This window comes from Borreliella japonica (genome assembly GCF_030438115.2).
GTDB classification, from domain to species: Bacteria; Spirochaetota; Spirochaetia; order Borreliales; family Borreliaceae; genus Borreliella; species Borreliella japonica.
The window spans coordinates 403,700-865,072 of record NZ_CP124062.1; the positions used below are offsets into that span (position 1 = coordinate 403,700).

Below are 461,373 nucleotides of genomic sequence, written 5' to 3' on the forward strand. Positions count from 1 at the left end.
GCACCCAAACTTAGTAGCATACCTAAATCCAAGCTCCTTGATAATGTCAAGCATTTCAATTACAGTAGAGGAACCATGAACTACATAAACTTTTGATATTAAAATTTGTAGTTCCAAATCGCTAAGGGTTTTATTTACAAATTCAATTCCATCGGGCAAAGCCTCATTAAATATAACTCTACCAGCTGTTGTCTTTTTGTATTCGCCATTAATTTTTACATAAATAGAAGCATTGTAATCTAAACTCCTATTATTTATAGCAAGAATAACATTGCTAAAGTTTAAAAACTTTTTACCTTCTCCAATAACATTCTTTTTTTCCATTGTTAAATAATATAAACCCAAAACAATATCTTGAGATGGAAAAACAATAGGATGCCCATTGGCAGGATTTAAAAGATTATTTGTTGAAAGCATTAAGGCCCAGCTTTCAGCTTGTGCTGATGGAGTTAGAGGAACATGTACTGCCATTTGATCACCATCAAAATCGGCATTATATGCATGACAAACAAGAGGGTGTAATTTTATTGCCTTACCCTCAACCAAAACAGGCTCAAAAGCTTGAATTCCAAGTCTATGAAGAGTAGGAGCCCTATTTAAAAGAATAGGATGCTCCTTGATAACAAGATCTAAAATTTGCCATACCTCGTCAACTTCTTGTTCGATTAAATTTTTTGCTCTTTTGATATTAAAAACAGCTTCACTCTCAATCAACCTTCTTATCACAAAAGGCTTAAACAGTTCAAGAGCCATTTTTGCAGGCAATCCGCATTGATGTAACTTTAGCTCGGGACCAACAACAATCACAGAACGACCAGAATAATCCACTCTTTTACCAAGAAGATTTTGTCTAAACCTTCCCTGCTTACCTTTTAAAGCATCGGAAAGCGACTTAAGAGGCCTACTAGATGATCCTTTGACAACCTTTCTTTTATGAGAATTGTCAAAAAGAGAGTCTACTGATTCCTGAAGCATTCTTTTTTCATTTCTCACAATAATCTCTGGTGCATTAAGAAGAAGCAACTTCCTTAAACGATTATTCCTATTTATAACTCTTCTATAAAGATCATTAAGATCAGATGTCGCAAATCGTCCTCCATCAAGCTGAACCATTGGCCTAATCTCTGGAGGAATAACAGGAAGTACCTCCATAATCATCCATTCCGGCTTATTCCCAGAAATTTTAAAATTCTCAATAATCTCAAGACGCCTTAAGAGCTTCTTATCGGTTTTATCATCTTTATCTATCATTTGAATCCTTAGCTTAGATGAAAGCTCATCAAGATCAAGATTTTCAAGAAGAGTTTTAATCGCTTCAGCTCCCATCGAAGCATTAAAAGACATACCATATCGCTCTCTGGCCTCTATGTACTCATCTTCACTTAAAAGCTGCATTTTTTTAAGATCGGTATCGCCAGGTTCAATTACTACATATTTTTCATAATAAAGAATAGAATTCAAGCTAGATGCCGTAATGTCAAGCAAAAGACCAATCCTAGAGGGTATATATTTGTAATACCAAATATGAGCAACTGGGGCTGCTAGCTCAATATGCCCCATTCTTTCACGCCTCACCTTAAAGTGGGTAACCTCTACATTACAACGATCACAAATAATACCTTTATATCTAACTGATTTGAATTTACCACAATAACATTCCCATTCCTTTGTAGTACCAAAAATCCTTTCACAAAAAAGTCCATCCTTCTCGGGCCTTAAAGTTCTATAATTAATAGTCTCAGACTTTTTCACCTCTCCGTAAGACCAATTTCTAATTTGATCAGGAGATGCTATTTTAATTTTTATTCTTTCAAAATCTTTTATCTCTTTCATAAAAACTCCAAAAACTTAGCTTTTATTAATCAATTCTTCTTCTTTCTCTGTCAAAGGAACTTGATTACCATTATCATCATAAATTGACAAATCAAGTCCAAGCCCTCTAAGCTCTTGCATTAGCACATTAAAGGACTCGGGGATCCCTGATACATTAGTAGGAACACCTTTTACTATATTCTCATATATCTTGACTCTACCCGACATATCATCAGATTTAACTGTTAAAAGTTCTTGAAGAGTGTGAGCTGCACCATAAGCCTCAAGAGCCCAAACCTCCATTTCTCCAAGTCTTTGCCCACCAAATTGAGCTTTTCCTCCAAGAGGTTGTTGGGAAACAAGAGAATATGGCCCTGTTGATCTTGCATGCATTTTATCATCGACAAGATGGTGAAGTTTAAGCATGTAAATCACTCCAACCATTACTTCATTTTCAAACGGCTCTCCCGTATAACCATCATATAAAACTTCTTTAGAAGTTGAATTAAATCCAGCTTTTTTTAATTTTTCTTGAATCTGTTCATTTGTAGCAGATTCAAAAACAGGAACATTGTAAGATTCACCTAAATATTTACCAGCAAGACCTAATTGCGATTCCATTAACTGCCCGATATTCATTCTAGATGGAACTCCTAAAGGATTTAAGCATATGTCAAGGGGAGTCCCATCTGCAAGATAAGGCATATCTTCAACGGGAAGAATTTTTGCAACAACACCCTTATTGCCATGTCGTCCAGCCATTTTATCACCCTCTTTAAGCTTCCTTTTTTTAGCGACATAAACTTTAAGTATCTCCTCAACACCAGGAGAAAGATTGCCAACATCCTCTTTAGTAATCCTTTGAACATCAATAACTGTGCCCTCAGTACCATGGGGAACTTTTAACGAATTATTTTTAACATCTTTTGCTTTTTCTCCAAAAATGGAAGTTAAAAGTCTAAATTCAGGAGTAATGTCTCCTTCTGACTTTGGAGTAACTTTACCAACCAAAATATCCCCAGGCTTTACATAAGTTCCTATCCGTATAATCCCATTTTCATCCAATTTGTTTAGTATCTTTTCGCTAACATTTGGTATATCTCCTGTAACCTTCTCAGGACCAAGCTTAGTCTCTCTTACCTCTATGCTGAATTCTTTAATATGAATAGATGTATAAAGATCTTCTTTTACGATTCGATCAGAAATCAATATGGCATCCTCATAATTAAATCCATTCCAAGGAATAACCCCTAACAATAAATTATTACCAAGAGCAAGCTCTCCATATCTAGTAGCAGGGCCATCAGCTATTATCTCACCCCTTTCAACCTTTTGACCCTCTTTAACCAAAACGGATTGATTAAAACAAGTATCTTGATTTGTTCTTTCGTACTTAACAATATGATACTCATCTAAATCTTTAGCATTCTCTGATTCAAAAGGCTTAACAACTACTTTATTACTTGTTGCAAGAATGACTTCTCCACTTCTTTTAGCCTTAACTACTACTCCTGAATCCTTTGCAACAACACTTTCCATGCCCGTACCAACAATCGGAGGTTTAGGAAAAAGCAGAGGTACCGCTTGTCTTTGCATATTAGAACCCATAAGAGCTCGATTTGCATCATTGTGCTCAAGAAAAGGAATTAATGCCGAAGATACTGAAATTAACTGCCTAGGAGAGACATCCATATAGTCTATATTTTTAGGATTTGTTGTAGTATAATCACCAGAAATTCTAACAGAAACTAAATCTTCAAGATATTTTCCATTAGAATTAAAAGCAGCATTGGCTTGAGCAATACATTTTTTCTCTTCGTCAATAGCAGATAAATATTCTAATTCGTCAGTCACCTTTCCATTAACAACCTTCCTATAAGGAGTTTCTAAAAAACCATAATCATTAACTCTAGAATAAGTAGCCAAAGAAACAATAAGCCCAATATTTGGTCCTTCGGGAGTTTCAATAGGACACATTCTGCCATAATGAGTATAATGCACATCTCTTACTTCAAATCCTGCTCTATCTCTTGAAAGCCCCCCCGGCCCAAGAGCATTAAGACGCCTTTTATGGGTAAGTTCGGCCAAAGGATTAACCTGATCCATGAACTGTGAGAGCTGACTGGTCGCAAAAAATTCTTTAACAGCAGATACAATAGGTTTAACACTTATTAATTCTTGGGGCTTTAGATTAAAAACTTCCTTGTTAGACATTCTATCTTTAGCAATTTTTTCAACTCTTGACATAGCCCCTTTATATATATTGGTAAGAAGCTCTCCAACAGAACGAACCCTTCTATTTCCTAAATGATCAATATCATCAAGAACATCATGGCCTTCATATATTCTCAAAAGATGAGATATAGTATTAACAATGTCATTCATAGTTAAAACCGATGTACTTAAATCGTCAAATCCAAATTTTTTAGAAAGTTTGTAACGCCCCACACGTCCAAGATCATATCTTCTTTCAGAAAAGAATATGGTTTTTAAATCATTCTCAGCATTATCAATCGATATTGGCTCACCGGGAAAAAGAGCACCATAAACAGCAAGCATAACCGATTCTTTTGGAAGCTCTTTAGAACCATCCTTTAAGGCAAAAAAAGCATCCTCTTTCTCAAGACAATTTAAAATAACATTTGAACTCACAAAGTACTTTCCAGAAATAGAATCATAACCATCAAAATCAACAAGTTCTATTTCATTTACTCCATTTTGTAAAAAATCTTCAACATCTTGCAGAGTAATTTTATCTCCTGCTCGATAATACATATTCTCTTTTATGCTAATACTCTTGGCTAAATATTGACCTGGAAGATCTCTTTTTGTACCATCCTCGACTTTAATTTTTTTAATGTTATAAAACGTTTCTATTATTTTTTCTCTCGTATCAAACCCTAAAGCTCTTAAAAAAAGAGTTATGAGTATTCTTTTTTTTCTATCTATTTTTACATAAAGATAATCTTTTTTAGAATCAATCTCAAATTCTAACCAAGAACCGCGATAAGGAATTATTCTAGCGGAATACAAATCTTTTTCTTTATAAAAAACAACTCCTGGAGATCTATGAATCTGAGAAACAACAACCCTCTCAGCCCCATTGATAATAAAAGTGCCCCTTTCTGTCATTAAAGGAATAGTTCCCATATACACGTCTTTTTGCCTTATTTCCCCAGTAGTCAAAAATTGCAAATTTAGCCTTACTTTTAAAACAGCTTCATAACTTTGACCTTTTCTTTTACATTCTTTTTCTGTAAAATCAAGAGCATCATTTTCTATATAGTATCTTTCATACTCAAGAGCGACATCACCATTGCCACTTTTGATGGGAAATATATTTCTAAAAACAGACTCAAGGCCTTCATTGAGTAAAGGTTTTTTATTTTTTAATTTATCAAGTTGTAAAAATTTTTCATAAGAATTTAATTGTATTTCTATCAGGTTAGGTAAGTCTAAAATCTCATCAGCTCTTCCTTGTCCCAGATGAACTCTTTTTACCATTAAAAGACTCCTTTTTTAAGACATAACAAGCCGCATATCATAACGACATGCGGAATAACAACTTTGATATATTTTTAATTTTTTATTTAACTTCAACTTTTGCGCCAACTGCCTCAAGTTTCTTTTTCAATTCCTCAGCATCTGACTTAGAAAGACCTTCTTTAATAGCTTTGGGAGCAGATTCAACTAAAGCCTTAGCTTCTCCAAGACCAAGTCCTGTAATAGCTCTAACCTCTTTTATAACATTTATCTTGCTATCACCAAAAGACATAAGAATTACATCAAATTCGGTTTGTTCTTCAGAATCGGCTGAGCCTGTTGAAGCAGCACCCCCTCCAACAGCAGCAACAGCAGCAGCAGTTACTCCGAACTTTTCTTCAATAGCTGTTACAAGGTCAACAACTTCCATAGTTTTTGCACCCTCAAGCCAAGCTAAAATATCTTCTTTATTTAGTGCCATATTAACTCCTTATATATTTCATTTTACAGTGATAGCATGCACTCAAAAATTAAGACTAACACTGCCATGTTAATTTTTAACATCAGCCAAAGCTTTTAATGTTCTTGCAAGCTTAGAAACTGGCGCTTTTAACACGCTAGCAAACAAAGAAATAGACTCTTTTTTGGTAGGAAGCTTGCTATAAGCTTGAACTTTAGCCTCATCATAAAACTCTCCTAAAACAAAACCACCCTTTACTTTTAAGGTACTATTTTTTACAAAATCGTAAAAAATCTTTGCTATTACATTAGCCTCCTCCAGCGCAGCAACAACAACTGTAGGCCCAACCAAACAAGAATCAACAACATCAATATTCTTTTCTTTTAAAACCATCTTCATTATATTGTTTTTAACAACTTTTAAGGCTCCATGTTCGCTTTCTATTTTATTGCGAAGATCTGTCAACTGAGATACACTCAAGCCTCTATAATCTAAGAAAAAAAGATTTTGCTTACTATCTATAAATTTTTTTAATAAATCGAACATTTCCAACTTTTTAGAATTTACCTTTGCACTCATACTGTCACCTCCAAACAAAATCAACTTTTATAGAAGGCCCCATAGTACTTGAAATATAAATACTATCTATAAAAACTCCCTTCAAGTCGCTCGGTCTTCTTTTAATAACTTCCTTGATAAATTCCTCATAATTTTCTTTTATTTTTTCATTGTCCATAGAAGACTTACCAAGAGAAAAGCTTATTACACCATTTTTATTTGCTCTAAATTCTGTTCTACCTTTTTTAAGGCTGCTGATTGCATCCTTAAGATTATTTGTAACTGTTTGAGTTTTTGGATTGGGCATTAAACCTCTTTTCCCTAAAATAGGGCCGAGTCTTCCAACATCCTTCATCATATCAGGAGTTGCAACAACAATATCAAATTCATCCCAACCACCTTTAATCTTATTTATAAGATCATCATCTCCAACATAAGTTGCACCAAAAGCCCTAGCCTCATCTGCTCGATCACCTTTTGCAAAAACAAGTATTCTTTTTGGCTTCATAAACTGATTTGGCAAAACTATAGTGTCTCTAACAGTATGATTCTTTTTTAAATTAAGGTTAACAGATATATCTATGGTTTCATCGAATTTAACAAATTTAACTTCCTTTAACAATGAAATTGCATCTTCAATGCTATAAAACTTACTCTTATCTACTTTGGAAAAAGCCGCAATATATTTTTTACCCTTTTTTGACATTATTTTTCTACCTCAACACCCATTGAACGCGCACTTCCTGAAATAATCTTAAATGCTGCTGATTCCGACTTTGCATTTAAATCAGGCATTTTAATTTTTGCTATCTCCATCAACTTTTCTTTTGATATAGTTCCAACTTTATCTGTGTTGGATTTTTTAGATCCTGATTCTATCCCAATAGCTTTTTTAATTAAAATTGAAGCCGGGGGAGTCTTTATAATAAAAGAAAAACTTTTGTCGCTATAAACAGTAATAATAACAGGAACCACAATGCCGGGATCCATCTTTGAGGTTCTCTCATTAAATTCCTTTACAAACTGGGGCCCACTAACTCCATGGGGTCCAAGCGCTTGCCCTATTTTAGCTCCTGGAGCTGCTTGAGCAGCTGGAACCTGCAATTTAATCCAAGAAATTGCTTTTTTTTTTGCCATATTATTATCTCCTTATGGTAATAACGCCTTCAAAGCTCCCATTAGTATCAAATTTTAAATCTTTTCTATATGCTGAAAATCAACTTCAACAGGCGTTGACCTTCCAAAAATTTGAACTGCAACTTTTAATTTCTTTCTTTCGTAATCAATAGAACTAATAAGCCCTTCAAAAGAATCAAAAGGTCCGCCTTTAATTCTAACCCTTTCTCCTTCTTCAAAGTCATAAAGCATAAAAATAGATTTATTTGCTTTAATCTCACCAGTAAGCATAAAAACACTTTTTACTTCTTCATCATTGATAGGAATAGGTCTTTGCCCCTTGCTAACACCAACAAAATTAATAACACCTTGAACTTTAATAATATTAGCAACAATATCTTTCCAACCTACTTCTGGAAGATCTAGCTCAATAAGAATATAACCTGGCCAAATTTTTCTCTCTCTTATTCTTTTCTTACCATTTCTTATCTCTTCCACTTTTTCAATAGGAGCTTTGACATCTAACACTACACTACCAAAAACACCTTCACTTATCAAAAGTCTTATGTCTTGCTCTATCTTTTTCTCATATTGAGAATAAGTTTGAACTACATACCAAGCTCTAGACATAATTTGCCCTTCTTAAAATCAAACTAAAATACATAAGTTACAACAAGAAACATGAGATAATCAACTATACCTAAGAAGATTGAAACAAATAATACCAACCAAAAAACTTGTTTTCCATTTTCAACCACCTCATTATACTTAGGCCATGTTACCTTCTTAAGCTCCAAGATACTATCTCTGATAAACCTAAACACTTAAAGCCTCACTTTAATTCTAACAACAGGTCAGGAGGGATTCGAACCCCCAACATACAGTTTTGGAGACTGTCGTTCTACCGTTGGAACTACTGACCTATTATTTATTATTTTATTTTTCCTTCCTTATGAAGAGTGTGTTTCCGTAATTTTGGACAATATTTCATCAATTCTAACTTCTCTTGCTTATTACGTCTATTCTTAGTAGTGGTATAATTCCTAATTCCGGTCTCTTCACAAATCAAAGATATAAGCTCAACAGCTCCTTTTCCCTTCTTTTTACCCATACAACAAAACTCCTAACTACCAATAAAAGCCCTCAATCGGACTTGAACCGACGACCCCCACCTTACCATGGTGGTGCTCTACCAACTGAGCTATAAGGGCATTAATTCCTTATAAAACTCTTTATTATCTTAGTTGATTACTTGGAAAAAAACAAGTACCAAGTTTAATTTTCTTACTTTATTACAACAAGTTTTCCGTCTTGTAAAAGCTTAATGTTGTTACTATTTGAAAATAACTTATTAATATTATACTCGTCGAGTATAATATCTGTATTATTTTTACCATAAATACTTTTGGCAACTAATTTTAAAGGACGGTATCCAATCCTATTTTTATTGTTATAAAGAACATCATTACTATATTCAAGCATTCCCCATTTTCTCAAAGCTTCTGAAGAAACCATTCTCTTGTCAAAATATGGCCTAATGTTTTCATCATAAATTTTGATAAAAAAAGAGTCTTCTAATTTTTTAGAACCAAAAGCATTATTGTAGACTTCACCTACATAAATCACAACTCCTGTATAATCGGTTTTATCAACATCAGAATTTACCAATGGATAAAAAGCTTTATAAGGTTTTTCATGCGAAAAAAATAAATTTATAAAATCGGGAAAAAGACTAAGCTCATACCTAACAGTTAAACTTCTTAAATCTTCTGAATATTTTATATAAGATCTTTTCAAAATACTATTGGGACCTGAAAAATTAAGTATTAAGCTGGGATTTAGGTCAAAATAATCCTTAAAAGTGTTTTCAGAGTCCATAATTATCTTAAAAAGAGACTCTCTTATTAGCGTATCTTTAAAATCATTAATGGTTGCTATTAATTTAGACGCTGTATTTAAACCTACTGGCCTAAATTCATTTTCATTAATTTCCTTAACAATATCAAAACAAATAACCTTCCTATCCCAATCGATTATTCTATGCACACTTGTCTCGGCAACATCATCTTTTATTATAGAAACATTAGAATAAAGTATAAATAAATAACTAAAAAGAAACTTAAGAAAATGCATTATCTTCTTCCTATTATTTTTTACCTAAATAAACACCTATCCAAGTCCAACCATTATTAATTTCTGGATCTTTAGGATAAACAATTTTTTTAAAAACAAAATACCATTCCCTAATATGGTCCCAGCCACTTGATTCAAGATAAGATATATCATCGCTAGAATCCGCCTCAAGATGCTTTGCAAATTGTATTCCGTTTTTTCTTCTCCCCCCAAGCTTAATCATAGTGGTTAAAAAGCTGTTAGTATTAATGGAATTACTTTTTCCGCCCTTTTGATCCCAGCTTTGAATAAAAAAATTATTCTTATCTCTTATATTAAGCAATTTTGAAGTATCCCCGGAAAGAACAAAATTTTTAACATCTTGGATTAAATCTCCCAAATTTCTATAAACAACAAACTCTGGATTATTAAAATAATTAATTTTTGTAACAACATTAAAATAGTCTCTAGAATCTATTTTTAATTGTGATCTTGGAATTGAAAGAAATTTTTTATAATAGAAATAAGATTCATCATAATCTTGAACATCTTCCAAACTTAATGCAAGATTATAAAAATAATTACCCTTTTCCTCACTATTTAAATCATCAATTCCTGTATTTAATATAAATTTATAATACTTGATCTTATCGATTGAATCAATATTTAAATTAACAATCTTTTTAGCCACTCTTGTTTTCACTGAACGGTTTTCGTAAAAAAAATCATCAAAATTGTCAACAACATGCTTGTAAATACTAAAAGCTACAAAATCTTCTCCCATAGAATTATAAATGTTACCCATTAAATAAAGGTACAAAGGATAATATTCTCTAGATCCATCATCAATAATTCCACTATTTACAATTTCTAAAGCATTTTCATAATTTTTATTTGCAATACATATATTAACAACTCTATCAACAATAAGAAACTTATCTAATCTATTCTTATTAGAAGATTTTAAAAGGTAAATAAGATTTTGAATCTCACTTTGTTTTTGCTTACAAGAAAGAAACAAAAACAAAATCAAAACAAATTTAGCAATTTCAATCAACAGATTCATAAAAGCATTTTACAATATAAACTATATATAATAGAATACACACCTCAATTTAAAAAATTATCAAAATTTTGCAAATACTAACTTAACATAACCACATTTTATATCAACACCAATACAAAAGCTATCAAAACAGTAAAACTAACGCCTAAATTACAAATTTAGTATAAAATAGACAAAAAATCATTTCACAATTGTCAATTATGACCAAAAACATTGAAAAATGCTCTTATGATAAACTATAATAAATGTTAATTTATACTTATTAAAAAAGCAATCATCTAAAATTAAACACTTTATTAAAGGAACATAAATCTCTAAAACATGAAAAAAGAATTCATTGTACCTTTATTGTTATTACAAATAACAATGAATTTAAATTCAACAAACACTAATACAAGTGTCTCAATAGTAAAAGAATTACAAAAAAATTTATATGCTTTCAATAGCAAAGATTATCAAAACAATAAAAACACTCTAAATAAATTTATAAATTCAATAAATATAAACGATAAAAAAACTTTACAAAATTTAGAAAAAATTAAAAACGATCTTTTTATAATATCTGTTTTTTTCAACAATAAAAAAGGAGTTTTAATTGCGCTAAATCTTGGAGCAGAAATAAACTTTAAACATAAAATATCTCCAATTTCAATTTCAATAATAAACAATGAATTTGAAATCGTAAAAATATTAATAGATTATGGAATAAAGCTTAATCAAATAGATGATACGGGTCATTCTCCAATATTTTGGGCAATATATACTAGTAACGAAAAAATATTTGAATTTTTAAAAGAAAGTGGAGCTGACTTAAGCTCTACGCTTGAAAATAGAAAAACACCAATGCAAGCTGCAATAAAAACAGAAAATATAAAATTAATCGAATCACTGGGGAAGAAAAAAATTTACATTGACGACAATTACAAAAAAGAACTTAAAACACTTAAAAACAAAGAAATAATTAGAATTCTAGCAAAATAAAAAAACAAATTCAATATCCATCGGATGCTTGAATATTTTTATCTTTATCAATCAGATCCTTGTATATAAAAGATTTTTTAGCAAGTACCTCTTTTAAATTTTTAGAAAAGGGTAAATTCCTCCACATTATACCACGTACCAATTTCTCAAGCTTTTGAATTCCTTTACTTTCCTTCTCTATCCAAAGAAAATAATCTTCTAGAAAAAAATTTTTAACATTTCCTTTTTTAATAAACTTAACATAATAATCGTAATATTGCCCTGTAAGTCCTGTTTCCATCCATCTAAAAGAGGCTTGTTCTTTTGCAAGTTCCCAAACAAAATCGCCAATGCCTAAAATAACCGCTTTTCTTAAGTTTTTGGCATACATAGGTATTAATATTTTACCCCTGCCATTTGCTCTGTTCTTAATATCAATTGATTCCCAACAAATTCCTTTATCTCCATAAGAAGGTATTAATATAAAATAAGGAACTACCCTAATCAAATCTCCTCTGTAAGCTTTTTGAAAAAGTCTGGGCTGAATATCTTCGATTTCCCAAACAAGCTGCATAATTCTTTCTCTACTTCCAAAAAATTGGGGGTTAGCAACTACATTATTTCTCAAAAGAATAGGAAAATGATTGCCTCTTGACCCTATTGCAAGTTTATTAGCACTTCTGATAACCTCAACCTCATCATATGCAATAGTTGATTCAAGAGACATTCCAATATTATTCATTTTATTTTGAATTTCAAAAAGCTCTCTGTTAGCATCTTCAATTTTATTAATAAAAACATTGATATCTCTATTTGACTTAATAAGGTCATCAACATAATCACCAGCGAAATTTAAAGGCTTTAAAATTGAATTAGAATAAGGACTTTGCACTTCGTATTCAGACATATAAGTTGAATCGTCTTGACTATTATTTGAGAATAAAAATCCAAACATACTTCTTAACTTGCAAAGAGCTTCTTCTCTAATCTTATCGGTTCTTTTAAGACTGCTCTTTGCAAAATCAATACTTGCCAAAAGTTTTTCTTTCTTATTGAGCAAAATTTTTTCTAGATCTTCTTCTTTAAAATTATCTACCGATAAATCAGTTGCTAATCTACTAAGCTTAAAACTATGAACCCCATAAAGCCATTCATCAAAATAAATAAAAGACTCATTATAATGATTGTCCCAAATAGTTTTTGAAATCAATAGCTGAATTTCAGATCCAAGTGCATTCGGAATAAGAGCAGCAAATCTAAATAAAATTTTCTGCTCCATGGTCAATTTTGAAATATTTTTTGCAATTGATCTGAGAAAAGACCAATAAATATTAATCACTTGATTATATTTTAAAACTCTGTCAACCTCTTCTGACTGTGGATTTAAATAATCCACTAAAACTTTATGAAGCTTAAGACCAATTTCTTTACTGCTTGAAATAAGATTTTTATAAAAATCTTTAGTAAAAAATTGCTTATCATGCTCCTCTAAAGTTAAAATATTTGGTAATCTTGCATCTAAATCTGTATCTACAGAATCAGGATATTTATACAAACAACCCCCAAAAACACCAACAAACAATACAAAAACACAAGTACAATTTTAACTCTAAAGTTTATATTTACAAAAAAATTTAGTACTATTTATTATACGCAGTATACCTTGAATCTCTGAAAGGAAAAGTCATATGAATGTAAAAATTAATTTTTTTTTCACTCTACCTATTGGAATCTTTTTGGGATTATTTCTCCCTCTTGAGATTTACAGCTCTTTATCCCATGCTTTTATAAGATTATCATACTTATCTCTTATTCCTTTTTTAATATTTTCAATTCCATTAGGAATTGAAAATATTATTGAAAATAAAAACTTTAAAAAACTCTTTAGTAAAACAATTTATTATGGAATTTTAACTAATCTATCTGGAGTTGTTGTATCAATAACAGCTGCTATAATATATCTTCCGCAAAGAATCCCAATACTAGAAAAAACAGTACAAAATACATATTTTTTTGAAAAAGAAGCTTTATTAGAAACATTTTTCCCAAAAAATATTTTCAAAATATTTACGTCTAGCAATCCAAATCTACTAAGCATCTATATGATTTCAATAATAATAGGTACCAGCTTTTATTATGCAAAACAAAAGGGCAGAATAGCTAGAGAACTGATGCTTAGCGCATCCAATCTTTTTTACCATGCAAATGGATTTATTGCAAATATGTTAAATGTAGGAATCATTTTTATAACAGCAGATTATACCGCAAGTTTGAAAAACTTTAAAGATTATCAAAATTACACAAATAGCATAACATTCTTTTTGATATGGACAATTATAATTTTATTCGTAATATTACCAACAATCAGTTATAGATTAACAAAAAATTTTGGAATGATATATAAAGGAATCTTTGTATCATTCCAAAACATAATATTTTCAGGATTAACAAAAGATTCTTATTCCCCCTATGTGATCTTAATAGAAGACATTAAAAATGAAAGAATAAATATAAAAAAATCTATAATTATAAACATACCTCTGATAAATTTCGTTTCTAAATTTGGGACTATTTTTGTTTCAGTAATATCATTTTTTATAATTTTAAAATCATATTCTAGTTTACCCATTTCTATCTATGAAATAAGCTATATGAGTACTTTATCATTTTTTTTTGTCCTTGCATTTCCTCATATTCCAAACAGCTTAATTTATATAATTACAATGCTTTGCTCTACCTATACAAAAGGAATAGAGTTAAATGTTTCCAACATAACACCAATGCTACCAATATTAATCTCTTTAGCTTTACTAATTGACTTTGCCTTTAACATTGCAATTATACATATAATAAATTTTAAAGAATTAGAAGATCAAGAAAAAATTAATTAAAGCCAAATAAATTAATAAGATTTGGCAAATAAAACAAAATACTTAGCCTTAGAAGAACAATAAATGCAAGTCATACCTGTTAAATCCTTGGCTTTAAAATCATCAGGAATACATCTAATTGTAGCTTTAGTTTCATTTTTAATAATATTTTCACAATTCAAACTACCACACCAACAAGAAATCACAAATCCAGAATAATCACTCACATGAGTTTTGAATAATTCATAACTATCCTTCCCGTTTCTAAAAATCTCCTTGGTATTTAGGGTCATAAAATTTAGTGCTTTTTTAAATAAATCCTTTTGCATAGAATCAAGTTCTGCCTTAACCTTGCTGACAAGAGAATCAAGTGATATTTGATACTTAAATTTTCTGTCTTTATCTCTTCTTACAATAGTAACAGAATTTAAAAGGATATCATTTATCCCTACTTCAAGACGTATTGGAATTCCCTTAAACTCAGCAGATGAAAATCTAAATCCTGGAGAACTTCTAATATCCTTGTCAATTTCAACCCTAAATTCTGCTTTTTTTAAAGTCTGCACAACACAATCAGAATAGTCCAAAATTCTTTTATTAATTTCATCTTCTTTTTTAAAAATAGGAATAACAATAATTTCTATTGGAGCAATGCGAGGCGGCAAAATTAAACCCTTCTCATCAGAATGAACCATAATCAAAGCACCAATCAATCTAGTAGAAACACCCCAACTACTAGCAAATACATGTCTCATCTTGCCATCTTTGTCTTGAAATTTTACACCAAATGCCTTTGCAAAATTTGAACCTAAATAATGAGATGTCGCGACTTGAAGCGCTTTTTTATCTTGCATTAATGCCTCAATTGAATAAGTAGAAACAGCTCCCGCAAATTTTTCCTTTTCAGATTTTTTACCGCAAAAAACTGGAATAGCTAAATAGTCCTCTATAAATTTTTTATATACATCCAAAATAAGCAAAGTTTCTTCTAATGCTTCCTCTTTAGTAGCATGAGCAGTATGTCCTTCTTGCCATAAAAATTCGGTAGTACGCAAAAAAGGTCTTGTTCTCTTCTCCCATCGAATAACATTTGCCCATTGATTAATTTTAATAGGAAGGTCTCTGTAAGACTTAATCCATTTGCTATACATATTCCAAATAATTGTCTCAGAAGTAGGCCTTAAAACTAAAGGCTCCGCCAAACTTTCTCCACCAGCATCCTTAATAATAGCAAACTCAGGTGAAAATCCATCAATATGGTCCTTTTCTTTTTCTAAAAAACTATAAGGAATAAGCATGGGAAAATATGCATTCTCATGTCCTGTCTCCTTAAATTTTTTATCAAGTATACTCTGAATTTTGCTCCAAATAGAATACCCATAAGGCATAATCACCATACACCCTTTTACGGGACTATAATCAGCAAGTTTTGCTCTCTGAACTATATCCAAATACCATTTAGAATAATCATCTTCTTTTGATGCTATAAAATCACTCATACATTATCCTTAACAAAGCATTAAACTTCTTAAAACACTAAATAATTATATTCAATATTTTTTAATTTCAACCATAAACCGCTTATATTTATTTCCATAAGAATTTAACATGATTTTTTCCAAAACAAAAACAATTCCATCTTCATTTGGAAATAAAAAAATCTCTCTTATTTTGTAATCAATAACATTTTTCCTATAGTAATTCCCTCTTCCAACAATAAGATGTTTTTCTATAGTTGAATTACAATATCTGACAGATAAAAAAATATTAAAAGAAGAAGAAAGTTCTTGAAAATTAATATCCTTATTTACAAAAACTTGATATTCATTTCCTGTTTTAAAATCAACAAAATTTAAAAGATCTGTTTCTGGAATTTCACTCTTAACATAAAAATAAATTTCTCGTCCTCTTCTTAGATGATTAATTTTAAATTCCTTAACTTTAAAATTAATCATCTTTAAAAGTTCATAAAGACTTTTATCGTAACTATCTGAATACTCAATGTGCTCCTTAAAAATCCTAGAATGCACTCCGGAGTCTGCAAAATTATTTTTAATAACATCAACAAAGTATACAGAAGAATAATAATATCCATTTTCAAACCCATATTCGCCAAACATAAAATACTGATCATTATTAGAGAATCCTAAATTTTTAAAAAAAATATTTTCTGGAAATCCCAATAAAAAAGAAAAAAAATAAAAAAAAACAATATACAGTTTAATCATAAGCTTTGTATAAGTTTAATAAAAATAAATTATATACTAAACTTATTTTTAATTAATTTAGTCTTAATTAAAATAATATCAAACAGCATTTTAAATTCAAAACTTTGACATACTATTTGTTTATAGATTAAAAACTTAATATTCAAATTTTTGGGATAAATTTTTGAACAAAAGGATCAATAGCCTCAAATTAGTTTCAAAAGCCTTAAAGCAAATAAAGTTTTTTTGCAAGTATTTTAAAATAAAACATTACAATAAAATTTATTTATTGCAAATTCATAGATTTATATTTTTTTTAAAGACCGGAAAAGAAAAGCAAAAATATATTTTCAAAAACCTTATACAAACAAACAAAATTAACATCAATATCCAGTCAAGTAGTATAATAATACCTGTATTTGTGATTAAAAATTTTTTGATAAACAAAACAACTAACAAATTAACAATAAAGTTTTGCTATCAAAATAAGCAAATAAACATCAATATTTTTGATTTTTTACACTTTATTAAAAATATTGTAAAGATAATATCTAAAATTGGATATAAAAAAGGAGAATTTAAATGAGAATGCTATTAGCAACAATAATACTTATTTTAACAACGGGTTTATTAACTGCCCAATCAAAAAGCAAAGCGGGGGTTGAAGATGACTTTGATTTTGAAAAACTTCTTGCAAAAGAAGAGTCTGTACGCCGTTTATTTGGCATAGGCTTTGGAGTTGGATACCCACTTACAAATATTACAATATCTGTCCCATATGTAGACATAGACCTTGGCTACGGAGGGTTCGTAGGACTTAAACCTAACAGTTTCATGCCCTATGTTATAGCAGGAATAGATCTTTTATTCAAAGATGAAATACACAAAAACACTATGATTTCCGGCGGCATTGGAATAGGTGCAGATTGGTCAAAAGGAAGTCCTGAAAAATCGAATGAAAAACTTGGCGACGAAGAAGAAAATGAAATTCAACAATCAGATTCTCTTCAAAATAGAATAGGAGTCGTAATAAGACTACCCTTAGTAATAGAATATAGCTTTCTTAAAAATATTGTGATTGGGTTTAAAGCTGTTGCTACCATTGGAACAACTATGCTATTGAGCAGTCCAATGTCATTTGAAGGAGCTAGATTTAATTTCTTGGGCACAGGCTTTATAAAAATATATATATAATGGAGAATAAATGATAAAAAATTTTAAAAAAATATACATTTTAACATTAGCATTAAGTGCAATGCACCTCTCTTTTGCATCTGACAATTATATGGTCAGATGCAGTAAAGAAGAAGATTCAACCACCTGTATCGCAAAGCTTAAAGGTATAAAAGAAAAAAAAAGTTATGACTTATTTTCAATGGGCATCGGAATAGGCAATCCTATTGCAAACATTATAATTACAATTCCTTATGTAGATATTGATTTTGGATATGGAGGTTTTATTGGCCTTAAGTCAAACAATTTTGAAAATTATCTAAACGGCGGAATAGATATTATTTTCAAAAAGCAAATTGGACAATATATGAAAATCGGCGGTGGCATTGGAATAGGTGCAGATTGGTCAAAAACATCCCTTATACCTCCTGATGAGGAAGAAGAGACTGATTATGAGAGAATAGGCACTGTTATAAGAATTCCTTTTATAATGGAATATAACTTTGCAAAAAATTTATACATAGGATTTAAAGTTTATCCTGCACTAGGACCAACAATATTACTAACAAAGCCAAACATTTTATTTGAAGGAGTTAAATTCAATTTTTTTGGATTTGGATTCATAAAATTTGCATTTAATTAACCAAATAATTAAATTGGCATTAAAATTAAGCTCACACAAGCAAGCTTAATTTTAATTAAAACCAGCAATAAAAGCTTGACCATCTCCATTAATAAACAAGTTTTCAGCTTTTCTGCCTATAAAAATGCTCTCACCCTTGTTAAGACCTAAGGATTTATTTATATTCACACGCCCATCTAAGACTAACAAGATCATTGCACTACTTCTATTGATACAAATACTCTCATTTATTTTTTTTTGAATTAATTTCAAATTAGTATTTGGAAGTCTAAATACACTAAAACTGTTTTTAAAATCGGGATTTAAAAATGATAAAGCTCCTTCATCAAATTGCCCAACTCTTAACATCTCTTCTTTATCAATATATTTGGTAGTAAGTCCAGCTCTAATAACATTGTCGGAATTGGTCATAAGCTCAATGCAGTCTCCCTTAAGATATGCATGTACTTCCTGACTATTTGTATAAAAAACTTCGCCTGGCTTTAGTTTTAAAATATTCATGCCCAAAAATACTAAAAGACCCACATCTACACCATAAATATTGTAAATTTCATTAAACCAGTAACCTCTAAAATCATCAATAAGATTCAAATTTTTTAAAATTTTTTCTATAATATTCTCAAGTTCATAAGTTTGTAAATCAAAAATAGTCTTTACAAAGTCTCTATGTGATTGAAAGTCGAAATTTAATTTCAGAATTTCACAAATTTTTTTAATCTCATCCAAAGGTAAAAAACCTTTTAGCGCATAAAAATCACTCAGGGCATAAATAAGTTCAATTTTAGGATTTTTATCTTTATATATCCTTTTAGGATCATTAATGTCTATCCCTTTATTATTCTCTGATTCATATCCTTTTAAGGCAATATCTTTAGAAGGATGAATTTGAATAGATAAAGGTTTGTTTGCAGACAATACCTTAAACAAAAAAGGAAATTCGTCATCACAACCTAAAAGCTCTTTATGATCTTCTAAAAAATCGCTTAAAAACACATATTCATTTCTATGTAAAATCTTACTAGAAAATGTTTTGTGTGCTCCAAGCCACATTTCAGCCTTAGGCCTTCCATCAATCTTATCGCCCAAAAGATTGGGAATAAAACTAATCCCCCCCCAATCATATTCTTTAATATTATTTTTCATTAAAAAAATATTATCTTCATTCATTCAGATTCCTTTAATTTTAAAGATTTCAAAAAAATTACCAAAGTTGTTGCAACTGCAACTCCAACAGCAATTGCAATAATAAACTCAAATTTATTATCAATAACAGGAAGCACTATTGGCCCTCCGTGTGGAGCATGATTAGCAACACCTAAAAAAGCAGCAATAATGCTTGACACAGCTCCTCCCACCACTATTGAAGGAATTACCCTTCCAGGATCACTAGCAGCAAAAGGGATAGCTCCTTCACTAATACCAATAAATGAAATTAAAAAGGCTATTTTACCAGATTCTTTCTCTTCATTTTCAAATAATTTAGGCGCTAAAAAAGTTGCAAGCCCCATAGCCATAGGGGGAACAGGAATTGCTGCTGCCACCATCCCCATTATTTCTGGCACTTGAGGAATTAGCCCTACTCCAAAAAGAAATGCCACTTTATTAAAGGGCCCACCCATATCAATAGTAATCATTGATCCTAGCACTAAACCTAAAAAAATTTTACCCAACACGCCAAACGTTTCTGAATTACTCTGTAAAGATTTAAGCCCACTCTCAAGCACAGCCATAAATTCTCCAATATAAACACCAACATACAACATAAAAAAGCCAACAATAATAGTGCTTATTAGCGGAATCACAAATATAGGCATTACGGGCCTTAACCACTCAGGAACAGATCTCTTTGCTAAAAACCTTGCAACATAGCCTGCAAGAAACCCTGCAAATATTGCACCCAAGAAACCTGCTTTTACATTTCCAGACATTACTCCACCAACAAGACCGGGAGCAAGACCAGGCTTATCAGCAATTGCCATTGAAATAAACCCAGCAAGCACAGGCAGCATCATTCCAAAAGCCACAGAACCAATATCTGCAATCTGCTTATAAAATGGATGCTCAGAAAAATTAGGTCCATCAGGACCAATCCCAACAAAAGCAATACTAAGAGCAATTAAAATTCCTCCAGTCGCAACAACAGGAATCATTGGAGATACTCCACTCATTAAATATTTATAAAAACTATCTTTGCCTGTTGCAATAGAGCCTTTATAACTGCCATTAGCTCCAGAATCTTTGCAAAAAAATACTGGAGCGTTAAACGCTTCCTTAATAATATTTTCCGTATTGTTTATTGCTTTTACAGTTGAAACTTTATAAACTCTCTTACCTTCAAATCTCTTTTCATCAACATCCTTATCAACAGCAAGTATCACAACAGCTGCATCTCTAATTTCTTCTTCTGTTAAGGCATTTTCAATGCCAATAGATCCTTGGGTTTCAACTCTAATATTGTAACCTTGCTTTTTAGCTTCATTTTCAATTTTCTTTGCTGCAATATATGTATGAGCAACTCCAACAGGACAAGCAGTTACAGCAACTATTTTCTCTGATTTTGTAGCTCCAAAAACCTCTTCTTTGGCTTTTCTTTGAACATTCTCTATGTAATAATAAATGTCATCAGCAGTAACAACACCACTTAAAGCATTTTGAAAAGCATCATCTTCAAAAAGTTTAGCTATAAACGCAATAGCCCTAAGATGCTCATTGCCTTGTTGCTTTTTTGACATACAAATCAAAAATATTAAATTAACAGGGGGATTTTCTTCAGACCATTTAACCCCAGCACCTTTAATGTAAAGCAATGAAATAAAACTGGTCTTAACAACATCTCCTATAAAATGGGGAATTGCAACCCCATTTTCCCAAGAAGTGTCACCTATTTTCTCTCTATCAAGAATTCCTTGAAGAAACTCTTCTTTGCTATCTATATATCCCTTATCATCGATTTTTTCAACTAAAAAATCAATTACATCTTCTTTTGAATTTACTTCTGGCAAAACAAATACAAGATCTTTTTTCAAAAAATTAAAAAACATAAATGCGGTCTCCTAGCAATTAAACATATCGTAATATTGTATAATATACAATAAAAATAGCATACAAAAGCCACCTAGTATAAAAAATATTTTTTATACTAAACAGGAAAATTTTCCTTGAATACATATTCTAATTATAGTATTGAAAAGACACCGCAATTTTTATACCATTTAAAATAATCTGTTTATGAAAAAAACTCCGAACATTTGTATTTCTTTAACATTGCTCATCATTTCTGCTTTAAATGCACTTGCAAATGAAAAAGACAATACTAATGAAAAAAATAATCAATCTGAGCAAAGTTCTAATTTTTTTAGCCCGGAAAGAGGATTCACATATTCTACAGGAATTGGAATTGGAATTGGATTTTTTCTAAATTCAAATATTAAACATCTTATTTTTAGACCCTACTACACCTTCTCTAATAATAGTTTTGATTTTTTAATCATTGCTATGATATTAACAAAAGAAAGCCTTAATATCCCTAAAAATATGCAATACTTTAAATCGTATATTGGAGGAGGAATAAACTGGCATATTGCAAACTTAATTAAAAAAACAAAATATTTTTCCTCCACTATTGGCATAGGTGGTCATTTTTACTTATCTACAAACTTTATAGGGGACATTAAATTTTACGAAAAATTACCCTATGTACTAGAGCCTTACATGTTTATTGAAATTTCTACTAAAAAGGCAATACCTTTAATAGGAATGGACTTTAAAATTGATTTTTTATTTTTAGATACATTTAACATTTCTTTTAATCTCACTATTAGATATAATTTTAAGGACGAAAAAGAAACAGAAACATGAAAAAAAGATCAAAATTTTTTCTTTACTGCTATATTTTATGTCTAACAGGATTTTTATTTTTTTCCTTAAATCCAAAAGTCCTAAAACAAATTAAACATAAAATTTACAATTATTTAGAGATAATAGAAAATAAATACATTAACATTACAAAATTTATTCCAATAAAAGAATCCCAATTAATACCAAAAGGATATCTTACTACCCAAATAATACACAAAAAACACTATACCTTAGGGTATGCTGAAAGTGCAAGACAATCCGAATGGGCTGCTTATCCGCTTAAAAGAGAAATGGTAGAACTGGCATTGACTTTGTTAAAATCAAAAAAAATTAAAAGGAGTTCTAAATTCTTTGAAGACACCAACATCAAAGGCACTTTCCCAAAACTTGAAGATTACTTTAAGAGCGGCTATGACAGGGGACACATAGTAAGTTCTGCAGACATGTCTTTTTCTGAGAATGCAATGAAAGATACATATTTTTTATCCAATATGTCACCTCAAAAAAGCGAATTTAATTCTGGAATTTGGCTAAAACTTGAAAAATTGGTAAGAGAATGGGCAATCTTAAAAGGATATATATATATCATTAGTGCTGGAATTTTAACGGAAAATAAAGGATTTATTGGTAAAAGCAAAATTTTGATACCTAAAAATTTTTATAAAATAGTACTAAACATTAATAACAAAAATTTTTATGACATAATCTCTTTTATTATCCCAAATGAAAAAGCAAAAGACTTGAATTTGAAAAATTATGTTGTCAGCGTCGATTCAATTGAAACAAAAACAAAGATAGATTTTTTTGAAAAACTTAACTCAAAAATTAAAAAAAATATAAAAAAAATCAAAAACACGCATTCTTGGAAGTTTAAATGAAGTCAATACTTGCAAAATTAAACGCTTCTATTAATTTATTTCTCTTTATAATTTTAATTTTAGTAACACTAGTTATACTGATTTTTTCTTATAAAATAAAATACAACGAAAATTATCAAAATTATGTTCTAGAGATTTACAATAATAATTTTATAATGCTAGTTAATAAATTCGCCATCTTTATTACTGGAATCATAGGCTCACTATGGTCATATATTAACTACAAAAGAACCAATAATATACAATTTATACTTTTTTATTGTTTCATCAGTTCATTCACATTAGATCCTATTTTGATCTCTGAAGATTTTTTTTTAAAAAACAACCTAAATTCAAGTTATTACCTATTTACAAAATTTATCCTTTTTGTAAATACTTTTTCATTATTAAATTTATTTTTTCTAAGTTTATATATATGCGATTTCAAAATAAAATCAATACATTATACAATTTACATTATTTTGACCTTTGCATGCATATATAGTTACACAATGCCTATTAATTCATACGAAAATAGCCAAGACTACGGCATTCTTAAAATCGAAAGCACAAAATTTTACATAGACGCATTCTTGTTGCTTATTTTAATAAACTTTATAGTAGCCTTTTTAAGAAAAAAAAACCTTGACTATTTTTTACTTTTTGTTTCAATGCTTTTAATATTAAGTGGAATTTATTTAAATTTGCTAAAAATATCCTATGCCTTTCTCCCAATCTCAGTTGGTATACCAATCTACTTAAAAAAATCAGGAAAAATTTTCTTTTATTGGCTATAAAAAAAGGAAGTTAAAAAATAAGACGAATTTGAAACAACAAGTGGTAAAAATAAATTATCATAATTCGCAGAATCAAAAAGCTCTACTAATACTGCTAAAATTCCAAGAATTAAAGCTGCTGTTAAATAAGGAAAAAAATAATAATATGAAAAAAAAGTAACGCAAAATACAACAAAGCTACCAGAAATCGTTTTATCGTTTACAAGCTTAAAAGAAGGAATTAACTTTCCAGCAAGACTTGCAAATCCATCACCAAGACATACTGAGAATATTCCAATATAATTAAAAGGTTCCATAACTAAGCAATATGATACCAATATGCCTAAAAATAAAAAAACGGGCGAAAAAGATACTTTATTGGGCAATATTTTCCTTGATTTTAATATTATATCTGAAATATTCTTAAAGAAAAGTAGTTTTTTTTTAGTAATTCTAAAAACTTCAGAAGTTAAGTATAAAATCATAAAAAGCATATTAAAGACAAACCCTATCCAAAAATTTATTTCATAAAAAATCAAAACAATTAAGCTAAAAATATGAAAAAATTTTCTAAAAATTTCATACCTAAAATCTTCTTTAAAAATTATTCTTTTAAACTCATTAAACATCATTCAATCTTCATCATCAATCTTTTTAAATAGATATTATTAAATAGGAATTTGCAAATATTTTTTCCAACACTTATTAAATTCCTCATTTATTACTGCAAATAAATTAAAATAAACAAAAACCTTTTTATAAATCCATATTTTATAATAAAATTATTTATGTTAATTTTACAATTTTTTCAAAAAAAAATATTCTTACCTAGAGATTTATTATAAATAAGCAATACTTATTTATAAAGAGAATAATTAAGCAGGTTCCCAAAAATGCTAGAAATTGAAGATGAACTATTTTTAAAATTTTGCGACTTTATATACAACAACAGCGGAATGCGATTTGACGAAAAAAATAAATTTGTTCTTCAAAGCAGAATTAATGACGCGGTAAGAGAACTTGCTATTGAAAATCCATCACAACTTTACAATTTAATAATTAGTGAAAAATTAAAAAAAGAATATTTCTTAGATTTAGTCACAACCAATTTAACAAGATTTTTTAGAAATTCACTACATTTTCAAACTTTTGAAAAATTTGTAATTCCTAATTTAATTAATATTAAAAACATAGAAGAAAAAAATAGAATTATTATCTGGTCTGCAGGATGCTCAACAGGAGAAGAACCTTATTCATTAGCATTTGTACTCAAATCAAAACTTCCAAAAGAAATAGATTTTGTTATTATCGCTTCTGATTTAAGTTTAAAATCTTTGATGATAGCAAAAGAAGGATATTACTCATCAAATAAATGTGAAAATATTCCTAAAGAATACCGACATTATATATATTCTCATTCAAACGGATATAAAATTAAAAATGAAATTAAAAATCACATAAGATTTGATTATCATAATCTAAACTTTGAAAGTAATTTTTCACAAATTGATGTTATTTTTTGTAGAAATGTATTAATATATTTTGATGAAAAATCAAAAATTAAAGTGCTTAAAAAATTTTACAATAACATGTCTAAAAATAGCTATTTATTTATAGGACACTCAGAGTCACTTTTTGGACTTAACCTTCCTTTTAAATTTTTAAAAACACCCTGGGCAATAATATATGAAAAAAAAGATACTGGCTATCAAAAAGAAAAATTTAAATTAAAAAATAAATATAAGTTATAATTTAACAAGAATTTAATAGGGAAAAAGTAACAGTGGAAACAAAAATTTCTGTACTTGTCATAGAATATTTTGCTGTAAAAAGAAAGCTCATATCAGACCTTATTAATTCGTCTCCTAAACTCAAGGTCATTGCAACTGCTTCTAATGGCAAATTCGCAACAAACAAACTTAAAAAACATAACCCCGAAGTAATATTAATGAATTTAGAAGAAAACAATAGTGAAGATATTCTATTTTTGGAGAAAAAAAACAATATACACAAAACAATACCAATTGTAGTCACCTCTTCAAATCAAAATCTAATAAACATTGCTGCTTTAAAGGGCGCTGATGATCTTATATTGGTATCTAAAAATAAAAAATCACATGAAAACAAAAAAGAACAAATTATTAGTTCTCTTTTAGCCTATGGATCGATATCTATAAAAAACAAAATTGTCCAAAATAAATATATGGAAACAAAAAATTATGAAAAAGCTATTTTTTTTTTAAATCACAAAAATGACATTTTCTCATTAACCAAACTTGAAGAATATACAAAAGAAAAAATATTAAATGAAAAAGAAATTAAAAAACTTAAAATGAGAAAATTCGACATAATAGCAATTGGAATATCAGCAGGAGGGCCTGTAGCCTTGAAATCAATATTGCCAGAAATACCTGAAAGCTTTCCACCAATAATAATTGTTCAACATATGCCTAAAGGATTTACAGAAGAATTTGCAAAAAATCTTAATAATCTTTGCAAAATAAGCGTAAAAGAAACCACCAATAAAGAAATATTAAAGCAAGGACATGCATACATAAGCTCAGGCGGACATCATACAAAAATCAAAAAAATCGATAGTAACTATCAAATACAAACCTTCGACGGTAAACATATAAATGGTCACAAACCATCTATTGGAGTACTATTTCAATCTATTGCAGAAATTGCAAAAGATAAAGCAATTGCCCTAATAATGACTGGGATGGGAAATGACGGATCAAGAGAAATTGGCGATATAAAAAAAGCTGGGGGACTTACTATTGCTCAAGATGAAGAAAGTTCAATGGTTTTTGGAATGCCAAAAATAGCGATAGAAGAAAACAACATAGACTATATAGTTCCACTAAACCATATGGTAAAATTATTAAAAGCTATACTAACTGATTAATGGCTAAATTTTTTAAACAAGGAATATTTTTTGGACAACGAAAAAGAAAACACCCATACAGAAGACTGTTTTTCTCATGTAAGTAAATTTAATATACATAATAAAACAATATATATACTTGGAACTGCTCACGTGTCAAAAAAAAGCTCAGAAGATACTGCAAATTTAATAGAAATCTTAAAGCCAGACTATATTGCTGTTGAACTTGACGAAGCTCGCTATCATTCGATCTTAAACACCGATGAAAATGAAAAATGGAGGAACTTAGATATAGATAAAGCATTAAAACAAGGAAAAGCCTTCTTCCTCATAATAAACATAATTCTTAGTAATTTTCAAAAAAAATTAGCAAAAGAACAGGGAATAAAACCTGGTGAGGAAATGAAAACAGCTGTTTTAAAAGCTGAAAAACACAATATTCCAATAATTCTTGCCGACAGAAAAATTGAAACAACTCTAAAAAGAGCTTGGATACCTATTCCAATATTTGAAAAAATAAAAATAATCTCAAGCCTTTTTTCCTTAACAGATACAAAAATTACAAAAGATGAAATTGAAAAACTCAAAGAACAAGATGCTCTTTCAAAAATAATGGAAGAACTTTCCAAAGAAATACCTAAAGTAAAAAAAGCTTTAATTGACGAGAGGGATGAATTTATTACAAACAAAATACTCGAAGGAACAGGCATTATTCTTGCCGTTGTAGGCGCAGGCCATGTGAATGGAATAATGAGAACTCTAAAAGAAATAAGTCAAAATAAAAAAGTAATAAACGTTGAGGAACTCAACAGAATACCTAAAAAACATTTTTCACTTAGCAAAGCACTATCTTACTTAATTACAATTTCAATCATTTTGCTAATAGCAAGCTCTTTTTACTTTAAAGGATTTGATTTTGCATACAAAAATTTAAAGCTTTGGATAATATCCAACTCTCTTTTCTCAGGCATTGCAGCCATATTATTAAAATCTCATCCTTTAACAATTTTAACAGCTATTATAGGTTCTCCAATATTTTCCTTAATACCGTTCATAGGAACAGGTATGGTAGCAGGACTTGTTGAAGCTTACATAAACAAACCAAAGGTCAAAGATTTTGAAAATCTACAAGAAGAACTATCAACAACAAAAGGATATTTCAAAAACAAAGTTACAAGAATTCTATTAATAGTTCTTTTTGTAAACCTTGGATCTACAATTGGAACAATTGTAGGACTTAAATTTTTATTAAATGTTTTTAAATAAACCCTTAAAATAATAAATATCTAAACAGGAGTTATATATAATGGGACTTGTATTTTTGGGTCCTCCAGGTTCTGGAAAGGGGACTATTTCAAAAATTATTTCTAGCGAATTTAAATACCATCACATTTCAACAGGAGATTTATTTAGAGAAAATATTTTAAATTCTACAACCCTTGGGAAAGAAATAAAAAAAATTGTTGAAAAAGGGGAACTGGTCTCTGACACAATTACAATCAAAATAGTAGAAGATAAAATCAAAGCCATTGAAAATAACAAAAATTTTATTTTAGATGGGTTTCCACGCAATATTTGTCAAGCCGAAGCTCTTGACAAATTTTTGCCAAATGTAAAAATAATAAACTTTTTAATCAATGAAGAATTGGTAATAAAAAGACTCTCGGGAAGAAGAATTTGTAAATCTTGCAATAATATTTTCAATATATACACCCTAGCCACAAAAACCAATGGCATTTGCGACATTTGCGGAGGAGATCTTTACCAACGAGAAGATGATAAAGAAGAATGCTTAAAAACAAGGCTTAAAGAATATAAATCACAAACAAAACCACTAATAGAATTTTATTCAAAATGCTCTAGAATTAACAATATTGATGCATCTGTTAAAATTGATGAAATAAGGGAAAAGATAATTAAAATAATGTTAAAAAAATGAATGGAAAAGGTATTTAAAGTAAAAATGTTAATAAAAAAAATTTGCTTTTGCTTGTTATTTTTGCAAGCAAAAATGATTCTTGCTCAAGATCAACAAAACTTAGAAGTCAATAATGAATATTTTTATTTAAATTTTCAATCTGCTTATTATCCTCCCCACGAGCTGGGAACAAATGGAAGCAAATTTTCACAAAGCTTTAAACATCCCAACTTAAAAAGTATTGAACCAAGTCTAAGAATTCCAGCCAATTATTGGGGAGGAATAAAATTAATATCATACTTGGGATACTATAAAAATTTTAAAGCTTTAAACAATCCCAATTCTATATTTTTTAAAAACAATGGCATAGACATCGATTTAAATATTGGATTGTCTCCTGTAAATATCTCATTTAAAAGCATGCTAAACTTTACTCCCATTGCTTTTTTAAATTTATATGCATCAAATGAAATTGGTATAGGTTGGGAAGCTTTTGGATTTAAAGGAGTTGGCGTGCACATTGAAAATGGGAAATATTCAAATACTATTGAATTTTATTCAGAAGTAATAATAGGGGGACGATTACAATTTGATTTAAACGCTATTTTTCAAGGAGAATGGACACACATTATTACAGTTATTGGCAATGATTTTACATACTTAATTAATCCTCATGCAAACAAAGATCAACTTTGGAAATATAAAGCAGACGATGGTAAAAATATAAATGGCATGCTAATAAAGCCTTACGCTCTTTTAGCTTACAAAATGCCAATACCTCTTAACATTATAGGTTTACTTTATGAAGGGAAAACACAAATTGGCAAAGAAAGAAACATAAGCTCGTGGAAAAACAAAGGCTGGGGAAGTGACATTTTTTATCACAATATTTCTATTATTGCTAATTTTGAAGTTGTCAAACCCTTAACAATTGGTCTTCAATTAAAATTAGCTACAAATCCTACATACACAAATAACACAGCTGGACTGGCTGATATTTCAAAAAGAATAGCAACTGGTAATTCTTATTTTTACTACGATTCTATTGGAATCTCTGTAACTTATAAATACTAAAATTTAATAAATATAAAAATCTTAATACCTAAACTGATTCCTTCCAGAAACTTTAGCCTCATAAAGCTTGCTATCAGCAAGCTTTATAATATTGGTAAAATTATTATCAATAGGAATTTCTTGAGCAAGCCCAATTGAAACAGTCACAATGCCAGAAATACCACTATACTCATGAACTATTCCTAAACACTTTATATCATTAATCATTGTTTTAATAATGCAAATCATTTCACTTAAACTCTTATTAACAGAAAAAAAAATAAATTCCTCTCCTCCATATCGAGCAACATCTATTTTATATTTTAAAGAAACCTTATATAAAGCCTTAGCAATCAATTTAAGACACTCATCACCATTAGTATGGCCATAATTATCATTATAATTTTTAAAATTATCAATATCCAACATCCCAACAATTATTATTTCTTTATTTTCTAAAGCTTTCATCCACAGCTTAGAAAATTTGTCCATAAAAAATCTTCTATTTGGAATCTGAGTAAGCCCATCAATTCTAGACAAACTTTTAAAATAATCCCTTAATCGCTTTAATTCAAGATGCGTCTTAACTCTAGCGTCAATTATTCGACTATTAAAAGGCTTTAAAATATAATCTACTCCACCAACATTAAATCCCTCAAGTTGATCATCTGTAGAACTTCTTGAACTAATGAAAATTACAGGAATCTCTTTAGTATCAGGATCGCTTTTTAGCTTTCTACATACCTCATAGCCATTAATATCTGGAAGACCTATATCAAGAAGTACAAGGTCAGGATTATCTTTTTCAACTTGCTTTAAGGCATCTAATCCATTTGTTGCAACCTCAACTTCATAAGCATCTTGCAATATATTTACCAATAAATCTAAATTGGTGGGAGAATCATCCACAATTAAAAGCTTCTGATTCTCGACTTCAAAAACTTTATCTTTAATTATCATCTCCACTACTAATATCTCTATTGCTAAACCTTTCAATAATCCCTTTAAGAATCTTAGAACTCTCAGCAAATCTATATAATCTTAAATTCCTGCGAAGCTCACTAAATAATACTTTAATATTCTCATCTAAAACATACTTGTCAATGCTCTCAAGAATTTCTTTATATTCTCTTGGCTTTCTGGTCTTAATACCAATTAAAAGTTTATTGAGAAGGTATAAAAATTGATCATTGCTTTTAAAGTATAGCTTATTCTCACTAACAATCTCAGACTCAAACAAAATATTCTCCTTTATATCACTTATTAACTGCAATAAAGCACCTTTTACAAAAGAATACATTTTTTTCAACTCATAAATTGAATCTTTACTTGTTTCAATTTTTTTAAAATCTTTATACAATTCACTACGCATATTAGAAAGAGCTCCAGATATTGTATGAGATATATCCCTAATTAAAGATAAATTTTCTTCATTAAAAGCTTTTTCTAAATCAATAATATTGATAGAAATAAAATCAACAAGCCCTCTACATAGTTCAGAATATGATGCATATGAAAGATTTAATTCTTTTAAAGCTCTATTAACATCTAAATTGGGAAACTTAATAGGTTGATTCAACTCTTCATTCTCCCAAATATTATCAACTTCAAGCTGTAAATATTTTTTTAATATAACTTTAATTGAACTTATGTGTATCGGCTTTGAAATATAATCATTCATACCACTTTCAAAACACTTGTCTTTATACTCTTGCAAAGCATGCGCTGTTACAGCAACCAAAACACATGGCTTTAAATTCTTTGCCTTTTCAAATTTTCTAATTTCTTTAGCCACTGAAAATCCATCATATCTTGGCATTCGTATATCAATAAAAGAGATAGCATATCTTTTTTCTCTTAAAAATTTTAAAGCCTTTACCCCATCATCTACAACATCAATAAAATTTTCATTAATGCCTATTACAACAAGCATGTCTTTCAATACTTTTTGATTTACCTTATTATCTTCAGCTATTAACACCTTAATAGGTTCTTTTATCTTAAAATCACTATCTATTGGAGGCAAATCTTCAAAATCCATTTCCCTTTTAAACTCTTTTTTAAAAAGAATAGAGAATATATTAAGCCCCATTAAAGGCTTTTTAACATACATATATTTTAAATTTTTTAAAGCTTCATTATCTAAATGATAAAATAAAAAAACTATTTGTACATCAGAGCTTAGTTTTTCAATATTATTAGCAAATCGAATACTTTCTTCAATATTATCGTTATTTACATTAACACAAACAAAATTATAAAAAGAGTATTCCTTAAAGAATTTATAAGCATCCTTAAAAGAAGCTACATAGTGTACATTAGACGAGTAGCCCAACAAAGCCGAACAGTGCTCAAAAATTTTAATAGACTTTTGACTCGAAAGTACATTCAATACTTTATTATTACTATTTATTGATTGAAATCTATTGATTGATGAATTTTTACTTTTAAGCTCTCCACCTAAGAAAAAAGGCAACATAAATGAAAAAGTTGTACCCTCCCCCACCTTACTATCAACAGTAATGCCAAGCCCCCCCATTAACCTTATAAGCTCTCTAGATATTGACAACCCCAATCCTGCACCCTCATGAACCCTTGAAGAAGAATCATCTTCTTGTTTAAATATTTCAAATATTTTAGAAAGATTCTCTCTTTTAATGCCTTTGCCTGTATCTATTACCTTAAATTCAATCGTAACCAATACTCTACTGTCATCAGTTCTTGTTCTACATAATTCTTCATAGTTTAAAACAATAACACCATCATCTGTAAACTTAAAAGCATTTCCTATTAAATTAATTAAAACTTGCTTAATTTTTACAATATCACCTTTTATGTAATTTTTAAAAATAGATTTAGAATAAGAGAATAAATCAATATTTTTCTTTGCACATTGAGATTGAAAAGTCTTTAAAACCATTTCCATTTCGCTCTCTAAATCAATCTCTTGACTCTCGATATGTAATTCATTTACATCTATTTGAGACAAATACAATATATCATCAATCAAAGAAAGTAAAGAATCAGATGAATAATTTATCATCCTAACATAGTCTTTTTGAATATCTGTAAGAATAGTTGTATCCAAAAGCTCAGTAGCTGCCATTATTCCATTAATGGGAGTACGAATATCGTGGCTGATATTTGCTATAAAAATGGTCTTAGCGGTATTAGCGGCTTCTGCAATATTTTTTTCATTCATCACAAAAGAATATCTTCTTTTCTGCTCAAATGACAATTTGAACATAAAAATTATTACAAATCCTAAAAAAGTAAAATAAAATATAATGACTGTTAACACTAAAAATTTGAAATTTTTAAACCTACTATCTTTAGATTTATAATAAACATCAAATTTCCAATCATTCAAATACATATGACTATCAACATTTGAACGCATAACAACTTTTTGAATAATTTCTTTCAAGATGTAATCCTGATTATAAATAGCAAGACTCAAATCGAAAGCCAAATCTCTAAAAGTAGGAAGCTTTTCAACATCAACAACATTTAATTCTTCAAATACAGCAGCAGCTGTATACTCATCGCTAATAATTCCATCTATCTTTCCCTTATAAAGAAGAAGTAGGGCTTCTTTAAAGCTACTTACTAAAATAAGCTTTGACTTAATATTAGAAGCTAAATTTTTATTATATAAAAAATCAAGTACAGCAAACCTTTCTAAAGATCTGGACGGAAGTACCCTTTTTTTATTTGAAAAAATATAAAGTGGAATTCTAGAATTTAGTTTTATATTAAAAACATTATCTAAATTTGAATCGATCGCATTAGTATTTAGCATATCAATTTTTCCAGATTTGATTAATCTTTTAAGCTCTAAATTGCTGTGTGTTTCAATTATGTTAAATTTCAAACCTGAAAACATTCTAACCTTATCAAGCAAAAATTGATTTACTCCTTTATAATTGTTCTCTTCAACATAATCTATTGGATACCAATTTTTAACAGCAAGATTTAATTTATTATTTTTTAATAACCAAATTTGTTCTTCTATATTAAATTTAACCTTATTCATAATTTTATAACTATTTATTCGAGAGCTATTAATCTCTTCTTTATCTAGCCAATTTTTATCTATTTGGAGTAAAGATTCAAATGAAATATCATCAAATATAGCATTGAGAATATATTTAATAATCTTATAAATCCTGTTATCAATAGCTAATACTAAAAATCTATTTTTATTAAAAATCGAATCGTAAGATTTTAATCTGCCGTTATATCCATTTAATTTCAATAAATATTTTGTTGTTATTGAATTTTCTATAAACCCATATGAATTATTGACAATATCTACAAAGTTATTAACAATATCTTGATTCTTATTTAATTGAATATTATTAAAATCAAAATCAATAAACTGAGAATTTATTGGACCAAGATTATTGCTTAAATCTTTAGAATAAAATTTAAAATTAAGAGGATATATCGGCTTGCTTACCATATAATTAACATTTTCAAATACACTATCATTACTAATAATTCCTCCAAAAATGCCTACTGACTTTCCATCTAATGATTTCTTAATATCCTCTTTAGGAAATCCCTTAAAAATAGGTTTAAAAATATGTTGTCTTGAGAGAAGACTCCATAAATCTACTAAAATGCCAGACAATTTCCCCTTTGAATCAATAAAACTCAAAGGAGGATAATCGTTATATAAACCAACATCAATAAAATTTCCCTTAGAAGCACTGTCTAAAAAAGAAAAAATATGTTCATCGGGCATTTTCATTAAATACGAAAACAAATCTAAATTCAAATTCTTTATTATCTCAGGAGCATTTCTACTAATAGCTACCCTATTTTTGATACTGTAGAAAATATCTCCATTAAAAATTGCAAGATCTTCATCTAAAAAAAGCTTTGCAACATAAGATAAAGTCTTGCAATCACCATATATATAATCAACTTTATCATTTTTTAAAGCTAATAATAACTCTTGAACATTATCAGCCAAAAAAATAGTGTTAGCACCTCTTATTCTTAAAATATCTTCATATATTGTATTTTTAACAACCCCTATATTAAAATTGGATAAAAATGTTGAATGGGTATTTTTATATTTTTTATTAGAGCTTTTAGAAAATAAAATTGCAATACTCCTGGCAAGCTCATTTTTGAAATAAAATAAATCATTTAATTTTGAATTATAAGTCAACCCTAAATATATTGCTTCGTCTTCAATTTTGCTTTCATTTAAATTATCAACAGGTTCAACTCTAATATTAACATTATTATCTTTTGCCCATTTATCTAAAATAGAAAAAATAAGACCTACATATTCTCCTTTATTATTCTTATGATAAAAAGGAAAATATTGACCTACAAGCTTAAACTTGAAAATATCCTTAGAAAATAAATTAACGCTAGCAAAACAAACCAAAAGCAAAATTAAAAAATTAATACTCAAAAAGTTTGCTTTTTTCATAATATTTTAAAATTTCCTTATTAAAATAAAATAATTTTACTAATATGTAAAGATAAATATACACAATAAAATCAAGGCTTAAAATACAAAATAAAAACCCTGGCAATAACTTACTCTCCCGCGAACTCGCAGTACCATCAGCGAATAAGAGCTTAACTTCTGTGTTCGGAATGATAACAGGTGTTTCCTCTTTTCTTTAACCACCAGGGTTTTTATAAGGAAGATAAAAATATGGCCAAAGATACGGGTAATTAGTATTAGTCAGCTTAATATATTACTATACTTACACTTCTAACCTATCAACCTGGTATTCTTCCAGGACCCTTAAAGGATATCTCATCTTGAGGAAGGCTTCCCACTTAGATGCTTTCAGCGGTTATCCTTTCCGAACGTAGCTACCCAGCACTTACCCTTGGCAGGATAACTGGTACACTAGAGGTTCGTCCATCTCGGTCCTCTCGTACTAAAGATAGCTCCTCTCAAATATCCAACGCTTGTGGCAGATAGGGACCAAACTGTCTCACGACGTTCTGAACCCAGCTCGCGTACCGCTTTAAATGGCGAACAGCCATACCCTTAGGACCTGCTCCAGCCCTAGGATGCGATGAGCCGACATCGAGGTGCCAAACCCTTCCGTCGATGTGAACTCTTGGGAAGGATAAGCCTGTTATCCCCGGAGTACCTTTTATTCGTTAAGTGACGGCGCTTCCACTTGCCACCGCCAGATCACTAAGACCTACTTTCGTATCTGTTCGACTTGTCAGTCTTACAGTTAAGCTACCTTATGCCTTTACACTTACAGAGTGATTTCCAACCACTCTAAGGTAACCTTTGCGCACCTCCGTTACTCTTTAGGAGGCGACCGCCCCAGTCAAACTACCCACCTGGCACTCTCCTCATATTTCTATAAGTTAGAAACCTAATTAAACAAGGGTGGTATTTCAAGATTGACTCCACTATCCCTAACGAGATAGCTTCAAAGTCTCCCACCTATCCTACACATATTTAATCAAGTCTCAATACCAAGCTATAGTAAAGGTTCACGGGGTCTTTCCGTCTAACCACAAGTAATCGGCATCTTCACCGATACTTCAATTTCACCGAGCTCCACGTTGAGACAGCGTCCAAATCGTTACACCATTCGTGCGGGTCGGAACTTACCCGACAAGGAATTTCGCTACCTTAGGACCGTTATAGTTACGGCCGCCGTTTACTGGGGCTTAAATTCAATGCTTCGAATAAACTAACATCTCCTCTTAACCTTCCAGCACCGGGCAGGTGTCAGTCCCTATACTTCTCTTTACAGATTTGCAGAGACCTGTGTTTTTGGTAAACAGTCGTTTGGACCATTTTTATGCTACCTAATTGCTTAGGTCGTACTTATTCCGAAGTTACGTACGTATTTTGCAGAGTTCCTTAACGTGGATTCTCTCGCGCGCCTTAGAATTTTCATCCCACCTACCTGTGTCGGTTTGCGGTACGGTCCCTTATAGCCTAACCTTAGAAGCTTTTTCTTGGCACCTTGACTACCTACATTTCATGTTACCTAAATAACACTCATCATCACATCTTAGCTCTCTTAACGGATTTTCCTATTAAGATCATCGCCTTAATGCTTAAACTAGGACAACCATCGCCTAGCAGTAGTTAACCTCATGCGTCACTCCATCGAAACTATAAGAGGTACGGGAATATTAACCCGTTTCCCATCGACTACACTTTTCAGTTTTGCCTTAGGGGCCGACTAACCCTGGGAAGACGACCTTTACCCAGGAAACCTTAGGTTTTCGGCGAATGGGGATCTCACCCATTTTTTCGTTACTCATACCTGCATTCTCACTTCTGATACCTCCATCAAGCTTTCCAGCTTAACTTCTCTGGCTTACAGAACGCTCCCCTACCATCTTAACTTTCGTTAAGATCCAAAGCTTCGGTAATGTGTTTAGCCCCGTTACATTATCGGCGCTTAAATACTCGACCAGTGAGCTATTACGCACTCTTTAAAGGTATGGCTGCTTCTAAGCCAACCTCCTGGCTGTTTACGTACCTAAACCTCCTTTTCCACTTAACACATTTTTGAGACCTTAGCTGTTGGTCTGGGTTGTTTCCCTCTCGACCATGAACCTTATCGCCCATAGTCTCACTCCTATTCATCATTTAATAGCATTCGGAGTTTAACTGAGTTTGGTACCCTTTGACAGGCCCTAGCTCAATTAGTGCTCTACCTCTATTAAACTAAAATAAGGCTGAACTTAAATCCATTTCGGGGAGAACCAGCTATCTCCGAGTTTGTTTAGCCTTTCACTCCTATTCACAGCTCATCCCTGCCTTTTTAAACAGACTAGAGTTCGGCCCTCCACTTGGTTTTACCCAAGCTTCAGCCTGGCCATAAATAGATCACTCGGCTTCGGGTCTACCACATCTAACTAAATCGCCCTTTTAAGACTCGCTTTCGCTTCGACTCCAGCACTTCTATGCTTTAATCTTGCTAGACATGATAACTCGCAGGTTCATTATGCAAAAGGCACGCCATCACCGCAATAAATCGCGGCTTTGACTGCTTGTAAGTCTACGGTTTCAGTTCTATTTCACTCCCCTCCCGGGGTTCTTTTCACCTTTCCCTCACGGTACTCTTCTCTATCGGTAGCTTTTTAGTATTTAGCCTTGGAGAGTGGTCTCCCCAGCTTCAAACAAGGTTTCTCGTGCCTCGTCCTACTCAGGAACATTTTAAAAAGATATTTACATTTAAATTACAGGACTATCACCTTCTTTGGTTAACCTTTCCAGATTATTCTTCTATATAAATATTTTGTAACTTTTTTGCTTATCACAGACTAAGCTTAAACGTCCTACAACCCTATAAATGCAACGCTCTGCAACTTGACACATTTAAAGTTTGGGCTACTCCCCTTTCGCTCGCCGCTACTAAGGGAATCTCTTTGATTTCTTTTCCTCAGGGTACTTAGATGGTTCACTTCCCCTGGTATCGCCTCTATTATTTAGATAATAGATAACTAGCATTTTGCTAGCTGGATTACTCCATTCGGTAATCTTGGGATCAATAAATGTTTGCTTCTCCCCCAAGCTTTTCGCAGCTTACCACGACCTTCTTCGCCTTAAAGCTCCTAGGCATTCACCATAGACTCTTATTACTTTGACCATATTTTTATCTTCCATCTCTACTTTGCCAATTTGTTTATGTAATATAGAATAATATATATCTTTGTTTAACCCATGTCAATATCTATTTTATTTTTATAGTATTTGAATGTTTTATTCAAATACTATAAAAATAAAATCAAGGCTTAAAATACAAAATAAAAACCCTGGCAATAACTTACTCTCCCGCGAACTCGCAGTACCATCAGCGAATAAGAGCTTAACTTCTGTGTTCGGAATGATAACAGGTGTTTCCTCTTTTCTTTAACCACCAGGGTTTTTATAAGGAAGATAAAAATATGGCCAAAGATACGGGTAATTAGTATTAGTCAGCTTAATATATTACTATACTTACACTTCTAACCTATCAACCTGGTATTCTTCCAGGACCCTTAAAGGATATCTCATCTTGAGGAAGGCTTCCCACTTAGATGCTTTCAGCGGTTATCCTTTCCGAACGTAGCTACCCAGCACTTACCCTTGGCAGGATAACTGGTACACTAGAGGTTCGTCCATCTCGGTCCTCTCGTACTAAAGATAGCTCCTCTCAAATATCCAACGCTTGTGGCAGATAGGGACCAAACTGTCTCACGACGTTCTGAACCCAGCTCGCGTACCGCTTTAAATGGCGAACAGCCATACCCTTAGGACCTGCTCCAGCCCTAGGATGCGATGAGCCGACATCGAGGTGCCAAACCCTTCCGTCGATGTGAACTCTTGGGAAGGATAAGCCTGTTATCCCCGGAGTACCTTTTATTCGTTAAGTGACGGCGCTTCCACTTGCCACCGCCAGATCACTAAGACCTACTTTCGTATCTGTTCGACTTGTCAGTCTTACAGTTAAGCTACCTTATGCCTTTACACTTACAGAGTGATTTCCAACCACTCTAAGGTAACCTTTGCGCACCTCCGTTACTCTTTAGGAGGCGACCGCCCCAGTCAAACTACCCACCTGGCACTCTCCTCATATTTCTATAAGTTAGAAACCTAATTAAACAAGGGTGGTATTTCAAGATTGACTCCACTATCCCTAACGAGATAGCTTCAAAGTCTCCCACCTATCCTACACATATTTAATCAAGTCTCAATACCAAGCTATAGTAAAGGTTCACGGGGTCTTTCCGTCTAACCACAAGTAATCGGCATCTTCACCGATACTTCAATTTCACCGAGCTCCACGTTGAGACAGCGTCCAAATCGTTACACCATTCGTGCGGGTCGGAACTTACCCGACAAGGAATTTCGCTACCTTAGGACCGTTATAGTTACGGCCGCCGTTTACTGGGGCTTAAATTCAATGCTTCGAATAAACTAACATCTCCTCTTAACCTTCCAGCACCGGGCAGGTGTCAGTCCCTATACTTCTCTTTACAGATTTGCAGAGACCTGTGTTTTTGGTAAACAGTCGTTTGGACCATTTTTATGCTACCTAATTGCTTAGGTCGTACTTATCCCGAAGTTACGTACGTATTTTGCAGAGTTCCTTAACGTGGATTCTCTCGCGCGCCTTAGAATTTTCATCCCACCTACCTGTGTCGGTTTGCGGTACGGTCCCTTATAGCCTAACCTTAGAAGCTTTTTCTTGGCACCTTGACTACCTACATTTCATGTTACCTAAATAACACTCATCATCACATCTTAGCTCTCTTAACGGATTTTCCTATTAAGATCATCACCTTAATGCTTAAACTAGGACAACCATCGCCTAGCAGTAGTTAACCTCATGCGTCACTCCATCGAAACTATAAGAGGTACGGGAATATTAACCCGTTTCCCATCGACTACACTTTTCAGTTTTGCCTTAGGGGCCGACTAACCCTGGGAAGACGACCTTTACCCAGGAAACCTTAGGTTTTCGGCGAATGGGGATCTCACCCATTTTTTCGTTACTCATACCTGCATTCTCACTTCTGATACCTCCATCAAGCTTTCCAGCTTAACTTCTCTGGCTTACAGAACGCTCCCCTACCATCTTAACTTTCGTTAAGATCCAAAGCTTCGGTAATGTGTTTAGCCCCGTTACATTATCGGCGCTTAAGTACTCGACCAGTGAGCTATTACGCACTCTTTAAAGGTATGGCTGCTTCTAAGCCAACCTCCTGGCTGTTTACGTACCTAAACCTCCTTTTCCACTTAACACATTTTTGAGACCTTAGCTGTTGGTCTGGGTTGTTTCCCTCTCGACCATGAACCTTATCGCCCATAGTCTCACTCCCATTCATCATTTAATAGCATTCGGAGTTTAACTGAGTTTGGTACCCTTTGACAGGCCCTAGCTCAATTAGTGCTCTACCTCTATTAAACTAAAATAAGGCTGAACTTAAATCCATTTCGGGGAGAACCAGCTATCTCCGAGTTTGTTTAGCCTTTCACTCCTATTCACAGCTCATCCCTGCCTTTTTAAACAGACTAGAGTTCGGCCCTCCACTTGGTTTTACCCAAGCTTCAGCCTGGCCATAAATAGATCACTCGGCTTCGGGTCTACCACATCTAACTAAATCGCCCTTTTAAGACTCGCTTTCGCTTCGACTCCAGCACTTCTATGCTTTAATCTTGCTAGATATGATAACTCGCAGGTTCATTATGCAAAAGGCACGCCATCACCGCAATAAATCGCGGCTTTGACTGCTTGTAAGTCTACGGTTTCAGTTCTATTTCACTCCCCTCCCGGGGTTCTTTTCACCTTTCCCTCACGGTACTCTTCTCTATCGGTAGCTTTTTAGTATTTAGCCTTGGAGAGTGGTCTCCCCAGCTTCAAACAAGGTTTCTCGTGCCTCGTCCTACTCAGGAACATTTTAAAAAGATATTTACATTTAAATTACAGGACTATCACCTTCTTTGGTTAATCTTTCCAGATTATTCTTCTATATAAATATTTTGTAACTTTTTTGCTTATCACAGACTAAGCTTAAACGTCCTACAACCCTATAAATGCAACGCTCTGCAACTTGACACATTTAAAGTTTGGGCTACTCCCCTTTCGCTCGCCACTACTAAGGGAATCTCTTTGATTTCTTTTCCTCAGGGTACTTAGATGGTTCACTTCCCCTGGTATCGCCTCTATTATTTAGATAATAGATAACTAGCATTTTGCTAGCTGGATTACTCCATTCGGTAATCTTGGGATCAATAAATGTTTGCTTCTCCCCCAAGCTTTTCGCAGCTTACCACGACCTTCTTCGCCTTAAAGCTCCTAGGCATTCACCATAGACTCTTATTACTTTGACCATATTTTTATCTTCCATCTCTATTTTGCCAATTTGTTTATGCAACATAGAATAATATATATCTTTGTTTAAACCATGTCAATACTTATCCTAGTATTTTTATAAATTTATTTATAAAAATACATTATGAATAAAAAATTCAAATTTTAAATAGAATATTCTGCTAAAAACAAACCAAATACATTAAACATTCGGATACAAATTATTCATATTTATTATTCATAACTCATTATCAAGTTCAAAAAAATCAATCAAAAACCTGGCAACACCATCTTCATTGTTGCTAAATTTTGTTATTTCATTATTTGCTAAATTATTTTTAAGAAATTCATTAGCATTTTTCATTAAAACCCCTTTGCCAAGATTTTTAAGCATTTCATAATCATTATTATTATCTCCAAAAGCTAAAACATCACATAATGGAATGTTTTCAAGAAAAGCAATATTTTTAATAGCATTATATTTATCAGCATTAATATTGGTAACCTCCAATAAATCCTTAGAAGAAAAAAATATCCTTATATCCTGAAAATCTTTACTCTTAATCTCATTGGCAAGCTTATTAAGAGTTTCTAGATCGTCACAATAATAAACAATCTTAGAAACAGAATCAACGTTTAATTTGGTCAAATCTCCAACAATAACATTTAAACCTAAATCTTTAATAAAATGTTTCATAATAGGACTTTTAACATCTGAATTAGAATACCAAGTATCAAAAGTATAAAGATTAACATCAACATTGCCTGTATGTATCTTGAGAATTTCTTTTACTAAACCATAACTCATTGCATGTCTAAAAATTAAATTTTCTTGCAAAAAAACTTCAGCTCCATTCGCCGTTACAAGATAATTTTCATTAATGTTAATTTCTTTTAATTGATTCCTAATATTTTTAACTTCACTTAACCTTCTACCGGTTGCAATAATTATTTTAAAATCTTTCTCCAAAGTCAAAAGAACCTCAAGGGTTAAAAAAGTAATCTCATGACTATTGTTCAATAAAGTACCGTCAAGATCAAAAACCAGCATTTTATATCTTTTATAATTAGAATTCATACATAAATCTCTCTTTTAAAGTATAATATCACAAATAATTTATTCCCAATAAATTGCCCTTAAAAGAAAATCAACGCTTTGAAACAAATTTATTATCTTTAATATAAAACCTCCAAAGCCTGTTTATATCATCCTCTTGTGCATAATCAATGTTTATTCTTTTTGAACAAACTACATTGAAATCTAGATTAAACCCTCTTTGCAAAAAAAGTTTATTATTTCCAATAAGATCAACTTCATTAAAGGTTAAATCAATATTTAAAAATTTTGTAAGCTTGCCAGGACCATTAGTAAGAGCCCATTTGTCCCTCAACAATGGATAAATAGGCTCTACACTTCTAATTAAAACAGCTTGTGGATTATCTTCATCTGCAGTCACAATATTAAACATACAGTGCATGCCATATATTAAATACACATAAGAATATCCTCCTATGCTGTACATAGCATTTGTGCGATTTGTTCTCTTTCTGTTGTAAGAATGACAAGCACTATCCGTTATTCCCATATAAGCTTCCGTTTCAACAATTCTGGTAACTATTTCCTTTTTATTGATCTTCCTGATCAATAAATTACCAAGCAATAACCTTGCTACAGTAGTAGCGTCTTGCAAAAAAAACCATCGATCCATAAACTCAATTTTAAAACAAGGTAATAATAAAAAAATAGCAAAACACACATTTAAAATGCAAAAACATATTACTCACAATAAAAATAAAAACTAAAATGGTTTAATATGTCTAACAAATTATTTTAATAGAATTCTTGATCAGTTAGTATTTTTTTTTGATTAAAAATTTTCAATAATAAATTTTTAAAATCTTAATTGATAATATAAAATTGGTTAAAAAGTCTGACAATATGCCATCTATTAACAAAGATTAATTCTTGAAGTAAATATTTATGAATTCCCTCAATTATAATTGCTAATAAAATGTTTGCATTTTTCAAAAAATCAACCGTTGATCATATATAATAAATCATTCATAGCACTTTTAAATTATCTTTTATATATATCCTTATAGGAGAAAACCAAATTAAAAAGGTTGAACTGGTCTAGCTTAAACAAGCTTACATGAAAATACTAATCTAAAATATCTAAGCAGTAAAAACAAAAGACATATTATAAAAAATTTATTAAATTGATCTATCGACCAATAAAAAATATTTCTAAAAATTGATTGCACTTTAAAAAACAAAAATATTTCTACTTTTAAACAGGCTTAAGATGATTTTAAAAACCTCCAAAACAAAAATAGTATTAAAAGTCTTTATAACTTGCTCACAAAAACCTTACATAATAAAATAATGCAATTTCAATATCAAAAAAATCGACATCAATTATAATAAACTTTTAAACGGGCAAAAATAAAATTAACAAATTTTATAAAACACTTATATAAAATAGCGGATATTGATAAATATATTAAAACATTATAAACTATATGCAATATCTTTTGTATCTTTTCAAGATACAAAAGATATTGACAAAGCCAAAAGATTAAAATAAAATTTGTAAATAATTAATATGATTAAGGGATCATAGCTCAGGTGGTTAGAGCGCAGGTCTGATAAACCTGAGGTCGGATGTTCAACTCATCCTGGTCCCAATGCGTTACATTATTATAAATGCCGCAACACTGTTTTAAACTATAACTAATAAAAACAGCAAAGCATTTGGTCAATTTAAAAATTAAGATGCATTTAAGATATATTAAAATATAACCTCAATTTAAAAGTGAACAATCGCAATTATTTTAGATTTAAAGCAAACATTTAACAATATAAAAACATTTCACCTCAAAATTTAAAATTATAATCACTACTAACAATGCTCAATTTAATGCAAAACTGATTATTACTAAACACTTGTTAAAGATTTATTTTTTCTAAAGTTTTACCTTTTCTTAAGAAAAGGTAAAACAAGCCACACTTTCCAGTACGACTATCTTATTACGACTCTACCCATCCCCTCACACTAAACATACCTCAAACAACTTCCCACCTTACAGCTTAGAATGATAACTTTTGAATGGCTATTAACTAGGGTGATATGACAAACGTGTACACAAGACCCAAAAACATATTCACCGCATCATTCTGACATACAATTACTAGCAATTCCAATTTCATGAAGTCAAGCTTTAAGATTCAATCTAAACTAAAACCTGATTTATACATTTTAATTCATATTACTGTTTAGATTTGCTTTATAGAAAGCATTGTAGTATGCATGTAATTTGCAAAACATAAGAGCTATAATAATTCGACATAATTCTTTACTTTCTCCGACTCGACTTATAACCATAAGCCTATCTGAATCCCCACTATTACATGGCATGACAACAAATAACAATAGTTGCGCTCATTTCAAAATTTAATTCTAGACTTGCCTATAAGAGAAAGTTTAAAAGCTCAACTTCACTGATCAATTTGTTAATTGACCTTATTTAATATTAACTACTATTTCTAGTAATTATTACCATCCTATATATATATAAATCACCCGTTAGTTGTTAGTTGTTAGTTGTTAGTTGTTAGTTGTTAGTTGTTAGTTGTTAGTTGTTAGTTGTTAGTTGTTAGTTGTTAGTTGTTAGTTGTTAGTTGTTTAGATCTTAACCTTTAATAAACTTGCTTAACAGCATGCTTAATCTAAATCCAGGTTACATGCCCAATGGAGGTTAAGGGACTCGAACCCTTGACCCTCGGCTTGCAAAGCCGATGCTCTAGCCAACTGAGCTAAACCCCCCATCAATCTAAATTGAAACTCAGGTCTAATAAAATACCTTAATATCATTAACAAGAAATTAAATAAAAAAATTCCTCATAAACTTAGATTCAAAAACTCTTTTATCAAAAGAAAAGAATAGGGAAGAGTTAATGGAATTAGCCTTAATTTATCTTTCTCTTAGAAAGGAGGTGATCCAGCCGCACTTTCCAGTACGGCTACCTTGTTACGACTTCACCCCCCTCACTAAACATACCTTAAATACCTTCCTCCCTTACGGGTTAGAATAATAGCTTCGGGTATCCTCAACTCGGGTGGTGTGACGGGCGGTGTGTACAAGGCCCGAGAACGTATTCACCGTATCATTCTGATATACGATTACTAGCGATTCCAACTTCATGAAGTCGAGTTTCAGACTTCAATCCGGACTGAGACCTGCTTTATGCGTTTTGCTTCACATCACTGCTTCGCTTCGCTTTGTACAGGCCATTGTAGCACGTGTGTAGCCCAGGACATAAGGGCCATGATGATTTGACGTCATCCTCACCTTCCTCCGACTTATCACCGGCAGTCTTATCTGAGTCCCCACCATTACATGCTGGTAACAGATAACAAGGGTTGCGCTCGTTGCGGGACTTAACCCAACACCTCACAGCACGAGCTGACGACAACCATGCAGCACCTGTATATAGACCCCAAACGGGGAATAATTATCTCTAACTATATCCTATATATGTCAAGCCCTGGTAAGGTTCCTCGCGTATCATCGAATTAAACCACATGCTCCACCGCTTGTGCGGGCCCCCGTCAATTCCTTTGAGTTTCACTCTTGCGAGCATACTCCCCAGGCGGCACACTTAACGCGTTAGCTTCGGTACTAACTTTTAGTTAACACCAAGTGTGCATCGTTTACAGCGTAGACTACCAGGGTATCTAATCCTGTTTGCTCCCTACGCTTTCGTGACTCAGCGTCAGTCTTGACCCAGAAGTTCGCCTTCGCCTCCGGTATTCTTTCTGATATCAACAGATTCCACCCTTACACCAGAAATTCTAACTTCCTCTATCAGACTCTAGATATACAGTTTCCAACATAGTTCCACAGTTGAGCTGTGGTATTTTATGCATAGACTTACATATCCGCCTACTCACCCTTTACGCCCAATAATCCCGAACAACGCTCGCCCCTTACGTATTACCGCGGCTGCTGGCACGTAATTAGCCGGGGCTTATTCATAAATTAACGTCATCACCTTGTCATTTCCTACAAAGCTTATTCCTCATTTATAAAAGAATTTTACAATCTTTCGACCTTCTTCATTCACGCAGTGTCGCTCCGTCAGGCTTTCGCCCATTGCGGAAGATTCTTAGCTGCTGCCTCCCGTAGGAGTCTGGACCGTATCTCAGTTCCAGTGTGACCGTTCACCCTCTCAGGCCGGTTACTTATCATCGTCTTGGTAGGCATTTACCCTACCAACTAACTAATAAGACGCAGACTCATCTACAAGCGAAGCTTTAAAGGCTTCCTTTCATCAATTAACAAATTAATTGACCTTATTCGGTATTAGCTACTATTTCTAGTAGTTATCCCCATCTCGTAGGTAGATCATCCACGCGTTACTCACCCGTTCGCCACTAAATGTATTGCTACATCTCGTTTGACTTGCATGCTTAAGACGCACTGCCAGCGTTAGTTCTAAGCCAGGATCAAACTCTTCGTTATTCTTATTTTTATTTAAAAAATCAACAAGTTTTGTTTATTCTTTTGCTTGGCTTTCAACCTTACTTAACTCTTCCCTTCTCTCATCTTCCAATAATCATTTCAACATTTAATACTTTAACAAAAGAAGAATCATATTGTCAATACCTTTTTATTTTTTTACTAAATAAATAATAAAAAAATAAATTTTATTAATCAAGCACAATAAAAGCATTAACAACCACATTTTTCATTAACAGGTAAAGTTGTAAGAATTTTTTTTAATTTATTCCCTAATTTAACTTTTAAATAATCAAAGAAAGTTCTAAAATTTTCATTATCTCCTTTAAACTTAATCCAAAGTTCTTTAAAAGTCAAAATTCCTTCCCTAAGGTCCTCGTAATTAGAAAAAGACGCATTACAATCGCTATACATTAAATTATAAAAATCAGATTCTTGTTTATTCTTGAAAAAATCTATACTTGGTATTTTTTTAGCAAAGGCAAATCCTCTCTCATAAGCTGTACCTGCATCAACATAATTAACCAAAGCTAAAACAATATCGCTACTAACTAACTCTTTTAAATCCATTTCCCTTACCTTCTCTCTTACATCTCTATTTGCAAACTTATAATCAACCTTTTCAAGCAATCCCATCTTTTTGACAGCATGATGCTCTGGAGAAAATACATCCAAATTAAATTCTTCAAGAAATTTCAAAACCTCATTTCTCAGTTTAATTTGCTCTTCGTTAAAAAATGGAGAAGCTAAATAAATTTTCATAAAAACCCCCATTAAACTTAATTGTAACACAATAAATCAATCGAGTAAAACTAGTAATAAATAAAGTTTTGACTCTAAATAGAAAACATTTATTATGAACGACTTCTACTGACTAAAATAGTAAATTCTCCTTTAACCTTCTCCTTACTCGATTCAAAATAATTTTTTAATTCCAAGGGTTTACCAATTTGATATTCTTCATAAATTTTTGTCATCTCGCGCCCAATAAGAATCTTCACATCCAAACTAACAGAAGAAATTTCAACAAGCAATTTCAAAAGTCTATGACCAGATTCAAGCAATACAAATGCATCACCCCTTTTGTATAGCTCAGCAATTCTTTTAAATCTTTTAAGGCCTTTGTTGGGCAAAAATCCCTCAAAAAGAACTGATTTATCTCTAAAAGGATTAACACTTACAATCGTATTAAAAGAGCTTGCCCCGGGAATTGGACAAACTTTATATCCCTCTCTAAAAGCAGCGGCAACTAAAAGGCTACCCGGATCGCTAAGACCTGGAGTGCCAGCGTCACTCACAAAAGCTACAGAATCTCCTTTTGCTAAATAATTCAACAGTAAAACTATTTTCTTATTTTCTGTTATGGCATTACAAGAAATCATCTTTTTATTAATTTTATATCGCGACAAAAGTTTGCTAGTAACTCTCGTATCTTCTGCAAAGATAACACTTACCGATTTTAAAACATCAATCGCCCTATAAGTGATATCCCCTAAATTACCTATTGGCGTAGCAACAATGTATAACATAATTCTTTCCAATTCCTCCAAAAATCAAAAATAAAGATACTAAAAACATCTTTCTTAGTGAAGAAAAATTTAAAATCCTTTATTCACTAAATCAAGCTATAAGCTAAATTTTATATGTCTATCGAAATACTTGCTTTTGTATTACATTTAGTTATATCATTAAGTATTAATGATTAAAAAGTTAAAAGAAAGGGAAAATTTATGTTTGCATTAATTAGAAAAATATTTGTAATTTATTTTCTATGCATTACTCTTGCAGGCTTTGCCATGATTTTTATTGACAGCAAATTTACCGAACAGCCTGATGCTAAAGAAAATCAAAACAAAATTAATCAACATACAATCGAACCTAATTTAATTATGTTTACATCTTCTATAGGGGGATTTTTAGGTGTTTATGCTGGAATTTGGATCTTTAACTACAATAAAAACAATTTTTACCTAAATTGGGGAAATTTAATAATATTAATATATAATATAGCCCTAATTATCACTGTATACTCAAAATCACATAGTTAGCTAAAGCACAACTTAATTATTTTAATAATTTACAGGTTGTTAACTATAATACCTCTTTTAATCATATACTTGTAAACCTCTTCAGGATTTTCCAAGCTTTCAATCAAGCTTTCTGCCCTGTCATTTATTTTTTCCACCAATTTCTTATAAGCTACTTTTATTCCTCTACTTTCTAAAAAATCCTTTGCAGGTTGAGAAACAACTCCAGCTTGAACATTTTGAAGCCCTATATTATAAATAATAATAGCCGCCGCCTTGCCTACAACTTTATCATAAATCTCTAGCCCCTCTTTATTCTGAATATACTTATTGATAAAATTATCTACTTCTAAAAGGGGCTTCAATCCCCTTTCCATGTTAGAATAAAGTATTTTATGATCTTTAAACAACCTTAATGTTGGATTTAAGCCTGATATCATTTAAAACCCCTTTTTTTGACCATACTTTATAATAATCAATAATAAAACAAACACTATTAATAATATACATAAACAATAAATACTGCAATATCTAAAAAGATAGTATACTTACGTTATATGATGTTCGTGCCAAAAAACAACAGTAATTCTAAAATTGAAATAAAAAAATCTATCTTTATTTCATATATTTTTAATATTGAAAAAAAAGAAGATATAAATAAAACTATTAAAAAATATAAAATAAAATTTAAAAATGCTACGCATGTAGTTTATGGATTTAGAATTGGAAATAAGAATTCATTCTTAAATGGAATGAATGATGACAAAGAGCCTAATTTAACGGCTGGAAAACCCACATTAGATGCCATAATACATAATAATTTAACTGATACCTTAATAATCACATTGCGATATTTTGGAGGCACTTTGCTTGGCAGAGGGGGATTAATTAAGGCATATTACAAATCCGCCAAAGAAGTTATTAAGAATACATCTATAATGGAAAAAGAAGAATTAGAAATTTTAAGCTTAAATTTAAATTATAATCAATACAATTTACTATTAAAAATGAAAAACAAACTTGAAATAGAGATAACAGACTCAAACTTTTCAAATAAAATAAACACTTCAATTAAATTTAAAACAAAAAACAAGCAAAAAATATCTGAATTTTTTATAAAAAACGGCTTAATTCAAGAAATTTTCAAGCCTCATAAAGAATAATATACATGTCAAATAATCAAATATTTAAAACCTAATTTAAAGTATTATTATTTTTGCCATTTATGTTTTAAAATATAAAAAGAGAAAATTTATATGAAAATAATATCTGTAATCAACCAAAAAGGGGGCGTAGGAAAGACTACAAGCGCCATTAACATTTCTTATTCAATGACCTTGCTTAATAAAAAAATTCTTTTAATAGATATTGATTCACAAGGAAACTCTACTAGCGGCACAAACACATCAGAATACACAGCCGAAAACTCAAGTTATGAACTTATTAATAAAAAAATAAAGGTCAAACCTTTAAATCATTTTAAATTAGACATAATTCCATCTAGTATTAAATTAGCCTTACTCGAAAAAGAATTAATAAATGAACTCTCAAGAGAAAATTTTTTAAAAAATGCATTAACGCTATATGAAAAAGATAAATATGATTTTATTATTATTGACTGCCCTCCCACACTTTCAATATTGACTATAAATGCTCTTATTGCAAGCAATTGCTTGTTAATACCAATTGAAACAGAATTTTTTGCATTTGAAGGTATAAATCAACTGATAGACACAATAAATACCGTAAAGCAAATAAACAAAAATTTAGAAATTGGGGGTGTTTTTATAAACAAATATGATATAAGAAACAAAAGTAAAGAAAAATATGTAAGATCGTTAAAAAAAGTATTCAAAGAAAAACTTTTAAATACAAAAATAAGGAAAAATATAGCCATTTCAAAATCTCAAGAAGCAAAAATACCTGTATATGAATATGATAAAGAAAGCAATGCTGCAAAAGATTTCTTAGAACTCTCAAAAGAGATAATAAACAAAATTAAGGAATAACTATGTCTGACAATCTAGAAACTTTAATGTTTTTAATGGGAAAAAAATTAAAAACATCTTCGAACAATTTAGAAAATACAGAAAAAAAAGAAATTATTTCGATTGAAATAGAAAACTTTGACTACAGCAAGCTAGATAAAGATATTTCTGATTTTTTAAAAACAAAGCAATATGAAATTTTCAATATTTTTAATAATACTTATACAAAAATTGGAAAGATACTTAAAGACGCTCAAGATAAATTAAAAGGGAACAATCAATATAACGGACTCTTTTACCAGTGGTTCAAAAGTATGGGATTTAAAAAAGACAAGGTTTACGCTTTAATATCAAGATACAATCTGCTTATCGAAAATTCCGACAAGCAGATCGCTATAGAAAAATTACCATTATCATTATCATATGAAATATCTAAAAAATCTTGCCCATCTATTTTAAAAAACGAAGTTCTAAATGGCAAAATAAATTCTTTAAAAGAATTTAAAATTGTTTATAAAAAAAGTTTTGATTTAAAAAATGCACGCAAATCATTACTCAAAAAAGATAAAAAATATGAAAACGATATAAAAGAAGCGCTGGACTTCATATTAAAAAATATAAAGGAATTTAAAAATATTGAATTTAACAAACTAAACCAAGAGAACTTGAAATTATTTTTTCATTCTATTTTAGAAATAAAGAAAAAAATACAATATATTAAAAATGGTTCTATCCAGATTTACAACAGAGCCAATGAATATAAATAAAATATATATTCTTATTGTTCATTTTGCAAATAATAGGTTGTCTTTTGCTTTTAAATTTAACTATAAATAACATAATATAAACTTTACCCTTCATTTAAAGCTTAAGATTTCTTTACGAAAACTAAACAATTCTAAAACAAGCTTAAAAAATTTATACATTGTAACAAATACTTAAAAAACAAAAACTCTCATAAAATTAAGAAAAAATATTTTACAATCTTTAAATTATAAAAACAATTTAGCTAATATGGCCGAAAAAGGAAACAATCCTTCTTAAATCACCCGATGTAAAATACTCTATCTCTATTTTCCCTTTATCTTGATTTCCCTTAATATCTATTTTTGTTTGAATTTTATCAAATAAAAATTCTTTTATATTGCTTAAAAAAGGATCTTGTTCTAGTTCTCTTTTTTTTACTATAGACTTATAAAAATTTTTAACATATTTTTCTGCATCTCTTACAGAAAATTTTTTCTTCAGTATCATTAAATAAAGATTATACCTGTCTTGCTTATCTTTTAAAGATAAAATAACCTTAGCATGCCCAAAAGAAATTTCTTTCCTGTGCACTGCATTTAATATTTCTTGTTCAAGATCTAAAATTCTAACTAAATTTGAAATATAAGCCCTACTTTTGCCAATTTTTTCAGACAAATCCTTTTGAGTTAAAGAATATTTATTCATTATATTTTTATAAGCATAGGCTTCCTCAACAGGCGTAAAATTTTCTCTTTGAATATTTTCAACCAAAGGCATAAAATCTCTACAAGATTCTTTTATGTCAACCTCGATAACAGGAATACTTGTCATCTGGATAAGTTTAGCAGCCCTAAACCTTCTTTCTCCTACTATTATTTTATATCTCTCATTTGCTTTACAAACAATTATAGGTTGCAAAATTCCATTTTCTTTTATGGAAACACTTAACTCTTCTAATTCAACAAGGCTAACAGATTTTCTTGGCTGATCATTATCAATATCTAAAAGTTGAATATCTATCATTTTAAAAACTCCATCCATATTGTCACAACCTCCTACAACACAAAATTTTATCAGGTTATAATATTGAATTACAATTTAAGAATAAAAAAAAAGAATGTTCCACGTGGAACATTCTTAAATAAAAAAACCCAATTTTTTACTTAATAAATTTTGAAACAGAAATCAAGCTGTCATTATCAAGAAATAATACTTGAATTCCTCTAGCATCTTTGCCTTGTTCGGATACTTTTCCAGCTACTGTTCTTAAAGCTTTTGAACGTTTACTTACAAGTAAGATTTCATCATCTTCTGAAACTGCTATAGCATCAACAACACTACCCGCTTTTTTATCAGATTTTTTATAACTAGTATAACCAGTGGCTCCTCTTTTAAGCTCAGATATTTTAGAAATGCTCAATCTTTTTCCATATCCATTCTCAGAAACAATCAAAAGATAAGGATTTTCTCTAACCGCTAAAACTTTAACAAATAAATCCCCTTCTTTTAATTTCATTCCACAAACACCCTGGGTACCTCTATTAGTAAGCCTAACATCCTTTGAATTAAATATAAATGCACTACCCTTTTTAGAAAGACAAATTACTTTTTCATCCTTATAAACAATCTCTGCACTTGTAACAAAATCTTTATCATTAAGTTTAACAACAATAACACCTCGAGACTTTACTGTTTTAAAATCTGTAGATTCGAATCTAGCTATCTTTCCACTTGCAGTTGTAAGCAATAAATAGGCATCATCAGTAAAATCCTTACTATTCTTAATAGTTAATATTTCTTCCTGGTCTCCCAAATTAATAAGCTCACTAATATTTTGACCTTTTGAAGCCCTTGAAGAATCTTTTATCTCATAAGCATTAATTAAATAAAGTTTCCCTTCATTTGAAATCATAAACAAATAATCGTGAGTATTGACACACAAAGCAATAACAATCTCATCTCCATCACCAAGATCAAAAGAACTTAGACCTTTTCCTCCCGTACCTTGCAATTTATACTCATTTTGTGAAAGTCTTTTAAGGAAACCCTTCTTTGTAAGCATAACAACAATATTTTCTTTTTGCATTAAATCCGACATACTAGTTTTTAAAACCTCCTCATCATAAATTATTTTAGTTCGACGTTCATCGCCAAATTTCAAACCTAAATTTATAGTTTCTTCTCTTATGATATTAATAATCCTTACTGGATTCAAGAGAATATCTTCATAATCTTTTATTAAGCTTAAAAGAACATTAAGTTCTTCTTCAAGCTTAAAAAGTTCAATAGCTGTAAGTTTTTGCAACTTCATATCAAGGACCGAATTAGCTTGAATCTCTGAAAGGCCAAAATTTGCAACAAGCCTCTCTTTTGCATCTTTTGCTAATTTAGATGATTTAATAATCTTAATAACCTCATCTATATTATTTAAAGCAATATTCAATCCCCCAAGAACATGTGCTTTCTCTTTTGCCTTTCTCAAGTCAAATTCAATACGTCTTTCAATAATATTTTTTCTATGCTCAATAAATTCAAATAATAATTCTTCCAAATTCAACTGCTTGGGAATACCATTAACAAGAGCTAAATTATTTATACTAAAATGCTTTTTAAATTCAGTATATTCATAAAGCAAATTCATAATAACATGAGGATCAAATCCTCTTTTAACTTCAAGAACTATTCTAATACCTTCTCTATCAGACTCGTCTCTTATATCTAAAAGTCCTTCTAGCTTTTCTTCTTTTGCCAAAAACGCAACTTTCATAAGAAGTGCAGATTTATTTACTGCATAAGGTATTTCTGTAACAATTATAGCACTTTTATCTTCTATTCTTTCTTCAATATGATATCTTGCTCTAATAACAACACTTCCCTTGCCAGTTTTATATGCTTTAATCAAATTATCATTATAAACAATCTCTCCAAAAGTTGGAAAATCAGGCCCTTTAACTATCTTGAGTAAATCAAAAATGGAAGCATTCTCATTATCTAACATATAAACAATAGCATCACAAATTTCTCTTAAATTGTGGGGCGCCATGCTAGTGGCCATTCCAACAGCAATTCCACTAGAGCCATTCACCAAAAGAAATGGAAATGATGAAGGCATAATCTCAGGTTCACTTAAAGAATCGTCATAATTAGACTTAAAATTAACAGTTTCTTTATCTATATCCTTAACAATACATTCAGTTATTTTTTCCATTTTAGCTTCAGTATATCGCATAGCAGCGGGAGGATCTCCGTCAATAGATCCAAAATTTCCCTGCCCCCGTATTACAGGATATCTAAGTGAAAAATCTTGAGCAAGTCTTACAAGAGCATCATAAATTGATTGATCTCCATGAGGATGATATTTCCCAAGAACATCCCCTACTATTCTTCCAGCTTTTTTAAAAGCTTTATCAGAACGAAGTCCCATCTCGTACATAGAATAAAGTATTCTCCTATGAACTGGCTTAAGACCATCTCTTACATCTGGAAGAGCTCTGGAAACAATAACTGACATTGCATAATTCAAATAAGAAGTTTTTATTTCATCTTCTATCTTAATATTTAATATTTGTTCTTTACTTTCTCCAACTGCCATTAAAGCTCCAATTACACATCAAGATTAATTACATTAAGTGCATTCTGTTCAATAAATTCTTTTCTAGGTTCAACCAAATCTCCCATAAGAGTAACAAAAATTTTCTCAGCCTCAACAGCATCATCTATATTCATCAATCTCATCTTTCTTCTAGCAGGATCCATTGTAGTTTCCCAAAGCTGAGTTGGATTCATCTCTCCAAGTCCTTTATATCTTTGAAGAAGAATGCTATTGCGATTTTTAGTTTCAATAGAATCTAAAAATTTTTCTTTTTCCTTCTCGTCATAAAAATAATAAATACGATTATCATACTTTATTTTATAAAGAGGAGGCATGGCTATATATATATAGCCATTTTCAATTAAATCTCTCATATATCTAAAGAAAAAAGCTAAAAGCAAAGTTCTAATGTGAGATCCATCAACATCGGCATCTGCCATAATAATGACCTTGTGATAACGAAGTTTTGTAATATCAAAAGTTTTACCAACCCCTGCACCAAGAGATGCAATTATAGGAATAAGCTTATCATTGGTAATCACCTTATCTTCTCTTGTTTTCTCAACATTAAGCATTTTTCCCCATAATGGCAAAATGGCCTGAAAAAATCTATTTCTACCCATTTTAGCACTTCCTCCAGCAGAATCACCTTCTACAATATAGATCTCTCTTTCCAAGGGATTTTTAGAAGTACAATCAGCCAATTTCCCGGGCAATGCCAAACTTTCAAATGCATTTTTTTTTCTTTCTGATTCTCTTGCTTTTCTTGCAGCCTCACGAGCACGAGCAGCTTTTATTGCTTTCCCAAGAATAGTGTCTATCTCTAAAGGATTTATATTAATAATTTCCAATAAATGCTCATAGACAACAATCTCAACTATTTTTTTTATCTCAGAATTGCCAAGTTTACTCTTTGTTTGACCTTCAAATTGAGGTTCTGGAACTTTTACAGAAATAACAGCTGTAAGTCCCTCTTTAAAATCATCTCCTGTAAGATTTGGAATATCTTTTTTACTTATTTTTGAATTTTTAAAAGCTTCGTTCATAGCCTTAGTAAGACCACTTTTAAAGCCCGCAACATGGGTCCCTCCTTCTCTTGTATTAATATTATTAACAAAAGAAAGAATATTATCAGAATAGCTTTCGGTCCATTTAAGCCCCACATTAACAATAACATCATTAAGAAAACCATCAATATAATAAGATTCCGATTGAAAAGCTTTACTGTTATTAGTTAAATAGTCTACAAAAGATTTTATCCCGCCTTCAAAATAAAACTTCGAAGATCTTTCTTTACCAAATCTTTTATCTTCAATTGAAATGCATATTTTATCGTTTAAAAAAGCAAGCTCTTTAAGCCTTTTTTCAAGAACATCAAAATTATAATCTAAAGTTTCAAAAATTTCAGAATCTGCTAAAAAAGTAACCTTGGTTCCTGTAATAGAAGATTCTCCCACAACTTCTACTTTAGAAGTTGGAATACCTTTTGAAAAGGTTTGCCTAAAAATCTTTCCATCTCTATTAATACAAACCTCTAAAAACGAAGACAAAGCATTTACAACCGAAATTCCAACACCGTGCAATCCTCCAGAAACCTTATAAGTACCTTTATTAAATTTTCCACCAGAATGTAGTTTTGTTAAAACAAGTTCAAGCGCACTAATTCCCTCCTCTTCATGGATATCAGTAGGAATTCCTCTCCCATTATCAATTACAGTTATAGTATTATCTAAATTAATAACAACATCTATTCTGTCACAAAACCCAGCTAAAGCCTCATCAATACTATTATCAACCACTTCATAAACCAAATGGTGCAACCCATTAATAGAAACAGATCCCACATACATGCCAGGCCTTTTCCTAACAGCCTCAAGTCCTTTTAAGACCTGAATGTTACTAGCAACATAATTCATAAACCTTCCATTCATTTAATCAAAATTAAGACACAAATAAATTCTACATTAAAAAAAAAATAATATCTATTACATAAAAAGTACCAAAAATTTAAAAAAATCCACAAACGACTCAGATAGAATCTGAATTCAATATTATACTATATAATGTTAAAAGTATAGTACTAAAACCAACAAGGACAAAAAATGGAAAAATCAAAAAATATATGGAGCTTGATTTTAACAGAAATAAAAAAAGAACTATCAGAAGAAGAGTTTTATGTTTGGTTTGAAAATTTATGCTTTTTAGAATCAATAGGAGAAAATATTCAAATATCTACTCCAAATTTATTTCACAAAAATCAAATAGAAAAAAGATTTGCAAAAAAAATCAAAGAAATCCTCACAAACAATGGCTACAATAACGTAACCATTGTATTTACAAATCAACCGACTAAAACCCATTTCAACAAACAAGAAAGCGAAAAAACAATTCTTAACGAAACTTTTCCAAATTTCGACAAGCTTAAAAGAAACACACTTTCTAAAGAACCAATTCAAAGCATTAAAGATCGAATAAAAATGTATATCAAAAAGGAAGAAGAGCCTACACATTTTAAAAATCCCTTTCTTAAAAAAAGATATACATTTGAAAATTTCATTATAGGTCCAAATAATAAGCTTGCATATAACGCCAGCTTGTCAATCTCAAAAAATCCTGGTAAAAAATATAACCCGTGTCTAATTTACGGTGGAGTTGGACTTGGGAAAACGCATTTACTTCAAAGCATAGGAAATAAAACAGAAGAACTGCATCATAACCTTAAGATATTATACGTTACTGCTGAAAATTTTTTAAATGAGTTTGTAGAAAGTATAAAGACAAACGAAACAAAAAAATTTAAAAAGAAATATAGATACCTAGACATGTTGCTTATAGACGATATCCACGACTTACAAAAAAAAGAAGGCATACAAGAAGAGCTTTTTCATACATTTAATGCCCTTTATGAAGACAATAAACAATTAGTATTCACGTGTGACCGATCTCCTTCTGAACTTACAAATTTTACAGATCGATTAAAAAGCAGATTTACAAGGGGACTAAATGTTGATATATCAAAACCCAATTTTGAACTCAGAGTAGCCATTATTGAAAAAAAAGCAGAGGAGGATGGCATAAAGGTCCCTAAAAATATACTAAATCTGGTTGCACAAAAAGTTACAACAAATGTAAGAGATCTTGAAGCTGCTGTAACAAAACTAAAAGCATATATAGATTTAGATAATATAGAAATTGACATTGACATTGTTGAAAAAATAATCAAAGAAATAATAATTTACGAAAAAGAAACAACCAATGAACCAAACAATAAAATCAATATCGAAAATATAAAAAAAATACTCTTAAGAGAGCTAAAAATTGCACACAAAGACATTGAGGGGCATAGTAAAAAACCAGAGATAACAAAAGCTAGACATATTTATGCATACCTTTTGAGAAATTTTACAGAGCTATCAACAGTTGAAATTGGAAAAATTATTGGAGGGAAAACCCATTCAACAGTGCTTTATTCGATAAATAAAATAGATAGAGACAGAAATAATGACAAAGAAATTAACAATTTAATCACAGAACTTATGAACAAAATAAAAAAAAATAAATCTAATTGAAAAATCAAAAATTCTTTTAAACAATTGAAACAAATAATTTATCAAAAATACACCAAAAAACAACCTATAATTAAACAATACATTTCTTTATATCATATACTACTAGATACAATTAAACAATCAAACAGAACACTACTACTGCTACTACTATATATATATATAAAAATCAAAATATAAAAAATAAAAAAACTTACAAAGATAAAATGTAATAAAATATATAGGGAGGCATTATGATAAATAACACATTTTTTATTTGCGAAACAAATCAAATTATAAATGAGATAGAAAAAGCAAAAGGAATAATATTAAACAGAAATATGAATGACATTTGGAGTGCATTGTTAATCGAAGTAAAAACACCTAATCTCATAATTAGATCAACAGACCGAAATATATTTTTTGAAAGTACAATTTCAATTGTTTCAGAAACAGATTTTAAGGTGTTAATTAATGCTTCAAATTTTTATGATGCAGTAAAAGCATTCAATTTTTATAAGAAAATTAAAATAGTTTTTAATGAGAGTAACAGCAAATTGGAAATTATGGGAGAATCAAAAGATGAGAAAGAAGAATATGAAGATCATTTAAAAGAACCCACCTTTTCATATGAAGAAATAGAAAATTACAACTATGATATGGTTAATGAAAATTACACTTTTGAAATTGAAGTAAAACAAAAATCTTTTAAAAAAATAATAAGCAGAATAGCTTTTTCAGCACATCTTGATGAATCCAAGAACGTATTAAATGGTGTGTATTTTACAAAGGATGAAGATTCCAAGTTATTACTTGTTTCTACCAATGGACACAGAATGTCTATTTGTAAAACAGAAGTCATATTTAAAGAAGATGTAAATTTTATAGTTCCTGTAAAAATATTTAATTTTTTAAAACATCTCATGTCAGGAGAAGGTATGGTTAAAATAAAATCTTCGGATAAAAAATTTTATGTTGAATTTGATAATTATAAAATAGCTTGCAGCTTGATTAATGGTAATTATCCCGATTATAAGAGTATTATACCTAAAGAACAGGAAAATAAATCTTTAGTTTCGCTAAGTATTTTAAAAGACAGACTTTCAAGAGTTAATTTATATGTTGATAGGTCAAGAAAGTTGATTTTAAATTTTTCTGATGCTCAATTAAAACTTCTTGGAGAAGATCTAATTACAGGAAGAAGAGGTGAATTTTTTATTAAAAATCCAAACTATATGTATGAAGGATCAGATGAAATTATGGCTATTAATATTTCATATTTTATTGAAGCCATTACTGTTTTTGAAAATTCAAAGATAGAGATACAATTTAATTCGGGAAATGTATTAAAATTGAGTGAACCAGAAAATTTTAATTTTATGCACTTGATAATGCCGATGTCTTTGGGTTAAAGTAAATTATTAATGTGATTTGAGTTTGAATATTGAAATGAGATTTTCTAAAGTTTATTCAATGTTATTTTTTGCATTGTGGTATAAAAATTGCTATGAATGATTCTTCTTTTAAAAAAATAAGCAATGTTCTTAAAAATTATTTAGAATCTAATTTGCTTATTGATAAAAAAATAAGTTCAAAATTATTGATTGCTGATAAATGGAATCAGATTTTTAAGACTTTATCAGATGATGTGAAATTTTTAGATCTTAAAAATGAGAGGATTCTTTTTCTTAAGGTGAGTAATTCAAGCATTTTATACAGTATATCGATCAATAAGTCAAAGATAATAAGTTTAATAAAAAAATTAACGGGAATTGAAATACTAGATATAAAGGTTTTAGTAAAGTAGTTATTATTGACAATCGCATTTATATGCTATACCATGGTAGTGTTCAATTTATAGCTTAGTAGCGGGAAATTGTTTTAATGGAGGAGCGTTTTGAAAAGGACTTATCAGCCTAGTCGTGTTAAAAGAAATAGAAAATTTGGGTTTAGAGCTAGAATGAAGACTAAAGGTGGAAGACTTATTCTTGCAAGACGAAGGGCAAAGGGAAGAATAAAATTAACTGTTTCTGATGAAAAAAAGAAATATTAGTCTAAAATCAAAAATAGAAATTCAAAAAATTTTCAAAGAAGGCAATTTGATTAGATTTAGCAATCTTAATCTTAAAATGTTCTTTAAATCAAATGATTTGATTTATTCCAGACTTCTTGTTACCTTTTCTAAAGACTTTAAGGGGTCTGTTAAAAGAAATCGTACTAGAAGGCTTTTTAAAGAGGTTTTTAGGAAAAGATTAGAATTATTAGAAGGTAGAGCCTTAGATTTTGTTTTTGTAGTTTCTTATAATAGGTTAAATTTGACGTATTTTGGTATTGAATCCCTTATGAAAAGTTTAGTTTTAATGGTATGAAGGGGCATAAGTGAATCGAAGTAAGAAAATTTTAAGAACGGTTTATTTATCTTTATTTTTAATAGGTCTTTTTATGCTTATTAATGATATTTTTTCTTCCAACATGTTAAGCTTTAGATCTTCTGAAAAGGAATTGCAGTTTGATTTAAACAAAAGTTTTAATGACAATAAAATGCCTCTGGGTAAAAGCAATGGTTTTGATTTGATTAATAAAGCTCAAAATATTGTTGTAGAAACAGAAGTATATTTTGCTACTTTTTCGACGTTTAGAGGAAATTTAGTTTCATTAAAGCTTAAAAATCATTTAAATTTAGAAAAAGATCCTACAGATTTGATTAATGCTGATTATAAAAATGAAACTTTTTTCGATATTAATTTCGACTATTTAGTAGAGAACTTATTTTTGTATAAAAAAATAGATGATTTTAACCATGAATTTAAAGCTTATTTTAAAAATAATGGGAAAACTTATGAATATATAAAAAAGTATACATTTTCGAGAAAAAATGAATACTTGATAAATTTTAAAGTTATTCTAAATGGTCTTGAGGATTATAACTTATTTGATATTGATTCTTATAAAATTATTTTTAGTTCTGGAATTGAAAGGTTGAGCGATAAAGCTAAGTTACAATATAACAATTATTTATCTCAAATAATTTACTATGACAATAAGCTTAGATATGGTAAAGATGGTTTAAGGATTAACAATCCTAGATGGATTGGCTCTAGTACGAAGTATTTTGAAGTGTTGGTTTTTAAAGAAGATATGGAGGTTGAATTTAAGAAGGAAAGAGAAGTTCTTAAATCGTTTATTATTAATAATGTTAAAAATAAAAAAAACATTAGTGATGAGTTTTTTATTTACGCTGGGCCCAAGGATAATAGATATTTAGACATTTTTGATAAGAATGATACTAATACTTTTGGCTTATCTGATATTGCTTTTGGAATGTCAGTAGAAAAGAGTTTATGGTATTTAATTCAAGTTCCTATGCAAATGGTAATGCAAGTTTTTTATGATGTTATACCTAATTGGGGACTTTCAATTATTTTTTTGACAATTGTTGTTAGAATCCTTATATTTCCTTTAACATTTAAGGGATTTAGAGCTACTGCTGAGCTTTCCAAACTTCAACCTAAAATGAAAGAACTTCAAGCAAAGTTTAAGCATGATTCTAAGAAATTAAATGAAGAGATGGGAAGGCTTTATAAAGAAGAAGGAGTTAATCCTCTTGGGGGATGTCTTCCCGTAATTTTGCAGCTTCCTATATTTTTTGCTCTTTATTCACTTGTAAATAATTTATTTTTATTAAGAGGAGCTAGTTTTATTCCAGGATGGATTGATGATTTATCTATAGGCGACAGTGTGTATCATTTTGGATATAAGCTATATTTTGTTTCTTGGACTGATATTAGAATTTTGCCTTTTATTATGATGTTTACTCAATTGGGGTCTACAATTGTTAGTTCCAATGTTGATTTAAAAAATCTTGGAGCGCAGCAGAAATTTTTATATTTTGGAATGCCTATTATGTTTTTTTTCATACTTTACAATATGCCATCAGGACTTTTAATATATTGGATTACAACAAATATTTTTACTATTTTGCAGCAATACTATATAAAGATACATTTGTCTTAAAGGGGGAATAATATGAGTTATGAATTTTACGGAAAAACCGAACAAGAAGCAATAAAGAAAGCAATGAGAGACCTGGAATTAAAAGAAGGCGAGTTTGATGTAGAAATTTTAGATAAAGAAAGGGTTGGATTTTTATTTAAGAAAGAAATGATTAAAATAAGGGTTTCTCCCCATGTAAAAGAGGTTAAAAAAGACGTTTTTGAAATTAAAATTGGGGATGAAATTTGTGATGGAATTTTAGAATTTGTAAAAGAAATGTTAATTAAAATGGGATATTCTGTAAACTTGACAATAGAATCCAAAGAAGGAGGATATATTAAGATTTCTATTGAAACAGATAGTCCAAATATTTTGATTGGACGAGAGGGTAAGAATTTAGATTCTTTACAGCTTTTGACAAATGTTTATGCCTCTAAGCTTATTGGTGAAGCTGGCACCTTTAATAGTAGGGTTGTATTGGATATTGGAGATTATAGAGAGCGATTTAAGTCTAGATTTATTAATTTAGCAATAAATTCTTTTCACAAAGTCAAAAGAACTAGACGTTCTATTTTGTTGCCATCAATGAATCCTTTTGAAAGAAGAATTATTCATACAACTTTAAATCGTTATAGTGATATAAAAACTGAAAGCGAGGGCGATGGAAATATAAAAAGAATAAGAGTTTCTTATGTCAGAAATAATAGGTTTGGCAGCAATAATTCTCGCAGTTATCAAAAAAGAGATCTTGGTTTTAAAAAATAGATTAATGGTGTTAGTTTGTATTGAATTTTAAAGAGGAATGATAATATGAAAATTTTTTTAACAGGAATTGCAGGGTTTATTGGATTTCATGTAGCTAAAAAGTTTGTAGAAGAAGGGCACGAAGTTTTGGGTGTAGACATATTAAATGATTATTATGAACTTAAATTTAAGCATGAAAGATTAAATGCTTTAGGTTTTTGTTCTAAGGATGTCAAAACTTATAAGATTATTAAGAGTGAAAAATATAATAATTTATCCTTTGTTTATCTTGATATACTAAATAAAGATAAGCTGCTAGAACTTTTTAAAGAGTTTAAGTTTACGCATGTTTGCCATTTGGCTGCTCAAGCAGGTATTAGAGATAGTCTTGAGAATCCTGATAGCTATGTTTCAATAAATATTGTTGGGTTTTTTAATGTTTTAGATGTGTGCAGAATTTATAAAGAAAGCATTGAACATTTTGTTTATGCTTCGACTTCATCGGTTTATGGTATAAATGAGAATATTCCGTCTAGTGAAGATTCTGTTACAGACCATCCTTTAAATTTATATGCAGCTACTAAAAAATCTAATGAGATGATAGCTCATGCTTACAGTGCCTCTTTTAATATTCCCACAACAGGGCTTAGATTTTTTACAGTTTATGGAACCTATGGAAGACCCGATATGGCTTTGTATTTATTTTCATATGGAATTAAAAATGGTGAGTCTATTAATATTTTTAACAATGGGAATATGGCTAGAGATTTTACATATGTGAGTGATATTGCAAACGGTGTTTATAAAGTGTTGAAAAATCCGGCTAAGAGTGATTGTAATTTTGACGTTAAAAATCCAAATTCGTCAACATCTTCTTTTCCTTACAGGATATACAATATAGGAACTGGGCATGCAACTAAATTGTTAGATTTTATTAAAGAGCTTGAGGTTAATTTTGATAAAAAAGCTTTAAAAAGTTATATGCCTATGCAAAAAGCAGATGTTGTGGAAAGTTGTTGTGATATTTTAAAGCTTAAAAATGATGTGGGGTATGAGGCCAAAATTTCTATTAAAGAAGGAATAAAAGAATTTTCGCAGTGGTATAAAATGTTAGACTCTACTGAAAAGGTTTGACTTTGAATTTTTTTGTGAAGAATAATAGATTTTTGATAAATTTTACGCTTACTTTTATTTAAATAATTATTTATTGATTGATTTAAACTCAATTCTACTTCTTAGGTGTATAATTTGTTATAGTTATTTGATAAAGAAAAATAAAATAGAAAGGAGTGATATAAATGGGTGTTTTAGACAAGATTAAGCCGGGTGTAGTTTATGGAAAAGAGTTGCACTCTTTATATGAGATATGTAAAAAGGAAGGATTTGCTATTCCTTCTATTAATTGTATAGGAACAAATTCTATTAATGCAGTTTTAGAGGCAGCAAAAGAAATTAATTCTCCTATTATGATACAATTCTCCAATAGCGGTTCTGCTTTTGTTTGTGGGAAAGGATTGAAGATAGAAAAACCACAAGGAGTTTCAGTAGTTGGAGCTATTTCTGGAGCTATGCATGTTCATTTGATGGCAGAGCATTATGGTGTTCCTGTTGTTCTTCATACTGACCATTGTGCTAAAAATTTGCTTCCTTGGGTTGAAGGACTTTTAGAGTATGGTGAGAAATACTATAGTCAGCACAAAAAGCCATTATTTTCTTCACATATGTTAGATTTGTCAGAAGAGCCTATTAAAGAAAATATTGAAATTTCTAAAAAATTCTTAGAAAGAATGGCAAAAATTGAAATGTTTTTAGAAATAGAGCTTGGAATTACTGGTGGGGAAGAAGATGGAGTTGATAATTCGGACAGAGCTTTGCATGAACTATTTTCGACTCCCGAGGATATTTATTATGGATATTCAGAACTTTTAAAGATTAGTCCAAATTTTCAGATTGCAGCAGCTTTTGGGAATGTTCATGGAGTATATAAACCGGGGAATGTTAAGCTTACTCCAAGAGTGTTAAGGGATGGTCAAGATTATGTTATATCAAAAACAGGAGTAAATACCGCTAAGCCAGTTTCTTATGTTTTTCATGGAGGGTCTGGATCCACAATTGATGAGATTAATGAGGCACTTTCTTATGGAGTTGTAAAGATGAATATTGACACAGATACGCAGTGGGCTGCCTGGGAAGGTGTTTTAAATTATTATAAAAAAAATGAAAATCGTTTGCAAAGTCAATTAGGAGATGGTAAGGATATCGATATTCCAAATAAGAAATTTTATGATCCAAGAGTTTGGTTAAGAGAAGCTGAAGTTTCTATGAAAGAACGTGTGAAGATTGCATGCAAAAATCTTAATAATATTAATAGAAATTAAATAAAAATTCACTAATTTTTATTTGCGAGCTGCTTTTTGAGCGGCTTTTTTTATTATTCTATTATGTTTCAGATTATTGAATTATAAAATTATTGATTATTCTATATATTTTTTCTATTATTTATTTTTAAAATTTAAATAAAATAATAATTTATTTTTAAATGATTGCTAAATGTCATGTTTATTAAGTTCGTATAATTTAAGAGGGAAGTAATTAAGATTTTTTCTAGATTTTAAAAAAGCATTTTGTTTTAGATTGATTTTATGTTTTTTTCATAATGTTTGCTGTTTGTGAAAAATTAAAATTAAGCTTTGATATTCAGTTTCTTGAAAAAAATATTAGATTATTAGAAAATTCCAAGGATATGGTTAACTGGTTTTTATAATTTTAAATGTGTATGTTATAAGTTGTATTATGAATTTAAGCATCATCAGAAACAATGCTAATTCCCAGTTCTTTGAGTTGTTCATTTGAGATTTTAGAAGGCGAGTTATCAAGAGGACTTGCCGCAAAAGAATTTTTTGGAAATAGTATTACATCTTTTATTGAAGTTGATTTTGTCATTAACATTATGAGTCTATCAATTCCAATTGCAATGCCACCATGATTTGGAGCCCCATATTCTAATGCTTTTAGGAAAAATCCAAATCTATCTTCTAATTTTTCTTTTTGAAATCCTATTATGTTAAAAATTCTTTGCTGAAGTTCTTTGCTATGTATTCTGATTGAGCCTGAACCAAGCTCTACACCATTTAAAACAAGATCATAAATTTCACCTATGGTTTTGTTTGGATTTTTTTCTAAATTGGCAATATGTTGCTTTTTGGGAATCGAGAACATGTGGTGAGCCGGTGTATAGGTTTTTGTATTTTCGTCATATTCAAATAGTGGAAAGTCGTAGACCCATAGAAATTCAAATTTATTCTCATCTATTAGTCCAAGATCGTTTGCAATTTTTATTCTAATTTGGCCCAATACTTTGCAAGCAGTTTCCCATTTGTTATTAGCTGTAAAGAAAATTATGTCATTATTCTCTAGAGAATAAGCTTTTATCAATTGATGTTCTTCTGTTCTTAAAAATGTTGCAATTCCTCCAGAAAATTTATTGTTTTCAATTTTTGTAAAGTAAAGTCCTTGTGCTTTGTAAAGCTTTGCAATTTCTTCTAAATTATTTATTTTTGTTCTTGAAAACTTATCAGCTTTATCTTTTACTATTAAAATTTTAATTGAACCTTTATTTTTTAGAGTATCTTTGAATACATTAAATTCTGAATTTTTTAGATTTCGACTTATATCTTGTAGTGCAAGTTCAAATCTGGTGTCTGGTTTGTCGCTGCCATATTTATTCATTGCCTCTTTGTATGTTATTTTTTTAAATTTTTTAGGCAAGTTAATATTAAGGCAATTTTTAAATATTGAAAAAATCATATTTTCTATTAATTTAAAAATATTTTCTTTTTTGACAAAACTCATTTCAAGATCAAGCTGCGTGAACTCTGGTTGTCTATCGCCTCTTGAATCTTCGTCTCGATAGCAACGGGCTATTTGAAAATATTTATCAAATCCCGCTATCATTATAAGCTGTTTGTAAAGTTGTGGAGATTGAGGTAAGGCATAAAAAGATCCTTTGTGAATCCTTGATGGAATTATAAAGGATCTTGCGCCTTCGGGTGTTGATTTTACAAAAGTTGGAGTTTCTAGTTCTAAAAATTTTCTTTTTACTAAAAAATTTCTAATAAGATGAGTGGCCTGAGATCTTAAAATGATTTTATTCTTCAATGAATCTCTTCTTAAATCTAAGTATCTATATTCAAGTTTTGAGTTTTCACTTGCATTATTGTCATCTTCTATCATAAACGGCAATTCATTACACTTTGAGATAATTTCAATGTTTTTTGCCAATATTTCAAAATATCCTGTTTTCATATTTGTATTTATCATGTTGGGGGGCCTTTTGATCAATAATCCTTGAATTTTAATGCAATATTCAAGCTTTATTTTTTCTACGATCTTTAAAAGATGTTCTTCGTTTATCAGAACTTGAGCTTTCTCATATCTGTCTCTTATGCTTAGAAAGGTAAATTTTCCGTGGTGTCTAATTTTTTTTACCCAAGCATTTATTTCAACTTTTTTGTTTATCAATTTTTCATTCAATTCATTACATTTGATAACTTTAAACATAATTCAGCTCACTATTATATTATAAATTTCTTTATCCGTTTTTGCATTTAAAATTTCTTTTTTATATAGATCAACTTTGCCTACAACAGATGCTAAAATTCTAGGGTAGCTAACATAATCTTTTGCTGGGCACAATATTAATATAAAAACATGGCTTAAATTCTTGTCAAGAGCATTAAAGTCAATCCCTTCATGGCTTATTCCTATTGCAATGTGTATTTTTGAGATTAAATTTGTTTTTAAATGAGGAATAGCAAAGCCTTCTTTTAGCGCAGTAGTAATTAATTTTTCTCTTTCCATTAAATCTTGAAATATTCTTTCTTTGTCAATTTCAATGTTTATTACGCTTAGAAGTTCTCTTAGCACATCAGGTTTATTGCTGGATTTTAATTCTAGAATAATGTTTTCCTTTTTTATTCTTTTATTTAGGTTGATCTTACTAAGAATTTTATCATAATTTATTGAGTAATCTAGTTTTTTTGCTCTTAAAGAGACTGTTTCAACTTCTTTGGTTATTTTTTCTAGGTTTAAGATTGTTTCTCTAAAAAGATCTTGTATTATTATTAAGTGATTATTTGGGCATTCGAATGTGATTTTACTACCTTCTCGTTTTATTGAGAAGGATATATTGTTTTTTCTTGCATTAATATATTGTGAGGAATCATTTTTAATTTGTTGTGTGAAAAATCCTTCTTTTCTTAACTCATTTTTTAAGTCCCATATAAGAATTTTGGCTAAATTATCATATTCAAATGATACGCATATGTGTGTATTTTGATCTATTGGGAGTTCTTTTTTAAGTCCGCTTTTATTTATTTTGAACAAGAAGTTTATTATGGGTGTTGCAATGATTGTTGGCAAAAATACCATTATTATTATAATTCCAAATATTTTTTGACTAATAAATCCTGAAGATAATGCTACATTTGCCATAATAAGTGAAACTTCTCCTCTTGGGACCATTCCGGTTGCAATTTTTAAGGCTCCAAGTTTATTAAATCCTAAAAAGAGCGCTGGAATAAAGCAAAATGTACTTTTAGTAATTATTGCTATTGCGCTAATTGCTAATCCTAAAATAAGAACTTCTTTTGAGAGTATTTCATTGATATCTGACATAAGTCCAATCGATGTAAAAAAGATTGGGATAAAAAATCTTTCAAAGATTGTTAGTTTGTCTTGAATTACATATGCTATGTCTGTTTTTGACATAGCAAGCCCAAATACATAAGCTCCAACAACAAAAGACATTTCTAGATTTTGGAAAATGCTTGCGATAGTAAGGGCCAAAGAGAGTGTTATTACGGTTGCTAAGGTGACACTGTTTAATTTTTTCAGCAGCTTTGAGAGCGTTTCTGATACATATATTAAAGAGAAAGTTAAGCATAGCCAAATTACTATGTTTTGAATTATACTTTTGATCGAGCTTGCTATATCAAGATCCGATATAGATCTTGATATAGTTATTACGCTTGTAAGCATAAGCATTGAAAGCACGTCATCAATAATTGAAGTTGAGATTATTGTCACCCCTTCTGAGGTACTCATTTTTTTCTTTGCTGAGAGTATACTTGCTGCAATACCTGCTGATGTTGGGGTTCCAATTATTCCAATAAAAAGGGAGGTTGGACTTATTAGAGGAACATTAAAAATTATGCTGGCCATTAGTACAAAACCTGTGAAGGTGCCAACAACTTCTATTATTCCAATAATTCCTCCGCGTGGCAAAAATTTGATAAATAATTTTAAGTCAGTTTCAAGTCCTGCTGTGAAAAGTAATATTATTGAAGCTATGGTAGAGATTGCAAATATTTTTTCATCTATTAAATAGTTTTCTCCAATTTGAGTTATCCCTAATGGAAATAATAAAGGTATTTTAATTTTTCCAAAGGCATTCGGACTTAGAATTATTCCTGCCGTTATTTGTCCTATTACTTTTGGAATACCTATTTTTGCTACTAGATTTCCTAGTGAAATAGATGAGATTACAATGATTGCCAGACTCATGACAAAATATGACATTTTTGCCTCAATATCATATTTTGTTGAGTATGAAAATAAAATATTAGGTAAGTGTAGTAATATTGTTATGTAAAAATTTTTTTTATTCATTTTTCAAGCTCTTTTGAAAAATTATATTTTAGTAAATTTAACAAAATTTTAATTGCTAGTTTTTCTTTTTCACCATTGACTGTTATTTTTATATTGCACGAAAAGTATTTATTTGCAAATTTAGCAATGATGTTTGCTGAGCTTGAATGTATTTTATCTTTATTTATTATCTTGATTTTTACTTCTTGCATTTTTTGCTTATATCTTATTTATTGTTTTTTTTCTCTTTTTCTTTAGTTGCCGATTTGTAAAGTTTTTCCATTGCACTATCAATAAGGTTGAGAAGTGTTTTTCCATCTTCTCTTATATGTATTATTTTACCCCAATTAAAGTGAAGATGTGCGTCTAATTCAAAAAGCTCACGTTCTTTTTTGATTGTAATTTTTAAATTTTCTACATGTTTCTTGATATGATTATCAAATTTTTCTAGCTTTTTAAAAATAAATTTTTTTTCACTTTCATCTAAGTTATAATTAACAGATTGAATTTTAGGTTCCATAATATATTTTTCCTTTCTCAGATTTTAATTCATTTCTATACTTGTTTACTGTTCTTCTAGAAATAGAGATTCCTTTGGATTTCAGTATAGCAGAAATTGCTTTATCTGACATCTTTTTATTTACTTCTAACAACTTATTTACTGTTATTTTAATGCTTAATTTTGAAAATTCATTTGTTTTTGCTCCACCGACAGAGCTAAATAGCTCTTTGATCAATATTGTACCCCATTCGCATTTTAAATATTTATTTTTTATTGCTCTTGATATTGTTGATTTTGATACACTGATTTTTTCTGACAAAATGCTCAAGTTCATTGGCCTTAAGCTTTTAAAGCCTCTTCTTAGAAATTCTTTTTGCAATGTATATATGGCTATTCCTATTTTTGCAAGTATTTCGTCTCTATATCGTAATGATTCAATCAACCATTTTGCTTTTTTTTGTTTTTGAGGATTTTCTGTTGTCCTTTTAAGTTCTTTCTTAAAGATGTTAACTTCTTTGATTTTAATTTCAAATTTGTTATTGTGGTTTATTATTAATATATCTGGATCAACATAGAAATTAGTATCGTTTGGATCTTTAAATTCGAGCGTTGGGTTGGGGTTGAGTTTTTGTCTGATAATTTCTAAGGCCGTGTTAAATTCTTTACTTCTTATTTTGAGCTCTTTTTTTAACTTTTCTTGAGTTTTTTCAATAAGTTCGGCTTTTTCAAGAATCTTGATAATATTAGTTTCTAATTTATGATGCTTTGCTTGCAAAATTAACGATTCTATTATATTGGGGACACAAATTCCAATTGGATCAAATTTTTGAATAAGTTCAATTATTTTTTTTACTTTTTCCTTCTCTTCCTTTTTAAAAAGATCGTAAGGGTTTATTATATGAAAACCTTTGTTGTTTAGATTGTTTATTAATATTTCACCTATTTTAAGTTCATCTTCATTTATTCTTTGAATCCTTAATTGTAGCAAAAGGTGCTCTTTTAAAGAAGTATTCGTTTTTGTTTTTTCAAGAGCTATGTCGTATTGACTTTTTATTATATCATCTTCTTTGTAAAATATTTTTTTAAACTTATATGTTTTCAATGTTTCAAAAAATATTTTATTTGAGTCTATTTCTAGGCATTCGTTATTTTCGCTTTCTTCTAGTATAAGTTTTGTTAATTCTTTTTTATTAAGGCTTAATATCTTTATTGATTGTATTTGAATTGAATTTAAATTTTGGGATAACTTTAATTTTTGTTTAATCATATTTATATTAATGTATACAAAAATCCGCTAAGCATAATTACTAATGCTGGACTTATTTTGTTATAAAAAAATAAAATAAAAAAATTAATTCCTACAACAGTCAAGGTTCTTAAAAGCTCTGTTTTGTTGTTCTCTATTTTTAAATATGTGTTTTCAAGCAAAATTATTATTGTAATTATCCACAGTGCAACAATAATAGGTTTTAGATTTTCCAAACAATAATTTAAAAAGCTTATTTTGTGTAGCATTGAAAGAATTATAATCATTATTAATATTGGAGCTGTTATTAGTGCTAATGTAGCAATTATTGCTCCTGCAATTCCTGCAATTTTCATTCCAACGTATGTTGCTATATTTGTGGCAATAGGTCCAGGGGTTATTCTTGATATTGTAATCATATTAATGAATTCTTCTTTTGTTATCCATTGTTTATTATTAATTAATTCATTGTTTATTATTGCTGCAATTCCATTGCCCCCTCCGAAATTTAATAATCCGATTTTTAAAAATGTAATGAATAAATTTATTAGAATCAATCGATATCCTTTTTTTGTTTAGTTAATATTTTTTTTATTGTTATATATTTTAGCGTATATATTAAAAAGAAAATTAGTAGTATATATGATATTTTTATTTTTAATTTAGAAATTGCAAAGATTACAAGAAAACATATTGTCCATTTCATTATGGAATTGTTCAACATTTTTTTTGAAAATTTTAAAACAACTGTTAACATTATGATAATTGAAGAGATTTTTGCACCTTCTAGAAATTTTTCAACATGTATATTATCCGACACTAATTCTAGGTAAAAGAAAACCATTACTATTGCAATAATGGAAGGTAAAATTCCGGCAACAACAAGTAAAAGTGCGCATGAAAAACCCCCAAATTTTTTTCCTACTAGGAACACAAAATTAATTGCTGTAACTCCAGGAATAACATTTGATGTTGCAAGTATTTTGTTGAAATCGTCTTCGGATATTATCTTTCTTTTTTTAACAAGTATTTTTTTAAGCTCAGATATAATTACTAATCCTCCGCCAATTGTAAATGTTGCTGTTTTAAAGACAAGTAAAAACAATTCCAGAATCTCATATAACTTTTTTTGTTTCTTTTTATATATTTGTTTTGTCAAAATTAGTAAAAACCTTTGGTATACTAATTTTACCACAAATATTGTTGTAATGTATTTTTTATTATTGATTGGTGTTGATTAAAAACATGCTTTATTATGTTTTAATCGATTGACTTATTGTTTTTACTAGAGTTTTTCTATTGAAAGGTTTGTTTGTTTTTTGTGCTATAATTCAGTTAATTTATGTGAAGTCTAGAGGGAAAGTTTAGTTTGTTTAAGGAATTTTTTATATTTCAAGATTATTTTAATCATATTTTTGAGAGTGTGGTGGGTTACAGTTTGAAAGTTTCGATTGCTATAGTGTTGTGGTATTTTTTAAAGTTGATAGTTAAAAAAATGGGTAAAATCTTGTTTAAGACTTTGGAAAAGTCTAGATTAGAGGATAAGTTAGAGGTTACAGTTTTTAACTTTTTGAAATCTTTTTTCAAAATATTAACAGATTTTGTTATTGTTTTAATAATATTGCCATATCTTGGGGTGCCTACAACATCTATTATTGCTGTATTCGGATCATTAGGGCTTGCTATTGGGCTTGCTGCTCAGGGTATTTTGTCTAATTTTGTTAGCGGATTTATTGTTTTAAATTCTAAATTTTTTAAGTGTGGAGATCACATTAAATGTGGTGATGTTGAAGGTTTGGTTGAGAATGTCCAAATTTTTTTTACTACACTTAAAACATTTGACGAAGAAATTATTAAGATTCCAAACAGTAAGCTTACATCCAATTTTGTTGTTAATTTTTCGGCAAATCCTAGAAGAAGGGTTGTGTTTTCTTTTCAAGTTCCCCATGATACGAATATTGGTTTATTAAAAGATAAAATAGAAGATTTGATGATTTTCAATAATAAGAAATTTAATGTTGAGATTTGTTCTCCTACTCTTATTGTTAAAGAATACACTCCTTATTATATAGTCGTGCAGGTTAGATTTTTTATCAATACAGATGTTTTTTGGGATTTTCAATATTTTATTGGTGAGTCCATTAAGAATGTTTTATTTGATATGAAAATTAAGTTTCCAATTTGCTTCATACCTTTTGATAAGCTATATTAATGATTTTTTTTTGCAATAATTTCTGAGTAATAATTTTCAATTTTTTTTGTAAAAAAATGACTTGAAAATTTAGTAGAATATTTTTTTGCATTTTGTTTAAATGTTTTTAGTATTTTATCATCTTTTATTACTTTATCTATGTAATGAGATAAGTTTTCACATTTTTTTATTAAGAATCCGTTTATTCCTTCTTTTATTACGTCTTTATATATATAATCATTTATTAAAATGGCAGGTATCCCAACAGTCAATGCTTCTATTACCGTCATTGGATATACCTCGCTTCTTGATAGACTGGCAAAGATATCAGAGATTTTATAGTAATAACATATTTCTTCCCATGGAATTGTTCCTATTAGCAATATTTGTTTTTCAAGTCCATGTTTAATGCTAAAATTTTTTATTTCCTTTTCTTCGCTTCCTTTGCCAATAATGATAAGCTTATAATTTCTGTTTTGTATTAAAAGGTCTTTTAAATGTATCACTAATGAATTAATGTTTTTTTCTTTATTTATTCTTCCAACAAATATGATTATTTTGTCTGTTTGCTTTATATTGTGCTTTTTCAAAATTTCATCTTTTTTTTCTTTACTTAGAGTTTTTATGAAAAGCTTTCTATCAACTCCATTTGGAATTATTTTATAGTTAGAATTATTTGAAAGTTGAAAATATCTTTCTTTTGCTTTACTTGATGGATAAATAAAATATTTTATTTTATTATAGTGTTTTCGTATCATTTTATCAGGTTTAATAAAATATTTAAAAATTCCTAAGTAGTGTAAATAATAATCCCACATTGTGTGGCTTGTGTGAACTATTGGTATATTTTGTTTTAATGCAATTTGTTTTCCAATTTTTCCCATAGAAAACTCAGAGTGAGTATGAATGATGTCTGGTTTATAGCTTTGTATTATTTTAGCTATTTTTCTTTTATTGGGAAAAGCTATTACGGCGTCAAGTTTTTTATTTATTTGGATAGATGAGCATCTATAAACGTTTTTTTCGTTTGCAGATTTTTTGGATTTTGGACAAAATATGTAAACTTCATAGCCATTTTTTTCAAATCCTTCTTTAATTTGCTTTATTGACGTTGCTACCCCATTTTTTTCTGGGATATAGGTATCTGTAAATATTGCAACTTTCATATTCTCCTCCTAGCTTAAGTATAATATATTTGGCACTTGGATTATAATTTATTTTGATGCAAGTGGTTTATTTATTGTTGGGCAGTGAACAAGGTTTAAAAGAAGCTTATTTAAAAGAGCTGTTAATTAAGTTAGATGCTTTTAAATCGGAAGTTTCGGTTACTAAAATTTTTTTGTCAGAACTCTCAGTTGTTGAATTTGTTGAGAAACTATTTTCCAATTCTTTTTTTTCAGAAAAAGAAATTTTCATTGTTTATGAGTCTGAACTTTTAAAAGCAGGAAAAGATTTAGAACTAGTATGTAATGCAATTTTGAAGTCTAATAATAAAACTGTTATTTTTGTTTCTAATAGCAATTCATGTAACATTGATTTTAAGAACAAACTTAAATTTATAAAAAAAGTTTTTTATGAGATTTCCGATGATGACAAATTTACATTTGTAAAAAGAAATTTTTTTAATCTTAATGTTAAGATTACAGATTCTGCAGTAAATTTAATGCTTTTGATGCTAAATTCAGATACTAAAATTTTGAAATTTTACATAAATTCTTTTGCGCTTTTTGCCAAGAACAACACTATCGATGAGGAAGATATAACTTCTTGGATTAGTTTTGTTCGTTTTGAAAACACTTTCTCTTTATTTAATTCAATTTTAAGAAAAGATATGGCACATTCTTTGATAAAGATTAAATCTATTTTGGATCAGGGGGAAGATTTGCTTAATGTTTTAATGAGTCTTATTTGGCAATTTAAAAGATTATTGAAGGTGCAAATAGATTATAATACATATGGAAGCTTACAGAGTGCATTGAATAAAAATAAAATCTTTTTTTCATTAAATAAAATTTATAGAGTAGGGGTTAAAAATTATTCAATTGCAGAAATAAAAATTGTTTTGAAAATTTTATATAATTTTGATTTATATTTGAGAATTTATTCTAAAAGTATTCATCAAAATTTGTCATATTTGTTAATATTTTCAATCTTAAAGCTTAATAATAATTTTTTTAAGCATACTTTTGCAGAGTCAAAATTTAATTTTTAGTATATGAAGCAAAAATTAAGTTGGATTTTATTGTTTTGTTTTTTATCTTGTAGATCTGAATCTAGATTGGCAGAAATTGTTTTAATAGGGTTTTTTGATTCTATTAAAAACTTGCAAAGCAATCCCGAAATATTTTTTGATTATTTAAATATTCCAAGTGATGATGACCTGAGAGCAAAAATTTGTGGGTTAAAGTCTCAGGCAAAAGATGATTTTATTTTTTATCCTTTATTTTTTAATAATCTAAGATATGAAATAATAGGTAAAAAAAATATTCCTAAAGGCTTTGAATTTGAAGTTATTATTAAAAATATAAACTTTCAAAATGGGATAGAAAAATTTTTGGATAAATTAAATAAAATTGAAGGAAGACCTTCAAAGATTAAAAATTTAGAAAAGAAAGATCGTAAAAGGATATTTGATAATTTAATAAATGAAGTTATTGGCGAGCTGGATGATTTTGACTACACCGAGATTGTTCATTTTTTTAGAGTAGTTAAGAGTTTTTCTGGAAGATACAAAATAGAGCTTTTAGGAGATGTTTTGAATATGCAAGTTAGAAACAAGCTTATTAATAATCTTTTTTTAGTTTTATCGCCTGGAATTTAAAATAGTATTTTGATTTTAAAAAGCATTAATAAATAATAATCTAGTTTGAAATTTTGTAATTTTATTGGTAATTTACTGGTTATATAAAATTTTGATTGAATTTAAAATTTATTGTGATTATAATTTTTTATTGAGTTTTCTTTTATTGCAAATTCTTTTATTCTTTTTGCAAGTTTAATATTTACTTTTATTTTTTCTGAAATTTCATTTTCACTTAAAGGCAATATATCCTTATAGGTTCCTATTGATTTTAATATTTTTTGAGCTGTTTTTTCTCCAACTCCATTTATTTTTGTGTACAATAGTGTTATTTTTTCTCTTCTTTTTCTGTTAAATCTGTTAGCTTTTCTGTGCGCTTCATCTCTTACGTTTTGCAGTATCCTAAGAGCAAGATGTCCTTGGGGTAGATTTATCCCTTTGTTTTTTGTTGTTAAGAATATTGTTTCGTGTTTTTTTGCCAATGAACAGATTTTAACCTTGTTTTCTATTTTTAAGTCTTTTAAGCTAGAAAAAGCAGCATTTAATTGTCCTTTTCCCCCGTCAATTAAGATTAAATTTGGAAGCTCTAAGTTTTTATTGATTATTTCTGAATATCTTCTTGAGATTACTTCTTTTATTGCCTTAAAGTCATCAATTTCTCCTTTTAATAGTGAGTTTAACTTGTAAAGCTTGTAGTTTTCTTTAAAGGGCATTCCCATTTTAAAAGTAACCATGGAAGCTACTGTTTCTTGCCCTTTAAGATGAGCAATGTCAAATCCTTCAATTATTTTGGGAAGTTTATCCATTTCTAGAAAAATTTTTAAACTCTCCAGTGCTTTATTGTTTTTATTTTCATATTCTCTTAATGATAATTCAGCATTAGATATAGCCATTTCCATTATTTTTAAAATTTCTTCTGTTTCTTTGTAAATAATTTTTGTTTTTGTATTTTTAACGTCATTTATTAGTTTTTCAACATTTTTAGTGTCTACATCTTTAAGAAAAATATTGATTTTGTCGGGCACTATCATATTAATAGCTGTGTAATATTGAGTCAAAAATTGTAAAATCAGCTCATTTTTTTTGCATATGCTCTCATCAAAGTTTGCATCTCTTTCAACTAATTTTCCATTTCTATATTTTAATACTATTATTGTATTTACATTTTCTCCTGGATGAACATGCACATAATCTGTGTTTAAATTGTTGGTTTTTGTAACGATTTGGATTTGATTAATCTCTGTTAAAGAATTTTTAATTTCTTTTAATTTAATAGCAGTTTCAAAATCTTCTTTTTGTATGGCAAGTTTTAATTTAATGTCAATTTGGTTTAATATTTCGGATGTATTTCCTTTTAGTATAGATTTTGCTTTATCTAGTTCTTTTTGATATTCTTTTTCGAGATTTTCCTTGTAGCATGCTCCAAGGCATTGTCCCATATGGCAATATAGACAAGGAGTTTTAGATTTTTTTTTGCACTTTCTAAGTTTAAATGTTTTGTTAATAAAATCTAATACTTGGTCCAATTTTTTTACATTGGTAAATGGTCCAAAATATTCACTTTGGTCGTTAATTATTTTCCTGGTTTTGAAAATTCTTGGATATTTTTCACGAGTTATCCTTACCATGGGATAACCTTTCCCGTCTTTTAATTTTACATTGTAGTCAGGCTTATGAGTTTTTATTAGATTGCATTCTAGAAGCAATGCTTCGTATTCACTGTTTGTTGTGATAACTTCTATTGATTTTACATTTTCCATTAATATTTTTATTTTGTGGCTTTTTTTTTCTAAAAAATAACTTTTTATTCTTGATCTTAGATTTTTTGCTTTTCCAATATAGAGTATTTTTTTATTTTCATTTAGCATTTTATAGCAGCCACTTGTAGTTGGCAGTTTTATTGCTTTTTCAAATAAACTTATTAGGTTGTCTTTCATAATGTCAGATAGTTTTTAGATTTTAGAAATCATCTTATGATATAATCATTGTATCATAAGATGATTTGTTTTATGTTATGAGATATTTAAAAATGTGAATAATAACAAATAAAAGGTCAAAAATGAGATTAATTTTAATGTTCTTGCTATTTTTTTTATGCTTTTTTATTCTTTTATCTCAAGAATTGAAGTTAATACTTGATTCAAAAAAAAATTTTAAATTTATTCAAGATTCTAGCAATATTACTTTTGAAAGAGATATGAGAGGTTTGCTTGGTATTTATTTGGATAGATATAAAGCTGTTTTGGATTTGAAAAATATTGATTTACGCTTAGAAATAGGAAGAGATAATAAATTAAAAGACACATCTTCAAATTATTTAGTTAGTGCAAAAAGCTTGAGAGTTTCAAATGAATTTCGTAATGTTTCCAACGGCTCTTTAATTTTTTATTCAAATCAAAATCCTGTCAAGTTTAAGCCATTAACAAAGAAAGCTTTCTTTTTTTCAGGCAATACTGTTTCTGATTTTACTATTAAGTTTTGGGTATATCGAACAACTTCTGTTACAGGAGAAATTATTTTTAGTTGGGATGGTTATAAAAATATTAATAATTTGTGGGTAGATCAGTCGATTAGATTAGAAAGCGATGAGGGAAATTTTGTTTGGGTTTTAAACAATGTATTTTTAAAAGATAATAAAGAACCTATTAAAATTAGAATGAAAAGCAATGATGATTTTATTCCAAAGAAATGGCATTTGCATACTTTAAGATATAGACAAAGGGATGGCATACTTGAATATTTGATAGATTCTAAACCTCAAGCAATAGAATATATAACAGATAATAAAAAGGAAGGGTCAGGATATTTATTAAGTATTGGAAATTTTATTGATTTTACCTTAGGAACCTATTTTACTGGTGCGGTTGAGAATTTGGAAATACATAAAAGCTTTGAAGAGATTAGTAATGCTTTTTTTTCAAAGAATATGGGATACATTATTACAGAGCCTATTAAGCTTTCTAAATATTATTCTCAAGTATTGTCTTTTGATGTTGATTCTAATGTCCCCAAGGATACAGAGATTGTTTATTATTACAGATTAGATAACAAAGTATTTTATAATACAGATAGCTATGGGAATATTAAGAAAAATTTAACTGGGGCGTGGATTCATTTTGATCCTAAAAAAGATTTTCCAGATTCAAAGATAGCAAAATATATTCAAATAAAAGTTGAATTTTATCCCAGTGGAGATTCTGTAAGCAGTCCTTCTCTTTATAGTATGTCGATTACCTATGTTCCTGAAGCAGCCCCATTTCCCCCCGTAATAACAAAAGTTATTCCAGGCTCCAGAGAAGTTTTTATTGAATGGATTCCTGTTGTTAATAGTAGTGTTGAAGGGTATTATATTTATATTGGCGTTGCCTCTGGTAATTATCATGGAAAAACCGGCAGTGTTTTAGCTTCTCCTATTGATGTTGGAAATCAAACTTCTTTTAAGATTACAGGACTTGAAGATGGAAGACTTTATTATATTAGTATTGCTGCTTATAATTTAGATAAAAGTGTTAATAAGACTTCTTTCTCGAAGGAAATTTCTGTAAGGCCTATGGAGATTTTTAAAAAATATGAATAACTTTAGTTTTGAGAAAGCTTTGAATTTTTATAAAAATGGTGACTTTAAAAGTTCTCTTGACAATTTAGATGTTTTTGATGAGAATTTTGATTCTCTTTCACTTAAAGCGCTTATTTATTTTAAGAAAAAGGATTATAAGGCTCTTTTATATGTGTTAAATACTTATTCTGTTGTTTTGAGCGAATACAATTTTTTAGTTAAGCTTATAGATTATGGTAAAGTTGAAAAGAATAGAGATGATTTAGGCCCTTTTGAGAATTATAATTTAGGTGTTTTTTATTTCAATTTAAGAGAATATGAACTTGCATTAAGTTGTTTTTTAAAGGCTAAAGAGCAAAAATCTGGTTTTATACAAGCTTTAAACAATAGTGCTGTTTTATTTGAAATGTTGGGCAATAAGGACGAGGCTTTAAAATTGTTTTTTAAAGCTAGAAGTTTGGATCAAAACAATTCTTTTGTTAATCTTAACATTTGGGTTTTAAAAAATAGCGAATCTCATGAGACACCAAGCTTTTTGAAAATAGACGAAATTTTTTCTGATGCCAATCTTGCTTTTGTTGTTAATTATTTAATGTATTATTTCTATTCTATTGGGGAAATAAGCAGGGCAATTAGACTTTCTGAAAAATTTTTAACAGATTCCCATTATTCTAAGTATATTTGGCATAATAGGGCAACCATTTTTCATAAAATAGGGAACATGACTCAAGCCACAGCATCTTATGTTAAAGCCATTTTGAATTTTTCAAATATTTATACAATTTATAATATGCATATTGCAACAATTGAGCTTTTAAAATTTTCTCCTAAAAAGTCTATTGAAAGAATGGTTAATGATTATTCTAATCTAGATTTGATATATTTGTATGCAACTTTATTTTTTCTTAGAAATCGTGATCTTGAAGATGCCTATTTTTATATGAAAAAACTTTGTGAGCTTAATCCAGGGCCTTATTCAAAATTTTTAAAATTATTTGAGTCTAGCGAGGATATGTTGATTGAAAATTTGCTTGAAGAATTTGCAGTATCTTTAAGAGTAAATTGGTATTTGGAGTATTTATTTTTTATTGACAATTCTTTAAATTTGAGAGATCCCGTTTTTATTTTTGATCATAATATAAGAGTAAATACATATATTTGGAGAATTAAGGATGAGTGCATTGAATTAAAATTTAGCAATAATGAGGAGAAAATGGTTCAAGAGATCTTGCACGAGGAATTTATTTGTTCTGAAACTGACATCTCTATTGGAGATTTTCAAAATTTAATAGATGCTTACAAAGAGTTTAGAACGAATTACTAATATTTGTAATTTATTTAGTTGACAATAATAATATCTCTAAGATAATATGTATTAATATTGTAGGAGAGATGCCAGAGTGGCCGAATGGGGCTTCCTGCTAAGAAGTTGTCCTTTTAAAAGGGGACCATGGGTTCGAATCCCATTCTCTCCGTAATTATTTAAATCTTGACAGTGTGTGCTTTATTTATTAAAATTTGTTTTAACTCTGGAGAGGTGGCAGAGTGGTTTAATGCTACGGTCTTGAAAACCGTTGTAGGTGTAAGTCTACCGTGAGTTCGAATCTCACCCTCTCCGTAATTATTGTGTTTTATTTTAAGCGTTAAGAGTGTGGGGTTTTATTGAGCTCATACTCATTTTCCGTGTTTTCATGTATGGGAAATTGAAACTCGATTTTATCGCATTCATTGCAATCAGTTAATAATGGATTATAAAAAATTATAATTTGATTATTTTTAAAGTAATATTTATATCTTGGAAAGATTGTTGTGAATTCTTTTTCTAATTCGCTTAGATTGTGTTTATCTTTAATATTAAGATCTTTAATTTTACTTTTTACCTGTTCTTTTAATACGTTTATTAGAGAATCCAGCTGATCTTTTGATATTATTTCTGAAATTTCTATTTTTTTGTTGCCTTTTAAGTTTAAAGAGGAATATTTTAAGAGGGTGTTTGATTCTTTTTCTTTGAAAGATTCTTTATATAAAATAGATGTAATATCAATATTTTCATTTTTAAATATTGTAAAGTTAGAAAAATAAAAATATTCATTTCTTGAATTTCCAGTTTTTGATATTTTATTTTCTACATCTTTTTTCCATTTTTTTATAAAATTTTCAAATTCAAAGTTTGCATTTTCCATAAAAGGAATTTTTGCGTCTATGTGTAAAATGTTATTATTTTTTAATATTTCTTTTTCTTTAATATTTTTAGTTTTAATTATGAATTCATAATTAACTTCATTCAAGACCGATTTAGAGCATGATAAAGTAGATAATATTAAAAGGAAAATGATTATTTCAGTCTTCACAGCTTCTCCATTTTCTGTTGAATGTTTTTATTGTAATAAATAGTAATTTTTATTACAATAAAAATTAATTGTTTGTGTCCATAGCTCAGTTGGATAGAGCGTTAGATTGCGATTCTTAAGGTCGGAGGTTCAAGTCCTCTTGGACACGGAAAAGTTTGTTAGTCTGGAGAGATGGCCGAGTGGCTTAAGGCGCACGCTTGGAAAGCGTGTATACGGTAAAATGTATCATGGGTTCGAATCCCATTCTCTCCGATTCCTAGGACCCGTACTATCAAATGTTGCTAAATCCCGTCAGGACTGGAAGGTAGCAGCGGTAAGTAATTTTTTTGGTGAGTACGTAAGTCTTAGGTTTGATTTTTAGTCAAAAATGCAATACTTTGTTTTATGTTAAGATATGAGTTTATCTTTTTAAAACTTGCAACCTTGTTATATTTTATTGAAAAGCTTTTTTTGTTAGATATTTTTTATGTTTTTAAAATTCTTTGATACTTTTTCTAAAGTAATAGTTCTAAGATATAAATATATTGTATAGTATATATTTATAACATTTTGCCTATTAAGGCATATTAAAACATTAGGAGGTAAAAGTTAATGGCGTCTTCAAGAGGCACTGCTCTTAAGAAACGACCCAGGGATTTCAGCTCTCTTGAAGGGCAAGATTTTGTTGTTGAAACTCTAAAGCATTCTATAGAAAAAAATAAAATAGCAAATGCTTATATCTTTTCAGGACCAAGAGGTGTCGGCAAGACTTCATCAGCCAGGGCTTTTGCTAGATGCTTAAATTGTAAGAATGGTCCAACAGTTATGCCTTGTGGAAAGTGTAGCAATTGTAAATCTATTGAGAATGACAGCAGTCTTGATGTTATTGAAATTGATGGTGCTTCAAATACTTCGGTTCAGGATATTAGACAAATCAAAGAAGAGATAATGTTTCCTCCTGCAATTTCCAAGTATAGAATATATATTATTGATGAAGTTCATATGCTTTCTAATTCTGCTTTTAATGCTCTTTTAAAGACAATTGAAGAGCCTCCAAATTATATTGTTTTTATTTTTGCCACTACAGAGTCACACAAGCTTCCAGAGACAATAAAAAGCAGATGTCAGCATTTTAGTTTTAAACTTTTATCGTTAGAAAAGATTTATAATATGCTTAAGAAGGTTTGTTTTGAAGATCATATTAAATATGAAAATGAAGCTTTAAAATGGATTGCATATAAAAGTAGTGGTAGCGTAAGAGATGCTTATACTCTTTTTGATCAGATAGTTTCTTTTACTAATTCTGACATTAAATTAGATCAAATAAGATCTAAGATGGGTTTAACCAATGATGAATTTTTAGAAAAGCTATCAGTTAGCATTCTTAGTGAAGATGTGAAGGGGTTAATTTGTGTTCTTGATTCTATTTTTTTGTCTGGAGTGTCTTATGAGCAATTTTTGTCAGATTCAATCGAATTTTTTAGAGAGGCATTATTTTTAAAGATAGGTATTAAAAATTTTGAGTTTATTGGAATTAAATCTGAAGATTTGAGAAAGAAACTAATTGAGTTTGATTTGAACTATCTTGAAAGAATTATTGTTGTTTTGCTTGAAACTTACAGAGATTTGCAATTTTCAGTTAATCCAAGATATGAGCTTGAGATTAATTTTATTAAAATTTTAAGACTTAAAAACTATATTCCAAATCATGTTTTAATAAAACAAATTCAAAATCTTGAGGACAATTTGTTAGAAAATACGGTTTTAGATTTAAACAATTTTGATGTTTTAACGAATAAAAAGAGCAGTAAGGATGATTTAGCTTTTATTTCAGTAAGGTCTAACTTAGAGTATGAATTACCCGAAATTAAATCTTTAGAAAAAAAGGAAACCGATTGTGATGAGAATTTGTTAACAGAAGTTAATAGAAATCTTTTAAAGACCAATGATATTGATGATATTGATGAGATTTTTATTGAGGATGACGATTCAAGCAAAGAAAATGATTTTATTGATATAAGAGATAAATTTATTTATATTGTTTCAAGATATATTCAAACTTTAGTTCATTCAGGAGAAGTTATTATTGATGATAATGTTCTTTATTATAAGGTGTTTAGTGAATTCGAGTACAATGAGCTTCAAAGTTATAAAGGTGAGATAAGGTCTGAATTTTATAAAGAATTTCCCAATTTAAGCATTGTGTTTCAGAAAAATTTCAAAAGCCTTGAAAAGGATTTTGAAAAATTAGAAGCTGTGAAAAATATTTTTGGAGCAAGTGAGGTTCTAGGGGGATAAAAATATGGCAGTAAATCCGTTAGATTTTTTAAAAAATATGTCTAGTGTTAAGAGTAATATTGACAATATTAAAAAGGAAATGTCCAAAATTACGGTTTGTGGTAAGGCAGGTAGCAATATTGTTGTTATTGAGATGGATGGCGAATTTAATGTTAAAAAAGTTTCAATCAATAAGGAATTTTTTAATGATTTAGACAATGATGCTTTTGAGCAAATGGTTAAATCTGCTTTAAATGATGCTGTTTCTAAGGTTAAAGAAGAGATAAAATTAAAAACCATGGGTACTCTTCCTTTTGGAATGTAATTGTTGGTTTTGTAAAAGTTATATTTTGATTTTTCAATATAATGCTAAGTGCTTTATAATTTGTGGTATTCTTTATAAATTTAATCAATCAGATGTAATTTTGTTATTAAGTTAGGTATTTTAATTTATTTAATTATTTTTTTTAAATACATGTCCTAAATTTTAGGAGGATTTTATGTCAATGTTATTGCAAAAAACTTTATGTATTATTAAGCCAGATGGGGTTAGAAGGGGTTTAATTGGCGATGTAGTTGCTAGATTTGAAAGGGTAGGTTTAAAAATAGTAGCTGCTAAAATGCTTGTTGTTGATGAGAGCATAGCAAAAAAACATTATTTGTATGATGATATTGCTTTTAGGCATAGTGAAGAGGTTTGGAGATCTTTAATTAAATTTATTTCTAAATCTCCTGTTTTTGCATTTGTTGTTGAAGGGGTTGAAAGCATTGAGGTTGTTAGGAAACTTTGTGGTGCTACTGAACCAAAATTAGCCATTCCCGGAACAATACGAGGAGATTTTGCTTATCATAGTTTTAGGTATTCAAATGAAAAAGGTTTTTCAGTTTATAACGTGATTCATGCATCTGCAAATGAGGTAGATGCGATTCGTGAAATACCGATTTGGTTTAAAGATAATGAAATTTTAAACTATAAAAGAGATGATGAATGTGAGCATTATTATTGTTAATTTTTATAATCCATTTCTTTAAAGAGATAAATATTAAATTTACAATTTAATACTTATCTGAAATAAGAGCAATTTTTGTATTTTTGTTTCAATTTTTTGTATTTTTAGGAGAGTTTTTATACAGAAAACTATTCTTAAGGGTGGTATTTTTATTTTGCTTTTATTTTTTACATTATAATTGATTATATAAATAAATTATATTTGATAAAGTTTTTAATGTTATATTGTTATGCTTAATAGATTGTCAATTGAAATAGAGAATTTCTAATCTTGTGGAAAATATTTATGAAAATACTTAGGCTTTATTCGTTATTTTTGTTTTTTGCTTGTACTTTTGATTATGATGAATATTCTAATAGGTCTGATGTGGCTAAAAAGTTTCCTTCAATAGAAATATTAGGAATCAAGTATTATGATGTTGTATACAATAAAGAACAAACTGTTTTAGAGTCTTTAAGTTTTAGTTATTTTAATGACTATAAAATTTATAAGGCAGAAAATGGAAGATTTTTATATTATTCTCTAGATAATGAAATTTCAGGGAAGTTTAATAATTTAGAAGGTTCTTATATTACAAAGGATTTGGATATGAGAGATTCTGTAGAATTTAAAATAGAGGATAAAAATAATTATTATTTGCTTAATTCAAATAGGCTTTTATGGAAGGAGAAAGACAAGAAGTTGCAATCCCCACCAAATGAGCTAGTATTAATTAGGTTTAATGATAGCAAAATAAAAGGAAAAGGATTTTCTTATTTTTTAAAGAGCAATGTTTTTTATTTTGATTCTGGGGTTGAAGGAATCATGAATTGAGGGATTTAATTTTAATATGGATTTTTATTATTTTTATTAGTAATATTCAAGCAGCACAAAGAGAATCTAGGCCTGAGTCTGAAAAAATTAAGGAAAATGAAGAAAGAGGTGCTAATTTTACCTTTAAGTCAGATTTTGCACAAGGAATAGTGTCTTCTTTTTATAGGAAAATTGTTTTAAAAGGGAATTCAGAGGTTATTTCGTTAGATTTTAAACTAAGAGCAGATGAAATTGAAATTTATGGAGAAAATGGTTCATATCTTGAGGCTCGAGGCAATGTTTTTTATGAGGATTATAAAAATAAGATGCATGTTAAGGCCCAGTTTTTGTTTTTTAATAGAAAATTGGATAATTTTTATCTTCAAAAAGGGGTTGAGCTTGAAGACTTGGAAAACAGTATGCTCATTAAAGCAGAAAGAGTTGAAGGCAGTAATAAAGCGAATGTTTATATTATGCAATATTCTGTTAAAATATATAAAGACGATACTTTCGCAAGAGCTGAGAGTGGGACTTATAATAAAGAAGAAAAAGAAATAATTCTTGAGGGAGTTCCAGTGATTTATCAGAAAGATAATCATTATTCTGCTTCTAGGATAATTTTTAATACAAATACTAATAGGTATAAACTTGAGGGAGATGTTGAGGGAGAGTTTACTCAAGTTGAAAATGATGTTTCTTAAGAAAAAAAATAAAATAAAAGAGATTAAGGAAAGTCTTAACCTTAATTCTGTTAATAATGTTGTCTTAAGAGCAGATAACATTATTAAAAAGTATGGTGAGAAATTTGCTGTTAATGGCATTTCGATTGACATTCATAAAGGTGAGGTTGTAGGACTTTTAGGTCCAAATGGAGCTGGTAAAACAACAACATTTTATACGATTGTAGGCTTTATTAGGCCTAATGCGGGCAAGGTTTTAATAAATAATTATAACATTTCATTTCTTAATATGTATGAGCGCGCACGGATAGGAATTGTGTATCTACCCCAAGATGCTTCAATTTTTAGGGAACTTACAGTTGAAGAGAATATTATGGTTGCTTTAGAGAGAAGAGAAGATCTATCTAAGGCTGAGCGTAAGATAGAACTTGTGAATTTACTTAAAGAATTTGAGATAAAAAGAATACAAAGCCAAAAAGCTTATACCCTTTCTGGTGGAGAGAGAAGACGGGCAGAGATAGCAAGAGCTTTGGCCGTAAATCCTTATTTTTTGCTCTTAGACGAACCTTTTGCCGGTATTGATCCTATTGCGATCGGAGACATAAAGAATATAATAAAAATTTTAAAAGAAAGAAGCATTGGAGTTCTTATTACTGACCATAATGTAAGGGATGCTTTTGATATAATCGATAGAGCTTATATTGTCTATCAGGGGCAAGTACTTGATGAGGGTGATGTTGATTATATAATAAGCAGTGAAAAGGCCAAAAAGCTTTATTTGGGAGAAGAATTTAGATTATGAAAACAATAGATCATGAACTTTATTATGAATTTAGGGTAGCTGATGATGTTAGAATGATTTATACTAAAAAACCTTTTAATCTAAATTTAAAAGAACTTAGTAATGATAATTTCAACTTTGTTCCTAAGTCAAAGAAAATAAAATATTTAAAGCAATTGCACACAGATATTATTTATAAAGTTGAGGATGATTTTGTAAATTTTCAAGAAGGAGATGGTCTTATAACCAGCTCTTTAGATGTAGCTCTTGTTACTTACTTTGCGGATTGTCTTCCAGTATACTTTTATGATTCAGTGAAAAAAATTATAGGACTTGTTCACAGTGGATATAAAGGAAGTTTTAAATTGATTATTTTAAAAATGTTGTTTTTGTTTGAAAAAATGGGATCATCTTTTGAAGATTTGAAAATTGTTTTTGGACCCCATAACAGATCTTGTTGCTATGAGGTTTCTGAAGCTTTCTTGGAAGGAGTAAGTAATAAATTTAGCAAAAGTTTATTAAATACCGCTTTTTCTGTAAAAGATGATAAAATGTACTTTGATAATGCTAGTTTTAATTTAAATTTGCTTTCTAGTTTTAATTTAAATATTTATAATTCAAAACTTTGTACGTATTGTTTGAAAAATCTTTATTCTTATAGAAGATTAAAAGAAGGTCAAAGTTATGCTTTAATTTGGAGAATTTAATTTGAATGTGAGAGATTTGTCTTTTAAACTGGATTTAATTTTTGATATAAAGAAGTATGAACATTTTGATAAAAATTTAAATGGTCTTCAAGTAGGTAATCTTAATGCCAAGGCTAACAAGATTGCTTTTGCGGTTGACGCTAGCTATTCAACTTTAAAGGAAGCAAGGGGAAATGATTTTTTAATTACTCATCACGGTATTTTTTGGTCAAAAAAAGAGCGCATTGTTTCTAATATGTATGATAAAATGAAATTCTTGATTGAAAATAATTTAGCTCTTTATTCAGTGCACTTACCTATGGACGCTCATTCTGTTTATTCCCACAGTAAGGTATTCTCAGATTTTTTAGGATTAAAAAATCCTTTTGCTTTTGCAAATTATGGAGGGTTTAATCTAGGAGTTATTGCTGATTCTGATTTTGATTTTTCTGAAATTTTAGAAAAAATTAAAAAGGAAAATAAGCATATTCTTTTTTCGAAAAAGTTTAAAGAATCGGTGAATAAGGTTGCGATTGTTAGTGGTTCTGGATACTCTTTTTTTGAAGAGGCTTTATATCATGGTGTAGATTTGTTTATAACCGGAGATACTTCTCATCAAATATATTCTTTAGCAGAAGAATGTGGTGTGAGTTTGATTTTTGCAGGTCATTATTTTACTGAAACTTTTGGCTTAATTAAATTAATGGAAGATTTCAAAATTCAAGAAGATTTAGAGGTTAAATTTATCTATAGAAATACTAATTTATAAGGATTTTTGTATGAGCGCTAAAAGTAAGCAATATTTCAATATTTTTGTATTTATTATTAGTTTGATTTTTTTTGATCAACTTTCTAAGTATTTGGTTGTGAAGTATGTCAAATTGGGTTCAATATATTTTTCCTTTTTTGAGAATTTTTTTAGAATAATACATGTAAGAAATACAGGCATTTTATTTTCTATAGGTTCTAATATCCATTATAGTTTGAAAAAATTTTTTTTTCTTGCAGTACCCATTTTAATTTTAATATTTGTTTTTTATCTCTCTTTGAAAGAGAAAAATTGTGTTGTCAGGATTTCACTTTTATTAATTTTTTCAGGGGGAGTGGGAAATGTTATTGATAGATTGTTTAGACCTTCTGGAGTTGTAGATTTTTTGGATTTCAAATTTTATGGAATTTTTGGACTTGATAGATGGCCTACTTTTAATCTTGCAGATAGCTATGTTGTTATAGGAATGATTTTATTTTTGGTTTATGATTTTTTTTATAAAAAGAAAAGCGTTTAATACATGAAGATTTTGGGTTTTATTTTATGTATGTTAATGAACTTATCTTTAATGCTTTTAGTTTTTTTTTTAGAGTTTCTTTTGGTTGTTAGGTTTAATATTATCGTAAAGCCTTATTTGCAATTTATATTGATTTTAATGATGATTGTTTTTGCTGTTTTGGTGGGGTATTTTGTGTCAATTTTTATTGTAAGAAGTTTTCTCATTAAGTTGTTTGAACTAGATCAATAAAAAGAGAGGCTTTGTGTCTTTAAGGGTTTTAATTTCTGGAGAGGTTGTTGGTAAAGCTGGAATTATTGCAATAAAATCTTTTTTATCATCCTTTAGGATTAGAAATAGAATTGATTTTGTAATATCTGGCAATAATTTTACTACTGGTTTAAGAGGACTTGGCAAGAAGCATGCCTTTTTATTGAAGAAGTATGGAGTTGATGTTTTAACCTTAGGTGAAAATGCTTTTGCAAGATCCGATTTGTCCGATGATCTTGATAAATATAATTTTATTTTAAAGCCTTTAAATTGTCCTTCAAAATTAAAAGGATATTCTTATTTTATTTATAATGTTAATGGTAAAAAATTGGCTGTGATGAGAATTGTAGGTCAAACAGGAGTAACTAAGTATAAATTTAATCATCCTTTTTATAGTTTTGATTTTTTTTATAAAAGAATCAAAATGCAAACAAACAATATTATTGTTCTTTTTGATTCAAATACTACTGCTGAAGTTAATGCTTTGTTTTTTTATCTAAAATCAAGGGTTAGTGCCTGTCTTGGAATCGGGAAAAGGATTTTAACAGCTGATTTGAGAATTTTAGATAATACTGCTGTTATAACTGATTTAGGCAGGGTTGGAAGTTTGGACAGCGTTATTGGATATGATCCTAATTTAGAGATAGATAAATTTTTGAAAGGATTTTTAAATCAGAAATTTAATGAATCTTGGGAAGGGATTGGCTTTAACGGTGTTTTAATTGATATCGATGAGGATGGGCATTCTTTTTCTGTAGAGGCTGTTAGAGAATATATAGATTATAAATCAAGTTTAAAAGATGTGGATATTTTTTAATATTTATTTTTTTCAGATATTTTTTTAAGTTTAATTGATCTTATCTGTATGATTTATTTTTATTGGTTTTCTTATGTATAGTATGTATAGGAGGATGGATTATGGATAGTTATATTGTAGAAGGTGGTTTTAAGATAGGTGGTCAAATTACAGCTAGCGGTAATAAAAATTCTGCTTTACCTTGTATTTTAGCCGCTTTGCTTACCGATGAAGATGTTATTTTAGAAAATATCCCTAATATTAATGATGTGAAAGTTGTTTTGGATATTTTAAGTGATATAGGAGCAGAGATCGTAAGAAAGGGAAATGCTTTAAAAATAAAAGTTTTAAATATTGTAAAAACAGAAATTGATTCTTCTCTTACGGATTTAATTAGAGCTTCCATACTTTTATTAGGACCTTTTGTTTCTAGATTTGGAGAAATAGATATGGCGCTTCCAGGAGGAGATGTGATTGGAAAGAGGCGGCTTGATACTCATTTTTACGGTCTTTGTAAGCTGGGGGCTAAGTTAAGTAAAAAAGATGGAAGGATCGTTTTAAAGGCCAATAAGCTTGTTGGAGTTGAAATGTTTTTAGATGAAGCTTCTGTTACAGCTACAGAAAATATCATTATGGCTGCAGTTCTTGCCGAAGGAAATACTGTTATTATGAATGCTGCTTGTGAGCCACATGTTCAAGATTTGTGTAATATGCTAAATTCAATGGGCGCTAATATTTTGGGAATTGGTTCAAATGTTTTAGAAATAAAGGGTGTAAAAAAATTAAGTGGAACCGTATTTAGAATAGGAGCCGATTTCATGCAAGTTGGTTCTTTGATTAGTCTTGCTGCATTAACAGGGGGTGAGTTGGAAATTAAAAAAGCGGATCCTCAGCACTTCAGGTTAATTAGGCATATATATTCAAGACTTGGTATTAATTTTGAATATGATAGGGACAATGTATATGTAAAAGATAAACAAGAATTAAAAGTTAAGCTAGATTTTGGTGGGCACATTCCAAAAATTGATGATGGTCCATGGCCAGCCTTTCCAACAGACCTTATGAGTATTATTATAGTTACTGCAACTCAAGTAGAAGGCACAGTCCTTGTTTTTGAGAAGATGTTTGAATCCAGGATGTTTTTTGTAGATAAGTTAATAAAAATGGGGGCTAGAATTGTACTCTGTGATCCACACCGTGTAGTAGTTACGGGTAAATCTCCTCTTAAGGGCAATGTTTTATCTTCTCCGGATGTACGGGCAGGAATGTCTCTTCTTATTGCTGCTTTTGTTGCTGAAGGTCGCAGTGAGATTCAAAATGTTTATCAAATTGAAAGAGGATACGAAGATGTAGTTAACAAACTAATTAATTTAGGGGCAAAAATCAAGAAAGTTAAAAGTCAATAGTTTGACATTAGATTGAGAAAAATTTACAAAGGTAGTTCTGATTTTTAATTTTTGTCTTTATAATATTAATTATTATTCTAAATGAGTGTTTATTGTCCAGCTTTAATTGCGTGAATGGTTTTAATTTTTCTGGTTTTGGATATGATTTTTTTGGTGTAGAGGGTTAATAGACTTTATTTGTATCTTGACTATTGTAGCGCATAACATGTCAATTGCTAATTTTTTGACGTTGCATATTAGTTTTTAATTTTTTAAATTAAAAACTAAATACTTTTTTATTATTAATTGATAAATTTGAGTTTAGATTTTTTATAAAAAAATATTTTAGATAAGGATAGAATTTTATGTCTACAGATAAGAGTAAGACTAGAGAGTTAATATTGAATGGCAATTTATACAAAGTTCTTTTTTTAATAAGTTTTCCTATTGTTATAACTAATATTATTCAAGCTTTTTATGATCTTACTGATATGTTCTATGTTGGTAAGCTTGGAGCTATGCCTTTGTCAGCGCTTTCACTTGCTGGTCCTGTAAATTTTTTTATTATGGCTATTGCTATGGGCATGTCTACAGGAAGCATTTCTTTGATTTCAAAATGTATAGGAGAGGGAAATTTTTCTCGTTTTTCAAGGTATGCAGGGCAACTTATTGTTTTAAACTTTGTTTTATCTTTATTTGTGGCTATTTGTGCTTTTTTTTTTATTGAGCATCTTTTAGATTTATTGGGTGTAAAAGGTGAGCTTAAAGAACTTTCAAGGGCTTATTTTTATGTGACAATTTTTGGAATACCTATTATGTTTTTAAGCATTTCAATTACATATATTTTAAATGCCCAAGGAGAAACTATCCTTTCTATGACAATAGTTTTATTTGCCAATATTGTTAATTTTATTCTTGATCCAATTTTAATATTTAGTTTTAATATGGGTATTACTGGGGCTGCTTGGGCTACTTTATTTTCAAAATTGCTAACCGTTGCTTTTTATTTATTTTTGACTTACAGACTGAACCGTGGATTAAAAATTTATCCGAAGGATTTAGCGCTAGATATAAGATCTATTAAAGAAATTGTTAATTTAGGATTACCTTCAACTTTTGGGCAAATAATGGTTTCGTTGTCTTTTTTTATTTTCAATTATATTGTTATTGAGATTAGTCCCAAATTTCTAGCAGCGTATGGACTTACAAATACTATTATTTCTTTTTTATTTCTTCCTGCTATGGGAATTGGTACTGGAATTATTTCAATTGTTGGTCAAAATCTTGGTGCTAAGAAAATCAATAGAGTGGGAGAAGTTTTGAAAAAAGGATTTTTTATTTCTTTAGTCATTTTATTAATAATAAATTCGATTGTTATTATTAATAAACAGTTTATACTAAAGTTGTTTACAAATGATTTAGAAGTTTTAAATTATGCTAATAATTATTTATTGTTAACAACTATTGGTACTTTTGGATATGGCTTGCAACAGGTATTTTTTGCAGGGCTTATTGGGTCTGGTAGGACAAAAATCGCAATGATTATTATTTTTATTAGATTATGGCTTATTCGTCTTCCAGTAGTTTTTATTTTTCAGTATTTTGGCATAATTGAAAATTCTTTAGGTTATGCTTTTATAATTTCAAATTATTTAGCAGTTATAATTTTAGTTATTTTTACTTGCAATCGTTATTGGACTAAACCCATCTTAATTAAAAAATACAAATAGCAATTAAGATTTATTTATATTTGTTAAAAGGAAATGATTGATTTTGTTTTTAACAAATCAATGTTTTTAGTCTTTAAAATAGCTTTTAGGTTATTTTTTTTAATCTATTTTTGAGTGTAATATTTTTACTTGAAATAAAGTTTATTTTAAGCTTTATTAATTTTAATAATTTTGGTTTTAAATTGCTCTTCTTTGTTATTGTTTTTCAAAAATATATAATATGTTTTTTCTTTTAGTATTGATTTTAGTTTTCAAATAAAAAGTTTTTGTTTCAAATCCATTAAGTTTTTCTTTGATTAATTCACCTGTTTTGCTTCCTTCTTTAAAAATTGCTAATGAATTTGCATTTATATTTTCTTTACTTTTGTTTTTAAGAGTGATTATTAGATTATTTTTGCTGTCAGACTTGTAGTCCACTATTTCTACTTTTTTATTAGTTTTTATAGTGCTAATAAGATAGGTAATTTCTTTTGCATGTTCTTTTGATTTTATTGTGCTTGTTTTAATGCAAGACGTAAAAACAATTGAAATGCTAGAAATTGTAAGTATTGGTAGTAATTTAAGCTCAAATTTTTGAGTTTTCATTGTTTTTATTATATTTTTTTATTGGGTTAGTGTTAACCTTTTTTATAAAATAAAGATGTTTGATTAATTTTCAATGACGGCTGGATTCAAAAACTATTTATTACTGTTTTTAATTTCATGTTTTTAAGAGTATTAATTGAACATTTCTTATTTTAAGTAGATGTTTTTAAAACTTATTTTTTATTATTTTGTGTTTTTTTAGTTAATATGAAGTTCATGTTGATTCTTAATGCTATTATATGCGTGATTAATTGAGTTTAAAAGTTTAAGCATATTGACTATATTTTATAAAATGTTTAAACTTTTAAAGCTATTAAAGTTTTTTAGAAAAACACGCAGTGCGGGTCAATTTCTAAAAATTGATTTTTTATTTTTTTGATTATTTGTAGCTATTTTCTTATTTTGATAAGAATAAATTTGTTAAAATTTTAAAAGAGATTAAATGCAAGTAGCTATTTAGAATGTGAGGAGATTTAGGAGGTTAATCATGGCAAAAGAAGTTTTTCAAAGAACAAAACCGCACATGAATGTTGGAACAATAGGTCATGTTGATCATGGTAAAACAACATTAACAGCGGCCATTAGTATTTATTGTTCAAAATTAAATAAAGATGCAAAAGCATTAAAGTATGAAGATATTGATAATGCACCCGAAGAGAAAGCAAGAGGAATAACAATTAATGCTAGGCATATTGAGTACGAAACAGCTAATAGACATTATGCTCATGTGGATTGTCCAGGCCATGCTGATTATATAAAAAATATGATTACAGGAGCAGCTCAAATGGATGCAGCGATACTTTTAGTTGCTGCTGATAGTGGTGCTGAGCCCCAAACAAAAGAGCATTTGCTTCTTGCTCAAAGAATGGGAATAAAAAAAATAATAGTTTTTTTAAATAAATTAGACTTGGCAGATCCTGAACTTGTTGAACTTGTCGAAGTTGAAGTTTTAGAGCTTGTTGAAAAATATGGTTTTTCATCTAATACTCCAATAATCAAGGGTTCGGCTTTTGGGGCTATGTCAAATCCAGAAGATCCTGAATCTACAAAATGTGTTAAAGAGCTTCTTGAATCTATGGATAATTATTTTGATCTTCCAGAAAGAGATATTGACAAGCCATTCTTGCTTGCTGTTGAAGATGTATTTTCTATTTCAGGAAGAGGCACCGTTGCTACTGGGCGTATTGAAAGAGGCATTATTAAGGTTGGTCAAGAAGTTGAAATAGTTGGTATTAAAGAAACTAGAAAAACCACTGTTACTGGTGTTGAAATGTTCCAGAAAATTCTTGAGCAAGGTCAAGCAGGGGATAATGTTGGTCTTCTTTTGAGAGGAGTTGATAAAAAAGATATTGAAAGAGGGCAAGTTTTGTCAGCTCCAGGTACAATTACTCCGCACAAGAAGTTTAAAGCTTCAATTTATTGTTTGACTAAAGAAGAAGGCGGTAGGCATAAGCCATTTTTCCCAGGATATAGACCACAATTCTTTTTTAGAACAACTGATGTTACTGGCGTTGTTGCTTTAGAGGGCAAAGAAATGGTTATGCCAGGTGATAATGTTGATATTATTGTTGAGCTGATCTCTTCAATAGCTATGGATAAAAATGTAGAATTTGCTGTTCGAGAAGGTGGGAGAACTGTTGCTTCAGGAAGAATTCTTGAGATATTGGAATAGTTTAAGGCTTTGGGGATATATTTAATACTCTCTAAAGTTTAGGAGAATAAATTGATTGCTAAAGATAAGATACGCGTAAGATTATTTAGTTTTGATGTTAAAATATTAGATCAGAGTGCCGAGTCTATTGTTAAGGCTGTTCATAAGGCTAAGGCCCAGATTAAGGGTCCAATCCCTTTGCCGACAAAAATAAAAAAGTATACTGTTTTACGTTCTCCTCATGTTAATAAAAAATCAAGAGAGCAATTTGAGATGAGAACTCATAAAAGGCTTATTGATATCTTAGAGCCCACTTCTGCGTTAATGGATTCTTTAATGAAATTAGAGCTTCCAGCAGGTGTTGAAGTAGATATTAAACAGTAAATGATATTTTAAGTATATGAATTTGAGGTGTTTTAATGTTGGGATTGATTGGAAAAAAAGTTGGCATGACTCAGATATTTCAGAAAAATGGCATTGTGGTTCCTGTTACTGTTATAGAGTTTCAGCCCAATTATATTATAGGGAAGAAAACAGTTGATAGAGATGGTTATAGCGCTCTTGTAGCAGGTTCTGTTGATCTTAAGGGTTCTAAAGTTTCAAGACCTATAAGAGGTCAGTATAAAAATTTAAAAGATATTGAGCCTAAAAAATATGTAATAGAGCTTAAGGGGGTTGAGGGGTATGAAGCTGGTGATGAGATTAAGGTCGATGTTTTTAAGTCAGTTAAGTGTGTAGATGTTACAGGTACCACTAAAGGTAAAGGTTTTCAAGGGGCTATGAAAAGGTATAATTTTAGTGGTGGGCCATCTTCTCATGGATCAAAATTCCATAGACATCTTGGTGGAACAGGACAAGCTACTACTCCCGCAAGAACATTTAAAGGGACCAAAATGGCTGGTAGAATGGGTGGAAATCAACAAACTATTCAAAATCTTGAAGTTGTTTTAATTGATGAAGAAAAGAGAGCTATCCTAGTAAAAGGAGCTGTACCCGGGGCTAAAGGTTCTTTTGTTGTCGTTAAGAAATCTAAAAAGTAGGTATTTAGTATGGAAAGAAAAGTTTTTTCTAAAGATGGGAAAGAGATTGGGACTATAAATTTGGATGATAGAGTTTTTAATATAGAAATTAGTCATGGTTCTATTTACAATGCTATAAAAAATGAGTTGTCTAATATTAGGGTTGGAACATCTTCAACTAAAACCAGATCAGAGGTCAGGGGTAGTTCTAAAAAGCCTTGGAAGCAAAAAGGAACCGGTAGGGCTAGAGTGGGTACAAAGCGAAATCCAGTTTGGATTGGCGGAGGCATAGCATTAGGGCCAAAGCCTAGAGATTATAGCTACAGATTGCCTAAAAAGGTAAAAAGACTTGCATTTAAGTCTGTATTGAGTTTGCGTGCTGCTGATGAAAATAGTTTTAAAGTTATTGAAAATTTTAATATTGAATCAGGAAAAACAAAAGATCTTGCTTTAATAATAAAAAATTTTGCAAGTTTTAATGGCAAGGTAGTTATTCTTTTGGGCAACGATGATCAGATGATTAAAAGGGCTGGCAAAAATATAAGAGATTTGAAGATTTTGTCTTTTAATAAACTTAGAGTTGTTGATTTGTTTTATGCTAAGAATTTAATAGCTCTGGAATCTGCTGTTAACAAGCTCAATGAGTTTTACGTTAAATAAAAAAAAGATGTTGAGGATAAGTATGAAAGCTTATGATATAATAGTTTCACCTATGCTTACTGAAAAAACCAATACTCAAAGGGAAAATATTAATGTTTATGTTTTTAAGGTTAATAAGAGAGCAAATAAAAAAGAGGTTGGTGCAGCAATAAAAGAACTTTTCAATGTTACTCCAGTGTCGTGTAATTTGCTTAATATTAAAAGTAAAGCCAAGGTTGTGGTGTCTCGAAGAGGATATCCTATAGGTAAAGGGAAAACTTCTTCATGGAAGAAGGCATATGTTTATCTTAAAAAGGAAGATAAAATAGATATTTTTTAGTGGTTTTGGAGAAAAATAAATATGGGTATTAAGACTTATAAGCCAAAAACTTCTTCTTTGCGCTATAAGACGACTTTATCTTTTGATGATTTGAGCAAAGGTAATGATCCTTTGAAATCTTTAACAAAAGGTAAAAAATTTAAATCGGGCAGAGATTCTTCTGGTAGGATTAGTATTAGAAGAAGAGGTGGTGGACATAAGAGAAGATATAGGTTAATTGATTTTAATCGAAGAGATAAATTTAGCATTCCTGCTCGAGTTGCTTCTATTGAATACGATCCTAATAGAAGTGCTAACATAGCGTTGCTTGTTTATAAAGATGGAGAAAAAAGATATATCATTTCTCCTAAAGGCATTAAGGTTGGAGATGTTTTGGAAAGTGGTCCGAATGCCCCAATTAAAATTGGCAATGCCTTGCCCCTTGAAAATATTCCTATTGGAAGAACTGTTCACAATATTGAACTTAATGTAGGAAAGGGTGGACAGCTTGTAAGAAGTGCTGGGGGATATGCTATGATACTTGCTTCTGATGGAAATTATGTCACTGTAAAATTGTCGTCTGGTGAGATGAGATTAATTTTTAAAAAATGTATTGCAACAATTGGTGAAATTGGAAATGAAGATTATGTAAATGTTTCTATAGGTAAAGCTGGCAAAAGTAGGTGGCTTGGCAGAAGACCTAAGGTTAGAGGTGTTGCTATGAATCCTGTTGATCATCCGCATGGTGGTGGTGAAGGAAAAACTTCTGGAGGTCGTCATCCCGTGTCTCCTTGGGGACAACCTACTAAAGGTTATAAAACTCGTAAGAAAAAGAGATATTCAGATAAATTTATTATTAAAAAAAGAAATAAGTAGGAGAATATAGTGGCAAGATCTATTAAAAAAGGACCTTTTATAGAAAAGAGTCTTTATCAAAAAGTTTTATCGTCTTTTGGAAGTGAAAAAAGGGTTGTTATTAAAACCTATTCCAGATCTTCAACAATAATTCCTGAAATGGTAAGTCTTACTATATCTGTATACAATGGGAAGACTTTTATACCTATTTATATTACTGAGGATCTTGTGGGGCATAAGCTTGGTGAGTTTTCACCTACAAGGATTTTTAGAGGACATGCCAAGTCAGATAAAAAGGGAAGGAAGTAAAGTAGCTATGTTATTAGATAGAAGATATACAGCAAAGGGCAAAAATTTACCCTCTTCTCCAAAAAAGGTTAGGCCAATAGCTGACAATATACGGGGAAAGTCTTATCTTAAAGCTATTGCAGTGCTTTGTTCTATGCCTAACAAAGGAGCTAAGCTTTTAGAAAAAGTTGTTAAATCAGCAGCATCAAATGCGATGTATCACAATAAAAATCTTTCCGAGGACATGATATTTGTTAAAATAGTTATGGTTGATGATGGACGTCGTCGTAAAAAGATTTGGCCTAGAGCTAGAGGTAGAGCTGATAGGCTTGTTAATAGAAATTGCCATATTTTTGTTGAAGTTGACGAAAAAAAAGGTATTAAAGGATAAAGCATGGGCCAAAAAGTACATCCATATAGCTTAAGGTTGAAAATTAATAAGGATTGGAAATCAAAGTGGTATTTTGATAAAAAATTGTATTCTACAATTCTTCATGAAGACTTTTTAATAAGACTAGAAATTATGAAGTTTCTTAAAGGGATCAAATTTGATATTTCTGATATAGAAATAATTAGAAATAATCCTCAAAAAGTAACAGTAGTAATTGTTACTCCAAGACCTGGCTCTGTAATAGGGCTTAAAGGTTCTAACCTTGAAAAGATTGGTCAATTGTTGACTAAAAAAATTTCTAAAAAGATTAGTATTAAAATTAAAGAGGTTAAAAGACCGGAGCTTGATGCTAAAATTATTGCTAATGGGATCGCAAAACAAATAGAAAATAGAGTGTCTTATAGGAAAGTTCTAAAATCGTCTCTTTCTACTTCTATGTTAAAAGGTGCTCAAGGGCTAAAAATTAAAATTGCTGGTAGACTTGGTGGGGCTGAGATTGCAAGAAGCTTTGAAGTTAAAGAAGGTCGGGTCCCTTTGCATACTCTTAGAGCTAATATAGATTATGGGTTTTCTGAAGCTCAAACTACTTATGGCATTATTGGAGTTAAAGTTTGGTTGTTCAAAGGTGAAGTTTTAGGTAGACAAACCAATTCTGATGCTGGTCAGGTAATAAATAAAAAACCTTTTAGGGAAAGAGGTGGGACTGTTAAAAATTTTGATAAAATTTTAAATAATAGAGAGAAGGCCACTAATGAAAAACAAATTAGAACTTTAGATAAAAAAGATGGATTGTCTAAAGACGAAGTAGGTCTTTTAAATAAATTTAATTCGTCTTTCTCTAAAGAAAGGGTAGATTCTAATGATCAGAATATTGGAGGATGATTAGATGTTAAGTCCAAAAAAGGTTAAATATAGAAAAAAGCAAAGGGGAAGATTATCTGGAGAGGCTCAAAAGGGTAATAAAATTTCTTTTGGTGAATATGGACTTGTTTCTTTGGAAACAAATTTTATTACTGCTCGACAAATTGAATCTGCTCGTATAGCAATGACTCGTAAAATAAAAAGAGGCGGGAGAGTTTGGATAAGAATATTTCCCGATATTCCTTATACCAAAAAACCGGCTGAAACTAGAATGGGTAAGGGCAAAGGGGGTGTTGATCATTGGAATGCTCCTGTTAAGCTTGGCACTGTTATGTTTGAAATGGCCGGAGTTGTGGAAGAGCTTGCTCAAGAGGCTATGTCACTTGCTAGTTCTAAGCTTCCAGTAAAAACCATGTTTGTTGTAAGGCGAGATTTGAGGTAATTATGTTAAAAAATTTTAAGAATTTTACTCTTGAGGATATGAAGGCTAAAAGGCTAGAATTAAAGAAGGAGTATTTAGATTTAAGATTCAAATCTGTTGTTGGTCATGTTGAAAATCCTTTAAAGAAAAGAGAGATTAGACGTGATATTGCAAGACTTAATACAATGATTTGTGAATATGAATTAGGTATTAGAAAGGTTTAAATATGGCAAGAGAGAATAAAAAAGAATTAATTGGTAAAGTTGTTAGTGACAAAATGTCTAAGACTATAGTAGTAGAAATCGTTCAGAGAAAGATGCATCCAATCTATCGTAAGTATTTAAAGGTTAGTAAGAAAGTTAAGGCGCATGATGACAAAGAAGTTTCAAAGGTTGGTGATAAGGTAAGAATTATTGAGGTTCGACCTATTAGTAAGGATAAAAGATGGTCTCTTGTTGAGGTTTTAGAAAAATTAAAATAGCTTTTATTTTTCTAAAGGAGGTTGATTATGATTCAGATGCAAACTTATTTAACAATTGCTGATAATACTGGTGGCAAGGTTGCTCAATGTATTAAGGTTCTTGGCGGTAGTAAAAGGCGTTATGCCAAAATTGGGGATATAATAACCATTGTAGTAAAACAAGCAATTCCTAATTCTTCTGTTAAAAAAGGAGATGTTTGTAAGGCTGTAATTGTTAGAACTTCTAAAGAAATAAGACGTAAGAATGGAACTTATGTTAGGTTTGATGATAATGCTTGTGTGATACTTGATGCTAATTTGAGCCCTAGGGGTAAAAGGGTATTTGGTCCTGTTGCAAGAGAACTTAGGGATGCTAATTTTATGAAGGTAGTATCATTGGCTTCAGAGGTGATATAGCAAAAGGGGGTTTCGTGAAGACAAAGTTGAAGATAGGTGATAGCGTAAAAATTCTTTCTGGAAAAGATAGGGGAAGAATAGGCAAGATTGCTAGTATAAATAGAAAAAAAAATAAAGTTATTGTTGAGTCTTGTAATATGGTTAAAAAAGTTATCAAAGCTAGGACACCCCAAGAAAAAGGTAAAATAATAGATAAGGAGGCCGCTATAGATATTTCAAATGTGATGATATTTATCAAAGGAACTTCTTCAAGGTTAGGTATTAGATTTGAAAATAATGAAAAAATAAGATATCTTAAAAAAAATGGGCAGAGGATATAGAGTTTATGAATTATGTTCCTGAATTGAAGAAATATTATAAAGACATTGTCATAAAAGAGCTTGTTAAGGAATTTGAATATAAATCTATAATGCAAGTTCCCAAGCTTGAAAAAATAGTAATTTCCACAGGTGTTGGTGAAGCTATCAAGAATAAGAAGTTGTTAGATTCTGCAGCTTTGGAGCTTGCTCAGATAACCGGTCAGAAAGCTGTAAAGACAAAAGCAAAAAAAGCAATAGCGGGGTTTAAAATTAGACAAGGTCAAGAAATAGGCGCTAAAGTTACGCTTAGAGGCAATTTAATGTATGAATTTTTATATAAGCTTATTCATTTGGCATTACCAAGGGTTAAGGATTTTAGGGGAATCAAAGGGGATGCTTTTGATGGTAATGGGAATTATTCTTTTGGTATAACAGAGCAAATAATATTTTCCGAGATAGATTATGATAAAATAGAGAGAATATCTGGTTTGAATGTTACAATTGTGACAACAGCTTCAAATGATAAAGAAAGCAAGGCTTTGCTTTTGAAATTTGGAATGCCATTTAATAATTAAAGGGATTTATAAGGTATATGGCTAAAAAATCAATGATTATCAGGGCTTTAAGGAAGCCTAAGTATAAAACAAGACGGAATAATAGATGTAAATTGTGTGGTCGTCCAAGAGGATATTTGAGAGATTTTTGTATGTGTCGAATATGTTTTAGGAAGTATGCGTCTGAAGGATTAATTCCTGGCGTTTCAAAATCAAGTTGGTAAGGGGATTTTATGGCGATTACTCATTCGGTAGGAGATATGCTAACTAAATTGAGGAATGCAAGTAGAGTTAAGCATGGATCTGTAGATTTAAAGATGTCTAATATGAATAAGTCAATATTAAACATTCTTAAAGAAGAGGGCTATATTAAGGATTTTAATTTTTTAGAAAAAGAAGGAATTGCTTTTATTAGGGTTTTGTTAAAGTATGACAATAAAAGAAATCCTGTTATAAACAAAATAGATGCCATTTCTACTCCTGGTAGAAAAATTTATTCTTCATATAAAAATATGCCAAGAATAAAGAATGGATATGGAATATTAATTGTATCTTCTTCTCAAGGTGTTATTACCGGCAAGAAAGCTAAAGATGAAAAAATAGGTGGTGAGTTGATTTGCTCAGTTTGGTAGTTTAATAGGGGGATATATGTCACGTATTGGAAGACTTCCAATAAAGATTCCAGATGCTGTTAAGATTGATGTTAAAGGCAATTTAGTAATAGTTGAAGGTATTAGGGGAAGATTAGTTCAAAATGTAAAAGACAGTGTTAATGTTAAAGTTGAGAATGACAGTATTATTATTGATCGGGTTTTTAATGATAAAAAAGCAAAAGCTTACCATGGTCTTTACAGAAGTTTGATTTTTAATATGGTAAAAGGAGTAACTGAAGGATTTTCCAAATCTCTTACTATAAATGGCATAGGGTATAGGGTAGAACAACAAGGTAATAGCCTTTTTTTAAGTCTTGGTTATTCAACCCAATTTGAATATGTTATTCCAGATGGTATTACTGTAAAGCTTGACGGTAATACTAAAATTTCTGTTGAAGGAATAGACAAGTTTAAAGTTGGTCAAGTTGCTGCTGAGATTAGAAGTTTAAAAAAACCAGAGCCATATAAAGGAAAGGGTATTAAGTATGATAATGAAGTTATTAGAAGAAAAGTTGGAAAATCTGGTGTAAAAAAATAAATTTTGGGTTAATAATTATGAAAAAAATAAAAGAAGCAGAGCAGAGAAAGCTTAGGCGTAAAAAAAGAATAAAGGACAAAATAGGGCGTGGGGTAGCTAGTAGGCCACGAATTACTGTATTTAAATCTAATAGGTATTTTTATGTGCAAGTTATAGATGATAGTAAGGGACATACTGTTGCAAGTATTTCTACTATTGAAAAAAGTCTTAATTTAAGTAAAAATATTGATGATGTAAAAAAACTTGGAGAAGTTCTCGCCAAAAGGCTTAAGGAGAAAAGTATAAATAATCTTGTTTTTGACAGAAATGGTTATAGGTATCATGGACTTATTGCAAGTTTTGCAACTTCTTTGAGAGAGTTTGGTATTAATATTTAAGGGAGTGTATTTATGGTAGATGTTCAGGCTCAGAGAAAGCAGATAGAAAAATTAATATCACTCAACAGAGTTACTAAGGTTGTTAAGGGTGGGAGAAGATTTTCTTTTGCTGCTTTCATGGTTGTTGGAGATGGAGAAGGGCATGTTGGTTGGGGCTTTGGTAAAGCCAATGATGCTAGTGATGCAATAAAAAAAAGTTTAACAAGTGCCAGGAAGAATTTGAAATTTGTTCCTATTCGAAAAGGAACATTACCGCATGAGGTTATTGGTTGTTTTAAAAAAGCTAAAGTTTTAATCAAGCCAGCTACCCACGGTACTGGTGTTATTGCAGGGGGCCCTGTTCGTGCTGTGATGGAGGCTTTAGGGGTTCATGATATTTTGAGTAAATCTCTTGGTTCTAATAATTCTATGAATGTAGTAAAAGCAACTTTTAAGGCATTTGATTTAGTTTTGGATGGTGAAAAAGTAGCAGAGATGCGAGGAAAAACTTTGAAAACTTTATGGGGTTAGTATATGATTAAAAGGAAATTAAGGTTACAACTAAAGAAATCTAGGTTTAATGCTTCAAGGTCCAGGTCTAAAAATAAGTGTTTTATTAAAAGAATGGAAAAGAATAGGGAAATTATTTCTAAAAATAATATTAATGTGCAAGTTTTTCTTGTAAGAAGTCTTATTGGAAAATTAAATAAAAAGGTCAAAGTTTTAAAAGCATTGGGTTTGAATAAAATAGGCGATAAAAAGGTACATTTTTTAAATAAATCTATTAAAGGCATGCTTAACGAGACTATTAATATGATTTTATTAAGCGAGGTAAGTAATGTTTAACTTATTAAGGCCTAAGGGGGCGAATAAGCGACGTAAGATTGTTGGCAGAGGTCCAGGTTCAGGGCTTGGTAAGACTTCTGGGAGAGGGCAAAAGGGTCAAAAAGCAAGAAATACTTCGCCAAGACTTGGATTTGAAGGTGGGCAGACTCCTCTTTATAGAAGATTGCCGAGGAGAGGTTTCTCTAATAATAATTATAAATTAGAATATGCAATTGTTAATCTTGGAGATATAGATAAAAAATTTAAGGATGGACAGGTGGTCAACTATGATAGTCTGCTTGAAAATAAACTTATAAGAAAGAAAAATAAAAAAATTAAGATTTTGTCTAATGGCGAGCTTACAAAAAAAGTTTCCTTGGAGGTTTCTAAAATTTCTAAATCGGCCGAAAGCCTTGCAATAAAGATTGGTTGTTCTATTAAATTAGTTTAAAGTGGAATAAAAATGAAAGAATTGTTTTTAAGTTTATTTACTGTTAAGGATTTGAGAAGTAAGTTTTTGTTTACTTTATTTATTCTTTTCCTTTTTAGAGTTGGTTCTTACTTGCCGATACCAGGAATAGATTCTGTAGCGCTTAAAAGTTATTTCAAGTCACAATCGGATTTTTCAATTGCTAATTATTTTGATTTTTTTTCAGGCGGAGCTTTTAGTAATTTTTCTATATTTATGCTTAGTATAGGGCCTTACATTTCAGCATCTATTATTGTTCAACTTCTTGTTTATTCTTTTCCTTCTTTGAAAAAAATGCAAGAAGGTGATGGTGGGAGACAAAAGACTAAAAAATATACTAAGTATTTAACAATAGTTGCAGCTGTAGTTCAAGGATATGCAACAAGTCTTTATGCTAAGAGTATTCCGGGTGCCGTTACTATTTCTTTTTATAGATATATATTTATTGCTATTTTAACAGTTACTACGGGAACATTTATTCTTTTGTGGTTTGGAGAGCAGATTAATCAAAGAGGTGTGGGCAATGGAACATCTTTGATAATTTTTTCTGGTATAGTGGTTAGACTTCAAGCAGCTTTGTTTAATTTATTCCAAAGTATGCAAGATCCTTCCCAAAATGTTAATCCTGTTTTTGTGATTCTTGTTATAAGTATATTTATTTTAGTTGTTATCTTAATTATATATGAATATAAAGCTCAAATGCGAATTGCTATTCATTACGCTAGGGCAAATTCTAATAGTACGGTTAGTTCATATTTGCCAATCAAGTTGAATCCATCGGGCGTTTTGCCTGTTATTTTTGCCTCTGTTTTAATTACTTTGCCCTTACAAATTTTAAGTGGTTTTGCGGAAACTTCTTCTATAGCTAGGCAAATTTTATCTTATTTAAGACCTAACGGGTTTTATTATACTTTTTTGAATGTAATTTTGATAATCGGATTTACGTATTTTTACTCTAAGATTCAGCTAAGTCCTAAAGATATAAGTAATAACATTCGCAAGAATGGGGGTGCTATTCCTGGAATAAAGTCTGATGAGATGGAAAAGTATTTAGATGAAATTATGAATAAAACTTTATTTTCAGGATCTATTTTTTTGTCAATTATTGCAATTATTCCATTTTTAGTGCAAAATATTTTTAGATTCCCGCATGATGTTTCTAGGATAATGGGGGGGTCTTCTTTACTTATTATGGTAGGAGTTGCGCTTGATACATTAATTCATATTGATGCTTATTTGAAAACTCAAGGATTTTCTCATAGAAGTAAAAAGAATTATGCATTTTTGCAAAAAATTTAGGAGTGTTTGACTATGAAAGTTAGGGCAAGTGTGAAGCCAATTTGTGAAAAATGTAAAGTTATAAAAAGAAAAGGTGTATTAAGAATTATTTGTGATAATTTAAAGCACAAGCAAAGGCAAAAGTAAAAATTAGAGGGAATAAAATAGATGGCTAGAATATCGGGAATAGATTTACCAGGTAGTAAACAATTAAAAATAGCGCTTACTTCTATTTATGGCATAGGTAGAACAAGAGCTTTGGAAGTTTGTAATAAGTCAAGTATTTCTCCAAGTAAAATTGCTAAAGATTTAGATAATGATGAGGTTAATCGACTTAGGAAGGTTATTGAGAGTGATTATGTTGTAGAGGGAAAGCTTAGAAGTGAGGTTGCTATGTCTATTAAAAGACTTATGGATATAGCATGTTATAGGGGCGTTAGACATAGAAAAGGCTTACCTTTAAGGGGGCAGAGAACTAAAACAAATGCAAGAACTAGAAAAGGGAAAAGAAAGACTGTAGCTAATAAAAAAATAGCTAGCAAATAAAATTAGTTTTTAAGATTTGGAGGGCAAGTTGAACGCAAAGTTATCAACTAATAGTAAAAAAAAAATTAAAAGAAATATCGGAGAAGGAAACGTTTATATACAAGCTACTTTTAATAATACCATAGTTACTGTATCTGATATAAAGGGAAATGCTTTAGCTTGGGCAAGTGCTGGTGGTATGGGTTTTAAAGGAGCTAAAAAGTCGACCCCATATGCTGCTCAAGTGACAGCAGAATCTGCTTTAAATAAAGTGAGAGATTTTGGAATTAATTATGTTCATGTGTATATAAAAGGGCCAGGTATTGGCAGAGAATCTGCAATAAGAGCTATTGGTTCAACAGGGATGACTGTAAAATCAATTTCAGATATTACCCCCATTCCTCATAATGGATGCAGACCTAAGAAAACCAGACGAGTTTAGCTGGAAGGAGTTATGATGCCTTTAGAAAAATTTTTGAAAGATTTCACTATACCTGAGAGAATTGAATTTTTGAAAAGCCAAGATGATGGATCTTATGGTAAATTTACAATATATCCTTTTGAAAGAGGTTTTGGGGTTACTATAGGGAATACTTTAAGACGTGTTTTACTTTCTTCTATTGAAGGGTATGCGATTACTGCTATGAGAGTTCAATCTAATAATAAAGACTCTTCGTCAAAAGTTGTTTCAAGTGAATTTGATTTGATCCCCGGAGTTTCTGAAGATACTCTTGAGGTCATTGCTAATATTAAAAATATTCATTTGAAACTTGGAGAAGGAGAGCAAAGGAAGACAATAAGCTTCAGTGTTAGTGGCAAAGATACTAATGTTTTGAAAGCTTCTCATTTTGAAAGAGATGGGGTCGAGGTTTTTAATAAAGATTTAGTTATAGCCACTTTATCACATGATGTGAGTTTAGATCTTGAATTTCAAATTAATTATGGTAGAGGTTATGTGTCTTCTGAGCAAAATTCCAAGTATTTAGAAGAAGTTAATGTTATTGCTTTAGATTCTATATTTTCGCCTATAGAGAAAGTATCATATTCTGTAGAAGATACTAGAGTTGGGCAAAGGTCAGATTATGATAAGCTTGTGATGGAAATTTGGACTACAGGGGTGATTTCTGCCAAAGATGCAATAAAAAAGGCCGCATCAATAGTAAGAGAGTTTTTATTTCCTCTTGTAGATTTTGAAGATAATGTTAATATATCTTTTGAGAAATCAAAATCAGAAAGTTCTAATTTACTTGATATGGGTATTGAGAAATTGGATTTGTCAGTTAGATCTTTAAATTGTTTAGCCAAAGAAAATGTTAGAACTTTAGGGGAACTTATTAGTAAAAATGCAGAAGAGCTTTCTAAAGCGAGAAATTTTGGAAAAAAAAGTTTAGAAGAGATCATTGAAAAACTTGGTTCTTACCAATTGTTTTTAGGAATGTCCAAAGAGGATGCTTTATCTGTATTGAGTAAGAATGTTAAAATATCTGAATAAAGGAGAGTTTGGGTTGCTTCATGAAAACGAAATTGGGTTTTAATAGGTTAAGTAGGAAATATAGTCATAGGAGAGCACTTTTAAAAAATATGGTGATTTCTTTTTTAAGGCATGAAAAAATTTCTTCTACTAAGGCAAAGTTGCTTGAAGTTAAAAGATTTGCTGAAAAATTAATTACAAAGGCAAAAGTTGACACTGTGCATAATAGGCGTGAATTATCAAAATTCATACATGATAAGTATATTTTAAATAAGCTGTTTACTAAAATTTCTCCGGTTTTCAGACAAAGAAGTGGTGGATATACTCGAATGATTAAATTAGGGAAAAGATATGGAGATGCGGCTGAAATGGCTATCCTAGAATTGGTTGAAAAGCCTTTAGAAGTTGAGTAATTATAATTAGCACACTGTTTTAAAGATTAAAGTTAAATTGCTTTTAAACAGCATGGGAGTTAAATGATATGATGTATATTATTTTTTCTTCTATTTTTGCTGGCTTTATATTAGGATTTTTATTAAGAGTTTTTTTAGGTAGATTGTCTTTATTAGATTTAGAAAAAAATCTGACAAAAGTAAGGGTAGAATCACAATTAGAGATAGAAAATGAAAGAAGGCAAATTATTGCTAATGCAAAATCTCAAATGCTTAAAGAAAAAAACCAGCAAGATAGGGATATAAGAGATCGTAAAAATGAGATTGTTAATCTAGAAAAAAGATTATTACAAAGAGAAGAAACTTTAGATAAGAGGATATCTGCTCTTGATAAACAGCAGTCTAGAGTTGATTTTAAAATTAAAGAATTTGAACAAAAAGAAAGAGCAATAAGAGAAAAAGAGACCGATCTTGTTAAAAGATTGGAGAATATTTCTGGTCTTACAAGAGAAGATGCAAGAAAAATTGTAATTGAAAAAGTTGAGCATGAGTCTAGAAGAGATGCTCAAGTTATTATCAATAAAAGCGAACAAGAAGCCCAGTTATTAGCAGATAAAGTTGCAAAAGATATTTTAGTATCTACTATGCAGCGTATTGTTACAGAGGTAAGTTCAGAGTTTACAGTAGCTTCTGTTGAATTACCCAATGACGAGATGAAAGGAAGGATTATAGGTAAAGAAGGGCGCAATATTAGGGCTCTTGAGACTTTAATAGGAGCCGATATTATTATTGACGATACTCCTGAAGCTGTTGTTATATCTTGCTTTGATCCAATAAGAAAGGAGCTTGCCAAGAGAACTTTAGAAAGACTTGTTACAGATGGCAGAATTCATCCTGCTAGGATTGAAGAAGTTGTGTATAATGTTACCAATGAAATAAATAGCATTATTCAAGAAGAAGGTGAAAAAGTAGTTTTTGATCTTAATATACATGGTCTTGATAAGAGACTTATTAGAGGGCTAGGAAGGCTTTATTTTAGAAGTAGTTATGGTCAAAATGTTTTAAGCCATTCTAAAGAAACGGCTATAATAGGAGAAATTTTAGCCAAAGAAATGAAATTAGATCCTATTGTGGTAAAAAGAGCATGTCTTTTGCATGATATTGGGAAAGGGATGGAAAGCATTTCTGAGAATAGTGAGGGACATGCTATTACTGGTGCTGAACTTGCTCAAAGTTGTGGAGAGAGTGAAATTGTTGTTAATGCTATTGCTGCTCATCATAATGAAGTTAAACCCGAGAGTCTTGAGGCTATTGTTGTTCAAATAGCAGATGCCATTTCGGCGTCTCGTCCTGGAGCACGGCGGGAAAGTTTAAACAACTATATAAATAGACTTAAAAGACTCGAAGACATTGCCTATAGTTTTGAAGGTGTTCAAAAATGTTATGCGATTCAAGCTGGCCGTGAAGTTAGAATTATTGTTGACAATGTCTTGGTTAATGATGAAAAATCAATTTTACTTGCAAGAGACATTGCTAAGAAGATAGAAGCTGAAATGAGATATCCTGGAAAAATTAAAGTTACAATTATTCGTGAAACCAGAGTTATTGAATATGCAAGATAGCGTTATTAAAACCTTGATAATTGGGGATATAATAGGCGAGGGTGGATTAAAAAAAGTTTTTTTTAATCTTAAAAGTATTAAGAATAAATATAAGATAGATTTAGTAATTGCTAATGGAGAAAATTCTTCAAATGGTTTTGGAATAACTCCCGAAATAGCAAATAATCTTTTTAGATCGGGTGTTAATGTTATTACCACTGGCAATCATGTATATTCTAATTGTAAAATAAATGACTATTTAAATAAGCAAATGTGTATTTTAAGACCTAATAATTTTTCAGATTTGTTAGATGGACATGGTTATTGTTTTTTAACTATTAGAGATGAAAAGGTTGCTGTAATTAATGTTCAAGGGGTTTTGAATATGAATTTTATTGTTAAGAATCCTTTTGATAATACAAAAAAATTGGTTAATATGCTGGGTAATAAGGTTAGAACCATTTTTGTAGATTTTCATGCTGAGAGTAATTATGAAAAAGAAAGTTTTGGATATTTTTTAAATGGTTTTGTAACAGGTGTAGTTGGTACTCATACTCATGTTATGACTAAGGATGAAAGAATATTGTCAAAAGGAACAGCTTATATTAGTGATGTTGGAATGACAGGTGGATTAAATTCTGTAATAGGATTTAATCCTGATATTTCTCTTAAAGGCTTGCTTGAATATGTCCCTTTGAGAGCTGAAGTTGTTGAAGATGACACAATTTTACAGGGAGTTATTATTACTTCTAATCTAAAGACAGGCCGTGCTTTAAAAATTGAAAGGATTCAAAAATAATTTATTAAATATACTTTGTAAAAGGTATCCAAAAAAAACTCGAAAAGAATTAATGGTTTTGATTTTAACAGGTAATATATATGTAAATTCTCATAAAGAAAAAAATCCTAAAATGTTAATAAGCAAAACAAGTAAAATAGATTTGATTGAGAATGCTTGTCAAGTATTTGTATCAAGGGGAGGTTATAAGCTTTTAGAAGCTCTTAAAGATTTTGAAATTGAAGTTAAAAATAAAATTTGTGTTGATGTCGGTTCTTCTACTGGCGGTTTTACCGATTGTCTGTTGCAGTGCGGTGCCAATTTTGTTTATTCAATTGATGTAGGTATTAATCAACTTTCTTATAAATTGAGAATTGATCCAAGAGTTAAAGTTTTAGAGAGAACTAATATTTTTGATGTTGCAGAATTCAAAATTGTACCTAATTTTGCTGTTGTAGATGTTTCTTTTAGATCATCAATAAGTATCTGTGTGAATTTAATAGATAAACTTTCTGATAATTTTATTATAGTTTTGATCAAGCCTCAGTTTGAGTTTAAAAGTTTAAGTTTAAATATAAAAAATTTTAATGGTGTTGTGAACGGCAAGTATTTGAAGATGATTTTGCAAAGTGTAATTGAAAAGTTCTATAAAAATAAATTACAAGTTAAAAATATATTAAAGTTAAAAACCAAAGGTAAAAAAGGTAATCAAGAATTTATGTTTTTAGTTGTTAGGTCAAGCGTTTTAAATATTGCAAGCTCTATGCAATTGCTTAGCAATATTGAATTTTAATATTTGTCTAAAGTTTTTCTATTTAATATTCCGGAGAAGTTTAAGTTTAATTCTTCAAGTATTATTGGATTATTTTCTATTGTTAAAATTATTCCATCAATTCCTTTAATTTCAAGACATGTTAAGATTATTTGAGCGATTTGATTAATTATTCCTTCAATTCCGAAACTATTTTCATAAAACTCTTTAGATAAGTTTATTTTGGCAATTCCTTCTCTTAGACTTAAGCTTAACAGCTTAGTTTTTATAGGGATTAGACTTAAAAAATTATTTTTTAGCTCGTATTCATTTGGTCCTTTGATTAAAGATTTTAGTGTTTCTTCAAGAATATTTTTGTCGTAATAAATAGCCCTTTTTACAGTTTGTCTTAAAAAATAGCCTTCTGGGGTGACTTTTATAAAATAAAGTTTAATAAATTTTTTGTTTTTAAGGTTATTATTTCTTTGGTTTTGCTTGAGCTCTTCTTCAAGTTTTTTTATTTCTGGTGGTTGGATTAAAAAATTTTCATTTTTAAGCATTTTTATATTTGTATTTTTGTTGCTGTCTTTTTCGGCTTCAATTAACTTATTATCTTGTGTTTGGCTTGGTTCAAATAAACTATTATCGTAACTTTTTTCCTTGAAAATATGCATAATGAGTGAATTTTTGATTATTAATAGAGCACTAATTATTGTTAAAATAACAGCAATTAAAATTAAAAGTATGTCTGACTTGTTTGAGCTTGAACTTTTTTTTCTTTTCAATATAAACACTCATGTGCAATTGGCATAAATACTAATATTTGATATTATAATGGAAATATCGGAATAAATAAAGAGGTGTATTTGCTTTGTTTAGTTATAAAAAGGTTCTTATTGTTGGTAGACCAAATGTTGGAAAATCTGCTTTATTTAATCGAATTTTAAATAGAAAAAGAAGTATCACTGAGAGTACTTACGGTGTTACTAGAGACTTAGTTGAAGAGGTTTGTAAGGTTGGTTCTTTTAATTTTAAATTAATTGATACTGGTGGATTTACGATCTTAAAAGATGAGATTAGTAAAATTGTTGTACAAAAAGTTTTAAGCTCTTTAGAAAAAGTTGATTTAATTTTATTAGTTTTAGATGTTAATGAAATTTTACTTGAAGATTATCAGGTTATTGAAAAACTGAGAAAATATAGTAGTAAGGTAATTTTAGTTTTAAACAAAGTAGATACTAAAGATAAGGAATTTTTAGCTCATAAATTTCATAATTTAGGGTTTAAGCGCTATTTCCTAGTTAGTGCAGTTCATTGTCGAGGCATTACTAAGCTTAGAGATTTTTTAAAAGTAGAAGTTGGTGAAGCTAATATTGAGGATGAAGTTAATATTAGAGTTGGGATTATAGGTAAGCCCAACTCAGGCAAGTCCACTCTTATTAATTATTTATCTGGAAATGAAATTTCCATTGTTTCAGATCAACCTGGTACTACTAGAGATTTTATTAAAACTAAATTAACCAGAAATGGGAAAGTTTTTGAGATTATTGATACAGCTGGGATAAGGCGAAGAGCAAGAGTAAATGAAATTGTTGAATATTATTCTGTTAACAGGGCCTTAAAAGTAATTGATATGGTGGATATTGTTTTTTTGTTGATTGATGTTAAAGAGGAATTAACTTCTCAGGATAAAAAGATTGCCCATTATGTTGTTAAAAAAGGGAAAGGAATTATTATTGTGTTTAGTAAATGGGATCTTGTGGGAGAATCTAAAGGTTATTTTGAAACCTTAAAGAGTCGCGTGAATTTTTTTTTCCCTGTTTTAAGTTTTGCTCCCATATTTAAAATCTCTGTTCATAAAAAGATAGGTTTAGATTCTCTTTTTAAAGAAGCTTTTAAGTTAAAAAATCAGCTTGAGCTTAAAACCAGTACTCCAGATCTAAATAAAATGTTAAATTTATGGATTAAAGATTATCATTTAAATATTTCTCATAAAATAAAATATATTACACAAGTTAGTACTAATCCTGTCAAGTTTATTCTTTTTGCAAATAAAATAAAGAATTTTCCGAATTCTTACTATAATTATTTAGTAAATAATTTACGTAAAATTGGATATAAAAATATTCCAATTTTAGTAGAATTGAGGGAAAAAATAAGAGATTTAAAGTGAAATATATATTTTTATTCTTAATAATTAGGAGTCTAAATCTTTTTGCACTTGATGAGAGTTTTTTTTATGATTTTGATATAAGGACTAAGTATTTAAAATATTTTAATTCGAGCTATGTGCAAAAAAAAATAAGTCCAATTAAGCATTTTATTACAGAAAATTATTACATTGAAGTTTCAAGTGTAGTTTCTTCTGAGTATGTTTACTATTCTTTTTTTAATAAAAGAAAGAATGTGGATTATATTTTTCCAGGGTCTTATGTGATTAAAGTAGGCAAAGATGGTATTGAACAGATAAAAATATTTTTTATAAACAGAGGAGATTCGTTTATTAGAATAAAGCCTGCAAAATTTTCTTCTAGTGCTGATTTTTATTTAGTAAATACTTTAATTTATAAAGATGTTAAATTGCCTTTTAAGATTGAAGACATTGCAGTAATTTCCCTTAGAAATATAATAAATTATATTTCTAAGGTTATTGATTTTAGATATTTTATTCCTGAATATTTTGATATTTATAAAAATATTTTTAATATGGTAATTGGTTTAAGAAAGGCTATTGCATTTTTTCCCATTGCTGAGGTTGTTGATGGTGCAATGGATGAGTATGGCAAAATGGTTCATATAAAAACTGGCTTGTTGCAAAAGGATCCTGTGGGATTTAATTGTTCAGGATTTGTTAAATGGGTGGCGGATTCGATTTATAAATCAATGACGGGACGACTTTTAAGAATTGATGACCTTAAGCTTAGACATATTGGTGTTAGAGGTGGTGTTTTTACTAAAAACTACGAATTTAATAAGGATCCTTTTTTTGGCCTTGATTGGATTCGTAATATTGCCTATAGGATAAATAATATTAATATGGATTTAAATTTATCTAAAATTAAGGAAAATGATGTCAATAATATTAAGTTTTTCGATTATATTGACAATCGTGGCTATAAAATTGAAAATTTAGAGTTTATATTATACAGTCTGGCTTTAGATGAGCCTGGATATATTTATTTTGGATCTATTAGCACAGGTGTTAACAATTCATCAAGTATGATGCTTCATAAGCATGTTGTTTTATTTCTTCCATTTCTTGATAAAAATAGAATTTTTAGAGTTTCTGTTAATGAGGTTAATGCTGAAACTTCAATCAAGTCTCTTCAAAAAAGATATCCAAAATCTTATATTCATTTAGTTAGAGTTAAGATTCCTGAAAATTTACCGATAGTATTTATACCTATAAAGGCAAATAATCAATCGTCATGATTAAAGCTGTAATATTTGATTTAGATGGCACCTTGTATCCTGAAGTGGATAGAAATAAATTAATGTTTTTTGAATTTTTAACTAATGTCAAGTTTTTCTTGGCCTTTAAACAAATTAGGAAAAAAATACGAGTTTTACAAAACAATCAATTTTCACTTTCAAATAGGAATGAATTGTTTTCTATTCAGGTTGCAATGCTTTCTCAACATTTAAATCTTGATGAGAATCGGTGTGCTTTTTTATTAAATAAAATATATTATAGTCAGAGTTTTAGCAATAAGTTTAAGAAACTAAAACCATATCTTGGAGTTCAAGATTTAATCTATTGGCTTAAATTTAGGGGAATAAAATTAGGCGTAATGTCAGACTTTCCTATTTTAGGTCGTGTCAAAAATTTACTGGGCATTCAAGACAGTTTTTGGGATATTCTTTATTCTTCAGAAGATACTGGATATTTAAAGCCACATAAAGCGCCTTTTTTAAAAGTTATTGAGGATTTGAATTTAAGTAGTGATAATATTTTGTATGTAGGGAATTCTTATGAATATGACATTTTAGGGGCTAAAAATGTTTCAATGAAAACAGCTTTTTTTTCAAAAAAGAATATAAATTGCAAGGAGATGATTGATTTTATTTTTCATGATTATAAAGATTTGAGAGAATATATACGTTTGAATATATAGAATATGGGTAAAATATTTTATGATAGATTTTGCGACTATTTTAGTTAACCTTTTTCTGGTTTCAATAGTTTTGTTTGTTTATAGGCAATATGACAAACGTTCTAGAGCGTTAGATAAAATTAAAAAGTTCATAGATCTTGCAAAGGTTAATCTTGAAGATTTTATTGAAGATAAGACAAAAGAGATTAATGATCTTGCTGTTGATATGGAAGCTTATCAAAGATCTAGTATAGAAATAATAAAAAAGATTGACGAAGTTCAGCAAAAGATTAAAAACAAAAGCAATGATTTTGCAGAGGTTGAAAAAAAGATAGCTTATCATGATTCGATGCTTAAAGATCTTGATGAAATGACCTTTAAAGTTCAAGAGAATATACAAAGATTGCAAGTTGATGGGAAAATAGTAGATAAACTTTCAAAAACTTTAAAAGGATTTAATACTCAAATTGATTTTGTTGAATCAAATTTGAATTCAGTGTTAGAAAAATTTGACAAAGCCAATAAAGAAAATCTTGAGTCTATTAAAATTGCTAGTTGGGAAAAATTTGATACTAATATTAAGAATCTTGTTTTTAAAATGGATAATTTGAATAAAGAGATTGATCTTTATTCAAAAGATTTAGAAAATATTGAAGAGAGAAAAAAGGATATTTTAGTTAAGGGTAATGAGAAATTAGATTTAGAATTTAACAATTTTCTTGAAAAAGTTGAATTTAATATTAGTAAATATAGTAAAGAGATAGAAAGTTCTTTTCATTTTTATGAAGACAAATATAAGTTAATAGAAGATTCTATAGAGCTTATTATGGAAAGCGTAAAGAATAAAATTAATGAGAAAGAAGATTTTATTTTAAATAGACTAAATGAAGAATTACAGAATAAGTTTAAGGATATCTTTACATACGTTGATGATCGTTCTAAGGAAATTCAAGATAAACTTGAGGATAAATTGGTTTTGGTGGACGATGAAATTTCTTCCATGAGTTCTTCTTTCAAGGACAATGTTTATTCAAGAATTAATTCACTTGAGGAGTCAATACGAATAGAGATGGGAAAGTATGAGGAGCAGGTTGATGATGTTTTTGATAAATTTAGATCTCAAGTTGGATTGAATCTTAAAAATATTTATGAGGATTATGAAGATAAAATAAGTCAAGTTGATAAAAGTATAAGAGAAAGGGTAGAGCTTAGTTTATTAGATTTGAATTCTAAAATGGAAAGCGTTCAGGCAGGTACTATTGATTTAATGAAGAAGCTTGAAGATGATTCTAATGGATTGTATCTTGAATTTAAAAATAAGTTTGGTTTAGATGTTGAAGTATTTAGTGAAAGTTTTAAAAATGATATTAAGCAACTTAAAATGCAATCAGAATCTCAACTTTTAGATGTTGATTCAAATATTCAAGATAAGCTTATTAAGCTTAATGATAATTTGATTTCTAAATTTGAAGAAATTGATGGCAAGTTTAATAATAAATATTCAAATTTAAGTGATAATATAAATGCCAAGTACACGGCTCTTTTTGAATCTTTAGATTCAAACAGTTTTAAATTCGAGGATCAAATAGAATCTAAATATAAAGGCCTTGCAGATAAATTAACAGCGAAAATGGATGAGTTTTCTTTAATTTATGGTGAAAAATTTGACACACTCTCTCAAGAGGTGATTAATAATTATCAAGAATTTCAAGATTTAAATAAAAAATTAGAAAATGAAATTGGATCTTTGTGTAATGTGTTTGAAAAAAAACAAGAAATTTTAAAGCGAGATTTTGACACTAGTTTAGTTGGCATTAAAGATGAAATTGGTAAAAATATAGTAGAGTTTAAGGATCGTTATTATGATGAGGTAAATATTTTTGTTAGTCAGCTAGAAGAAAATAAGCTTCAATATTCAAAGTGGCAAAGTGAAATGGATTCTAATTTAAAAAATATTGAATCTCAAATAAATAAAACAAATGAAGAATTTTTAAGTTTAATTCAGATTCAAAAAGACAAGGGAATAGAGCTTAGTGAGAGTGTTTTTAATGATCTTTCAGATCATATTCAAAAAAAAGCTATTGATATGCATGGTAGTTGGAAAGATGAGCTTATTGCCTTAAATAAATCGTTACTTGATATTAAGATTTCTAGTGAAGAATTACTTTCATCTGCTAGTTTAAAAATAGAAAATCTAGAAAAAGATGTTAACGATAGAATGGAATATGTTTTGTTAAAAACAGGCGATATTGAAAGTTTAGTGGTAGGAAAATATAAAGAATTAAAAGATATGTCATACTCACAAAGTAATGAGGCTGTATTAGAAATTAAAGAATTTATTAATAGGCAAACAGAAATAATTAAAGATAAAAGTTTATTTATGCTTGAGGATTTGAACAAGAAATTTGATGATAAGAATACTTTTGTTATAAGCAAGATTGAAGAATGTGATTATAAATTAAAAGATTTCAAGATTGAATCAGAAGATATTTTAAATAATTTTAAATCTGATCTTAATGAATTTATTGAATCAAAACTACAAATTGTCTCTAATATAAAATCGGATAATCAAAAGCAAATTGATGATTTTTTAGATAGAATTTCTAAAGATATTTTAAGCAGGAAAGATTCAATTAACAATGAAGTAGACAGCAAGCTTAGTGATTGGCAAGGCAAATTGAACGAAATAACCGTTAAAATTGAGAATTTATTGTCTTCGGGCAAAGTGGATCTAGATTTAATAGATTCTGAGGTGACTACAAAAATCAAGGAGCTTAAATTTTCCATAGAAAGTCTTGAGAGTTATTATCTTGAGAAAATAGATGAGTTTAGGAATCAGGGTACTATATATTCTGATGAGCTTTTACAGGATATAATGAACCATTTTAATAAAGAGACTAGAGAACTTGAGGAAAATTTGTCAAAAAAGTTTGCTGTAGTTTTAAATAATTCAGAGGAATTTGTTAAAGAAGTTGATAGTTTGTTGCAGGATAAAAGAACCGATATTGCTTCTTTTCAGGCTAATATAGATATTACTCTTGATTCTCTTAGTGTAAAGTTTAATGATATAAACAAAGAAATTAATGAGAAATATAATGAGGTGATATCTAATTATAGAGGGTATTCAGAAAATATTTCTAGCAAACTTGAAAATGAAATAATGCATGAGATTGAAAATTTAAATAGAAGATTAACAGACAGAATAGATAGTCTTAGCAAGGGTATGGATGAAAATCTTCAAAAACTTAAAGAATCTTTTGATGTGTCAAAGTATCAAGTTGAAAAATTTGAATTGAAAGTTAAAGATCTAACAGATGATGGAGAGACAAAAATTACTGAGTTTATTAAAGAAATTGAACAGTATTATAAATCTAGATTGGAGGAAGCAATTGACTATAGGAGAACGATTGACAGTGATATTATGCAAGCAAAAGAGAGATTTGGAGAGATAACAAATGATCTTAAAAATAATATTGAGAGTAAATCTGAGTTTTTAAATGATCTTTATAAGGAAAGATTTAAGCTTATTGAGAGTAATTTTGAAGAGAGATATTCTACGTTTTTAATTGAAAGTGAGGGGGCTATTTCAAAAATTAGAGATGAAATCTATAAAACACTTACAATCAATGATGAAAATTTGCAGATTAAGATTTCTGAAATGGATCATAATTTTGAGACGATAGAGCAAAGATCAAAAGATATTTTAGATTTTGAAAAAGAATTGCGAGATAAAATTAAAGATTGTTACGGTTTTGTAAATTCTCAATTTGGAGAGATTAAGGTAAGTGTTGAAGAGAATATAAAAGATCATTTTGAGGTTTGTATAAAAAAAGTAAATACTTTGATTAATGATGACATTGTGAAGTATGAAAATGAAATTCATAAAAGAATTGATTCTTTAGAATCAATTGAAAATACTTTTGATAGCATAGAGAAAAATTTGAATGCCAAAGTGAATGAATGTATTGATAAAATATCTAATGATTTTAATCTTAAATATATTGAACTTGAAGAAAGGTGCAATGAAGGACAATTGGATTTGGAGAATAAAATTGACAACAAAATTAAAGCCATTGATAATTTAGCTTTAAGTCAATATGATAGTCTTGAGAAGAAGTATGCTGATATGTACAATGAGTTTTTAGAGAGATTGAATTCTTATATTGCAACTTTAAGTGAGGAGTTTAAGCATTCAAATAAGGAGATGATTTTTGAACTTGAATCTCAACTGAAAAATCTTAAAAATCTTGAATCTGATTTAAATAATGTTGAAAAGGATGTTATTAGATTAAAAGAAGAGTCTTATCAAAATGTTTCATCGCATCTTAAACTATTAGAAGAAGATTTTTTTAAAGATTTGAAAATTAGAGGCGAAGAGCTTAAATATTCTTTGGAAAACTTTATTGCTTCTTATAATGATAAAATTCAAAATTTAGAATATGATTTATCTAAAAATTTGGAAAACAAAACAGAACTTATTCAAAGCTTTCGAGTAGATATTGAAGAAAAAATGAAAAATGATAAAGAAAATTTTTATTTGGATTTTACTAAAGAATTTTTTTCTAGAAAAAAAGATATGGAGAGTGAGATAGCTTTAATGGAAACCAATATTACCGGGAGAGTAGATGAATTTATTGATTTTGTAAATAATAGGCAAAACATTATTGATTCTTGGTTTTTAAATATTAAAGATGATGTAAAAAATTGGCAAGAACAATCTTATAGTACAATAGAAGAGAGAATAAATCTTGCTGAGATTGGAATTAGATCGTTTGAGAATGATATTCTTAATCTTAAGGTTGGTTTAGAATCCTTTAAAGATGGTTTTGAGATTAGGGCTGAAGAGATTTTTGGCAATTTGCAAAGTGAGGCTAAAAAAATTGAACAATCAGTTCATCTTGACTTTAAAAATATTGGTAATTCATTAAATCTTAAGGTTTTAGATCTTGAAAAATTTGTTGATTTTAAAGTAGAAAAGATAGATGAAAGGGTTAATAAAAAAACCGAAGACATCTTAGTTCAAGCAGAAGTGAAATTTTCAACTCAGCAAAAGAATCTTGAAGATAGGATTTTTGAGCTTAATCAAAAGTTGGAGCATGAATTTACAACTTTGTCTTCTACTCTTGATAAAGTAAGGCGAGAAATGGTTGATGTGATTTCTAGTGATAAGGAAAGCTTTGAGGGTCAAATTGAATTAATGCATAAAAATATTTCAGAATTTTCTGAAAAAATTAGTTTATATAGAAATAATATTGAGACATCAATTGAGAATGAATATAATTCGTTTTCTAAATCTATAAAATCAGAGTTTGATTTACTTGAGGATGAGCTTAAAAAAAGTTTAAAACATTCAACATTAGAGATTGAAACCGTAAAGAATAACTTGCAAGAACAAATTGATAAATTTGAGGTTGAATTCAAGAAAAATCATAAAGAATTATTGAGAGAGGTTGATGCTAATGTTTTAGAACTTGAATCTAAAGTATTAAATTGTGATAATAAATTTAATAAATTTATTAGCGACATTAAAGACAATTTGGTTGAATATAAGTCTGATTTGAGAAAAGAATTTGAAGATAGTTATGATAAAATAAATTTTCAAATTGAAAATTTTAAAAAACTGGATGCCGAGCTTGAAAAAAATAATTCAATATTTTTGGAGGCTTATTCTCTTAAGGACAAGTTGGAAAAATTATGGAAAACTTTAAAAAATGAGATAGATCTTGCTCAGGAATATAAAAGTAATTTTGAAAACGTTAACAAAAAATTTTATAATATTCAAAAAGAAACATTAGGCATTATTGAAACTTTTAATGAGTTAAAGTTAGAACAAGAATCTATTAAAGCTATTAAGAATGATTTTAATAGGTTCTTTGAATTTTACTCTTCATTTGATAGTAGATATAAGAGTTTAATCGAATCTTATGATGAAATGCAAATTTATAAAGCTAAAATAAAAGAGATATCTGATGAGCAGAGAAGTATTCTTGATAATTATGAAAGAATTAGCAATAAAGATAGTATATTAAAGAGTACTATAGAGTCCATTGATAAAAACTTTGATTTAATAAATGAAGTAGAGAAAAGATTTAATACTTTGAGTAAAGAGAGTTCTAAGTTTCAAGACAATCTCAAAGATATGGAAAATGTTGTTTCTAATCTTTTATCAAATAAAGGGTTGTCAGAAGAAGTGTTTATTAATGCTCAGAATTTAAAGGAAATGCTCTTAGATATTGAAAATAGATTGAAAAATACTTTAACTATGAGAGAGAAGGTAGTAAAATCTGAGACAAGGTTAGAGAATTTAAATATTGCAGCAGAAGAAAGAATAAAAACTCTTGGCATTCTTGTTAAAACAGATTCTAAGTATCAAGATAATATTGGTCTTAATAATGAAACTGTTAGGAATTCTGTAATCAAATTAATGAGGCAAGGATGGAGTGCTGAAGAAATTTCTAGAGCTACTAAGTTATCTATTGGTGAAGTTGAGCTTATTTTAGAGCTTGGCATAAGTAACAAGGGTGATTAAAGGTTATATTTATGAAGGCAGATTTAAATTTAATAAAAACATTGCATCCTCTTGAGATAAAGGCAATTTTAAATAATGAAGAAGGGGATAATATTTCTGCTTCAATTATTATTGAAAAATTAGGGTTTAATGAAGGTCAAGCAAATAAAACGATTGAATGGTTAAGTTCCAAAAAGATTATTGAAGAAATTTATAGGAAATTAAATGTATTTTATAAAGCAACAGAAAGAGGCCTTAGCGTTTTAGAAGCTGGATTTGTTGAGGAAAAAATAATAAATCTAGTATCTCAAAAGGCAGTGTCGGCTTCAAATTTAGCCTTAGAGCTTGATCTTGATGTTAAAGAAGTGAGAAAAGCATTTGGCAATTTATTAAAAGAGGGTATTATTTCTCTTGATTTAAATAATCGGATTATTATAAATTTTTTAGACGGCTTGGAGACTAATTATCAAAAAATACGTGTCTTGTTAGAAAGAGCAAAAAGTGCCGATCTTCTTAGAGAAAGCTTGACAACCGAAGAACTTTTATTAATATCAAATTTTGCTAAGAAAAAAGGAGCAGATTCTGTATTTTTTAAAATAATAGAAAAACTTGATTTAAGGTTTAGATTATCTGATTTTGGATTGGAAGTGAAAAATTTTTTAATGAAAAGTAAATTAACAGGAGATGAGCTTACTAAGCTTACTCCCGAAATTTTAAAAAATAAAACGTATGAGAATAAAAAATTTAGAGCTTACAATATTCATATTCCATCAGCTAAAACTTTTATTGGGCGGTTTAATTCTTATTTAGATTATATTTCTAAAATTAAAGACAAATTAGTAGGTCTTGGTTTTCAAGAGTTTGATGGTCCTTTAGTAGAAACAGAATTTTTCAACAACGATGCTCTTTTTATGCCTCAGTTTCATCCATCTCGTAACATTAAGGATGCCTATTACATTTCAGATCCCAGTATTCAAAAATCTTTGCCTGAACCTTATTTTTCTAATGTAAAATCAGCCCATGAATCAGGATATTCAACAGGCTCAAGAGGTTGGAGATATAGCTTTAGCGAAGATCTTTCCAAGAGATTGGTTTTAAGAACTCAGGGCACCGTTCTTTCTGCAAAACAATTAATTAATGCCAAAAATCCAAGCAGATATTTTGGAGTTATTAGATGTTTTAGATATGATCAAGTAGACGCAACTCACGGAGTTGATTTTTATCAAACTGAGGGGATTGTTATTGAGGATAGTGTTAGCATTAAAACTTTACTAGGCCTTCTTGAAATTTTTGCTAAAGAGCTTGCAGGCGCTACAGAAGTTAAATATGTTCCTGCATATTTTCCCTTTACCGAACCTTCGATTGAAATGCATATAAAACATCCTGTTCTTGGATGGTTTGAACTTGGAGGAAGTGGAATTTTTAGACCAGAAGTTACAAAGCCTTTAGGTATTGATCTTCCTGTTATTGCTTGGGGGATTGGAATAGATAGAATGGCTTTAATGCACTTGGGTTTAAATGATTTGAGAGATCTTTTTACTTATGATATTGGTGATGTTATTTTAAGGCGAGGAAAGATAAAATGCCAAAGGTAGAAATTTACAAAAATCTTTTTTTAGATAAAATAGGAAAAAATTTTACAAATTTAGAGATTTCAGAATTACTCGAACCATTTAAAGCGGAATTTGATGGGTTTGATGAAAGTTCAGGAAAAATCAAAATAGAATTTAATGATACAAATAGACCAGATTTGTGGTCTTATACCGGACTTGCGCGTCAAATAAAAACTTATTTTTTTGGAGAAATGCCCTGTTATGATTTTTTTTCAAAAAAAGGAGATTTTAAAAAGTTCTATGGTGAAATTTTAGTCGATACTAAAATGTTTCAAATCAGACCGTTTATTTTTGGATTTTTAGCAAAAGGATTGATTGCCAATGATAGAATGCTTGAGACACTAATTCAATTTCAAGAAAAACTTTGTCAAAGTTATGGTCAAAAGAGAAAAAGAGTTGCAATGGGGATGTATAATTCTAATTTTATTGAATTTCCAATAAGTTATGTTGCTTCATCTCCTAATCATAAGTTTGTTCCCCTGGGAATGGATTGTGAGCTTTCTCTTTTAGAAATAAATGAAAAGCATCCCAAAGGATTGGAATATTCCTACATTATTAAAAATTTTGATAAGTATCCGCTATTATTAGATTGTAATAATAACGTAGTCTCTTACCCCCCAATAATTAATTCTAAGAATATTGGATCTTTAAAGGTTGGTGATACTGATTTATTTGTTGAGGTTACGGGTGTTGATTTTGAAGCAGCTTTGTTAGCGTTGTCTGTAGTAGCTTGTGATTTTTATGATATGGGTTTTGAAATTTTGCCTGTAAAAACTGTGTTTAGAGAGCCTTTCGGTTTAGATTTTGAAGAATTAGTATGCCCTTATTATTTTCAAGAGGAAGTAGAGTTTAATGTGAAAAATGTCAATAGACTGCTTGGAAGTAATTTAACATTAGAACGTATTTGCCTTAGTTTAAAAAAAATGGGAGTAAATTCTTATTCTAGGGATTTTAAAAATTATATTATTCCGCCTTTTTATAGAAACGACTTTCTTCATGAGGTTGACATAATTGAAGATGTAATGATAGGGGAAGGTCTTGCAAGTTTTTATCCAGAGCTTCCTAAGGCCTTTGCAGTGGGGAGGCTTAGCGATTTAGAAGAGTTTTCAAGAGATGTTAGAAATTTAATGGTGGGTATGGGATTTCAAGAGATGATTTATAATTATATGGGCTCTAAGAAAGATTTTATTGATAGAATGAATATTGATGATCAAAATTTTTTAAAAGTATCTAATCCAATGACAGAGAATTATGAATATATTAGGGCATCAATAATTCCTAATTTATTAAAATCAGAAAGCGTTAGTTCTAATTTTCCTTATCCGCATAAAATTTTTGAGGTTGGTAAAGTAGCTTTAAAGAATTTGGATACTATTGAAGGAACAAGTACTTTTACTAATTTAGCTTTTTTAATGGCTGGTAAAGAAATTTCTTTTAATGAAATTAATTCAATTGTTGCAACGCTTTTTTATTATTTAAATATTGAGATTAATTTAAGAGAATCAAAAACCACTTTTTATATTAATGGTAGGGGGGCGGATATTTTGATTGAAGGCTTTAATATAGGTAGTTTTGGGGAAATTTCGCCTTATGTTTTAAATAATTTTGGCATTCTTGTTCCATGTTCTGTTTTTGAAGTTAATGTCAATAAACTTATGAGTCGATTTTAAGTATTTAATATTGATTTTAGCAATGCTAAGATTTGTATTAAAATCTTTAAGAGAGGCTTGAAGTTTAGATATGTTAGAATTCGAAACCATTGATGTAAATCTGACCAAAAGAAAAAAATTATCTCAAAAAGAGATAGAATTTATTGAAGATGTAATAATTGTAGGATCTGGTCCCGCTGGATTAACGGCTGGGATTTATTCTGTTATGAGTAATTATAAGGCTACTATTTTAGAAGGTCCTGAACCCGGAGGACAGCTTACCACAACCACAGAAGTTTATAATTATCCTGGCTTTAAGAATGGAATAAGTGGCAGAGATTTGATGTTGAATATGAGAGAGCAAGTAGTAAATCTTGGAGCTAAAACTTTTTCCGAAACTGTTTTTTCTATAAAAAGAGAAAATAGCATTTTTTACCTTTATACAGAAAATTATATTTATAAAAGTAGAGCTGTTATTATTGCTGTGGGATCAAAACCCAAAAAACTTGAAACTCTTAAAAATTCAGATTTATTTTGGAATAGGGGTATTTCGGTTTGTGCTATTTGTGATGGACATCTTTTTAAAGGGAAAAGGGTTGCAGTAATTGGTGGAGGGAATACTTCTCTTTCAGAATCAATTTATTTAAGCAAATTAGCGGATAAGGTTTATATTATTGTAAGGAAAGATTATCTTAGAGCTATTGCTATGTTAAGAGATAGTGTTGCAAAGTTGCCGAATATTGAAATTTTGTATAATTCAGAAGCCATAGAAGTAAATGGCAAATCTTTTGTTTCTTTGGTTAAAATTTTTAATAAAAAAGATAATGTTGTTCATGAATTGGAAGTAAATGCTGTATTTATGGCTGTTGGCTATAAGCCGAATACAGAATTTTTAAAAGGATTTTTGGATTTAGATGAAGAAGGGTTTATTGTAACTAAAGATGTTGTTAAAACAAGTGTTGAAGGTGTTTTTTCGTGTGGAGATGTTAGTAATAAACTTTATGCTCAGGCCATTACTGCCGCTGCTGAAGGGTTTATTGCGTCTGTTGAATTGGGAAATTTTTTAAAATAGTTTATTTAGATGTTTTTTTGCTTTTAAATAAAGTTTTTATTTACTTAATCTTTTAGAGTAAATTTAATTGTCTTTTGATTTCAAAGATTAAAATACCCGTGGATACAGAAACATTAAGCGAGTCTATTTTACCACTAGTCGGGATCCTTATTAAAAAATCAGAATTTTCTTTTATTAGCTTGTGCACACCTTTTCCTTCATTTCCTAAAATGAGTGCAATTTTTTTGTCGTTTATTTTAATTTTGTTTATATCTTGTCCTTTAACGTCACCTGTGTATATCCAAAAGCCATGTTTTTTTAAAAAATTTATTGTGTTGTTTATATTAGTCACTGTTATTTTTTTTACATACTGACTTGCGCCAGAGCTAGTGCGCAAAACTGTCAAATTGTTTTTTGCGCTACGTTTTTGAGTAGTAATTACAAGATCTATACTAAACTGTTCTGCTGTTCTAAGAATTGCTCCAAAGTTTTGGGGGTCTTCTATTTCGTCTAGAAGTAAAATGAAAGCATTTTCTTTTTTTTTAAATGCTTCTAGCAAGTCTTCAAAATCTTTAGCTTGTGTTTTTACATTTTTAATTTTTTCAAGTTTTAATTTTAATGCAAATCCCCTGTGATCTTTGTTTTTAAGAATTTTGTCAAGTTCATTTATGCTTATTCTTATTATTTTTATATTGTGTGTTTTAGCCAGTTTTTCAATTTCTTTAGTTTTTGAACTTTTTTTTGATATATAAAGTTCAAATCCTTTATTGTTTTTTATACTTTCAATTATTGAATTGGCATGAGTTATGTACATATTATACTTTGAGTAAATCTATTTCATCACCATCTCTTAATTCTTTGCTCAAGTTTTCAAAAAGTTTGATAGCATTGGAATTTAAATTTTTAGGTGTTTTTATTTTGGTGATTAATATCAAATTTCCAAATTTTTCAGTTTGAAGAATTGGCATTCCTGCGCTTTTAATTAAAATTTGCTCTTCATTTTCTATTCCTTTTGGAATTTGTATTTTAATCTCTTTTGAAGCGATTGTTTTTATTATTACTTCTTTTCCAAGGGCTGCTTGAGTAAAGCTTACTGGGAGCATTGCGTAGAGATCTTTTCCATTTCTTTTAAATATTTTATGAGATCTTATCAATATTTTTACATAAAGATCACCATATTCTTGGTTGTCTGGATTAACATTCCCTTTGCCTTTCATTTTTATTTGTTGGTTATTGTCAATACCTGAAGGAATGTTTAATTGAATAGTTTCTTGTTTTGTAATACTTCCTTTTCCCTTACAAGATTTACAAGGGTTTGATATTATTTTACCTGTGCCGTAGCATTTAGAACATGTTGTTGTAACTCTGAAGAATCCTCCGCCTTGTACTACTCTTCCGCTGCCGTTACACATGTTGCATATCGAAGGACTTGTACCTTTTTCGGATTTTTTTCCAATACAAGAATGGCAGAGTATTTGTCTTGTTATGTTTATATCATTTTTGTAACCAAAGTATGCATTTTCAAGAGATATTTCTATGTTATATCCTAAGTCTTCGCCTTTTGAATGTTTTCTATTTTTTTCTTGTCCTTTGTTCCCAGTGAAAAATGAATCAAAAATATCGCCAAAATCTTCAAAGATGTCTGAAAATCCACTAAATCCACTTGAAAATCCTTCAAATCCTCCTCCTTCAAAAGCGGAATGTCCAAATCTGTCGTATTTGGCTTTTTTATTATCATCTATTAAAATTTCATAAGCTTGAGTAGCTTCTTTAAAGATAGAAGCGGCCTCTTCATTCCCTTGATTTCTGTCAGGGTGATATTTAATTGCTAATTTTCTATAAGCTTTTTTTATTTCATCTTTTGAGGCTCCTTTTGAGAGCCCCAAAATTTCATAATAATCTTTTTTCACTATTTTTTATCCTCGTCAACAACTTCGTAATCAGCTTCTTTTCCCTCTTCGCTTGTATTGTTTTGAGTAGCATTTTCTTGTTGGTTGCTTGCATTTTGCTGGGAAGAATCTTTGTACATCATCTCAGCTATCTTGTAAGAAGCTTTTTGAAGTTCTTCTGTTCTAGATTTTATAAGTGAAATGTCTTCTTTTTCAAGACTTTCTTTTAATTCTTTTATTTTATTTTCAATAGCTTCTTTGTCTTCGCTTGAAATTTTTTCAGAATATTCTTTTAATGATTTTTCTGTTTGATAAATTAAAGAATTAGCTGTATTTTTTGTTTCAATATTTTCTTTTAATTTTTTATCTTCTTCTGCATGAGCTTCTGCATCTTTTACCATGCGTTCTATTTCTGATTCAGAGAGCCCCGATGATGATTCAATTCTAATTTTTTGTTCTTTACCTGTTCCTATATCTTTTGCAGACACATGAACTATTCCATTAGCATCAATGTCAAAACTAACTTCAATTTGAGGTACTCCTCTTGGTGCTGCTGGTATTCCATCAAGTATAAAATTACCAAGTATTCTATTTTGTGCTGCCATTTCACGTTCACCTTGAAGGACTTTGATATCAACAGAGGTTTGATTGTCAGCAGCTGTTGAGAATACTTGACTTTTTTTTGTAGGAATTGTAGTGTTTCGCTCAATAAGTTTGGTCATTACACCACCTAGTGTTTCTATTCCTAGTGAGAGTGGAGTAACGTCAAGAAGTACCATGTCTTTAGTTTCTCCGGTTAAAATACCACCCTGAATAGCAGCCCCAATTGCTACAGCTTCATCTGGATTTACTCCTTTGTTGGGATCTTGTCCAAATATATCTTTTACAATTTTTTGAATAGCAGGAATTCTTGTTGATCCGCCTACGAGTATTACTTCATTAATGTCAGAAGCTTTAAGCCCTGCATCTTTAATAGCTTTAAGGCATGGTTCTTTTGTTTTTTGAACTAAATGGTCTACCATTTGTTCGAATTTTGCTCTTGTTAGAGTGTATTGTAAGTGTTTCGGTCCGTTTGCATCTGCTGTAATAAATGGAAGATTTATAGAAGCCTCTTGAGAGCCTGATAGCTCTATTTTAGCTTTTTCAGCTGCCTCTTTGAGTCTTTGAAGAGCCATTTTGTCGTTTGACAAATCAATAGCGCTTTCTTTTTTGAATTCTGAAATTAAATGCTTTATTATCTCGTCGTCAAAATTGTCACCTCCAAGATGTGTGTCTCCATTGGTTGACTTTACTTCAAAAACACCATCTCCAAGCTCCAGTATTGAAATGTCAAATGTTCCTCCACCAAGGTCGTAAACAGCAACAATCTCTTCGTGTTTTTTTTCAATCCCATAAGCAAGAGCAGCGGCAGTTGGTTCGTTAACGATTCTTTTTACTTCAAGACCCGCTATTTTACCAGCATCTTTTGTAGCTTGTCTTTGAGCATCGTTAAAGTAAGCAGGAACTGTAATTACAGCTTCTGTAACTTTTTCACCTAAGTAAGCTTCTGCTGTTTCTTTCATTTTTGTAAGAGTTGCTGCTGAGATCTCAGGTGGTGACATTTGCTTTTTTATATTGGAAATGTTTACTCTTGCATCGCCATTTAGTCCCTTTTCTATTTTATAAGGAACCATTTTTATTTCGCTTGCAACCTCTTCAAATCTTCTTCCCATGAATCTTTTAATAGAATAAATTGTGTTTTCAGGGTTTGTAACCATTTGGTTTTTTGCAACTTGTCCTACAAGTCTTTCGCCTTTATTTGTGTATGCAACAATAGACGGAGTAGTTCTTCCTCCTTCTGAATTTTGTATTACAACTGGTTTTCCATGCTCCATTATAGCTACGCATGAATTTGTTGTTCCCAGGTCGATACCTATTATTTTGCCCATATTATAAACCTCCTCTTTTCTAATTAATTTTTACTTTGAGCAACTTTAACTTTAGCTGTTCTTAATATTCTCTCGTTGTAGCAATATCCTTTTTGGTATACTTCTACTATTTCTGGATTTTTAAGATCTTCTTTCTCTTCAATGCTTATTGCTTCATGACGACTTGGATCAAAATTTTCTCCGCTTTCTCCAAATTTTTTTAAATTATATTTTTTATCAAAGATTGATAGTATTTCATTTTCAATCATGCTGATTCCTGTTAATAGGTTGTCAAAATCTTTAGATTTTTTTGAAGAGTTAATAGCCCGTTCTAGGTTATCAAGGAAATTAACGACATCTTTCATTATGGTTTCATTTGCAAATTTAACAAAATTGTCTTTTTCTTTTTCTAATCTTTTTCTGAAGTTTTCGAATTCTGCTTGTTTTCTTAAATACAAATCTTTAAGATTGGAGATTTCATTTTCAAGTTCGGTAATTTTTTTATCAGAATTTACCAAATCCAAGTTTTCTTTTTTTTGAGATTTTGTATTTTTGTTATCTTGTTTGTTGGTTTTTTCGGTTTCGTTTTTACTTTCTTTTTTTTCCATGTTTCCTCCTTTGATAAAGCATTTTATCTTTAAAAAAAATATTTTACAAATTTTTTTCTTTCTTAAAATTTAGTAAAAATGACTCATTTTGATCATTTGCAAGATATATATTTTTCTTAAGCTTGCAGTAATAGTGTTGTATTGATACATATTGTTATTTAGCAAGATGTTGGTGTGTATTTTTTTGTCAAAATAAAAAATTTTAATTTTTTATTTATCAGAATATTTTTAATACCATTTTTCGATTTTTTTGTTTTTAGTGCATTTATAGATACTCTTAATTTTTAAGGTATTATTAGAGTGTGGATGAGTATTAATTTTTGCAAAGTTATTAAATGTTTTGTTGTAATTTAATGTGTTATTGCTTATTATTTACCTATGAAAATAAGCATTGCTCAAACTAAATATAGATTTTTAGATTTTGATAAGTGTATTGCCGATTTTAAAATTAATTATGATGAAGCCTTGCTGAGGGGATCAGAAGTTTTAGTTTTTCCTTCTATGTTTTTAAGCAAAATTAAGTATAGCGATTTGTTTGAGCGTTCTAAATATTCTCAAAATATATGTAAGTTCATTGAATTTATGAGAGAACAGGTTAATGATAGTACTTTGATTGTTTTTGGCCATAGTGTTTACAAGGGTGGCAAATTTGTAGATGTTGTTTCTGTTATTAGTAATCATAAAGTTATTCTAAGTGTATCACAATGCAATTTACCCGGCTTTTTTAGTTATAAGAACAAAGTATTTGCTGTATTAAATTTTGAGGATGCTTTATTGTTTAAAGGATTGAATTCTAAATTTGGTGAGGATTTAAAGCAGGCTCAGTATTTAATAATACCGTCTAAATCTTATTTCACTAAGGACAAAAATAATCTTAGGTTAAAATTCTTTGAAAGAGTTGCTGTTGAGAACAACCTGGATGTTGTTTATTCAAATTTTTATGGAGCTGAAGATTCTGCAGTTTATGATGGGTGTAGCTTTTTTATTAATAATTTTGGTAAGGTAAAGCAAGCAAAAGGATTTGAATTTGATTTTATATCTAATGATGCATTTCAAGATTTAAAATTTGATACATGTAATGAGCTTTTTGAAAGAATTATTTTAGCAATATCTTTTGTTTTGAGAGAATATATTTATTTTTCGGGATTTTCTAAGGTGCATTTGGGGTTATCTGGGGGTATTGATTCTGCTCTTGTTGCGTGTCTTGCATGTTTTGCTTTGGGCGCTGAGAATGTTGTTGGAATTTCTATGCCTAGTAAATTTTCAGCATCAGATTCTATTTCTGATGCTAGAGAGCTTTCTAAAAAATTAGGTTTTAAATTGATTGAAATGCCAATAAAAGACTTGTTTGATGTAAGCAGTAGATTTTTTGAAGAGTACTTTGATGTTGAAGGTATTACTGGAGAAAATTTACAAGCTAGGTTAAGAGGACTTATATTAATGTCTTATAGTAATTCTCAAAATTCTTTGCTTTTAAATACTGGCAATAAAAGTGAGATTGCAGTTGGTTATTGTACCCTTTATGGGGATACTTGTGGGGGACTTGCTTTGATAGGAGATCTTTTTAAGACGGAGGTTTATGATCTTGCTAAGTATATTAATAAAAAGTTTGATCAATACATTATTCCTGTTAATATTATTTTAAAGGAGCCTTCGGCTGAATTAAGGTTTAACCAAAAAGATAGTGATTATCTTCCAAAATATGAGGTTCTTGATGTTATTTTAAATAGATATTTGCTTGGTAATGAATCTGTAGATTCAATTTATCTTCATTTTGAAAAAGGTACGGTTGATAAAGTTTTAAATCTTTATTTTAAAAGTGAATATAAAAGAAGACAAGGAGTTCCTATAGTTAAAGTTTCTAAAAAAACCTTTGGCTTTGAACTTTCAATTCCTATTTTAAATAATATGGTTTGAAATTATAGGCGAGGTTTAATTTTTTAAATTCTTTTTTTTAAATTTTATTAATAAAAAAAAGCTAGTTATAAGGATTAATAACATAAGTATTTAAAGCTATTATTTAAGAGCAGAAATTGTCTTAAGAGTAATATAATTAAATCTAGTTGGTATTATTTTTAAATTTTACTTGCCAAAAAATTGAAAAACAGCTTTTTTAAGTTCAAATTGAATTTTTACATCTTTAGATAAAGTAGATGAGAAATTTTTAGTTATTATTGTATAAATAATAACTAATTTGAAATTTACCTAATAGACGAAATATCTATTTATGGCATGGATATGCTTTTTTTGTTATTAGTGTGTCAATATTATTAATCTTTATGTTATGACAGCTAGTAAGAATATAAATTCTTTTGAAGTATTAAATTATGTTAATGAGTATTTATTTAATTTATAAGTGATATGTGTATTATATTGTGTTATGGGATTTTTAAATTTGAATCAGAGCATTGCTATTGAAATTGGTAACTATGTATGTTTATTAGGGAAAAGATTTTGTGTTTGGTAAATTTTCTCAACTTTTGCTATTTATAGAGTTTATGAAATTGAGAAGAAAAAAATGTTAGTATAGATATTTATGATTTTTATATTCTCTTTAGCAAGAGCCATTATAATTTAGAGCATTTTGTTTTAGAGGTTCTTTATGAAAAAATTTTAAATTTGTCAAAGCATAATGCTTGTAGAGATGTTTTTTCAATTTTAGAATTTATTCTTAATAAAAGAGTAGAGATAAAAATGGATTGGGATTTTGAAAAAATTATATTTTTGTTAAATGAGTCGACTAGGCTTGCATTAAGTGGTTGTGCTAAATTAAGTTTAGATTTTAAACCTGATGGGTCTATTGTAACTCAGGTTGATAAGCAAATTGAGCAATTTTTATCTAAAGAAATCAAAAAGTCCGGTAATTTTGTGCTTGGAGAAGAGACAATATCTACTTATGAAGAAGAGTATATCAAAGATGCGCTATTGTCAGAGAGTACTTTTATTATTGATCCGATTGACGGAACTTCTTCTTTTGCTGCAGGTCTTCCTTCATATGGAATATCGCTGGCTTGTGCTAGTGGTGGCAAAATTATTGAAGGAGCTATTTCTCTTCCTTTAAGCGGAGAGTTTTTTATTACTTTTAAAGATAGTGTATTTTATGCTAAAAAAACATTGGTAGCTATCCTTTAAGAAAAGATTTTAATAAGTTTATTTTTACTAATTCTGAATATTATAATAATCACAGTTTGCTTGCAATTTCAAAGTCTATTATAAGGTCATTTGATCTTAATATTTCTTCTCATGTTCATATTAATGGCTCTTGTGTTTATTCTTTTGCTAAACTTTTTACAGGTTCTTATAAGGCCTATTTTTCTTTTGTGGGACTTTGGGATATTGCAGCATGTTTGGCTATTGGAAATAAATTGGGCATGGTTGGTGAATTTTATTGTGGCAATAAAATGACATTAGATATCTTAGATTCAATGTACATTTTAGAGCCTAGTAACAATAAAAGATGGTCCTTGAAAGATTTTTTTATTTATTCAGATAATAAATCAACAATAGACATTGTAAGAAAAGTCGCTAATAAAAGATTTAATAAGTAAGATATTTGAAAATAATTATTTATTTTTTGCAGTTTTATTGGTGTTAGATTCAATGTAGAGTGTCTTGATTAGCTTGTTTAAGGTCCAGCTTGAAAATTTTATGTAAAGCATTTTAATTGGATTTTTTGTATTTTTTTTAAGCACTTTTAAAGATTCTATGTTCATTAAAGCTATTATTTCTTTTAGTGTTTTTGGCAAATTATTGAAAATTTTGGAACCAACTCTATGTCCTTCTAGAATAAAATTTTGAAGAGTTATTTGATCTTTTTTTTGCAGGCGTCTCATATATAACTTTAAAATACGCTCTTGCGATTTCATAATTTCTGAATTAATTTGTTCTTGTTTTTTAGTAATTTTTTTCTTGTTTTCAATAACAGGTTTTTTAGGTAGAGACTTGTAGGGATTTGTTCCCGGAATATAATTTTTAGGAATTTTCATATTTTTTACTCCTATTCGACTAACCAATCAACTAATCTATAATGTTATTATTTTTTTTGTTTTTATGCAATCAATATTGATATTTTGATTTTTTATGATTAGAATCATCATATGAAAGGGTTTTTAAGGTCAGGAGCTTTTAATTTATTGCTTGGTGTTTTAATATTATTTGTTGTTATTTTTCTGCAATTTAGGAATTTAAATTTAAATGTATTTTTTTTAAAAGATATAAAATTAGAAGTAAATAATAAAGTTAAAAATAGTGAATATGTTTTAAATGATATTGTCGTTAATGTTAGGGGACTTAGGATACTTTTGTCCAAACTTAATCCACTTGTTGTTTTAGAAACAGGATTAAATCTGTTGCCTGTCTCTTATAAAGTTCAAGACCCAGGTATTTATGTTTATTTTGAGAAAAATATTTTTCTGGGATTTTTGTTTGATTCAGAAAATAATTTTAGTATTGAATCAAATCTCTCTAAGAGCTTTTTGCTAAGCTATGAAGTTGAAGACCGACATGAAGTTCTATTAGATAAGTCTTCTGTTTCAATAAGACAAGGAGAGAGTTTGGAATATAAAGTCTTTTTAGGGGAAAATGTAAAGATAAGAGAAAAAGATATTTTAATTTCTCCTCAAGCAACATTTAAAATTGGCAATGCTATTTATATTGATTCATTAAAGAAAAATATTTCAAATTCCAGTATAGAAAACAATCAAAGTAAGGTATTAGATCATTCTGTTATGTATTCAAAAATTAAAGAGGTGGATAATAAAACTTTTAATGATACTCTAAATAATTTTAGACAAAGTGCTTATGATTATTGGAACAATCCTGCTAATTTTAATGTTTCAAAGGGGGGTTGGCTTAAATATGATGCTTTTGACTTTGATGAAAATTTAATGGTTTGTTTTTTAGCAGAATCTTTAATGAGAGGAAATCACGAATCAATATTTTTAAAATTGGATTCTTTGTTGGTTAAAAATGAACATAAACTTACTTATTTAAGTTTATGTTATTATGCTAATTCAGATCAAATCGATAAATTTTTTTCTTATTTATCAAGAAATAAAACTTTTATTGATTCTCTTGAGAAAGAAAGACTTATAGTTTATTTAAAGGAAGATCCGTGTCTTTTGGAAAAAATTGCTTTATCTGAAAACGATTCTAAATTAAATGATGCTTTAAATCTTCTCAAAGATTCTAAAAAAATATTAAGTTCTAATTTTGATTTTAGCCAAACTTACAATATTCTTTCTAATTATCTTACTTTTCTTAAGATTAGCAATGATGATTTTGTTTATTTAAGTTTTAAAAAGGAGCTTTATAAATTTGTATTTACTTTATTTGGTGTTACAGATGAAGGAAGAGTATATATTTTGAATAATAATATTAATTCATCTGATGTTGTTGAGCATGCGTTAAAGATTTCTGGGGTTCTTAAAAAAATAGCATCTTATTTGAAAGATAATTTAATATTAAAGCTTTCGTTTAATTTGATTTATTATTTTTTAATAAGTGATTATGTCAAAGTAATTCCTTATGAAAGCTATTATTCTGATATTATTGATAATCAATATATGCCTCAATTTATCTTCATTTCTGGCCATGGATCTATCAGATGGATATATACTGCGTCTAGGATTTTAAATCGTGAAATTACTGATACCAAGGTTATGGTTAATTTTGATCAAGAGATTAATTATTCAAGCTATATATTTTTTGGAAATATTTTAAATCCAACTTTGGTTAGATTTAGAGAAATTGATTGGTTTACAGATTATAAGTTTTACATATATTCTAATGGTTGGAAGTATTACCCCTTGAGTAAAATTTTGGTTATCAAAGCAACGGCTAAACAAAATAAGACTTTTAATCTTTTGTTAAGATTTGACAAAATTGCTAAAAAAATAAATATTTATGAATAAGCTTTTATTATCAGAATTGATAATTGATATTGGAAATACTAGTATTGCTTTTGCCTTATTTGAAGATAATAAAGTTAATTTATTTATTAAAATGAAAACAAATCTTATGTTAAGTTATGATGAGGTTTATGGTTTTTTTGAAGAAAATTTTGATTTTAATGTAAATCAAGTTTTTATAAGTAGTGTTGTTCCTGTTCTTAACGGAATATTTGAAAAGGTCGTTTTTTCTTTTTTTAAGATAAGATCCTTGTTTATTAGCTTTGATTTAAATTATAACTTAACATTTAATCCCTACAAGAGTGGTAAATTTTTATTAGGTTCAGACGTTTTTGCCAATCTTGTTGCGGCTATTGAAAATTATTCATTGGAAAATGTTTTGGTAGTGGATCTTGGAACAGCTTGTACCATTTTTGCTATTAGTAGGCATGATGGAATACTTGGTGGTCTTATTAATTCTGGTCCTTTGATAAATTTTAATTCTTTATTAGATAATGCCTATCTTTTGAAGAGGTTTCCCATTAGCACCCCAAGTAATCTTTTAGAGAAAACTACATCTGGAAGCGTAAACAGCGGTTTATTTTATCAATATAAGTATTTAATAGAAGGTGTTTATCGCGATATTAAAAGGATGTATAAAAAAGAATTCAATTTGATAATTACTGGGGGTAATGCGAGTCTACTTTTGCCATTAATTGAGATAGATTTTATTTTTAATATTTATTTAACTGTAGAGGGCATTAGAATTTTAGGAAATTCTAATGCCCTCTACAGTTAAATAAATATTAGTTTTTATAATTTTTCAAATTTTTTTGTTAAATAAATTTGAAAAATTATTTGTTAGATGATTAAAATCATCTAAGATTGATGTAATCTCTTTGTGTACTTTGTCATTAATTTCTACTTTAAATGAATTAAAGTTTGATTCTACATGATTTTCTTTGCTGAAGCCCACTATAAATCCGCTTAATTTTGTTTTTTTAAGCCATGAATATGTTAGTTCTAAAATTGTTAAATTATTTCTCTTTGCTATCTTTTCAAGTTTATTTATGGTTTTTAAAGTATAAGGCCAAATTTCTTTTTTAAAAAGTACCAATTTTTCTGTTATGTTATTATTAAATTTGTTTTTGTCTTTTATATTAGTTTTAGATAAAAGTCCTTGAGCAATTGTTGAATATGATATGGTAGCAATATTGTTGTCTTCGCAGTAAGGAATTACATCTTTTTCTTTATTTCTAAATAGGGGGTTGTATCCTATTTGGTTTACGTCAATTTTGCAAACTTTTTTTATGCTTTCCATGTGAGATATTTCAAAATTACTTACACCTACATATTTTATTTTTTCTTTTGCTCTCATTTCTTCAAGAAATGATGCGATTGGTCTTAGGTCAAAATCGTTTTTAGGCCAGTGTATATAGTAAATATCTATATAATCAGTTTTTAAATTTTGAAGACTTTCATTGAAGTTCTTTGCATATTCTGAAATTTCCATTGGATAGCATTTACTTGCAATTAAAATATTTTCTCTTATTGTTGGATTCTCCGATATTATTTCGCCAATTATTTTTTCTGAAATTCCATTCCCATAAGCTCTTGCAGTATCAATATTCCTAATCCCGTGATCATATGCTTTTTTTAATATTTTTTTGGCGGTTTCTTTTTCAACTTGTTTAAAATATCCTCCTCCAAATTGCCAAGACCCCAAAATTAATTTGCTATAAGCATTTATTTTGTCTTTAAGGTTATTCACCGATTCTCCTTTTTATTTTATGATAAATTGGTATTTTTATTTTAATGATTTGAGTATCCTTTATTTTAAAGGTTTTGTACTCAAATTTTATAGTTTATCAATATTTTTTAGTAATTTTTCTTTATTAAAATCTCTATTTATTCCAAATCTGGTTAAAGAGAAATCGTATTTTACAGGATCTTCTTTATTTTCTTTTGAAAAATAGCTTGTAATTTTTATTGCTTTTTTAAGATTTACGTTTTTTATTTCTTTGATTTTAAATAGTTTTGAAGCAATGCTTGTCATATGTGTATCCATTGGTACTATAAGCTTATTGGGATTGAATTTGTTCCAAATGCCCAAATCGACATCATCTTTGCGTATCATCCATCTTAAGAATAAAAAAAGTCTTTTACAAGAACTTCCCTTTGAAGGTTTTGGAAGTAGTATCCCAAATTCTCTTCCGTTTATTTTTTCCATATGCTTTATTAATTTATCTATACTAAGTATAAAATTTTGGTTTTTGTAATAAATACTATAAAGAAGATTTTCAAGTGTATGATACTGTTCTTTTATTATTTTTAAGGTGCATAGTAGTCTTACAATGTCTTCTTCTTTAAAAAATCTATAAACAAATCCTTTAAATATGTCTTTTAAGTCTTTTTCATTGACTAGCTTAAGGCTCTCGGAAGGGGATTTGCCAAGTGGTTTGAGTATTTTCTCTATTGCTTCTAAAATTTTTTCTACCCTTCCAAGTGACAATGAAGAACTAATTAGGCCTACAAGCTCAATGTCTTCTTTTTTTTTATACTTGTATAAAAATTCTAAAGGATCAGGATGTATAAATTTTTTTTTATTGTATTTTGAGTATATCTCTTCTAGAAAATAATATAGTGAGCTTTTAACTTTCATTTGCATTATTATATTCTAATATTTCTAATAATATTTTTTTAAGCTTTTTATCGTAAAATTTGTCTTTTGCCCATTTTCCAGTCAAATCATATATTGTTGGAGCAGAACCTCTTTTAACAAGGTAAAATCTAGGGTCAACCACACTTGAGTTGATATTTTGTTTTGATGCATAAGCTTTTAAATGTTGAATATGAGCTTTAATTCCTTCTTTAATATTGGGAAAAGAATTTCCTTTTGTAAGATTATTAGTAGCGCCTATTCCTGAGAAATTGTGTTGTTCTTTTGATACTATCCCATTAAATTTTAGAGCCCCCGTTTCTAGTAGCATTTGAGCATATGCAATGTCGTAATTAATCCCTTCAATCAAAGATTCGTCTATATAGGTTTTAGCTATATTATTTACATAATCTTTGTCAAGATCTGGATTTATTTCTAGAGTATATTTTACAAGGTCTTCTAATTGAGCTTTTCCCCTACTTATTAAAAAGGGAATATACTTTTCTTTTTGTATTTTAGTACTTATTTCGATTACCTCTTCATTACTATGAGCTTTATTTGTTAGAAAGATATTGATCATTGCAAATAGCAAGAATTTTTTTATCATTATTATTTTTCCTCTTCAATAAATTTATTAATTTCAGCAACTATAGAGTTAAATTTTGATAGCATTGATTTTTTGTTTTTTAAAAAATTAAAACTTTTTAAATAGTTTCTGCTAAAAATAAGATCAGAAATTTCTGCAATATTACTTATGTTTATTAGCTTTATAGAATTTGTATTATTAACTCTTGTATGGATCTCTTTTTCATTTTCTTTTAGAATTAGTTGTAAGTTTTTTAAATTTCTTATTGTTTGTGGTTTTCCCCCTATATTAATATATTTTGCTATGTTTGTGTTTTTTGTAATGATAAAATTAGCAATATTTGCTTGATTTCCTAGTGTAATTAACGTTAGTTTATTAAGGTTCATTTTAGAATTTAAAAATTTTAAATTTTGGCTTGATTTTGCTAGTTCAATAATGTTTTGAATATCATCTTCAGTAGATGTGATATCAGCTTTTTCATTAAAGATATTGACTGGTTCAATTAAATAGCTAATGCTTTTGTTGATTACATAGCTAAATATACTTTTATTGCTATTTTTAATAAAATCGTAACTTTTCATATGTTTGTATTTTGGTGAATACAAATAAACAATTTTTCCTTTCTTAACAAGCTTGCTAATTAGGGATTTGAACATTGAATCGTGAGAATAATAAGGAAGTATAATTAAGATAGAATCATATAGTTTTTGGTTATTACTAATAAAGGCTTCTTTGTATATATTATTCTGTTTTGGTAAATAGTTCATTTCATTTATGAAAAAAGGATTAAATTCATACAAAAGAAATGGATTTTGTTTTTTAAGGCCTAATGTTGAGCTTACAGGATACCAAATCGATAAGTTTAAATCATTTTTGTGATCTTTAATTCTTATGAATCCAATTTGATAGCTATTGTCTTCATCTTTGGGGTAATTTACAAAAAGTGCCAAGTATGAAAAAATGGTTGCAATAATAACGGTTAAAATAGTGGGCATTACAAGTATTGTTTTTAGCAAGATTGAAAGAAATATTCTTTTTGATTCTTTTATAAGCTTGCTTTTAGTTCTTCTTCTTCTATTTATTATTGTCTTTATGTTTTTAAAGAAGATGATTATCATAAAGATTAAGAATATACTGCCAATATATAGCATTAATGGATTGATTTCTGTAAAGTATAAAGTTATTACAAAAAACGCACCTGGGAATATTATGAAATAGTCTTCATAAGTAAATTCTTTTTTAAAGTTAAATAAATTTACTATTAAAAATATGCTAAAGCTGGTTAAGAAAATGAGTTCATAAATTTGCGTATCCATAAAAATAATTTTTCCTTAAATAATTATAAGCATAAAAGCATTTTTTCCAAAATAGTTTACAGAATTGCTTATTAAATAGTGTTAATTTAATTTTAGATGTAAGGCGAAGGCTCTTTGATTAAGAGAGTTTATTTTTGTTTAATATAAAATATTGTGTTAAAATAGAGTATGTTTACAGGCGAAAGGTAGTAACATATGGTCGGGACCTTTTTAGGAACTGGTGCTTCAAGTGGTGTTCCTATGTTGAATTGTAGCTGTAGAGTCTGTACTTCAAATTTTAGCAAAAATAAAAGATTGAGAAGTTCTTTTTTTCTTAAGGTATCTTCTGATATTAAATTGTTGATTGATACAGGGCCTGATATTAGGCAACAACTTTTAAGAGAGAATATAGATAAGCTTGATTTGGTGCTTTACACCCATGAACATTATGATCATATTATGGGTTTTGATGATATTAAGTTTTATACACGAGATGCTTCTTTAAATATTTATGCTAGAGATACTACTATGGTTCACATAGTGAATGCTTTTTCGCATAATTTTTCATCCAAACCTTCTGTAAGTGGAAAGGCGAATGTTATTCCCAATGTTATTAGAGATTTTGAGCCCATTTTTTTTAAAGATTTAAAGATAGTACCAATTCCTTTGATTCACGGAGAGATAGTTAGTTTAGGTTATAGGATAGGAAATTTAGCGTATCTTACTGATGTTAAATTTATTCCTGAAGTGTCTTATGATTATTTAAAAAATTTAGATCTACTTATAATAGATGCTATGAGGATTAAGCCTCATCCTGCGCATCTAAATTTTTCAGAGGCTATTTGTGAGGTTAAAAAAATCAATCCTAAAATTTCTTACTTTACGCATATTGCACACGATATAATGCATGAGGAATTTGATTATTTAGAAAAAGATAATATCTATTTAGCTTATGATGGATTAAAGATTTATGTTTGATTTAAATTTAGAGAGGATTTATGAAATTAATTTCATGGAATGTAAATGGAATTAGATCTGTTTTAAAGAAAGGTTTTCTTGAGTTTGTAAGAGAATATATTCCAGATATTTTATGTGTTCAAGAAACCAGAGCTTTAAAAGATCAGTTGCCAAAGGATTTAATTCTTGAAAATTATTATTCTTACTTTTCAAAGTCAAAGATTAAAGGCTATAGTGGCGTTTGTATTTACTCCAAAGTTAAGCCTATTGCTGTAGACTTACTTGGAAAAGAAATTTTTGACAATGAAGGTAGAGGCCTTATAGCATACTACGATAATTTTGTATTGATTAACGGTTATTTTCCTAATTCTCAATCTTTAAGAAGAAGACTTGTTTATAAACTTGATTTTTTATCTTATGTTGAGAATATTATGGATTCTTTTGTAAATGGTGGAAAAAATGTGGTAATTTGTGGTGATTTTAATATTGCCCATACCGAGATTGACCTTATAAATCCTGATTCTAATAGAGACTCTCCCGGATATTATATTGAAGAAACAACTTGGCTAGATAGTTTTTTGAACAAAGGATATGTGGATACATTTAGGATATTTAATAAGGAACCCGGTTGTTATACTTGGTGGAGCTATAGGACAAGGGCTAGGGAGAGAAATATGGGCTGGAGAATTGATTATTTTGTTGTTAATGAATTTTTTAAGAGAAATGTTAAAAAATCTCTAATTTTAGACAAAGTAATGGGAAGTGATCATTGTCCTGTTTTTTTAGAGTTGTCTGATGTAGTTAGTTAAAGGGAGGAATCTAGATTGAAAAAAAACATTGCAATTTTTTATTTAATATTTAGTTTTACTTTTGGTTTTGGTATTGATTTAAATGATTTTAGTTTTTATCGTAGCCTTGAAAAGGAAGAATTGATGTTTCTTATTAATTTGCTAAAAAGAGAGCAACTTACTTTGGTAAATAGTTGTGCTTTAGAATATATTGAATTAGCTTATAAGGCGTTAAAGGAAAAAAATGTAAATTCATTATTAAAGAATGACAAAGAATTAGCAGTAGATAATAATATTAGACATTCAATACAATCTAAGGTTTATAACAATGCAAGGCTAATCTTTAATGCTACAAAGGATTTAAATACTTTGGTTCATATTAGTAAGGATGGCTTTTTAAAGACTTTAGATGGAAGAAATGTAGGTGTTAAGGATAATAAATTTATTATTATAGATTCTTTTTTGAATAACGACTTTTATGATAATGTGCCAAGAGAATATACTACTATTGAAATTTATAATAAAAGCATTTTAATGCCCAATTTAAATAAATTTCTTATAGATAAGCGTTTAAATCCTTTCGTTTATCTAGAAGATTTAAATAAAAACGTTTACTTAAATGATATTCCAAAATTAAGCAAAGAAGAGTTGTTGTTTTTATTTTATGAACTATTTCCAGTTTCTAAGCTAAAGAGTTTAAAAGATTGGAATGATTTTGGATTTTCATCTATTTTCAAAGCGTTGAATAAAGTTTATTCTGAAAAAATAAATTCAAGAAGAGGGAGTGCAAATGAATTATCAAAGAATTAAAAATTATTGTAAATTTACAAGTGTTTTTCTATTTTTTTTGTTTTCTTGTGTTTCTAATGAGTTAAAGCTAGATAAAAGTTTGGTAAAGGGTAAACTTATTAATGGACTAAGGTATTATATTTATAAAAATCAAACCCCAAAGAATGCTGTTAATATGGGAATTGTTTTTAATGTAGGCTCTCTTAATGAAGAAGATAATGAGAGAGGCATGGCTCATTATCTTGAACATATGGCTTTTAATGGTACAAAGGATTATCCAGGGAATTCTATTGTTGATGTTCTTAAGAAATTTGGAATGCAATTTGGTGCTGATATTAATGCTGCTACTAGTTTTGATTTTACTTATTATAGACTTGATTTGTCAGATGCTAATAATAAAGATGAAATTGATGAATCTATAAATATTTTGAGAAACTGGGCTTCTCAAATCAGTTTTATGAAAGAAGAAATAGAGCTGGAGCGTAATATTATTATTGAGGAAAAAAAGCTTGGCGAAACTTATCCTAGAAGGATTTATGAAAAAATGTATAAGTTTTTAGCAAGTGGAAGTATTTATGAATTTAGAAATCCTATTGGACTTGAAGAGCAGATTTTATCTTTTCAGCCAGAAGATTTCAAGAAATTTTATCGAAAGTGGTATAGGCCAGAACTTGCAAGTGTTATTGTGGTAGGAGATATTGATCCTAGAGAAATTGAAGAGAAAATAAAGAAACAATTTATTTCTTGGAAAAATCCAACTGATAAAATTAAAGAGGTAAAAGCAAGTTTAGATGTAAAGTTTAAGGATAAGTTTTTACTTTTAGAAGATTTGGAAGTAGGAGAGCCTTGTTTGATGTTTTTCAAAAAGGAAATTGTTAACTTTGTTCAAACTAAAGCTGACGTTTTAGTCGATGTTAAAAGGTCTTTATTGGCTGCTCTTTTTGAAAATAGATTTTCTGAGTTAAAGACTGATGGGGTAAAGCATTTTAAAAATGTTTCAAATAAAGATTTTTTTTCATTTAAATCAGATAACAATAATATTCTTACAAGATCGATTTCCTTAAACTTTAATACAGCTTATTTGAAAGAAGGAATAGAAGATTTTTTTTATGAGCTTGAGAGAATAAGAAAATTTGGATTTACCCAGGGTGAGTTTGAAAAAGTTAGATCTCAATTTTTCAAATTTTTAGGGTTAAGGAAAAAGAATGTAAGTAAAACAAATTCACAGGCTATTTTTCAAGATTTAATAGAAATTGCTGTCAATAGTTCTAATAAATTCGATATGATTGAATATTGCGATCTTTATGGTCAATATTTGGAAAAAATTGATTTAAAAACAATAAACAATCTTGTAGGAAGAGAATTTGATGTGAAAAATTGTGCAATTTTTTATTCTTATTCTGGAGGAATACATCCTACTTTGGCTTTTGAAGATATTGATAATCTTCAAAAGATAGCTTTAAAAAGAAAGTTTAAGCCTTATGAGAATTCTTCAATTGAAGGTAAATTTTTTAAGAAGTCTTTAGATAATAAAGATATTGTTAGAGAAAATGAGTTTGAAAATGAAATTTCATCATTTGTTCTTGAAAATGGGGTTGAAGTTTATTTTAAATATAATGATCAAAAAAAGGATGTAATCGATTTTAGAGCAACTTCTTGGGGTGGTTTAATCAATGAAGATTTAAAACTTATTCCTGTTTTAACTTTTGCGCCCGGGGTAGTATCTGGTTCAGGGTATGGCGATTATTCTGCATTAGAGATTGAAAGATATTTATCAGATAAAGCTGTTTCTTTAAGCGTTAGTGTTGGAGCTCAAGAATCATATATTGTTGGAAGTTCAGATAAAAAAGATCTTGAAACTCTTTTTGAGCTTATATATTTTACTTTTAAGGAACCCAAGATAGATGATGTTTTTTTGCAAAATGCTATTAATAATATAAAAGAATTAATAAAGAGCAATGAAAATAGTTCCAATTATCATTTTAAAAAAGCTATTAGTAAATTTTTAAACAATAATGATCCTAGATTTGAAGATGCAAAAGATAGTGATTTACAGTATTTTACAAAAGAAAATATTTTGTCTTTTTATAAAAAAAGATTTACTTATGCAAACAATTTTAAGTTTGTCTTTGTTGGAGACTCGAATATTCAGACAATAAAAGATTATTCAAAGAAATATTTGGGTAATCTTGACTTTAAAAAAATAAGCGAGTATAAAGATTTAGATTATTCTTACAGTAAAAATTTTAATAAAATAGTTGTAAGGAAGGGAAAAAATTCAACTAGCTTTGCTTATGTGGTTTATCCTTTTAAATTTAATTATTTAGCAGAGACCTCATTAAATTTAAATGCTTTAGCTGATCTTTTAACAGATGGTCTTGTAAAGAATATTAGAGAAAAAATGTCTAGTGTTTATGCAATTCAAGCTTCTTTTGACGCTAATATAAGGAAAAATGTAGATTCTGATGGTATTTTGTCTATTTTTTTTACTACTGAGCCTAAAGAGTTGGATAATGTTTTAAATTCTATTAATCGCTATATGATTGAAAGGCAGAAAATAGATTTTGATGATAAAGATTTTTCTTATGTTAAGAAAAATTATATTAAAAATACAAAGATAAATTCAGAGAAGAATAGTTATTGGATTTCAAATATATTAGCATCATTATCCTGGTATGGGGTATTTAAGAATAATTTTGGTGTTAAGTTTATAGAGACGAATTTAAACAAAGATTTGATAAACGAATTTTTTAAGAAAATTAATCTTGGTGAAAGAGCAGAGATATTATTAATACCAGAATAGCTTATTCTTATTTAAAGGAACATTTCCACTTTTTAGTTCTACTAAAAAGTGGAAATGTTGAATATAATTTTTCCTTAACAAGACATCCTCTAGGGGAATCGAACCCCTCTTGCCAGGATGAAAACCTGGAGTCCTGACCGATAGACGAAGAGGACAAAAAGTGAGCTCAGTAGGACTCGAACCTACGACAAACGCCTTAAAAGGGCGCTGCTCTACCACCTGAGCTATGAGCCCAAAAGTCATTTTATGACCATCGAAAGTAATAATATATTCAATTTCCAATAATGTCAAGTTAAATTGGCATAAAATTAACAATTTATACCAAAAAGGTACTTAACAATTTGAGCTGCACAGGACTTGAACCTGTAACCAACGGATTAAGAGTCCGATGCTCTACCACTTGAGCTAGCAGCCCGGTTTATTAATTTGCTAACAATAAGAATAAGTTTTTATAAATTGAATGTCAAGGTTTGCTGTTGCTTTTTTTTAATTTTTCTAGTAAGTCTTTTGCTTCTAGATTATTAGGAGAGATTGCAAGAAGTTTGATTAGCGCTTCTTCTGCTAATACTTTATTTTTTGCATTTATTCTTGATCTTGCCAATTTTATTAATAGATTTTGGTTATTAGGAGTAAATCGTAATGCATTTTCGTAGGCAAAATCTGCTTCATTGTATCTTTTTAGCTCATAGAAAGAATCTGCAATCAAATTATAAACTTTTATTATTCTTGCTCCTTTAGGATCAAGGCTGATATATTCTTGAAAGTATTTTAATGCATTTTCATAATTTTTTTGGAAAAAATAAGCTTCTCCTAGTGCCTGAATAATTCTTATGTCATATTTTTTAATACCAAGACCTATGATAGCCTCTTTTTCAGCTCTTTTATATTCGCCTATAGCTATTAAGCTCCATATCAATATTGTCCTAGCATCTAAGTTGTTAGGATTTAACCGAATTTCTTCTAGCGTGTTTAAAATAGCTTCTTTAAATTTGCCTTCTTTATACAAAAGAAGAGAGTCTTCTTTTTCTTTAATAAGCTGTGATTGTCCTAATAATAAGCTTGAATTGGATAACAGAATTAAAGTTATTTGTAATAGGAAAAAAAAATTCATTCTTCAAAATCCTCCATTTCGCAATTCCCTTTAAATATTGCTCCAGAATCAATAAAAAGTTCTTTGGTTTTAATGTTCCCTATTAATTTGCCGGTTTTGTAGATTTTAACTGTTTTTAAAGCTTCAACATTTCCTTTTATTTTGCCATGATTTAGCAAATGTTGGCATTTTATTTCAGCTTCAACATTAGCCTTTTCCCTTAGATAAATTGAGTTTGATGAGTTTATTAAGCCTTTGAGCTTTCCTTCTATTATTATTGGTTTATTACTTTCAATATATCCTTCAAATTCAAAATTTTTTTTTATTACATTTTGAGTATTGCTTTCTTCGAATTCTAAGCTATCTATGCTCATTGAAACCTCTAAAAATGAATGCTTTAATTTAAAGCATTCATTTTTGATTGAATTTTTTATAAAAATGTTTTTATTATTATTTTAGTCGTTTCTTCTTTGGCCCAAAAATCTTAGAAGATATAAGAATAAATTTATAAAATCTAAATAAAGCTTAAGAGATGCTACAACTGCCATTCTATTTTTTACTTCAGTATCGTCTTGTAGCATTTTATCCATTTTAGCAATATTTTGAACGTCATAAGCTGTTAGTCCTGTAAATATTATTACGCCCAAGATAGATATAAGAAAATTAAGCCCTGAGCTTCTAAAAAACATATTAACAAGAGATGCAATGATAATTCCCCATAAGCCCATTATCAGATAGCTTCCCATTTTTGTTAGATCTGTTGTTGTGGTGTATCCATAAACAGACATTCCAAGAAATGTTCCAGCAGTAATTCCAAATGTGAATACTATTGATCCTTGTGTATAAATCATAAATACAGAAGATAATGTTACTCCTGTTAATGCTGAGTATAGCAAAAAAAGAGCTGTTGCGGTATTGCTTGATATTTTGTTAATAGCACCACTTATTGCATATACAAGTCCAAATTGTATAATTATCATAGCCATAAATGACATTGGATTTGAGAATACTATTGCTCTGATTGTTTGATTTTCTGAGGTTGCATATGCGAATATTGCTGAAATTAAAAGTCCAATTGACATAAGTCCGAAAACTTTGGCTAAAAATTTGTTTTTTATTAAAATATCTTGTTTTTCTTGTACTAAATCGATCATAATAAAGCCTCCTTATTATTTATTATTAAGATTTGTTTTGATCGTTAAATTTCTTGCGAAGTTCATCAAATATAGCGCTTGGAACTTTTCCATATTTTAAAAATTCCATTGAGAATTCTGCTTTTCCTTGAGTAGAGGATCTAAGGACTGTTGAAAATCCGAACATCTCACTTAAAGGCACTTCAGCTTCAACTTTTGAAAAACTTCCGTCTTCTAGCGAACCTGTTATTATTCCTCTTCTTTGATTTAAAAGTCCAAACATATTCCCTTGGAATTCAGTAGGTCCTTCAAGAGTAACCTTCATTATTGGTTCAAGGATCGTAGGTTTTGCTTTTTCGTAAGCCTCTCTAAAAGCACCAATTGCTGCTAATTGGAATGCAATATCAGATGAGTCAACAATGTGATATTGGCCATCATTGATTGTGATTTTTATATCAACTATTGGAAAGCCAATTAATGTTCCTCTTTCCATTGCTTTTTGGAATCCTTTGTCACATGATGGGATGTATTCTGTTGGAATTACTCCTCCTTTTATCAGATTAACAAATTCATATGTTTCTCCTTCTTTATTAAGAGGTTCCATAAACCCGGCAACTCTTCCAAATTGACCAGCTCCTCCAGATTGCTTTTTGTGGGTATAGTTGAATTCAGCTTTTCTTGTAATCGTTTCCCTATAGGCCACTTGCGGCATTCCAGTTTCTACTTCTGCTTTGAACTCTCTTTTCATTCTTTCAATGTAAACTTCTAAGTGTAATTCTCCCATGCCTTGAATTATTGTTTCGTTTGATTCAATATCAACATAAGTTTTAAATGTTGGATCTTCTTTTGTAAATCTTCCAAGAGCTTTTGCCATATTGTCAGCAGATTTTTTGTCTTTCGGTTTTACAGAAAGAGAAATTACTGGGGCTGGAATAAACATCGATGTCATTGAATAGCTGATTGATGGATCACAAAATGTGTCTCCTGATGCACATTCTATTCCAAATAAAGCAACAATGTCACCACTTCCTCCAAATTCAATATCTTCTGTATTATTGGCATGCATTCTGATAAGTCTTCCAACTTTGAATTTTTTAGAAGTTCTTGAGTTGATAAGTTCTTGGCCTTTTTTTAAAGTTCCTTGATAGATTCTGACATAGGTTAATTGGCCGTATTGTCCGTCTTCAAGTTTAAATGCAAGAGCAACAGTTGGGAGGTCGTTGTCAATTTTAAGATCGATTTCTTTTTCATTGTTATTGAGGTCAAGAGCAGTATTTTTTATATCATGAGGGGATGGTAAAAATCTGGTTACAGCGTCTAAGAGTAATTGTACTCCCTTGTTTTTATAAGCAGATCCCAAAAATACAGGACATAATTTTAAAGCCAATGTTCCGGTTCTAATTGCATTGTATATTATTTCAATAGGGACATCTTTTCCTTCCATGTGCAATTCCATAAGCTCATCATTAAAGTCGGCAAGAGTATCAAGCATTATTTCTCGTTTATTTTTTGCTTCTTCTAAGAGATCTGAGGGCACTTCTTTTTCTATTATTTCTGTTCCATCTTTTCCTTCAAAATAGTAGGCTTTCATTAATATAAGGTCTACAACCCCAATGTGTTTGTCTTCTAATCCAATTGGGATTTGCATTAAAACGGAATTTAAGTCAAGTTTAGACCTAAGTTGATCTTTTACGTTGTAGGGATTTGCTCCGGTTTTATCGCATTTATTTACAAATGCAAGGCGTGGCACGTTGTATCTTTTAAGTTGTCGATCAACAGTTATTGATTGGGATTGAACTCCAGCGACAGAGTCAAGAACTAATATTGCTCCGTCAAGCACTCTAAGAGATCTTTCGACTTCAATTGTAAAATCTACGTGACCGGGTGTATCAATAATATTTATTGGAAAATCTTTCCATTCAACGTGAGTTGCGGCTGACGCTATTGTGATTCCTCTTTCTCTTTCAAGTTCCATTGAGTCCATTGTTGCGCCAACTCCATCTTTGCCTTTTACTTCGTGAATTGCGTGGATTTTATTGCAATAAAAAAGAATGCGTTCTGTAAGAGTAGTTTTTCCTGAATCGATGTGAGCGCTAATACCTATGTTTCGTAATTTATTGTAGTCCATTAGACATTGTTCCTCCTGATGATATGTGAATAGAAGATTAACTATCTTAATAATTTTACAAAATTTTTTTTTAAAAATCTATCTCATGGCATTTTATGCTATGAGATAGATTGGAATTTAAACTATTTAATATGATGTTTATAGTTTGCTTGATTAAAGTTGCATTAATGTATATTCTTATATTAGGGAATATATCATTTAGTAGATTTTGATTTTATTGATTAAAACTTTTTATTTAGTGAATTAACTCTTACTTTATTATTATACTCCTAAGATAATTATTTGGAGGAATTTGAGTTGGAAACTTTAACAATATCTAATGAATTGAGCAAAATATCACAGGTAGGTTATGATTCTTCTGTGTCTGAGCTTTCCGTATTTTTTAAGGATGGAAGAGCTTATAAGTATTTTAAGATTGAACCAAGACATTTTAGTGTAATATCTAAACTTGTTGAGGACAAAAGATCAGTTGGTAAATACTTAACAGAAAATATATTTAACAAGTATGACCAAGAAAAGCTTTAATTTGTTTTTTTAGATAATATTAAAAGCCCTTTTGTTTTCAAACAAGAGGGCTTATTTATGGCTATCTTTTAGAGTGATAGATTTTATTCTATAATCATCAATATGATTTGTTTAATTTTAAAATTTAATAGCATTGAAGTTTTGTGTTTTGATTATTATTGGATTTAGCTCTATTTTACTACTTTTAATAATTTAAATAGTAATTTAAATAGTATCAAGGATTTAAGTAAATTTTTATGTATAAGTTGTCATTTATTGTTATTTTTGTTTTGTCTTGCAGCTCTATTTTTAAGGAATATCAAAACATATCGGATGAATATTATAAGCTTGCTAAATTAAATGAAGAGCTTGGTAATGATGAAACTTCTGTTTTGCTTTATGAGAAATCTATTAAATTTAATATTAATGCTGGTGATGACTCAAGCTATAACTTTATCTTGGCTTGCATTAATTTGAAAAAATATGTAGAAGCTGAATTGAAACTTAATCCCATTATAAAAGAAGATCCAGAAAATATATTGTTAATTAATTTGAAGGGATATTTGCTCTTTAAGAAAAATGATTTAGATAATGCTTTGATTTATTATTTAAAAACTCTAGAATTTGCGCCTGCAAATAAAGAGGCTTTATTTAATATTTTTTATATTTACCATTTAAAGGGCGACAAAAAAAATGCAAAAAAATATATTTTAAAATATAAAGAGTTAAATCATCCCATACCAAGTGGTGCTGAAGAAATAGTTTCTTCAGCTGTTAATAGTTAAGTTTTTGTTTACTTTTTACTTTATAACAATTATTATATAATAAGGTGTGCAATATAAACCCTGTTTTATTTTTCATAAATTTTTGTAGGAGAGTTTGTATATGATGAGGCTTAAAATTTTAATTTTATGTTTGTTTGGTATTTTTGTAGTCAATAGTTTTGCAGATACTAATTTTGAATTCAATTTTGGGGGTGGAGCTTCTTTTCCTGTTAGTCCTTTTTCAAGTTTTTACAATGAGGCTTTAGAGATTAATGCAAAGCTTAAGCAAAATTTGCCTTCAAATTCATCATCCCCAACAGAGAAAGAAGATATAGTCCAAAGTTTTGCCGATTTGGCCAATATTGCTAAATCTGGAGTAAAATATGGGATTTATTCGCAATTTGGTGCTAAATTTGATGATTTTATTTCTGTTGGGGGAGAGCTTTTGTTTGACATGAATCTTGTTAAAGTAATAAAGCGTTCAGATGGAACTGCAAATGAAAATTTCTCATTTATTATGGGAATAACACCGAGATTTTATACAAAATTAGATTTTTTTGTTTTAGCTTTAGCGTTTTTCACGGGTCCTAAGATCAATATAGCTACCTCCGCTGCAGATTCTGTTTTAACAGAATTGGGGACAATGGGTTGGGATATTGGTGCTAGACTTTCATTTTCTTTTTTAATTCTTGAAGGTTACTATGTTTGGAATATTAAGAATTCTAAATTTTCTGATTTCAAGTTTGGAATAGGCTTTGAATTTGGAATTGTGTAGTTTAGTCAATTTTGTTTTTAAGATTATACATAATATTTATTTTTGCTATTAATGGAATTTTTCGATTTTTCTTTTTAGTATTAAAGCTAAAATATTTTGTAATGACCTTGTTTTAAAAATTTTTGGTTATTTTTGTATGTATAAGCTATATTAATTGTCAAATTAATATAGCTAAGATGTTAATAAAATTGTTAAAAGAAAGAATGGGGAACTAGGTGAATTTACTTAAAAAAAAATCAATAGGAATTATTGCTTGTCCTGGGGGCAAGGTTTTTGCTAGTAAAATAATAGAAGAGCTTGAAAGAATATTTATAAATGTTGGAAATGATATTGTAGATAGTATATGTCAAGATTATAAAGCCCTAAAGGAAGAAATTTTTAGAATTGAAAAAGTTCTATCTCCTTTTTTAGAAGGTCTTAGTTTGTCTAGTCTTAAAAGCAAAGAACCTTTAGAAATTCCTGTAAAGTTTTTTAAATTTTCCAATGGTGAATTTAAAACTGAAATTTTAAAGACAATTAGAAATAAGGATGTCTTTATTGTTCAAGATGTTTCCAATACTTATGAAGTTGAGATAAATAGTAGCGAAAAAATAATTATGACAGTTAATGATCATATAATGAATTTAATGACAACAATAGATGCTTGTATGCAGGCTAAAGCCAACTCCGTTAGTGTTATTATTCCGTCTTATCCTTATTCAAGGCAAGATAAAAAGCACTCAAGAGAATGTTTAACGGCAAGTCTCATTGGAAGATTTTTAGAAGAGTTGGGGATTAGGCATATTTTAACCTTAGACATTCATTCAAAGGCCATTGAGAACGTATTTAGGAAAGTTTATTTTGAAAATTTAAATGTTTCTTATGAAATCTTTAAGTCTCTTAGGGATTTGATCGACATTAGAGATTCTAATTTAGTTATTGTTTCACCCGATACAGGTGCTGTGAGTAGGAATAAATTTTTTGCATCAAGCCTTAAGAGTCCCCTTGCTTTGCTTTATAAGGAGAGAGATTATTCAAGAGTTTCAAATGATGTTACTGATTCAAATATTTCTGTAACTAAGCTTTTAGGAGATGTTGAAGGTAAAAATGTTTTTATGAGTGATGATATGTTGGCTACTGGTGGTACTCTGATTAAGGCAATGAAATTGCTTAAAAGTATGGGCGCTAAAAAGATTATATGTGGGATTAGTTTGCCGTTTTTCAATGGGGATGCTATTAAATATTTTGACAAAGCTTATGAGGAGGGGTATTTTTACAAAATAATTGGGACGAATGCCGTTTATCATAATGATGAATTAATAAATAAGCCTTGGTATCATGAAGCTAATGTTGCACATCTTTTTGCGAATGCAATATTTGCAATTTATAATAAAGTTGGTTTACAAAAAATTCTTGATAGAAGAGATGATATTCAAAAATTGATTAACAAAGATTAATTTATGAATGCTCTTAGTATTGATATTGGCACTAGTGTTTTAAAGGCGGCATTGGTTAATTCTGAAAATGGAGTTTTAAGTTATATTGATATTAGCTATTCAGATTATTTTGATATCGATTTCGAAAATTTTGACTTTAATGTCTGGCTTTTTTCTTTTAAAAAAGCCATAGCCAATTTTCAGTCTAGCAAAATAGATTGTATTTCTGTTAGTGGTATTTCACCATGTTTGATTGCTTTAAATTCAAATTTAATTCCTTTAGAGGTATTGCATTGGAATTCCCTTAAAATTAAGTCTGATTTTAAGGGAAAGTCTGTATTTTTGCCTTATGTACTTAGTTCAGTTGAAAGAGGAACTTATTCTAAGATAAGCTATTTTGTTTCTTGTTTTGAGTATTTTATTTATTTGCTTACAGGAAAGCTTTTTACAAGCTTTCCGAGTATAGAGTATATTCCTTTTATTTGGGATGATGTAGAAATAAAAAAATATGGGCTTGATAAGAGGAAATTCCCTCCGTTTATAAAAATGGGAGAAAATGTTGGCGTTGTAACCGATAAAGCGGGAGTTGAATTTGGGCTAAACAGCGGAATTAGTGTAATTAATGCGGGATCAGATTATTTGAATGTTTTGGTTGGAAGCGGTGCTTTTCAAGAGGGAATTGTGTCAAATAGAATGGGTACAAGCGAAGGGTTCAATTTTGTTTCAAGTACATATTTACCAGGATTTTCTTTGGAATATCCTTATTTTTTAGAAGGATATTTTATTGTTGGGAGAATTGTTCCTTTTGGATATTTGATTCAATTATTAAAAGACAGTTTTTATAAAAAAAGTTTGACTTTTGAGTTTCTTTTAAAAAATATTGTTAAAAGTGTTGCTTTAGATAATGTATACTTTTATCCAAGCAAAATCAGACTTTTTAATGATTTATTTATTTTAGATCCTTATCTTCGCAAAGATTTAGGTAAAGGAATTTTTGGTAGCATAAAAAATCCATTAGAGATCGGTTTGGCAATACTTGAGTTTGCATGTTTTGCTTTTTACAATAGATTGTTAGAGTTAAAAGCCTGTAAAAAAGAAGTTTTAAGTATCTTTGTTAGTGGATCCAATTCTGATAATTTGCTTTTAAATCAAATAAAAGCAAATATTCTTGGCAAAGATTTAAAGATTTTTGATTTTAAGCATTCAGAGATTATGGGGGGGGCAATTCAAGCATTCTATTCTTTAAGAGAATTTGCTAGTTTAAATGATTCTTTTTTGAAGCTTGCAAAGATTAAGCATGTTGTTTCGCCTATTGTTGAGATTCATGAAGAATATTTAGAAAAATATCAGAAATATATTAATAATTATACTTTATTTGTTAACGGGTAATATATAAGTTTCTTTAAATTCGCTTATTCCTGTTATTTTTTTTAAATCTGCTTTTGCTTCTGATTTTGTTTTATAAGGACCAGATCTTACTCTGTAAATATCTTTATTGTCTACTGTTGCAGAATATATTTTGGCAACTATATTATATTTGAGTAATTTTTGAATATAATTATCTGCGTTGATTGGGTCCGAGAGTGATACAAATTGTATGTAATATTCTGTATTAGGGTCATATATGTTGTCAACATTCAAAGCTTTTTGGGCTATGGGTTGAGGTTTTTCAATAATTTTTGATTTCTGAGAAGTAGCATGTATTTTTTGAGTTACAGGTTGAGGTTTTTCAATAATTTTTGATTTCTGAGAAGTAGCAGGTACTTTTTGAGTTACAGGTTGAGGTTTTTCAATAATTTTTGATTTCTGAGAAGTAGCAGGTACTTTTTGAGTTACAGGTTGAGGTTTTTCAATAATTTTTGATTTCTGAGAAGTAGCAGGCACTTTTTGAGTTATATTTTTTTTTTCTTTATTTAAATCTTGTGTTAAATCTATGATTATTTCATTTGGAGTTTCAGATACCTTTAAAGATTTTTCATTTTGGCCAATGTTTTCTAAAGTTTTTTGATCTTTGGTTTCTTCTAAAACAATATTTTTCTCTGCAATTTCTGAGGCCAAATTTTTGTTTGGAAAGAAAATAATTGTTCCAAGAAATATTATGATACAAACTGCTGCAATTGAGGTTAGTGCTACAAAAAATCCTTTGTTATTGTCATTGTTTTCATTCAAATCTTTCATAGTTAATTATCTCCTGCATTTTTTTTTTAATTTCTTTTTCTAGATATAAATAATTCTTGTTATTAATTATATTGATTATTCTTAAGTTTATAATATTTTTTTTAAAAAAAATATCTTTTTGGATTTTGAGTATTTTATTGATTATGTTTGAGTCGATGCTTGGAATAGAATATGATAATCTATTTTTTATTATAGGAGTCTTTGCTTTGACCACAATTATATAGTCGCAAAGTTTTTCTAAATTTATTTTAAAAAGTAGAGCAGCATTGATTATTATTTTTGTAGATTGGTTTTGAATTAGGATTTTTTTTATTTTATTAAGTATGATTGGGTGTGATATGCTTTCAAGTTTTTTTAATTCTTCATTGTCATTAAATACACGATTTCTTATCAAGAGTTTATCTATTTCATTTTTAGTATTTAATATTTCTTTACCAAATATTTTAACTATTTCTTCTTTTTTTTCGTGTAAGACTGAATGTCCAAGCTTGTCTGCATTTATTTCGTAAAATCCATATTTATTGCTAATTATTTTAGAAACAGTATCTTTGCCAGATGCAATTCTACCTGTTATTCCAATGATTAATGGATTTCTCCCCATGATTTGCCCGTTTCAATATTTGCTCTTAAAGGTAGATTTAATGTATAAGCGGTTTCCATCATAATTTTTAATATTTTTTTCACTTCATTTTCTTCTTCAATAGGAGATTCAATGAGCATTTCATCGTGCACCTGTAGTAATATTTTAGATTCCAATTTTTTACTTTTAAATTCATTAAATACTTTGACCATTGCAATTTTCATGATATCAGCGGCACTTCCCTGAATTATGCTGTTTATTGCTATTCTTTCTGCGGCAGATCTTTCTAGATAATTATTGCTATTAATTTCTTTTATATATCTTCTTCGTTTTAAGATAGTCTCACTATATCCAACATTTCTTACGAAGTTTATTTGATTTATTATAAACTCTTCGATTTTTGGATAAGAATCAAAGTAAGAGTTTATAAATCCTTTTGCTTCTTCGATTGTAATTCCTAGTTCTTTTGCAAGTCTAAAATTCGACATTCTATAAATTATTCCGAAATTAATAGATTTTGCTATTCTTCTTAAGGTGGGAGTGATTTCTTTTTCTTCTATTTTGAAAAGCTTAGAAGCAGTTTCTGCATGAATGTCTTTATTGTCTTCAAATGCTTTAATAAGGGCTTCATCTTGTGATAAATGAGCAAGTATGGCAAGCTCAATCTGAGAATAATCAGCTGAAATGAAAATATTTCCATTTTCCGGTTTAAATGCTTTTCTTATTTTTCGACCCTTCTCCTCTTTTATTGGTATGTTTTGTAAGTTGGGATTTATGCTGGTGATTCTGCCAGTTGCTGTTTTTGTTTGTATGAAGCTTGTGTGTAGTCTGTTTGTTTTATAGTTTACTAGTTTTGCCAAATTATCTGTGTAAGTGCTTCTCAATTTTGCAATTTGTCTGTGTTTTATTAGGTTTTCAATTGATTCATGCTGCCCTCTAAGAGATTCAAGCACTTTTATATCAGTTGAATCTTTTTTCATTTTTTCTGGTAATTTTAGATTTAATTTTTCAAATAAAATTTCATGCATTTGTTTTGGAGAATTTAGATTAAAATCAATTCCTATGCTTTTTATTGTTTCTTTTTCGATTAGTTCCAATTCTTTTGCAAGTTCTTTTCCATATTCTTTTAAATATTCTTTATCAAGGTAAATGCCATTTTCTTCCATTTCTATAATTACATTGTTAAAAGGCATTTCTATTTCGTGCATCAACTCATGGAGTTTGTCTTCTTTTAATTTTTCGGTAAATATATTGAATAATCTAAATGTAATATCAGCATCTTCAGCTGAATAGCTTGTTGCCATTTCTAAAGATATATTTGCAAAGTTATCATTTTTTTGTATTACATCTTCATATTTAATATTTTTATGCATTAAATATTTTTCTGCAAGAAAATCAAGCGATACTTTTGAGTTTGTGTCAATAAGGTATGCTGCAATCATTGTATCAAAATAAGGCTGTATAGGATTAAATCCATTATTTTTTAGTATTCTATAGTCAAATTTATAATTTTGACCAATTATTTTTGGGTTTGATTTAAAGAGACTGTTAAATTTTTGTATTATATAATTTTTTTCTATGTAAACTTTTCCTTTAGCTTCGATTGGAACATAGTAACCTTCAAATTCTTTAAATGAAATGGAAATTCCAATTAATTTTGCTGTGTAGATGTCAAGTGAAGATGTCTCTGTGTCTATTGATATGTATTTAGCCTTTTTTAGGCCTTCTATTAAATTGTCTAGTTCTTTTTTTGTTGTTATTGCGTGATATTTAACATTTTCTGTGTCAATTGTATTTAGGGTGTCTAAGATATTAGTAGCAGGGTCTTGTTCAAATAGACTTTTTTGGCCCACATGTTCTTTTTCTTGTTTTAAGATGTTATTTTTATAAGTTTTTATTAGAGTAATTGCTGAATGCTTTTCAAACAAAGATATTATCTCTTCACTAAAATTTTTTAAGGCGAAGTTTTCAATTTCTGGAATTTTCAAATTTTCTTCAAGATTTACAAGATCATAGCTTAAAAAAGCATTTTCTTTTTCTTTGATTAAAATTTCTTGATGTTTTTTATTTATTATTTCTAAATTTGAATATATTCCTTTTAAGGTTTTAAATTCTTTTAATAAATTTGCTGCTCCTTTTGGGCCAATGCCTTTTATTCCAGGTATATTGTCAGACCTGTCCCCAACAATAGCTAAATAATCTTTTATTTGAAAGCTATTTATTCCAAATTTTTTTATTACGTACTCATTGTTCATTTCAACAAAGCTGTTGTTTTCAATTTTAAGTATCTTTATGCATTCTGACATTGTTTGTAGCAAGTCTTTGTCGGGAGAAATAATGTAGGTTAAATAGTTATTCTTTGCAGCTTTTTTTGCAAAACTAGCTAAAAGATCGTCAGCTTCATATCCCTCGAGCTCAAAGATTGGTATTCTTGCCTTTAAAAGGCCTTCTTTTATCCATCTGATTTGAGGTATTAAATCATTCGGAGGCTCGTCTCTTGTTGCTTTGTAGTTTGGATATTTTTGTTTTCTAAAAGTTGGTATTTCCGAGTCAAAAGTAACGATCAAATGTGTAGGATTTTTTTCTTTTATTATGAAAAATAATGTTTTAAAAAAGCCGATAAATGCATTTACATTTTCTCCTTGTCTGTTTAAAAGCGGATAATTTTTCATTACATGGTAATTTCTAAATATTATGTTTAGTGCGTCAATTAGGTAAAGTTCTTTCATATTTTGATATCTAACATCATGGGTGAATTGTTTGTTGTAATGCTGTTTTGATGTTTTTTAATTTTTGGAATTTTTCTTTTTGCATTTATAATTCGTTGTAAGATTTTATAACAAATTTGATATTTAATATATATTTCTTCTTTTATCAGGTTAATTTCTTTAATTAAATGGTTGAAATCATCCAATTTTTGATTTTTAGATTTCAACCATGCATTTATTGTTTTATAATAGTTTTTGATTGATTCTAGGATTAAATCTTTTTTAGGATTGGTTACATTTAATATTCTTATTTCTTCTCTTTGCAATTCATCACTTTCTATTATTAACACCAACTTTAATTCTTTTAATTCTAATAATAAATTGCTCAAATATTTTTTTAAAATTTCATTAGCCGACAATATTGATTCCTAATTTATTGTGAGTAACATTATTTTCTTTTTTCCTAAGCTCTTTCCAGGTAAAGTTTAATATTTGCAACTGTTTTATAACATTGTCAATTTTGTGTACTTCTTTTTTTAAAAGAACATTTTCTAGCTCTTTATTTAGAAACGAATATATTGATAGTAAGTTTGTAGAGATATCCCCACCTTGTTCAAAATTTAAGGTTGACATTAATTCAGTAATGATTTCTTGTGCATGAAATATTTTTTCATTAGCTTTAATTGCATTTTTCCAATTTTCATCTTTTATAAGCTCTTTGGCAACTTTTAAATCCTGTATTGCTCTTTCATAAAGCATTATCAATATTGAGAGGGGGTTTGATGTTTTTATTTGTGTTTGTTTATATATTTTTTCTTTTGTTATCAAAATTTCCTCTAATCTAAAAGTTTAATTTGTTCTATTATTTGGTCTTTTTTAAAAGGTTTTGTAATGTATCCCCTAGCTCCAAGAGATAAAGCTTTTTGTATTAATTCTTGCTTTCCAATAGCTGTAACCATTAATATATTAGCTTTTTTAAGCAATTTTTTATTAATTTCATACATTCTCTCAAGAGCTGTAATTCCATCCATTCCCATCATTGTTATATCTAGCGTTATTAAATCAATATTATTTTGTTTCTCAAATTCTTTAACAGCCTGAATCCCATCTTCGGCTTCTAAAAATTCTTTAAATCCTAACTGCTTTAAGATTTTTATTAGGTTTTTTCTCATAAAAAGTGAGTCATCAGCTATTAAAGCTTTTTTGCTTTCTTCCAAACTAGCACTCCTTTATCCATTTTAGCATATTAAAATACTTTAACGACAATTAAAATATAATTCACATTTTTTATAATATTGTCTTTTGATTGGTGTTTTTATTTAAAGATTATTTTAATTTGAAAATAAGTAAAAATAATGTTTTGTTTTTTTGATATTCTTTTGTATTTTGTATAATAAAAAAGTGGTTTTTGCTTGTGAATTTAGATTATTTGATAAAATAATAAAGAATATGTTAAATTTTATCCTATGAGCAGTAAAATACAGCAAGAAATTGAAGACTTGAAGAAATTGATCAGAAAGTGGGATAAAGAGTACTATGTCGATTCTTTGCCTAGTGTTGAAGATTTTGTGTATGACAAGCATATTTTAAGGCTTAAAGAACTAGAAAATAAGTACCCCGAATATAAGACCTTAGATTCTCCCACTCTTAAATTTGGCAGCGATCTTTTGAATGATTTTAAAGAGGTTGAGCATTTTACTCCTATATTAAGTCTTGACAAGGTTTATGATCTTGATTTACTAAAATCATGGATAGAAAAGATTGATTTTAACAATTCTTTTAATATTTCTGTTGAGCCAAAGATTGATGGTTGTTCTATTGTTCTTTATTATAAAGATGGTATTCTTGAAAAAGCTCTTACTAGGGGTAATGGAAAATTTGGTAATGACGTTACTAAAAACATTAAAACCATTAGGCATATTCCTTTATTGCTTGATGAAAAGGTTGATTTGGTATTAAGGGGTGAGGTTTACATTACTAAAGAAAATTTTTTTAAAATAAATGAATGCTTGGAAAAGCCTTATACTAATTCTAGAAATTTAGCTTCAGGGATACTTAGAAGGGTTAATAGCAAAGAGGTTGCTAATTTTCCCTTAAATATTTTCATCTATGATTTTTTGAATGCTGGATTAGAGTTTAAAACTAATAATTTGGCTATTGCAAGACTTGAGAAATTGGGCTTTAAGGTTTATCCTTTGATTAGGTTTTTTGATCAAAAAAGTTCAATTAGAGAAGTTTTAAATTACATAAAAGATATAATAAAAAATAGAAATTCTTTTGAGTATGAAATAGATGGAGTCGTTATTAAGGTTAGTGATTTTGTTTTAAGGGAAGAATTAGGGTACACTTCACATCATCCTAAATGGGCGATAGCTTACAAATTTGAAGCGCTTTCAGGTTTTAGTAAGGTAAATAGTATTGTTGTCCAAGTTGGTCGTAGTGGTAAAATTACTCCGGTTGCCAATATTGATAAAATTTTTGTTTCAGGGGCTTTTATTACTAATGCAACATTGCATAATCAGGATTATATAATGTCTATTGGTTTGAATGTTGGTGATGTCGTTAAGGTTTCAAGAAGGGGAGATGTAATTCCTGCTGTTGAAATGGTGATAAATAAATTTTCAAAAGGATTTTTTAAGGTTCCTGATAATTGTCCAGCTTGCAAAATGGTTGTAGAAAAAAAGGGGGCACATTTTTTTTGTGCAAATAATAATTGTCCTTCAGTGGTAGTTGAGAGAATAAAATATTTTTGTAGTAAAAATTGCATGGATATTGAAGGGTTTTCTGATAAGACCATTTCTTTTCTTTTCGAAAAAAAATTTATTTCTTCAGAAATTGACCTTTATACATTTGATTTTTATAAACTTCTTGAATTTAAAGGGTTTAAAGATAAAAAGATTAATAATTTAATAAATTCAATTGAAGCCAGCAAGAAAAAACCATTTAGTAAATTACTTCTTAGTATGGGGATTAAAGAGTTAGGAGAAAATACAATAAGACTATTATTTTTCAATAATTTAAATTCATTTTCAAAGCTTTTTAGTCTTTGTCAAGATAGGGATTTTGCTTTTTCAACATTGTTGAAGATTAAAGGCATAGGAGAAAAAATTGCTTTAAGCATTATTGAAGCTTTTAATGATTCAATAATGCTTAATAAGTTTAAATTTTTTGAAGATTTAGAATTTAAAATGGAAGAGTGTATTGTGATTGATGATGAAAATAAGTTATTGGTTGGTAAAAAGTTTTGCATTACTGGAACTTTTAATGGTTATTCTAGGCCTATTGTTATTGACAAGTTGGAAAATAAAGGAGCAATTTTTAAAACTTGTGTGACTAAAGGTTTGGATTTCCTTGTTGTAGGAGAAAAAGCTGGATCAAAGCTTAAAAAAGCTTTGAATTTGAATATAAAAATTATGTCTTTTGAAGATATCAATAGTTACTTAGATTAAGTTTGATTTAAAAGGGTTTAATTTTTATTTAATTATTTTTATTTGTTTAAATCCAGGTTTTAGACTTTTATACATAATTCCTAGTTCGTGAATATTTTTGACTTCTATTAAGTTTCTAAAAAATTCCTCTTTATTTTTTAGAGTAGGGTTAATGAAATATTTTTCAAAGTTATATTTTGAAATTATTTCATGATTTTTTAGAGCTTCATTTAAATTATTAGTAGGATCTATTTCAATGTAGTATGTGTTTTCTTTTTTAAATGCAAATTGATCTCCCTTTTGTTTAAATTCATAGTTATTAAGGTATATGTCGGGATAGATTTGAAAATCTGCTGTTTTGATCATAGTTGCTTTTGGGATGCTTTTAGTATTTTCTTTTAGGTCTTGACTTTCATTTTTTTCTGTAGGTCCTAAATATTCCCTTTCTAATTTATTATTTTCTTTTAAGTAGTCATTTTTACTTGTAATACTTGGAATGAAAATTTCTTCGTTTAAAGATTTTTGAGAAATTTCTTTTTTTTTAAAATTGTTCAATTCTTTTTGAAGTTTTAAAATAGTCTCTTCATTTTCTTTTATTTTATCTTCTAATTCTTTAAACTTGTGTTTATCGGTTCTTATTTTTTTTTGATTTTCTTTGTTTATCGCTTCATTTGCGCTAACTTTTTCTTTTAAGGCATTGATTATTTTTCCTATTGAAGATAAGTTTTCTTCAATTTCTTCTAAGTTTTTATCTGATGCATCTTTTTTTTTAAAGTTTCTTAATTCTCTTTGCAAGTCTAAAATGGTACTTTCATTATCATTGATTCTATCTTCAAGTTCATCGATTTTTTTTTCATTAATGGCATAATATTTTTCGTTATCAGGAAGGTTTTCTTTTAGGTTATTTATTATTCTTTCATTAGAAGGGTAGTTGTCATCATTTATTTCTTCAACTTCATCACTATATTCATAAGTTTCTTCAAAATCATCATTATCGTCATTATCTTCTTCAATGTTTTCAATATTTATTTTTTCATAATCTTCATCTTCTTCAGGTTTGGAGTTCTTGTTAAGAAGCTTTTTTATTTCTGCTATTTCGTTTTTTAATTTATTGGTTAAAATTTCATATTTTTTTGCTTTTCTTTCGATTGACTCTATTTTTTTATTTTCATTTGCCGATGATTTTTGATTTTTGGTTTTTAGAAGCTTTTCTATATTTTTAATTTTATTTTCATAATTTTCAATTACAGATTTTAGATCATTTTCGTCTATTCTTTTTTTAAAAGGCTTTTTGTCTCTTATGCTTTCTGGTAATTTTAGATCTTTGCCCTTTTTGGGGTCTTTATAAGAAGCTATTTTTTTGTTTGAATCTTTTGAAGTATCTGTTTGATCGTTTTTGTTTCGAGTATCTTTAAATTCTTCACTTAAGTCTTCCAAGGGGATTTCAATACTAGAGTAGCTTATTGTATTATTAGCCCCAAATAATGATATACACGAAAGTATTATAAAATACTTAAAGTTTCGATTTTTTGTTTTACTCATAAAGTCCTTGTTTTTATTTAGAAAACATCTATAATTTATAATGTTATCATAGTTTGTCCATTTATCAAAAGTGATAAAAAATCACCGGAGGCGCTATTTTTATTGACAGGTGATACTAATTTCAAATTAGTATTAGTGAATTTCTTATTAAGTTAAGTTGTTTTAAGATTGTTGTATATTTTGGTAAGGTAAGCTGTTTTTGAAGTTTTATTTTTCAATTCTTTTTATTTATGTGATGACGGTTCTTATTGATTATTTTTTTTGTTTAGTTGGAGTTTTCAAGTTTGACAAATGTGGATGCATATGAATTTTGGGCGTTGCCAGTTTGTTGTAATGTTAAAGATTCTTTTATTGAAGATTTTAGCTTTGCAGATGAGCATGAAAGTTCAGTTTTTAGTATCAGCTATAAAGACAATATAACTTTAAAGTTTAGAGATTTTGTTGATTCTAATGAATTTAATTTAAAGCTTTTTGATAATAAAATAAGCTTTGAAGGCCAAATTCCTTTAGTTTTGTATTCAGATAATTTGGATTATCTGCTAAAAGCAGAAAAAAATGTTCTTTTTAACCTAAGAATTGATGGTGGGAGTAATAATTACTCTTCTGGATTTGAAAATAAAGAATCTGGAACTTGCAATGTTTTGAATGCATGTTATAAATTTAGTGATTACAATAGTTTTCCAGACGACTTTATTTTAGTTAAAATATTTTTTGATTCTGAGAATTTAATTATTGATGCTAATATAGATAATATTTCTTTTTTAAAATTTTTTATTAGTGAAAATTTTGGCTTAAATAAAGACAAAATAAAAATCAATTCTCTTAATAACTACTGGTCTAGCTCTATTTTTCCTATTTCTTTTAATGCAATTTTACAAGGCATTGTGATTTCAAAAAAAATTAATAAAAGGGTTAATGTTATTTACTACAAAAGGCATTTTGGGATTTTAAATAATTTAAATTTAACTTTTTCGGTTTCTAATTGTTTATTGGCAGATAACAAGCTTTCAAAGATTATTTTAGAAATTACAATAAATAGACCTTTAAATTTTTTGTATAAGTTCTATTTTAAATTTATTAATAATATTTTTAAAAATTTGTTTTTTGATGGGTTTTTAGAAATTTTTTTTATTGAGAATAAAAGCGATTTCATATTTTTTTATGACAATCTTTTAGCATTTGAGACTTCTGTTTATAATTTTATTTATTCTAATTTTTATAATCTTGCTTTAGTGATGTCTTGTGAGCCAATAGGTTATTTGCTTACGCAGATTAAAGGCGATTACAGTAGTTTTTTCAAAATTTTTAAAAAATTAGATTTAAAGAATTCTTTAATAAAGAAATCTTCTGTTTTAAGCGCTAACAAGAATTATGATATTTTTGATACTAGTCGCAGGGGAGTTGGTTTTGCTTATTTGAATTCAAACACTTATTTTTTAAGTGGAGAACAATATGTTGTTGCTCTCTTATATAAGGATGTGTTAAATATATTTTTGCCCTATAGTATCATTGATAACAATTTAAGCAACTATTTAAAAAATAGTTTGGCTAAAACATTAGGCTTGGCCTATGACAGTATAAATTTTTTGATAGATGAGAGCATATTAGATTTTGATAATTTTTATAGTCTTCTTTTTAAAGATCCCTATTTAATTGAAAAAGCAATTTTAACCATTAAGGACAGTTTTTTTTCTTTGATAAGTATAGGATTTGTAAATGAATATCCTATTGTTTTAAAAGAAAAAATAACTACTGACTATTTTAATGAATGCATGCTTGGGTGTTCTGTTGAGCTTAAATTTGAATTTTATTCTCTTAGCGCCGTTTTTAGCAATGTAAGCTTTTTTGTAGAGAAAGGCAAATTTACTAAACTTAAGTTGAACAATAAAAGAATTCATACAATATTTGGGTTAGCGGTTGATTATGTATTTTGCAGTGCTAATGTAAATTACGATATTAAAGATTGCTTAAGTTTAGAGTTTATTGAAGATGGCGAGTTTGTTTTTTCTTTTAGAAGTTTTTTTATTGTTTCTGTTTCTGCAATTCGAACTGCTCTGATTCAAATATTTGATTTTAATGCAAGTAGCACGCCTCTTGATTTTGAAGAAATTTTAAATAGCTGGAGTGTAAAAATTGATATTAATTAATTTTAGTCTAAACGGTGAGAGTATTTCAAAAAAGATTAGTCTTTCTTTGACGACCAGAAGTCTTTTGGATTCTATTTTTTTTGATAAGGGCGATAGTTTGGAGTATATTGTTAATAACAGATTTTTTTTAATTTTATTAGATTTTAGACTTGTTTATTCTAATTTAATTCCTGCTTTTATTTTAAATGGTCGCAGTGTAGTTACTCTTGAGGGACTTAAAAATAAAAGTTTTTATCATCACATGCAAAAAATTTTATTAGAAGACGATTTTAATTTTTGTAGCAATTGTTTTGAATCCAATGTTTTATTGTTTTATTATTTTTTGGAAAATAAGATTGTAAGTAAATCAGATATTTTAAGTTATAGAAATTCATTAAAATGTAATTGTATGGATGTTAATACTTTTTTATCTTTATATTTGAAAGCTGAAGAATTGTATAGAAAAAATGGTTGACGTTAAGGTTTATTATCCTGAAAGTTTTAATATACTATCTAATTTATTTAACAAAAATTTAAATAATTACATTATTTACAATGAGTTAGATTTTAAAAAAAATCCTGATTTGTTTAATAGAGAAACTTCTATTGATAATTTTTTTCTTGTTGGTAATTTTGAAAAATTTAATAAGGTATCCTTAAGGGGCAATTTTCTTGAGATGGGACCGTGTGTTACTTATAACGAGATACTTCAGATTGGTAAGAAAAATATTCCAAGTTTGTTTTATGAATTTATTTTAAAATTTAATGATAAAATATATTTAAATAGTATTAATCTTGCAAATGGGTTTTATTATAAAAACACTATTTTCGATATTTATCCTTTATTGTTAAGCCTTGATGCGCAAATTGAGTTTAAAAATATTTTGACCAAAAAAACTTATGTTTTTAGTGCTTATAATTTAAATAGAGCCGAATATATTGCAAACCGAAATACTGTTCTTGTTACTAAATTTAAATTTCCAATGATGAATCTGTGGAATAGAAGTTTTTATCATAAAGTATTTTTCAATACCATGTCTTTTGACATTCTAGAAGAAATGGATATTATCTTTATATGTATTCTTTTAAACATAAAAAGAGATGTTATAAATGATTTTTTGTTAAAAATATTTTATGATGACAAAGTGATCGTCATAAGGGATTTTCAGATTTTACTTTTAAACAAATCTTTGCCACTTTCATTTTCTGAGATAGAAAATTCTCTTAAAATGTTGGATAAAAATATAAGAGATTCTAAAAATTTTAATGTAGGAGAGAGAAATTTAAAGCTAATAAAGAATTTTTATTTAGATATATTAATGAGTTTTAATTTTTAATGGCTTGAATAAGTTTAATTACTATCTTTATTATGTTATATTTCTTATGTAAAGGAAATATGTAATTTATTTTTATGTATTATAATGTAAAAAGTTAATCAAAAAAAAATAATATTTATAATGAGGGGTTTCTGTACTTATGGTAAAAAAAGAAGCAATTATTAAGGCTGTAAACGGTTTACATGTTAGGCCTGCGTCAACTTTTGTAAAAAAGGCTAAAGAATATTCTAGTGAGATAACAATAGAGTCTGATGGAAAGTCTGTTAGCGGGAAAAGTTTGTTCAGGCTTCAAACTTTGGAATTGTCATCAGGTAAAAAACTTTTAATATGTGCTGAGGGTGAGGATGAAGAGATTGCTGCTTTAGAGCTTGCAGAGCTTATCGAATCTTTTAAGGAATGAATTTTAGAAGGATTTAAATTATGACTTTATCGGGTAAAAGAATATCCAAGGGAATAGGTATTGGAGAAGTTCTTTGTATTAGGAAAAATTTTGATAAAATTGTAAGTAGAGAAAAAATCAACTTTTCTCAAGTTGATAGCGAGATATCAAAATTCAATAAAGCTAAGTCAAAAGCAATTGAAGCACTTAAGGATCTTGAGAGAAAAGCTGTGTTTCAATTTGGAGATGACAAGAAAGGTATTTTTGAAGGTCAGGTATTGATTGTTGAAGACGATGAATTTTCTGAGTTTGTTATTGAGCTTATTACAAAGGAAAATTATAGCGCTGCTTATTCTATTTATTTAGCGTTTGAAAATTTGGTTAAAAGTGTAGAAGATTATAAAGATCCTTATTTAAAAGAAAGAGCGTCTGATTATAAAGACATTAGGAATAGATTAATTTCTATTATTCTAGGCCAAGTAACCGATTTTTCTGAGATTAATAAAGACATTATTCTTGTTACCGAGGAATTAACCCCATCTGATACCATGCAATTTGACTTAAATTATGTTAAAGGGTTTTTAACTGCAGTTGGAGGAGAAACTTCCCATGCTGCTATTTTGGCAAGAACAATGGGACTTCCAGCGCTTGTTATGACTTTGATGGATATTGATGCGTTAAAGGATGGTGATAAGATAGTCATTGACGCAATATCTTCTATTGTTATTAAAAATCCCTCTTCTGATGAGCTTGATCTTTATGAAAGCAAGATTTTGCGTCAAGTAGAGATGGAAAAAGAGCTTTTTTCTTTAAAAGATAAAGATGCTGAAACGAAAGATGGCGTAAAAGTATTTTTAAAGGCAAATATTGGAACACCTGTTGATATTGCATATGTTAATAAATATGGTGTTTCTGGAATAGGTCTTTTTAGGACAGAATTTTTATATATGAAATCTTTACAACCCCCAACAGAAGATGAGCAGTTTGAAACTTATAAGAGAGTTATAGATACAATGGAAAAAAAAGGTGTTGTTACGATTCGTACTCTTGATGTTGGTGGGGATAAGGAAATTTCCTATCTTAATTTTAAGAAAGAGGAAAATCCCTTTTTGGGTTTTAGAGCACTTAGGATGTATAAGGAATATGAAGAATTGATCCAAGCGCAATTTAATGCTATTTTTAGGGCCAGTCATTATGGGAAGATAAGGGTAATGGTGCCTATGCTTACAATATATGAAGAGATTGAAACGATCGAACATTTTGTGAATAATGCAAAAATCAGTTTGAAGTCTAGAGGTTTACCTTTTGATGAAAGTTTGGAAGTAGGTTGTATGATAGAAGTTCCTTCTGCAGCTTTAATTTCCTCTAAACTTGCCAATAAATTGAATTTTTTTAGTATAGGGACTAACGATTTAACCCAATATGTTTTAGCTGTTGATCGTGGTAATCAAAAAATATCAAATTTATATGACAAATATAATCCTGCTGTGTTGAAATTAATCAAAAAGGTTCTTGATGATGGAGTTAGTTCTGGAATCGATGTGTCTGTTTGTGGCGAACTTGGAGGAGATGATGCTGGAGCTTTACTTCTTGTAGGTCTTGGATTTAGGTCTTTGAGTATGATTCCTAGTGCTACACTTAGAATTAAATATTTACTTAAAAAGTATACAATAATGGAATTGGAAGAATTGGCAAATAGAGTTTTAAACAGCAATTCTAAGCAAGAAACTTTAAGTTATTTTGATAAATTTATAGGAGATTAGTTATGGGGTTTTTAGATTTTTTTAAAAAAACCGCTACATTGGATTTGATTGCTCCGATTAGTGGAAAAGTTATGTCAATTGATAAGGTTCCTGATGAAGCATTTGCTGAAAAAATAGTTGGTGATGGAATTGCAATTCTTCCAACAAGTAATGAATTGCTGGCGCCTTGTGATGGGAAAATAGGTAAAATTTTTAAAACCAATCATGCTTTTAGTCTTGAAACTAAAGAGGGTGTTGAAATTTTTGTTCATTTTGGAATTAATACTCTTAATTTAAATGGCAAGGGCTTTACAAGAGTTGCTGAGGAAGGCATTAATGTTAAACAAGGTGAAGTTATTATTAGGCTCGATCTTGAATATTTAAAAGAGCATTCAGAATCCGTTATTACCCCAGTTGTTATTGCAAATTCTGATGAAGTTTCAAGCATAGAATATTCTTTTGGAAGACTCGAAAATGATACTGAATATATTTTGTTGTCTTCAACTGTTTTGACAGAAGAAATTAGACATAAAATATCTCAAACAAAGTCTGTTACAGCAGGAAAAGATTTAGTATTGCGAGTTAAAAAGTAGAAAGAGAGAGCTTTAAACCCTCTCTCTTTTGATTTCAATCATAACAAATCTTTTTCTAGAAATTCGTTTATTATGTTTATGAATTTTCCTGGATTTTTGCTAGGCATTCCTGAAGTTAGAAGAGCTTCCTCAAAAAGAAGAATACTTGTTTTTTCTAATTTTTCAGGCTCTAGATTTTTTAAATTTTGTACTATTTTGTTATTAGGGTTTAATTCAAGTATTGGTTTAATTTCTTTTACTTCTTGTCCCATTGACAGCATGATTTTTTGCATTTGGTAAGTTGGGTCATTGTTATCAACTATTATTGCTGAAGGCTCTTTTATTAATGTTGCCGAGAGATTAACCTCCTTTATGTGGTCCTTAAGGATTTCTTTTACTTTTGTAAGAATATCTTTAAACTCTTCTTCAATTTTTTTGAAATTTTCGTCCTTCAATTCATTACTAGTTTCATTTTTGTTTATTGCTTTTAGTTTTAATCCTTCGTATTCTGGAATTAGATTTAAAATAGCCTCATCAAGTTCATCATCCATGATTAGAATTTCAAATCCCTTTTCTTTATAAGCGCTTACTATTGGATTTTCTTTTAATATATTTTCTTTGCCACCCGTTATATAGTAAATGCTTTTTTGGTTTTCATTCATTCTTTCTTTGTATTCTTTGAAAGATACAAATCCATCTACACTTGAAGATTTAAATCTTATCAATGATATAAGCTTTTCTCTGTTTTCAAAGTCTGAATAAACACCTTCTTTAATGCATCTTCCAAATTCTTTAGAGAATTCTGAAAATTTTTCAGGATTTTTTTTACTTAGCTTTTCAAGCTCGCTTAGTATTTTTTTTACAGAAGACGATTTTATTTTAGACAAAATTTTATTTTGTTGTAAAATTTCTCTGCTTACATTTAGAGGTAAATCTTGGCAGTCTATAATCCCTTTTATAAATCTTAGATAGTTTGGAAGCAAACTGCCTTCAGAATCTGTAATAAAAATTCTGTTTATAAATAGCTTTACCCCAGGTTTAGTGTTTGGGTAATATAAATCATAAGGAGCTTTACTTGGGATATAAAATAAGTTAGTATATTCCAAATTTCCTTCAGCTTTTGTATGAATATGCATTAATGGATTTTCATAATCAAAAGTTGTATTTTTATAAAATTCATTATATTCTTCTGCTTTAATTTCGTTTTTATTTTTTGTCCAAAGAGCAGTGGTTTCATTTAATTTTTCTTCTTTTTCTTCTATTCCTTCTTGTTTTCCATCCTTCATTATAGGTTCGCTATATTTTATATAAATGGGATAATTTATGTGATTTGAATATTTTTTGACAATTTCTTGAATTTTCCATTTATTGGTATAATCAAGTCCTTCTTTATTAAGATAAAGCTTTATTTCTGTTCCTGATTCTTCTTTTGTTGCTTTTTTTATTTCATATCCCGTTTTACCATCGCTAGACCAAACATAAGCATCGCTTTCTAGTGTTTTTTTTGATGTAACTTCTACTTTTTCTGATACTATGAATGCACTGTAAAATCCAACTCCAAACTGGCCAATTAGACTTGCAGATTTTTTTTCATCTTGTTTTAAATTATTAATAAATTCTTTAGTTCCTGATTTTGCAATTACGCCAAGATGATTAATCAAATCTTGTTCATTCATTCCAATTCCATTGTCCTTAATTAGAAGGCTTTTATCATCAAATGTTATTTCTATTTTTGGTTCTAGGGCAATGTTTTTGAATTTTTCATTTGTCAAGCTTAAAAACTTGAGTTTATCAATAGCGTCAGATGCATTTGATATCAATTCTCTTAAGAATATTTCCTTATGGGAGTAAAGAGAGTGTATGATTAAATAAAGCAAATCATTCACTTCTGTATCAAATTGTTTTTTCATGCAAATTTTCCTTTTCAATTTAATCTTTACTTTTTTTATAATATAACATAATCTAAAATAATAAATAAAGCAATTTGTTTAAAATAGAAAATTAGAATCAAGGAGAATGCAATGGATGTAGGAATTTATGGTCTTGGTGTTATGGGAGGTAATTTAGCTTTAAATATTGCTGATAACGGTTTTAATGTTTCTGTTTACAATAGAGATAGCGAAAAAACTGAGTTTTTTGTTAAACAAAATTCTAATAAAAAGATAAATGGCTTTAAAGATGTTGAGTCTTTTGTTAAAAGCTTGAAAACACCAAGAAAAATCATTTTAATGGTGACAAGTTTGGCTGTAGAAAAGGTTGTTGAACAAATTTTGCCCTTTTTGAATAAATCGGACATAATTGTTGATGGTGGAAATTCTCATTATAAGAATACAATGAGATTGGAAAAAGAATTGTTTGCTAAGGACATTTATTTTGTAGGACTTGGAATTTCTGGAGGGGAGATGGGAGCAAGATTTGGACCTGCTTTAATGTACGGAGGAAGTAAATCAGCTTATGAAATTCTTGAGCCTATGTTAAATAAAATTGCAGCTAAAACTAAAAATAATGATGTTTGTTCGACTTATATCGGAGAGAATGGCGCTGGACATTATGTTAAAATGATACATAATGGGGTGGAATATGCTGATATGCAACTTATCAGCGAGGTTTATTTTTTCATGAAAAAAGCTTTCAATTTAGATAATTCAAAAATTTCAGAAGTTTTTGAAAAGTGGAATGAAAGCGATCTTTCGGGGTATTTGCTAGAAATAACTTCTAAAATTCTTAGATATAAAGAAAATAATGAATATTTAGTTGATAAGATTTTAGATATTGCAAATCAAAAAGGCACTGGTGTTTGGACAGCTATTGATGCTCTTGAGTCCGGTATGCCTGTAAATTTAATTATTGAATCCGTTTTTTCAAGATTTATGTCAGGATTAAAACATGAAAGGATTATTGCTAGCGATTTGCTTAAAATGGATACTGTTTCTTTTGAGTTTGAGCTTAGTGATTGGATTTTAGATCTTTATTATGCTCTTTTAGTTTCAAAAATAGTAGCTTATGCTCAAGGTTTTATGATGCTTAAGACTGCATCTGCGAATTATGGTTGGGATTTAAATTTGGGTAAAATTTCTTTAGTTTGGAGAGAAGGCTGTATTATTCGCAGTAGTTTTTTAGATAAAATTAAATTAGCTTATGATAAAAATCCCCATCTTATTAATTTGCTTTTTGATGATTATTTTTTAGATTTATTAAAAAATAATCACAAATCTTTGAGAAGAATAATTTCAAAGGCTAGTGAAATTGGAATTTCTTTGCCCGCATTTTATGCCAGTCTTTCGTTTTTAGATTCTTATTCTACCAATTACCTGCCTTCTAACCTAATTCAAGCACAAAGAGACTTCTTTGGTGCCCATTCTTTTGAAAGATTAGACTCAAAACGAGGTGAATTTTTTCATAGTGCTTGGCAATAAATTTAATGCATCAGCATTCGGATTTAGATATAGTATTTAGCGAATATTCCTCCATCAAGGTTTGATTTTATGCCCGAGTAGGCTTTGTGAAGCGCAAGTGATCTTGTGTTTGAGATGAATTCTATTGATGGTGCTATTTTTATGCCTATTTCTAAGTTTTCTGTAATGTCGTAAAAAATAACAAATGGAATTCGTATTCCAAATCCCAATTCTATATTTATTAATTTAGATGTGTGAGATGATAGGCTTATATTTCCTCCTATCCCAACTCCTAAATTTAATTTTTTTATCAAAGATATTGTAAAAATGAAATCAAGCGCTGCTATTGCTAATAAATTAAAATCATAAAATTTTGATTCAAGTTTAAATCCCGATAAATTTATTCCATTGCTGCCACCATAGCCTATTTCAAAGTCAATAAAAGGAAATGACATTATTAAGTTAATAATTGGATTTCCAACACTTGCTCCAAAGCCAATACCCCTATTTAAATATGAATCTCTTGCAAAACCATTTGTAGATATATTTGTAATCATGATTAGTAATATGAATATTTTTTTCACTGTTGTCTCCCAAATTTTGTCTTATTATTATATTCTATTTTTGAATTTTAAAATAATAAAAATAAGCTTTTGATTATCTTAATTTTGAGTTTAAGCTTTTTGAAGTGAGTTGATTTTTTAACAATTATTCTTTTTAAAAAAAAGAATAATTGTTAAGTAAACCAGAATCTTAGTCCCAATCCTGCAAATACTTCCCATCTAAATCCAACGCCGCTGCTCCAAATATTCATTCCAAGTCCTGGAGCTATTCGTAAAAATATGTCGAATCTTTTTCTAAATACTTCAAGATTTAAAGCCAAAGGCAATCTTGCTCCAATGCTCATTGGTCCAGAGCCCGATTGACTGCCGCCAAATCTTGAAAACCATATTGTTCCATACCCCCCAGCTCCAACTGAAAAATTTAAAATATTAGCAGCCCCCGGGAATACATGTATGTAGAATATATAGTCCAGTGCTATAAACAGTGTTTTCCAATCTGAAAATAAATTATTTACTCCGCTGTAAAGACCAATATCAAGATCAAAGTTTCCAATATTAATCTGTAAAGCAATTGGTAATGGAAGTATAATTCCTGCTCCAAATTTACCCCTTGCAGATTCTTTTGAATTAGCAAATCCTGAGATTGGGACCAATAAAACAATAATTAATACAATAATTATTGTTGTTCTTATTGTTTTACTATTTCCTAAGTGTAGCATTTTAGCCTCCTAAGTATAACATTCTAGCTTTCAAAATAATTTTAGTTCAATAATTTTTTTTATCTAAAAAGTGAAAACTATATCTTAAGAGAGCCTTTTATTCCGATAGAGAAGTTGCCTTTTATTGGGAACATTAAATTTCCGTTAGGTAATTGGCCAATAAAAATTGATGGTGTTGTTTTTATTATAATTTCAATAATGTCATAATAAGCTTCATATATTATCCCTAAGGGTAAGCCTACTCCTATTTTATAGGTAACCCCAGAAAGAACGTTTGTTAAATTTGAGTTTGTAACTTTGCCTATTTCAAAAAATAGGCCAGATCCCAAGAAAAAGACAAAATTTGAATTTTTAATTCTTAAATTTAAGAACATATAATCAAAATATGTTTTAAATAGCAATACTGCTGGTGATTTTGGAAAAAATTCTGATACACTCAATATTGTTACCCCCATCCCAATATCAAAGTTATTAATACTGAATTCTATTGCAGTAGGGTAAGGCAGAATAAAGCCAAATTTTATCTTGGTTTTTGTTTTCAGATTGTCTATTTTTGGATTATTTGTGCTATTTTTAGATTTTTCATTTGTGAAAATAGTCTCAACATTGAATAATAATGTAATAATTATTAGCAATCTTATTAGTTTGTTTCTACTTTGCATTGTTAACTTTTTTATGTTTAATATAAATTAAACTACAACTTTATATCTAAATTATAAGATAGAATTCCGCTAAAATTGTGTCTTTTTTGTTTATTAGAAATTAAATTTTATTAATTTCTAATTTGTATTTATGAATATATGAGGTAATATTAATCTTGATATTAGTATTTTATTTGCGATTTAGATTGCATTTAAAGGGGCGTTTTATGGGCGTGGATTCAGATATGCAAGATTCTTTAAGTCAGTATCTTTTATTTAGTTTAGACGAGCTTTATGCTATTGAGATTAAATATGTTGTTGAGGTTTTAGAATATACTAAGATATCAAAAATCCCAAGGACTCCCAGTTATATGGCAGGAATAATAAATAATAGGGGTAAAATTGTTCCAATAATTGATATTCGAAAGCAATTCGGAATGAGTGATCGCTTTGTTGATGAGGATGATAAAAAAAGAAATAAGGGAGTTAATATTTCAAATATTATTATATTGACTTTAGTTTACGAGGGAGATGAATTTAATCTTGGAATTTTGGTAGATTATGTTAATGAAGTTCTTGAATTAGATCCATTTAGTATTGATGATGCTCCCAAGATTGGATCAGGATTTAATTCAAAATTTATTTCAGGAATTGGTAAGAGCAATAATAAGTTTATTATTATTTTAGATGTAGAAAATTTATTTGACGTTAGAGAGCTTTCTAAGTTTAGAAATACAACAATATATGATCCCGAATATCAGCAGCAATAGGAGTTTTTAGTCATGATTTATAGGCCGGAAGGGGAGCTTGTAGTAAATAGTATTTTTAAGGTAAAAGAGGATTTGTTGCATATTTTTAAAGAAATGAAAGAAGGGGATACCCTTACCATTGATCTTTCAAATGTTGAAAAAATAGATATTACTTTTATACAAATTTTGTATGCATCTAATAAATATGCTAAGAATAGAAATTTATTTGTAAAAATTGAGTATCCATCTGATGAGGTTTTAAGTTCATTAATATATGGTGGGTTTTTGGTAGATATTGAAGATGTTGATAGCTTTGATTTGGGGCTTAATTTAGTCGGATTTTAGATTTAAGGAAAGCTTATGGATAGTAGTGATGTGATTGATAAATTTAAGAATTCCTTTAAGGAGGAATCAATAGAAAATATTTCAGATATTGAACAAGCACTTCTTAACCTTGAGGTAAGCTCAGACCAAGACATTATTAATTCTATTTTTAGAAATTTACATACTATAAAGGGAAGTTCTGGTATGTTTGGCTTTAATTTTACGGCATTGCTTGTTCATGAAATAGAAACAGTTCTTGATGTTGTAAAAGATGGTAGGGCTACTTTTAATCAAGCTGCTATTGATGCTACTTTGATGTCAGTTGATTTTATTAGGGAGCTTATTGAAGGTGATGAAGTAATTTCTGAGATTGACTTTAATAAGCGTAAGCAGTTTTTGATAGATGAAATTAAAAAGGTTCTTGAGACTTCTAGTGTTAAGAATGCTTATCAAAAAGCTTTAGAAAATGATTTTTCAAATTCCGGTAATAATTCTGTTTTAGAAGAACTTGTTAAGGTAAATTCAGACAATAAATTTGATGATGAGGCTTTGAGGTCTGAATTTAAAAGTTACAAAATTATTTTTTCTCCTGCTAAGGGTATTTTGTTTCATGGGCACAAACCTATAAATTTATTGAACAAGTTGCTTGATTTGGGCAGTGGTTATGTTAGAGCTAAAGTAGATAGCATTCCTGATTTAGAGCTTATTTCTCCTGACAATGTTTATGTTGATTGGGAGATAAGGCTAGATACAGAAGAGAGTAAAGAGAATATTCAAGACATTTTTGTATTTTTAGATTCTCAATCAAAAATTGATATTCAAGAATTGGATAAATGTTTTGAGGCGGATAAAGGTGATAATGTAGAGCTTAAAAATTTTAATTTATTTGGCTTAGATAGAAGAACTAAAGATCCCGCTAATTCTTTATTTAAAGAATCGAAATTTGTTGGAAAATCCTTTTTAAGTAGAGATAAAAATAAATCTAATGTTCAAGATGACACTGTTAGAAGTAAGGTTAATATTGCTAGTATTAAGGTGGATTCTAAAAAGCTTGACCATTTGGTAAATCTTGTTGGAGAACTTGTTACAATACAATCAAAACTTTCAAAAGAGGCTGAAAATAGGAATAGTAATATTTTAAATTCAATATCAGCAGAATTTTCTTTACTGATTAATGAGCTTAGAGATTATACAACTGGGCTTAGAACAGTTCCTATTGAGATTTTGTTTGTAAAATTTCAAAGGATAGTAAAAGATTTATCTAGTAGTCTTGGTAAGTCGATTCTTTATCATGCTTCTGGAGGCGATACTGTTCTTGATAAAAGTATTATTGAAAAGCTTAATGAGCCTTTGGTTCATTTAATTCGCAATTCAATAGATCATGGAATTGAATCGTCTAAAGAGAGAGAAATGTTGGGAAAGGATCCTAAAGGTGTTATCAAGCTTTCAGCGTGTCAATCTGGAGATTCTGTTGTTGTTATTATTGAGGATGATGGAAGAGGCCTTGATAAGAATAAAATACTTGAAAAGGCCGTGGAGCGCAATATAATTTCTGACTCAGTTGCTAAAACCTTATCAGATATTGATGTTTATAATTTGATTTTTGAGCCTGGATTTTCAACTGCGAGTTCTGTTACTGATATATCAGGGCGTGGAGTTGGTATGGATGTTGTTAAAAAGCAGGTTGAATCCTTAAGAGGGCATGTTGTGCTTGAAAGTGAGCTTGGCAAATATACTAGAACCAAATTAATTTTTCCGTTAACCTTGGCTATTATTGAAGGTTGGCTTGTTAGAGTAAAAGATGAGCATTTTATTATTCCTCTTTCTAATGTTGAGTCTTGTTTAGAATCTAATAAACTAATTTCTAAAATAGATGGGGTTGAGACCAAAAGCAATGTAATGAATTATAGAGGCAGCATGATTAGTTTTATTCGGCTTAGAGAGTTTTTTCAGGTTTCTAACGAGAAGAGTTTTAGTGAGCAAGTTGTTGTTGTGAACACAAATAGTGGGAAAATGGGTATTGTTGTTGACGAGGTTTTAGGTCAACATCAAACTGTTATAAAAGCTTTGGGTAAAATTTATTCTCGAGTAGAAGGAGTTTCTGGGGCTACTATACTTGGTGATGGAAGTTTGGCTTTAGTTGTTGATATAGATGCAATAACTAAGCTTGTAAGATGAAAATCTAAAATACAGATTTTTGGTTTTAAAGGTTAAAAATATTAAAATATAATAATGAAGATATTAATAATTGATATTCAAGGTCTTATAAAGCAGGTTTTTGTTAGAGCTTTTTCTAAGGATAATGATGTTGAAATATTAAATGCTGGTTTTAATTCTTTAAATCTTATTAATGTATTTTTACAAAAGTTTCCAGACTTAGTTATTATTGATGAGAATACGGCAAGATCTAATTTTGGGAATTCCTTGAACAATGTTCTTAATAATATATCTCTTCCAGTTGTATTTATTGCACAAAATGAAATGTTTCCAAATTTTGGATGTCTTGAGCAAAGTAAGGAAAAGGTTAAATTAATAATAAATAAGCTTAATTTTAAGCTTACAATTGATTTATTTCGTAGCAAGTATTTAGCTTTAATAAAGCTGGAGTTGAAGAATCTAGGTAAAAATAAATTAATATCTTCTTATGAAGTTAAAAGGATTCATGCACCCGATTTTTCTAATCATTCTAAAGTAGAGTTGAGAGAAAACAGTTTAAATGATTCAAGCATAAGGAAAAGTTATAGAGTTTCTGATGTTATTAACTTTGCTCCCAAAAATGATCCGGATGTTATTATTAAGTATCAAGGTCTTCTTAATAAACATAAAACTGGCAAAATTATAGTTGTAGGCTCTTCTACAGGTGGTACAGAGGCATTAAGAATTTTCTTGAGCTCTTTTAAAAAGGATTCTCCCCCAATTATTATTGTTCAACATATGCCGGGAGGTTTTACAAGATCTTTTGCAAAAAACTTAAACAATGAGTTTAATGTTGATATTAAAGAAGCTGAAGATGGAGACATTCTTCGTCCAGGTCTTGTAATAATTGCTAATGGAAGTTATCATTTGATTGTAAAATATGGTAGTGGAAATTATTTTGTAAATTTATTAGATGGACCTCTTGTTAGTAGGCATAAGCCTTCTGTAAATGTACTTTTTAGGTCTGCTGCAATGTATGCAGGCTCTAATGCTATTGGTGTTATCCTTACAGGTATGGGAGATGACGGTGCTATTTGTATGCTTGAAATGAAAAAAAATGGTGCTTATACTATTGCCCAAGATCAAGAAACCTCTGTTGTTTTTGGTATGCCAATGGAAGCTATAAAAATAGGAGCTGTAGACAAAATCCTTCCTTTAAGCAAAATAGCCGATCATGTTTTGAGGAGATCTTAGTGATGGATAATAACAATAATGATTTTTTTGCCAGCGATTTTTTGGCAACCTTATTTTATAAACTTGAAGCTTTTGATGAGAGCGCAAGGCATATTTATTCAAATTTAAGCAAATCAATTCCTAAATTAATAGAAAAAATTTCTAAAGATTCTAAGGATTTATCTTTTAGTATTGACTTAATTTCTAATCTTGATCTTGATAATGATACTTCTTTGAATAATTTCATAGCTAAGATTATAGGAGCATTAGATGATTTTGTTGCTTACTTTAATTCTTCAACAACTTCTCTTGAATCCCAATTTAGCATAATACGCAGTAAGGTTAAAGATATAGAAATACTTGAGGATGTGATTGAAAGAATGAAAAAAAGCTCTCTTGATATGGAAATAATGTCTATTAATACGTTAACTGTTGCTATGAGAGCCGGTAAGGCTGGGGGAGCCTTTTCTTATATTACTAGTGAAATTAAGGTTTTAACCCAATCTATGATTAAGCAAGCGGATCAACTTACCAGCAAGGGGCGTGAAGTTAAAATTGGTCTAGATAGGGCTAAAAATCAAGTATATGAAAGCAATACGGCCGAGAATAAAATTCTTGAAGAATTTAGAGATAATTTAATGAAAAAAATAGATGCCTTTTCAGATGGAATAGGAAGTGTTATTGCCCTTTACGATGATATTTTAAAAGTTTTATTAGAATTTAAGTTTAAGCTTGTAAATTCTATTTCTTATCTTCAGTTTCAAGACAGGCTAACTCAATCTTTGCAACATTTAAATATTATGTATTCTAATATGGATGTTTTTAAATTTAGAGATATAAGCGAAATTCAGAAATTGAAAATTTTATCAGTTTTTACTGATACATCAAAAGTTATAGTAAAAGATGTTCTTGAAAAGCTTGAAAAAAATTATACTGTTTTTGAGAAATTTATTGATGCTTCTCTTAGTTGTATTCAAACTATTAATGATTTAAGGTCTGATAATTCTTTATACATAGATATTCCTAAAATAATAGAACAATTTTCTAGCATTTTGTCTGATCTGCTTAGAAGAATTGATGATGTTGAGAAGAATAATTCTAATTTTTTGAATTTATACTATGAACAGGTTAAACTTATAAAATCATTAGAATTAATGTTTTCAAATATTTCAGCCATTTCTGCCAGATTTCAAAATATTAATATAGCATCAAAGATAGAAGTTGTTAAAAGATCAGAGCTTAAAGCTATGGAGGGCAATATTTCAGAAATGTCGAAAATTATCAAAGAAATTGATTCTAATATTACCAAGGGAATAGAATTTTTAGATCAAATAATCTTTTTTCTTGAAAAAGTTGTTAAGGATTATGATAATAGATTTTATCTTGAAAAAAATTATTTTAATAAATTTAAAAAATTATTTATGGAAATTAAAAATGATATTCTTGATATTAAGAGCATAGCTATTGACAATATCTTGTCTTATGAAGTTTTTTCAATTGAATTTATGGAAATATTTGAAGAAATGAAATTAGAAGTTTACAATGTTAGAAATTTAAAAAATTCTCTTTTGGATATAGACAACTTTTTAAGCAATATGGAAAGCAAAATAAATTTTAATCTTAATTTAGAATTATCTAAAGTTGGAATTCAATCTGTTGAAGTTGAAGATAAAGAGTTTGTAAATAGAATTGCTAATCGATTTACTTTATTTGTTCATAAAAAACACTTGTTGTCTTTGATAGAAGAAGTTAAGGATATTCATTCTTTTGATGAGGGTAGTGTAATTTTGTTTTAATTTTTATATACTTTTGGGAGGGTTTTAGGAGAAAATTAGATGAAAAAAAGAATTTTGGTTATTGATGATAATAGGGCAATAAGGCAAAGCGTTGCTTATATTTTAGAACAAAACGGTTTTGGAGTCTCAGAAGCAAAGGATGGTTTGGAAGGGGTTTTAAAATTTAAAGAAGCAGTTGGGCAAGGGGATAAAGATTTTGATCTTGTTATTACAGATATCAATATGCCTAATTTAGACGGCATTGGTGTTATTAAGCAGATAAGAGAATTTGGTAGTTTTGTTCCTATACTCGTTCTTACCACTGAATCTGAGCAATCTAAGGTTGATGAGGGCCGTAAAGCGGGTGCTACTGGTTGGCTTGTTAAGCCTTTTAATCCTGAAGCTTTAATGAAAACAATCTCAAAGATATTTTAAGTTTTTATTTGTAATTAATTTGTAGACTTTAAAGTTTTTATTACATATTAAAATGATTTTTAATATGTTTTTTAAAAGAAGTAGTTATTGTATAACAATGCTTGGCAATTTTGAAGTTTTTAAAAAAAGTAATTAAAATACCGGTAGTCGGAGTCGAACCGACACGAAGTTGCCCTCATCAGATTTTGAGTCTGACGCGTCTACCAATTCCGCCATACCGGCATTAATTTTTATTTTACTATAACAGTACCAAAAAAATCATTATTTTTGTTGAAAACTTTTTCTAAGTTTTCAATATTATTTCCATTTACTATGTAAAGGGTAAGTCCAAGTTTTGAAGAAAGTTTTGTTGCTATTGGGTCAAAAGGTAAATTTAAGCCTGGATTCCACTTTTGACCCACAATGGTTTGGAATTGGTTCCAATTTAATTTTTTAAAAGCTGTTGCGTTTTTAAATTTTTTTGGATCTTTATCATAAACTTGATTTACGGTTGTTATATTTATAATATCTTTTTTATTAAATTTTTCTGCAAATTTTACGGCAATGTAATCTGTTGAAAATCCTGATTTCCAGCCGGAAGCAATTAGTATTTTTCCTTTAAAAGAAAAATTTTTTAATGGATTGGTGACAATTTTATCTTTACAAATGGGATTCATTACTTTGCACATAAATTCTGCGTTCAACTTTGTTGACATTATTCCAATCTCATCAAGCTCGTGGACTTTAAAATCAGGGTTGATTTTTTTATAGGCGTCTTGGTATTCTCTTGCAACTTTTCCTCCACCAACTATTAAAATGATTTTTCTTTTTTCATTTTCTAGCAACCATTTAAAAACAAAGTTTTTAAAGTTTTTAATGAATTCTATGTTGATTTGATTTGAATTTATTACTCCCCCCCCAAGACTTATTATTTCAAGCATTAAAGCTCCTTGTTTAAGTTAATGTTTTTTAAATTTTTTACTTTTAATAATATAGCAATTTCTGCTAAACTTTTCATTAAAAATAAGTTTAAAACAATACAAACTTGTTAATTATATATTACAATTTAATTGTTATGCAAAAAATTAAAAGAATTTGTTGTTAAGTGTTTTGGCTTTGTTTTTACTTAGCGGGTTTTATTTTGGAGGATATTGTGCATAAGTATAAAGTTTCTGTTATTATTTGTTTTTTTAATTCGGCTGAAACTCTTGATGCAATGATAAAGGACGCTGTTAATCAAACATTAAAAGATAAAGAAATTATATTAATTAACGATGGTTCTTATGATGGTAGCTTAGAGATAGCAGAAAAATATGCTAATAAGTATAGCTTTATTAAAATTTTTAGTCAAAAAAACATGGGGCTTCCTGCTTCTAGAGACAAGGGACTTTCTGAGGCTCAAGGAGAATATGTTATTTATTGGGATAGTGATGATTCTGTAGAGACCACTATGCTTGAGGTTTTATACAATAGAGCAAAGGCAGATAATTCTGATATTGTTTGTTCCCAGTTTTATGTTTATTTTTTTGCAATAAATGTAAAAAGAAAATCTCTGCTTCCTTTTCCTAATTACCCATTAACAGGTAAGGAGGCATTTAAAAATTTGCTTTTTACTGTTTATGCAACCTTTGGAAGGAAAAATTTTGTTGTTGGAACGTTATGGGATAAATTGATTAGACGGGAATTAATCTTAAAGAATAATATTCGCCAGCAAAATGTAGTATTTGAAGATATGGTTTTTGTTATGCAAATTTTTTTGAAAGCTTCTAAGGTTTCTTTTGTAAATAATTATTTTTATACTAATTTCCAAAGAATGGGAAGCATGAGCTCTTCTATTAGTGTTTTGCATAAAGCTAAATTATCTCTTAATACAATAGAAACTTTATTAAAAAGAGAAGGTGTTTTTAACGAATTTCAATATTTGTATAAAAGATTTTTCTTACAATTTTATTATTTTATTTCTTTTAAGCAAATTTATATTATTAGTTGGAATATTCCCAATAAGCTTGTTTACAGGGCTTACAAAGAAAAGCTTATTTCTGTTCTTGATGAGATTAAAGGATTATCTGAATTTCAGGATTGTTATAAATGTGCAAAAAATTTAGGATTTAACGAAATTCAAATTTTGCCTAGGATTATGATAAAAATTTGGAATTTTAGCTCAAGACTTTATGTAAATTTTTCTATATTTATTTATAATTTGTTCATAAAAAATTAAATTTATATTTTTTGTTTAATTAATTTTTTTGTATTTTGACCCTTAATATTAAGGAGTGTTTATGGCTATTGAAGCTGTCAATGTAAAATTTTCCTATAGGGGAAAAGAAGTTTACTCAGATTTAAATTTTAACATTGAAACCCCTCAAACCTATTTGCTTCTTGGTAAGAATGGAGTTGGAAAAACAACTTTACTTAAACTTGTAAGCGGACTTTTAGAGCCATTAAAAGGGAAGGTTTTATTCAACTCTTTAGCAACTTTTCCAAGAAACCCCTTGAATTTAGTGAATTTATTTTTTGTTCCTGAAGAATTTTCACTTCCTAGATTGTCTTTGGCTGAATACAGCAAATCTTTGTCTAGATTTTATCCAAATTTCAATAAGGCAGATTTTGAAAAATATTTATTGAATTTTAACCTTGATATTTCTCTTGATTTATCTTCAGCTTCTTTTGGACAAAAGAAAAAAAGTATTATAGCATTTTCTCTGGCTACAAATGTTTCTTGCTTATTGTTTGACGAGCCGACAAATAGTCTTGATATTGTTTCAAAAAATGTTTTTAGAAACATGTTTTCTGATTTAAATGATAGAATCATTTTTATTACAGGTCACAATGTAAGGGATTTGACAGGAGTTGTAGATTATTTAATTATTATTGGGGAAAAGTCAATTCTTTTTTCCAATTCAATATCTTATATTAATAAAAATTATAGGATTAAAATTATTAGCGAATTAAATGGAAATGAATTGTATTATGAAAAAAATAAAGATGGGTTTAGGGTGCTTTATCTTGAGAGTAGCAATGGAGATGAAGTTGTTGATATTGAATTTTTCTTTTTGTATGTTACTGAAAATAAAAAGGAGAGGCAATAAAAGATGTTTAGCTTAAAAAGATTTTTGAATTTATTTTATTTTGATTTTGTTTATAATAAAAAATTCTATATCTTATTAATAATTCAAATTTTAGGAATGATATTTATATCTTATTTGCTTTTTAGATTTTATTTTAATTTTTCAGCAATAGATTTTTTAAGATTTTTTGTTCCCAAAATTTTTATTTTAACCTTGATTATGTCTATGTTTGCTATTTGTGATTATTACAAAGTAATTCACGATCCGTTTAGAAATATTCTTTATTTAACTTTGCCCGTTTCAACTTTTGAGCATTATTTTTTCAATTTAATTAAATATTTATTTGTGTTACCTTTGGTTTTAATCTTTTTTTATTATTTAGGGTTTAATATTTTTTTATTCCTAGATAATGCATTCTTTTTAAGAAGTGAAGGCGCTGTATTTTTAGAATTAAGATATCTTTCTGATTTTTTCTTTTTTCGTTATTTTAATTTTTTATCTATTTTTCCAATTTTCATATTTTTTAGAATAGCTTTTAAAACTCATCCTTTTGTTAAGGTTTTTATATTCTTTTTAGGTTTTATTGTTTTATTATTTTTTTTCACGTCTTTTCTTTATTTGGTTTTTAAATATTTGCCGTGTTCTTTGGATTTAGTTTTTTCTTTTGATAGATTTTTAGGTGACTTTTTCTTGAAAATAATTTACAATTTGGGATTTTTTTTATATTTAGCTTCATATTTTAAGATAGTAGAGCTTGGAAGTATTAGGATAAAAGGCAATTTGTTTGCTATTTTAGGATTTTTAGTTTCTTTGGCAATGTTTAATTATTATTATTTGACTAAAGGTTCATTATATTGCTTTGTTAATTATGATTAACAAAGTTAAAAGATTTATAACAAGGGCTTAAAAATAGCTTTGTAACTAGGCATTAATAATTTTTATTTTGGTTAAAAATTATTATTTGTTTTAGTGCAAGATAATTGTGTTTTATATGTTAGTTATGTTTTTTTCTTAAGTGCAATCTTAATTGGTTTGAAATTTAAAGGTTTAATTTTGGGGTATACATGAAAAAAAAAGTAAAGATTTTAGTAATAACAGGAGGAGTGATCTCTGGAATTGGTAAAGGAGTTACATCGGCAAGTATTGCAAGGTTGTTTAGATATGATTTTAAGGTTACTCCAATTAAATGTGATGGATATTTAAATACTGATCCTGGGACTATTAATCCTGTTGAGCATGGAGAAGTTTTTGTGCTTGATGATGGAGGCGAGGTTGATATGGACTTTGGTCATTATGAGAGATTTTTAAATCTTAATGCTAAGTCTAGTTGGAATATTACAATGGGCAAAATATACAAAAATATACTTGAAAATGAGCGAAAGGGTAAATATTTAGGAAGAACAGTTCAGCTTATTCCTCATGTTACTGATGAGATCAAGTCTACAATTTTTCAGATTGCAAGTTCTGAGAATAGTGAAATGTTGATAATTGAAATTGGTGGAACTGTAGGAGATATGGAAAATATTTTATTTATTGAGACAGTAAGGCAAATAAGGCATGAGATTGGAAGTGACAATATTGCTTTTATTCATTTAACCTATGTGCCGAGTCCAGCTGGAATTAATGAACAAAAATCTAAACCCACTCAGCAGAGTGTTAAAACTTTAAATAAAGCAGGCATTTTTCCCGATTTGATTATTGCCAGAAGCTCTCAAGTGTTGACGGATCAAATCAGAAAAAAAGTGGCAATGTTTTGTAATGTCGAGAGCACTTCTATTATTGATAATGTTGATGTTTCTACTATTTATGAAATTCCAATATCTTTTTACAAACAAGGTGTACATGAGATTTTAAGTTCTAAGTTAAATATTAAGGTTGACCCAAAAATAGAGGAGCTTTCAAAGCTTGTAGGCGTTATAAAATCTAATTTTTTTGTGCCTAAAAAAATTATTAATATTGGTATTTGTGGCAAATATTCTGAACTTGATGATTCTTATGCTTCAATTAGAGAGTCTTTGGTTCATGTTGCAGCTAATTTGGATTTACTTATTAAAAGCACCTTAATTGATTCTAATGATTTAAATGAAAGCTGTTTAAAAGATTTTGACGGTATTATTGTTCCCGGTGGTTTTGGAGGTAAAGGATATGAAGGTAAAATTATTGCTATTAAATATGCTCGTGAGAATAATATTCCCTTTCTTGGAATTTGTCTTGGTTTGCAGCTTGCTGTAATAGAATTTGCTCGTAATGTTTGTGGGATGCTTGATGCTGATACGGAGGAAAATTTAGTAAAAGATAAACCTTTAAAAAGTCCTGTTATTCATTTACTTCCCGAACAAAAGGGGATTAAAGATAAGGGCGCTACAATGAGACTTGGAGGGTATCCTGTGATTCTTAAGAAGAATACAATAGCTTTTAAGCTCTACGGTCAGGATAGGATAATTGAAAGATTTAGGCATAGGTATGAAGTTAATAATGATTATATAGAGTTATTTGAAAAAAATGGACTCATAGTGTCTGGCTTTTCGAGTGATTTTAAAATGGCAAAATTAATAGAAATTCCTAAAAATAAATTTTTTGTAGCTTGTCAATTTCATCCAGAGCTTATTACAAGAATAGAAAATCCAGCTAAGCTTTTTTTAGGGCTAATTAAAGCTTGTATTTGAGTCTTTAACCATCTGCTTAGTGAGTAGGCAGGTTTTCAAAATTAATGTTTGTAATGTTTTCAAATTGTAGTATTTTGTAGTTTAAAAATAATTTAGAAAGTATAGTTAGCAATATTATCATTAAAAGATCAAAAAAAGCATTAGCTATTGTCGAACTTAACAGCCTTTTTTCATAGATTATATCGTTTATTACTTTGGGAAGGCTAAATGCAAACCAAGTTATACTAGATATTAGTATTGCAGATAATATATTGTAGTTTAGGTTTGTTAAGTTTCCAAGAGCGTTATTAGTCATGCTTATTAAATTATTGAATAAATTGACAAAAATGTTGATCAAAAAACTTTGCAATAAATGATTGAAAGCTAAAACGACGATAACAATTATTTTGTATTGTTTGTTTTGAGTATTTAATGTGTTGACATTGCCAATTATTTTTTCTAATAATATTTTTCGAAATACTGCTTCTAATAGTATTTTAAATATAGTCATACTGACTATTAATATTAGATTAATATTTGAGAACATAAATTTGATTAACATAATTTTCTCCTTCGCTTTAAGCAATAATTTAATTATAATTAATAGATAATAAAATATTTTGATTTCTTTAATAGATTTGGATTTTATTATATGTGTATAATAGTTTTAATTTTTGGCAATTTTTATTAGGGGGATTAAATGAAAGAAGAAGACATTAGAAAAACAATTTTAATGAAAAGACTAGTTAAATATTTTTTTGATGAGCTTAAGTATAGAATGAAGATTTCTTGTCTTAGAATAAATAATAAAGAAATGAGTACTAAGTACATACTTCTCAATCTTTTTAGGAAAATTGCAAATCTTCCTTTTAATAAGCAATATGAGATAGAAGAGCAGTTTGCTCTTGAAGTTGGTGAGAGGGTTGTGCTTACGGATGCTGTTTTGATTAAAAGAATTGATCATGAAAGATGTGTTATTATTGGAATTATTGAAGCAAAAACCGATCAAGCTGACCTTGATTATGAATTTAATAGATTTTTTCTTCAGGACAAAAAAAGCAATGTTCTTTTTTGGCAACCCAAAAAAGTTATTCTTAAGCAAGATGATAAATTATTTACAACAGAATCAGACGATATTTTTAATTTTGACAATGATTTTAACTTGCCAAAAGTTAAAGCCAAATTAGAAGAGTTTATTAATATTTTCTTATGTTTTTTTTCTTACAGAGATGCTCTTTTTGAGTATAATGAAGTTAGTGGGCGTTACTCTTGGGTGAAAAAGAAGTAAATAAAATTTAATATTAATTGTAAATTTAATTAAATAAGGAGAATGATTTGTATCTTTAGATGGTTTTAGGGTTTAAGATGAAAGCTTAAATTTATGTCAAAGCTTTAATTTTTACTATTTATTGCCTTTTAAATGTAAAAATATTTTTTTGTTGTTTGTAGATGTATTTAATTTGATATTAATGATATTAAAGTTGGGATAATGCGTCAAATTAAATGCTTGTGGTCTATTCAAAAAAATATTTTTATGGTAGAATCCCCTTATGAAAAAATTTTCGTTTTTAAAGAAAAAAAAAGAAAAATCTGTTGATTCAAACCTTTTAAATATTGTCGGTAATGACAAAAAAGATTTGAGTACGTACGAATATAAAGCTCCTGTTAAGGAAATGCTAAAGGGATTTTATCATACCAAAGCTTCCATTGCTACTTTAAAAGTAGGATTTGAGACATTGCAAAGAATTTTGTTTTCTGGAATAGAAGATTTTGACCATATATTTTCTACTCTTGTTAAGATGACAAATACTGCTCGTGATCAGATAAGCGTTATTTTTAACGATCTTGGGAAGAGTAACAAGGAAAAACTAAATCAAATATCTTCTGTTATTATTGGAATTCAAGGAAGCCTAGAAACAATAAGCAATTTTCTGGGTGCTACTAATATGATTTCCCTTAATGCAAAACTTGAGGCCGCAAGAGCTAAAGAATATGGTAAAGGATTTTCTGTTGTTGCAGATGAGATTAAGCGACTTTCTGATCAGGCAAAAGGTGTTATGAATATGATTTCTGTAAAGGAAATTGAGGAGGTTTCTAAAGATTTAATTTCTCATAACCTTAAGGATTTGCAGATTGATATTGATAAGTTCTTTGCTGAGATTCTAGAACAGCTTAATTATCTTGAGAGCATATTTAAACGCTTTTCAAGAAGCCAAGAAGAATTTTCTTCTTTGGTTGAAAATCTTGAGAGCATAGATGCTAATATGGCTTATTATTCAAGGAACTGTGATTCTTTGATTAGTTCTGATACTTTTGTGCTTTCTAACGACGAATTTTTAAAAGAACTAGAGTTTATTGTCTCAGATCAGCTTTCTTGGATTAATAATTTGAGATTGATTGTTGAAGGACAAAGGCTAATATTTATTCAAACGGATGCTTCCAAGCATGGGTTTGGATTATTTTATAAAGGATTGTCCCCTAAAAATGATGTTGTTAAGCAGTTGTGGGAAGAAATATATATTCCTTATTTAAATATTAATAAGCTTGCAGCCGAAGTTTTAATTATATTTAGGGTAGAGAATAGTAATGACAGCGGTTTAAGGCAAGCTAAAGATTTTTTGTCTCAAGCTGAAAGTTTATCCGAAGAGATTGTCAGAAAACTTGAACACATTAAAAAAATGGTAATTGAATTGGATAATCAAGGAATTAGTATTTTTTCTTGATTCTTTTTATAAGAGTTGTTGCAATAATTTAAATTAGAGATTTAAAATTATTATGGCTTTTTAGATTTTTATTTATTTAGCTAGGGTTTGTTAAAAATCAAGTTTTATTTTGATAAAATAATTTTAGGTATGAGTTTTAGGGCTAAGTTTATTCATCTTCATGTTCATTCAGATTATTCTCTTTTGGATGGAGCTGCAAAAATATCAGACATTATATCAAAAGCAAAAAAATGCAATATGTCACATATTGCATTAACAGATCATGGCAATCTTTTTGGAGCTATTAAATTTTATAAAGAAGCTAAAAAAGCAGGTATTAAGCCGATAATTGGCATTGAAGCTTATATGGCAAAAACTTCTAAGTTTTTAAAAAAACATGATGATCTTGGAAAAATGTCTTATCATTTAATTTTGCTTGCTAAGAATGAACTGGGTTATAAAAACTTATTAAAGTTAACAAGTATTTCTTATCTTGAAGGGTTTTATTATCGTCCAAGGATAGATAAAGAGGATCTTGAAAAATATTCAGAAGGTTTAATTTGTACTTCAGCTTGTATTGGAGGACTCATTCCAAGACTTATTTTGGCCAATAGATTTGAAGATGCTAAGAATGAAATTCTTTGGTTTAAAAAAGTTTTTGGCAATGATTTTTATCTTGAGCTTCAAAGGCACGGCATTAAAGATCAAGATATTGTAAATGAAAGACTGGTTGAGTATTCTAAGGAACTTGGAGTTTTTTTAACAGTAGCTAATGATTCTCATTATGTTAATAGAGAAGATGCAGTTGCTCAAGACATCATTGTTTGTATTGGTACTGGTGCTAAGAAAAGTGATGAGAATAGATTGAGAATGGAAACCAATGAATTTTATATTAAATCTCAAGAGGAAATGTGTGAACTTTTTAAGGATTTGCCTGAAGCTTTAGAAAATACTGTAAAGATTGCAGAGAAGTGTGATGATTTTAAAATAACTTTTCCAGGCCCTATTTTGCCCGATTATCAAATTCCTATTGAATTTAATACTCTTGGTGAATATTTAGAATATCTTGCTTTTGAGGGGTTAAAATTTAGATATAAAACTTTGACAAGCAAAATTAAAGATAGAGCTTTTTATGAGTTGAGTGTGATAATTGGAATGGGTTTTGAAGGCTATTTTTTGATTGTTTGGGATTTTATTAAATTTGCTCATGATCACGATATTCCTGTTGGAGCTGGACGTGGTTCTGGTGCTGGTTCAATTGTAGCTTATGCTCTCAGGATTACTGATATTGACCCTTTAAAGTATAATTTGCTTTTTGAGAGATTTTTAAATCCCGAGCGTATTTCTATGCCTGATTTTGATATTGATTTTTGCTTTGAAGGCAGAGATGAGATTATAAGATATGTTACCAATAAATATGGGGAAGATAAGGTAGCCCAAATAATTACTTTTGGAACCTTGAAGCCCAAGGCTGTAGTTAAAGACGTAGCTAGAGTTTTAGATATTCCATTTGCCGAATCGAATGAACTTACTAAGCTTATTCCCGATGGTCCTAAAGTTTCTTTAAAAGAGGTTTTAAATGACAATTCTTTAAAAGAGTATTTTACTAGCAAACCCGTTTATAAAGAATTAATGAATGCTGCATTGGTTCTTGAAGGAATGAACAGACATGCTTCGACTCATGCTGCAGGAATTGTAATTTCTAGGACCCCTTTAACCGATTATGTGCCCCTTTATAAGGATTATAAGCAAGGATCTGTTTCTACTCAATACACGATGGATTTGCTTGAAGAATGTGGACTTGTTAAGATGGATTTTCTTGGCTTGAAAACATTAACTTTAATAAAAAATGCAGAAAATCTTATTAGAAGTGTAAATCCAGATTTTAAAATAAAAAATATTCCAGATAATGATATTAAGACTTTTAAGATGCTAGGAGAAGGAAAAAGTGCATCTGTTTTCCAATTTGAATCTGAAGGAATGCAGCAAATTCTAAAAGACACAAAGCCTGATAATATTGAGGATTTAATAGCCTTAAATGCTCTTTATAGGCCAGGCCCTATGCAGTTTATTCCTCAATTTATTGCTGCTAAAAAAGGTGTTAAGAGAATTAAGTATCCTCATCCAGATTTAAAGGAAGTTTTAAGGCCAACTTATGGAGTTATTGTTTATCAAGAACAAGTAATGGAAGTCGCAAAAATAATTGGGGGTTTTTCTCTTGGCAAAGCTGATATTCTAAGACGTGCTATGGGCAAAAAGAAAGAAGACGAGATGAATGAAATGAAGGTCGACTTTTTAAGAGGTGCTATTGAGAAAGGGTATGACAAAGAAATTGCTAGTGAAATTTTTGAACTTTTAAAGCCTTTTTCGGGCTATGGATTTAATAAATCGCATGCAGCAGCGTATTCTTTAATAGCATATCAAACTGCTTATCTTAAGGCTAATTACCCTGAGTATTTTATGGCTGCCAATTTGACAAATGAAATTAATAATAATGATAAGCTTTCTTATTACATTGAGGAGTCAAAAGCTATAGGTATAAACGTACTTAAGCCTGATATAAATCGATCATTTAGAGAATTTCGTGTAACTGACTCTGGAATTTCTTATGGGCTTAATGGTATTAAAAATCTTGGAGGAATTGTTGTTGATTTAATAATCGATGAGAGAGAAAAAAACGGTAAATATACTTCTTTTGAGGATTTTATCAGACGTGTAGATGATAAAGTAATTAATAAGAAATTTTTAGAATCTGCAATAAAATCTGGGCTTTTTGATAATTTGGATCAAAATAGAAAAACTTTATTTGAAAATCTCGATCGTTTGATTGAAGTTGTTTCAGAAGATAAAAATAATAAAAAACTTGGTCAAAATAGTTTATTTGATGTTCTTGGAAGTCAAGATCCAATTCAGAAAAGTTTTAATTATCAGGTTTTTAAAGAATATTCTTATTCTGAGCTTTTAGGATTTGAAAAAGAGCTTTTAGGATTTTATGTGTCAGGTCATCCTCTTGATCCTTATAAAAAGGCAATTGATAGCTTTTCCAATTTAAATGTTTTAAGAGATCTTGCCACCAAAAAAGACAGCATTGTACAATTTTCTGGCATTTTAAATTCAGTAAAAGTTATTCAAACTAAAAGAAATAATGCAAAAATGGCTTTTGGTATTATTGAAGATTTTAAAGGTGCAATAGATATTGTAGTTTTTACAGAAAGCTATGAAAGGTATAGGAATTTTCTATTTGAAGGTAATGTTATTGGAGTTATAGGTAGACTTACGTTTAACAGAGATAAATTTGCAATTGTAGTTGAAAAAGTTGTAAATATTGAGAGACTTTCTGAAGATAAAGTAAATAATATTCATATTAAATTTTTAAATAATAAATTAAATGATTTGCAATTACTTAATTCTTTGAAGGAAAGTATAAATAATTTTGAGGACAATTCTGGATTTTCAAATGTTTATTTTTATTTAAGAGAAAATGGTAAAAATTTAAAATTGAAAATGAATTCAATTTTAAATTTTAAACCAGATGAAGATAAGCTTGATAAGTTGAGAAGGTGCATGATAGTTGAAGATGTTTGGGTTGATTAGGAGGTGCTGTGTTGGTTGTTTTAATAGAAACTTTAATGATATTTTTGCAGATTTATAGGGTTTTAATTTTAATTAGGATCATTCTTAGCTGGCTTGTATCTTCAGGAATTAATACTAATGTGTTTTTCAAATTTATACATGTTGTCACAGAGCCAGTTTTATCTTTTTTCAGAAAAATTCCTTTTTTTACATTTGGCATGTTTGATTTTTCTCCGATTGCAGCTTTAATAACTCTAACTATTTTTGAAAGAATGTTGGTTTATGGGAATTATAAGCTTTCTACATTTGTTATTTTATTTATTGTTGAAATTTGGGGAATATTTAGAAGTATTTTTATTGCTATAGTTTTCTTTTTGTTGTTGAGATTGTTATTATTGCTTTTGAATTTGTTTCAAGGTTCAGATTTTTTTAAAACAGTTGATTCATTTTTACTTCCTTTATCTACTAGGATAAGTGGTGTAATTACTGACAAGCATATGTCTTATACTTTACGCTTGCTTGTTGGAAGTGCTTTAATGATAGCATTTATAATCATTATCGAACAAGTTGTATTTGCTATTAGAGTTTTAGGAACATATTTGCCTTTTTAGGAGATTAAAATGTTTTTACATGAGTTTGAATATGAACTTAAAGGTATAGGTGGTCTTGGTGAGAAAGGGCTTGAAAGGTTAAAAAATCTACAAATTTTAAATATTAAAGATCTTATTGAATTTTTCCCTATAAAATATGAGGATCGTCAAAATATACAAACTTTTCCGGATTTTTCTAAGGTGAAAAGTTGTGATATGATGACGGTGTTCACTGTTGTTGGGCATAAAAAATTTGGAGATAGTTCTAAAAAAAATTTAAAGTTAACGGTTAGAAGTGTAAATGACGAGCCTTTTGAGATTTTACTTTTTAATAGATCTTTTTTAGAGAATGTTTTTAAAATAGATAAAAAATTCTATATTTATTCTAAATTTACTTATAACGATTATAGTGGTTTATGGAGTTGTTCTAATTTTGACAGTGAAGCTTTTAGCGATAGTCCTGAAAGGTTTAAAAAAATTCTTCCGGTTTATTCCTTAACAGAAGGATTGACATCAAAGAAGATTTCATTATATGTAAAAGAAGTTCTTGAATATTTTTTTAAGTTTGGACAAACAGATATTCCTAAATTTCTAATAGAAAAGTATTCTTTGCTATCGTTAAGCGAGGCTTTAAAAGAGATTCACTTTCCAAGTTCATTAGAAATGCTTGAAAAAGCAAAAAAAACTTTAATTTACAGAGAAATTTTCTTGCTTCAGTTTTTTTCAAGGTACAGATCTTCTAAGGTTCTTTTCCGAGAAAAAAAACATTTATCAAAAGATTTACTTGAAAGAGTTGTATCAAGCTTACCCTTTGAACTTACAGAAGATCAGAAAACTTCTGTTGATGAGATATTCTCTGATCTTAACTCTTCTAAACCAATGAATAGATTGCTTCAAGGTGATGTTGGAAGTGGCAAAACCCTTGTTGCCTTGCTCTCAAGTCTTCCTTTAATTGAAGCTGGATATCAGGTAGCATTTATGGCTCCTACTGATCTTTTGGCTCGCCAGCATTATGATAATTTATCCAACATATTGTCATCTTTTAACATTTCAGTGACTCTTTTGACTGGTAGTTTGAAAAAGAGAGATAAGGATCAAGCGTTGGAAAGCATTAAAAGCGGAGCTTCAGGTTTAATAGTTGGAACACATGCTATTTTTTACGAAAGTACAGAATTTAAAAGATTAGCATATGTTATCATTGACGAACAGCATAAATTTGGAGTTATTCAAAGAGAAGAGCTTAAAAACAAAGGAGAAGGGGTAGACATGCTTTTAATGTCTGCAACACCTATTCCTAGGAGCTTTGCGCTAACACTTTTTGGTGATCTTGAAGTTTCGCTTATTAAAACCTTGCCTAAGGGTCGTATACCTGTTACTACTTATTTAGCAAAGCATGGCAATGAAGATAAAGTTTATGAGTTTTTAAGAAAAGAGCTCTTAAAAGGTCATCAGGTTTATTTTGTTTATCCATTAATTTCATCTTCAGAGAAATTTGAATTAAAAGATGTTAATAATATGTGTTTAAAATTGAAGGAAGTGTTTAGCGAATATGTTGTCGAGATGCTTCATTCTAAGTTACCATCTGATTTAAAAGAAGAAATTATGAAAAATTTTTATTCTAAAAAAGTAGATATTTTGGTGGCTACTAGTGTTATTGAGGTTGGAATTGATTGTCCAAATGCAACTTGTATGGTTGTAGAGCATGCTGAGCGTTTTGGACTTTCTACTTTACACCAAATCAGAGGTCGTATTGGTAGAAGTAATTTAGAGTCTTTTTTCTTTTTACTTTATAAAGAGCCCTTGACGGGTGCTGGAAAATTTCGATTGAAAACCATAAAGGAAAATGTGGATGGATTTAAAATAGCAGAGGAAGATTTAAGGTTAAGAGGGCCTGGTAATTTATTTGGTCTTGAGCAAGCAGGATATTTAAAATTAAAAATAGCTAATTTTGTTGATGATAGAGATATCATAGTTTTGATTCGAGAAGAACTCGACTTATTTTTTTATGATAATTCTACTTACGATAAGCTTGATATTGATTTGCTAGATAATCTTTTTTGTTCTTATTTAAATGTTGGAAGAAGTATTTAGTTTGTGTATTTTTCAATTAGGCTAATAAGATTTGTTTTGTTATGATTCCAGAATTCAAGAAGCTTGTATTGTAGATTATTGAAATATTTTTTCTGAATAAAGCATGGTTTAGGTCCTATGTATAAGTAATGCCAAGGCTCCGCTTTATATCCAGTTTCCATTTCGTATCCTTTTGGGTATGAAAGAGAAAACCCATATTTTAGAGAATTTTCGTAAAGCCATTTTCCTTCTTTTGTGTTTAGTAGATTATCATCTATATTTATAAAATCTATTGCTGTTCCTAGATGATGTTGAGAATGGCTTGGATTTGCCGATTGAGTTTCTGCAACTTTTCTGCCGTAAATTTTTACATTGTAATCAAATAAAAATTTTTGGTATTCTTGTGTTCTGTGAGCGGATTTGATTTTAATTTCAATTCCATTTTTTTTCGCATCTTTTATTAGCCGAATTAAATCTTCGATTAAGATTCGTCTTACCTTAAGAGTCTTTGTTCCAAGATTCTTAAGGTCCTTAAAGTCATCAACATTTACCAGATCAGGTATTTTATAATCTGCAGGAATTGATATTTTTTTATTTATTAGAGTTAAAAGGTTGTTTTTTTCTGCATCTACTAAAGGCTTTATTTCTTTTAAGAATTGAATAGGATTTTTTTCAATTAAATTTTTGCACTGTTCATTTATTGTTTTGGTAATCTTTAGTAGCATTTTTAAATCTTTTTTTGAAATACTGTTGGCTAATAAAGCTAGGTTAATAAATAGAAGTAATAAAACATAGATTGGTTTCATGTTATTTAATTATAATATATTTTAGTATAATAAATAGTTAATTCTAATTATGTATGTACATATATTTGTATATTTTAGATTGGGTTAGATTGGGTTTGATTTAGTTAAAAGTTATAAATAAAGGAGAGTGTGTATAGGAAATATGATCAAAAAGTTTAAAAATTATGATCAGATAATAAAAGAGTTATTTATTATAGCTATTCCTACAGCTTTTGAATCGCTTTTATTTCAAATGGTAACTTTTTTTGATAATTTTATGATCTCCTATTTAGGTTCTTTTCACGTTACAGGGGTTTCTTTAGCAAATAGAGTAACTTTTCTTTTTTTTATTATTGTGTTTGGACTTGGTACGGCTTTAAGCGCTTATGTGTCTCAAGCAATTGCAAAAAAGAAGTTTCTTCAAATAAGACAATCTTTTGCTTATATGTTATCAATTGGAACTACAATAGGAATAATTTTTTTTATATTTTCATTTTTTTTTCCAAAAAACATTATCAAACTATTTACAGCTAATCAGAACTCTTTAAATTTTGGATCAGAGTATTTAAAAATTATTTCATGGTCTTATGTGTTAATGGCATATTCTTTTTTATCGGCTATGGGATTTAAGAGTGCTAAAGAAGTAAAAATACCTTTATATGTTACTTCTATTGTTGTTGTAATAAATATTGTTTTTAATTATATTTTTATTTTTGGTTTTGGCATGGGAATAAAAGGTGCCGCATATGCTACTGTGCTTGCTAGAATTGTTGAGTTTGTTTTTTATTTTTCATATAGTCTGATAAATAGTAATTCATATTATCGTATTAATTTTGGCGATTTTTTTGCTTCAAAGATAGTTACTAGAGCTAATTTGAAACTGATTATACCCGTTTTATCTCACGAGATTTTTTGGGTTTTGAGTATAACTATTTTGCATGCATTTTATGCTCGTGTTGGGAGCATTCAGTACGCTTCATTTGCTGTTGCATCAAATCTTTTCGACATTTGTTTTGTATTGCTTCACGGCATGGGACTTGCAACAGGTGTCGTTATTGGGCATTTAATGATTTATGATAAGAGGCATGTTAGGTCAGTTGGATTTTTTTTATCTTTTTTAGGATTTCTTTTAGGCATTTTTGTAGTTATTTTGCTTATTGGGATATCAAGCTTTGCGCCTTATATTTTTAGTAATTTAGATTCTCCTAAACTTGTTAGTGTGTTTATTTATGTTTTTGCGAGTATTGTAGTTTTTAAAGCTTTTACCGCACAAGTTCTTGTTGGAGTTTTTAGAGCCAGTGGTATAGCAAATGTTTGTTTTTTTATTGAATCAGGTGTAATTGTTTTTTATACGCTTCCAATTGCTTATTTATTAGTATTTTATACAAATTTAAGTTTGCCAATAGTGGTTTTTATTGTAAATGCGGAAGAGATCATTAAAAATATATTTATTATAATTGAGCTTTTTCATGATGATTGGATTCGAGAGATTGATTATGAAGAGCTTGATTGAGTGTGGGGTAGCGTGATATATTTGGTGTTAATAAAAATTTTAATGGTCTTGGTGAATCTAAAATCCATTCTTATTATGCCGATTTAAAAGCAATTCCTTTTGTTTTTTTGTAGTGTTTTAGTATTTGTCTTTGTGAAAATATTGATTTTTATTTGGAGAAGTTTATGTATTCATTAAGTGCGTCAAAAAAAGATAAAATTTATAAAGATCTTTTGAAGATTGCAATTCCAACTGCTATTGAGTTTTTTTTATTTAATTTTATTTCTCTTACAGATAATGCTATGGTTGCATATCTTGGCGACTATCCTGTTGCAGGAGTTTCTCTTGCAAATAAATTTTTTGAACTGTTTGTTACTATTGGATTTGCTATGGCAGGAGCTTACAATATAATCGCTACAAGGCAATACAATCGGGGCGATTTTAAGAGTTTTAGAAATACATTTTTTATTAGTATATTAACTATTATTTTATTTTCTTTCCCGTTTATATTGATTTCTAGAGTGAGTCCTTTTTTTTTACTTAGATTGATTTCCAATGATGTGCAGGCAGTTTATTATGGGGCTATTTATTTAAATATAGCTATTTATTCTTTCGTATTTGCAATCATAAAAGGCCTTGTTGCTAATGCTCTTAAAGTTGTTGAAATTGTTAAATTTCAAGTTTACATTTCCGTTTTTTCAGTTCTTTTAAATCTAATATTAAATTATATTTTTATTTTCGTTTTTCATATGGGGGTAGTTGGAGCTGCTATTGCAACAACAGTTATTCGCATTTTAGAGCTTATTGTCTATCTTATTTATACAGTATTTAACAAGAATTCAATTTTGCACCTTAAACTTGATGATTTAAATATTAATGTTAAGTTGCTTGTTCAACTAATTAAATTTTTTATTCCAATTCTTTTAAACGATTTTATTTGGTTTTTTGGTTATCTTGTGTTGACGTCAATTTTTATAGGAATCGACACTCATAAATACGCTGCTTACAGCATATCTTTTTCTGTTTATTTTATTATCTTTAATATAATTAATTCTTTTTGTATTTCTTTAAATATTATGATGGGTTATGAAATGCATAATAGCAAAAAAGAAATCATGAAAGTTGCAATCTATTTGGGTAAGATTGGCTTCAAACTTGCTTTTTTAACATCTTTTGCATTGTTTATGTTTTCATTTTTTGCTCCTTATATTTTTTATACATTAAAATATTCTCACCTTACAGGAACTATTTTAAGATATTCTTCTGTTTCTGCCTTTTTTATGGCTCTTGCTTTTCAGTATCTTTTTGGTTTTTTTCGTGCAGGAGCATCTCCAAGTTTTGGTGCTATTATGGAAGGTTCTGTAACTTTTGTTTATACTATTCCTATTGCTTTTGTTTTAGCAAATTATACAAATTTGCCTTTTGAAGTTATTGTTTTTATTCCAGCTCTTGAGGATGCAATCAAGCTTGCTATTTCGCTTCCTTATTTTTATAGCGAAAGGTGGATTAAATCTGTTAAAACAGGTTGGTAGATTTGATATAATCTTATTGTGCGTTTAGACGAAATTAAAAATTTAAACTTTTTAGTCATGGGGTTAGGTCTTAATGGAGGAGGAGTGGCTCTTTCTAGATTTTTATTAAAGCATGGGGCAAGGTTAGTAATTACTGATCTTAAAAGTGAGGCAGAATTAGCTTTAAGTATTGATTCTTTAAGAGATTTTGATAATCAAATTAGGTATGTTTTAGGTAAACACAATGTAAGCGATTTTAAAAAAGCTGATATTGTTGTGAAAAATCCCAGTGTGAAGCCCAATAATAAATATTTAAAGTTTGCAAAACGAGTTGAAACGGATATTGGTTTATTTTTGATATTCAACAAGAATCCTATAATCGCAGTAACGGGTACTAAAGGTAAATCGACTCTTGTATCTCTTTTGTATCAGGCTTTGAAAAAAAAATATCCAAGTGTAAAGCTTGGGGGGAATATTGGCGTATCTCCTTTAAGTTTTTTTGATCAACTTGATGGAAAATCCCCTTTGATTTTAGAACTTTCTTCTTGGCAGTTGCAATCTTTAAGTAATTTTAATCCTATTCTTAGTATTATTACAAATGTTTACAACGATCACCAAAATTATTATTTAAACTTTAATGATTATATCATCGATAAGTCAAAAATTTTTGTAAATCAAACTTCAGGAATTGTGATTATTCAGGATAAGGCTTATTATAAATATTTTTCAAAATTTAAATCAAAAGCCAAAGTTATTTTATTTTCCGAATTTAATCCTCGCGACTTTGATCGAGATGTTTTTTATTGTAATGAAGGTGAAGTATATTTTAATTATAACTTGATTGGGCATTTTTCTGAGCCTCAAGTTGTTTTTATGATTCCTAAGTTGATTACTTTTTTTGTTTCTTATTATTTAAATATAGATCTTAATGATACGTTTCAGATTTTAAGTAATTTTAAAGGAATTGAGCATAGATTAGAGTTTGTTAAATTAGTTCAAAATGTAATGTTTTATAATGATACAGCTTCAACTATTCCAGATTCTACGGTTTTATCTGTTAGAAGTTTGAAAACAAATGTTAATTGTATTAACTTAATTGTTGGAGGAACTGATAAAGAGCTTGATTTTTCAAGTTTTTTTAAGATACTAAATCTAGTTAAAACTTGGATTTTGATAAAAGGTAGTGCAACTGTAAAAATTATTAAAATTTTGGAAAAAAGTGGCACACAATATTTTTTGTTTGATTCTTTAAGAAATGCGGTAAATTATGCTTTTAAGATTTCAAGTTCAGGCGATATTGTGTTATTTTCCCCTGCTAGTGCTTCTTTTGAGCTTTTCAATAATGAGTTTGATAGAGGCTTGCAATTTAAAAATCTAGTTAATACGCTTGATTAAATTTTTTTCCTTATTACTTTGTAATAAAAGTATCTAAGTTTTTCAAGATTTGCATAAACATTGTAAATGAAATTTTTGTAAACAAAATCATAACAGCCAATTCTGTGAATAATATCTCCCCCAAATCCCGTTTTAAAAGCAAAAAGACCAGATAGAGGATGTTTTTTATTAATTGGGGGAATTCCTAATAAATCATATTCTTTTATTCCTAATTTTTTTAAAATTTTTATTGCTTTGAATTGCACTGCGTAATTGGGCATTAAATTTCTGTATTCTTTGCTGGAAGCCCCGTAAAGGTAAACCGCTTTTTCCTTGTAAATTCCCACTATTATACCAGAAACAATTATGTTGTTGTAAAATGCAGCTATCAATTTTATTTGAGCATTTTTGTCTTGTTTAAATATTTCAATAAGGTTTTGTATGTATTCTTTTGAGTGGATAGCAAATTTATCTCTTTTGCTGGTTTCTTTATAGAGTTTGTAAAACGCATTTAAATGTTTAAATTTATCATCTATTAGTATATCCAGATTTTTTTTTGTGCTGAGTTTTATGTTGTATCTTGTTTTTTTTTTCATGTTAAGCAAAATATTCTCAAGAGAATTATTTAAATTTAATATTGTTGTGTTTGAAGGCTGTATGTCATCAAACGATTTTCTTAGACATTTGATTTTAATTTTTATTGGAGAGTATTTTTCATTTAATGTTCTTTGATAGTAATACATTAAATCGAATCTTAAAAAAATTGTATTTTTATGTAGGTAGGGTTTTATTTTTATGCTAAATTCTTTAATATTTTTGCTGATTTTGTCAATATTAATGTTATCAAGAGTTTTGTTTGAAAATTCTGGATGCGGAATGTATGCTAAGTAAAAACTTTTAAACAGTCTTCTTTGCATTACAATAATTTTACCAAGAGCATCACTTTCAAATGCTAAGGCTTTCCAATTGCTGTTTTTTGTTGTTTTTATTAATGTCCACAGTTCGCTTTGAAGATAATTTTCTTCTATTTCTTTTGCTTTTATTTTTTTTATAGTCATTAATAACTCTTAGCAAATCCTTCCGTTTGGAATATCTTTAGACAATATTTTGTTCTTAGAATGTTCTAATATTAAGTTTATTCCGTTTATTTTAAGCTCTCCGTTTTCTGTTACTATGTTAGCTTTTGAAAATTTATTTATGTCAATTTTAGGTGGGCAGATAAGATCTTTATTTTGATCGTTTTCAAGTATTATTCTCTCTCCAGCAACAGGATTTTTGATCGAATCTTCTACAATTATAACTTTAAAATTTTTATTTTTGTCCTCAGCAGCTATTAGCATTCCTTCAGATTTTATTCCTCTAAACTTTGCAGGCTTTAAATTGTCTACTATTATTATATGTTTGCCTAAAAGCTCTTCTTCTGTATAATGTCCTTCAAGACTACTTACTATTTGTTTGTCCTCATTAGCGCCATCACTTAGTTTTAATATGAATAAGTTTTTAGCTTCGAGATTTCTTTCTATTTTATGTATTTTCATAACTTTTAAGAGCACTTTTTCTCTAAATAAGTTTTCTGGTTGTTCTTTTTCTTCCATTTTTTTCCCTCCTGAATACTTTAGCTTTAAATTGTTGATTTTTTTTTGCTCTAGTTTATTGAATAAGATTTCTGTGAACTCAATTTTTTTAACTCCAGATTTAGTTCCAAGAATTTTGATAGAAAATTGATAACTGTTGCCAAAGAATTGTTGTATTTTTTTGCTTGTTTCGGGAATGAATGGCATCATTAAAATAGATAAGTCTCTTATTAGGTATATTAAGTTTGAAATTAGTTCTTTTGTTTCTTGTGGAGAGTTGTCTTTTTTTTTCCACGGTTCGTTGTCTTGAAATATTTTGTTTCCAAGGGATGAAATTTTAAGTATTTCTTTGAGTGCAGATTTTAGTTCTGTCTTTTTAAAAAGATTTAGTATTTTATTATATTTGGGTGTTATTTGTTTCCAAAATTTATTTTGAGTTTCGATTGTTTCTATGACATCTCCAAAGAATTTTTTTTGAAATGTTAATACTCTGTTGACAAGGTTTGAAAAATTATCAATAAGCTCTGTATTTACTCTTTCCATGAGATCTTGCCACATAAATTGAAAATCAGATTTTTCAGGTCTGTTATAATAGATATAGAATCTCCACACATCAGAAGGGATTCCTGTGGTAATAGCATCGTTTCCAAAAATTCCTGTTCCTTCCGATTTTGAAAATTTAAGATTTTCGTAATTTAAGTACTCGCTTGATGAAAGTTGATTTAATATTGTCCAATTTTCTTCACTTCCAATTTCTATGCAAGGAAATATAATTGTATGAAACAATATATTGTCTTTTCCAATAAATTGTACAAGATTTACTTGATCATTGTTTTTCCACCAAGATTCCCAATTTTTAACAATGTTTTTGGTAATTGAAATATATCCTATTGGGGCATCAAACCAGACGTAAAATACTTTATTTTCGTAACCTTTTTTAGGCACAGGAATTCCCCATTTCAGGTCTCTTGTAATTGCTCTTTCTTTAAGGCCGTCTCTTAAAAAAGCGTTTGTCATTTTAAGTGCATTGGTATTCCAATTTTCATTAGCAGTCGAATTTTTTATCCATTTTTCAAGTTTTGTTTTTATCTTGGGAAGATCTATATAAAGATGTTTGGTTTTTTTTAAAATAGGTTTGTTTTTACAAATTATGCATTTTGGATTTATTAGGTCTATTGGATTTAAAAGCTTAGAACAGTTATCGCACTGATCTCCTTTGGCTGTGCTTTGGCACTCTGGACATTCTCCTATTACATATCTATCAGCTAAGAATATTGAATCTTTGTTGCAAAAAAATTGTTCAGTTTCTCGCTCTTTTATATAACCATTTTTTTCTAATTTTAGGAAAAAATTTTGTACAATTTCTTGATGTTGATTGTTGGTTGTGCGACCGAAAATATCAAATTCAATATTGAACCATTCGTAAATTGATTTATGTATTTCATAATATTTATTGCAAAGCTCTAAAGGGGTGGTTTTTTCAATTAAGGCTTTGGTTTCTGTGGCTGTTCCATATTCATCTGTTCCGCAGACATAAAGAGTTTCAATTCCGGACATTTTCGAATATCTTGCGAAAGCATCGGCCGATAATACTTGCACTAAATTTCCAAGATGAGGAATATTGTTAACATAAGGTAGAGCAGCTGTAACCAGATTCATTTTTTTCATTCAGTTTTCCCCTTTTTAAACTACTAATATTGTAATACGGATAGGATAATTTTTTTCAACATCTTTTATAAAAAATTTTTCAAAGGAAAAATCAATTTTGATTTTTCCTTTTGAGGTATACTGATAAGTATTCTTTTGTTATAGGAGTGTGAGTTTATGAATTTTTTAATAAAATTTTTTTTATTTCTATTAGTTTTTTCAAACGGGCATGTTGTTTTTTCTAAAAACATTAATGTTTTAGTAGTAACCCCTATGGATTCTGAGTTTGAGCAGATAAATAAGCTTATGTCTAACAAGGAAGAAATAGTGCTTAAAGAGTATGGTCTTAATAAAAAGATTGTAAAGGGAAAGTTGTCTAATCGCAATGTTATGGTTATTGTTTGTGGGGTTGGCAAGGTTAATGCGGGTGTTTGGACTAGCTATATTTTGTCAAAATACAATATAAGTCATGTAATTAATTCTGGAATTGCTGGTGGCGTTGTTAGTGATAAATATAAAAATATTAAAGTGGGAGATGTGATAGTGTCTTCAGAGGTTGCGTATCATGATGTTGATCTAACTAAATTTGGACACAAAGTGGGTCAGATTATGGGATTTCCTCAAAAATTTAGGGCCAATAAGAATTTATTTAATAAAGCTATAGAGGCTGTCAAATCAAAGATTGGAAGTGCTAATGCATATTCAGGATTAATAGTTTCAGGAGATCAGTTTATTGATCCAACTTATATGAATAAAATTATGAGAGATTTTAAAGATGTAATAGCTGTTGAGATGGAAGGTGCAGCAGTAGGGCATGTTTCGTATATGTTTAATGTACCTTTTATAGTTATTAGGTCCATATCTGACATTGTGAATAAAGAAGGAAATGAAGTTGAATATAGTAAATTTTTAAAATTAGCTGCTTTTAATTCAGCTAAAATTGTACAAGAAATTTTAAGAATTCTTTAAAAAATATTTAATTTTTACAATTGAAAATTATGAATGAGAAAAAAGACGTTTTTTGTATGAAAAATGTCTTTTTTCTCATTCATTTACAAATATTATGTTGTATTCTTTTTATAAGGTGTTTTGTTTAAAAGATTATGTTTTTAAGAAGGCAAAAGTCTTTGTAAAAGAGAATAAGTTTAAGGCTAGTGTAGTTTTCCCCGAAAGTAGTGACTCTAGGATTTTGAAGGCAACCGTTATTATTTTGCAAAAAAATCTTGCAAATTCAGTTATTTTGATAGGTAAAAAAGATTCTGTTATTAATTCTTTAAAAGAATTTTCTAATTGTAATAATATTTTAGAAAGAATAGAAGTTGTTGATCCTAATTCTTTTCCAGACATTGAAATGTATTTGGATGAATATTGGAGCTTGCTAAAGCTAAAAGGTGCTACTAAACAAAGTTTAAGGGCGCAAGTTTTAGATGAAATTACTTTTGCTATGCTTATGGTAAGATTTGGTTATGTTAAGTCTTGTGTTTGTGGCGCTATTTCAACTTCTGCTAAGGTTTTATCTAATGCTTTGAGAATAATTCCTAGGGTAGATGATGTTAAGATTATATCATCTTTTATGATTATAGATACTTCAAATAATGTTCGAAATGTTGATTTTTGTTTTGGGCATAATGGAATTTTATTTTTTGCAGATTGTTCTGTAGTAGTCAATCCTAATTCTTTAGAGCTTGCAGAAATTGCACTGCAAAGTGCTAAATCTTTTAAAGATATTTTAAATGCAAAGCCCAAGGTTGCTCTTTTAAGTTTTTCAACAAAAGGATCTTCTAATGCTAGAGAAATTGAAAAAGTAAAGAATGCTTTAAATATTGTGAAGAATAAAGAGAGTGATTTACTTATTGATGGAGAGCTTCAACTTGATTCAGCAATAAGTAGAAATGTTGCAGAGAAAAAATGCAGGGAATCTTTGGTAGCTGGTTCTGCTAATGTTTTAATATTTCCTAATTTAGATGCTGGGAATATTGGTTATAAATTAGTAGAGAGATTTGCTTTTGCTAAGGCCTACGGTCCTTTTTTGCAAGGTTTTTCCAAGCCTATTAGTGATCTTTCAAGGGGTTGTTCTGTTGATGAAATTGTATTTGCAAGTGCTTTAATGATGAGCGTTTAGAGCGTTGGAAATTTGTATAAATTCTTCAACAGAAATGTTTTCAGGTCTTTTGTCTAAATATTCTTTTAAAAAATTTTCTCTTAGAATATCTTTATTTGTGATGAAATTAATAATAGTGTTTTTTAATTTCTTTCTTCTGCTTGAGAATACAGTTCTAATCAATTTGTTGAATTCTTTAAAGTCTTTTATATTGTTTTTTCTAGGAATTAATTTTAATGTTGTAGACCTAACTTTAGGTGCAGGATAAAAATTGTTCTCTCCTATGTCTATTATTTTCACTATTGTGAAGTGTGATTGTACTAAGATTGTAAATGAAGAATAGTTTTTGCTATTTATTTTTGAAGTTATTCTGTCAGCCAATTCTTTTTGCACTGTGAATACCATTTCTTTTAAAAAATTTTCTTCAATTAGTTTAGATATTACTTTCGATGCAATATTATATGGTAAATTTGAAAATATTTTATCAATGTTTTTATTTTCGTTTGTGTATTTTTTTAAAAAATCTCCTTGTATCAGTTTAAAGTTTTTTAATTTTCCAAATTTTTCATTTAATATTTCCGAATATTTTAAGTCAATTTCAAATACGGTTAAAAGATTAGTTTTTTTTAATAAAATATCAGTCATTGCGCCAAGGCCCGGACCAATTTCCCAGATTTTTTCATTTTCTTTTATATCTAAGCTTTCTATTATTTTTTGCCTTATGTTTTCATTGATTAGATAGTTTTGTCCCCACAATTTTCTTGGAGCTATTTTTCTTTCTTTTAATGTTTGTTTTATGCTACTTATGCTGTTGTAGTTGATGTTCATAGATAAAAAAGATAGTAACATATTATTCTTCATATTTGCAGCCATTTTTAAATTATTTTGAATTTTTTTTAGTTTCGTTATTATAAATAATGTAAGTTATAAGAAGAATGCTTAATATTAAAAATATAGGTATTTGGTGGTTCTTAACTGTAAAGAATTTGCTAAAAAATGTTGCTGTAATTTTTATTGTTTGGAATATGTAGGCATTTATAAGATCAAGGAGAAAAAATAAATTCAAGTTTGAAAAGTAAGTTATTAAGCTTAATATTGTTATTGCTAAGAAAATCAATATTAATGGAATAATTATTAAGTTTGACAATACTGAGATTGGTGTTATATCAAAATTGTTAGCATAAATTACTGGCGAAGTGAATATTTGAATAAAAAATGTTGTAAACATTGATGATGTTAGTCTGTTAAGATTGTATCTATTTTTCATTTGAACCGATGCTGATATCCCTATTGTTGCAAGATAGGAGAGTTGAAATCCTATTGAATTTAGTGTTTCGGGGAATGCAATGGCATTTATTATAAAACTAATAGATATACAGCTTATTAAATTAATCTTGCCATAAATTAATCTGTATATTATAAGAGATTCTGTCATTAGAAATGCTCTTAGTGCTGAAGGTGTAAATCCAGTTAATATTAGATAATTTAGTAAAATTATACTTAGTATTAAGTATTTTAATTTTTCATTTGTGACTATTAAAAGTAAATAGTAACTTATTAAGCTTATTAGATAAAAGTGAAGTCCAGATACTACCAAAATGTGGGCAATTCCTGCATTTTGAAATAATGTTTTTTCATACTTTGTTATTTCTGATTTGATATTCAAAATTATTGTTTTTGAAAAATGGGAATAACTAGGATTTAATGTGGTAAAAAAATTATTTAAAGTGTTTGTATATTTTTCTCTAAGCTTAGCAAAAAAGGGACTTTTAATTATTTTTATTTTTTGGTTTTCAATTTTAATGATATCTCCAATTTTGTAAATATTTTCAATATTTTTGAAGTTAAATTTGTGTTTATTTGCGTTATTGTCAATCACTTCAATAATAGTTTTTGAATCTTTTTTTAAATTTTTAATGTTTGTTATTTGATAAATATTTTTTTTTTCGGTTTTAAAATTTAATCTAGTTTGAAAGCTTAATAGCAATATTGTGCAAAAAATAAAACTAAGTGCTAAGTGTTTGTTATTTTTTATTATAAAAAATAATATTAGTATTGTGTTGAAATAAATCAAATTGAGTTTCAAATAGTAATGGATTGATAAATTGAGTGAAATAAGGACAAATATTAAAATCATTTAGAATATTATCATTTTTTATTTATAAATAATTATCTTTTGAATTTTAATTTGTTTTGATTAATTAATCAATAATCATTCATTGACAATTAATAATTATTTAATTACAATGCTTTATGCAATTGTTAAAAAATAAATATCCATTCAAGCTGGCCTTGCTTGATCTTTTTTTGGTCTACGTAGTTATTTATCTTGCATCTCCTTTTGAAAATGTTAATTCAGAATTTTGGAACGTTAATGAAAATCATTTTTATTTTTGGATTTCAAGATCTTTTTTAATTGTTTTTATAATTTATTTTTTTAAACTTACCAGTTCTTATGATGATTTTAGGGTAGAGTTTTTTATTCCTAAATTTAAATTCATTTTTATTTGGGAATCTGTTTTAATTTTTATTAAAACAATATTGATTGCAATGATGTTCATTTTTTTAATAGCTTTTTTACTTGAATATCTGTTGCCAGAATCGGTATTTGCCTACTATTTTCAAAACAATGTTGGATTTAATTGGAAAATTAGCAGTAAAACAGCATTGTTTTTAATGACTTTAACCTCTTTTTTTACAGGAGCTTTTGAAGAATTGTTTTACAGGGCTTTTGTTATTACCAAGTTTACACAAATGAGATTTCCTGTTGTAATTACTGTTTTTCTTAGCAGTATGTTTTTTGCTTATGGGCATTTGTATTATGGAATTTTAGGATTTTTGGTTGCCTTTATATTAGGGATATTTTTTGCTTTTATCTATTTAAGGTATAAAAATGTATATTATATGATTTTTATACATAGCTTTTATAATATTATTGTTAGCAGTCTGTTGCTTTTTTTAAATTAATTTAATTTTAAATCGATTTGAGGGGGATTTATGAGAGATACTGTGCCTAAGCGTTTTAAAGAGGTGGTAACTCTTTATAGTGAGCTTGATATTTTTATGTATAAGGAAGGGGAGTCTAAAAGTTTTAAGAAGCAAATATATGCTGATTTTTGGAATGAGGTAAAAAGAGTGGCTTCTGGGCTTTTGCATTATGGCATTAAAAGGGGAGAAAAGGTTGTAATTATTTCTGATTCAAGAAGGGAGTGGATAATAATTGACATTGCTACTTTAGGTTTAGGCTGTATTGACGTTCCCAGGGGAAATGATTCTTCTGAGGATGAATTAACTTATATTATTAATCATTCTGAATCTACTTTTGTTTTTGTTGAAAGCAACAAGCAGCTTCAAAAAGTTTTATCCAAAAAACATGATCTTAGATTGGTGAGATGCATTGTTGTTATTGATGATGATAAATCTTATGAAGAAAAAATGGGAAATATTACTGTATTTTCTTATAAAAAATTGCTAGAACTTGGAACTGAGTATTTAAGATCTAATCCAAAATCATTTGATATAGAGATTGAAAAAGGTTCTTCAAAAGATATTGCAACTATAATATATACTTCTGGTACAACAGGTATGCCAAAGGGAGTAATGTTAAGACATGAATCTTTTATTTTTCAATTAGATAGACTTTATGATTATCTTCCAGCAATTAAGCCTGGTAAGATAATGATTTCTATTCTGCCTCTTTGGCATTCTTTTGAGAGGGCTTGTGAATATATAGTCGCTTTAAAGGGTGTAGCAATTGCATATTCAAAACCCATAGGTCCTGTTTTGCTAAAAGATTTTTTACTTTTAAATCCCCAAATGATTATTTCTGTACCTAGAATTTGGGAAGGTATAAGAATGGGTATTATTAAGAAGGTGTCAGAATCTTTGATTAAGAAACTTGTGTTTGGAGGGTTTTTAAAAATTGGAATTGTTTATGCAAAGCTTAAAGAAAAATTTTTAGGTTTTTCACCTATTTATAAAAAACCCAATTTATTTATTTTGCTTTTTTCAAAGTTATTTTTATTTGTTGGGATTATTTTAATTTTTCCTGTTAAATTATTAGGTGATATTTTGGTATTTAAAAAAATAAAAAATGCCCTTGGGCAAAATTTTGAATTTGGGGTTTCTGGCGGTGGAGCGTTGGTTGATTATGTTGATTATTTTTTTAAGGCTGTAGGAATTAAGGTGCTTGAAGGTTATGGCCTTACTGAAACGGGTCCTATTTTGAGTGTTAGACGTCTTAAGGGTCCTGTGGCAAGAACTGTAGGTCCTATTTTGCCAGATGTTGAATACAAGGTAGTTGGAGTTGATGGGAGAGTTTTGCCTTATGGAGAAAAAGGTGAGCTTTGGGTAAAGTCACCACAAATAATGAGCGGTTATTTTAAGGATAAGGCAAAGACGATTGAAGTTTTAACAGAAGATGGTTGGTTTAACACCGGGGACTTGGTTAGATTGACAATTAATAATGAAATTACAATTGTTGGTAGAAGTAAAGATACAATTGTTCTCAGGGGGGGAGAAAATATTGAGCCCGAGCCTCTTGAGAGAGTTTTGGGTAAATCTTTATTTATTGAAAATATTATGATTGTTGGTCAAGATCAAAAATTTTTGGGAGCTGTTATTGTGCCCAATTTTGACAATCTTGAAAAGTGGGCAAGCTCTAGTGGAGTATCTTTTTCTTCTAGGAGTGATTTATTAGCTAATGAGGATGTTAACAAGCTTTATTCTAAGCATATCTCAGATACTATTAATACCAAGTTAGGTTTTAAAAACTTTGAAAAAATAGTAGGCTTTGTTTTGCTTCAGGATTCTTTTTCAATTGGGGAAGAGCTTACCAATACTCTTAAGCTAAAAAGACATTATATATCTCAAAAGTATGAAGATAGAATAAAATTAATTTTTAGTAAAAGTGATCTGGATTCAAACGGATATTAGACAAGAAAATTTTATAGCATTTTCTTGTCTACATTTTTAACATATAAGGAATATTGAGCAGGTACATGCAATTTTTTATTGTTTGTAGAATGGCTTTTAAAAATTCAATTCTTGCGGCTGTTAAATTAATGTTGTTTGTATCTATTACTTTAACTTCTTGATAGTATGCGCTAAAATTCTTTGCAAGCGAGTATGAATAGCTGGCAAGTATTGAGGGGTTTAAGTCTTTTGCCGCTTTGATTACATTTTCTTCTAGTTCCGATATTATTTTTATAATATCCCACTCTTTTTCGTGTTTTAAAAGTTCAAAATTAATTTTTCCCATTATGGAAATAGAAAGTGTGTTATATTTTTCAAGAATGCTATTAATTCTTGCTCCAACGTATTGGATATATGGTCCAGAATTTCCTGTAAAAGATAGGCTTTCTTTTTTGTTAAATATAATATCTTTATGTACAGCTGATTTTAACAGATAATAGTGAATTGCTCCTAGAGCAATATTTAAAGCATTTTTTTTAGCGTTCTCTTTGTTCTCAATTTTTTGTGTAATTTCAGGCATTATTGATTCTATTAGCTCTAAGATTAAATTATCCCCGTCAATTACATTGCCTTCTCTTGATTTCATTTTGCCATCAATAAGATTGACCATTCCGTATGACAAATGAAGAAGTTTTTTGTTTTTAGAAATTCCCAATTTTTCTGATACAAAAAATAAATTTTTAAAGTGCTGAATTTGTTCACTTCCAACCACATAAATCATTTCGTCAAAATCAAATTCTTTTATTCTAACTGCTATATTTCCTAAGTCTTGGGTAAGATAGATAGATGTTCCGTTTGATCTTATGAGTACTTTTTGTTTTGCTTTGTTGTCAGTTTTTTCATTTGAATCTAAGGGCAAATCAATGCATATTGCACCATCTTTTCGTTTGTAACAAAATCTTTTTTCAAGTCCTTCTAATACAACATTTTTCCCAATTTTAAAAATTTCACTCTCAAGGTAAATTTTATCAAATGAGGTGTTTGTAATTTTGTAAGTTTCTTTTATTCCTTCAATTGCCCATTTATTTAGCTTTTGCCAAAGTTCAATTGTGCTTTCATCTTTTTGTTCCCATTTTAAAAGTAGGTCTTGAATTTCTTCTTCAGCATTTTTATTTTCTTGTGAGTATTTGTTGTACCTAACATAAAAATCACCAATCAAATGGTCTCCTTTTTTAAAAGCTTTTTCAGGGGTAATGCCATTTCCAAATTTTTTGTATGCAAGCATTGATTTGCAGATATGAACTCCCCGATCGTTTATTAAGTTTATTTTTGTAATTTTTGCACCCACAGCTTTTAATATTCTTGAGAGACTTTCTCCTATTGCGTCATTTCTAAGATGCCCCACATGTAGTGGTTTGTTTGTATTTGGCGATGAAAATTCTAATATTATTTTTTTATTGTCTAGATATTTACTTGTTCCATAGGCATCTTTTTGGGTATTTATCATTTGTATAGTATTGTTTATGTATTCTTTTCTAGGAATTTTGATGTTTAAGTAAGGCCCCATAGCTTTAATTTCGTATTTATTTTCAAGGTTTTTTATTATTTCTTCAGAAATAGTTGCAATAGGAAGTTTCAAAGTTTTACTAAGTTCAAATATTAATATGGAAATATCCCCCAAATCACTTTTTGGGGGCTTTTGAATATTAATGTTTATTTTGTCTAGCTTTATATTTTTTGATAATGCTAAATTGGCAACTATAATGCTAATTTCGTCTTTAATATGTCCTTTAACACTTTTAGTCATTTTTTTCCTCTTTATTAACACCTGTTAGCATATTGATTAATAGTAAAATTAAAGATGCTACAATAAAAATGTTTGAGCTATGGGCTAACATTTTTGTATTTATAAGCCCTTTTATTATAGGTATCTCTTTGTTAAAAAGTTTTAAATTACCTGTGTTTAATATTTCTCTAATAAGTGAAATTGTTGAGCTTAAAGCAATGAAAATTAAAATTGGAATTTTAGAATATTTGATTATCATCGATGGATTTTTTAGGATTTTAAAAGGCTCGTTTTTATGGAATGATATTATTATGGCTATTAAAATGGGTATTGAAAATTTGAATTCTTTGTATAAGGTTGGCGTTAAATAGAGCATGAATAAGTAAGTTAGGCTAGTAATAATTCCTATTATTACTAGATATATTCCTAATATGTGACTTTTATGCTTTTTTAATTCTATTTGATTGATTATTAAGGCAGGGAATATAATGCATAGTGAAATCCAAACAGATATGATACTAGCGTCTGAAAAGTTTTTTGTATAAGCAAAAATAGGAAATAACATTAAATGACTTTTAAGATATTTTTCAACGGTATAAAATGTCTTTTTTTGCATATTATTTCCTTTTAGTCTATTTTATTTGGTTTTAAATTGATTTATGCTTTCACTAATTTCAGAAATATGGCTTGAATTTGTAGTTCCTAAAATTTTAATACGCTCAATTGCTTCTACCAGTTTATTAATCTCTTCTTTTAAACCTTTCATTGAGTTTGATACTGTAATGTTAATTTCTCCTAACAGTTTAACAGTGCTAATGATTTCTTTGTTGCCTCTAAACATATCATTTGAGCCAATTTTTACTTCATATGTTATTTCCCTCATTGTATTTAAAGCCTTTAAAATTTCTTGGCTACCTATTGATTGCTCTTGCATTGTATGATTTATTTCTTCTATTACTTGAACAACTAGATTGATTGAATCGAATATTTGATTGAAAGCTTTATTTGTTAATTCAGAAGTGTTTACGGTTTTGGTTATTGAATCCATTATTTCGTTAATTGATGAAGCAACGGATTCTGATTGTGATGTTACTTGTTCTGCTAAATCTTTTATTTCTTCTGCAACAATAGCAAATCCTTTTCCAGCTTCACCAGCATGAGATGCTTCAATTGCAGCGTTCATTGAGAGCAAGTTAGTTTGACTAGCTATAGATGAGATTAAAGAGTTTGCTTCTTGCAATCTTGTCGAGTTTTTGAAAATTTCTTTGATTTGAGCAATAACTTCTTCTTGTTTTTTTCGTCCATCATCAGAGAATCTTTTTAGTTCTTCTGTGCTTTTTGCAGCTTTTTGAGTTATTTCTGTTATTGATTGTATGCCTCCTATCATTTCTTCGATAGCTGATGAGGATTGTTCAACGCTTGCAGCTTGAGTTTCAATTGAGTTGTCAAGAGATGAAATATTTTTTGAAAGACTTTCAATTACGTTTGTTGTATTAGAGATGAATTCTACTTGTTTTTCTACCTCTTCTTGTGTTTTTTCTATATATTGATTTGAATTTTTTATTGTATTGTGGGTTTTATTTATTTCACTAAATAAATGGTCTCCATTTTCTTTCAACAGCCTTACTCGTTCTTGTAATGAATTAATTACATTTTTTAGATTTTCAATAAAATGACCGAAAAGATTTATTGTAGAACTAATTGAATCTTTACCTTTTGCTTCGATTTTAAATGTTAAGTCACCGTTTTTAACCTTTGGAATGACAGCATTGAGTTTATCTATTTTTGATATTATTAAAGTTTTTATGGTTGATATCATTATTAATATGAAAATTATTACCAAAATAAATATAATGGTAAGCGAGACCAATCTCATATGTTTAAATTCTTTTGAAAATATGTTATTATAGTCTATTTTTATTCCCAAGTACCAATTAGATGTTGTGATTCTTGCTAAGGAGATTATTTCATTTGAATTGCTTGTATTGTAATTTGATTTTCCTTGAGACAATACGTTTAATATTTGAGTTAATGTTTTTGCATTAAAGCCAAATATGTGTTTTATGTTTTTTAAAACTTCATCTTTTCCTCCAAATGCATCTCCACTGCTGTTTATTATGTATATATTAAAGTATTTTGATGAGTTTTGGCTGCTTGCATTTTGTTCTAGTAAAGAGTTTTCCAAAAGCAGTAAAAGATATTCTTTTAGTTCAGCAATTTTTTCTGAAATGTCGGCATATAAAATAATATATCCAATATTAGATTTTTTTGAATCTGTTATTTTATATGTTATTGGAATGTAAAAATTGTTATTTATTTTTGACAAACTGTTGTGAAGAATTGAAATTTGAAATGTAGTTATAGCTTTGCCTAAGAGCAATTCTTTTAAGCTCATATATTGACCGGTTCTTTTTTTCTCACTTGATGCGATTATGTATCCATCTTTGTTTGCATACTCTATTATTTTAATAAAGGACGGGAGTGTAACTAAAATCTTGTCGGATACTAAATGCTCCTCACTTTTGTTATTTAGAATTGCAGATTTATAATCGTACCTAGTTGTCAATACGCTTAAAGTTTTTATTATTTCTTTAGATTCATCAGAAAAGCTTTTAATCATTGCTTGGTTAATGAATTTTGTAAAGTCTTGAAGTTCTTTTGATATGATTTTTTTATAGCCTTGATCTAATAGTAAAAAGGTTGTTGCAATAATGATTATTGTATATGCTAAAATTATAAAATTGAATTTATAAAAAAGGTTGGAGTTGAGTTTCTTTTTTTTCACTAAGTCCTCTCAAAGTTTTGATTTTTCATAAAATTTTTAAAATATTAAACTTTTAGTATTCTATATGTTTTATTATATAATTATATATACATGTAGCTAAATAATAAAATAATTATTTGCAAATATTTGAGGATTTAATCCTTAATATTCAGAAAGAAAAGTCTAATTTGCCAATTGTTATTAGTAATTATTTATATGTGATTTATGAAGGCGAAAGTTTTGTTTTAAGATTTTAATCATGTTAATGTTATGTTTGGAGAGCTTTTATGACTGATGAAAATTTAATAGATGTTAATCTGAAAAGTACTAAACGATTTCTTTATCTAGTTTTATTTGGATTTCTTTTTTTTAATTTTTTATTCATAGGCTATGCTTATGTTAATCATAAAAATGAATATTTGGATCGCTTTAAATTTGATGCTAAGTTGTTTTTAAACAGTGTGTCTGTTTTTATGAAGGCTAAGTATTTAGAATCTTCTAGGTTTCTTGAGGAGCTTGTAAAAGATAGCTATAGGTTTGGGATATTGGTGAATTCTTCAAAGAGTTTTCTTTTGTCTTCAAGTTTAAAATTGAGTGATAGTTTATCTGAAAATATCGATTTGTTTTTAAAGTCAAGAGAATTTAGCTCTATAGATAAAATTTTTAAAACTATTCCTGTAGCAGAAAATTCACTCGAAGGTATATTTTATATTCCTATAGGGAAGAATGTCTTAATATCAAATTCAAATTTTTCATTTTTAGGCTTAAAAGATGTTAGATTAGATCCAATTTATTCTGTTCCTGTAGAAAAAAATTCTAAATATTATTCAAGGTATATGAGAATAGATGGGAAAATTTATTCTATAGTAAGTTTTCCTGTTAGGGATTCTGTTGCAACATTGGGTGTGATGGGCATTTTGGTATGTTTTGATGATTCGTTTGATATTATTGAAAATCAGCTGTATTCTTCTCTTAAATTTAGCAGCAAGAATTATAATTTTTTTATGCTTGACAGAAATTATGAACCTATTTTTTTAAACCTTAATAATCTTAAGACCAAATCTTTTTCTAAGGTTTATAGTGAAAATGTTCTGAACAAAGTTATAGCTTATACTAAAAAAGATTCTTCTGCTTTTCAGTACACTTTTAATTATGGAAGCGATTTTTATTCTTTAAACTTTGTAAAAATTGATGATTTTTTGATTCAAGGATTGATTTTTAATGTCAATTCCATTCCTATTATGTTTAAGTCAAATTGGGTTGTGTTTTTAATATTTTTACTATTATCTTTTGCGATTGTGTTTTATTTGTGCAATACTTTCATTTTTTCATTAATTAATGATTTTAACAAAATTGTTGATTATCAAAAATCAAAAAGCGATCCTTTTAGTCTTGAGTCTCCTTTAGAGGTTAAGTATTCTTCGGCTATTATTTCTTATATGAGTTCAAAGCTAGACAGTTTGTCGTCTAAGAGTAACGAATCTTTTGAGAAGATAAAATTTTATTCTGAAGATTTGAATGATTATTTGGAGCAAATAGAAGCTGTTATGTTAAATACTGAGAGTATAGATTCTAGCGTTTTAGCTTACGAGCAACTAAAAGATGCTTTTTCTAGATTTGAAAAGTCAATTGCTGATATTTCAAAAGGCTTTGAATCTGTTGCTGATCCGATTAATGACCACAATAAGTATATGTCAGAAATCTCTTCAAATTTTGAAGAGAATGTTAGTTTTTTTTATAGCATAGATAAAAATTTGGAAATTTTTAATAAAGTCGCTACTACAAATTCTGCTGATATTGAAAATATTAAAAGTAAAGTTTTTGATTTAAATATTGTTTTTGAAAATGTGAATAAAAATTTTGCAGATCTTTTGTCTCAAACGAACAGCTTGCAAAGTGCAAATAAACTTTTAGTTTCAATCTCAGCTCAAACTAATATGCTTGCTATGAATGCAGCAATTGAAGCAGCAAAAGCAGGTGATGCAGGTAAAAGTTTTGCAGTTGTTGCTGAGGAGATTAGAAAGCTTGCTATTAATTCTGGAAAATATTCTAAAACCATTAAAGATGAACTTAAAACGGTTGATAGCATTATTGCAGTAATTAATTCAGAGATTGATACAATTTATAAAAATTTTATAGATATTCAAGATAATGTGGATAGTAATTTTTCAAGACATGATAAAGTAGATCTTACTCTTGCCAAGCATTTTAAAGAAATTGGTGAGTTTAAAGAAAGGTATTTGTCTCACGATACTAAGATCAGAGATGCTAAGAATATGTATAAAGAAATATTTAATAACCATTTTTTTGTTAGCAGTAAGTTTAACAATTTCAGTCAAGATTTAAAAGAGTTTAAAGTTTCTAAGATGAATTTAGATGCAATAAGTTCTCTTCAAGAATATTCATTTTTGGTGAAATCTTCTAAGGATAAGATATTAAAAACAAAGGAATTGATTCGAAAGATTAATAATGAGATTAAAGATATTCTTTTTTAGCTTTTTTGATTTTTAAATCCTATGTAAAGGACTTCTTCTTCGAGTAAAAGGCCGGTTTTTGAATAAACTTCAGTTTTTACTTTTTCAATTAAACTTTTTATGTCATTTGAAGTGGCATTGTTAATGTTGATAATAAAGTTTCCATGATATTTAGATACCGCAGCGCCCCCAATGCTTAGTCCTTTAAGTTTGCACTCTTCAATTATTTGTCCACTAGGTTTGAGAAATGCTTTATTGTTTTTAAAAGTACTTCCACTGCTTGGGAATAAATAGTGACCTTTGTTTATCCTTGCTTGTTTGTTTTTATTCATTTTTTCTTCAATATTTTTTCTATTTTCTTTTTTTAAATTCAATTCAATTTTTAATATAAGAAAGTTTTTATTTTGAAAAGGTGATACTTTATACTTAAAGTCTTCTTTTTTAAATTCTTTGCTAATAGTTTTTCCTTTATCATTTATAAATGTAATTTTTTTTATTATTTCAGATATTTCATTTCCAAAGCTTCTAGCATTCATCCATACAGCGCCCCCCAGTGTTCCAGGTAGTCCATAGATAAATTCTAGGCCACTTAAGCTGTTGTTGAGTGCAATTTTACATAAATTTTCGAAATTTGCACCACATTCAGCGATAATTTTATTGTCGTGAATTTCTATTCTTTTTAGATGTCCTGTGTATACTATCGGAAAATCAAGTTCTTTCTCGTCATTGACTAAAATATTGGATCCTCCCCCAAGGATAAATAGTTTGATTTTTTCTTCTATTGCTGCTTTAAAAATATTTTCTGCTTCTTGAATATTTTTAGGAATGAGAAATAATCTTGAAATGTTTCCAATTTTATATGTTGTATAGTCAGCCAGATTTTTTGTTTGAGGCTTTATATTGATTTTTTTAAAAAAATTATTTAGGCTTTTAAGCATACTTACTTAATAATAAATTAGACTTTTTATTTTTTCAATTTTTGAGAACTGTATGATTTTAAGATTATATAATACTAGAACAAAGAATTTTTCGGAATTAACAAATTTTGATGATGTCAAAGTGTACGCTTGCGGACCTACTGTTTATAATTATGCTCACATTGGAAATTTTAGAACCTATATTTTTGGGGATTTATTAATTAAATCTTTAAGGTTTTTAGGGTATAAAGTTGATTATGCGATGAATATTACAGATATTGGGCACTTAACAGGCGATCTTGATGATGGAGAAGATAAAGTTGCCAAGACCGCAAGGGAAAAAGGTCTTACAGTTTATGAAATTAGTAAGTTTTTTACGGAAGCTTTTTTTAAGGATTGTAGAAAACTAAATGTTGTATATCCCAATAAAGTGCTTATTGCTAGCAAACATATTCCTATCATGATAGAGGTTATTAAAATTCTTGAAGAAAAAAAAATTACTTATTTTTCTAATGGTAATGTGTATTTTGATACTTCTTGTTTTAAAAGTTATGGCGAGATGGCTGGCATTGACCTGATTGATAAAGATATGACTTTTTCCAGGGTTGATATTGATAGATTTAAAAGGAATAAAACCGATTTTGTTTTATGGTTTACTAATTCTAAATTTAAAAATCAGGAAATGAAATGGGATTCTCCTTGGGGATTTGGTTATCCTAGTTGGCATTTGGAGTGTGCTGCTATGAATTTGGAGTATTTCAAAGATACACTTGATATTCATTTAGGAGGAGTTGATCATATTGGAGTTCACCACATAAATGAAATAGCAATAGTAGAATGTTTTTTGAATAAGAAATGGTGCGATATTTTTGTTCATGGAGAATTTTTGATCATGGATTATAATAAAATGTCAAAATCACGTGGAAATTTTATTACAGTTAAAGACTTAAAAGAGCAAAATTTTTCTCCTCTTGATTTTAGATATTTATGTTTGACATCACACTATAGAAATCAATTAAAATTTTCATTTGAAAATCTTCAAGCAAGCAGGATTGCTAGAGAAAATATGATAAATAGGTTAAGTTATTTTTATGCATCTTTAGATCCAGTTGATTTAGATGCTCTTAATAGGGATTTAAAAAAATTTGGTTCTAGCGCAGAAAAAGAATATTACTATTCTTTTGTAGAAAAAATTTCTTTTGATCTGAATGTTTCTCAGGGATTGGCTTTGCTTTGGGAGTTAATTAAATCTGAAAATCTAGGCTTTGTTTCAAAGCTTAAATTAGCTTTTATTTTTGATGAGATTATGTCACTTAATCTGAGAGAAGAAATTTTAAAAAATTTAGGAAATCATGATGTAGTTGTTGATGAGAATATGAAAACTTTGATTGAAGAAAGAAGAATAGCTAAATGTGAAAAAAATTTTAAGCGTGCCGATGAAATTAGAGAGTTTTTTGCTAAAAAAGGTTTTATTTTGGTTGATACTAAGGAAGGAACCAAGGTTAAAAGAGGCTAGCATTTGGCTATTTTTTTTAAAAACAAATATTTTTATTTAAGCTTAATTTTTATTATTTTTTTATTTTTATTTATTTTTTCTGGATTTTTATTTTATTCAAAACCAATTATTTATGATATATCTCCAATTCCTACTTCACACAAGGATGTTATTGTTATTAAAGGAAGTAATTTAGGTTATAGTGTAGGAGAGATTAATATTAACAATAATTATTTGGTTAAAAGTAGCATTATTAGTTGGAATAACACTGAAATAGTTTTCAAAATTACAGACGAAGTAAATTCCGGGCTTATTTTTGTAAAAAGTGAGAGTGGAATTAGCAACGAGCTTTTTCTTGTTATTAGTAGACAAGTGCCTGTTAAGCTTAATAGAGAAAATATACCTTCTATTTTCTCACGGGATAAAATAATTTTAAATGCAAATTCTTCAACTTTATTGGAGGGTATGAATTTGTTTTCACATTCTAGTGCTATTCAAATTTTTCTTGAAACTAAAGATAAACTTTATACAATTTTGCCCCAAAATATTTTAGATGTTTCTGAGAATAGGGTAAAATTTATTTCTCCTAAAACTTTAAATTCTGATGGGAAACTTTATGTTTTATTGGACAATCTTCAAAGCAATAAAGTCCCGTTCTATGTTAAAGATAATTTTTTTAAGTGGACTTTGAGTGATTCAAAAGAGTTTGCAATAATTGAAGAAATCTATTTTACCCAAGGTGTTAGTAGTAATTTAGATTCAAACCCCGAAGATATTAATTTTAATATCTTCTATTTAAGGCCAATTGAGAATGAGCGTCAAAAAATTACAGAGCGTAGTAATGGGTACTTTGATTTTAATATTGGTAATTTGTTTTTTAAAACCCTGAAGGCAAATAAATTTATTTTTGAGACTAAGGTAAAGGTTCATAAGCTTGATTTGGAATTTTTGGATACTAAATATTTAGAAAGCATTGAGGTCAATAAAGATATTAACAATCAAGAGTACAAAACGTATGTTCAAGGCAAAAAAAAAGATTATTTATCTTATAGCTCTGTTGATTTAATGTCGTTAGATTCTTTAATTTTGTCTATGACTGGTGGGAATAATTCAGCTTATAAGCTAGCTAAAGCAATTGTTGATGTTTTGATTTTAAATTTTAAAATTGTTGAGAATAATTTAAGTTTAAATGATTCTATTAAAGAAAGAAAAATTTCATCTAACAATTTAATAGTTCTTACAAATTTATTATTTTTAAAGTACGAAATTCCGCTAAGAAATATAGTTGGGCTTTACTATGATCCTAATTCTCTTAAATTAAATGAGCATTTTTGGTTTGAATTTTTTTTGTCTGGGGTTGGTTTTGTGTATTTTGATATAATAAATGCAGTATTATATAAGGATAACTCTAAGTATTTTTTAAATATGTCTGAGAACTATATTCAATATGGGTGCAAAGAGGATTATGATAAAAATGATTTTTTTGATGGATATTTAGATTCTGGGTTTTTGAAGTATAAAAGCTTGACAAACGGATCGTATTCTTTAATGCATAGGTTTGTTTTGGAGGATAATTTTTGATGAGAGATGATCAAATATTTAATTTAATTGAGAAAGAGAGATTAAGGGAAAGGGAACATATTGAGCTTATTGCGTCTGAAAATTTTACATCTTTAGAGATAAGGCAGGCTGTTGGGAGTATCTTAACCAATAAGTATGCTGAAGGATATCCTTTGAATCGATATTATGGTGGTTGTTCTTTTATTGATGAGATTGAAGCTTTAGCAATTTCAAGAGCAAAAGAGCTTTTTGATGCAAAGTATGCCAATGTTCAGCCCCATAGCGGATCTCAGGCTAATATGGCGGCTATAATGGCTCTTATTAGTCCGGGTGATAGAATTCTTGGTATGCAATTGTCTCATGGAGGGCATTTAACCCATGGTAGTAGGGTGAATTTTTCTGGTATATTTTTTAATACCTATTTTTATGGTGTTTCTAGAGATTCTGAGTTGATTGATTATGATGAGGTTCTTAAAATAGCTAGAGATTGTAGGCCAAATTTATTAATAGCTGGAGCTTCTTCTTATTCAAGAGAAATTGATTTTAAAAAATTTAGAGAAATAGCCGATGATGTTTCTGCATATCTTTTGTGCGATATTGCTCATATTGCAGGTCTTATTGTTGCCGGTTTTCATAATTCTCCGATTGATGTGGCGCATCTTACTACAAGCACTACGCATAAAACTTTAAGAGGGCCAAGAGGTGGAATAATACTTTCTGGAAAAGATTATGACAAATTAGTAAACTTTAATGGGAAAGAGAAAGCTTTGTTTAATGCTGTAAATTCTACAGTTTTTCCCGGAACTCAGGGGGGCCCCTTAGTTCATGTTATTGCTGGTAAGGCTATTGCATTCAGAGAGGCTCTTCAAGAAGATTTCAGAGAATACATTGCTAACGTAATAAAAAATACTAAAGTTATGGCTGAATATTTCAAATCGGAAGGATTTCGGATTGTTAGCGGAGGTACGGATAATCATTTATTTTTGGTCGATCTTAGTACTTTGGATCTTACAGGTGCTGATGCTGAGAAATTGCTTGAGAGTGTAAATATTACTTTAAATAAAAATGCTATTCCTTTTGATAAAAAAAGTCCCTCTTTGGCTTCTGGCATTAGAATTGGAGGTGCTGCTATTACTTCTAGGGGCCTAAACGAAAGCGATTCTTTAAATGTTGCTAAATTTGTTGTTAGGGCTTTAAAGACAAGGTCTGATATTGAATTAAAACGAATAAAAAAGGAAGTTGTAAGATTTATTAAAGATTTTGATATGCCTTAATTATGTTTGGAGGTTATGATCAATAAATGCCAAGCCTAATTAGAATGTTTTTTTTAGTATTGTTTTTTGTTTTTATTTTTAATCCCATTTTAATAGGGATGCTTTTTATATTATTTCCTTTTATTTTGATATTATTTAGTTTATTAGGTGTTTTTAGAATATACTTTACAAGAGATTACTCATATTCTAGATCCAGAGAGTTTGAATTTTATAAACTTTCTTTTTTATTAATGGCTAAATTACTATCTATTTTGGGGACTGTAACAGGAGAGCAGCTAAATTATGTCAATTTTATTATTAATTCTTTGAATTTATCCGAACGTGGTAAATCAGAATTGTATACTATCTTTCATTCTGCTATTAATAAGAATAATAATGCGGATAAAATTTTGTATACCCTTAAGCTTGGCTATTTTCAACATAAAGATTTTTTTATATGGCTTTTTGCTTCTCTTAAAGAAATTAATAGACTTTCTGGGTATACAAACTTAGAAGCTGAGAAATTTATTTCTTATGTTGGTGTTTTTCTTGAGCTTGAATCTGATAGTTATGAAGCTTACAAAGATATTAATATTAAAATTGTAAATCCTTATAGTGTTTTGGGATTGACTTATAGTGCTAGTGATGATGAGGTTAAAAAGGCTTATAAAAGCCTTGTTATAAAATATCATCCTGATAGATTTGCAAATGATCCTGTAAGGCAAAAAGATGCAAATGATAAATTTATTAAAATTCAAGATGCTTATGAAAAGATTTGCAAAGAAAGAAATATGAAGTAATTAATTGATTAGCTTGTTTCTGAAAATAAAAAAGAAGGGCTTTTAGCCCTTCTTTTACCGTTAGCTTCCGCTGTAGGCTACTTTGAATTGCAAGAAAGCACTTCCAATAGCAGCATTATTTGCGTTTTTATTAGCAAGTTCTATAATGTTATTTGAATCCCATCCAAGAGAAATTGTTGTAAATCTTATTAGTTTTTCAAGGCTGAGTCCTGTTTTTAAATAAATTTTTGTAGCATCGCTTGAGATTTTATTAGAAGGTCCTAAAAGGTATGCTCCAATATAGGGTACTACATATGCTTCTGTTGAAATGGATGCTATTGGAATTGCATAATCAAGGTATAAAGCTATACCCAGTTTCATTGCGTCTTCAAATGTTAGATTAGGAGTTATAGTTTGTGTGTTTGTTGGACTTTGTCCAGCTTGATTGCTTGTGTTTGTGCTTGGGTTTGCTGTAAGATAGTTTTCTGCAGATTTTTGTCTTAAAATATCATAAAGTCCTATTGACGTTATCCATCCTAGTCCATTCATAAGGCCTTTTTTACTATCTTCATAGCTTGAGATTTCAATATTTAAGCTTTGAAATGCATTTTCAGATATGGTTTTCAATTTTTTTTCTTCATCTTTGGATCTGTAGAGATTTTGTCCATAGCTTATTCCTAATGCAACTCCAGATTTTTTGTCTTGTTCTCCAAATAGTATTTTATTATAGGAATCAGCTCCCTTAACCTTCCAAGATTCTTTTTCACCTTCATCTTTGTTCCAAGCAAATCCTATGCTTGCTCCTGTTGAAAATGCAATACCTAGTTCTTTAGTTTTGCTAAAATCAAGAGCATTGCCATTTGGATCAAATATATCTTCGGCTTTTTTGCTAGGATCTAAGGATATTCCTTTTTTGGAATTTGCTGCTTTTGAGATGTGTCCAAATACGGAAAAATCGCTCGCAAAAGGATCTATTCCGAAATCAGTACCCATTTGTAAAATAAGATAGGTATTTTTATTGTTGATTTTTGTTAATCCAAGCTTATATTGAGCTCCAAAAGATGCTAAAATTGCAGAATTTGATAAAGTCGGGCTGAACAAATCGTTATCAACTACGGATTTGTCTTTTAAAGAGTATGTTATTGATGAATTGTTGAATGTTTCATTTCCATAAGCTCCTGATAAGCCAAAACTTAATTCAAAAGGTGTTTCTGCAACTACAGATTTAGTATCTTCGTTTTGATCAAGTAGATTTTTTATTGGTTTCCATGTCGCTTGAATCCCATAAAGGATTCCTTGATAGGTTTTATTGTAAGGAGTGTCTTTGTCATTTTCTTGATTTCTGTTACCCGTGCCTGTTCCTCCTATTGCAAATGTAAGGTCGAGTTGTGGGAGTTTGTATCCCATTTGAATTGTTCCTATATTTTTAGAAGTACCTCTTGCAAGAATCGTTCCTCTTACTATTCTGTCATTGCTTGGAAATCCGTAGTAAGTACTTTTGAATCCAGTCATAGGAGCAAAACTAAATAAAGATTCTTTATTAAAATCAAAATCTGTCATAGTGCTTATTTTAATAAAAAAATCGTATATATTGATTTGGGCTGTTATATCTCCTACATCAATTTTGAATTGATCATTTTTTTTGCCTTCTGCTTTTAATGCAAAATCTTCTACTTTAATGTAAGCTGAGAATGGATCGTCTTTCCCTAATTCGGGATTAACTTCAAATGGTTTAAGTTTAATAGTAATTTTGCTTTTGTTTTCAAATCCAGGAACAAGCTCATCTATATCGAGTCTGAACTCACTTGTGTTTTCAAACCCAAATGTAGGTACCCACGGGTTTATTTTAAATACATCTTTTTCCTTTAATTCGTCTGCTGCAAATATTGCTACAGATGTAGTTAAAAATATAATTAATTTATATAAAATATGATTTTTCATAATTATACCTTCCTGTTGTAACTATAAACTTTGTATTAGTTCTAGCCATTTATTAAACGCGTTAATAATATGTATTATATACATATTACTACTCACAATGTAATAGCATGTATATAACATATATATAATATTAAAATATTGGGTAAAAATTCAATACCATATTATTATTTTGTGATTTTTATATTATTCAAATCTATAAATAAGATTAATTTTATTGTCAATTAATCTTATTTATTTTAAACGATTAATTTATGCTAAATAAACTAGTAATCCCGTTGCTAAAATGTAGTATAAAGCGTAAGTTACTGTTTTTGATAAAAGCTTGCCCTCTTTTCCAATTAATCCGGCAGTTGTTGTTGCTATTGTTATGTTTTGAGGAGAAATCATTTTTCCTCCAGTTGCTCCTGTTGTGTTTGCTGCTGCTAGCCAGTAAGGATTTGCTCCAATATTTTCTGCTATTTGTGTTTGTAAAGGTCCAAAAAGAACATTTGAAACTGTGTCACTTCCTGTTAAAAATGTCCCAATAGCTCCAATTAGTGGGCTAAATAATGGATAAAATTTACCCGTTATTATTGAGATTCCATTAGCAAGATCTTTTATCATTCCGCTGTGTGTCATTAATCTTGATATTGCAACAATGCATATGATTATAAATGAAGATAATGCCATTTTTTTCAAGGTTAGTGTAAATATTTTTAGTTGTTTTAATATTGGAACTCCCCGTATTGAATAGGATATTATTGTTGCGAGTACAATCAATAAGCCCGGAGAGGTAATCCATTTAAAGTGTAGGGGATTTGTTTCTGGATAAATGCTAATGGTGCTTTGAAAAGTTTTTAGGTATTCGTAAATTTTGTTAAAAAGAGGAGATACAAGTACAATAAATAGCACTATTAAAATGTAAGGCGAGCAAGCACTAATTCCTTTTGATAAGGGTATTATTTTTTTGCTATGGTGGTTGTGTGTGTCTTTGTTTTCAAAAAACCTTGCATAAATTATTGTTATTGTCATAGAAAGGATGCTTCCAAGGATTGCGGGAAGTTCTGGCCCTAAAGTTTTTGATATGAATACTTGAGATATTGCCATTGATATTCCTGAGAGCAGGGTAAGAAGGAATATCCCTTTCAATCCTTTAATGCTCCCTTCTGTAAGAATTACTAGTACAAAAGGTATTGCTAAGGTTGGAAGTATGAGTTGTAATGCAATCTCAGATGAAACGGTGTTAACATCTAAGTTAGTTGCTTGAGCTAAAGATATTATAGGAATTCCTACAGATCCATAAGCGGTTGATGAGGTGTTCATTATTAAACAGATTAAGCAAGCAAAAAATGGTTCAAATCCCATTGCTATTAATATTGACACAGGGATTGCAACAGCAGTTCCATATCCAGCAACTCCTTCTAAAAAATTTCCAAATCCCCATGCTACTAGTAAAACTATAATTCTTTTATCAGAAGATACATTTGATAAGAGAATTTTAATGGTTTCTATGTCTTTTTGATCTTCTGACATTTTGTATGTAAATATGGCAGCAATAATTACAGTTGCTATTGGCCATATCCCCATTAAGGCGCCTTCAAGCATTGCAAGACCTGTATTTACTATTCCTAAGTTTTTATAAAATATAACTATAGCAACAGTGGTTATTAATGATATGGGTATTACATAGTAAGCGGGTTTTTTTATTATGCCAAGTCCAATAATTATTAGGATTATTGGTACCAAAGCTGTTACAAAATCATAAGAATTCATAAAAAATGGCTCCTTGTTAATTTATATTGTAATTAACAATCAATAAATAATATATAATTTTAATATTACAACATGAATAGTATCTGTGTTATTGAAAAATTTTTATTAACCCTATTTTTATTTTTTTTCCTGCTTTATGTTGATCTTTTTGCAGTTAATTTAGCAGAGATTAATGAATTGTCAAAGCATGCAAAATCAATAGTTTTAATGGATTTTGATACTAAGCGGATACTTTATTCTAAGAAACCCAATTTAGTTTTTCCCCCGGCATCGCTTACAAAGATTGTTACAATATATACAGCTTTAATTGAAGCTGAAAAGCGAAATATAAAATTAAAAAGCATAGTCCCTATTAGTGATTCTGCTTCATATTATAATGCACCCTTGAATTCTTCTTTAATGTTTTTAGAAAAAGGCCAAATTGTTAATTTTGAAGAGATTTTAAAGGGACTTTCAGTCTCGTCGGGTAATGATGCTTCTGTTGCAATTGCTGAGTTTGTAGTAGGTGATTTAAATAGCTTTGTTAATTTAATGAATATTAATGTTTTAAATTTGGGACTTTTTAATATGCATTTTGTTGAACCTTCTGGATATAGTAATGAAAATAAAATCACAGCACTAGATATGGCTTTTTTTGCAAAATCTTATATAGAAAAGTTTAAGTTTATGCTTAATATTCATTCTTTAAAGTATTTTGTTTATCCAAAGAGTAAAAATTTAGGAACTGCTTCATCATCAAAATTTTTAAACTTAAAACAAAGAAATGCTAATTTATTGATTTATGAATATCCTTATTCAGATGGTCTTAAAACGGGATATATTAAGGAATCAGGCTTGAATATTATTGCTACTGCTTTAAAGGGCGAGAGAAGATTAATAGCAGTTGTATTGGGTGTTGAAAGAGGAATTAATGGGTCTGGAGAGAGGATGAGAGCTTTGATTGCTAAAAATTTATTTGAGTATGGATTTAACGAATATTCTAAATTTTCTTTAATGGTAAAATTAAAAGAAAAAGTCTATAATGGTACAGTGGATACAATAGCTCTTTTTTCCAAAGAGCCTTTTTATTGTGTTTTGACTAAAGATGAATTTGATAAACTTAATATAAGTTATACTGTTGATAAGTTGGTTGCTCCTCTTGGTGGGGATATGCCTGTTGGGAGAGCTATGATTTTTTTAGAAAATGAAAAAGTGGGGGATGTTGCTTTGTTTAGCAATAAGGTAAATAAATTAGGGTTTTGGCAAGGTCTTTATAAGAGTTTTGTAAATTTTTTTTAAGAGAGTATTAAATTTTATGTTAAATCATTTTAATTTTAAATTGAAACGAGATGTTACAATAATAGTTCCTGGTGAAGCTTTTGTTTCAAATAAAAGAGTTATTTCTACAATTCTTGGTTCTTGTGTTGCTGTTGTGCTTTGTGACGAATTAAGTAATTTAATTGGAATGAATCATTATGTCCTAGCTAGGTCAGATCTTGATATATCTCCTGCTCAAAGGGGAAGATATGGGGTTTATGCTATTCCTATGTTAATAAATGCAATGCTAGAGAATGGTGCTAATAAAAACAATCTTAAGGCTAAGCTTTTTGGAGGAACTAATTTTATGGCAAAAGGATCGGTTAAAGTGGGACTTGAAAATTCAGATTTTGCTATTAATACATTAAATAAGTATCGTATTCCAATCTTAGCTAAAGATTTTGATCAATCTAAATCACGAAAAATTTTTGCTTTTCCTGAAAATTTTAAAGTTATTGTGGAATATCCAGATGGAACAAAGGTTTTTTAATCTTGCTTGATGATTTTTTTAAAAATTCTCTCAATCAATTTCAATATGAGGCAGTTACCACTATTGAAGGCGCTCTTTTAATTATTGCTGGTGCTGGTAGTGGGAAAACAAGAGTCGTTACTCATAGAATAGCGTATTTGCTTTTAAAAGGCATTGCTCAGAAGGAAATTTTAGCCTTAACTTTTACCAACAAGGCGGCTAATGAAATGAAAGATAGAATTAAAAAAATTTTAAAAACCCCCCTTAGCAATCTTATGGTCTCAACTTTTCATGCTTTTGGACTTTTCTTTTTAAAAGAAAATTGTAAATTATTAGGATATAGAAAAAACTTCAGCATTTATGACGATAATGATAAAATTTCTCTTCTTAAAGAGATTTTACTTGATGAAGGTCTTTTAAATAGAAAAGTGTCTTTAAACTCGCTTAGTAATGTTATTTCATTCTTAAAAAATGGAGTTCTCACGCTTGATGATTTAAAGGAAGAAGATGTAAATATTTTTAGACTTTATGAAGAGCGATTAAAGCTTTATAATTCTTTTGATTTTGATGATTTGATTTTAAAACCAAAAGAATTATTGAGTAATAATTCTGATATTAGTAGTAAGTATTCTAAAAGATATAAGTATGTTTTGATTGATGAGTTTCAGGACACTTCTTTGATTCAATATGATTTCATTCGTCTTTTGATAAATCATAGTAATTTATGTTGTGTTGGGGATGATGATCAATCTATATATTCTTGGCGTGGAGCCAGTTACAATAACATGTTGCAATTTGAAAAAGATTACAGCGTTAAGGAAATAAAGCTTGAACAAAATTATCGTTCTGCCAAAAATATTTTAGATGTTGCAAATTCTGTGATTTTAAATAATAAAAATAGAAAAGAAAAGACTTTGTGGTCTTCAAAGATGTGTGGCAAAGTTATAGATTTTTTTATATTTGAAGATGAAATTCAAGAGTCTGAGTTTGTTGCAGGTCAAATCATAGAGCTTTCAAGGTTAGAAGGTTTTCAGTCTAAAAATGTAGGAGTTCTTATGAGAACTAATGCTCTTTTTAAAAATGTTGAAATGATTTTTAGAAGACTGGGCATAAAATACAAAGTTTCGGGGGGAACATCTTTTTTCCAGAGAAAAGAAATAAAAGATATTATTTCTTATTTAAATGTAATAATAAATCCTAAAAGTGATTATGATTTGCTTAGAATTATTAATATTCCAAGAAGGGGAATTGGCAAGGAATATTTGAAAAAAATTAGAGATATAGCAGATAAGAAAGGCTGTTGTATTTATGATGCCCTTTGTGATATTGCTTTTTCTTTTACTAACATTTCTAGTTACGATAAAGCTTTAAATAGGCATGTCATTGAAAGCATAGAAGATTTTGTATCTTTTATTGAAGAGTATCAATACAAATTTAGTATAACAAAAAACGAGTATTATAATGTAATCAAAGAAATGATAGAAAGTATTGAATATTGGGGATTTTTAGTTAATGAAAATTCCAATTCAATTAAAGCGGCTGAATATAAATATCAAAATATAGAAGGGTTTTTAAGTATAATTAAAAATTGGGAGTCCAAACAATTTGGTGAATTGAGAGATTTAAGCAGTTTTTTAAACTATATAGTTCTTCAATCTAACGAAGTGAGCAAGGAATCTGAAAATATTAATATTAATTTAATGACAGTGCATTCTGCTAAAGGTTTGGAATTTGATTATGTATTTTTTATTGCTGTTGAAGACAATATTATTCCCCATCATAGAATCATTGAAGATAGTGAGCTAGGCTTAGAAGAAGAGAGGCGAGTTTTTTATGTCGCATTAACTCGTGCAAGAGATTTTCTTATTATTACCATGGCCAATAAGCGGAAAAAAGATAGACAAATTTTTGAGCAGCTGCCTTCAAGATTTATTTCGGAAATTCCCAAAGAATTTTTAAACTTTAATTATTATGCAGATTTTGTTGAAAATAAAGCTTGATGAACATTATTGAATTTATTGAATGAATTTTAAGATTGATTTAGTATATTATATGATTAATTCTAATTAAGTCTAAGGGTGTTTAGATTTTTTAATATAATCAAAGGAAAGTGATTATGAGTATTGTAATTGATTCTTTTAAAGAGATATCAAAAATTCCAAGATGTTCAAAAAATGTTAAAGGAATTATTAATTTTATTAAGGAGAGATCTAAAAAATTTGGTTATTCTTTTAAAGAAGATAGTGTTGGTAATATTGTGGTGCAGATAAAATCTAATAATAGCATTGATATGCATCCTGTTATTTTGCAATCTCATGTTGATATGGTTTGTGAAAAAAATGATTTCAGTTTACATAATTTTGAAACAGATCCAATTGAAATTATTGAAGAGGATGGGTATCTTAAAGGAGTAGGGACTACGCTAGGAGCTGATAATGGGATTGGAGTAGCCATGATGCTAAGCATTATGAGTGAGGCTAATAGTTTTTCTCATCCGGACTTAGAACTTCTTTTTACCGTTGATGAAGAAATAGGCTTAATAGGTGCTCTTGGTCTTGACCCTAAGTTGTGTAGTGGCAAAAGCCTTATTAATCTTGATGGAGAGGAAGAAGGTTATTTTTTAGTTGGTTGTGCAGGATCAAGACTTGTTGAGATTGTTTTTTCCCCTAATTATAGTCTTGCAACAAAAAAAATAAAAGTAGAAATTTTGTTTAAAGGACTTAAAGGTGGTCATTCTGGGGCAGATATTCATTTAGATTTGGCAAATTCTTTAAAATTAATGTTTTTTGCCCTTTTTGAAATTAAAGCGAATATTGATTTTGAGATTGAAAGTATTTTTGGTGGGGATAGCAGTAATGCAATTCCAAATGAATCCAGGGCTTTAATCTTTATTAATGATAGTGATTATGATTTATTGAATAAAGAGCTTAAACTTTTCACATTTAAAGTTAAAAGTATATATTCTCTTGAAAATGAATTTGACATTATTGTTAATAAAAGGGAATTTTCATCAGTTAAAGTTCTTGATGAAAATAGCAAAAACAAGCTTTTAAATATGGGAATGGGATTTTTACACGGAGTTCAAAAAGTAGAAAATTATGAAAATAAGCTTATCAAGACTTCTTTAAATTTTTCAAGCCTTTTTAAAACGCAAGGCGACTATATTTTTACTTTTTTAATAAGATCTTTATTGGATTCAGACAAGGAGTATGTTTTTAATCAGTTGCAATCAATAGGCGATTTATCAGGGGCTAATTTGCGTATAATTTATGACTATCCTTCTTGGAAGTCTGATAAGAATAGCAATCTTTTAAAACATCTTAAAGGCGTATATAAAGAGATGTATCTTAAAGATGCTAATGTTTCTTTAATACATGCAGGGCTTGAAACAGGTATAATATCTTCTAGGTTAGGGGGTATAGAATCTGTTACTCTTGGGCCTTGGATTGAATCGCCTCATACTACTAGAGAAAGAGTAGATATTTCTTCAGCTATTAGAGTTTATGATTTTTTAAAAAGAAGTTTAGAAAGGTTTTAAAAAAGTTTAGTTTTAAGAAATTTAATGTTTTAATATAAATTTCTTAAAAAAAGTCATATAATTTGTGTTATTCTTATTTTTTATTGACTTAGAAATTAAATATCTATAAAATATTATAGTTGTTATTGGTGGTTGTAGCTCAGTTGGTAGAGCGTCGGGTTGTGGTTCCGAATGTCGCGGGTTCAAGCCCCGTCAATCACCCTTTAATCAATTTCCTTTTTAACTGCATTCATAGCTCAATTGGATAGAGCAGTGGACTTCGAATCCAAAGGTTGCAGGTTCGAATCCTGCTGAGTGCGAAAATATTATTTATTTGGTAGATTGGGCATACTTGCAAAAGCTCTTAAGTTTTTGTATACTAGTTTGAGTATGAAGTATGCAGGAGTGGTGGAATTGGCAGACACGCTAGACTTAGGATCTAGTGCTTTTGGCGTGTGGGTTCGACTCCCACCTTCTGTAAAAGTGCGAAAGTAACTCAGGGGTAGAGTGTCACCTTGCCAAGGTGGAAGTCGCGGGTTCAAATCCCGTCTTTCGCTTTTTAATAATTGTCAATAAGATTTAATTGAGGCATTAACAGTGATTTTGAGTAAAGATATTAAGCTTCTTCCAGGTTCAAAAGTTGAGGTTGTCATTAGAGTTTCAAAAAATGTTATTCAGGAAAAATATAACTTATTATTAAAGGATTATTCTTCCCGACTTAAGATTCAGGGTTTTAGAATTGGAAAAGTTCCTATTAGTATAATTGAAAATAAGTATTCTGAAGGGTTAAGAGCTACTGTTTTAGAAGAAGTAGTTAATTATACTCTTAAAGAATTTTTTAAAGAAGAGCCTAAAAAGCCTTTAAGTTATACTTCTCCTATTATAAAGGAAAAAAATCTAAGATTAAATCTTGATGAAGATTTTGAATTTACTTTTGTATATGAGACTTATCCTGAATTTGAAATTCCAAATGTTAATGATATTGATATTAAGGTGGAAGTTCCTGAAGTTTTTATTAATGATTCTGATATTGATAATGAGATTAAGTACCTTCAGATGGAAAATTCAATTATTATTGAAGATGAGGAAGGGGTTGTTAAAAAAGATAGCATTGTTAGAGTGGATTTTGTTGAACTTGATGATCTTTTAAATGAGATAGTATCAACAAGAAGACAAGACTTTGTTTTTACAGTTGGAGAATCTGAGACTTATTATGATTTTGACAGAGATTTAATTGGTATGAGAATAAATGAAGAGATAGTTATAGAAAAATCTTATATTATGGATTACAAATTTGAAGAACTTGCGGGTTCTTCAAGAAAATTGAAGATTAAGATTAAGAGTATTAAAAAAAGAGATCTTCCTTTGATAGATGATGAGTTTGCAAAAGATATTAGTGACAAATATAATACACTAGATGATCTTAAAAATTTTATAAGATCTAATATTTTAAACCTTATTGAAGAAAAAAAAGAAACTTTAAAGCTAAATAAATTTTTTTCTACTATTTCTGAAAAATTAGAAATAGATATTCCTCATTCAATGATTGAGGCTGAAATTGAAATTGCTTTTAAGGACACTAAAAAGCAAAATAAAATGAGTTTTGAAGAGTTTAAAAGTATGTTTTATTCTTCAGGTTATGCTGGTAATGATAATTTAAAAGATGAAATTCTTAGCAATTTGAAATCTAAGTTGATAATTCAGAAAATGGTAGATTTAGATCCAATTGAAGTTACTGCGAATGACCTTGAAGATGAAATGGCCAGACAGTCTGAAAATTCGGGTGTAAGTTACGAGGAGATTAAAAAATTTTATGAAGATCAAAATTTGATTTCTTATTTAAAGGATGATATCAAAAGGAAAAGAGCTAAGAAAAGAATTTTAGCAAATCTTAAGGAAGTAAAAGGTAAGCAAATTTCTTTTAAAGATTTTGTTGATTATAAAGTTTGTGAGTAAGAAAAATGGAATTTATGCGTAATTTAATACCCACTGTGATAGAGCATACGGGAAATTATGAGAGAGTATTTGATATATATTCAAGATTGCTTAGAGAGCGTATAATATTTTTGAGTGGCGAGATTAATGATCCTAAGGCAGATACTGTGATTGCCCAACTTTTGTTTTTAGAATCAGAAGATTCAAACAAAGATATTTATCTTTATTTGAATTCTCCAGGAGGAAGTATCACTGCAGGTCTTGCGATTTATGATACTATGCAATATATAAAACCTGATGTAAGGACAATTTGCATTGGGCAAGCTGCTTCAATGGGGGCTTTTTTGCTTGCTGGTGGTGCCAAGGGCAAAAGAGAATCTTTAACTTATTCTAGAATAATGATTCACCAGCCTTGGGGTGGAATAAGTGGTCAAGCTAGCGATATTAATATACAAGCTAATGAAATTTTAAGACTTAAAAAATTAATAATAGATATTATGTCTAATCAGATAGGGGTTGATAAAGAAAAACTGGCTCTTGATATGGAAAGAGATTATTTTATGACTTCAAGCGATGCTCTTAAATATGGTCTTATTGATAGTATCTTAGTGAGGGAGTAGTTTTATTTTTGGTAAAAATTTTTATGGCAAGAGTAAAAGGTCAAAAAGTAAAAGAATGTTCTTTTTGCGGGCTTAGTGTTGCTGAGCTCGGGGGCAATGTTGTTATATCTAATGGAGTAGCTATTTGTCCTGAATGTTCTAAAATATGTCACAATCTTTTTAAAGAAAAGTTGTGCAAGCCGTTAAATTCTAAGTCCAATGGCTTGCCAACTCCTAAACAACTTAAAGATCATTTAGACATGCATGTTGTTGGACAAGAAGATGCAAAAAAAGTTTTATCTGTGGCTGTTTATAACCATTACAAGAGAATATTGAAAAATAATAAATATGATGATGGTATTGAGATTGAAAAATCTAATATACTTTTGGTTGGACCTACAGGCAGTGGTAAAACCTTACTTGCAAAAACGTTAGCTGCAGAGATGAATGTGCCATTTGCAATAGCAGATGCTACAACTTTAACGGAAGCTGGATATGTTGGTGAAGATGTAGAAAATATTTTGCTTAAATTGATACATGCTGCTCATGGAGATGTTAGTCTAGCTGAGAAAGGGATCATTTATATAGATGAAATAGATAAAATTGCTAAAAAAAATGAAAATGTTTCAATAACAAGAGATGTTTCTGGAGAAGGAGTTCAACAGGCTTTATTAAAGATAATTGAGGGTACTATTGCCAATGTTCCTCCAAGGGGTGGGAGAAAGCATCCTTATGAGGATACTATTGAAATTAATACTCAAAATATACTCTTTATATGTGGTGGTGCTTTTGTTGGGCTTGAGAATATTGTTAAGAATCGAATAAATAAGAGTTCTATTGGGTTTTCAGCAATTGAAAAAAAGAATATAAAAGAAGACGCTTCATTAAAGTATTTGGAAATGGAAGATTTGATTAAATTTGGCTTGATTCCAGAGTTTGTTGGTAGACTTCCTGTTCATTCGTATCTTGCAAAGTTAAATAAAGAAGATTTGATGAGAATATTAGTTGATCCTCAAAATTCTATTGTTAAGCAGTATTATCATATGTTCAGAATGGATAATGTTGAGTTGGTATTTGAAAAAGATGCTTTAGAGTCAATTGTAGATGAAGCTATTTTAAAAAATACTGGAGCAAGAGGTCTTAGATCTATTTTAGAGGGTCTTCTTAAAGATGTTATGTTTGAGGTTCCTTCGATTAGTAAGACTAAGAAGGTTGTTGTCACAAAAGAATCTGTTTTAAATGCAGATATTAATCCATTAATTTTGGTGGGCAATGCAATTAAAAAACCTTGGGCAAAAGAGTTATATGAAATCAATCTTAAATATGATAAAAAATAGAAAAGAAGATCTTCCGATTGTTATTTTAAAAGAAAATGTTCTTTTTCCGAATGTGACATTGTGGGTAACCTTTGATAATGAATATGTGATTAATTCCATAGCCCAGTCTATGTTAGAGGAAAGATTGATTCTTTTTGCTTATCCGAATGAATCTAATTGTGATGAGTTTAGTAGAGGAGGAGTTAAAAATCTATGCTCTGTGGGCACTTATTCTAAACTTATCCAGGTTATAAAGGTCAGTAAAGATGTAGTAAAAGTTTTGGTTGAATGTCAAAGTAGAGTTCTTATAGGCAGTGTTTCGAAAAAAAATGATTATTTGAGAGCTAAAGTTACTTTTGTGCCTGATGATAGTGTATTAAACAGAGAGCTTTACACTTACTCTAAATTTTTAAAAGAAACTTATGAAGTTTATAGAAATTCCTTATCTTTAAAATCTTATGATAGTGATAGCGAACCGATTAATTATTTTGACAATCCAAGCAAGCTTGCAGATATTATAGCCTCTAATTCAAACTTGGAAAATAGTATAAAATTAGAACTTTTGCAAGAGTTGAATGTTAAAATCAGAATAGAAAAGTTAATTGTTAATTTAAACATTGAAATTGATCTTTTAGATCTTAAAAAAGATATTAATTCTAAAGTTAGAGCTAAGTTGGATAAGGGGCAAAGGGATTATTTTCTTTCTGAGCAAGTTAAAGAGATACAAAAAAGATTAGGCAAAGATGATAACGATTATATTGACAGATTAAATTCCAAAGATATCCCAGAAGATGTTAAATCTAAGATTGAAAAAGAAATTTCTAGATTATCTAAAATGCAGATGAATTCTCCTGATGCTAATATTATTAGAAGTTATATAGAATTAATATTAGATCTTCCGTGGAATGAAAATACTGTTATGAAAAATCATTTAAGTGAGATTGAGTTTATCTTAAGAAATTCTCATTATGGTATGGATGAAGCAAAAGAAAAGATAATAAATTTTTTAGCTGTTTATCAAATTAATTCTAAGGTCAAGGCTCCTATTTTATGCCTTGTAGGGCCCCCGGGTATTGGCAAAACATCTCTTGTGGAATCTATTGCAAGGTCACTGTCTAGAGAATTTGTTAAAATATCCCTTGGGGGCTTAAGAGATGAAGCAGAAATTAGGGGCCACAGAAGAACTTATGTTGGATCTCTTCCAGGTGTTTTTATTAGCGCAATGAAAAGATCAGGCAAATCTAATCCTGTTATTCTTCTTGATGAAATAGATAAAATTAATAATACTTATAAAGGAAATCCCGAATCTGCACTTTTAGAAGTTTTAGATCCCGAGCAAAATTATAAATTTATAGATCATTATTTAGAAATCCCTTATGATCTTTCCAATGTTTTATTTGTTACAACAGCAAATTCTCTTAATGGTATGTCAAAGCCACTTCTTGATAGAATGGAAATAATTAAAGTTGAGGGTTATTCTTATATTGAAAAGCTAGAGATTGCTAAGATTTTTTTGATTCCAAGCATAATTAAAGAGAGTTTTTTAGACAAAGTTTATATAAGAATAGAGGATGATGTTATTTTAAATTTAATTAGAAACTATACTATGGAATCTGGTGTAAGGGGGCTAAAGAGAGTTTTAACTAATTTGATTAGGAAGCTTGTAAGGGAGTTGCTTTATAAGTATTCTAAGGATCAAATCATCAAAGGCAATTTTTACTCACCAAGTTCTTTGATACATGGAAATAATTCGCTTTTTACTCATGATCCTGATATTCCAGGTATTTATAAAATAATCAATATTAATAATTATTATAATTATGTTGACACTGAATATAATTTGGATTTAATTAAGATTAACTCTTCTGGATTTGTTTATGGACTTGCTTGGACAAATTATGGTGGTACAGTTCTTCCTGTTGAGGCAACTAAGTTTGAGAAAAAAGGAGACATTATTCTAACAGGTAGTCTTGGGGCTATCATGAAAGAGAGTGCGCAGCTTGCATATTCTATAGTTAAGACCTATTCTTCTAAACTTAATTTTGATGTAAAGGAAAGTCCCGAAATTCATTTACACTTTCCAGAAGGAGCTACACCAAAAGATGGACCTTCTGCGGGTATTACCATTGCAACAGCAATTGCTTCAATACTGTCTGATAAGAAAGTTCCTTTAGATCTTGCAATGACTGGTGAGGTAACTTTAAAAGGTTTCGTTCTTCCTGTGGGCGGAATTAAAGAAAAAGTTTTGGCAGCTTATAGAAACGGCATAAACAAAGTTATTTTGCCTAAGGATAATGAAAAAGATTATTTTAAGCTTCCAGAAGAAGTTAAGGACAATATAGATGTTAAGTTTGTCTCTAGCTTGGAAGAAGTTTTTGATTATTTGAATATTATTTAAAAATTTACATATTTAAATTTATATTTTAGGAGTAAATATATGAAAGATGGAGTTAGAAGGCCTTCAGGTAGCAGGGCATCTTTTAGTGTTCAGCCTTATGCTAAAAGTTTGGGAAAGAATAATGGTTTCTCTTTTTTCGCTAAGAATAATTTGGGGAAAAATGTTTCAAAGAGTAAAAAAAAAGGCAAATAAAAAAAGTGGCTAATTAGCCACTTTTTTTATTTAACAATACAAAAATAAAAGATATTTTATGCTCTTTTAGAATAATATTCTACAACCATTTGCTCATTAGCAAGTGTAGGTATTTCGTCTCTTGATGGAGCATGCTTTACTTTTATATTTAAATCATCAGCGTTTACTTCTATCCAAGTTGGCAAATTTCTAAGAGACGAAGTTTTTTCTATATTTGATCTTATTAACTTTTTTAGGCTATCTTTCTCTTTTATTTGAATTTGATCATTTGCTCTTAGTATTATTGAAGGGATTGTGACTCTTCTTCCATTTAATTTAATAATACCGTGAGAAACTATTTGTCTTGCGTGTGCTCTTGAGATGGCAAATCCAGCTCTATATACAATATTATCAATCCTTCTCTCAAGTATTGATAGAAGGTTGTCTCCTGTAACACCGTGATGTTTTCTAGCTTCTTTAAAAGTGTTGGTTAACTGTCTTTCGCTTACACCATAAGTAAACTTTATCTTTTGCTTTTCTATCAATTGTTTTCCATATTCTGTGATTTTAGCTTTTCTGGCTTTTCCATGCATTCCGGGAGGATGAGGCTTTTTTTTAAGGATTTTGTCATATTTTGGCTGCTCAAAAATGTTAATGCCAAATCTCCTTACAAGCTTACCTTTAGCTATTTGTTTTCTATTCATCAATTCCTCACATATTAAAAATAAACATAGCAGGGATAGGACTCGAACCTATGACCTTCGGGTTATGAGCCCGACGAGCTACCAACTGCTCTACCCTGCGTCTTACAGTTTAAAATGTTAGCACAACTTTATTATAAGTGTCAATTATTTGTTTATTATTAATTTAATTAGACTAAGAAATATATATCATTTATTTCTTTATGTTCTTGTTTTATGATTTTTTTAATATTTTGTGTTTTATTTATAAAACTTTGAAAGTCATTTTCTGAATTCAAATTTATTTTGATATAAAGTACAAGCTTGTTACCTTGATTGTGAAAATTGAGTGTTTTAAAGTTTATATTTGAATTTTTTAATGTGTCTTTTACGCTTCTTTTAAGATCTATATTTTGCTTTGAGAGCAAATTGTTTGCGTTATTTATTATTACGTTAAGTCCTTCTTTTATTATGATAAAGCCAATAAATATAGACATAATTTTGTCAAAACCACTCCACATGTAAGTTGCAAGTAGTAAACTTAGTGTAATCCCGCCATGTGAGAATATGCAGTTTTTATCAGCTGAAGCTAATGCTAAGAGAAGTTGATTATTGTATCTTTTCCCTATTTGGAATTTTGTCAAATATTCTATTATTTTCACTATAAAAAAAATGAAAGGGGTTATTGGTATCCATAAGCTTTTTTTAAGAGATTTATTTGAAAATATTTCTAGTATATTTTTTTTGTCTTCTTCACTGTGATCGTGGTCACTGTGATTGTGGTCATGACTGTGGTCGTGTTCATATATATTATCATTTTTATTTTTGTTTTGGTGTATGTGTAGGTTAAATCCAGACTCTCCTCCAAGAGTGATAAATTTATTTAATCCGGTTGTATTTAAAAATAGTGTAAATCCCGCCATAAGCATGATTATTCCCATGATAAAAGCTATTAAGCTTTCCATTAATTTATGTCCATGGGGATAATGGATAGTTTCAGGTTTGCTTGTAATTTTTAAACTAAAATAAGTTATTGTAGATAAAACAAAGTCGGCCATGACGTGGAAAGCATCAGCAATAAGTGCAAATGAGTTAAACAGTATTCCTACAGTAAGCTTAGAAGATATTGATGCTACTTCGGTAAATATAGAAATTATTCCTATTCCCATTACAAATTTATCTTCTTCTATTTCAGATGTTAATTCTTTTTTATATTGAGAATCTCTATTTTCAAATCCTAAACTTAAGAGCTCTTCTTGTATTTCGGTAATTTTGCATGAAATTGTTTTAAATTTATTTTTTTTCCCGTAGTAAATTAAATTACTAATCATTATTCTTTCTATACCTTCTGATTTAAAATCATCATTAATATAAAAATGAATTATTTCAATTTGACTAACTTTTGCTTTTGCTTTAAGATTTGCAATTAGTTTTGAATTGTTTTCAATATAAACAATGTAAACATTTTCTTTTTTTAAAGGCTCTAGTTTTAAATAAGCAAATTTATGAATGTTTTTTAAGCTTATTACCTTGACCATAATTGTAACATTCTCCTGGTTATTACATAATGTTATTAATGTAGCATTAATGCTACATTTTATCATTTATTAAATTCAAGCTCAATCTTGGCTTGTTAAGGCAAAAGTGAGGAATATTTTATGCGGCAAGCAGATTTTTTTGTTAAGAAATGTAAAAAAAATATTTTAAATAATAATAATTTGCACAGTTTGATTGAGAATATTAAAAATAATTTTTGTGAAATTTTAAAAGAGTTTGACAAGAAGTCATTAGAGGATATATTCAATTATTATTATGAAGCTTATGAGCTTGATAGCAGTTTATACAGCTTTGTGGAAAAATTTGTTCCAATTATTAATTTTTTATTATTTGAGGATTTAGAATACAATTTTAATTTTGATGAGAAAAAACTTATTTTAAATTTATTTGATTTGTCTGCTAGTGTTCTTGAAAGTGACAAATTAAATAGGTTTGCAAATGCTGTAGTTTCTCTAAAGATATTAGATTGATTTAATTTTTTACAAGTTTTTTGAAAGTTGAGATTATGTTACTCTTAGCAGCTCTTTTCTATCAAAAGGAGCTTTAAGCAAATCTTTTAATGTATAAATTTTTATTGGCATTTTGTTTTCATTAAATGAGTTAGATTCTGTTATTATTATTTTTGTATCTTGATCAAAAAATTCTGTCATTACTTGTAAGCATATAGCACATGGAATAGATTCAGGAGTTGTATTGAGTAATAAAAAATCTATTGTTTGTACGCCAATTTCTGCGATCATATTTAAAATAGCACTTCTTTCTGCACAACAAGTTGCTCCAAAGCTTGCATTTTCAACATTTGTTCCAATAAAAAAATCGTTTGTTTTAGTCTTAATGCAGGCACCTACTTTGAATTTTGAATATGGAGAATATGAATTGTTTCTTGCTTTTTCTGCCATATAAAATGCTTTATTGATATCTTCTTGTTTTGGTTTTTTCACAATTGCTCCCGTCTGTTATATTTTATTAGTTCTTGTGGCTTATTTTATTGAAATATTGTAATATAGTCAATGTAAAACAAGCTAAAAACTTGTTTTACGGAGGGTTTGCGAACTTTACTATGAGAGATGTTATTAATTTTATTAAAAACTATGATAATTTTATTATTATCGGACACAAAGATCCCGATTTTGATTGCATAGGTTCGTCTTTAGCTTTATCGTCTTTTCTCTCAAGAATTGGTAAAAATTCTGTTTTGTTAAATGAAGGTCCTTTTGTTAGAAAAGAAATAATTCCTTTTAGGAATAAATTTTTATCTGAATGGCCTAATATTGAGCTTTCAGATTATTCAGTTATTATTTTGGATTGCTCAATTTTAGATAGGATAGGTGATGAATTTGCATTTTACGTAAAGGATATGCCTATTTTAGTAATTGATCATCATATGTCTGGTGAAAAATTAAAATGTATAGGCTATATTGATCCTTTTGCGCCTTCTACTACTTTTTTAATTGAAAAATTGATCAGAGAGTTTGGATATGATCTTACAAAAGAAGAAGCTTGGTATATTTTGGTAGGATTTTGTACTGATACTGGTTTTTTTAAATTTATTTCAAGAAGTGATCCAGAGCCTTTTGAAATGGTTGCAAGACTGGTTTCAAAAGGAATAAGCCTTAAAGAAGTTCACAGCTATATAGAAACAACCAAAAGTCTAAAATCAATAGAAATTCTCAAGTTAATGTTAAACAGTCTTGAATCTTATTGGAATGGAAAGGTTTTGTTTACATCTTTATTTTCTTCTAGTTTTGGCAAAGATAGTGGCGTTACTGGAGTTAATGAACTTTTTTATATGATTTTAAGCAATGTTGAGAATAATGAAATTTTAGGTATTTTAAAGGAAATGGAGGACGGTTCGATTACAGTTGGCTTGAGATCTAAAGATTCTTTTAATGTTGGAAAATTGGCAGAAGATTTTGGGGGCGGGGGACATAAAAATGCTAGTGGGTTTAGAATTAAACAAGGTTCTCTAGAGATTGTAAAAAATCGAATGCTAGCATACATTAAGGATAATATTTATTTATAATATTTCTTAAAGGGATAGTTCCTTTTGGATCAAAATCCTTAGTGAGTGTTAAAAATCCGGATTTAAATGCCAGAGGTGTTGTTCCGTAAATAATTACTATGTTTTTTATCCAATTTAATTTTTTGATATGTTGAGGAGTAAGAGATACGATTACGCTTATTTTATCTTTATATTCTTCCAAATTTTCTAAATATTTTAAGCTTCCAGGTGTTGATAAATTAAAGATGACTTGTTCAAATTTTTTAATTAAATTTTTAATTTCGTCGAGTTTTTGGGAATTAATTCCGTTTAAGGGATAATAGTCGTAATAATAAGCATGTGTATTTTGAAATATTTTTTTGCCTTCTATAATCATTTTGTAGTAAGGAGATATTATAAGGGTTTTTTTAGTTTTAGATATTTCTTTTTCTATTCTTACTTTTGTAATACCCCTTAATGTGTTTTGTTCAAAAAATTTTTCACCTTCTTTTGAATATATTTTCTCATCTTTATTGAAATTAGGATAAAGGTCGGATTTGTTTTTATTTTCTTTCAAGTAGGTCAATTTTATTCTTAATATTCTTTTATTAGATTCAATAATATTGTTTTTTATTTCTAAATCTTTTTTCATTAAATTTAGTAGCATGTTGTAAGCATTTTTTTGTATCTTTTCATTTAAAGATATTAAAAAAATGTCACTTTTGGTTCTAACTATTCTTTCAATTGTATTATAAATGCTCTCATTATTGTATTTTGCTGCATTCATTAAGAGATCATCAGTAATTATTATGTTATTATATTTCAATTTATTTCTCAGTATGTCTTTAATTATTTTTGTTGAGGATGATGCAGGAATATTTTCTCCATTTGTAAGCTTTGGATATGCTAGATGGCCTGTCATTATTACCGGAATGTTTTCTTGGATTAATATTTTATACGGCAAAAGTTCATTTAAGTTTATTTCTAGTAAATTAGAATTTATTATTGGAATATTTATATGGGAATCAAGATCGGTGTTGCCATGTCCTGGGAAATGCTTTGCAGTAGAAATTATTCCTCCTTGTTTTTGACCTTTGTAAAGAGCTAGAGAAAGAAGTGATACTATTCTAGGGTTATCTGAATATGTTCTTGGTCCTATTGTGAAATTATTTTCGTCACTATATATATCTACTATAGGTGCAAAATTTAAATTTATTCCAAGCCTACTTAACTCTTGTGCTATGTAATACCCTGTATTATAAGAATCTTCTGGAGACAGAGATGCTGCAATTCCAAGATTACCAATTGTTTCTGATGTATTTGATTTTACATGTTGTGCCAATCCCCCTTCTTGATCTGTTGCTACAAATAAAGGAATTTTAAATTTATTGTTTTGAGATATTTTTTGAGCTTTATTAATACTTTCTGTTAAGTTTTTTAAATTTTTTGCGTTCCATCCAAAAATTTTAATTCCCCCAAGGTTTTTTTTACTTATGAAATCAAGAACAAAATTTGTTATTGATTGATCTGGATAACTTATCATGAACATTTGTCCTAGTAGCTCATGGTCTTGCATTTTGCTTACCATTTCATTTATTAGTTTTTCTCTTTCCATAGTATCCCAAAAATCAATGGGAAAGCAGTTTTGAGCTATAAAAAGAACAATAAGATAAAAATTTCTTTTCATTTAACCATACAAATAATAAATGCTAATATTAGTATCTATGTTTATTAGCAAATCATTTTGTATTATACTTTATAACAACGCTTTTGAATAATAACGTTGACAAAGTATTATTGAATTTATACACTTAATAAAAGTTTAAGCTGATGTAGCTCAGTTGGTTAGAGCACTCGGCTCATATCCGAGTTGTCGTGGGTTCAAGTCCCTCCATCAGCATTAGGGGTTGTAAATGGTAGTGGGAATTATCCTTGCAAATGGCTTTGAAGATATTGAGGCTATAATTCCGATTGATATTTTAAGACGGGGTAATGTTAATATTCAGGTTGTCAGCATAAATGATAGCAATTCTGTAACAAGTTCAAGAGGTGTTTCTTTTTTAGCAGATGATGTAATATCAAACTGTAAAGAGAATTGTTTCGATCTAATAATTCTTCCGGGAGGCATGCCTGGAGCTACTAATCTTTTTAATTCGAAAGAATTGGATTTGATTTTAAAAGATATGAATGCCAGAGGTAAATTTATTGCAGCTATTTGTGCTTCTCCAGTAGTAGTGCTTGCTGCTAAAGGTCTTTTAGGATGTAGTAAGTTTACGTGTTATCCAGGTTTGGAAAAAAATGTGTTTGATGGCGAGTTTTTAGATGAGAATGTTGTTAGAAGTAATAATTTTATTACTTCTAAAGGAGTTGGAACTTCATTTGAATTTGCTTTTACTCTTCTTGAAATAGTAAAAGGAAGGCAAGTAATGGAAAATGTTAAAAAAGCAACCTTACTTTATGATAGTTGAATATAAAAAAATGATTATAATAAATAAATCAAATTTAGGTTTTAAGGTTGAAAATTACAAGTTTTTTGGAATTAAATTATAAATGTCTTCAAGAATGCTTGATTCTTCGTTTGTTGGTATTGTTAGTATTTTTACTTTGCTCTTAATGGTTGATATTTCAGATTCTAAGTTTTTATTTTGGGCCATTTTATTTTTTTCAAGGTCTAACTTTATTCCAATTTTTTCAAACCCTTTTAGTGCAAGTTCTCTTACTTCATAGTCAACAATGCCAATCCCACCTGTGAAAATTATTGCATCAACGTTAAAATCAAGAATGGCAATGTAAGATCCAATATATTTTTTTATTCTGTATGTCATTATTTCTACTGCAAGTTTTGATTGATATTCTCCTTTTTTAATTTTGTTCCAAATGTCTCTCATGTCATTTGATTTTTCAGAAATTCCTAGTATACCGCTTTCTTTATTTAATATTTCTTCAATTTGTTTAGTGTTTTTATTTAATAAACGGCTCATCAAATTAATAATTGATGGATCTATATCGCCACTTCTTGTTCCCATCACAAGGCCTTCAAGTGGAGTAATTCCCATGCTTGTGTCATAAGATTTTCCATCTTTAACGGCATTAATGCTTGCTCCATTTCCAAGATGTAATATTATTAAATTTAGATTATCTATTTTTTTATTTAAAATTTCCGATGATCTTTTTGTTATGTACGAATAAGAGAGTCCGTGAAAGCCATATTTTCTAATATTGTATTTTTTATACCAAGAATATGGGATTGCATAAAGAAAAGCGTGTTCTTTAATAGTTTGGTGCCATGATGTATCGAAACATAAAACTTGTTTTGTGTGTGGTAGAATTTTAAGTATTGTTTCTATTGTAGCAATTGCATTTGGGTTGTGAAGTGGAGCAAGTTCAGAAATTTGTTTTAATTTGCTTAAAATGCTAGTTTTAAGAATTACTGAATTTTTAAAACTAGATCCCCCATGCACAACTCGATGTCCTATTATTTTAATCTCACTGATAGTTTCGAGGATTTTTAAATTGCTATTTAACAATAATTTAAACATTTTTTTTATTGCTTTTTGGTGATTTTCAATTCCTTTCTCAAATCTTTCTGTTATTGATCCGTCAGTATTTATAATCTTTACGATTGATTTTTGTGATTTTATTTTTTCAATAATTCCAGTTATTAATTTTTTTGAATTTTCGTATTGATAAATAGTAAATTTTAACGAAGAACTTCCTGTGTTTATGATTAATATTTTCATTTCTTCCTTTTATGCTTGACAAACTATGTATTTGTTTTTAGTAAGTTAATATTTTCATATATATAATTCATTTTTTCAGATTTTTCAATATTTTTAAAGCTTAAGAATATTGATTTTTGATACGATGGATTCAATATTAATAAATTAGGATGCTTTTGGAGTATTTCTATTATTTTTTTCATGGGAATGCTTTCTATATCTTTATATTCTATTTCCAAAGTCTTGTTTGTTTCTTTTAGTTTTGTTATGTTTAACTTTTTTGCTAAAATCTTAAGTTCAGCTAACATCAATAGACTATTTATTTCTTTAGGTATTGGGCCAAAGTTGTCGTGAATTTCTGATCTTATCTTTTTACTTTCTTCTTCATTTTGAATTTCAAAGATTTTTTTGTAGATTAGTATTTTAGTCTGTTCATTTTTTGCATAATTGTCAGGAATAAATCCATTATAGTTAATTTCAATATTAACTTCGTCTTCTGATGAGATTTTTCCCATTTTCTTTTCAATTGCTTTGTTTAACATTGTTAGATAACAATCCAATCCGATCGATTCAATTTCTCCATGTTGTTCTCTACCAAGCAAATTCCCAACACCCCTTATTTCCATATCTTTCATTGCTATTTTAAATCCTGATCCTAGATCTGAAAATTCGGTTATTGCTCTTAGTCTTTCAATAGAGCGTTCATTTAGCTTTTCGCTATCTTGGTACAAAAAATAAGCATAAGCTTTTTTTGATCCTCTTCCAACTCTTCCTTTTAGTTGATATAACTGTGAAAGTCCAAACTTGTTTGCATTGTTAATTATTATTGTATTTGCATTTGGAATGTCTATTCCATTTTCAATTATTGTTGTTGCCAATAAAATTTGATACGCTTTTTCAATAAAATTGTGCATTATATTTTCAATCTCGTCTCCTGTAAGTTTTCCATGAATTATTGCAATCCTTGCATAAGGAGTTAATTTTTCAATTAGCGTTTTTAAATAATGCAGTTCTTCAATATTATGGTTTACCAAAAAAACTTGACCATCTCGAGATAGTTCGCTTTCAATAGCATGTTTTATTAAAAGTTCACTAAACGGTTCTAAATAAGCTTCTATTTTTACTCTGTTTTTAGGAGGAATTTTTAAGACTGAAATATCTCTTAGTTTAATTAGTGACATGTGAAGAGATCTGGGAATTGGTGTTGCAGAAAGAGTAAGACAATCAACTGAAATTCTTATTTCTTTAAGTTTTTCTTTTTCCTTTACACCAAATCTTTGCTCTTCATCAATTATTATTAATCCTAAATTTTTACAGGTGAATTTTTTTGAAAGAATTTTGTGTGTTCCTATTATTATGTCAATTTCTCCGCTTTTCAATTCTTTTAAAATCCGTTTTTCTGTGTTATTTCTTATAAATCTGCTTAATACTTCTATTTTGATTGGAAAATTTTTGAATCTTTTTTTGAATGTATTGAAATGCTGTTCTGCTAAGATAGTTGTTGGTGAGAGTACAATGACTTGTTTGTTTCCCATTATAGCTTTAAACGCAGCTCTCATTGCGACTTCAGTTTTTCCAAATCCAACGTCTCCACAAAGAAGGCGATCCATCACTTTGAAACTCATCATGTCTTTTTTGATTTCTTTTATTGCTGTTATTTGATCTGGAGTTTCATCGTATGGAAATTCAGATTCAAATAATAATTGTAATTCGCTATCTTTTGGATATTTAATACCTTGAATGCTTTCTCTTTTTGAATAAAGTTCTATTAGTCTATCTGCAATCTCTTCGATTCTTTTTTTTGCATTTGCTTTATTTTTTATCCATGTTTTAGAACTAATTTTATCCAATTTAATATTTTTAGGATCACCCCCAATGTATTTTTGGATTAAATTTGTTTGTTCAATTGGAATAAATAGTTTTTCTCCTTCAGCATATTCGATCTCAATATAATCCTTTTCAAGAGAACTTGTTTTTATTCTCTTAATTTGCCTAAATATGCCAATCCCATGGTTTATGTGGACTACATGTCTATTTTTCTCAATCTCAATAAAAGAGTCAATAGCTTTTGTTTTTGAAGATTCAAATGTTTTATTTATTTTTTGTCCTGTATCAAAGATATTTGATTCAAGAATAATGGCAATTTTTTCTTTTTCTATTATCAAAGAGCTAGATATTTTTAAAACCTCAATTGATACTTTCGGTAATTCTTTGAAAATGTATTTAAGTTTCTCTTTTTGTGATTCAGATTCTGCTGCAATAATGATTTTAAATCCATTTTTTAGCCAGGTTTTGAGCTCTTCTTTTGTAAGTATAATATTTGAAAAAAAGCTTTTCTTGCTTTCAATTTTAAATTCTACAATTTCTTTGGATTTAGAACTTTTAATTTCTGAAAATAAAACATTACTTTTTATATTAAAGGTTTTAGAATTTAAGAAAATTCTTTTTGGATCAATTGTATTTTTGCCAGCTTCTCTTGCTTCTTTATAAAGCTTTTCATATTCTTGGTGTATTTTTTCAATTTCTTTTTCGAAATTGTTAATTTCAAAGTTTACAATAGGTGTGTGTTTTTCAATCTCATCACTTAAGTAAGTATTTGCTACTAGTGGATAAAACATTTCTTCTATTTTTGTTTCTTTTTTAAAATTCAATTCTTCAAGAATCTTTTTATATTCGACGGATTTAATTTTTGTTTTTAGGTTATTAATGGCTTCATCATTCCAAATGATTTCTTTTTTTGGAAGAATTTGTAATTCTAAAATTTCATTGTTTTGTTCTAATTGGGTTAAAGGATCGAATTTTTTTATTTTTTCTATTTTGTCAAAGTTTAGTAAAATTTTTACCGGACTTTCTTCTTCAAAAGGGTATAAATTTATAATTTCTCCTTTTATTGTAAATTCTCCTGGAATTGTTACTCTGAGTGTTTTCTCATATCCCAATGTTATTAGAGTTTTTTCAATGTCTGCTTTATTAATTTTAGTATTTTTTTCAATTTTACATATATTCTTTAGTAGTGTATTTTTATTGGGTATTTTACTGAGCAATGATTTTAAGACTGTAATGTATATTCCAGGATTTTTTTTATAAAAATTGATCAAGAATTTGATTCTTTTGTTAAAGACTGTAGTTTCTGAGCCAATGCCCTTGTATACAAGGGGACTAAAATAGTTAAGCTCAAAGATTTGATTTGTAATTACTTTTAAATCATTTTTGATTTTATCTAATGTATGTTCGTCTTTAACTATTAATATTATTTTTCCAGTTTTGCTATATTCTTTGATTTTTTTAATTAAAAAAGCTTTGAAAAATCCTTCATACCCTGCTAATGAAAAAAATGTATTTTTTTCTAAAAATTCTTTAATTTTTTTTAAATTGGAATTATTTTTTAATATTGTTGTTAGTTCTTTATCTATATTCATTTTTTACCTTTTTGTTTAATTAATTTAGTATAATAATATACTATAGGTATTATTACTTTCTTTATATATAATGTGGTTAGGTTTTGAGGGGAACTTATGAAAGTTAGAAAATTTCTTTTTTGTATCTTTTTTACGAGTATTTCTTTTGTTTTGTTTGCGGAAGATTATAAGGGCCTTGATTTTAAAATCAAGTTTTTTAATCAATCTATTTACAGTGTCAACAGTAATGTTTTTATTGAAGTTTCTCTTAGTAATGCATCTGACAGTGTTTTAACTTTAGAAATAGGTGATATTAATTCTTTTGGCTTTGATTTTGATGTTACTGATACCACCAATATTAAAGTTAAAAGACCTATTGAATATGTTAAAAAGAGATCTAAAAATGTTGCTATTCCTGTTAGAAATATGAGCTTGAGACCTAATGAAAAATTTTCTGTAGTTATTAACTTAAATCAATTTGTTAAGTTTAGTAAAGATGGAGTTTATTTTGTTAAGGGCATTTTTTTCCCAGACATTTCAGATCCATCTAAGAAAAAAGAATCCAATATTATTATGCTTTTTTTAAATGATAGTTTTGATGAAAATCCAGCTGGTATAGATCTTGTTAATTTGTCTGAAAATAAGGATATTCAAGATATCTTGAAAAAGAAAAAACTGTCTCCCGACGAGATTGTTGAATATTTATTAAAGGCATTGCAGCTTGGAAAAAAAGAAAAATTTTTTTTATATCTTGATATTGAAGGCTTGTTATTAAATGACAAAGGCAAAGCGTATCTTTATAAGCAAAAGTTGTCATCTGTTCCCAATAAAAATGTAGTTGAAGAGTATAAGGAATATTTATGGAATTCTAGTAATTCAGATATTTCAAAAGTACCAAATGAATTTTCTATTATTGAGACAACCTATTCTGATACTGCTGGTAAAGTGATTGCTGATTTATATTTTGACGATGGGCATTTTTATATTTCCAAAAGATATACTTTTTTCTTTAAAAAATATGATTATTATTGGATAATTTATGACTACATTGTTCAAAATACTGGCATTAAGGAAAAGTAAAACTTTTTGTGTTTTTCAAATTATAGAACTTATTATTTTATTTTATTTTGTGATAATAAGTCCTGATAATCTTAATGCTGATTTTGAGCATAAGGTTGTCAAAGGAGATACTCTCTTTTCAATTGCAATTAAGTATAAAGCTAGAGTAAACGATCTTAAAAGGATTAATAAGCTTAGTGTTGACAATATTAGGGTAGGTCAAATATTGATTATTCCAAGTGATTCTAATTCTAATTTAGATCAAAATATTACTCATAAGGTTAATCATTCTCTTAATTCTTTAGAATCTGTCGATAAGGGAGTAATTTTTTACACTGCAAAAGAGGGCGACACTATTGAGAGTGTCTCAAAGCTTGTTGGACGAAGTAAGGAAGAGATAATAGCTTGGAATGATTTGCGCTCTAAAGATCTTAAAGTTGGAATAAAGCTTGTATTAAGTGAGCCTGATTTTTTAAAGCCCTATGTAGTTAAAAAGGGCGATTCGCTTTCAAAACTTTCTCAGGATTTTGATATTAGTTCTAAGGATATTTTAAAATTTAATTTTCTCAATGATGATAAATTAAAGATTGGGCAACAGCTTTTTTTAAAGAAAGCCACTGAGAATGTTAATTTTCATTATGTTAAAAAAGGAGAAACTCTTGGTAGAATAGCTTATATTTATGGTGTTACTGCTAAAGATCTTGTAACTCTTAATGGTAATCGGGCTGTTAATCTTAAAGCAGGTTCACTGTTAAATGTTTTAAAGATCTTAAATAATGATTTAGAAAAGCCTATTAAGGGAGATTTAAAAATTGATAAAAAAACAAATAATCAGTTTATCTATCATTCAGTCGCTGTAGGAGAGACTTTATATAGCATTGCAAGACATTATGGTGTTTTGATTGAGGATCTTAAAAATTGGAATAATTTAAATAGTAACAGTATTATGCACGATCAAAAATTGAAAATTTTTGATAAAAAGCTTTCAATTGATTCTTCTATAATTAAATCTAAAAACGATTTATATACTAAAAACAAGGTTGATTCTAGCTCTAATTCTTCTGATAAAGTTCAAACAATAGTTAATCTTCCTTCAAATAAAAACAAAAAGCTTAATTTAAATACTTTTGGAATTACTGTCAATCAAGGTCTTTTTGATATTAGCTCTTTGGTTATTTTAGACTCTAAAATACCAATATTTGAGGTTGTTGGTGATTTTTATTATTGGTATAGACCAAGAAAGATAAGTCAACCAAGTGAGTTTTATTCAGAAGATTGGCATTCTCCTTTAAATTCTTATAAAAAGGCGACTCAACTTTTCAAAAGTTTTGAGAAGTTGGTGAATTCTAGGTTTAATAAAGGATCAAGACTTAAAGATAAATTAATAATTCTTGATCCTGGTCACGGGGGTCTTGATCCTGGAGCTATTGTTAAGTCTAGAGATGGTCTTGGAAACGAAGTTTTTGTTGTTGAAGATGAATATGTTTATGATATTGCTTTAAGGCTTTATGTATATCTTAAAGAGGAAGGGGCCAATGTTGAACTTACCGTTTTAGCCCCTGATCATTTAATTAGGAATAGTGTTTTTGCTAATAATACTTTTGTTAATGTAAAAAATGAGGTTTACAATGATTATGACTTAAATAAAAATGATACGGTTGATTCCTGGATAAGCGGTACTCCATCGGGCCTTAAAAAAAGATTGATTGTTGTTAAAAACATTGTTAGTAAATATAAAAATATTAAAGATAAGGATATAGCTTTTTTTAGTTTGCATGCGGATAATAGTGTTGGAGCGCCTAAGAGCATGGGTTTTTATTATCAAAAAGATGACGATAAAAAATATGATATTCATTCAAAGTCTGTAGCAGAAAAAATTACAGAAGGAATGAAAAGAAGTTTTTACATTAAGGGTCAAAATCTTCATGTTTTAAGGAACAATATAGTAATGACTAAGCTTTTAATAGAGGTTAGAAATTTGGCATTTCCAGAGGAAGCTTGGTCTATTAGATCTTCTAAGCTTAGAGATCAAGATTCCAAAATTCTTGCTAATGGGATTTTAAAAATATTGGAAAATAATTGACAAAAATTTTTAAATTTAAGATAATATTTTTAGTGTTCAATTTCCCCTATAGCTCAGTGGTAGAGCGGGTGGCTGTTAACCACTAGGTCGGAGGTTCAAGTCCTTCTGGGGGAGTTAATTAAAGGTTAATTGTTTTTCTAGTTCTCTTTTTGTTATTTTAAAGTAATTAAGCCTTTCTAGTAGTTTTTTGTTGTTTCCATGTCCCAAGCAAAGATGTTTTTGTATTATGTGTTTATTTTTTTTTGAGTTTTCTCCTACTATGCCAAGTTCTAGCAAATCGCTTAATGTTAATAAATCTTTTTGATTATCTCTAGATAAAGTTCCGACTTCTTTGAGTATTTTTATTATTTCTGTTTTATTTGCCGATTCAACTTCGGTATCTTTAGTATTAAGATAAGCATGTTTGATTTTGTTATTTTTTCCTAGATGTTTGACTATTTTCTGTCTAATAATATTTCCAGATTTATCGCTGTCTGTTAAGATTATTATTCCTTTGTATTTTAAAGCTTTTTTTAGTAATTTAATAGTTTCGATTTTTAAAGCAAATCCTTTTGTTTCTATTACTGTGCAGTCGAAAGATTCTTTTATTCTTTTAAGATCATCTTTTCCCTCAACCACAATTATTTCTTTTATTTTTTCCAATTTTAAATTCCTTTTTCAAAGAAAGCTCTTAGCAATTTAATTGCTTCTATATGGTCAACTATTGATACTGTTTCTCGCAGGGAGTGCATTGCCCACATTGGTGTTCCAATGTCAATAGTTTCTATTCCTGTTCTTGCATTTGAGATTGGACCAATTGTTGTGCCTGAAGGAACATTCGCTTTCATTATTATTTCTTGAATTTTAATATTATTTTTAATAGCCAAATTTTTTAATTTTGCAAATCCCGTTGAAGTTGTTGCGTATTTGAAATTGGCACTATTTTTTACAACTATGCCTCTACTTAGAGTTGCTTGATAGTTTGGATCATGTTTAAATGTATATCCTGGGTGAATGCCGTGAACGCTGTCAATCGATATATTAAATGATTTGTTTGTTTTTATTAAATGCTCTTCTCTGGTTAAGTTAAGAGCAATATCGATTCTTTCTAAAACTTCTGATAAAAAATTGGAATCAGCGCCTCTTGATGTTAAAGATCCTACTTCTTCGTTATCAAAAAATACAGCTATTTTATTGTTATTATTACTTGTATGAATATAAGAGTTCATGATTGCATGGCATCCCGATTTGTTATCAAGATTTTTGGAAGCCAAAAATTCTCCTTCAGTTCCTATTATCTTAGAAGGTTGTGATTCTGTGAATATTAGATCGCAAGATAGAAAATTTTCATATTCTATTCCAAGTTGTTCTAAAATATTATCTTTTATTGTTTTTTTGGTGCTGTTAATTACTGTTAAATTGTCATGGGTATTATATCCAAATCCTTCGTTAATTTGTCGGTTTAAATGGATTGCAAGGTTTGGAATAATTCCTATGTTTTCAATATTGATTAGTTTTGAATTAATATTTTCATTTTTTTTGAAATATACAATTCCTGCTAAGCTTAAGTCTCTGTCAATCCAGGTAGAAATTATTGGGCTACCATAAACTTCAATATGGTTGTAGAATACGCCACTTGTTTTTTTTGTTGCATCTATTTTTAATTTTAATCCTGGACTGTCCGTATGTGCTGTTGCTATTAAAAACGGTTCATATTTTTTTTCAACATCAATATTAAAGGCAATAAGGCTGGTTCCTTCTTTTTTTATGTAGTACGATCCCGTTTCAATTTTCCATTTTTCATCAAGTTTTAATTGCTGTGCATTAAAATAATTTATTAATTTCTCTTCAATGTAGTTTATTAGGTGATAAGGGGTAGGACTATTGTCTAGTAGACTTTGAAATAATTTTGGTTCTAGTGTTTTATCATGCACCATAGGCATTCTCCTTTAATTTTATTGCTTTATAATTATATATTCTATTATAATAGTTTTTAACTGTATATTAGTTAGGAGTTTGTTATGAGAAAGTGTTTTGTCAGCTTGAGTTTATTGTTTATTTTTTTCGCTTGTAGTTCTAATGTTGAAATTGAATTAAAAGATGATATTAGTGGCATTGTTTCAGTATTTATCAATGTTAATAGAGAATTTGAAAAAATTAGAAGAGAGCTCCTAATGACTTTGGTGGGGGGAGAAGTTGCAAATATGTCTCTTTTTCCTGTAGATGAAATAAAAAAATACTTTGAAAATGGAGGAGAAAAACTCGGACTTAATCTTTTGAGTATTAAAACCCAAGGAGATTCTATTAATTTGGTTGTTAAGTTTGATAATTTAATTAAAATTTTAGGCGATTATATGGAAAAATCTGATATGCCTGTGTTTAAGATAGAAAAAAAAGATGGTAAAAATATTATTGAACTTAATATTAATTTGGAAAATGCTACTAAGAATATTAATGAAAATAAAGAATATATTAGCGATGCGCTTGCTGCGCTTTTGCCATCAGATGAGATTCCAATGTCTGCTAAAGAATATAAAGATGTTTTGGTTTATTTTTTATCGGATTTTACTTCCAAGGCAAATGAACTTATTGATAATTCAAAGCTTGATCTTATAGTTAAGACTTCTAGAAATGTTCAAGAACAATTTGGATTCAAGCAGATTAACTCAAATACACTAAGGTTTGAGATTGACATGGTTAAAGGATTGAGTCTTGAAACGCCAATAAAGCTTAGATTAGTTTATTGATAAAAATTCAAGAATTAAACTTAATCATTTATATTCTTTTTTTAAAATTCCTATTAAAACAGCTGTTATAATTGATCCTGTTAAAATAGATATTATCCATATTAATGGGTTTGCTACTATTGGCAGAATAAATATTCCGCCGTGCGGTGCTATAACTTCTACTTTGAAAAGTGCAGAAATAAATCCTCCTACAGATGAGCCTAGTATGCATGCAGGTATTACTCTTAAAGGATCTGACGCTGCGAATGGGATTACCCCTTCTGTAATAAAGCATGCTCCTAGAAAATAACAAACTTTTCCGGATTCTCTTTCTTCTTTTGAAAACCTGTTTTTAAATAAACTTGTAGCAAGGGCAATTCCTATAGGAGGTACCATTCCTCCCGCCATTATGCTTGCATGGGGAATATAATTTTTTGCAGTTATCATTGCAATTCCAAATGCATATGCAGCTTTGTTTACAGGTCCTCCCATATCTATTGCCATCATTCCTCCAAGCAAAGCACCAAGTATTGCCATATTAGTTCCGCTAAGTTGATTTAGTATGCCTGTTATTGATTCATTAATGAATGATATTGGGCTAAGCATTATATATGTTAAAATTCCTGAAATTATAACTGATAAAAAAGGATAAGTTAGTACTGGATTTATTCCTCTTAGATTGCTAGGAATGATTTTGTCAGATATTTTTTTTACAATTAGTGTAACGTATCCTGAAATAAATCCAGCTAAGATACCTCCCAGAAATCCCGCATTTCCATTGCTCATCATTAATCCTGTAATCATTCCAGGTGCAAGTCCCGGTCTTTCTGCTATGCTAAATGAAATATAGCCAGCAAGTATTGGAATCATTAAAGCAAATGCGCTTCCACCTCCGATTTGCATCAGAATATCTGCTATTTTGTTGTAGCTTGGGTCGTTTATATCAAATGCTTTGATTCCAAACATAAATGATATTGCTATTATTATTCCTCCTGATACTACAAATGGAAGCATAAATGATACTCCATTCATTAGGTGTTTATAAATTCCTATTTTTTGGTTGTGTTTGTATTTTTCGGTGATTGTGTTTGTGTTGCTTTTATTGTAAATTTGTGCTTCGTTTTTAAGAATTGTTTGAATAAGCTCTTTTGCTTTGTGTATGCCGTCTTTTACACCCACTTCGATTAAAGGTTTTCCGCTAAATCTTTCCTTGTTGATAGTCTTGCCAGATGCAATAATGATTCCTTTCGCATTTTTTATTTCTTCTTCCGTTATTGGGTTTTCAGTTCCACTAGATCCATTTGTTTCTACTTTTATATTTATGTTTAATTCTAATGCTGCTTTTTTTAGGCTTTCTGCTGCCATATAAGTATGAGCTATTCCCACAGGACATGCTGTTACGGCAAGAATGAAATCTTTTTTTGTATTTAAATTATTAGATTCTTTTACATTGTCATTACTCATAAGTATTTCTAAAAATCTATCTGTATTATTTGTACTCATAAGTTCATGTCTTAATAAGTTGTTGCTAAAAGTATTGCTTAGATATGATATAGCTTTTATGTGTGCATTGCTAGGAGTTTCTTCGGGTAGAGCCATCATGAAAAACAGTTTTGAAAGTTTTTGATCAGAAGAATTAAAGTCAAATCCATCACTATTAACTCTTAAAATAGCAATTCCATGTTTTTTAATGAAATTGCCTTTTGCATGTGGCATGGCTATATGCTCTTCAATGCCTGTTCCGTTAATTTCTTCTCTTTTTTTAATTTCTTTTATGAATGTTTCCATATCATTTAAGTATCCATTTTCATTGAGCATATTAGCCATTTTTCTAATTACATCTTCTTTGCTAATTGCATTGTAATTTAAAACAATCAAGTTTTTTGAAAATAAGTTTTGCATAATAATCACCTTTATATATTATATAGTATATATATATATATTAAATTTTACATTTATTTAATTGATTTTATCAATTAAAGGAGATTATTTTGATATGTACTCTAACGCTTAATCCTTCTGTGGATTATAAAATAGTTTTAAAAGAATTTCAGGAAGAAAGTCTTAATTATGCTTTGAATAACAATTTCTTTGCTGGTGGTAAAGGAATAAATGTAAGCACTGTTCTTAAAAATTTGGGAAAGCCCAGTATGGCCCTTGGATTTTTAGGAGGTTTTACAGGTGATTATATAAGATTCTCTCTTGATTCTAAGGGTATAAAAAACGATTTTATTAAAATAAAATATGATACAAGATTAAATATTAAAATGATAGCAAATGGAAGAGAAACAGAAATTAATGCCAATTCTCCAGATATTTCTGAGGATGAATTTGAACTTTTAAAAGATAAGATTAAAAGTTTGACAAATAATAGTATATTGGTGATGTCGGGAAGCGTTCCTGCATCTATTGGCGATAATGCATACAATGAAATATCTAATAGCATTTCTAATGATGTTAAGCTTGTCATTGATACTAGTGGCAAACCTTTAAAAAAAATTCTTAGATTAAATCCTTTTTTAATAAAGCCTAATATTTATGAACTTGAGGATCTTTTTAATGCTAAATTTAATTCTACAAAAGAATTGATTAAAATTGGGAAAAATCTTGTAGAAAATGGAGTTCAAAATATTATAATTTCCATGGGAAGTGACGGAGCTATTTTTATTGGTAGTAAAAATGTTGCTTTTAGGGCCTTTGTTCCAAAGATTAACTCTGTTAGTACTATTGGGGCAGGGGACTCTGTAATTGCAGGATTTGTGTATGCTTTTGATAATGGGAATACTTTAGAAGATTCATTCAAATTTGGCGTTGCAGCCGGTACAGCTACGGCATTAAAAGGCAATCTTTGTGAATTTCAAGATGTTGAAAAGATGCTTTGTGAGATTAGAGTCGAGGAAATTTGTACTTCTTGATCAAATAGAGTTGAAGATTTGACTTTGTAACTTTACTGTAGCTTTTTAAAGCTACAGTATTTAGGTTGCTTAAATTTTTAATTTTGATTTATATAATTTATGTGTTGCTAGGGCTAATCCTGCAATCGCTAACAATGCAATTGTAGTTATGTTGCTTATAAACGATTCTGTTGTATTTGATTGAGTGATTTTTGCAGCTATTTCTGTAGTTTTTTCATCGCAAACACAGTTAACATATCCACATATTGGACAGATTTCTTCTACTCCAAATTGGCTTAAGTTTTCATTTGAAAGCATATTTTCTTTTGTTATTGTGTTGACTTGTGCGAAAACAGATGTTGAAATCAATAGCAAAGTAGTGAAAAATAAGCATTTTTTTAGATTCATTGTACCTTCTCCTTTTAGGTTTATTTTTTTGAATTATTTAAATTACAGCTTTTTAAATTAAATAATTGTAATTTTTATTATTCAAAACCTGATAGAGTGGCAATAGATCCTCTAATGAAAATTGTTGACTAATAAAAGTTGTCAACGGGAGCGACGGGTCTCGAACCCGCGACCTCCTGCGTGACAGGCAGGCGTTCTAACCATCTGAACTACGCCCCCAAGGTCATTCTTTTTAAGAATTATAGTAGTTTTTAATTTATTTGTCAATTTCTTTTAATGAATTTAAGTGTTCTAGTATTTTTGAATCTCTTTTGCTAGATTTTTTACTTAGCTTAAGAATAGTCTCTTTATTAGAAATTATTTCTAAGCTATCTTTAGCTCTTGTTATTGCAGTATACATAAGCTCTTTTGTCAAAAAAGGGTTATTTTCTAATATTACTTTTATATGTTTGTATTCAGATCCTTGGCTTTTGTGTATTGTTGTGGCGAAACTGAATTCATAATTTGTTAGTAAATCTAAATTTATTTTTTTATATTTTTCATTTTTTCTTTGGAATAAAACATAAAATTTAGAATTTTCATTAAAAATGATGCCCCGTTCTCCATTGAATAATTTATTTTTATAGTCAGTTTTAGTTATCATTATTATTTGACCAATAAAGTTTCCATAGGTTTTTTTTAGATAAGTTTTTATTATTTCATTTAGTGTTTTAGTTCCAAATTTTCCAAAATTTTTTGAACTTAAAATTATATTTTCAAGTAAAGTTTCAAGTATTGTTTCGATTTTTGATTCTTTTAGTAATTTAAGATTAAAAGTTGATATTTTTCTATATAAATTGTTTGTATATTCTATTAGATCTTTTTTCAAGTTTATTTTTTCTATTTCTTTTAATTGAATATTTTTATTGTTATTAATATATTTGCAAATTAAGGTTTCATCTTCTTTGTATATGGCTTTTGAGAGCAAGTGTATTTCTTTATTGCTTCTGAAATTTTCTTTAAGATTTTCTACATTATCGTTATTTATTTTTTTTATTCCTAGAAGACTTGAATATACATTTCCTTCATTTATCGATGGAAGTTGATTTTTATCTCCCACCATTATTAATTTAGTAGTTATTGGCGTTGCTTTTAATAACTTTAAAAAAGTATATGCATCTACCATTGAAGCTTCGTCAATTATTATTATGTCAAAATTTAGTTGATTTTCTTCATCATATAAATTTTTTTTGTTTATAAATTTGATTCCCAATAATTTTTGGATTGTATTGCATTCTATTTCTAAATTTTTGAATGAATAGTCGATACTTGTTTGTAGCCTTAAGCTAGCTTTTCCTGTAGGCGCTGTAATTGCTACTAATCTTTTTTTATTATTGTTTAATGTTTTATTAATTGCTTTTAAGATATAGTTAATAGTTGTAGTTTTGCCTGTTCCAGGGCCCCCGCTTAATAGAAAGAAGTTGCTTTTTAATGCCTTTTTAACTGATGTAATTTGCTCTTTATTTAAATTATTGGTGTTAAAATTTGATATTATATTTTGTATTTCGTTATCATTTAATTCACTTTTATAGTTTTCTAATCTTTTTATAATTTGTTTTATTAACTCTTCTTCTTCTCTATAGTTTTTTTGAGTATAAATGTAGATATTGTTTTCCAGAATTAGGGGAGTTGTAATCTTAAGCTTGTTAAATTCCATTAATATGTTGCTTTTCTTTAAAAGTGAAATTATATTTTCAATAGTTTTTAGATCTCCAAATGTTTCTAACCCTTTTAGCATTTTTATTAATTTATTATAACCTTTATTGCTTTTTTCTAGGTTGTCTTTTGTGAATGTTATTGTATTTTGAATATCTTTTGCTAATAGATTTATATCAGCTCTTAAGTGGCCTTTGTCAAAGTAATTAAATAAGAATATTAAAAATATTACAATGTTTTCATTGTTTGTGGGTTTTGCAAGTGTTTGTGCTTTATAGCAATTTTTTTTATTGATATTTAAAAGTTCAATTATTTCATAAAGTTTAAGCTCGGGAGTTAAGAATTTTTTGTTTTTATCTTTTAGAAATTCTCTTAATACTAAAAAATCTCTCATAGGTGCCTTTTGATACTTAATTCTAAGATGATTTCATCTAAATCCACGTCATTAAATTTTGGAATATTAAAATAAATGCCATTTTCAAATTTTGATTGCAAGCATTCAATGTTGTCTTTGAATGCTCTTGTAAAAAGATATATTATTCCACCAAATTTTTGATTATATTCTTTTTTGTTTTTAAATAATATATTTTTTATTCCAAGTGCATATATTTTATATTGCAAATCATAATATTCTTTTTTTACTATATTTTCTAAATTTGTTATACTGTAGTCCTCTTTATCTTTTCCAAGATAGTTTGTTTTGTAATCCAGGATATATATTTTATTATTAGCTTTAAATATGAGATCTACTATTCCTTTTAAGTATCCGTCATTTAGTTTTATGTGAAGGTTTTCAAAATGATTGTCAAAAAGATGTTTTTGTTTTTGAAATTTAGGATTTATTTTGATTAAAAATTCCATTTCTTTTTGTAATTCTTCAATATCACATAAACGAATATTAATTGCTTTTATGTTATAAGTTAATATATTATAAATCATTTTAGTTAATGAATTTTGTATTTCTATTGTATTGAGATTTGAGTTGATTTTTTGTATTTGTTTTTCAATGATTTCAATGTTATTTTTTTTAAAATTATCAAATGTATCTTTTGCCGTACTAAAGATTATTTCCTCCATTGCAGCATGCAAAATGTTTCCGATATCTTTTCCTTTAGGTAAACTATCTTCTAATGTAGGGTCGTAATCAAGATCTGCTTCTTTTTCGTAGTTGATATTTTTAAAATCATAATTTTCATAAAATGCTATATGATTAGCTTGTGCTGTTAAACTTGAAAAACTAGATGTATATTCTTTTTTAAACATGTTTTTAATTATTGGTTTTGGTGGGATTAATTTTGTATTCAGATTTGTATTGTTCTTTTCTTTATTAAATTTCTTTTGGCTAATAAATTCATATATGTTAAAATCTTGTTTGATATTGTCAATAGTAAAAACTTTTGCCATTTCTAATAATTTGCTAGTTATGCTATTTATTTTTGTAATAAATAGAGCAAATTTAGCTCTTGTTGCTCCCACATAAAATATATTTTTTTCTTCGCTTAGTATTTTTAGTCTTGCATATTTTTTGTTTTCTTCTAATTTAAAAAAGTCATATCCAATCTTTCCGTCTTGATAAAATTTGTAAAAATGATTTTTTTTTGAAAAAACATTGCTATTTCCTATTGGAGTTGTATTTATTAAGAATACGATGTTCATGCTAAGTCCTTTTGATTTGTGTATTGTCATTAACTCTATAGATTCATTATCATTATTTATATTATTGGTTCTTTCTTCGATGTTTTCGGGCTCTTCGTTTATTATTAGATTTTCTAAAGTAGAGATTAAAGATTGTATGTTTTGTTCTTTATGGTATATTTTAGAGATGGTCTCAAGTGCTGTTTCATAGATTCTTAAATTTTCAAGCTTACCTTCTGCAATAAGAAGACCTTTGTAATTTATTTTATTTTTTGCCCATTCAATAATTTTTTGATCTTCGGTTTTATTTGCAATTTTGATCCACAAGTTTTTTTCGAATGCGATTTTGTTGATTGCATTTATTAATGTTATTTCATTTTTTTCAAGCAAAACTATTATATTTTCAATAAATTCTTCTATAAGGTGAATTTTGTCTTCTGTTATTAAAATTCTTTGTAAATTCCATGGCACATTTAACATTTTACTGTTTAGAATATAATTTAAGGTTTTAAAACTTTGTTTTCGGTCTAGGCACTTAAGAATATAGAAAATTTCGTTAAATTCTTTGGTTTTTAAAAATTTTTCTTGAGCTTTGTTTGTTTGGATTTTCTCTTTTTTTAATGCTTTATCTATTAAATTGATTTCATTTTTTCCTCTACAAAGTACTTTAATGTCTTGCATTTTAATATTTCTAATTTTATTGTTCTCAGCAATTGTTCCATATGCAAGTAAATATTTTATTGTTAATGCTGTTTTTTGGTAAATATCTTCTTTGTTTTCGGCATTTGCGGTTATTATATTTACCCCTTCTATTTCTTGTCCGTTAATGAAAATGCTATTATTGTCATTTTTTTGATTTGAAAGTGAATTGGTAAATTCAATTTTTTCAATTTCATCGGCTATTGCGTTATTGTATATATTATTAAAAATTCTATTTAAAGGCTCGATGAGTTTTTTACTTGATCTGTGATTTGTTTCTAGGACAATTCTAGCATCTGTGTTAATTTTATTTTTTATTTTTTTGTTATAAAATGCAATGTCTGCTTTTCTAAAGGAATATATTATCTGTTTAGGATCAGCTATGAATATCAATTTTATTCCTGCTGTTTTTAATATTTTAAATATTTCGATTTGTGTTAAGCTTAAATCTTGTGCCTCATCAATTAAAATGATTTTGTATCGATTTTTGATTGCATTTAAAAGTTTTTTGTCTTCTGTTTTTAAGTAATTTTTTAAATTTGAAATTATGTAATTTTGATCTATTGTGTTTGTTGATTTAATAATTTTCTCTAGTTCTTTTTCTATGTACTTTAGTATTTTGTATTCAACTTTTAAAAGAACATATTGCTTTAAATTATTTCTATTTTTATTTCTATTGTCTTCTGATTTATATTTTTCATGTTTAATATTAATTCCTAAATTGATTAAATCATTTTTAATATTAAGTTCTTTAGGTAATAATTTAGCATTTTTTTTAATTTCTTTTTCTATTAGAGTTGAAAAAAATTTATTTTTTAATAATGTTTCTGCTATTTTGAATATGTTGCTTTCTTTAGAGAATTGTATTTCAAGTTTACCAGTTTGAATATGTTTATTATAAAAACTTAATATTTCATCTGTTGTCATTTTATCCAAGTCTTCTATTATTTTGTTGTAATCTTTGATCAATTCTTCTTTTTTAAGAAGAATTTTTTCAAATGGTGTTTGAATTTTAAGCCAATCTCCAAGTTCTTGAGTTGCATCTCTCTCGTAAGCTTTTTTTATTTTTAAAACAATCTCTTCTGTTTTTTTAGCATCAGATTTAAATACCTTAAGTTCATAGTCTTTAATATCAAGATCTTGAATTAAGCTATCTGATTTTCTTAGAAAGTCATAAACTATTTCTTCTATTTCTTTTGAAAATTTTTCTTTAGGTTTGTATTTGGAATAATTTTCTGTTTCAATTTGAAAATTATTTAAAGCATGTAATGCGAATTTATTGATTGTTGATATAAAGAGTTTTTTTGATTGCTCATATGTTTCTTTAAAAATTTCATTTTTTTTTGAGTTAAAATAAGCATTTTCTATTGCTTTTAGTATTCTTGTGTGCATTTCTTCTGTGGCTTTGTTTGTAAAAGTTAATACCAAGATTTCATTTATGGAGTATAGTTTGGTTTTCATTAAATTTATAACCACATTTTCAAGTATGTGAGTTTTTCCAGTACCCGCCGATGCTTCTATTAATATTGTTGCGTTATTTTGAATTTTTTCTAGGATTTTATCCATGAATGTTAATTTTTTGTCCTTACAAATTTAATATAAAATTTTTCTATTAATATTAGTAAATTTTCGTCTAGCTTGAAATCATGGGTATCTTTAAATCTATTATAGTAATCACAAAGCGTTATTTCGCTAATTTTTAAGAATCTCTCATGTGCTTTGCTTGTGAAATAAGCTTTAGAGGGGTTTTCTATTTCCATTTTTATGAAATTCTTAAAACAATTTGAAAAATTATTTTGATTTGTTTTTGTTAAAGCTTTAATTATCAAGCTTTGGTAAATTGGAGTTGGATAGCTTGATATGTATGCAAATTGCATAAGCATATTTTCAATGTCATCAATTATTATTTCTTTGTGGTGATATGAAATAGTTGTTTTTGAGGATAAGCTTTCAAGATCAATTTTTACTTCTGTTAATGAATTGAAATTTTGTATTTCTTTTTTTACTAGCAGTCCTGTTATATATAAATCTATTTCATCTTTTATTTTATCCGGGATGCTGCAATAGTCTTTTTTTACAAAATTTAAATAAAAATAATCGTTTTCGATTTTGTATACGTTCTCAATATCTTTTTTTAATTCAAATTCTATATTTTTTTTTTGGAAATTTAGTTTTATTTTTTGACAAAATTTAATGTTGGTTTCTGTCATTACTGAAAGCTTTTTTAAGTTTTCAGTAGCATTGAATTTTAATTTATTTATTTTTTTAAAGACATCATCCACAGTCGTTTTTTGATTTATGTTGAAAGGAATATTTCCTTGTTGTATTTCATATTTAATGTGGTTTTTAATAATTTCTATTGCTTTATTTGCATCATCTTTTTTCCCCATTATGTATTCATGCAGCGGTATTGAATTTTTTATAAGTTTGTAAATAATCTCAATAGTGTTGAAAATTTGTTCTTCTTGTTTTTCTTTGATTTCATTTTCTAATCTTATGTCTTGTATTTTAACGTTTAAAGTTTTTTCATAAAAATGTTTGTAGGGATTAGAAAGTGCGTTTTTCAATTCGTATAAATTTAGCTTAATTGGGCTTTTTAGTTGAATTTTATTTTGTTTAAACTTAATTGGTTGAGAATTTTGTATTATTTTGGCTATATTAAAGGCTTCTAAATCATAGTTTATTAAATAATTCTCTTTTGCATCTTTAAAATATGCTAAGTCATGGTTTTCATTTGGATGTTTTTCTATTTGAAAATTTTTTTCATACTTTTGTATGTGATCAAGTATTTTGCTTATTGTTTTTGACATATTGATTTCTGGGTTTAGATTATCTTGAAATGAGTAGTAAATGTAAAATTTTTCCGATGTTGCAAAAATTAAATTAAAAAGCGCTGTGATTGCTTCTTTTTCGGTGTTCTCATATTCATAGTACTCATTTAATAAATTCATATTATCATAATCTATTTTAGAGTTGAATTTTTGAAATCCCAAAAAATGAATTTCTTTTTTTTGAAGATATTCAATTTCTTTGTAATTGGCAATCAATATTCCATTTTTTTTATACATTACTCCGTATTTTTCTTTTTCAAGACTTTCTTCAAGCATAATCTTAAAAAGATAAAATTCAATTTTTATTTCATTAATTTCTTTTAAATAGTTTTTGCAAAGATTGTCATTAAAATCTTTGGGAAAATTTTTAAAAGATTTTATTTTATTTTGTAAATATTCATCAGTTGTATTAAATTCTTCAAGATCAATATATTTTTGAATAAAAATATCTATTATTTTTGCCCATTCATATACTTTATATGTTTTATTTTTAAAATAGTTTATATCTTCGTACAAACTTTTTACTATTGTTATAAGTTTTATTATTGATTCTTGATCTTGAAATCTTACGGTTTCTTTTTGAAATTCCTCTTCGTATTTTTCGTCAAATATTTCAGACATTAAAAATCGATTAAATCCGTCTTCCCATGAGTTTAAAAAGTTTTTATCATACTTTAAATTTTCTTTGTGAATGTTGTTTGCTCCAAAACTAATGTTCATTGCATCGCTAAATTCTATTAAATAGTTTAATTCAGATGCTGATATATTAAATTTTTTCATTACTTTGTTATTACTTAGCAGATTAAATACTTCTTTTCTGCTGAAATTACTAATTGTTTCGTTTTTTGATATAAAAAGATCCATTAGCCTTTTTAAGGCTATTATACTTTCTCCTTTTGATAAATTGTTATGACATAGGACACTATATTCGATTTCATATTTATTTAGGCACTCTTCTATATGTGGTAAATATTCATTAAATTTTTCTTGTAAACAAGTTATTGCTATTTCGCTTAATTTTAGGTTATTTTTTTGTATTGAGTGTACTATTTGGTTTGCTAAAATTTCTACTTCACGTTTTTGATTCTTAGCTTCTATTATTTTGAAGCTATCGTCTAATTTTGAAAGCGGAGTTCTTGCTATAATGTTATTTTTAATGCTTGTTAAGAAATTTTTACTTTTAAATAATTCAATATCTACTTTTTCTAAAGCCCGATATTCTATTGGGTTGATTTTTTCTTTTGTTAATAATAATTCCTCAACAAGAGTAGATTTATAGTTGAGCAAATCTTCAAAGATTAATACATGCACTTCAAAATCAAAAATTTTTTCTAAAGAGTTAAGAATTTTTTTTTCAATTTCTCTATTATTGCCAATAAATATTATTTTTTTAATTTCAATTTCTATATTTTTTGTTGGCTTTTCTAGAATTATTTTTTTGTTTAAGTTTAAAATATTTTTTTGCTTTTCAAATAGCTTTTGAAATAATTCTTTTTGCATGTTTTCGTAGGGTTTTAAATTTTCTTCTTGGAATAAAAATCCATTGTTTTCCCAGGTTTCAATTAATTTTGAAAATTTTGAGTAATAATGGTGGAATAAATCTATTATTTTTGATGCAAAAAAGTATCTATTTCTTGTTGATTTGAAATCTTTTATGTATTTTAGTTTTTCAGTTTTCAATATGTGATATAAAATGAATTTTTCTGTTTCCAAGTAAAATGAAAAAGTGTTTTTTTCTATGTATTTTTTTATATTGGGATTTTTTAAAGAAATTTCATATATGCTTTTTACAGCATTCTTTTTAATATTTAGATTATAAGAAATCCCATTAAGTTTTGCCATAGTTTTTTTAATTTCTTCTTTTAAAAGATCGTTTTTTACTATGATGAGTGTTTCTTTTTTAAAGATACTGTCGTTTTGAGTTAATTCTTTAATTTTATTATAAATTTTATTTACTTTGTTAGTTTTATATATATTCACAGATATTAATTGCTTTTATTATCTTCTATGAGCTTGTTTTTCAACTTTCTTAAGTTTTTACTGATACTCACTTTGTATATGTGGGGATTAATTATTCTTCTGTAAGTATGTTCAAGCTTGCTTAAGTCAAGTTTTGCTTTATTTCTAATATTGCTTAAACTAGATTCATAGCCTTTGCTAAGTTTTCCATTTTCTAAGACAGTGTGAATCAAAAATTCAAAATTATCATATTGTTTGATGATTTTGAAAACGTTGTCTTGTATTGGATGAAAAATGGCAAGTTCCTTTCTTGAATCTAGATGATCTTTGATTTGATCTTTTTCTTCTTTTAAAAATATAAAATCAAAGATCATTTGGCCATTTAAATAGATTCTTGCAACTTCTTTTTGGGCGGGTAATGTTGATTTTTCTGTGTTATTTGATATTTTTATTTTTGGCATAAATTTTCCATTTTTTTCTATAGAGATCATTTTATATACTCCTGAAAGGTTTGGATCTCCTTTTGCTGTAACTAAATTTGTTCCAACACCCCAAATATCAATTGGAGCATTTATTGAATTTAAGTACATAATAATATTTTCGTCAAGCTCATTAGACGCAATAATTTTTACGTGATTTAATCCATTTTGGTTTAATTCTTTTCTTGCTGCTTTGCTTAGATATTCAAGATCCCCACTGTCAATTCGTATTGAAAAATTATTTTTTTCGTCTCGTTTTAGTTCCTTAAATATTTTAATGGCATTTTTTAATCCACTTTTAAGTGTGTCATAAGTGTCAATTAGTAAACTTACTTTGCTTGGGTATGTTTTGGCATATTCTCTGAATGCTTGTTCTTCATTTTCAAAACTCATTACCCAGCTATGAGCCATTGTTCCTGTGACTGGTATGTTGTATTTATATCCAGCAAGCATATTGCTTGTAAAGTCTGCTCCTCCTATGTAGGCAGCTTTGCTGGCAGAGAGTGCTCCATTTATTCCTTGCGCTCTTCTTAGTCCAAGTTCTGCTAAAATTTTTGCACCAGATTCTTTTATCCTTGCGGTTTTTGTTGCTATTAAACTCTCAAAGTTTAATATATTTAAAACCAGCCCTTCTATTAATAGTAATTCTATTAGATGTCCTTCAATCACAGCTACTGGTGTGTAGGGAAAAACTAGACGACCTTCTTCTATTGCGCTTATTTTTATGTTTAGTTTGAATTCTTTGAGAAAGTTTAAAAATTGTTCATCCAATATATTCAAGCTTTTTAAATATTTAAGTTCATTTTTATTGAAATGAATATTTTTTAATTCATTAATTAATGTATGCATTCCGGCTAAAACAATATATCCATTTTTAAACGGTGTTTTTCTAAAAAATACTTCAAACTTTGCTTTAGGATTAATACCTTTTGTAAAATAAGCATTCATCATTGAAATTTCATAAAAATCTGTGAATAGTGATAGATTTTTCATTCTCCTTATTATATACTAGTTTTGTTTATAAAAAAATAATATTTAATTTTAGCCTAATTTTTATTTGTTAATATTCATGAATATATATATTTTGTAATATATAATAAATTGGCCAGATTGGACTAAATTCTATGAAAGAAAAAAGTGTTTCTAATTTTGATATTGTAATTTTTGGGGTTACTGGGAATTTGTCTAGAAAAAAACTTATTCCTTCGCTTTTTAATTTATTTAAAAATAAATGTATTAGCAATTTTAGAGTTATTGGCTTTTCTCGTAAAATTTTTACAGATAAAGAATTTAGATTGTATATTAAAGATTCTTTATGGCAGGAAGAGACTGATTCTTTGATCGAAATTTTTTTAAATTTTTTTATTTATGTATTTGGTGATTTTAATGAAAAGGAGCCTTATCTAAAATTATTTAAATTTTTAGATAAAAGCCGAGAAACAATATATTACCTTTCAACGTCTCCTATATTTTATGGATCAATAATTAATCATTTAAAAAAGTATTTTTTAAGCGAAAGATTGACTTTGTCAAAAATAGTTCTTGAGAAGCCTTTTGGTTCTAGCCTTGAAACGGCAAAAAAATTAAATTGTTTGCTTTATTCTGCTTTTAGAGAAGATCAAATTTATAGAATAGATCACTATTTGGGTAAAGAGACAGTTCAAAATATTTTTACATTTAGATTTGGTAATTCTATTTTTGAAAATATTTGGAATAATCGTTATGTAGATTTTGTTCAGATTACGGTGGCTGAAGAATTGGGGCTTGACGGAAGAGCGGAGTATTACGATTCTGTCGGAGCTTTGAAGGATATGGTTCAAAATCATATTTTACAATTGTTAAGTCTTGTTGCAATGGAATCTCCTATTAAATTTGATTCTGAGTTTATTCATGATGAGAAGGTTAAAGTTATAAAAAGTTTGAGAAAAATTAGCAAAGAGGATATTAAAAATTGTATTGTTAAGGGACAATACGTAGGTTCACAAGTTCAAGGAGTTTTTAAAAAAGGCTATAAAGATGAAGCAGAATCATTGGGAAATTCAAATACCGAGACTTATTTAGCTATGAAGGTGTTTATTAATAATTGGCGTTGGTCCGGTGTTCCTTTTTATCTGAGAACTGGCAAAGGTCTTGCTAGGAAATTTTCAGAAATATACATTCAATTTAAAAAACCAAGCTTTACTCTTTTTGACAATAGCTCTGTTGATTTTTCCAATGCTTTAATATTTAGGATTCAGCCAAGAGATGGAATTGAAATTAAATTCAATACCAAGAAACCCGGATATAATTATGAAATCCAGACTGCTAATATGGAATTTTCATATCACGGTACATTTAAAAGATTGTTTGATGAGGCTTATGAGCGTTTGTTGTTAGACGCTTTTTTAGGGGATGGCACTTTATATGCTACAAGTGATGAGATTGAAAGTTCTTGGGAATTTGTTTCAGATGTTGCAAATAAATGGGCAGATATTGAAATTTGTAATTATTTTTATGGGTCTGAGGGCCCAAAAGAGATCGATTCTATTTTAGAAAAAGATCATTTTTGGCGAAAAATTTGATTTTCCAGTTTTTTAAAAAGACAAATGAGATAAAAATTTTTTTATAATTTATTCCTATTTATTTTTAACACTTACTTTATTGCAATTTAATACCATCAGGTTTTTATTTCTTGCAACTTAGTAGTAAAATTTTTGATAAATTTTATTTTTCTTTTTTAATATTTCAAGAAAATTGGGGATTTTGACTCTTGAGCCTATTGTAAATTTATGTAGCGATTAATAATTTGAGTTATTATTAAAAAGTATAGTTATCTTTTTTAATAATAGGTGCTTATATTTAAAGGATGTATATGGAAAATACTGAAGTAAGAGTTCAACCAAATTTTTTTGGGCTTGTTCCTTTTTTTGTCTTTATTGTTATTTATTTAGGTACTGGAATTTATTTAGGAGTTCTTGGCGTAGAAATGGCCTTTTATCAATTGCCGGCCAGCGTTGCAATGTTTTTTGCTTCTATTGTTTGTTTTTTAATATTTAAAGGAAAATTTTCCGACAAAATTCATATATTTATTAAAGGGGCCGCTCAGTACGACATTATACTAATGTGTCTTATTTTTATGCTTTCAGGAGCTTTCTCTTCTCTTTGCAGAGAAATGGGTTGTGTTGAAACTGTAGCAAATTTGGGGATTAAATATATTAATCCCAATTGGATTGTTTCTGGTATATTTTTTATAACTTGCTTTCTCTCTTTTTCTGCAGGAACTTCTGTTGGGTCTATTGTTGCAATTGCTCCTATTGCTTTTAATATTGCTGTTAAAAGCAATATTAATCCTAATTTAATAGCAGCATCTGTAATGTGTGGAGCTATGTTTGGAGATAATCTTTCTTTAATATCAGATACAACCATTGTTTCTAGTCGAACTCAAGGTAGTAGTATCTTAGATGTTTTTATTAGTAGCAGTTTTTATGCTTTTCCATCTGCTATACTGACTTTTTTTTCTTTTTTCTTTCTTTCTGGAAATTTGCTTAATACTACAAACTTTTTACATGAAAGTTCAATAGATTTGGTGAAAACCGTGCCTTATTTAATAATTATCTTTTTTTCTTTGGCCGGAATGAATGTTTTTTTAGTCCTTTTTTGGGGTATTTTTTCTATATGTCTTATTAGTGTTTTGTATGGTAATTTATACTTTCTAGATGTAATGAAAAATATTAATAAAGGATTTTTAAATATGGCAGATTTAATTTTTCTCTCAATTTTAACAGGGGGAGTTTCTTTCACGGTGATTCATAATGGAGGCTTTAAATGGTTACTTGTTAAATTGAAATCTTTGATTAAAGGAAAAATTTCAGCTGAATTTTCTATTGGGACTTTCGTTTCAATAGTCGATGTTTTTCTTGCTAATAACACGATTGCCATACTTATTTGCGGCAAAGTAGCAAAAAAAATAGCTTTTGAAAATAACATCAGTTTTCAAAGAAGTGCTTCTATTTTAGATATGTTCTCCTGTATTTTTCAAGGTATTATTCCTTATGGTGCTCAAATGATTATTTTAGTAGGCTTTTCAAATGGACTTGTGTCGCCTATTAGTGTTTTGCCATTTTTAGTTTATTTTGGATTTTTATTGTTTTTTGTTATTTTATCTATTTTAGGAATTGATATCAAAAAGCTTTTTTTATATTTTTTAAAAAAATAAAAATTTTGAAAATTTTAAGATATGCATTGTTCAATTTTTATTAATTTTATTTAGAATCAATTGTTTTTAATTGTATTATAGATTTAGGAGGTTTGAAATTGGAAAGAGAAACTAATATAGTTCCAAATTTTTGGGGACTTGCGCCCTTTTTTCTTTTTATAGGGATTTATATTGGTACTGGACTTGTTCTTTATTTTAATGGTGTAGAAAGGGCATTTTATCAAATGCCTCCCGTATTTGCTATGTTTGTTGCTATTGTTTTGACATTTATTGTTTTTAGAGGATCTTTTTTAGCAAAAATGAATAAATTTATTGAAGGTTGCGCCCAACAAGATGTTATTTTTATATCTTTAATATTTATGTTGTCTGGTGCTTTTTCCGCTGTTTGCAAAGAAATAGGAAGCGTTGATGCTGTAGTGAATATTGGTCTTAAATATGTTCCATTGAATTTGCTAGTATGTGGCATTTTTTTAATTACTCTTTTTTTGTCTTTTTCTACTGGAAGTTTTATGGGAACTGTTGTTGCTGTTGCTCCTATTGCTTTAGAACTTGCAGATAAGGTAAACATTCCTCTTCCATTGGTTGCTGGTGCCATTCTTAGTGCTGGTGCATTTGGGGACAATATGTCTTTAATATCAGATACTCCTATTATTTCAAGTCATACTCAAAAGGTTAATATTGTTGATGTTTTCAAAAACGGAGCTTTTTATACTTTCCCAGCAGCAATTTTAGCAAGCATTGTTTTTGCATTTTTAGGACCTTATTATAGTAAGGCTAATAGTTTTATTATTGAATCTGGTGATATAAATTTTTTTAAAATTATTCCATATATTTTTGTTATGGCCGTTGCAATTTCAGGCTTTAATGTATTTTTAGCCTTGTTTTTAGGTATTGTTGTTGCTGGTATTATTGGGATTTATTACTCAGATATTACTTTTTTATTGCTGGCTAAAAAAATCAATGAAGGATTTTTAGGCTTAGGGGAAATGTTTATTCTTGTTGTTTTTACAGGCGGAATTTCTTATATGGCAATTAAGTATGGAGGGTTTGATTGGTTACTGTTAAAGTTGCAAAAAGTGTCAAAGTCTAAGAGGACTTCAGAATTTGTGATTGTGTTTTTAGTTGGCATTTTAACTGTGTTTCTTGCAAATAATGGACTTGCTATTTTAATGAGTGGTTCTGTTGTAAGATCAATAACTAAGGAGAACAATTTAAGTTCAAAGCGTATTGCAGCTTTACTTTGTATGTCTTCGTGCTTTTTTTTAAGTATTTTGCCTCATAGTATGCATGTTATAGCTCTTATAGATTTTACAAAAGGAAGGCTTTCTCCTTTTGAGATTTTCCCATTTTTAATTTATCAGGGATTTTTAGTGTTATTGATTGCTTTGTCTATAATTGGACTTGATATAAGATTAGTATTTAAATTTCTTTTAAATATTGACCGAAAATCTTAAAAACTTTTAAGATTTTTTTGTTTTTAAATATTTAAGAAGATAGATTTAAATATATTTTGAGCATTTCCTCTTTTATTTTTTTAGGTATTTTTCTAAAGATTTCAAATTTGGAAAAATCTTTTGGTAGAAATTTTTCTTCTAAATACAATTTCATTTCAGGATTGTTTTTTGCTTCTTCTTCTATTCTTTTTATTACATTTTTATTTGGAGAGTTATATCTGGTTTCTTTGAAATTTTTATAAGATGGTTCATTGTTGTATAGAAAGTTTATAAACTTGTAAGCCAAGTTTTTATTTGGAGCATCAATAGGAATTACAAATGCGTCTATCCATAGATTGGTGTTTTCTGGCGCATAAAAATCCAAGTTTCTATCTTTTAGCATGGCGCTTTGTGCTTCACCACTCCATGTAAGTTGAATAGATGCTTCTTCATTTAGCATTAATGATTTTGCAGGCACATCTGAGAAATATCCGATTAATAGTGGATTTTGGATTTTTAAAAGTTCACCAGCTTCTTTGATTTTGTCTATATTATGTTCATTTATTGAGTATCCAAGCTTTTTTAAAGCGACTCCAATATTGTCTTTAGGAGAATCCAACATTGTAATCTCCTTTTTATATTTTTTATTAAATAGTATGTCAAAACCTTGCATGTCATTTAAATCTATTTTGGTTTTATTGTAAAGTATTCCCATTAATCCCCAGTAAGCTGGTACTGAATAAAGATTGCCAGGATCATGTTCTAGGTTTGTTAGATTTTGAGAAATATTTTTTGTTACGTTTGGCAATTTTGAGTAATCTAATTTTTCAATTTTGCCTTCATCGATTAATTCTTGGATTAAATATTCTGATGGAACTATTATATCGTAGTAGTTTTTTGTGGTGTTAAATTTAGCTATCATTTCTTCATTGTTATGAAAGATTTCATAATTAATTTTTATATTATTTTCCTTTTCAAATTGATCTAATAAGCTCTCGTCAATATATTCTGCCCAATTAAATACGTTTAAGGTTACTATATCTTTTTTAGCGCAAGTAAAAGTTGTAAGGATTGTTATTAATATAAAAATTTTTTTCATAAGTACCCCTTTTTTTGTTTTAAAGCTCAGCATCTGTTGTTAATTTTTTAATTCCTATAAATTTATTAATAATAAACAAAAGGCTTAATATTGCAAAAAACAATATAGCAGAAATAGCATTTATTACGGGTTTAATGCCCCTTTTTGTTAGCGAGTTTATTAGAATAGCTAAATTATTAAATCCTTGTCCAGTAGTGAAAAATGATATCAAAAAATCATCTATTGATAACGTAAAGGCAATAAGAGCTCCAGTTGCTATATTCCCGACGATTTCTGGATAAATTATATTGAAGAATATCTGAATTTCTGAGGCTCCAAGATCCTTGGCGGCATCAATAATATTATTGGGAAGAGAATATAATTTGGGCAAAATTATTATTACTACGTACGGTGTTGAAAAAATTATATGTGATATTAGCATTGTAGAAAATCCCAATTGCATTTTTATTGCGGAATAAAATGTCATTAAGCTTATTCCCGTTACGATGTCTGGATTAATTATTGTTATTTTATTTGCTGACAATAGTATTGTTTTTAATTTTTTGTTTTCTGATTTGTAGATTGCGTAAGCACCAATAATTCCAATAACAACAGATGTTAAAGATGAGATTGTAGCTATTAAAATGGTATTAAATATTGCTGATTTGATTTGCCTTGAGGAAAAAATTTCTTTATACCATTTTAGACTAAATCCTTGCCATATAAATCCACTATCACCAGAGTTAAAGGAATAAATTATTAAGATTATTATTGGGAGGTAAATAAAGCTGAGTATTAGAAATAAGAAAATGTTTTTAAAAGTCCTAAACATACTTTACTCCCCATTATTTTTTTGCATTAATTTTATTATTATTAAATTAAAAATTAATATTACTAACATTAAAATAAATGAAATTGCAGCTCCAGTATTCCAGTCTTCTACGAAAAGAAATTGTTTGCTTATTAGGTTTCCTATCAAAATTTGTTTAGAGCCTCCTAGCAAATCTGAAATGACAAATACTGTGATTGAAGGAATAAATACCATAATTATTCCTGTTGCCAGGTAAGAGAGTGTTAAGGGTATTTTTATATAAATTAGTGTTTGCCATATTCTTGCTCCAAGATCTTGTGCTGCTTCAATATATTCTGATTTGATTTTTAAAAATCCTGTATATATTGGCAAGATCATGAAAGGTAAAAAATTATATACCATGCCTATTGTAACAGCTTGTTCATTGTAAAGAAGATCTAAATTTCCAATTCCAATTTTTTCAAATAAGTTGTTGATAAGTCCGTTTTTTCCAAGTATTCTCATCCACGCGTAAGTTCTAAGCAATGTATTTATCCACATGGGAAGTATTATCATTATTATTAATTTGTTTTGAGCACTTTTTTTTGATAATGAAATTAGCCAGGCAGCGGGATAGCCTATTAAAATGCAAAAAATTGTTGCTATTGTTGCTAGTTTCAGGCTTCTTGAAAAGATGCTAAGATAACTTGGGTTTAAAAGTCTAATAAAATTATGAATTGTAAATTCATGTTTTTCATTTAAAAATCCCAGCAATATGATTATTAGTAAAGGAAGTATGCTAAATGTTAATAAGAATATAGAGTACATAATTAATATCAATTTTTTCACAATTATTATTCCTTATGCATAACATGAATATCATCAGGTTCTAAAAATATGTCAACCTCTTCTCCAACTTTTGTAAGTCTTGTGCTTTGAACTATCCAATTTGTTTTTTGAATTTCTAGAGTCATTTCATAATGAACCCCTTGAAAAATTGCAGATATTATAGTTCCGCTTAGATGTCCTTTTCCTTTTGGGAGTAGTTTTATATCTTCTGGGCGTATTACAAGGTCAACTGATTCTTCAGCTTCAAATCCTTTGTCAAGGCATTCAAATTCATGGCCGAGCAAACTTACAACCAGCTCTTTTTTGTATGTTCCATCAAAAATATTACTTTCTCCAATAAAATCGGCTACGAATTTTGTTTTAGGTTCATTGTAAATTTCTTCAGGTGTTCCTACTTGTAGAATTATTCCCTCATTCATTACAACAATTCTGTCGCTCATTGTCAATGCTTCCTCTTGGTCATGAGTGACGTATATGAATGTGATTCCAAGTTGGCGCTGTATTTTTTTTAATTCTTTTTGCATCTCTTGTCGCATCTTTAAATCAAGAGCAGAAAGTGGTTCATCTAGTAATAAAAGCTTAGGTTCCATTACCATTGCTCTTGCTATTGCAACTCTTTGTTTTTGTCCCCCCGATAGTTCGTTAATATTTCTGTATGCATATTTTGGCATTCCTATTAACGAAAGAGATGTTTTTACTTTTTCTTTTATTATATCTTTTGGTGTTTTTTTCATTCTAAGCCCAAATGAAATATTGTCAAAAACATTCATATGTGGGAAAAGTGCATAATTTTGAAATACAGTATTAATTTCTCTTTCATTCGGACTAATTTTAGATATTTCTTTAGAAAAGAAATAAATTTCTCCATTTTTTTGATTTAAAAAACCACCCAATATTTTTATTAATGTTGTTTTTCCACATCCAGATGGGCCTAATAATGTAATAAACTCATTTTTTTTAATTTTTAAATTTATGTTATCTAAAGTTTTGTTTCCATTGTTATCATAATAATGACTTAAATTTTTAATCTCTAGGATACAATTATCCAACTAATTCCAACCTCCTTATGGCTGTATTTAATACAAATCAAGATTATACTTAATATTATTGTTTATGTAAATGCCTTTTTTAAAAGGCATTATAATTCTTGTCAAGAATTATTTTCCCAAATTTGCCTTCTCTGAATTCTTTAATTAGTATTTTTGATGCTTTCTCAAGGTTGAGTTCATTTTTTTTATGGATTAATTTTCTTGCTTTTGCAAAATTTTGTAGAATATCAAGTGAATTTTTATGATATATTTCGTATTTTTTTAGTAAAATATTTTTATTATTTTGGTCCATTATTTCAAGTAAATATAATGCAAGATCTATATTGTCTACTATTTCATTTTTGATTATATCCAATATTGCAAGTTTTTTTGCAATTGATTGGTCTGCTAGGTTATGCCATAAAATTCCCGGCATATCAAAAAGATTGATTTCTTCAGTTATTTTTACTATTTGTATATTTTTAGTATATCCAGGTTTGTTAGCAACTTTTGCGCTTTTTTTACCAGATAATAGATTTATTATTGAAGATTTTCCAACATTCGGGACCCCAATAATTAAAACCTTTATTTTTTCTTTATAATTTTTTATCTTTTTAACAATGACCAATTTTTTAATACTATCTAATATTTGCTTACGCATTCCTTTTTTGTAAATATTGCTTATTATTACAGTATTGCCAAGATTTTCAAAATATATTTTCCATTTTATAATTTCAGTTACTTGAGCAATATCAGATTTGTGCAAAAGAATTATTTTGGTTTGATTTTTAATAATTTTTTCAGTTAATGGATTTTTACTACTAAATGGAGCTCTAGCATCAAGTATTTCTAGCACAATATTGGTTTTTTTTAAATTATGCTTTATCAGATCTAAGGCTCTTTTCATGTGGCCAGGAAACCAGTTTATTTTATTTATCATGCTTAAATTATAGCTTAGTGTGTATTGAATAATAAATTATTTTTGTTTTTATGTTGTTAATTTGTGTTATATGTTAATTTTCTTTAAAAGAATTGTTTTTTTTAAAAAAAAAATATAATCTGTATTTAAGTTTTTGTATTTGTTTAAAAAAATAAATTTTATAGGAGGTTTGATTATTATTGCAAAAATTAAAAGAGGGTTAATAGTATCTTGTCAGGCTCTTGAGAGCGAGCCTTTACACAGTAGTTTTATTATGTCTAAGATGGCTTTATCGGCTAAAATAGGTGGAGCTGTTGGAATAAGAGCCAACGGAGTTAATGATATTGCTCAGATTAAGTTGGAAGTTGATTTACCAATAATAGGTATTATTAAAAAAAAATATAATAATTGTGATGTGTTTATTACTCCCACCATGAAAGAGATCGATGAGCTTTGTGATGAAGGAGTAGATGTAATTGCCCTTGATGCCACTTTTAGGAATAGACCTAATGGCGCATTACTTGATGATTTTTTTGAAAATATTAAAAAGAAATATCCAAAACAGTGTTTGATGGCAGATATTTCTTCTTTAGATGAAGCTATTAATGCCGATAAATTGGGATTTGATTTTATTGGAACAACTTTGTATGGCTATACAAAAAGTACTAATGGTATGGATATTGCAGATAATGATTTTAATTTTTTAAAAACCTTGATTAATGCTAATTTGAAAGCTACTTTAATAGTGGAAGGAAAAATAGATACCCCTTTAAAGGCTCAAAAGTGTTTCGAAATGGGAGTTGATTTAATAGTTGTGGGAGGAGCTATTACAAGGCCTGTTGAGATTACTAAAAAATTTGTAGAGAAAATAAATCGGGTTAAAAGAGAATTTTAAACATTATAAGGTTAATTTATTGTTTATTTTAGGAGGTTTTTATTATGTTAAAGGCTTTTGAACGAGCTCAAAAATTTGGACGTTCTTTAATGCTTCCCATTTCTATTTTACCAGCAGCGGGGTTGCTTTTGGGGATTGGTGGCTCTCTTTCTAATCCAGAAACCGTTAAGTCGTATGCTTTTTTGGATATTTTTTTCTTGCAATCAGTTTTCAAGATAATGAGTGTATCCGGTTCTATTATTTTTTCGAATTTAGCTCCAATATTTGCTATTGGGGTTGCTGTTGGACTTGCCAAGTCTGATAAAGGTACGTCTGGAATTGCAGCATTTATTGGTTATCTTGTGATGAATGCTACTATTGGGGTTTTAATTGATGTATCAGGGAAATCAGAGTCTTTCTCCAGTGGTGCTGTGGGATTGATTCTTGGAATTAAGACTTTAGAAACCGGGGTTTTTGGCGGAATTATAGTTGGTATTCTGACTTATTATCTTCATTCTAGGTTTAACAAAGTAAATTTGCCCAAGGTTCTTGGATTTTTTTCGGGATCTAGATTTGTGCCGATTATTGTTTCTTTTTCTAGTATTTTTCTTGCTGTAATTATGTTTATTTTTTGGCCATTTGTACAAAATGGAATTAATAAGGTAGGAGGTCTGGTAGATTCAACAGGTTATATCGGAACGCTTATTTATGGAATTTTTTTAAGGATGCTTGGCCCTTTTGGTCTTCATCATATATTTTATTTGCCATTTTGGACAACAGGCCTTGGGGGATCTGTTATTGTTGATGGAAAGTTGATTGAAGGGACTCAGAATATTTTTTTTGCAGAACTTGCTACTCAAGGTACGGATAAATTTTTTATTGGAACTAGTCGTTTTATGAGTGGGCGATTTATTACCATGATGTTTGGTTTGCCTGGAGCTGCGCTTGCGCTATATTACACAGCAAAGCATGACGAGAGGGTAAAAATTTTTGGTCTTTTGATATCTTCGGCCTTAACATCATTTTTAACAGGCATAACAGAGCCCCTTGAATTTTCTTTTCTTTTTGTAGCTCCCATTCTTTATGTTGTTCATGCTATATTTGATGGATTTGCTTTCATGCTAGCGCACATTTTTCAAATTACAATAGGTCAAACGTTTTCTGGAGGGTTTATTGATTTTATTCTTTTTGGCATTTTGCAGGGAAATTCAAGAACTAATTGGATTTTGGTGCCAGTTATAGGTATTGTTTGGTTTTTTATTTATTACTTTACTTTTGTATTTTTAATAAATAAGTTTGATTTTAAAACCCCTGGTAGAGCACAAGATTTAAATTCTGGAGATTCTTCAAATTTTAAAAGTAGTGAATTTGAAGAAAATTATGCTTCTAAGGTTATTGTTGGACTTGGAGGTGCTTCAAATATTGTTGAGCTTGATTGTTGTGCGACTAGGCTAAGAATTACAGTAAAAGATGCTCTTAAAGTTTCTGAAAAAATTTTAAAAAAAACGGGTTCTAAAGGAATAATTATTAAAGGTAATGGGGTCCAAGTAGTTTATGGATCAGGTGTTAGCGTTCTTAAGAACGAAATAGAAGAATTGCTAAATGATTGATTTTTTTAATAAGTAAATAGCCTTGAGGCTATTACTTATTTGTCTTGTTTATGAAGTCAACTGCATACTTCGTGAAGTATGATGTGTTTTGTGCGCTTTTGTAGCTTTGGTTTCCAATAGGTACGTGTGCATATGAATTTTCAAGAAGGATAATGGGAATATCTTTTTTTTCACCCCCATAATTTTTTATGAATTCGTTTATTTTTATTGGGTCTACTGTATGATCATTAGGCGTGTGGGTTATTATTAAAGGTGTTTTGATTTCATTGAAATTATATGAATTTAATAATTTGACAAGGCCCATCATTGCAATAATTGCGTCTACATGTTGTACTTTTGAAGAGTAGCTTTTGATAGTCATGTGCTCTTTTCTTTTATTTTCTTTTGTTTCGAATTTATTGTAACCGCCCGTTATAAGATATGCAATTTGTCGTCCCCAGGGATAGTAAACAATATTTGTTCTCTTGTCGTAAGGAAATACATTAGGAGAAATCAATGCTGCTGAGTTTATTTCATCTGGATAGTTTGCTAAAGCCCAGATGCAGGCAGCACCCCCATTAGAGGTGCCAATTAATATTAATTTATCACCTATTAGTTTGCCAATTTTAATAGCTTCATCAATGTCTCTTAGCCAATCTTGGGTAGTTATCCCTCGAAATGCATTTTTATTGTCAATTCCGTGTCCTTTTAATCTTGTAAAAAAAAGATTTGCATTGAGTGCTTTTGCAATATTATTTGGAACCGGATAAATTTCATTTTTTGATGCTCCAAATCCATGAATGTATACTACAGAATATTTTGTTTTTTGTGCCTCTTTATACCAAATTACTTCTTTTTTTGTATTTCCTTCTAAATTGAATTGTAATTCTTCTTTTAATAAGTAATTGTCAATTTCTTTAATGTTTTTGGGAATTGCTTTTTTTGAAAATTCATTTTTAAATTTTATCCTTGGACTAACTAGTATTAAGAGTAATAAGAATATAATTATAAAAATGATATTCTTTATATTCATACAGTAATTCCCTTGCTATCTAGGGCATCGTTGTTATTATGAGCATCTTTTTTATAACAATTATTGCAATGTCCTGAGTAGATTATTTCAATAGATTTTGTTTCCCAGTTTTCTCCAAGCTTGTCTTTCAAAATATCTTTAATGTCGTCAAGTTGGATAGGATGAACTTGATTGCATTTATTGCATTTAAAGTGAGCTATTGTGGAAGCTAAGCTTAGATAAAACTTTGTTTCTTTTTGATCAGTAGTTTTTATGTCTTTTAGTATGTTTCTTTCTTTTAGAATGTTTAATGTATTATATACTGTTGCCTTTGATAGGCTTGGAATTTCTTTTATAAGTTTGTTATAAACGTCTTTTGCTGTAAAGTATTCTTTTGGGTTTGACGCTATGTAGAGTATTATTCTGTTTCTTGAATGAGATGCTTTCATTCCTAATTCTGATGTTAAGTTTTTCAGTAATACAGGATCATTTGTAATGCCAACTTTTTCCAATGCGGAGTGGACGTCTATTATGTTATCATTCATATTATTATACCTTTTTTGTTTAAATTAAAGATTAAATACTTTTTATGTTCTTCTTAGGATAATTTTATACCCAGTTATTAACATTTTACTACTTATTATTTATTTATTTTCATATTTTTTTATATTTCATATTTTTTTATATTAGTATAAAAAATTAAATTTTTTATTTTTGAATTTAGTTTTATTTTGTTATCAAAATTATTATTTAATGGCAGTATCATTAAATTTAGTGTTTGAGAGTAATTTGTTACGTCTTGGATTTTGACTGTGTTGTAAGAGCCCCCTATGTTTAAAATTAACCATTTTTTAGAATTTATTTTTTCAATTTTATAATTAATTGTATGTATGATTTGTTTTTCAACATTTAAAAAGCTTATAAAAAAATTACTGTTCTTGTCGTTTCCTTTAGATATCAAAAATTCTGTACCGTTAATGTAACCTTTGGGATTGTTTTTAGTTATTATTATTTTTTCATAAGTATCAAGATCGCTGTATTTTGCTGTTATTTTTAAATTAGTGCCTTTTGCAATTTCAAAAATAGGTATTTCAAGGGCTGAATATTCAAGAAGATAATCAGGATTGCATTTTTTTAATGTTTTTTTATCTAGATTGATTTTAGAAGGCCATTGTATTTTAATGGATACAAAGAAGCTAGAGATAGTCTCATCTACAAAAAAATCAATTGTTGATTTTTTTGTAGAGTTAAAAGCTAGATATTGTTTTATTCCTAAAATTTTTTCATTTGAGAAAGAAAATGAGCTTTCAATAGATGCTTCTCTTATTAATTCTTTTTTCGACAAAACTTTGAGATAGGTTCTAGATGTGTTTAGAAATTCTACTTTTTTGTCTTTAAATTTTATTTTATTTAATTTTCCATTTTCGAATTTGATATTGTATTGATCGTGAGATAGTGTGAAATTTCCTTCCATATTGTATTCCAAGTTTTTAGCTGCAATTGATTCTGAATTTTTGACAATTTCTTCTTGGTGTTTGTTTATTAAAAATTCTCTTAAGCTTTTTTCATTGATTTGATAATCTTTAAGCCTTTTATTTTGAAAATTTATTATTGGCTCCTGCTCTTTAAGGGAGTTGAATTTTGGAATTTCTAGTAGTTCGGTAGTAAGTTTTGATCCTTCTAGATTTTGTATCTTGATGCTGTGTAAGTTATTTTCCAAGGCTTTTAAATAAAGTAAAAAATTTTTTAATTCTTGATTATCATAAGTTTCTTTGATTTCATAAAAATAAATAAGAGTTTCTACGTTGCTTTTTGGAGAATCTATTTTTTGGACTTCATATAAATATTGACAGTTATTTTTATAAAAAATTAAGTAAGTTTTTTTATTTTTGCTCTGCCTTATTCCCTCTGTGTAATTGAAATTAAGTTTTCTGTAAAGTTCAGTCACTTTTTTTCTAAACTTTTCTATGTTGTATATATAAAGCATAATAGGTGTATTTTGAAATATGTCTTTGTATCCACTTTTGAATGGATTTTTTAATGCCCAATATAAATCTAAATGTATTTCATCGTGTAGCATATATTCATGAGGGCTTCCGCTGTAAGTTCCAGGCATATATATATCTTTATTGGTTTTAAATCTTTCAAATAGCCATTTATTTAATTCTTCATGTTCTCTTAAAATTTCAAAAAAGTATATTGGAAATGTCCAATGTATTTTGTAAGCTATCCGTTTGTGTTCAATCAAATATTTTATATTTGATATTATTGATAACAGGTTATCTTCTGAAAATTTAGTTATTGAAATTATAATAATGTAAGTTTTTGATTTTTTTAGTTTTCTAAACATAAATTCTTTGTCTTTATGATATAAAGATTAGCCAATATTTACATTATATAATAAAAATTTGTGTTAGTTTCGTATATTTTGTATTTTTTGATATATGAAAGCAATACGCTATAGCGAATGTATTAAGTTTATGTTAATCTTATAGTGTTAAATATAAATTATTTTATGTATAAAAAGGGGTAAAATTTTTATGGCTAAAGACATATATTTTAATGAAGATGCTAGAAAAAGCTTACTTAGTGGCGTTGAAAAATTATCCAATGCTGTAAAAGTAACTCTTGGGCCAAAAGGGAGAAATGTTCTTATTGATAAAAAGTTCGGTTCTCCAACGGTTACAAAGGATGGGGTTAGCGTTGCTCGCGAGATTGAGCTTGAAAATTCGTTTGAAAACATGGGAGCGCAGCTTTTAAAGGAAGTTGCTATTAAAACAAATGATGTTGCCGGCGATGGAACAACAACTGCCACTGTTCTTGCTTATGCTATTGCAAGAGAAGGCCTTAAGAATGTGTCTTCAGGAATTAATCCTATTGGAATAAAAAAAGGAATAGATCATGCTGTAAATTTGGCTGCTGAGAAAATTCGTCAGTCTGCAAAGAAAATTACAACAAAAGAAGAGATTGCGCAAGTAGCTTCAATTTCTGCTAATAATGACAGTTATATAGGCGAAAAAATTGCCGAAGCAATGGATAAAGTTGGAAAAGATGGGGTTATAACAGTTGAAGAGTCAAAAACTTTTGATACTACAATTTCTTATGTTGAGGGCATGCAATTTGACAGAGGATATCTTTCTCCTTATTTTTCCACCAATAAAGAGAATATGAGTGTTAGTTTTGATGATGCTTTCATATTAATATATGAAAAGAAGATTAGTTCTATTAAAGAGCTTTTACCAGTTCTTGAGAAAGTTTTAGGGACAAATAAGCCTTTATTGATTATTGCTGAGGATATTGAAGGGGATGCTCTTGCTGCTCTTGTTTTAAATAGTGTTAGAGGAGCTTTAAAGGTTTGTGCAATTAAATCTCCTGGTTTTGGTGATAGACGAAAGGCCATGCTTGAAGATATTGCAGTGCTTACTGGCGGGGTTTTAATTAGTGAGGAACTAGGTCTTACTCTTGAGACAGTTGAGATTGAACAACTTGGACAAGCTAAAACCATTAAGGTTGATAAAGACAATACTACTATTATTAATACCGGTAATAAAGAGCAAATAAAGGAACGCTCAGAGCTTATTAAAAAACAAATTGAAGATTCAACATCTGAATATGATAAAGAAAAGCTTCAAGAGCGTCTTGCAAAGCTTGTTGGTGGAGTTGCTGTTATTAATGTGGGAGCTGTTACTGAAGTAGAGCTTAAGGAGAAAAAGCATAGAGTTGAAGATGCTCTTTCTGCAACTCGAGCTGCTGTTGAAGAAGGTGTTGTGCCTGGTGGTGGATCAACCCTTATTGAAGTTGCTATGTATTTGGATACAATAGATACAAGCAAATTAAGTTATGAGGAAAAGCAAGGTTTTGAAATTGTAAAAAGAAGTCTTGAAGAACCAATGAGACAGATTATTTCAAATGCTGGTTTTGAAGGATCTATTTATATCCATCAAATTAAAACTGAAAAAAAAGGACTCGGTTTTGATGCTTCCAGTTTTAAGTGGGTAAATATGATTGAGAGTGGAATAATTGATCCTGCTAAGGTTACAAGAAGTGCGCTTCAAAATGCTGCTTCAATTGCTGGACTTTTATTAACAACAGAATGTGCAATCACTGATATTAAAGAAGATAAAAATGCTTCTGGCGGTGGTGGTTATCCTATGGATCCAGGAATGGGAATGATGTAAATTAAGGTTTCACCGGTGAACTTGTGTTTTTACCGGTGAAATATTTTATTATTCAAAGGAATTATTTTGAGTGAGGATGAATTTGTTTTTTGTATAGGTTATGATGGTTCAAAAGCAATAGTAGATAGGCAGCTTTTAAGAGAAAACAAAGGTAAAAGCGTTAAGGAGCTTTTTGAACTTGGACTTTATAGAAGTGCCTTTAGTAAAGCTCTTTATAGAAATGACGATTCTCTTATTAATTATTTAATTGAAGAGTATAATAAAATAAGTAATTCTAATTATACCAAAAAAGACGACTTTAAGCTTTTGTTTGGAGTTGTTTATCCCAGCGATATTAATAAGATAAAAGTGACATATGTATAGTAAAGGAGGTTTTGTGTTTTTATTGCAAGAATTTAACGGCAGTAGTAGCTTTTTTCGAAGTTTGTTAGTTTTTGTGCCTGTTATTGCTATATTTTGGTTTTTGGTGATATCTCCTCAGCGTAAGGAAGAAAAGAATAAAAAAGAAATGATAAAAAATCTAAAAAAAGGCGATAAGGTATTAACAATAGGTGGAATTTTTGGAGTTGTGAAAAAACTAGGTGATACGGATGTTATTTTAGAATTAAGTCCAAATATCGAAGCAGTATTTGTAAAAAACTCTATTGATAAAGTTGTGTCTGAAAAAAGTGAAGTTAAAAAGGTATTATAATTTAAGGTAAAATTAGAACTGGTAGCTAATAATGATATTTGTTAAAAATTTTAAGGATTTGTATAATGAAAAAAGGATCTAAGCTTGTATTGATATTGTTGGTGACGTTTTTTGCGTGTCTTTTGATATTTCCGACTTTAAAATGGTATTTTTTAATGAGTGTTGAGGATAAAAAAATAAGCTCATATTCACAAGAGGCTTTAAGGGATTATTCAAAGAAAAAAGCTTTGGATGATTTTGTTAAGCTTAAGGAGTTGTATCATAAAGATCCCAATAGTAGTATTCCGCCTAGTCTTTCTTATTTAATTCCAATAGCAAAAAATAATTATAAGTCTTCAATGAGAGTTCCGCCGAATCTTTTTACTGCTAAGTCTTTGCGTGAAGGATTTTTGACTGATTCGGATATGGGAGAAGTAAGTTTAGAAATTTATAGACATTATGAGAACATAAAGAATAGTAAAAGCAGAATAATACATCTTGGACTTGATTTGTCTGGGGGGATGAGCGTTACTATTTCTCTTGATTATTCAAGTGTTGAAAAAAAATTAGGTCGTTCTTTGACCTTTGCTGAGAAAGAAGATGCTATTTATCGTATAATGCAAATTCTTAAAGATAGAGTAGATAAGTTTGGTCTTACAGAACCCAAAATTGCAAGAGAGGCTGGGGGAAATAAAATTTTCTTAGATATTCCTGGAGAAAAAGATGAGAGTAGGGTAAATACTCTTTTGAGCGGGAAAGGTAATTTGACTTTTTATGTAGTTGATGACGAATCCACATCTCTTTTGCATAAAAAGATATTAGAAGCGGGCTCTCTTTTTTCTATTTCCGAAATTCAGACAAGTATGAACCTACCAGATAGTAAGCAAATTTTTCCTTGGTATGTTAAAGATTCTTATGGGGTAGATGATGAGTCATCGGTTCGTTATTATGTAGTTGATGCAAGTCCTGAAAATTTATTTGATGGTGCTCACATTAAAGATGCTGGAGTCTCTAATGATCCTAGAACAGGTCGAGATATTGTTGCTTTTAACCTTGATGTTGATGGAAGTGAAAAATTTTTTAAATTTACTCAAAAAAATGTTGGAAAGTCTTTGGCCGTTGTTATGGAAGGTAAAATTAAGTCTGTGGCAGGAATTGGATATGCTATTACTGGTGGCAATGTTTCAATTCAAGGCGATTCTTTTGATAAAAAAGAAGCCTTAGATCTTGCTTTAGTGTTTAAAACCGCAGCTTTTCCAGTTGATATTAAAATAGATGATTTGAGAATAATAGGACCTACTCTTGGTGCTAGGACTATTGAGCTTGGTATTAAAGCTTCTGTGCTTGCTCTTTGTTTAGTTTTTTTGTTTATGTGCGTTTATTATGGTTTGAGCGGTTTTGTAGCCGGATTTTCACTTGTTATTTATAATGTATTTTTAATTTTAGCAATATTGTCGGCTTTTAATTTTACTTTAACTTTAACGAGTATTGCAGGTCTTATTTTGACAATGGGCATGGCTGTGGACATAAATATAGTTATTTATGAGAGAATTAAAGAAGAAATCAGAGAAGGCAGAAAGTTTGAAAATGCTTTTGAAGATGGTTTTAAAAAAGCATTTTTATCTATTATGGATGCAAATATAACGACATTTATTGCGGTACTTTTTTTAACTCTTCTTGGGACGGGAGTTATTCAAGGTTTTGCATGGTCTCTTTCTGTTGGAATTGTGTCATCTCTTTTTAGTAGTTTGATTTTTTCAAGATTTATTTTGGAATTTATCATGTCTTTTAGAAAAAACAAATTTGTAAGTATATCTTGGAGTTCAAAATATGCAAAAAGTAATTAATTTTTCAAAATATGGAAGCAATGTTTTAATTGTTAGTGTTGTTTTGATTTTGATTGGACTTATTTATACTTTTTTTTATCACGGTGGATACAATTGGGGAATAGATTTTTCTTCTAGAGTTAATATTAATCTTTCAATAGAAAAATCAGATATTAAAGAAAATGAAATTAAAAGGATGTTTTCTCCGATTTATAAAGCTTTAGATGTTAAAAGCATTTTCTCACCTAATGAGAATAAAAGCGAATTTTCTATTGTAGTAAAGTCAGATATTATTGATTATGCTTTTAAAACAGAAGTTCAAAAAACAATAATAGATGGACTTAAAAAAACATTTGATGCTAATGTTGAAGTTTTGGATTCTTATTTTATTGATTCAAGCTTTTCTTCTACTTTGAGAATTAAGTCAATATTTTTGGTATTAGGAACATTTACCCTGATTTTGATTTATATAACTTTAAGATTTAAATTAAGTTATGCTATTGCTTCCATACTTTCAACATTTCATGATATATTTTTTATAGTTGCTTTTTTAGGGGCATTTAGAATAGAGATTAATAGTTATATTATTGTGGCAATATTAACCATTATTGGATATTCTTTAAACGACACAATAATTATTTTTGATAGGATCAGAGATAATGTTAAACGATTAACCGATAATACATTTTTAAATATATTGAATATAAGCATTAGTCAAACTTTATCAAGAACTGTTTTGACGTCAGTTACTACATTTGTTGCAGTATTTTCTATTTTTGTGTTTACCGAAGGACCTATAAAGGATTTTTCTTTGGTATTTATGGTAGGAGTAATTGTTGGAACTTATTCTTCTATCTTTATAGCGTCTCCAATACTTTTAAATCTGTATAAAAAGATAAAGTAGATCTTTTGAATAAGATGATATTATGGCATGAAGTTTTTTGATTTTGGTTCATTAGGATTTTATAGATTTTTTGATTTTCAAAAATATCTTAATTTTAGTATTTTTAGGTATAGTTTAATAAATTATTATTCTTATCGAGAGCAGTCAAGCCTTATTAACGATGCTAATTTGCTCAAAGATAAACTTGTGTTTTTAGATAAGCTTTATAAGGATTTTAATCCCAACATCAGTAAATCTTGGGATGCCAATAAAGCTATTTTTTTAGATACTTTGCTTATTATTAAAAATTTGATAAGGAAATATCATCCCAATTCAGAATTTTTAGATATTCAAGAAGATGAATTATTAGAAGATATTTCCTATTTTAATAGATTTTTAGATAAACTTAAATATTTAAATTTTAGAGTAGATCTTAAACAAAAAATTGAAAATTTTGAAAAAAAGAGTAAAGCTCCATTTTCTTGCATAAGAATTGCTACATTTTTTATTCAAGAAGAATTTTTAGTTCGACTTAGTAATTCGTTGGATTTTTTCTCCAATGAGGCTAATAGTAATAATTTAGATGTAATTAATAAAGAAATTAATGATTATTATGAAAAAGTAGAGCAAATTAAAAAAAGTAATAATATTAAAGAAACTCATAAAAAATTTATTATAGATCATACAAAAGATAGAATTGATAAAATAATGAAAGATCATAGTCTTGACATTTCTAAACTGCTTATAAAAATTGCTTTGCTTGAGATTACAATTCAATGTTTTGATAGCTATTATTTGAATTTATTGGAAATTTTACAAATTCTTTTATCTATTAATAATATAATTGAGATCGGTTTAAACGAATTGCCCGATGCTATTTTTAATGAGTGGAATGAGCTTATTTATTTGCGAAGAAAAGATTTTCAAAAATTTGTTTTAATCTCCGATTATGTTTTCCAAAAAAGGATAGTATCTACTATAAATTCTGGAAATTGGAAATTTGCCTTTTTCACTCTTGCTCCCCGACAAGGGGATGTTTTTCAATTTTCAGTGGATATTGTTAAGAATTTTGATAATATTGAAGATGGAATCAAAGAATATGAGTCTAAAATAAATAAATTTAATGAATATAAATCGGGTTGGGAGGCTAATTTGAAAAACTTTGGACATTTATTTTCAGAAACACTTTAACTATATATCTCTTTTAATCTTTCGTAAATAGTTTTTACTTCGTTATTTATTATTTTGGGAATTTTTACCATCAAAGTGACTTTAAGATCCCCTTTTGAACCGCTTCCAATTACGGGCATTCCTAGTCCTTTTAAGTTTAGGATTTCTCCATTTTTTGCATCCGAAGGAATTTTAAGTTTGATTTTTTTCCCCTCAATTGTTTCAAATAGTTTTTCGCAACCTAGAGCCATTTCCCATGGATAAACTTCTATTGTTGTTTCTAAGGTTTTTCCATTTAATTTAAAATTTTTATAGCTTGATATATTAAATTTGACTATTAAGCTTTCTTTTATTTTAGAAATTGGATTAATAGGACCTTTGTCTTTTATTTTTATTTTAGTTGTTTCTAATGTTCCTTTTGGAATTATTATCTCGATTTTTTTGTTGTTTATAAGTATTATTTTTTTACTTCCCATATAAGCATCATAAAGTGAAATATTTACAGTTATTTCTTTGTCTGCTGGTTTTCTTGAAGATCCACTAAAGATTCTGGAAAAAAAATCTAGATCTTCAAAATTACTAAATCTTGAGCTGTTAAATTCTCTTTCAAAATGGTCTTTGTTGACATTAAAATTGGTGCTACCCAAAGCATCGTAATTTCTTTTTTTATCAGGAGAAGATAAAATTTCATAAGCTTCATTTATTTCTTTAAACTTTTCTTCAGCTATTTTGTTTCCTTTGTTTTTGTCCGGGTGATATTTTATTGCCAATTTTTTGTAAGCTTTTTTAATTTCTTCATTGTTAGCATTTTTTTGTATTCCGAGTATATTATAGTAGTCTTTGGTCATTAAAAAATCTCCTTCAAATCTCCCTTATTTATTATATTTTTTAATAAGTTTTAATATTTGTACTTTATATATGTTATAATTAAATTTAAATTTTGAAAAGACCAATTATGAGAGTAGATCTTTTACCTCTTGTTGAGTTAAGTCTTTATATTAATATTTCATTTTGTTGTAAAGATTTTAGCATTTTTAGTAGAGTTTTAGAGGAATTGAAATATCACTTAACTTTGTTAGGTAATCCAATCATAAAAACACTTTACATTAAGCATGTAGATTTTTGTTTATGTAGGCAGGATAATTTAAAATTTATTTTTACTTCTTTGTCCAAATATATTAATTGGGCTTTACTAGAAGAATTTACTTTAGAAATTATTCCTGGTTATATTGACTTTGAAAAATTAAAACTTTTGGATGAATTTTGTATTACTCGAATTAATCTTAGTGTTCAAAGTTTTTTTTTAAAATTTAGAAAGATTATGGGGATATCCGAAATTTATTATGAAAAAATGAATATTCTAATTAACAATATTAGAAAGTTTCCTTTTGATTTAAATATTGATATGACTATCAATATGCCTTTTCAAAAAAAATCTGATCTCAAGCGAGACTTGAAAGAATTGCTTTCATATATGCCTGAGCATATTTGTTTTAATGATTTTATATGTGAAGAGGAAGGATTTAGCTTGAGAGATTTTGATAACAACATTGATTCAGAAAAGCTTTGGTTTTGTGCTCTAGAGTGTTTAGAATCTAATGGATACATTAATTATGAAATTACCAATTTTGTGTTAAAGGGTCATGAGAGTAAGCATAACAAGCTAAATTGGGAGTTAAAGCCATATTTAGGATTGGGATTGGGTGCTGTAAGCTTGCTTTTCTGCAATGACAAGAATAATAATGTAAAAGCTTTGATTATAAAAGATATTGGTTTTGTTAAGGCAAATAATCACTTGGCAACGTTTGAATTGCTAGAGGATTTAGAGTTTTTTATTTATCATTTTATTCAAGGACTCGGGACTATTCAAGGTGTTAACTTACGATCTCTTAGGCTTAGATTTGAGTATAATGAAAAACAATTTTTTCAGTTTATTAACTATTGCTCAACTTTAAGTAAAAAGTTTGTTTTTGATAATAATATTATGTTATTAAAAGGGCGTGAAAGGTTTAAGTTGGATTTTTATTTAGTAAAAATTATAAATTATTTTAATGATAACCTTTTTAAGGTGAAGTTTAGGCTTCCTTGATTTGTTTGTTTTGGTAATAAACTATTTTTGTGTTTTTGTGATTGAATATTCCAATCTCAAGTATGCCTGGAAATAGTTTGAAGTATTTTTCTGTTCCTTCGGGATTTTCTACGTTCATTTTTACATCCAAAATATAATTATTGTTATCAGTTACAATGGGACCTTTTTTTTCGTTACAAATTCTCAAGGTTGCATCTAAATTCATTTCTTCAAGTCTAGTCATAATAAATCCAACAGCATTTTGAGCAACTTCTATGGGAATAGGCATTTTTGTTCCCAATTTTTTTACAATTTTTGTTTCATCTGCTATTATTAGCAATGTTTCTGAGTTGTAAGCTATTACTTTCTCCATTAGATGTGCTCCTCCCATTCCTTTTATTAAGCTTTTTTTTTCTAATAGAATTTCATCAGCGCCATCAATTGCAATGTCTATATTTTTGTTAAGTTTTGAAAAATTTGATTCATAAGGAATTTGTTCTTTTGAGAGTAAATATTTTGTATCGCTACTTGTTGCATATAATTTTAAATTTTTTAAGTTGCCTGATTTTAGCTTTTCACTCAAATGTTTTATTGCATAATAAATAGTTGTACCCGTTCCGATTCCAAGGTTCATATTGCTTTTGATGTAGCGATCAATTGCATATTTTGCTACCAAATTTTTTTGATTTTCCATAATTTTTGTTCCCTGCTTGAATGAATTAAAAGCTTGATGCATTTTAAAGTATATCATTATTTAATTAAGATTGGAATCTTGACTAGATTTTATGCTAATTTATAATTATTAATATTAGTAAATAAAATAATATGCTAGGAGATTTTATGTATAAATTAGTTTTAGTAAGACATGGAGAGAGTGAGTGGAACAGAGAAAATCTTTTTACTGGCTGGACAGATGTTAAACTTTCTGATAAGGGTATTGATGAGGCTATAGAAGCAGGTTTGCTTCTTAAGCAAGAAGGTTATTCTTTTGATATTGCTTTTAGTTCTTTATTGTCAAGGGCTAATGATACTTTAAATATTATTTTGCGAGAACTAGGGCAATCTTATATTAGTGTAAAAAAAACCTGGAGATTGAATGAGAGGCACTATGGGGCTTTACAAGGTTTAAATAAATCAGAAACAGCTGCAAAATACGGGGAAGATAAAGTTTTAATTTGGAGACGTAGTTATGATGTGCCCCCAATGTCTTTAGAAGAATCTGATGATCGTCATCCGATAAAAGATTCAAGATATAAATATATCCCTAAAAGAGAACTTCCTTCAACAGAGTGTCTTAAAGATACTGTTGCAAGAGTTATTCCTTATTGGACTGATGAGATTGCAAAAGAAGTTCTTGAAGGTAGAAAAGTTATTGTTGCTGCTCATGGCAATTCTTTAAGAGCTCTTGTTAAATATCTTGATAATTTAAGTGAAGAAGATGTTTTAAAGCTTAACATTCCTACGGGTATTCCTTTAGTTTACGAATTAGATAAAGATTTGAATCCTATTAAACATTACTATTTAGGTGATGAAAGTAAGATTAAAAAGGCAATGGAATCTGTTGCCAGTCAAGGAAAGTTAAAGTAATAGTCTATTGTTATTAAAGTGTTGTTAATAAGTCATATAATTATGGCTTATTTTTTTATCATTTTAAGGTTTGAATATATTTACTTACAATCTTTTCAAATCGATCAATACCAATTATTTTGATAAATCCGGCTAATTTGGGCCCTTTTTCTTTGTCGATTAAAATTTTATAAATTTGCTTGAAAAACAAAGCGGGCTCTATATTGTTTTCTCTTGAAATTTTATATATTTCGTTTTGAATGTCTTGCTCCGTAGCAACTTCAAAATTTTTATTTAAAAAATCCAAAAGTTCATTAATTGCTTTTTTGCTATTTTCTTTTAGTATTTCTGTGTTATCAAATTTAGATCTTAATGAAAATTTGAAATCTTCGGGTGCAAAATCTCTAATCCAGTTAATTGCACATTTGATTTTATTGATTAGTTTGTCTTTTTGGTCATCTTGAACGTTTTTTAAATAATTTAGAATTTTATTTATATTATTTTCAAATATTTGACTGATTACGCTTAAATGTCTAAATCCAATTTGATAAGGGATTCTTTTGCTTGGCATGTATGGTTGAGATAGTTCATAAATTCTTTTAAATGATCGTTTTTTTTCTTCTTTTATATCTTCTACTCCATAGTAGATTCTCTCAAACTTGTCGTAATCTTCGTATATTTTAATTACGTCAAGGTCAAATGAGATCGAAAATTCAGTATTTGGCTTTGTAGCGGCAAATAAAAATCTTGTGACCTCAGGTGTGTAAACTTCAAGAACATCTTTGAGTGATATGACATCTCCTGATGAGGAAGATATTTTTCCACCACGTCCTTTTATTGAAATAAAGTCATATTGAAATGTTATAGGGGGACTGCCTTGAAAAATTTTTACAATGTTTTTAGACGTATCAAAACTACCACCACTGCTGTGATGATCTTTTCCCGCAGGTTCAAAGTCGACTTTTTCATATTTCCATCTCATAGGCCAATCTATTCTCCAAGGAAGCTTAATAGCCCATGTGGTCCTTATGTCTAGAGATTCTTGATTTCCACATTCACATGAGTACTCAACAGAGTAATGATTGTCATAATTATTTACAGTTGTTGTATCTTTATTGCATTTTGTACAAAATATGCTGATCGGATACCAATTTTCGTCAAGCTTTGAAGTTCTATATTCGTTTAATGCTTCAGACAGTTCTTTTTTGTGATCAAGTGCAAATTTTATTTGGCTTGCATAAACGCTGTTGGTATATTGTTTACTTTGGTCAATGAATTCAGGATTGATTCCCACTATAGGCAGATATTTTTCAAATTCAATTTCATTAGCTCTTGCATAACTTGTTTTGTGACTTCTTGTGTCAGGGACTCTTGTTATTGCTTGCCTTAAATAAGTTGTAAGAAGTTCTTGTTCTGGCATATTTTTAGGAACTTTTCGAAATACATCGTAATTATCCCAAGAATAAATAAATCTTACCTTTGAACCTGAGTCTTTCAAGGCTCTTGCCACAAGGTCTACGGAGATAACTTCTCTAAAATTACCAATGTGCACAGTTCCAGATGGTGTAATTCCCGAAGCTACTGTGTATAGATTTTTTGGCCCCTTTTCTTTTTTTATTTTTTCTGCGTAAAAATCTGCCCAATGTGCTGTTTTCACATTCTATTCCTGATCTAATTTTAGCATTTTATTTTTCAAGTTTCAAGAATTGAGAAAATTGTAGTTAAATATTAATTTATAAGTTTTTTTATTATTTTATCTTCTTTGTTCCAATTTTTTTTTAGTTTTACTTGGAGAAATAGGTTGCATTTTGTCTCAAAAATTTTTGCAATCGTTTTTCTTGCCCTTTCTCCTATTGATTTTATTTCTTTCCCGCTTTTTCCCACTATTATTCCTTTTTGACTTTCATTGGTTACAAAAATATTTGCTTTAATAAAAAGGCCTTTTTTTTTATTTTCTAAAGTATCAATATCCACATACAAAGAATAGGGAAGTTCTTCTTTTAGGTTTTCAATAGCTTTTTCTCTTATTATTTCGCTAATCCTGAAATTTATTTTTTGATCTGTGTAATATTCTTGTGGATAATAAAGTGGACCTTCTGAAAAATTTTCATAAATTTTATTTTTTAATTCTTCGGTGTTGATATTTTTTTCAGCAGATATTTTAATTATATTATTAGCCTCTATTTTTTTTTCTTTTAGAAATTCTGTTATTTCTTTTATTTTTGTATTTTTAAGATCAACTTTATTAAGTAGTACTAAAAATTTAATTTTGGAGTTTTTAATTATTTCTAACATTTTATTTTCTTCTTCTCCAGGTTTGTCTTGAATGTCTATTATATATAGAATAAGTTCAACTTCTCCTATTGAAGAGTGTATGTTTTTCATCATTGCAATATTAATTTTTTTTTTACTTAGATGAAATCCTGGTGTGTCTATAAAAATAATTTGTCCTCTGTCGTCTGTAAAGATTCCTTTTATTTTATTTCTAGTTGTTTGCGGAATAGGGGATATGATTGATATTTTATGTCCGCATATTGAATTTAAAAGGGTAGATTTTCCAGTTGATGGTCTACCAAGTATTGCTGCAAATCCTGATTTCATGTTTTAACATTCCTTAAATATGTAATATTCATACATTTTTTATTATAATTAATTATATAGTATTTGGATACTATATAATTAATTATAATTTGAGGGGTTTTTGTTTGGCAAAGGTAACTTTTGAAGTTTTTTGCGAGCAATGTGGTGAAAAAGTTGGGCTTAATAGGTCTGTTTGTCCCAATTGTGCTGCTAAGCTTGGTGATATTGAATGCCCAAATTGTCGTCATGTAGGCCCAGTTTCCGCTTTTGGAGAGGGTTGTCCTAATTGTCATTACAGTCCTTTTCAGGAGCTTAAAGAAAAACCCTTTAAAAGAAAAGAAAGAACAAGAATAGTGAGTGATAGAGTAATTTCTAAAGTTTTTGTAAGACTTTTTCATTTTGGGATTAATATTAATGTTTTGCTGTATTTATTTTCAAGTTTTTTGTTTATCATTCTTTTCCTTTATATTGTTTATGGCTAAAGGCTTTGTATGGGTATTACAGTTTTTTATTTATTTTCTATTTTCACATCTTTTGTTATGGGTTCTAGCATGGAATCTGTTAAAGACAATATTCTCAAGAGTACTATTTTTTATTATGATGTTGAAGAAGTTGAATTTCCTTATGCCAAGAAACAGACTTTACAATTTATTGCTAAAACCCATTTAAAATATGCTGTTTTTAATTTTGACAAAAATAAAATGTTTTCGTACACTTTTGTTTTTGATAAAAAATTAATATCTCAATATTCAATTTTTATTGAGATAAAGAAAAAATTTGGCGAGGCTACACTGGTAGCGCCTTTGAATTATTTGTGGGATCTTGATGAGTGTATTGTTGTTTTAAATAAAAATATTTTAAGAATGACTTTAAAATCTTATATTGCAAATTATAATAAATGATTTTTAATAAGATTGATAATTGGAAAAAATTTTAAAACGGTTTTTGTGTTTAGCCTTGTTTATGCCTTTTTTATCTTTTGCTGATCATTTTTATGATAAAGAAATTGTTATAAATAGGGTTAAGTTTTTTGTGAAAATAGCATCTAATGAATTTGATAGGGCAAAAGGTTATATGGGTACTGAAAAAGTTGAATATGGTAATGGAATGCTTTTTGTTTTTAAAAAAGAACAAAATTTATCTTTTTGGATGGAAAATACACCTTTGCTGCTTGAAATAGCTTATATTGATTCAAATGGAATCATTAAAGAGATTTATAATTTAGAACCATATTCTAGGGCAAATGTTAATTCTCTTTATAAAGCAAGATATGCTCTTGAACTTCCAAGAGGCTCATTTTCTAAATTTCAAATAAAAATAGGTGATAGGGTGCATTTTTGCTTTGATATTAATTCTTTATCAGTAGAATGATTTTAAGATTATTGAGCTTTAATTTCTTGAAGCTCTTCTTCTATTTGATCTTCTTCAGGTTCATTTTTATTAGATTTTTTTGTTGAATTTGTTTTTTCTTGTCTTAATGCGTGCTCATTTGATTCTTTATTTGCATTGTCATTTGTTTTATTATTATCAATGTTTTCGTTGTTGTTTGTTATTATTTTTTTGAAAATAGTTATTGTTGAGGCGATCTCGTCAATTGCATCAAGTAAAAATGCTTCACTTGCAAATTCTTCCGCTTTTACAATATATACTAAAGAGTTGATTCCTCTTTCTGCATTGTGAATAATTTCCCACGATCCTAGTACTCTGTTATTGTAGCTGTCGTTCATAAGAGAGCCAGCTATTTCTTTAATTTTTTGTGTATTTACATCAAATACTTTGACAATTCCAAATATTTCTCTTATTTTTGAATTTTTATATGAGTTTAGCCTTGATCTAATGATTACTTCTTCTCTTTCGTTATTGTTTATGTTTTTAAATGCTACAAAGTCGTTCTCTGAGTCTATTTTATATTCAATTTTGTTTTTATCTAAAAATTTTTTAATTCTCTTGTCATACTGTATATTCTTATGATTGCAAGAAATGAGTGTAAAAATGACAATAATCATGCTATAAAGTATTGCATTAATATTTATTATTCTTGGAATTAACATTGTATTATTTGACATATGATTATTATAATTTAATTGTGAGGATTTTAAAAGTAATTTATGCGTCTTCAAAGTAGCGGCTATTCATACACTGTTATTCAATCTAAAAATAATTATTCACAAAAATCTTCTTTTGGAATTTCTTTTGTAATACTAAGCAGAGGAACAAAAATTTTTAGAGAAGATTTGTTTGAGTTTTTATCAAATTTTGACTTTATAAGAGAAATAATTTCAATTGAAAAACAGAGCAATAGAAGTTCTTTACAGTTTATATCTGAAAGTTATGGTAAGTTGAAATTTATTTTACTTTCTGATGATTTGAATTCTGGAGAAAAAGTTAATTTAGCAATGAAAGAATCCAGCTGTGATTTTGTTTTTGTTTTGCAAAGTGATATGTATTTGTTAAATCCTTTTTGGATTCCAAATATATTCGATGAAATAATCAAAAAAAATGTTCTTCTTGTTGGGGGTGAATTTTTCGACAAAGAAGAGGAAATAATCCCTTCAATTTTTCTTCCCAGTATAGATAAACAGCAAAAGTTTAAGGTAATTTTAGTAAATTCTGAAAAAGACTATGAAAAAACTTTGATTACCATGGATTATTGTGGACTTTATTCTAAAGAGAAGTTTTTACAGCTTGGAGGTTTTGATGGAAGGATTCAAAATGAGTATTTTCAAAGAATAGATTTTGGACTAAGAGCTGTTTATTTTGGAGAACATGTTTATATTTATAGAAAGCTGAGAATCCAATATACTGCATTAAATTCTCCAGAAAATTTAACCAAAAATAAAAGTTTTTTGATTTTTTTACTTAAAAATTATGTCCCAATTTTTGTTGGAAATGGCGTTGTTTTTTCTTTTTTGAGGTTTTGTAAAATTTGTTTAAAATACAAAATTAATCCTTTTCTCTTTCAAAAAGAGTTTAAGGAAATAAAAAGCGAGATTGCTAAAAATAGCTTAAGATTCAAAGGAGACTTAAAGAGTGCTATTGAGCTTTGGGAAAATGATATTATTGATTGATTTAGTTTTGTTTCCATATTTAAGCTTATATTCTAAGCCCCTTGATTACGCTAATGTTCTTGATTTTTTTGATACTAATGTTTTTAAGTTTGATTTTAACATTGAAAATGATGTTTTTACAATTGAAAATGATAAGGGATATTTAAAGTTTAGAGTAGGTTTTGAGTATGCACTGACGTCTTCTGGTTATTATATGTTTGTAGACCCAATTATTGACATTCGTGGGGAAATTTTAATAAGTCAAAAAGTATTAAAGCAAATTGAAAATTATTTCAATTCTCTTACGAATTATAATAAGCCCAGAATTACTTCGATAATCATTGATCCTGGACATGGCGGACATGATGCTGGTGCGGTTGTGACTTTAAAGATAAATGGTTATGATGTTGTTCTTCAAGAAAAAGATTTTGCATTAACCTATTCTATATATTTGTCTAAAATTTTAAGTAATTATTTTGTAAATAAAAATATTTTGTTAACCCGTGTAAATGATGTTTTTTTAACTTTAAAAGAGCGTTCAGAATTTGCAAACGCAATAAAGCCAAATTTTCCAAATAATGTTATATTTTTGTCCATACATGCTAATGATGCTCCAAATAGTGAGGCTAGAGGAGTTGAGTTTTGGTATCTTCCCAAGGATTCAAAAAGAGAGGTTATTAAAGATTTTAAGGGGTATGATATTAAAGGTAATAGATACTTAAGCGAGCTTAATGATATACTAGATATTAAATATAAATATGAATCGAAAAGATTGGCTGAAATTTTATATAAGGTATTTAAAAATGAGTTAAGCGAAACTAATATTAGACCAATCAGGGAAGAGCAATGGTTTGTAATAAAAAATAGCAGTATGCCTGCAGTATTGATTGAAATGGGGTTTTTGTCCAATATTTTAGATGCTAAATTGATTTTGGATTATAATTACATGAGTAAGTTTAATATATTAATACTTAAATCTTTGATGGAATTTATAAGTTTTTATGAAAAATAATATTTCGGATGTATTTTTAAGATGTAATACAGTGATTTATAAATTTTTAAATTCTAAAAAAGAGCATACGGTTAGAGTGCTTTTAGGGGCTTTGTTAGTAGGTTTTTTGTTTTCTATTTATATGGTTTTTTTAAATTATGATAATCTTTTTTCAAAAAAGGTTTTTTATTTCTACTCCAGTAAGGGGTTTGTTGCTAATTTAAAGTATTTAAGAGATGAAAAAAATTTGCAAGACAATTTAGATCTTTTAGTAAAAAATTTCCTTTTAGGAAGTAATGAAGGGTTTTCTTTTGGATTTTTATTAAGTGATGCAAGATTTTTGTATTCTTTTTTAAAAAATGGAATTTATTATATAAATCTTTCAAGGGAATTTTATGATTCTTTTAATAACGAAGATTATAATGAATCTTATGAGTCTTTTGATGATAAGATTAGCTTGTTTGCCATGTCTTTAATAAAAACAATACGCTTTAACTATCCCGGTAAGGCAAAAAAGCTTGTTATTCTTGTTGAAGGGTGTATGTTAAAGGAGCAAAGTTAATAAACTTTAATTTTACTAACAATGACAATTAAAAAACGAAAATTTTATAAAAGATGTATATATATAAGGAGTTGGTTTACATGAAGAGGAAAGCGAAAAGTATTTTATTTTTTTTATTATCCACTGCTCTTTTTGCTCAAGAGGCTGATGGATTGATAGAGGGCTCAAAAAGGTCAGAGCCTGGAGAATTGGTTTTAGATTTTGCCGAACTTGCAAGAGATCCAAGTTCAACTAAACTTGATCTTACAAATTATGTTGATTATGTATATTCGGGCGCTTCTGGTGTTGTTAAGCCTGAAGATATGGTTGTAGATCTTGGGATAAACAATTGGAGTGTTTTGCTTACTCCTTCTGCTAGGTTGCAGGCTTATGTTAAAAATTCGGTTGTTGCGCCTGCTGTTGTTAAGAGCGAATCAAAAAGATATGCAGGTGATACTATTTTAGGAGTAAGAGTTTTATTTCCAAGCTATTCTCAATCATCTGCTATGATAATGCCGCCATTTAAAATTCCTTTTTATTCAGGGGAAACTGGCAATCAATTTCTAGGCAAAGGTCTTATTGATAACATTAAAACTATGAAGGAGATCAAAGTGTCAGTTTATAGTTTAGGGTATGAGATAGATCTTGAAGTTTTATTTGAAGATATGAATGGTATGGAGTACGCTTACTCTTTGGGGACTTTAAAGTTTAAAGGATGGGCTGATTTAATTTGGTCAAATCCCAACTATATTCCTGATATATCATCTAGAATAATTAAAGATGATGTTCCAAATTATCCCCTTGCTTCAAGTAAAATGAGATTTAAAGCTTTTAGAGTTTCAAAATCTCATAGTTCAAAAGAGCAAAATTTTATTTTTTATGTTAAAGACTTGAGAGTTCTTTATGACAAGTTGAGTGTTTCATTAGATTCTGATATTGATAGTGAGTCTGTATTTAAAGTTTATGAGACTAGTGGAACTGAATCTCTTCGTAAATTGAAGGCTCATGAAACTTTTAAAAGAGTTTTAAAGCTTCGAGAAAAAATTTCTATGCCTGAAGGTTCTTTCCAAAACTTTATAGAAAAAGTTGAGAGTGAAAAACCTGAAGAATCATCTTTAAAAAAATAGGTTTAAATTAATATGTAAAGCTAATCTAAAAGGTTAGCTTTACATATATAAAATGTCTTAATAGGAAATGGTATGGAAATATTAGATTTGGAAAATGAAGAGCTTTTAGGAGTTTTTTTTGAAGAAGCTCAAAATCTTGTAGATATCCTTGAAGAGAATATTATGTCATTAGAGGATGATCCTAATAATTCTGATACTATTGATGAAATATTCAGGGCAGCTCATACTTTAAAAGGAAGTTCTGCTTCTCTTGATATGATGGAATTATCTGATTTTACTCATATTGTTGAAGATGTTTTTGATGCTATTAGAGATGGTAGGATAAATATAAACAATGATCTTGTTGATTTGCTTTTAAATTCATTAGATATTATCAAAGAAATGCTTGCGCTTCGACTTGATGGCAAAGTTTATTTGGATGATATAAGTGATCTTAAAAGCAAATTAAATCAATTCTTAGTAATTGATGATCAAATTTGTATTAAGATATTTGACGAAAATTCAACTAAGAACAATTTTTGTCTTTCAAAATTAGATCTTGAGGAGATAAAAGAAGGGTTAGGAATCGGACAAAAGGTTTTAAGGATCAGCGTTATTTTTAATGCAAATAATGATTCTGAAGTTGAAAATGGTGGATTGAAAATATTTAATATTTTGAAAAATTTAGGTTCCGTGTTACACACAATTCCTAAATATGAGCGAATTATCGAAGATAAATTTTTAACAAGAGTAGATTATTATTTGATATATTCAGATATAGAGGGTGTTAAAAAGAGTTTAGACTCTTCAAGTTTAATTGCAAGCTATTTAGTTGATGAATTTAATGTAAAAGAAGAATTAGAAAAGCTTGTAGACAGAAAAATTAAAGATATTGATTTAGATACCAATTCTATTTTAAATGATAGTTTTGATTTTGCAGAGAGTGAGATTTCTGATTTATTGCTTGAGATTGGAAATCAAAAGTTATTTAAAGTTAGATTGGATTTTATAAAAGACAATCCTATGGCTACGATTAGTGGGTTTCAAATGCTTCAGGCATTAAAAAGTCTTGGAAAAATTTTCAAGTCTCTCCCAGATTCTAGCGAGTTATTGTCAGATAAGTTTTTCGATTTTGTTACATATTACTTAATATCAGATGTCAGTTCAGACAGTATTGCTAAAAAGATTAATTTATCAGATGTTGTTAGTCATTTTGAAATTGAAAAGATTGATTTAGAATCTTTAAAGAGTATAAGTCTGAAAGAAAATGATGAAATGTCTTTTAAGGTAAATAAAGGTATTAAGAAAAACAATCCAATTAATATTAATTTAATTAGAATAGATAGTAAAAAAATAGACTATATATTAAATCTTGTCAGTGAGGCTGTAATAAGCAAATCATCTTATAATCAAATAAATTCAGAGATGATTACGTTATTTTACAATTTTAATTATTTTTATGATTATCAGGAAAGTTTCCAGAGAAACTTTCTAATTGATTTAAAGATAATTTTTAAAGATGCAGGTTTGACATTAGAAGATGAGATCGAAGCACATATTAATTCTTTTATGAATTTTAAAATGGAAAAGTCCCTTAATGATATGTCTGAATTAAGAAATTCTTTTTTCAGGCTTCTTCAAAATTTTAAAATGACCTCTGGTAGACTGTCCAGAATAATTACAGATTTGCATGAGAGTGTTTTAAAGACTAGAATGTTGCCAATATCTAATATATTTTCAAGGTTTACAAGAGTTGTCAGGGATCTTTCAAAGAAATTAAATAAGATTGTAAATCTTAAAATGGAAGGAGAAGAGACTGAGCTTGATAAGTCTGTTATAGATGACCTTGTAGATCCTTTGATGCATTGTGTTAGAAATTCAATGGATCATGGACTTGAAACAGTTGAAGAGAGAGTTAAAAAGGGAAAGAGCAAAGCGGGTACTATAATTTTACGTGCTAGGAATGAGGGCAATGTAATATCAATTGAGATTGAAGATGATGGAATTGGGATAGATCCAAAGATTATTAAGCGCAAATTAATTGAAAAGGGAACAATAAAGGAAGATGCAATTTATTCTGATTCCGAACTTATTAATTTAATTTTTGCTCCTGGGTTTTCAACGGCAGTTCAAGTGACAGACCTTTCAGGCAGAGGGGTTGGTCTTGATGTTGTTAAAAAAAGTATTGAAAAACTTAATGGAACTATTTTAGTAGAATCAGAAATTGGTCTTGGAACAATTTTTAAAATTAAACTACCATTGACATTGGTGATTATACAAGGCCTTTTGGTAAAGTCAGGGCCTGAGACCTATGTTATTCCTTTGAACAATGTTCTTGAAACTCATAGAATAACCGAGCATGATATAAAATTGCTTGAAAATTATCATGAAGTTTATAATTTAAGAGACGAAATCATCTCTGTTCTCAGACTTGATAAACTTTTTAATATAACAGGAGATGATTCATTGATAGAAAAATTTTTAATAGTTGTTAATACTAACAACATAAAGACCGCAATTGTTGTAGATTCTATTCTTGGTGAGGAAGATTTTGTAGTAAAGCCTATTAAGGATAAATTTTCATCAAGTGCAGGTGTAGTTGGAGCTACTACGCTTGGTAACGGTAAGGTTGTGCTAATAATTGATGTTTTTAAACTTTTTGATTTAAAAAAGGATACTAAGGAGTGAATCTCTTGTGCAGATAAAAGAAATTTATTTTGGGTCCAAAGTTTTAGATGATAAAAATTGTAATTCCAAGTTGACCAATTTTGATTTTAAGGTTGTTTCTTTTGAGCTTGGATCTGATCATTATTTGGTAGACATTATGCAAGTTAAAGAAATTAGAAAATCTAGTAATTTTACGTATGTTCCAAATGCCAAAAAATATGTAGCTGGACTTGATAATTTGCGAGGTGAAATAATTCCTATTATAGATCTTAGAATAATGTTTAATTTGGAATTTAATAAAAAAGATCTTGAAGATATTATGGTTTTAAAGAATGAAGACCTTCTTATAGGGGTTATTGTTGATAAAATTAATAATGTTTTTTCAATAGATTCTAGTCTTATTCAAGATCCACATCCAGTTTTATCTCAGGATTCTTTAATAAACTATATAAAAGGTGTTGTAGATTATAACGAGAAACTTTATATACTCCTTGATGTTTTTAAAATTTTTAATTATGGTGAAAAAGAAAGGGGACTGAAACCTGATCAAAATTTTGTTGAAAAAGTCGATTTTGTAAGCAATTGTGATGATTTAGATATACTAGAGGATTGTAAAAATAGTTTTTCTAATAATGGTTTTTCAAAAAATGGAAATAATGATGAAAATTCAACTTTAAACGATATTGCAGTTTTTAGTTTGGAGAATATTAAAAAAAATCTTTTGAAATACTCTTTTAATATCTCTTTAGTAAATGATGTGTTTTTAGAAAAAGTTGGAGTAAAATTTAATGTGGTTGATATTGATTGCTTGCCTTACGATAGTTTTTTAAATGAATTTTATTCAAAATCATCGGGGAATCTGTGGGGAGCTGATTGTTTGGAAGAATTTCAAAATGAAATTGTTAAGAATCGATTAAATTTTATGGATAATTTGAATTTCGCTTTAAATGTACTGGAAATTGGTTGTGGTAGTGGAAGGGAGACTGTGGCTTTAGCTAATGCTTTGTCTGAATATTATTTAAAACCGTTTAAGTTGACAGCTATTGATAATGATTTGTCAAAAGTGGTTGAAACTTCTAGGTTGATTTTTTCAGATTCAGAAATTGGTATTAGTGAAATTTATCGTAGAAACTCTTTTGAACAAAGTCCTGGGATTTATAAATTTAAGTCAGAAATTCTCAATAATGTTTTGTTTGAGTATTCTGATGCTCTTTTTTCAGATTTGCCTGATAATTTGGGAATGGTTTTTTTAAAAGATGTTTTATGTTTCTTGGATAGTAAAGATCAGATTTTAATTTTAAATATCATTGCTTCTAAAACTATTAAAGGGGCTCTTTTGGTTCTAGGAGATAACGAAGAGCTTAAAAATAATGATGTTTTTATAAAAGAGAAATCCACAAAATATTTTAACTTGTACAGGAAAGTCTAAAGGAGAAATTAATGAGAATAGATTATATAGAGCCATTTTTGGACGCTGCTTCTTCGGTTTTAAGAGATATGTTGCTTGTTGAAAATATAGAAATGGGTAAGCCAGGGCTTAAATCAATAAATCAAAAGATAAAGGGTGTTTCTGTAATAGTAGGGCTTGCTGGTTCTGTTGAAGGTAGTATAATTATTGATATGGATATAGAAACAGCTCTTTTTGTTGCTTCTAAGTTGAATTTTGAAGAGTATGATGATTTTGATGATGAGGAAACAAAAGAGATGGTTGCTGCAACTCTCACTGAGGTTGGGAATATTATTGCTGGAAATTTTGTTACTACTTTACATGCCAAAGGTTTTGTATTTGATATAACCCCGCCAGCTTTTATTTATGGAGAAAATATGAAAATAAGCAATAAAGGTTCTGAGGCTTTAATTGTTCCTTTTTCTTTGCCTGATGGTAAAATTATAGAAGTTAATATTGCAATAAGAGAGAGGGTTTGATATGAAAAAAATTCTTTTTATTAGAAAAGAGAGGTTAATATGATCCAAAAGACAACAATTGCTGCAGATTCTTCATCTAAGCCTAGAGGAATAAATTACGATACAGGCATTCCTTTTAATGTTTTAATTGTTGACGACTCTGTTTTTACTGTAAAACAGCTTACACAAATTTTTACATCAGAGGGTTTTAATATTATTGATACGGCAGCTGATGGAGAGGAGGCCGTGATAAAATACAAAAATCATTATCCTAATATTGATATTGTCACTCTTGATATTACCATGCCCAAGATGGATGGAATAACTTGTCTTTCTAATATTATGGAATTTGATAAAAACGCTAGAGTTATAATGATATCTGCTTTAGGTAAAGAGCAGTTAGTTAAAGATTGTTTAATAAAAGGAGCAAAAACATTTATTGTTAAACCGTTAGATAGGGCAAAGGTTCTTCAAAGAGTAATGTCTGTATTTGTTAAATAAATTGTTTATAAAGATAACCCAAGCTTTAATTATATATTTTCATTCTTTTGGAGAAAAAATCATTTTATTGCTTATTTCATCTGAATTGTTTAAAAAATAAGTTATGTTCAGGTTAAATATTTTTATAGGTTCTGTATTATTTTCTATGTAAAGTTCTAGTTTATAGAATCCTTTTTCTGTGTATATTAGCGAATAGCTTTTAAAAATTCCATTTATATTTTTAATTTTAAATATTTTATATTTAAAAAATTTGTTATCAATAAGCTCGCTTTGAATTAGATATTTATTTGCTTCTTTGTAGTTTGGATTTAATAAACCATAGTCAGTTTTATTAAGTATTATGCTTTTTACAAAATGTTCGGTTAGTTTGTAAATATTTTTTTCTATTTCGCTTGTTGGAAAATCGGTATAGTATTCTTTTTCTAAAATTAAATTGTAAGATGAATATTTTTTTATTTCTTCGGTTGCTCTTTTTTCAATTGTGATGTCCAAAAGTCTAGCATTGAGTGGAAAATTTAATAATATAAATAGTATTGTAGCTATTTGAATTTTCATTTTAATTCCTGATTTTTATTAATTATTTTTTTTACTTTTTCAATTTCCAAAGGTATTTTGCTTTTTCTTTTTGAATTTAGTTTTTCTTTTAGCAAAAGATTGTTAAATGATTTTGCAAGTTCGTATACTTTTTCTTCGCTTAAAGTAAAAGGAATTTGAATTTTTCGATATTCTAATGGGTCTTGTAAGATTTTTGTCATTAAAATAATAGGATTTAAAAAACTTGCTTTAAAAAATTTATAAAAGTTCATTAAAAAAATAGTAAATGATGCAAACAATGCAAATAGAAAAATTCCAAGAATAGAATCGCTTTTTCTTTGCAAATATTTATCTATATAAAATTTTGTCTTCTCTATTTCTATTACTTTGTATTCACTAGGACTGTAGTAAACAAATATTTCGTCTGATTTTGAATATATTATGTCCTCTTTTTCCTTGATTATTAAAATGAAGGGATATTTTTCTTTAATATAAGCTTTTTCATTTATTATTGATATATTTTTAATAATATTAAATTCTTGTTTTTCTGGTATTGAATTTACAATTTTAGAGCTTGATATTATTATAAAAAATGTAAATGGTATTAATAAGCTCATTGAAAATGTTCTAGCAAATGCTATTAGTATTAGATTTTTTTCTTTAGAATTATAATAGATTTCTATTATAAGATCGTTAAATCTAAGAAGTCTTAAAAATCTTAGCTTGAAGAGTGATAGCATTATTGGATTTAATATGGTTTCGTGGGCGACAATTATGTTTTTAAGTTGATATGAACTGTAAAATACTAAAGGGATAAGACAGTGAATTATATCGAAGAATAAATTGTTTCTGACGTAGATTCCTAATCTTTGGGAAAGGTGAGCCTTGGTTATTTTGTATAAAAAAATGAAAATAAAAATTGTGTCAAATAGAAAACCAAGAAATATTAGTGCAAATCGTATTTTATATGGCAAAAAAAGAATTATTGAGAGTTCTTCTATTAGAAGTTCAAATATTGAAAAAATTATTATTGCTTTCAAGAAAATCGAAAATTTTTTTACCATTTATTTCCCTTAGCTATTTCTAATAATTCTTTGATTATTCTTGAATCGTATTCTTTAGAGCCCGATTGTTTTATTGAAAACCAACTTTCATCATACCCAATAAAACCTTTGACCGGATTGTTTTTGTATTTTGGAATTCTTGCTCTGGCTGAAAAAATAGCAATTAGTGTTGAAATTGGAGACATTTTTTGTAAAATCTCATATTTGAAAAAGCTTTCAATTATAAGTTTGGCTGTTTTTTCGTCTAGAAAATCGGTATCATTGCTTATTGATTTTGCAGTTGATTCAATATTTTTAATAGTTAATTCTATGCCTTTTTCAAAGCAGTATTTAATTACCAATACTTTTAAGAGAAGTAATATCTTTATGTAATTTTTTATGATTTCTGATGAATAAAGGGCTTTATTTTCTTTTTGTATTAAATATATTGTGTAAGAGTTTTTTCCTTCAAATAGTTTGTTTATGTAAAAAGTAATGTATCCATTGCTTATAGTATTAAAATTATAAAAGAATTCTTTTCTTAAAGACGAGTTGACTTTAACGAAGTTAAATATCAAATTTAAGTCATTTTTTGTTAATTCTTTGGTAAAAAGAGGCTTTACAATGTTAAAATCAATGGATTCAATACCAGATAAAACGAATGGAGTAATCATTGTATCTGTTTTATCTTTGATGTATTGAATTAGATCTTTTATTTCTGATTCAAAATCATTTTTGATGAATGTAGCAATAGTTTTTTTGTTTTCTTTTAAATAGTTGAGCATTTCAATTTCTTTTTCTATGGCAGATAAACTTTTTATACTTTCATGATTGAATAAGTAGTGATATAGATAAGGAAAATATGATTTTGCATTCATTTGATTATGTCCAATAGTTCAAGCGGCTTGTGGATTATATGTTTTGCTCCATTTTGTTTTAATTCTTGAACACTTCTAAATCCCCAGGAAACTCCTATTGGTATAAATCCAGCGTTTATTGCGGTTATCATGTCTACATCGCTGTCTCCAATATATGCAATTTCTTCTTTCCGGACATTTAATTCCAGTATCATATCAAGTGCATTTTCAGGATTTGGCTTTGGCGGAAATTTTTTTGAATAACCTCTGATTTCAAAAAAAAATATATTTCCAAAAATATTTTTTACCAAATTTATTAATTCTTCATGATTTTTATTGCTTAAAATTCCAATTGGAATTTTAAGTTTATTCATATTCTCTAAAAGAGTTTTTATGTTTTCGTATGGTTGTGTTTGAGATGAAAGATTTTTGTTATATTCTTTTACGAATTCTTTGTAAAGTTTATCTTGTAAATTGAGATTATTGTATTCAAGAGATAATAGCTTTAGGGTATCTATTACAAATTGTGTAAATCCTCTGCCAACAAGAGCATTGAATTTATTTGGTTCGATTTCGTTATATCCCAAGTTTAAAAGAGCAGAATTCATTGAAAACGCAATATCCATGATGCTATTTACTAGGGTTCCATCCATATCAAAAATGCAGGCTTTGATTTTCATATTAGTACTCTCTTTATAGTAGTTTAGTCATTCTCTTATTTTAACATTAATTTACTCTCTTTATTAAGGTTTTTATATTTTAAGCATTTTTATTTACTAGTAATTAATTTTTATGAATAATTTATTTTGTTTATCAAAGTGAAAAGATGTTATTGAAAATATAAATTTTAAGCTTTATAATATTCCATTAAAATGGAGCATCGTAAGTAATTTGTGTTTGATATTTATTAGGGTTAAAGTTTAATGAAAAAAGATATATTGGTGTTAAAAAATATTACAAAAAAGTACGGCAATTTTATTGCCAATGATGATGTTTCTATTAAATTTAAGGCAGGCGAAGTTCATGCCATTCTTGGAGAAAATGGTGCTGGAAAAACTACCTTGATGAAGATTATTTATGGGATTCATCAAGTAAATAGTGGTCGAATTATTTTAAAAGGTCAAGAAGTAAGCTTTAAGGATTCAAGCGAAGCTATTAGAAATGGAATTGGAATGGTTTTTCAGCATTTTATGTTAATCCCACAGTTTACAGCTGTTCAAAATATTATTTTAGGTTATGAAAATTCAAAATTTGGCTTTGTTGATTACAAACAAGCTAGGAAAAAAATAAATTATCTTTCAGAAAAGTATGGTTTAAAGATAGATTTAGAAAAAAAGGTTGAAGACTTGAGCGTTGGCATGGAGCAAAAAATAGAGATATTGAAAGTTCTATATCGAAATGCAGATATTATTATTTTTGATGAACCTACTGCGGTACTTGCTCCAAGTGAAGTTGATGATTTTATGAACATTTTAAAAGCACTAACTCAAGAGGGTCATACTGTAATACTTATTACTCATAAAATAAAAGAAATTAGGTCTATTGCAAAGCAATGTACAATTATGCGCCTTGGGAAAGTTGTGAAAACTGTTAATATTGCTGAGATTGATGACAAAGATCTTACAAAATTAATGATAGGCAAAGAGATTACACTTCGTTCATCTAAAATTCAATTTGAAAATCATTTTAATGTTCTTGAAATAAAGAATTTAAGTGTTAAAGATGGGAGGGGGGTTTTAAAAGTTAAAGATGTTAATCTTAATCTGAGAAATGGTGAAATTCTTGGGATATCAGGTATTGAGGGAAGTGGTCAAGAGGATTTAGTAGATGCAATTTTGGGTTTGAAAAGCATATTTAAGGGCGATGTTTTTAAAAAAAATTCTTCAGGGATCTTGGAATCTTTAAAAGGTTTAACGATTAAGCAAATAATAGATAAAAAAATTGGCAATATTCCTTCAGACAGGCAAAGGCATGGTCTTATTTTAGAATTCAATGTTATGCAGAATATTGGGCTTAAGAGCTTTGATAATCCTGATTATTTGAGATTAAAAAAAAATCATTCAAAGAGTAATCTTGATTTAAAATTTAATTTTTTCAACTTTATTAAAAGACAATTCAATAAAGTTAAAAGACAATTCGTAGGGTTTGATTTTAATATTTTAAAAAAATTGAGTAATCAACTTGTAAATTATTTTGATATTAGACCAAGAGATATTTTTAATAAGGTAAAACATTTATCTGGAGGTAATCAGCAAAAAGTTATTATTGCTCGTGAGATTAGTTTAGAGCCGGATATTCTTTTAGCTATTCAGCCTACAAGAGGTCTTGATGTTGGAGCTATTGAGAATATTTATAAAAGAATAATAGAGCAAAGAGATGCGGGTAGATCTGTTTTATTAGTTTCTCTTGAACTTGATGAGCTTGTTAATATTTGTGACAGGATAGCTGTAATGCATGATGGAAAGATAGTGGGCATTTTAGAGGGCAATTTTGATATTGATGTTATTGGTAAAATGATGATAGGTTTAAGCTAAATGATAATTAGTAAAGAAGTATGCAGTAAATTTATATTGAAATTTTTTAATTCTTCAGCATTTATTAGTATTTTTGCTCTATTTGTTGGATTTTTAATTGTTGGTTTAGTAGTGATGGTGTTTGGCTATTCTCCTTTTAGGATGTATTTTATAATACTAGAGATTATATTTTCGTCTCCCAAACATTTAGGTTATATATCAAGTTATGCAGCCCCTTTGATTTTTACAGGCCTTTCTATTGGCATTTCTTTAAAAACAGGCCTTTTTAATATTGGGGCTGAAGGTCAGTTTATATTAGGATCTATTGTTGCTGTAATAGCATCGGTTTTGCTTGATTTGCCTCCAATTTTACATGTAATTACTATTTTTGTTATTACTTTTTTAGCTTCAGGCAGTTTAGGAATTTTAATTGGATATTTAAAAACTAAATTCAATATTAGCGAAGTGATTTCAGGAATAATGTTTAATTGGATATTATTTCATTTGAATAATATAATTTTGGATTTTAGTTTTATTAAAAGAGATAATAGTGATTTTTCAAAGTCCATTAAAGAAAGTGCATTTATTGATTTTTTAGGTTCTTGGAAACTTTCACCAGAAGGTCTTGCTTATAGGTCTTCTCATCCTTTTGTCAATGAGCTTTTAAAAGCACCTTTTCATTTTGGAATAATTTTGGGTATAATTTTTGCCATTTTAATATGGTTTTTGCTTAATAAAACTATTATTGGATTTAAAATAAATGCCATAGGAAGTAATATTGAAGCTTCAAGATGTATGGGTATTAATGTAAAAGCTGTGCTAATCTTTTCAATTTTTCTCTCAGCAGCTGTTGCAGGTCTTGCTGGTGCTATTCAAGTTATGGGTGTTAATAAAGCTATATTTAAGCTTTCTTATATGGAAGGAATTGGTTTTAATGGGATAGCTGTTTCTTTGATGGGAAACAATTCGCCGATTGGCATAATATTTTCTAGTATTCTTTTTTCTATATTGCTTTATGGAAGCAGCAGGGTTCAAAGTTTAATGGGACTTCCATCTTCAATTGTATCTTTAATGATGGGAATAATCGTTCTTGTAATTTCTGCTAGTTATTTTTTAAATAAAATTTTTTTAAAAGGTGTTAAGAGTGTCAAATACAGTAATATTCTTGATTAGTGAAACTTTAATAAATTCTCAAACATTAATTTTAGCTGGCCTTGGGGGTCTTATAAGTGAAAAAAGTGGAATTATTAATATTGGACTTGAAGGAATAATGACAATAGGAGCTTTTTCAGGAGCCACAGTTGCATATTTTACAAATGACCCATTGTTTTCAATTTTTACTGGCGGATTAGCGGGGCTTGCGCTTGCTATTTTGCATGCTGTTTTTACAATTTTTTTAAAATCAGATCAAGTTATAACCGGAATGGCACTTAATTTTTTAGGACCCGCTATTGCTGTTTTTATAAGTACTTTAATTTTTTCTTCTATTTCAACTCCGACTATAGATATAAAGTTGCCGATACTTTTTGATGGAATTTTAAGCAAAACGTCTCTTATATTTCAAATTTTTGGTAAAAGATACTCTGTATGCATTGCAATGTTAGGTGTGGTTTTATTTCATATTATTTTCAAATACACTAAAATTGGGCTTAGAATTAATGCTAGTGGTGAAAATCCAGAGGTATTAGAGTCTGTTGGAGTTAGTGTTAATAAAATTAGATTTTTTTGTGTTCTTTTGAGTGGGTTTTTAGCGGGGGTTTCGGGTGCTGTTCTTACAACAGTGATTGCATCAAGCTATGTGCAAGGGATTACAGGTGGACAAGGTTTTATTGCTATTGTAATTTTAATTTTTGGAAAATGGACACCTTTGGGGGTTTTAATGGGCAGTTTTTTGTTTTCATTTGTGAAAACTTTGGCAATTATCTTGGCTCAATCGTCTTTTTTATCTTCAATAATGCCTCTTAAAATATTAGTTATTGCCCCATATTTAATTATTATTTTAAGTCTTATCTTTTTTTCAAAAAGAAATTATGCTCCTAAGTTCTTAGGAGTGCCCTATAAAAAGCATTAGCAATTAATAACAGCTTATAATTTATTTTTCATATTGTAAAAATTCTTTTAATTTTCTAAGAGTTTTTAATTTTTTGCTGTAGAATTTTTTTTGATACCCTTTTGGTCTTGAGTTTGTTTAATTAAATAAGTAGATGATTTGTGAGGTAGTTTATTATGCTGTTGAAGCTTAAATACAGGTTTGTTGGATTTTTATTATTGTTTTTGATTTTTATACTTTTGCTTTTTTCCATGATTTTTAATTTTGTTTTATGCGGTTATTTAGAAGATTATTATAAACAACTTACAAGGGCTCAAGTAAGAAGAGCAGCTTTTTCTACACAATCTCTTTTGGATACTTTGTATGTCATAATCAATGGCGCAGCTTCTAATTTGGCACTTGAAACTATATCAGAATTTGCAATGTCTGAGAATAGAGGGAAAGATTTCTCTGAGTCTGAATTGGTAGATTTAAGAAAAAATTCAAAATTTGTTATTGATTCTGTAAAGGTAAATAAAAAATATCGACAATATTTATACAATTTCATGTCCAGTCTTAAAAATGATACCTTTTTTGAAGAATTAGCGTTTTTTGATTTTGAAGGGAGAATAATTGTTAGCACAAGGCATGAAAATAATATGGATTTTGGGCATTCTGAGGCTAATACTAATTATTTTAAAAAAGCGGTTGAGGATTATAGGCAAAACCACTTAAAATTTGTAGGCTGGTATTCAAATCTTTCTGAAGGAATATCCGCAGAGGTTGCTATTAGATCTAGGCAAAGCGAAAAAAAGGCTTTTGCAATAATTGTGCCTGTATACTCCCCAGAAGATAAGCTTGTTTGTGGATATTTGGCTGGATATTTGCTTAATGATGTTTTAGCAAATAGTTTTGATAGATTTAGATTTGGTTTTTACAAAAGAGGCAATTTTATTTATGTGGATCCTAATAATATAGCAGTTAATCCTTTTGAAGAATACAATGAAACTAGTAGAGTTAGTTCTAAATTTTTAAATATTCTTAAAGATGTTTTTTCTAAACCACCTGTTTTATCAAATACTCCTACTGAAGTATCGGTTTATACTATTGATAGAATATTATTATCCGAGATGGGGGAAGAGTGTTATTATGCACTGTTGCCCATAAGTAGTAAATTGGGAGAGAAGAGCGGAGTACTTATTGCTAGACTTCCTTATAAGGATATTTACGGAGTAATATCTAGTCTAAAATTGCAGTATGTCTTATATTCTGTCTTAGGCATTATTGTATTAGGTATTATTCTTTTGATGAGAATAGATAAGATTATTAGTTTTCGTTTAAACACAATTAGAGTTTTAGTTCAAGATATGGTTAATGGAGATTTAGATAAAGATTATGCTCTTGATGATGAGGATTTTTTTGATGAGCTTGGCATGTTAAGTCTTCAGGTTGTGAAAATGAAAAAGGCTATTTCTTTGGCAATTGCGAGTGTTTTGAGAAATATTAGCTATGTGAATAAGGCAAGTTTAGAAGTTGCCAGCTCAAGTCAAAATTTAAGCTCTAGCGCGTTACAGCAGGCATCTGCTCTTGAAGAAATGTCAGCTAATGTTGAACAAATAGCGTCGGGTGTTAATATGAGCGCGAATAATTCTTATGAAACAGAGCAGATAGCCTTAAAGACAAATGAAAGTTCTCAGATAGGTGGCAAGGCTGTTGAAGAATCTGTTATTGCTATGCAAGATATTGTAGAGAAAGTTAGCGTTATTGAAGAAATAGCTAGAAAGACTAATTTACTTGCTTTGAATGCAGCTATTGAAGCTGCAAGAGCAGGTGATGAAGGAAAGGGATTTGCCGTTGTAGCTAGTGAGATTAGAAAGTTAGCTGATCTTAGTAAAATTTCGGCTCTTGAGATTGGAGAGTTAGTTGAAGATAATTCTAAGGTAGCAACTGAAGCAGGAGTGATCTTTAAAGAAATGTTACCCGAAATAGAAGAAACAGCTAATCTTGTTAAGAAGATTTCAGAGGGCAGTTCTAAGCAGAGTGATCAGATTGCTCAATTTAAAATGGCTTTAGACCAGGTTGGAGAAGTTGTTCAGTCTTCAGCTGCAAGTAGTGAGCAACTTTCTAGTATGTCCGATAAAATGCTAGAAAAGTCTAAGGAACTCAGAAAATCTGTATTATTTTTCAAAATTAAAGATTCTAGAATTGAAGATCTCGAAGATGGTGATTATGATTTCAGGCTAATGGATTGTCCTGAAAATTCTCTTAAAGATGAAAATCAAAATTTGAAAAGTAATGGAATTTTAACTTCAAATGGTAGTAGACATAACAATCATTCTTTAACTATTGAGGGTGAGCCTACTAGAACTATTAATAAGCGAGTTGATCCTAAAAAAGCTATCGATGTTGCTGATAAGGATTTGAATTTTGATGATGATTTTTCAGAGTTTTAGAATTTATTTTTTTTAAAAAGAGGTGGTTAGTATGAAGCTGAAAGCTAGGATGTTGCTACTTGTTCTTATTCTGATAGCATTCTTTATATCAATTTTGTTTTTTGTGTTTGGAATGTTGATTAATAGTAAATTAGTAGATCAGCAGTTTGATCTTATGATAAATCTTATTGGAAACATTAAAAGTTCTTTTAACCTTTATATTTCTTCAATGGAAGAGAAAGTTAGGGTAAGTTCCATGTATTTTAATTCTGCTGAAAAATTTAATGGAGATAGTAAAATTAGATCCAAAAGGTTGGGTTTTATTTCAGATCAATCTGAAATTCTTGTTCAAACTGGTAGTAATATGATGGTTACAAACAAGGAAGGCGAAATAGTTTTTACTACGGCTGTTAAGGATAATAGTGATTTTGGCAAGTCTATTGGTGATAAAGAATATTTTGCAAAACTTAAAGAGTCTCAAAGCATTGTTTACAATTCTTATGTCATGTTGGCAGATCCTGGGTCTATTGAGGAGTCTTTAGTTAAAAATATTTCCAAGATAAAAAATAAAAAAGGTCAGATTCCTTATATATTAATAGGTATACCATTAAGGGATTTTGGAACGGGCGATATTTTTGGTTATTTTATGTTCTTTTATTCAATAGATTATATACATAGGTCTTTTAGAGGAATTAATTTTGGAATACTCTCTAGCGGTCGTGCATTAGCTTATGATGTCACAGGTAGATTTTTAGTTCATCATACAGTATTTCCGGGTGATCTTATGACTGATATTAGTATCTCTTATTCCAATATTCTTAAAAAAACATCTGAAGATTTATTGCAAAAAAATAAAGAAATTTCAACCGTTTATTATTATGATCCTGTTAGCAGTAAAAAATATGTGGGAATTAGTCAAAAGGTGCTTTTAAGCTTGTCTAATAGTAGATTTATTCTTTTAATGAGAATTTCAGAGGATGATTTTTATTATATGTCACGAGTTACATCTTTAATCTTGGCCATTAGTTTTGCATTTACATTGTTTATTCTTGCTATTGCAACTCTTTATCTTGTGAAAAAGTTGAGCTCTTCTTTGAATAAGATATTAGAATATTCTGAGCGACTTGCTTCTGGTAATTTTACTGCTGATGTTAATTTTGATAAATGGGATACTGTGGAGTTATATAGCTTATACGAAGGTCTTGAACAATTGAGAACTAATTTTTCTTCAGTTGCGAAAGGGGTCATTGAGAACCTTGATTACCTTTATGAAAATGCGATTCAAATAGCAAATGCAAGTCAGAATTTAAGTTCTGGCGCTGTTGAGCAGGCTTCTACTTTAGAGCAAATGACAGCAAATATTGAGCAAATATCACAAGGTGTTTCTGAAAATACCGAAAATGCATCTACTACTGAAAAAATTGCTGTTAATACCAATGAGAGGACTAAAGAAGGGCATAAATCTGTTGTTAAAGCTATTGAGGCAATGACTGTAATTACTGAAAAAATTGGAATTATTGATGAGATAACAAGGCAAACTAATTTGCTCGCTTTAAATGCCTCGATTGAGGCCGCACGAGTGGGGGAAAAAGGCAAGGGGTTTGAAGTGGTAGCTGCTGAGGTTAGAAAGCTTGCGGATCAAAGCAAGGAATCAGCAAGAGAGATTATTGATATTGCAAACAGAAGTTTGACTGTTGCAAGTCGTGCTGGAGAAAATTTTGAGCAAATAGTTCCTGGTATGGAGCAAACGGCTAGACTTGTGAAAAATATTTCTGATGAAAGCTCTAAACAAAGTGTTCAAATAGAGCAATTTAAAAACGCAATAGAACAAGTTAGTCAGTTAGTTCAGACCACAGCTTCAAGTAGCGAAGAACTTTCTGCAATGTCTGAAAAAATGCTAGAGAGTGTAAAAGATTTAAAAGAATCCGTTGATTATTTTAAGATCGAAAAGTAAGGAGAAGGTTTTTTCAATCTTCTCTAGCTTTTTGGCGGACTATTATTCTATGATTTTAAAAATTTTAGCACCTCCTAGACATTCTGTGTTTTTATAAAAGATTGCAAATTGCCCTGGGGAGATTCCTTGATCTTTTTTATTTAAAGAAATTTCAATTAAGTTATTTGTGATAAATTTTAATTTGCACGAGTATTTCTTTTCACCATGTCTTATTTTAATTTTTAAATTTTCAAAATCTGAAGGTACACCATTTATCCAATGTATTTCGTGAACTGAAAATTTGCGTTTTGCTTGTTTTAAATAATTCTCGTTATGGGAGATATATATAATATTTTTTTTTAAATCTTTTTCTATGACGAACCACGGTCCGTTGCTAAGCTTAATTCCTCTTCTTTGTCCAACTGTAAAAAACCAATATCCGTTATGAACCCCTATTATTTTTCCCGTTTCTTTTTCAATTATATTGCCTTTTTTCTCGCCAAGGTGATATTTAATAAATTCGTTATATTTAATTTTCCCTAAAAAGCAAATACCTTGACTATCTTTTCTATCTTTGTTGGGCAAATTTATATTTTTAGCTATTTGTCTTACTTCGCTTTTAAGTAATGTTCCTAATGGGAAGTATAGTTTTGAAATTTGTTTTTGAGAGAGGTGAGATAAAAAGTAGCTTTGGTCTTTAATTTTATCTTTTGCCTGTTTTAAAAAAAATCTTTTTTCTTTTATTTGTATTTTAGCGTAATGTCCTGTGACAACCAAATCATATTGTTCGTTGATTTTCTCAAAAAATGCCCCAAACTTTATTCTTTGATTGCAAAAAATATCTGGACTTGGGGTATTTCCATTTTTTAGTTCCTCAATAGTATAGCTTACCACTTTGTTATAATATTCTTTTTGAAAGTTTATTATTTCAAACGGAACATTAAATTTGTTACATACAGCCTCAACGTAATTTAAATCTTCTTGCCAAGGGCAGTTTCCAATATAAGATAGTTCATCTTCAAGCCAAATTTTTAGATAGTAACATTTTATATTTGCATATCCTTTGTTTATAATTCTATAAAGGGCAACAGAACTATCAACTCCTCCAGATAAAAGTACAGCTATTTTCATAAACTTCCTTTTTAGGTTTCATTATATAAGATTTTGATAATTTTTGCATATTATAATATAATGTTAGGTTCATTAGTGTAGTGAGGAGTGTATGAAAATAGGTATTAGTGATATTAGGATTTTTTTACCTTTAAATTATTTAGACTTTTCTGTTCTTTTAAAAAATTCTTTATATCATTCTAATGAAGTTTTTTTTAAAAAAATCAATAGAGCAATAGATGCAACCTTGCAAAAGGGTTTTAGGTTTACAAGTCCTAATGAAGACAGTGTAACCATGGCAAGTTCGGCTGTTAAGCTTATTTTTGACAACAATAACCTTGATTTAAGCAAAATTAGAATGCTTTTGGGAGGAACTGAGACAGGTGTTGATCATTCAAAGTCAATTTCTTCTTATGTTTTTGGAGCTTTAAAGCAGTCGGGTATTTGTCTGAGAAATAATTTTCTAACTTTCCAAGTTCAACATGCGTGCGCTGGTGCTGCTATGTCTTTACATAGTGTAGCAAGTGTTTTAAGTCATTCTAATAATTCTGAATATGGCATAGTTTTTTCTTCAGATATTGCGCATTATAGCAATCTTACTACGGCTGAGATTACCCAAGGAGCTGGTGCAACTGCAATTCTGGTTGAAAAAAATCCAAAGCTACTCTCGATCAATTTATCTGAATTTGGAGTTTATACCGATGATGTTGATGATTTTTTTAGGCCTTTTGGAAGCGTTGAAGCTAAGGTGAGAGGCCAATATTCGGTTGAATGTTACAATAATGCAAACGAAAATGCTTTAAGAGATTTTGCTTTCAAAAAGCAGCTTAACATGAAAGATTTATTTTCTAATTATAGATTTATTTTACATGTTCCTTTTGCTAAGATGCCAATAGATTCAATGCATTATATTTTAAAAAAATATTATAGTGATGACGAATCTGTTAGAAATGCTTATTTAGAATCAATAGATTTTTACGATGGAGTTGAAGCTGCCATGGAAGTGGGGAATTTGTATACGGGTTCAATTTTTCTATCTTTAGCATTTTATTTAAAAAGAGTATTTTCTAAGAAAGATATTTCAGGGGAAAAGATATTGTTTTGTTCTTATGGATCTGGTAATATCATGGTTATTTATGAATTTACTATTGAGAAAGGTGCTTTTGATGTTGTTAAATTATGGGATCTTGATGGACTTTTAAAAAATAGAAATAATGCGGATTTTGAAGAATATAAAGATTTCTTTCAAAATAAAATAATTCCTGGTGAATCTAGAGGATTTTATTTAAAAGAACTAAGAAATGATGGATACCGAGTTTATGGGTATCGAGCCTAATATATTAGAAAATAAAAAAAGGCATATTGAGATTTGTTTGAATGAAAACAATGTTAAAAGCGGATGCAATTTTTTAAAGTTTATTAAGCTAAAGCATAATGCTCTTAGTGATTTTAATTTTTCTGAGATAAACATAAAAGAAGAAATATTCGGATACAATATTAGCATGCCTGTTTTTATTTCTTCCATGACAGGGGGCAGTAAAGAAGGGAATGATTTTAACAAATCTTTAGTTAAAATTGCAAATTATTTAAAAATTCCCATTGGTTTAGGCTCTTTTAAACTTTTGTTTAAGTATCCTGAGTACATAAAAGACTTTACTCTTAAAAAATATGCCCATAATATTCCTTTGTTTGCCAATGTTGGTGCTGTTCAAATTGTTGAATTTGGTATTTCCAGAGTAGCTGAAATGATCAAGAGATTGGAAGTTGATGCAATTATTGTTCATCTCAATTCAGGGCAGGAATTGATGAATGTTAATGGAGACAGAAATTTTAAAGGAATAAAAGAGTCAATAGCTAAATTGTCTGACTTTCTAAGTGTTCCATTGATTGTAAAAGAGACAGGTTTTGGAATTTCACCAAATGATGTTAAGGAATTATTTAAGCTTGGTGTTTCTTATATTGATCTTGCTGGAAGTGGTGGAACTAATTGGGTTTTAGTAGAAGGCATAAAGGGCAATAATCTAAATATTGCATCTTGTTTTTCTGATTGGGGTATTCCTTCGATTTTTACTTTGCTTAGCATTGATGATTCTCTAAAGGCTAATATTTTTGCATCTGGTGGATATGAGACGGGCATGGATATTGCCAAAGGTATTGCTCTTGGAGCTAAGCTCATAGGTGTTGCAGCAGTTGTTCTTAGGGCTTTTTACGATTCAGGAGAAGATTCTGTATTTAATCTTTTTTCTGATTATGAGCATGTTTTAAAAATGTCTATGTTTTTAAGTGGAAGTAAAAATTTGTCAGAACTTAGAAATAATAAGTATTTTTTAAGTAGTTACTTGCTTGCTGAGCTTGGAGTTTTTAAGCAGTTTTATGGAGCTTAGCAAAAATTTTAGACATAAAAGTGTTTTAGAAAAAAGGCAAGAGATAAAAAGTTTTTTAGGATTATCTTTTGAAGATTTTTTTTATAATAATGCTGATGAAGATTTTCTTTTTAATATGATAGAAAATTATATTGGATATTTGTCTTTTCCTATTGGAATTGTAAAGAATTTGAAAATAAATGGCAAATACTATTCATTGCCTATTGCAACAGAAGAATCTTCTGTTGTTGCTGCCTTAAATTTTGCAGCAAAAATTCTTGAAAATGCTAATTTGAAGTATTCTTTAGGTGAAGTGTTGGGAATTTCTCAGATTTATATAAAATCAGAGAAAGATTTAAGTAAAATTTTTATTGATCTTGATGATAAAATCAAAACTTGGATTGAACCTCTTTTGTTTAATATGAATCAAAGAGGAGGTGGATTTAGAAGATTGTCAACTAAGTATATTAAAGAGCTTGGTATTCAAAAATTGAATCTTTATTTAGACACCTGTGATGCTATGGGTGCTAATTTGCTAAACTCAATTGCAGAGCGTATAGCAGAACGTATTTTTTTAGAATTTGGATATGAATGTGTTTTAAAAGTTTTAAGCAATGATATTAGTGAATTTACAGTCAAGGCTTGTTTTGTTTTAGATTATAAACATTTGCTATTAAATAAAGAGAATTCTTTTAATTTAGCTAAAAAAATTGAACTTATTTCTAATATAGGTTTCTATGAAGAGGAGCGAGCTGTTACTAATAATAAAGGTATTATGAATGGGATTACAGGAGTGTGCCTTGCTACTTTTAATGATACAAGAGCGCTTGAGGCTTCTGTGCATAGGTTTGCTTCAAAAAGCGGAAAATATCTTCCCCTTAGTAAATTTTATACTATTGATAATGCTTTGGTTGGAGAAATTGAAATTCCTTTGCAAGTTGGAACTAAAGGCGGGGTTATATCTTTTAGTGAAGCTTCAATTTTAAGTTTTAAAATTATGAATGTAAATAGTAAGAGTGAATTCATTGGCATTCTTGCTTGTGTTGGGCTTGCTAGTAATTTTGCCGCATTAAGGGCTCTTGCATTTGATGGAATTCAAAAAGGTCACATGAGATTGCATGTTAATAAAATACTTTACCTGTTAAAGACAAAATATGATATTTCTGATTTTGAGAAAAACAAATTATTATTAGAAATGGAAAGAATGGATATTTATTCTTTTGATTTTGCTTTTAAAATTTTAAAGAAAATAAGGTTAGAGAATGAAGGTAAAGTGCAAAGTTAATGCAAGTTTGGCTTTAATTAAATATTGGGGCAAGAAGGATGTTTGTTTAAATGTTCCAGCAACCTCTAGTCTTGCTGTTAGTGTTGATAAGTTTTATTCAATAAGTGAGCTTGAGCTTTCAGATCGAGATGAAATAATTTTAAATTCAAGGCCAATTATACTGCAAAATAGAGAAAAGGTGTTTTTTGATTATGCAAGAAAAATTCTTAATGAACCAAATGTTAGATTTAGAATTAAAAGTGAAAACAATTTTCCAACAGCAGCAGGCCTTGCAAGTTCGAGTTCAGGTTTTGCTTCAATTGCTGCTTGTATTTTGAAATATTTTAATAAATATTCTTTTAATAGTGCATCTAATCTTGCAAGAGTAGGATCAGCTTCTGCATCAAGGGCTATTTATGGGGGATTTACTATTTTAAAAGAAGGTTCAAAAGAATCTTTTCAATTAAGAGATCAATCTTATTTTAATGATTTGCGCATAATATTTGCCATAATTGATACTAATGAAAAAGAGTTGTCTTCAAGAGCCGCAATGAATATTTGTAAACACCATGAATTTTATTATGATGCTTGGATTGCTTCTAGTAAAAAGATTTTTAAAGATGCTTTATATTTTTTTTTAAAAAAAGACTTTATACATTTTGGAGCAAATATTGTAAAAAGTTATCAAAATATGTTTGCTTTAATGTTTGCATCTTCTATTTTTTATTTTAAAAGTAGTACAATAGATTTAATTAAATATGCTGCTAATTTGAGAAATGAAGGAATTTTTGTATTTGAGACAATGGATGCAGGCCCCCAAGTGAAGTTTATTTGTTTGGAAAAAAATTTAAATATTATTTTAAAAGGACTTAAGCAAAATTTTACTAGCATTAATTTTATTGTTTCAAAGGTTGGGTGTGATTTAGAATGGATTTAATTAGTTTTTCTGTGCCTGGAAATTTGCTTTTAATGGGGGAATATACTATTTTAGAGGAAAAGGGATTGGGGTTGGCAATTGCTATCGACAAGAGAGCATTTTTTTCTTTTAAAAAGAGCGATTCTTGGCGTTTCTTTAGCAAAAAGAAAAAGATAGACGATTTTTCTTTAATAGAAAGTAGAAATGATTTTGTTTTTAAAATGTTTGCGTATTTGAATCAAAATTATTTTTTTAATCTAGAGAGCATCGCATATGATGTGTATATTGATACAAGCAATTTTTTCTTTAATGATGGAACTAAAAAGGGATTTGGCTCAAGCGCTGTTGTTGCTATTGGCATAGTTTGTGGACTTTTTTTAATTTATAATGTTACTAATGTTGTTGATAAAGGTGAAATTTTTAAATATTGTTTGGAAGCTTATAGACACTCTCAAGGAGGAATAGGTAGTGGATACGATATTGCCACTAGTATTTTTGGAGGTGCTATTGAGTTTGAAGGTGGTTTTACTCCTAAATGCAGGCAGCTAGGTGTTGTAGAGTTTGATGATTTTTATTTGATGCAGGGTTTGCAAGCAGTTAAAACTACCGATTCTATTTATGAGTACAATAAACATAGAGATTCTATTTTAGATTTTATATTGAAATGTAATTTGGAGATGAAAAAACTTGTTTCAAGTGTTGGTAGTTCTAAGTCCGCATTAATTTCTAGTTTAAGAAGAGCTAAAGAATTAGGATTGGCAATTGGAGAGGCAATAGGGGTTTCAGCAACTTTGCCTCCAAGTTTTGAACACCTTCGATATCAATGTGATTTGATTAAAGCTTTGGGGGCTGGAAATGAAACTTTTTTAGTTTACAGGCCTAATATTAAAGCTTTTGATTTGTCAAAAATTATTCCGATTGTTTTAGAGCGTGAAAGTATTAAGTTCGAAAGCGATAAATGCTAAGAATAAGGAAGCCTGCTAAAATATTATTCTTAGGCGAACATAGCGCTGTTTACGGGTTTCCAGTTATTGGAGCCACGGTTCCAATTTATATGGATCTGGTTTACAGAGTGTCTAAAAATTGGAAATATTTAGGAGAGCCCAGTACAAGATTAAATGTCTTAATAAGCTTTATTGTTTCAAATTATAGCAAAGTTAATCCGATTGAGTTTACCATTTTTTCTGAAATTCCTATTGGAGTTGGCCTTGGTTCTTCTGCTAGTCTTAGTTTGTGTTTTGCAGAATATATTACAAGTCATTTTGAATACAGGGATTGTAATAAAATTTTGTTAGCAAATCAAATTGAAAACATTTTTCATGGAAAATCTTCTGGAATGGATATTGGACTGATTGATCTTGGTGGAACTTTTTATTTGGAGAAAAAAGAAGATGTTTTAAATTCAATAAAATTAAAAGATTCTGGTTTTTATTTTTTAATAGGAGCGATAAAAAGAGATTTTACGACTAAAGAAATTGTTGTTAATTTAAAAAAACAGTTATTATCTAATTCCGATTTATGTGTTTTTATTGAAAAACTTGGTCTTGCTGTAAACAATGCTTTTATTTCTTTTCTGAATAAGGATGTATATTCTTTAGCTAGCGAAATGAATATCGCACACCGATGTTTAAAGCGCTTAGGGTTGTCTAATGATACTCTTAATTGGTTGATAAATAGGGGACTCGAGCTAGGTGCTCTTTCTGGTAAGTTGAGTGGTTCTGGTAAAGGAGGAGCGTTTATTTTTCTTTTTGAAAATCTAGAAAAAGCCAATGCAGTTCAAAAAAAATTAAACAATATACTTGAAAATTCTAAAATAAACTTGGTCTTAGAATTAAAAGTAATTAAAGTTTAGGTTATTTTTGGGCCCAGAGAGATTCGAACTCCCGACATCCTGCTTGTAAGGCAGGCGCTCTGACCAACTGAGCTATGAGCCCTTTTTGCTAATAGATAGTATACAGTATAAGTTTTAATAGTGTCAATTCTTCTCTTTTCTTTTTCCAAAAAGAACCACAAATATATTAACATTGTTAGCTGTTTTCAATCTATAGCCACCTATTTTATTTGTATCTGTATTAACAAGAGCTTCTTTGTGGCTCGGGCTATTAAGCCATGCATTAACTACGCTGTCAAGTTCGACTCCTGATGCTAGTATCTCTCTTGTTAAATTAAAGGTGTTATCATATTTGTGTATTCTTTGCATTGGGGTTGTGCCAAAAAGGGTATGAGTTAGTGTTTTATTTTCGCCTAGTTTGATAGCATATTCTTTTGCAACTTTTTCAAGAGTATCATCTATTTCTAGATGGTTTAGATTTAAATTTTTTCTCAATTCAGCAATTTCTGAATATAGGATTTTCATATCTTCTTTTGTATCTAATGGATGTATTGTATTTAAATTGCATGCTTGAGACAAAAATAGTGCAAAAATCAAAATCAATTTCTTCATCAAAGATCCTTTTTCTTTTTATTTATTATAATATTATAATGCATAATTATATCTCATTATGCATTATAATAATTGTATTAGGGAGATAGTTATGGAAAAGTATTTAAGTTATATAAAAAAGGATGATTTAGAAGCAATACAGTTAAAATTACAAGAACTGTTGGCAAGTTTGCATATTTTTTATTCTAATTTAAGAGGTATTCATTGGAATATAAAAGATACTAATTTCTTTGTTATTCACAAAAAAACCCAAGATCTTTATGAATATGTTGAAAAGATTATTGATATTGTTGCAGAACGTTCAAGAATGCTTGGATATGATTCTGAATTTAGATATTCTGAGTTTATGAAAAAATCCTTTATTAAGGAACTTGATATTGAATCAACTTCTAATTTTTTACTTTCAATGCAAAGCATTGTTTGTAGTCTTTCTGAGATTTTGAAAAATATTTTTGAAATGAGAAGATTAATTGATGCTGCTTGTGATTATGGTACTGCTAATATTATAGATGACATCATGAGTGATCTTGAGAAATATTTATGGATGCATAAGGCATTGCTTGAAAATTGTAATTGTTTTTGTCACGATAAGCACAAATGTTGCGAGCGCGATATAAAATAACAATTTTATTAAAAGGGTTGACTTGCAATAATGATTATTTTATCTGTATTAAGGCTTTAAGTTGTTGTTGGGGATTTTATGGGTATTAGAAATATTGGAATTATGGCTCATATTGATGCTGGCAAAACTACTACCACGGAAAGAATTATTTATTATACTGGCAAAAGTCATAAAATGGGAGATGTTGATTCTGGAAACACTGTTACTGATTGGATGCCTCAAGAGCAAGAAAGAGGAATTACTATTAGTTCGGCTGCTATTACTTGCCATTGGAAGGGTTGCCAAATAAACATTATTGACACTCCAGGGCATGTTGATTTTACTGCAGAAGTTGAAAGATCTCTTCGAGTTCTTGATGGGGGCGTTGTTATTTTTAGCGCTGTTGATGGAATTCAAGCTCAAACAGAAACTGTTTGGAAGCAAGCAGAAAAATATGAAATTCCACGACTCGCTTATGTTAATAAGATGGATAGAATAGGTGCTGATTTTTTCAAAGTTGTAGGAGATATTGAAAATAAGTTTAAAACTATTCCTTTAGTTTTGCAAATTCCAATTGGAAATGAAAGCAATTTTGAAGGAGTAGTTGATATTATTTTAAATAAAGAACTTCATTTTGTAATGGAAAAGGGAGTTCCAAAATTAACTTATAGCCAAGTTAGAGAAGAATTTATTGAAAAAGTAGTTCTTTTTAAGAAAAAATTAATAGACATTCTTAGCCAATTTAGTGAAGAAATTACTCAATTATTTCTTGAAGACAAAGAGATTGGTTTAGATATTATTAAGAGCGAGATTAGAAGAGGCACTATTTCTAGATTTATTATTCCTGTTTTAATGGGAACTAGTTTAAAAAATATTGGAATAGAGTCTTTAATTGATTCGATTGTAGATTATTTACCAAGTCCTTTTGAAAAAAATTTTGCTGCTTTTTCTTTAGATACAAATAAAAAAATTTTAGTTGATCCTAATGAAAATAAAAAATTGTCAGCTCTTGTTTTTAAAGTTCAGTATTCAAGTGTAATTGCTTCTCATCTTTATTTTGTTAGGGTTTATTCTGGTGAGATTAATGCTAATAAAAAAATTGTCAATGCTTCAAATGGTAAGCGTGAAAAGTTTACAAAAATTTTTAGAGTTTTTTCAAATAAAAATGAACAAATAGATTTCGTGAAAGCAGGTGACATTGGTGCTGTTTTAGGATTAAAGTTTTCTGTTACAGGGGATACTCTTATTGAGAAAGACAATAATATTTTGCTTGAATCTGTTATGTTTCCAGAGCCAGTTGTTTTAATGTCTGTTGAGCCTGAAAGATCATCAGATGAGGTTAGGCTAAAGCAAATTTTTGAAATAATATCTAAAGAAGATCCTACTTTTAGTTATTCTGAGAGCAAAGAAACAGGGCAATTGATTATATCTGGGATGGGCGAATTGCATCTTGAGATTATTCTGACTAGAGTTAAAGATGAATTTAATCTTAATGTTCATACAGGAAAACCTCAAGTAAGCTACAGAGAGAGTGCGGGTAAAATTGTAAAAGAAGTTTTTAGGTTTAATAATATCTTTGCTGGCAAAAATATTGATTTTAAAATTGGAATGATCATTAAACCTTTGTCACGGGGTGAAGGAAATAAAATTGATTTCGAATGTGGTATTGATTCTGCAATTAAATCTGCAATATTGAGGGGAATTACAGCTGCATTTGTAAGTGGAATTTTTGGATATCCTATTATTGATATTAATGTTATCATTTTTTCTATTGTCTGTGAGACTAGTAAGATTAGTGAGAGTGTTTTTGAATCAATTTCAGGATTTGCTTTTCATAATATTTTTCAAAAAACATACCCTATTAGACTTGAGCCAATAATGTTATTGGAAATTAGAACACCTATTGAGCATACAGGAGAAATTATTTCTTCATTAAGTATTATAGAGGGTGTTATTCATTCCGTTAACAATGTTGGAGAGTATGATTTGATAAAATCAGAGGCGGCTTTCGAGAAGCTTTTTGGGTATGCTTCTATTTTAAGAAGTTCTACTAAAGGGAGAGGCAGTTTTACTATGGAATTTTCTTATTTTAAGGAAAAACTAAGTTAAAGTTTTAGTTTTTGGGCAAATAGCTTTTCTTGTGTTTATTATTTTATAAATCTAATTAATTTTTATTGATGAGTTTTTATAAAAATGATTTTATTCATTTTTTTGTTAAGCTGTAAATTTTTAATAGTTTATGAATCTGTTATTATGATGTAAAATATTTTTAACCTTATAAAGGTATGTTTGTCTTTGAGGAGTAGATAGAATATTATATTGGGTTTTTTTGATATGATATTCTATAATATTTTTTTATTTTAAAAAATAAAGGAGGTGTATTATGCAAGGTGAAAATATGGTTTCAATTAGGGGTGGAAATAGAAAAAAAATTCTTCTTAGTTTGAAAAATATGCAATATTCAAGAACAGACTTAGCTCGTAAGTTAACCTTAACAAATGCTGCGGTTACTATTTTGACTAATCAAATGATAAAAGAAAATCTTTTAATCGAAGTTGGCTCTAGAGTATCTGATATTAAAAAACATGGACGAAAAGAAATACTTCTTGATATTAATAAAGATTATGCGTATTCAATGGGAGTTATTATTTCTAGTAATTATTTTCAAATAGGTATTGCTAATCTTAAATGTGAGGTTTTAATAAGCGAGACTCATTCTTTTGAACCCCCAGTTAGTGCTTATGATATTTTAGAAAAAATAAAAGATCATATGATAGAAATTATTTGGAAGCATAATTTCTCAAGAGATAAGTTTATTGGCTTAGGTTTTAGTATTATAGGTTTAATAAAAGATAAAGAATCAGGCATTGTTAATGACAGTTATGGAGCGTGGATTGAAAAAGATGTTCCTGTTAAGAGAATACTTGAGGAATATTTTTCACTTACAGTTTATCTTGAAAGCTATGTTAAAAATTTATCTCTTGCTGAATTTATGGGTAAAAATATAGATAATATTATGTTTTTTGACTATACGGATACTGCTGAACTTTCTATTTGGTCAGGTGGCAATGTTTATCCCGGTTTTAATAATAAGTCAGGTATGGTTAGCCACATGATAATTGATTATGAAGGAGAGAAAAATTGCCCAACTTGTGGTAATAAAGGTTGTGTTAATATGCTAATATCTAATTTTGCTTTGCAGAGATTAATCTCGAAAGAATTTATGAATGGTGAGATTCCTGAGCTTTATGAAAAGTATGAAGGTAGATTGAAAAAGGTTACAATATATGATATTTTTTCTCTTTATGAAAAATATGATTTTATAAATAAAATTATGGAAGATACGGTTAAATATTTGGCAATAATTATTATTAATATTCAAAGAATGCTCGATTTTAATTATTTAGTGCTCTATGGTCAAAGTTTTAAATTAAAAGCTTTTTTCGATTTGTTAAAAGAAGAGATTAAAAATCGCAATAAAGAAAATGTGGTATTAAAGCTTAGTTCATTAGATACCGAAATTTCTGTTGTTGGGCCCGCTTCTAGTGTTATTTTTAATAAATTTTATTTGACAGGAGGAGATATTGATTAATATTGCCTTTTTTTGTATCTTATATTTGATAAGATTATTTTTGAGAATAAGGGTTATTTTTGATGCTTGAAAGTTTGGGGTCAAATTTTAAAAATTTTGTAAATTATCTTTCTGGGAAATCTACAATAAATGACAAAAATATTGCAGAGGCTATTGAAATTATCAAAAATTCATTAGTTGACGCTGATGTTAACTTAAGAGTTGTAAGACGTTTTTTAAATTCTATAATTGAAGAATCCAAGGGAGTGAAAGTTTTAAGAGGTATTGATCCTAAATCTCAGTTTATTAAAATTGTCAATGATAATCTTGTTAAATTTTTGGGAGGCAAAAGTTGTGAGCTTAGCTTACATCCTGTTAATAAACAATCTTATGTTCTTATGCTTGGACTTCAAGGTTCTGGCAAGACTACAACATGTGTTAAGCTTTCTTTAAGGCTTAAAAAAGAAAATAGAAAAGTGCTTCTTGTAGCTGCCGATACATTTAGAGCAGCGGCTATAGAGCAGTTAAAAATATTGGGCAATCAAATAGATGTTCCGGTATTTTCACTTGAAGGAGAAAAAGATCCTATTAAGATTGTTAAAGCCGCTATGAGGTTTGCCGAGTCTGAGTTTTTTGATTCTGTAATAGTTGATACTAGAGGACGACTTGAGGTTGAATCTTCATTAGTTGAAGAGATAAAAAAAATTAAGGAGATTTTGCATCCAGCAGAAACCATTTTGGTGCTAGACTCTATGATGGGGCAAGTTGCAGCAAATATTGCTAAGGAATTTAATGAGAATGTTGGGCTTACTGGTGCAATATTTTCTAAGTTTGATTCAGATACCAGAGGAGGCGCTGTACTGTCGTTTAAAAGCATTTGTGCAGTTCCTATTAAATTTATTGGGGTTGGAGAAAAAATTGAAGATCTTGATTTCTTTTACCCAGAAAGAATTGCTTCTAGAATTCTTGGCATGGGGGATGTTGTTAGTCTTGTAGAGAAGGTTCAAAGTATTGTTGACAAAGAAGAGGTTATTAAACTTGAAGAAAAAATTAATAAAGCTAGTTTTAATTTTGAAGACTATTTAAGCCAATTTAGACGCATGAGACAAATGGGAGGGTTTTCTAATTTTGTAAGTTTTTTACCAGGTGTTTCAAAAACAATGTTGAATATGGGTGATTTGAATGAAGAAAGTTTTAATAGAGAAGAGGCTATTATTCTTTCCATGACTAAAAAAGAAAGAGTAAACCCAGTTATTTTGAACAATCCTTCAAGAAAAAAAAGAATAGCTTTAGGAAGTGGAACGACTATTTTTGATGTTAATAAGCTCATAAAAAAGTTTAGTCAAACAGCTTTGATTATGAAAAAAATGAAAAATAAAGATTTTCAAAATAAGATTGCATCCCTTTTGGGAAAATAAGGAGGAATAAATTTGAGCGTTAAGATAAGATTGAAGAGAATGGGGGCCAAGAAAAGACCTTATTATAGGATTGTGGTTATGGATTCTGCTTCTCCTAGAGATGGTAGGGCAATTGAAGAGCTTGGTTATTATCATCCTGTTGAAAAGCAAAATCAAATAAAAATTAAGGAAGATAGAATGAAAGATTGGATAAGCAAGGGAGCAATTTTAAGTGATACGGTGAAAATGCTTTTAAATAAAAACAACTTGAATGCTAAAAGTCAGGAGGTTTAGATGAAAGAGTATGGAAATGAGATTGAACTTATAGAGTTTATAGTAAAGTCTCTTGTAGACAAACAAGATGAAGTAAAACTAAATGTAATTGAAGGGGAAAAATCAACTATTTTAGAATTAAGAGTTTCTCAAAGTGATGTAGGCAAGATAATTGGGAGACGAGGTCGTATTGCACGAGCTATTAGGACTTTGCTTGGAGCTTGTGCTGCTAAAACCAATAGGCGAGTGCAATTGGAAATTTTAGATTGATTTATGTTTATTAAAGGCGTGATATTGTCGTCTTATGGAGTTAATGGATATGCTAAGGTCAAAAGCATATCCAATAATTTTTATGATTTTATTAACCTAAAAAATAATAAAGTTCTTTTGAAAAAAAGCAATGGTTTTGCCATTGAAGTTAAAATTGTGGATGTTAATATAAAGAGCAATTCCTTATTTTTGAAGTTTGAAGGAATTAATACCCCCGAGTCAGTTAAGCCTTTGATTGGTTTTGAATTGTGGGTTGATGATGCGCTTGCATCGAGTTTGAAAGAAGGCGAATATTATTTGGGAAAATTGATTGGCTATGCTATTGTTAATGACAATAGGAAGTTAGGAGAAGTTGTAGCTTTCTTTGAATATTTAAATAGTGTATTTCTTGAGGTTAAAGTGGGTATTAAGTTTTTTTTTATCCCTTTTTTAGGCATTTATATTGGAGATATAGATACTAGTAAGAAAACAATTGAGCTTAAGGTTTTAGATCTTTTAAGATGAAATTTACAGTTATATCCCTTTTCCCAGTAATAATTAAACCATTTTTTGAGAATTCAATAATGAAAAAAGCTATTGACAAAGGAATAGTAAGTTTTGAGCTTATTGATGTTAGAGAGTTTTCAAAAGATAAATATAAAAGATGTGATGATGTGCCTTATGGAGGAGGTGCTGGGATGGTATTAAAGGCTGAACCCATGTCTTTTGCTCTTGAGTATGTAGAAGCTACTAAGAAAACAACAATATTTTTAAGTCCTTCTGGTATAAAGTATACCCAAGAATTAGCTTATTCCTTGTCAAAAAAAGAAGAAATTGTTATAATTTGTGGAAGATATGAAGGGATTGATCAACGTATTATAGATTTGTATGTTGATTTTGAGATTTCCATTGGAGATTATGTTTTATCTTCAGGAGAGATTGCGGCTCTTGTGTTAATAGATAGTTTATATAGACTGCTGGATGGAGTAATAAATCCTAATTCTTTATTAGAAGAATCATTTGGTGTGAAAAATGGGTTACTTGAATATCCTCATTATACTAGGCCTTATAATTTCATGGGGATAAAGGTTCCAGAAGTTCTTGTTTCAGGGCATCATGAAAATATAAAGAATTGGAGGCTTTTTAAAGCTATAGAAAAAACTAAGAAAAATAGATATGATTTATACCTTAAATATTTAGAGATAATAGGAGAAGATGATGGATTTGATAAGAAAAATTGAAGCTCAGAATAAGAAAAATGAGACTTTTGTCTTTAATGTGGGAGATACTGTAAAGGTTGTTTATAAAATTATTGAAGGTAGTAATGAAAGGTTGCAGAGTTTTGAAGGGATTATTATTGCTTTTCAAAATAAAGGAATTGGCAAAACGTTTTTAGTTAGGAAAATTTCTTCAGGAATAGGCGTTGAAAAAATTTTTCCAGTATACTCTCCTATTATAGAAAAAGTTGAAGTTTTAAGAAAAGGAAAGGTTAGAAGAGCAAAGCTTTATTATATGAGAAATAGAATTGGTAAAGCTGCTATGAAGATAAAGGAGCGTCTTAATACTAAAAAGATTAGACATTAATTTTTAAGTTATTTTAAATATTTTAGTAAATTAGGTCATGAGATGAAGCAAATTAGATTATGATTAAAAATCATTTTTGAATGATTTTTTGTTGTACGAGTTTTTATTCAGAGATTTATGATTTTTGATGTTTTAAAAAATAATTTTAGCAAGCTTGGTCATGCATTTGCTGCGATTAAGGACACTAGTTAACTATTCTTACTAATTTTTTATTTTTGTAGGACAAATATTTATTTGTTGTCGTTAAGGAGAGTTGATTTTGAAATATACTCAGAGTAAGTTTAAGGGTATTAGTAATTTTCAGAAATACAATAAGCGTTTTTATGGTTTTAAAAATAAAAAGTTAAATTCTGAGAGTAAAAGTCAAAATCTTTGCCCGTTAAACAATTCTAATAGTAAATCTACTGTTTTAAATCCAGATAAACAAAATGTTTTTAAAGGTAAATTTAGAAGAAGAAGTATAAAGTTTAAAACAAGAATAAATTTTGACATTACTTGTGCTATTTGTGAAAAAAAAATAAATGATCTTGTTTTTAGTATGTCTTTAAAGGTTGAAAATGAAGATAAGCCCGTTCATTTTGATTGCGCTATTAACAAATTGACGGTTGAGAATAATCTTTCAAATAGTGAAAAATTGGTTTATAGAGGTGTTGGTAAATTTTTTATTGTGGATACATCTTCTAGAGGAGAATATTTATGTTTCAAAATTATCAAAGAAATTGAATTTGAAAATTTAAAAGAACAACCAATATGGCGTAAAAAAATTCTTAAAGATATCAATAGGGGATTTAGGCTTTGTTGATATGAAGGTGGCAGTTTTTCCAGGATCTTTTGATCCAATTACCTGGGGTCATATTGATTTAATTAAAAGATCTTTGGCCATTTTTGACAAAGTTGTTGTTTTAGTCGCTAAAAATAAATCAAAAAAATATTTATTAACTGATATTGAGAGATTTAGTCTCACAAAAGATGTTATTTTGTCTTTAAATTTTTCAAATGTATTTGTAGATAGGTATAGCGGATTTATTGTTGATTATGCATTAATTAATTCTATTAAATTTATTGTTAGGGGAATTAGGGCTTTTAATGATTTTGATATAGAGTTTGAGAGATATCTTGTTAATAATAAATTAAATTTTAAAATCGATACTATATTTTTGCCAAGTAGTGCGGAGCATTTATATGTAAGATCGGATTTTGTAAAGGAATTGATGAGAAAAAAGGATGTTGATCTTTCTGATTTTGTTCCAGAATTGGTGTTTAATAGATTAAAATCTAAGTTTATTGACAAATGACTTGGTTAATATATATATTATTAAGATAATTTAATGTAGTTTAAAAGTAGTAGGAGAAAGTAATGGCTGTTCCAAAATTTAAGCCTTCAAAATCTAGGAGTAGAACAAGGCGTAGTATCAATATGAGAAAGAAAATTCCACAATTTCAAGAATGTTCTAATTGTGGCAATCTTGGAGTGAGGCACAGAATTTGTTTAAAATGTGGATATTATAGGAATAACCAATATCTAGAAATAGGTTTGTAGTTTGAGCAAGGAAGGTGTATTCATGGATAATGATGAAATTTTTAGTAAGGTTCGGTCTATTATATCTGAGCAGCTTGATAAAAAAGAAGATGAAATCACCATAGACTCTAGATTTGTTGAGGATCTTAGTGCGGATAGTCTTGATATTTATGAGCTTTTATATTTACTTGAAGAGGCTTTTGATGATAAGATTCCGGAAAACGAGGCCAATGAATTTGAGACAGTAGGTGATGTTGTTAATTTTATTAAAAAGAGAAAAGGTTGATGAAAAAAAAATCTTCCGATTTTTGTTTTGGTAGCGAAAGAAAAATTCAATTAAGTGAATTTTTGGAAAATTTGAGCATTAATTTTAATGACTTTGATTTATTAAATACAGCATTAAGCCATTCTTCGTATTCTAATGAGTTGGATCAAAAATCTGGTAACAATGAGAGATTAGAATTTTTGGGAGATTCTGTGCTTAATTTGATCATCACAGATCATCTTTATAAAACTTATCCAAATAAAAGTGAAGGAGAACTTAGTAAAGCAAGATCTTATATTGTTAGCGAAGATTCCCTATCTAGTATTGCTAGAGAAATTGATCTTGGTTCTTATATTTTACTTGGCAGAGGGGAGGAGAGTAATGATGGTCGCAACAAAAAAGGCATTCTTGCGGATGCTATTGAAGCCCTTGTAGGAGCTATTTATCTTGATAGTGGGTTTTTAATGGCAACAGAATTTGTGGTTGGACTTTTTGATATGTATATAAGATTGATGTTTAATAGGGGCGATTTTAAAGATTATAAGAGTTTGTTGCAAGAATATGTTCAAAAGAAATATAAAATCTCGCCAAGTTATAAGCTAGACAAGGAAATAGGTCCAGATCACGATAAAGTTTTTTGCGTTGAACTTTATGTTGGAGAAAAGTTTATATCAAATGGAAAGGGCAAGTCTAAAAAAGAGGCCGAAATGAGAGCAGCTGAAGTAGCTTTAAAGGCCATGGAAGATATTAATCTTTAAGGTTTTTATTTTTTTTATAAGATAATTTTTAGTATTAAGTTTGGGATTTTCAATTACATAGCTTAGCAGAATGTTTAAAATTATACCTATATTTTTGTTTTCTATTTGTTTTAAATTTTGAATATCTTTTCCGTTTATTTTCAAATCTTTTAAAGAGAGAGGATTTTTTAGTAATTTTTTTCTTTTTATGTTTTTTGTTATAAATAAATATTTTTTCTTTTTCCCTTTGAGTGCTTTATATATATCAATTATTTCTTTATAATGTTCCCTTGTGCTTTTGCTAAGCAAGTATCTAATATCACTTAATTTCTTGATATTAAAAATATTGTTATTATCGATTATGCTTCTATAAAATAAAATTAACTTAATTTCTTTGTTTGAGAATTTAAGCAAAGTTAATTTTTCTTTTAATTCTTTTATAGGTTTTTCAATCGTTAATATAGTAATTGCCTTTAGATAAAATTTGTCTTTGTTAAGCAGTGCAGTTTTTTTGATTAATTTTGTTTTTATTTCTAGATTGAAAAAATTCTTAAAAAAATCAACTTTTTTAAGATAATAAATTCCTTTTTGTATATTTGTGCCTTCTAACAATTTGTAAAATTCGTTTTTTATTCTTTCCTTTGAAATCAGTAAAATATTTTCTTTTTTGTATTTCATCGAAATTAAAGTATTTTTTTCAATGTTAAAATTAAGTGTAGATGAGAATCTTGCTGCTCTAAGTATTCTAAGGGCGTCTTCTTCAAGTCTTTTATTGGGATTTCCTATGCATCTTATTATTTTTTTATTAAGATCTTTTTTCCCATCATAGCAATCTATTATGTTAAAACTGAAAATATCCATTGCAATTGCATTGATTGTAAAATCTCTTCTTTTAAGATCTTTAATTAAATTTTTAGTATACTCTACTTGTTTAGGGATTCTGTTTTTTTCATATTCTTTTTCTATTCTGTATGTGGTGATTTCAAAGATTTTTTTATTAAAGATAATACCAATTGTTCCATGTTTTATTCCTGTTTTGATGTTATTTGGAAATAATTTTATTATTTCTTCAGGAGTTGCATTTGTTGCAAAATCAAAATCGCAAGGCTGTTTATTAAGCAGCAAGTCTCTTAAGGCGCCTCCAACTAAATAAAATTCGTAGTTGTTTTTTTTAAATATTTTGCCAATTTTAATTATATTTTGATTATTATTGCCTAGATTCATATAAAATTATATTATAGTGTAAATAATTTTTTTCTAAAATTGATTTACAATTTTAATTTATTTGAAGTATGTTGTAAGTAGTGCTTGTATTTTTAAATGGTTTTATTGGGGTTTTATGAGTGGTAATAACAATAGTGTATACAACGCTATAGGTCAGCTTTCAAAAGAGACCAAAAATAGATTGATGAATGATATAAGAAAAAGCTTAGGTTTGAATTCTTCCGAGTTTGTTTTGCCCAATTGTAGTAATGAGCCTTGTGTTGATTCTCAGCTTGAAAAATTTCTTTCAGGGCGTTTAATGGAAGAGTCATTTCTTATGAAAATGTGGTTAACTATTTTAAATTTTTTTCAGAAGGATAAAAGTAAAGAAGATATTTATAAAGCTTATGTTATAAAAAATCTAGAAAATCAAATTAATGAAATGTGTAAAAATCCAGTAATAGATTTTAAGAGAGAATGTTTGTATGTTGGTTTTGTAGAAATGTTTTTTAGTGTTTGTCGATATTCAATGGAATTGAAAGAATTTTTTAAAAAATTAGAAAAAGGTGGTATTGTTGTTGAACAAACTATTTTAGAAATTATTCAAAATAAAGTTATTCATTCTAAGAAAAATTTAGAAGATTTTTTAGATGAAGGCGAATATGAGCTTTTTTTGAAAAAAGAAAAAACTCAAAACGATTTAGAAGAATCTCTTAAGATTAAAATAAATGAGTATATTAATTCTATTCCGGCTAATATTTATAAAACCGTCTCTGATATGTTTGAGTTTTATTATGTTTTTAATAGTTTGGCGTTTTTTCCGTACAAATCTTTTTTTTCATTTTTCAATGTAGATCTTTTGGATAATGTTGAGAATATTAGTATCGTTGACCTTGAGGTTGGATTTGGAATTAGCTTTTCAAGTGTTAGTAAGTATTTGAATTATTTTTTTGATATTTTATATACATTAAAAGATATTGAGATAGATGAGAGCATTGTTAAAAGTATTATATCAAATTATTTTTTAATATCTGATGATATTAGTAATTCAGAAATAATTTCAAGAGAAGATCATTTGTCCCGAGTAGAATATGTATTAAAAAACGTTTTATCGATTGTATCTAAGATTGTTGTCTTGTCTAGAACTTTGCCTTATTTAGATGTTTTTAGGGTGTATTGCAAAAACCCGGTAGCGTCTCCCAAAAAATATGTACCCTTTTTTGATGTGAAAAATTTTTATGAGAACATTTTATTTTTAAATGTTATGGGGCAGGCCATTGAAAGGCGTGATAGTTCTTTAAAAGTTCTTGTGACCAAGGAAATAAAAAGCCTTGTTAGAGATCCTGGTGTAATTTTTAATTTAAAAGGTGAGATTTTTAACGAATTAAATCTTGGTAATTATAGTTTTAAAAAGTTATATTTTCTTAATGATTTTTTTAAAAATATATATGATGTTAGAATGATGGAAGTTTTAAGGACTATAAATAATGTTGTATTAATTAATAATCATGACTTGAGAAATATATATGTTGACATTGAAAATAATATTACTGGCTTGAAAAAAGAAATTTATAATATTTACTTTGAGATTGATTATAAAAATGAAGAGTTTGAAAGGTATAAAAGAGAAAGTAAAATCGATGATCCTTATAAGGAAAGGATTTTGAAGTGGTGTTTAAATGAGTCGATTACTATTGATAAAGCTTCAAATAGATTTGTAGATTATTTTATCGAGCTTAAAAAGAGATGTTTGGCTCTTTTAGAAAATCATAATGTTTTTATTCGAAAATCTTTAACAGTTTCTTATAAGTCAATGGCAAATGAAAATAAAAAAATTACATTAGCTGATGTTATTGGCAATCTTTTAGAAATTATCAATCAAGCACTTTTCATAATAAAAAATTTATAAATTTCATGAGAGCTTTTAAAGTAAAAAATCTAAGATATTTTTCAAATTTTATTAGAATCTTGGTTATTGTGTTGTTTTTAAATTCTTTATTGAGTTTATTCGTTTTTTTAGCCGGTTCTTACAATATTTTTGTTTACAATTTTCAGAAATTTTATCTTGATCTTACTATTATTTTAAGCTCTGCTTCTTTTGGGCTTGAATCTACTAGGCTGATATTTTTTTATTTATTGAGAAATAAAAAAATTAATTATTATTTAATTTTAATTTTTAGTTTTATGATTTTTTTTTGTGCTCTTGTTTTTAAAATTTTTCTTTCTGGCAACAAATAGATTGATAAGAAGATAGCATTAATTGTTTGTTATTATTCTATTGACTAATAATTTTTATTTTTATAAACTAACTATTAGTTTGTTATTTGCCGACTTAGCTCAGCTGGCCAGAGCAGCGGTCTTGTAAACCGCAGGTCGTCGGTTCGACTCCGACAGTCGGCTTTTAAGGGGCGGTACCGAAGTGGTTAACCGGGGCAGACTGTAAATCTGTTGGCTTTGCCTACGTGGGTTCGAATCCCACCCTCCCCAATTTAGCAAAAATAAGTGAATGTCTTTTTTTATTTTTTTGATTGCGATCTTTTAAATGCGCTATACCATTTCGTTATGGTGCTTGTATTTTTATCTATTTGGTAAAGTTTTTATTGATAACTAGGAGTAATTAGAAATACTTTTGTTTGGCTAGGAGATTCTTGTGCTTATTAAAGTTGGGAAAGTATTTATTTTTTTGTTCTTTTTAGGATCTGTTTTGTCAATTTTTATATATTTTTTAAATCTATCTTCTTTAGCAAATGGCTTGGTGTATGAATTTGATGTTGAGAAAGGTTGGGGAGTTAAAAGAATAGCCAAAGAATTGAAAAAACAAAGATTAATTAAATCCGAATTATTTCTTGTTTTTATTTCGTATATTTTTGGTAGTGACAAACAATTTAAAGAAGGAAGATATTTAATCAATAGTAATCTTTCCACATTTGAAATGTATAAAGAATTTTTAAGGGGATCTTCTAGCGTAAATATTGATGTTACAATACCTGAAGGGTATACTAGCAGAAGAATTGCTTTTAAGCTTAAAGAACTTGCTATCATTGATGATGTTCAAGATTTTATTGTTTTAGTCAACAAAAAATCGTTTATTTATGAGCTTGGGTTTGATTATGACTCTCTTGAAGGATTTTTATTTCCAGATACTTATAAATTTTATAAGGGCATAGAAATAAAGAATGTTGTTCGTATGTTTGTTGTTAATTTTTTGAATAAGCTTAAATCTATAGGTGTTGTTTTTAGTGATTATTCAAGTAAGGAGCTTTACAATAAAGTAATAATAGCATCTATTGTTGAGCGTGAGTATAGAGTTAAAAGTGAAGCCCCAATAATGTCTTCGGTTTTTTATAACAGAATAAAATCTGGCATGGCATTACAATCTTGTGCTACTATTGAATATGTTATTACAGAGGAGTTAGGACGAAGTCATCCTAAAAGGATTTATTTTTCAGATTTAGAGATAGATTCTCCTTACAATACATATGTTAATAAAGGATATCCCCCTACTCCAATTTCAAATGCTGGTATTATTTCGCTGCAAGCAGCTTTTTTCCCCAAAAATACACAATATTTATTTTTTGTGGTAAAAGACCCCAAGTTGGGTACACATAAATTTTCATCAGATTATTCTTCACATCTTTTAGGAGCAAAAGATTATATTAAAAATTTTATTACTAAGGATTAAAGTATGGAGTATCTACAAACTGCAGCTTCAATTAAAGCTAAATTTGATATTGTAGCTATTGTGGAGCAGTATATTAAGCTTGTTAAATCGGGCTCTAATTATAAAGGGCTTTGTCCTTTTCATGCTGAGAAAACCCCCTCTTTTTTTGTAAATCCTTTGCAAGGATATTTTTATTGTTTTGGATGTAAAAAGGGTGGGGATGTTATTGGATTTTTAATGGATATGGAAAAAATTAATTACAATGATGCTATTAAGATTTTGTGTGAAAAATCTGGTATTTATTATAATGATTTAAAAATAAGTTCAGAAAGTGAAAAAAAAAATGAAAATAAAGACATAGTTTTAAAAATTTACTCTTTGAATTCTAGATTAATCAATACTATTAAATTTTTTTTGAATAAAAACAAAAAAGCCTTAGATTATGTTTTAAAGAGTAGATCAATATCTAAGGAAGTTGTTGATTTATTTGAACTTGGTTATTTGCCATCTAATGTTAAAGATGGTTTGGAGCTTTATGGTTTTTTACTCTCAAAAGGATACTCTTCTGAAATGCTGAAAAAAAGTGGTTTATTTTCAAAAACAAACCCCAAAGCTTCCATTTTATCTCAAAGATTAATTTTTCCAATTAAAGATTTTAAAGGAAATGTTGTTGGTTTTGGGGGTCGAGATTTAGATGGAAAAGGTTCTAAGTATATTAATTTAAGTGAGACTGAAGTTTTTAAAAAAAAGGAACTTCTTTATGGATTTTATGAAGGGTTTGATGAGATTAAGTCTACAAAGTCAGTTATATTAGTAGAAGGATATATAGATGTTCTTGCTTTTTTTACATCTGGGATCAAGAGAGCCGTATCTACTCTTGGTACTTCTTTTTCAAAAGAACATCTGGCTTTGATTCAAAGATATGCTGATGAGATAATATTTTCTTTTGATGGTGATGATGCTGGACTTTCTGCAACTTTAAAGGCTTATCAAATTTGTTTGCCATTTAATATCAATGTTAGTGTTGTTAAAATGGATTTTGGTCGTGATCCTGCAGATATTATCAAAGACGAAGGTGTAGGTTCTTTACAGAAAATTTTAAATAATAGGTGTGATGCTTTTGACTATCTTTTAGATGTTTATTCTAATAAATATGATTTAAATAAAACTGTAGATTTAAATGCTATGATTAATTTATTTTTAGGTTTGATAAATTTATCAAAAGTAGATACTCAGAAAAAAATTTTTTTAGATAAGCTAAGCAATAAATTTGGTATTGGTGTGTCAACTTTATTAAAAGATTATTATAGGATAAAAGAAGGATTTGTAGTTGACAATAATAAAAGAAATTTGTATGCTCATAATGATGATTCTTATGAGAGGTATTTAATAGCAGCTTTGTTGAAAAATTTTAGTTATTTTGGCATAATAAGGCGCAATATTATTGATAGTGATTTAATCGATATCAATGCCAGAAAAATTTTTATTTGCTTTGAGGACTTATTTGAAAATAATGAAGACTTTTCAGTAATGGATTTAAAAAAAAAATTAAAGGATAGCTATAAAGTTAGTGAATTTTTTTTTGAAGAAATTTTAAATTCTGAATTTGAAGTAGATGATGAGACGCTCATTCATACTTTACTTGCAATCAAGAGAAGAAAATTAGATTTTCGTGTTTTACTTTGCAAAAAAAGATGCGATGGGGATTCTTTGGTAAATGCTAGGATTCAAATAAATGAGTTAATGTTTTTAAATATGCAGAGAAAAAATTTAAAAATTTACACGGATAATGTTCCAGGGAGTTAGGTTTTGTCGGATTTGGAAAAGAAATATTCGAAGCTGATAGAGGGTATTATTACTCATTTGGGAAATAGAAAATCTCTTAGTTTTAGTGAATTATCAAGTTTACTTCCCGATGACATATTAGAGCCAGAGATTCTTGATTATATTTGCTCAATACTTGATGATAGAGGAATAAGGTTAGTTAATAAAATTTCAGAATTAGATCTGGTCGATCCTGAAGATGGAAATGATGAAGAAGAGGTGGAGATTGAATCTGATAGAAATTTTATGATCTTAGATGATGGTTTTCAAAATGGTGCAGGAGGGGATATTGATATTGATGTTAAGCTTGATGATTGTGACGAAGAAGATATTTCTGTTAAGGAGTATTTAGGCTCAGGGTATATTAAAAGCAATGTCTTGAAAGATAATCACTCAGAAGATCCAATAAAGCTTTATTTAAAAGAAATAGGAAAAGAGTTTTTATTAACAGGAAATCAAGAAGTTGAACTTGCAAAGCAAATGGATTCTGGAGAGAGCATAATTGAGAATATTCTTAAGAATGAAGGACTTGTTATAGAAAACTATTATAATCTTGTTAATACCATTTATTCAAGAATGGAAAGGGAAGAGTTTTTTAAAAGAGAAAAAGATAAGGATAAAGAGAGTAGCCCAGATTATTATAATAAAAAAAAAAGAATTGCCTCTTTTTACAAAATTCCTTTAAAACCAATTCAAGATCGTTTAATAAGTTATGTAGATAATAAGCATAGGGTGTATGAGCTTGGGGGTGATATTTTTGAAAAGAATTTAAAAAGAGAGAGATTGGCCTTAAAAGAGCTTTTGCAAGACATTCCTTTATATCAAGATGAACTAAGGATTTTTTCAGATGATTATATTGACTCTGCTAACAAAATAAAGGATTTGCAAAGACAGCAAAGAATAATTCTAAACAGGTTGAAGATTGAGAAAATAAGAGACTTAAGGGTGCTTGGAAGAGATTTGACTATTGCTGAAAAAAGAATAGAGATAGAAAAATCTCTTAAACTTAAAGAAGATGCTATTAAAGAGCAAATTACAGAGGCTCAACTTGCTCAAAAAGAACTTGAGAGAATTGAAATGTATTATGAATATCCAATGGATAAAATAATAAGCATGTCAGAAGAGATTGCTAAGGGAAAACAAATGATGCAGCATGCTAAAGATCAGTTGATTAAGGCTAATTTAAGGCTTGTTGTAAGCATTGCTAAGAAATATGCAAATAGAGGGCTTCATTTTTTTGATCTTGTTCAAGAAGGTAATATTGGATTAATTAAAGCTGTTGAAAAGTTTGAGTACAAAAGAGGTTTTAAGTTTTCAACTTATGCTACCTGGTGGATTAGACAAGCCATAACGAGATCTATTTCTGATCAAGCTCGCACAATTAGAGTTCCTGTACATATGATTGAACAAATAAATAGGCTTAATAGAGAAACTAGATATTTAATTCAAGTTTTAGGAAAAGATCCCACGGATGAAGAGCTCTCAGACAGACTTGGATGGGAACTTAAAAAGGTTAAAACTGTGAAAAGTGTTTCAAGAGAGCCCGTTTCTCTTGAAACACCAATTGGAGAAGAGGAAGATTCTGTTCTTAGTGATTTTATTGAGGACAAAGCAATAAAAAATCCCGCAAATCACACATCCTTTGTAGTTTTGCAAGATCAAATAAGAGCAATTCTTGGAACTCTTCCTGAAAGAGAGCAAGAAGTTGTAAAAATGAGATTTGGACTTGAAGATGGTTATTCTTTAACTCTTGAAGAGGTTGGGCTTCATTTTAATGTTACAAGAGAAAGAATTAGGCAAATTGAATCTAAGGCATTAAGGCGACTTAAAAATCCCAAAAAAACTCAAAAATTAAAAGATTATCTTGAGGATTTAAATTGAACATGGAGGATTAATGGAGAACAATATTGATACATTAAAAAAACTTGAGGTTATATATAAATCTAAGTTTGAGCTTGAAGAAAGGCGAAAGAGTGTTCCCAAGTATTTGGAGATGAAAAAAATTCAAATTGAAGAATTATCGAAAGTTCTTATTGATTTGCAACAGAAGTTTAAAGAATATCAAAAAGAAGATTCTGCTTTAAAGTTAGATATTCAAGATATTAATTCAAGAAAGAGTAAGGCCGAAGAAAAAATTGACAGCATTAAAACTCAAAGAGAATATGAAGCTCTTGAAAAAGAACTTCAGATTATTATTGACGATGAAGTTACAATTAGAAAAAAGATGACACATATTAATGGACTTAAAGCCAAAATAGAAAAGGAAATATTAGATGTTAACGAGAGGCATAGCAAAGAAGAAGAATGTTTTAGATCTGAAAGCAATATTTTAGAGCTGGAGCTTTTAGAAATTAAAGAGAAACTTTTAGAAATAGAGAGTGAAGAGATAAATTGTGCTTCTAAAATGAATGAGGATTTTTTATTTAAATTTCAAAGAATAATAAGAAATAAATCAAACGGAGTTGTGCCTTTGATTAACAATGTTTGCAAAGGTTGTCATATGATACTTCCTGTTGAATTCGCAAATAAAGTAAGACGCGAGCCCAATGATATTAAATTTTGTCCTTATTGCAGTAGAATACTCTATTATCAGGATAAAATTCAAATGAGTGATGAAATAATTCCTGGTAGCTTAGCGGATCTTGTTGAATAAAATTTATTAATTTGATACTTTTTATTTAGGCTGACAGTCAGCCATCGCTTGGTTTTATAATAATTAAAGCTTAAGAGGAAAGTCCGAGCTCCAATAAGAACATAATGCTAGGTAATGCCTAGGGGTTTTAAACCTAAGAAAGTGTCGCAGAAAATTACCGCCAATAAAAGGTAAGGGTGAAAAGGTGAGGTAAGAGCTTACCGCTTATTTAGTAATAAATACAGGCAAGATAAACCTCATTAGGAGCAAGATCAAGTATGTAAGTTTCCTTTGTTCTTGAGGATATGCTTACGGGTAGATCGCATGATTTTTTTAGCGATAAAAAAACAAGAGAGATGATGGCATAGTACAGAACTCGGCTTATGGGTGTCAGCTTAATTTTATAAGTCTAAAAGAGAGTTTTAAATGGAAATAAGATATTTAAGATATATTTTTTATTCATTTATGATTTTCATTTTTATTTTTCCAATCTATTACATTTTATCATATTTTAAATCTTTTCCCAATTCTTATTTAAAAGCAGGGCCAACAGAGGTTGATTTGCTTTTGTTGTGGGATAAAAAAGAATATAAAGAAATAATAGATTATGCTGAAAATGATATTAAAAATCGTAGATTTGATTTTAATTTAAATTTGCTTTTGGGATTTTCATACTTTTATTATTCTTTAATAGTAAATGAAGGGTATTTAAAAGGAGAATTTTTAGATAAATCCATAGAAAGGTTAAGATTTTTAATTTCTATAAATGATGGGGTTTCTATAGGTCCTTTGTATTATATATTAGGAAAGGCATATTCTCATAAAGGGGAGTTTTATAGTGAACTTGCTGTAAAATTTTTAAAGAAGGCCTTAAGTATTGGTAGTTTTGATTTCATGAACATCAAAGAGGATATTTTTGAATATTTGGGGTATTCTTATCAGCTTTTAAGAGATTACAAGTCTAGTTTAAAGTTTTTTGAAAAAGCTTATAATGAAAATAAATCTGATTTAGTGCTTTGGAGTTTAGCTTATGTTAATTATAAGTTGAACGATATAAACAAAAGCATTGAGTATATAGAAAAAATAATAGAAGAAGAAAAAGTAAAATTGTCAAAGGGTGAAAAAACAGATGAAAATTTAATTCAAAAAGTATATTTGCTTTATGGAGACATTCTATTAGATAAGGGTGATTATGACAATGCTTTTAATTACTATAATAAAGTTCTAGAAATTAATAGTTCAAATTCTAGCGTTTATGTTAAAATAGGAGATATATATAGGAGGAAAGATAAAGATTATCCTAAAGCTAGAAAATACTGGAGAGAAGCTCTTAATCTTAATCCTTATTTAGAAGCAGCAAGAGAGAGGCTTGGAATTACTTTGGAAGACTTTTAGGGAGGTTGATTTGAATTTGTTTAAGTCTTTTTTAATAGATATTGGCATTGATCTTGGAACATGTAATACGTTGGTTTATATTAAGGATTATGGTGTGGTTATGAGTGAGCCTTCTGTTGTTGCAATAGATATTGCTAAGGGTAATAAAGTTGTTGCGGTTGGCCGAAATGCTAAAAAAATGCTTTGGAAAACCCCGGAAAATATTAAAGCTGTGCGTCCACTTAGAGATGGAGTTATTGCTGATATTGAGAATACAGAGAAGATGATTAAATATTTTATTAATCAAATTTTTTCTCGTAAAAAATTGTTTTTTAAGCCAAGAATGGTAATAGGTGTTCCAACTTGCATTACAGAGGTTGAAAGAAGAGCTGTAAAAGAGAGTGCAATGAATGCTGGGGCAAGAGAGGTTAAGGTAATAGAAGAATCTCTAGCAGCTGCTATTGGGTCTGACATTCCTATTTTTGAACCTACAGGCCACATGGTATGCGACATTGGAGGCGGAACTACAGAAATATCGGTTATTTCTCTTGGCGGTATGGTTGTAAGTAGAGCGATTAGGACTGGTGGGGATGAGTTTGATGAGAGCATAATAAAATATATGAGAAATTCTCACAATATTATAATTGGTCAACAGACAGCAGAAAAATTGAAAATTAAAATAGGAAATGTATACCCCGATATTCAAAATTTAAGGGTAGAAAAAATAGATATTAAGGGTACAGATGCTGTAACTGGCCTTCCTAGAAAGCAACTTGTTGATTCTATGGAAGTAAGAGAGTCTTTACAAGAGCCTATTAATGTTGTTGTAGATGAAGTTAAGCGCACTCTTGGCGCAACGCCTCCGGAGCTTGCTACAGATATTGTTGAGCGTGGCATCATTTTAACGGGGGGGGGAGCTCTTCTTAAAGGTTTGAATAGGCTTCTTTCAAAAGAGACTGGAGTTCCTGTTTATGTTGCAGACAATCCGCTTCTCTCTGTAGCTGTTGGTGCTGGATTGTTTTATGATTATGCTAATAGAATAGATATTAGTAAGAATATTTATAGTTTTATCAATGAATAATTTATGAATTTTCTTGTCAAATTCAAGAATTTTATCAAAGTGTTTTTAGTATTGATAGTTTCTCTTGTTTTTATGATTTATGATTCAAGCAGTATTCAAAGGAGAAGACCTGATAATTTTTTGTTTTTTACTCTTAATTCTTATATTCAAAGTAGAATGCACGGGATTTTTAGTTTTATTTCCAATGTTTTTAAAACTGTAAATGAATACAAGAATTATAAGGATAAGATAGAATTTTATAAAAAAAGGATACAACAGCTTGAAATAGTAACTCAGAATATACAGTCGTTAAGGCAAGAGAATGTTCGCCTTAAAGAGCAATTAAATTTTTATTTGTCAAGTTCTAGTGATTTTATTTCGGCAGAGGTTATATATCTAAATTATTCAAATATATCAACATTAATGGCTATTAATAAAGGATTTAATGATGGGATAGAAAAGGATATGATAGCGGTTGCATATCAAGATGGATTTAGTGGCCTTGTAGGCAAAGTTGTAAAGGTTTATTCTAATACCGCTAAAATTTTGCCTTTGACTAATTATGAAAATTTTGTGTCGGCAAGAATTCAAAGTAGTAGGTTTATAGGTCTTATAGAAGGCAATGGTTATGGTAAAAAACTTGAAATGAATTACGTTAATAAACTTGCTGAAAAAGATTTAAAGATAGGCGATTCTATTGTTACTGCTGGGTTTAGTGAATATCCAATTGGCATTTATATTGGAAAGATTACAAATTTTCATATTCTTGATTACAATTCTCTTTTAAAAATAGAAGTAGAGCCGGCGATAGTTTTAGATAAGCTTGAATATGTTTTTCTTATTAAAAACAACAAAGAGATTAGTGAATAATGACAGCATTTTTTACATATTTTATTTCTAGTGCATTTTTAGGTAAAATTTTTCAATACTATTTTGCAACTTATTTTTATTTTTCAATAGATATTTTTTTGATTTTTCTAGTTTTTAATTCTTTAAATTTTATTTTTAATGTGGGGTTATTATCTAGTATTTTATATGGTCTTCTTATGGATTATTTTACAGGATTGCCACTTGGCTTTTTTGTTTTTGGATATACGCTAATATTTTATTTTAACAATAAAATAAAGCTATTAATGCCTAAAAATATGCTCAGCATGACAGTATTTTTTATTCTTTCAAAGATTATATTGTGGTTTTTGGCTATTGTATTTTATGATTTTATAGATTTAAAATCTTTTAATTATTCGATTTTTAATCTTGATCTCGTTGTAAATATAATGTTTATTAACTTTTTATATCCAATCCAAAGTTATTTTACTAGAAATTTTTATTCTTTTAAAGAGGATTATTAGTGGGTGTTATAAAAAATTTTAGATACAAGTTTGGCATATTATTTTTAATAATAATTATAGTGCTTTATTTAGCAATTTTATTTCAAATGCAAATTGGTAAGCATTTATTTTATGATAGAGAAGCTAATGTTTTTTTGTCAAGATTGGAAAAAATCAATGCATCAAGGGGTGAAATCTTAGATTCTAATTCCAATATTTTGGCAAATAATTTAACTATGTTTATTTTAAAGATAAGTTTGCAACAGTATTATAATATGCCTGTTGCTACTAGAATTGAGATGATAGACTTTTTGTCAAGTACTCTAGATATTGATAAATCGGTTATTTTGTCTAAGCTTCAAGAGCCTGGTGGGTATCTCAAAGATGTTGAAATAATTGAACTTACTCCAAAAATGTTGTTTAAAATTTCTGAAAAAAAGTTTTATTATCCCGCTCTTTTATGGACCTATTCTTTTAAGCGCAACTATTTAGTTGATGATTCATATTCGCATTCAATCGGTTATGTTGGGCAAATAAATCAAAGAGAACTTAGAACTTTTTATAATGTTAGTGGGTACGATAATACTTCTACGATTGGAAAGTTGGGCATTGAGCAGGTTTATGATAATTATATTAGAGGGCAAGAGGGATTAATTAAATACAAAGTGGATTCTAAAGAGAGAAGAATAGACGACGGTTCTATTATAAGGAATATGGTCCCAGGTAATGATGTTGTACTTAATATTAACAAAGATATTCAAGATCTTGCTAAGAATGCTTTGGGTAAAAGGTATGGTGCTATTGTTGTATTAAAACCATCAACAGGCGCTGTTCTTGCTCTTCATAATTATCCTTATTATTCTATGACAGATGTTTACAATAAATATAATAAGGAAGATTACTCTTTTTTGAATAAAGCGATTCAATCTGTTTATCCGCCAGCTTCTATTTTTAAATTAGTTGTTGCTGCTGCTATTCTTGAGGAGAGAGTTATAGATAAAGATCGTAAAATTTATTGTCCTGGATATTTTAAAGTTGGAAATAGAATTTTTCATTGTTGGAAGCCCGGTGGTCATGGATATGTTAATTTAGAAGAGGCGATTGCACATTCTTCTAATGTTTATTTTTATACACTCGGACTTAAGTATCTTGGGGTTGATAGAATTAAAAAATATGCAAAAGAATTTGGTTTTGGAGAAAAAACGGGAATTGATTTGCCAAATGAAGTGTCTGGTCTTCTTCCTAGTCCTGAGTGGAAAGAAAAAACTTTTAATCAGTCTTGGGTAGGAGGGGATACTGTAAATTTTTCAATAGGTCAAGGGTTTTTGAATGCTACTCCCATGCAGATTGTTAATATGGTTGCTATGATTGCAAACGAAGGTGTTGTGTATAAGCCTAGAATTGTAAATAAAATTTTAAAGGGCGGTACGAATGAAGTTCTTCTTGAGAATAAGCCAGAAATATTAAGAAAGACAAATCTTATTAGCAAGAATACATTTAAGCTTCTAAAAAAATATATGAGAAGTGTTGTAACTTATGGTACAGCAAAATATGCAGTTATTACTAAAGCTGTTAAGGTTGGGGGTAAAACAGGTACTGGTCAAACTGGCATAGATGGTTTTGAAAATAGTTCTTTTATAGGACTTGCTCCTTATAATGGTTCATCTGATAATCAAATTATTGTTTTTAGTTTGGTTGAGGCAAAGAGCAATGTGGATTGGTGGCCTGCAAAATCTACGGATTTAATAATGCAAGGTATTTTCGCAAATCAAAGTTATGAAGATATTCTTAAAGGTTATAAGCCATGGTATATTAGGTAGATTAATGGCTTTCAGGAAAAATTATGATTATTCAGCTTTGATAAGCTTACTTATAGTTTCTTTTGTTGGTATATTGTTGATTTATTCTAGCGATTATAATATTAATGGGTCTTTAACCAAGAATGAATATATAAAACAAACCTTTTGGGTAATTATTGGATTTTTTCTAATTTTTATGGTAGGTAAATATGATTTAAAATTTATTTATAGCATGGTATATCCTTTGTATTTTTTATTAATATTGGCTTTAATTTTTACGGCATTTTTTGGAATGACCGTAAATGGAGCAAAATCTTGGATTGGTATATGGCAACTTGGAGGACAGCCTTCTGAATTTGGTAAAGTTGTTATTATTTTAACCCTTTCAAAGTTCTATACTGAAAAAAAAGGTTATAATGAATTTTTTATCTTTATTGCTGCATTTTTGTTGATTTTTCCATCGGTAATTCTTATATTGTTGCAGCCTGATTTTGGTACAGCGATAGTATATTTAACCATTTTTATATTTATTTCTTTTTTTGCAGGAATAGATTTACATTATGTTTTAGCATTTGCGTTGATAGGGTTTTTTTCTTTTGTTTTTGCCATTTTACCAGTTTGGTATGAATATAAAGTGAATATGGGTAATGTATTTTATCTTATTTTATCAAATCCTTTCTATTTTAAAGTAATGATAGGTGTGTTGCTTTTAATACTTTTGATTTCTGTTTTAGGATTTTTTATTGCTAAATATGGTTTGAGTATTAAAATAATTTATTTTTATGTATTTTTTGCAAGTTCTATTTTATTGGTTTCAATAGTGTTTTCAAAAGTTCTTTCAAAGTTAATGAAGACTTATCAGATTAAGCGGTTTTTAGTATTCTTAGATCCGGCTATTGATGCTAAGGGTGCTGGTTGGAATTTAAATCAAGTTAAAATAGCAATTGGTTCTGGTGGTCTTTTGGGTAAAGGATTTTTAAAGGGGCCTTATACTCATGCTAATTATGTGCCATCTCAGAGTACAGATTTTATATTTTCCATTCTTGCTGAAGAATTTGGATTTTTAGGTGTTAGTACGATTTTAATATTATTTTTTTCCCTTTTTTTTAAATTTTTGATAATAATGAATAAAAGCCAAGATAGATATATGGCTTTAGTAATATCTGGAATTTTGGGGCTTTTATTTTTTCATACTTCTTTTAATGTTGGAATGTCTTTAGGTGTTCTTCCTATTACTGGGATTCCTTTCCCTTTTCTCTCTTACGGAGGTTCTTCTACTATTACATTTTTTTTAGCAATGTCTTTTTATTTCAATATTGAATCAATAGTTGCTATGGATTGATAATTTATTTTTAATTTTTTTGTTTTATTATCTCTATTTTTTTAGAAAATTTTTTTGTATATTTTAATTTAGTAATTATAAATATTTGAGGTGCGTATTTTTTCGTAAAAATGATGAATGTAAATTTTAATTTTTTAATAAAATTTTTAATGAAAATAGAAATATTAAAGGTATTTTTGTGAGTAAAGATTTAGATAAAGAAGATACTCTTTACAAAAAAAGACATTCAATAGCCCATGTTATGGCGGAAGCTGTGCGCGATTTATTTCCAAATACTAAAATCGCAATAGGTCCCCCTATTAAAGATGGTTTTTATTATGATTTTGAATTTGAAAAGCAAATTACAGAAGATTCTCTTTTAGATATAGAAAATAGGATGAAGGAGATTTTAAAGACTGGGAGTTTTTTTGAAAAAGAGATAATAAGCGTAGAACAGGCTCTTGAAATTTTTAAAGATGAACCTTATAAGATTGATTTGATTAAAAATTTTGATTTACAAAATGAAATTTCTATTTATAAGAGTCATAATTTTATCGATCTTTGTAGGGGACCTCATGTTGAGAGTATGAATAAAATTGATCCAAAAGCATTTAAGCTTATTAGTATTGCTGGGGCTTATTGGCGAGGTAATGAAAAAAATAAAATGCTGACTAGAATTTATGGAACTTTATGGAATAATGAAAAAGAGTTAAAATCTTATCTTAATTTGAGAGAGGAAATAAAAAAAAGAGACCATAGAAAGCTTGGAAAAGAGTTAGATTTATTTTCTATTCATGAGGAGATTGGCCCAGGACTTATTTTTTTTCATCCCAATGGGGCCAAAATAAGAGCTTTAATAGAGGATTTTTGGAGAGAAGAGCACTCTAAAAATGGGTATGATATTCTTTTTACTCCTCATATTGGTAAATCTTGGCTTTGGCAAACTTCTGGGCATTTAGATTTTTATAAGGATAGCATGTTTGAAAAAATAGAAATGGATAAAAGTGATTATTATCTTAAGCCCATGAATTGTCCTTTTCATATTGCAATTTACAATACAGGTAAGTATTCCTATAGAGATTTACCATTTAGATGGGCGGAACTTGGTACTGTATATCGTTATGAAAAGATAGGTGCTTTGCACGGTATGATGAGAGCTAGAGGTTTTACCCAAGATGATGCTCATATTATATGTACTAATTCTCAAGTTGTAGATGAGATTAAAGAAGTTCTTAGATTTGCTATTTATATATGGAATAAATTTGGATTTAGCAATTTAAAGGCATATCTTTCTACAAAGCCTGAAAAGTCTGTTGGGAATGATGCTGACTGGAAAATGTCTTTAAAGGTTCTTGAAGAGACTTTAAGTGATTTTAAAGTTCCTTATGAAATTGATAAAGGGGGAGGAGCTTTTTATGGGCCTAAGATTGATCTTAAGATAGTTGATTCGCTTGAGAGAGAGTGGCAGATGAGTACAATTCAATTTGATTTTAATCTCCCTGAGAGATTTAATATGACTTATACTGCTGAGGATGGCAAAGAAAAAAGACCATTTATGATTCATAGAGCTTTGTTGGGATCTATTGAGAGATTTTTTGGAATTCTTGTAGAGCATTATGGTGGAGCATTTCCTTTATGGTTGTCTCCTGTTCAAGCGGTAATCATTCCTGTTAATAATGTTGTGGGAGATTATGCTATTAAGGTTTTTAATAAATTTAAAAATGAGGGAATTAGAATAAAGCTTGATAATAGTTCTTCAAGAATGAATGCTAAAATTAGGGAATATCAGACTAAAAAAATACCTTATATGTTTATAATTGGCGAGAGAGAAGCAACAGAAGAAAGAATATCTATTAGAACAAGAACAAATGAACAAATAAATGGAATTAAACTTGATGAAGCTCTTAAATTTATTTTATTAAAAATAAGAGATAAGGAGATTTGATAAATTGAATAATTTAATCAAGATTATTACTCCTAATAAAATAACATTAGTCAGGATTATACTTTCCTTTATTATATTAATTTTATTTTTTTTGGAAAATATATTTTTTCCATATTTGTTTTTTGGAATTATTTGGTTTTTAATCATTTTTAATGAATTTACTGACTTTATTGATGGGTATCTTGCAAGAAAGTGTGGTCTTGTTAGCAATGTGGGTAAAATTTTAGATCCTTATGCAGATGTTTTGCAGCATTTAACGTATTTTGTTTTTTTCTTTTACAAAGGCATAACCCCTTATTATTTTTTTGTAATATTTATTTATCGTGAAATTTCTATTGGTTTTGTTAGAAATTTGATTATTCAGTTTAATATAGTTCAACAAGCTAATTTTTTGGGAAAATTAAAATCAATTCTTTATGCTTTTTGTACTTTTGCAAGTCTTTTGTTTTATACTTTAAATCAGCTCAGCTTTATAGAATCGACTCAAAATTTTATTAGCTATATTTTAAATTTTGAATTTAAATTTTTATTTATTGTTCAAACAATGTATATTTGTGCTGCTTTTTTTGCAATTTTATCATTTTTAGACTATGTGTTAGTATTCTTGAATGTAAAAAAATATGAAAAAAAATAAGGCATTAATTTTGCTATTTTTATTTACAAAACTTTCTTCCATTCAGGCTCAAGTAAGTCAAATATTAACGGAAATTAGTCCTTTGAGCATTTTAAGCAAAAATGGAAAAGAAAGCGTTTATTTAAAAGTCAGCAAATCTTCTGATTATATTTTAACTTTAGATAAGAGTTCAAATTCCGATTTTGTTTTTAAAATTTATGATATTTCTAATAAAAAGTACATAACCGATAAAGTAAAAAGAAGAGATTTTAAAATAAGATTAGATAAAAATTCTCTTTATGCAATAATATACGTTGGTACTAAAAACGAAAACATAAAGTTTTCGCTTACAGATTTAGATTTTTCAATTTTAAATAGCGATTCCCTGAAAGCTAAAACATCTAAGATTGAAAAAGAAGATTTATTTTTCACCTTAAAAGATTTGCCTGTTTTAAATTTGACCACCAAGCTTAAAAAGTATGTATTAAGAATTTATAAAAGCAATATTTATATTGCTTATCAGTTAGAAAATAGCGATGACATTAAAGTTGCTGAATTTATTGAGGGTGTTGGTTGGTTTAATCTTGATTCATCTGTTAATGGAAATATTATCAATATAGTTAATTTTGATTTTTCAATTAATTCAAAAGGAAATTTATATATTGCTTTTGTTACAAAATCTGGGGCTGATTTTGCTAGTGAACTTGTAGTTAAAAAATTTAATAGTAGAAAATGGATTGATATTAGTCCTGGATACATAGAAAATTTTGGGTATTTATTAAATATTAGTATTGATTTAAAGGATAGGTTGTATTTGGCCTATTTAAGGGAAATTGGAGGTGAATATAAAATCAATTTAATCTCAAATATGGGCTATGGAAGCATTTGGACCGATGTAATACATTCTTATTTAAGCAAAGGTGATTCTAATGTTAATTCATCAAACATTGGACTAATATCTGAGCCTTTTTTAGGTATTTTTTATAATTATAAGTCAAATAATGAGATTAAATCTGAATTTATTGTAAACAATGAGAATGCTTGGGTGAATGCGAATATTCCTTCTGTTTATATGGCTAATTTTATTAAAGGTTTTTTTGATTCTAATTTTAATCAAATAATTATGAGTTTTGTTTCTGAAAATAGACCTATTGTAAATATTTGTCCTTTTAAAAGCAATAGGTGGATTAATATAAGTCCAAATGTTGAAATGGAAGGTTTAAGTATTGATATTGGGCTTTATAAGAATAATTTGTTTTTAGCTTTTGAAGACAATAATAATGTGAGATTAATTTATTTTAAGAATAAAAATTGGTACTTTTTAAATAAGTCGGAGCATTTTAAGAGTAATGTTATTCATCCTCAGATTGGAATTTACGGCAATAAAGGACTTGTAGTATCTACTTTAAGTTCTAGTTCTAATGAATTATTTTTTACCTTGGTTTGCCAATGAAAGTAATTCAAAGTAAGGCCTAGTTTCAAGGTTTTCTTTTAATCCAAATTGATTGATTATACTGTCAATTTCTTTTTTTGCCAAATCTGTATCATTTTGATTGTTGGTTATTTTTTCTATTTCTAAAAAAAATCCAAGATTTTTTATTTCGTTTATCTCTACATTTAAATTATTAGTTTGGTAAATTAAACTTTTTTTTATCTTTTTGTATAGCTTTTTAAATTTAAGCTCCTTCATAAGGATTAAAAAATTGTTAACATTATCTATTTTGAATTCTACTTCTTTATTAATTTCTATAGTATTGCTGTTGTCTAATATTTTTTTTTTAAATGTGACAATTTTTTCTAGAGTATTTAATTTTCTTATTCTTATGATTTTTTTGTGGTTTGAGTAATAAATGTCAGTTTTTATTTCTTCTTTAATAAACTTGAATTTTTCGTTTGCTAGCTTAATTATTCTTTTTAATTCTTTTGGGGGAATAAATGATTTTGATTCTATCTCGAACATATATTAAAAATAATGTAATTATGATAATATTTCAATGTTAAAATATTATGCCATATAAGATGGATTTTTAATAATTTAAACAACTTTTTGTATGATATGTTGAAATTTGAATTTAGCGACAGATTTTTACTTTTTAGTTATTTTGTTTTAATTATGCTTATAGGCTCTCTTTTGTTAATGCTGCCTATTTCTTGGGAAGGTGATGACAAATTAGCATACATTGATGCTCTTTTTACTGCTGTTTCTGCTGTAAGTATTACAGGTCTTTTAACGGTTGAAATAGAAAGTTTTTCTACTTTTGGATTTATTTTAATAATGTTGCTAGTCCAGCTTGGGGGACTAGGATTTATAAGTATTACTACTTTTTATTTGCTTATACCTAAAAAGAAAATGAATTTAACAGATGCAAGAATAATAAAGCAGTATTCTCTTTCAAATATAGAATATAATCCTATTAGAATTTTAAAAAGTATCTTGTTTATAACTTTTTCAATTGAAATGATAGGATTAATATTAATACTTGTTTGTTTTAAACTTAGGGGAGTTAATATTTCATTCTTAGAGGCTTTATTTACGACAATTTCTGCTTTTTGCAATGCGGGTTTTTCCATGCATTCTGAGAGTATTTATGCATGGCGAGATGTTCCTGAAGCTATAGTTGTGGTTTCTATTTTAATAATTTGTGGTGGACTTGGGTTTATGGTCTATAGAGATGTAAATAATACTATTAAGAACAAAAAAAAACTATCACTTCATGCCAAAATAGTTTTTTCTTTAAGTTTTGTTTTAATTGTAAGTGGTGCAATTTTATTCTTTTTTACAGAGATGCATAAGTTAAAAGATGGTTATTCAATAGGTACTCTAATATTTAATTCAATTTTTTATTCGATTAGTACTAGAACAGCTGGTTTTAATTATCTTGATAATTCTTTGATAAGCGGAAGAACTCAAATAGTTTCTCTGCCATTCATGTTTATTGGTGGAGCACCCGGATCAACTGCAGGGGGAATCAAGATTACAACATTTTTTTTAATTGTATTGGCCGTTTTTAAAAATCAAAACGGCAATGGATATATTATTGGGTCTTACAAAGTTTCAATAGATAGTATAAGATTTGCACTTTTATTTTTTGCAAGAGCTATTTTTATTTTAAGTTTTTCCTTTTTTATGCTTCTTTTTTTTGAGGGAGGGGGATCTGGCAATTGGAAGGTTATTGATTTGGGTTATGAAGTATTTTCTGCTTTTGGAACAGTTGGTCTTTCGGTTGGAGTAACTCAGGATTTGTCATTTTGGGGCAAAGTCATTATAATTTTTACTATGTTTGCAGGAAGAATAGGGCTTTTTTCAATGGCTGTTTTTGTTTCAAAAAAGTCACGTTTTGAAGAATTTACAAGACCAAGGCAGGATATTTTGGTTGGTTGAATCATATGAAAACATTTGTTATTATTGGACTTAGTAATTTAGGAATTCACTTGCTTGAAGATTTAAGCAGGCTTGATTGTCAAATTATTATCATAGATACATCTAAGGAGCTTATTGAAGAATATGATGTGATATCGACAGAAAGCTTTGTTGTTGAACAATTCACTAAAAATGCTTTGAAAAGGATAATTCCTGTAGATACAGATGCTGTTGTGATTGATTTTGATGATGATCTTGGCAAAAGTGCTCTTGTAACTCACTATTGTAATCTTTTAGGTTTAAAGGAAATATGCGTTAAGACAGAAAATAGAGATGATGCTGAAATATTAAAAACTCTTGGTGCAACAAAAATTATATTTCCAAGTAAAGATGCTGCAAGAAGATTAACCCCATTATTGGTGTCTCCTAATCTTTCAACTTATAATATTATTGGCTATGATATTATTGTTGCTGAAACTGTTATTCCTAAAGAATATGTTGGGAAAACTCTTTTTGAGGCTGATCTTAGAAGAGAATGTGGGATTACAGTTATTGCTGTTAGGAATTTAAGTAATTCCAGATATGAATTTGTTGATGGCGATTATTTTTTTTTAAAAGATGATAAAATTGTGATTTGTGGGAAACCAGATAGTATTGAAAATTTTACAAACAATAAAGATTTAATTAAAGATTTAATTTCGGTTTCCAAAGAGGATGAAAATTTAAATAAAGATTCTGAAAAGAAATCCAGATTTGTAGGGATTTTTAATTTTATGAAGATTTTTCAAAAAGATCGTAAGGATAATTAGGATTTAAGAATGACTAAAATTATTCCTGTGGCAAGTGGTAAAGGTGGTGTTGGAAAAACATCTTTTGTTGCAAATGTTGGTTATAAGCTTTCTAGTTTAGGTAAAACTGTAATACTTGTTGACCTTGATCTTGGGGGTTCTAATTTACATACGTGTTTGGGTGTTAAAAATAAGGGTGTGGGCATTGGTTCTTTTATTAATAAGAAGGATAGAAGTTTTTCAGATTTAGTATGCAAAACGTCTTATGATAGACTTTACCTTATTCCAGGCGATGCTCTTTATACAGGTACAGCCAATCTTCCTTTTTCTGTTAAGAAAAAGATTATAGAATCTATTCAAAAAGATCTTATTGCTGATTTTATTTTTTTAGATTTAGGATCTGGAACTTCTTATAATACAATAGATTTTTATTTAGCATCTTATAGTGGTATAATTGTTACAATACCAGAAACACCTTCTATACTTAATGCTTATTCTTTTTTAAAGAATGCTCTTTATCGTCTTTTATATTTGGGCTTTCCGCAAAAAAGTCCTGAGCGCGATTATATTGGTAATTTTTTTAAAGATAAGATTGAAGGGACAAAACTTGGGTTTAAAGATTTGGTTGTTGGGATTGAACTTATTTCTTTGAGTTCTTCTTTGAAAGTTAAGAAGATGATGAATAATTTTTATCCTAGAGTGGTGTTGAATAGAATAGAAACTAGTGAAGAGATTGCTATGTGTGAAAATTTGATTAATGTTGTTAAGAATAATATTAATATACCAATAGAGTTTATAGGTTTTGTGCCTTTTGCAAAAAGTTTTAGAGAGGCTATTAATAATAGAGTGCCATTTATTGATTTTGATAAGAATTCAAAGTTGAATAAATATTTTGAATTTATAGCTGGCAATTTAATTAAATCTTCTGTTGAAGGGTCGCCTTATATTTATGATGACATATACGATATGATTAAAGATCAAAGTCAATTTATTAGAAAGTAATTGGGCTATAATACTATAAAGGAGTATTTGGTGTATAGAATTAAAAATGAAAATTTAGATTTTAAAATAGATAGTTTGGGAGAATGCAAGCAAAATAATCCTTTGATTGATTTTTATGCTAGCGAGGGTTCTTCGCATTTTGTTGATGAAAAAAATAAAATTAAGTTTAGTGTATATAGAAATGAAGATAAGGGAGATAGGTATGAAGATGTCCTTTTAGAAAAAGCTGGACCTAGGGAAAAAATTTATTTTGTGCCCAGACATGTTAAAGCCGCTATTACTACTTGTGGTGGACTTTGTCCTGGCTTTAACGACGTTATTCGTTCTATTGTGCGAACTTTATGGAAAATTTATGGGGTTAGAAATATTTATGGGGTAAAGTTTGGATATCAAGGGCTTCTTCCTGAGTCAAATTCACCTTTTATTAATCTTAATCCAGATGTTGTCGATGATATTAATAAATTTGGAGGCACTATTCTCGGCTCTTCAAGGGGTGGTATTAAGCCTGTAGAAATAGTTGATACTTTGGAGAGAATGAACATTAATATGATTTTTAATATTGGTGGAGATGGAACTCAAAAGGGGTCTCTTCTTATTGCTGAGGAAATAGAAAAAAGAAATTTAAAAATATCAGTTGTTGGTATTCCTAAAACTGTAGATAATGACTTTATGTTTGTTCAAAAATCTTTTGGATTTGAGACTGCTGTAGAACAAGCGGTTGCAGCTGTTGCTGGCGCTCATTTTGAAGCTAATAGTGCTTATAATGGCATTGGACTTGTTAAAGTTATGGGACGGGATTCTGGCTTTATTGCTGCTCATACTGCGCTTTCATCTAATGATGTTAATTTTTGTTTAATTCCAGAGCTTGATTTTGATATAGAGGGTCCTAATGGATTTCTTGTTCATCTTGAAAGACGGCTTTTAGAGAAAGAAAGCTTAGAAGAAATTCCTCATGCAGTAATATTGATAGCAGAAGGAGCAGGGCAAAAATATTTTAATCATGTTCCTCGCAAGAAAGACGATTCTGGAAACTTGCTTTATGAGGATATTGGACTTTATATTAAAGATAAAATTACAGAATATTTTAAAGCAAAAAATATACAATTTACTCTTAAATACATAGATCCTAGCTATATTATTAGAAGTTCGCCTGCTAATGCTAGTGATTCGCTTTATTGTGCTAGACTTGGGTCGAATGCTGTGCATGCTGCAATGTCTGGTAAGACAAAAATGTTGATTAGTTTGTGGAGTACTAAATTTGTGCATATACCAATTAAGATGGCAGTAATTGACAGAAATAAGGTTAATCCAAATGGTTCTTTTTGGAGAGATGTTCTTTCAAGCACAGGACAACCGATTAGCATGAAGAACTAAATCAATTTTAATTGATTTAGTTCTTTTTATTTGGCAGCATTACCAGCAATATTTAATATATCCCAGGTTCTTGAGAATGGTGGAGAATATGAGAAGTCCATCATTCCCAATTCTTTTGTTGTAAGTTTTGAATAGATTGCAATTGATAAAGCATGGATTCTTATTGCGGCTCCATCTTTTCCTATTGATTGTGCTCCAAGTATTGTTTTGGTATTCTCCTCATAAATTAATTTAATATAAAGATCTTCTTGACCCGGATAATAATTTGTATGATTTTTATCCTTTACAAAAATCGTTTTATATTTTATTTGAAGCTTTTTTGCATCTTTTTCTGTAAGCCCTGTTCTTGCAGCTTCTAAAGATAGTATCTTGATTGAAGCTGAGCCCAATGTACCTTCAAATGGAACATGATTCCCAGCTAAATTTTCACCGACTATTCTTCCAAGTTTGTTGGCTGTTGTTGCTAGAGGTATGTATTCATTTTTTTTACTTACTATGTTATAAATAGTTGCACAATCTCCTGCAGAAAAAATGTTTTTTATGCTGGTTTCACCATACGCATTTACAATTATTGCTCCATTTGGAGTAGTTTTAAGCTGATTTTCTAAAAATTCAGTAGCAGGTTTTATCCCAGTAGCAAGTATAACAACATCAGCTTGATAAGTATTTTTGTTTGTTACGACTCCTTCTACCTTTTTTTCTCCTATTAAACTTTTTACAAATTCACTTGTATGAAGATTAATCCCCTTTTTTATTAATTCTTCTTCCATTATTTTAATTATTTCTTCGTCAAAGGAATCTGTGAGGATGTGTTTATCTAGTTGAATTAATCTTACATTTTTTCTTTTATTTTTTGCTGCTTCTATCATTTCAATTCCAATATATCCAGCACCAATTATCACTATATTTTTAATCTCTTCTTTATCCATTAATTTTTTTATTTTTTGACCGTCTTCTAAATTTCTTAATGTATAAAAATTTTTTAGATTAATATTATTGATTGCAGGAATAATGGGTTTTGCACCAGTTGCTATCATGAGTTTGTCGTAGGTATTATTAAAAATGCTTCCCGTTTTTTGATTTTTTATTATAATTGTATTGCTTTTTGTATCTACTTTGATGACTTCATGGTTAGTTTTAACAGAGATTCCAGTTTTTTCAAATTCTTCTTGTGTTCTTGAGATCATTGTATTTGGATTGTCAAAAAATCCCCCTATAAAATAAGGTAGGCCACAAGCCCCAAAGGATACAATATTTGTTTTTTCATAGATAGTAATGTCTAGTTTTTTGTTTAAGCGTTTTGCTTTAGCTGCAGCACTAGTTCCTGCTGATGTGCCTCCAATAATTATTATTTTCATGATTGTTTTTCCATTTATTTGTTTATGAACTCTTTTTTGTTGTAGATATCGAGGTTGAATTGTTTAAGTTTTTTAGCAGATATAATGCCGGCAAGCATTGAATCGCTTACATTAACTGCTGTTCTTCCCATGTCAATTAAAGGTTCAACAGATATTACAAGTCCAACCAATCCTACTGGAAAGTTCATTGCGGAGAGTACCATTAGTGAAGCTGTTGTTGCGCCTCCGCCAGCGCCAGCAGCTCCAAATGAAGTTATTATTATTAATCCAAGAAGTGTGAGTATAAATGAAGCATCTGCAGGGTTTATTCCTTGAGTTGGTGCTATCATTACTGCGAGCATAGCGGGATGCAGTGCTGCACAACCATTTTGCCCAATTGATGTTCCAAAGGAACTTGATAAATTTGCTATTCCTTCACTTACCCCCAGGTTTTTAGTTTGAATTTCTATATTAATAGGTATGGTTGCAGCACTAGATCTAGATATAAATGCAAATGTTAATGCTGGGGATATTTTTTTTATAAAAGTAATTGGGTTTAATCTATTTATTGCAATTAATGCCATGTGCATAAGAAATGTAAGTCCTATGGCAATGTAGGAAGCGATTACAAATTCTCCAAGCTTTATTATGCTTTTGATTTCGCTGGTTGCTGTAATTTTTGTCATTAAAGCCAATATAGCATAAGGCGTTAATTTTAAAATTAAAGTTACTATTCCTAATATTGTGTCTTGAAGCGTTAGTATTATTTTTTTAAGAAACTCTATTGATTCTGGCTTTTTGATAGATGTTTTAAGGGCGGCTATTCCTACGATAGCTGAGAATATTACGACTCCAATTGTTGAGCTTTTTCTAAGTCCTGCCAAATCTTCAAATATATTTTGCGGAATAAGTTCTGCGATTTTTTTTGTGATTGTTGTTTGATTTAATATTTCAAGTCCTTTTTGTAATTTTTCGCCTTGTAAAATTTCGCTGGCTTCTGCTTGCAGTCCTTCAGCTGTTAATCCTAACATTAAAGCAGTGAAAATGCCAATTACAGCAGCAATACCTGCTGTAAATACCAGTGTTAATATTACAAGTAGGCTCATTTTTCCAACATCTTTACTGTTAGTTAATTTTATTATTGCAGAGATTATTGATGTTATTATTAAGGGGATTATAACCATTTTAAGAAGTCTTACGTATCCATCACCCAAAATACTTATCCAACTGATAGTTTCATTTGTTATAGATGAATTTGTTCCATAAAAATATTGGATAGTCATTCCAAATATTATTCCTATTCCTAATGATATAAACACTCTTTTTGTAAAAGAAACATTTTTTCTTTTACAAAAATAAATTATGCTTATTAGAATAAGCATAATTATAATATTGATCAATGTATATAATATACTTATATTATCCATTCTTACCTCTTGTATAAGCTTAGTGCATTCTTTTTTAAAATTAAGGTTGTATATTCAAGATTAATTAATTAGCTAATCTTGAATTAATATTTTTTTAGAATAAGATTCTATTGCCTCATCTTCAAAAGTGTCATTTTTTAAAATTTGATTTGCAATAATTTTTCCCAGCTGAACCCCTTCTTGGTCGAATGAGTTTATATTTAATAAAAATCCCTCAAACATTACTTTATTCTCATAATGGGAGAGTATTGATCCTATTGCATAAGGTGTTAATTCTTTTGAATATATTAGCGCAGAAGGCCTTTCGCCTTTAAAATTTTTATTTTTGTTATTATTTTCTTTGCCTTTTGAAAATGCTATTATTTGGGCTATTAAATTTGCTTTTAATTTATCATTGCTTGAGCTATTATCAGATATTACATCTTCTTTAAGCTGTGTTTCATTAAAACCTATGAAATCCATTGGAACTATATCTGTTCCTTGATGAAGCATTTGAAAGAATGAGTGTTGAACATCCGTTCCAATGCCCCCCCAAATTATTCTTACAGTTTTATAGTTTATTTCTTCGTTAAATCTGTTTACGCTTTTTCCATTGCTTTCCATTTCAAGTTGTTGTAGGTGAAGATAAAAATTTTCCATTGCCTTAGAATAAGCAATGATGCAGTTGCTACTGTAGTTAAGAACATTTCTCTCGTATATGCTAATTAGTGCTGCTAAAAGAGGTGCATTGTCTTTTACATTTTTATTTAATGATTTTTTGTCAGCCTTATTGGCTCCTTTTATAATTTCTTTTACAATTTTTTCTGTAAAGCAAAGAGTAAGTAGTGTAAGCCCAACTGCTGATGTTGGAGAAAATCTTCCACCTATTGAATCATGCATGAAGAAATATTCAAGATATCCTTTTTCTTCTGATGCCAACATGCTATCTTTTAATGTTATAATAGCTGTTTGTTTTTTATATTCTTTTATGCCATTTAATTTTAATTTGTTTATTAAGAATTGCATATTAGCTTTGGTTTCTAATGTATTTCCACTTTTTGAGACAATAATAAAAAGCGTTTCATCAACATTAATGCTATTTAACACCTCTTCTGATTCGTCTGGATCAATATTTGAAATAAAATAGCCATTCATTAAGGCTAGATTGTGTTTTTTTGCATAATTTTTTATTGAGTTGTAAAGAGCTTTTGGTCCCAGACTTGATCCACCAATTCCTATTTGAACTACATTTTTAAACTTTTTGCCATTTGCACTTTTAATATTCCCAGAATGGACTTGTTTTGCAAAATTATATATTTTTTCAAGTTCTGATTGGAAAAACTCTCTCATATTTTCTTTATTATCTTCTATTACGTCCTTACCAATTTGTCCTCTTGTTAGGTGATGTAGAACTTTTCTATTTTCACTAATATTAATCTTTTCCCCATCCAGTAGTTCTTTATATTTTTCTATTAAATTTGCTTCATCGCTTAAATTTTGAAAGATTTTAAGGTGATTTTCATTAATTTGCTTTGAAGCATAATTATAATGCACACTATCTCCTTCTATTGTAATGTCGTATTCTTTTATTCTTTTTCCAGTTAATGCAGTTTTGAGCACTTCTGGGGCAATTTCTTCAAGAATTTTAAAATTTTCAAGTTCATTAAGATTTTTGTAATTTATCATAAACACACTCCTTTGCTATGGTTTAAATTTTTCTATTTTTTCTTTTCCATATGTTTTTAATTTTTAAAATAATAAATTTAAGAAACCTCATTATTATATTGCTTTCAGAATAAATTTTTAAGTAAGCTTCACCCTCGTTTGCTTCACTTTTTGTAAATGATTTTCTAACATTATTCTCATCAAGTTCAATTTCAAGTAAAGTTTTTTTGTTTTCAATTGAGATTACCTTTACTTCAGCTTCTTTATAGCCGATTTCTTTTAAGGCTTGATATCTTCTAAATCCCGCTATTAAATTTTTATTTTTATCTATTATTATTGGATAAATTAACCCATGTTTTATAATGCTGTTTTTTAGAGTTTCAATGTCACCTACATTTTTTCTAATTCTTTTTTTTATTTTTATTTGATCGATATCTATTAACATATTGTTTTAATCCAATTGTATATCTTCTCCGTTCACATCTTTATTGTTAATTTTTTCATTTTCATTGTTGTTTGAGTTTAATTCTTTTGTGCTTTTTGTATTTGTGTTTGTTTCATTAACAATGACTTCGTCTTTAATTTCTTTATCGCTATTTTTAATAATCATTTCTTCGTTATTGTTGTCGTTGTTTATTAGATCTTGTTGCGAATTTTCATTCAAGAGTTCTTGAACCTTGATTTCTATCTCATCATCTTCATTTTTATTATTGTTAATGCTTTCAATATTATTGTTATTAAGACCGTCAACATTAGTATTAGTATTATTGTTTAGACTATCATCATTATTATTGTTTAAGCCTTCAAGCTCATTGTCAAGATATTCAAATTCAGGAGTGTCAAAATTTATTTCATTGTTATCATTAATCTCATCAATTCCATATATGTTAAATTCCATTGTATTTTTAAATTCCATTTTATTTTCATAGTATTTTGATTTTTCAATTGGCTGAGTGCCAGAAATAAATAGTTCATTTATTATTTTTTCCTCAGCAATTTCTTCTGGCAGTAGTCCTGTTTCTGCTTGTACGGGAATGCTAATTATTCCTTCAGGTTTTGCAAAAACTTTTTTAGGTAAGTTTTTGTGATATTCTGCCATGAATTCTCCCCAACTAGGCCCCGCCAATCCTGTTCCTGTTCCGGATGTTCCTAGTGAATATCCTTTTTTGTCAAATCCAACCCAAAATGCTGTTGTTATATAAGGAGAGTACCCTATTGCCCATCCGTCTGCCCAATTTTGGGTTGTTCCCGACTTTCCAGCAATGTCAGATTTAAAATTTTTTAGATTTGTGTATCTTTGATTTGCTAAGGTTCCGTATTGAATTGTTGATTTCATCATATCCGTGATGATATAAGCAGCTTGAGGAGACACTATTTGACTTTGAGGTTCTTTATTTTTTATTTTAGCCAATATGCTTGCTTCTTCATTTGCTATTATTCTTCCAGTTCTGTCTTCGATGTATCTTATTCCATAAGGCTCGATTTCGTTACCACTGTTTCCCAAAATTGCAAAGGCTTTTGCCATTTGCATTGGAGAAACCGATATTACACCAAGTGCTAGTGGATAAACTTTTGGAAATGTTTTTTCTATTTCTTTTGGATCTGTTATTCCTAACAGTTTTGAGGAGTAGCTAATTGCAGAGTCAAAACCTAGCTTGTCTAATATTCTTAATGCCGGAATGTTTAAAGACAAAGCTAATGCTTGGCGTGTTAAAACGTTGCCCCGCCATTTACCACCGTAATTTTCTGGAGCATAAATTTCTCCGTTTTTATTTAAAAATGCTACCGGAGAGTCTGAAAACATTGTGGCAGCTGTTATTTTTTTTAGATCAATTGCGGCTGCAAAATATAATGTTTTAAATGCACTTCCAGGTTGAACTTTTGCTTGTGTGGCGCGATTAAATTCATTGTCTTTGGCATGCCCGCTTCCTCCAACCATGGCTCTTATTGCTCCGTTTGTTGTGTCTATTGCTATCATTGCTCCTTCAGGCTGTGCAATGAGTTTTGGTGTTAATTTATTTTTAATAATATATTCTTTTGTTGCTTTATCTATTTTATCAATTCCAAGAATAGCTCCAAAGCTTGCAATTAGATCAATATTGTCTTCGTAAAATTTTCTTTTTCTTAATTTTTTATATTGCTTTCCATTTATTCTTAAATTTTTAATTCCTAATAAATCTGATATTGCATCTACTACGGGAACAATTTCTGAATTAATAATTATTGTTTCAGATGATCTGTTTAAATTGTGCATGGTTCTTGCTTTATTGATCATGTCGTTTGTAACTTTATCTGCATATTTTTGTGCTTCAAGGTCAAGCGTTGAATATATCGAATATCCATCTTTATATATGTTTGCATCATCTGGTAAATATTTTAGTATTTTTTGTCTTATATATTCAGAGAAATAAGGAGCCTGGTCTTTTTTGCTTGAAATTGCAGATGTATCAGCCATTCTAGTCCAATCGTAATTTTGCCAATAGTCATTAAATTCTTTTTCAGCAATTTCGGCTTTTACTATTCCATTAGATACAACTTGGTTTAAAACTGCTCGTTGTATTTTTTTTGAAAATTCTGGATTGTAAAGAGGTGAATAAAGTTTCGCATTTGGAAGTTGGATTATCATCATTACGGATTCTGCTGTATTGATTTTATTTACGCTTTTTCCGAAAAAGAATTTTGATGCGGCAACTATTCCATAGTTGCCGTTTCCAAAATAAACTTTATTAAGATATTTCTCTAGTATTTCGTATTTTGAGAGTTTTTTTTCAAGTTGGATTGCCCACCATATTTCATGCAATTTCCTTAAAATAGATCTTCTTGCTTGATTTGTATAGAGAAGCTTTGCAAGTTGTTGGGTTAATGTGCTGCCACCTGAGAAATATCTACCAAGAATAATATTAAATGCGGCTCTAAATATTCCCATTAAGGAAAAACCTCGATGAGAAAAAAAACCAATATCTTCTCGTATTAAAAGTGTATTAATTAGATTGTCAGGCATTTTTCTCAGAGGCATTAATTCTCTATTCTCATCAGATATAAATTGAGTTATTTGTTTTCCATTGATATCTAAAAGTCTTGAGGGAATTGCTGGGTTTATATATCCAAAATTTTTATCTTTTTGTATGTTTATAGTCTTAGATATTGCTAATGACAGTCCAATAATAGAAAAACTAACTGTGAAACATGTTAAATAAATAAGTAGCTTATGCTTATTTATTTTTTTTGAATTAAGGCTATTTAATTTCATACTTTTTACTAAAGTATACTATAAGTGTATAAGAATTAATAATGCTATGAGTTGATTGTTATAGTGTAAAATTATTGTTATAATTTTACACTATACAAACAGTATTTTTAAGTTTTGTAAATTAAACAGATCTTGTGATGTTTAGGTGATGGTGTGTCTTTAATTTTAAGAGTAGATTTATTAATTGTTGATTAGTTTTGTTTATAATTTTATGGGTTTAAAACTGTTTAAAGCAGCTTTAAACGTTGCTTAGTGTTTTTATTTTTTATATCAAAAAAGGAGTAAGGAGAGGTTTATGCTTTTATCTAGAAAAATAAGAGATTATGGAACTAAATATAGAGGTAAAGAAATTAAAATGAGTACTGAGATAAATAGTTTTTTAAATCTTCGCAATACTATTGAGATGAAGATAGGCGCTTATTCTGTTTTTGGAGTAATTTATTCTATCTCTATGGATTCTCTTAAGCTTATTTTTCAAGAAGATACAGTATTGCCTGCTTTGGCTAAAAATAAAAATTTAGGTTCTATTCAACTTAAGAAAAATTCAGATTATAAGCATGGTGCAGCTTTTTTCCCCTTTTTGTCTGTGAAATTGTTAAGTGCTTCTGCTTATTCTTCTCAAGATAAAGAATACAATTTATTAACATTGGAATTTTTATCTCCTGCGCCAGAAGAGATTGCTATTAAAGTTGGAAAGCTTCTTGATTTAAAACTTGGGCAAAATCAGAGAATTCATGAGAGGATTATTGTTGATAAAGATTCTATTAGAAAGCTAAAGATTGATTCTGATAAAGCTTTTATTAAGTTTAATGGGTCAAAACATAAATGCTTAATAAAAGATTTATCTTATGGGGGTGCTTTAGTAATTTCTTCTTTTGATTGTGGGGATCTAAAGGAAGATGTAACTGATTTGATTTTTAGTTTTGAATTTATGGATAAAGAGATTTTTATTGAGGGTAAATCAAAAAGTTTAAGTGTTATTCAGACACCCAATGGAAAGGTTTTTGCGCTTGGTATTGCTTTTGATGAGGATAAAATACCGCTTGAGTATACTATGTTAATTCATGATTATTTCAATTAATCAAAAGATTAAAAATTTTTATCTTCTTGTATGAAAATTTGCTAGTAATGCTTGTGGGGAGGGGAAGTTTTTTTGAATGTATTTACTGGCTTTCTTGAAGTTAGGAGTAGTCAGTCTGTTGCATTACAGGTTTAGATTTTACTTTTAATAATTGAGTATTATTTAAATTTTTAATTAATGAATCTATTTGAACTGGCTTTTTTGATTCTATTGTTTATTGAGTATCCAAGTTCTTCATCTTTTACAAATTCACTAAGTATTTGTTTATAGCTGTTCTCAGAATTGACTAACTCTTTGTAAAGATTTTGTGCATACTCTTCAAGAGTATTAAATACTGTAATATTTTTTTTATCCCACAAAAAATTAAATAGATAGGATTTTAGAGTAGGTTTTGTGATAAGTATTTTTGTATCTTTGTCTAAATATCTTCTTATGTTATCTTGACTTTTGAATAAATAGACAGGAATTTTTGGTTTGTAATGCTCTATTATATTACCGGGTGATTTTTCTAACTCTATTTTTGTTTCTGCGTAATTTACTGTATATCTTCCTTGAAGTTCTTTTTCTATCATTTTTTTTGTTATTGCGCCCGGTCTTAATATTAGTACGTTATCTTTTATGTCAAATCCAATCACAGTTGATTCGATTCCAATATTAAAGTCTTTTTTCCCTTCTGTTTTTATTATTCCTTTTACAAGTCCATTCAATTCTTTTAAGGCCATTTCGAAGTTTGTTGAGCTTGGTCTTTTTGATATATTTGCAGATGGTGCTACTATGGGGACTTTAGATGCTTTGATTAAGTTTAAAGCTATTTTATTTGCAGGAATTCTTATTGCCACTGTGTCTAAATTTCCACTTACAAATTTGGATATTTTTATTGATTTTTTAAGAACATAGGTTAAAGGGCCCGGACTAAACCGTTTTATTAGCATTAGAGCACTTTTAGGAATATATTCTGACAGTTCTTTTATTTTTTTCACTGTGTCAACGTGTACTATTAAAGGATTTTTAATAGGTCTTTTTTTTACTAAAAAAATCATTTTTACGGCATCTTCATCGTAAGCATTTGCACCAATTCCGTAAACCGTTTCTGTTGGAAATACAACAAGTTCTCCCATTTTGATAAGTTTTGCCGCTTTTTGTATTTGGTTACTGCGGATTATTTCTGTTGACATCATTTTTTAGACTTTTTTTCTCTTTATAATTAAATCAAAAAAAATGCAAATAAGCAATTTGTGAGCCCGATTGTTTATTGAAATATGTTTTTATATTATAATAAATATTATGAGAAATTTAATTGATACCATCGTAAGAGATAATAGAAGCTTTGTTTTTCTCTTTGTATTTTTTTTTATTGCTTCTCATGTAAATTCCGCTACAGTAGGTCTTGCCTCATGGTATGGCGAAGCTTTTCATGGTAAAATTACTGCTAATGGTGAAAAATTTGATATGATGGCTCTTACTGCTGCTCACAAAGAATTACCTTTTAATACTGCTGTAAGAGTTACAAATCTTTTAAATAATAGATCAGTTGTTGTAAGAATTAATGATAGGGGTCCTTTTAGGAAGGATAGAATAATCGATTTGTCAAAACATGCTGCTGAGAAGCTTGATTTTTTGGGAATAGGAGTTGCTCCTGTAAAAATTGAAGTAATTGAAAGCGTAAATGAAAAAAAATCTTCTGTCTCAAAATCTAGTGACTTTAAAAAAGCATTTAATACTGCTGAGGTTGAAGAAGAAAAGAAAACCAAGAAATCAGATGAGAATGTTTCTATTGAAAATAAATCTTCAAGTTTATTAGCAGATTATTCAATTTCTGATGACAAAGAAACAGATTTTTACATACAAGTCGGATCTTATAGGAGAAAAGATTATGCTGATAGGGCTTATCGAATATTAAAAAAAGCGGGTCTTTTTGTTGTAGTAAATTCCCATGGGCCGTTTTATACTGTTTTTATTCCTACTAATGCTGATGATATTCAAAAAAATATAGACCTGATTAAATCTGCTGGATATAAAGATACTTTAGTAAGAAAGACCAAGGTTCCAGGAGAGAGTCTTGTTATGGATTGATTTTTTTAAATTATTTTTTTATCAAGATTGTTTATTGATTTTTTGAAATCTTATGATTATGTCATTTATTACCACTCTTTTTAGAATACAAATCTTTTAAGTAAGGCAAAATAGTTACTTAAAAGATTTGTATTATTATATAGTTATTTTATGAAGTTTTTATTTAATATTCCTCTTCCAATTATGATTTTAGCCCCAATGGAGGACGTTACTGATACTGTTTTTAGAAATTTAATTCATTTAGTAGGATCTGAAGAAGGGGAGCCCCATATCTATTTTACCGAATTTATTTCTACAAAGGGAATTTTAAATAGATCAAAACAATCTATGCAGCATGTTTTTTTAAAACCCAATGAACTTGATAGGCCTTTAATTGCTCAAATTTGGGGCAATGTTCCTGAACAATTTTATAAAGCAATAGAAATATTAGGGGGCATGGGGTTTTGGGGGATTGATATTAATATGGGCTGTCCTAAGAGTAAAATAATTAAAAAAGGGGTTTGTTCAGCTTTAATTAATAATAAATCTTTGGCTAAAGAAATAATTCTTGCAAGTAAAGAAGCTTGCGCAAGATTTAATTTACCTCTTAGCGTTAAAACTAGACATGGATTTTCATATCCAGAAGTTGATGATTGGTTGGGGTTTTTGTTGAGCTTTGGAATTGATATGTTAACGGTTTATCCAAGACTTGCTGTTAATCAGAGCAAAGGCCCTGTTAATTTTGATATTTTTTATGAACTTGTTAAGTTGCGAAATAATCTTAGTCCTTCTACGCTGATTATTGGTAATGGAGATGTTTTGAGCCTTGAGGATGCTAGATATTATGTTGATAAATATTTAATTGATGGGATTATGTTTGGTCGTGGAATTTTTAAGAATTTAAATTTATTTAAATTATCTTCAAAACACTTTTTGGATAGTAATTTGAATTTTAGGTTAAATATATTAAAATTCCATATAAAGGATTTTCATGCTACTTGGGGACTTGGAAAAGATTTTAATAAACTTAAAAAATATTTTAAGATATATTTTACTGAGAAGGAAAGGCAGAGTAAATATTTCTCAAATCTTATAAATTCAAAAACTTATGAAGATCTTTTTGAAAATTTAAATGTTATGGTATGGTAGGAGATTTTTAAAACGATGAATTTTAGACCCTTTGAAAAATATGATCCTAAGGCATTTGAAGATGAAATTTACAACAAGTGGCTTAAAAATAATGTTTTTTTACCAAATAATTCTTTATTTGAAAAATTTAGTATTGTTGCTCCCCCTCCCAATGTTACTGGTGTGTTACACATGGGGCATGCTCTTAATTTTGTTTTGCAAGATATTTTTGTAAGGTATAAAAGAATGAAAAAGTACAATACTTTGTGGCTTTTCGGGACAGATCATGCAGGAATAGCAACACAGGCTGTTTTTGAAAGACATCTTAAAAATATTGGCAAAAGTAAGAATGACTTTAAAAGAGAAGAGCTTGTTCAAGAAATTTTTAAATTAAAAGATAAGCACAGGGGCATAATTGTCAATCAGATAAAAAAACTTGGGGCGTCTTATGATCATTCAAGAGAAAGGTTTACTCTTGATGAGAGTCTTTGCAAGGCTGTTAATAAGGTTTTTAAGGATTTATATTCTAAAGGGTTGATTTATAGGGGCGAGTATCTTGTTAATCTTGATCCTGGATCTGGAAGTGTTGTTAGTGATGAAGAGATTGAATATAAAGAAGTTGATGGTAAGCTTTATTTTGTTAAGTATTTTATTAATGATTCTTCTTTTATTGAGATTGCAACAACTCGGCCTGAGACTATGTTTGGGGATACTGCTATTGCTGTTAATCCCAATGATGAGAGATATAAGTCTTTAATTGGCAAAGAGGTCACAATCCCTTTGACAAGTAAAAAGATAAAAATTATTGCAGATTTTTATGTTGACAGCTCTTTTGGTACTGGGGCTTTAAAAGTTACTCCTGCACATGATCCTAATGATTTTGAAATTTCAAAAAGGCATAATATTCCTAAGGTCAATATTTTAACTCAAGATGGGAAACTGAATGAAAATGTTCCTTTGCAATATCAAGGATTAAGGATAAAGGATGCAAGATCTAAAATAGAGATAGAATTAATGGAAAAAGGGTTTTTGCAAGGCGTTAAAAAACATAGGCAACAGGTTGGACATTGTTATCGATCGGGTGAGGTTGTTGAACCTTATTTGTCTACTCAGTGGTTTGTGAGAATGAAGCCTTTGGCAGACAAAGCTTTAAAGGCTTTAGAGAATGGTGAATTGAGATTTTACCCCAAAAAGTGGGAAAATACATATAAATATTGGTTATCAAATATTAGAGATTGGTGCATATCAAGACAGCTTGTTTGGGGACATAGAATACCGGCTTGGTACAATATTGATACATCCGAGTTTGTTGTTAGTGATACTGATCCTTCTTTAGATGAAAAAAATAAGGGCAAAAGGTTTGTTCAAGATCAAGATGTTCTTGATACTTGGTTTTCTTCTTGGCTATGGCCTTTTTCTTCGCTTGGATGGCCTAATGTTACTGTTGATTTTAAAAATTATTATCCAACAAATACCTTAATAACAGCTTACGATATAATATTTTTTTGGGTTGCAAGAATGGTGATGGCGGGAATAGAATTTACAGGCCAAGTTCCTTTCAAAGATGTTTATATTACACCCCTTTTGCGCGATAAACAAGGTAAAAAAATGTCAAAGTCCTTAGGCAATGGAATAGATCCTCTTGACATTATTCATGAGTATGGAAGTGATTCTTTGCGGTTTACTTTGTCTTTTTTGTCTGTTCAAGGTCAAGATTTAAATATTGATGCTAAAGATTTTATGCTTGGAGCTAAGTTTGCAAACAAGGTTTTTAATGCTTCCAAATTTATTCTTTTAAATTTAAAAAATAGAGAAATATTAAAGGATTTGAAATTTAATGACATTGACAAATGGTTGCTTACAAGCTTAAATTCAACCATTCTTGGCGTGGAATCTTCTTTTGAAAATTATAAATACAATGAAGCTTCAAAATTCGTTTATGAGTTTTTTTGGAATGATTTTTGTGATTGGTATATTGAGATTAGTAAAATTGATCTGAATAGTGAAAATATTGATATTCAAAATATGGCTATTTCCAAGTTGCTATTTTTTCTTAAAAAAGCATTATTAATTTTACACCCGTTTATTCCTTTTGTTACAGAAAAAATTTATTCTGAATTTTCAGAAAAAGGAGATATTTTAGCCTTAAATGAATATCCGAGTTTTGATATCACCAATAATTTTCAAGAAGAATTTGAAAGTTTTAAAGTATTTAAAACTTTCATTGTAGCCATTAGAACACTTAAGAGTGAATTCAATATATCTTCTAGCATTGAAATTGATGTTGCTTTAAAGTTTGATGCTGACTTTAAATATGAAAGATACTTTAAGGACAATGAGAGTATTGCAAAAAGAATGATTAATTTTAAGAATATATTTTACAATGAAAATTGTGATGGCATGTTGGGTGTAGCTGTAGTTGGTTTTGAAATTTATGCAGACGTTAAGTTATTGATAGATAAAACCAAGGAGTTAATAAGGCTTGAAAAGCAGCTTGAAAAGTATAAAATGCTTAAGATTTCTGTTTCAAAGAAGCTTGAAAATGAAGATTTTTTAATGAATGCTCCTAAGGAAATTATTGAATCCGAGAAATTAAAATTTGTAGAATTTTCTTCTTTAATTAAGAAGATAAATAGTTATATTTTTAATTTAAAAAATCTGTAAAAAATTTAAAAAATTATTATGCAATTGAATTTGTTATGGTTATCTTTTCAGCAAAAGTCATGCTTTTTATTAAAAATAGCATTTTACGCTCTTAATTGTTATTTAATGTTTGAGGAGATAAAAATTTTGAATCTTGTAGTTTCATGAAGCTATTTATTATTATTGATACATCTTCTTCTTTGATGTAAATTGATGGAAACGTTTTTCTTTGATCAAAGAGAAACTCAAAATCAAGAATTAAATAAATTTGATTACTTTTGCTAGTTACGCTTAGTTTTAATTCAAAATCATCATCGTCTTGATACTGTTTATTGGGATTTTCTTTAATCATTTTTGTGCCTAATAATACGATTTCGTTTTCTTTAATGCTTTTTGGTCTACCATTAAATAAGCTTAGACTTTTGATTATATTGCTAGTATTTAAAAGATTGAAAAAGCTGAAATTTCTTCTATATCCGTTTTCTTTCAGGATAAGCTTAACTTCTGAATCGTGATCTTTGATGTATGATCCATTATGCTCAATTTCAATAATGCCTTCAAGGCTTGCATTATTTAGAACTTCAGAATATTTTTCTTTTTTTATTAATATATCTTGTATAAAGAACAAATCTTTGATTGTGTCTTTTCCAAAAATATAACTATTGGATATTAAAAAGATTAAGGCTACAATAAATATTTTTCTTGTCATTAAAATTCTCCTTTTCTTCCACTTGACAGTATATCATATTTTGTTAGAATTATTTTTTTAACAGTTTATATCATAAGTAATTTTTTAATTTTTTTGAGCTTTTATCATATGCCTTTTGTTTCCAAATCCTTTTTCTATGTGAATGTGTTTAAAATTAGCAAGTTTTAAGCCATCTTTTACAATTCTTGCAGAGGAAAACGTTGAAAGCTTGCATTCTGAACTGCTTTTCTCAGAAATTAAATTGAATATTTCATTGTTCCACATTTCAGGATTTTTTTTAGGATTAAATCCATCTAAAAACCAGTATTCTACATTTTTTGGAATTTCTTTAATTTTTATTTTAGCGTTTCCAATTAAAATTTTTAAATTAACATTTTCTGTTATTTTCAGTTTTAAATTTTTTTTTGGAATTTTGGGATAATGTTTTAACATCAATTTGAAATAATCGGTTTCTTTAATGAAGAATTTTGAAATTTGCATTATTGTGTTTTTTTTGAGTGGAAATTTTTCTATGGAATAATAATTAATCTTTGACGTTATGTTATTTTCTTTTATGAATTTTAAAAGACATATAAAGTTTAATCCTGTTCCAAATCCCAATTCTGCTATTAAAAGATTTTCTTTTGTTTTTAATTCTAAATCTAGATTGCAACCTTTAATAAAGGTATAAAAACTCTCTTCGATCCCATACCTTGGATTGTAATAAATGTCATCGAATTTGCTTGAATATATAGTGCTTTCTTTAAAAATTGTTTTTTTCATTTAAGTTCATTTTTTCAAGCTTACAAAACCCTGTAAGCTTGAAATTTTTAATTTGATTGATCAGAATAATAAGTTTTTATGACAAACTTGTAATTTTCATTGAAGACTGCAAGTTTTAATAAAAAAATTTTTATTTCTAAATATTTAGAAATTTTAGTAGTTCCTTCTTTAAAAGAACAAAACTTTCTACCATTTCTGCTTTCTCTTTTAAGGCATGATCACTTTTTTTATTCATACTAAAACCAGAACCTTATTTTTTTAATAGTCTTTATAAAATATTTCTCGTAAAGACTAAAGCTAAGTTTAGCTACTTAGCTTTTTACTCTTCTATTATTGCAACTATTTCTTTTGCTTTTAGTATTAAATGTTCTTTATTCTCGATTTTCACAGCAGCTCCTGCATACTTTTCATAAAGTACAGTGTCGCCAACTTTTACAGTGATCTCTTCTTTGTTAGAACCAATGGCTATGACTGTTCCAATATTTGTTTTTTCTTTTGCATTTTCTGGTATGTAAAGTCCTGAGATTGTTTTACTCTCAGCTTCTTTAATTTTTATTAAAACTCTATCAGCTAAAGGCTTAATATTTTTCATTTCAAACATCTCCTTATGTTAATAATATTAAATATACGAAAAAATTGAGAGTTGAGTCAATATATTTATATAGTGCTTGAAAATTAAATTAATTTTCAAGATAATTTTCTTATTAGAATATCAATTTTAGGCAGGGTAATGGTTTGATAACTGTAAATAATTTGGAAGTTGCATTTGGGGGGAGAGTTTTATTCAAAGATGTAAACATTAAATTTTCTCCTGGAAATTGTTATGGAATAATTGGTGCTAATGGGGCAGGAAAAAGTACTTTTTTGAAAGTGCTAGGAGGAATGATTGAATCTACTAAGGGTGAAATATTTATTCCTAAAAATCAAAGAGTAGCGGCTCTTGAGCAAGATCAATTTGCTTATGATGCATGTAAGGTTATCGATACTGTTATTATGGGTCACAAAAGACTTTATTCTGTTCAAAAAGAAAAAGATGAAATTTATAATAAACTTGATTTTAGCGATGAAGATGGGATTAGAGTCGGGGAGCTTGAAGCAGAATTTTCAGAGCTTGGAGGATACGAGGCCGAATCCGATGCAGCAGTTCTTCTTAAGGGTCTTGGAATAGATGAGTCAATTCATAATAATTTAATGGGTGATATTGAAGGGGCTTTAAAGGTCAGAGTTCTTTTAGCGCAAGCGCTTTTTGGTGAGCCTGATATATTACTTCTTGATGAGCCTACTAACAACCTTGATTTACAATCTATTAAATGGCTAGAAGAGTTTTTAATTAACTTTGAAAATACAGTCATTGTTGTGTCTCACGATAGACATTTTTTAAATCAAGTTTGTACTCATATTGTTGACATTGATTATGGGAAGATTCAATTGTATCTTGGAAATTATGATTTTTGGTATGAAACAAGCCAGATTTTAAACAAGCAACTAAAAGATGCTAAAAAGCGATCTGAAGATAAAATTGCTGAACTTAAGACATTCATTCAAAGATTTTCTAGTAATGCATCTAAGTCTAGGCAAGCAACATCAAGGAAAAAGCTGATTGAAAAAATAAAGGTTGAAGATTTAAAGCCTTCTTCAAGGAAGTTTCCTTATGTTAATTTTAAAATCGAAAGAGAACTTGGTAAGAATGTTCTTACAATTAAAAATTTGATAAAAGAATTTGAAGGAAATTTAATTTTAAATAAATTTAGCAGTATTATTGAACCCCAGCAAAAGATTGTTTTTTTGGGAAATCCTATGTTTGCAACTTTTTTGTTTGATATTATTACAAATGAAGATAGAAATTATAAAGGTCATTATGAATGGGGAGCTACTGTTAATTTTTCATATTTTAATAAGGATAATGGAAAATATTTTGATTTAGATTTAAATTTAGTTGATTGGTTGCGTCAGTATTCAAAAGAGCAAGATGAAACTTATATTAGAGGATTTTTAGGTAGAATGCTTTTCAGTCAAGATGAAGCTTTAAAGAAGGTAAATGTTCTCTCAGGAGGAGAAAAAGTAAGATGTATGCTTGCTAAGGCTATGCTTAGTGGAGCAAATGTTTTGATACTGGACCAGCCCACAAACCATTTAGACCTTGAAGCAATTACCTCTTTAAATGCTGGGCTTAAAGAGTTTAAAGGAGTTGTTCTTTTTACATCGCATGATCATCAATTTATAGATACTGTTGCCAATAGAATTATTGAGTTTACTCCTAATGGAATAATTGATCGATATATGACTTTTTCTGAGTATGTTGATGATACTAAGATTAGAGATTTGAGAAACAACCTTTATGGTGATAATGCTGTTTTTAGGCTTTAGTAGCGGTTTTTTAAAAACTCAAAAGGTTTTTTGTTTTGAGATGTGTACTTTTTATATTTGTGTTTTCAGCTTCTTTTTTAAGGCTTTATTCTAGTATTAATTTATATTTTCAAAAAGCATTAACCGGTAAAGTTGTAGGCAATCCAATTATTGATGAAAAACGTGATACTATTACGGTTTTAACAAAAGATAGATGGCTTACTACTTATACAATGTCATTTGAGAAGAAATATTCTTATAGATTGGATAGAATCCCATATTCTTTTCTTTTAAAAGATTTTGATAATGGGTATTATGTTATTACAGTTAGAAATGAAGTTAAAAAGATCAAAAGAGGAAAGCTTATTTGGAAGTATAAGCTTGATTTTTCACCTTTAGGTGTTCCTGCCATAGGGAATGTTAGCATTTTAATTCCCCTTGCTGACGAGAGGGTTGTTTCTATTGATTTAGAGAGTGGAAAAAAAATGTTTGAGGTCAAGATAGATGGTAGACCTGCTACTTCTCCTGTAGTTTTTGATAATGGTGATTTTTGCATTGCAAGTGAAAATGATAAAATATTTTTGTTTGATTCTTTAGGTGATAAGAAATGGTTTTCCAGACTAATTGCTTTTCCTTTTTTGTTAATGATAAATACAAAAAAAGAGGTAGTTGTTGGGCATAAGTCAGGTCATATTGTTGCTTATGGGAGAGATTTTGGGGAAGTTGTTGGCTCTATTAAGTTAGACTTTCCTGTTAATTTTTTATTTGAAAAGTTTAATGGAGAATATGTCGCAATTTCAAGTGTTGGTATGTTTTTTGATTTGAATAGAAATTTTAAGCTTAAATTCAAAAAAAAAATGAACTTTGAGATTGAGAAAGCTGTTCTTTATAATAATAGAAATCTTTTAATTTCTACGAAATCAAATGGAATTTTGTCTTTTGAAGAAAATTTTGATATATCTTTTGTGGATGCTAAGCTTAAGGATTTGTCAGGACTTAGTGCTAATTCAGGCATTATTGTCTTAGGAGGGGGTGATTGGGTTCTTAGTACTTATTATTACAAATACGATAAAGAACTTGATGTTAGCGTATGGAATCATTTTGGAGGCAATAAGTACAATCAAGGTAGGATAGATTTAAAAGAGAAAAGTTTTGTAGATTATGATGAAAATTATTTACTTCTTGATGAGATTCTTAGTTCTAGTTACAGTAGCGCTGCGTATGATAAATTTTTAGGGATTTTGGATTTTCTTGCAACTAAACATGGAAACTTTCCCAAAAAATATTTAAATTTATATAAAAAAGCTTTTAATGTTTGGCTTTTGCCAGAAAAAGGACTTGATAGAATTGTTTCAAGGGGTAAGCTTTATAGGTATTTTGCATATGTTAATGATGAATTTTCAATTAAGAGTCTTATTAATTTGGCAATTAGAGAAAGAGATATTAACAATATAATTACCATAGTTCAAACTATTACCAAATTTGAAAGTTATTATGGACAAGATTGTATTATATATAATTACATTCAAAATATAGTGTTAAATTATCAAGGCAATTTGGAAATAGCTTATTCTGTGATTTTAAATTTGAGAAATATAATTTTAAATTCAACAGACAAACTTCTTAAACTTTGTAAGCATAAGTATATAAATTTATTAATGTTTATGAGACGACAAAATTTTTCTGAAAATATTAACAAATACATTAATGAAATTATTTCAAGCATTCAAGATTGAATTAACTGTTTTGTATATAAATCTGATTATGTTAAAATTAGGTTTAAATTAGTGAATTTAGTTGATAAGGTAGGTTATAATTAAATTTATAGGAGAATTTCTTTTATGAAAAAAATGTTACTAATCTTTAGTTTTTTTCTTATTTTTTTAAATGGATTTCCCCTTAATGCAAGGGAAGTTGATAAGAAGAAATTGAAGGACTTTGTTGATATGGATCTTGAGTTTGTAAATTATAAAGGTCCTTATGATTCTACAAATACATATGAACAAATAGTGGGTATTGGGGAGTTTTTAGCCAGACCGTTGATCAATTCCAATAGCAATTCAAGTTACTATGGTAAATATTTTATTAATAGATTTATTGACGATCAAGATAAAAAAGCAAGTGTTGATGTTTTTTCTATTGGTGGTAATTCACAGCTTGACAGCATATTGAATCTAAGAAGAATTCTTACAGGGTATTTAATAAAGTCTTTCGATTATGAGAGATCTAGTGCGGAATTAATTGCTAAGGTTATTACAATATATAATGCTGTTTATAGAGGAGATTTGGATTATTATAAAGAGTTTTATATCGAGGCTGCTTTGAAGTCTTTAACTAAAGAAAATGCAGGTCTTTCTAGAGTGTACAGTCAATGGGCTGGGAAGACACAAATATTTATTCCTCTTAAAAAGAATATTTTATCTGGAAATATTGAGTCTGACATTGATCTTGACAGTTTGGTTACAGATAAGGTGGTGGCAGCTCTTTTAAGTGAGAATGAAGCAGGTGTTAATTTTGCAAGAGATATTACAGACATTCAAGGCGAAACTCATAAAGCAGATCAAGATAAAATTGATATTGAATTAGATAATATTAATGAAAACGATTCTAATATAACAGAAACTATTGAGAATTTAAGGGATCAGCTTGAAAAGGCTACAGATGAAGAGCATAAAAAAGAGATTGAAAGTCAGGTTGATGCTAAAAAGAAACAAAAAGAAGAACTAGATAAAAAGGCAGTTGATCTTGATAAAGCTCAACAAAAATTAGATTCTTTTGAAGATAATTTAGATATTCAAAGGGCTACTGTTAGAGAAAAGATTCAAGAGGATATTAACGAGATTAACAAGGAAAAGAATTTACCAAAACCTGGTGATGTAAGTTCTCCTAAAGTTGATAAGCAGCTTCAGATAAAAGAGAGTCTAGAGGATTTGCAAGAGCAGCTTAAAGAAACTAGTGATGAAAATCAAAAAAGAGAAATTGAAAAGCAAATTGAAATCAAAAAAAGTGAAGAAGAACTTTTAAAAAGTAAAGATCATAAAGCATTAGATCTTAATCAAGAATTAAATTTTAAAGCTTCTAGCGAAGAAAAAATTAAAGGCAAGGAAGAAGAAATAATCAAAGGTAAATCACAGGCAAGTTCGGATGATTTGAATAATGACGAAAACCTAATTATGATACCAGAAGATCAAAAATTATCAGAGGATAAAAAATTAGATAGTAAAGAAAATTTAAAACCTGTTTCTGAGGTTGAAAAAATAGATAAAATTTCCAAGTCTAACAGTAATGAGGATACTGAGTCATCGCCATTAGATAAGCCTTCTTATAGTGACATTAATTCAAAAGAGAATGCAAATAACAAAGATGTTGATTTGCAAAAAACCAAGTCTCAAGTTAAAGATCAATCTACTTCTTTAAATGAAGATTTAACTGCTATGTCTGTGGATTCCGATAGTCCTATATTTTTAGAGGTTATCGATCCGATTACAAATTTAGGGACACTTCAACTTATTGATTTAAATACTGGTGTTAGACTTGAAGAAAGTACTCAGCAAGGCATTCATCGATATGGAATTTATGAACGTGAAAAAGATTTGGTTGTTATTAAAATGGATTCAGGAAAAGCTAAACTTCAGATACTTAATAAACTTGAGAATTTAAACGTGATATCAGAGTCTAATTTTGAGATTAATAAAAATTCATCTTTATATGTTGACTCCAAAATGATTTTAGTAGTTGTTAAGGATAGTAGCGATGCTTGGAGATTGGCTAAATTTTCTCCTAAAAATTTAGATGAGTTTGTTCTTTCAGAGAATAAAATTTTGCCTTTTACCAGCTTTTCTGTGAGAAAGGATTTTATTTATTTGCAGGATGAGTTTAAAAGTTTACTTATTTTGGATTTAAATACTTTAAAGCAAGTTAAATAATTTTGCAGTTTGACTGAATTTGTATAAATTACTAAAAAGCTAAAAACTTTGTTTTTAGCTTTTTAAATTTTAAATATTTTTTCGGGATGGTGGGATTCGAACTCACGATCCCCTGCTCCCAAAGCAGGTGCCTTAGCCACTAGGCCACATCCCGAGTGAAAAGCGCACCAATTAGGACTCGAACCTAAAACCTACAGATTAGAAGTCTGTTGCTCTATCCAATTGAGCTATTGGTGCATTTTAAATGCTAATGATGAGTATATCATTTTGAAAAATCCTTGTCAATAAAGTCCAGATGCCTTTTCTTTGTATATTTTTTAATTTTTGTTTTGCGTTTATAATGTTTTATAATTTTTTTATGATTAATCTTGATTTGATTGTTGATGAAACTTTGTTTAGGTATCCCAATGTTAAACCTTTTTTGAATTATAAAAATAATTATGAACTTTTAATGATGGTAATTTTGAGTGCAAGAACAACAGATAATTTGGTGAATAAAATTTCTCCGTATCTTTTTGAAAGATATGAGAATTTTGAAAGTTTATCAAGAGCAAATGTGAGAGATGTTGAAAAATTAATTTATAAGGCTGGCTTTTATTCAAGGAAAGCTAAAAACATTGTAAATTGTTCTATTGATATTTTGGAAAAATTTAATGGTGTTATTCCAAATAATATTTTTGATCTTGTTAAACTACCTGGAGTAGGTCGAAAAACAGCAAATGTTATTCTTGGAGTTGTTTACAATAAGCCTGCAATTATTGTAGATACCCATTTTAGCAGAGTTATTACAAGGCATGCTCTTTCTTTGGAAAATTCTCCTGTTAAGATTGAACTGGATCTAAGAAGAAGAATAGAGCCTTGTAAGCAATATAGATTTTCTATGGCTATTAATAAACATGGAAGAGAAATTTGCACTTCTAGAAATGTAAGTTGTGCCAATTGCTTTTTAGAAAAATTTGCTCCAAGAGTTTATTAATTTTTTCAGTTAAGATGATATTAAATGTTTCATTTTTTTTCTTAGTTTTAAATTTATTATTGCTAGTATTATATTTATACCTATTATTATGAGCAGGGGATTGATCCATATCCATAGATATTTATTACCCATTTTCATATAGTTTAACAGTTCTCCAAGACTGGGATATAGATTTTTATCTTGGTTTTGTAAAAAGCTTACTACTTCGAAAGTAGTAAGACTTCTTGCCATTTGTAATGGGATTATGGATGATATTGATGAGAATACTTCTGGAAAAATGTGACGCAATATTATTCTAATTTTGCTTGCCCCTATAGCTTCACTGGCTTTAACATAATCTAAATTTTTTATTATCAATGTATTGTTTCTTGCAATAAAAGCAAATCTGATCCATCCATGAATCAATGCCAGTAATGTTGCTGTCTGAAGTATATTGTAAGTTTTTTGTTTTAAAAAGTAGTAAAAAACTAGAGACACAATATAAAAAAAGGGTAACGTTTGCAATGTTTCGACTAGTTTTGAAATTAGCATGCAAATTTCAAAACTAAACATGCCAATTATTGTTCCAATGAAGATACCAATTGCTGCAGAAATTGTTGCGTAGCTTAGTGAAAGTAGAATAGAATTTCTGGTTGCAATTATTAGTCTTGCCATAATGTCTCTTCCCATTTTATCTATTCCTAGTGGATTGTCTTTTGTTGGTGGCATAGGAATGTTTTTGATAGATTTTAAATAAACTTTATTTGGATCTTTTTTATAGATTGCAATTTTTGAATTTTCATTAACCAGTGTTGGGGCAATGATTAATAATATAATAAATATGTTAAAGAGTGTGATATAAATTTTTTTTATTATTATATCTGGTTTCATTGGCTTAGGGTGTCCTTATATGGATTGATTTTGTAAATTAGTATATCTGTTATTATATTTGGAATAAGCATGATGAAAACACCAATAAAAATCAAATCTTTAGAAATAACATAATCGTTGAATTTTAAAGCATCTAAATATAAAGCTCCAATTCCATCAATTTCAAACATTGATTCAATCATTGATGCTCCAAAAAAAGCAGTCGTAAAAACAGGCCTCATGTTCGTAAGTAATGGTGTTATTGATGGAATTAATGCATGTTTCAAGATTATTTGTAATTTATTTATTCCTCTTGATTTTGCAGCTTTTATGTAAAATTCTGATAAAGTTTTTTCAAGAGATTGTTTAAAAATTACAGAATTAAATATGAAGAATGAAAAAAACCAAGCAAATCCACCTATTATTAAATTTTTTGGATTTAAATTTAAGTAATATATTAAAGACAATATTAAAAATACTGTTAAGTTTCTTGGCATAGAGTGGAGCAATAGCATTAAATATTCTAGCAAATTATTTATTAAGTCGTTTTTTATGTAAATTTTCCAAATTATAACAAGGGCTATTGCTACAATATAGGAGAGTAGGGCTCCTGGAATTGAGACTTTTAAAGTATTGAATAATTTTTTAAAAATTATTTTAGTGGTTGGTTTTCCTTTGCTTAGCAGAGAGTATCGATAATCACCCCATAGTATTCCTTCATTTTTTGTTTTGTATATTATATATGAATTGCCAGCTATATGCTTTAAAAAGCAATTTTTTTCTAATTTTGATTTAGGGTTGAAGTTATGCACTAGGTTATAACTTTCTATGCTTTTGTATATTCCAATGTATTGTAAGTATTTTTTCAGGATGTTTGTTTTAACAAAAGGAGTATACTGGTGTTCATTTGAAAAAAAATTTACTAACGATGTGCAGAAAAATGACGCACAAATTAAATTAATTAACAAATATATTACATTTTTGAAAATAAATATTTTCAAAAAAAGCTAATCCTTAGAGTTGTTGAAATCAAGTTTATTGTTTTGTGTAATTTTTTTGGTTTGGACAATGCAACTTGATAAGAAATAATAAATTAAACCTATTGTTATTGATATAAAGTAAAAATTTTGATTCTTAGAAAGGGGTTTTTGTAGGGTTAATATTTGTCCTTGATTATATTGAACTTTATTATTGTTAGTTTTTATTACTGTTGAATTTTTAGGATAGTAGCCCAATTTGTTGGCTTCTTTTAAAATTTCGGACTTAGATACTTGCAAATTAATATATCTTGCTTTTAATTCTTTTTGAATTTCTTTTAGTTTTTCGATGTGATTTTTTATTAACATTAAGTTGTTATCCAATTTTTGATAATTAACAAATCCTCTCTCCCCAAACATGGGAGCTATTATGAAGTAGCTTAGTATTCCTGAGTAAAAAGACATTGCAATTTTTTTATAAATAGTCATATAGCTTGTAATTATATTCTTAATATATTATATTTACAAGTAGTTATAAAGTTGATTTAGATTGTAGCGTAATGAGTAGCTTTGGAGAGCAAGTTTGGCATGAAGAAAAGTATTTTTTTTATCAAAGAAGGTCCCAAGGAAGTTGATTTTGATATAGAAAAAGTATTTTTAAGAAATGAGTCTATTGATATTGTTTCTACAGATTCAAATAATCTTAAATTTTTTTTAGATGAAAAGCTTTTAAAACTTGATAGTATATTAAAAGAACGACATGGTGAGTTGATTAATTGTTTAAAGGATGTTGAGCTTCGTGTTGAGAGAGTTGAAAAAGAAATGCTTGATCATGGGCTTAAGCTTGTTCAAAGAGATTTTATTACTTCTTATTCGAAAGATTTTGAAAAAAAGTCGTCTGAGATTGATGATTCATTTTCTAAAAAAGAAGACAATTTGCCCAATATTTCTATTGGGCAAGAAGAATTAAATGCGTTGCTTGAAGGTATTAATTATGCTCCAAAAGAAAGTGAAATGGGGGGGGAGCAGCACAATGTTAAATTTAATAGAGATAAAGATTTTGATTTGACTAGTAATTTGCATGTGGCTGACAATGGTTTTGATAATTTTGTTAAAAAAGAAGGTGGGGCTAGTTGTGATAATGTGTCCGTAGAAAATATTGAGTTAAATAATAATGATCATAATGAAGAATTGGAGAGTCTTGTAGATAATAAACAACATTTAGATTTAATTGATGAGAAGGGAACTATTGAGTATGAGAATAGTGTTAATTCTGATTTTCTTAAGAGCTCTGGTGAATGTCTCGAGTTAAAAGAATTTGACGACTTTGAAAGTATTTTAAAAGAGGATTTAGATTCTCAAGTTATTGAGGGTTCTTTTGCTAATGATGAAGAGAAAAATTTGATAGATGAAACAGATCGAGGGCAAAGTAATGATATTGCCAATTGTGAAAAGCCCAGTTTTAAAAATATAGCCGAAGATCATTCTTTTTCTCATTTTAATTTTAATGATGTTGAAAAGGTTGTGAGCAAGTTTAATTCTGAAGAATCTTTAAGTAATGTTATGCTAAATGGTGATGAAAAAACCGTGTTAATAAATTTCATTGATAGGGTAGAAAGTGAGCTTGAGTTAAATCCTAATAGAAATATTTTTAAAATTAAACAAGAGTATGAGGTTTTAAAAAAAGTTAAGTTTTTACTTACTAAAGGTTAAAGAGCCTATTTTATCAAATTTTATTTTTTTATAAAAATTTTTAAATTAATTTTTGATGGTTGGATAATTTTTTTGTTTTAATTAAAGCGAGACAACATTTTATCTTTTGATGAAATGTTGTCTATTGCTTGGTTACATTTTGATCATATTTATTTTTATATGTTTTGCTTTTTATTCCCTTTTAATCACATAACAAGATTAATCTGTATTGTTGTGATGTTCATGGAGATCTTCTTGATTATCGTTGCTAGAAATATTATCTTTTTCTGTTAATTTTTTTTCTAAGTTAAATACATCAAAAAAAGTCCATTTGCTAGTCATATAGTAATGCTCATCTTTATCTTTTTTGATTAATATATCGTTGTCATTTTCTTCGTTTTTATTAAAGTAAACCTCGATGTCGTTAACACTTTTATTGCTCCATTTGACTTCAATCTTGTATTGAAGCTTATAGTCATCTATTTTAGATTTGTCAATTTCAAGTCCATCAGCTTTAAATTCAGCAATAATATTTAAAGGCCTTTCCTTTGTCATTTTTTGGTTATTTAAAAAATAAAGACCATCTTTAGTGGTAATCTCATAGTTATTATTTATATTATTTTCATTTTCTTTTTTTAATTTTGTTATCATTTTTAATGATAAATTTTCTAATTTGGTGTTTTTTTCTTTAAATAATGTAGTATCTGAAAATGTATTATAGGAATTTCCTTTATATGATAAGAAAATATTTTTTGTTAAGTAAACATTTTCGTCACTACCTTTAATGTATGCTAGTCTTGAATCGCCTTCTCCTGATTTTCCAACAAAAATTTCTGTTAACAGTTTGTTATTATTGTCAAATAATTTGAAGCTTGGATTTTCTCCAATTCCCAGTTCTTTGTGTTTTTTTTGATCTCTGCTTACTAGTTTATTTTTTTGAAGTTCGTCTAATGCTTTGATTAAAGAATTAACTTTTTTATTATCAACGGGAATATTTTGTTTGTTATATGTCAGCATCCAATCTTTGCCAAGTTTTGTCAGTGTTCCTTCAAGTTCTGTTTCAATTCTAGAAATTAAATTCAAGTCAAAATCGAAAAATTTTTCTTCCAGTATTCTTGCTACTTTATTTTCATTTGAGAAAATTATTCCCAATAAGAATGTAGATGTTAACGCTATTATTATCAATATTTTTATTTTTTCTTTGTTGATTGAGAATATTTTTAGTTTTGTCATAAACACTCCTTTATTCTTAATTTGCTTTTCTTTTTCTAGTAAATCTAACAAGTCCAAATATTAATATTGCTGTTGGAAGAATAATTAAGTTAACAATTATTAATGAAAACTTTGCATTGACCATTTCGTTTGAAGAGCTTGTAAATTTTAATTTAGCTCGCACTTCTCTGGACTTAATATTAAAAAATTCTTCTTTTTGCATTAAATAATCTGAAATTCTTCCTGATAGTTCAAAGTTCGATGGAGAACCGTTGTACATGTAATCACTAAATATCATGCTTGATCCTGTTAGGATTATTTTAGAATTTTTGGAATATTGTTCTTTGTAAAGGCTTTTAATTTTTCCTTCAATTGCATATCCTAATATTTTAAGTTTATCCTCTTCAAATTTATTTGGAACTTCAAATGCATTCAAAGATATGTTTGAAAGATTAGGCTCTTTAACTTCCCACGATTGTTTGGAGCTTGCAAATAGAGGTAAAAATTTTATTTCCTCTGAATCTTTTTTTACAAGTTCTAATGAGCTGCTCCAAGGAATTGTAGCAGAATAAAAATTTTTCAGTAACGGCATGTCTTTTTTTACAATATTACTATTGTCTATTAAGGCCCATGGATAGTAAGTTTGGAAATTGCCACCTAAAAAGATTGTGGGCGCTCTTTTATCGAGAATAATATTGCTGTTGTATTTTATACCATAATTTTCAAATAGATCAAATAGTTTAGATTTAATAGGATTTATTCCATATGGATTTTGAGGATTGTAGTCAATTGCGCTTGTTGCAACAAATATTTTTCCATCATTAACAATAAAATCGTCAATTTTTTTTACAATCTCTTCATCAATTTCTTTAGCACCAATAATGAATAATCCATTAATCTCTTTTTTTATGTCTTCTAATTTTTCAGTTTTTAAATCTATTTCTTTTATTTCAATGCCAAATGCTTTTTTCATTATTTCGGAAAAGTTTTTGTGTGCTTCTTTTAAAGTGCTATCTCCAAAAGCAAGCCCTAAAACTTTTTTTGTATTGTTTATTAGCTTGTCAAGTCCATTCGCAAGGTCATATTCTAAATTACTGATTTCTGTTACAATTGGTATTATTTCTCTTTTCCCCTCGTAAATAAGTTCAATTCCTGAGTATATCTTAAGTATTGAGAGTTGATTGATATCTCTTAAGTCGATTTGCTGAGAAGGAATGCCAATGTGTTCTAATGGTGTTGAAATTTTATCAGCATCAAGCTCTTTATAAATTACCTTGCCTTTTGAAGCATCGGAAAAACTTATTAAAAAATTTTTTATTTGGTTTGGAAAAGCAAAATAGTTTTCAAGACTTCCTGAATTGTAATATGTTATATATATTGTTTCATTCGCACTTGTAAATAAATTTTTTGTAACTTCAGATATTGTAAAAGCTTTATGCTTTGTAAAGTCTATTTTAAAAATGAAAATAGATATGTTGCAAAAAATCAAAAAGATTATTGTAAGATTTAAAGTTAGGTTTAAAACTTCATTTTCTTTATTTTTCATAATTTTATCTCCATTTTTTTAGCGTTATGCTGTGTGTGCTTAGTATTAGAAATGTGATTGTAAATGTAATAAAATAAATAAAGTCTGATAAGTTTAGTATGCCCATATTAAAATAGCTAAAGTGATTAGTTATTGAAATAAAATTAAGCATTTCTCCTATTATATTTTCTTTTCCAAAAATCATAACCAATTTCCCAGAAAATAGTATTAATATCAGTGTAAATACGGTTAGAATGTAAGAGACTATTTGACTTTTTGTAATAGAGGAGATAAATGTTCCCATGCTTAGCACGGAGAGAGAATAAAGAATTATTCCTAGATATTGAAGCAATATTATTCCAAGGTCAAATTCTCCCATGAAAACTGTCATTGTTGTAAGAGGCAAGGTAAGTGAGAATAGTATTAAGGTAAATATTTTAAGAGTAATGAATTTACCCAAGACTATTTCTTGAGGGCTTAGCGGCAGAGCATAAAGAAGTTCAATGCTTCCTGTTTTATGTTCCTCTGAGAATACACCCATGCTAAGTGCTGGCAGCACTAACATCAAAATAATAGGCATTGAAGAGAAATAAGAGGTAAGAGATGCATTGTCTTTAATAAAAAATCCTGATAAAAAAATAAATGAAAAATTTATGAATATTAAAAAAAATAGCATAACAACGTATGCAGTTGGGGTTCCAAATAATATTTTTAGTTCTTTTTTAGAAAGCGATAAAGATTGCTTTAAGTCTATTTTCATTTTTCTATCTCCTTGGTTAATTTGCTAAATATCTTTTCAAGGCTTTCATGTTTTGGGACCATTGCTTTTAAGATTATATTATTTTTTACTATGTAACTAAAGAGATCTTCTTCTGTTTTGCCTTGAGATAGTTTTAATGAAATGTTTAAATTTCTCTCGTGTTCTTCAAGTTGCATTAATGTAAAAATATCGTTTTTGCTATTGAAAATTTTTTTTTCATTTTCAGATTTTTTTAAAACTATTAATTCTATTTCAATCTCTTTAAGTTTATTTTTAATAATATTTTCTTTTGTGTCATCAGCAACAATTACTCCGTTGTTGACAATAATTATTCTTTTACAAATAGATTCTACTTCGCTTAGTATGTGTGAAGAGAATAATATTGTACTTTCTTTTGTGAGTTCTTTTAAGAATTCTTTAAATTCAATTATTTGATTTGGATCAAGACCATTTGTTGGTTCATCGAGTATTACAAGTTTGGGATTGTTTATTAAAGCACCAGCTATTCCTACTCTTTGTTTAAATCCTTTTGAAAGTTGAGAAATCAGTTTATCTTCAACTTCTTTTAATTTGAATATGCTTACTACCTTGTCAATTTCTTTTTTGAATTTTTTAACTCCTTTTATTTCTGATATGAACTTTAAATATTCTTTAACAGAAAGTTCTGGATAAAGAGCTAGTTTTTCAGGAACATATCCTATTTGTTGTAGTATTTCTTTTGAATGTTCTATAATGTCTTTTCCAAAAATTTTTACATTACCTTTGCTTGGATAATGAAATGATGTTAAGATTTTGATTAATGTGGACTTTCCGGCTCCGTTTGGGCCAAGTATTCCAAGTACTTCGCCTTCTTCAACCTTAAAGCTAACATTAAATAGCGCTGTAAATGAACCATACATTTTGGTAACTTTTTCTACATTTATCATATACCCTCCTATTTAATAATAAAGTTATTTTTGTTTGCTTCAAGTCTCATTCCATCTTTTGTTAAAAAAATTTCTCCATCTGGATATTCCAATTTTGCCTCCTTTAGTAAATTTTCAAGATCTTTTTTTAATGTATATCTTTCACTAAAATGAATAAGTCCTGTTTGTAAAACTTTTGCTTGCTTGACAATATTTGCAGCTCCACCGGCTGTTAAGTGGAGTTTTTTATCTGCTTCCTTTTTAAGCTCGTTTTTAAATGTGCTTTCAATTATTACGAGGTTAAAATTTTTAATTTGCTGTATTAGTTCTTTAAAATAACCAGTATCTGTAATATATGCAACTTTTAATCCTTTTTTAGACTTTCCAAGTATTTCTGATGGTTTTATTATTTTCCCGTTTAGCAGTATTTCTTTTCCATCTTGCAGAGTTTTTCTAATAGGTCCTTTAGGTATATTTAACTCTTCTGCTTTTTCTGTATTGAATTTACCAGGTTTATCTTTTTCTATGAATAAATATCCAACGCATTCTATTGAATGTTTTAGCCTGGTGTATTCAACTTTTTTTGTTTTATCTTCATATATTATTTTTTCGGTTTTATCTATGATTATTTCTTTATAAATTATTTCATAGTTTTTATATATTTTAAGCATATCTATATTAGTTTTTGTATAATTTTTTATTCCAACAGGTCCAGCAATTATTAATGGGTCTTTTCTTGTTTCTCCACTTTGTGACATTAACATTACTATTCCAAGTAGTCCTGTAATGTGATCAGCATGTAAGTGTGTAATACAAATCATTTTTATTTTTTGCCAAGATATTTTTTGTTTTCTTAAAGACATTTGAGTTCCTTCTCCACAATCGAATAAAAAATTCTCACCATTGTATTCGATTAGCACAGATGATAAATATCTATTGTGGAGTGGTCTTGTTCCTCCAGTTCCTATAATGTTGATATTGAATCCCAAAGATTATTCTCCTGGTTTGTTTTGAAAGTGTTAATTAATTTTAATTGCTTTGCTAAATTTTGCTTCACCTTTAGTTTCTCTTTGGATAAGAATTATTTTAGCTTAACTTAAACATTATATTATTTTTTCATGAATTTAGAAATATTAAGAGATAGAATTGTTTGTCAGTATGGATTTAAAATTCTTGATTCTAAGAATGATGCAAAATATTATAATATTTTGCATATCTTTTAATATTGTAATGATTTGGAATTTTGTCAGTTTTTTCAATATTATTAACTAATAAATTAGATAAGTATGGTGCCATCGAGATGCCTCTTGTTCCAAAGCCATTTAATATGAAGATATTTTTATGTTGGGGATGTTCTCCCAAGAAAGGCTCTCTGTCAAGAGTTGAAGGCCTTATGTGTGCTTTTTGACCAATGACTTTACATTTTAGATTTGTTATTTTTTTAAATTTTTTCAATAATTCTATTTTTGCCCATTCGTTTGTAAGTGTATTCCAAATATTCCATTCGTAAGTACCCCCAAGGTAAAATTTATTGCCTTTTAAGTGAATTAAAGATGCGTGTCTATTGTAAACTTCTTTAAAGTTTAATTTTTTGCATTCTAGTATAATGATTTCGCCTTTTGCAGGTTCAAATGGAAGGTAGGAAAAAAATCCTTTGAGTTTTTCTTTATATCCTTTTGCAAATATTAATTTTTCAAATTTGAAATCTTCTATTTTGAAAAAACTTTCTCCAAGTTTAATTTTATTTTCGTCTATATTTTTGTTTATGTATGATTTTTTTTTGATTAAATATTTTTTAATACTTTTTATATAGATTTTCGTATTAATCCTAGCTCCTTTTATTATCATTCCGCCGTTAGAGTCGTTTGAAAAATCATAAATTTTTCCATCTTTTATTTTTAAAATAAAGTTTGTCATGTTTTTATCATTTTCAATTTTATCAAGCAATTCATTTTTTTGATTTTCAGCGGTAAAGGGTCTAAAAATATTTTTTTCTATAAAAAAGTTGGATTTAATGGTTTTTTCTATTTCTTGATAGTAGTTTTTTGCAAATTCAAAAATATGTGATTCTTTCCAGGCAATGTTCATTTTTCTACCCATAATAGGATTAATAAGTCCCCCGGCTATTATTGTTGCTTTTGTATCTTCATCATCAAAAAGAATTACTTTTTTATTTCTTTTAAGTAGTTCGTAAGTAACAGTGCTTCCCGCTATTCCCCCTCCGATAACTGCAAATTCATGATGCATTATAAACTCCTTTTTAGATTTTACCTATTTATAACTTATTTATAAATTTAGAGTATTTTTGACTATAGTGAAGTTTGATTAAAGATTTATTAACTTTTTGCTTTTCAGAAATTAGGTGCAATTGTTTAGTTTTTATGCTTTATTATCATTTAAAAACCTTTTACTTTCAATTATAATATAGCATTATATTTTTGTATAAGGGATGTTTATGATCAGTGAAGAAGATAATAATAATTGTGTTTTGCATGATAAATCATTGAAATTAATTTTAAAGAGTAGATCAATAGTGATTGCTGGTGAGATTACTAAGAATATTTCTCGACTTTTCCAGGAAAAAATATTGTTGTTAGAGGCTTTAGATTCTAAAAAGCCTATATTTGTATACATTGATTCAGAAGGAGGCGATATTGATGCTGGATTTGCTATTTTTAATATGATTCGTTTTGTTAAACCTAAAGTTTTTACAGTTGGAGTAGGGCTTGTTGCAAGTGCTGCCGCTTTAATTTTTTTGGCTGCAAAATTAGAAAATAGATTTTCACTGCCTTTTGCTAGGTATTTATTGCATCAACCTTTGAGTGGATTTAAAGGAGTTGCTACAGATATTGAAATTTATACCAATGAATTAAATAAAGTTAAAAAAGAACTTAATAATATTATTTCAAAAGAAACAGGTCAAGAGATTTCTAAAGTAGAAAAGGATACTGATAGGGATTTTTGGTTAGACAGTAGCGCTGCAAAAAAGTATGGACTTATATTTGAAGTTGTTGAGACAAAGTGTCAACTTGAAGAGTTTATTTCTGCTTAGTGTTTTATTTTTTTCCTGTAATTTTGTAGATATAGATTTTAGTGTTTTGGAGCTTAAGGTTGCAAATTTTAATTTAAATGATAATTCTTCTCAAGAATTATTAGATTCTGTTTACAATATACTCAATTCAAGTTTTGATTTAATAATTATCAAGAACCTTGAAAATAAAAATGTTCTTGATTTAATCAATAATAGAGTTTTATTTGGGACTTTTAAGAATGCTTATTTTATTGATCAAGGAAAAGAGCTTTCTATTAGTATTCTCTCTAAGTGTGAAATAAACATTAAAGTTTTAAGCATAATGCAAGATTATGGTGATTTAAAAATAGGATTGCTTGTCGATTTTAAATTTAAAGATAATCGCCATGGCATTGTTATTTATAATTTAAACAATGATTTTATTGGAAATTCTATTAGCTTGCAAATTAATGAACAAATTTTATATTTAAAAGCCCAGATGGATAAATTAATGTTTATTTTAGATGAATCTGAATTTGTTATTTTTGATTTGTTAATCAAAAATGGATTTTTTAACCTAATAAATGATTCAAGTAATATTTCAATGTTGGCAAATAAAATTAATTTTAGAGTTTTTTCCAATTTTTTTGCTAAGGTTTCTTTATGTTCATTTATATTTGTAATTATAGATTATTTGCATAGCAATCACACTATTGAGAATTTTCCCCAAAAAATAGTTATCAATTGACTTTTTGGATTTATTTTCTTGAAACTTGACATCGCAATATATTATTATTTATTATATTATTCTATGCCGAAGTGGTGGAAGTGGTAGACACACAGGACTTAAAATCCTGAGGAGGAAGCTCCGTACCGGTTCAAGTCCGGTCTTCGGTATTTTCAAGATTTTTATTAATGTTTTTCAGCTATTTTTTTGTTTATAAGCGTTCCTAATACGAATGATGTTACTAAAGATGTAAAAGTTGTAAAGCTGATTTTAAAATTTAATTTTAATACGATTAACATCATTTGTAGGATTGATCCAAAAATTAAGCCCCTTGATAAATAAATAAAATTATTTAAGCGATTATCTATTATTTTCTTCATTGTTAATATTGATACAACTATTCCTATTGTTACGGCTATTGCAAATATTGTAATAAGAGCAATGTTAAATTCGGATATAATGAGTATTATTTCTTTATAAAAGCCGAGTAGTAAAAGCATTGCAGATCCCGAGATTCCTGGCAATATCATTGATGCTCCGCTTATGGTTCCAGAAGATATTAATAGTAAGTAATATTTTATTGAGTTTTTGTCTTTATGTATTGTACTTTGCAATTGCATATTAGATTCTTTGATTATTAAAAAAAGCACAATAATGGCCATGCCAATAAAAAACAATAAGTGTTTTAATATTTTTGTATTATTATTTGTTTCTTTTGTGGATATTTCTTTTTTTAGTGTTAGCATACTCCCAAATGTTAATCCCATGAAAAATACTATTAGCAATGCTTCTATTATTCCATTGTCAAAGGCATAAGTTTTAAGTATTTTTGTAGTCAATAATATTGAAGTTAGCATTCCTGTTGCCAAAGTAGTTAAAAACATTGAATTTTTTTTAATTTTTTTGAGCTTTAAGATTTCTGAAATAGAATCTACTATCTTGTAATAAATTCTTAATATTAAAGCTAGTGTTCCCCCAGAAACACCTGGGATTATGTTTGCAATTCCAAGTAAGATCCCTTTAATATAAGTATTAAGCATTTTTATTTTAGACGTTAAGTGTTTTCAATTTATATACTTTACCTATCATCACCTTCACCATTTATTGTTCCATTTTCATATCGTTTTTGTATTTTTTTTAGGTTTGTAAGAGCAACATCCTCAAGTGTAATGCCTAAATTGTTGCTTAAATTTGATAAGTACCACAAAACGTCCCCGAGCTCTTTTTTAATTGATATTAAATATTCATCATCAATAATGTAATCTTTGTCTCTTCCCAATTTTTTTATTTTTTCAACAACTTCTCCAGTTTCACCAGCAAGACCAAGTGTTGTTAAAATCAATTCTTCTTTTTTATTTTTATACTTAGCAGTTTTTTTTGCTTTTTCTTGGTATTCGTTTAATTCCATGTTGAAAGACAGTCTATTACAGTTTGTTATTATTTGCAAGTCCAAGCACGATTTATTTTTTTTATGTTTTTTATTATATTTGATTAATTAAGTGTGAAAGAATTTGTAATATGGGTAAGATTTTTTTGTTATTTAGAATAGTTTTCTTTTTTTTTAAAATAATTTGTGTTTTTTCTTATCCGGAAATAAAAAATTTTTCAAGAAATGATCCTATTTATTCTGATCTTAAAATTAAAGTTTTTAAATATAATAAAAAACAGCATATTCCCTTGTTTTTTTACTTATATAAAGTTAAAAAAGGAGATACTTTTTTTAAAATTGCTAATAAAATCAATGGGTGGCAGTCTGGCATTGCTACCGTTAATTTATTAGATTCTCCTTTTGTAAGTGTTGGGCAAGAAATTCTTATTCCCAGTAGAAAAGGAGTTTTTGTTTTTGATAGTAAAGATTATAGGTTTAATAATTTGCTTTTAGCAACAAGGGATCTTACCAAGGCTGAAAAAGTAAAAATCAAAAAAAATGACAGAGTTTATGAGTTTTATTTTTTTGATTTTGCCAAGAATCCAGATTTTGGACTTTTTTCAGGTACAGAGTTACTTTTTTTTTTAAATGCCAACTTTGTGTTTCCTTTAAAAAAATTTATTGTTAGTTCGGATTTTGGATTTAGAAATGATCCTTTTACTGGCAATAAAAGTTTTCATACAGGGATAGATCTAGCAGCTCCGATGAATACGGAAGTGTATTCTTCTTCTTCTGGAATAATTATTGAAACTGGGTACAATGATCTTTATGGCAATTTTGTTGTAGTTGGTCACAAAAATAATATTAAATCTCTTTATGGGCATTTAAATTCATATTCTGTAAAGATAGGAGATTTTGTTAAATCAGGTGAATTTCTTGGAAGGGTGGGGCAAACGGGTCGTTCTACAGGTCCCCATTTACACTTTGAAATATTAAAAAAAAATATTCCTATTAATCCTTTAAAGCTTTTGAAGTAAATAGGCTTCAGTTAACTAAACATAATATTATTAAATGATATTGATTATCAATAAATAATGATGTATAATTATTTATCCAATGAAAATATTTTTACACTTTTGCATTATAATTTTGAAAGAAAGTGTTTCATTTTAATATAATTATTAACATTAAAAAATTTTTTGGTTTCAAAATTATACATTTAATTTAAATCAGTATTATTATTTTGTATTGACTATTGTTTAATAATTTAAAATAAATCTTATTGATCGATGCGATATTCTATTATTTTATTATGTAAAGTTTTTCTTCCTATTTTCAATATTTCGGCGCATTTGCTTTTGTTGTTTTTGGAGTGAAAAAGTGTTTGCTTTATTATTTCTTTTTCAGCTTCTTTTAGGCTAATTCCTATTGGTAGTGTTATTTTAAATATAAGATTTTCATTATTCTTAATTTTTGATGGTAAATCTTCTTTGGTGATTTGCTTGCCTTTTGATAATATTAACGCGCTTTCGAGTACATTTTTTAATTCTCTAATATTTCCTGGCCAATCGTAATAATAGAGAGCTTTCATTGCATCACTAGAGAGAGTTTTTTCTTTTCTATTGTTTTCCTTTGCGACGTCTCTTATTAGTATGTTTGTTAAATGGGATATATCATCTTTTCTTTCTCTTAAAGGTGGTATGTTTATATTAATGATATTTAATCTATAAAATAAATCTTCTCTGAATTTTTCCTTTTTAATTTCCTCTTCAATGTTTTTGTTTGTTGCAGCCAGAAGTCTAATGTCAACTTTAATTGTAGTTTCTCCCCCAACGCGTTCAAAGGTTTTATTTTGCAGTACTCTTAAAAGTTTAACTTGAATTTCAGGCGAAATTTCTGCTATCTCATCTAGAAAAATTGTACCTTTGTTTGCAAGTTCAAATCTGCCTTTTTTTTGGGAAATTGCGCCAGTGAACGCTCCTTTTTCATGGCCAAAAAGTTCACTTTCAAGGATGCTCTCAGAAAGTGCAGCGCAATTTACTTTTATAAATGGCTTGTCATTTCTATTTGAAAGATCAAAAATAGCATCGGCTATTATTTCTTTGCCAACGCCGCTTTCGCCTGTTATAAGAACAGATGCATTTGATTTTGCTATTTTTATTACAAGATCAAAAATTTTTTGCATTAATAGTGATTTTCCCATGATTTTTTCATAGTATTTTAAATCTTTTCTTATTAGTATATTTTCTAAATTGACATTTTCGGCATTGTTATTTTCTTTTTTATTTAATGATCTTTTTATTATTAGCAAGAGTCTTTCAAGATCTAAAGGTTTTGTTAGAAAATCATAAGCACCCTCTCTCATTGCATCTACAGCAGAATCAACTGTTCCGTGGGCTGTTAAAATAATAAAAGGTATTTTTAAATTTTTTTCTTTAACTATTTTGAGCAATTTTTCTCCAGATATGTGAGGCATTCTCAGGTCAGATATTATTACATCAAGATTTTCATTTTCAATTGTTTCAAGAGCTTCTTCTCCGTCGCTAGCAGTAAAAACAAAATATCCTTCATCCTCAAGATAAGTAGCAATTCCTTCTCTAATATTCTTTTCATCATCAGCTACAAGTATTTTGCTCATTTTCAATACCCTTCAATTAAAATATTTTTTTTATTTAGTTTAGGAAGCGTAATTGTAAAAATAGTACCTTTGTTTTCTTTGCTTTCCACAAAAATTTCACCCCCAAGCTCTTTTATTATTTTATAAGAAATAGTAAGCCCTATTCCACTTCCTTTTTCTTTTGTACTAAATTGAGGTTTAAATATTTCCTCTTTTACTTCATCTTTTATCCCATTTCCATTATCTTTTATGTTGATATATATTTTATTGTCTTTTTCGAAAAGAAAAATTTCTATTTTTTTTATTTCTTTTTTTGTTTCAAGCAGTGCTTCTTCTGCGTTTTTAACGATGTTTATAATAACTTGTTTTAAAAGTTTCTCATCAACAAGAATATTGTTTATTTTGTTTAAATTGAGCAATAGTTTTATATTTTTGTTTTCTAATTCAGGATTTAACAATTCACTCACGCTGTTTATTACCTGTTTAATGTCTTTTTCTTGTAAGTTGATTTTTATTGGTCTGACAGTTAATAAAAATTCTGTTACTATTTTATCTACTCTGTTTATTTCTTCTTTTATTACTTTAAAATAATTTTCAGCTTTACCATTTTTTATTTTTTGTTTTTTAATTTCCTTTTTTAGTAGTTGTAAATTTATATCGATTGCTCCAAGTGGGTTTTTGATTTCATGAGCAATATTTCTTGCATTTCTTGTAAAAGATGCCAAAGCTTCAACTCTCCTGAACAGTTCTTCTTTCTTCTTTTTCTCTTTAATGTCTTCGATTAAAATAATATTGCCTTCAAGTTTTTTTTCTTTTACATAAGGCATAAATGAAATTTTAATATATATGTTGTTTGAGATTGGAACTTCTAATCCTATTATTTTATCTTCTGTTCTAACCAGTTCTTTTATTAAATTTATTAAGATTGGAATTTGAATATCATCAAGAATTTCTATTTTTGATTTAGATGTTAAAGCTAGAATTTGGTATAAAATCTTGTTTGAATAGATTATGTTGTTTTGTTTGTCAAGCACAATTATTCCTTCATTAATTGATGCAAATATTCCGTCATATATTTCTATTTTTTTGTATATTTGTTCAATAAATTTAATTTTTTGTTCATTAGATAATTTGTTTAGCTTTGTTAAAGCTTTTTTGAAAAAATTATTCATATCTCTTCGTAATTTAGCATCAAGTTTTCTATTATTAATTTTTTATTTTGATTATAAGGGCGATATTTGTAAACATTTTTCAAATATTCTGTATATTTTAGATATTGGTTAATATTTATCTTGTTTTCTAAAAAATCTTTTCTAATGTTAATTGTAAGTTCGTTTAAAAATATTTTAAAGCTTTGATCATCTTTTATAAATTCGATTTCTTCAAGATTAAATATGGATTTTTTTTCTTTTATTATATTTAAAATTTTTATTGATTCTTTTTTTATTTTTTTACTTTCTTCTTTGTAAAATGAGGCGAAATACTCCCCAATTGTTATATCCTCGTTTATTAGAAAGCTTTCTTTAAATCTTTTAACTTCTAATATTCTTTCTGGTTTTGTAAAATTGTAGATTCTAAGTCTTGAAAGTATTGTTTTTGGTATTTTGTTCTTATTTCTTGCTGATAAGATAAAGTAAATATTTGAAGGAGGCTCTTCTAGTATTTTTAAAAGCGAGTTGTGTACATTAAATGATAAATTTTCGATTTCGTTTATGTAGATTACCTTTGGTTTTTCTTTTTCAGAAAAAATCCAACTTTGAATTTTTTTTACATCATAAACAGTGATACTATGATTTAGTTCTTTGTTTATATTTTCTATATTTTTTATAAGTTCATTTTTTATGTTTATATTATATTCTTTTTGATAATAAACAGAATTAATGTAGTTGATATTTTTCTCTATTTTTTTCAAATTTTTTTCATTACTGAAATAACATTTAGTAAAAATTACAGTTTTAATGTATTCTAAGTATTTATTTACTATCTTATGCGAATTTGTAAAAAGGTGTGCTTTTGCTTCTATTGTATCTAGATTTGAGAAAATGAGCAAATTAGGGTTTGTTAAGTTTTTTTCGTTTAATATTTTTTTTGCAATCTCAATTGCGCTGGCCTTTTTTGACGAAAACTTTTCTCCCAGCAAAAGAATTGCATTTGGCAATATTTTTTGATCATATTCGTTTATTATGTCTTTGGCAATCTTGGGAAGTATTGTCATTGTTGTTTCCTTTTATTTTGTTTTTGAGATTTTAAAGAGATAGTTTATTCCGGGGGTTAAATAATCAAGAAGTTTGCTTTCTTTTAGAAAATATTCAGGTTTAAATATTTGTTGTGAGTGTATTATGTAAACCACGATTGCAATTATTCCAAAAGCTTCAAGTAGACCAAGTACTAAGCCTAGTATTCTATTGAAGAATAATAATTTAAGTTGACTTATTATTGATTCTATTAGGGATTGCAGTATCAAAAATCCTATATGTATGAGTAGAAAAAATACAAGTAGTGCTTGAATATAGGATAATTCAATAATAGGTTCAACCAGTCTTCTAAACTCTTCGGTTTTTTTGTAAAGTAGTAGTATTAAAACAAAAACTTCGGCAAATCCGCTAATTTCTTTAATAAATCCTCTTAAAAATCCTCTAAATCCTAAAGATGTAAAAATTATTATTATTAGTATGTCTACTATTCCGGTTATTTTTACAGGATCGTTTGCTGTCATTTGGATTTTGTCTCCTTAATATCTTTTATTAGTAATTTGGCTATTAAAGTTGAAGAATGCTTATTATTGAATTTTTTGATATTTGCTTTTAGAGAGTTGATTTTTTCTGTATCTTTTAAAGTTTCTTTTATAATTTTCAAAATATTTGTATTTAAAATTTCATCTTCATCTATATAAATGCAGGCATTTTGATTTTTTAGTAATTTTGCATTTTTAATTTGATCTCCTCTAGAGCCTTTTTTAAATGGAATCAAAATTATACATGCGCAAGCATTTGCAAATTCTTTTATTGCTCCAGCCCCAGCTCTGCTTATTATTATATTGGAAAATTTAACTATGCTTGCCATTTCTTGTGCGTTAAAAAATTGTCTTCTTAAATAATTGTCTTCTCTTAGGTCATTTAAGTTTTTCCCCGATTGATGGACTAAGTAGATCTTTGTATCCTTTTTAATACGAAGTGCAAGATTGTTTAAAGCATTGGCACCAAGAGATCCCCCAAGTATGCTAACAATTGGTTTGTTAGTGTTTTGAGTTAATTGTTTGATGATTTTGGGATTTGGAGTTAAAAACTCTTTTCTTATGGGAGATCCCGTGTAAATAATTTTTTTGTGGTTTTTAAAGTATTTTTCACTTTCTTTGAAACTTATGTGTATTTTGTTTGCAAATTTAGAGTTAATTTTTGTTGCAAGTCCGGGATCTAGGTCCATTTCATGGGTTATTCTTTTTATTTTTAGCAAACTAGATGCAATAATTGTAGGAGTTGATACAAATCCCCCAGTTGCATAGACAATCTGAGGGTTATATTTTTTTAAAACGTAAAAGCTTTTTATTATTCCAAGTATTACTTTGAAAAAGTCAGTAAAGTTTTTAAAAGAAAAATAGCGTCTAAGTTTTCCGCATGGGACCGAAATAAATTTAATATTGTTTTGTTCTTTTATCAATCTTTCTTCTATAGAATTTTTTTTGCCTATCCAAAAAAATTCAATTTCATTATCAAGTTCTTTTAATTTTTGTATTATAGATATTCCTGGAAATACGTGACCCCCAGTCCCACCTCCTGTAAAAAATATTATTTTTTTATTTGACATATATTTTTTTACTCATAAAAACAATAGATCATTTGCTTTGTAATAAATTTTTGTGTACTTTATTTTAATATTATATTGCAATGCAAATTTTCCTTTGTATTAAAAAAATAGATTCAATATTCAATCTTTAAAATTGAATCTAATGAAATTTAAATTCAAAATGTATTTTTTAAAAAATTTTCAATCCGAACTCCTTCTTTTTTTAAGACATTTTCTTTAATCGAATCTTTTATTATTAAGTGAATAGCTTTTGTTGTTTTTTCCAAGGCCTGTTCTATTTCAAATTTTTCTAAGTATCCTATAAGCAAACTAGTAAATAAATCTCCCGTTCCACTGAAATTTTGTTCTAATCTTTCTAAGAAAAACTCCGAGTATTCTTTGCTTTTGGGATTGTAGCAAATATTTCCTAAAAGATCTCCTTTTTTGATGCTTGTAACTACTACTACTCCTTTTGTATCAAGCTTTGATATTGCTTTTATGATGTCATCTTTGTTATTAAGTTGTGTCCTTTTGCTTAGCATTTCAAGCTCTGTGATATTGGGTGTTATTATGTTTGCATATTTTATGATTTTTCTAAATCCACCAATTATTTTATTATCAAATATAGGGTAAATTTTTCCATTGTCAGCAAATACAGGGTCAATTACAATTTTTTCAAATTTTATCAAGTTAATTATTTTTTCTATTATTGTTTGTTGCGTTTCGCTTCCCAGAAATCCTGTATAGAGTATGTCAAAATGTTCATTTTGTTCTTTCCATATCTTGATAAATTTTTCCAAATGGTCAGTTAAATCCACCATTTCAAATTTTTTATAAGCTGTTGAAGCAGAAAGGACAGCTGTTACAAAAGGACACACTTGCATATTAAACGAAGATATTACCGGTATGCATATTGTGAGAGATGTTCTTCCCATACTTGAAATATCATGCATTGCTAAAATTCTTTTCATTATTTTTTCCCCTTATACTGGTTTTTATAATTTTCTATTCTTGAATTTGCATCAATTTCGATTGGGCTTTCTCCGTATTTTAGATACATATTAAATCCAAGTCCCGCAATCATTGCTCCATTATCTGTACAAAGATCAAGTGGAGGATAATAAGTTTGTATTTTAAGTCTATCTATTTTTTCTCTTAGGTATAAATTGCTTGCAACACCCCCTGCTATTACCAATTTGTTGATTCGAGTATCTTTTATTGCCCTTTTTAGTGGGGTTATTAGATTTTCAAAGGCAGCTTTTTGGAAACTTGCAGCTATATTGTTTTTTGTTGTTGGGTTATCTTTGCTTTTGAATTTTTCGAGTTGGTGTATGCAAGCTGTTTTTAGTCCGGAGTATGAAAAATCATACCAGTTTTCTTTTTTTCTAAAGGTGGTAACTGGAAATTTAAATGTATTTTCATCTCCATTTTTAGACATTTCTTCGATGTTTGGACCCCCTGGAAATCCCATATCATAATGTTTTGCTACTTTGTCAAAAGCTTCTCCACAAGAATCATCTAGAGTTCTTCCAAGTATTTCAACATCATCGAAATTTTTTTGTTTAGCAATCAATGTATGTCCACCGCTTAATAATAGTGATATAAATGGATATTCTATTTTTGAATGCATTAAAGGGGCATAAAGATGGCCTAAGATGTGGTCAATGCAAATAATAGGTTTTTTTAATGAAATTGCTAGACCTTTGGCAAAGTTTAATCCCACTATTAAAGACCCAATAAGTCCAGGTCTGGATGTTACAGCTATTAAGTCAATTTCAGATATTTTAGTATTTGCCTTTTTGAGTGCTTTTATACAAACAGACATAATAGCTTCAGTATGAAGCCTTGATGCAATTTCAGGCACTACGCCGTAATATTTTTTATGTTCTTTTTGATTTAATTTTATATTGCTTAAAATACGAATGCCGTTTTCTACTACAGCTATGCAACAGTCGTCACAAGAAGTTTCTATTCCAAGCACTTTCATCTGATTGTTTCCTCGTAGAGATTTAATAAGTTGTCAAATTCGAATTCCTGGTTTAAATTGGGCTCTTCTTTTTCAAGGACTTTTAGTGTATTTTTAGACCAAATGTGTCCAATTACTCTTACTATTCCACGTTTTCTGGCAATATTTTTTGCTTTTTCAAGTTCTTTGAGTACAGACTCTTCTGTATCTTTGCTGTCAAGAAATACGTCTCTTCTTTCTACTCTAATTCCAATTTCTTTACCTATTGTTTCTGGTACGTTTCCTGCAATAGTTACGCTGTCGAAAAAATATCTGTTAATTTCTTTAAGCTTTATCAAAATGATTTTCATCAAATCTTTATTTGAAGTGATTAAACTACCCATGTGATTGTTCATTATTTTTGCATCAGGATACTTTTTAAATGTTTTTTCAATTTTTTTGTGTATTTCTTCCTTTTTATCTTTTATGTTTATATGAAATTTTTCTATTGAATTTCTATGTTTTGATTGCATTGGGAAATGTATTATTACTGTCTTTTTGCTATTTTTTAGTTTTTTGTATAAACTCATTGATTTTGGTAAAAATGGAATAATAGCATAATTTATTTCAAGATTAAGTTTTATAAATTGTTCTAACATGAATTCATCATATCCCACATCGTCGATGATTAAGTAAAATTTAGGCCTTATTCTGGCTTTTTGATTTTCTTTGTTACTTTTTATTATTAAGTCGTCTTTTTGTATTTTTTGAAACCTGTCTTTAAATGGTGCATTTACAATTTTTGAATTGTTGTTAAAATAGAAAAAACTTGTAAATGCTTGAGCTGTTGCAATAATAATAGAAATTATAATAATAAATTTATTTTTTTTAATATAAAATAAAAACATTCATGACCACTGACTTACAAGTAGACCAGAACATGTCATGAATGTCAATGTTAATTTATCTCTGCCTTTAGTTTTTTAAGAACTCTTTTTTCAATTTGTCTTACAGTTTCTGATGATATTCCAAGTTCTGTTGAAATATCTTTTAAGGTGCTTTTTTTAGGACTATTGTCCAGGTTGTATCTTTTTTTGATTATGTATCTTTCTTTTTCAGTTAATTTTGTTTCAAGTACATAATTCAAGTGTTTTAGTGTTGAGTCTTGCTCAAGAGTAATTTCAGGGTTAAAAGAATTATCTTCGTATAGATTCAAGAGTGTTGAATTTTCAGATCCCTCTATTTCTTTATCCAGAGAATATTCTTTTTCAAGATAAGGAATAATTTTTATGTATTGAGCAGGAGATAGATTGAATCTTTTCATTATTTCTTCTTTTTTGGGTGATTTTTCTTCTTCTGTTAAATATTTATTTATTTGTAGTATCAGATTTTCTTTTCTGTATGGAACTTTTACCAATCTAGTTTTAGTGTTTAATGCTCTTTGTAGAGATTGCTTGATCCAGAACGATGCATAAGTTGAAAATTTAGTGTTTTTATTAGGGTCGTATTTTTCAGCGGCTCTTATTAATCCCAAGTTGCCTTCTTGAATTAAGTCCTCAATTTTTAGCCCTTTACCCGCATATCTTTTTATTATTTTTAAAACAAGTCGCAAATTTGCGTTTATCATTTTATTTTTTGCTTTTGCGCTGCCTCTTTGTATTTGTCCTGCAAGTTTAATTTCTTCTTCATGAGTAATTAGCTTATGCTCTCTTACCGACTTTAAATATATGTTTAAATCCTCGTTGCTAAATATATTCATATTAGTATATTTTTCTCCCCTTTCTTGAATATTGTGATTAAGTTTTTATACTTAACTTCCATGCAAAAATTGTGCCAATTTAGTTTAAAACTATTTTTAAGTTAAATTGGATATAATTTTAAGGAAGAAATGTTTTTCAAATTATTTATTTTTTTGCAATTGATTATAAATTAAATTGGCAATTCCAAAGCTTTGAGATTGTGCTATTTGCTTTGCCCTTTGTTCGTAAAGCATGTCTTCAAAAATTTCTTCTACTTGGCCTCCGCTTAGCAGATTTTGATTTTTGTTAAGAGTTTTTTTCATGCTTTCAAGCATTTGCTTGATAAATATAGCTTCAAATTCTAAGGAAGCTTTTCGAAGTTCTTCGTCTTTTTTAAAAGCCTTTTTTATTTCTGTGGGATTTTTAAAGTTATTTATTTGACTTTTAAATTTTAGATTTTGTGAATTAATTTTAGTTTCCATCAATTTCCTCCAAGATAAGTTCTCCATTTAATTTATTGATTTTTTGTGCAGCTTGAATTATTTGAATTAATTCTTTATTGCTAAGATTGTCGGAATTTTTCAATAAGAATTCATTTAATTTCATTGAGTTTATTTGAATTGTTGTTTTATTATTGTCATTTAAAATATTTTGATTGTCTTTTTCAATAGAAAACGTAAACGTTCCTATTGTTGCATTTTCACTTGCTAGGATAATACTATTTTTTTTGTCTATTAGTATCTTAGGATTAGTTTCTATTTTAATATTTTCAATCTCTTCTAATAGACTCATGTTTTTTGCTTCTATTTCTATTGTGCTATCTGATTTAATTTCGTTGTTGATTTTCCTAGAGGCCAATATTTTATGAATTCTATTTATTAACGTATAATCTCCTTTTTTAAGAATTACATTATAACTGTAGTTAATATTTTGATTCTCATTTATTATTACGCTATCTAGAGTATATTCAGATCCTTTTAATTTGTTATTGGTCTGTATAATTCCTGATGCAATTGCTATTATTTTTCCTTCTTTATTTTTAATATCTGTTTTTAAAAGTATCCCATTTGTTAGATCTTTTGAGTCTAATATTGGTGCAATGAAAGCTTTATGTTTTGAGCCTTTAATTGGATTACCTTTTACTTGGAGGATGACATTTACTAGTGCAATATTTTTGCTTTCTATGCTATTAGGGCTTATTTCATCTATTGTATTGTTTTCTTCTAAAATTTTACTTATAAGGTCTTTTTGTTTTAGAGAGTCTCCTTTTCCAGCAAGACCCACTACTATTCCAATACCTGTTAAAAAATTTGTGTTTGTGGGGCTAATATTTGAAATTTCTTTTAATTTTACGCTTTCAGACAGGTTGTCGTTAAATGATTGTTCTATTTTTAGTTCTGTTGAAGCTTTGTTTGTTTGGGCTAATAAGCTTGTTGCAAATGCAATTAACATTAACATTAGTTTGTCCATTTTTTACCCTATTTGTTTTATTCATTTAGCATCTATCATTTTATATCAATTATTGTAATAAATGAAACTTTTTTCGGTAAATTGCTAATTAATCTTTGATTTGTTAAATATTGTTTGTATTAAGGATTAAAATTAATAATTTTTGGATTTAAGGAAAAAAATAAAGCATATTATTCTTTTTGCACTTTGTTTAATCTTATTTCTTCATTTTTGATTATGTTTCGTGTAACTTTATATTTACTATTATTTAATTCATTCAGACTTAAAACATCATTTATTTCGGTTGTGTTAATTTTGTATTTAAAGTAGATGTTGTGTTCATTAAGGATTTCATTTTTTTTTAGATTTTCTTTTGCAAATACAATGGGCTCAATTATATCAATATACATATTAATGTAATTGTGTCTTTTGTAACTTTCAAAGTTTTTTGCATAATAAACTAGAGTTTTTTGAATTGGAATATTTTTGTATGAGTTGTTGCTTTTTACTTTGAATTTTATTTTTTTGAAAAATTTGTCGTCTTTGTCGTCTATATTTATTTCAGATTCATCAAAATTGAATTGAAGTATATAGATATTTTCATTTGATAAATTTTTTGTGATGTAATAAATCATTTCAAAAATTATTGATTTTTTTGTTAAATGTGGGGGGATATATATTTTTGATAAGCTTTGATTGTTGCATATTTTTGAATACTTTTTTGAAAAGAAATATGTTTTACTAGGAGTAATATTGAAGCACAAATTGTGAGCAGCACTCACAATTGAGCTTGTTGTGAAAAATAAAATAAAAATAAATAATTGTTTCTTTATTTTATTGCCTTTTTAAATTATTTGCGATTCCTAGCATATTGTCAGAAGTTTGAATAGCCTTTGAGTTTATTTCATAAGCCCTTTGAGCTACTATCATTGTTACCATTTCTTCAGCAATAGATACATTCGACATTTCAAGAATGCCTTGTCTTAGTTTTCCCATTCCTTCACTTCCCGGTATTCCTGCTATTTCTTGACCTGATCCAGCTGTTTCTTTGAATAAATTGCTTCCAATAGCACTTAGTCCCGCAGGATTAACAAATCTTGATATTTCAATTTGTCCAAGTTCTACCGGTTCGTTGTTGTCATCAATTTTTACTGACACTATTCCTTGTTCAGATATTGCAATTGAATTTTGAATATATTCTTCCGGGAAAAATATATTAGGCAATACTTTGTATCCTTGGCTTGTTACTAGCTCTCGATTAGAGTCGATTTTAAATGATCCATCTCTAGTATATGCATAAGTTCCATCAGGCAGAAGAATTTTGTAAAATCCATCTCCTTCAATAGCAACATCAGTAAGTAAATTGGTGGATTGCATTTTGCCTTGTTCAAATATTCTCTGAGTAGCAGCAATTTTTGTTCCGTGACCAACTTGATTTCCAACAGGTCTTAAAGTATGTTCAGTTGCAGGAGTTCCGGCTCTATTATGGGTTTGATAAATTAAATCCTCAAATTCTGCTCTTATTTTTTTAAATCCCGTAGTATTCACATTTGAAAGATTATTAGCAATTGTGTCTACATTGTATTGTTGTGCAGTCATTCCACTTGCCGCTGTCCATAATGCTCTCATCATAAAATATGCTCCTTAATATTTTCCAATTTCATTTATTAATTTTCCTAAAAGACTATCTTCAGTTTGTATTGTTTTTTGATTAGCTTCGTAAGCTCTGTTGATTTCAATCATTAAAACCATTTCTTTAACGGCATTAACATTGGAGGCCTCGAGAGCCCCCGTTTCTATTTTAGGCCTTAATAATACATCAATTTCTTGTGCTTTGCCGGATGTTTTCGTATCAATCCATAAAGAATTTCCTTGTTTTTTGAGAAACCTGGGATTTTCAAAATTTACAATTCTGATGGTATCAAGCAGTTCGTAATTTTCCCAGGAATTTTCATACTCACCAACAAGTTTTCTAGGGTTTGATTCAAAGTTTGAATTGTGGAAGATTTGTCCTTGAGATGTTATTTTAAAATTATTTTTTTTCAGATATATATGTCCTTTTTCACCAAGAACAGGAAATCCGCTTTTTGTAACAAGGATTCCCTCTTTTCCAATAGTAAAAGAACCATTTCTTGTATATCTTTCTCCATCTGAAGTTTGTATTACAAAAAACCCTTGATCAGTAAGTGCTAAATCTAATGGATTGCCAGTAGTTTTTAATGGGCCTTGTTCAAATATTGTATATATTTCATTCTCTTCAACTCCTGTTCCTAGTTTGCCTACAATAGGAGCTGTTTCAAGATGCCCTTTAGGAAATTTATAAAGTCCATCATCATTTAGTCTTCTTATTAGCATTTCTGGAAATGCTTTTTGAATGGATAAATCTTTTTTATATCCAATAAGATCTATGTTTGCCAAATTATTTGATACTACATCAAGCTTGCGCCTTTCTGCCATCATTCCGCTAGCAGCTGTATAGATTCCTCTTACCACGGTTAAATCCTTCAAGACAATTAACTTTATTAATACTAGCATCAATTGTTTTATATAACAATTGATTGACTTATTGTTTTTTCTTAATTTTATATTTTTTATCTAGCTATCTAGATTCTATATTGATAATTAAAATTGTAAAATAAGTTATATAATAATATTTGTGGTTAATTTTAAAATTATTAATCTTATATTAATCTTATTAATCTCAAATGAGTTTATTAATCTCAAATGAGTAATTTAAAAAAAAGAATTATAATTTATAATTATTAGTTTTAAGGAGAACCGATGAATAGCATTTTTTCAAAGTTTTTTCTTTTTTTTTGTTTTGCAATGCTTTTATTTGCAAATTCAGAAGATTCAGAAGATTCAAATGAAAGGGAAATTATTAATAAGGCTGAAAACCTTAATTCTGAAGATGAGGTTTTAGGATATTGGGTTGGTTATGATGATGTTAGTAATATAAAAAATTCTATTGTTTATATTTATAAATACAATGGAGAAGTTTATGGTCGAATTTTAACTGTAATAAAAGATGGCAAAAAGTATGATGCTGAAAATCCTTCAGGAGACACTGTGGTTGGCTTTGAAAATCTTGCAATAGAAGGTCTTGATTTTATGTGGGGCCTTAAGTATTCTTCTGCTTCTAAAAAGTGGGATAGAGGTAAAATAATAGATCCTAAAAACGGTAAAATTTATAATTCTGAGATGAGCGTTGATAGTAAAACTGGAAATCTTATCACCAAGGGAAAAGTTTGGATTTTTGGCAGAAGTAAAGTTTGGACAAGAGCTAAATTTGATGAAATACCAAAAGTAGACTTGCATAATCTTGTTCCAGTGCCCCCTGTAAGAAAATAAATTTGGTTTTTGGTTTTACTATTTTGAAAAAATACATAAACATATAAATGGGACAAGTATGTTATGAAAAATAAAACAGAGTATTACGATCAGTTTATTGCAAAAGTACCCAATTTCCCTAAAAAGGGTGTTCTTTTTTATGATATTACTAGTGTTTTGTTAAAACCCGAAGTTTATACCTCGTTAATAAATGAGGTATATTCTTTTTATAATCTCAAAAAGATTGATTGCATTGCAGTTGTTGAGTCTAGAGGATATTTAATAGGTGCGCCTTTGTCTTTGAAAATGCAACTCCCTCTTGTTTTAATTCGAAAAGAAGGTAAATTGCCCAGAGAAGTTTTTAGCGAAGAGTATGAGCTTGAATACGGCTTTGGGAAAATAGAGGTACACAAAGATGATGTTAGGATGTATTCCAATATTCTTTTAATAGATGATATATTAGCTACTGGAGGAACTTTGAAGTCGTCTGCAATTTTGCTAGAGAGAGCCGGAGGTAGGGTTAAGGATATTTTTTGTTTTATTGAGCTTTGCGGTATTAATGGTAGACAGATTCTTGAAAACTATAAGGTCAATTCTCTTGTAAGGTACAATTAATTTAATGCTTGACTTTTCTTTTTTATTAAATTTACAATGTTTAGTTGAGGTAATGTAATGTATGCATTGGTAGAAATAAATGGCAAGCAATATAAGGCTGTTGAGGGCGAATTTCTAAAAATAGACAAAATTTCTCCTATTGAAAAAGATAAGTTAGAATTTAATAGTGTTTTGCTTATTAATAAAGATGGAGAGATTAAAATAGGAAAGCCTTATGTTATAAATTCTCTCATTAGATGTACCTATAAAGAAGATAAAAAAGATAAAAAGGTTGTTTCTTACAGATATAGAAGAAGAAAATCAAGTGAGAGAAAAGTTGGGCACAGACAAACCTATTCTTATATTTTGGTTGATGAAATAGTTTTTTAAGTTTATTGATTAATGTTTTAGTAAAAGTAAAAGACGATGTAATCATTTATCTTTTAGCTAATGGTCATGCTATGAATAAAAATAATGTTAACATTGTTTGCGCCCCTTTTTCTTTTATTTTAAGAACCTTTTTCAGCGTTCTTGACCTTGAAGGTGAGACTTTTATTGTAAAAAATTCAAAAAGAGGCTATTTGGAGTTTAAGCCTTTTTTTAAGGATTTAAGTAAAGAAAGTCTTTTTTATTATAGTAGATTTTTAATTAGAGGCATAAGTGATTTGTGCTTTGAGTATCCTAATGACATTAAATTAGTTTTGGAGGAAAATTAATGGCAACAAGTAAAAGTGGTGGTAGTTCAAAAAATGGACGAGATTCTATATCTAAGCGACTTGGAGTTAAAAGAAGCGGAGGCCAGTTTGTTAAGGCTGGAGAAATAATTGTTAGACAAAGAGGTACAAAATTTCATAAGGGTAAAAATGTCGGTCTTGGAAGAGACTATACAATATTTGCGCTTTTATCTGGTAAGGTGGAGTTTAAAACTTTAGGGGGACGAAAATATGTAAATATTGTTAATATGTAAATATTTGTTAGTTTTAATCGAAAAATTGGAGAAAGTTTGTATAACTTTAAGGATTCTGTAAATATAACGGTGGCTTCAGGCAATGGTGGTTCTGGGTGCGTTTCTTTTTTAAGAGAAAAATTTAATGCAAAGGGTGGTCCAGATGGTGGAAATGGTGGGAGTGGTGGGAGTGTAATTTTTAAGGTAAGAGAAAATCTTCGCACTTTATCTTTTTATAAAAATGGGCATGTGCTTTGTGCTGAAAATGGGAAACCTGGAATGGGCTTTAAGAGAAGTGGTGCTAATGGTAAAGATTTAATTCTTTTTGTTCCTCCAAATACAGACATTTATAATGAAAATGATGGAACTTTTTTGTGTAAGCTTGAAAACTTAAATGACGAATTTGTTATTTTAAAGGGTGGCAGAGGTGGTCTTGGTAATTGTAATTTTAAAACTTCAGTTAGAAGAGCGCCAAGATTTGCTCAACCCGGAGAATCAGGTAATAGTTTGAATGTGCGTCTTGAACTTTTTTTGGTGGCAGATATTGGACTTGTTGGGCTTCCTAATGCTGGTAAATCTTCTCTTCTTAATAGAATAACTTCAGCAAAATCTAGGGTCGCAAATTATCCTTTTACAACAAAGACTCCCCATCTTGGTGTACTTAGATGTTCTTATGATGATTTAATAATTGCAGATATTCCAGGAATAATTGAAGGTGCTAGTTATGGAGTAGGGCTTGGAACTAAATTTTTAAAACATATTGCCAAAACTAAAATTTTAGCTTTAGTGATTGATGTTTCTGAGGCAAATTTTTTAGAATCATACAACATTCTTTTAAATGAATTAAAATCTTATAGTTACAAGCTTTTTAATAAAAAAAAAATTATTATTGCCAATAAGCTTGATTTGGATAGTTCTGTGAAAAATTTTGATTTCTTGACAAAAGCCTTAGGAAAAGAAAAGATTATCGGTATCTCTATTTATGAGAATAAAGGGATTGATGAACTTGTTAAAGAATTTTTTATTTTAGCTAAAACTTTTGAATAAAATTGATTTTTATTCTGGGCTTTTTTATTTTTAGGACTTGGTTTTTGGATGTCAAATTTATTTGATTTAAGGAAAAATGATTCATGAGAATTGCAATATTAGGGGGTACTTATAATCCAGTTCATATTGGGCATATTTTTTTGGCTAAAGAGATAGAGTGTTTATTAAATGTTGATAGAGTAATATTTATTCCTACTTGTAATCCGGCTCATAAATTGATTGAGGAGAATGTTAGTGTTCAAAATAGAATAGATATGCTCAAGCTTGCATTAGAGAATGAAAGTAAAATGTTCATAGATGATTGTGACATAATAAATGGCGGTATAACTTATACTGTTGATACTATTTCTTGTGTTAAGAAAAAATATAAAAACGATAAACTTTTTTTGGTTATTGGTGATGATCTTTTCCAAAATTTTGATTCATGGAAAGATCCCCAAAGTATTGCAAGCTCCGTTGATCTTGTTATTGCTCACAGAGTCTACAAAGAGAGGCTAAAAAGTTCTTTTAAACATATTTATGTAGATAATAAAATAATACCGATCTCCTCATCAGAGATTAGAAGTAGAATTGCTAATGGATTTCCTGTTAGCTATTTGCTACCCTTTGGTGTGTTAAAATACATTAAAGATAATAATTTATATGTTAAAAAGGTAAATGTTTGAGAAAGGATTTAATTTTTTTAGTTTTAATTGTTCTGATAATAGCAAGTGTAGCAATTTTTTTTATTAGAAGTTCTAAGGAAGAGTTGGTTTACTTCGAACTTAATACAAAGAGCAATATTAGTTTTTTGTTTCTGGTAGAAGATCTTAACAAAAATCTTGTAAGTATGCAAGAAATTTTTATCAATATAAAAACAGGAAATATTGGTTTTTTAGACATTCCAGTTCATACTGGATATGAAGATTTAAAAGGTAATATATCTTGGTTTAAAGATCTTTACAAAAAAAATTCTTTTAATAAGTTTTTATCTAAAATTTATACACAATTATCCCATGAATCAGATTATTATATTCGTTTTCAAAAAGAAAATTTTGTTAAACTTATTGATTACTTAGGAGGGGTTAGACTTCTTGTCAAAAATCCAGTAAAAATTTATAGTTTTGAGGATTCTATTTTGATACCCTCCGGTACTTCTAATTTTGATGGTGATAAAGTTTATGATTATTTGAGATATTTCAATGATGTTAATCAATTTGAAGAGAGAATTGAGTTTTTTAAAGAGTTTTTTAAAAAACTTCTTTTTAAAATTTCAGATTTTGGTATTGAAAATGACAATTTTTTTAAAATCTATTCTATGCTAGATACTAACCTTTCAGAGGTTGTTTTTAAGTATATTGTTAAAAATTATAAAATAAATAATGATAAAATTATTCCTATTAATATTAAAGGACAAGAAGAGATTTTCAAGGATAATGATAATAATTTGATAAAGGTGGTTTTTCCTTATTATGGAGGCGCTATTTTAAAAGAATCTGTGGACAAATTAAATAAAGAGTTGATTAATGAAGGCGCAGAAGAGATAGTAAAGATTATTATTCTAAATGGAACAAAAGTTGCTGGACTTGCAAAAAAAACAACAAATATTTTTAATTCTTTAAAATTTAAAGTTTTAAAATTTGGTAATGCAGATAAAAATTCTTATAAAAATACCTTGATTATAAATAATTCGGATAATTTAGAAATGGCTGTTAGAGTTGGGGAGGCAATTAAAACCGCGAATATTAAGCCAATTTCTGAAATTCAAGCTAAAAGATTTTTAGAGCTTGATAATCTTGATATTAATCCTGATGTAATAGTTGTTTTAGGAGATGATTTTGATGGAAGATACGTTAAAAGCAAGTGATATTAATGCTTTATGCAAAATAATAAGCGATTTTAATGGAATTAACGTTATAGGTATTAATGTTAGCAATATTTGCAATTGGACTGATTTTTTCGTAATAGCTACTTTTGTATCATTTAAACAGATGGAAGCTTTGTATGCTGATAAGATAGTTAAATTTTTTAAAGAAAAAAAAATTAATCTTAATGTCCAAGGAAAAGGATTAGTTTATGATTGGACTGTTGTCTCAGCTGAAAATTTGGTAATTCATTTAATGAGTGAAAAGTCTAGAGAATACTATGAGCTTGAAAAAATATGGTCTAAAGGAATTATTATTTATCCTTAATTACTGTTTAATTAAAAAAACTAAAAATATCATAAAAATATGTTTACAAAAAATAGAAAATATTTTAGATTTAAGGTATGTACTTTTTGCGGGAGGCTTATAAGTGGATATTACAGACATAAGGATTAAGAAAGTTGAAGGTAAAAATTCTGGTTCTAAATTATTAGCATATGTTGCAGTTACTTTTGACAATTGCTTAGTTCTTCACAATATTAGAGTTATTAAAGGGCAAAAGGGAGTATTTATTGCTATGCCTAACAGAAGGACTAGAGTTGGTGAGTATAAAGATATTGTGCATCCTATTAGTCAGGACTTTAGGAAAACTTTGCAAACTTCTATTTTTAAGGAATATATAAGAGAAAATCCAGCTGATCTTGAGCTTGAATTAGATTTTTAAATAATTATTGACAAAGCGTGTTGTATCTTGTATGCTTGTCAATTGTAAGTATTAAGGTATTTGGGACGTCGACAAGCGGTAAGTCAACTGGTTTTGGTCCAGTCATTCGAGGGTTCGAATCCTTCCGTCCCAGTATTTTACATTAGGAGTTTTTTGGTGGAAAATAGCAGGGTTTTAAGTTGCCAATATAGATCAAGCTTTGGGTCTTCTAATGCTCGCAGAATAAGAGCTAAATATGAAATACCAGCCGTTGTTTATGGACAGGGTAATGATGTTTTACATTTGAAAATCAAGAGTAGTGATTTTAATAAGAAATTTGCAAAGTTTACAGATAATACTGTCTTAATATTAGATGATGGCAAGCTTGAAAGATGTGTTTTTGTTAAAGATGTTGCGGAAAATGTTGCCCGCAAGCTTATTTATCATATTGATTTTTACGAGGTAGATAGGCTTGTTGAGCTTGAAAAACATGTTCCTATTAAGCTTGTTGGAGCTTCTGTTGGGGTTAAAGAAGGCGGAATTTTGACTGTTTTAAAAGAGCAAGTTAAGGTAAAGTCTTTGCCCTTAGATTTGCCAGAGTTCATAGAGCTTGATTTAACCCCTGTTAATAAAGGAGACAGTGTTCTTCTTAAAGATCTTGTGTTGCCTTCTAATGTTAAGCTTGCAGAAAATGACGAAAATTTGGAAGTTGTTATTATAAAGTGATTTTATGGGGTTGTTGATACTTGGATTAGGAAACCCTGGATTAGAATTTTCTTTAACTAGGCATAATGTTGGCTTTTCTCTTTTAGATAAAATTGTTTTCAAGAATGGTCTTTTTTTAAAGAGAAAAAAAAAATATGAATATTCAGAGTTAAGAATGATTTCTCAAAGAGTAGTTTTGGTTAAGCCGTTGACTTATATGAATCTAAGTGGATCTTTGTTTCCTTCAATATTTTCAGATTTTTGTATGTGTATGAAGAATTTATTAGTGATTCTTGACAATGTTGATCTTCCTTTGGGGAAATGTAGACTTAAAGAGCGGGGCGGTATATCTACCCATAATGGACTTAAGTCAATTTCAAGTGTTCTTGGAAGCTCTAATTATAGTAGGCTTTATATTGGAGTTGGAAGCAATGTTATGCGCGATATAAAGAGTTTTGTTCTTTCTAAATTTTGTAAAGACGAAATAGATAGGCTTGAAAAATTATATGACTTTTTAAGTGATGAGTTAATTGATATTAACGAAGCCAATTTTAAAAATAAGATGCAAAAAATCAATTCTAGTAATTTTTAATGCATTTTTTAGACGATAATATTCAAATTAAAATAGATAAATTTTATAAAAAAAATTCTTTAAATAAAAATCGGGTTATTGTTGCTTTTTCTGGAGGGGCTGATTCTACAACTTTATTATTGAATTTGAAATATTATTTGAGCAATAATATTGTTGCATTTTATTTTGCCCATTTTATTAGATCTGATAATGAGCAAAATCAAGAAATAGAGCATGTAAAGAGGTTTTGTAATTTTTATAACATTGCTTTGCAAATTAAAAAATGTGATATAAATATAAAAAGTGAGTCGGTTAGGTTGGGAGTATCTATTGAAGAACTTGCAAGGAAATGCAGGTATAATGCTTTAGAAAATGCTCTTAAAGAAAATGGTGCAAATTATATTGCACTTGCTCATAACGAGAACGATCAGATTGAGACAGTAATTATGAGATTTTTTCAAGGATCTTTTTTGGATGGTCTTGCAGGTATTCCTGGTGTCAATAAAAATATTATAAGACCTTTACTCGAGGTTACAAGACTAGAAATTGAGAATTTTTTATCTTTGAATAATGTTAGCTTTTTTGTTGATAGTACAAATGCTAAAGATTTATATCTAAGAAATAGGATTAGAAATAATTTACTACCTTCGATAAAAAATATTTTTAAAGGGTATGAAAAATGTCTTAAGAGAATATCTAAATTTTCAAAAGAATTTACAGATTATTTTGAAAAAGATGAATTTTTTCCTGTTGAAAAGGGTAAATATTATTATTCTTTTGATTTGAAAACTTTTTTAGATTTTCCTAGATATTTAGTGTTTAGATTGATTTTTAAAATTTTAAATTCAGAAGGAATTGTAGCTAAGGTCTCTTATAAAGCTCTCAATGAAGTATTTAAAGTAGAGCTTGATAGAAAGAAGAACAATGTGTTGTTAAAAACCAATGATTTTATTTTAGAAAAAAGGCATAATAAAATTAATTTGATTTTTAAAAGAGATGAACAATTTTACAAACCTTTTGATTTTATTTTGGAAGTTGGCAAATGGCATAGTTTATCTTTAGGTAAGATTTTGCTAAAATGTTTAGAGTGCAATGCAGCTTCTGTGTCAAGGTTAAAATGTTGTTCTTATGAGTTTAGATATAAATTTTTTAAGGATAAATTTAAAGCTAAAAAGTTTTTTTCTAAGTTTATAAGGTGCAATCCGATTTATTTAATGTTATTAGCATTAGATAACAGATTAATTGGAATTATTGATTTAAATACTTTAAACTTAGTATGGAGCGAAAAAAGTATTCTTAAAAAAATTAGTATATCTTTGATTGGAGGACTTTTAAAGGAATGAATGGCAATAATAATACGAATAACAATGGAAAATCTAATAATAATAAAAAGAAGAATAAAAATTGGATTTTAGGGCTTGTTGTTATTTTTTTAATTTCTGCAGTATTTATGTCATATTTTATAAGAGGAGGGGAAAGTTATAAAAATGTTCCTTATAGCACATTTCAGAGTTATTTGGACAATGGTTTAGTTGAGTCTGTAGTAATAATTGATAAAAATTTGATTCAATTTGTTGTTAAGGGTTCTAACTTTGCAAAATCTTATTTTTCTACCAGTATTCCTTATCTTGATATAAATCTGCTTTCAGAGTTGAAAAGTAAAAAAGTTGAGCTTAGCTCAGGAAAAAGTCAAGCTTCTTTGATTGGGGTTTTATTACAAACTTTGCCATGGGTTTTATTTTTTATTTTCTTTTTCTTTATATTTAGGCAAACTCAAGGTGGTGGTGGAAAAGTTTTTACATTTGGAAAAAGTAATGCTCAAAAGTATGAAGCTGGGAAGAATAAAATTACCTTTAAAGATGTGGCCGGTCAAGAAGAGGTTAAGCAAGAACTTCTCGAAGTTGTTGAATTTCTTAAAAATCCAAAAAAATTTGAAAAAATAGGTGCGAAAATCCCTAAAGGAGTGCTTTTGGTTGGTTCTCCAGGTACTGGTAAGACTTTGCTTGCCAAAGCCGTTGCTGGTGAGGCTGGGGTTAGTTTTTTTCACATGTCAGGTTCAGATTTTGTTGAAATGTTTGTTGGAGTTGGAGCAAGCCGTGTTAGAGATTTATTTGATAATGCTAGAAAAAATTCTCCATGCATCATTTTTATCGATGAGCTTGATGCTGTTGGTCGTAGTCGTGGTGCAGGGCTTGGTGGTGGTCATGATGAAAGAGAGCAAACCCTTAATCAGCTATTGGTTGAAATGGATGGATTTGGAACACATACCAATGTAATTGTTATGGCAGCCACAAATCGTCCAGATGTTCTTGACTCTGCTTTGCTTAGGCCTGGGCGATTTGACAGGCAAGTAACAGTTTCTTTGCCTGATATTAAGGAAAGAGAAGCAATATTAAATATCCATTCTTCAAAAACAAAGCTTTCAAAAGATATTAATTTACAAGTAATAGCAAGAGCTACTCCTGGAGCTAGCGGTGCTGATCTTGCAAATTTAATTAATGAAGGAGCCTTAATAGCTGCAAGGAATAATCAAGATGAAATTTTAATGAAGGATATGGAAGAAGCTAGAGATAAAATATTGATGGGAGTTGCCAAAAAATCCATGACTATTACTGATAGGCAAAAGCTCGAGACGGCTTATCATGAGGCAGGTCACGCTTTGCTTCATTATTATCTTGAACATGCTGATCCACTCCATAAGGTTACTATTATTCCAAGGGGCAGGGCACTTGGTGTTGCATTTTCGCTTCCAAGGGAAGATAGACTTTCAATAAACAAGCACCAAATTCTTGATAAAATAAAGATATGTTATGGTGGTTATGCTAGCGAGCAAATAAATTTGGGAGTTACAACAGCGGGTGTTCAAAATGATTTAATGCAAGCTACTAGTTTGGCTAAAAAAATGGTTATGGAGTGGGGGATGGGTGAAGAAGTTGGTCCAATATTTTTAGTAGATGATGAAACACCCATTTTTCTTCCAAAAGAGTTTTCAAAGTCTAAGGCTTATTCTGAGAACACTGCTGATAAAGTTGACAAAGAGGTAAAAAGAATACTTGAGAAATGTTTAAAAGAGGCATCAGATATTCTTGTAAAGCATAAAGATCAACTTGTTAAGCTAGCAAAAGAACTTGTTTTGAAGGAAACTTTGACAGACAAGGAAGTGAGAGAGCTTTTGGGGTTTGAAGTAAACAAAGATGAATATGATTTATTTGTGGATTCTACGGCAAAAGAAGTAAAGGAGGAAGATACAAAAAGCCAGGGGTAAGTGTTTATGTTTTATTTAAAGATGGGTTTGATTCTTTTTATTTCTATAAACTTAGAAGCAGCTTTAATCGAAGAAGATGAAGGTATTTCAAGTATTCTTTTCAATGAGTATAAAAATTTTTCCGATTTTCAAAAAGCAAATGATTTAATTTATGGATCTCTTGATTTTAATTTGCTAGCTTCAGATGCTCTTTATGAGCTTGCATTAAAAGAGGATATTGATTTAATAGATAGGATTTATTTATTAAAAAAAGCAATTAATATTAATAATTTTAAAGCAACCCCCCTTAAAGAAATATACACATATTATTTTGAGTTGCTTTTAAGGCAAAATGAAAATAAGAATATGTATAAAGAAGTTATTTCTTTGTATGAAAATTTAAATGAAGAGTTGCAAATAGATAAAGATTTAATTTGCATGAGACTTGAAGCTTCCGGAAGACTTGAAAGTTTTGGGGATGATTTTAAAAAAATTTTACTTAAAGCTTTCTCATTGTATGGCAATGATTTTTTATTTTTTAAGTGGTTTTTAAAAGAAGATAGGTTTTTTTTTAGCATTTTTAATACGATTAAATCTAAAGAAGATTTTTTCTTTACAGCTGAAAATATTAATTATATATTTAGAAATTCAGATTTTAATTATGACAATTCTGTTTCTTTATTTTCTTTTCTTAAGGGCAAAATTAAAGAATATAATGGAATTCATAGTATTTATTTTTTAAAGTATAAACTTTTAGATTCGGCTGAAGCTTATAGTGCTTTTAAAAAATTTCCTCCTGAAACAATAAATGAATATAAAATGTTTTATGATCTTTTAGAGGAGCCCGACATGAAGAGTGAATTTTTAGAAGATTGTAAAAGATTATCAGGAATTTATTGCATTGATAATAAAAATAATATTGCCATACTTAAAGATGGAGTTTTGGTAGGTATTTTTTCGGGAATAGTAGATTTTAGCAATAAATTTAGCTTAAATAATAGATATTTTAATAAAGTTTATTTTAAAGACAAGTTTCCAGTTTATTATGAGAATGATTTGCTTGGTTATAAAATAAATTATTCTGCTTATCCTTACGTTGATATGATTGAGGTTCAATATCCCGATAAAAGGGATGTTTATACCTTTGCTTTGCATACTTTTAAGCTTAATCTTTTTAACAATTTGGACTATGATTTTAATAATCTTGGTATTAAGGAATTGTTCTTGATGGACATTAAAGATTTTTTTCTACCTTCCGCTTTAAATTTATTTTTTGAAAACATTTCTGTTTTAGATATTAGATCAAGTTTAATAAGTAAAAAAAAATATTTTGGATTTAATTTAGTAGAAATTAAAAATTATGTGGTTGGAAGTTTGGTTTCAATTTATAGAAAAGTTAATGGCTCTAAAAAATTTAATTATATTGAGATTTATGAGAAAGATAAATTAAAAATAAAGAAAGCTTTGTTGGACGATGATTCTTTTGAAAGTTATTATTCTTTTGAGCAATAACTTTCAAAAAAGTCCTAAGCATTAATTTTTGGATTTTTAATGTGGATGTTTTTTATATGTTCTTTATTTGTATGATTGAGGTTGAATTTACTTCAGGGGGAATTTTTGGGTTTTTGCTTAGATTTTGCTAATAAAGAGGATTCTCAATTGAATAACATTGTCTCTATTAGTCATTTTGACTTTAAGATCAAAATGAATTTAATTCTTGTAGTTGGTCCTATGGGGAGTGGAAAAACAGAATATGCCGCAAAAATTTATAAGGATTCTCTTGTCGTAAGGAAAAAATCTTTCAAAGTGTTAGGCAATATTATTAAAGGAAATAGGAGCAGGGTTAATGTATTTTTTATTAGAAATTTTCTTGACAAGAGGAGGTTTCAGGATTTTCCAGAGAATGTAATACCATATAGAGGTGGTGGAAAAGATAAAATTGACGAGATTGGTTTTGCCAGTAGCTCTTTTGATATTGAAAACTTAATAGCTTCTAATCCCAGTTGTGGTACTTTTATTATCGATGAGGCATGTTTTTATGATGAACGTTTGATTTTTGTTTTAAATAAAATTTCATCAAATGAGAATGTTTTATTTATATTGCCTACATTGCTTTATAATTTCAGAAAAGAATCTTTTAATGATACTGCTAAACTTTTGGTAGAATATTCAGATAAAATTTATAAGCTTGGGGCTTATTGTGGTCATATTGATTGCATGGAAGAATCTTTTTTTTCGTATAGGTATTATTTTTACAACAACAAAGAAATTCCAGCCCCTTATTTTGATCCTCTGCTTATTGTTGGTGGTGATGAAGAGATTGAATCTACTATTTACCCAAATTACGCTACAAGATGTTCAATGCACCATTATCTTGTGGGCAAAGAATATTTTTTTTCTTTTTTAAAGCCATTTGCCTTGTTATATTCACAAGGAGATAAAAAATTTCTTGAAAATGAAATTGTAGCGTTAAGTACTGATGTTGAAAATTCTAATTTTGCAAATTCTTTAAATAGTGAGAAAATGTGTGAATTTAGAGCTGAAATTTTAAGAAATATTTTAGAGTTGCCTTTTTTAGCAGAAAGAGCGTTGATAACCCTTTTTTCAGAATATAGTATTTTGAGTAAAGATAATTTTAAGGATCTTGTTTTTAAATTTTCTCTAAATAAGGATTATATAAATAAAATTTTTTTTTCCAGAGAGGGCAAAGAATTTTTTTAATAATAGTTTGAGCTTTTTTCAAAAAATGCTTTAGTTTCAGCAATTCTCAGCAGTTCTTTTTTAATAATGTCATAGTAATTGAAATCTTTAAGGGAAATTTTATGATATTCGTTTTCCCAGTTTGTTATTCCGTCGTTTTCTAGTTTAACAAATTCATATTTTTCAAGATTTTTATGGTATTTTAGTGCTTCATCGTAGTAGTTAATAGCCATTTTATATAATTTTTCTGATTTTTCTAAATTTAGAATAATTTCATTTTTTTCTGGAGTTTTGAAAAAATATGAATTTCTTGTGTCGAATAAATTTCCTAAATATAAATTTTGCTTAACTAGGAGTAGATTTACATGCATTTTGAAAAGAAGTTTATATTTAGTCCACTGCTCTTTTGTTTCTATTCTAGTTAGTGAGTATTTTGGATTGCCAAATGGATATTTTAAGGCTTTTTGAAGAAAAAATATATTTTTTTTATAGTTTTCAGGGTTTTTTTTCATTTGAGTGTTAAAGATTACATACCATTGTTCTGCATAATAAAATTTGGACGATGCATTTATCTTTGCAACTGCTACTAAAAGAAATAAAATTAAATTTATTTGGAAAGTGGTATTTTTAAAAATACAATTAATCATATGACTAATTATATTAGAATTTTATTAGATTAAAAATTTTTTTTGCGTTTTTATCTAAATTATCTTTTGTCGAGTTGTCAATGTAAATCACATTGATTTTTTTTTCTAGTTTTTTAAATGTTTTTAAATATTGTAGAGCAATTTGTTCAAAAGTTTTGTATTTTTCAAGCTCAAAAAGGTCACTTTGTGTTCTATGTTTTTGTATTCTTTCATAAGCTGTGTTTGGATCTGTTTCAATAAAGAATACCTTTTCAGGCAATGGAAAATTTTTATTTAATTCATATCCCAATTTTCCTTGATAGGCAATTGATGAGAATAAATAGCGGTCAGTTATTATTTTTATAGATTTTGTGTTTAATATTTCTAATATTCCACCTTTTTTATATAAATGATCGTGTCGATCTGCTGCATAAAGATATGCAAATGTTGATTCTTTTAAAGGATTTTTAAAATTTATTAATTGCTCTTTTATCATTTCTCCAATTATTCCACTTGATGGTTCTTTTGTAAAATAGTATTTTGATTCATCGTTGCAAAGAGTTTTTAACTTGTTGATGATGCTTGTTTTTCCGCTTCCATCAATTCCTTCTACGCAATAAAAGTTTTTTAATATTTTAATCACAAATATTTTTTCTTCCTTTCTTTTAATGCCAACAATTAGGTTATTGATAATTATTATATAATAATAATTATCAATATATGAGTGTATGAATTTGGAGTTTTTTAGAAATAAGACATTTTTATTGTTGATTTTACCATTTTTCATTTTTGTTTTAATAATTTTTTCTATTAATCTATTTGTTCAAGTTCAAATTTATTCTGCAAAGTTTTTTGTTGTAAAATATCTTGAATCAAAATTTGGCTTTAGTATTAAATATGATAAAATTTCACCTTATTTTTTATCATCCATCAAAATAGACGGTTTGGAGCTAAGCTTAGATGGAAAAGATAAAATATTAATGGATGTTGTTAGGGTAGATTTAAACCTATTCAAATTAATTTTAGGTGATGAAAATATTATTTTAAATGTTTATGTTAAAGGGAGTAATTTGAATTTTGATATAAACGATTTTAGTTTATCCGATGATTCAAATTCCAGGAATGTTTATTCTGAGAATGAAAATGCAATTTTCAATAAAATTTTACACTATCTTTATAGACTAAATATTAATTTAGAAAATATTAATATTAATATTAAGCTTAATGAAAATAATAGTTGGTTGAATTTTAAAGTTAAAAATTTTTCCTTAAGCACCGTAGATGAAGATTTTTTATTCAGTTCTGTAGTAGATTTTAGTTTTGTTAAAAATTTAGGAATTAATTTACCGTCTGAAGGAGTTGATGATGGAATTTTAGATTCAACTTTCTATTTTGAGGGGAAATTCAAAAAAGGCTTTGAGGATGGTTATGTTAATTTTAGTTTTTTTGAATTTAAAACAAGCTATTTTTCTTTACTTGAGCAAGGATTCCAAATAAATTATTCAAAAGGAAATTTAAAAATTTTTAATTTACAAAGGGATAATTTTGATTTTAATTTAAGTTACGACAAAGATAATGGTTTTATTCGATTAGATGCTTTATTTTTCAATGTTAATCTTTTAGATTGGATTAAGTTAAACAAAGATTTTGAAGTTTATAAAGATTATTTTGATATAAGTTTAAATGGTCAGTTGGCATTTTCTTATGATTTTAAAGATAAAGATTTAAGATATGCAGGAATAATAGACTCTTCTTTGAATGTAGATACTATAGGTAAAGAAATTCAAGGCTTACAACTTGAAATCAAAGGAGATGATAATATTGTAAGTGTTAAGAATGCATTTTTAAAGCTCAAAAGAGGTGTTGTAAACTATAAAGGTTATTATTCTATAAAAGACTTGCTTCCAATAGGCCGTCTTAATTTTAAGTCTGCAAAAATTTTAAACTTTAACGACTTAAATGGGTATTTGGATTTTAAAAAAGATAAGAATATTTTTTCGGTTAAGTCTGATAATTTTAGTCTTGGAAATCTTAATTTCCAAAATTTAAGTTTAAAAACTTGGTTTTTAAAGGATAAAATTTTTGTTGACTATTTGATTTACTTAGAAAATGAAAATTCTGAAATTTCTTTAAAAGGCGATCTTAATGATGAAGAATTTTCTTTCAATTTAGGCATTAAAGAGTTTCCTTTGCTTTTTTTAAAAGAAGTTATTCCTAGTTCTTATTTAATAAATCTTTTTCCAAAGACTTTACTTTCAGGTAAATATTTAAATTTAGTTTCTGATTTTAATTTGAATAAATTCGATTACCATAAAAATAGATTAAAAAAATTCAATTTTATAGTATTTTCAAAGTTAGATAATTTTAAATTCGTTTTTGATGCTAGTGGAGAAAAAAATTTTTACAAATCAAACAATTTTGATTTGCAATACAATGAGCACAATTTGCATTCCAGTTTATTTTTTGAGCTATTTGAAAATGGATTTAATGTTAGCAGTAATTTTTCTTATTTGGATAAAAATTATCCCTTGCACTTCAATGTTAATCTTAAAAATAAGTTTATTGTTGCCGAATCTCCTCTTGGCATCAAATTAGATTTCAATTATTTTGATTCCAAGATAATTTATGCCCTTAATGTTAATGATTTTAGGGTTTACAATAAAACTTCTGATCTTTTGATAAATATAAATTTTCATGGGAACTATTTAGGCCTTAATGAAGATTTGAAATTGAAAATAGATAAGTTTAGTATAATAAAAGTTTCTAAAATATCCTCTTATAATTTTAATTTTGGTTTTAAGGGTTTATATGAATATGATAAATTGTATATTTCCGATGTTAAGTTCGTAAACAAGCTTTCAAATTTGCAAGGATATGGACAATTCAATTTAAAAGATGATTTTAGTGGAAGTTTGAATTTATTTTCTAGCTTAAATTCAGAACGATATTTTTTAGGGGTTAATTCCGATGAATATGGAAGTTATTTTTTGCTTAAATTTCAAGATTTAGATTTTTACAATTTTAGTTCTTCATCCCTTTTAGAAGGGAAGGTTAATGGTAATTTTTTGCTGAATTTTAAAAAGAATGATTTTAAAAATTATTCTTTGAGTGGATATCTTGAAGCCGATAAATTAACTTTATTGGGTATTCCCATGCAGTTTTCTATGAATTTAGGATTGTTGGACAATAAACTCAACATATATGATATAAAAGCAAAGCGCAATAAAAAAGAATTTCTTACTGGCAGTCTAAGATATGATCTAATCAGCTCTATAGGTGTATCTAATATAGTTTTTAATAGCGACTTACTTTCTTATAAGTTTAATGCAAATTTTAGAAACTTTGAAAGTAAGGATGAAGAGCGATTTGGAGTTTTGAAAATCAAAACAGAGGGTGAATTTTCCTTTAGAGATGTTAAATATAAAAATGAGTTTTTATCGAATCTTACGGTCGAATTTAGTAATGATTTTGAAAAATTTAATATGGCTTCAATTGATTATGATCTTATTGATGTTTTATACCATTATGGTAGTGGAGAATATAGTTTTATTTTAAAAGATTATTTGCCTATTAGTTTTAATTCGTCAGGCAAAATAATTAAAAATAAAATTCTTGGAAATGTCAAAGATATTAAATTTGATTCAAAAATAATTACTAAAGATTTTTTAGATTCACATTCTTTATTTAATATTGACAATCATTTGATTCTTTATGATCTTGTTTTAAATGGTGAATTTGATATTGATGGAGACTTGTATAATCCTAATATTAACGGGAGTTTAAATATTCAAAAAGGATCAATAAGTACTGAGTATTTAAGAGCTTCTAGAAAGTTTGGTGGTGATAGAACTTTAGAAATATTTGATATGCCAGTTGAAATTAAGGACAATAAAATCATTTTTAGCAATGAGTTTAATCTAGATAGATACTCTAAGATTTTTGTTTCTACTAGTTTAAATTTAAATTTTTTAAGTGATACTATTATTGATTATTACAAAATAGATATTAATGTGACTGGCAGGACAGGAGTTCCTATTAAATTTGACAAAATTGCTTTAAGTTTTACAGGTTATGCTTTAGGTGATTTTTCAATTGAAGGAAATGCTGATGAAATTATGTTTAAAGGCATTTTAAATATTTCAAATGCTTGGGTTTATTCTCTTGAAAGTTCTATTGTTGATTTATTAGTAAATCCCTTCAAGCAATCAAAAAGAGCGCAAACGGTTGATATTAATGCCCGAGATTTTGATATTTTGACTCATCTTGAGATAAATTTTGACAGCGGTGTTACTTTCCATTGGCCAGATAGTAATATTTCGTTTTTACAAGCTACTATTTCAAGAGGGGATAAGCTTGTAATAAAATCTGACACAAAAACAGATGATTTTATTCTTAAGGGGGATTTAAATATTGCAAGTGGTTTTGTTAATTATAATAATAAAAAATTTATCTTTAAAAGTGGAGCTTATATATCTTTTAATGAGAGCAGAACTAAATTTGATCCATGGATCAAAGCGGAGGCTACAAATACTATTAAAGATAGAAATGATAAACTGCTTGTTACAATAAGTATTGATAGTCCTTTGAGCTTATGGAAAATTGAGTTTATGTCTTATCCTCCTAGGACCGAACAGGAGATTAAATATTTGCTTTCAGGCTCAACAATGGGAGGATCTGAGGGGGGATTGCGATCGGCAGGGACTAATGCTGCTGAAATGGCAATTGGAATAGTAAGTGACATTGCTCTTGATTTTTTAATTCAACCCATTGAAGATTATATGCGTTCTGTATTAAACTTAGACTTGTTGAGTATAAAGACAGATATATTGAAGAATTCTATTAATAGTAATTTTTTTAAAATTGGAAATCCTACTTTTGTTGATGTTCTTGACAATACAAGTGTTAAGGTAGGGAAATATCTTGTTGAGGGTGTTTTTATTAGCGGAGGCTTTGGTTTTTTGAAAGAACAAATGACCCCTTTTTCAAAAGATTTAAATTTTGTTGTTAATTTGGGTATTGAGTTTGATTCTCCATTTTTTTTGGTTAATTATGAGTTTGATTATAATTTCATGAAGAAAGGTTTAGATGGGATAGGAAATAACATAGGTATTTCTTGGAAATTTAAATATTAAATCGTTAAGAGGTTAAGATGGGTTCAATTAGAGGTTTGGTTTTCATAAGTTTTTTAATGTTTTTTGTTGTTTTTAGTTTTGGTCAAGTTGAAAATTACAAAGGAAAAATAATGAAGAGTATTAATTTTGAAGGACTTAAGAATAAGAAAGAGGTAGATTTTATTAATATTTTAAAACCTTATATTGGCGTTGCATATTCTAATGAAATTTTTGATAAATTACAAATTGATCTTTATTCTCTTGATTATTTTTCGGGTCTTATTAATCCGGTGTTCAAAATAGATGGTGAGGATCTTTTTATCACATTTATTGTAAAAGAAAAATCTTTAGTTAATTCTGTTATTTTTTCTGATAGCAGTAGAGTTTTTTGGAATAGTGAACTTGTTGAGAAAGTAAATATTAAGGTTAATGAGCCTTTAAATCTTGTAAGTGTTAACAAAGGTCTTGAAAAACTTGAAGAAATGTATAAAGACATGGGATATTTTGAGGTTTCTGTAAATTTTGAAATCAAAGAAGAAGAAAATTTAGTTGATATTATCTTTAATATAGTAGCTGGCCCCAAATATGTTGTTAAAGGGATTGACTTTGAAGGAAATTTAAGCTTTAAAAGTAGCACTTTGAGAAAATCTTTAGCATCAAGAGTAGCATCTCTTTTTTCAGATGGTAAATATTTAAAAAGCAATGTTGATAAGGACAAGCGTCAACTAGAGTCTTTTTATAAAAATAATGGATATATTGATATTAAGATTATCAATAGTACTATTGATATTAAAGATTCTCAAAGGTTAGAAAAGGAAGTTTTTTTGAAATATTTTCTTTCAGAAGGCAATGTTTTTAAATTTGGGAAGCTTGAAATTTTTGGTAATTCAGTTTTTAGTTTGGAGGAATTAAAAAGTTTTATTACCTTTAAGGAAGGCGATATTTTTAATAATTCTAAATTTGAACAAGATTTTGACAAAATTAAGGAAAGTTATTTCAAGGAGGGGTATATTTTCACAGAAATTATTCCTTCACAAAAGATAAGAGGGGAATTTATTGATTTTTTAATTAATATTTTAGAAAAAGATAAAGCCCACATTGAGTCTATTACTGTTTCTAAAAATAAGAATACAGCTTCGCATGTAATACTTAGAGAAATTCCTCTTCAAGAGGGAGATGTTTTTAGTTTGGATAAGTTTAGGATGGGTATGGTAAACCTACAGCAGCTTGGTTATTTTTCAAATGTAACCCCCGATATTGTTCCAAGTAGTACAGAAGGGCTTATGAAGATAAATTTAAACATTGAGGAGCGAGCAACAAGTAATTTTGGATTTGGTATGAATTTTGGAGGCAATTCAAATTCTTCGTTTCCATTTTCAATATTTGGACAATGGGAGCTTTCTAATTTTTTGGGTGAAGGTTATTATTTTGCTGCAAGATTAAATTTATCTTTTTTAGAGCAAAGTCTTAGTTTGACATTTAGAGATAATTGGTTTTTTCAGAAAAGATGGACTTTAGGTGGATTTGTAGATTTTTCACATTCTGTTAATACTGCTTATCAGGATATTAATGGACCTATTTTTTCTGGTAAAAGAGAAGTTCCTGATCCATTTACAAGTTGGGAAGAATATCAAGATGTTAAAAGCTTTTCTGATTTTAATGCTATGAATTACTCTTTGCTTAAACTTAGTTTTGGGGGTTTCACAGGGTATACTTTTTCTAATTATCTTGGTAAGCAAACTTTTCTTGGTACTTTACAAACCGCTTTAAAATATGTTTTTTATGATAATGAGGTTAACAGACCTTCAAATTATTATTTAAGAGATAATTACAAAACTTTTAGATTTGAAAATTCTCTTAGTTTGAGTGTGGCTTGGGATACAAGAAATTCCACTTCTTTATCTAATAATGGATTTTTGCTTAAGCAGCAGTTTGATTTTTTCGGAGGATTTTTATTTGGTCAGAGCCATTTTATTAAATCTGCTACAACCTTTGAGAGATATTTTTCTCTTTTAGGATATGAGGATGTGTTTACTCCCTATTTTGATATTATTTTAACCTTAAGGAGTGTTTATTCAAACATATTGCCTCCTCTTGGCAATGGTTTTGAAATTGAAATTCAACCCCATCACCACATAGTTCTTAGTGAAAATTTTATGCAGGCTAGAGGTTGGGGGATTTTAAAAAATATTTATAGTTCCTTTGTAAATACTGTGCAGATATCTATTCCTTTGTTAAAAAATATTTTAGTTTGGGATGTCTTTTTTATAGATTTTGCTTCCTATTCTTTAGAGGGGCAAGAAAATTCTTTATTTAGACCTTTTAGCAGTTTTGCTTTTAGCTGGGGAACTGGAATTAGAAGTCTTTTGCCCCAGTTGCCACTTTCTTTTGTAATAGCTTATCCTTTTTATTTTGACAATGATAAGGCTAACAGTTATTACAAATATTTTTCTGGGTTTAAATTTTTCTTAGGAATTGAGATGAGATATTGATAATACTATGGAGAAATTTGTGTTTTTTTTAATTTTGCCTTTGTTTTTTTTATTGTCTTTTAATGTTTTTTCAATAGATGTTGTTAAAATAGGTATTGTTGATTTTGATAGAATTGTGATTGAAGTTTTAAATCCTCAATTAAAAGCTAATCTTGATCAAATAAAAAATCGTTATCAAGAACAAATAAATACTTTAAATTTAGAGCTTAAGAATTTGAGAGAGATGTATGATAAATCTATTGCTGATAATGATTTAGATAATGCAAGATCTTTTGGGAATCAATATAATTTGAAAGTTGATGAACTAAAGAGAGTTTCTAGTTTAGCAAAGAATAATTTAGAACAGCAAAGATTGACCAATATTAATAGTTTGAATAATAATAGTGAATCTTTAAGCAAAATACTTGGCGGTATTCAATATGTCGCAGAAATTAATGGATTTTCTTTGATTATGAAAAAAAATAATCCGTATATCCTTTACCATAACAGCACTGTTGATATAACAGACAATGTTATTAAGTATCTTTTAGAAAAAGATACTAAAAATCCTTAAGATTTTCCTTTTAAGGTGTTGCTTTTTTTCAATCTGTAATTAGATTGAAAAATTCTTTTTTTATTTTTTATTAATCTTTGATAGCAGGTTAAAATGTGAAATTTTAGAATTGATTTAAATATGATTTTGGATTATTTAAGTGCTTTTTATTTAGATAGACTATTTTAAAGCTTTTTCTCAGTTTATATTCTTTATTTTTAATTGAATTATATTTACTTTATAATATCAATTATAATTCAATATTATTTAGGAAGCATATGGAAAAAAATGTTACCCCAATGATGAAGCAATACTTAGATATCAAAAAAAAATATAAAGATGCTATTATTTTTTTCAGAGTAGGAAGTTTTTATGAAATGTTTTTTGACGATGCAATTGAGGCAAGTAAGCTTCTTAATTTAACATTGACAAAAAGAGAAAATGTTCCAATGTGTGGAGTGCCTTGCCATACTAGCAAGGAATATATAAAGAAATTAATTTTATTTGATAAAAAAGTTGCAATTTGTGAGCAGGCTACTAATTCTTCTTCTGGGGGAGGGCCTTTAGAAAGAGAGGTTGTTGAAGTAATAACCCCAGGAGTTATTCTTGATGAAGATTTTTTAAGTGACGATGTTAATAACTATTTAGTTGCTATTAGCGATTATAAAAATTATTATTCGTTTTCTTATATAGATTTATCTACTTCTAGTCTTGGAATAATGTTTTATGGGGGTAGCTTTTTAGAAAAACTTAAAAGGGATCTTGAGAAATATTCTCCTAAAGAGATAATAGTTTCTGAAAACTTTTATTATGAATACTTAGAAAAGCTTAATCTTAATCGGTTTTTAATTAACAGGGTTCCCGCTTGGCATCTTGACAAGGATATTGCGATAAAAACAATAAAAGAACATTTTAACATACTTGGATTGAGTTCTCTTGGATTTGACGAAGAAAAGCCTTATTATATTTCAACTTTTCTTATTATAAATCATATAAAAAATAATTTAAAAAATTTATTAAGTAATATTGATAAAATAGATATTAATAATGATTCTTCGTATATGTTTCTTGATGATGTAACTCAAGTGAATCTTGAGCTTGTAAAAAATAATAATGATTTTTCTTCTCAATACTCATTGTATTCTGTTTTAAATGATTGTAAAACCGCAATGGGAAAGAGACTTTTGAGGGAATTTATTTTAAATCCGATTTTAAATATTTCTGATATTAATGCTAGACTAGATCATGTTGATTTTTTTTGCAAAAATATTAGCTTAACTGTGAATTTAAGAGAAGCTTTTGTTAATATATGGGATATTGAGAGAATAATATCTAGGATTCAGATGAAAAGATATATTAAAAAAGATTTTTTATTTATTGAAAAAGCTCTTTCTGTATTTTTTTTGGTAAAAAAGTTATTTGACAAGCATAATTTTGATTATTGGAATTTTGATAAGTTTGAAGAGGGTAGTATTTCTAAAGTATATTTTTTGATAAATAGTTCAATTTCGAGTTCACCCGATGAGCTTATTAAAAGAGGTTATGATTTAAAGCTTGATAGTTTAAAAGATTTAAAGATTAATGCAAATAAATATATTGATGAATATCTTGAATCGGAGAGATCGCTTAGTAAAATCAATAATTTAAAGATTAGAAAAACCAATAATAGGGGATTATTTTTTGAGGTTACAAAGAGTAATTATGCTCAAGTGCCACCTCATTTTATGGAAAGTCAAACTTTAAGTTCTGCAAGAAGATATAAAACAGAAAAACTTATTTCTCTTGAAGTAGATATTAATAATGCTGAAGACAATGTTGTTGCTTTTGAGCAAGAAATTTTTGATGAAATAGCATCAAATGTTGTTAAGCATAATAAAGTTCTTAAGAAGGTTGCAGCATTTTTTGCATATATTGATGTGGTTGTTAACTTTGGTTATTTGGCAAAGAAAAATGAATATAAAAGGCCTGTGTTGACATCTGATAAAGAAATTTTTCTTGACAAGTCTAGACATCCTGTTGTTGAGCACTATGTGAAAAACACTGAAATTTTTACTGAAAATTTTGTAAGGATTGATAAAGAAAGGTATTTTTGTTTAATTACTGGTCCTAATATGGCAGGTAAATCAACTTATTTGCGTCAGGTGGCTTTAATCACTTTAATGGCACATATAGGTTCTTTTGTGCCTGCTGCTAATGCTATAATAGGTATTACAGATAAAATTTTTTGTAGAATTGGAGCAAGTGATAATATTGCCAAAGGAGAGTCTACTTTTTTGGTTGAAATGAATGAAACAGCCAATATTTTAAGAAATGCAACAGAAAAGAGTTTAATAATTATGGATGAAGTTGGAAGAGGTACTAGTACAAATGATGGACTTGCTATTGCTTATTCTATTATAGAATATATTTTAGAGTATATTAAAGCTAGAAGTTTGTTTGCAACACATTTTCATGAACTATCAGCTATTGATCATAAAGCCTTTATTAATCTTTCAATGAAAATTGAAAAGCAAGGCAATGATCTTGTTTTTTTAAGAGAAGTTGAGGAAAAGCCGTCTCTTAATTCTTATGGGATTTATGTTGCTCGCATAGCAGGACTTCCTTTAAGGGTAATAGATAGGGCCAATGTTATATTAGAAGGTTTATTGAGTCGAAAGAGTAGCTCTTGTTTAGAATTTCTTCCTTATGTCTCTTATGATAGCTACGATAGAGAAATTTTGAAAAATGATGCTGATGTTAATGTTAAATTAAATGAGTATTTAGAGTTAAAAAATTTTATTTCTAATATAGATATTAATAATATTACTCCTTTTCAATCAATTGAGCTACTAAATCAAATTGTTTTAAAAGTTTCTCAGTCCAGTTAGCATGAGCTATTTAAATGCTTTTAAAAGTATATTTTTGCCTTTTTGTGTTTTTTGCAGAAAAAGATATGTATTTTCTAATGCTCTATGTGATCAATGTAAGTTGCTTTTTAATTTTAAAATTAAATTTGATGAGAATTTAATTTATTTTTTTGACTATAAAGAGCATTACAAATCTTTAATTTTGTCTTACAAAAGAGATGGTCAAAAGTCAATTGGTAGATTTTTAGCAAGTGAAATTGCTAAATGTTTGAATAAGATTGATTTCGATCAAATAGTAACCGTTCCTTGTAGTTTTAAAAGAAAGTTATTTTATGGTTTTGATCACATGGAATATATTGGTATTTTATTAAACCGATTTGGTTTTAATTATATAAATATTTTTTCAAGAAAGTATGGGAAAAGTCAGAAGTTAATGAGAGGCAATCTCAGATTTAGAAATCTTGAAAATAAAATTAAATTAAGATCAAAGTATAAAAATTTTCAATTTAAAAAAATTGTTTTGCTAGATGATATTGTTACTACAGGAACATCTATGCGTATTTGTGAAGACCTTATTACACAATTTGGAGCTTATAAGGTTATAAAGCTTTCTTTGGCCAAATCTTATAATTTGGTTTAATGTTGACATTATTTTTTCTAAGTGTTAACCTTGACTTAAGGTTTAGTTATGTATTTAATAAGGTTCTTTTAAAAGAACCTTATTAATTTTAGGAATGTAGTTGATTAAGCATTTTGATAAAAGTAATGAAGTTTATAATTTGATAAAAAATCTAACAGAACGTTTAAATGTTGAAATATTAGAAATTAATATCTTTAGAAGTAAAAATAGTGGAAAAATTCAAATAGTTCTTTATAGTAAAAATTTTTCTTTAGGCATTGATTTGCTAACTGATTTGCATAAAATGATTTTATTAATTTTGGAAGCAAGTCTTAAATATAGCTTTACTTTGGAGCTTTCTACGCCAGGAATAAATAGAAAAATAAAAAGTGACAGAGAGTTCCAAATTTTTGAAGGTAAAAAAATTAAGTTAATGCTAGATAATGAATTTGAAGAGGGTTTTATATTAGAATCAAAATCGAAAAGTTTTATTTTTAAAACAGACAGCAAAGAATTAAGTGTTTTTTATAGCGATGTTAAGAAAGCCAGATTAGTTTAAGGAGGAAGTTTGGATGATAAAGGGTACGGGGCATATGATTGTAAGTATTGCAAATGATCGCGGTATGAGTGTAGATTCTATTAGAAAAACAATTAAAGAATCAGTATTGATAGCTTATAAAAAGTATTTTGGAAACAATGAGAATGCTTTTGTTAAGTTTGATGATGATACAGGGGATTTGGCGGTTTATGCTAAAAAGAAAATTGTAGAAGAGGTGAAAGATTCTTTACTTGAAATCTTAGAAAAAGATATCTCAAAGGAAAATATTGTAGAAGGTGACTACGCTTACATTGAAATTAATCCTAAGATTTTTGATAGGCTTTCTATTCAAGTTGCAAAACAAAGAACCAAAAATGATTTGCAAGGAATTGAGGATAATGAGATTTTATCTGAATTTAAAAGCAAGTTGAATAAAGTTGTTATTGGATATGTTCAACAAAATAGAAATGGTGATCTTTATGTTAATCTTGGTAATACGGATGGTATAATTCCTAAAAAATATCAGTCGCCAAGAGAAGTTTATAGCCTTAATGATAAGATTAGAGTTTTAGTTTATAATGTCAAAAAAGGTAAAAATGGTATTGAAGTTATTCTCTCTAGAACTCATCCTAAGTTTATTGAAGAGCTTTTAGCGCTTGAAATTCCTGAAATTGAAGAAGGTATTATTAAGATTCATAAAATAGTTCGTGATCCGGGGTACAGAATCAAAGTTGCTGTTTATTCTGAAAAAGAAGAGATTGATCCTGTTGGTCCTTGTATAGGGCAAAAAGGAGTCAGAATTCAATCTATAATTAAGGAACTTGAAGGAGAGAAAATTGATATTATTCCTTATAGTAAGGATATTAAGGAGTTCATAAAGGATTCTTTGACCCCTTCTAAGATAGATCATGTTTATATTCTTGATGAAGATTTGCATAAGGCTTTGGTGGTTGTTAGTGATGATCAACTTTCTCTTGCTATAGGTAAAATGGGTCAAAATGTCAGACTTGCTAATAGACTTCTTGACTGGGCTATTGATGTTAAAACTAGCAGTCAATTTGCAGAAATGAAAGCTAATTCTGAGTTTAAGCAAGAAACACTTGAAATGTTTGATAAAGTTATGCAAGATGTTGTTGAAGAGGAACAATTTGAAGAGATCAGTAAAATAAGTGATCTTAAATTGCTTGATTCTTCTGTGATTTCTAATTTATCAAAAGAGGGGCTTAACGATATTAATAATTTTTTACAAGCAAATGAGGGAGTGCTTTTCAATCTTGGAGTAAGTTATGAAAAACAAGAGGAAATTAACAAGATATTGAAAGAGGGAATGATAATAATTGCTAATGATAATGGTGAGTCTATGGTAAAGAGTGAAGAAGATGAAGAGCTTCTTTGTCCTGAATGTGGTGTTGTTATTAATGAAAATATGACTTCCTGTCCGGGTTGTAAAATAGGGCTTAGTTTTGAGTTTGAGGAGGAGTAAGTTTGTCGAAAGATATTGATGATATTAAAAATGAGGATGGTAAAAAAATTAAGATTATTAAGTTGAGAAAGAAGGTAGTAAAGATTGTAACGCATAACGATTTAAGTGTTAAAAATAGTTCAAATAATAGTTCTATTGATTTGTATAAGCATAATAACAAAGTTGAATATTCACAAAACAGAGACAGTAGACCTGGTGGATATTCACAAAACAGAGACAGTAGACCTGGTGGATATTCACAAAACAGAGACAGTAGACCTGGTGGATATTCACAAAACAGAGACAGTAGACCTGGTGGATATTCACAAAACAGAGACAGTAGACCTGGTGGATATTCACAAAACAGAGACAGTAGACCTGGTGGATATTCACAAAACAGAGACAGTAGACCTGGTGGATATTCACAAAACAGAGACAGTAGACCTGGTGGATATTCACAAAACAGAGACAGTAGACCTGGTGGATATTCACAAAACAGAGACAGTAGACCTGGTGGATATTCACAAAACAGAGACAGTAGACCTGGTGGATATTCACAAAACAGAGACAGTGGTCCTATTGGGTATTCGCAAAACAGAGATGGTTTGGCCTCTCAATATCAAGGTTCTACAAGGAAAACATATATTGCCAAAAATAATTCTCAAAATAAATATACCCCTTCTGTGTCTTTTAGAAGAGTTATAAAAACCAAAGTTTCTCCTATTGTTAGCAGCACTCCTTCAGCAGATTCTGAGAATAGCAAAGAGTTAAATCGTAAGCTTGGTGAGAAGAAAAAACAGCAACAAGAAAGTCAAAAAAGCTACAAGAGAAAAAAAGCAGAAACTGAGAGCAAAACAATTGAGCAAAAGGTTTTCGAACAACTTCAAAAAAAGAAAAGAGAAAATTTAGCTAACCCTATTCCAAAATCAATTGACATTATGGGTAGTATTACTGTTGCCGATCTTGCAAGAAAGATGAATTTAAAATCCTCTGATTTGATTGCTAAATTAATGGCTTTGGGCGTAATGGTGACTATTAATGAAAAGATAGATTCTGATACGGCAACTATTTTAGTTGAAGAATATGGTTCAAAAGTTAATGTCGTTTCTATTTATGATGAAACGGTTATAGAAGAAGAAGTAGAGGATCAAAGCAAAAGAATTGAAAAGCCACCTGTTATTACAATAATGGGTCATGTTGATCATGGTAAAACCAAGTTGCTTTCTGTGCTTCAAAACATAGATATAAATCAAACAGAGTCTGGTGGTATTACTCAGCATATTGGAGCTTATACTATTGTTTATAATGGCCGAGAAATAACATTTTTAGACACTCCTGGTCATGAAGCTTTTACTATGATGAGAAGTCGCGGAGCTCAAGTTACAGATATTGTTGTTCTTGTTGTGTCAGCAATTGATGGCGTTATGCCCCAAACTATTGAGGCTATTAATCATGCAAAAGAAGCAAATGTTCCTATTATTGTTGCTATAAATAAGATTGATTTGCCAGATTCAAATCCTGATAAGATTAAACATCAACTTTCAGAATACAACTTGGTGCCTGAGGATTGGGGGGGAGATACTATTTTTGTATTGATTTCTGCTCTTAAAAATATAGGAATTTCTGAACTTCTTGATATGATTCTTTTGCAGTCTGATGTTATGTTATTAAAGGCAAATCCATCTAAAAGAGCTATTGGAAAAGTGCTTGATGCCAAGATTGATTTGGGGCGCGGAATAGTTTGTTCTGTTATTATTGAGGATGGAACCCTTTACGTAGGAGATTCTTTTGTAGGTGGAGCGTGCTATGGTAAAGTTAAGGCATTAATTAGTGAGAAGGGTGTTTCTATGAATAGTGTTGGACCTGCTAAAGCTATTAGTGTTTTAGGATTTTCTTCAATGCCTCTGGCTGGAGATCCCTTTCAAGTCACTAAAACTGAAAAAGAAGCAAAATTGATCAGTTCTAAAAGACAGGATCTTAAAAAATATGAATCTTCTAAGAATGTAAAGAAAGTTACCATGTTAAATCTTTATGATTCAATCAAAGAAGGAGCACTTAAAGAGCTTAAAATAATTTTAAAAGCTGATGTTCAAGGTTCAGTTGAAGCTTTAAAGAATTCTCTTGAAAAATTAACAAACAATGAGGTTAGGGTAAGAGTTGTGCATTCATCAGCAGGTGTAATAACTGAAACAGATATTAGCTTTGCTTCAGCAAGCGATGCTATTGTTATTGGATTTCATGTAAGACCTACTGTAAAAGCTCAGATGCTAGCAGATCATGAAAAAGTTGAGATTAGAAAGTATAATGTTATTTATGATGCTATAAGCGATGTTAAGGCAGTTCTTGAAGGGATGCTTGAACCAGATGTTGAGCAGCAGTTTATTGGGTTTGCTGAAGTGCGGGCTGTAATTAATGTTCCTAAAGTTGGGGTAATAGCTGGTTGCTATGTTTCTCGTGGGCTAATAAAACGAGATGCGATTACTAATGTGATGAGAGATGGTTTACAGATTCATTCTGGTAAAATTTCATCTTTAAAGAGATTTAAAGATGATGTTAAGGAAGTTGCTGAGCAATATGAGTGTGGTGTTATGATTGATAACTATGCTAATATTAAAGAAGGAGATATAATCGAAGCATTTGAGGTAAAAAAGGTAAAAAAATCTTTTAAAACTTAGTGTTGCTTTATTTATATGTGTTTATGTATAAGAATATAAAAAAATTTAAACTCGAGAGTTTTATTGCTCAAGAAATTGGCAATTTAATAGTGAGCAGGGGAATTAAAGATCCCAGAATTCATTCGTTTTTAACCGTTGTTAAAGTAGAATTTTCAAAAGATTTAGTAAATGCTAAAGTGTTTATGGGTTCGATCAAAGAAGGTGCTTCTTTGGATAATGCAGTTAAAGCTTTAAATAATGCTAAGGGATTTATTCAAAGTCAAATTATTAAGCGAATTAAAGTTAGAAATACTCCTAAATTATTATTTGTTAAGGATGATTCTCTTTCCAAATCGTTTTATGTTAATAAGATAATTGAAGGATTGAATACCACAAGAGAGAATTAAATTTGGAAAATGGATTCCTTTTGATTAATAAAGAACAAGGCAAAACTTCTTTTGAAACTCTTTTTCCTATAAAAAAATATTTTAATACAAATCATGTTGGGCATACTGGTACACTTGACAAATTTGCAAGTGGAATTTTGATTGCTCTTGTAGGAAAGTACACAAAGCTTGCAAGATATTTTATTTCTTTGGATAAAGAGTATGTAGCAGAATTTAGATTTGGATTAGAAACAGATACTCTTGATCCAAATGGAAGAATAGTTGATAAAACAGATTATATTCCTAAATTAGAGGATATAGATTTAAAGCTTAAAGAATTTGTGGGAGAGATTTATCAAAGTCCTCCTAGATTTTCTTCTGTTCATATTGATGGTAGCAGGGCTTATAAACTTGCTTTGAATGGAAAGTTTTTTGAAATTAAAAAACGAAGAGTAAATGTTTATGATATTCAGAGATTAAGCTATGACTTTAGCTCTTCTTTGCTTAGTTTGAAAATTAGTTGTTCAAAAGGTACTTATATTAGGAGTATTGCAAGAGATTTGGCTTATTCTTTGAATTCTTGCGCGTATGTTAACAATTTAAAAAGAACTAAAATAGGTATGTTTAGATTAGAAGATTCCATATTATGTAAAAATTTGAGTAAAGCTTCCTTGATTAGTTTAGAATCTTTAAAAAGTTTTGAAGAGGTTTATATTGATTCTAGCAAGATAAGTCTTGTTAAAAATGGGGCTTACGTTGAAATTCAAATCAATACTAATGAGTTTAAAATTTTAAAATCCAGAGAAAGGAAAATATTAGCGGTTATTGAAGGAATAGGTTTGAATAAATATAAATATGTTATTATATTTTAATTTTGTATTTATTTTTTCAAACGGTTTAATAATTTGTTATTAAAAATAACCCAAAAAGGTTAAATTGTTTTTGTGATTTTTAAGAAAAAATATTATAATCTATCATAGTAGTTAGTTTAAATTATAGTAAGAGGTTTTTTAGGGCTTTACTATAATGGTATAGGAGTTGCTTTATGATAGATAAAAAGCAAAAGCAAAAAATAGTTTCTGAATTTGGTAAAAATGAAAGTGATACTGGTTCTGTTGAGGTTCAGGTTGCACTTATTACAAGTAGAATAAAGTATTTAACTGAACATTTAAAGGTAAATAAAAAAGACTATAGTTCAAAAAGGGGCTTGTTAAAGTTGGTAGGTCAAAGGCGAAGTTTATTGCGGTATTACCAGAAAAAAGATTTAGAAGCTTATAGGACATTGATATCTAAACTTGGTCTTAGAAAATAAAAAGAGGTTGAATTTTGAGGAAAATATTAAAGTTGAAAATAGGCAGAGACGAGTTGGTGTTTGAGACGGGATTTATGGCTAAGCAGGCCAACGGTTCGGTTCTTGCAACTTATGGAGGATCTTCAGTGCTTGCGACTGTTTGTTGTTCAGGTAATGTGAGAGAAGATTTGGATTTTGTTCCGCTTTCTGTTGAATATAATGAGAAATATTATGCAGCTGGTAAGATTCCAGGAGGATTTATCAAAAGAGAAGGGAAGCCAAAGGATAAAGAAATTCTTGTTTCTAGGTTAATAGATAGGCCAATGAGACCTCTTTTTGATAAAAGATTTGGTAGAGAAATTCAAGTAGTTCCTACAACTTTAGCTACAGATCAGCTCAATCCCCCCGATATTGTTGGAATGAATGCTGCTTTCGCGGCAGTTTTTTTATCAGATATTCCGTTTAATGGCCCCATTGCAGCTGTTAGAATGGTTTATTTAAATGGTGAGTTTATAGTAAACCCCTCATTTGAAGAGATTCATGATTCTGATCTTGATATTGTTGTTGCAGGAAGTTTAAATGGAATTACAATGGTGGAAGGTGGTGCTAATGAGGTTAGTGAGGATGTTTTGCTTTCAGCAATAGACGGTGCGCATGAATATATTAAGCAAATTTGCAATGCTCAAAAAGAATTTTTAGATATTGTAGGCAAGAAAGAAAAGCTTCCTTTAGCTTTTGAAGAAAAAATATTTGAGTTTAAAGATGAGCTTAGAGATTTTATTTATACTGAGCTTAAAGAAGCCTGTTTTGTTAAGGGAAAGCTCAATAGAGATAAAGCTATAACTTTGCTGCGAAATAAATCTTATGAGCATTTTTCTTCTCTTGAGAAATTGACGGATAGCAATGAGTCTCTTTTTTATAAAGCTTTTGATGATTTTGAGAAGGAGATTGTTAGAAATTCTATTCTTAACGATAGGCTTAGAACAGATGGTCGAGCTCCTAATGAGATAAGAGACATTATTGCAGAAATTGATATTTTAAGTAGAACGCATGGATCTGCACTTTTTACAAGAGGAGAGACACAGGCTTTGGCAGTAACTACTCTTGGCACAAGCATTGATGAGCAAATAATGGATGATATTGATGGTGATAAACGTCTTAATTTTATGCTTCATTACAATTTTCCTCCATTTTCAGTTGGTGAGACTGGTAGGCTTATGACTGGTAGGCGTGAGATTGGTCATGGTCATTTAGCTCAAAGAGCTTTAGAATCGATGATTCCTGGAAAAAATGATTTTCCGTATACTATTAGAGTAGTTTCTGAGATTTTGGAATCCAACGGCTCTTCTTCAATGGCTACTGTTTGCGCTGGAAGCATGTCTTTAATGTCTGCAGGGGTTCCTGTTAAAAGGCAAGTTGCAGGAATAGCTATGGGACTTATTAGCGAAGGGGATAGATATGTAGTTTTAAGTGATATTCTTGGAGAAGAGGATCATTTAGGTGATATGGACTTTAAAGTGGCTGGTACAAAAAATGGAATTACTGGATTCCAAATGGATATTAAGATTGAAAATGTTACTAAATGTTTAATGAGAGATGCTCTTGAGCAGGCAAGAATGGGCAGGATGCATATATTGTCTATTATGAATACTGTAATCTCGGATTCAAGAATTGGTATATCTAAGTATGCTCCCAAAATTGTTCAGCTGCAAATTGATATTGACAAGATATCTCTTGTAATAGGGTCTACTGGAAAAACTGTTAAGGCCATAACAGATGAATTTGAGGTTAAGGTTCAAATTGAGCAAAATGGAAAAATTATTCTTTTCGGTGATGATGATGTTAAGATGCAAAAGGCCAAAGAAAAAATAGAGAGTATTGTAAGAGAACCAAAGGTAGGTGAAATTTATGAAGGAATTGTTAAAAAGATTAATAGCTTTGGGGCTTTTATTGAGCTTACTCCTACAAAAGAAGGGTTTTTAAGTACTCGCTTGAAATCTAGAGACAATAAGTATGGCTCTGGAAGATTTGGGAATGGTAATAATAGATATTCCAGATTTAGTGGTGGTGGAGATAATGTAAGGGGTAATGTAGGGTTAGTTCGACCTCCAAAATTAGAAGAAGGTCAGCGAATTAAAGTTAGAATAATTGATATAGACAAATTTGGAAAAATTGATCTTGAAATTGTTAGAGATAAAGATTATTAAAATAATATGAGATTTGTTTTTAATAATTTATGTAAAGGTCGTCTTATATGTTTTGTTTTGTTTTGTTCTTGTCTTACTGCAAATAAATCTATTCAAAATTCTCATGTTAGTGATCTTGTTAGGAAGAAAAAAGAAATAGTTATTGTTGGTGATAATAATGTTGTTAATGAAGATAAATTTAAAAGAGATTATTTGATAGGGCTAAAAGATAATGAATCTTTTTTTCTTAGTGATGCTTTTTTAAAAGAAAATAATTTTTATTTTAAAAAAGCCAGAGAAAGTTATGCTAAAAAAGATATTGGTTTGACGAACTATTATTTAAATAAAATAGTATCTGATGAGAATCGGCATGACAGGGAATTGTTAGCCAAGGTTAATTTGTTTTTTGGATATATAAATTATGAGAATGGTTTTTACGATCTTTCTGAATATAATTTTGACCTCTTTTTAAAAGATTATAAATATTCTCATGCTAGTTTAAGATCAGCCGAATTGAAATATCTTGCTAAAGAAAAATCAGATGCAATTTCTGCGTTTAAAGAGATTAATGAATTTTCTGTCTCAGGTTATGACAAAGAGATTTATGCTTTTTTAAGTAATAAACTTGGCGTAAGTCATTTAAACTTAGAGTCTTTAGGATTTCTTGACAACAGTGTTTTTGATATATTTGTCTTTAATGAGAATATATTTGTAACTAATATATTAGGTGGGCTTTTAAGATATAGTATTAAAAAAAATGATTATAGAGTCTATCTTAAAGATAAAAAAAGCATTTTTTTAAATGGCATTAGGGGTTTTGCTGATTATAATGGAACAATTTATATTGGGGGAAAAAATGTTGTTTATTATATAGACGATGTTGATGGAGATTTGAAGCAAATAAATGTTCCTGATAATGCTGATTTTAGCAATATACAAGTTTTGCTTGCTGTTAAAAATGGAATATTTGTTGGTACTTTAAATTCTGGGTTATGGTTTTATGATTTAAAAAATTGGAAAAATGTACCTCTTGGATCTAATAAAATTTCTTCAATGTGCTTTGATAGCTTAAAGAATTTATTATTAGTTGGAACAGTTGATAAGGCTATTTACAGTATTAATGTTGATAATTTGAAAAATATCGAACATTTAGATTTTTTTAGCAAGAATGATAATGAAAAAAATATTAATTTTATAAAAGGATATAAAGATAGTTATTTTATTGGAACGTATGGCGGTGGTCTTTTCGAATTAAATTTAAATAAAAATAGTTATAAAAAGCATGTTATTGCCAATAATATTGATGTTAATTATTTTATGGATATGGATATTAAAGATAAAAAGTTATTGTTTGCAACTTTTGATCACGGGTTATTGATTTATGATTCTGAAAATGATAACTGGGATTATTTTGGGCCTAATAATGGGCTTCTTAATTTGAATTTAATAAAAGTTTCTAGATTTGAAAATTATGTCATACTGGGTACTCTTAATAACGGTTTGGTTTTTGTAGATGAAAATATTAAAAAACAGTTATGAGTCTTACATAATTGCTGAATTTTTTAAATATTTTTTAATTACGTTTTTATTTTTCTTTTTTGTATTTTTTATAAATCAAATTTTATTCTTTATGAGAATACTTCTCCAAAATTATGTTCCTTTTTTTAAAGCTTTTATTTTTATTATATATTCTCTTCCCATGGTAATTGCGCTTTCCCCCCCTTTTGCTTCTTTGATTTCAGTAATTCTTACTATTCATAAATTCAAGATTCATAATGAAATTTTAGCTTTTCGTTCAATTGGTATATCAGTTTTTGACTTGCTTGTTCCATTTTTTAAATTGGGAGTAATTATTGTTTTTATATCTTTTATATCTAATGATATTTTGCTTCCACTTGGATCTATTGGTAGGTTAAAAATTTTTAATGAAATAAAAGAAGAAATTCCTCATTTGGTATTAAAGCCTTATTCAAGCAGACAATATGGAGATTTGATTTTTGTTTCTGGTGAGAAATCGGAAAATGGTTATAAAAATGTAACTTTTTTTGATAACACTAGGCTTAAGGGATTTGATAGAATATTTATAGCAAAAAATCTTGATATTAGAAAAGAAAATTTTCAAGTTTATTTCATTTTAAATGATGTTCTATCTATTGCTTTAACAGACAGTGAGGATGGATTTTATGATTACTTTTATGCAGATAAGATGAAATATTCAATCGATCAGGTTACATTTAGTGATAGTTTTTTACTAAATTATGTAACTCCTTCTCAAATGAGTATGAGAGATGTTGTAAAATTAATTAAAAAGCAAAACAATTTAATTGCAGATTCAAATATAAAAAATAATTTAGAAGGGGACTTTTTAAGTTTAAATTTTTCAAATCTTTATTTAAATTATTTGTACAATCAAAATTATTATGTGGATGAATCTTATGTCTTTGAAAATTTAAATTATATGTATAACTTAAATTTAAGTTTTAAACCTTATCAAGATAAAAGCATGAATCAAAATTTAGCTTTATTTAATCTTGAATTTTATCAAAAGATTAGTTTACCTCTTTCAGTTTTATTTTTTATTTTTTTGGCTTTTTCAATGGGGATGTATTCTAATAGTAAATATTCTATTATTCTTGAGCTTGTAATTTCAATTATTGTTTGTGTTTTTTATTGGGTAATGTTTATTGGTGGAAAAGTTTATACTGTGCAGTATGCACCAAATCCTATTATTGTTACAATTTTGCCCAATTTGATTTTAGTTTTTGCAGGAGCAGTTCTTTTTTTGAGATTATTAAAAAAATGAAAATAGATAAGCTTTTTGTAAAAAGTATCATTCTTACTTTTTTGTCCATGAATCTACTTTTCATGATTTTAATTATGCTAGGTGATTTATTTGTTAATCTTCTCAATTATCTTGAAAAAAATATTGGTTTTAAGGATATTCTTTATATTTATTATTTGTATTTGCCAAAAGCTTTCTCCGATGGAGTAGCTTTGTCTTTTCTTTTTGCTATTTCTAATCTTATTGGTAATTTCTCTATGAGAAATGAAATAATAGGTCTTTTTAGTTGTGGGGTTTCACTGACTAGAATATTAAGACCAATCGTTTTGATTAGCGTATTTATTTCGGTTGTTCTTTTCTTTTTTGATAATTATTTAGTAATAGATACAGTAGCAAGAAGAGATGTTCTTATTAAAAATAGCATTGGTAATGGCGGATCTAGCGATAAAACTATAATAATTAGAGATCTTGCTAGAGAAATTTATAATATTAAATCTTATGATATTGATGAGAATACTTTTTCTAACTTAATGATTATAATTAAAGATAATAAAGATGAGTTTCAAGCAAGGTATGATATAAATAAAGCCGAATGGAAAGACAATAAATGGAAGCTTTATGGTGTTAGAGAGTTTGTTAAGGTTGGTAGAAAAATTAAAGAGAATGCCTACGATGTTCTTGATGGGACAGGAATTATTAAGCTAGAGCCCGATTACATAAGAACTGTGATGCTGTCATCAAAGGCATTAAATTTTACTAAACTTATTAATTGGATAAGTTTTCTAAAAAGCGAACATTTGAATTATTCTGATGCATTGTTTGATTTGCTAAATAGAGTATTCTTTTCATTTAGATTAATTCTTCTCAGCTTTACTGTTGGTTTTATTGCTCTTGCTCTTAAAAAAAATATTTTTATACTCAGTTTATTAAATAGCATTGCTTTTGCTGTTGTTTATGTCATTTCTATTGTAATTTTTAATTTTTTAGCGGATCTTGGTTATTTGCATATATATATTGCAAGTTCTTTTACAACTATATTTTTTTTGATTATCAATTTTTTTGTTTATAGAATTGTTAGGAAATAGTATATATATGTATAGATATAATAATTATTTAGGATGTTTATATGTTTAGTGTAATTAAGAATGACAAACATTCTAATGCAAGGGTTGGATTTCTGAATCTTCCTCATGGCAGAGTAGATACTCCCTGTTTTATGCCAGTTGGTACTTTGGGGGCAATGAAAGGATTAAAACATGCTGTTCTTGAAAAGTTAGAATGCAATTTGATGCTTGCAAATACTTATCATCTATATTTAAGGCCAGGCATTAAAACTATTGAAAAATATGGTGGTCTTCATAATTTTACAACTTGGAATAAAAATTTTTTAACTGATTCGGGTGGATTTCAGGTGTTTTCTCTTTCCGGTCTAAGAAAAATTGATTTAAAAGGTGTACATTTTAAATCCCATTTAGATGGATCTTATCATTATTTTACTCCCGAGGGAGTATTTGCTATGCAAGAGATTTTTGGCAGCGATATTATTATGCCACTTGATATTTGTAGTTCTTATGGGATTGATTATAATGAAGCCAATTTATATACAAATATTACAACCAATTGGGCTCGCAGTACATTTAAGTCTTATAAAAATAAAAAAGAGGGATACAAGGGGCTTTTATTTTTAATAACCCAAGGAAATTTTTTTAAAGATTTGAGGAAAAGAAGCATCAATGATATATTAGAATTAGACAGTCCAGGTATTGCTATTGGAGGCATTTCTGTTGGAGAACCGAGAGAAAAATATTTGGAAATTCTTGAATATAGTTCTTTTTTGATACCAAAAGAAAAACCAAGATATGTAATGGGCATTGGTACTCCCCATTACATACTTGATGCTATATATTACGGCATTGATATTTTTGATTGTGTTAATCCTGCAAGGATTGCTAGGCATGGGTCTCTTTTGACAGATAATGGAATAATGCGTATTGGTAGAAAAGAGTATAAGGATGATACTTCTCAAGTAGAGAAAAATTGCGGATGTACTTTGTGTACGAGATATTCAAGAGGATATTTGAGACATTTGATAAAATCAAAAGAACTTTTTGGAATAATTTTGGCAAGTGAACATAATATTTACTATATGTTTCGATTGATTTCAAAGATTAGAAATGCAATTCTAAATGATAATTTTTTAAACTTTAGGACTTCGTATTTAAAAAAGTATGAAGAGGGAAATTTCGATGAATAAATATGTTTTTTCTACAATTTTGGTCATGATTTCCACTTTTTTTTCACGAATAATGGGATTTGCAAAGGTAAAGATTTTCTCTTATTATTTTGGCGCAAATCTTGATGCTGATATTTTTAACTATGTTTTCAATATTCCTAATAATTTGCGGAAAATTCTTTCAGAGGGCGCAATGACTTCGGCTTTTTTACCCGAATTTACATATGAGAAAAACAAATCGCACGAAAAAGCTGTTTCTTTTTTCAGAGTAGTTATAACCTTTAATGTCATTTCTATTGGTCTGATTGTTTTAGTTATGATTATTTTTGCAAAGCCTATTATGTATTTTTTATCTTATTATAGGGGAGAAAACTTAATTTTTGCAAGTTCTTTATTTGGTTATTTAGTATTATATATTTTTCTAATAAGTCTAGCATCAATTTTTATATCTGTTCTAAATTCATATAAAATTTTTTTTATTCCTTCATTTTCACCTATTATGTTTTCTTTTGGAATAATATTGAGTATATTTTTATTGTATGATCGTTTTGGAATATATAGTGCTGTTATTGGCGTAATTTTTGGAGGGTTTTTACAATTTCTGATTCCATTTGTAAATTGCCTTATGATTGGATTTGTTTGGAAGCCAACATTCTATTTCAAAGAAAAGGTATTTTTAAATTTTTTAAGTAGATGGGTTCGTATGATTTTTGGATTTTCTATTTCAATCGTTACTCAGCAGATTTCATTTGCATTAGCATCTACCCTTGAGATAGGAAGTGTTTCTATTTTTAGTAATGCTGTAGTTTATTATCAGCTTCCTGTAGGAATTTTTTATATTTCTATTGCAACGGTAATTTTTCCTAAAATGGCAGAGTACGCTGTTTCAAATAATAATGTAAAATTAAATACTCTTTTAGTAGATGGAATTAAAATTTTATTGTTAATTTTTATTCCGGTGTCTTTTTTGATGTTTATTTGGTCTGATTATATTTTAAATTTATTTCTTATGGGGGGCAAGTTTTCTATTTATGATACTCAAAAAACAGCGGGTGTTTTGAAATGTTTTCTTTTAGGCTTGCTTTTTTATTCGATGTTTAGTTTTTTCCAAAAATATTATTTTTCTATTCGTGATGCAAAAACACCATTTTATTTGAGTGTTTTATTTTCTATTCTTGACATTGTACTTTCTGTTTTTGGTATTAATTATTATGGCTTGAATGCTTTAGCTCTAGCTCAATCTATTTCTTTTATGATTTGTGTAATTGTTTTTTATTTTATAATATTAAAAAGTGGAGTTAAAATTGACTTAATTGAGATTTTATTTGTTTTTCTAAAGTCAATTATTACACTTGTTCCCTTATATATAGTTTATTTCTTTTTTGAGAAGTTTCATTGGGATGTAGGTTTTAGTTTTAAAAATCTTTATTTTTTAATTTTGGCAGGAATTGTTAGTATTTTTATTTTGTTTATTTGCTATTTTGTTTTAGGAATAAATAAACTCTTTAGTTTTATTAGGAGGGATGCTTTATGAAATACTTTAATTTTTTATTTTTTATGCTTATTTTAAATGTGTATGCTCAAAATGTTAGCCCTCCAGTTCTTCCTAGTTCACCTTTGTTGCCTGAAATTACGGAAAATAAGATTGATAGAGAAAATTCTTCTAATGGTGAGAATTTTTCTAATGTCATTTTAGATAATAAGTATGTTAACGATACAATTCTTTATGGACTTGATAGTCAAGTTACAAGCATTATAAAAGCTCTTAAAAAATCAAGTGATAGTCAATATAATTTTTCTCTTAAAAAAAGACTTGATAAGACCTTTAATGCCGAGATTAAAAAGGAAATACTCGAATTGTTTATTTCTCTTAAGTATTCAGGAGGTATTGATACAGCAAATTATATTCTTGAAAATTATGAGAGTAAAAGATATTCAAATGCTTTGCTTGGTTTAGCAATTTTGTATCTTAAGGAATTTGATGATAAAGATAGATTGAAAAAAATGCTTATTGATATTCTTGAAAATAAAGAGGGCAATGTGGTATCTATTGCAGCTTATTATCTAGGAGAGCTTAATTCTCTTGAGTATTCTAAAAATATGATGGAAGTTTTTGAAAAATATTCTGGAAATGATGGTGCTAGAAGAGAAATACTTATTGCTCTTGGGAAAATGACCGCTGTCGATTATCAGAATAGAATTTATGAAATTTCGTTAGATGGTTACGAGAGTCCATCAATTAAGGCTGCTGCAATTGAGGCGTTGTCATATCTTGCTCCAGATAAAGTAACTACAAATGCTGATTTGTATCTTCAGAGTAATAACAATAATTTAAATGTTAAATTGGCTATTATTATTTCTTTATCCAAAGATCCTTCTTTAAAGTCTAAAGAGATTTTACAAGGATTTTTAAGAGATTCCGATGACAATATTAGATTTAAAGCTATTAATGCAATTAAAGGACATAAGGACTCTTCAGCAAAGGATATTTTGATTTATAAGGTTAAAAGCGATCCATCTCTTAAAGTTAGGGAGGCTTCTGCTATGGCTTTAATTGACATGGATCTTGGGGATATTGAGATAAAAAATATCATGTTTGATTTTAAGATTGACAATAGTTTTAAAATTTCAATGTTTAGTTACCTTTTAGATAAAAACTCTCTAAGAGCATTGTCAATTGCTTTGGAAATTGTTAACAAAGAAAATGTTAATAGACCTTCAAATGTTTTAAAAGGTATTGCTTCAATGTTGGCTGGCAAAAAGGGCAATTTTGATAATTTTTATTCTAAAATCATTGATAGTAAAAATGTTGATTTAAGGCATTTTGCATTAAAAGGAGCTATTTATAATAAATCTTCATCACTTTATGACAAACTTAAGAAAATTAAAAGTGAGACGAATTCTGAATATATTAAAATGCTTTTAAAAAACTATTGATTTTTAATAAACCGTTGAAACGGTATTAGTGCAAAATTTTTAAAATTTCTTTAGCTACTTCTGATTTTTTCATTTCTGGTAGTTCTTTTATGCTTTCTTTATTTATTATATAAACTTTGTTTAAGCTTGAACCAAAATATTTAATTTCATTTGCAATTATGAAGTCTAAATTTTTCTTTTTTAATTTTTCCTTGGCTTTTTGAATTAAATTTTTAGAATTCTCAGCGCAAAATCCAACAACAATTTGGTTTTTAAGCTTATTGTGCCCTATGTGTTGGATTATGTCAGGATTTTTTACTAATTTTATATACAATCTATTGGTTTTGTTCTTTTTAATTTTACTATTGAAAATGTGTTTGGGTTTAAAATCGGCAACAGCTGCAGCCCCAATTATTATTTCAAATTTATTATATATTTTTAGAACTTCATTGTACATTTCCATTGCGGTTTTTATTTTTATAATATTGACTCCTTCAGGTTCATTTTCATTTGTTGGTCCTGTAATAATTGTAACTTGAGCCCCCAGTTTAATAGCCTCTTGTGCCAAACAAAATCCCATTTTTCCCGTTGATTTATTTGAAAAATAGCGAATTGGATCTATGGATTCTTCAGTTCTAGATGCTGTTATTAGTATTTTTTTATTTTTTAGGCAATTTTTTTGATTAAATTCATTCAATATTATTTTTATAATTTTGTCTTCATTTGTAAGGCGTCCTACAGCATGTGATGAGCAAGCCAAAAATCCTTTATCAGGTTCAATGAATTTATAATGATAAGTTTTAAGCTTTTTTATATTTTCTTTTAAAATAGGGTTTGAATACATTACATTGTTCATTGCTATTGCAAAATAAGTAGGGGCTGTGCTTGCAGATATTATTGTAGTTAATGCATCATCAGCAATTCCTGATGCAATTTTAGATATTGTATTGTAGGTAGCAGGAACGATAAGAATTAGGTGAGCCCATTTTGCAATTTTTATATGTTCAACCTCATTATGGTCTAAATCCCATAAATTAGTAATTATTTTGTTCTTAGAAATGGTTTCTAGAGTTAATGGTGTAATAAATTTAGTTGCATTTTTTGTCATTATAACTTTTACGTTGTATCCCGATTTAACTAAACTAGATACTATGTAAACTGACTTGTAAGAGGCTATCCCTCCAGATATACCGATTAATATGTGTTTATTTTGATTCATACAATATATATTATACAATGTGTATTATATAATATATATTGTATTTGAATTTATAAATTTTGATACCCTTTTGCTAAGGTTGTTTTAAATGATAAATAGGATTTTGTACGCTGTATTATTGTATGTTTGTATGTTTTTCTTGTGGGTTTTTTTTGCCTATTTTATCGACACATCAGCTACTATATTTAATATTCCTTTGTGGTTTTTTTGGTCAGGAATTTTGTTTCCCAGTATAAATTTTTTTCTGGTTTGTTTTTTTATTTTAGTAATTAGTAAAACTTGATACATTATTAATATTTTTTTATTTTTAAATTGTTTGTAAAAAAAGAAATAGAGGTAGTTTTTTGTTATTAAATAAATACTTTCTTGCAAATCGAAATATTAATTTTATTGTTATGGCTTTGCTATTTTCTTCTAGCTATATTAGTGCTAGTAGTTTTATTTCTGGTCCCTCTGCTGTTTATAAGTATGGATTATCTTTTATATTATTAGCTACTATACAAATTCCTACAACTTTAATTGCTTTTATTATTGTTGGTGAGAGATTAAATCAAGAATCAAAAAAAATTAATGCAATAAATATTATTGATTACATTAGATATAGATATGAAAGCGATTTTTTGGCGTTAATTAGTGGATGTGTATTAATTTTTTTTTCAATGTTTTTGATTTCTGCCCAATTAATAGGTGGTGCTAAGCTTATAGAAGTTTTTTGGGGTATTGATTATGTAGTTGGTCTTTTGCTTTTTGCCTTATT

406 protein-coding genes, 26 tRNA genes, 5 rRNA genes, 2 other RNA genes and 4 pseudogenes (2 of these 443 only partly in view) are annotated in these 461,373 nt (G+C 28.6%); 279 read left to right on the plus strand and 164 right to left on the minus strand.

Translation table 11 applies throughout. The annotated features are described in order from the left end of the window. From rpoC to QIA21_RS02575, 13 genes are all read right to left on the minus strand, one after another. Positions 1 to 1,833, minus strand: the start of a protein-coding gene (gene rpoC / locus QIA21_RS02515; RefSeq protein ID WP_301393017.1) for a DNA-directed RNA polymerase subunit beta'. Its footprint begins 2,301 nt before the window's first position; 1,833 of the gene's 4,134 nt are visible here — the first part of the coding sequence; the start codon lies at positions 1,831 to 1,833; its stop codon lies beyond the left edge, outside the window. Positions 1,834 to 1,848: 15 nt separating this feature from the next. Then, complete coding sequence (rpoB, locus tag QIA21_RS02520) at positions 1,849 to 5,316, minus strand: DNA-directed RNA polymerase subunit beta (RefSeq protein WP_301393018.1); 3,468 nt, start codon at positions 5,314 to 5,316, stop codon at positions 1,849 to 1,851. A gap of 82 nt (positions 5,317 to 5,398) precedes the next feature. Beyond that, complete coding sequence (gene rplL / locus QIA21_RS02525) at positions 5,399 to 5,776, minus strand: 50S ribosomal protein L7/L12 (RefSeq protein ID WP_091972363.1); 378 nt, start codon at positions 5,774 to 5,776, stop codon at positions 5,399 to 5,401. 69 nt (positions 5,777 to 5,845) lie between these two features. Continuing rightward, positions 5,846 to 6,334 carry a 50S ribosomal protein L10 gene (gene rplJ, locus QIA21_RS02530; protein ID WP_301393019.1) on the minus strand — a complete coding sequence of 163 codons (489 nt, stop codon included), beginning with the start codon at positions 6,332 to 6,334 and terminating at the stop codon, positions 5,846 to 5,848. A 4-nt stretch (positions 6,335 to 6,338) separates the two neighbouring features. After that, entirely contained in the window at positions 6,339 to 7,019 is a 681-nt protein-coding gene (gene rplA, locus QIA21_RS02535; RefSeq protein WP_301393020.1) for a 50S ribosomal protein L1, read from the minus strand. Then, positions 7,019 to 7,450 (minus strand): 50S ribosomal protein L11, encoded by a 432-nt coding sequence (gene rplK / locus QIA21_RS02540; protein WP_091972357.1) that lies wholly within the window; start codon positions 7,448 to 7,450, stop codon positions 7,019 to 7,021. The genes rplA and rplK overlap by 1 nt, the downstream gene beginning before the upstream one ends. Positions 7,451 to 7,504: 54 nt before the next feature. Next, positions 7,505 to 8,059, minus strand: a complete 555-nt coding sequence (gene nusG, locus QIA21_RS02545; protein ID WP_091972355.1) for a transcription termination/antitermination protein NusG — start codon at positions 8,057 to 8,059, stop codon at positions 7,505 to 7,507. 23 nt (positions 8,060 to 8,082) lie between these two features. Then, complete coding sequence (secE, locus tag QIA21_RS02550) at positions 8,083 to 8,253, minus strand: preprotein translocase subunit SecE (RefSeq protein ID WP_091972353.1); 171 nt, start codon at positions 8,251 to 8,253, stop codon at positions 8,083 to 8,085. A 26-nt stretch (positions 8,254 to 8,279) separates the two neighbouring features. Then, a tRNA-Trp gene (locus QIA21_RS02555) sits at positions 8,280 to 8,352 on the minus strand. An 8-nt stretch (positions 8,353 to 8,360) separates the two neighbouring features. Next, positions 8,361 to 8,540 carry a 50S ribosomal protein L33 gene (gene rpmG, locus QIA21_RS02560; protein WP_002556991.1) on the minus strand — a complete coding sequence of 60 codons (180 nt, stop codon included), beginning with the start codon at positions 8,538 to 8,540 and terminating at the stop codon, positions 8,361 to 8,363. A 27-nt stretch (positions 8,541 to 8,567) separates the two neighbouring features. Beyond that, a tRNA-Thr gene (locus tag QIA21_RS02565) sits at positions 8,568 to 8,640 on the minus strand. A 73-nt stretch (positions 8,641 to 8,713) separates the two neighbouring features. Beyond that, the gene (locus QIA21_RS02570; protein ID WP_091972351.1) at positions 8,714 to 9,562 is read right to left on the minus strand and encodes a hypothetical protein; all 849 of its coding nucleotides are present in this window, start codon (positions 9,560 to 9,562) and stop codon (positions 8,714 to 8,716) included. A gap of 13 nt (positions 9,563 to 9,575) precedes the next feature. Continuing rightward, positions 9,576 to 10,607, minus strand: a complete 1,032-nt coding sequence (locus QIA21_RS02575) for a hypothetical protein (protein ID WP_301393021.1) — start codon at positions 10,605 to 10,607, stop codon at positions 9,576 to 9,578. 321 nt (positions 10,608 to 10,928) lie between these two features. Here QIA21_RS02575 and QIA21_RS02580 point away from each other — a divergent pair, with 321 nt between their 5' ends. Next, positions 10,929 to 11,588 (plus strand): ankyrin repeat domain-containing protein, encoded by a 660-nt coding sequence (locus tag QIA21_RS02580; protein ID WP_301393022.1) that lies wholly within the window; start codon positions 10,929 to 10,931, stop codon positions 11,586 to 11,588. Between the two features lie 10 nt (positions 11,589 to 11,598). Here QIA21_RS02580 and QIA21_RS02585 read toward each other — a convergent pair whose 3' ends face one another. Beyond that, the gene (locus QIA21_RS02585) at positions 11,599 to 13,149 is read right to left on the minus strand and encodes a hypothetical protein (protein WP_301393023.1); all 1,551 of its coding nucleotides are present in this window, start codon (positions 13,147 to 13,149) and stop codon (positions 11,599 to 11,601) included. Between the two features lie 106 nt (positions 13,150 to 13,255). Between QIA21_RS02585 and QIA21_RS02590 the strand changes: the two genes are divergently transcribed. Continuing rightward, on the plus strand, positions 13,256 to 14,458 hold the full coding sequence (locus QIA21_RS02590; protein WP_091972344.1) for a dicarboxylate/amino acid:cation symporter: 1,203 nt from the start codon (positions 13,256 to 13,258) through the stop codon (positions 14,456 to 14,458). A gap of 11 nt (positions 14,459 to 14,469) precedes the next feature. Here QIA21_RS02590 and proS read toward each other — a convergent pair whose 3' ends face one another. Both proS and QIA21_RS02600 read right to left on the minus strand, forming a co-directional pair. Continuing rightward, positions 14,470 to 15,936 (minus strand): proline--tRNA ligase, encoded by a 1,467-nt coding sequence (proS, locus tag QIA21_RS02595; RefSeq protein WP_301393024.1) that lies wholly within the window; start codon positions 15,934 to 15,936, stop codon positions 14,470 to 14,472. 51 nt (positions 15,937 to 15,987) lie between these two features. Further along, complete coding sequence (locus QIA21_RS02600) at positions 15,988 to 16,665, minus strand: DUF2259 domain-containing protein (RefSeq protein ID WP_301393025.1); 678 nt, start codon at positions 16,663 to 16,665, stop codon at positions 15,988 to 15,990. 163 nt (positions 16,666 to 16,828) lie between these two features. On the opposite strand from QIA21_RS02600, the gene QIA21_RS02605 reads away from it, so the two are divergent. The 3 genes from QIA21_RS02605 to QIA21_RS02615 are packed head-to-tail and all read left to right on the plus strand — an operon-like array spanning position 16,829 to position 18,460. Further along, on the plus strand, positions 16,829 to 17,230 hold the full coding sequence (locus tag QIA21_RS02605; RefSeq protein WP_301393026.1) for a hypothetical protein: 402 nt from the start codon (positions 16,829 to 16,831) through the stop codon (positions 17,228 to 17,230). Beyond that, positions 17,227 to 17,838: a DUF3996 domain-containing protein gene (locus QIA21_RS02610; protein ID WP_301393027.1), complete on the plus strand. Its 612-nt coding sequence runs from the start codon at positions 17,227 to 17,229 to the stop codon at positions 17,836 to 17,838. Before QIA21_RS02605 ends, QIA21_RS02610 begins: the two co-directional genes overlap by 4 nt. Positions 17,839 to 17,848: 10 nt before the next feature. Further along, positions 17,849 to 18,460, plus strand: a complete 612-nt coding sequence (locus QIA21_RS02615; protein WP_091972333.1) for a DUF3996 domain-containing protein — start codon at positions 17,849 to 17,851, stop codon at positions 18,458 to 18,460. Positions 18,461 to 18,511: 51 nt separating this feature from the next. Here QIA21_RS02615 and manA read toward each other — a convergent pair whose 3' ends face one another. Together manA and QIA21_RS02625 are read right to left on the minus strand one after the other, a co-directional pair. After that, entirely contained in the window at positions 18,512 to 19,627 is a 1,116-nt protein-coding gene (manA, locus tag QIA21_RS02620) for a mannose-6-phosphate isomerase, class I (protein ID WP_301393028.1), read from the minus strand. Next, a complete protein-coding gene (locus QIA21_RS02625; RefSeq protein WP_301393029.1) occupies positions 19,624 to 21,501 on the minus strand; it encodes a fructose-specific PTS transporter subunit EIIC in 1,878 nt (625 codons plus the stop codon). The genes manA and QIA21_RS02625 overlap by 4 nt, the downstream gene beginning before the upstream one ends. A 187-nt stretch (positions 21,502 to 21,688) precedes the next feature. On the opposite strand from QIA21_RS02625, the gene QIA21_RS02630 reads away from it, so the two are divergent. Genes QIA21_RS02630 through QIA21_RS02640 form a run of 3 tightly spaced genes read left to right on the plus strand, consistent with a single transcriptional unit; the run spans position 21,689 to position 23,972 of the window. Further along, positions 21,689 to 22,318, plus strand: coding sequence for a hypothetical protein (locus QIA21_RS02630; protein ID WP_301393030.1), 630 nt, complete (start codon positions 21,689 to 21,691; stop codon positions 22,316 to 22,318). Continuing rightward, positions 22,315 to 23,196, plus strand: coding sequence for a DNA/RNA non-specific endonuclease (locus tag QIA21_RS02635; protein ID WP_301393031.1), 882 nt, complete (start codon positions 22,315 to 22,317; stop codon positions 23,194 to 23,196). The genes QIA21_RS02630 and QIA21_RS02635 overlap by 4 nt, the downstream gene beginning before the upstream one ends. Further along, a complete protein-coding gene (locus tag QIA21_RS02640) occupies positions 23,193 to 23,972 on the plus strand; it encodes a hypothetical protein (RefSeq protein WP_301393032.1) in 780 nt (259 codons plus the stop codon). Before QIA21_RS02635 ends, QIA21_RS02640 begins: the two co-directional genes overlap by 4 nt. Here the strand turns inward: QIA21_RS02640 and QIA21_RS02645 are convergent. Next, positions 23,960 to 24,580 carry a diacylglycerol/polyprenol kinase family protein gene (locus QIA21_RS02645; protein WP_301393033.1) on the minus strand — a complete coding sequence of 207 codons (621 nt, stop codon included), beginning with the start codon at positions 24,578 to 24,580 and terminating at the stop codon, positions 23,960 to 23,962. The two genes, QIA21_RS02640 and QIA21_RS02645, sit on opposite strands and share 13 nt — an antisense overlap. A gap of 264 nt (positions 24,581 to 24,844) precedes the next feature. Here QIA21_RS02645 and QIA21_RS02650 point away from each other — a divergent pair, with 264 nt between their 5' ends. Genes QIA21_RS02650 through QIA21_RS02670 form a run of 5 tightly spaced genes read left to right on the plus strand, consistent with a single transcriptional unit; the run spans position 24,845 to position 29,830 of the window. Further along, on the plus strand, positions 24,845 to 25,702 hold the full coding sequence (locus tag QIA21_RS02650; protein ID WP_091972318.1) for a protein-glutamate O-methyltransferase: 858 nt from the start codon (positions 24,845 to 24,847) through the stop codon (positions 25,700 to 25,702). Between the two features lie 32 nt (positions 25,703 to 25,734). After that, positions 25,735 to 26,859 (plus strand): chemotaxis protein CheB, encoded by a 1,125-nt coding sequence (locus QIA21_RS02655; RefSeq protein ID WP_301393034.1) that lies wholly within the window; start codon positions 25,735 to 25,737, stop codon positions 26,857 to 26,859. Between the two features lie 30 nt (positions 26,860 to 26,889). Then, positions 26,890 to 28,104, plus strand: coding sequence for a TraB family protein (locus tag QIA21_RS02660; protein ID WP_301393035.1), 1,215 nt, complete (start codon positions 26,890 to 26,892; stop codon positions 28,102 to 28,104). A 40-nt stretch (positions 28,105 to 28,144) separates the two neighbouring features. Beyond that, positions 28,145 to 28,777, plus strand: coding sequence for an adenylate kinase (locus QIA21_RS02665; protein ID WP_091972312.1), 633 nt, complete (start codon positions 28,145 to 28,147; stop codon positions 28,775 to 28,777). A gap of 24 nt (positions 28,778 to 28,801) precedes the next feature. After that, positions 28,802 to 29,830 carry a hypothetical protein gene (locus QIA21_RS02670; protein ID WP_301393036.1) on the plus strand — a complete coding sequence of 343 codons (1,029 nt, stop codon included), beginning with the start codon at positions 28,802 to 28,804 and terminating at the stop codon, positions 29,828 to 29,830. Between the two features lie 21 nt (positions 29,831 to 29,851). Here QIA21_RS02670 and QIA21_RS02675 read toward each other — a convergent pair whose 3' ends face one another. From QIA21_RS02675 to QIA21_RS02710, 8 genes are all read right to left on the minus strand, one after another. Beyond that, positions 29,852 to 30,775: a GGDEF domain-containing response regulator gene (locus tag QIA21_RS02675; protein ID WP_091972761.1), complete on the minus strand. Its 924-nt coding sequence runs from the start codon at positions 30,773 to 30,775 to the stop codon at positions 29,852 to 29,854. After that, positions 30,759 to 35,261, minus strand: coding sequence for an ATP-binding protein (locus QIA21_RS02680; protein ID WP_301393037.1), 4,503 nt, complete (start codon positions 35,259 to 35,261; stop codon positions 30,759 to 30,761). The genes QIA21_RS02675 and QIA21_RS02680 overlap by 17 nt, the downstream gene beginning before the upstream one ends. A gap of 97 nt (positions 35,262 to 35,358) precedes the next feature. Beyond that, positions 35,359 to 35,469: ribosomal RNA gene (rrf, locus tag QIA21_RS02685) — 5S ribosomal RNA — on the minus strand. Between the two features lie 23 nt (positions 35,470 to 35,492). Then, positions 35,493 to 38,421: ribosomal RNA gene (locus tag QIA21_RS02690) — 23S ribosomal RNA — on the minus strand. Between the two features lie 164 nt (positions 38,422 to 38,585). Continuing rightward, positions 38,586 to 38,696, minus strand: a 5S ribosomal RNA gene (gene rrf / locus QIA21_RS02695). Between the two features lie 23 nt (positions 38,697 to 38,719). Continuing rightward, positions 38,720 to 41,648, minus strand: a 23S ribosomal RNA gene (locus tag QIA21_RS02700). Between the two features lie 218 nt (positions 41,649 to 41,866). After that, the gene (locus tag QIA21_RS02705) at positions 41,867 to 42,706 is read right to left on the minus strand and encodes a Cof-type HAD-IIB family hydrolase (protein WP_301393038.1); all 840 of its coding nucleotides are present in this window, start codon (positions 42,704 to 42,706) and stop codon (positions 41,867 to 41,869) included. 70 nt (positions 42,707 to 42,776) lie between these two features. Next, positions 42,777 to 43,337, minus strand: coding sequence for a DNA-3-methyladenine glycosylase (locus QIA21_RS02710; RefSeq protein ID WP_301393039.1), 561 nt, complete (start codon positions 43,335 to 43,337; stop codon positions 42,777 to 42,779). 905 nt (positions 43,338 to 44,242) lie between these two features. Here QIA21_RS02710 and QIA21_RS02715 point away from each other — a divergent pair. Beyond that, positions 44,243 to 44,316 (plus strand) — tRNA-Ile (locus tag QIA21_RS02715). Between the two features lie 1,065 nt (positions 44,317 to 45,381). Here QIA21_RS02715 and QIA21_RS02720 read toward each other — a convergent pair. The 4 genes from QIA21_RS02720 to rsmI all read right to left on the minus strand — a co-directional run bounded on the left by QIA21_RS02720 (position 45,382) and on the right by rsmI (position 48,680). Further along, a tRNA-Ala gene (locus QIA21_RS02720) sits at positions 45,382 to 45,455 on the minus strand. 163 nt (positions 45,456 to 45,618) lie between these two features. Then, positions 45,619 to 47,154: ribosomal RNA gene (locus QIA21_RS02725) — 16S ribosomal RNA — on the minus strand. 210 nt (positions 47,155 to 47,364) lie between these two features. Next, positions 47,365 to 47,913 (minus strand): nucleoside 2-deoxyribosyltransferase, encoded by a 549-nt coding sequence (locus QIA21_RS02730; RefSeq protein WP_301393040.1) that lies wholly within the window; start codon positions 47,911 to 47,913, stop codon positions 47,365 to 47,367. A 92-nt stretch (positions 47,914 to 48,005) separates the two neighbouring features. Continuing rightward, positions 48,006 to 48,680, minus strand: a complete 675-nt coding sequence (gene rsmI, locus QIA21_RS02735) for a 16S rRNA (cytidine(1402)-2'-O)-methyltransferase (protein ID WP_301393041.1) — start codon at positions 48,678 to 48,680, stop codon at positions 48,006 to 48,008. A gap of 201 nt (positions 48,681 to 48,881) precedes the next feature. Here rsmI and QIA21_RS02740 point away from each other — a divergent pair, with 201 nt between their 5' ends. Further along, entirely contained in the window at positions 48,882 to 49,199 is a 318-nt protein-coding gene (locus QIA21_RS02740) for a hypothetical protein (RefSeq protein ID WP_301393042.1), read from the plus strand. Positions 49,200 to 49,228: 29 nt separating this feature from the next. Here QIA21_RS02740 and QIA21_RS02745 read toward each other — a convergent pair whose 3' ends face one another. Beyond that, positions 49,229 to 49,618 (minus strand): DUF1893 domain-containing protein, encoded by a 390-nt coding sequence (locus QIA21_RS02745; protein WP_301393043.1) that lies wholly within the window; start codon positions 49,616 to 49,618, stop codon positions 49,229 to 49,231. Between the two features lie 117 nt (positions 49,619 to 49,735). On the opposite strand from QIA21_RS02745, the gene QIA21_RS02750 reads away from it, so the two are divergent. From QIA21_RS02750 to QIA21_RS02760, 3 genes are all read left to right on the plus strand, one after another. Beyond that, a complete protein-coding gene (locus QIA21_RS02750; protein ID WP_301393044.1) occupies positions 49,736 to 50,341 on the plus strand; it encodes a YigZ family protein in 606 nt (201 codons plus the stop codon). A 93-nt stretch (positions 50,342 to 50,434) separates the two neighbouring features. Next, on the plus strand, positions 50,435 to 51,187 hold the full coding sequence (locus QIA21_RS02755; protein WP_091972245.1) for a ParA family protein: 753 nt from the start codon (positions 50,435 to 50,437) through the stop codon (positions 51,185 to 51,187). Between the two features lie 2 nt (positions 51,188 to 51,189). Continuing rightward, positions 51,190 to 51,933, plus strand: a complete 744-nt coding sequence (locus QIA21_RS02760) for a hypothetical protein (protein WP_301393045.1) — start codon at positions 51,190 to 51,192, stop codon at positions 51,931 to 51,933. Between the two features lie 238 nt (positions 51,934 to 52,171). Here QIA21_RS02760 and QIA21_RS02765 read toward each other — a convergent pair whose 3' ends face one another. The 3 genes from QIA21_RS02765 to gyrB form a co-directional block, all read right to left on the minus strand. Then, positions 52,172 to 52,954 carry a ParB/RepB/Spo0J family partition protein gene (locus QIA21_RS02765; RefSeq protein ID WP_091972241.1) on the minus strand — a complete coding sequence of 261 codons (783 nt, stop codon included), beginning with the start codon at positions 52,952 to 52,954 and terminating at the stop codon, positions 52,172 to 52,174. Between the two features lie 118 nt (positions 52,955 to 53,072). After that, on the minus strand, positions 53,073 to 55,505 hold the full coding sequence (gene gyrA, locus QIA21_RS02770; protein ID WP_301393046.1) for a DNA topoisomerase (ATP-hydrolyzing) subunit A: 2,433 nt from the start codon (positions 55,503 to 55,505) through the stop codon (positions 53,073 to 53,075). 11 nt (positions 55,506 to 55,516) lie between these two features. Then, positions 55,517 to 57,421 carry a DNA topoisomerase (ATP-hydrolyzing) subunit B gene (gyrB, locus tag QIA21_RS02775; protein ID WP_301393047.1) on the minus strand — a complete coding sequence of 635 codons (1,905 nt, stop codon included), beginning with the start codon at positions 57,419 to 57,421 and terminating at the stop codon, positions 55,517 to 55,519. Positions 57,422 to 57,607: 186 nt separating this feature from the next. Between gyrB and dnaA the strand changes: the two genes are divergently transcribed. The 9 genes from dnaA (at position 57,608) to fbaA (ending at position 66,165) form a co-directional block, all read left to right on the plus strand. Next, entirely contained in the window at positions 57,608 to 59,074 is a 1,467-nt protein-coding gene (dnaA, locus tag QIA21_RS02780; protein ID WP_301393048.1) for a chromosomal replication initiator protein DnaA, read from the plus strand. A gap of 230 nt (positions 59,075 to 59,304) precedes the next feature. Continuing rightward, positions 59,305 to 60,462 (plus strand): DNA polymerase III subunit beta, encoded by a 1,158-nt coding sequence (gene dnaN, locus QIA21_RS02785; RefSeq protein WP_301393049.1) that lies wholly within the window; start codon positions 59,305 to 59,307, stop codon positions 60,460 to 60,462. A 95-nt stretch (positions 60,463 to 60,557) separates the two neighbouring features. Then, positions 60,558 to 60,857, plus strand: coding sequence for a hypothetical protein (locus QIA21_RS02790; RefSeq protein ID WP_301393050.1), 300 nt, complete (start codon positions 60,558 to 60,560; stop codon positions 60,855 to 60,857). Between the two features lie 90 nt (positions 60,858 to 60,947). Then, positions 60,948 to 61,103, plus strand: a complete 156-nt coding sequence (gene rpmH / locus QIA21_RS02795; protein WP_004791483.1) for a 50S ribosomal protein L34 — start codon at positions 60,948 to 60,950, stop codon at positions 61,101 to 61,103. Next, the gene (gene rnpA, locus QIA21_RS02800) at positions 61,084 to 61,419 is read left to right on the plus strand and encodes a ribonuclease P protein component (protein ID WP_301393051.1); all 336 of its coding nucleotides are present in this window, start codon (positions 61,084 to 61,086) and stop codon (positions 61,417 to 61,419) included. The genes rpmH and rnpA overlap by 20 nt, the downstream gene beginning before the upstream one ends. 10 nt (positions 61,420 to 61,429) lie before the next feature. Next, positions 61,430 to 63,064 carry a membrane protein insertase YidC gene (yidC, locus tag QIA21_RS02805; RefSeq protein WP_301393052.1) on the plus strand — a complete coding sequence of 545 codons (1,635 nt, stop codon included), beginning with the start codon at positions 61,430 to 61,432 and terminating at the stop codon, positions 63,062 to 63,064. A 12-nt stretch (positions 63,065 to 63,076) separates the two neighbouring features. Next, a complete protein-coding gene (locus QIA21_RS02810) occupies positions 63,077 to 63,808 on the plus strand; it encodes a Jag family protein (RefSeq protein ID WP_301393053.1) in 732 nt (243 codons plus the stop codon). Positions 63,809 to 63,853: 45 nt separating this feature from the next. Further along, complete coding sequence (locus QIA21_RS02815; RefSeq protein ID WP_301393054.1) at positions 63,854 to 64,921, plus strand: NAD-dependent epimerase; 1,068 nt, start codon at positions 63,854 to 63,856, stop codon at positions 64,919 to 64,921. Between the two features lie 164 nt (positions 64,922 to 65,085). Then, positions 65,086 to 66,165 carry a class II fructose-bisphosphate aldolase gene (fbaA, locus tag QIA21_RS02820; protein WP_301393055.1) on the plus strand — a complete coding sequence of 360 codons (1,080 nt, stop codon included), beginning with the start codon at positions 65,086 to 65,088 and terminating at the stop codon, positions 66,163 to 66,165. Positions 66,166 to 66,586: 421 nt separating this feature from the next. Here fbaA and aspS read toward each other — a convergent pair whose 3' ends face one another. From aspS to QIA21_RS02855, 7 genes are read right to left on the minus strand one after another with little or no spacing between them, the layout of a single operon-like run. Beyond that, positions 66,587 to 68,347 carry an aspartate--tRNA ligase gene (gene aspS / locus QIA21_RS02825; protein WP_301393056.1) on the minus strand — a complete coding sequence of 587 codons (1,761 nt, stop codon included), beginning with the start codon at positions 68,345 to 68,347 and terminating at the stop codon, positions 66,587 to 66,589. A 3-nt stretch (positions 68,348 to 68,350) separates the two neighbouring features. Then, positions 68,351 to 70,456, minus strand: coding sequence for a cation:proton antiporter domain-containing protein (locus QIA21_RS02830; protein WP_301393057.1), 2,106 nt, complete (start codon positions 70,454 to 70,456; stop codon positions 68,351 to 68,353). Further along, positions 70,453 to 70,647: an HPr family phosphocarrier protein gene (locus QIA21_RS02835; RefSeq protein WP_301393058.1), complete on the minus strand. Its 195-nt coding sequence runs from the start codon at positions 70,645 to 70,647 to the stop codon at positions 70,453 to 70,455. The genes QIA21_RS02830 and QIA21_RS02835 overlap by 4 nt, the downstream gene beginning before the upstream one ends. A 14-nt stretch (positions 70,648 to 70,661) precedes the next feature. Beyond that, positions 70,662 to 70,955 (minus strand): HPF/RaiA family ribosome-associated protein, encoded by a 294-nt coding sequence (locus QIA21_RS02840; RefSeq protein WP_301393059.1) that lies wholly within the window; start codon positions 70,953 to 70,955, stop codon positions 70,662 to 70,664. Next, positions 70,945 to 72,204: an RNA polymerase factor sigma-54 gene (gene rpoN / locus QIA21_RS02845; protein WP_301393060.1), complete on the minus strand. Its 1,260-nt coding sequence runs from the start codon at positions 72,202 to 72,204 to the stop codon at positions 70,945 to 70,947. The genes QIA21_RS02840 and rpoN overlap by 11 nt, the downstream gene beginning before the upstream one ends. 2 nt (positions 72,205 to 72,206) lie before the next feature. Then, positions 72,207 to 72,740: a chromate transporter gene (locus QIA21_RS02850; protein WP_301393061.1), complete on the minus strand. Its 534-nt coding sequence runs from the start codon at positions 72,738 to 72,740 to the stop codon at positions 72,207 to 72,209. Continuing rightward, positions 72,737 to 73,342, minus strand: coding sequence for a chromate transporter (locus QIA21_RS02855; protein ID WP_301393062.1), 606 nt, complete (start codon positions 73,340 to 73,342; stop codon positions 72,737 to 72,739). The genes QIA21_RS02850 and QIA21_RS02855 overlap by 4 nt, the downstream gene beginning before the upstream one ends. Before the next feature lie 210 nt (positions 73,343 to 73,552). Between QIA21_RS02855 and QIA21_RS02860 the strand changes: the two genes are divergently transcribed. Continuing rightward, positions 73,553 to 74,395 (plus strand): mechanosensitive ion channel family protein, encoded by an 843-nt coding sequence (locus QIA21_RS02860; RefSeq protein WP_091972203.1) that lies wholly within the window; start codon positions 73,553 to 73,555, stop codon positions 74,393 to 74,395. Here the strand turns inward: QIA21_RS02860 and QIA21_RS02865 are convergent. Continuing rightward, complete coding sequence (locus tag QIA21_RS02865) at positions 74,392 to 75,540, minus strand: glycosyltransferase family 4 protein (RefSeq protein ID WP_301393063.1); 1,149 nt, start codon at positions 75,538 to 75,540, stop codon at positions 74,392 to 74,394. The genes QIA21_RS02860 and QIA21_RS02865 overlap by 4 nt on opposite strands. A gap of 56 nt (positions 75,541 to 75,596) precedes the next feature. On the opposite strand from QIA21_RS02865, the gene holA reads away from it, so the two are divergent. Next, complete coding sequence (holA, locus tag QIA21_RS02870) at positions 75,597 to 76,586, plus strand: DNA polymerase III subunit delta (protein WP_091972199.1); 990 nt, start codon at positions 75,597 to 75,599, stop codon at positions 76,584 to 76,586. Between the two features lie 3 nt (positions 76,587 to 76,589). Continuing rightward, entirely contained in the window at positions 76,590 to 77,195 is a 606-nt protein-coding gene (locus QIA21_RS02875; RefSeq protein ID WP_301393064.1) for a hypothetical protein, read from the plus strand. Positions 77,196 to 77,296: 101 nt separating this feature from the next. Here the strand turns inward: QIA21_RS02875 and uvrC are convergent, their stop codons facing one another. Next, the gene (gene uvrC / locus QIA21_RS02880; protein WP_301393065.1) at positions 77,297 to 79,111 is read right to left on the minus strand and encodes an excinuclease ABC subunit UvrC; all 1,815 of its coding nucleotides are present in this window, start codon (positions 79,109 to 79,111) and stop codon (positions 77,297 to 77,299) included. A 122-nt stretch (positions 79,112 to 79,233) separates the two neighbouring features. Between uvrC and QIA21_RS02885 the strand changes: the two genes are divergently transcribed. The 4 genes from QIA21_RS02885 (at position 79,234) to QIA21_RS02900 (ending at position 82,348) form a co-directional block, all read left to right on the plus strand. Next, positions 79,234 to 80,751, plus strand: a complete 1,518-nt coding sequence (locus tag QIA21_RS02885) for a fibronectin type III domain-containing protein (RefSeq protein ID WP_301393066.1) — start codon at positions 79,234 to 79,236, stop codon at positions 80,749 to 80,751. Beyond that, on the plus strand, positions 80,744 to 82,054 hold the full coding sequence (locus QIA21_RS02890) for a tetratricopeptide repeat protein (protein WP_301393067.1): 1,311 nt from the start codon (positions 80,744 to 80,746) through the stop codon (positions 82,052 to 82,054). The genes QIA21_RS02885 and QIA21_RS02890 overlap by 8 nt, the downstream gene beginning before the upstream one ends. Positions 82,055 to 82,116: 62 nt before the next feature. After that, positions 82,117 to 82,205: transfer RNA gene (locus QIA21_RS02895), tRNA-Ser, on the plus strand. Positions 82,206 to 82,261: 56 nt separating this feature from the next. Beyond that, positions 82,262 to 82,348: transfer RNA gene (locus tag QIA21_RS02900), tRNA-Ser, on the plus strand. 25 nt (positions 82,349 to 82,373) lie between these two features. On the opposite strand, the gene QIA21_RS02905 is transcribed toward QIA21_RS02900, so the two are convergent. Then, on the minus strand, positions 82,374 to 83,081 hold the full coding sequence (locus QIA21_RS02905) for a hypothetical protein (protein WP_301393068.1): 708 nt from the start codon (positions 83,079 to 83,081) through the stop codon (positions 82,374 to 82,376). A gap of 74 nt (positions 83,082 to 83,155) precedes the next feature. Here QIA21_RS02905 and QIA21_RS02910 point away from each other — a divergent pair. From QIA21_RS02910 to QIA21_RS02985, 16 genes are all read left to right on the plus strand, one after another. Further along, positions 83,156 to 83,229, plus strand: a tRNA-Arg gene (locus QIA21_RS02910). A 17-nt stretch (positions 83,230 to 83,246) separates the two neighbouring features. Beyond that, a tRNA-Ser gene (locus QIA21_RS02915) sits at positions 83,247 to 83,333 on the plus strand. 3 nt (positions 83,334 to 83,336) lie between these two features. After that, an RNA gene (gene ffs / locus QIA21_RS02920) (signal recognition particle sRNA small type) lies at positions 83,337 to 83,433 on the plus strand. 239 nt (positions 83,434 to 83,672) lie between these two features. After that, on the plus strand, positions 83,673 to 85,358 hold the full coding sequence (dnaX, locus tag QIA21_RS02925; protein ID WP_301393070.1) for a DNA polymerase III subunit gamma/tau: 1,686 nt from the start codon (positions 83,673 to 83,675) through the stop codon (positions 85,356 to 85,358). Between the two features lie 4 nt (positions 85,359 to 85,362). Beyond that, entirely contained in the window at positions 85,363 to 85,662 is a 300-nt protein-coding gene (locus tag QIA21_RS02930; protein ID WP_301393071.1) for a YbaB/EbfC family nucleoid-associated protein, read from the plus strand. Between the two features lie 175 nt (positions 85,663 to 85,837). Continuing rightward, a complete protein-coding gene (locus QIA21_RS02935; RefSeq protein ID WP_301393072.1) occupies positions 85,838 to 86,347 on the plus strand; it encodes a nucleoside-diphosphate kinase in 510 nt (169 codons plus the stop codon). 285 nt (positions 86,348 to 86,632) lie between these two features. Next, positions 86,633 to 87,160 carry a hypothetical protein gene (locus tag QIA21_RS02940; protein ID WP_091972181.1) on the plus strand — a complete coding sequence of 176 codons (528 nt, stop codon included), beginning with the start codon at positions 86,633 to 86,635 and terminating at the stop codon, positions 87,158 to 87,160. Next, entirely contained in the window at positions 87,157 to 87,840 is a 684-nt protein-coding gene (locus QIA21_RS02945) for an LptA/OstA family protein (RefSeq protein WP_301393073.1), read from the plus strand. Before QIA21_RS02940 ends, QIA21_RS02945 begins: the two co-directional genes overlap by 4 nt. Further along, positions 87,830 to 88,621: an LPS export ABC transporter ATP-binding protein gene (lptB, locus tag QIA21_RS02950; RefSeq protein ID WP_091972177.1), complete on the plus strand. Its 792-nt coding sequence runs from the start codon at positions 87,830 to 87,832 to the stop codon at positions 88,619 to 88,621. Before QIA21_RS02945 ends, lptB begins: the two co-directional genes overlap by 11 nt. After that, on the plus strand, positions 88,618 to 89,307 hold the full coding sequence (gene pgeF, locus QIA21_RS02955; protein ID WP_301393074.1) for a peptidoglycan editing factor PgeF: 690 nt from the start codon (positions 88,618 to 88,620) through the stop codon (positions 89,305 to 89,307). Before lptB ends, pgeF begins: the two co-directional genes overlap by 4 nt. 1 nt (position 89,308) lies before the next feature. Beyond that, positions 89,309 to 90,055 (plus strand): Nif3-like dinuclear metal center hexameric protein, encoded by a 747-nt coding sequence (locus QIA21_RS02960; protein WP_301393075.1) that lies wholly within the window; start codon positions 89,309 to 89,311, stop codon positions 90,053 to 90,055. A 10-nt stretch (positions 90,056 to 90,065) separates the two neighbouring features. Further along, a complete protein-coding gene (gene lspA / locus QIA21_RS02965) occupies positions 90,066 to 90,572 on the plus strand; it encodes a signal peptidase II (RefSeq protein WP_091972171.1) in 507 nt (168 codons plus the stop codon). Positions 90,573 to 90,623: 51 nt separating this feature from the next. After that, complete coding sequence (locus QIA21_RS02970; protein WP_363323798.1) at positions 90,624 to 90,803, plus strand: hypothetical protein; 180 nt, start codon at positions 90,624 to 90,626, stop codon at positions 90,801 to 90,803. A 13-nt stretch (positions 90,804 to 90,816) separates the two neighbouring features. Beyond that, positions 90,817 to 91,638, plus strand: a complete 822-nt coding sequence (locus QIA21_RS02975; RefSeq protein WP_301393077.1) for a TIGR00282 family metallophosphoesterase — start codon at positions 90,817 to 90,819, stop codon at positions 91,636 to 91,638. Between the two features lie 101 nt (positions 91,639 to 91,739). Beyond that, positions 91,740 to 93,023, plus strand: a complete 1,284-nt coding sequence (gene murA, locus QIA21_RS02980; RefSeq protein WP_301393078.1) for a UDP-N-acetylglucosamine 1-carboxyvinyltransferase — start codon at positions 91,740 to 91,742, stop codon at positions 93,021 to 93,023. Positions 93,024 to 93,367: 344 nt separating this feature from the next. After that, complete coding sequence (locus tag QIA21_RS02985; RefSeq protein ID WP_091972166.1) at positions 93,368 to 94,732, plus strand: MATE family efflux transporter; 1,365 nt, start codon at positions 93,368 to 93,370, stop codon at positions 94,730 to 94,732. 195 nt (positions 94,733 to 94,927) lie between these two features. On the opposite strand, the gene QIA21_RS02990 is transcribed toward QIA21_RS02985, so the two are convergent. Further along, complete coding sequence (locus QIA21_RS02990) at positions 94,928 to 95,317, minus strand: hypothetical protein (RefSeq protein WP_301393079.1); 390 nt, start codon at positions 95,315 to 95,317, stop codon at positions 94,928 to 94,930. Positions 95,318 to 95,804: 487 nt separating this feature from the next. On the opposite strand from QIA21_RS02990, the gene tuf reads away from it, so the two are divergent. The 31 genes from tuf to QIA21_RS03145 all read left to right on the plus strand — a co-directional run bounded on the left by tuf (position 95,805) and on the right by QIA21_RS03145 (position 113,170). Then, positions 95,805 to 96,989, plus strand: coding sequence for an elongation factor Tu (gene tuf / locus QIA21_RS02995; RefSeq protein WP_301393080.1), 1,185 nt, complete (start codon positions 95,805 to 95,807; stop codon positions 96,987 to 96,989). Between the two features lie 51 nt (positions 96,990 to 97,040). Beyond that, the gene (gene rpsJ, locus QIA21_RS03000; protein WP_091972160.1) at positions 97,041 to 97,352 is read left to right on the plus strand and encodes a 30S ribosomal protein S10; all 312 of its coding nucleotides are present in this window, start codon (positions 97,041 to 97,043) and stop codon (positions 97,350 to 97,352) included. A 35-nt stretch (positions 97,353 to 97,387) separates the two neighbouring features. Beyond that, entirely contained in the window at positions 97,388 to 98,008 is a 621-nt protein-coding gene (rplC, locus tag QIA21_RS03005) for a 50S ribosomal protein L3 (protein ID WP_301393082.1), read from the plus strand. A gap of 9 nt (positions 98,009 to 98,017) precedes the next feature. After that, the gene (gene rplD, locus QIA21_RS03010; protein WP_091972156.1) at positions 98,018 to 98,647 is read left to right on the plus strand and encodes a 50S ribosomal protein L4; all 630 of its coding nucleotides are present in this window, start codon (positions 98,018 to 98,020) and stop codon (positions 98,645 to 98,647) included. Positions 98,648 to 98,669: 22 nt separating this feature from the next. Next, positions 98,670 to 98,966 (plus strand): 50S ribosomal protein L23, encoded by a 297-nt coding sequence (gene rplW, locus QIA21_RS03015; RefSeq protein WP_091972154.1) that lies wholly within the window; start codon positions 98,670 to 98,672, stop codon positions 98,964 to 98,966. A 21-nt stretch (positions 98,967 to 98,987) separates the two neighbouring features. Then, positions 98,988 to 99,821 carry a 50S ribosomal protein L2 gene (gene rplB, locus QIA21_RS03020; RefSeq protein ID WP_091972152.1) on the plus strand — a complete coding sequence of 278 codons (834 nt, stop codon included), beginning with the start codon at positions 98,988 to 98,990 and terminating at the stop codon, positions 99,819 to 99,821. Between the two features lie 9 nt (positions 99,822 to 99,830). Continuing rightward, complete coding sequence (gene rpsS, locus QIA21_RS03025; RefSeq protein ID WP_002557073.1) at positions 99,831 to 100,109, plus strand: 30S ribosomal protein S19; 279 nt, start codon at positions 99,831 to 99,833, stop codon at positions 100,107 to 100,109. Between the two features lie 7 nt (positions 100,110 to 100,116). Further along, positions 100,117 to 100,479 (plus strand): 50S ribosomal protein L22, encoded by a 363-nt coding sequence (gene rplV, locus QIA21_RS03030; protein ID WP_091972150.1) that lies wholly within the window; start codon positions 100,117 to 100,119, stop codon positions 100,477 to 100,479. A 3-nt stretch (positions 100,480 to 100,482) separates the two neighbouring features. Then, on the plus strand, positions 100,483 to 101,361 hold the full coding sequence (gene rpsC / locus QIA21_RS03035) for a 30S ribosomal protein S3 (protein ID WP_301393083.1): 879 nt from the start codon (positions 100,483 to 100,485) through the stop codon (positions 101,359 to 101,361). A gap of 4 nt (positions 101,362 to 101,365) precedes the next feature. Beyond that, on the plus strand, positions 101,366 to 101,782 hold the full coding sequence (gene rplP / locus QIA21_RS03040; RefSeq protein ID WP_091972145.1) for a 50S ribosomal protein L16: 417 nt from the start codon (positions 101,366 to 101,368) through the stop codon (positions 101,780 to 101,782). 2 nt (positions 101,783 to 101,784) lie between these two features. After that, positions 101,785 to 101,985 (plus strand): 50S ribosomal protein L29, encoded by a 201-nt coding sequence (gene rpmC / locus QIA21_RS03045; protein ID WP_002557077.1) that lies wholly within the window; start codon positions 101,785 to 101,787, stop codon positions 101,983 to 101,985. A gap of 2 nt (positions 101,986 to 101,987) precedes the next feature. Next, entirely contained in the window at positions 101,988 to 102,242 is a 255-nt protein-coding gene (gene rpsQ, locus QIA21_RS03050; RefSeq protein ID WP_301393084.1) for a 30S ribosomal protein S17, read from the plus strand. Positions 102,243 to 102,269: 27 nt separating this feature from the next. After that, positions 102,270 to 102,638: a 50S ribosomal protein L14 gene (gene rplN, locus QIA21_RS03055; RefSeq protein WP_091972141.1), complete on the plus strand. Its 369-nt coding sequence runs from the start codon at positions 102,270 to 102,272 to the stop codon at positions 102,636 to 102,638. A gap of 14 nt (positions 102,639 to 102,652) precedes the next feature. Next, on the plus strand, positions 102,653 to 102,958 hold the full coding sequence (gene rplX / locus QIA21_RS03060; RefSeq protein WP_091972139.1) for a 50S ribosomal protein L24: 306 nt from the start codon (positions 102,653 to 102,655) through the stop codon (positions 102,956 to 102,958). 5 nt (positions 102,959 to 102,963) lie between these two features. Then, a complete protein-coding gene (rplE, locus tag QIA21_RS03065) occupies positions 102,964 to 103,512 on the plus strand; it encodes a 50S ribosomal protein L5 (protein WP_301393085.1) in 549 nt (182 codons plus the stop codon). Between the two features lie 17 nt (positions 103,513 to 103,529). Then, positions 103,530 to 103,715, plus strand: a complete 186-nt coding sequence (locus tag QIA21_RS03070) for a type Z 30S ribosomal protein S14 (RefSeq protein ID WP_091972133.1) — start codon at positions 103,530 to 103,532, stop codon at positions 103,713 to 103,715. 9 nt (positions 103,716 to 103,724) lie between these two features. Beyond that, positions 103,725 to 104,123 (plus strand): 30S ribosomal protein S8, encoded by a 399-nt coding sequence (gene rpsH, locus QIA21_RS03075; RefSeq protein WP_091972131.1) that lies wholly within the window; start codon positions 103,725 to 103,727, stop codon positions 104,121 to 104,123. A 16-nt stretch (positions 104,124 to 104,139) separates the two neighbouring features. Then, positions 104,140 to 104,682 (plus strand): 50S ribosomal protein L6, encoded by a 543-nt coding sequence (gene rplF, locus QIA21_RS03080; RefSeq protein WP_091972129.1) that lies wholly within the window; start codon positions 104,140 to 104,142, stop codon positions 104,680 to 104,682. A 17-nt stretch (positions 104,683 to 104,699) separates the two neighbouring features. Further along, entirely contained in the window at positions 104,700 to 105,059 is a 360-nt protein-coding gene (rplR, locus tag QIA21_RS03085; RefSeq protein ID WP_091972127.1) for a 50S ribosomal protein L18, read from the plus strand. A 12-nt stretch (positions 105,060 to 105,071) separates the two neighbouring features. Further along, a complete protein-coding gene (gene rpsE, locus QIA21_RS03090; RefSeq protein WP_091972125.1) occupies positions 105,072 to 105,569 on the plus strand; it encodes a 30S ribosomal protein S5 in 498 nt (165 codons plus the stop codon). Between the two features lie 3 nt (positions 105,570 to 105,572). Further along, positions 105,573 to 105,884: a 50S ribosomal protein L30 gene (gene rpmD / locus QIA21_RS03095; RefSeq protein ID WP_091972124.1), complete on the plus strand. Its 312-nt coding sequence runs from the start codon at positions 105,573 to 105,575 to the stop codon at positions 105,882 to 105,884. Next, positions 105,877 to 106,314 (plus strand): 50S ribosomal protein L15, encoded by a 438-nt coding sequence (gene rplO / locus QIA21_RS03100; RefSeq protein ID WP_301393087.1) that lies wholly within the window; start codon positions 105,877 to 105,879, stop codon positions 106,312 to 106,314. The genes rpmD and rplO overlap by 8 nt, the downstream gene beginning before the upstream one ends. 12 nt (positions 106,315 to 106,326) lie before the next feature. Further along, positions 106,327 to 107,631 (plus strand): preprotein translocase subunit SecY, encoded by a 1,305-nt coding sequence (secY, locus tag QIA21_RS03105; protein WP_200780477.1) that lies wholly within the window; start codon positions 106,327 to 106,329, stop codon positions 107,629 to 107,631. A gap of 12 nt (positions 107,632 to 107,643) precedes the next feature. Further along, positions 107,644 to 107,757: a 50S ribosomal protein L36 gene (rpmJ, locus tag QIA21_RS03110; RefSeq protein ID WP_004790059.1), complete on the plus strand. Its 114-nt coding sequence runs from the start codon at positions 107,644 to 107,646 to the stop codon at positions 107,755 to 107,757. 21 nt (positions 107,758 to 107,778) lie between these two features. Continuing rightward, entirely contained in the window at positions 107,779 to 108,156 is a 378-nt protein-coding gene (gene rpsM, locus QIA21_RS03115; RefSeq protein ID WP_301393089.1) for a 30S ribosomal protein S13, read from the plus strand. A gap of 28 nt (positions 108,157 to 108,184) precedes the next feature. Next, the gene (gene rpsK, locus QIA21_RS03120) at positions 108,185 to 108,577 is read left to right on the plus strand and encodes a 30S ribosomal protein S11 (RefSeq protein ID WP_301393090.1); all 393 of its coding nucleotides are present in this window, start codon (positions 108,185 to 108,187) and stop codon (positions 108,575 to 108,577) included. 15 nt (positions 108,578 to 108,592) lie between these two features. Further along, positions 108,593 to 109,627 carry a DNA-directed RNA polymerase subunit alpha gene (locus tag QIA21_RS03125; RefSeq protein ID WP_091972116.1) on the plus strand — a complete coding sequence of 345 codons (1,035 nt, stop codon included), beginning with the start codon at positions 108,593 to 108,595 and terminating at the stop codon, positions 109,625 to 109,627. Positions 109,628 to 109,647: 20 nt separating this feature from the next. Further along, positions 109,648 to 110,019, plus strand: coding sequence for a 50S ribosomal protein L17 (gene rplQ / locus QIA21_RS03130; protein WP_301393092.1), 372 nt, complete (start codon positions 109,648 to 109,650; stop codon positions 110,017 to 110,019). A 68-nt stretch (positions 110,020 to 110,087) separates the two neighbouring features. Further along, complete coding sequence (gene rny / locus QIA21_RS03135; RefSeq protein WP_091972111.1) at positions 110,088 to 111,620, plus strand: ribonuclease Y; 1,533 nt, start codon at positions 110,088 to 110,090, stop codon at positions 111,618 to 111,620. Continuing rightward, the gene (locus QIA21_RS03140; protein WP_301393094.1) at positions 111,610 to 112,398 is read left to right on the plus strand and encodes a TIGR00282 family metallophosphoesterase; all 789 of its coding nucleotides are present in this window, start codon (positions 111,610 to 111,612) and stop codon (positions 112,396 to 112,398) included. The genes rny and QIA21_RS03140 overlap by 11 nt, the downstream gene beginning before the upstream one ends. Beyond that, positions 112,379 to 113,170 (plus strand): TlyA family RNA methyltransferase, encoded by a 792-nt coding sequence (locus QIA21_RS03145; protein WP_301393095.1) that lies wholly within the window; start codon positions 112,379 to 112,381, stop codon positions 113,168 to 113,170. Before QIA21_RS03140 ends, QIA21_RS03145 begins: the two co-directional genes overlap by 20 nt. On the opposite strand, the gene QIA21_RS03150 is transcribed toward QIA21_RS03145, so the two are convergent. After that, positions 113,167 to 113,913: a GerMN domain-containing protein gene (locus QIA21_RS03150; protein WP_301393096.1), complete on the minus strand. Its 747-nt coding sequence runs from the start codon at positions 113,911 to 113,913 to the stop codon at positions 113,167 to 113,169. The genes QIA21_RS03145 and QIA21_RS03150 overlap by 4 nt on opposite strands. Before the next feature lie 86 nt (positions 113,914 to 113,999). Between QIA21_RS03150 and der the strand changes: the two genes are divergently transcribed. From der to trxB, 7 genes are all read left to right on the plus strand, one after another. After that, positions 114,000 to 115,301 carry a ribosome biogenesis GTPase Der gene (gene der, locus QIA21_RS03155; RefSeq protein WP_301393098.1) on the plus strand — a complete coding sequence of 434 codons (1,302 nt, stop codon included), beginning with the start codon at positions 114,000 to 114,002 and terminating at the stop codon, positions 115,299 to 115,301. Then, the gene (locus tag QIA21_RS03160; RefSeq protein WP_301393100.1) at positions 115,298 to 116,560 is read left to right on the plus strand and encodes a hypothetical protein; all 1,263 of its coding nucleotides are present in this window, start codon (positions 115,298 to 115,300) and stop codon (positions 116,558 to 116,560) included. Before der ends, QIA21_RS03160 begins: the two co-directional genes overlap by 4 nt. Further along, on the plus strand, positions 116,557 to 117,243 hold the full coding sequence (locus QIA21_RS03165; protein ID WP_301393101.1) for an HAD family hydrolase: 687 nt from the start codon (positions 116,557 to 116,559) through the stop codon (positions 117,241 to 117,243). The genes QIA21_RS03160 and QIA21_RS03165 overlap by 4 nt, the downstream gene beginning before the upstream one ends. A 19-nt stretch (positions 117,244 to 117,262) precedes the next feature. Next, the gene (locus QIA21_RS03170; protein ID WP_301393102.1) at positions 117,263 to 123,751 is read left to right on the plus strand and encodes a SpiroCoCo family coiled-coil protein; all 6,489 of its coding nucleotides are present in this window, start codon (positions 117,263 to 117,265) and stop codon (positions 123,749 to 123,751) included. A gap of 11 nt (positions 123,752 to 123,762) precedes the next feature. Continuing rightward, positions 123,763 to 125,325, plus strand: coding sequence for a phenylalanine--tRNA ligase subunit alpha (gene pheS / locus QIA21_RS03175; protein ID WP_301393103.1), 1,563 nt, complete (start codon positions 123,763 to 123,765; stop codon positions 125,323 to 125,325). Beyond that, a complete protein-coding gene (pheT, locus tag QIA21_RS03180) occupies positions 125,313 to 127,013 on the plus strand; it encodes a phenylalanine--tRNA ligase subunit beta (protein ID WP_301393104.1) in 1,701 nt (566 codons plus the stop codon). Before pheS ends, pheT begins: the two co-directional genes overlap by 13 nt. A 70-nt stretch (positions 127,014 to 127,083) precedes the next feature. Beyond that, positions 127,084 to 128,064, plus strand: coding sequence for a thioredoxin-disulfide reductase (gene trxB, locus QIA21_RS03185; protein WP_301393105.1), 981 nt, complete (start codon positions 127,084 to 127,086; stop codon positions 128,062 to 128,064). A 52-nt stretch (positions 128,065 to 128,116) separates the two neighbouring features. Here trxB and rlmB read toward each other — a convergent pair whose 3' ends face one another. The 4 genes from rlmB to grpE are packed head-to-tail and all read right to left on the minus strand — an operon-like array spanning position 128,117 to position 132,447. Continuing rightward, entirely contained in the window at positions 128,117 to 128,857 is a 741-nt protein-coding gene (gene rlmB, locus QIA21_RS03190; protein ID WP_091972093.1) for a 23S rRNA (guanosine(2251)-2'-O)-methyltransferase RlmB, read from the minus strand. A 1-nt stretch (position 128,858) separates the two neighbouring features. Then, positions 128,859 to 129,953: a molecular chaperone DnaJ gene (gene dnaJ / locus QIA21_RS03195; protein WP_301393106.1), complete on the minus strand. Its 1,095-nt coding sequence runs from the start codon at positions 129,951 to 129,953 to the stop codon at positions 128,859 to 128,861. After that, complete coding sequence (gene dnaK / locus QIA21_RS03200; RefSeq protein WP_091972089.1) at positions 129,953 to 131,860, minus strand: molecular chaperone DnaK; 1,908 nt, start codon at positions 131,858 to 131,860, stop codon at positions 129,953 to 129,955. Before dnaK ends, dnaJ begins: the two co-directional genes overlap by 1 nt. Before the next feature lie 23 nt (positions 131,861 to 131,883). Further along, the gene (gene grpE, locus QIA21_RS03205; protein ID WP_301393107.1) at positions 131,884 to 132,447 is read right to left on the minus strand and encodes a nucleotide exchange factor GrpE; all 564 of its coding nucleotides are present in this window, start codon (positions 132,445 to 132,447) and stop codon (positions 131,884 to 131,886) included. Positions 132,448 to 132,825: 378 nt separating this feature from the next. Here grpE and nadE point away from each other — a divergent pair, with 378 nt between their 5' ends. Then, complete coding sequence (nadE, locus tag QIA21_RS03210; RefSeq protein WP_301393108.1) at positions 132,826 to 134,364, plus strand: NAD(+) synthase; 1,539 nt, start codon at positions 132,826 to 132,828, stop codon at positions 134,362 to 134,364. A 777-nt stretch (positions 134,365 to 135,141) separates the two neighbouring features. Next, positions 135,142 to 135,995, plus strand: a pseudogene (locus tag QIA21_RS03215) (inositol monophosphatase family protein). A 15-nt stretch (positions 135,996 to 136,010) separates the two neighbouring features. Here the strand turns inward: QIA21_RS03215 and QIA21_RS03220 are convergent. Further along, entirely contained in the window at positions 136,011 to 136,433 is a 423-nt protein-coding gene (locus QIA21_RS03220) for a hypothetical protein (protein WP_091972083.1), read from the minus strand. A gap of 111 nt (positions 136,434 to 136,544) precedes the next feature. On the opposite strand from QIA21_RS03220, the gene QIA21_RS03225 reads away from it, so the two are divergent. Further along, entirely contained in the window at positions 136,545 to 138,359 is a 1,815-nt protein-coding gene (locus tag QIA21_RS03225; protein ID WP_301393109.1) for a hypothetical protein, read from the plus strand. Further along, entirely contained in the window at positions 138,352 to 139,134 is a 783-nt protein-coding gene (locus QIA21_RS03230) for a type III pantothenate kinase (protein WP_301393110.1), read from the plus strand. Before QIA21_RS03225 ends, QIA21_RS03230 begins: the two co-directional genes overlap by 8 nt. Before the next feature lie 24 nt (positions 139,135 to 139,158). Here QIA21_RS03230 and QIA21_RS03235 read toward each other — a convergent pair whose 3' ends face one another. The 4 genes from QIA21_RS03235 to QIA21_RS03250 all read right to left on the minus strand — a co-directional run bounded on the left by QIA21_RS03235 (position 139,159) and on the right by QIA21_RS03250 (position 142,896). Next, positions 139,159 to 140,106, minus strand: coding sequence for an aldo/keto reductase (locus tag QIA21_RS03235; RefSeq protein ID WP_091972077.1), 948 nt, complete (start codon positions 140,104 to 140,106; stop codon positions 139,159 to 139,161). An 87-nt stretch (positions 140,107 to 140,193) separates the two neighbouring features. After that, positions 140,194 to 141,003, minus strand: a complete 810-nt coding sequence (locus tag QIA21_RS03240; RefSeq protein WP_301393111.1) for a TIGR02757 family protein — start codon at positions 141,001 to 141,003, stop codon at positions 140,194 to 140,196. After that, the gene (locus tag QIA21_RS03245; RefSeq protein ID WP_301393112.1) at positions 140,987 to 141,601 is read right to left on the minus strand and encodes a glucosaminidase domain-containing protein; all 615 of its coding nucleotides are present in this window, start codon (positions 141,599 to 141,601) and stop codon (positions 140,987 to 140,989) included. Before QIA21_RS03245 ends, QIA21_RS03240 begins: the two co-directional genes overlap by 17 nt. Before the next feature lie 2 nt (positions 141,602 to 141,603). Further along, positions 141,604 to 142,896 carry a hypothetical protein gene (locus tag QIA21_RS03250; protein ID WP_301393113.1) on the minus strand — a complete coding sequence of 431 codons (1,293 nt, stop codon included), beginning with the start codon at positions 142,894 to 142,896 and terminating at the stop codon, positions 141,604 to 141,606. 195 nt (positions 142,897 to 143,091) lie between these two features. Between QIA21_RS03250 and QIA21_RS03255 the strand changes: the two genes are divergently transcribed. The 4 genes from QIA21_RS03255 to QIA21_RS03270 are packed head-to-tail and all read left to right on the plus strand — an operon-like array spanning position 143,092 to position 148,212. Then, entirely contained in the window at positions 143,092 to 143,853 is a 762-nt protein-coding gene (locus QIA21_RS03255) for an MBL fold metallo-hydrolase (protein WP_301393114.1), read from the plus strand. Between the two features lie 20 nt (positions 143,854 to 143,873). After that, the gene (xth, locus tag QIA21_RS03260) at positions 143,874 to 144,641 is read left to right on the plus strand and encodes an exodeoxyribonuclease III (RefSeq protein ID WP_301393115.1); all 768 of its coding nucleotides are present in this window, start codon (positions 143,874 to 143,876) and stop codon (positions 144,639 to 144,641) included. 15 nt (positions 144,642 to 144,656) lie between these two features. Further along, positions 144,657 to 145,430: a hypothetical protein gene (locus QIA21_RS03265; protein WP_301393116.1), complete on the plus strand. Its 774-nt coding sequence runs from the start codon at positions 144,657 to 144,659 to the stop codon at positions 145,428 to 145,430. Then, a complete protein-coding gene (locus QIA21_RS03270; protein ID WP_301393117.1) occupies positions 145,411 to 148,212 on the plus strand; it encodes a M16 family metallopeptidase in 2,802 nt (933 codons plus the stop codon). Before QIA21_RS03265 ends, QIA21_RS03270 begins: the two co-directional genes overlap by 20 nt. A gap of 161 nt (positions 148,213 to 148,373) precedes the next feature. Here the strand turns inward: QIA21_RS03270 and QIA21_RS03275 are convergent. From QIA21_RS03275 to fusA (QIA21_RS03300), 6 genes are all read right to left on the minus strand, one after another. Then, positions 148,374 to 148,446, minus strand: a tRNA-Lys gene (locus QIA21_RS03275). Positions 148,447 to 148,554: 108 nt separating this feature from the next. Then, positions 148,555 to 148,627: transfer RNA gene (locus tag QIA21_RS03280), tRNA-Lys, on the minus strand. Positions 148,628 to 148,675: 48 nt separating this feature from the next. Further along, positions 148,676 to 149,323: a tetratricopeptide repeat protein gene (locus QIA21_RS03285; RefSeq protein ID WP_301393118.1), complete on the minus strand. Its 648-nt coding sequence runs from the start codon at positions 149,321 to 149,323 to the stop codon at positions 148,676 to 148,678. Next, on the minus strand, positions 149,320 to 149,676 hold the full coding sequence (locus tag QIA21_RS03290) for a bactofilin family protein (protein ID WP_301393119.1): 357 nt from the start codon (positions 149,674 to 149,676) through the stop codon (positions 149,320 to 149,322). The genes QIA21_RS03285 and QIA21_RS03290 overlap by 4 nt, the downstream gene beginning before the upstream one ends. A gap of 81 nt (positions 149,677 to 149,757) precedes the next feature. Then, complete coding sequence (locus tag QIA21_RS03295; protein WP_091972058.1) at positions 149,758 to 150,456, minus strand: Bax inhibitor-1/YccA family protein; 699 nt, start codon at positions 150,454 to 150,456, stop codon at positions 149,758 to 149,760. Positions 150,457 to 150,481: 25 nt separating this feature from the next. Next, positions 150,482 to 152,563: an elongation factor G gene (gene fusA / locus QIA21_RS03300; RefSeq protein WP_301393120.1), complete on the minus strand. Its 2,082-nt coding sequence runs from the start codon at positions 152,561 to 152,563 to the stop codon at positions 150,482 to 150,484. Between the two features lie 297 nt (positions 152,564 to 152,860). Here fusA (QIA21_RS03300) and QIA21_RS03305 point away from each other — a divergent pair, with 297 nt between their 5' ends. From QIA21_RS03305 to QIA21_RS03325, 5 genes are all read left to right on the plus strand, one after another. Further along, positions 152,861 to 153,088, plus strand: coding sequence for a KTSC domain-containing protein (locus QIA21_RS03305; RefSeq protein WP_091972054.1), 228 nt, complete (start codon positions 152,861 to 152,863; stop codon positions 153,086 to 153,088). A gap of 236 nt (positions 153,089 to 153,324) precedes the next feature. Next, positions 153,325 to 153,852, plus strand: coding sequence for a tetratricopeptide repeat protein (locus QIA21_RS03310; RefSeq protein WP_301393121.1), 528 nt, complete (start codon positions 153,325 to 153,327; stop codon positions 153,850 to 153,852). 100 nt (positions 153,853 to 153,952) lie between these two features. Next, a complete protein-coding gene (locus tag QIA21_RS03315; RefSeq protein WP_301393122.1) occupies positions 153,953 to 154,606 on the plus strand; it encodes a hypothetical protein in 654 nt (217 codons plus the stop codon). Positions 154,607 to 154,821: 215 nt separating this feature from the next. Next, complete coding sequence (locus tag QIA21_RS03320; protein ID WP_301393123.1) at positions 154,822 to 156,042, plus strand: ribose-phosphate pyrophosphokinase; 1,221 nt, start codon at positions 154,822 to 154,824, stop codon at positions 156,040 to 156,042. A gap of 3 nt (positions 156,043 to 156,045) precedes the next feature. Next, positions 156,046 to 157,410: an FGGY-family carbohydrate kinase gene (locus QIA21_RS03325; protein ID WP_301393124.1), complete on the plus strand. Its 1,365-nt coding sequence runs from the start codon at positions 156,046 to 156,048 to the stop codon at positions 157,408 to 157,410. On the opposite strand, the gene QIA21_RS03330 is transcribed toward QIA21_RS03325, so the two are convergent. The 6 genes from QIA21_RS03330 to QIA21_RS03355 are packed head-to-tail and all read right to left on the minus strand — an operon-like array spanning position 157,393 to position 162,704. After that, positions 157,393 to 158,199, minus strand: coding sequence for an SPOR domain-containing protein (locus tag QIA21_RS03330; protein ID WP_301393125.1), 807 nt, complete (start codon positions 158,197 to 158,199; stop codon positions 157,393 to 157,395). The two genes, QIA21_RS03325 and QIA21_RS03330, sit on opposite strands and share 18 nt — an antisense overlap. Continuing rightward, positions 158,183 to 158,800, minus strand: coding sequence for a dephospho-CoA kinase (coaE, locus tag QIA21_RS03335; RefSeq protein ID WP_301393126.1), 618 nt, complete (start codon positions 158,798 to 158,800; stop codon positions 158,183 to 158,185). Before coaE ends, QIA21_RS03330 begins: the two co-directional genes overlap by 17 nt. After that, a complete protein-coding gene (gene polA / locus QIA21_RS03340) occupies positions 158,782 to 161,508 on the minus strand; it encodes a DNA polymerase I (protein WP_301393127.1) in 2,727 nt (908 codons plus the stop codon). Before polA ends, coaE begins: the two co-directional genes overlap by 19 nt. Beyond that, positions 161,505 to 161,906, minus strand: a complete 402-nt coding sequence (locus QIA21_RS03345; protein ID WP_091972038.1) for a hypothetical protein — start codon at positions 161,904 to 161,906, stop codon at positions 161,505 to 161,507. Before QIA21_RS03345 ends, polA begins: the two co-directional genes overlap by 4 nt. After that, complete coding sequence (gene fliS, locus QIA21_RS03350) at positions 161,896 to 162,315, minus strand: flagellar export chaperone FliS (RefSeq protein WP_301393128.1); 420 nt, start codon at positions 162,313 to 162,315, stop codon at positions 161,896 to 161,898. Before fliS ends, QIA21_RS03345 begins: the two co-directional genes overlap by 11 nt. A gap of 8 nt (positions 162,316 to 162,323) precedes the next feature. Then, positions 162,324 to 162,704, minus strand: coding sequence for a response regulator (locus QIA21_RS03355; protein ID WP_301393129.1), 381 nt, complete (start codon positions 162,702 to 162,704; stop codon positions 162,324 to 162,326). A gap of 249 nt (positions 162,705 to 162,953) precedes the next feature. On the opposite strand from QIA21_RS03355, the gene ligA reads away from it, so the two are divergent. Beyond that, on the plus strand, positions 162,954 to 164,936 hold the full coding sequence (gene ligA, locus QIA21_RS03360) for an NAD-dependent DNA ligase LigA (RefSeq protein WP_301393130.1): 1,983 nt from the start codon (positions 162,954 to 162,956) through the stop codon (positions 164,934 to 164,936). 24 nt (positions 164,937 to 164,960) lie between these two features. Here ligA and QIA21_RS03365 read toward each other — a convergent pair whose 3' ends face one another. Continuing rightward, positions 164,961 to 166,457: a coiled-coil domain-containing protein gene (locus QIA21_RS03365; RefSeq protein ID WP_301393131.1), complete on the minus strand. Its 1,497-nt coding sequence runs from the start codon at positions 166,455 to 166,457 to the stop codon at positions 164,961 to 164,963. 284 nt (positions 166,458 to 166,741) lie between these two features. On the opposite strand from QIA21_RS03365, the gene QIA21_RS03370 reads away from it, so the two are divergent. From QIA21_RS03370 to crr, 6 genes are all read left to right on the plus strand, one after another. After that, positions 166,742 to 168,604, plus strand: a complete 1,863-nt coding sequence (locus tag QIA21_RS03370; RefSeq protein ID WP_301393132.1) for a hypothetical protein — start codon at positions 166,742 to 166,744, stop codon at positions 168,602 to 168,604. After that, entirely contained in the window at positions 168,591 to 169,058 is a 468-nt protein-coding gene (locus QIA21_RS03375; protein WP_091972026.1) for a hypothetical protein, read from the plus strand. Before QIA21_RS03370 ends, QIA21_RS03375 begins: the two co-directional genes overlap by 14 nt. Further along, positions 169,051 to 169,920, plus strand: a complete 870-nt coding sequence (locus QIA21_RS03380; protein ID WP_091972024.1) for an FAD binding domain-containing protein — start codon at positions 169,051 to 169,053, stop codon at positions 169,918 to 169,920. Before QIA21_RS03375 ends, QIA21_RS03380 begins: the two co-directional genes overlap by 8 nt. Positions 169,921 to 170,059: 139 nt before the next feature. After that, a complete protein-coding gene (locus tag QIA21_RS03385; protein WP_091972022.1) occupies positions 170,060 to 170,320 on the plus strand; it encodes an HPr family phosphocarrier protein in 261 nt (86 codons plus the stop codon). A 20-nt stretch (positions 170,321 to 170,340) separates the two neighbouring features. Then, on the plus strand, positions 170,341 to 172,062 hold the full coding sequence (gene ptsP / locus QIA21_RS03390) for a phosphoenolpyruvate--protein phosphotransferase (protein WP_301393133.1): 1,722 nt from the start codon (positions 170,341 to 170,343) through the stop codon (positions 172,060 to 172,062). A 2-nt stretch (positions 172,063 to 172,064) separates the two neighbouring features. Continuing rightward, entirely contained in the window at positions 172,065 to 172,634 is a 570-nt protein-coding gene (crr, locus tag QIA21_RS03395; protein ID WP_091972019.1) for a PTS glucose transporter subunit IIA, read from the plus strand. Between the two features lie 38 nt (positions 172,635 to 172,672). Here crr and htpG read toward each other — a convergent pair whose 3' ends face one another. Further along, positions 172,673 to 174,523, minus strand: a complete 1,851-nt coding sequence (gene htpG / locus QIA21_RS03400) for a molecular chaperone HtpG (RefSeq protein ID WP_301393134.1) — start codon at positions 174,521 to 174,523, stop codon at positions 172,673 to 172,675. Between the two features lie 111 nt (positions 174,524 to 174,634). Here htpG and gnd point away from each other — a divergent pair, with 111 nt between their 5' ends. Beyond that, the gene (gnd, locus tag QIA21_RS03405; RefSeq protein WP_301393135.1) at positions 174,635 to 176,029 is read left to right on the plus strand and encodes a decarboxylating NADP(+)-dependent phosphogluconate dehydrogenase; all 1,395 of its coding nucleotides are present in this window, start codon (positions 174,635 to 174,637) and stop codon (positions 176,027 to 176,029) included. A 23-nt stretch (positions 176,030 to 176,052) separates the two neighbouring features. Here gnd and QIA21_RS03410 read toward each other — a convergent pair whose 3' ends face one another. From QIA21_RS03410 to QIA21_RS03420, 3 genes are all read right to left on the minus strand, one after another. Then, positions 176,053 to 176,592 carry a DUF3996 domain-containing protein gene (locus QIA21_RS03410; protein ID WP_301393136.1) on the minus strand — a complete coding sequence of 180 codons (540 nt, stop codon included), beginning with the start codon at positions 176,590 to 176,592 and terminating at the stop codon, positions 176,053 to 176,055. A gap of 152 nt (positions 176,593 to 176,744) precedes the next feature. Beyond that, positions 176,745 to 177,263 (minus strand): DUF3996 domain-containing protein, encoded by a 519-nt coding sequence (locus QIA21_RS03415; protein ID WP_301393369.1) that lies wholly within the window; start codon positions 177,261 to 177,263, stop codon positions 176,745 to 176,747. Between the two features lie 104 nt (positions 177,264 to 177,367). Further along, positions 177,368 to 177,952, minus strand: coding sequence for a BAPKO_0422 family outer member beta-barrel protein (locus QIA21_RS03420; RefSeq protein ID WP_301393137.1), 585 nt, complete (start codon positions 177,950 to 177,952; stop codon positions 177,368 to 177,370). A 206-nt stretch (positions 177,953 to 178,158) separates the two neighbouring features. Here QIA21_RS03420 and QIA21_RS03425 point away from each other — a divergent pair, with 206 nt between their 5' ends. Genes QIA21_RS03425 through QIA21_RS03450 form a run of 6 tightly spaced genes read left to right on the plus strand, consistent with a single transcriptional unit; the run spans position 178,159 to position 184,583 of the window. Then, positions 178,159 to 178,701 (plus strand): chemotaxis protein CheW, encoded by a 543-nt coding sequence (locus tag QIA21_RS03425; protein ID WP_091972009.1) that lies wholly within the window; start codon positions 178,159 to 178,161, stop codon positions 178,699 to 178,701. Positions 178,702 to 178,713: 12 nt separating this feature from the next. Continuing rightward, a complete protein-coding gene (locus tag QIA21_RS03430) occupies positions 178,714 to 179,025 on the plus strand; it encodes an STAS domain-containing protein (RefSeq protein WP_091972007.1) in 312 nt (103 codons plus the stop codon). Between the two features lie 15 nt (positions 179,026 to 179,040). Beyond that, positions 179,041 to 181,182, plus strand: a complete 2,142-nt coding sequence (locus QIA21_RS03435) for a chemotaxis protein CheA (RefSeq protein ID WP_301393138.1) — start codon at positions 179,041 to 179,043, stop codon at positions 181,180 to 181,182. A gap of 54 nt (positions 181,183 to 181,236) precedes the next feature. Continuing rightward, positions 181,237 to 182,394: a CheB methylesterase domain-containing protein gene (locus QIA21_RS03440; protein ID WP_091972003.1), complete on the plus strand. Its 1,158-nt coding sequence runs from the start codon at positions 181,237 to 181,239 to the stop codon at positions 182,392 to 182,394. A gap of 2 nt (positions 182,395 to 182,396) precedes the next feature. Continuing rightward, a complete protein-coding gene (locus QIA21_RS03445) occupies positions 182,397 to 184,169 on the plus strand; it encodes a BB0569 family chemotaxis protein (RefSeq protein WP_301393139.1) in 1,773 nt (590 codons plus the stop codon). A gap of 39 nt (positions 184,170 to 184,208) precedes the next feature. Then, a complete protein-coding gene (locus QIA21_RS03450) occupies positions 184,209 to 184,583 on the plus strand; it encodes a response regulator (RefSeq protein ID WP_002557158.1) in 375 nt (124 codons plus the stop codon). Positions 184,584 to 184,721: 138 nt separating this feature from the next. On the opposite strand, the gene QIA21_RS03455 is transcribed toward QIA21_RS03450, so the two are convergent. Further along, positions 184,722 to 184,805, minus strand: a tRNA-Leu gene (locus tag QIA21_RS03455). A gap of 8 nt (positions 184,806 to 184,813) precedes the next feature. Continuing rightward, positions 184,814 to 185,503: a UMP kinase gene (pyrH, locus tag QIA21_RS03460; protein WP_301393140.1), complete on the minus strand. Its 690-nt coding sequence runs from the start codon at positions 185,501 to 185,503 to the stop codon at positions 184,814 to 184,816. Between the two features lie 200 nt (positions 185,504 to 185,703). On the opposite strand from pyrH, the gene QIA21_RS03465 reads away from it, so the two are divergent. The 4 genes from QIA21_RS03465 to pyrG all read left to right on the plus strand — a co-directional run bounded on the left by QIA21_RS03465 (position 185,704) and on the right by pyrG (position 190,296). Continuing rightward, complete coding sequence (locus QIA21_RS03465) at positions 185,704 to 186,780, plus strand: glycosyltransferase family 2 protein (RefSeq protein WP_301393141.1); 1,077 nt, start codon at positions 185,704 to 185,706, stop codon at positions 186,778 to 186,780. Between the two features lie 61 nt (positions 186,781 to 186,841). Next, complete coding sequence (locus QIA21_RS03470; protein WP_301393142.1) at positions 186,842 to 187,651, plus strand: ATP-binding cassette domain-containing protein; 810 nt, start codon at positions 186,842 to 186,844, stop codon at positions 187,649 to 187,651. Positions 187,652 to 187,654: 3 nt separating this feature from the next. Next, entirely contained in the window at positions 187,655 to 188,506 is an 852-nt protein-coding gene (locus QIA21_RS03475) for a hypothetical protein (RefSeq protein ID WP_301393143.1), read from the plus strand. Between the two features lie 188 nt (positions 188,507 to 188,694). After that, entirely contained in the window at positions 188,695 to 190,296 is a 1,602-nt protein-coding gene (gene pyrG / locus QIA21_RS03480; RefSeq protein ID WP_301393144.1) for a glutamine hydrolyzing CTP synthase, read from the plus strand. Between the two features lie 16 nt (positions 190,297 to 190,312). On the opposite strand, the gene QIA21_RS03485 is transcribed toward pyrG, so the two are convergent. Further along, entirely contained in the window at positions 190,313 to 190,837 is a 525-nt protein-coding gene (locus QIA21_RS03485) for a DUF1761 domain-containing protein (protein WP_301393145.1), read from the minus strand. Positions 190,838 to 190,975: 138 nt separating this feature from the next. On the opposite strand from QIA21_RS03485, the gene QIA21_RS03490 reads away from it, so the two are divergent. The 5 genes from QIA21_RS03490 to recG all read left to right on the plus strand — a co-directional run bounded on the left by QIA21_RS03490 (position 190,976) and on the right by recG (position 199,231). Next, complete coding sequence (locus QIA21_RS03490; RefSeq protein ID WP_301393146.1) at positions 190,976 to 191,563, plus strand: hypothetical protein; 588 nt, start codon at positions 190,976 to 190,978, stop codon at positions 191,561 to 191,563. A 262-nt stretch (positions 191,564 to 191,825) separates the two neighbouring features. Next, the gene (locus QIA21_RS03495) at positions 191,826 to 192,998 is read left to right on the plus strand and encodes a methyl-accepting chemotaxis protein (protein ID WP_301393147.1); all 1,173 of its coding nucleotides are present in this window, start codon (positions 191,826 to 191,828) and stop codon (positions 192,996 to 192,998) included. A gap of 87 nt (positions 192,999 to 193,085) precedes the next feature. Beyond that, positions 193,086 to 196,571 carry a DNA polymerase III subunit alpha gene (gene dnaE / locus QIA21_RS03500; RefSeq protein WP_301393148.1) on the plus strand — a complete coding sequence of 1,162 codons (3,486 nt, stop codon included), beginning with the start codon at positions 193,086 to 193,088 and terminating at the stop codon, positions 196,569 to 196,571. Between the two features lie 11 nt (positions 196,572 to 196,582). Further along, positions 196,583 to 197,161, plus strand: a complete 579-nt coding sequence (locus QIA21_RS03505; RefSeq protein WP_301393371.1) for a YggT family protein — start codon at positions 196,583 to 196,585, stop codon at positions 197,159 to 197,161. A 9-nt stretch (positions 197,162 to 197,170) separates the two neighbouring features. Continuing rightward, complete coding sequence (gene recG, locus QIA21_RS03510) at positions 197,171 to 199,231, plus strand: ATP-dependent DNA helicase RecG (protein WP_301393149.1); 2,061 nt, start codon at positions 197,171 to 197,173, stop codon at positions 199,229 to 199,231. On the opposite strand, the gene QIA21_RS03515 is transcribed toward recG, so the two are convergent. Further along, positions 199,228 to 200,016: a M15 family metallopeptidase gene (locus QIA21_RS03515; RefSeq protein WP_301393150.1), complete on the minus strand. Its 789-nt coding sequence runs from the start codon at positions 200,014 to 200,016 to the stop codon at positions 199,228 to 199,230. The two genes, recG and QIA21_RS03515, sit on opposite strands and share 4 nt — an antisense overlap. A gap of 142 nt (positions 200,017 to 200,158) precedes the next feature. On the opposite strand from QIA21_RS03515, the gene QIA21_RS03520 reads away from it, so the two are divergent. From QIA21_RS03520 to murD, 3 genes are all read left to right on the plus strand, one after another. Further along, positions 200,159 to 201,508 (plus strand): MATE family efflux transporter, encoded by a 1,350-nt coding sequence (locus QIA21_RS03520; RefSeq protein WP_301393151.1) that lies wholly within the window; start codon positions 200,159 to 200,161, stop codon positions 201,506 to 201,508. A 164-nt stretch (positions 201,509 to 201,672) separates the two neighbouring features. Next, positions 201,673 to 203,019, plus strand: a complete 1,347-nt coding sequence (locus tag QIA21_RS03525) for an MATE family efflux transporter (RefSeq protein WP_091971976.1) — start codon at positions 201,673 to 201,675, stop codon at positions 203,017 to 203,019. 18 nt (positions 203,020 to 203,037) lie between these two features. Beyond that, positions 203,038 to 204,393, plus strand: a complete 1,356-nt coding sequence (gene murD / locus QIA21_RS03530) for a UDP-N-acetylmuramoyl-L-alanine--D-glutamate ligase (protein WP_301393152.1) — start codon at positions 203,038 to 203,040, stop codon at positions 204,391 to 204,393. On the opposite strand, the gene QIA21_RS03535 is transcribed toward murD, so the two are convergent. Together QIA21_RS03535 and metG are read right to left on the minus strand one after the other, a co-directional pair. Then, the gene (locus tag QIA21_RS03535) at positions 204,390 to 205,430 is read right to left on the minus strand and encodes a lipid II:glycine glycyltransferase FemX (RefSeq protein ID WP_301393153.1); all 1,041 of its coding nucleotides are present in this window, start codon (positions 205,428 to 205,430) and stop codon (positions 204,390 to 204,392) included. The two genes, murD and QIA21_RS03535, sit on opposite strands and share 4 nt — an antisense overlap. 9 nt (positions 205,431 to 205,439) lie before the next feature. Beyond that, on the minus strand, positions 205,440 to 207,614 hold the full coding sequence (gene metG / locus QIA21_RS03540; RefSeq protein ID WP_301393154.1) for a methionine--tRNA ligase: 2,175 nt from the start codon (positions 207,612 to 207,614) through the stop codon (positions 205,440 to 205,442). Between the two features lie 156 nt (positions 207,615 to 207,770). Here metG and QIA21_RS03545 point away from each other — a divergent pair, with 156 nt between their 5' ends. Both QIA21_RS03545 and pta read left to right on the plus strand, forming a co-directional pair. Next, a complete protein-coding gene (locus tag QIA21_RS03545; protein WP_301393155.1) occupies positions 207,771 to 208,562 on the plus strand; it encodes a 5'-methylthioadenosine/adenosylhomocysteine nucleosidase in 792 nt (263 codons plus the stop codon). A 94-nt stretch (positions 208,563 to 208,656) separates the two neighbouring features. Next, entirely contained in the window at positions 208,657 to 209,715 is a 1,059-nt protein-coding gene (gene pta, locus QIA21_RS03550) for a phosphate acetyltransferase (RefSeq protein ID WP_301393372.1), read from the plus strand. On the opposite strand, the gene rsmA is transcribed toward pta, so the two are convergent. Beyond that, on the minus strand, positions 209,698 to 210,543 hold the full coding sequence (gene rsmA / locus QIA21_RS03555; protein ID WP_301393373.1) for a 16S rRNA (adenine(1518)-N(6)/adenine(1519)-N(6))-dimethyltransferase RsmA: 846 nt from the start codon (positions 210,541 to 210,543) through the stop codon (positions 209,698 to 209,700). The two genes, pta and rsmA, sit on opposite strands and share 18 nt — an antisense overlap. Before the next feature lie 31 nt (positions 210,544 to 210,574). Further along, positions 210,575 to 211,831 (minus strand): ComEC/Rec2 family competence protein, encoded by a 1,257-nt coding sequence (locus QIA21_RS03560; RefSeq protein WP_301393156.1) that lies wholly within the window; start codon positions 211,829 to 211,831, stop codon positions 210,575 to 210,577. A 116-nt stretch (positions 211,832 to 211,947) separates the two neighbouring features. Between QIA21_RS03560 and QIA21_RS03565 the strand changes: the two genes are divergently transcribed. Together QIA21_RS03565 and QIA21_RS03570 are read left to right on the plus strand one after the other, a co-directional pair. Further along, positions 211,948 to 212,661, plus strand: coding sequence for a CPBP family intramembrane glutamic endopeptidase (locus QIA21_RS03565; protein WP_301393157.1), 714 nt, complete (start codon positions 211,948 to 211,950; stop codon positions 212,659 to 212,661). A 30-nt stretch (positions 212,662 to 212,691) separates the two neighbouring features. Further along, positions 212,692 to 214,629 (plus strand): AMP-binding protein, encoded by a 1,938-nt coding sequence (locus tag QIA21_RS03570; RefSeq protein WP_301393158.1) that lies wholly within the window; start codon positions 212,692 to 212,694, stop codon positions 214,627 to 214,629. Positions 214,630 to 214,657: 28 nt separating this feature from the next. Here QIA21_RS03570 and argS read toward each other — a convergent pair whose 3' ends face one another. Genes argS through QIA21_RS03585 form a run of 3 tightly spaced genes read right to left on the minus strand, consistent with a single transcriptional unit; the run spans position 214,658 to position 219,179 of the window. After that, positions 214,658 to 216,415: an arginine--tRNA ligase gene (gene argS, locus QIA21_RS03575; RefSeq protein ID WP_301393159.1), complete on the minus strand. Its 1,758-nt coding sequence runs from the start codon at positions 216,413 to 216,415 to the stop codon at positions 214,658 to 214,660. Then, positions 216,408 to 217,010, minus strand: a complete 603-nt coding sequence (locus QIA21_RS03580) for a hypothetical protein (protein ID WP_301393160.1) — start codon at positions 217,008 to 217,010, stop codon at positions 216,408 to 216,410. The genes argS and QIA21_RS03580 overlap by 8 nt, the downstream gene beginning before the upstream one ends. 21 nt (positions 217,011 to 217,031) lie before the next feature. Next, entirely contained in the window at positions 217,032 to 219,179 is a 2,148-nt protein-coding gene (locus QIA21_RS03585; protein WP_301393161.1) for a methyl-accepting chemotaxis protein, read from the minus strand. Positions 219,180 to 219,445: 266 nt separating this feature from the next. On the opposite strand from QIA21_RS03585, the gene QIA21_RS03590 reads away from it, so the two are divergent. Further along, entirely contained in the window at positions 219,446 to 221,653 is a 2,208-nt protein-coding gene (locus tag QIA21_RS03590) for a methyl-accepting chemotaxis protein (protein ID WP_301393162.1), read from the plus strand. Here QIA21_RS03590 and murB read toward each other — a convergent pair. Further along, positions 221,650 to 222,570, minus strand: a complete 921-nt coding sequence (murB, locus tag QIA21_RS03595) for a UDP-N-acetylmuramate dehydrogenase (protein ID WP_301393163.1) — start codon at positions 222,568 to 222,570, stop codon at positions 221,650 to 221,652. The two genes, QIA21_RS03590 and murB, sit on opposite strands and share 4 nt — an antisense overlap. Positions 222,571 to 222,622: 52 nt before the next feature. Here murB and QIA21_RS03600 point away from each other — a divergent pair, with 52 nt between their 5' ends. The 4 genes from QIA21_RS03600 to QIA21_RS03615 are packed head-to-tail and all read left to right on the plus strand — an operon-like array spanning position 222,623 to position 227,657. Continuing rightward, the gene (locus QIA21_RS03600) at positions 222,623 to 224,065 is read left to right on the plus strand and encodes a cysteine--tRNA ligase (RefSeq protein ID WP_301393164.1); all 1,443 of its coding nucleotides are present in this window, start codon (positions 222,623 to 222,625) and stop codon (positions 224,063 to 224,065) included. Positions 224,066 to 224,068: 3 nt separating this feature from the next. After that, a complete protein-coding gene (locus QIA21_RS03605) occupies positions 224,069 to 225,625 on the plus strand; it encodes a DNA-binding protein (RefSeq protein WP_301393165.1) in 1,557 nt (518 codons plus the stop codon). Next, positions 225,625 to 226,878 carry a serine hydroxymethyltransferase gene (gene glyA / locus QIA21_RS03610; protein WP_301393166.1) on the plus strand — a complete coding sequence of 418 codons (1,254 nt, stop codon included), beginning with the start codon at positions 225,625 to 225,627 and terminating at the stop codon, positions 226,876 to 226,878. Before QIA21_RS03605 ends, glyA begins: the two co-directional genes overlap by 1 nt. A gap of 26 nt (positions 226,879 to 226,904) precedes the next feature. Continuing rightward, entirely contained in the window at positions 226,905 to 227,657 is a 753-nt protein-coding gene (locus QIA21_RS03615) for a J domain-containing protein (RefSeq protein WP_301393167.1), read from the plus strand. A 60-nt stretch (positions 227,658 to 227,717) separates the two neighbouring features. Here QIA21_RS03615 and QIA21_RS03620 read toward each other — a convergent pair whose 3' ends face one another. Next, positions 227,718 to 229,577, minus strand: a complete 1,860-nt coding sequence (locus tag QIA21_RS03620) for an integrin-binding adhesin P66 family protein (protein ID WP_301393168.1) — start codon at positions 229,575 to 229,577, stop codon at positions 227,718 to 227,720. 249 nt (positions 229,578 to 229,826) lie between these two features. Next, positions 229,827 to 231,329: a lactate permease LctP family transporter gene (locus QIA21_RS03625; protein WP_301393169.1), complete on the minus strand. Its 1,503-nt coding sequence runs from the start codon at positions 231,327 to 231,329 to the stop codon at positions 229,827 to 229,829. Between the two features lie 72 nt (positions 231,330 to 231,401). On the opposite strand from QIA21_RS03625, the gene QIA21_RS03630 reads away from it, so the two are divergent. The 13 genes from QIA21_RS03630 to QIA21_RS03690 all read left to right on the plus strand — a co-directional run bounded on the left by QIA21_RS03630 (position 231,402) and on the right by QIA21_RS03690 (position 243,051). Continuing rightward, positions 231,402 to 232,607: a D-alanyl-D-alanine carboxypeptidase family protein gene (locus tag QIA21_RS03630; protein ID WP_301393170.1), complete on the plus strand. Its 1,206-nt coding sequence runs from the start codon at positions 231,402 to 231,404 to the stop codon at positions 232,605 to 232,607. 16 nt (positions 232,608 to 232,623) lie between these two features. Beyond that, the gene (locus tag QIA21_RS03635; RefSeq protein WP_301393171.1) at positions 232,624 to 233,115 is read left to right on the plus strand and encodes a chemotaxis protein CheD; all 492 of its coding nucleotides are present in this window, start codon (positions 232,624 to 232,626) and stop codon (positions 233,113 to 233,115) included. Between the two features lie 2 nt (positions 233,116 to 233,117). Further along, complete coding sequence (locus tag QIA21_RS03640) at positions 233,118 to 235,094, plus strand: ATP-dependent helicase (protein ID WP_418905522.1); 1,977 nt, start codon at positions 233,118 to 233,120, stop codon at positions 235,092 to 235,094. 116 nt (positions 235,095 to 235,210) lie between these two features. Next, a complete protein-coding gene (gene pepD, locus QIA21_RS03645; protein WP_301393172.1) occupies positions 235,211 to 236,632 on the plus strand; it encodes a beta-Ala-His dipeptidase in 1,422 nt (473 codons plus the stop codon). Between the two features lie 128 nt (positions 236,633 to 236,760). Beyond that, positions 236,761 to 236,833: transfer RNA gene (locus QIA21_RS03650), tRNA-His, on the plus strand. 24 nt (positions 236,834 to 236,857) lie between these two features. Further along, a tRNA-Arg gene (locus QIA21_RS03655) sits at positions 236,858 to 236,931 on the plus strand. 79 nt (positions 236,932 to 237,010) lie between these two features. After that, positions 237,011 to 237,091: transfer RNA gene (locus QIA21_RS03660), tRNA-Leu, on the plus strand. Between the two features lie 5 nt (positions 237,092 to 237,096). Then, a tRNA-Gly gene (locus tag QIA21_RS03665) sits at positions 237,097 to 237,168 on the plus strand. A gap of 40 nt (positions 237,169 to 237,208) precedes the next feature. Further along, positions 237,209 to 238,567, plus strand: a complete 1,359-nt coding sequence (gene tig / locus QIA21_RS03670; protein ID WP_301393173.1) for a trigger factor — start codon at positions 237,209 to 237,211, stop codon at positions 238,565 to 238,567. Between the two features lie 14 nt (positions 238,568 to 238,581). Then, positions 238,582 to 239,166: an ATP-dependent Clp endopeptidase proteolytic subunit ClpP gene (gene clpP, locus QIA21_RS03675; protein ID WP_301393174.1), complete on the plus strand. Its 585-nt coding sequence runs from the start codon at positions 238,582 to 238,584 to the stop codon at positions 239,164 to 239,166. A 23-nt stretch (positions 239,167 to 239,189) separates the two neighbouring features. Then, positions 239,190 to 240,482 (plus strand): ATP-dependent protease ATP-binding subunit ClpX, encoded by a 1,293-nt coding sequence (gene clpX / locus QIA21_RS03680; protein WP_091972289.1) that lies wholly within the window; start codon positions 239,190 to 239,192, stop codon positions 240,480 to 240,482. Continuing rightward, on the plus strand, positions 240,469 to 242,859 hold the full coding sequence (gene lon / locus QIA21_RS03685) for an endopeptidase La (RefSeq protein ID WP_301393378.1): 2,391 nt from the start codon (positions 240,469 to 240,471) through the stop codon (positions 242,857 to 242,859). Before clpX ends, lon begins: the two co-directional genes overlap by 14 nt. 39 nt (positions 242,860 to 242,898) lie before the next feature. Next, positions 242,899 to 243,051 carry a hypothetical protein gene (locus QIA21_RS03690; RefSeq protein ID WP_091971926.1) on the plus strand — a complete coding sequence of 51 codons (153 nt, stop codon included), beginning with the start codon at positions 242,899 to 242,901 and terminating at the stop codon, positions 243,049 to 243,051. A gap of 56 nt (positions 243,052 to 243,107) precedes the next feature. Here QIA21_RS03690 and rpsD read toward each other — a convergent pair whose 3' ends face one another. The 3 genes from rpsD to QIA21_RS03705 all read right to left on the minus strand — a co-directional run bounded on the left by rpsD (position 243,108) and on the right by QIA21_RS03705 (position 245,248). Continuing rightward, complete coding sequence (gene rpsD, locus QIA21_RS03695; protein WP_091971924.1) at positions 243,108 to 243,734, minus strand: 30S ribosomal protein S4; 627 nt, start codon at positions 243,732 to 243,734, stop codon at positions 243,108 to 243,110. 27 nt (positions 243,735 to 243,761) lie between these two features. Then, a tRNA-Met gene (locus tag QIA21_RS03700) sits at positions 243,762 to 243,834 on the minus strand. 67 nt (positions 243,835 to 243,901) lie between these two features. Continuing rightward, positions 243,902 to 245,248 (minus strand): cation diffusion facilitator family transporter, encoded by a 1,347-nt coding sequence (locus QIA21_RS03705; protein ID WP_301393175.1) that lies wholly within the window; start codon positions 245,246 to 245,248, stop codon positions 243,902 to 243,904. Positions 245,249 to 245,368: 120 nt separating this feature from the next. Here QIA21_RS03705 and QIA21_RS03710 point away from each other — a divergent pair, with 120 nt between their 5' ends. Further along, positions 245,369 to 245,737 carry a hypothetical protein gene (locus QIA21_RS03710; RefSeq protein WP_091971921.1) on the plus strand — a complete coding sequence of 123 codons (369 nt, stop codon included), beginning with the start codon at positions 245,369 to 245,371 and terminating at the stop codon, positions 245,735 to 245,737. Positions 245,738 to 245,770: 33 nt separating this feature from the next. On the opposite strand, the gene cdd is transcribed toward QIA21_RS03710, so the two are convergent. After that, positions 245,771 to 246,208, minus strand: a complete 438-nt coding sequence (cdd, locus tag QIA21_RS03715; protein WP_091971919.1) for a cytidine deaminase — start codon at positions 246,206 to 246,208, stop codon at positions 245,771 to 245,773. Between the two features lie 119 nt (positions 246,209 to 246,327). Here cdd and QIA21_RS03720 point away from each other — a divergent pair, with 119 nt between their 5' ends. Next, the gene (locus tag QIA21_RS03720; protein WP_301393176.1) at positions 246,328 to 247,290 is read left to right on the plus strand and encodes a DHH family phosphoesterase; all 963 of its coding nucleotides are present in this window, start codon (positions 246,328 to 246,330) and stop codon (positions 247,288 to 247,290) included. Here the strand turns inward: QIA21_RS03720 and QIA21_RS03725 are convergent. Beyond that, complete coding sequence (locus QIA21_RS03725) at positions 247,268 to 248,863, minus strand: glycoside hydrolase family 3 N-terminal domain-containing protein (protein ID WP_301393380.1); 1,596 nt, start codon at positions 248,861 to 248,863, stop codon at positions 247,268 to 247,270. The two genes, QIA21_RS03720 and QIA21_RS03725, sit on opposite strands and share 23 nt — an antisense overlap. A gap of 211 nt (positions 248,864 to 249,074) precedes the next feature. On the opposite strand from QIA21_RS03725, the gene QIA21_RS03730 reads away from it, so the two are divergent. Further along, positions 249,075 to 249,148: transfer RNA gene (locus tag QIA21_RS03730), tRNA-Met, on the plus strand. A gap of 13 nt (positions 249,149 to 249,161) precedes the next feature. Then, positions 249,162 to 249,716: a DJ-1 family glyoxalase III gene (locus QIA21_RS03735; RefSeq protein WP_301393177.1), complete on the plus strand. Its 555-nt coding sequence runs from the start codon at positions 249,162 to 249,164 to the stop codon at positions 249,714 to 249,716. 54 nt (positions 249,717 to 249,770) lie between these two features. Here the strand turns inward: QIA21_RS03735 and QIA21_RS03740 are convergent, their stop codons facing one another. Together QIA21_RS03740 and mfd are read right to left on the minus strand one after the other, a co-directional pair. After that, positions 249,771 to 250,988, minus strand: a complete 1,218-nt coding sequence (locus tag QIA21_RS03740; RefSeq protein WP_301393178.1) for an acetate kinase — start codon at positions 250,986 to 250,988, stop codon at positions 249,771 to 249,773. A 23-nt stretch (positions 250,989 to 251,011) separates the two neighbouring features. Further along, on the minus strand, positions 251,012 to 254,386 hold the full coding sequence (gene mfd, locus QIA21_RS03745) for a transcription-repair coupling factor (protein WP_301393179.1): 3,375 nt from the start codon (positions 254,384 to 254,386) through the stop codon (positions 251,012 to 251,014). 96 nt (positions 254,387 to 254,482) lie between these two features. Here mfd and QIA21_RS03750 point away from each other — a divergent pair, with 96 nt between their 5' ends. The 3 genes from QIA21_RS03750 to QIA21_RS03760 all read left to right on the plus strand — a co-directional run bounded on the left by QIA21_RS03750 (position 254,483) and on the right by QIA21_RS03760 (position 257,621). After that, positions 254,483 to 255,445, plus strand: a complete 963-nt coding sequence (locus tag QIA21_RS03750) for a hypothetical protein (protein WP_301393180.1) — start codon at positions 254,483 to 254,485, stop codon at positions 255,443 to 255,445. After that, positions 255,405 to 257,507, plus strand: a complete 2,103-nt coding sequence (locus tag QIA21_RS03755; RefSeq protein ID WP_301393181.1) for a LysM peptidoglycan-binding domain-containing protein — start codon at positions 255,405 to 255,407, stop codon at positions 257,505 to 257,507. The genes QIA21_RS03750 and QIA21_RS03755 overlap by 41 nt, the downstream gene beginning before the upstream one ends. 42 nt (positions 257,508 to 257,549) lie before the next feature. Beyond that, positions 257,550 to 257,621 (plus strand) — tRNA-Asn (locus QIA21_RS03760). Here the strand turns inward: QIA21_RS03760 and rnmV are convergent. Together rnmV and QIA21_RS03770 are read right to left on the minus strand one after the other, a co-directional pair. After that, a pseudogene (rnmV, locus tag QIA21_RS03765) lies at positions 257,603 to 258,149 on the minus strand (ribonuclease M5). The gene QIA21_RS03760 and the pseudogene rnmV sit on opposite strands and share 19 nt — an antisense overlap. A 2-nt stretch (positions 258,150 to 258,151) precedes the next feature. Continuing rightward, positions 258,152 to 259,423 carry a M18 family aminopeptidase gene (locus QIA21_RS03770; protein ID WP_301393382.1) on the minus strand — a complete coding sequence of 424 codons (1,272 nt, stop codon included), beginning with the start codon at positions 259,421 to 259,423 and terminating at the stop codon, positions 258,152 to 258,154. Between the two features lie 84 nt (positions 259,424 to 259,507). On the opposite strand from QIA21_RS03770, the gene QIA21_RS03775 reads away from it, so the two are divergent. Continuing rightward, positions 259,508 to 260,233, plus strand: coding sequence for a hypothetical protein (locus QIA21_RS03775; protein ID WP_301393182.1), 726 nt, complete (start codon positions 259,508 to 259,510; stop codon positions 260,231 to 260,233). A gap of 24 nt (positions 260,234 to 260,257) precedes the next feature. On the opposite strand, the gene QIA21_RS03780 is transcribed toward QIA21_RS03775, so the two are convergent. Continuing rightward, on the minus strand, positions 260,258 to 262,114 hold the full coding sequence (locus QIA21_RS03780) for a fructose-specific PTS transporter subunit EIIC (RefSeq protein ID WP_301393183.1): 1,857 nt from the start codon (positions 262,112 to 262,114) through the stop codon (positions 260,258 to 260,260). A gap of 89 nt (positions 262,115 to 262,203) precedes the next feature. Between QIA21_RS03780 and pfkB the strand changes: the two genes are divergently transcribed. Beyond that, on the plus strand, positions 262,204 to 263,127 hold the full coding sequence (pfkB, locus tag QIA21_RS03785) for a 1-phosphofructokinase (RefSeq protein ID WP_301393184.1): 924 nt from the start codon (positions 262,204 to 262,206) through the stop codon (positions 263,125 to 263,127). Between the two features lie 69 nt (positions 263,128 to 263,196). Here pfkB and QIA21_RS03790 read toward each other — a convergent pair whose 3' ends face one another. The 6 genes from QIA21_RS03790 to QIA21_RS03815 all read right to left on the minus strand — a co-directional run bounded on the left by QIA21_RS03790 (position 263,197) and on the right by QIA21_RS03815 (position 273,805). Further along, positions 263,197 to 263,514, minus strand: a complete 318-nt coding sequence (locus QIA21_RS03790) for a hypothetical protein (protein WP_301393185.1) — start codon at positions 263,512 to 263,514, stop codon at positions 263,197 to 263,199. 145 nt (positions 263,515 to 263,659) lie between these two features. Then, a tRNA-Asp gene (locus tag QIA21_RS03795) sits at positions 263,660 to 263,733 on the minus strand. Between the two features lie 37 nt (positions 263,734 to 263,770). Beyond that, the gene (recD, locus tag QIA21_RS03800) at positions 263,771 to 265,603 is read right to left on the minus strand and encodes an exodeoxyribonuclease V subunit alpha (protein ID WP_301393186.1); all 1,833 of its coding nucleotides are present in this window, start codon (positions 265,601 to 265,603) and stop codon (positions 263,771 to 263,773) included. After that, complete coding sequence (gene recB / locus QIA21_RS03805; RefSeq protein ID WP_301393187.1) at positions 265,600 to 269,109, minus strand: exodeoxyribonuclease V subunit beta; 3,510 nt, start codon at positions 269,107 to 269,109, stop codon at positions 265,600 to 265,602. The genes recD and recB overlap by 4 nt, the downstream gene beginning before the upstream one ends. A gap of 5 nt (positions 269,110 to 269,114) precedes the next feature. Beyond that, a complete protein-coding gene (locus QIA21_RS03810) occupies positions 269,115 to 272,354 on the minus strand; it encodes a PD-(D/E)XK nuclease family protein (RefSeq protein WP_301393188.1) in 3,240 nt (1,079 codons plus the stop codon). A gap of 5 nt (positions 272,355 to 272,359) precedes the next feature. Continuing rightward, entirely contained in the window at positions 272,360 to 273,805 is a 1,446-nt protein-coding gene (locus tag QIA21_RS03815; RefSeq protein WP_301393189.1) for a nicotinate phosphoribosyltransferase, read from the minus strand. A gap of 131 nt (positions 273,806 to 273,936) precedes the next feature. Between QIA21_RS03815 and zwf the strand changes: the two genes are divergently transcribed. From zwf to QIA21_RS03830, 3 genes are all read left to right on the plus strand, one after another. Then, positions 273,937 to 275,373 carry a glucose-6-phosphate dehydrogenase gene (gene zwf / locus QIA21_RS03820; RefSeq protein ID WP_301393190.1) on the plus strand — a complete coding sequence of 479 codons (1,437 nt, stop codon included), beginning with the start codon at positions 273,937 to 273,939 and terminating at the stop codon, positions 275,371 to 275,373. Between the two features lie 290 nt (positions 275,374 to 275,663). Next, positions 275,664 to 277,007, plus strand: coding sequence for a Na+/H+ antiporter NhaC family protein (locus tag QIA21_RS03825; protein ID WP_301393191.1), 1,344 nt, complete (start codon positions 275,664 to 275,666; stop codon positions 277,005 to 277,007). A gap of 98 nt (positions 277,008 to 277,105) precedes the next feature. After that, positions 277,106 to 278,461: a Na+/H+ antiporter NhaC family protein gene (locus QIA21_RS03830; protein ID WP_301393192.1), complete on the plus strand. Its 1,356-nt coding sequence runs from the start codon at positions 277,106 to 277,108 to the stop codon at positions 278,459 to 278,461. A gap of 31 nt (positions 278,462 to 278,492) precedes the next feature. Here the strand turns inward: QIA21_RS03830 and QIA21_RS03835 are convergent, their stop codons facing one another. The 5 genes from QIA21_RS03835 to ylqF all read right to left on the minus strand — a co-directional run bounded on the left by QIA21_RS03835 (position 278,493) and on the right by ylqF (position 283,125). Then, positions 278,493 to 279,539, minus strand: a complete 1,047-nt coding sequence (locus QIA21_RS03835) for an ABC transporter substrate-binding protein (RefSeq protein WP_301393193.1) — start codon at positions 279,537 to 279,539, stop codon at positions 278,493 to 278,495. 19 nt (positions 279,540 to 279,558) lie between these two features. Next, complete coding sequence (locus QIA21_RS03840; protein WP_301393194.1) at positions 279,559 to 280,350, minus strand: ABC transporter permease; 792 nt, start codon at positions 280,348 to 280,350, stop codon at positions 279,559 to 279,561. 3 nt (positions 280,351 to 280,353) lie between these two features. After that, positions 280,354 to 281,157 carry an ABC transporter permease gene (locus tag QIA21_RS03845; protein WP_091972284.1) on the minus strand — a complete coding sequence of 268 codons (804 nt, stop codon included), beginning with the start codon at positions 281,155 to 281,157 and terminating at the stop codon, positions 280,354 to 280,356. A 5-nt stretch (positions 281,158 to 281,162) separates the two neighbouring features. Then, positions 281,163 to 282,206 carry an ABC transporter ATP-binding protein gene (locus tag QIA21_RS03850; protein WP_091971878.1) on the minus strand — a complete coding sequence of 348 codons (1,044 nt, stop codon included), beginning with the start codon at positions 282,204 to 282,206 and terminating at the stop codon, positions 281,163 to 281,165. Between the two features lie 79 nt (positions 282,207 to 282,285). Beyond that, positions 282,286 to 283,125 carry a ribosome biogenesis GTPase YlqF gene (gene ylqF / locus QIA21_RS03855; protein ID WP_091971876.1) on the minus strand — a complete coding sequence of 280 codons (840 nt, stop codon included), beginning with the start codon at positions 283,123 to 283,125 and terminating at the stop codon, positions 282,286 to 282,288. A gap of 169 nt (positions 283,126 to 283,294) precedes the next feature. Between ylqF and QIA21_RS03860 the strand changes: the two genes are divergently transcribed. Next, positions 283,295 to 283,999, plus strand: a complete 705-nt coding sequence (locus QIA21_RS03860; RefSeq protein WP_301393195.1) for an N-acetylmannosamine-6-phosphate 2-epimerase — start codon at positions 283,295 to 283,297, stop codon at positions 283,997 to 283,999. A gap of 44 nt (positions 284,000 to 284,043) precedes the next feature. Further along, positions 284,044 to 285,588, plus strand: a complete 1,545-nt coding sequence (locus QIA21_RS03865; protein ID WP_301393196.1) for a maltose/glucose-specific PTS transporter subunit IIC — start codon at positions 284,044 to 284,046, stop codon at positions 285,586 to 285,588. Positions 285,589 to 285,619: 31 nt separating this feature from the next. Here QIA21_RS03865 and QIA21_RS03870 read toward each other — a convergent pair whose 3' ends face one another. The 3 genes from QIA21_RS03870 to QIA21_RS03880 all read right to left on the minus strand — a co-directional run bounded on the left by QIA21_RS03870 (position 285,620) and on the right by QIA21_RS03880 (position 288,929). Further along, entirely contained in the window at positions 285,620 to 286,600 is a 981-nt protein-coding gene (locus QIA21_RS03870) for an alpha/beta hydrolase (RefSeq protein WP_301393197.1), read from the minus strand. After that, positions 286,597 to 287,124, minus strand: a complete 528-nt coding sequence (gene bosR / locus QIA21_RS03875) for an oxidative stress transcriptional regulator BosR (protein WP_301393198.1) — start codon at positions 287,122 to 287,124, stop codon at positions 286,597 to 286,599. The genes QIA21_RS03870 and bosR overlap by 4 nt, the downstream gene beginning before the upstream one ends. 119 nt (positions 287,125 to 287,243) lie before the next feature. Further along, a complete protein-coding gene (locus tag QIA21_RS03880) occupies positions 287,244 to 288,929 on the minus strand; it encodes a histidine kinase (RefSeq protein WP_091971866.1) in 1,686 nt (561 codons plus the stop codon). 190 nt (positions 288,930 to 289,119) lie between these two features. Between QIA21_RS03880 and groL the strand changes: the two genes are divergently transcribed. From groL to QIA21_RS03910, 6 genes are all read left to right on the plus strand, one after another. Further along, a complete protein-coding gene (gene groL / locus QIA21_RS03885; protein ID WP_091971864.1) occupies positions 289,120 to 290,757 on the plus strand; it encodes a chaperonin GroEL in 1,638 nt (545 codons plus the stop codon). Positions 290,758 to 290,823: 66 nt separating this feature from the next. Next, positions 290,824 to 291,120: a hypothetical protein gene (locus QIA21_RS03890; protein WP_301393199.1), complete on the plus strand. Its 297-nt coding sequence runs from the start codon at positions 290,824 to 290,826 to the stop codon at positions 291,118 to 291,120. After that, positions 291,113 to 291,448, plus strand: coding sequence for a preprotein translocase subunit YajC (yajC, locus tag QIA21_RS03895; protein ID WP_091971860.1), 336 nt, complete (start codon positions 291,113 to 291,115; stop codon positions 291,446 to 291,448). Before QIA21_RS03890 ends, yajC begins: the two co-directional genes overlap by 8 nt. Before the next feature lie 65 nt (positions 291,449 to 291,513). Next, a complete protein-coding gene (gene secD, locus QIA21_RS03900) occupies positions 291,514 to 293,274 on the plus strand; it encodes a protein translocase subunit SecD (RefSeq protein WP_301393200.1) in 1,761 nt (586 codons plus the stop codon). After that, positions 293,258 to 294,157 (plus strand): protein translocase subunit SecF, encoded by a 900-nt coding sequence (gene secF / locus QIA21_RS03905; protein WP_301393201.1) that lies wholly within the window; start codon positions 293,258 to 293,260, stop codon positions 294,155 to 294,157. Before secD ends, secF begins: the two co-directional genes overlap by 17 nt. Before the next feature lie 27 nt (positions 294,158 to 294,184). Next, positions 294,185 to 295,327, plus strand: a complete 1,143-nt coding sequence (locus QIA21_RS03910; RefSeq protein WP_091971854.1) for a hypothetical protein — start codon at positions 294,185 to 294,187, stop codon at positions 295,325 to 295,327. On the opposite strand, the gene QIA21_RS03915 is transcribed toward QIA21_RS03910, so the two are convergent. After that, positions 295,324 to 296,154 (minus strand): DnaJ domain-containing protein, encoded by an 831-nt coding sequence (locus QIA21_RS03915; protein WP_301393202.1) that lies wholly within the window; start codon positions 296,152 to 296,154, stop codon positions 295,324 to 295,326. The genes QIA21_RS03910 and QIA21_RS03915 overlap by 4 nt on opposite strands. 107 nt (positions 296,155 to 296,261) lie before the next feature. On the opposite strand from QIA21_RS03915, the gene psgB reads away from it, so the two are divergent. Then, on the plus strand, positions 296,262 to 297,395 hold the full coding sequence (psgB, locus tag QIA21_RS03920; RefSeq protein WP_301393203.1) for a HemN-related non-iron pseudo-SAM protein PsgB: 1,134 nt from the start codon (positions 296,262 to 296,264) through the stop codon (positions 297,393 to 297,395). Here psgB and rpiA read toward each other — a convergent pair. After that, complete coding sequence (gene rpiA / locus QIA21_RS03925) at positions 297,382 to 298,068, minus strand: ribose 5-phosphate isomerase A (RefSeq protein WP_091972282.1); 687 nt, start codon at positions 298,066 to 298,068, stop codon at positions 297,382 to 297,384. The two genes, psgB and rpiA, sit on opposite strands and share 14 nt — an antisense overlap. Before the next feature lie 146 nt (positions 298,069 to 298,214). On the opposite strand from rpiA, the gene gpmA reads away from it, so the two are divergent. After that, positions 298,215 to 298,961: a 2,3-diphosphoglycerate-dependent phosphoglycerate mutase gene (gpmA, locus tag QIA21_RS03930; RefSeq protein WP_301393204.1), complete on the plus strand. Its 747-nt coding sequence runs from the start codon at positions 298,215 to 298,217 to the stop codon at positions 298,959 to 298,961. A 58-nt stretch (positions 298,962 to 299,019) separates the two neighbouring features. Here gpmA and lysS read toward each other — a convergent pair whose 3' ends face one another. Together lysS and era are read right to left on the minus strand one after the other, a co-directional pair. Next, positions 299,020 to 300,597, minus strand: a complete 1,578-nt coding sequence (gene lysS, locus QIA21_RS03935; RefSeq protein WP_301393205.1) for a lysine--tRNA ligase — start codon at positions 300,595 to 300,597, stop codon at positions 299,020 to 299,022. A gap of 71 nt (positions 300,598 to 300,668) precedes the next feature. Next, positions 300,669 to 301,541, minus strand: a complete 873-nt coding sequence (gene era / locus QIA21_RS03940) for a GTPase Era (protein WP_091971844.1) — start codon at positions 301,539 to 301,541, stop codon at positions 300,669 to 300,671. A 104-nt stretch (positions 301,542 to 301,645) separates the two neighbouring features. On the opposite strand from era, the gene QIA21_RS03945 reads away from it, so the two are divergent. From QIA21_RS03945 to QIA21_RS03955, 3 genes are read left to right on the plus strand one after another with little or no spacing between them, the layout of a single operon-like run. After that, positions 301,646 to 302,002, plus strand: coding sequence for a hypothetical protein (locus QIA21_RS03945; RefSeq protein WP_301393206.1), 357 nt, complete (start codon positions 301,646 to 301,648; stop codon positions 302,000 to 302,002). Positions 302,003 to 302,011: 9 nt separating this feature from the next. Further along, complete coding sequence (locus tag QIA21_RS03950) at positions 302,012 to 302,422, plus strand: hypothetical protein (protein WP_301393207.1); 411 nt, start codon at positions 302,012 to 302,014, stop codon at positions 302,420 to 302,422. A 19-nt stretch (positions 302,423 to 302,441) separates the two neighbouring features. After that, positions 302,442 to 302,891 carry a DUF192 domain-containing protein gene (locus QIA21_RS03955; protein WP_301393208.1) on the plus strand — a complete coding sequence of 150 codons (450 nt, stop codon included), beginning with the start codon at positions 302,442 to 302,444 and terminating at the stop codon, positions 302,889 to 302,891. A gap of 8 nt (positions 302,892 to 302,899) precedes the next feature. Here the strand turns inward: QIA21_RS03955 and QIA21_RS03960 are convergent, their stop codons facing one another. Then, the gene (locus tag QIA21_RS03960) at positions 302,900 to 303,571 is read right to left on the minus strand and encodes a hypothetical protein (RefSeq protein WP_301393384.1); all 672 of its coding nucleotides are present in this window, start codon (positions 303,569 to 303,571) and stop codon (positions 302,900 to 302,902) included. A 57-nt stretch (positions 303,572 to 303,628) separates the two neighbouring features. Between QIA21_RS03960 and QIA21_RS03965 the strand changes: the two genes are divergently transcribed. From QIA21_RS03965 to QIA21_RS04000, 8 genes are all read left to right on the plus strand, one after another. Beyond that, positions 303,629 to 304,588, plus strand: a complete 960-nt coding sequence (locus QIA21_RS03965; RefSeq protein ID WP_091971834.1) for a glycosyltransferase family protein — start codon at positions 303,629 to 303,631, stop codon at positions 304,586 to 304,588. Further along, complete coding sequence (locus tag QIA21_RS03970) at positions 304,581 to 305,579, plus strand: N-acetylmuramoyl-L-alanine amidase (RefSeq protein ID WP_301393386.1); 999 nt, start codon at positions 304,581 to 304,583, stop codon at positions 305,577 to 305,579. Before QIA21_RS03965 ends, QIA21_RS03970 begins: the two co-directional genes overlap by 8 nt. Beyond that, complete coding sequence (locus QIA21_RS03975) at positions 305,569 to 306,120, plus strand: flagellar filament outsheath protein (RefSeq protein ID WP_301393209.1); 552 nt, start codon at positions 305,569 to 305,571, stop codon at positions 306,118 to 306,120. The genes QIA21_RS03970 and QIA21_RS03975 overlap by 11 nt, the downstream gene beginning before the upstream one ends. Before the next feature lie 80 nt (positions 306,121 to 306,200). Beyond that, entirely contained in the window at positions 306,201 to 307,226 is a 1,026-nt protein-coding gene (gene flaA / locus QIA21_RS03980) for a flagellar filament outer layer protein FlaA (RefSeq protein WP_301393210.1), read from the plus strand. Positions 307,227 to 307,298: 72 nt separating this feature from the next. Continuing rightward, on the plus strand, positions 307,299 to 309,893 hold the full coding sequence (locus QIA21_RS03985) for a chemotaxis protein CheA (RefSeq protein WP_301393211.1): 2,595 nt from the start codon (positions 307,299 to 307,301) through the stop codon (positions 309,891 to 309,893). Between the two features lie 7 nt (positions 309,894 to 309,900). Further along, entirely contained in the window at positions 309,901 to 311,301 is a 1,401-nt protein-coding gene (locus QIA21_RS03990; RefSeq protein WP_301393212.1) for a CheR family methyltransferase, read from the plus strand. Positions 311,302 to 311,312: 11 nt separating this feature from the next. Further along, complete coding sequence (locus QIA21_RS03995; protein WP_002557258.1) at positions 311,313 to 311,798, plus strand: chemotaxis protein CheX; 486 nt, start codon at positions 311,313 to 311,315, stop codon at positions 311,796 to 311,798. A gap of 39 nt (positions 311,799 to 311,837) precedes the next feature. Next, the gene (locus QIA21_RS04000; protein WP_002557259.1) at positions 311,838 to 312,278 is read left to right on the plus strand and encodes a response regulator; all 441 of its coding nucleotides are present in this window, start codon (positions 311,838 to 311,840) and stop codon (positions 312,276 to 312,278) included. A 39-nt stretch (positions 312,279 to 312,317) separates the two neighbouring features. On the opposite strand, the gene QIA21_RS04005 is transcribed toward QIA21_RS04000, so the two are convergent. From QIA21_RS04005 to QIA21_RS04020, 4 genes are read right to left on the minus strand one after another with little or no spacing between them, the layout of a single operon-like run. Continuing rightward, positions 312,318 to 312,833, minus strand: a complete 516-nt coding sequence (locus QIA21_RS04005; protein WP_301393213.1) for a hypothetical protein — start codon at positions 312,831 to 312,833, stop codon at positions 312,318 to 312,320. Further along, complete coding sequence (locus QIA21_RS04010; RefSeq protein ID WP_091971823.1) at positions 312,830 to 313,876, minus strand: hypothetical protein; 1,047 nt, start codon at positions 313,874 to 313,876, stop codon at positions 312,830 to 312,832. Before QIA21_RS04010 ends, QIA21_RS04005 begins: the two co-directional genes overlap by 4 nt. Continuing rightward, positions 313,870 to 314,733, minus strand: a complete 864-nt coding sequence (locus QIA21_RS04015) for a hypothetical protein (protein ID WP_301393214.1) — start codon at positions 314,731 to 314,733, stop codon at positions 313,870 to 313,872. Before QIA21_RS04015 ends, QIA21_RS04010 begins: the two co-directional genes overlap by 7 nt. Beyond that, the gene (locus QIA21_RS04020) at positions 314,730 to 315,392 is read right to left on the minus strand and encodes an HAD family hydrolase (RefSeq protein WP_301393215.1); all 663 of its coding nucleotides are present in this window, start codon (positions 315,390 to 315,392) and stop codon (positions 314,730 to 314,732) included. The genes QIA21_RS04015 and QIA21_RS04020 overlap by 4 nt, the downstream gene beginning before the upstream one ends. A 243-nt stretch (positions 315,393 to 315,635) precedes the next feature. Between QIA21_RS04020 and QIA21_RS04025 the strand changes: the two genes are divergently transcribed. From QIA21_RS04025 to QIA21_RS04045, 5 genes are all read left to right on the plus strand, one after another. Next, complete coding sequence (locus QIA21_RS04025; RefSeq protein ID WP_091971817.1) at positions 315,636 to 317,246, plus strand: ABC transporter ATP-binding protein; 1,611 nt, start codon at positions 315,636 to 315,638, stop codon at positions 317,244 to 317,246. Beyond that, positions 317,247 to 318,398 (plus strand): ABC transporter permease, encoded by a 1,152-nt coding sequence (locus tag QIA21_RS04030; RefSeq protein ID WP_301393216.1) that lies wholly within the window; start codon positions 317,247 to 317,249, stop codon positions 318,396 to 318,398. It abuts the gene before it with no gap. After that, positions 318,370 to 319,296 carry an ABC transporter permease gene (locus tag QIA21_RS04035; RefSeq protein ID WP_301393217.1) on the plus strand — a complete coding sequence of 309 codons (927 nt, stop codon included), beginning with the start codon at positions 318,370 to 318,372 and terminating at the stop codon, positions 319,294 to 319,296. The genes QIA21_RS04030 and QIA21_RS04035 overlap by 29 nt, the downstream gene beginning before the upstream one ends. Before the next feature lie 155 nt (positions 319,297 to 319,451). Next, the gene (locus tag QIA21_RS04040) at positions 319,452 to 321,707 is read left to right on the plus strand and encodes a methyl-accepting chemotaxis protein (protein WP_301393218.1); all 2,256 of its coding nucleotides are present in this window, start codon (positions 319,452 to 319,454) and stop codon (positions 321,705 to 321,707) included. 31 nt (positions 321,708 to 321,738) lie between these two features. Then, a complete protein-coding gene (locus QIA21_RS04045; RefSeq protein ID WP_301393219.1) occupies positions 321,739 to 323,640 on the plus strand; it encodes a methyl-accepting chemotaxis protein in 1,902 nt (633 codons plus the stop codon). A gap of 42 nt (positions 323,641 to 323,682) precedes the next feature. Here the strand turns inward: QIA21_RS04045 and mnmA are convergent, their stop codons facing one another. Then, positions 323,683 to 324,750 (minus strand): tRNA 2-thiouridine(34) synthase MnmA, encoded by a 1,068-nt coding sequence (gene mnmA, locus QIA21_RS04050; RefSeq protein WP_091971806.1) that lies wholly within the window; start codon positions 324,748 to 324,750, stop codon positions 323,683 to 323,685. 91 nt (positions 324,751 to 324,841) lie between these two features. Here mnmA and QIA21_RS04055 point away from each other — a divergent pair, with 91 nt between their 5' ends. Genes QIA21_RS04055 through mvk form a run of 6 tightly spaced genes read left to right on the plus strand, consistent with a single transcriptional unit; the run spans position 324,842 to position 331,124 of the window. Further along, positions 324,842 to 326,065 (plus strand): hydroxymethylglutaryl-CoA synthase, encoded by a 1,224-nt coding sequence (locus QIA21_RS04055; protein WP_301393220.1) that lies wholly within the window; start codon positions 324,842 to 324,844, stop codon positions 326,063 to 326,065. Next, the gene (gene fni, locus QIA21_RS04060) at positions 326,049 to 327,113 is read left to right on the plus strand and encodes a type 2 isopentenyl-diphosphate Delta-isomerase (RefSeq protein ID WP_301393388.1); all 1,065 of its coding nucleotides are present in this window, start codon (positions 326,049 to 326,051) and stop codon (positions 327,111 to 327,113) included. The genes QIA21_RS04055 and fni overlap by 17 nt, the downstream gene beginning before the upstream one ends. Further along, on the plus strand, positions 327,103 to 328,377 hold the full coding sequence (locus tag QIA21_RS04065; RefSeq protein ID WP_236736385.1) for a hydroxymethylglutaryl-CoA reductase, degradative: 1,275 nt from the start codon (positions 327,103 to 327,105) through the stop codon (positions 328,375 to 328,377). Before fni ends, QIA21_RS04065 begins: the two co-directional genes overlap by 11 nt. Next, on the plus strand, positions 328,355 to 329,293 hold the full coding sequence (gene mvaD, locus QIA21_RS04070; protein ID WP_301393221.1) for a diphosphomevalonate decarboxylase: 939 nt from the start codon (positions 328,355 to 328,357) through the stop codon (positions 329,291 to 329,293). The genes QIA21_RS04065 and mvaD overlap by 23 nt, the downstream gene beginning before the upstream one ends. Beyond that, positions 329,284 to 330,237, plus strand: coding sequence for a GHMP family kinase ATP-binding protein (locus QIA21_RS04075; RefSeq protein WP_301393222.1), 954 nt, complete (start codon positions 329,284 to 329,286; stop codon positions 330,235 to 330,237). Before mvaD ends, QIA21_RS04075 begins: the two co-directional genes overlap by 10 nt. Further along, entirely contained in the window at positions 330,231 to 331,124 is an 894-nt protein-coding gene (gene mvk / locus QIA21_RS04080) for a mevalonate kinase (RefSeq protein WP_301393223.1), read from the plus strand. The genes QIA21_RS04075 and mvk overlap by 7 nt, the downstream gene beginning before the upstream one ends. An 8-nt stretch (positions 331,125 to 331,132) precedes the next feature. On the opposite strand, the gene QIA21_RS04085 is transcribed toward mvk, so the two are convergent. Both QIA21_RS04085 and QIA21_RS04090 read right to left on the minus strand, forming a co-directional pair. After that, positions 331,133 to 331,206, minus strand: a tRNA-Val gene (locus tag QIA21_RS04085). A 41-nt stretch (positions 331,207 to 331,247) separates the two neighbouring features. Beyond that, positions 331,248 to 331,715, minus strand: a complete 468-nt coding sequence (locus tag QIA21_RS04090; RefSeq protein ID WP_301393224.1) for a BB0689 family surface lipoprotein — start codon at positions 331,713 to 331,715, stop codon at positions 331,248 to 331,250. 91 nt (positions 331,716 to 331,806) lie between these two features. Between QIA21_RS04090 and QIA21_RS04095 the strand changes: the two genes are divergently transcribed. The 14 genes from QIA21_RS04095 to rnc all read left to right on the plus strand — a co-directional run bounded on the left by QIA21_RS04095 (position 331,807) and on the right by rnc (position 341,932). Beyond that, on the plus strand, positions 331,807 to 332,337 hold the full coding sequence (locus QIA21_RS04095; protein ID WP_301393225.1) for a Dps family protein: 531 nt from the start codon (positions 331,807 to 331,809) through the stop codon (positions 332,335 to 332,337). A 78-nt stretch (positions 332,338 to 332,415) separates the two neighbouring features. Next, positions 332,416 to 334,425, plus strand: coding sequence for an elongation factor G (gene fusA / locus QIA21_RS04100; RefSeq protein ID WP_301393226.1), 2,010 nt, complete (start codon positions 332,416 to 332,418; stop codon positions 334,423 to 334,425). Positions 334,426 to 334,699: 274 nt separating this feature from the next. Then, positions 334,700 to 335,908, plus strand: coding sequence for a host adaptation transcriptional regulator BadR (gene badR, locus QIA21_RS04105; RefSeq protein WP_301393227.1), 1,209 nt, complete (start codon positions 334,700 to 334,702; stop codon positions 335,906 to 335,908). Between the two features lie 62 nt (positions 335,909 to 335,970). Further along, positions 335,971 to 337,305 carry a signal recognition particle protein gene (gene ffh / locus QIA21_RS04110; RefSeq protein ID WP_301393390.1) on the plus strand — a complete coding sequence of 445 codons (1,335 nt, stop codon included), beginning with the start codon at positions 335,971 to 335,973 and terminating at the stop codon, positions 337,303 to 337,305. Between the two features lie 12 nt (positions 337,306 to 337,317). Then, positions 337,318 to 337,578 (plus strand): 30S ribosomal protein S16, encoded by a 261-nt coding sequence (gene rpsP, locus QIA21_RS04115; protein ID WP_301393228.1) that lies wholly within the window; start codon positions 337,318 to 337,320, stop codon positions 337,576 to 337,578. After that, positions 337,579 to 337,827 carry a KH domain-containing protein gene (locus QIA21_RS04120; protein ID WP_004791279.1) on the plus strand — a complete coding sequence of 83 codons (249 nt, stop codon included), beginning with the start codon at positions 337,579 to 337,581 and terminating at the stop codon, positions 337,825 to 337,827. A gap of 3 nt (positions 337,828 to 337,830) precedes the next feature. Then, on the plus strand, positions 337,831 to 338,331 hold the full coding sequence (gene rimM, locus QIA21_RS04125; protein ID WP_301393229.1) for a ribosome maturation factor RimM: 501 nt from the start codon (positions 337,831 to 337,833) through the stop codon (positions 338,329 to 338,331). Next, positions 338,328 to 339,047 (plus strand): tRNA (guanosine(37)-N1)-methyltransferase TrmD, encoded by a 720-nt coding sequence (gene trmD, locus QIA21_RS04130; RefSeq protein ID WP_091971780.1) that lies wholly within the window; start codon positions 338,328 to 338,330, stop codon positions 339,045 to 339,047. Before rimM ends, trmD begins: the two co-directional genes overlap by 4 nt. Continuing rightward, complete coding sequence (rplS, locus tag QIA21_RS04135; protein WP_091971778.1) at positions 339,025 to 339,390, plus strand: 50S ribosomal protein L19; 366 nt, start codon at positions 339,025 to 339,027, stop codon at positions 339,388 to 339,390. Before trmD ends, rplS begins: the two co-directional genes overlap by 23 nt. Before the next feature lie 259 nt (positions 339,391 to 339,649). After that, positions 339,650 to 340,192, plus strand: a complete 543-nt coding sequence (locus QIA21_RS04140) for a hypothetical protein (protein ID WP_301393230.1) — start codon at positions 339,650 to 339,652, stop codon at positions 340,190 to 340,192. Position 340,193: 1 nt separating this feature from the next. Next, positions 340,194 to 340,685, plus strand: a complete 492-nt coding sequence (gene coaD, locus QIA21_RS04145; protein ID WP_091971773.1) for a pantetheine-phosphate adenylyltransferase — start codon at positions 340,194 to 340,196, stop codon at positions 340,683 to 340,685. Positions 340,686 to 340,747: 62 nt separating this feature from the next. Then, a complete protein-coding gene (gene rpmF, locus QIA21_RS04150) occupies positions 340,748 to 340,930 on the plus strand; it encodes a 50S ribosomal protein L32 (RefSeq protein WP_002557290.1) in 183 nt (60 codons plus the stop codon). Between the two features lie 22 nt (positions 340,931 to 340,952). Next, a complete protein-coding gene (acpP, locus tag QIA21_RS04155) occupies positions 340,953 to 341,195 on the plus strand; it encodes an acyl carrier protein (RefSeq protein ID WP_091971771.1) in 243 nt (80 codons plus the stop codon). Continuing rightward, positions 341,195 to 341,932: a ribonuclease III gene (rnc, locus tag QIA21_RS04160; RefSeq protein WP_301393231.1), complete on the plus strand. Its 738-nt coding sequence runs from the start codon at positions 341,195 to 341,197 to the stop codon at positions 341,930 to 341,932. Before acpP ends, rnc begins: the two co-directional genes overlap by 1 nt. On the opposite strand, the gene QIA21_RS04165 is transcribed toward rnc, so the two are convergent. After that, positions 341,903 to 343,135 carry a CCA tRNA nucleotidyltransferase gene (locus tag QIA21_RS04165; RefSeq protein WP_301393232.1) on the minus strand — a complete coding sequence of 411 codons (1,233 nt, stop codon included), beginning with the start codon at positions 343,133 to 343,135 and terminating at the stop codon, positions 341,903 to 341,905. The genes rnc and QIA21_RS04165 overlap by 30 nt on opposite strands. Positions 343,136 to 343,250: 115 nt before the next feature. Here QIA21_RS04165 and QIA21_RS04170 point away from each other — a divergent pair, with 115 nt between their 5' ends. The 18 genes from QIA21_RS04170 (at position 343,251) to QIA21_RS04255 (ending at position 362,127) form a co-directional block, all read left to right on the plus strand. Next, positions 343,251 to 345,023 carry a hypothetical protein gene (locus QIA21_RS04170; RefSeq protein ID WP_301393233.1) on the plus strand — a complete coding sequence of 591 codons (1,773 nt, stop codon included), beginning with the start codon at positions 343,251 to 343,253 and terminating at the stop codon, positions 345,021 to 345,023. Between the two features lie 5 nt (positions 345,024 to 345,028). After that, complete coding sequence (locus QIA21_RS04175; protein ID WP_301393234.1) at positions 345,029 to 345,352, plus strand: hypothetical protein; 324 nt, start codon at positions 345,029 to 345,031, stop codon at positions 345,350 to 345,352. An 88-nt stretch (positions 345,353 to 345,440) separates the two neighbouring features. Then, positions 345,441 to 345,514 (plus strand) — tRNA-Thr (locus QIA21_RS04180). Between the two features lie 5 nt (positions 345,515 to 345,519). Beyond that, a tRNA-Tyr gene (locus QIA21_RS04185) sits at positions 345,520 to 345,601 on the plus strand. A 163-nt stretch (positions 345,602 to 345,764) separates the two neighbouring features. Further along, positions 345,765 to 346,796 (plus strand): endolytic transglycosylase MltG, encoded by a 1,032-nt coding sequence (mltG, locus tag QIA21_RS04190; RefSeq protein ID WP_301393235.1) that lies wholly within the window; start codon positions 345,765 to 345,767, stop codon positions 346,794 to 346,796. 3 nt (positions 346,797 to 346,799) lie between these two features. Then, a complete protein-coding gene (gene dnaG, locus QIA21_RS04195) occupies positions 346,800 to 348,581 on the plus strand; it encodes a DNA primase (RefSeq protein ID WP_301393236.1) in 1,782 nt (593 codons plus the stop codon). A 3-nt stretch (positions 348,582 to 348,584) separates the two neighbouring features. After that, on the plus strand, positions 348,585 to 350,480 hold the full coding sequence (rpoD, locus tag QIA21_RS04200) for an RNA polymerase sigma factor RpoD (protein ID WP_301393237.1): 1,896 nt from the start codon (positions 348,585 to 348,587) through the stop codon (positions 350,478 to 350,480). A gap of 13 nt (positions 350,481 to 350,493) precedes the next feature. Further along, positions 350,494 to 351,252, plus strand: coding sequence for a zinc ribbon domain-containing protein (locus QIA21_RS04205; RefSeq protein WP_301393238.1), 759 nt, complete (start codon positions 350,494 to 350,496; stop codon positions 351,250 to 351,252). Positions 351,253 to 351,281: 29 nt separating this feature from the next. Further along, positions 351,282 to 351,630, plus strand: an RNA gene (gene rnpB, locus QIA21_RS04210) — RNase P RNA component class A. Positions 351,631 to 351,657: 27 nt separating this feature from the next. Continuing rightward, a complete protein-coding gene (locus QIA21_RS04215; RefSeq protein WP_301393239.1) occupies positions 351,658 to 352,626 on the plus strand; it encodes a tetratricopeptide repeat protein in 969 nt (322 codons plus the stop codon). 10 nt (positions 352,627 to 352,636) lie between these two features. Beyond that, positions 352,637 to 353,686: a rod shape-determining protein gene (locus QIA21_RS04220; RefSeq protein WP_091972276.1), complete on the plus strand. Its 1,050-nt coding sequence runs from the start codon at positions 352,637 to 352,639 to the stop codon at positions 353,684 to 353,686. A gap of 3 nt (positions 353,687 to 353,689) precedes the next feature. Beyond that, on the plus strand, positions 353,690 to 354,535 hold the full coding sequence (gene mreC / locus QIA21_RS04225; RefSeq protein WP_301393240.1) for a rod shape-determining protein MreC: 846 nt from the start codon (positions 353,690 to 353,692) through the stop codon (positions 354,533 to 354,535). Then, positions 354,535 to 355,017 carry a rod shape-determining protein MreD gene (locus QIA21_RS04230; RefSeq protein WP_301393241.1) on the plus strand — a complete coding sequence of 161 codons (483 nt, stop codon included), beginning with the start codon at positions 354,535 to 354,537 and terminating at the stop codon, positions 355,015 to 355,017. The genes mreC and QIA21_RS04230 overlap by 1 nt, the downstream gene beginning before the upstream one ends. Continuing rightward, entirely contained in the window at positions 355,017 to 356,816 is a 1,800-nt protein-coding gene (gene mrdA, locus QIA21_RS04235; protein ID WP_301393242.1) for a penicillin-binding protein 2, read from the plus strand. Before QIA21_RS04230 ends, mrdA begins: the two co-directional genes overlap by 1 nt. Positions 356,817 to 356,820: 4 nt before the next feature. Further along, positions 356,821 to 358,137, plus strand: a complete 1,317-nt coding sequence (rodA, locus tag QIA21_RS04240; RefSeq protein WP_301393243.1) for a rod shape-determining protein RodA — start codon at positions 356,821 to 356,823, stop codon at positions 358,135 to 358,137. Between the two features lie 178 nt (positions 358,138 to 358,315). Further along, entirely contained in the window at positions 358,316 to 360,061 is a 1,746-nt protein-coding gene (thrS, locus tag QIA21_RS04245) for a threonine--tRNA ligase (RefSeq protein WP_301393244.1), read from the plus strand. A 4-nt stretch (positions 360,062 to 360,065) separates the two neighbouring features. After that, the gene (pgsA, locus tag QIA21_RS04250; RefSeq protein ID WP_301393246.1) at positions 360,066 to 360,695 is read left to right on the plus strand and encodes a CDP-diacylglycerol--glycerol-3-phosphate 3-phosphatidyltransferase; all 630 of its coding nucleotides are present in this window, start codon (positions 360,066 to 360,068) and stop codon (positions 360,693 to 360,695) included. After that, positions 360,682 to 362,127, plus strand: coding sequence for a hypothetical protein (locus tag QIA21_RS04255; protein WP_301393248.1), 1,446 nt, complete (start codon positions 360,682 to 360,684; stop codon positions 362,125 to 362,127). The genes pgsA and QIA21_RS04255 overlap by 14 nt, the downstream gene beginning before the upstream one ends. On the opposite strand, the gene cyaB is transcribed toward QIA21_RS04255, so the two are convergent. Then, positions 362,101 to 362,634, minus strand: coding sequence for a class IV adenylate cyclase (cyaB, locus tag QIA21_RS04260; RefSeq protein ID WP_091971739.1), 534 nt, complete (start codon positions 362,632 to 362,634; stop codon positions 362,101 to 362,103). The two genes, QIA21_RS04255 and cyaB, sit on opposite strands and share 27 nt — an antisense overlap. Positions 362,635 to 362,730: 96 nt before the next feature. On the opposite strand from cyaB, the gene QIA21_RS04265 reads away from it, so the two are divergent. The 4 genes from QIA21_RS04265 to QIA21_RS04280 are packed head-to-tail and all read left to right on the plus strand — an operon-like array spanning position 362,731 to position 367,199. Continuing rightward, entirely contained in the window at positions 362,731 to 364,056 is a 1,326-nt protein-coding gene (locus tag QIA21_RS04265; RefSeq protein ID WP_301393392.1) for a TrkH family potassium uptake protein, read from the plus strand. Positions 364,057 to 364,061: 5 nt separating this feature from the next. Next, a complete protein-coding gene (locus QIA21_RS04270) occupies positions 364,062 to 364,844 on the plus strand; it encodes a potassium channel family protein (protein WP_091972272.1) in 783 nt (260 codons plus the stop codon). 9 nt (positions 364,845 to 364,853) lie between these two features. Further along, entirely contained in the window at positions 364,854 to 365,825 is a 972-nt protein-coding gene (locus tag QIA21_RS04275) for a MinD/ParA family protein (protein WP_301393249.1), read from the plus strand. A 30-nt stretch (positions 365,826 to 365,855) separates the two neighbouring features. Further along, entirely contained in the window at positions 365,856 to 367,199 is a 1,344-nt protein-coding gene (locus QIA21_RS04280) for an ATP-dependent 6-phosphofructokinase (RefSeq protein WP_091971731.1), read from the plus strand. A gap of 26 nt (positions 367,200 to 367,225) precedes the next feature. Here the strand turns inward: QIA21_RS04280 and QIA21_RS04285 are convergent, their stop codons facing one another. The 5 genes from QIA21_RS04285 to QIA21_RS04305 all read right to left on the minus strand — a co-directional run bounded on the left by QIA21_RS04285 (position 367,226) and on the right by QIA21_RS04305 (position 374,857). Further along, entirely contained in the window at positions 367,226 to 368,557 is a 1,332-nt protein-coding gene (locus QIA21_RS04285; RefSeq protein ID WP_091971729.1) for a CoA-disulfide reductase, read from the minus strand. A 14-nt stretch (positions 368,558 to 368,571) separates the two neighbouring features. Beyond that, positions 368,572 to 369,963 (minus strand): cation:dicarboxylate symporter family transporter, encoded by a 1,392-nt coding sequence (locus QIA21_RS04290; protein WP_301393250.1) that lies wholly within the window; start codon positions 369,961 to 369,963, stop codon positions 368,572 to 368,574. A gap of 72 nt (positions 369,964 to 370,035) precedes the next feature. Then, on the minus strand, positions 370,036 to 371,628 hold the full coding sequence (locus tag QIA21_RS04295; RefSeq protein ID WP_301393251.1) for a glucose-6-phosphate isomerase: 1,593 nt from the start codon (positions 371,626 to 371,628) through the stop codon (positions 370,036 to 370,038). A 22-nt stretch (positions 371,629 to 371,650) separates the two neighbouring features. Then, positions 371,651 to 372,052, minus strand: a complete 402-nt coding sequence (locus QIA21_RS04300) for a ParB N-terminal domain-containing protein (protein ID WP_091971723.1) — start codon at positions 372,050 to 372,052, stop codon at positions 371,651 to 371,653. A 6-nt stretch (positions 372,053 to 372,058) separates the two neighbouring features. Beyond that, positions 372,059 to 374,857, minus strand: coding sequence for a penicillin-binding protein 1A (locus tag QIA21_RS04305; protein ID WP_301393252.1), 2,799 nt, complete (start codon positions 374,855 to 374,857; stop codon positions 372,059 to 372,061). A 295-nt stretch (positions 374,858 to 375,152) separates the two neighbouring features. Here QIA21_RS04305 and plzA point away from each other — a divergent pair, with 295 nt between their 5' ends. Continuing rightward, positions 375,153 to 375,938 carry a c-di-GMP-binding receptor PlzA gene (plzA, locus tag QIA21_RS04310; protein ID WP_091971719.1) on the plus strand — a complete coding sequence of 262 codons (786 nt, stop codon included), beginning with the start codon at positions 375,153 to 375,155 and terminating at the stop codon, positions 375,936 to 375,938. A 170-nt stretch (positions 375,939 to 376,108) separates the two neighbouring features. Here plzA and QIA21_RS04315 read toward each other — a convergent pair whose 3' ends face one another. Continuing rightward, positions 376,109 to 377,116 (minus strand): L-threonylcarbamoyladenylate synthase, encoded by a 1,008-nt coding sequence (locus tag QIA21_RS04315; RefSeq protein WP_091971717.1) that lies wholly within the window; start codon positions 377,114 to 377,116, stop codon positions 376,109 to 376,111. A 106-nt stretch (positions 377,117 to 377,222) separates the two neighbouring features. Between QIA21_RS04315 and QIA21_RS04320 the strand changes: the two genes are divergently transcribed. The 3 genes and pseudogenes from QIA21_RS04320 to valS all read left to right on the plus strand — a co-directional run bounded on the left by QIA21_RS04320 (position 377,223) and on the right by valS (position 381,782). Then, positions 377,223 to 378,011: a septal ring lytic transglycosylase RlpA family protein gene (locus tag QIA21_RS04320; RefSeq protein WP_301393253.1), complete on the plus strand. Its 789-nt coding sequence runs from the start codon at positions 377,223 to 377,225 to the stop codon at positions 378,009 to 378,011. 150 nt (positions 378,012 to 378,161) lie between these two features. Next, positions 378,162 to 379,150 (plus strand): annotated as a pseudogene (locus tag QIA21_RS04325) (tRNA dihydrouridine synthase). A gap of 4 nt (positions 379,151 to 379,154) precedes the next feature. Further along, positions 379,155 to 381,782, plus strand: coding sequence for a valine--tRNA ligase (valS, locus tag QIA21_RS04330; protein ID WP_301393254.1), 2,628 nt, complete (start codon positions 379,155 to 379,157; stop codon positions 381,780 to 381,782). A gap of 91 nt (positions 381,783 to 381,873) precedes the next feature. On the opposite strand, the gene QIA21_RS04335 is transcribed toward valS, so the two are convergent. The 3 genes from QIA21_RS04335 to groES form a co-directional block, all read right to left on the minus strand. Further along, a complete protein-coding gene (locus QIA21_RS04335; protein ID WP_301393255.1) occupies positions 381,874 to 382,470 on the minus strand; it encodes a hypothetical protein in 597 nt (198 codons plus the stop codon). A gap of 84 nt (positions 382,471 to 382,554) precedes the next feature. After that, complete coding sequence (mnmC2, locus tag QIA21_RS04340) at positions 382,555 to 383,232, minus strand: tRNA (5-methylaminomethyl-2-thiouridine)(34)-methyltransferase MnmC2 (RefSeq protein WP_091971711.1); 678 nt, start codon at positions 383,230 to 383,232, stop codon at positions 382,555 to 382,557. A 319-nt stretch (positions 383,233 to 383,551) separates the two neighbouring features. After that, complete coding sequence (groES, locus tag QIA21_RS04345) at positions 383,552 to 383,824, minus strand: co-chaperone GroES (RefSeq protein ID WP_004789371.1); 273 nt, start codon at positions 383,822 to 383,824, stop codon at positions 383,552 to 383,554. 143 nt (positions 383,825 to 383,967) lie between these two features. On the opposite strand from groES, the gene QIA21_RS04350 reads away from it, so the two are divergent. From QIA21_RS04350 to QIA21_RS04360, 3 genes are all read left to right on the plus strand, one after another. Further along, positions 383,968 to 385,599 (plus strand): ABC-F family ATP-binding cassette domain-containing protein, encoded by a 1,632-nt coding sequence (locus tag QIA21_RS04350; protein ID WP_301393256.1) that lies wholly within the window; start codon positions 383,968 to 383,970, stop codon positions 385,597 to 385,599. A gap of 35 nt (positions 385,600 to 385,634) precedes the next feature. Then, positions 385,635 to 387,314 (plus strand): outer membrane protein assembly factor BamB, encoded by a 1,680-nt coding sequence (locus QIA21_RS04355; RefSeq protein WP_301393257.1) that lies wholly within the window; start codon positions 385,635 to 385,637, stop codon positions 387,312 to 387,314. A 105-nt stretch (positions 387,315 to 387,419) separates the two neighbouring features. Then, positions 387,420 to 389,504: a P83/100 family protein gene (locus tag QIA21_RS04360; protein ID WP_301393258.1), complete on the plus strand. Its 2,085-nt coding sequence runs from the start codon at positions 387,420 to 387,422 to the stop codon at positions 389,502 to 389,504. An 81-nt stretch (positions 389,505 to 389,585) separates the two neighbouring features. On the opposite strand, the gene QIA21_RS04365 is transcribed toward QIA21_RS04360, so the two are convergent. Then, positions 389,586 to 389,658 (minus strand) — tRNA-Pro (locus QIA21_RS04365). A gap of 9 nt (positions 389,659 to 389,667) precedes the next feature. Beyond that, positions 389,668 to 389,741: transfer RNA gene (locus QIA21_RS04370), tRNA-Arg, on the minus strand. Positions 389,742 to 389,844: 103 nt separating this feature from the next. Between QIA21_RS04370 and QIA21_RS04375 the strand changes: the two genes are divergently transcribed. Continuing rightward, positions 389,845 to 390,480, plus strand: a complete 636-nt coding sequence (locus QIA21_RS04375) for an endonuclease III domain-containing protein (protein ID WP_301393259.1) — start codon at positions 389,845 to 389,847, stop codon at positions 390,478 to 390,480. Between the two features lie 9 nt (positions 390,481 to 390,489). On the opposite strand, the gene QIA21_RS04380 is transcribed toward QIA21_RS04375, so the two are convergent. From QIA21_RS04380 to QIA21_RS04390, 3 genes are read right to left on the minus strand one after another with little or no spacing between them, the layout of a single operon-like run. Beyond that, entirely contained in the window at positions 390,490 to 391,350 is an 861-nt protein-coding gene (locus QIA21_RS04380; protein ID WP_301393260.1) for an ABC transporter permease subunit, read from the minus strand. Beyond that, a complete protein-coding gene (locus QIA21_RS04385; protein ID WP_301393261.1) occupies positions 391,347 to 392,330 on the minus strand; it encodes an ABC transporter permease subunit in 984 nt (327 codons plus the stop codon). Before QIA21_RS04385 ends, QIA21_RS04380 begins: the two co-directional genes overlap by 4 nt. Before the next feature lie 6 nt (positions 392,331 to 392,336). Beyond that, on the minus strand, positions 392,337 to 392,795 hold the full coding sequence (locus tag QIA21_RS04390; protein WP_091971693.1) for a septum formation initiator family protein: 459 nt from the start codon (positions 392,793 to 392,795) through the stop codon (positions 392,337 to 392,339). A 99-nt stretch (positions 392,796 to 392,894) separates the two neighbouring features. On the opposite strand from QIA21_RS04390, the gene QIA21_RS04395 reads away from it, so the two are divergent. Then, entirely contained in the window at positions 392,895 to 394,019 is a 1,125-nt protein-coding gene (locus QIA21_RS04395) for a hypothetical protein (RefSeq protein ID WP_301393262.1), read from the plus strand. Between the two features lie 198 nt (positions 394,020 to 394,217). Here QIA21_RS04395 and QIA21_RS04400 read toward each other — a convergent pair whose 3' ends face one another. The 6 genes from QIA21_RS04400 to QIA21_RS04425 form a co-directional block, all read right to left on the minus strand. Further along, positions 394,218 to 395,231, minus strand: a complete 1,014-nt coding sequence (locus QIA21_RS04400) for a DUF4340 domain-containing protein (RefSeq protein WP_301393263.1) — start codon at positions 395,229 to 395,231, stop codon at positions 394,218 to 394,220. A gap of 16 nt (positions 395,232 to 395,247) precedes the next feature. Further along, positions 395,248 to 396,756 (minus strand): GldG family protein, encoded by a 1,509-nt coding sequence (locus QIA21_RS04405; protein WP_091971687.1) that lies wholly within the window; start codon positions 396,754 to 396,756, stop codon positions 395,248 to 395,250. Positions 396,757 to 396,760: 4 nt separating this feature from the next. Further along, on the minus strand, positions 396,761 to 397,495 hold the full coding sequence (locus QIA21_RS04410; protein WP_091971684.1) for an ABC transporter permease: 735 nt from the start codon (positions 397,493 to 397,495) through the stop codon (positions 396,761 to 396,763). After that, positions 397,492 to 398,421 carry an ABC transporter ATP-binding protein gene (locus QIA21_RS04415; protein ID WP_091971680.1) on the minus strand — a complete coding sequence of 310 codons (930 nt, stop codon included), beginning with the start codon at positions 398,419 to 398,421 and terminating at the stop codon, positions 397,492 to 397,494. The genes QIA21_RS04410 and QIA21_RS04415 overlap by 4 nt, the downstream gene beginning before the upstream one ends. An 8-nt stretch (positions 398,422 to 398,429) precedes the next feature. Continuing rightward, the gene (locus QIA21_RS04420) at positions 398,430 to 399,389 is read right to left on the minus strand and encodes a ribonuclease Z (RefSeq protein ID WP_301393264.1); all 960 of its coding nucleotides are present in this window, start codon (positions 399,387 to 399,389) and stop codon (positions 398,430 to 398,432) included. 190 nt (positions 399,390 to 399,579) lie between these two features. Continuing rightward, positions 399,580 to 400,647: an NAD(P)/FAD-dependent oxidoreductase gene (locus QIA21_RS04425; RefSeq protein WP_301393265.1), complete on the minus strand. Its 1,068-nt coding sequence runs from the start codon at positions 400,645 to 400,647 to the stop codon at positions 399,580 to 399,582. 208 nt (positions 400,648 to 400,855) lie between these two features. Between QIA21_RS04425 and QIA21_RS04430 the strand changes: the two genes are divergently transcribed. From QIA21_RS04430 to QIA21_RS04440, 3 genes are all read left to right on the plus strand, one after another. Beyond that, positions 400,856 to 401,452, plus strand: coding sequence for an ATP-dependent Clp protease proteolytic subunit (locus QIA21_RS04430; RefSeq protein ID WP_301393266.1), 597 nt, complete (start codon positions 400,856 to 400,858; stop codon positions 401,450 to 401,452). 46 nt (positions 401,453 to 401,498) lie between these two features. Continuing rightward, the gene (locus tag QIA21_RS04435) at positions 401,499 to 402,158 is read left to right on the plus strand and encodes a hypothetical protein (protein ID WP_301393396.1); all 660 of its coding nucleotides are present in this window, start codon (positions 401,499 to 401,501) and stop codon (positions 402,156 to 402,158) included. Positions 402,159 to 402,223: 65 nt separating this feature from the next. Continuing rightward, positions 402,224 to 402,307: transfer RNA gene (locus tag QIA21_RS04440), tRNA-Leu, on the plus strand. 15 nt (positions 402,308 to 402,322) lie between these two features. On the opposite strand, the gene QIA21_RS04445 is transcribed toward QIA21_RS04440, so the two are convergent. Next, positions 402,323 to 403,177, minus strand: a complete 855-nt coding sequence (locus QIA21_RS04445) for a DUF368 domain-containing protein (RefSeq protein WP_301393267.1) — start codon at positions 403,175 to 403,177, stop codon at positions 402,323 to 402,325. A 38-nt stretch (positions 403,178 to 403,215) separates the two neighbouring features. Further along, positions 403,216 to 403,545 (minus strand): nucleoside triphosphate pyrophosphohydrolase family protein, encoded by a 330-nt coding sequence (locus QIA21_RS04450; RefSeq protein WP_091971664.1) that lies wholly within the window; start codon positions 403,543 to 403,545, stop codon positions 403,216 to 403,218. Between the two features lie 110 nt (positions 403,546 to 403,655). Here QIA21_RS04450 and QIA21_RS04455 point away from each other — a divergent pair, with 110 nt between their 5' ends. Next, the gene (locus QIA21_RS04455) at positions 403,656 to 404,543 is read left to right on the plus strand and encodes a LysM peptidoglycan-binding domain-containing M23 family metallopeptidase (protein ID WP_301393268.1); all 888 of its coding nucleotides are present in this window, start codon (positions 403,656 to 403,658) and stop codon (positions 404,541 to 404,543) included. A gap of 242 nt (positions 404,544 to 404,785) precedes the next feature. Here QIA21_RS04455 and QIA21_RS04460 read toward each other — a convergent pair whose 3' ends face one another. The 14 genes and pseudogenes from QIA21_RS04460 to flgF form a co-directional block, all read right to left on the minus strand. Continuing rightward, on the minus strand, positions 404,786 to 406,144 hold the full coding sequence (locus QIA21_RS04460) for a sigma-54-dependent transcriptional regulator (RefSeq protein ID WP_301393269.1): 1,359 nt from the start codon (positions 406,142 to 406,144) through the stop codon (positions 404,786 to 404,788). 2 nt (positions 406,145 to 406,146) lie between these two features. Further along, positions 406,147 to 407,295 carry a two-component system sensor histidine kinase NtrB gene (locus QIA21_RS04465; RefSeq protein ID WP_301393270.1) on the minus strand — a complete coding sequence of 383 codons (1,149 nt, stop codon included), beginning with the start codon at positions 407,293 to 407,295 and terminating at the stop codon, positions 406,147 to 406,149. Continuing rightward, positions 407,292 to 408,338 carry a hypothetical protein gene (locus QIA21_RS04470; RefSeq protein WP_301393271.1) on the minus strand — a complete coding sequence of 349 codons (1,047 nt, stop codon included), beginning with the start codon at positions 408,336 to 408,338 and terminating at the stop codon, positions 407,292 to 407,294. Before QIA21_RS04470 ends, QIA21_RS04465 begins: the two co-directional genes overlap by 4 nt. 12 nt (positions 408,339 to 408,350) lie before the next feature. Continuing rightward, complete coding sequence (locus QIA21_RS04475; protein ID WP_301393272.1) at positions 408,351 to 408,839, minus strand: CvpA family protein; 489 nt, start codon at positions 408,837 to 408,839, stop codon at positions 408,351 to 408,353. After that, positions 408,836 to 409,927, minus strand: coding sequence for an undecaprenyldiphospho-muramoylpentapeptide beta-N-acetylglucosaminyltransferase (murG, locus tag QIA21_RS04480; protein WP_301393273.1), 1,092 nt, complete (start codon positions 409,925 to 409,927; stop codon positions 408,836 to 408,838). The genes QIA21_RS04475 and murG overlap by 4 nt, the downstream gene beginning before the upstream one ends. Before the next feature lie 155 nt (positions 409,928 to 410,082). Continuing rightward, positions 410,083 to 410,877, minus strand: coding sequence for a PfkB family carbohydrate kinase (locus QIA21_RS04485; protein ID WP_301393274.1), 795 nt, complete (start codon positions 410,875 to 410,877; stop codon positions 410,083 to 410,085). Beyond that, positions 410,852 to 411,893: pseudogene (gene tsaD, locus QIA21_RS04490) on the minus strand (tRNA (adenosine(37)-N6)-threonylcarbamoyltransferase complex transferase subunit TsaD). Before tsaD ends, QIA21_RS04485 begins: the two are co-directional and overlap by 26 nt. Then, positions 411,890 to 412,759: a divergent polysaccharide deacetylase family protein gene (locus tag QIA21_RS04495; RefSeq protein WP_301393276.1), complete on the minus strand. Its 870-nt coding sequence runs from the start codon at positions 412,757 to 412,759 to the stop codon at positions 411,890 to 411,892. The pseudogene tsaD and the gene QIA21_RS04495 overlap by 4 nt, the downstream one beginning before the upstream one ends. Positions 412,760 to 412,809: 50 nt before the next feature. Next, positions 412,810 to 413,610 carry an RNA polymerase sigma factor RpoS gene (rpoS, locus tag QIA21_RS04500; RefSeq protein ID WP_301393278.1) on the minus strand — a complete coding sequence of 267 codons (801 nt, stop codon included), beginning with the start codon at positions 413,608 to 413,610 and terminating at the stop codon, positions 412,810 to 412,812. 141 nt (positions 413,611 to 413,751) lie between these two features. Continuing rightward, on the minus strand, positions 413,752 to 414,072 hold the full coding sequence (locus QIA21_RS04505; protein WP_301393280.1) for a rod-binding protein: 321 nt from the start codon (positions 414,070 to 414,072) through the stop codon (positions 413,752 to 413,754). Further along, a complete protein-coding gene (locus QIA21_RS04510; protein WP_301393282.1) occupies positions 414,062 to 415,060 on the minus strand; it encodes a flagellar basal body P-ring protein FlgI in 999 nt (332 codons plus the stop codon). Before QIA21_RS04510 ends, QIA21_RS04505 begins: the two co-directional genes overlap by 11 nt. A 170-nt stretch (positions 415,061 to 415,230) precedes the next feature. Next, on the minus strand, positions 415,231 to 415,803 hold the full coding sequence (locus QIA21_RS04515; RefSeq protein ID WP_363323799.1) for a hypothetical protein: 573 nt from the start codon (positions 415,801 to 415,803) through the stop codon (positions 415,231 to 415,233). 70 nt (positions 415,804 to 415,873) lie between these two features. Beyond that, the gene (flgG, locus tag QIA21_RS04520) at positions 415,874 to 416,671 is read right to left on the minus strand and encodes a flagellar basal-body rod protein FlgG (RefSeq protein ID WP_091971624.1); all 798 of its coding nucleotides are present in this window, start codon (positions 416,669 to 416,671) and stop codon (positions 415,874 to 415,876) included. Between the two features lie 12 nt (positions 416,672 to 416,683). After that, a complete protein-coding gene (gene flgF, locus QIA21_RS04525) occupies positions 416,684 to 417,532 on the minus strand; it encodes a flagellar basal-body rod protein FlgF (RefSeq protein WP_301393283.1) in 849 nt (282 codons plus the stop codon). A gap of 288 nt (positions 417,533 to 417,820) precedes the next feature. Between flgF and QIA21_RS04530 the strand changes: the two genes are divergently transcribed. The 17 genes from QIA21_RS04530 (at position 417,821) to QIA21_RS04610 (ending at position 430,744) form a co-directional block, all read left to right on the plus strand. After that, positions 417,821 to 418,390, plus strand: a complete 570-nt coding sequence (locus QIA21_RS04530) for a DUF2147 domain-containing protein (RefSeq protein ID WP_301393285.1) — start codon at positions 417,821 to 417,823, stop codon at positions 418,388 to 418,390. Between the two features lie 63 nt (positions 418,391 to 418,453). Further along, a complete protein-coding gene (locus QIA21_RS04535) occupies positions 418,454 to 418,984 on the plus strand; it encodes an adenine phosphoribosyltransferase (RefSeq protein WP_301393286.1) in 531 nt (176 codons plus the stop codon). A gap of 57 nt (positions 418,985 to 419,041) precedes the next feature. Next, positions 419,042 to 419,353, plus strand: a complete 312-nt coding sequence (rplU, locus tag QIA21_RS04540) for a 50S ribosomal protein L21 (RefSeq protein WP_091971614.1) — start codon at positions 419,042 to 419,044, stop codon at positions 419,351 to 419,353. A 5-nt stretch (positions 419,354 to 419,358) separates the two neighbouring features. Continuing rightward, positions 419,359 to 419,679 (plus strand): ribosomal-processing cysteine protease Prp, encoded by a 321-nt coding sequence (locus QIA21_RS04545; RefSeq protein ID WP_091971611.1) that lies wholly within the window; start codon positions 419,359 to 419,361, stop codon positions 419,677 to 419,679. After that, the gene (gene rpmA, locus QIA21_RS04550; RefSeq protein ID WP_091971608.1) at positions 419,679 to 419,930 is read left to right on the plus strand and encodes a 50S ribosomal protein L27; all 252 of its coding nucleotides are present in this window, start codon (positions 419,679 to 419,681) and stop codon (positions 419,928 to 419,930) included. The genes QIA21_RS04545 and rpmA overlap by 1 nt, the downstream gene beginning before the upstream one ends. Before the next feature lie 36 nt (positions 419,931 to 419,966). Further along, entirely contained in the window at positions 419,967 to 420,956 is a 990-nt protein-coding gene (gene obgE / locus QIA21_RS04555) for a GTPase ObgE (protein WP_301393287.1), read from the plus strand. Between the two features lie 83 nt (positions 420,957 to 421,039). After that, positions 421,040 to 421,621, plus strand: a complete 582-nt coding sequence (nadD, locus tag QIA21_RS04560; RefSeq protein ID WP_091971602.1) for a nicotinate (nicotinamide) nucleotide adenylyltransferase — start codon at positions 421,040 to 421,042, stop codon at positions 421,619 to 421,621. After that, positions 421,618 to 422,802: an LCP family protein gene (locus QIA21_RS04565; RefSeq protein WP_301393290.1), complete on the plus strand. Its 1,185-nt coding sequence runs from the start codon at positions 421,618 to 421,620 to the stop codon at positions 422,800 to 422,802. The genes nadD and QIA21_RS04565 overlap by 4 nt, the downstream gene beginning before the upstream one ends. Continuing rightward, positions 422,777 to 423,127: a ribosome silencing factor gene (gene rsfS, locus QIA21_RS04570; protein ID WP_301393291.1), complete on the plus strand. Its 351-nt coding sequence runs from the start codon at positions 422,777 to 422,779 to the stop codon at positions 423,125 to 423,127. Before QIA21_RS04565 ends, rsfS begins: the two co-directional genes overlap by 26 nt. A gap of 103 nt (positions 423,128 to 423,230) precedes the next feature. After that, the gene (gene spoVG, locus QIA21_RS04575; RefSeq protein WP_091971594.1) at positions 423,231 to 423,524 is read left to right on the plus strand and encodes a DNA-binding protein SpoVG; all 294 of its coding nucleotides are present in this window, start codon (positions 423,231 to 423,233) and stop codon (positions 423,522 to 423,524) included. 61 nt (positions 423,525 to 423,585) lie between these two features. After that, positions 423,586 to 423,657: transfer RNA gene (locus QIA21_RS04580), tRNA-Gln, on the plus strand. A gap of 23 nt (positions 423,658 to 423,680) precedes the next feature. After that, positions 423,681 to 424,229, plus strand: a complete 549-nt coding sequence (locus QIA21_RS04585; protein ID WP_091971591.1) for a 50S ribosomal protein L25/general stress protein Ctc — start codon at positions 423,681 to 423,683, stop codon at positions 424,227 to 424,229. A 4-nt stretch (positions 424,230 to 424,233) separates the two neighbouring features. Beyond that, complete coding sequence (pth, locus tag QIA21_RS04590; RefSeq protein WP_301393293.1) at positions 424,234 to 424,800, plus strand: aminoacyl-tRNA hydrolase; 567 nt, start codon at positions 424,234 to 424,236, stop codon at positions 424,798 to 424,800. After that, the gene (gene tilS / locus QIA21_RS04595) at positions 424,800 to 426,122 is read left to right on the plus strand and encodes a tRNA lysidine(34) synthetase TilS (protein ID WP_301393294.1); all 1,323 of its coding nucleotides are present in this window, start codon (positions 424,800 to 424,802) and stop codon (positions 426,120 to 426,122) included. Before pth ends, tilS begins: the two co-directional genes overlap by 1 nt. After that, complete coding sequence (gene ftsH, locus QIA21_RS04600) at positions 426,119 to 428,044, plus strand: ATP-dependent zinc metalloprotease FtsH (RefSeq protein ID WP_301393295.1); 1,926 nt, start codon at positions 426,119 to 426,121, stop codon at positions 428,042 to 428,044. Before tilS ends, ftsH begins: the two co-directional genes overlap by 4 nt. A 6-nt stretch (positions 428,045 to 428,050) precedes the next feature. Then, positions 428,051 to 429,535 carry a hypothetical protein gene (locus tag QIA21_RS04605; protein ID WP_301393296.1) on the plus strand — a complete coding sequence of 495 codons (1,485 nt, stop codon included), beginning with the start codon at positions 428,051 to 428,053 and terminating at the stop codon, positions 429,533 to 429,535. Between the two features lie 105 nt (positions 429,536 to 429,640). Next, complete coding sequence (locus QIA21_RS04610; protein ID WP_301393297.1) at positions 429,641 to 430,744, plus strand: thymidine kinase; 1,104 nt, start codon at positions 429,641 to 429,643, stop codon at positions 430,742 to 430,744. Here the strand turns inward: QIA21_RS04610 and QIA21_RS04615 are convergent. Beyond that, a complete protein-coding gene (locus QIA21_RS04615) occupies positions 430,741 to 431,370 on the minus strand; it encodes a hypothetical protein (protein ID WP_301393298.1) in 630 nt (209 codons plus the stop codon). The two genes, QIA21_RS04610 and QIA21_RS04615, sit on opposite strands and share 4 nt — an antisense overlap. 13 nt (positions 431,371 to 431,383) lie before the next feature. Further along, on the minus strand, positions 431,384 to 431,992 hold the full coding sequence (gene tmk / locus QIA21_RS04620) for a dTMP kinase (protein WP_301393299.1): 609 nt from the start codon (positions 431,990 to 431,992) through the stop codon (positions 431,384 to 431,386). A gap of 85 nt (positions 431,993 to 432,077) precedes the next feature. On the opposite strand from tmk, the gene QIA21_RS04625 reads away from it, so the two are divergent. The 18 genes from QIA21_RS04625 to QIA21_RS04710 all read left to right on the plus strand — a co-directional run bounded on the left by QIA21_RS04625 (position 432,078) and on the right by QIA21_RS04710 (position 459,418). Further along, positions 432,078 to 436,481, plus strand: coding sequence for a translocation/assembly module TamB domain-containing protein (locus tag QIA21_RS04625; RefSeq protein ID WP_301393300.1), 4,404 nt, complete (start codon positions 432,078 to 432,080; stop codon positions 436,479 to 436,481). Positions 436,482 to 436,498: 17 nt separating this feature from the next. Continuing rightward, on the plus strand, positions 436,499 to 438,952 hold the full coding sequence (gene bamA / locus QIA21_RS04630; RefSeq protein ID WP_301393301.1) for an outer membrane protein assembly factor BamA: 2,454 nt from the start codon (positions 436,499 to 436,501) through the stop codon (positions 438,950 to 438,952). A gap of 19 nt (positions 438,953 to 438,971) precedes the next feature. Then, a complete protein-coding gene (locus tag QIA21_RS04635) occupies positions 438,972 to 439,505 on the plus strand; it encodes an OmpH family outer membrane protein (protein ID WP_301393302.1) in 534 nt (177 codons plus the stop codon). Between the two features lie 257 nt (positions 439,506 to 439,762). Further along, complete coding sequence (gene mutS, locus QIA21_RS04640) at positions 439,763 to 442,351, plus strand: DNA mismatch repair protein MutS (RefSeq protein WP_301393303.1); 2,589 nt, start codon at positions 439,763 to 439,765, stop codon at positions 442,349 to 442,351. A gap of 1 nt (position 442,352) precedes the next feature. Further along, positions 442,353 to 442,970: a ComF family protein gene (locus QIA21_RS04645; protein ID WP_301393304.1), complete on the plus strand. Its 618-nt coding sequence runs from the start codon at positions 442,353 to 442,355 to the stop codon at positions 442,968 to 442,970. A 100-nt stretch (positions 442,971 to 443,070) separates the two neighbouring features. Next, positions 443,071 to 443,508, plus strand: a complete 438-nt coding sequence (rimP, locus tag QIA21_RS04650) for a ribosome maturation factor RimP (RefSeq protein WP_091971555.1) — start codon at positions 443,071 to 443,073, stop codon at positions 443,506 to 443,508. A 13-nt stretch (positions 443,509 to 443,521) separates the two neighbouring features. Then, positions 443,522 to 444,970, plus strand: coding sequence for a transcription termination factor NusA (gene nusA / locus QIA21_RS04655; RefSeq protein WP_301393306.1), 1,449 nt, complete (start codon positions 443,522 to 443,524; stop codon positions 444,968 to 444,970). A gap of 2 nt (positions 444,971 to 444,972) precedes the next feature. Continuing rightward, positions 444,973 to 447,624: a translation initiation factor IF-2 gene (infB, locus tag QIA21_RS04660; RefSeq protein ID WP_301393307.1), complete on the plus strand. Its 2,652-nt coding sequence runs from the start codon at positions 444,973 to 444,975 to the stop codon at positions 447,622 to 447,624. A 23-nt stretch (positions 447,625 to 447,647) separates the two neighbouring features. Next, complete coding sequence (rbfA, locus tag QIA21_RS04665; protein WP_301393309.1) at positions 447,648 to 448,010, plus strand: 30S ribosome-binding factor RbfA; 363 nt, start codon at positions 447,648 to 447,650, stop codon at positions 448,008 to 448,010. 2 nt (positions 448,011 to 448,012) lie between these two features. Next, positions 448,013 to 448,861 (plus strand): tRNA pseudouridine(55) synthase TruB, encoded by an 849-nt coding sequence (truB, locus tag QIA21_RS04670; protein ID WP_301393310.1) that lies wholly within the window; start codon positions 448,013 to 448,015, stop codon positions 448,859 to 448,861. 173 nt (positions 448,862 to 449,034) lie between these two features. Further along, the gene (gene rpsO / locus QIA21_RS04675) at positions 449,035 to 449,301 is read left to right on the plus strand and encodes a 30S ribosomal protein S15 (RefSeq protein ID WP_091971547.1); all 267 of its coding nucleotides are present in this window, start codon (positions 449,035 to 449,037) and stop codon (positions 449,299 to 449,301) included. Positions 449,302 to 449,315: 14 nt separating this feature from the next. Next, positions 449,316 to 451,487, plus strand: coding sequence for a polyribonucleotide nucleotidyltransferase (gene pnp, locus QIA21_RS04680; RefSeq protein WP_301393311.1), 2,172 nt, complete (start codon positions 449,316 to 449,318; stop codon positions 451,485 to 451,487). A gap of 6 nt (positions 451,488 to 451,493) precedes the next feature. Further along, a complete protein-coding gene (locus tag QIA21_RS04685) occupies positions 451,494 to 453,005 on the plus strand; it encodes a ligand-binding sensor domain-containing protein (protein ID WP_301393312.1) in 1,512 nt (503 codons plus the stop codon). Beyond that, positions 452,980 to 454,269 carry an LptF/LptG family permease gene (locus QIA21_RS04690; protein ID WP_091971543.1) on the plus strand — a complete coding sequence of 430 codons (1,290 nt, stop codon included), beginning with the start codon at positions 452,980 to 452,982 and terminating at the stop codon, positions 454,267 to 454,269. Before QIA21_RS04685 ends, QIA21_RS04690 begins: the two co-directional genes overlap by 26 nt. Beyond that, on the plus strand, positions 454,266 to 455,333 hold the full coding sequence (locus tag QIA21_RS04695) for an LptF/LptG family permease (RefSeq protein ID WP_301393313.1): 1,068 nt from the start codon (positions 454,266 to 454,268) through the stop codon (positions 455,331 to 455,333). The genes QIA21_RS04690 and QIA21_RS04695 overlap by 4 nt, the downstream gene beginning before the upstream one ends. Positions 455,334 to 455,374: 41 nt before the next feature. Next, on the plus strand, positions 455,375 to 456,502 hold the full coding sequence (tgt, locus tag QIA21_RS04700) for a tRNA guanosine(34) transglycosylase Tgt (RefSeq protein ID WP_301393314.1): 1,128 nt from the start codon (positions 455,375 to 455,377) through the stop codon (positions 456,500 to 456,502). Further along, the gene (gene murJ, locus QIA21_RS04705; protein ID WP_091971534.1) at positions 456,495 to 458,015 is read left to right on the plus strand and encodes a murein biosynthesis integral membrane protein MurJ; all 1,521 of its coding nucleotides are present in this window, start codon (positions 456,495 to 456,497) and stop codon (positions 458,013 to 458,015) included. Before tgt ends, murJ begins: the two co-directional genes overlap by 8 nt. Continuing rightward, positions 458,012 to 459,418, plus strand: a complete 1,407-nt coding sequence (locus QIA21_RS04710; RefSeq protein WP_301393316.1) for a HEAT repeat domain-containing protein — start codon at positions 458,012 to 458,014, stop codon at positions 459,416 to 459,418. The genes murJ and QIA21_RS04710 overlap by 4 nt, the downstream gene beginning before the upstream one ends. Before the next feature lie 25 nt (positions 459,419 to 459,443). On the opposite strand, the gene coaBC is transcribed toward QIA21_RS04710, so the two are convergent. Next, complete coding sequence (coaBC, locus tag QIA21_RS04715) at positions 459,444 to 460,616, minus strand: bifunctional phosphopantothenoylcysteine decarboxylase/phosphopantothenate--cysteine ligase CoaBC (RefSeq protein ID WP_301393317.1); 1,173 nt, start codon at positions 460,614 to 460,616, stop codon at positions 459,444 to 459,446. A gap of 130 nt (positions 460,617 to 460,746) precedes the next feature. Here coaBC and QIA21_RS04720 point away from each other — a divergent pair, with 130 nt between their 5' ends. Beyond that, complete coding sequence (locus QIA21_RS04720; protein ID WP_301393400.1) at positions 460,747 to 460,899, plus strand: hypothetical protein; 153 nt, start codon at positions 460,747 to 460,749, stop codon at positions 460,897 to 460,899. A gap of 28 nt (positions 460,900 to 460,927) precedes the next feature. Next, on the plus strand, positions 460,928 to 461,373 hold the 5' portion of the coding sequence (gene panF / locus QIA21_RS04725; protein WP_418905523.1) for a sodium/pantothenate symporter. Its footprint extends 922 nt past the window's final position; 446 of the gene's 1,368 nt are visible here — the first part of the coding sequence; its start codon is at positions 460,928 to 460,930; its stop codon lies off the right edge, out of view.

Excerpts from the sequence above, each read along its gene's own strand:
- mreC (WP_301393240.1), top strand. The coding sequence starts at position 353,690 with ATGAATTTTCTTGTCAAATTCAAGAATTTTATCAAAGTGTTTTTAGTA.
- QIA21_RS03580 (WP_301393160.1), bottom strand. The coding sequence starts at position 217,010 with ATGCAAAAAAAGACATTTTATACCGTTGAAAAATATCTTAAAAGTCAT.
- badR (WP_301393227.1), top strand. The coding sequence starts at position 334,700 with ATGCAAGGTGAAAATATGGTTTCAATTAGGGGTGGAAATAGAAAAAAA.
- rplO (WP_301393087.1), top strand. The coding sequence starts at position 105,877 with ATGTTTAACTTATTAAGGCCTAAGGGGGCGAATAAGCGACGTAAGATT.
- QIA21_RS03255 (WP_301393114.1), top strand. The coding sequence starts at position 143,092 with ATGGTCGGGACCTTTTTAGGAACTGGTGCTTCAAGTGGTGTTCCTATG.
- dnaK (WP_091972089.1), bottom strand. The coding sequence starts at position 131,860 with ATGGGCAAAATAATAGGTATCGACCTGGGAACAACAAATTCATGCGTA.
- QIA21_RS04645 (WP_301393304.1), top strand. The coding sequence starts at position 442,353 with ATGAGCTATTTAAATGCTTTTAAAAGTATATTTTTGCCTTTTTGTGTT.
- QIA21_RS03825 (WP_301393191.1), top strand. The coding sequence starts at position 275,664 with ATGGAAAATACTGAAGTAAGAGTTCAACCAAATTTTTTTGGGCTTGTT.
- rplK (WP_091972357.1), bottom strand. The coding sequence starts at position 7,450 with ATGGCAAAAAAAAAAGCAATTTCTTGGATTAAATTGCAGGTTCCAGCT.
- QIA21_RS04615 (WP_301393298.1), bottom strand. The coding sequence starts at position 431,370 with ATGATTAATTGTATTTTTAAAAATACCACTTTCCAAATAAATTTAATT.
- rlmB (WP_091972093.1), bottom strand. The coding sequence starts at position 128,857 with ATGTACATAACTCATGCCAATTCAATAATTGAAAGTATAAAAAACAAT.
- flaA (WP_301393210.1), top strand. The coding sequence starts at position 306,201 with ATGAAGAGGAAAGCGAAAAGTATTTTATTTTTTTTATTATCCACTGCT.
- rpsD (WP_091971924.1), bottom strand. The coding sequence starts at position 243,734 with ATGAATAGAAAACAAATAGCTAAAGGTAAGCTTGTAAGGAGATTTGGC.
- flgG (WP_091971624.1), bottom strand. The coding sequence starts at position 416,671 with ATGATGAGAGCATTATGGACAGCGGCAAGTGGAATGACTGCACAACAA.
- QIA21_RS03630 (WP_301393170.1), top strand. The coding sequence starts at position 231,402 with ATGAATAGTATCTGTGTTATTGAAAAATTTTTATTAACCCTATTTTTA.
- QIA21_RS02885 (WP_301393066.1), top strand. The coding sequence starts at position 79,234 with ATGAGATTAATTTTAATGTTCTTGCTATTTTTTTTATGCTTTTTTATT.
- QIA21_RS03070 (WP_091972133.1), top strand. The coding sequence starts at position 103,530 with ATGGCTAAAAAATCAATGATTATCAGGGCTTTAAGGAAGCCTAAGTAT.
- QIA21_RS03560 (WP_301393156.1), bottom strand. The coding sequence starts at position 211,831 with ATGATTTTAATATTTGTCCTTATTTCACTCAATTTATCAATCCATTAC.
- QIA21_RS02750 (WP_301393044.1), top strand. The coding sequence starts at position 49,736 with ATGATGTTCGTGCCAAAAAACAACAGTAATTCTAAAATTGAAATAAAA.
- QIA21_RS04405 (WP_091971687.1), bottom strand. The coding sequence starts at position 396,756 with ATGAAAAATAAAGAAAATGAAGTTTTAAACCTAACTTTAAATCTTACA.
- secF (WP_301393201.1), top strand. The coding sequence starts at position 293,258 with ATGCAAAAAGTAATTAATTTTTCAAAATATGGAAGCAATGTTTTAATT.
- QIA21_RS03545 (WP_301393155.1), top strand. The coding sequence starts at position 207,771 with ATGAATTTTTTAATAAAATTTTTTTTATTTCTATTAGTTTTTTCAAAC.
- pyrH (WP_301393140.1), bottom strand. The coding sequence starts at position 185,503 with ATGCTTGAAATAATAAGTCTTGGGGGGGGAGTAATAAATTCAAATCAA.
- QIA21_RS02815 (WP_301393054.1), top strand. The coding sequence starts at position 63,854 with ATGAAAATTTTTTTAACAGGAATTGCAGGGTTTATTGGATTTCATGTA.
- QIA21_RS02670 (WP_301393036.1), top strand. The coding sequence starts at position 28,802 with ATGTTAATAAAAAAAATTTGCTTTTGCTTGTTATTTTTGCAAGCAAAA.
- nusG (WP_091972355.1), bottom strand. The coding sequence starts at position 8,059 with ATGTCTAGAGCTTGGTATGTAGTTCAAACTTATTCTCAATATGAGAAA.
- uvrC (WP_301393065.1), bottom strand. The coding sequence starts at position 79,111 with ATGAAAGACAACCTAATAAGTTTATTTGAAAAAGCAATAAAACTGCCA.
- ylqF (WP_091971876.1), bottom strand. The coding sequence starts at position 283,125 with ATGATAAATAAAATAAACTGGTTTCCTGGCCACATGAAAAGAGCCTTA.
- rplQ (WP_301393092.1), top strand. The coding sequence starts at position 109,648 with ATGAAAACGAAATTGGGTTTTAATAGGTTAAGTAGGAAATATAGTCAT.
- murB (WP_301393163.1), bottom strand. The coding sequence starts at position 222,570 with ATGCTTAAAAGCCTAAATAATTTTTTTAAAAAAATCAATATAAAGCCT.
- QIA21_RS02680 (WP_301393037.1), bottom strand. The coding sequence starts at position 35,261 with ATGAAAAAAGCAAACTTTTTGAGTATTAATTTTTTAATTTTGCTTTTG.
- QIA21_RS03690 (WP_091971926.1), top strand. The coding sequence starts at position 242,899 with ATGAAAGATGGAGTTAGAAGGCCTTCAGGTAGCAGGGCATCTTTTAGT.
- QIA21_RS04375 (WP_301393259.1), top strand. The coding sequence starts at position 389,845 with ATGTTTTATAATTTTTTTATGATTAATCTTGATTTGATTGTTGATGAA.
- pta (WP_301393372.1), top strand. The coding sequence starts at position 208,657 with ATGTTGTATTCTTTTTATAAGGTGTTTTGTTTAAAAGATTATGTTTTT.
- QIA21_RS04445 (WP_301393267.1), bottom strand. The coding sequence starts at position 403,177 with ATGCTTAATACTTATATTAAAGGGATCTTACTTGGAATTGCAAACATA.
- QIA21_RS04065 (WP_236736385.1), top strand. The coding sequence starts at position 327,103 with ATGGAGCTTAGCAAAAATTTTAGACATAAAAGTGTTTTAGAAAAAAGG.
- ftsH (WP_301393295.1), top strand. The coding sequence starts at position 426,119 with ATGAATGGCAATAATAATACGAATAACAATGGAAAATCTAATAATAAT.
- rplF (WP_091972129.1), top strand. The coding sequence starts at position 104,140 with ATGTCACGTATTGGAAGACTTCCAATAAAGATTCCAGATGCTGTTAAG.
- QIA21_RS03840 (WP_301393194.1), bottom strand. The coding sequence starts at position 280,350 with ATGTTTAGGACTTTTAAAAACATTTTCTTATTTCTAATACTCAGCTTT.
- glyA (WP_301393166.1), top strand. The coding sequence starts at position 225,625 with ATGAGAGATGATCAAATATTTAATTTAATTGAGAAAGAGAGATTAAGG.
- recG (WP_301393149.1), top strand. The coding sequence starts at position 197,171 with ATGTTTTTACATGAGTTTGAATATGAACTTAAAGGTATAGGTGGTCTT.
- recD (WP_301393186.1), bottom strand. The coding sequence starts at position 265,603 with ATGAGAGATTTTTTAGTATTAAGAGAATTTCTAAAAGATAAAAACAAA.
- QIA21_RS02630 (WP_301393030.1), top strand. The coding sequence starts at position 21,689 with ATGAAAAAAACTCCGAACATTTGTATTTCTTTAACATTGCTCATCATT.
- rpmC (WP_002557077.1), top strand. The coding sequence starts at position 101,785 with ATGTTAAAAAATTTTAAGAATTTTACTCTTGAGGATATGAAGGCTAAA.
- QIA21_RS03755 (WP_301393181.1), top strand. The coding sequence starts at position 255,405 with ATGACTACATTGTTCAAAATACTGGCATTAAGGAAAAGTAAAACTTTT.
- QIA21_RS03975 (WP_301393209.1), top strand. The coding sequence starts at position 305,569 with ATGAAAAATAATATTTCGGATGTATTTTTAAGATGTAATACAGTGATT.
- rplW (WP_091972154.1), top strand. The coding sequence starts at position 98,670 with ATGAAAGCTTATGATATAATAGTTTCACCTATGCTTACTGAAAAAACC.
- QIA21_RS04075 (WP_301393222.1), top strand. The coding sequence starts at position 329,284 with ATGGATTTAATTAGTTTTTCTGTGCCTGGAAATTTGCTTTTAATGGGG.
- QIA21_RS02580 (WP_301393022.1), top strand. The coding sequence starts at position 10,929 with ATGAAAAAAGAATTCATTGTACCTTTATTGTTATTACAAATAACAATG.
- QIA21_RS04395 (WP_301393262.1), top strand. The coding sequence starts at position 392,895 with ATGAAGAAAAGTATTTTTTTTATCAAAGAAGGTCCCAAGGAAGTTGAT.
- QIA21_RS03535 (WP_301393153.1), bottom strand. The coding sequence starts at position 205,430 with ATGACTATAAAAAAAATAAAAGCAAAAGAAATAGAAGAAAATTATCTT.
- QIA21_RS04170 (WP_301393233.1), top strand. The coding sequence starts at position 343,251 with ATGAGTGGTAATAACAATAGTGTATACAACGCTATAGGTCAGCTTTCA.
- QIA21_RS02710 (WP_301393039.1), bottom strand. The coding sequence starts at position 43,337 with ATGGATCGATGGTTTTTTTTGCAAGACGCTACTACTGTAGCAAGGTTA.
- mvaD (WP_301393221.1), top strand. The coding sequence starts at position 328,355 with ATGAAGGTAAAGTGCAAAGTTAATGCAAGTTTGGCTTTAATTAAATAT.
- QIA21_RS04425 (WP_301393265.1), bottom strand. The coding sequence starts at position 400,647 with ATGCATCATGAATTTGCAGTTATCGGAGGGGGAATAGCGGGAAGCACT.
- ligA (WP_301393130.1), top strand. The coding sequence starts at position 162,954 with ATGAGCAGTAAAATACAGCAAGAAATTGAAGACTTGAAGAAATTGATC.
- rplA (WP_301393020.1), bottom strand. The coding sequence starts at position 7,019 with ATGTCAAAAAAGGGTAAAAAATATATTGCGGCTTTTTCCAAAGTAGAT.
- QIA21_RS02765 (WP_091972241.1), bottom strand. The coding sequence starts at position 52,954 with ATGGATGGAGTTTTTAAAATGATAGATATTCAACTTTTAGATATTGAT.
- clpP (WP_301393174.1), top strand. The coding sequence starts at position 238,582 with ATGCGTAATTTAATACCCACTGTGATAGAGCATACGGGAAATTATGAG.
- QIA21_RS02990 (WP_301393079.1), bottom strand. The coding sequence starts at position 95,317 with ATGAAAACTCAAAAATTTGAGCTTAAATTACTACCAATACTTACAATT.
- pheS (WP_301393103.1), top strand. The coding sequence starts at position 123,763 with ATGAAGGCAGATTTAAATTTAATAAAAACATTGCATCCTCTTGAGATA.
- QIA21_RS03515 (WP_301393150.1), bottom strand. The coding sequence starts at position 200,016 with ATGAAACCAATCTATGTTTTATTACTTCTATTTATTAACCTAGCTTTA.
- dnaN (WP_301393049.1), top strand. The coding sequence starts at position 59,305 with ATGATAAATAACACATTTTTTATTTGCGAAACAAATCAAATTATAAAT.
- QIA21_RS03625 (WP_301393169.1), bottom strand. The coding sequence starts at position 231,329 with ATGAATTCTTATGATTTTGTAACAGCTTTGGTACCAATAATCCTAATA.
- QIA21_RS02760 (WP_301393045.1), top strand. The coding sequence starts at position 51,190 with ATGTCTGACAATCTAGAAACTTTAATGTTTTTAATGGGAAAAAAATTA.
- murA (WP_301393078.1), top strand. The coding sequence starts at position 91,740 with ATGGATAGTTATATTGTAGAAGGTGGTTTTAAGATAGGTGGTCAAATT.
- QIA21_RS03965 (WP_091971834.1), top strand. The coding sequence starts at position 303,629 with ATGCGTCTTCAAAGTAGCGGCTATTCATACACTGTTATTCAATCTAAA.
- holA (WP_091972199.1), top strand. The coding sequence starts at position 75,597 with ATGCAAGTGGTTTATTTATTGTTGGGCAGTGAACAAGGTTTAAAAGAA.
- QIA21_RS04030 (WP_301393216.1), top strand. The coding sequence starts at position 317,247 with ATGATAATTAGTAAAGAAGTATGCAGTAAATTTATATTGAAATTTTTT.
- QIA21_RS04690 (WP_091971543.1), top strand. The coding sequence starts at position 452,980 with ATGAAAATATTAAAAAACAGTTATGAGTCTTACATAATTGCTGAATTT.
- QIA21_RS03445 (WP_301393139.1), top strand. The coding sequence starts at position 182,397 with ATGGATAATAACAATAATGATTTTTTTGCCAGCGATTTTTTGGCAACC.
- trxB (WP_301393105.1), top strand. The coding sequence starts at position 127,084 with ATGTTAGAATTCGAAACCATTGATGTAAATCTGACCAAAAGAAAAAAA.
- gnd (WP_301393135.1), top strand. The coding sequence starts at position 174,635 with ATGGATGTAGGAATTTATGGTCTTGGTGTTATGGGAGGTAATTTAGCT.
- QIA21_RS04510 (WP_301393282.1), bottom strand. The coding sequence starts at position 415,060 with ATGGACAAACTAATGTTAATGTTAATTGCATTTGCAACAAGCTTATTA.
- rodA (WP_301393243.1), top strand. The coding sequence starts at position 356,821 with ATGGCTTTCAGGAAAAATTATGATTATTCAGCTTTGATAAGCTTACTT.
- QIA21_RS04410 (WP_091971684.1), bottom strand. The coding sequence starts at position 397,495 with ATGAAAATAGACTTAAAGCAATCTTTATCGCTTTCTAAAAAAGAACTA.
- QIA21_RS03740 (WP_301393178.1), bottom strand. The coding sequence starts at position 250,988 with ATGAAAATATTAATCATAAACACAGGAAGTTCTTCGTTAAAATTTACT.
- QIA21_RS03725 (WP_301393380.1), bottom strand. The coding sequence starts at position 248,863 with ATGGAAAGAGAAAAACTAATAAATGAAATGGTAAGCAAAATGCAAGAC.
- QIA21_RS04415 (WP_091971680.1), bottom strand. The coding sequence starts at position 398,421 with ATGATAAATGTAGAAAAAGTTACCAAAATGTATGGTTCATTTACAGCG.
- recB (WP_301393187.1), bottom strand. The coding sequence starts at position 269,109 with ATGGATAAAATCCTAGAAAAAATTCAAAATAACGCAACAATATTAATA.
- rplP (WP_091972145.1), top strand. The coding sequence starts at position 101,366 with ATGTTAAGTCCAAAAAAGGTTAAATATAGAAAAAAGCAAAGGGGAAGA.
- rsfS (WP_301393291.1), top strand. The coding sequence starts at position 422,777 with ATGGAAGATACGTTAAAAGCAAGTGATATTAATGCTTTATGCAAAATA.
- fusA (WP_301393120.1), bottom strand. The coding sequence starts at position 152,563 with ATGGACTACAATAAATTACGAAACATAGGTATTAGCGCTCACATCGAT.
- mfd (WP_301393179.1), bottom strand. The coding sequence starts at position 254,386 with ATGAATATAGATAAAGAACTAACAACAATATTAAAAAATAATTCCAAT.
- QIA21_RS04465 (WP_301393270.1), bottom strand. The coding sequence starts at position 407,295 with ATGAATAATTTTTTCAAAAAAGCTTTAACAAAGCTAAACAAATTATCT.
- gyrA (WP_301393046.1), bottom strand. The coding sequence starts at position 55,505 with ATGGCAGTTGGAGAAAGTAAAGAACAAATATTAAATATTAAGATAGAA.
- QIA21_RS03790 (WP_301393185.1), bottom strand. The coding sequence starts at position 263,514 with ATGAATCTAAAAAAATGCTTATTTTTCACTACTTTGCTATTGATTTCA.
- QIA21_RS04000 (WP_002557259.1), top strand. The coding sequence starts at position 311,838 with ATGATCCAAAAGACAACAATTGCTGCAGATTCTTCATCTAAGCCTAGA.
- mnmA (WP_091971806.1), bottom strand. The coding sequence starts at position 324,750 with ATGAAAATAGCTGTACTTTTATCTGGAGGAGTTGATAGTTCTGTTGCC.
- QIA21_RS03225 (WP_301393109.1), top strand. The coding sequence starts at position 136,545 with ATGAAAGGGTTTTTAAGGTCAGGAGCTTTTAATTTATTGCTTGGTGTT.
- QIA21_RS03220 (WP_091972083.1), bottom strand. The coding sequence starts at position 136,433 with ATGAAAATTCCTAAAAATTATATTCCGGGAACAAATCCCTACAAGTCT.
- QIA21_RS03430 (WP_091972007.1), top strand. The coding sequence starts at position 178,714 with ATGATTTATAGGCCGGAAGGGGAGCTTGTAGTAAATAGTATTTTTAAG.
- QIA21_RS02970 (WP_363323798.1), top strand. The coding sequence starts at position 90,624 with ATGCTTTTAGTTTTTTTTTTAGAGTTTCTTTTGGTTGTTAGGTTTAAT.
- QIA21_RS04400 (WP_301393263.1), bottom strand. The coding sequence starts at position 395,231 with ATGACAAAACTAAAAATATTCTCAATCAACAAAGAAAAAATAAAAATA.
- QIA21_RS04025 (WP_091971817.1), top strand. The coding sequence starts at position 315,636 with ATGAAAAAAGATATATTGGTGTTAAAAAATATTACAAAAAAGTACGGC.
- QIA21_RS03165 (WP_301393101.1), top strand. The coding sequence starts at position 116,557 with ATGATTAAAGCTGTAATATTTGATTTAGATGGCACCTTGTATCCTGAA.
- QIA21_RS03735 (WP_301393177.1), top strand. The coding sequence starts at position 249,162 with ATGGTAGTGGGAATTATCCTTGCAAATGGCTTTGAAGATATTGAGGCT.
- QIA21_RS04290 (WP_301393250.1), bottom strand. The coding sequence starts at position 369,963 with ATGGATAATATAAGTATATTATATACATTGATCAATATTATAATTATG.
- QIA21_RS03385 (WP_091972022.1), top strand. The coding sequence starts at position 170,060 with ATGGTAAAAAAAGAAGCAATTATTAAGGCTGTAAACGGTTTACATGTT.
- QIA21_RS03960 (WP_301393384.1), bottom strand. The coding sequence starts at position 303,571 with ATGTTAATTCCAAGAATAATAAATATTAATGCAATACTTTATAGCATG.
- QIA21_RS03495 (WP_301393147.1), top strand. The coding sequence starts at position 191,826 with ATGAAAAAATTTTCGTTTTTAAAGAAAAAAAAAGAAAAATCTGTTGAT.
- QIA21_RS02705 (WP_301393038.1), bottom strand. The coding sequence starts at position 42,706 with ATGAATTCTAATTATAAAAGATATAAAATGCTGGTTTTTGATCTTGAC.
- QIA21_RS04090 (WP_301393224.1), bottom strand. The coding sequence starts at position 331,715 with ATGAAGAAATTGATTTTGATTTTTGCACTATTTTTGTCTCAAGCATGC.
- murJ (WP_091971534.1), top strand. The coding sequence starts at position 456,495 with ATGAATAAATATGTTTTTTCTACAATTTTGGTCATGATTTCCACTTTT.
- rpmD (WP_091972124.1), top strand. The coding sequence starts at position 105,573 with ATGATTAAAAGGAAATTAAGGTTACAACTAAAGAAATCTAGGTTTAAT.
- zwf (WP_301393190.1), top strand. The coding sequence starts at position 273,937 with ATGAAAGAAAAAAGTGTTTCTAATTTTGATATTGTAATTTTTGGGGTT.
- QIA21_RS03470 (WP_301393142.1), top strand. The coding sequence starts at position 186,842 with ATGGCTATTGAAGCTGTCAATGTAAAATTTTCCTATAGGGGAAAAGAA.
- rpsH (WP_091972131.1), top strand. The coding sequence starts at position 103,725 with ATGGCGATTACTCATTCGGTAGGAGATATGCTAACTAAATTGAGGAAT.
- rplU (WP_091971614.1), top strand. The coding sequence starts at position 419,042 with ATGTATGCATTGGTAGAAATAAATGGCAAGCAATATAAGGCTGTTGAG.
- pgeF (WP_301393074.1), top strand. The coding sequence starts at position 88,618 with ATGAAAACAATAGATCATGAACTTTATTATGAATTTAGGGTAGCTGAT.
- QIA21_RS04485 (WP_301393274.1), bottom strand. The coding sequence starts at position 410,877 with ATGAAAAGAATTTTAGCAATGCATGATATTTCAAGTATGGGAAGAACA.
- QIA21_RS02790 (WP_301393050.1), top strand. The coding sequence starts at position 60,558 with ATGAATGATTCTTCTTTTAAAAAAATAAGCAATGTTCTTAAAAATTAT.
- QIA21_RS02600 (WP_301393025.1), bottom strand. The coding sequence starts at position 16,665 with ATGATTAAACTGTATATTGTTTTTTTTTATTTTTTTTCTTTTTTATTG.
- QIA21_RS04285 (WP_091971729.1), bottom strand. The coding sequence starts at position 368,557 with ATGAAAATAATAATTATTGGAGGCACATCAGCAGGAACTAGTGCTGCA.
- QIA21_RS03125 (WP_091972116.1), top strand. The coding sequence starts at position 108,593 with ATGCCTTTAGAAAAATTTTTGAAAGATTTCACTATACCTGAGAGAATT.
- QIA21_RS02810 (WP_301393053.1), top strand. The coding sequence starts at position 63,077 with ATGAGTTATGAATTTTACGGAAAAACCGAACAAGAAGCAATAAAGAAA.
- QIA21_RS04230 (WP_301393241.1), top strand. The coding sequence starts at position 354,535 with ATGACAGCATTTTTTACATATTTTATTTCTAGTGCATTTTTAGGTAAA.
- rny (WP_091972111.1), top strand. The coding sequence starts at position 110,088 with ATGATGTATATTATTTTTTCTTCTATTTTTGCTGGCTTTATATTAGGA.
- QIA21_RS04530 (WP_301393285.1), top strand. The coding sequence starts at position 417,821 with ATGAATAGCATTTTTTCAAAGTTTTTTCTTTTTTTTTGTTTTGCAATG.
- secY (WP_200780477.1), top strand. The coding sequence starts at position 106,327 with ATGAAAGAATTGTTTTTAAGTTTATTTACTGTTAAGGATTTGAGAAGT.
- QIA21_RS02865 (WP_301393063.1), bottom strand. The coding sequence starts at position 75,540 with ATGAAAGTTGCAATATTTACAGATACCTATATCCCAGAAAAAAATGGG.
- QIA21_RS03590 (WP_301393162.1), top strand. The coding sequence starts at position 219,446 with ATGACTGATGAAAATTTAATAGATGTTAATCTGAAAAGTACTAAACGA.
- rnpA (WP_301393051.1), top strand. The coding sequence starts at position 61,084 with ATGAAAAAAAGAAATATTAGTCTAAAATCAAAAATAGAAATTCAAAAA.
- rimM (WP_301393229.1), top strand. The coding sequence starts at position 337,831 with ATGTTTATTAAAGGCGTGATATTGTCGTCTTATGGAGTTAATGGATAT.
- QIA21_RS04010 (WP_091971823.1), bottom strand. The coding sequence starts at position 313,876 with ATGGTAAAAAAATTTTCGATTTTCTTGAAAGCAATAATAATTTTTTCA.
- argS (WP_301393159.1), bottom strand. The coding sequence starts at position 216,415 with ATGACTAAAAGTGTTAAAGGACATATTAAAGACGAAATTAGCATTATA.
- rplR (WP_091972127.1), top strand. The coding sequence starts at position 104,700 with ATGAAAAAAATAAAAGAAGCAGAGCAGAGAAAGCTTAGGCGTAAAAAA.
- QIA21_RS02730 (WP_301393040.1), bottom strand. The coding sequence starts at position 47,913 with ATGAAAATTTATTTAGCTTCTCCATTTTTTAACGAAGAGCAAATTAAA.
- QIA21_RS02830 (WP_301393057.1), bottom strand. The coding sequence starts at position 70,456 with ATGAATAAAAAAAATTTTTACATAACAATATTACTACACTTACCTAAT.
- QIA21_RS04450 (WP_091971664.1), bottom strand. The coding sequence starts at position 403,545 with ATGGAATTAAACGAATACCAAGAAAAAGCAAAAAAAACTGCTAAGTAT.
- coaD (WP_091971773.1), top strand. The coding sequence starts at position 340,194 with ATGAAGGTGGCAGTTTTTCCAGGATCTTTTGATCCAATTACCTGGGGT.
- QIA21_RS03325 (WP_301393124.1), top strand. The coding sequence starts at position 156,046 with ATGAATGCTCTTAGTATTGATATTGGCACTAGTGTTTTAAAGGCGGCA.
- QIA21_RS03450 (WP_002557158.1), top strand. The coding sequence starts at position 184,209 with ATGAAAAAAAGAATTTTGGTTATTGATGATAATAGGGCAATAAGGCAA.
- QIA21_RS03170 (WP_301393102.1), top strand. The coding sequence starts at position 117,263 with ATGATAGATTTTGCGACTATTTTAGTTAACCTTTTTCTGGTTTCAATA.
- QIA21_RS04470 (WP_301393271.1), bottom strand. The coding sequence starts at position 408,338 with ATGACAATACTTCCCAAGATTGCCAAAGACATAATAAACGAATATGAT.
- QIA21_RS04390 (WP_091971693.1), bottom strand. The coding sequence starts at position 392,795 with ATGACTATTTATAAAAAAATTGCAATGTCTTTTTACTCAGGAATACTA.
- QIA21_RS03780 (WP_301393183.1), bottom strand. The coding sequence starts at position 262,114 with ATGCAAAACTTATTTTCAAAAAACTTGATTGTTTTAAATTACAATGCA.
- rplB (WP_091972152.1), top strand. The coding sequence starts at position 98,988 with ATGGGTATTAAGACTTATAAGCCAAAAACTTCTTCTTTGCGCTATAAG.
- bamA (WP_301393301.1), top strand. The coding sequence starts at position 436,499 with ATGGGTTCAATTAGAGGTTTGGTTTTCATAAGTTTTTTAATGTTTTTT.
- QIA21_RS03775 (WP_301393182.1), top strand. The coding sequence starts at position 259,508 with ATGAGAAAGTGTTTTGTCAGCTTGAGTTTATTGTTTATTTTTTTCGCT.
- rplL (WP_091972363.1), bottom strand. The coding sequence starts at position 5,776 with ATGGCACTAAATAAAGAAGATATTTTAGCTTGGCTTGAGGGTGCAAAA.
- QIA21_RS02615 (WP_091972333.1), top strand. The coding sequence starts at position 17,849 with ATGATAAAAAATTTTAAAAAAATATACATTTTAACATTAGCATTAAGT.
- QIA21_RS03440 (WP_091972003.1), top strand. The coding sequence starts at position 181,237 with ATGAAGATATTAATAATTGATATTCAAGGTCTTATAAAGCAGGTTTTT.
- xth (WP_301393115.1), top strand. The coding sequence starts at position 143,874 with ATGAAATTAATTTCATGGAATGTAAATGGAATTAGATCTGTTTTAAAG.
- QIA21_RS02610 (WP_301393027.1), top strand. The coding sequence starts at position 17,227 with ATGAGAATGCTATTAGCAACAATAATACTTATTTTAACAACGGGTTTA.
- rbfA (WP_301393309.1), top strand. The coding sequence starts at position 447,648 with ATGTATAAGAATATAAAAAAATTTAAACTCGAGAGTTTTATTGCTCAA.
- secD (WP_301393200.1), top strand. The coding sequence starts at position 291,514 with ATGAAAAAAGGATCTAAGCTTGTATTGATATTGTTGGTGACGTTTTTT.
- pth (WP_301393293.1), top strand. The coding sequence starts at position 424,234 with ATGGGGTTGTTGATACTTGGATTAGGAAACCCTGGATTAGAATTTTCT.
- QIA21_RS02745 (WP_301393043.1), bottom strand. The coding sequence starts at position 49,618 with ATGATATCAGGCTTAAATCCAACATTAAGGTTGTTTAAAGATCATAAA.
- QIA21_RS03310 (WP_301393121.1), top strand. The coding sequence starts at position 153,325 with ATGTATAAGTTGTCATTTATTGTTATTTTTGTTTTGTCTTGCAGCTCT.
- QIA21_RS02875 (WP_301393064.1), top strand. The coding sequence starts at position 76,590 with ATGAAGCAAAAATTAAGTTGGATTTTATTGTTTTGTTTTTTATCTTGT.
- rpmF (WP_002557290.1), top strand. The coding sequence starts at position 340,748 with ATGGCTGTTCCAAAATTTAAGCCTTCAAAATCTAGGAGTAGAACAAGG.
- yajC (WP_091971860.1), top strand. The coding sequence starts at position 291,113 with ATGTATAGTAAAGGAGGTTTTGTGTTTTTATTGCAAGAATTTAACGGC.
- nusA (WP_301393306.1), top strand. The coding sequence starts at position 443,522 with ATGATAAAGGGTACGGGGCATATGATTGTAAGTATTGCAAATGATCGC.
- QIA21_RS02740 (WP_301393042.1), top strand. The coding sequence starts at position 48,882 with ATGTTTGCATTAATTAGAAAAATATTTGTAATTTATTTTCTATGCATT.
- QIA21_RS02650 (WP_091972318.1), top strand. The coding sequence starts at position 24,845 with ATGCTAGAAATTGAAGATGAACTATTTTTAAAATTTTGCGACTTTATA.
- era (WP_091971844.1), bottom strand. The coding sequence starts at position 301,541 with ATGAAATCAGGATTTGCAGCAATACTTGGTAGACCATCAACTGGAAAA.
- QIA21_RS04005 (WP_301393213.1), bottom strand. The coding sequence starts at position 312,833 with ATGAAAATTCAAATAGCTACAATACTATTTATATTATTAAATTTTCCA.
- mutS (WP_301393303.1), top strand. The coding sequence starts at position 439,763 with ATGGAAAAAAATGTTACCCCAATGATGAAGCAATACTTAGATATCAAA.
- nadD (WP_091971602.1), top strand. The coding sequence starts at position 421,040 with ATGAGAATTGCAATATTAGGGGGTACTTATAATCCAGTTCATATTGGG.
- QIA21_RS04535 (WP_301393286.1), top strand. The coding sequence starts at position 418,454 with ATGAAAAATAAAACAGAGTATTACGATCAGTTTATTGCAAAAGTACCC.
- QIA21_RS04015 (WP_301393214.1), bottom strand. The coding sequence starts at position 314,733 with ATGAATGCAAAATCATATTTTCCTTATCTATATCACTACTTATTCAAT.
- trmD (WP_091971780.1), top strand. The coding sequence starts at position 338,328 with ATGAAATTTACAGTTATATCCCTTTTCCCAGTAATAATTAAACCATTT.
- lspA (WP_091972171.1), top strand. The coding sequence starts at position 90,066 with ATGAGCGCTAAAAGTAAGCAATATTTCAATATTTTTGTATTTATTATT.
- rpmA (WP_091971608.1), top strand. The coding sequence starts at position 419,679 with ATGGCAACAAGTAAAAGTGGTGGTAGTTCAAAAAATGGACGAGATTCT.
- manA (WP_301393028.1), bottom strand. The coding sequence starts at position 19,627 with ATGAATGAAGATAATATTTTTTTAATGAAAAATAATATTAAAGAATAT.
- QIA21_RS03880 (WP_091971866.1), bottom strand. The coding sequence starts at position 288,929 with ATGTTTAGAAAACTAAAAAAATCAAAAACTTACATTATTATAATTTCA.
- groES (WP_004789371.1), bottom strand. The coding sequence starts at position 383,824 with ATGAAAAATATTAAGCCTTTAGCTGATAGAGTTTTAATAAAAATTAAA.
- rplD (WP_091972156.1), top strand. The coding sequence starts at position 98,018 with ATGGAAAGAAAAGTTTTTTCTAAAGATGGGAAAGAGATTGGGACTATA.
- QIA21_RS04020 (WP_301393215.1), bottom strand. The coding sequence starts at position 315,392 with ATGAAAATCAAAGCCTGCATTTTTGATATGGATGGAACCCTAGTAAAT.
- tilS (WP_301393294.1), top strand. The coding sequence starts at position 424,800 with ATGCATTTTTTAGACGATAATATTCAAATTAAAATAGATAAATTTTAT.
- QIA21_RS04460 (WP_301393269.1), bottom strand. The coding sequence starts at position 406,144 with ATGAGCAAAATACTTGTAGCTGATGATGAAAAGAATATTAGAGAAGGA.
- QIA21_RS03250 (WP_301393113.1), bottom strand. The coding sequence starts at position 142,896 with ATGGATACGCAAATTTATGAACTCATTTTCTTAACCAGCTTTAGCATA.
- QIA21_RS03475 (WP_301393143.1), top strand. The coding sequence starts at position 187,655 with ATGTTTAGCTTAAAAAGATTTTTGAATTTATTTTATTTTGATTTTGTT.
- QIA21_RS04475 (WP_301393272.1), bottom strand. The coding sequence starts at position 408,839 with ATGACAGCAAACGATCCTGTAAAAATAACCGGAATAGTAGACATACTA.
- murG (WP_301393273.1), bottom strand. The coding sequence starts at position 409,927 with ATGTCAAATAAAAAAATAATATTTTTTACAGGAGGTGGGACTGGGGGT.
- QIA21_RS03985 (WP_301393211.1), top strand. The coding sequence starts at position 307,299 with ATGGAAATATTAGATTTGGAAAATGAAGAGCTTTTAGGAGTTTTTTTT.
- QIA21_RS04095 (WP_301393225.1), top strand. The coding sequence starts at position 331,807 with ATGGAAAAGTATTTAAGTTATATAAAAAAGGATGATTTAGAAGCAATA.
- QIA21_RS03950 (WP_301393207.1), top strand. The coding sequence starts at position 302,012 with ATGGGTATTACAGTTTTTTATTTATTTTCTATTTTCACATCTTTTGTT.
- QIA21_RS03720 (WP_301393176.1), top strand. The coding sequence starts at position 246,328 with ATGAGAGATGTTATTAATTTTATTAAAAACTATGATAATTTTATTATT.
- rsmA (WP_301393373.1), bottom strand. The coding sequence starts at position 210,543 with ATGTTACTATCTTTTTTATCTATGAACATCAACTACAACAGCATAAGT.
- QIA21_RS03615 (WP_301393167.1), top strand. The coding sequence starts at position 226,905 with ATGCCAAGCCTAATTAGAATGTTTTTTTTAGTATTGTTTTTTGTTTTT.
- QIA21_RS02940 (WP_091972181.1), top strand. The coding sequence starts at position 86,633 with ATGAAAATACTTAGGCTTTATTCGTTATTTTTGTTTTTTGCTTGTACT.
- rpsM (WP_301393089.1), top strand. The coding sequence starts at position 107,779 with ATGGCTAGAATATCGGGAATAGATTTACCAGGTAGTAAACAATTAAAA.
- metG (WP_301393154.1), bottom strand. The coding sequence starts at position 207,614 with ATGAAAAAAATGAATCTGGTTACAGCTGCTCTACCTTATGTTAACAAT.
- QIA21_RS04495 (WP_301393276.1), bottom strand. The coding sequence starts at position 412,759 with ATGTTTTTATTTTATATTAAAAAAAATAAATTTATTATTATAATTTCT.
- QIA21_RS03865 (WP_301393196.1), top strand. The coding sequence starts at position 284,044 with ATGTTAAAGGCTTTTGAACGAGCTCAAAAATTTGGACGTTCTTTAATG.
- QIA21_RS02930 (WP_301393071.1), top strand. The coding sequence starts at position 85,363 with ATGGCAGTAAATCCGTTAGATTTTTTAAAAAATATGTCTAGTGTTAAG.
- QIA21_RS03525 (WP_091971976.1), top strand. The coding sequence starts at position 201,673 with ATGTATTCATTAAGTGCGTCAAAAAAAGATAAAATTTATAAAGATCTT.
- QIA21_RS02665 (WP_091972312.1), top strand. The coding sequence starts at position 28,145 with ATGGGACTTGTATTTTTGGGTCCTCCAGGTTCTGGAAAGGGGACTATT.
- QIA21_RS04305 (WP_301393252.1), bottom strand. The coding sequence starts at position 374,857 with ATGAAATTAAATAGCCTTAATTCAAAAAAAATAAATAAGCATAAGCTA.
- grpE (WP_301393107.1), bottom strand. The coding sequence starts at position 132,447 with ATGGAAAAAAAAGAAAGTAAAAACGAAACCGAAAAAACCAACAAACAA.
- rplS (WP_091971778.1), top strand. The coding sequence starts at position 339,025 with ATGGATTTGATAAGAAAAATTGAAGCTCAGAATAAGAAAAATGAGACT.
- rplN (WP_091972141.1), top strand. The coding sequence starts at position 102,270 with ATGATTCAGATGCAAACTTATTTAACAATTGCTGATAATACTGGTGGC.
- clpX (WP_091972289.1), top strand. The coding sequence starts at position 239,190 with ATGGCAAGAGTAAAAGGTCAAAAAGTAAAAGAATGTTCTTTTTGCGGG.
- fusA (WP_301393226.1), top strand. The coding sequence starts at position 332,416 with ATGGGTATTAGAAATATTGGAATTATGGCTCATATTGATGCTGGCAAA.
- rplJ (WP_301393019.1), bottom strand. The coding sequence starts at position 6,334 with ATGAGTGCAAAGGTAAATTCTAAAAAGTTGGAAATGTTCGATTTATTA.
- QIA21_RS04335 (WP_301393255.1), bottom strand. The coding sequence starts at position 382,470 with ATGACAAGAAAAATATTTATTGTAGCCTTAATCTTTTTAATATCCAAT.
- dnaX (WP_301393070.1), top strand. The coding sequence starts at position 83,673 with ATGGCGTCTTCAAGAGGCACTGCTCTTAAGAAACGACCCAGGGATTTC.
- QIA21_RS04055 (WP_301393220.1), top strand. The coding sequence starts at position 324,842 with ATGAAAATAGGTATTAGTGATATTAGGATTTTTTTACCTTTAAATTAT.
- QIA21_RS03995 (WP_002557258.1), top strand. The coding sequence starts at position 311,313 with ATGAGAATAGATTATATAGAGCCATTTTTGGACGCTGCTTCTTCGGTT.
- QIA21_RS04625 (WP_301393300.1), top strand. The coding sequence starts at position 432,078 with ATGAATTTGGAGTTTTTTAGAAATAAGACATTTTTATTGTTGATTTTA.
- dnaG (WP_301393236.1), top strand. The coding sequence starts at position 346,800 with ATGGAGTATCTACAAACTGCAGCTTCAATTAAAGCTAAATTTGATATT.
- QIA21_RS03365 (WP_301393131.1), bottom strand. The coding sequence starts at position 166,457 with ATGAGTAAAACAAAAAATCGAAACTTTAAGTATTTTATAATACTTTCG.
- QIA21_RS04685 (WP_301393312.1), top strand. The coding sequence starts at position 451,494 with ATGAGATTTGTTTTTAATAATTTATGTAAAGGTCGTCTTATATGTTTT.
- QIA21_RS03140 (WP_301393094.1), top strand. The coding sequence starts at position 111,610 with ATGCAAGATAGCGTTATTAAAACCTTGATAATTGGGGATATAATAGGC.
- QIA21_RS02570 (WP_091972351.1), bottom strand. The coding sequence starts at position 9,562 with ATGCATTTTCTTAAGTTTCTTTTTAGTTATTTATTTATACTTTATTCT.
- QIA21_RS02640 (WP_301393032.1), top strand. The coding sequence starts at position 23,193 with ATGAAGTCAATACTTGCAAAATTAAACGCTTCTATTAATTTATTTCTC.
- fbaA (WP_301393055.1), top strand. The coding sequence starts at position 65,086 with ATGGGTGTTTTAGACAAGATTAAGCCGGGTGTAGTTTATGGAAAAGAG.
- QIA21_RS03245 (WP_301393112.1), bottom strand. The coding sequence starts at position 141,601 with ATGATAAAAAAATTCTTGCTATTTGCAATGATCAATATCTTTCTAACA.
- QIA21_RS04270 (WP_091972272.1), top strand. The coding sequence starts at position 364,062 with ATGAAAACATTTGTTATTATTGGACTTAGTAATTTAGGAATTCACTTG.
- coaBC (WP_301393317.1), bottom strand. The coding sequence starts at position 460,616 with ATGAATCAAAATAAACACATATTAATCGGTATATCTGGAGGGATAGCC.
- QIA21_RS02645 (WP_301393033.1), bottom strand. The coding sequence starts at position 24,580 with ATGTTTAATGAGTTTAAAAGAATAATTTTTAAAGAAGATTTTAGGTAT.
- QIA21_RS02590 (WP_091972344.1), top strand. The coding sequence starts at position 13,256 with ATGAATGTAAAAATTAATTTTTTTTTCACTCTACCTATTGGAATCTTT.
- rplE (WP_301393085.1), top strand. The coding sequence starts at position 102,964 with ATGAATTATGTTCCTGAATTGAAGAAATATTATAAAGACATTGTCATA.
- QIA21_RS04505 (WP_301393280.1), bottom strand. The coding sequence starts at position 414,072 with ATGGAAACTAAAATTAATTCACAAAATCTAAAATTTAAAAGTCAAATA.
- dnaA (WP_301393048.1), top strand. The coding sequence starts at position 57,608 with ATGGAAAAATCAAAAAATATATGGAGCTTGATTTTAACAGAAATAAAA.
- QIA21_RS04265 (WP_301393392.1), top strand. The coding sequence starts at position 362,731 with ATGTTGAAATTTGAATTTAGCGACAGATTTTTACTTTTTAGTTATTTT.
- QIA21_RS03520 (WP_301393151.1), top strand. The coding sequence starts at position 200,159 with ATGATCAAAAAGTTTAAAAATTATGATCAGATAATAAAAGAGTTATTT.
- htpG (WP_301393134.1), bottom strand. The coding sequence starts at position 174,523 with ATGAAAAAACAATTTGATACAGAAGTGAATGATTTGCTTTATTTAATC.
- QIA21_RS02985 (WP_091972166.1), top strand. The coding sequence starts at position 93,368 with ATGTCTACAGATAAGAGTAAGACTAGAGAGTTAATATTGAATGGCAAT.
- rpmG (WP_002556991.1), bottom strand. The coding sequence starts at position 8,540 with ATGGGTAAAAAGAAGGGAAAAGGAGCTGTTGAGCTTATATCTTTGATT.
- ffh (WP_301393390.1), top strand. The coding sequence starts at position 335,971 with ATGCTTGAAAGTTTGGGGTCAAATTTTAAAAATTTTGTAAATTATCTT.
- QIA21_RS03635 (WP_301393171.1), top strand. The coding sequence starts at position 232,624 with ATGTTAAATCATTTTAATTTTAAATTGAAACGAGATGTTACAATAATA.
- QIA21_RS03330 (WP_301393125.1), bottom strand. The coding sequence starts at position 158,199 with ATGAAAGATTTGAATGAAAACAATGACAATAACAAAGGATTTTTTGTA.
- QIA21_RS03240 (WP_301393111.1), bottom strand. The coding sequence starts at position 141,003 with ATGCAAATGAAAGTTAAAAGCTCACTATATTATTTTCTAGAAGAGATA.
- QIA21_RS03710 (WP_091971921.1), top strand. The coding sequence starts at position 245,369 with ATGCGGCAAGCAGATTTTTTTGTTAAGAAATGTAAAAAAAATATTTTA.
- psgB (WP_301393203.1), top strand. The coding sequence starts at position 296,262 with ATGAGAGTAGATCTTTTACCTCTTGTTGAGTTAAGTCTTTATATTAAT.
- QIA21_RS03270 (WP_301393117.1), top strand. The coding sequence starts at position 145,411 with ATGAATTATCAAAGAATTAAAAATTATTGTAAATTTACAAGTGTTTTT.
- QIA21_RS04165 (WP_301393232.1), bottom strand. The coding sequence starts at position 343,135 with ATGAATCTAGGCAATAATAATCAAAATATAATTAAAATTGGCAAAATA.
- QIA21_RS04295 (WP_301393251.1), bottom strand. The coding sequence starts at position 371,628 with ATGATAAATTACAAAAATCTTAATGAACTTGAAAATTTTAAAATTCTT.
- QIA21_RS02575 (WP_301393021.1), bottom strand. The coding sequence starts at position 10,607 with ATGAATCTGTTGATTGAAATTGCTAAATTTGTTTTGATTTTGTTTTTG.
- pheT (WP_301393104.1), top strand. The coding sequence starts at position 125,313 with ATGCCAAAGGTAGAAATTTACAAAAATCTTTTTTTAGATAAAATAGGA.
- pyrG (WP_301393144.1), top strand. The coding sequence starts at position 188,695 with ATGAAAAAAAAAGTAAAGATTTTAGTAATAACAGGAGGAGTGATCTCT.
- rpsQ (WP_301393084.1), top strand. The coding sequence starts at position 101,988 with ATGGCAAGAGAGAATAAAAAAGAATTAATTGGTAAAGTTGTTAGTGAC.
- gyrB (WP_301393047.1), bottom strand. The coding sequence starts at position 57,421 with ATGAATTATGTTGCTAGTAACATTCAGGTCTTAAAAGGACTTGAGGCT.
- QIA21_RS04275 (WP_301393249.1), top strand. The coding sequence starts at position 364,854 with ATGACTAAAATTATTCCTGTGGCAAGTGGTAAAGGTGGTGTTGGAAAA.
- QIA21_RS02755 (WP_091972245.1), top strand. The coding sequence starts at position 50,435 with ATGAAAATAATATCTGTAATCAACCAAAAAGGGGGCGTAGGAAAGACT.
- crr (WP_091972019.1), top strand. The coding sequence starts at position 172,065 with ATGGGGTTTTTAGATTTTTTTAAAAAAACCGCTACATTGGATTTGATT.
- QIA21_RS03485 (WP_301393145.1), bottom strand. The coding sequence starts at position 190,837 with ATGTTAATCAAATTTATGTTCTCAAATATTAATCTAATATTAATAGTC.
- QIA21_RS03380 (WP_091972024.1), top strand. The coding sequence starts at position 169,051 with ATGGTTGACGTTAAGGTTTATTATCCTGAAAGTTTTAATATACTATCT.
- mnmC2 (WP_091971711.1), bottom strand. The coding sequence starts at position 383,232 with ATGAAAAAAACAATTTTTAAAGAAAGCACTATATATTCAAGCAAATTC.
- QIA21_RS04315 (WP_091971717.1), bottom strand. The coding sequence starts at position 377,116 with ATGATGTCAACAGAAATAATCCGCAGTAACCAAATACAAAAAGCGGCA.
- QIA21_RS03285 (WP_301393118.1), bottom strand. The coding sequence starts at position 149,323 with ATGAATTTTTTTTTCCTATTACAAATAACTTTAATTCTGTTATCCAAT.
- mvk (WP_301393223.1), top strand. The coding sequence starts at position 330,231 with ATGCTAAGAATAAGGAAGCCTGCTAAAATATTATTCTTAGGCGAACAT.
- QIA21_RS03315 (WP_301393122.1), top strand. The coding sequence starts at position 153,953 with ATGATGAGGCTTAAAATTTTAATTTTATGTTTGTTTGGTATTTTTGTA.
- QIA21_RS03490 (WP_301393146.1), top strand. The coding sequence starts at position 190,976 with ATGAAAGAAGAAGACATTAGAAAAACAATTTTAATGAAAAGACTAGTT.
- QIA21_RS03230 (WP_301393110.1), top strand. The coding sequence starts at position 138,352 with ATGAATAAGCTTTTATTATCAGAATTGATAATTGATATTGGAAATACT.
- rpsC (WP_301393083.1), top strand. The coding sequence starts at position 100,483 with ATGGGCCAAAAAGTACATCCATATAGCTTAAGGTTGAAAATTAATAAG.
- QIA21_RS03910 (WP_091971854.1), top strand. The coding sequence starts at position 294,185 with ATGAAGTTTTTTGATTTTGGTTCATTAGGATTTTATAGATTTTTTGAT.
- QIA21_RS04120 (WP_004791279.1), top strand. The coding sequence starts at position 337,579 with ATGAAAGAGTATGGAAATGAGATTGAACTTATAGAGTTTATAGTAAAG.
- fni (WP_301393388.1), top strand. The coding sequence starts at position 326,049 with ATGGGTATCGAGCCTAATATATTAGAAAATAAAAAAAGGCATATTGAG.
- QIA21_RS03815 (WP_301393189.1), bottom strand. The coding sequence starts at position 273,805 with ATGAAAAATCTATCACTATTCACAGATTTTTATGAAATTTCAATGATG.
- QIA21_RS02635 (WP_301393031.1), top strand. The coding sequence starts at position 22,315 with ATGAAAAAAAGATCAAAATTTTTTCTTTACTGCTATATTTTATGTCTA.
- QIA21_RS04605 (WP_301393296.1), top strand. The coding sequence starts at position 428,051 with ATGTTTTATTTAAAGATGGGTTTGATTCTTTTTATTTCTATAAACTTA.
- QIA21_RS04215 (WP_301393239.1), top strand. The coding sequence starts at position 351,658 with ATGGAAATAAGATATTTAAGATATATTTTTTATTCATTTATGATTTTC.
- ptsP (WP_301393133.1), top strand. The coding sequence starts at position 170,341 with ATGACTTTATCGGGTAAAAGAATATCCAAGGGAATAGGTATTGGAGAA.
- QIA21_RS03870 (WP_301393197.1), bottom strand. The coding sequence starts at position 286,600 with ATGAATATAAAGAATATCATTTTTATAATTATATTCTTATTACTCTTA.
- QIA21_RS04040 (WP_301393218.1), top strand. The coding sequence starts at position 319,452 with ATGCTGTTGAAGCTTAAATACAGGTTTGTTGGATTTTTATTATTGTTT.
- QIA21_RS03770 (WP_301393382.1), bottom strand. The coding sequence starts at position 259,423 with ATGGTGCATGATAAAACACTAGAACCAAAATTATTTCAAAGTCTACTA.
- QIA21_RS04205 (WP_301393238.1), top strand. The coding sequence starts at position 350,494 with ATGGAGAACAATATTGATACATTAAAAAAACTTGAGGTTATATATAAA.
- lptB (WP_091972177.1), top strand. The coding sequence starts at position 87,830 with ATGTTTCTTAAGAAAAAAAATAAAATAAAAGAGATTAAGGAAAGTCTT.
- QIA21_RS04455 (WP_301393268.1), top strand. The coding sequence starts at position 403,656 with ATGGGTAAGATTTTTTTGTTATTTAGAATAGTTTTCTTTTTTTTTAAA.
- pepD (WP_301393172.1), top strand. The coding sequence starts at position 235,211 with ATGAGTATTGTAATTGATTCTTTTAAAGAGATATCAAAAATTCCAAGA.
- QIA21_RS03705 (WP_301393175.1), bottom strand. The coding sequence starts at position 245,248 with ATGGTCAAGGTAATAAGCTTAAAAAACATTCATAAATTTGCTTATTTA.
- rsmI (WP_301393041.1), bottom strand. The coding sequence starts at position 48,680 with ATGTTATACATTGTTGCTACGCCAATAGGTAATTTAGGGGATATCACT.
- rpsO (WP_091971547.1), top strand. The coding sequence starts at position 449,035 with ATGATAGATAAAAAGCAAAAGCAAAAAATAGTTTCTGAATTTGGTAAA.
- aspS (WP_301393056.1), bottom strand. The coding sequence starts at position 68,347 with ATGTTTAAAGTTATCAAATGTAATGAATTGAATGAAAAATTGATAAAC.
- nadE (WP_301393108.1), top strand. The coding sequence starts at position 132,826 with ATGAAAATAAGCATTGCTCAAACTAAATATAGATTTTTAGATTTTGAT.
- QIA21_RS04255 (WP_301393248.1), top strand. The coding sequence starts at position 360,682 with ATGAAAAAAAATAAGGCATTAATTTTGCTATTTTTATTTACAAAACTT.
- groL (WP_091971864.1), top strand. The coding sequence starts at position 289,120 with ATGGCTAAAGACATATATTTTAATGAAGATGCTAGAAAAAGCTTACTT.
- QIA21_RS04380 (WP_301393260.1), bottom strand. The coding sequence starts at position 391,350 with ATGAAACCAGATATAATAATAAAAAAAATTTATATCACACTCTTTAAC.
- lon (WP_301393378.1), top strand. The coding sequence starts at position 240,469 with ATGATAAAAAATAGAAAAGAAGATCTTCCGATTGTTATTTTAAAAGAA.
- QIA21_RS03750 (WP_301393180.1), top strand. The coding sequence starts at position 254,483 with ATGAAAGTTAGAAAATTTCTTTTTTGTATCTTTTTTACGAGTATTTCT.
- QIA21_RS04175 (WP_301393234.1), top strand. The coding sequence starts at position 345,029 with ATGAGAGCTTTTAAAGTAAAAAATCTAAGATATTTTTCAAATTTTATT.
- rpsE (WP_091972125.1), top strand. The coding sequence starts at position 105,072 with ATGGTAGATGTTCAGGCTCAGAGAAAGCAGATAGAAAAATTAATATCA.
- QIA21_RS03915 (WP_301393202.1), bottom strand. The coding sequence starts at position 296,154 with ATGACCAAAGACTACTATAATATACTCGGAATACAAAAAAATGCTAAC.
- tgt (WP_301393314.1), top strand. The coding sequence starts at position 455,375 with ATGTTTAGTGTAATTAAGAATGACAAACATTCTAATGCAAGGGTTGGA.
- QIA21_RS03565 (WP_301393157.1), top strand. The coding sequence starts at position 211,948 with ATGCAATTGTTAAAAAATAAATATCCATTCAAGCTGGCCTTGCTTGAT.
- QIA21_RS03420 (WP_301393137.1), bottom strand. The coding sequence starts at position 177,952 with ATGCAAAGTAGAAACAAACTAATAAGATTGCTAATAATTATTACATTA.
- rpmJ (WP_004790059.1), top strand. The coding sequence starts at position 107,644 with ATGAAAGTTAGGGCAAGTGTGAAGCCAATTTGTGAAAAATGTAAAGTT.
- QIA21_RS04360 (WP_301393258.1), top strand. The coding sequence starts at position 387,420 with ATGAAAAAAATGTTACTAATCTTTAGTTTTTTTCTTATTTTTTTAAAT.
- QIA21_RS03425 (WP_091972009.1), top strand. The coding sequence starts at position 178,159 with ATGGGCGTGGATTCAGATATGCAAGATTCTTTAAGTCAGTATCTTTTA.
- polA (WP_301393127.1), bottom strand. The coding sequence starts at position 161,508 with ATGAAAGAACTTTACCTAATTGACGCACTAAACATAATATTTAGAAAT.
- rpoS (WP_301393278.1), bottom strand. The coding sequence starts at position 413,610 with ATGAATATATTTAGCAACGAGGATTTAAACATATATTTAAAGTCGGTA.
- QIA21_RS03620 (WP_301393168.1), bottom strand. The coding sequence starts at position 229,577 with ATGAAAAATCATATTTTATATAAATTAATTATATTTTTAACTACATCT.
- QIA21_RS02625 (WP_301393029.1), bottom strand. The coding sequence starts at position 21,501 with ATGTTTTTTAATTTTTTGAAAAAAGATCTTGTATTTGTTTTGCCAGAA.
- QIA21_RS03295 (WP_091972058.1), bottom strand. The coding sequence starts at position 150,456 with ATGATCGATTTAGTACAAGAAAAACAAGATATTTTAATAAAAAACAAA.
- rpoB (WP_301393018.1), bottom strand. The coding sequence starts at position 5,316 with ATGGTAAAAAGAGTTCATCTGGGACAAGGAAGAGCTGATGAGATTTTA.
- rnc (WP_301393231.1), top strand. The coding sequence starts at position 341,195 with ATGAAAAAAAAATCTTCCGATTTTTGTTTTGGTAGCGAAAGAAAAATT.
- cyaB (WP_091971739.1), bottom strand. The coding sequence starts at position 362,634 with ATGTTCGAGATAGAATCAAAATCATTTATTCCCCCAAAAGAATTAAAA.
- QIA21_RS03835 (WP_301393193.1), bottom strand. The coding sequence starts at position 279,539 with ATGAAAAAAATTTTTATATTAATAACAATCCTTACAACTTTTACTTGC.
- QIA21_RS04045 (WP_301393219.1), top strand. The coding sequence starts at position 321,739 with ATGAAGCTGAAAGCTAGGATGTTGCTACTTGTTCTTATTCTGATAGCA.
- QIA21_RS04720 (WP_301393400.1), top strand. The coding sequence starts at position 460,747 with ATGTTTTTCTTGTGGGTTTTTTTTGCCTATTTTATCGACACATCAGCT.
- acpP (WP_091971771.1), top strand. The coding sequence starts at position 340,953 with ATGGATAATGATGAAATTTTTAGTAAGGTTCGGTCTATTATATCTGAG.
- proS (WP_301393024.1), bottom strand. The coding sequence starts at position 15,936 with ATGAGTGATTTTATAGCATCAAAAGAAGATGATTATTCTAAATGGTAT.
- QIA21_RS02935 (WP_301393072.1), top strand. The coding sequence starts at position 85,838 with ATGTCAATGTTATTGCAAAAAACTTTATGTATTATTAAGCCAGATGGG.
- coaE (WP_301393126.1), bottom strand. The coding sequence starts at position 158,800 with ATGGGGAGAAATCCATTAATCATTGGAATAACAGGTAGAATTGCATCT.
- bosR (WP_301393198.1), bottom strand. The coding sequence starts at position 287,124 with ATGAATGATAACATAATAGACGTCCACTCCGCATTGGAAAAAGTTGGC.
- QIA21_RS03570 (WP_301393158.1), top strand. The coding sequence starts at position 212,692 with ATGAGAGATACTGTGCCTAAGCGTTTTAAAGAGGTGGTAACTCTTTAT.
- rpoN (WP_301393060.1), bottom strand. The coding sequence starts at position 72,204 with ATGATTAAACAAAAATTAAAGTTATCCCAAAATTTAAATTCAATTCAA.
- QIA21_RS03290 (WP_301393119.1), bottom strand. The coding sequence starts at position 149,676 with ATGAGCATAGATAGCTTAGAATTCGAAGAAAGCAATACTCAAAATGTA.
- QIA21_RS03600 (WP_301393164.1), top strand. The coding sequence starts at position 222,623 with ATGATTTTAAGATTATATAATACTAGAACAAAGAATTTTTCGGAATTA.
- rpiA (WP_091972282.1), bottom strand. The coding sequence starts at position 298,068 with ATGGAAAATCAAAAAAATTTGGTAGCAAAATATGCAATTGATCGCTAC.
- QIA21_RS03435 (WP_301393138.1), top strand. The coding sequence starts at position 179,041 with ATGGATAGTAGTGATGTGATTGATAAATTTAAGAATTCCTTTAAGGAG.
- valS (WP_301393254.1), top strand. The coding sequence starts at position 379,155 with ATGAATTTTAGACCCTTTGAAAAATATGATCCTAAGGCATTTGAAGAT.
- QIA21_RS04320 (WP_301393253.1), top strand. The coding sequence starts at position 377,223 with ATGAGAAATTTAATTGATACCATCGTAAGAGATAATAGAAGCTTTGTT.
- QIA21_RS02835 (WP_301393058.1), bottom strand. The coding sequence starts at position 70,647 with ATGCAAGAAGTAAAAATCAAGATAATAAATAAAGATAAAATACATTCA.
- gpmA (WP_301393204.1), top strand. The coding sequence starts at position 298,215 with ATGTATAAATTAGTTTTAGTAAGACATGGAGAGAGTGAGTGGAACAGA.
- tuf (WP_301393080.1), top strand. The coding sequence starts at position 95,805 with ATGGCAAAAGAAGTTTTTCAAAGAACAAAACCGCACATGAATGTTGGA.
- QIA21_RS04710 (WP_301393316.1), top strand. The coding sequence starts at position 458,012 with ATGAAATACTTTAATTTTTTATTTTTTATGCTTATTTTAAATGTGTAT.
- rplC (WP_301393082.1), top strand. The coding sequence starts at position 97,388 with ATGTTGGGATTGATTGGAAAAAAAGTTGGCATGACTCAGATATTTCAG.
- plzA (WP_091971719.1), top strand. The coding sequence starts at position 375,153 with ATGCTTTTATCTAGAAAAATAAGAGATTATGGAACTAAATATAGAGGT.
- QIA21_RS04430 (WP_301393266.1), top strand. The coding sequence starts at position 400,856 with ATGATCAGTGAAGAAGATAATAATAATTGTGTTTTGCATGATAAATCA.
- QIA21_RS02840 (WP_301393059.1), bottom strand. The coding sequence starts at position 70,955 with ATGGAACCTAAAATTCAATCTGTTAATTATAACTTAGATGAAAGTGAA.
- QIA21_RS04695 (WP_301393313.1), top strand. The coding sequence starts at position 454,266 with ATGAAAATAGATAAGCTTTTTGTAAAAAGTATCATTCTTACTTTTTTG.
- rplV (WP_091972150.1), top strand. The coding sequence starts at position 100,117 with ATGTTATTAGATAGAAGATATACAGCAAAGGGCAAAAATTTACCCTCT.
- QIA21_RS04300 (WP_091971723.1), bottom strand. The coding sequence starts at position 372,052 with ATGTTAATAGATATCGATCAAATAAAAATAAAAAAAAGAATTAGAAAA.
- QIA21_RS02890 (WP_301393067.1), top strand. The coding sequence starts at position 80,744 with ATGAATAACTTTAGTTTTGAGAAAGCTTTGAATTTTTATAAAAATGGT.